Below are 425,782 nucleotides of genomic sequence, written 5' to 3'. Positions count from 1 at the left end.
TCCTCGCCCACGCTGAGCAGTTGGGCCTTTCCCTTCCACTGGCGAGTGAGAGCCGCGCCCTGTCGGGCCGAGGGGTCGCCGGTCGGGTCGAGGGGCGTGAGTTGAGCCTGATCACCCCCCGCCACCTGGCAGAGCAGGCCGCTCTCGATCACGACCTGAGCGCTCGGATCGCCGAGCTGGAGGGGGCCGGCAAGAGTCTCGCCGTGCTGGTCGAAGGCGAGCATCCGCTGGGCCTGATCGCCGTGCGCGATGAGCCGCGTGACGATGCCCGGGAGGGGCTGACGGCGCTGTCGCGCCTGGGCGTGCAGGCAGTGATGCTCAGCGGTGACAATGCGCGTACCGCCGCGGCCATCGGTGACAGCCTGGGCATCGAGGCACATGGCGAGCTGATGCCCGAGGACAAGGCCCAGCGCGTTCGTGACTGGCAGGCCGCCGGCCGAGGCCCCGTCGGCAAGGTGGGCGACGGCATCAACGATGCGCCGGCGCTGGCCGCGGCAGAAGTGGGCATCGCCATGGGCGGCGGCACGGATGTGGCACTGGAAACCGCGGATGCGGCGCTGCTCAAGAACCGCGTCGGCGGCATCGCCGAGCTGATCGCCCTGTCCCGAGCCACGCTGCGCAACGTCAAGACCAACGTCGCCCTGGCGCTGGGCCTGAAGGCCATTTTCCTGGTGACCACGGCGCTGGGCATCACCGGCATGTGGATCGCGGTGATGGCGGATACCGGCGCCACCGTGCTGGTGACCCTGAACGCCATGCGGTTGCTGGGTTATCGCTTCTCGCCAGGCGATGCCACGACTGGCTCGGCAAGCCCGCGCTACCAGGCAGCCACGTCATGAGAACGAAACGGATAGCGATGGCGCCGCAGAGCCGCTACTGGTTGGCACTGGCCGTTATGGTCGGCCTGGCCGACCAGGTCATCAAGGGGCTGGTGCAGGCGCTGATGCCGTATGGCCAGACCATCCCGCTGACCCCATTCTTCAACTGGGGTCACTGGTGGAACACGGGGGCGGCCTTAAGCTTCCTCGCCGATTCAGGTGGCTGGCAGCGCTACCTCTTCCTGTGCTTTGCAGGGTTGGCGACTATCGTGCTGACGTTCCTGTTGTGCAGGCCCAGGCCCCGCCTGGAGGCGCTGGGGTACAGCTTGATGCTGGGTGGCGCGCTGGGTAATGGCATCGACCGCCTGGTGCGAGGGTATGTGGTGGACTACCTGGACATCTACTGGCGAGAGTGGCACTGGCCCGCCTTCAACCTGGCGGATATCGCCCTGTTCCTGGGTGTCATCGCCTTTGCGATTGCGGCCTTGCGTGAGCGTCCCTCCCCCAGATTGTCTGAGTGACGGCATGGATGCACAGAACCAGCCAGTCCGGGACATGACGCCTGTCGGACGGCTCTCTCCGGTCCTCGGCTGTTTGCTGGCCCTGACCGCCGGGGGGCTGACCACCCTCAGCGCCGCGCCCTTCACGCTGTGGTGGCTGGGCCCTGTGGCGGTGGCCCTGGTCTATGTCGGCATCCATGCCCTGACACCCGCTCAAGCCGCGCTCCGTGGCTGGTGCTATGGCGTGGGCCTGTTCGGCTCCGGTGCCTCCTGGGTCTTCGTCGCAATCCACGGCTATGGGGATACGGGGGCGCTCCTGGCGCTCTTCCTCACCGGTCTGTTCGTGGCCAGCCTGGCGCTGTTCTATACCGTGCCCTTCTGGCTCTATCGCCGCGTCACGGGCCGACGCCTGGCCTTCCTCAGCTTCGCCGGCACCTGGGTTCTCAGCGAGTGGCTGCGCACCTGGCTGTTTACCGGGTTTCCCTGGCTGCTGCTGGGCACGTCCCAAGTGGACTCGCCGCTGGCGGCCTGGGCCCCGGTGGGCGGCGTCTATCTTCTGTCGCTGATCACCGCCCTGACCGGCACCCTGGGCGTGGAGCTGCTGCGCCGACGCTGGTGGGCCCTTGCCCCTATCGCCGCCCTGTGGCTGGCCCCGTTAGCCTTGCCGGGTCAGTGGACCAGCCCGGCCGGCGAGCCGCTCAGCGTGGCGCTGTTGCAAGGCAACCTCGACCAGAGCATCAAGTGGAGTGCCCAAGGCCAGCGCGAGGCGGTCAACATCTACACGGCGTTGACCGGGGAGCAGCCCGACGGCATCGACCTGATGGTCTGGCCCGAGGTGGCGCTGCCAATGTTCGAGGAGGAGGCGCGGCCCATACTGGAGCGGGTGCAGTCCAACCTCGCCCCCGACACCGCCCTGCTCACCGGCATCCTGCAGCGCGACGGCGGCGACTACTACAATAGCGTGATCGGCCTGGGTAACGCCGAGGGCCACTACCGCAAGGCGCGTCTGGTACCCTTCGGCGAGTACCTGCCGCTGGAGAGCCTGCTCGCCGGCACCATCGCCTTCTTCGACCTGCCCATGCCGACCATGACGCCCGGGCCCGAAGCTCAGGGGCCGATCCACGCCGCCGGAACCACCATCGGTAACGCCATCTGCTACGAGATCATCTATGCCGACCGGGTCGCCGAGCAGGCGCGCGCTGCCGAGCTACTGCTGACGGTCTCCAACGACACCTGGTTCGGCCGCTCCATCGGCCCCCTGCAGCATTTGCAGATGGCCCGTCTGCGTGCGCTGGAGAACGGCCGATACCTGATTCGCGCCACCAGCAACGGGATGACTGCCATCGTCGATCCTCAGGGCAGTGTCACAGCCCGCGCACCACAGTTCCAGGCGACGAGCCTTCGCGGCGAGGTGCGGCCCATGGTGGGAAACACGCCGTTCACCCGAACCGGTAGCTGGCCAATCTGGCTATTGGCCGCCTTACTGGTGCTGCATGGATGGCGAATTAACACACGTCGGTCTGGATGATAATGGTCCAGTCAAAAAAGGAGAGAATTATGGCGTTATCGAAACCTCACTCTGGTACAGCGAGAGAAGCTCCATTGTGGCAGCTCCGAAAACGCACAGTGGTGGGGGTGCTGGCCGGTTGGCTGGCACTCATCGGCGCTTCTCAGGCCGAAGAGGAGGGCGAATGGCCCCGCGGCCACTATCCGCTGCCTGAGGAAGGCAATGTGATCGGCGACACCTACCGCATAACGGTGGATGATCGAGAGGATACCCTGCTCGATATCGCCAGGCGACACAACCTGGGGTACCGGGAGATCATGCGAGCCAATCCGGACACCAGCATCTGGATCCCCGGCGAGGGAACCGAGGTGACCATTCCCGGACGCTTCATCCTGCCCGATGTCGAGCGCAACGGGATCGTCATCAACATCGCCGAGCTGCGCCTTTATTACTATCCCGAGGTGGATGACGACGAGACGCCGCGTGTCGAGACCTATCCTATTGGCATCGGTCGCGAGGGCTTCGGTACGCCCCTCGGTGTCACCAAGACCACCATGAACATCAAGAATCCCGCCTGGTATCCACCCGAGTCGGTTCAGCGTGAAGCCAGGGCACGCGGTGAAGAGGCGCCCAGCGTGGTGCCCCCAGGCCCGGACAATCCGCTGGGAGACCATGCCATTATCCTTGGATTCGATGGCTACTTGATCCATGGGACCAACCAACCGGATGGAATCGGCATGCGTGCCAGTCGTGGCTGTATTCGCATGTTCCCCGGGGACATCGAGTCGATCTTCGACCGCGTGCCCGCCGGCACCCAGGTCCGAATCGTCAACCAGTCCATCAAGATCGGCTGGTACGAGGGGCAACTGCTGGTTCAGGCATTCCCGCCTTTGGAGGGAGAAGGGCACAGCATGTCCACATTGGTAGAGACCATCACACGTCTCAACCAGCGCAACGCCGAGGGCTGGAGCTTCGATTATGAACAACTTCGCGGCCTATTAGATGACCCCAGCGGTCGCATGGTAGCCCTGAATCCCAAGCCGGAGCCGGATAGAACGCATGACACTGACTACCAGGGTATCTACGCAGAAATCGCGCTGGGCAGGCCATGATGACGACGACACGGCGAGTCCTGTCAGTCTCGTGACGCTGACTTCAGGCGTGGATGATACAGGATCTATCGTCCTCTGCAGGGCCACTTTGCCTATGGTCATGTCACTCATGTCGGCACCTGCGAAGTCTCCGAAAAGAGTTTACTGGCCTTACCATGGTACGGTGGTAAAGGTCGCAGACGTGTAGGCAACGCTATCGTTCACCCGGCACAGCAGGACAACTGCGTCACATCCTTGGTGAAAGTCTGAGCACAGAGCTTGAGCCCTTCTACCATGGTCAGGTAGGGAAACAGCTCATTGGCGATGTCGTGTACGGTCATGCGTGCGCGTAGCGCCATCACCGCCGTCTGGATCAGCTCACCGGCTTCTCCCGCCACCGCCTGTACGCCCAGCAATCGCCCCGAGTCGCGTTCGGCCACCATCTTGATGAAGCCACCGGTGTCGAAGTTCACCAGTGCCCGGGGCAAGTTTTCCAGGTCCAGCTCGCGGGTATCGACGCTGAAGCCTTGCTCGATGGCCTCGGCTTCCGTCAGGCCGACGGTGGCCACCTGGGGGTCGGTGAAGATCACCGCCGGCATGGCGCTCAGCTCCAGGGTGGCTTCGCCCCCGGCCATGTTGACGGCAGCCCGGCTGCCCCCGGCGGCGGCGACATAGACGAACTCCGGCTGATCGGTGCAGTCACCGGCGGCGTAGAGGCCCGGTACCGTGGTTTGCAACTGCTCATCCACCAGGGTCGCCCCACGCGCGGTTTCCACGCCGAGGCTCGCCAGATGCAGGGCCTCGGTGTTGGGTGTCCGTCCGGTGGCCACCAGCAGATGATCCGCCTGCAAGGTGCCGGCATTGGTGTCGACAATGAATAGATTATCAAGGTAATCCACACGGCTCGCCTGGGTCTGCTTGAACACCTCGATACCCTCGCGGCGAAACGCCGCCTCCACCGCATCCCCTACCGCCGGGTCTTCCTGGGACAACAGGCGGCTCCGGGCCAGCACGGTGACCTGGCTGCCCAGCCGAGCGAAGGCCTGGGCCAGTTCCAGGGCGACCACTGAGGCCCCGATCACGATCAGCCGCTTGGGAAGGGTATCCAGTGCCAGCGCGCCGGTGGAGGTCAGGTAGGGAGTGTCGGCCAAGCCCGGCACCGGCGGTGCTGCCGGTCGGGCGCCGGTGCCGATGAAGGCGCGATCGAAGCGGACGGTCTGCTCGCCGCCCTCATTCAGCGTGACCGTCAGGCTATGGGCATCGACGAACCGCGCCTCCCCCTTCAGGACCGTGATGGCCGGGTGGTCGCGGAGTATGCCTTCATACTTGGCATCGCGCAGTTCCTCGACACGCCGCTGTTGCTGCTCGAGCAGCTTGGCCCGATCTACCACCGGCGCTTGGCTGCTCAGGCCGGCATCGAAGGGGCTTTCCGTGCGCCAGTTGGCGATATGGGCCGCGCGAATCATGATCTTGGAAGGTACACAGCCGGTGTTGATGCAGGTACCGCCGAGGGTGCCGCGTTCTATCAGGGTGATGCGGGCGCCGCGTTAGGCGGACTTCAGGACCGCCGCCATGGCGGCGCCGCCGCTGCCGATCACCGCGATGTGCGGGTTCTTGTCATCACTCATGAGGGGAATTCCTTGAATAGGTAGAGGCGTTGTTACAGCAGGCGTCGTATTGCTTCTCGCGCCATAGCGCATAGAGGGTCAGGCCGATGAAGAAGGCCAGGGCAGGAAGCAGTACCACGTCCAGGTAGCCGGTCAGTGCCGCCAGGCCAACGGTGCAGCAGGATCACCAGGATGGGCGTGAAGCAGCACAGCGCCAGCAGGACGGTGCCAATCACGCTTGCGCGCAGCAGGGGCTTGGGGTTCTTCATGGTCACTCCCGATCCGCTTCCGAGGGTGTCGGGGATGAGGGGGAGCCGGCGTTGGTGGTGGCTTCGGTCAATGCTTCGACGTGCGTTCGTGAATCGTCGAAGGTGACCACCGCCTCACGATCCGGGTAGCTCACATCGACGTGCGAGACACCGTCCACTTTGTTGAGGGCGGCCTTGACGGTGATCGGGCAGGCGGCGCAGGTCATGCCCGGCACCGACAACGTCACGGTCTGCGGGGCGGCCCAAGCCGACGTGGCGAGCGTCGCGGAAAGCGCAATGCAGGCAGCGAGTCGTTTCATGGCGATCTCCTCTTAGTAGAACAGGGGCAGGAGGTAAGGAAACAGCAGCGCGATCAGCACCAAGGCAGCGACGATCCAGAAGATGGCTTTATACGTCGTGCGAACCTTTGGCATCGCGCAGGTTTCGCCTGGCTTACAAGCGGTGGTAGGCCTGTTGGTCGGCCCCGTACATTGCCATCCTGTCGGCTAGTTCGTTGCCTTCAACTCCTGCGTCCCCTTTGACGTGGGCGATGGTCAGCGACGATTTGAGGCTTTCGTACAGCGCATGCGTGGGCTGGATGATCTCCGGGTTCTTTATCGCCTCTCCATTGGCTTTCTTCCAGCCGCGCTTCCGCCATTCGCCGGCCCACTTCGTGATGGCGTTGGTGGTGTACATGGAGTCGCAGTGGATCCGCACGGACGATCCCTGCGCAATTTCCTCCTTGGCCATATGTAGAGCTTGGAAAAAGGCGTTTAACTCGGCTGTATTGTTGGTCCCCTTGGGGTTGTAGAGGCCATACCAGAGCTGGTCGAGGGTGCCCTTGCGGTAGATGGCCATGCCCGAGCCGGCATCACCAAGATTGGGGTCACAAGCACCATCGCAGTAGATTTCCGTGTCGAAGGTCTCTCCCGGGTGAGTATGATCGTCCTTTTTTGACGCCTTATTCCGCCGAGATGTGCGGCCCGAAGGGGCCGAGGCCACGCTGCCAGATGTCGTCGCCTTCTTGTGTGGTGAAGATCCCGGTCTGCCGGCCGACCCAAACGACATAGAATTTGGGGGCTTTCTTTGCTGTCATGCGGCGCTCCGTGGCGGTGATGTTCTGATGCAGGAATAGAAGAGCCCGCCCCTTACAAGCCGGGCTCGGTCAGTCAACATAGTTTCCTAAAGCTCTCTGGGCGATTCGAAGTGTCTTGAATGCAGCTCGTCAGCGTAGCGCTCGATGAAGTGTGCTACCTGTTGTAACGCTTTGATAACAAGAAATACTGCTGTAGGGCCTGCAGGCTGCCTTGCCACAGCAAAACATGCGCCATGCCCGAGTGTTCAGTACTTCAAGAGTGTCCTTACTAGCTCTGCGGTAGGATGAAATCGGCCCAATTCTGCATCATGGCCCGTCGCTTATTGAAGAGGTCTCCACGGCGATAGGCCGCTTCCACCTTGTTCTCGATGGTGTGGGCCAGCGCCATTTCTGCGACGTCACGAGGATAACTGGTGACTTCGCCGGTCCAATCGCGAAAGCTCGAGCGGAAGCCGTGGGGCACGTAGTCGCCCCGTTCGCCACCCTGACCATAGCCGATGCCTCGCATCAGCTGCAGCATGGCCATATTGGAGAGAGGGCGTCCGTAGCGCGCTCCGGGGAAGACATAGGAGTTGCCCTTCACTCGCGGTAGCTGGGCCAGCAGCTCCACCGCTTGCCGTGACAGCGGCACACGGTGTTCGCGGCGTGCCTTCATTCTGTCGGCTGGGATCGTCCAGGTTTGATTGTTGAGGTCGAGCTCCAGCCAATCAGCGCGCAGGACCTCTGAAGTGCGCGTAGCTGTCAGGATCAGGAACTGCAGGGCCCTGGAGGAAACGCTGGTATAGCCCTGAAGCTCGGCCATGAAGGCGGCAACATCATCATAGGGCATAGCCGGATGGTGGCTTACCTGCTTGACCCTAGATGGTTTGGCCAGCAGCTTGTCGAGGTGCCCACGCCAGCGGGCCGGGTTCACAGGATCTCGGTAGTTGTGCGCCGCGGCGTAGTCGAGGACGTTCTCAATCCGGCCTTGCACGCGCTTGGCCGTTTCGGTCTTGCTGGTCCAGATCGGTGACAGGATTTTCAGGACGTCTTGGGTGGTGACCTCATCGACAGGCTTGTTTCCGATGACCGGTCGAGCGTAGGCCTTCAACGTGCTGACCCATTGCCGCGCGTGCTTGGCGTTCCGCCAGCTGCGGCGGTGGGACATGATGTAGCGGGCGGCACAGCTGGTGAAGGTGGGCGTGGCCTCGTCTACTTGCTCTTCTTCTACCTTGGCCTCAAGGGGATCAAGGCCTTCCTTGATGAGGCTACGGTTCTTGCCGGCACGAGCTCGCGCTTCAGCAAGGCTGACGTCCGAATAGCTACCAAGGCCCATGTCGCGAAGTTTGCCATTGCGCCGGAACCGATAGATCCAGCTTGCTCCCCCTTTCTTGCCGATCTTGAGGTACAGGCCCTCACCATCGTTGGTCAACCCGGGCTTGGCCTCCCTGACCAGTTTCTGTACTCCACGTGTGGTGAGCTTGCCCATGGCCGCCTCCTCGTTGTCGAAGGATTAGCGTACCATACCCTAGCCCATACTCCGGCCCATACTTTGACTCTGGAAATGTCGGTACGGCTTTGGATCTTGCTGGACAGAGATTAAAAAAAATAAAGCTAAAACAATGAGTAATTATATTTTATTGGATGTTTCTGAAGCCTAATCAAGCGGACTGTCCCTCCGCCACCACAGTACGAAAAAGCCACCTACGGGTGGCTTTTTTGTGTCTGAGCGATAGAGACAGGCCTACCTCAAGTAGTCGTTGGGCCCAATAGGGGAAAGGCCTGCCGATTTAAGAACTACCCCCTTCCGATAACTTGATCACAGGTCCTTAACCAGGCGCAGGGCATCGTAGATGGCCGCATGGGTATTTCGCGACTCGACGGCATCACCGATCCGGAACAGCTGGAACTGGCCATCGGCATGCCGGGTCACTGATTGAGAGCGTCCGACGATGAGATCGTCATAGTTGACTTCGCCGCCATTGCGGGAGAGCGCTTTCAAGTCGAAATAGAGGTCGGCCATCGGCGTGATGCCGTAATTGACCACCACCTGATCGATACGCCGCTCGTGATCCAGGTCCAGATAGTCGCTCGAGATCTTGGCCAGCAATTCGCCGTTGTCGCGATGCACGGATGACAACCGGTAGGTGGGCGTGAAGGTGACATTCGGTCGTTGCAGGGCGCGCATGTAGGGCGTCAGGTTCATGGCCATGATCTCCGCCGAGAAGGTGCGGTCCGGCGTCATGATCTCGAGTGTGGCCCCGGTAGCCGCGATGATCTCCGCGGCCTGCATGGCGGCGTTGTCGCCGGCCTCATCGAACAGCAGCACCCGCTTGCCCGGGGCGACATGCCCGGACAGGATGTCCCAACTGGTGACGACGAGCTCATGGCCGACCGCGGGCATGTCTTCGGCGGGGAAGCCGCCGGTGGCCACGATCACCACGTCCGGCTGCTCCTTAAGCACCTCGTCGACCTCGGCCCAGACGTTGTAGCGGATCTCGACCCCGAGCTTCTCGCACTGCGCCAGTCGCCAGTCGATGATGCCCATCATCTCGCGCCGGCGCTCGCTCTGCGCCGTGAGTAGCACTTGCCCGCCGGCGTCGCTGGCGGCTTCCAGCACCACGACCCGATGACCGCGTTCGCCGGCGACCCGTGCGGCCTCGAGCCCCGCGGGGCCGGCGCCGATGATCACCACCCGGCGCGGCCGCTCCGCCCTGGCGATGGTGTGGGGCATGGTGGTTTCCCGGCCGGTGGCCGCGTTGTGAATACAGTAGGCCGCGCCGCCCTGATAGATGCGATCGAGGCAGTAGTTGGCGCCGACACAGGGGCGGATGTCCTCTTCGCGACCCTCCATGATCTTGCGCACGATATGCGGGTCGGCCATGTGGGCACGGGTCATGCCGACCATGTCGACCTTGCCCGAGGCGATGGCATGGCGGGCGGTGGCAACATCCTGAATCTTGGCGCCGTGGAAGGTCGGGAAGTCGACCTCGCGACGGATGTCGCCGGCGAAATCCAGGTGCGGGGCACTGGGCATGCCCTGAATGGGGATGACGTCGGTGAGCCCCGGGTCGGTGTCGATATGCCCCTTCACCACGTTCAGGAAGTCGATCAGGCCGCTGTCCTTCAGGCGGCGCGAGATTTCCATGCCATCGCTGGCCGTGAGCCCACCCGGCAGCATCTCGTCGCCGGTATAGCGCACGCCGACGATGAACGCCTCGCCGACTCGCTGGCGGATGGCGCGCAGTACCTCGAAGGTGAAGCGCAGCCGATTGTCGAGACTGCCTCCATAGGGGCTCTCGAGAGTATTGGTCAGCGGCGACCAGAACTGATCCATCAGGTGCCCATAAGCCTGCAGCTCGATGCCGTCCAGGCCGGCGGCGTGCATGCGTTCGGCGGCGTCGGCATAGTCACGAACCAGGCGCTCGATGTCCCAACCCTCGATCTGCTTGGGAAAGGCGCGATGCGAGGCTTCGCGGCGGTGCGAGGGCGACACCGCCGGCAGCCAGTCTCCCTTGTCCCAGCGCGTGCGGCGGCCCAGGTGGGTCAGCTGGATCATCACCGCGGTGCCGTGCTCGTGACAGGCCTCGGTCAGCTCGCGCATCCAGGGCACCACCTCGTCCTTATAGGCTAGGATGTTGTTGAAGACGGGCGGGCTGTCCTTGGCCACCGCCGCCGATCCGGCCGTCATGGTCAGACCGAGGCCAGCCTTGGCGCGCTCGACATGATAGGCACGGTAGAGCTCCTTGGGCATCCCGTCTTCGGGATAGGCGGGCTCATGCGAGGTCATCATGAGCCGGTTCTTCAGGGTCAGGTGCTTGAGCTGAAAGGGCGTCAGCAGCGGATCAGTTGCCATGATCGAGTCTCTCTTGTTATTGGCTTGACGGCATTCAGAGCGAATGTACATACTCGTTTATCAAATGTACATAGGTGTACATTTATGTCGAGAGGCTGCCATCGGGTCGACGATGGCGCCTGACCTGGAGGAGGGGATGCCATGCATGAAGCCACCGTGGTGGGGATCATCGGGGGGCAGGGCTGGATGGGACGTTCGTTGGGATTATCGTTGCTCGAACAGGGCATCCTGCCCCCGGAGCAATTGATCGTCTCGTCGCGCTCCGTCAACGCCGAGGTCTATCGCGACTGGCCCGAGGTCCGCTGTGTTCGCGACAACCATGGACTGGTCGAGCGGTCGGATATCATCGTGTTGTCCGTGCGCCCTCAGGACCTGGCCAGCCTCGACATCGCTGTGGGTGACAAGCTGGTCGTTTCCCTGCTTGCGATGACGTCTTGCCAGGCCTTAGCACAGCAAATCGGGAGTCGTCGGCTGGTCAGGGCCATGCCCAATGCCGCAGCGGAAATCCGTCGGGCCTACTTCCCCTGGTTCGCCACGCCAGAGGTAGGCGGTGCCGACCGGCGATTCGTCCAGGCATTGCTCGAGAGCTGTGGCATGGCGAGAGAAGTGTCGGCAGAACGCGACCTCGATTATCTGACGGCACTCAGCGGCGCCGGGCCGGCCTATCCGGCCCTGCTGGCGCAATCGTTGCTGGACCATGCTCGGCAGAACGGGATAGCCGATGACATGGCGCGCGAGGCCGTCATGCAGACCCTGGTGGGCGGCTGCCTGCTGCTGGAACGCCTGGAGACGGACCCGGGGGAGATGGTGGAGCGGTTGATCGCCTATGACGGCACCACGGCGAAGGGGCTGCAGACGATGATCGATGAGGGCATGGAGCGGGTGGTTCACCGGGGGCTCGAGGCGGCTTATGCCGCCGCACGAGCTCCGGGGAAGGCGTGAGCCACTGTCGAGGGGCGGTACGGATGAGGAGATCAGTCCCCCTCTTGGGCTCCCTGCCCGGGGGCGTAACCATGGCGGGCATGGAAGCGGCGAAGTTCGTGCGTCTGCGGGGCCTGGCCGGTGAAGATCTCGACATAGGCGGGAATGCGTCGCATGCGAACCTCGAGCGCTTCGTCGGTCTTCATCGTGATATAGCCGATCTGGGTAAGGTAGATGGTGCGTCCCCGCGCATTCGCGGCCAGTGAGTCAAAGCCTCGCGCCTCGAACATGCGCGTGAGCGCCTCGATGCGCGCGTCGTCGGCGGCATCGATCTGCTGTGCCACCTCGTCCGACTGTAAGGCCCAGCTACGGATCGCGAACTCCAGCTGTGAGTCGAACAACTGAGGGTCCAGCCAACAATCGAAGACGTTGAGGATCGCTTCCACGATGCTGTCGGCATAGGCCTCGGCCTGGCGAATCAGGCCCTGGGTGTTCTTCTCGCGCCACCGCTCGATCAGGGCGTCCAGCAGCGCCTCGCGGTCCTTGAAGAACCAGTAGAAGCTGGTGCGCGAGACCTTGAGGCGCTTGGCCAGCGGCAGGATGCGCACGCTGCCGACACCGGACTCGAGCAGCAGCTCGAAGGCGGCGTCCAGCCAGGCGTCGCGGGAGCCTTTCCATTTGGTGTCTTGAGCATCGGTGGCAGGCATCGAGAAGACATCTCCGGTCGCAGGGCACTGCCTTGAGGGCAGGCAGTGAAGAGCCTGCAGAGTACACCTGTGTCTATTTCATGTACACCGGATCGCCTGGCCGGCCCGCTGGACCGGTGCAGGCGGTGTAAAAAGCGCCATGTTGCCTTGGTCCAGTCTCTTTTCCACGATGCTTTGGTGGAGGTTGGCCCAGTCTCCATATAGGAGAGCCTCTCATCACTACTGTGCGTTTGGTTATCGAGGTATGGTCAGAAAAATAAACGGGTAGAAATTAAGGAGGAAAAAGTTTCTACCCTTATTATTGATATGCTTTAGCCCAATACTAGGGAGCATCCCAAGGCAACACCGATGAAGAGGCCTAGGAGTTGAAGACCAAGTAACCAGAAGAGCTTGGTGCTGAATAGGCTATAGATTCCACCGCTAGTGAACACAATATTTGGCCTAAGAGAGAGTCGAAGCATATCGCCAACTAAAGCGCCCGTGACGCCCAGTGCAGAGCCCAGCACTCCTGCTATGATCTTTGCAAATAAACCGGCTCCTACTACCATGGTCGATGTGTTAAATGTCAGCATTACGCACGAAGCAATGATCGCAGCAATTCCCCAGCCCATAATGCTTGGGCTGATGAATAGGGCTGGAGCATCGCCAGTGACTTCATTCTCTTTCTGTAGTTCCATGTCATAACCTCGTTAATAATTATATTTTTCAGGACGTTAAGCCAGCATAAGCGGGCAGCTATGTTGGGGCTGTCTAACGTTCTACTAAGCTTCCTGCGCTATCTTCGGCAACTGAGGATGTAGTTATCATCGGCCTCGTGTCGCGTCACTTCTCCAGTTCCTTATTACCTACCTTAAAACCAAGAATAGGCACCTGTGGGCTTCGTCAGCAAGTCATGACCGGAGAAGCCTCTTTCATATATGATCTTCTCAGTGGCGGTGCCTCGCTTTTATGTTAAGCCGCTCTTCTACTGGACCTCAATCAATAGACTGTTTTGTCCTCATCGGCTGCTTAAAAGGCAACTTGAATGACCGTGCTGCAAGAGGTCGCGAACTGGCCGATCTACGGCCGATTCTAGCCTTGTCTGGCCTTCGCTCGTCGACTTTTCAGACAAAGCCTAGTAAAGGGGGCTAGAAATGTGAGGCCCGCTTCCTCGGCTCCCAGGTTGAGTGGATGTTGATTGAGGTCAGTGTCCCTGCGCGGGAGACGGCGATAGGCTGTATGATCTCACCATGATATAGCCGGCTCGATGGGGGCCCCGTGTTGAAGCGAATCATTCCCTTGCTGATTCTCGCGCTAGGGGGGGTGGTATTTTTCTCCCTCAAAATGACGGCGCCGGCTCCGGTCGATGTAACTGCCGAAGAACGTAGCTGGCGCGTGGCATCAATGCCCGTGGAACTGGGTGAGCATCGCCCCGTCGTGCCGCTCTACGGAAACGTGGTGGCGCCCGACTTGATTACCGCGACTGCGCCTCTGTCGGGTCGGATCGCGTCGCGCCCGGTGCACGACGGGCAGCGTGTGGCTAAGGGGGAATTGCTGGTGGCCCTCGACGCGGCCGATGTTCAGCCGCCGCTTACACAGGCCCGCGCCGAGGTCGCAGACCTCAAGGCGCAGATCGAGAGCGAGGGCATCCGCTATGCTAATGATCAGCAGGCTCTTTCGCGTGAGCAGGCGATACTCGGCAATGCTCAGCGCCGGTTAGAGCGTGCGCGTTCGCTGGCATCTCGCAACCTGCTTTCCCAGTCCGAGCTTGATGATGCCCGTGATGGGGAAGATCAAGCTCAGCTGACCATCACCAACCGTCAGCGTGCTCTCGCCGAGCACCCGACGCGTCTTGATCGCCTCGAGGCCCAGCTCGATCGAGCGCAGGCGGAGCTTGCTGCCGCAAACCGAGATGCCGAGCGTAGCCGTGTGACGGCCCCCTTCGATGGTGTGATAACCCGTGTTGAGGTGGCACCTGGTGATCGCGTTGCCAGTGGGGCGGACTTGTTGAGTGTCTACCCCGTGGCCGGGCTTGAGCTAAGAGCGCGGGTGCCTAACCGGTATCAGGACGAGATAGTGTTGGCGCTGCGAGACGGGCTGTCCCTTCGTGCACAAGTGCCTGAGCGAGAGATCGACTTGCACCTGGAGCGCCTGGCCGGCGAGGGCGAGCCTGCCGGTACCGAGGCCATCCTCTCGATTGCTGCAGAACCGTCGGTTGCCAGCGGGAGCGGCTTGGTACGTCCCGGTAGCATGTTATCCGTGCTGCTCGAGTTGCCCCCGGTTGCGGATACGTTGGCTGTTCCCTACAGCAGCCTATACGGCAACGATACGCTTTATCTCATCGATGAAAATCGGCTCGAACGAAGGCACGTCACGGTCCTTGGTGAGACAGTCGTGTCTGACTCAATGTCGGATGAAACACAGGCGAGCGCGGGGGAGCGTTGGTTACTGGTGGAAGGGGCAAATCTGGCGACCGGCCAGCGCGTGGTGACAACCCATCTGCCTAACGCTGTCGATGGTTTGCTGGTCGATGATGGCAACGCGTCGGAGGCGAGCGGCGGTGAGGAGGTCTCGCCTTGAGTGAGCGTCGCGGCATCATCGGTTTCTTCGTCCACCACAAGGTGGCGGCCAATCTCATCATGCTGATGATGCTACTTGGCGGTTCGCTGGCGCTGCTGCGCATGAACATTCAGTTTTTCCCGACGTTTGAGCTGGACGTGATCAGCGTGCGGGTCGTCTGGAGCGGTGCATCTGCGGAAGACGTGGAGGAGGGCATCACCGTCCCGCTTGAACAGCGGATCAAGAGTGTGGATGGCCTCAAACGCATGACGTCGACCTCGGCTCAGGGGATCTCGAGTCTGACGCTCGAGTTCAACGAAGGCGTTGATCCCATCATTGCGCTGGATGATGTTAGCCAGCAGGTCGATGAGTTTACCAACCTGCCCGACGATGCCGAAGAACCCCAAGTGATTCGGGTCGCCCGTTATGATCCGATCGCCAGACTGCTGATCCATGGCGATCTGGCGCCGGCGGAACTGCGCCGGCTCGCCCATCGCTTTGAAAACGAGTTGCTGCAAGCCGGTATCGACCGAGTACAAATCAATGGCTTGCCGGAGCAACAGATCAGTATCGAGGTGCCAGCCGAGCGACTCATGGCCCTTGGACTTAGTCTCGATCAGATCGCTGATCGCGTGCAGGGGCTGTCCCGTGATCTGCCCGCGGGTCTCATGGGGCAACAGGACAGTACCCGAGAGTTGAGGTCGATCGAGCAGCGACGTGACCCCCAAGCCTTTGCCGAACTCCCTGTCATCGCCAATCAACAGACACAGCTGCGCCTGGGCGATATTGCCACGCTGCGCCAGGAGCCTCAGGACGGGCAAACCACGCTGACGCGGTCGGGTTCGCGAGCGGTCGAGCTGTTGTTGCAGCGTGCCGAGAACGGTAACTCGCTGGAAGCGGCCCAGGTACTCGAGGAGTGGTTGGCCAAGACCCGGCCAACCCTGCCGCCGTCAGTTACCCTTGAGACCTATGACGAGAGCTGGCAGTTAATCGACGACCGCATCTCTCTGCTGGTCGGCAATGGGTTGGGCGGTCTGTTGCTGGTGATGGTGCTGTTGTATTTGTTTTTGCCCGGTCGGGTGGCCTTGTGGGTCGCTATAGGCATTCCGACCGCCTTTCTAGCGGCATTGGCCGTGCTGTGGGGGATCGGCGGGTCGATCAACATGATATCGCTGTTTGCGCTGATCATGGCGTTAGGGGTCATCGTCGATGATGCCATCGTGGTCGGTGAGGATGCGGATGCGCATTACCGGCTCGGCGAGGCCTCTCATCTCGCCTCGGAGGGGGCGGCAAAGCGCATGGTCTGGCCGGTGCTGGCCTCGTCCTTGACCACTGTGGCGGCTTTCATGCCGTTGTTGGTTGTCGGTGGCGTGATCGGCAACATTCTCGTTGATATTCCGCTGGTGATGATTTGCGTGCTGATCGCCTCATTGATTGAGTGTTTCATCGTGTTGCCGGCGCATTTGCGCCATGCCTTCCAGCCGGCCCCTGTGGGCCGACGGCCACACCCCGTCACGCGATTGCGTGAGCGCTTCGATAAAGGCTTCGAACGCTTCCGTGAAGGGCCTTTTCGCGCTTTCTCTGTCCTGACCTTGCGCTACCGTGCGGGGACTATCGCCTCCGGAGTAGCCTTGGTGCTTGTCACGGTGGGCCTCTTGGTCGGTGGCCGGATCAGCTTCGAATTCTTCCCGACGCCGGAATCCAGCATTCTTTATGCCAATGCCAGTTTTGTCTCAGGGACTGAGCGAGAACGCGTGGACCGTTTCATGGATCATCTGGAAGCGACGCTGGATGAGACCGAACAGAGCTTTGATCAGCCGCTGGTCTTGCATGCCGTCACGCTGCACGGCAGTAGTCTTGATGATGGTGGCGGGAGTCGTACAGGCGATCAGGTCGGCGCGATGCGCCTTGAGCTGGTGTCTCCGGATGGCCGGGAGGTGCGCAATAGCCAGTTCATTGCCGCCTGGCGCGAGCGCATTGAGCTTCCGCCAGGGCTGGATAACCTGAGTATCAGCGAACGACGCGCGGGGCCGCCGGGGGAAGACGTCAATATTCGCCTGACCGGCAACGATGCAACGGAGCTCAAGCAGGCGGCCACGTCCCTTGCCGCATCGCTAGGTAACCTGCCCGGTGTCCTCGATACCAACGACGACATGCCCTGGGGCCGTGAGCAACTGATCTATTCACTGAGTCATCGTGGTGAGGCGCTGGGTCTGACCACAGAGTCACTGGGGCGCCAGCTGCGCGCGGCCTTCGATGGCCGCCTGGTCCAGAAATTTCAGGATGGTGCCGATGAGATCGAGGTGAGGGTTCTGCTGCCTCGGGTAGAGCGTGAACAGTTGAGTACCTTATCTCGCCTGCCGATCCGCCTCGATGATGGACGCTTCGTGCCCCTCGAGCAGGTGATGGATATGTCGTACCGTCAGGGTTTCGAGGCGCTGCGTCATGCCGATGGCCAGCTTGCGGTCGAGGTGACCGCCGTACTCAATCAGGCTGTCACCTCAAGCGACAAGGTGCTGGCAAGCCTCGAAGCCCAGGTATTGCCTCAGCTGGCACAGGAGCACCGCCTTCGTTATAGCTTCGAGGGCCGCTCCGCTGATCAGCGCGATACGCTCGGTGATATGCGTACCGGCCTGATCATGGGGCTGGGGCTGATGTTCGTGGTACTGGCCTGGGTATTCGCCTCCTGGAGCCTGCCGCTGATCGTGATGGCGATTATTCCTTTTGCGCTGGTGGGGGCGCTGCTGGGGCACTGGGCGCTGGGCATCGATCTCACGATATTGTCGTTGTTCGGGCTGTTTGGCCTTTCCGGCATTGTGGTCAATAGCGCCATTATTCTGGTGAGCTTCTACCGCCAGCAGCGAGACAAGGGCCTTGATATTAATGCGGCGTTGGTTGAGGCCGCTGTGCAGCGCGTGAGAGCAGTACTGCTGACGTCGTTGACTACCATCGGCGGCCTGTTACCGCTTCTTTTCGAGACCTCGCTGCAGGCGCAATTCCTGATTCCCATGGCGGTGTCCATCGCCTTTGGTCTGGGCTTCTCGACGCTGCTGGTGCTGGCGGTGGTCCCGGCCTTGCTCTCTTATCTTGAACAGTGGCGGGCGACGCTTGCTTCAGCGTAAACACCTGCGCCGCTTTTAGTGGCATGAGACGCAGGTGAGGTAAGCCGCTTGCGATCAATATTCACTGGCTTGTTATTTATAGACGGCTGGTCTAAATTATTCTCCATGACGCAAACACCAAGCATACGCCGCCGTGGAAGACCGCCCAACGTCGCGCGGGAAAACCCGGATACCAGGGCAGCTCTCATTCGTAGCGGTCTGGAGGTGCTCACCGAGCAGGGCTTCAGTGCGGCCGGTATCGACGGTATTCTCAAGCGCGTTGGCGTCCCTAAAGGCTCCTTCTATCATTACTTCACGAGCAAGGAAGCATTCGGGCGTGCCGTGCTTGAGCAGTATGCCGCCTATTTTGCTCGCAAACTCGACCATTACTTGCTTGATGAAACGTTGCCGCCGTTGTCACGTATCGAGGCGTTTGCCACTGATGCCAAGAACGGCATGGCCCGTCATGGTTTCCAGCGGGGTTGTCTGGTAGGCAATCTGGGTCAAGAGGTCGGCTTGTTACCGGAAAGCTACCGAGCCGCGCTCGAGCAGGTGCTGGGGGACTGGCAGCAGCGGCTCGCACAATGCCTGGTTGAGGCACAAGCCCTAGGTGTGCTGAGTCCCGACGCGGATTGTGACGCCTTGGCCGACTATTTCTGGATCGGCTGGGAAGGGGCTGTGATGCGTGCCAAGCTGCAAGAGGCGCCAACCCCCCTTGATACCTTTGTGACCGGCTATCTGGCAGGTCTACCTCGCCAACGTGAATAACGCCGGCGCCATGAAGGAAATTTTTTATCCAGTATTAGACGATCGGTCTAAAAGGAGTAACGATGTTCAAGGCCATTCTGATTGAGAAAGACGATGCGGGTTACCGTGCCGGACTGACGGAACTGAATGACTCACAGTTACCGGATGGTGAGGTGACCGTGCGGGTGGAATACAGCACGCTCAACTATAAGGATGCCCTGGCCATTACCGGCAAGGGACCGGTCGTGCGCCGCTTCCCCATGGTGCCGGGGATCGACCTGGCCGGAACCGTCGAGTCCAGCGATTCCGACCGTTTCCAGGCCGGGGATCGGGTGCTGCTCAACGGCTGGGGCGTTGGTGAAGGGCATTGGGGCGGGCTTGCCCAGAAGGCACGCCTCAAGGCTGACTGGCTGATCCCGCTGCCAGAGACGTTCTCGGCCAAGCAGGCCATGGCCATTGGCACAGCGGGCTACACCGCCATGCTGTCGGTGATGGCACTTGAGCGCCACGGCCTGACGCCCGCCTCGGGACCGGTGCTGGTGACGGGCGCCAACGGCGGGGTCGGTAGCTTCTCGATCGCCTTGTTGGCCACCCTTGGCTATACCGTTCTTGCCTCGACCGGGCGGCCTGAGGAAGCGGACTACCTCAAGCGGCTGGGGGCGGCCGAGATCCTCGATCGGGCCGAGCTCACCGAGAAGGGCAAGCCCCTCGCTAAGGAGCGCTGGGCCGGCGCCATTGATTCAGCCGGTAGTCACACACTGGCCAATGTCTGCGCCGGTACGCGTTATGGTGGGGTGGTTGCGGCCTGTGGGCTGGCGCAGGGCATGGACTTTCCCTCGACTGTTGCTCCCTTCATATTGCGTGGCGTGACCCTTGCCGGCATCGACAGCGTGATGCGCCCGCGCGAGGATCGTCTGGCGGCCTGGCAACGCCTCGCCGATACCCTGAACACCGACATGCTCGACGAGATCGCTCACGAGATCGGCCTCGAAGAATCCATCGATACGGCGGCTCAGCTGATCGAGGGCAAGGTGCGCGGGCGTACCGTGGTGGACGTCAATCGCTGAAGCTATCGCTTGAGAGTCACCGCTTGAGGGTCACCGAAACAGTTTGACCGCGTCGGACGCTTACCTGATTAATGATGGGAGTGCCATTAAGCTCGCTGACGCGGCCGGCGACGTAATAGTCTCCGGCAGGTAAGCCATTGGCGACGAAATAACCGTTGGCATCGGTACGCGCATAGTGCGTGTATTCCCTGGCACGAGGGTCGGCTGGGGCGATGGCACGACCGGATAGAGCAACCTCTGCGGCCTCCGCCGAGTAGGTGGTAATCGGTGCGATGGATATGGTCTCACCGGTCCCGGGGACTGGATTGCCGCTTTTGTCGTGCTGGTAGAGTCGGCCCCGAATGCTTGCATTCCCCGTCTTTTCGAGAGCGGCGTATTCCTGTGCGGGGAAACTCACCTGCCTGGGCACGCGGCCATCCTGCTGCTGCTTATCGGGCGGGGGCAGCTCCTCGACGGTGGGATCACCCTGCTGAGAAGTTGGCCACTGCGGGGCTATCTGACAGCCTGCAAGCATTAGCGCGAGTATTGCGATTAAGCTGCTCCACCGCATGTCTGTCTCCTCCTGCATGTTTGATAGGCCAGTATATCCATCGCTACCTCGAGTCACGAGGTGTCGTCGAATAGCGTCAGTGGTACCTGTCATGCCGCATTCTATCCCCGCGCTCAGAGGATCCGAATAGGAAAGTCGTCTGGAAAATAGACAGTTGGCGGTCATGGCGTGGCGTTGAATCTCCACGCCACGGCCAACGTTATGTTCTTGCGTCGAGAACTCTGACACGGCATCCTTGGTCGAAGGTATGATCATTAACAAATGGAGCATCGACAGATGGCTTATCAAGACACGCAGGTAACACAACGCCATGAGAGTGCCCTCAGCACCAACAAGGTGCTGCGTAACACTTACGCGCTGTTGGCCATGACACTGCTGTTCTCTGCTCTTACCGCAGGCGCTGCCGTCGTCATGGGCGTTCAGCAGATGAACATTCTAGTGTTCTTCATTGGTGCCTACGGACTGATGTTCCTGGTGCACAAAACCGCCAACTCGGCCTTGGGTCTGCTATCGACCTTCGCCTTCACCGGCTTCATGGGCTTCACGCTGGGTCCAATCCTAAGCGCTTACCTAACACTGCCTAATGGCCCGGCATTGATCATGAATGCCCTCGCCATGACGGGTGCAACCTTCATTGGTCTATCCGCCGTTTCGTTGATTACCAAGAAAGACTTCGGTTTCTTGGCGAACTTCCTGACTGCTGGTGCCATTGTGTTGATCCTGGCCATGGTGGCCGGCATCTTCCTGCAAATTCCGGCGCTGTCGCTGGCCGTTTCCGCTGGCTTCGTTCTGTTCTCTTCAGCGGCGATTCTCTATCAGACCAGCGAGATTGTTCATCGTAGCGGTGAGACCAACTACATTCTCGCCACTATCACGTTGTACGTATCGATCTACAATCTGTTCATCAGCCTGCTGTCGATTCTCGGCATCATGAGCAGTGACTGAACTCGGTAGGTAGACCCTTTCTTGGCCCCGCCGCTATGGCGGGGCCAAGTCGTTTCTGGCTGACTCATTAGCGCCTACATTCTGAGCATACGATGAATCGTGAATGCGCCCTGTGTTGAGAGAAAACCATGCGTTATGCATTGCTGGTCCAAGGCGGTCCTTACAGCTCACAGGCATCCCACTCTGCTCTGCGGTTCGCACGGGCCGTCATCGAGCGAGGTCACTGCCTTGCTACCGTGTTCTTCTATCATGACGGTGTCTATAATGCCGCCCGTCTCAGCGCTCCGCCTCAGGACGAGCCCCACCTGGGGGATGGCTGGCGCTTACTGCATGACGAGCATGGCACAGAGTTACTGGTATGCATCGCGGCAGGCCTTCGCCGTGGCCTCCTTGATCAGCGAGAGGCGGCGCGACATGGCAAGGAGGGGTATAGCCTGGAGGAACCCTTCGAGCTGACGGGACTTGGACAGTTGGTAGAAGCCGGTTTCAGCCACGATCGTCTGATCACCTTTTCCCCATGAATGAGGCCCCGTGATGAGTGGACAGGAGACACATGATCTTGAGGCGAGGGACCCCGATAGTGTGGTCGACAATAGCGTCACCGCTGGAGACCTGCTGGTCATCCTGCGTCATGCCCCCCATGGCTCCAGTTGGCTACGTGAAGGCCTCGATACGGCATTGGTAGCCGCCGCGTTCGGACAAAGGGTTACACTGTTGTTTGCCGGAGAAGGTGTCTTGGCATTGCTGACCGGTCAGACGGCCGGACCGCTGGGGCAGAAGGGCACGCACGGCGTGATCGACATGCTGGCGATGTATGATATCGATACGTTGATGGTCGATGGCCGAGCTCTTAAGAGCCGGGGACTTTGTACAGACGACTTGATGCTACCGGTGACGCTAGTCGAGGCTGACGGCGTTGTGTCGCTGCTTCAAAGCCATCGGTTGGTCCTTAATTTCTAGGCTCGTCGCCTAAGCTGAACTTTCATGATGAGCCGCCGTATCTGTCTATTTTGATCTCTTGCTACGTGGAGAGCCCCGCGCATGATTCTGCATCTTCTCAATCGCTCGCCAGTGACCAGTCGGGTCATCGATGATGCGTTGGCGGCAATGGGTCCTGATGACCGGATGCTGCTTATCGAGGACGGCGTATCGGGTGGACTGCCGGCGCAGGCCTTGTTTTTCAAGAATCTGGCTGGCCGGCTCTTTGCCCTTCGCGAGGACCTGGTCTCTCGCGGCTTGCTCGAGCGCTGCGGTGAACACGTGACTATCATTGACGTCGAGGGCTTCGTTGACCTGACCGAAGAAGCCAATAAGACCGTGAGTTGGTACTGATGGCCTCTAGTGAAATATACCGTTATCTATCCATTGAAAACCGAGAAATTGGCCTGGACCCGGAAGGGTTTCTGGTCGACATGGGTGATTGGTCTCCCGCCGTCGCCGAAGCATTGGCAGCAGAAGAGGGGCGCATCCTTACCGAAGATCACTGGGAGGTGATCGAAGTGCTGCGTGATTTTTATTCTCGCTACGAGATGGCGCCAGCGATGCGTCCGCTGGTCAAGTCGGTGGGGCTGGCACTTGGCGCCGAGAAGGGGAAATCCTTGCATCTGATGCGCTTGTTCCCGGATAGCCCGGCGAAGGTCGGGGCCCGGCTTGCCGGACTTCCTAAGCCGGCTAACTGCCTGTGATTCTTGACCTGGTGGCTGTCTTGCCCTCAGGTGCGAGGATGTCATCGACATGAATTTTCTGGCTCATGCCTGGCTTGCGCACCACGGCAGCGATGATTTCCTGTACGGCAACTTGATCGCCGATGGCGTCAAAGGCAGCGATCTTGCTGCCTGGCCGCAGGCTGTGGCTGGTGGTATTCGCCATCACCGTCGTGTCGATGCCTTGGTGGATCGCCATCCTTGTACCCTAGCCGCGCGGAGCAGGGCGCCTAAGGGGCATGGGCGATATGCGGGTATCGCTCTCGATCTGGTGTGGGATCACTTCCTTTCACGCTTGCTGGCCGACGATCCGGCTCAACACGTCTTGATCGCGCGCTGTTATCGCTTGCTCGATGCCCAGCAAGCCCCTGACCGGTTGGCGTCGATGGTGCCGGTACTTGTCGAGCAGGATTGGCTAACTCGTTATGCGGATTTCGCCTTCACCTGTCGCGCCATAGCGGGCATCGGTCAACGCCTAAGTGGGCCCAATCGGCTTGCCGAACTGCTGCCTTGGTTGGAAGCCGACTACCTGCAGCTGGAGGCCGACTTCCGCTCACTGTGGCCAGACATGGAGACTGCCATGGAGGCTCCTGGCATCAGGCTTCCGTGAGCCATAGGCAGTCGACCATATCGCCAGGCGCCACCTGAGAATGGGCGGGTATCACGGCCAGCGCGTTGGCTGTCACGCAGGAAGATAGCACCGCTGAGTTCTGATCGGAGAAGGCGCGAGCGCTAGGGCCTTCTGGTAGAAAACACAGCTCGACTCGCATGTAATGCCGACGAGCCTTGGTCTCGGTGCTGAATTCGGCGCGGGCGCGAAGTCGAGGGAGTTCAGCCAGTGCCGGGCTGCCTAGCATGGCACCGAGTAGTGGACGCAGGTAGATCCAGGCACCCACATAGCTTGATACGGGGTTACCAGGTAGACCGATCAGTCGCGCTTCTCCTGTATCTGTTGGCAGGCGTCCCAATGCCAGAGGCTTGCCCGGGCGCATGGCCAGCCGCCACAGATCGAGTTGGCCTAACGTCTCCAGCGCCGCCTTGACGTGATCCTCTTCGCCGACACTGACACCGCCCGTCGTGATCACTACGTCGGCCTGCTTTGCAGCCTCGCCAAGCAGCTTGCAGGTGGTGGCAAAATCATCGGCGACCCGCTTGGCCATTACCACTTCACCGCCGAAACGCTCGATTAGTCGTCGCAGCATGGGGCGATTGGAATTGTAGATCTGACCGGGGGCCAGAGCTTCGCCGGGGTCGATAATCTCATCGCCGGTCGACAATAAGGCGACGCGAGGGCGGCGACGTACGCAGACCCTGGTGATGCCTTGCCCCGCCAAGTGGCCCAATGACGCAGCCTCGAGTCGCACGCCAGCGGGAAGCAGCCTCGCACCGACGCTGACGTCTCGTCCCTGACGGCGGACATTATCTCCGCTGGGAATATCACCAGGTATCCAGGCGCTGTCACCGTCGAGTGCGACGCGTTCCTGCATGACGACACAATCCGCGCCTGCTGGAAGTTCGCTGCCGGTGAAGATGCGTGCGCAGGTGCCCTGCATGAGGGGCGTGGCTTGCGATCCGGCGGGAATCCGTTGGCTGATAGCAAGCCACTGTCCGGCGTCGGATGCACGTAGCGCATAGCCATCCATGGCGCTGTTGTCGAAAGAAGGAACGTCCAGACGCGCTGCGACGTCTACGGCCAGCACTCGTCCGGCAGCGGCATCACAATCGATCGTTTCCGGCGCCACTGGCGTGACGCCTTCCAACAAGGCGGCGAGAGCATCCTCGACACGTTGTAGCTCGCTTGACGTGTCAGCCATGAGTGCCGCGCTCCGGGATAACGAGATTGGCGTAGTTACAGGGCTTGTGGCTGCCGTCTAGCTGCTCGCTCAGTATGCCGTCCCAGGCAGTGCGGCAAGCGCCGGTGGAGCCCGGCAGACAAAACACCACCGTTGCGTTGGCAAGCCCACCAAGACAGCGGCTCTGAATGGTCGAGCTACCGATTTCTTGCCAGGACAGGTGGCGAAAGAGTTCGCCGAAGCCTTCGATGCGTTTATCCAGCAGTACTTCAACGGCTTCCGGGGTCGAGTCGCGGCCGGTGAACCCTGTACCGCCGGTGGTCAGCACGACCTGCACGTCGGGTGCCGCGATCCAGTGGGCCACCTGGGCCCGAATCACGTAGACGTCGTCTGGCAATATACGCTTTTCGACCAGCACATGGCCTGCTGCGGTCAGGCGCTCGACCAATGCCTGTCCACTACGATCGGTGTCTTCGCTGCGGGTATCTGACACGGTGAGGACCGCGATGCGCAGCGGCTCAAACCCGGGGCGCTGCTCACTCATGCCTTATCCTTCTTCGGCTGGTTGCGGGCCTCCAGAGCGGCCAGCTGTTGGTCAGTGGCCGGTGCCTGGTAGAGCTTCTTCCACTCGCTATACGGCATGCCGTAGACATGCTCGCGAGCCGCCTCGTAATCGAGCTCGGCGCCTTGTTCTTCGGCGGCATTCACCAACCATTTCGACAGGCAGTTGCGGCAGAAGTCGGCCAGAATCATCAGGTCGATGTTCTGCACGTCCTTGTTGTCGTCGAGGTGCTTGAGAAGGCGACGAAAGGCGGCGGCTTCGAGTTCAGTGCGGGTCGCGTCGTCAAGATGGTGCATGGCGATGGCTCCTGCTGGGTAGCGCCGTTGGGCGCTAAATTGATGTTGACCCAAGGATAACAAAAGACACCGCCGTTGGGCGGTGTCTGATGATCGTTCATGTCGTCGTTGGAACAGTCGCTTAGGTAGGTTTACCGGGCGGCTGGCGTGGTTGGCCTTGCTGACTGCCTGATGACGCCGGGTCTGGTGCTTCAGCCTGATCCTTGACCTCCTCATACCACAGATTGTGATGCTCCTTGGCCCATGTCTCATCGACATAGCCTGTGGTCATGCCCTCAAGCGCACCCTCGGTGCCGATGGTGCCAATGTAAATATGGCCAAGGGATACCGCTGTCAGTGCCAAAGCGGCCAGCGAATGGATGACGTTGGCCCACTGCATGGTGTCCCGGCTTTGTCCATAGTTCGGGAAGTCCATCACTAGGCCACTGGCGATCACCAGTACGCCAGCGGTGGCCAGTAGCCAGAACCATGCTTTCTCACCCCCGTTGGCAAAGTGAGCGTCGACGTGTTCCTTGCCAAATAAGCCGCCGCCTTTTTTGAACCATTCCCAGTCTGTTTTGTTCGGAATGTTCTTTTTCAGGAATTTGGCCAGGATAACGATCAGCAAGGCCCCGAATACTGGTCCAAGGTAGTTATGCAACAGCTTGGTGCCGGACATCATGGCGGCCCATATGCCGTCTCCCAACAGGGGATTGAAGACGTACTTCCCATAGAGAAGATTGAGACCAGTCAGTGCCAGAATCACGAAGAGAGTCGCCACCGTCCAGTGCAAGGCGCGCTCCAAGGTGGACCAGCGCAACAGCTTGCGGCCGGTACGGGGTTCTTCGAGATCCTTGCGACCAACGATCAGGTAGAACACCAAGATTAAGGCGGCCATGCCACCAACGGTGATCAGCCCGAAGGGTGATATCCAGCGATTACGAATCTGTCGCCACGTTTCGCCGCTTGGGTTGACCAGGTTGTAGGTGGAATCAAAGCGGGTGTCGATGAAGTTCTCACCGCTCTTCACCTGCCGCCAGATCTCGGCATCGATAGGTGGCACGGCGGTAGCCAGTTCACCCTCGGGGTCGGCGCTCTGAGCCAGCGCCTGCCCGGCAAGCAACATGCTTGTCACCAGCAACAAGAGTAGGGTCAGCCGTCGACCAAGGGCCAGGCATGCGTTATGAATATGCATAGGGCCTCCTTACTCCTGACGGGTCGCGTCGTAGGCGAGGGTATCCATTGAGGTCTTGGGACCGGCACGGTCCACCGAGGACCATGCGCCGTCCTTATGACCGCGATGGACGACGCGTTGGCGGAAGATGTCAGCCACCGTCTGGGCATCCCCGGCAATCAATGCCTTGGTGGAGCACATTTCGGCGCACAGCGGCAGTTTGCCTTCATCGATGCGATTGGCACCGTACTTTTCGTACTCTTCTTCCTTGGTTTCAGCAGGCCCGCCGGCGCAGAAGGTGCACTTGTCCATCTTGCCGCGCTCACCGAAGGCTTCGGTACCCGGGAACTGAGGGGCGCCGAAGGGGCAGGCATAGAGGCAATAGCCGCAGCCGATACACTGATCCTTGTCGTGCAGCACAATGCCGTCGTCACGCTTGAAAAGCGTCTCGGTGGGACAGACTGCAATGCAGGGGGCATCATCACAATGCATGCAGGCCACCGAGATCGATACTTCGGTAGGTTCGCCATCGTTGAGTGTCACAACACGCCGGCGTTGGATGCCCCATTCGACTTCATTGGCGTTCTTACAGGCGGTCACGCAGCCGTTGCATTCGATGCAGCGCTCTGCGTCACACATGAATTTCATCGTCGCCATGGTTATCTCCTCACCCCGGGAACGGATATTGCCCCGGGGGATATCCTGTAGAGTTCAGGGGCTCAGCTGGCCCGCTCAATCCGGCACAGCGTGCACTTGGTTTCCTGCATTTGTGTCACGCTGTCGTAGCCATAAGTGGTCGCCGTATTAGCGGCCTCACCCAGTACGTAGGGTGCGGCGCCTTCCGGATAGCGGTCGTGCAGGTTTTCACCCTGGAACATGCCGCCGAAGTGGAAGGGCATGAAGACGACCTCCCGTGCGACGCGCGGTGTCACCATTGCCTTGACCTTGACGCGTCCACCTTCTGCGCCCTCGACCCAGACCATTTCGCCATCTTCGATTGCGAGGTCATTGGCCAGTGCTGGGTTGATTTCGACGAACATCTCTTGCTGAAGCTCAGCCAACCAGGACATGGAGCGAGTTTCTTCGCCACCGCCTTCATATTCGACCAGACGACCGGAGGTGAGGATGATTGGGTAGCGGTCCGTGACATCTTTCTGCTGAATGCTCTTGTAGAGGGTCGGCAGACGGTAGTGAGAGGCGACGTCGTCCCAGGTCGGGTAGTCTTTCACCAAGTCGCGCCGGCTGGTATAGAGCGGTTCGCGATGCTTGGGAATGGGGTCCGGGAAGGTCCAAACGTTGCAGCGCGCCTTGGCGTTGCCGAACGGTGAGCATTCGTGAGCGATCGCTACCCGCTGGATACCGCCAGAGAGGTCTGTTTTCCAGTTCTTGCCCTCGGCGGCCTGTTTTTCGGCAGCGGTAAGATCGTCCCACCAGCCTAGGTCCTTGAGCATGTCGGCAGTGAACTCTGGGTAGCCGTCATCGAGTTCGGAGCCTTGACTGAAAGAATTATCGGCCAGAAGCGGGGTACCATCGCGCTCGATGCCAAAGCGCGCGCGGAACGTCAGGCCACCTTTTGACACCGGCTTTGAGGTGTCATAGAGGATAGGTGTGCCGGGGTGGCGCATGTCGGCGGTGCCCCAGCAGGGCCACGGCATGCCGTAGTAGTCTCCATCTGCAGGTCCACCTTCGGCCTTGAGGTCGCTAAAGCTAAAGGTGTGCCAGTTCTGCTGGTGCTGCTTGAGCCTTTCCGGGCTCTGGCCGGTGTAACCCACGGTCCACATGCCGTTGTTGAATTCGCGAGTGATATCTTCGATCAGTGGTTCGGTGCCATTGACGGCAATGTTCTTGAATAGCTCATCGGCGAAGCCCAGCTTCCGAGACAGCAGGTACATGATCTCGTGGTCAGGCTTGGATTCGAAGCCAGGCTCGATGACCTTGTCGCGCCACTGAATTGAGCGGTTGGTAGCGGTCACGCTGCCGTAAGTCTCGAACTGGGTACAGGCCGGCAGTAGGTAGACACCGTTGGTGCGCCCGTGCATGACGGCGGCAACGGTCGGGTAGGGGTCGACGATGACCATCATCTCGAGTTGCTGCATGGCCTTCTGCATTTCCGGGCCACGCGTTTGCGAGTTGACGGCATGGCCCCAATAGAACATCGCCTTCAGTTTGGAGCGCTGGGAGATCTGGTCTTCCTGCTCTAGCACGCCATCGACCCACCGTGAGACGGTGATGCCGCTAGAGTACATGGGCTTGCCATCGGTGTAGTCGGACTGGTCGAAACGGCTCTTCAGCCATTCATAGTCAAGACCCCATACGTCCGCCCAGTGCTGCCAGGCACCTTCGGACAGGCCGTAATACCCAGGGAGCGAGTGTGACATCAGCCCCAGATCCGTGGCGCCCTGTACATTATCGTGCCCCCGGAAGATGTTAGCCCCACCGCCGGATTTGCCAATGTTGCCGAGCGCCAGCTCAAGGATGCAGTAGGCGCGGGTATTGTTATTACCGGTGGTGTGCTGGGTACCGCCCATGCACCAAACTACGCAGCCTGGGCGGTTTTCGGCGAGCGTCTTGGCGGTGTCGTACATTACCGCTTCTGGAATACCGGTAATGTTTTCGACCACATCCGGCGAATAGGAAGCGACTTCCTCGCGCACGTCATCCATGGCATAGACACGCTGGTCAATGTACTCGCTATCTTCCCAACCGTTTTCGAAAATGTGCCATAACAGGCCCCAGATGAAGGCCACATCCGAGCCAGGACGGAGGCGGACGTACTTGTTGGCCTTGGCGGCAGTGCGTGTGAAGCGAGGATCGACGACGATGATCTGAGCTTGATTGCGCTCCTTGGCCAGCAGGATGTGCTGCATGGCGACCGGATGAGCTTCACTTGGGTTCGAGCCGATGAAGATAATCGACTTGCTGTTCTGGATATCGTTGAGCGAGTTAGTCATCGCTCCGTAGCCCCAGGTGTTGGCTACGCCAGCAACGGTGGTCGAGTGGCAGATGCGCGCTTGATGGTCGGTGTTGTTGGTGCCGGCCAAGGCGGCGAACTTGCGAAGCAGGTAGGCTTGTTCATTGTTGAACTTGGCCGAGCCGAGCCAATAGATGCTGTCGGGACTGTAGGCCTCGCTCAGTTCTTGCACTTTGTTACCGATTTCTTCGATGGCGTCTTCCCAGGAGAGCCGCTGCCATTCGCCGTCGACAAGTTTCATCGGATACTTGAGGCGCCGACTGGAGTGGCCATGCTCGCGCAGTGAGGCGCCCTTGGCGCAGTGGGCGCCGCGGTTGATCGGGTGGTCGAAGGCCGGTTCCTGGTGTGTCCAGATGCCTTCTTGAACTTCAGCATAAACGCCGCAACCCACCGAACAGTGGGAGCAGACGGTGCGCTTGGTTTCCACAGGTGAGTCGAGGTATGGCGTCTTGTCGGCGGCATCCGCCGAGCGCACCATCGAATGGCCCATGAATCCGGCACTGGCGATACCGCCCGTGGCCAGAGCACTACGCTGCATGAATTGCCGGCGGGAAATACCAAGGCTGCTGGTTGCCTTGGCGGTGTTGGAAGTACGCGTCAATCGCATGGTGTCGATCCTCTTGGCCGAAAGGGCGGTCCGGGTTAGTCGCGCAGGGTGGCGTAGTAACGGCGGATATGGTCAGTCTCTCGATAACCACGGGGCTCTTCCGGAGCGGTTGACGGTGTGGTCTTGGCTTGTACCAACGGTACTTGGCCGATCGCGAAGAAAGCGCCAGCTGCAGCGGTGCCAGTGCCGAGCGTTTTAAAGAAGAGACGCCGTTGCGGGTTGTGTTGTTGTGTCATGTTCTTCTCCTCTGCGATCCGGTTTCGTTGGCACGGAATCGTTATAATTAGTGCTTATCGCTTAGTTATCGGTCATGTCGGGCGTTGTTCGAACGGTATCCTGATCGGCGGAAACGACCCGGACCGGCTGACGTGTGGCTTCCTCTGCCTGATGGCGTTGCTCTTCGCTGATGAAGGCGCTGCCAAGCGCTCCTACATGAGCGTAGAACGGGGTATCAACCGCCGCCAAGTCGTCGAAGCATCGCTGCGCCCAGGGGGCGAGATGTGCCATGAAAATCTTGGCGGCTTCCTCGGTTTGGCCTTCGTCGAGCAGCATGGCCATGGTTTCGCAAATGGCGGCGAGATGGTCCTCGGGATCATGGCAGTCTTCTGAGCGGCTAATCCCGAGACGGCGCAGATCGCGACGCAATGCCACTAGCGGTTCGTCCATCAGGTTGCCTTGCCGGTACCAGGAGGCATATGGCGTGACGTCTCCCTGGATCACGCCGACCAAGTGACGGAAATGTGCTGACGCGAGTTTTTTGGCGAGTTCCTCTTGTGGTTGTTCGGCCGCTGAGTGAATCAGCATCGCCCAGCGGTGAGATAAGGTGCTGCCATCGTCCTCTGCATCGAGTTCTGAGAGCCATTCCAGCAACACCGCTGTGGGCGGTTCACGGACCAGTCGCGCCAGGATCCGATAGATGTCGGCCCGTAGCGCGTTCATATCATCATGAATGTCTTCGCTTGAGCCATTCTGCTCTGCCGGGATCGTCGATGGGGTATCGGTCATGACGTTTACCTTGTCGTCTAGCGCATTACTAAGACTGCCATCATCAATGATGGTGCCACTTGACGCTTCAACTAGATTTTCAACTGTGATTCGGGGTCATGGGCCAGGTCCTGCCAGACATCCTTGACCCTGCAGTCCTCGCACATTTCAAGGCGCGCCATGGCGTCACCGGCAAAATAGGGATGATCCGCGAGCTTGGCCTTGATGCTTGAGATGGTGCTGACGCTGGCGAAAGGCTTGCCGCAGCGAATGCAGGGGAAAGCGGCCTCCTCCTTGCGGACCTGGCGGTAAGTTCGCTCCGGTGACGCCAAGAAACCCGGTACCAAATGAATGGCATCTTCCGGACAGATCTCCTCGCAGAGTCCGCACTGCACGCAATCGGCTTCGCGGAAACTGAGTTCGGGGGATGCCTTGCCCCCGGCGAGAGCCGGTGTTGGACATACCGAAACGCAGCCGAGGCACAGGGTGCAGGTATCCTTGTTAACGGCTACATCGCCGAAGGGCGCTCCTGCCGGCATGATATGACGCTGTCCGCTGGGGTGGCCCGTCTCGGTGAGGTAGGCGAGAGTGGCATTGAGGCGGTCGCGCTTGCCTACATCTGAAGAGGATGTGAATTCCGCCTTTTCAGTGCTAGTTCGCCGAGCAATGGAAGGCAGTATCGGCGGCGCATCTCTACGCTCGCTATCGTTGGGGTCAAGAAGACTCAGGCGCCGTGTGTCATGGCCAAGTGCCTCAAGCAGTGTCGTGGCTTGGTGATACTGATCCTCGATCAACGTCCGAAGGCTTGCTGGCAAGCGCTCGGTCAATTGAACACGAACTTCTGCTGCTCCGGCGGCGAGTGCTGCAAGCCAGTGGTCTTGTCCCGCTGCCCCGAGTTCCTCAAGCGGAACGTCCAGCACATGACCAGCGGGCGTAGATTCGCCTGCAAGGAAATCAGCCTCGGCGAAACGTATGACGGGCTCTTTGCCATCGGCTAGTCGATAGGCCGCAAGCAAGCGCTCGACGTAGGCTTGTTGATCGACAGGTGAGGGGAGTCGGTATTGAATGGCGCCTGTCGGGCAAGCGCTGGTGCAGCTACCTGCGCCATGGCAGCGCATCGGATCTATCTCGATCCAGGATTCTATGCGACCTGACTTTCGTGTGAGCGCATCCGCAGGGCAGACGTCTAGACACCGGGTGCATCCTGTCTTGCCGTGGCTATCATGGGCACAAATATCATGATTGATCTGGAAATAACGTGGTTTGGCGAACTCTCCAACCTGTTGTGGGAGGTCGGTGATGGCCTGCTGGCACGCTTCTGTGCCCCAGCTCGCAGCGGTGTAGCCGGGGGGGAGCAATTCGAGGGTAAGGGTTGGATGTTGGGCGAGGTCTAGCACCAGGTCGAAATGGGGGCGGCCAATGCTCGCCTGGGCAAGATTAATCCCACCATCCTCGTGGGGAAGAGTGAGTGTGAACTGCCCGAGATAGCCCTCAAGCTGCCAATCATGGGCGTAGTGGACCGAAAGGAGCCGAGTATCTTCAAGCAATGACTCAACCCCGGTCTCCTCTTCGAGAGGGTTCTCAGAGCCGGTACTGCTGTCGGAGTTGCCTGGGGAACCTGCGGATGCAGCGGCGATAACCAACAGGGTAATCGATGCTAGACCTTGATTATTCAGCTCTCGGGCTGCATGCCGGCCTGATAGTTCGTCGGCAATGATCAGTAAATGACCATCACTTGAGTAGGTAACGCTCTCCGGCGTGAGGTTTACCGGCCAAGAGATACGGGACTGTGCTGTTTCACGGGCGGCCAAGTTGTGATCGGCACCCAGTGATGTAAGGTCGATGCGCTGATTCATGTGGCCTCAACGGTCAGGGACAGAGTTTTGTATTAATCTTCGTCATTCAACAAGATTGGCGCCAATGCACATTGGTCTATATTGAGTGCTAATTTAACTATCGGCTTAATAGCTCTGGTCTATTTTTATTGAGAATCTTTGCTATTTATATGTGGCATATTGTTTTACGCGCCGGCAGATGAGTTAGCGTCAGGATGAGATGACTTACTCGTCTCTTTATCTGGCGCCGGATCTTCATGCGTTTCATTTGCATCATGAGTCCCAGCAATGTCTCTGTTACGGCTCTCCTCGGTGGCGGACGGTTCGCTGGCCTTGCCTTCTATTTGCTGGGCGGTTTGATCAGGATCGCCTTCTTCATCAGCGTGTTGATGTGTCCATTGACGTAGACGGTCCGCCACTTCTTGGGAGAGGTTCTTGAGTTGTCGGTAATCGTCGTCGTAGTCGTTAAGCCCGTCACGATGGTGATAGTGATCCGCTGCAAACATCCGTTTCAGCGCACGGCGACGGATCTCCCGGCTTACACCATCGCCGAGGTAGGCAGTCAAATTGCTGTTTGGCGGTAGGGTGTCGGGATCAGGAAGCTCGTCTACAGGCTCCTGAAAACTCGTATCGTCTGTCTCGGGTGTCGGTACTGTCTGACCTTCGATGGGTTTGTCATGTAGGGCCAGCTCGTCTTCTTTCAACGACGAAGGGGTGTCACGCGCCTGATGATCATCGGTCTCCAGTCCGCGTTTTCGTTGCGACCAACGTGAGAAGCGAGTCATGTCTGATTCTCCTGAGCGCGCCCAGCGCCCTTGCGTTTTTTCTTGCGGCCTTCAACGAGGGCTTCTCCATGATGAGAGAGATAGGCTTCAAGCCACAGCTGAATGGCTTGCGGCATCGCCACCTCATGGACCTGCTGTTCGCCATCCAACCAGCTGGCGGCAACCTCTTGACTGGCGGTCATGGCAGTAGGAGTCGGCGTTTGTCCTGAGAATCCTGCGCGTACGAACAAGCGAGGCGTCGATGATTCGAGGTTGAATCTGTAGGCCGCTCGTTCGGTCATGTATAGCTGAAGTGCGAGAACCTCCGGCCCGCTAGCACCTGGTGCCAGGTCTTGGATATGCCACTGGGTCGAGGTGAAGCCCTTGATGCTCTTAAGTTCGGGAACGAGACTAAAACTAAGCTGCTTGCGACTGATGGGGCCGGTCATATCGGGAGCGTTCATAGCGTGGCTACTCGCGTCAGGACTGCGTTGGAACATGTGAAAGCGCTATATCTACGAGGTGAAGCATCTGGCAAGTCACGGCTAACGCAGGCCGTCAAAGATGGATATGAGATAAAGACAGTAAGCGCCTCGAATGTAATGATGGTCAATATGGTGCAGTTAACGCTGGCCTCATTGAGTTAACGCGCGGTGCCACCCAAACGGTGCCACGCATGTCGCCAAGGAGCGATGCATGTGTTCGTTACGTCTTAGTCATGCCCGTCTGCCGGCAACGCTTGAAATAAATGTCCATGACGAATTTGGAGAGCTGCGTCAGCAGGCAATATCGGCCGAGCGCTCGCTTACCGTGTACCTCAACAAGCGTGAGATTGTCACGCTGATGACATTGGGGGCTGACCCAGAAGCGCTGGTGGTGGGATATCTTCGCAATCAGGGCCTGGTGCCTGAGCAGGACGATTTGGAAACTGTGCACGTCGATTGGGATGTCGAGGCAGCGGCAGTCGTCAGTCGTCGAGCGCCTGAGGATCTGGAAGAACGCCTCGGGCAGCGCACCGTGACGACAGGTTGCGGACAAGGAACTGTTTTCGGTCGATTGCTCGATGCAGTCGGTCTCGCGCCTGTGCCAAGTACACAGCTGAGGCAGTCCTCGTTATATGCGCTGCTCGAGAACCTCGGCGCCTATAATGAAACCTACAAGAGTGCCGGGGCAGTCCATGGCTGTGCGCTCTGCTGTCAGGATCAGGTGCTCGATTTCGTTGAGGACGTCGGGCGTCACAATGCCGTCGATACCTTGGCGGGTCGCCAATGGCTCAGCGAGTATCCCAATGCCATGCATGCTGATATTTTCTACACCACTGGCAGACTGACCTCCGAGATGGTCCTGAAAGTTGCCCAAATGGGGATCGGTATTTTGGTGTCGCGTTCGGGGATGACCCAGAAGGGAGTCGAGCTGGCCGAGCGTTTTGGGGTCATGCTGATTGCTCGCGCCAAGGGGCGGCACTTTCAGGCTGTCAATTCGGGCGAACGCTTGATTTATGACGCCATCCCGGCAAAGCGTCCCGGCGACCGCAAGTCATAGCGTTTGCTGGACTGCCTGCCTGCCTGCCTGCCTGCCTGCCTGCTTGGCTTGGCGCTGCTCCATGGCACAGTAAAACGCCCCGACGCAGTTCATCTGCGCCGGGGCGTTTTACTATGAGGCCAAGCTATTGTTTTAGCTTGAGTTGCTGCGCGTACAGACCGACAGCACGACGGCATCCTCGTCGCTGATGGACACCAGGGCATGCCCCATGTCGCTGTCAAAATAGATGCTGTCGCCATGCTCCAGCCGTAAAGGCTCGTAAAACTCGGTGTAGAGTAGGATTCCCCCTTCGAGGACGATCAGGAATTCCTCGCCATCGTGCCGCACCCATTCACTGAATTCGCTGAAAGCGCGGGCACGGACGATGGTCTTGAAAGGTATCATATGCTTCTGGGCCAGCTGCCACGACAGAAGCTCGTGCTCGTAAGTAGGTGTCGGATGTTGCTGACCGTCACCCGCTCGGGTCAGGTCGCGTCGGCCAAGGGTTCGGCTCTGGGGTTTGGGCTGCTTGAGTAGCTGGGGAAGGTCAATGTCGAGCCCGTTGATAAGCTTCTGAACGGCGGTGAATGTCGGGGAGATGTGATCATTTTCGATCTTGGACAAGGTCGAGCGAGCCAAGCCGGTTCGCTTGCTGACATCTTCCAGCGTCCAGCGGTTAGACAGTCGGATTTCCTTGAGTCGCTCCCCAAGCTGCAGTGGCTCGACAAAAGCCTTACGGCCTGACGTGATCTGCAGGGCGGCGGTTTGATCGTTATTGGCGCTCATTGTTTTTTCACTATCGGAAACTTAGTTTCCGCTAGGCTATCACAGCCAGCCCCGCTGAGATGGCGCTTTTTTTACCCTCCACCATGTCTTCTCGTCTCGGCCCATCGTCTCATTTACATGGGTGAGCCAAGAATGAATTCTTGTATCGAGGTGGGGCAGCATTTCCTGGGTAGTGGAAACACATAACGCATAGGCTTCGGTAGATGTCATTCCTCGAAGGGCAAGCCGAGCAGGGCACTGACGTGGGCTTCGGCACAACGGCCAAGCGCTTCCATGTCATACCCGCCCTCGAGTACCGACACCACACGATTATCGGCATACAGCGCCGCAATTTCCATGGCGAGGTGCGTCACCCAATGAAAGTCAGCGGCTTCTAGGCACATATCGGCCATGGGATCGTTTCGGTGGGCGTCGAAGCCGGCAGAGAGCAGTACAAGGTCGGGCTTGTAGGCATGCAGAGCTGGTAGCCAATGATCTTCCACTGCGCGCCTGAAAGCCGGCCCGTCGGTACCGGGCGGTATCGGGGTGTCGATGATGTTATGCCATTGGCTGCGAAGATAGCGCCATGGATAAAACGGGAATTGAAAACTCGAGCAGACCATCACGTTAGGATGATCCTTGAAAATGTCGATAGTCCCATTGCACTGGTGTACATCGAAATCGAGGATGGCGACGCGCCTTGCTCCATGTTTTTCGATGGCATGAGCTGCCCCGACGGCAATGTTGTTGAGAAAACAGAACCCCATCGCATCGGTAGCCTCGGCGTGATGGCCGGGAGGGCGCACCGCACAGAAGACATTATCGGCCTGACCACGATAAACCTGGTCCACACCTCGCACTACCGCGCCTGCGGCATGGCGTGCAGCATCCATGCTTGCTGGGTTCATCAGGGTATCGCCATCGAGAACAGTAATACCTTCCTCTGGCACGCAGCGCTCGAGTGACGCCAGGTGGCGACGTGGATGAACGCGCTCAATTTGCTCATCCGTTGCCGGTTTGGATTCTGACTGCATGGTTTGTTGCAGCACGCCGCTCAACGCTAGCCGTGCACGAATGGACTCAATTCGTAGCGGGCTCTCCGGATGTTCGGGCCCCATAAAGTGATCATGGCATCGAGGGTGGGTGATGTATGAGGTGATCATCGACGGCTCCGGAGTTATTAATGCGACCTTAATCGCCATGCTTCCTTGCATGACAGTGGCAATAAGTCGTACACAAGAACACTACACCCACGCGGGAGGATAGGTCTTGGGTACGCGATTCTTACGCCACTTCTTCGAGCCACACAGCCTGGTCGTGATTGGGGCCTCAGAAAAGCCGCACTCCATGGGCGGGCTGGTGGTGCAAAACCTCCAGGAGAGCGGTTTCCCCGGCAAGCTTTGGTCGGTCAATACCAAGGGGTACGAAAGTGTCCATGGTGTCCCCTGTTTCAGTCATGTCGCTGACCTACCGGCGGTGCCTGAGCTTGCTGTGATCTGTGCGCCGGTGGAGGAGGTTCCCGACTTGCTGGGAGAACTTGGTACGGCAGGTGTTCGTGCCGCGATGGTGTTGTCCGGTGGGTCCCACCTCGATGATCGTAGTCACGACGGCGGCTCCATCCGTGAGCAGATGCTGCGTGCCGCCAGGCCCTCGGGGATTCGCGTACTGGGACCAGAATGCATGGGCATACTGGTCCCCGGGCGGCGGCTCAATGCGTCTTATTCCGGGCAGCCGGTCAAAGCAGGCCGTGTCGCCTACCTGGGCCAGTCGGGCATGCTTGGCAATGCCATCATCGACTGGGCGGCCGGACGTGGTATCGGCCTATCGCACCTTGTAACCGTTGGCGACAGTGTCGACGTTCTTCTGCCTGATCTGCTCGACTACATCAACCAATATACGGCAGCCCAGTCCATCATGCTGCATCTTGAGCGTACGCCGGATGCTCAGCACTTGATGACGGCTCTTCGCGAGGCTTCCCGTCATCGGCTAGTCCTCGCCATTAAGAGCGGGCGTACACCTGCCTCATCATTATCGAACATGCCACCAACGCCGGGTATTGCGAACCGAGACGTGATCTTCGATGCCGCACTGGCGAGGGCCGGGGTCGTGCGTGTCGATAATTCCGATGAGTTGTTCGATGCGCTGGAAACGCTGTCGCGTATGCGGCCCCTACGCGGTGACCGCTTGGCGATTGTCTCCAATGGGTTGGGGCCTGCGATGCTGGCCATCGATCGGTTGATCAGCCAAGGCGGACGGCTGGCCGATTTCAACCAACAGACCCGCGAGGCGCTGGCAAGAGACGACATGGATATGACGCTGCCGGGACGCAACCCGGTAGATCTTGGCGGCGGCGCGACACCGGAACAGATCGTTGATGTGCTGGCCATTGTGGCCGCCGATCCCGGCGTGGACGCAGTGTTGCTGGTACACGCACCGACTCGCCTGGCGCCGTCGAAGGTTACCGCTGAGGCGGTGGTCGCCAATCGCCGGCGTCTCAAGCGCAACCTGCTTACCAGCTGGATGGGCCTGGAGCAGGCACTGTCTGCTCGGCATGAGAGCAACCTGGCGGGTATCCCGACGTATATGTCACCTGAGAAGGCGGTGGGTGCCTTCATGCATATGGTCAATTATCGACGCGTGCAGGCATTGCTGCAGCAAACGCCGCCCTCGTTGCCCTTTGCTACCAGTGCGGGCATCCGTCAGCAGTGTCATGAGTTGATCAATCAGGCCCTCGAACAGCAGCGGTATTGTCTTACACATGCCGAAACGGCGCAGGTGCTGGCCGCCTACGGTATTGATACACCTGAAAGCCGCTATGCCGTTACGGCGGAGGAGGGCGTAGCTGCAGCTCGAACCCTTTTCGCTGCAGAAGCGGATCCGAGTGCTGCTCTCGCATTGAAGATCGTCCACGATAACAACATCGTGCCATTTCGTTATCGAAGCCATCCCCACAAGCTCTCGGCAGGATTGCTCCAGGATCTCACGAGTCCCGAACAAGTCGCAGATGCCATGAGCCGGCTAGAGCAGAAAGTCCAAGAGAAGTTTCCTGAGTCGGGCATCCATGAGTTTTGCCTTCAGCCCATGCGGCGTGGCAAGCACTCACTGCAACTGTGTGCTGGCATCACGCGAGACGCAGAGTTCGGTCCCGTTGTGGTGTTTGGGGTTGGAGGGTACAAGGTCAATGTGTTGGCCGACCGCCATGTGGCGTTTCCCCCCTTGAACATGACGCTGGCGGCTGACCTGATTAGCCGAACCCACGCGGCCAAGCTGATAGAAGAGCATTCCCGTCAACCGCAAAAAGATATCGATACGATCTGTGAGTTGTTGGTGAAGTTATCCCAGGTGGCATCCGACCTGCCGCGCCTGAAAGGGATGGAGATCAATCCGCTGCTGCTCAACAACGATGGACTCCTGGCGGTGGATTTTGCCTTGGACCTAGGGGCTCCCGCCCGCCATGCGATCATGCCGTATCCTGAAGAACTTCGGGAAAGAGTCGAGCTCGATGGTATGGACGTTGAGGTGAGACCCATTCGGGCAGAAGACGCGCCGCTGATCACCGGCTTTCACAAGCACCTATCCAAGGAGAGCATTCGCTTTCGTTACTTCCATCACAAAGCGGATCTGACCAAGCGAGATCTGGCGACCTTAGCCGACATCAATTATGACCGCCAGATGGCTTTCATTGCTGTGCGATCGGATGAGTCTGGTCAGTCAGAGATGATGGGGGTTGTGCGAGTATGGAACGATCCGGACAACATCCGCACCGAGTTCTCGATCATCATTCGCGATGACCTGCATGGTCATGGGCTCGGACGCCTATTGATGACCAAGATGATTCGCTACTGCCAGGGAGTAGGAACGCTCGAGATGTTCGGCAAGATCATGATCGATAACCAGCCCATGCGTTCACTATTGAAGCAACTGGGATTTCGCCTTCGCTACAACATGGAAGAACAGGTGGTTGATGCATTTCTCAGCTTGAATGAACCCGAGTCTGACTGGCAGCGACACCGTCTCGCCTCGCCTCAAGACTAAGGGGTGTGAGGTCTATCCCCTGGCCGGCCAGCAGCGTGTGCTGTCACCTGGAAAGGTTGCGTGCGTTGATTGATCATCAGCTGTTCTGATTTGAGGGGGTATTTATAAGTATGTATGATCTCGCCAGTTCAATCACGACAGTCATAGACCGCGCATAGCCGGTTAGGTCTTACGATCGGCCTATCAAGGCATGTTGGTATGACATAACTACAGGCAAAGCCGATGAGCGAAAAACGACCCGTCAAGATTCAGGTGCGCGGCCTCAGCAAGGTCTTTGGCAGCCAGCCGATGAAGGCTCTTGAGCTGCGCAATCAAGGGCTCAAGCGACCTGAAATCCTGGAAAAGACCGGCCAGACGCTGGGTTTGTCCAACCTTGACTTCGACGTCTACGAGGGTGAGCTTCTGGTGATCATGGGACTTTCCGGCTCCGGCAAGTCGACCCTGATCCGCTGTCTCAATCGCCTGATCGATACCACCGAAGGCGAGATCATTATCGACGACGAGAATATTCCGACGCTCAGCACCAAAGAGTTGTTGGAATGTCGCCGTCGCCACTTTTCCATGGTCTTCCAGAACTTCGCTCTGTTCCCGCACCGTACGGTTCAGCAGAACGCCGAGTATGGTCTGGAAATCCGTGGTATCGACAAGGCCGAGCGGACAGAAACTGCGCGTAACTCACTGAAGCAAGTGGGTCTGGATGGCTGGGAAGATGCCATGCCCAGCCAGCTTTCCGGTGGCATGCAGCAGCGAGTCGGCCTGGCGCGTGCACTGGCCAATGACTCAAGCGTCTTGTTGATGGATGAGGCCTTCTCGGCGCTCGATCCGCTGATCCGCAAGGATATGCAACAGGAACTGCTCGAGCTGCAGCATCGCATGAAGAAGACCACGGTCTTTATTACCCACGACCTCGATGAAGCCCTCAACATCGGCGACCGCATCATCCTGCTCAAGGATGGTGAGATCGTGCAAATCGGCACGCCGGAAGAAATATTGACCGCGCCGGCTGATGAATATGTCGAGCGTTTCATCGAGGGCGTGGATATGTCGCGTATCCTCACCGCCCGCCATGCCATGCGTCCCGTTCGTGCCACGGCCCGTGAAGATGACGGTCCGCGTACGGCACTTCGCAAGATGAGTGAGAACGGCCTGGACTCGATCTATGTCACCAGCCGCGATCGCAAGCTCGTTGGCCTAATCGATGCTGAAACAGCCGAAAGAGCGGTCAAGGAAGGCCAGCAGACGATTGATTCATTGATCATCCAGAACTTCCGCAGTGTTGCTCCGGATGAGCCGATGCATAACCTCTTTGCCATGTTCAGCGACAAGAGTTTCCCCATTGCAGTGATTGACGATGAGCGTCGCCTACTTGGGGTCGTGGTCAAGGGTGCGGTACTGGCCGAACTGGCAGAAGCAGGAGACAACTGAGATGGCGATTGAAATTCCCCGTATCGAGTTGGGTGACTGGATCGAGTCCGGTCTTAACTACCTAACCAGCAACTATTCCGGCGTCACTCGCGGTATTTCCGCAGTTACGCAGACTGGTATCAATGGCCTCAATGATCTGTTGATGTGGCTCCCCGAGTGGGGCTTGATGGGCTTGATTGCACTGTTGTGCTGGCGAATGTCTGGCCTTCGTCTGGGTATCGGTGCCGTGTTGGGTCTGGCCCTGATCTGGAACCTGGACCTGTGGGATCCGATGATCGAATCGTTGACACTGGTAGTGATCGCTACGCTGGTGGCGGTCGTGATCGCGATTCCTGTCGGTATCGCTGCGGCGCTGTCCGAGCGGCTCTATCGAGTGATTATGCCGGTGCTTGACTTCATGCAGACCATGCCGGCCTTCGTGTACCTGATCCCGGCAATTCCGTTTTTCGGTATTGGCTCGGTATCGGCCATCTTTGCCACGGTGATTTTCTCCATGCCGCCGGCGATTCGCTTCACGACGCTCGGTATTCGTCAGGTTCCCAAGGATCTGATCGAAGCCGCGGATGCATTCGGCTCCACGACGTCGCAGAAGCTTTTCAAAGTTCAGTTGCCGTTGTCGTTGCCTACCGTGATGGCAGGCATCAACCAGACCATCATGCTAGCCCTGTCGATGGTCGTGATCGCGGCCATGATCGGTGCCGATGGCTTGGGCAATGAAGTGTGGCGCGCCATTCAACGCTTGCGTCCCGGCGATGGCTTCGAGGCTGGTATCGCGGTAGTGATTCTTGCCATGCTGCTTGATCGCCTCACTCAGTCTTTCCGTAAGACACGTAAGTCCTGATGCATTGCGTGATTCGCCATCCCGTCCTCCTTTCGAGTATGGGATGTCGGAAGCATGACGTACGGCAGCTCGCGTCATGCGAAGGTCAGGCGCAACCTGAATGCATGTTTTATGAGGTACTGCGTTTGATGTCCTGCTAGATACCAATAAGCAACGAAGAGGTGAAAGATGTTCGATATCAAGACTCTGTCACGCGGTGTGCGCCTTGGCGCTATGATGTTGGCAGCGGGGACCGCTGTCGCAGCCGGCCAGGCGCAAGCTCAAGAGAAGGGTACCGTCACTCTTGCCTACGTTGAGTGGGCCTCGGAAGTCGCTTCTACCAACGTGGTGCGTGCCGTATTGGAAGATCAGGGCTATGACGTTGAAATGTCATCACTCTCGGCCGCTGCCATGTGGCAGGCACTATCCTACGGTGATGCAGACGGCATCGTGGCGGCCTGGCTCCCTACCACACACGCGGATTACTTCGACCGCGTGAAAGATAGCGTCGAGGACCTGGGCCCGAATCTGGATGGCACTAAACTGGGGCTTGTGGTTCCTGCCTACAGCGACATGGAGACCATCTCGGATATCGATGCCAATGCTGAAGCTCTCGATGGTCAGATTGTAGGTATCGATCCGGGCGCCGGCTTGATGAGCCTCACCGAAGAGGTGATCGAGGAATATGATCTCGAGACTGATCTTCGCAGTGGTAGTGGGGCGACCATGACAGCAGCTCTCGCCAGTGCCATCCAGAATGAAGAAGAAATTGTGGTGACCAGCTGGACGCCGCACTGGATGTTCGCTCGCTGGGATCTCAAGTATCTTGATGACCCGAAAAATGTCTATGGTGGTGCTGAGCAGATTCACACCATCGTTCGGGACGACCTGAAAGAAGACATGCCGGGTGCTTACGCGATCCTCGATAACTTCGAGTGGACGCCTGAGTTGATGGGTGAAGTCATGCTCATGAACCAGAAAGAAGACAGCGATCCCTATGAGGTTGCCAAGCAGTGGGTTGCAGAGAACCAAGATGTGGTTCAAGAGTGGCTGCCATCTGACCAGTAATGTCGGTTAACCTGCTCCACTGAAAACAACGCCCCCGGCCACATTGGTCGGGGGCGTATTCTTGCGAATAGACAAGTGCTGGAAAGCATGGCGTATACCACACAGAGCTCCCTGAAAGTAGGGAGCGGTGGCATTAGGGGGCAAGGCGCACCTTGAACCATTCTCCATCACGAACCTGATAGCGAATACGGTCATGTAGTCGACTCGGCTGACCCTGCCAGAACTCGATCACTTCGGGTAAGAGCCTATAGCCTCCCCAGTGTGCAGGGCGGTGAATGTCCTGCCCAGCATAGGCTTGCTCGAAACGGGACTGGCGATCCTCAATCCATTGACGATTGGGGATTTCCACGCTTTGCGTGGCGACCCAGGTACCAAGCTGGCTTTCTCGCGGCCGACTGGCAAAATACCGGTCGGACTCCTCCGCCGTGACCTGCTCCACTCGGCCCTCAATGCGAACCTGGCGGCTCAGGGAGGGCCACCAGAAGACCAGCGCTGCATGCGGAATAGTCGCCAGTTCGCTGCCCTTGTGGCTTAGATAGTTAGTGTAAAATACCATGCCGCGCTGGTCGTATCCCTTGAGTAGTACGACGCGCGCATGGGGGCGGCACTGGCTATCAACGGTGGCAAGTGTCATGGCATTGCCATCTATGCCTTCGCTTTCGAGCGCTAGCGCCAGCCACTCGTCGAAGAGTGTATCGGGTGTTTCAGGCGTATTCTCTTCGCTTAGACTGCCGCCTTCGTAGTCGCGCCGAATATCGGCAATGTTCCTTGTCATGGCAATCTCTCCCTCGCTATTTCCTCTATCTTCACCCTTGCGCGGCAAAGGCTCAACCGTTGTCGTGCTTGGCTGACAAACGAATTGTCCCTAGTCAAAAAGCTGGATCATGGCCATATAGCTGACGGTACCGGTAACAATCGATAGCAGAGCGTTATGCCGCCACAACTGCAGCAAGGCCACAATCAGGGCTGCTAGCAGCATCGCTAACCCATTAGCGCCAAGGTTTACTGCACCATTGCTTAGAGGGCGCCAGTCACGCATCGCGTAAGTCACCAGAATCAGCATCACCGCTGGTGGCAGGTAACGACCGAGATGCAGGACCAGCGGATGTTCGGCCTGACGCGAAAAGGCGATGAAGGGCAGTACGCGTGTCGCGAAGGTGGCAAGTGCGCACACGGCGATGAAACCAAGCAGAAAAAGTGGATCCTCTGTCATGAAGCATCCGCCTGTTGAGGCGCTCTCATATCCAACCGGTACTGGATCAGCAGGATCATGCTGGCAGCGGCAATGGCTCCCAGTAACATATGTCGATCTGGCAGCAATGCCAGGGCAGCTAGCGCTGTAGCCATGGCAACGATGAAGGGCATCCATCGGCGAAGGCGTCGCGCTTGTTCGATTGTCAGTACGATGAACAAGGCCGTCAGCACAAATTCAATGCCGGTTGTGTCGAAGGCAAGCTGACTTCCAATCATGACGCCGGCAAGCGTTCCTAGCACCCACCACAACTGGTTCAAAGCGCTGAGCTTGATAGCCATCGTATGATCTTTTTTCACGGGGCCGCGATGCGAAGTCAAGAGTGAATACGTTTCATCGGTCAGTGCGAAGATAAGGTACGGCTTGCGCCACCCTGCTCCGCTGAAGACCCCTAATAGCGACAAGCCATAGAAGAGGTGTCGAGAATTAAGCATCAGGGTCGCCACCGCGACTTCCATGAGGCCGGCCTGATTGGCCAACAAGGCTACGGCCAGGAATTGCCCAGCCCCGGCGTAAATCACAAGTGACATGGTTAGCGCTGCCCACCAGGGAATGCCAACATCCATCGCCAGGATGCCGAAAGCGGCTCCCAGCGGCAGATAGCCGAACATGACTGGCATGGTGGCCTTTACCGCAGAATGCCAATCAGTTCCGACAGAGGAATCAGCTTGGTGTGACGTCATTGCTCAGATTGTCGACGCAGTTGGCGGCTACGAAACCGTGCATAACCGAGACTGCCAACAAAAAGAGCCAGCGAGGCCAATGCAATCAGTACGCCAAAAAGGCCCTGGCCGGGTAGGGTGGCGAACATGACGCCCTGCATGAAGTAGAGCAGGCTGACAAAGCACAGCCAAGCATGGCCACGGGCCCGCTTGATGAGAATCGATGGCAGAAACAATAGCAGCGGGACGATTCTCACCAGTAGGGGGCCCCAGCCATCGGTCTGCACGTCATGAATGATCAGGCCGCCATAACTTAGCAGGGCGATCAGGGAAATATAGCTGTAGAGCACCAGTCGGCGAGTCTTGTCGACCAGCGCGTCCAGGCCTCGTTCGCGCTCCATACGTTCCATCCACTGTCGCATCAGGCCTCCTCGCGCATAGTACCAAGTGCCAATGAAAGGCGTGCGAGGCGGCGACCCTGAGCGATACACAGGTTTCTTTCCTGCTCGTCGAGGGAGCGGTTGCTGCGCTGTCCGGCAAGATGAGTTGCACCGTAGGGCGTGCCACCGGTGGTTGTCGTGAAGAGCTCTGTTTCGCTGTAGGGCAAACCGGAAAGCACCATGCCGTGATGCAGAAGCGGGATGAGCATCGTCATGAGCGTGGTTTCTTGCCCACCATGGAGGCTTGCTGTCGAGGTGAAGGCGCTAGCCGGCTTATCGACCAGCGTGCCGTTCATCCATAGCTCGCTGGTGCTATCCAGGAAATACTTGAGCGGGGCTGCCATATTGCCAAAACGAGTCGGACTGCCAATGGCAAGACCGGCGCAGTGTCTGAGGTCATCAAGGCTTGCATAGACAGGACCATCAGCGGGGATATCAGAATCGACCGCTTCACAGGTAGCCGAGACCGGTGGGACGGTACGCAGCCTTGCATCGATACCGGGCTGCGACTCGACGCCGGCAGCCATGGCCTCGGCCATTGCGCGTGTCGCTCCATGGCGGGAATAAAAGAGTATCAGCACGTACGGAGTGGATGTGCTCATCGTGGCTCCAGGGAACGAGAATTGAAAAGGTGAATCAGGCAGCATCAACTAGGGTGAGTACCGCTTCGGGAGGCCTGCCGATAACCGCCTGGTCACCCCGGTCGGCAATGGGGCGCTGCATCAGTTTCGGGGTAGTGACAATGGCACTGATAACGGCTTCGCGATCCTGGATATCGATGCTCTGGCTTTTCCATTCAGCCTCGTTCGTTCGCACCAAGGCGTCGAGGCCACCGTCGAGACGGTCTAGCAGATCGTTGAGTTGTTCGGCACTTAGCGGGTCATTGAGGTAGCGATGAACACGAAACTCGATGTCGGCGTCTTCCAGCAGGGCAAGTGCCTGGCGAGATTTTGAGCAGCGAGGATTGTGATAGAGGGTGATCACGTCGCAGAGGTCCTTGTGAAAGCAAGTAAAGTAATTGCCGATATTGTAGGCGGCCCCCAAATACCCCACAACCATTAGACGGAGTATAGGTAGGCATGGTTTTATACCGTTATCTTCTCTAGCTATGAATAAGCTGATAGAAGTGGAAGCTGGTTAAACAGAAAAGTTCTCACAGACGCACGTATACCCACACATTACTCCCGTCGGCTATCTGAACCCGAACTCGCTCATAGCGATAACCAAGACGTTCGTAACGATCCAGCGCTGCAAGCTCTTCTTCGCTGACATTGAGTACCAATCCTTCGACTTGATGCCCCTGTTCAGCAACCAGATCCAGCTCCCGCTTGCGATAGCCCGGCAGGATGGCAGCATCGGGACTTCCCGCCCGCCCATAGACCAGCCAGCGAACGGGGGCATGCGTCAGGGTGCCATAGACGAACACTTGAGACTCGCCATCCGGGATCGCCGCCAGATCCTCGGGGGGCTCATACCCGAAAGGGCTCAGCAGGACCCACCACAAGTAAACGGCAGCGATCATCATCAAGCCGATCGTTGAGCCGAGAGCGTATCGCAGGACGCGCATGGGTGTGTCCTTTATTTGATTAACGTTGTCAGGGGGTTCGCGTACTCATCCTGGCATGGCATGCTTCTTGGAGGCTAGTCAGGGCATCGAGCTGTTTCTACACGCCGTGTCGGAGGTGATCAGCATGAGCATGATGGATCGTGAGTTTCGACGTCAGATGGGAGACGTTCGTCCTATTGCCAAGGGAAGGGATAGAGCGGATGTGAGCCATCGAAGCAAGGGGCCGAACGAGGCACAGCAAGCTCGACGCCATGCAGCACAGCAGTTAAATGAGCAGGGCAATTTTCTGTCTGATGACTTCGTGGAACTGGTGGGGTCTCATGATCCGCTAGAGTATCGGCGTGATGGCATTCAGTTGGGTGTAGTAGAGCGCCTTCGTCATGGTGGTTATGCCCCCGAAGCTCACTTGCATCTGCAGCGTCGTCCTTTGTCGGAATGTCGCCGCGAGTTGTTCGGCTTCATTCGGGATGCGCATGAGCAAGGGTTACGTTCCTTGATGGTGGTTCATGGGCGAGGGCGCGAGGATGAGAGCCCTGCCAACATACTGCGTTCCTACCTGGCCAAGTGGCTGGCTCAGTTTGACGAAGTGCAGGCCTTTGCCTCTGCACCCGCGTCTCAGGGGGGGCTCGGGGCCACGCTGGTCATGTTGAGGAAGTCAGAGCGCGCAAGAGCCAACAACCGTGAGCGTCAACAGAAGCGGCGCGGATGAAAAGATCACTTTCCATTGCCATAAAACGCAAAACGCCAAGGCCCGGTTTGAAACGGGCCTTGGCAGAATGGCTGTCGACGAACACCAGACGAGTGAAACCGGTGTTAGGACTGGTTGCCTTCGCGCAGACGACGCTCGAATAACGCCTCCTGGGTATCGACACCAGGCTGATAACTTACGCTGAACGCCCCCAGGGCACGCTGGGCGTCATCCAGGCGCTGGTCATCGCGCAACGCCAGCGCATCGAAACCACAGCGGCTCATGTAATAAAGCTGATCGACCAATACGTCACCGATGGCGCGGATCTCACCCTGATAGCCGTAGCGTTCACGCAGTAGTCGGGCGAGGGTATAGCCACGGCCATCCGTAAAGGCGGGAAAATCGATGGCAATCCGCGGTGATGCCATCAACGTTTCAGCAAGCTCGCCATCAAGCTCTGTATCACTAGGCAGCCAGGGCGCTAGGCCTTCATCCTTACTGGCCTCAAGCCACAACGTAAGCGGTACGATCGCCGGGCGCGCTTGGGGCAGTGTCTCGCTGTCCCGAGAAAGCGACCAGGTGTCGGTTTCCGGCTCGCCCAGCTTGAGCAGCGTCTGGGCCAGCGTTAGCTGTTGATCAGGCATAGACCCGCTCCTTGAAAGGTTTGATCCCGATGCGACGGTACGTGTCGAGAAAGCGTTCATCGTCGTGACGCGTCTCGACGTATACTTTGAGTACCTTGTCGATGACGTCCGGAACATCTTCGCGATTGAAGGACGGCCCGAGGATCTTGCCGAGCGAGGCATCGTCGGTGGAGTTGCCGCCAAGCGAAACTTGATAGTACTCCTCACCTTTCTTGTCGACACCCAGGATGCCGATGTGGCCCACATGGTGGTGGCCGCAGGCATTCATGCAGCCGGAGATATTCAGATCCAGTGGTCCTAGGTCGTACAGGAAGTCCAGATCCTCGAAGCGCTCCTGAAGTGCCTGAGCGATGGGAATCGACACGGCATTGGCCAGGCCACAGAAGTCACCACCCGGGCAGCAGATGATGTCGTTGAGGGTGCCAACGGTCGGGTTGGCCATCCCCAGGTCGTCTAACGCCTGCCACAGGGCTTCCAGTTGATCCACGGGAACGTCGGAAAGCACGAGGTTTTGCTCGTGAGTCACGCGAACCTCTCCGAAGCTGAAGCGATCGGCGAGATCGGCCACGGCGTCCATCTGGTCGGACGTCACATCGCCGGGCGCCAATTCACGACGCTTGAGCGACAGCGTTACGGCCTTGTACCCCGGTACTTTGTGGTCAGTGACGTTGTTGGTCACGAAGCGCGCTAGGGCGCGATCTTCTTGGCGCCTTTGCTCATAGGTCGCGATAGCTTCTTCGCTGACCGGGCGACGCTCGGGCTCCGGAAAGTGAGACTTGGCAGCCTCTACGGCAGCGGGCGTCAGGGTCTGTGGCCCATCCTTGAGGTGTTGCCATTCGGCATCGACACGACGACGGAATTCCTCAATGCCCAATGCTTTAACAAGAATCTTGATGCGAGCCTTGAACTTGTTATCGCGGCGACCGAACTGGTTATAGACGCGCACGCACGCCTCAAGGTAGGTCAGCAGATGCTTCCAGGGAAGGTCATCACAGACGACATCGCCGATCATCGGCGTACGACCCAGGCCACCGCCTGCCAGAACGCGCACACGGACTTCGCCTTCGGCATCACGCCACATGCGCAGTCCAATGTCGTGAACCTGAATAGCGGCCCGGTCAGCGCTTGCACCACTGACCGCGATCTTGAACTTGCGGGGCAGGAAGGCGAACTCGGGATGCAGCGTCGACCATTGGCGAATCAGCTCGCACCAGGGGCGCGGGTCTTCGACTTCATCGGCGGCAATGCCCGCAAACTGGTCGCTGGTGGTATTGCGAATACAGTTGCCACTTGTCTGGATCGCATGCATCTGAACGTCGGCCAGTTCAGCGAGGATATCGGGAACTGTTTCGACGGCCGGCCAGTTGAGCTGCAAGTTCTGACGGGTGCTGAAATGACCGTATTCCCGATCATAACGCCGTGCGATCGACGCCAGGCGACGTAGCTGATCGCTTGACAGCATGCCGTAGGGGATCGCGATACGCAGCATCGGCGCATATTTCTGCAGATAGAGACCGTTCTGGAGGCGCAGCGGGCGGAATTCCTCTTCGCCCAGGCGGCCATCAAGGTAGCGGTCCATCTGGTCACGGAACTGGGTGACCCGCTCATCGACGAGGGTCTGGTCGTAGTTGTCGTACCGATACATTCAGTCGTGTCCTGCTGGTCAGGGCGTGATGAAGGAGTTGTGCCTATTACCGGCGACCATACTCCTAACCTTATATTCTATGAAAGAATAAATGTTCATAGTTTTTGATTGATTTGTTATTAGGCGTAAGCCATTCACATATTGGTTGTGGTTGGTGGGAACCACTCTGGCGTCTGCTCCTGCCTAGCTGTGCGTCATGGTAACAAGGAGAAGGCCTGTCATGGTGTCATGTCATCGTTATATCGCCAGTCGTTGCCAGTGGCGACGGTGCCAAATCAGCGCAAAGCCCAGCGAGTTTAGGCAGCGATAGCCAAGTTGAACCCACCAGATGCCAAGCAAGCCGTAACCCAATCCCACACCGATCCACCAGGCAAGAGGGAGAAAAACCAGCCACTGCATCGTCAGTGTCATCACCATCACCGTGCGGTTGGCACCTGCGCCAAGCAAAGCCTGCCCCAGTACCAGCGCACAGGCATCCAATACGATCATCAGTGCCGTCAACTGCAGCGGTAGATGTCCTAATGCCACCAGGGCGGGGTCGCGCAGGAAGATACCTAGCACTGCATCGGGGAATATCAGCATCGGCAGTGCGAGTACTGCCAGGCACATCCAAGCGATGCGCACCACATCCCAGCCCCAGCGGTGGGCGTCCTGATTCGACTGTTGCCCCATCGCCTGGCCGACCAGGCTCATTGCCGCTACCCCTAGGCCGACACCGGGAAGGATCAGCAACAACGAGAGATTCACCAGCACATGACCGACCGCCACACTGGCCGTGTTCAGCTGACCAAGAATCCAGAACAGCACCGTATAGCCGCCTGCAAACCAGAGTTGCTGGAAGGAATGCGGTGTCGCCAGGCGCAGAGTGGTGAGCAAGGTGCCAGCAGGATGGCCGAAGATAGGGGCTGCATGGCGATGCGTGTAGAGTGCCCATAGGATGAGTCCGAGCAGCAAGGAGAGACTGGTTCCTGCGCCTGCTCCAGCGGCACCGAGCGTAGGCAGGCCCGCGTAGCCAAAAATCAGCCCCACGCTTGTGAGTATGTTGACCCCGTGCGTGATCAAGATGATGCGCAGATAAATACCGGTCTGTTGAACGCCATTCCAGTAACCGCGAAAGCAGAAGATCATGGCAACCGCTACCAGAGAGACTACGCGCCAGCGAAAGTACTCGACTGCCTGGCTGCTGACGCCCGGATCCGGATTGATCAATCCAAGCAGTGTAGGGGCCTGCCACATACACAGCAGCGTCAGCGGCAGGCCCAGCGCTAGGGCAATCAACAGCCCGGCATACAGGGCATCGGTACGGTTGTGCCAGTTCTGCTCACCATGACGCCGGGCGGTCTGCGCTTGTACGCCAGAGGACAAGCCGAACACCAGGGCGGTGACCATGAACATGGCATAACCCCCAATACCGACACCGGCAAGCGCTGTTTCACCGAGCGAACCGACAAGGGCAGCATCGATGAGATTGAGCAGACTTTGCGACAGCATGCCAGCAATGATCGGCAGCGCTAACTTGAGGATGGTATTGCGTCGCGAGGGTTCGGGCAGCATGCCGTCTTCCGGTCAAGTGAGGACGCCCACCGCTCAGGATGGGCAACAGGGTGCAGCGAAGGTGAGTGTGTAGCGGTCGCTCACGATCAGTTCATACGCTGTTAACTCGGATCGTAGGAGAGCACCGGCGATAACCAGCGCTCCATTTCGGCAAGCGGCATATCCTTGCGGCTGGCCAGCGACTCGACCTGATCACGGGTGATCTTGCCGGTCGAAAAGTACTTTGACTGCGGGTGGGCGAAATACCAGCCAGAGACCGCTGCTGCTGGCCACATGGCGAAGTTTTCAGTGAGCATGAGGCCGCTATTCTGCTCGGCATCAAGCAACCGGAACAACGTGGTCTTCTCGGTATGGTCAGGGCAAGCCGGATAGCCGGGTGCCGGCCGAATGCCTTGGTACTTCTCGGCAATCAATGACTCGTTGTCGAGTGACTCCTGGGGGACATAGCCCCAGAATTCCTTGCGCACCCGCTCATGCATACGCTCGGCGAAGGCTTCGGCAAGGCGGTCGGTGAGGGCTTGCACCATGATCGCGTTGTAATCGTCACCGGCGGCTTCATAACGCTTGCTCAGCTCATCAACCCCATGTCCGGTAGTGACAGCGAAACCGCCAATCCAGTCTGGTATGCCGCTTTCTTCCCCATTGGCGTTATAGCGCGGGGCGATGAAGTCGGCGAGGCTATAACAGATACCCTCACGATTCTTGGTGGTCTGCTGGCGAATGTGATGCAGGCGCTCGATGACTTCGCTGCGCGATTCGTCGGCATAGACCTCGATCGTATCGTCGTCGACGCTGTTAGCCGGCCAGATGCCAATCACGCCGCGAGCGGTGATATGGCCTTCGTCGAGCAACTTGGCAAGCATCGCCTTCGCATCCTCAAAAAGGTTGCGGGCCGCTTCGCCGACAACTTTGTCGTCGAGAATCTTCGGGTACTTGCCGGCTAGCTGCCAGCTCATGAAGAAGGGTGTCCAGTCGATACGCTCGATCAGTTCCTCGAGGTTGTAGGCATCGAAAACCTTGAGCCCGGTGAATCTCGGCGCTACCGGCGGGGTGGCCGCCCAGTCGGTCTTGAAGCGACGCTCGCGGGCCTGGGCATAGTTCAGGTCGGCTGCCTTGGGACGGCGCTTGGCGTTGCGCTCACGCACCACTTCATATTCGGCGCGCAGGTCGGCAGTGTAGGCCGGTTTGAGCTCGGGCGATAACAGGCGAGAGGCCACACCCACAGCCCGGGAGGCGTCGGTGACATAGACCACCGGCTGATCGTATTGGGGTTCGATCTTGACCGCCGTATGCGCCTTGGACGTCGTGGCGCCACCGATCAACAGAGGCAGGTTGAACCCTTGGCGCTGCATTTCCTTGGCCACATGGACCATTTCGTCAAGCGATGGCGTGATCAGGCCCGACAGGCCGATCAGGTCGGCATTCTCGTCGCGGGCGGTCTGCAGAATCTTCTCGGTCGGCACCATCACCCCGAGGTCGATCACCTCGTAGTTATTGCACTGCAGCACCACGCCGACGATGTTCTTGCCGATGTCATGGACGTCGCCCTTAACGGTGGCCATCACGATCTTGCCCTTGGCCTGGGTCTCGCCACTTTTCTCCGCTTCGATGTAGGGAATCAGGTAGGCGACCGCTTGTTTCATGACCCGTGCGGATTTCACCACCTGGGGCAGGAACATCTTGCCGTCGCCGAACAGGTCGCCCACCACATTCATGCCATCCATCAGGGGGCCTTCGATGACTTCAATGGGCCGCGTCGCCCGCTGCCTGGCGAGCTCGGTATCGTCTTCGATATAGGCGGTGATTCCCTTGACCAACGCATGTTCGATACGTTTCTCGACTTCCCAGGAACGCCACTCAAGGTCTTCCTTCTTGGCGGCACCACTGCCGTCACCCTTGAACTTGTCGGCGATGTCGAGCAGTCGTTCGGTGGCATCGTCGCGACGGTTGTTGACCACATCCTCGACCGCTTCGCGCAGTTCTTCAGGCAGGTCGTCGTAGACTGCCAGCTGACCCGCGTTGACGATGCCCATGCTCAGACCGGCACGAATGGCGTGGTAGAGAAATACCGAATGAATGGCCTCGCGCACCGGGTTGTTGCCGCGAAACGAGAAGGAAACGTTGGAGACACCACCGGATACCATGGCGTGAGGCAGATGCTCACGGATCCATTGGGTGGCCTGAATGAAGTCCACGCCGTAGTTGTTGTGCTCTTCGATGCCGGTCGCGATAGCGAAGATGTTGGGGTCAAAGATGATGTCTTCCGCTGGGAAGCCGATCTCATCGACAAGCAGGTGATAGGCGCGCTCGCAAATTTCCGTCTTGCGGGCGAAGGTGTCGGCCTGACCCTGCTCGTCGAAGGCCATGACCACAATGGCGGCGCCATAGCGCATGCACCTGGTTGCCTGTTCACGGAAGGCCGCTTCGCCTTCTTTCATGGAGATGGAGTTGACGACCGCCTTGCCCTGAACGCACTTGAGGCCGGCTTCGATGATCTCCCACTTGGAGGAGTCGATCATGATCGGTACCCGCGAGATGTCGGGCTCACCGGCAATCAGGTTGAGGAAGCGCACCATGGCTTCCTCGGACTCGAGCATGCCCTCGTCCATGTTGATATCGATGATCTGGGCGCCATTCTCGACCTGCTCTAGTGCGACCTCCAGAGCAGTGGTGTAGTCCTCTTCCTTGATCAGGCGCTTGAAGCGCGCCGACCCCGTGACGTTGGTACGCTCACCGACGTTGACGAACAACGAATCGGCGCTGATGTTAAAGGGTTCAAGGCCCGAGAGCCGGCAAGCGATCGGCCGTTCGGGGGCCTGACGAGGCGCCATGTCACGCACCGCATCGGCGATGGCTCGGATATGCTCTGGCGTACTGCCACAGCAACCGCCGATGATGTTGACCAGGCCGCTGCTCGCGAACTCGGCAACGACTGACGCCATTTCCTCAGGCGTCTGGTCGTACTCGCCGAACTCATTGGGCAGGCCGGCATTGGGGTGCGCCGAGACGAAGGTATCGGCCTTGTTCGACAGCTCCTCCAGATAAGGACGCAGTTCCTCGGCCCCTAACGCGCAGTTCAGTCCCACGGAGAAAGGGTTGGCGTGCCGAATTGAGTTCCAGAAGGCTTCGGTGGTCTGGCCGGATAGCGTGCGACCCGAGGCATCAGTGATGGTGCCGGAGATCATCACCGGCAGGCGTGTTCCCAGATCCTCGAACAACTCCTCAAGCGCATAGATCGCCGCCTTCGCGTTCAGCGTATCGAAGATGGTCTCGATCAGAATCAGATCGGAGCCGCCCTCGATCAGGGCTGCAGCGGCCTCATAGTAGTTTTCACGCAACTCATCGAAGGTGACATTGCGCTTGGCCGGGTCGTTGACGTCCGGGGATAGCGAGGCCGTACGCGAGGTTGGGCCGAGCACACCAGCGACATAACGTGGTATCCCGGTTTCCGCTCCCACCGCATCGCAGACCTCGCGGGCCAGACGTGCCGACTCACGGTTGAGTTCGGGTACCAGCTCCTCCATGCCATAGTCGGCCTGCGACAGGCGCGTGCTATTGAACGTATTGGACTCGACGATTTCAGCGCCGGCTTCCAGGTAGTCACGATGAATGCGCGCCACCAGATCCGGGCAGGTCAGTGCCAGAAGGTCGTTGTTGCCCTTCAGGTCCGATGGCCAGTCGGCGAACCTGTCGCCACGAAAGTCGGTTTCGTCGAGGCTGGCATTCTGCAGCATGGTGCCCATGCCGCCATCCAGGATCAGAATGTGGGAGGCAAGGCGTTCGGCGAGGGTGGCTGTAACGGGGGTCGGGGTAGCGGCCATGATTCGGGGCGGTCTCCAGCGTGAGTCGCGTCTTATACTGTGTCGAGCAGGGTCGGGATATCGAGGGGCTCGGTTTTGCGCGTTAGCTTACCAGAAAGGCGCTTGAGACGGGCAGCGCCAAATGGGGGGCAATGTTGGATGCCTGAGTATTTCACTCGGGATTGTTTCGGCACGCACTTTTCCTTAACATGAAAAGCAAATTCGACCTCTCGAATCAGGAATAGCGTCCCATGAGTCAGAGCATCCAGATTACAGACAGTGCCCAAGGCTATCTTGCCGAACTGCTTGAAAAGCAGAATGTTGAAGGCATCGCCGTGCGTATCTTCATCACCCAGCCGGGCACGCCCTATGCAGAGACCTGCCTGGCATATTCCCGGCCGGGCGAGGAAGAACCGACCGACGAGAAACTTGACCTCGACAAGATCACGGTCTTCCTCGACAAGAACAGTGTGCCGTTTCTCGACGAAGCCGTTGTCGATTTCAATGCCGACCGCATGGGTGGGCAACTGACCATCAAGGCGCCCAACGCTAAGATGCCCAAGGTCAATGCCGACAGTCCTCTCGAAGATCGCGTCAATTACGTGCTTTACAGTGAGATCAATCCGGGGCTTGCCGCCCATGGCGGTGAGGTCAAACTGACACAGCTTACTGAAGACAGTGTCGCCGTGCTGGCATTTGGTGGTGGTTGCCAGGGCTGTGCCGCGGTCGACCTGACGCTCAAGGACGGCGTTGAAAAGACCCTGCTGGAACGTATCCCTGAGCTCGCCGGCATCCGTGATGTTACCGATCACAGCGATACCAGCCAGGCCTACTACCGTTGAGTATGCGGGGCGGGCCCAGTGGCCACTTAAGTTGAACTGGACTCGCTACCGCATTGATACTAGACGGGCGCCCATTGGCGCCCGTCTTTTATTTCAGTAAATAAAGGGCGGTAGAGGGGCATTAGCCAGCCGTGCTTGTGTTTCAAGCAGCCGTTTTTTTAGCGTCTCGATTTCCTCATCCTTTTCTTCCAGTCGATGTTCGATGCGCTCCTGCTCGCGCTTTCTCTCCCGATCCTGTTCTTTTCGCTGCTCTAGCTCCCAGCTCGCCTCCCGTTCCCGTTGCCGGTAATCAGCCAGCTGCATTCGCTGCTCCTGCAGCTGCTTGTCGAGGCTTTCATTGCGGGCCTCAAGTTGCGCCTGACGAGTGCCATGCTGTTTGTCGGCGTTTTGGCGCTCCTGCCTGACATCGTCCAGCAGGCTCATCAGACGGGCTTCGGCGGCTTCGTTGCGCTGTTCTTCTTGCTGAAGGCGCGATTGATAGTCGGCATCACGTGCCGCCAGCTCTTCCTGATGCTGGGTGCCCAGCGCTTCGTTGCGTTCTTGAAGCCGTGTGAGCTCCTTATTGAGCTGCTGAACCCGCTGCAAGGCTTTTGCCTCGCGATCCGCGAGGGCATCGCGCTCGGCTTGGCAACTGGCAAGGGTGGCACTCTGTTCCTCCAGTCGTGACTGGGCCTTGGCTAGATGGTCGGCGATCGCCGATTCACGTTGGCCGGCATCTTCTGCTCGGCGCTCACTTTCCTGGCTGGCCTCCAGGGCGGTGGTGACGCGCTGATCAGCCTCCTGACGATAGAGCGCCAAGCTCTCGGTAGCAACTTCCTGCGCCTGTCGCCACAACTCCAGCGTCAGCGTCTGCAAGGCCTCAGGTAACTCCTGAGACGGGGGCTGATCTCGATTTTCGTCACGTTCTATTCGCCACAGGCGTAAGTGCTCGCTGATGGTCGTAAAGCTGCCGGTGCCCAACACTTCGCGAATGCGTTGCACACTCGGCGTGTCTCCACGGCTCATCAGGGTATGAATCGCCCGCTGTACATCCTCGTACTGCACACCGCTTCGCGCCATGACGCCTTTCTCCTTCTTTGCATCGACTCACCGCCTGAGTGGCCTGGTGCACCTCGCCGTCTGTCGGCATTCAGCGGTCTGGATTTTTGGATATTTAGCCATATTAGCGCCAATCGGGGCATCAATAAAGAAAATTACATATTACGTTTTACGTAATTGTATTTATCATAAGCCGCATAAATTCATGATTACTCGCCTTATCTTGATTTAATGCATCTGTAGCAGCGACAATGGCCAAGCAGGGGCAAAGTGAATGCCTGTTTAAAAGCCGTAACCGCGAAGCGGACAGAAAGTGAGTCGAACGGTGGCAAAAGGCGGGTAACTTACAGAGAGATAGCTATAAATAGCGAGATATTCTAAAAGCCAGTACGAGGAGCGTTAGGTGACAGAGGAGCAGTGGCCGGCACAGGCAAGTGACAGTCAGGTGGTACAGAGGCCGCCAGGCACGTATGAGGGCAGGGCAGCGGCACTTGCCGATACCGCACGGATCTCTGCTGCCAGTGACGTTGAAGCGGTCTCCGCCTGGTTAGAGGAATATCAGGATAGTGCCCAGACCTTCCGTGCCTATCGCAAGGAAGCGGAGCGACTGTTGCTATGGCTCGACAGCCAAGGGCTGACACTGGCAACGCTTCGGCGAGACGGGCTTGATGCGTTTGAAGCGTTTCTGTCTGATCCGCGGCCTGCCGCACGCTGGATAGGGCCGCCCAGGCCACGCCATGCCGACGACTGGCGTCCCTTCCGGCGACCGCTGTCGGCGTCGAGCCGTCGCCAGAGCCTGGTGATCCTGCAGGGCTTATATAGCTGGCTGGTTGAGGCGGGGTGGGTGGACCATAACCCCTTTCGCCTGATGCGAGGCAAGCGTCGTCGCCTCGACAATCGCCAGGAATCTATTGAACGTTACTTGGAACGGCCACTGTGGGACTGGTTCTGGGGATGGCTTAATCAGCCACCACTTCCCACGGCATCCGCCCGCCAGCAGTTTGAATGGCAACGCCGACGCCTGATCTTTGGTTTCGCCTACCTGCTGGCTCCTCGCATCAGCGAGATGGCTGCTGCCCGTATGGGAGATTTTTACCTTCGTGAAGGTCGATGGTGGTGGAGAGTTATCGGCAAGGGCGACAAGCTGGCGACGATACCGGTGCCACCGGACATGATGTCGATGCTGGGTGATTGGCGTGAGCATCTCGGCCTGGCCAGGCACCCTGAGCCCGATGATGAATCGCCCCTGCTGAGAGGGCTTAATGGGCAACGCAGCCTTGGTGATAATCAGCTCTACCGACTGATCAAGAAGGCATTCGATGCTGCGGCATTTGAGCTTGAGACAGCGGGTGCCTGCAAGCCGGGCCAGCCAGGCCAGGCAGGAGAGGAGGGCAGTACGGGGAGAGATGACACGGGACATGGCAATGCTGCCCTGGCACGCACCCTGCGCACCGCCACGCCCCACTGGCTTCGCCATACTGCTATCACCCATCAGGCCCAGGGGGGTGTAGAACTACGCTACCTGGCCCGTAGCGCCCGTCACTCTCGGCTGGATACGACCGCACGCTATTTGCACGCTGAAGCCGAGGAGTGGCAAAAGCAGATGAGCGGCCATGGCCTCACATAAACAGGCCACGGGCTGAGTACCCAGTGCGATAGCGGGCGCTCCAGGGGACGACGCCCAGGGGCACGAGTCGGTATAATGGTGGTCAGGATCAGCGGGGGTGCTTCGCCCGCTAACACTCATATTTTGGAGGGACCATGTCCGACACCGCCCAGCAAAATCAGGCCGAACTGATCGAAGAGTTCGAGATGTTCGACAACTGGATGGATCGTTATCAGTACATCATCGACATGGGCAAGCAGCTGCCGGCATTTCCCGAGGAGTGGAAAACTGAGGAGCTGAAGATCCAGGGCTGCCAGTCCAATGTATGGATGCACGCCACACGTGACGGCGATCGACTGCATTTCGACGCAACCTCTGATGCCGCTATCGTTTCCGGCCTGATTGCCGTATTGATGCGTATCTTCAATGACCGTCCGCCTGCCGAAATTGCAGCCACGCCTCCGAGTTTTCTCGAGGACCTGGGGCTGGACAAGCATCTTTCACCGACCCGCAGTAATGGACTGCACGCTATGCTCGAGCGCATCTATCAGGTGGCGAAGTCGGAAGCCTGAGGCCATGAGTAACGGGTCGGTCACCTAGACGGACACCAAAGGCCGACCACCACATGCTTCATTATTGGCCGGTTTTTCCCAAGGCAGCAGGGTAGGCGGGATACAGAGCACGGGGCCCAGGCGTGGCTCCCCAAGTGGCAGGCGCGTGTAATGGCGAACCGCAACGGATGCGCCTGGACGTAGTGTCGGTGCTGCGATCACCGATGTTGATCATTCGGGCGGCAGCAAAAGTTCTCGTCGAGGCTGTCGTCCTCGCGGCACAGCGCCTCGCTGGGCCCACCGGGTACGGGGTCGATGCCGCCTGGGTTCCAGGGATGGCACTTAACCAGTCGCCTGAGTGCCAGCCAGCCACCGCGAGCTGGACCATGCTCGCGCAAGGCCTCAAGCGAATAGCTTGAGCAGCTGGGCCAAAATCGGCAGCGAGGGCCCAGTAGAGGGCTGATGCCGTACTGGTAGCCCTTTATTAAGGCGATCAGAGGCAAACTCGCGAGCCGACCAAGCCTTTCGGACGTTCTTGGCCGGCAATTCTCGCGTCCGCGATGATGGGCCATACGGTTCAGGAAGGGGCGTAAAGCTGATCGGGATCGATCAGCGCATCACTATCGACCTGCGCGCCGTCAGCATCGAGGGCAACATAGAAGCAGCTACGCCGTCCGGTGTGACAGGCGGGACCGGTCTGATCGACTGACAACAGCAGGGTATCGCCATCGCAATCAAGATGTGCGGCCTTGAGTATCTGCATTTGGCCGGAAGACTCTCCCTTGCGCCAAAGCTTGCCGCGGGAGCGGGACCAATAACAGACCCATCCGGTGGCAAGGGTCTCTTCCAGCGACTCACGATTCATCCAGGCCATCATCAGTACGTCACCGCTGTCGTACTGCTGTGCAATGGCTGGAATAAGCCCAGCGTCGTTCCAGCCGGCCTGGTCCATAATATTGGCCAGTGGCTCACGCGTGCCGGTAGAGACGCGCTCGAGGCGTTTGAAAACTTCGCTCATGAAGACTCGACTGAAGGTTGGTTGTGCAGGGTGGGGGCGCGTTTAGCATCCAGACACTCGTGGCAGCTACCGAGCAGCTCAATGGTTTGTCGCTCGACGCGAAAGCCTTGATCACGGGCACGCTTGGCCAGCTGATCATTGACGTCATCAAGATGCAGCTCTTCGACGCGTCCGCAGTGACGGCAGATCAGTAGCTGAAATCCATGGGCATGTTCGGGGCAGGGACAAGCGACATAGGCACTCAAGGATTCAATTCGATGAATCAGTCCCTGTTCGATCAAGAATTCCAGCGCCCGATATACCGTGGGCGGTCGGGCAGCGGCATGTTCTTGAGTCAGCCGGTCTAGAAGCTCATAGGCCTTGAGGCCACCACTGGTGGTGGCGATCATTTCAAGCACGCGACGGCGTATTGGCGTGAAGCGAACACCCTGCGATTCGCAGTGGCGTTCGGCTTGCTGGATCAGTGAGTGCGTATCGGGCATGGCGCGCCTGGCAGTCTGACGAAAGCACCTATTCTACGCGCCCCATTAGCCGCCAGCCAGTGCGCACCATACTCGATCACACGTCAGGCGGTTGTAGCATCCGCTGCAGAGACAAGTTCGGCCCGACGTGCAAAGTGTTCCCGAGCAAAAGCCACGCGTGCGGCGGCATCCACACCATCGGGCTGTTGCTCGATCAGATCCAAGCGCGAACGCAGGCCTTCGCCATTGGCCATCTGGATGGCAAGCCCGGGACGTGCATTCAATTCGAGCAGCATCGGCCCATGCTCGCGATCAAGGACCATATCGGTCCCCAGGTAGCCAAGGCCCGTCATCTCATAGCAGCTTGCCGCCAGCTCCAACAATGTCCTCCAACCAGGGATGCGGAGACTTGCCAGCTCGTGGCCGGTATCCGGGTGATCGTGCCGGGTCCGGTCAAACTGCACACCACGAACTGCCGTACCGGTAGCGATGTCGAGCCCGACACCGACGGCGCCCTGGTGGAGGTTGGCCTTACCGTCGGAAGCAGCGGTAGATAGGCGCATCATCGCCATGACCGGATAGCCTTGAAAAACGATCACACGAATATCCGGCACACCCTCGTAGGTGTACTCCGTCAGTGTCTCATCAAAATTGATGAGTGCCTCGATGACGGCCACATCGGGCGAGCCTCCCAAGGAATAGAGCCCGGAAAGGATGTTGGAGACATGGCGTTCGATGTCTTCACGGCCCAAGTGCGCACCGCTGGGCTTGATATAGGCACTGCCATCGATGTGCTCGATCACGAGGATGCCCTTACCGCCTGATCCTTTGGCCGGTTTGATCACGAAGCCAGGATGTCCCTCTAACTGGCGAGTGACACTCTTTACCTCGAACTGGGTGCTTACGGTCCCGATCAGCGCCGGTGTGGTGATCCCATGCTCGCGAGCCAGCAGCTTGGTCTGGAGCTTGTCATCGACCAGCGGGTAGAGCTTGCGGCTGTTATATCGTCCAATGTAGCGAATGTTGCGCCGGTTCATGCCGATGATGCCTTTGGCACGCAGCTTTCCAGGAGTCGTCCACATATCCTCAGTCCTCCGTTACCGGCTTGAAGCGCCTTAGCTCCAGCAGGCGATAGCCGGTGTAGTTACCAAGCAGCAGGATCAATGCCATCAAGATCAACTGCACGCCAAGGAAATTGAAGGTGATATGACGCACCCATGGGTTATTCATCGCGAGGTAGGCCATTATCGCAGTCACAAGGCTACCACCGCCCTGAATCAGCACCTCCTTGGGGCCTTCCTCCTCCCATAGAATGGACATGCGCTCGATGGTCCAGGCTAGGATGATCATCGGGAAGAAAGTGATCGTCAGACCGGCGTTGAGACCGAAACGGTAAGAGAGCACCGAGAAGACCGAAATGATGGCGATGACCGTGATGATCACCGCCGACACTCGCGCAACCAACAATAAGTTGAGATAGGAGAGGTAGCTTCGAATCACCAGTCCGACCGTCACAACCAGCAGAAAGCCGATGAGGCCAGTCAGCAACGTCGTCTGGATGAGGGCCAGGGCAATCAACACTGGCATGAAGGTGCCAGAGGTCTTGAGGCCTACCAGTACCCGAAGCAATACGACCATCAGTGCGCCGATCGGAATCAGCAGGATGGTCTGGAATAGGGCCTGCTCTTCGAGCGGCAGACTATGAATCGAGAAGTTGATCAGGGTGTCACTGTCAAGCTGGTTGCGCACCGCTGTCGAAGCCGGCTGGTTATGCTGAATCATCGAAAAGCTGACACGTGAGTTCGTGCCGCCTTGAACCTCGAGTACAGCTCCACCGCGATCTTCCCACAGCAGCAGGTTATCGGGTCGTCCCTGTTCCCCGGTCACCGGATTGAAGAGTACGGCGCTACCATCATCGCTGAATACCTGTAGCCAGCTTTTTACCGACTGGCGTCGGCGACCATCGTCGAGCGCCAATCCGCTCACCTCGCGGGCTCGGATATTAGCCTCATTGAGCAAGCGAACCAGCAGCGGGGTTCTCTCGAACTGGGTTAGTAGCAAGCGTGCATTTTCGCCTTGGCGGTCACCTGTGAAGTCACGGATCAGCTCGCGGGCGAAAGTGACAGCATCCGCCGAGCGTTGCTGGGCACGCTCGATGATCTGGCTCGCCGCCGTATCGAAGGGGCGTTCCCAAGCAATCTCACGGGGCAGTTCCGGCGGCTTTACATCTTGATCGGCGGCTTGAGGAGCCACCAATAGTTGCACCGAATAATAGAGCTGCTGTGGCCCGGTCGCCTCGCGGATCGACCATTGAGCTTGACGGCCACCCTTGTCTTCGAGAAAGGAAAGGCCGAAACCCGAGGAGGCCGTGTTCTCTGTCAGCACCCGATACCCTTGCTGGGTCGAGGGGAGAGCTAGGTTTACCATCACAGGATCGCCCAATGCCGAGAAGTTTACCTGCGCCTCGACCTCCCAGACCTGGCGTTGCTCACCTGGCGTCCAGGGCACTTCGAAAGCGACGTGGCGATGGACACTGAGGGCAATACCAGCGACCAGCAGCATGCCGACGAGTAGATAAAATGGCAGACGTGACATGCGCAATCCTCAAATAAGACATCACCTGCCGGCATGACGGGCAGGTGACTGTGTTGATGGCAAGGTTGATGACAAGCGATAGGTGAAGGAAAGTCGCCTTAATTGGACGTTTCGGCGTTGCTGTCGCGTGCTTCATCGGCGGATGCATCGCTAGAGGGGGCACCTTCCGGAAATTCTGGACGCGGGTGCATATACCGCTCGGCAACGTCGATCACGGCAATATCCATCATGAAGCGTCGTCCTAGCAGCGCCGGATAGCTGAGCTGGCGGCGATCACTCAGGGTGAACTCAACCTGTTCGCGAATCGAACCCAGGGTCATCAGCAAACTGATGACCGGACGAGAGGCCTCACCGTTGGATTGCACCACTCGCACTCGCCGCTCGATGGGTGCTTCGATCCATTTGTCGCGGATCGCATCAACGACGGCGTCATCACCTTCTAAGGCAAGTTTGAACTTCACCCAGTTTTCACCATCGCGCTCGAACGGCGTGATCTCCCGGGCCGAAAGCGATGACGTATCCGCCCCCGAGTCGACACGTGCCTGCAGATAAGTCCCGATGCTTGGCAATCCGATCCATTCGGCACGCCCGAGTATCGCCTTATTACCGATGTCTGAATCAACAGCGCAGTCGCGCACAACCGTTTTCGGATCCCGGTTGACGTTATCGATATCGGACTTAAGGCCACGAAGAAGACTACCCACTTCCCGAACGTCGGCATCCAGCCGGTCGAGACGCTGCCTTTGCTCGACTTGATGCTCCTGCTGGCCACCGCACTGACTTTCAACCGCTGCTTGCAGTTGCATAAAACGCGCATCCACCTGGTCTGTGGTGGCGAGCGTAGAATGAGCCTCTTCCTGAGCCTGAGGCGACCAGGCACACCCCGCCAATAGCGAGAGTCCCACGCATGCCATTAGGTATGAATAGCGATTGCTCATCTTTCTCCTGCACCTTTCACCGGTCATCGGTATCCGACCCAAGCCACCGCCGGAATGTTCATCCTGTTCTTTACGCGCTTTGCCAGGAGTTCAGCGATGGTAAGGAGTGATGACGTCACTGTCCATTTAGGCAAGGGCCTTGCAGGCTCTGGTTGCTCCAGAGCCTGCACATTCGCGAGCACGTTTACGATGTTGTTACTGCATCGGCGCCCGCATCCTTGGCCGCATTATGATCACGAGCCAGCAGTAGATAGAACGCCGGCAATATGAACAGAGTGAGCAGGGTGCCGATGCCAAGTCCGGAGGCAATGGTCAGGCCGATATCAAAGCGGCTTACTGCACCTGCACCGGTGGCAACCAGCAGCGGCACCATGGCAACAATCAGTGCCACTGACGTCATCAGGATCGGCCTAAGGCGAATCGCTGAAGCTTCGATGACCGCCTCACGTTTATTGAGGCCCTGCTCATGCTGTAATTGATTGGCAAACTCGACAATCAAGATGCCATTTTTGGCCACTACGCCGATCAGTGTGATCAAACCCACTTGAGTATAGATGTTCAGGCTTGAGACACCGAGTGTAATGAACGTCATGGCGCCAGCGATCGACATTGGCACCGAGACCAGGATGATGAGTGGATCACGCCAACTTTCGAACTGCGCCGCCAGCACCAAGTAGATGACGACCAGCGACAGGAAGAAGGTCAAGACCAAGGCGCTTCCTTGATTCATCAACTGTCGTGACTCGCCCTTGTAGTCGACGGAGTAGGCCGGAGGCAGGCTGTCCGCCGCGGCTTGATTGAGCCAGGTAAGCGCATCACCGAGAGTGACGCCGGGGCGTGGCACGCCTTCGAGCACCACGGAGTTCAGCTGCTGGAACTGGCTGCGGGCAGAGGGCTCTACGCTGTCTTCAAACGTCACCAAGTTGCCAAGCGGTACTTGCTGGCCTGAATCTGCTTCGACGTAGTAGTTATCGATCATCGAAGGATCAAGGCGGTATTCCTGTTCTACCTGAGGAATAACCTTGTAGCTACGCCCGTCCATGCTAAAGCGGTTGGTGAAGCCCTCGCCAAGCATTGTTGACAGCGCCTGGCCGATATCGGCCATGGTTAGCCCGATATCGGCAACCCGTTCTCGATCGACCAATATTTGGGTGGTCGGTCGATCAATATCAATCGACTTGCGCAGGAAAGCGAAGTTGCCGCTGCCCATAGCCTGGCCGAGCAGGTCGTCAGCGATGGCATTAAGCTCCTCATAGCTGTTGCCAGAAGTCAGCACAAACTGAACCGGCAAGCCTCCACTGGAGCCTGGGAGAGAAGGGCGAGCGAAGGCAGCAGTCTGTAAGCCTGTGACCTGAGAAAGTGCGCCTTGTAGCTTTGGCATCACTTCCATCTGCGAGACATCCCGCTCGCTCCAGGGAGCCATCTTGAAGCCACCGAACACCGTATCGGCACTCATGCCACCGAGGATCATGAAGGACTCTTCGTAGCCATCGATGCTTTCAATGCTGTCTTGGATGTCGCTGGCATAGCGCTCCAGGTACTCAAGCGTCGCCGTTTGCGGTGCAGTGCCCTGAAAGAAGATGATGCCCTGATCTTCGGTGGGAGCCAGTTCATTCTGGCTGGTAATGAACATGAAGTAGATCGAGGCTAATACCACGGTGGCGAACACCACGGGCACCCAAACAGTCTCGAGAGTGCGTCTAAGCACTCCACGATAGCCGTTCGACAGCCCATTGAAGGTGCCCTCGACCCCTTTTTCAAAACGTGATGCTTTGCCGTGTGTTTTCAGCACCTTACCAGAGAGCATGGGAGAGAGCGTCAGGGCAACGATACCCGAAATGACGACGGCGCCGGCAAGGGTGAATGCAAACTCGGTAAACAATGAACCGACCAGGCCGCCCATGAAACCGATCGGCGCGTAGACCGCTACCAGAGTGGTGGTCATGGCGATAATGGGGACCGCCATTTCCCGCGCACCATTGATAGCTGCGTCGAACCGCGACTCACCGGCTTCGATATGTCGGTGCACGTTCTCCACCACGATGATGGCATCATCCACCACCAGGCCGATCGCCAATACCATCGACAATAGCGTCAACAGGTTTAGCGAGAAACCTAGCATGAGCATGACGAAGGCCGCACCGATGAGGGATAGCGGTACCGCAACGGCAGGTACCAGTGCAGCACGGAAAGATCCCATGAACAGGAAAATGACCACCAATACGATGATCATCGCTTCAAGCAGTGTCTTTACGACCTCCTTGATTGAGTCATCGATAAACTCCGACGCGTCGTAGGGCAGTACCACCTTGAGTCCTACAGGCAGTTGGCGCTGGATTTCCGGTAAGGTGTCTCGAACGGCCTGGGCGACATCGAGAGGGTTGGCGCCGGGTGCCTGCTCTATGGCCATGAAGGTAGACGGTGTTCCGCTATACCAGGCCGTACTGTTATAGCTTTCGGCACCCAGCTCGGTGCGCGCCACATCTCTGAGGCGCACCAGATCACCCCCATCGTTGCGCACGACAAGATCTTCGAACTGGCCGGGGTCGGTGATATCGGTATCGGTGGTCAGGTTAACGACCACGAACTCGCTCCGCGTCTTGCCGACGCCGGCCTGATAGTTATTGTTTCGCAGAACATCAATGACTTGGCTAGGGCTGACATTCAGGGCCGCCATACGCTGAGGGTCTAGCCAGATGCGCATAGCCATGCTCTGACCAAAGCTGCGTGCCTTGGCGACACCTGGCAGTGCCTGTAGCTTGGGTTGGACGACGCGTGTTAGATAATCGGTAATGCGCGGCACGTCCATGCGATCAGAGTAGAACGCCAGATACATAAGCGCCGTGCTGTCACCCGTCGATGACTCGATAACAGGGCTTTCTGCCGCACTGGGAAGCACACTACGCTGGCTCGCCACCTTGGCTTGGACCTCAGCCAGGGCAGCATTGGCATCATAATTCAGCTCCATATTGACTTCGATGGTCGAAGAGCCCTGTGAGCTTGTCGACTCGATGAAGTCGATGCCATTTGCCTCAGCAATAGCCTGTTGCAGCGGGGTCGTCACGAAGCCCTGAACAAGCTCTGAGCTGGCCCCGGGGTAGGAGGTCGACACCGTGATGACAGTGCTTTCAAGCTCTGGATATTGACGGATTTCCATATCCATTGCGGCCCTGAGGCCCAGGAGCAGTATCAGCAGACTGACAACAGTGGCAAGTACCGGGCGCCGGATGAAAATATCGGTGAATTTCATCAGCCTTTTGCCTCCTCGCCAGTATTATCTGTCGCTTGTGACTCGGAAGCGCCTTGATCGCTTACCTTGACCGGCTGACCATCACGCAAGCGCAGTAGGCCTGTGGCAACTACCTGATCGCCCGCAGACAACCCCTCAATAATTTCGATTACATCACCACGTGTACTGCCAGTCGTGACTTGCTGGCGGGATGCAATGGTCTGGCCTTGATCATTTTCGGTAATCTGAAAGACAAAATCGCCATACGTATTGAAGGATAAGGCGGTACGGGGGAGGGTAAGAACGTCACGGGATGACGCCGAGAGTGTACTGACCTCGGCAAACATGCCCGGACTCAGCGCGCCGTCGGTATTATCCAGTTCGGCACGAATATTGAGGGTGCGGCTCGATTCATTGATCGAGGGCGCGATGGCAAGAATCTCACCATCAAAGACACGTTCGGGATACGCAGCGACGGTGAGCTCAATGCTGCGCCCGGCAGCTACCTGGCCAACAGCGCGCTCCGGCACGCTATAGTCAACTTGGATGGGATCGAGCATGTTCAGGTCGACAATCGGCGTGCCGACGGCGATGTATTCGCCCAAGTCCACTTGGCGTAGGCCTACCACGCCATCAAAGGGGGCTCGGATAGTCTTCTTGTTGAGCTGAGCACGTTGCTGCTCGGAATCAGCGCGGGCCGCCTGATAATTGGCCCGGGCTTCGTCGAACTGGGACTGAGAAACGGCATTGCGCGGCAAGAGGTTCGAGTAACGCGTGTAAGTCTCATTGGCGAGCTGCGCCTGTGCTTCCAGTGCAGAAAGTGCGGCGCGATCAACGCTATCTTCGAGCCGGATCAGCACATCGCCTTTGTTGACACGCTGGCCAGATTCGAAAGCCACCTCACTGACGACCCCAGCGACTTCATTGGCTACCTCGACACCATTGATAGCGCGAATGGAACCAACTGAGCTCAAAGCAGGTCGCCAGGACTGAGATTCGATGGTGACGGCTTCAACGGGAGATGGCGGCTGGGCCTGGGAATTTTGCTCCTGCATTTCCTGCATCTTTAGGTATTTCCACCCAAAGATACTGCCTAGAGCCACCGTCAACACGATGATGACAATGACGAGACGTAGTGTGGTTTTCATAGCTTTTTCCCGAGAAGCGACGACAAAGAACCATGCGCGCTAGGCCGTAAGGCATCGAGGCGGCACAGGGAAGATGGTATAAGAGCTCAATGATGTAAGTATGACGACCAAATGACCAGCCACCAATGCGAAAAAGTCGGCCTTAAGGGCGGAATCTTAATAGCCATGCGTGTAGTATTTAACATAATATACATTATGCGAACTATAGGATGGCACGCTCACAGCAATCAGAGCACTCCATCTTGGAGCCAAAGCTGACCTATTCTGCATGCTGAGGATCAATGATCTCAGCATCCGGCAATTAGAGAACCAAACTGACACTCCTGGTGTCAGGATCTGATGCACATCGTCTGCCGTGAAAGCTCGCCTGCCGGGCCAATCGACACTCGTGGCGGCAAGTGCTAGGGTTCGCGACTTTAACAAACGGAGACGAGCGATGAGCGCAGAATATTCCCTGCATGACCTGACCAAGGCCAAGGAAGCGCTGGAGCTTGCCGAAAAGGAATGGGAAGAAGACAACGGCAATAATCGCCAGGCCCATATCAAGAAGATATCCGCCGCCCGTGCCGACTTTGCCATGATCGAAGGCCAGCTCAAGCGCGACGGTATCATCGCCGAGGAAGACGCGGCGTTTTAATGACGTATAGGGCTCCACTATGTCTTGGGTCGGCTATCTCACCCTGAGCAGGACCTGAAGCAAGCTCCAGGACGCCTCCCTTGGCGGCCGCTTGGCAGCCTGAAGATTTAACCGTGTGAATCGTTTCCAGGAGAACGCATGTCGCAGAAGATCTACTGCATCGCCAGTTTCAAGCCCAAGCCCGGCCGCGAAGATGCCGCATTCAAGGCGCTACAGAGCTTAGAGCCCAATGCGCATCGTGAAGATGGTTGTCTGCGCTACACGGTGACTCGGCAGATCGAGAGCCCCTTTGCTCAGGGTGAAAGCTATCCGATCGTATTCCATGAAGTCTGGGCCAGCCGTGAAGCCTTTGAAGCTCACTGCCAGCGCCATGAAATCCAGGAATTTTTCCAGTCTCAGGTGGAGTCCCCGGATGGCGACATCGAAGACGCCAATGTATGCGTCTACACCGATGAGCCGGCTGGTTTCGATGCACCGCAATTCTAGTCAGGTCACCGGGCCCAGGCATTGAGCAAAGCGCGAGGCGCAGTACTGTGGTCGACATATTCGCCGCTGCGCTAATCGTTCGCCATCAGCGCAAGCGCCCTTCTTTCGCGCTTTGCCTCTGAACTCGCCGCCAAGGTACGACTCTCAACGCCAAGACCTTTCAGACCAGGAGCAGTGCATGCGCCATCTTGCCAAACGACCCCTTTGGGCATTTGCGTTTCTCAGCCTTGCCCTGGTGGGCTGCTCGGGCGTGAGTGTCGAGGATTATGCCGGCAGCGAGCCGCGCCTCGATATTGCCGAGTACTTCGAGGGCGATACCCGAGCCTGGGGCATGGTTCAGGACTATTCCGGCGAAGTTCAGCGGCGCTTCACCGTGGACATCTCAGGCACCGTCGAGGGCGATACACTCACGCTCGATGAGCGATTCCAATATGCCGATGGCCAGACGGATCGACGTGTCTGGACGTTTGAGCGCGTCGACGAACACCGCTGGATTGGGCAAGCCAGCGACGTAGAAGGCGACGTAGAAGCGACACAGTACGGGCATGTCTTTCACATGAACTATCCGCTGGAGGTCACAGTAGACGGCCGCCAACTGACGTTCACCATGGATGACTGGATGTACCTGCAGCCTGACGGTCGGCTGATCAATCGTACCGACATGTCCAAGTTCGGTGTGACGCTTGGCGAAATCACACTGTCTTTCGATAAGAGACCCTAAACGCACCGCTTGATCCGAGCACTGACGGCCTGAGTACTAAAAAGCCCCGATGATTCATTCATCGGGGCTTTTTTATGCACGTCCAGTGCGACTGATGAACAGCTCCCTTAGCTGTTGTCGCCCGGAGCGGCGTAGGAACCATCCTCGCGATGCACTTCGTTACCGGTCAAGCCCGGCGTGAAAACACAAGCGAGATGCATCGTCTTGCTGGCACGTAGGAGATGTTCGTCATGCTGGTCGAGGATATAGATATCGCCCGGTTTGATCGGCCAGATCTTGCCGTCTGCCAGGGTTTCGACCTCACCCTCACCTTCCATGCAGAAAACGGCTTCGAAGTGGTTCTTGTAATGGATGTGGGTCTCGGTACCTTCATAGATACGAGTGATATGGAAAGAACAATGGCCACCGTCGTCAGCCAGAGAAAGACGGGTGCTGTCCCAGTTGCCGCTCTCAGCTTTTACCAAACGTTCTGTCTTACGCGCTTCTTCGAGATTGCGAACGATCATTATGCACTTCCTCTGTTGAAATACTTAACGGGGAGTCCGATGAGACCGGACTCCCAGGGCTCTGCCATCACGTGATAGCGATGCAGACGTCGGCCTACCCAAATACATGCTTGATGCTAGCTTCGACGATGTCCAGCCCTTCGAGCAAATCTTCGTCGCTAATGGTCAGCGGGCACAGGCACTTGATCGCCTGACCGTCGTGGCCACTGGTCTCGATGATCAGGCCACGCTTGAAGGCTTCGGCGGTGATCTGGTCGGCGATATCGCCAGTCCCTACATCCAGGGCGCGCATCAACCCGCGACCACGTTCGGAGGCAGGGATGCAGTTTTCGGTCAACCACTCGGCCAATTGCTGGAAGCGCTGCTCGACGATACGTCCCTTGCGGGTCACGTCACGCTCGAGCTTGTCGTCGCTCCAGAATTCGCGCATTGCGGCAGTGGCAGTGGTGAAGGCCAAGTTGAAGCCGCGGAAGGTGCCGTTGTACTGGCCGGGTTTCCATTTATCGAGCTCCGGACGCATCAACACGTGAGCGAACGGCAGGCCGAAACCGGATAGCGACTTGGAGTTGGCAACAATATCCGGCTTGAGGCCTGCATGCTCGAAGCTGAAGAACTTGCCGGTACGGCCACAGCCTGCCTGGATGTCGTCAACGATGAGCAGAATGTGATTATCCCGGCAGATCTGTTCCAGTCGCTTGAGCCACTCGATGCCCGCTGGATTGATACCGCCCTCGCCCTGCACCGTCTCAATAATCACGGCAGCGGGGATATCCAGGCCGCTAGAGTTGTCGCCGAGCATCTTTTCAAAGTAATCGAGCGTATCGATGCCTTCACCAAGGTAGCCGTCAAATGGCATGAAAGCGGCGCCCTGCGTCGGTATCCCACCGGTGGCTTCGCGGAACTTACGGTTCCCGGTCGTCGCCAGTGCGCCCATGGTCACGCCATGAAAGCCATTGGTGAATGTGACGATGTTGTGACGCCCTGTTGCCACTCGGGCCAGACGGATGGCTGCCTCAACGGCATTGGTGCCAGTAGGTCCCGGCAGGTGCACCTTGTAGTCGAGCCCTCGCGGCTTGAGGATTAGCTCATCCAGCGTTTCCAGGTATTCACGCTTAGCCTTGGTCCACATATCCAGGCCATGAACGATGCCATCATCAGCCAGGTAATCCAGCATGGCTTGTTTTAGTTTCGGATGATTGTGGCCGTAGTTGAGCGTCCCGGCACCGGCGAGAAAGTCGATGTATTCATTACCCTCTTCATCCGTCAGGCGCGCGCCTTTCGCCTTGGCCAATACGATCGGGAAAGAGCGTGAATAGGTGCGGACGTTGGATTCCATCTGTTCGAGGATTTGGGTTTCCATACTGATCTCCTTGTAAGAAAGGTAAGAAAAATTTTGGACGCAAGAAGTGGCAGTCCACCAGAGGTTGGCAGACTGTCGAGCAGCATCTTGCGAAAAGGAACTTAAATGCGCTCAGGCTTGAAGGGGCCAATACGCACGAGATTCTCTGGGTCGTGTTCCCCACCGAGCTGGTCGGTTGAGAAATATTCCCGACTATTGAGCGGCGCCTGCCACCGGGCAGCAAGACGGGTAAAAAGCCCCCAGGAGGCAGCATTATCTGGCGTGATCGTGGTTTCCAGGTGGCGCACGCTGAGCAGTTCTGGGCGTCCCATCACCGCCTCGACCAAGCGACGCGCAAGGCCGGTACCGCGGGCTTTTTCACCGACGGCGACCTGCCAGAGGAAGTAAGTATCTGGCGCATTGCTCTTCACGTAGCCAGAGACGAAACCAACGATTTCTCCCTCTTCATTGGTGGCAACGGCGCAACTGTCACGAAACTGCGTGGCGAGCAATAGATAAGCATAGGCAGAATTAACGTCAAGCGGCGGGCATGCTTTGACGAGCTCGTAGATGCCCCAACCGTCGTCAGGGTTCGGCTTACGAATATAGAGTGGAGTTTCGTCATTTCCGACGACGGCATCGGCAACGCTTGGGCGTGCCAATTCCGCGGATGTCGTGAAAGGCTGCGTTGATACGTTCATAGGTATGCTTCGCTATTGGCGAATTTGTGCATGATCATAACAAAGGGTTATGAACAGTTCAAAGGCCCCCTTATCATGATTCGCGAGATCCATAACCTAATATTATGGCCAGATACGCTGCACCCTGCATACCTAGAGCCGGTATGAATAGAGTGGCGCTACCTGGCAGTTTAGCCGCCTCGGAGCAAAGTGGCTGCCAAAATACGAAAAAGGCCACCTCGTACGAGATGGCCTTCAGATCGGCGAACGGCATGTGATGCAGCGTTTGGCAGGGGCCCTGCCGCATGCTTTAGCGGCGGGTTACGCTCCGCATAGTGACGAACTCTTCAGCGCCAGTAGGATGAATGCCCACGGTGGCATCGAAATCGGCTTTGGTCAGACGTGCACGAACGGCGATGGCGATACCCTGAATTAATTCGCCCGCATCCTCACCCACCATGTGAGCACCCAGCACGCGGTCGCTGGCATCATCGACAATCAATTTCATCAGGCAACGCTCGTCACTGCCGGAAAGCGTGTGCTTCATAGGCTTGAAGTCGGCGGCATAGACCCGGATGGCATCGAATTCGGCGCGCGCCTCCTCTTCAGAAAGTCCCACTGTGCCGATATTGGGATGACAGAACACCGCGGTGGCAATGCTTGGGTAATCCAGAGGCTTGGGCGCACTCTCACCGAAGTGATGCTGAACGAGCTGCATGGCCTCTTCCAGAGCCACCGGCGTCAACTCTGGCCCGCTGGTTACATCGCCGAGTGCCAGGATAGAAGGCGTCGAGGTTTCGAAACGCTCATTGATGGCGATCTTGCCATCCTTGTCGAGGGCAATATCCAGTTTGTCCAGGCCCAGACCTTCCAGGTGGGGCTTGCGACCGGTCGCTGAGAGCACCGCATCCACCTCGAGCGTCTCCCCACTGGTGAGGGTTACCCGATAGGCATCGCCTTGGGCGTCAATTCGCTCGATATTCGTCTCGAAATGAAGGTTGAGGCCCTTCTTGACCATCTCGTCGCGGGTGAACTCGCGGACTTCACGGTCAAAACCACGCAAGAACAATTCGCCGCGATAAACGAGGTGCGATTCACTTCCGAGGCCATTGAAGATGCTGGCAAATTCCACCGCGATATAGCCGCCACCAAGCACCAGGAAGCGATTGGGGAACGTATCCAAATCAAAGACCTGGTTGGAGTTCAGCACATGCTCATTGCCTGGAAAATCCGGTACCCAAGGCCAGCCGCCGGTGGCGACCAGGATCTTCTCGGCGCTGAAGGTCTCGCCATTGACCTCAATATGGTTGGCATCGGTCACCGTGGCACGACCGTTGATCAGTCGCACATCGGCATTGTCGAGCAGACGTCCATAAATACCGTTGAGACGCTTGATTTCTTCAATCTTGTTATCGCGAAGCGTTGCCCAATCGAAGCGCGGCGCTTCGGATAGCTGCCACCCGAAGCCGGCACTATCGTGAAAGGCTTCCTGAAAATGCGCGGCGTAGGAGTATAGCTTCTTGGGGACGCAGCCTACGTTGACACAGGTGCCGCCGAGGTAGCGGTCCTCGGCGATGGCCACTCGGGCACCGGCGGAGGCAGCGGTCCTCGCAGCACGAACACCACCAGACCCTGCGCCTATGACAAAGAGATCGTAATCAAACTGGGACACAATATTCTCCTGAATGCTGGAACCAAAAAAGCGATGCAGGGATGATAACAGTGATAAACCCATGCCGGGAGGTCCGCCGTTGACCGCCATGGCTGTACACGGTAAAAGACGCGCCACCCCAATAGCCGCCTCGACGAGGGTACGACGATGATGAATGAAATGAAGAAATTACTAGAGCGCAACCGCGAGTGGGCGCAGAGCGTACACGAACAGGATCCCGGCTTTTTCACCCGGCTCTCGGAACAGCAGAATCCCGACTATCTGTGGATCGGGTGCTCGGACTCGCGGGTCCCTGCCAACCAGATCGTCGACCTGCCGCCGGGCGAGGTTTTCGTCCACCGTAACGTCGCCAACCTCCTTCACCACAACGACATGAATGCCCTGTCCGTGGTGCAGTTCGCCGTCGATGTGCTCAAGGTCAAGCACATCATGATCGTAGGTCACTATGGCTGCGGGGGGGTCAAAGCCGCCGTCACCGGGGGCGAGTGCGGCATCGTCGACTACTGGCTGCATAGTGTGCGTGAACTCTACAGTCACCATCGCAAAAACCTGGAGGCACTTCCGCTCGAGGAACAGGTCGATCGCATGTGCGAGCTCAACGTCAAGGCGCAGGTCGACAACCTCTGCCGCACCAAAATCATTCAGCGCGCCTGGCAGCGTGGCCAGAAGCTGGCCGTCCATGGCTGGGTCTATGGCCTGAGCGACGGTCGTGTCACCGATCTGGAATGTACCGTTGAAGGTCTTGACCAGGTGGCGCAGCTATATCGCGTCGATCGCTTGGTGCCTGCCGATCAGGCTGATTGACCTTTTTTCTTTTCGCCTCTGCCATTCGTTGGCTGATTCAGCCAACGAATGGCGTCTGTCATAATTTCGATTGTCCGTCCCTCAAACGACTGTCTAAGGTGTTCAAAGTCATCGCTCCCCGCGAGGCTTTATAACAACGCAAAGACAACGTCGATAACAACCACAATTGGGGACCTACATGATCTTCCGAAAAACCCTGCTGGCTACCCTCGTCGGTGCCACTGCAGTGGGCGCTGCCCTGCTGCCCGCCACGGCCTCTGCGGAAAACACCTTGCGCATGGCCTATGATGCTGACCCGGTATCTCTGGACATTCACGAGCAGTTGTCCGGCGGCATCCTACAACTATCGCATATGACCTTCGATCCCCTGGTCCGCTGGAACCAGGACTTCGAATTCGAACCGCGCCTAGCCACATCATGGGAACAGGTCGACGACACTACCATGCGCATGACGCTGCGCGAGGGAGTCACCTTCCACAGCGGTAACAAGTTCACCGCCGAGGATGTGGTCTTCACCGTCGAACGCTTGAAGGAAAGTCCCGACTTCAAGGCGATCTTCGCGCCGGTCGAAAGTGTGACAGCGATCGATGACACCACCATCGAATTCACTACCACCAAGCCTTATCCGCTACTGCTGAACCTGGCGACCTACATCTTCCCGCTGGATAGCGAGTTCTACAGCGGCACCGATGAAGACGGTGATCCCAAGGACGAGATCGTCAAGAACGGTAATTCCTATGCCTCGCGTCATCTATCAGGCACCGGTCCCTTTGAAGTCACCAACCGTCAGCAGGGCGTACGCATCGACTTCGAACGTAATGACGACTACTGGGACGAGTCTTCGCCGGGTAATGTCGACAACATCGTTCTGACCCCGATCGGCGAGAATGCTACCCGCGTGGCCGCCCTGCTCTCGGGTGATGTCGATTTCATCGCGCCCGTGCCGCCTAATGACCTGGATCGCATCCGCAACGACGAAGATGTCCAGCTGGTGACCATGTCGGGCACGCGGATCATCCTGTTCCATATGGACCAGAATCGCGTCGAGGCCTTCGAGGATCCCCGCGTGCGTCAGGCCTTCGCCTATGCCATCAACCAGGAAGGTATCGCCGACCGGCTGATGAAGGGCTTCGCCACATCGGCTGCTCAGCTGTCTCCTGCCGGTTATGCGGGTCATAACGATGAGTTGAGCCCGCGCTACGATGTGGAAAAAGCCAAGGAACTGATGGCCGAGGCCGGCTATGAAGAGGGCTTCTCGATCACCATGATGGCCCCCAACAACCGCTACGTGAACGATGCCAAGATCGCCCAGGCGGTGGCTGCCATGCTGGCCCGCATCAACGTCACGGTCGATCTCAAGACCCTGCCTAAGGCCCAGTACTGGGGAGAGTTCGATGAGCGCGCCGCCGACATGATGATGATCGGCTGGCACTCTGACACCGAGGACTCAGCTAACTTTTATCAGTATTTGACCGAGTGCCCGGACGCAGAGACCGGTGCTGGCCAGTACAACGCCAGCAACTACTGCAACCCCGAGATCGATGCCCTGGTGGCCGAAGCTAACGTCGAAGTCGACCTCGAGAAACGCGCAGAAATGCTAAAAGCCGTGGAACAGGCACTCTACGATGATGCGGCCTTCGTTCCGCTTCACTGGCAGGACCTGGCCTGGGCCTCTGCGGAAAACGTCAATATCGAGCCAATCCTCAACGTCATGAATTTCCCCTACCTTGGGGATCTGGTGATCGAGGAATAACCCTCCGACTCCCGTGCCGGCCCACGTCGGGCCGGCGTCTGCCGATACCGTTGTCCTCGTGCGGCCCGTTGGGCCCTGCGATGACGACCGCATGCCTACAGGACGCAATCCATGATTGCCTTTCTGATCAAGCGACTGTTTCACGCCTTTCTGGTGATGTTTGTCATCAGCGTGATCAGCTTCGCCATCCAGGACAACCTGGGCGACCCGATCCAACAGATGGTTGGTCAGTCGGTGCCCGAGAGCGAGCGCGCTGAACTGCGGGAGGAACTGGGTCTCAATGACCCCTTCTTCGTCCAGTATCTGCGCTTTGCCAAAAACGCAGCGCAATTCGACTTTGGCTATTCGTACATCTTCAATGAGCCAACCACTGAAGTGATCATGCGCCACCTGCCTGCCACGCTGGAGTTGGTCGCGGCGACCACCTTGCTGATTGTACTGCTGTCGGTGCCGATCGGCGTTTACAGTGCTATCAAGCCAAGAGCCTGGCTGTCTCGGGCCTTCATGGGCGTGTCAATCGTCGGCATTTCGATCCCGGTGTTCTTGACCGCTATTGTATTGATTCAGCTGTTCGCCATCGGCGTCGAGGTCACGCCCTTCCCCGTTGATACTGCCTGGGGGGCCTGGCTTAACGACCTGCTCTCGACCGACGGCGGCATGCCTGCCTATGGTCGTGGCAACCCCGTCAATGTCTTCGGCACCTGGGATACCAACTTCAGCTCTCTTGAAGGTCTGACCTACCTGGTATTACCGGCCATCTCGCTGGCCTCGATCATGCTGCCGCTGTTCATTCGCCTGATTCGTGCCGAAATGCTCGAGGTACTGCAGTCCGAGTACGTGAAGTTCGCCCGTGCCAAGGGCATCTCGCTGCGTCGCATCTACTTCGTGCATGCGCTCAAGAACACCATGCTGCCAGTGATCACCGTGGGTGGCGTCCAGATCGGTACGCTGGTGGCCTACACCATCCTGACCGAAACGGTCTTCCAGTGGCCGGGCATGGGGTTGATGTTCCTCGATGCCATCGAGCGCTCGGATATTCCCTTGATCGTCACCTATCTGATGATCGTCGGGCTGATCTTCGTGATCACCAACACGCTGGTCGATTTGATCTACGGCCTGGTCAATCCCACCGTCAAGCTTACCGGCAAGCCTGCCTGAGCCTGACTGCCACGAGAGAGAACGTCATGAGTGACACAATCGTTCCCGGCCGGTGGGCACGCTTTCGCGATTCCTACCTGCTCTATAGCTTCAAGCGCGACCTGATCGCCCAGGTCAGTCTGGTGATCTTCGCGTTGTTGATCTTCGCCGCCGTGTTTGCCCCCTGGTTGGCGCCTGCGAATCCTTATGATCTTGCCCAGATCGATATCCTGGCGTCGGAGCTTCCCCCCTTCTGGATCGATGGTGCTGATCCTGCTTACCTCATGGGCACCGATGCACAGGGCCGAGATCTGCTGTCGACCATTCTTTATGGCGCACGAGTCTCGCTAATCATCGGCTTTGGCGCGGTACTGATGCAGGCCGTCATTGGCGTCAGTTTCGGCTTGATGGCGGGATACCTAGGAGGGCGAGTGGATGCCTTCCTGATGCGCCTGGCCGATATCCAGCTGTCGTTCTCGACGCTGATGGTCGCCATCATCGTCGGCGCCCTGGTCAAGGCGATTTTCGGCGGCGCGACCTTCAGCGAGTATGCCGTGCCACTATTGGTGCTGATCATCGGGCTGGCCGAATGGCCACAGTACGCCAGAACAGTACGTGCCTCGGTGCTTGCCGAGCGCAGCAAGGAATACGTCGATGCCGCCCGAGTCATGGGCCTGAAGAGCCGGCGCATCATGTTCCGCCACATCCTGCCCAACACCCTGTCGCCGATCTTCGTGATCTCCACGGTGCAGGTGGCCAACGCCATCATCTCCGAGGCCGCGCTGTCCTTCCTGGGACTCGGCATGCCGGAAACACACCCCTCGCTTGGCTCGCTGATCAAGTCGGGCTTTGACTATATCCAGTCGGGTTCCTGGTGGATCACGCTGATTCCCGGTGCCGTACTGGTCATTCTCGTGCTGGTCATCAACCTGCTGGGCGACTGGCTGCGCGATGTCCTCAATCCACGTCTCTACAAGGGCTGAGGAGTCACCCATGGCACTTTTGGAAGTGAATAACCTCGACGTCCGTTTCGCCCTGCGTGGCGGCGACGTGCGCGCCCTGCGCGACGTCTGTTTTACCCTCGACCGCGGTGAACGCCTGGGTATCGTCGGCGAATCCGGTGCTGGCAAGTCGGTCGCGGCCTTCAGCCTGCTGAACCTGATCGCCAAGCCGGGCTACATCGCTGGCGGCAGCATCATCTTCGATGGCAAGGAGCTGTCGGGCATGAAGGATCGAGGCCTGCGACGTGTCCGCGGCAACCGCATCTCGATGATCTTTCAGGACCCGATGATGACGCTGAACCCGGTGCTGTCGATCGGCGAACAAATGGTAGAAAGCCTCAAGGCCCACCGCCGCATCTCGACGCGAGAGGCTCGGGCGATCGCCCTCCACAAGCTGAATCAGGTGCAGATTCCTTCACCGGAGACCCGTCTCGATCAGTACCCACACGAGTTGTCTGGTGGCATGCGGCAGCGGGTAATTATTGCCATCGCCCTGCTCCTCGACCCGGACATCATCATCGCCGACGAGCCGACCACTGCGCTGGATGTGACCATCCAGGCCGAGATCATGGATCTGCTGCTGGAGCTGTGCGACAAGCACAACGTGGGCCTGGTGCTCATCACCCATGACCTGGGCGTGGTCAGCCAAGTCACCCAGCGCATGCTGGTGATGTATGCCGGCCGCGTGATCGAGCAGGGCCCGACCCGCGAAATCATCAATGGCCCGCAACACCCCTACACCCAGGGGCTGATCAACGCCCTGCCGCAGATGGCCACTCCGGGCTCACGGCTTAATCAGATTCCCGGCAGCATGCCGTCACTCTCGAACCTGCCCAGTGGCTGCGCTTTCCATCCTCGCTGTGGCTTCGTCAACGATGCCAACGGTGCGCCTCGCAAAGCCTGCCTCGACAAGGTCCCGGGCTTTGTCGATTCGGGCAACTGCCGGGTGGCCTGTCACATGGTTGCTGAGCTGGTCAATCAACAACAACGCGACTCGCGGGAGGAGGTCCTATGACCGCCGCCGTTTCACAGCACGATCCCAAGGCTTCTGCGGCCACCGCTGGCAACCGGGAGCAGGATACCGCTGCACCGCTGATGGAGATTCGCCACCTCCACAAGCGCTTCTCGTTGTCTGGCGATTTCCTCGAGCAGCTCAAGTTCAAGAGCGGCAAGCTAATACGCGAACAAGAATATGTGCATGCCATCAATGGTATCGATCTCGATATCCGACGTGGTGAAGCGCTTTGCGTGGTAGGTGAATCCGGCTGCGGAAAATCCACTGTGGCGCGCACGGTGATGGGCCTTTTGGCGCCGAGCCAAGGCGAGATTCGCTACGAAGGGCAGCGCATCGATAATCTGTCGACGAAGGAACTGCTGCCCTACCGTCGACGCATGCAGATGATCTTCCAGAATCCCTATGCGTCTCTCAACCCGCGCATGACCATCCAGCAAACCCTCGAAGAGCCGATTCGCCTGCACCATCCGGATTGGTCAAAGGAGCGTGTGCGTGACCAGGTGCGGGACGTCATGGACTCGGTGGGTATTGATTCCGACTGGGGACCTCGCTTCGGTCATGAGTTCTCGGGCGGTCAGCGTCAGCGCATCGCCATCGCTCGGGCACTGGCCGTGGACCCTGAGTTTATCGTCGCTGACGAGCCGATCTCGGCGCTGGACGTATCGATCCAGGCGCAGGTGTTGAACTTGATGATGGAGGCGCAGCAACAACGCAACCTGACGTATCTATTCATTACCCATGATCTGGCCGTGGTCGAGCACTTCGGCACCCGAGTAGCGGTCATGTACCTGGGCATGGTGTGTGAACTTGCGCCTACCGGCACCCTCTTTGCAAAACCGCGACATCCCTATACTCAAGCCTTGCTGTCGGCGATCCCACGACTGGAAGATGATCGCCCCCAACATATCCGCCTGCAGGGTGAGGTGCCGACGCCTGTGAACCTGCCCTCTGGGTGTGTTTTCCACGGTCGCTGCCCGCATGCCAACGAGCGCTGTCGTAAGGAAGTGCCGACACTGATTGATGTCGAGGACGGCGCTCGGGTCGCCTGCCATGGCGTCGAGGAAGGCCGCCTGTAAGTCGCCCATGGCGAGGATTTGTATATCAACTTCATACGAGCGCGTGTGAGTAACTGACCGCTCAGTGTTTTGAATATCAGTATCTTGAGCAGATGGGTACGCCACGGCTCGTCATAACACAGGAAAGGTATGGAATTACGCTGGCTGGAAGACTTCATAGCCCTGGCCCACACGCGACATTTCTCGCGGGCCGCGGATGAGCAGAATGTCACCCAGCCAACCTTCTCTCGCCGAATCAAGCTGCTTGAGGAGGAGATGGGAACGACGCTGATCAACCGCCAGACGCTGCCATTATCGCTGACGCCTGCCGGCGAGGAGTTTCTGGCACTCTGCGAACAGACGACAGAGCGTGTGCGTATTACCCGCGACCGAATTGCGCGGCTAAATGAAGCGCAGTCTCGTCGGCTGTTGCTAGCTGCCCCCCAGAGCCTGCTTTCACATTTCCTCACCGACTGGCTGGATGAAATGGGGCAGCCTCCGTTGCAACCTTATTTGCGTGCGACCGGCTGGCTAGCGGCCGACTACTTCCAGGCACTCGAACGCGGCGAGTGTGACTTGGCAGCCTGCTACTGGCCTAAAGGGCGCACCCCCCTGGAACTCGATATGTCGGCATTTGAGCACCGGGTGATTGGCAGTGAGCGGCTGGTGCCGGTCGCTCTTCCCGATGACTCCGGAACTCCGCGTTTCTGCCTGCCGGGCGAACGCCGCGCTCCCCAGCCGCTGATTGCCTATCATGCCCGTGGGCTGATGCAGGCGGCCATTGAGGATCATCTCGTGCGTCAGCCGAAGGCCTGTCACTTCAATGTGCTGACCGAGAGTATTCAAAGCAGCAATGTCCGGGAGCTGGTGTGCCTGGGGCATGGACTGGGCTGGCTACCCGAGCGAGTGGCACGTGATGCCTTGGCATCAGGTCAGCTGGTCCGGGCCGGTGCACCTGAATGGGACATTCCTCTGGAAGTGCGGCTATATCGCCATCGCGAGGCCCATCAAAGCGGTCTCGAGGATTTCTGGTCGACCCTCTAGGCGTAACGGACCTGATTCGATTCATATACGAATATTTAGGAGTAGCCGCATCATGAAAGAGACGCTTGAACACAAGCAATTGGCCCACCTCAAGGCTCTCATGACCAGCTATGAAACGCATCTGGCGGCACATGGCTTTGACGGCGTGCTGATCTATAGTGGCCATCCACACCGTCATTTCGCCGATGATCAGCATGCCAGTTTCGCGACGTATGGCCATTTCATGCACTGGGTGCCCCTACAGGGCCTGGATCACAGCTGGTTGCTGATTCGTCCGGGCAAGGCGCCAAAACTTCAGCTGCATGCCCCCGCGGATTTCTGGCATCTGGGCACTGAGCTTCCCGACGAAGCCTGGGTCGACGCCTTTTCCATCGAGCGTGTAGCTACACCAGCGCCGCCTCGGCTGCCGGCAGGACGCTTTGCGCTGCTCGGTGAGGTCGATGCCGACACCGCCAAGGCGTTAGGTGCCGAGCTCAACCCGGCGGCGCTAACGCAGGCGCTGGACGAGGGACGCGTGCGCAAGAGTGACTACGAAATCGCCTGCCTGCATGAGGCGAATCGTCGTGCCGGGCTTGGTCACCGCGCCGCCCGTGAAGCCTTTTTCGAGGGCGGTACTGAGCTTGATATTCAGCTTGCCTATCTAGGCGCTAGTCGTCAGCGGGAATCGGATCTGCCTTATCAGAACATCGTCGGTGTCAATCGACATGCGGCCGTATTGCACTATCAGCACTATGAACGGACACCCGCTCGTAGCCATCACAGCCTGCTGGTTGATGCCGGGAACCGCTTTCGTGGCTACTCAGCCGATATTACCCGGACATGGGCGGGAGGTGATGCAAGCGATACCTTTGCCGGCTTGATCGAGGGCGTAACGACGATTCAGCACAATCTCACCAAGGCGATAGCCCCAGGTGTCGGCTATCCGGCCCTCCATGCTCGTATGCATCAAGAGCTGGGAGCGCTGCTCGGAGAGTTGGGTATTATTCGATGTGATGCCGCCAGCGCTGTTGAGCAAGGCATTACCCGGGCATTCTGCCCACATGGCCTCGGGCACTTGCTAGGTCTTCAGGTTCATGATGTGGCAGGAAGACGTGCGGCGGACGGCACCGAGTTAGCGGCGCCTGCAGAACATCCGGCACTGCGACTGACGCGCACATTGGAAATGGGCATGGTGTTGACGATGGAGCCGGGCTGCTATGTGATTCCGATGCTGCTGGATCCTCTGCGCGACAAGGCCGCCGGCGGTGACATCCATTGGGATGCGGTGGAGGCGCTGGCACCTCATGGTGGGGTACGTATCGAGGACAATGTACTGGTGACCAACGATGGAGCAGAGAACCTGACCCCGGTCATCTGAGAAGCGTGTGACCTTGCACCCGCCCTCAAGCGCGATAAGCTTGAGGGTATCCCCCAGACACGAGGCAGGCATGTCACGCCCTATCGTTCCCGCCGACTTTCGCCCTGCCAGAGGGCTTGGCAACCGCCACCTGCAGACCTTGCTGCCGAGGATGTTGCCTGCACCGCACTTGGACTGCGAGACGGAGATCGTCAACCTGCCTGATGGTGACTTCGTCGAGCTGGCATGGGGACGGCCTGCTCCTGAACGTGATGACGCACCACTGTTCATCCTCTTTCATGGGCTTGAAGGGTCGATCGAATCTCCCTATGCCAAGGGCTTGATGAACACCGCAACGCGCTTGGGCTGGCGGAGCGTCTTAATGCATTTTCGTGGCTGCGGCCAAGCCCCCAACCGTCTGCCCAGGGCCTATCATAGTGGCGATACCGCGGATGCCTACTGGGTGATCGGCCAACTGGCGAGACGTTATCCAAAGGCCCTCAAGGTAGCTGCTGGAGTGTCTCTGGGCGGCAACATGCTGGCCAAGCTGGTCGCAGAGCAGGGAGGCGATGGCCTGGATCTGGCGGGCGCCATTGTCATCAGTGCCCCGCTAGACTTGGCAGCCAGTGCCGATGCTTTGAACCGAGGCTTTGCCAAGGTCTATCAGCGCCACCTGCTGAAAGATTTGAAAAAGAAGGTGTTAGCCAAGATGCAACTTGGCCCCTTGCCGATAGCCCTGAACCCACACCAGCTCTGGGAACTCGATTCTTTCTGGGCTTACGATAATGAAGTCACGGCACCACTGCATGGCTTTCACTCGGCCAGCGACTACTATGCCCGCGCATCGGCCGGGCGCCTGCTAGGCAATATAGAGTTGCCGACCTTGATGCTGCATGCCGCCGACGACCCCTTTATGCCCGGCGATTTGTTCGAACGTCTGCCCTCCCCAGCGGAAGCGGTAAGGGTCGAAATTGCGAGGCATGGCGGACACGTCGGATTCATCGAAGCCCGCCACGGCCGTCTACGCTCTTGGCTGCTTCGTCGCGTAGCGAGTCAGCTTGACGATTGGGCATCGCCAGGGCCTCAGACTCGCTGGCGAGCCTCCCTGGCTAGCCGATCGGACAACTGACGCCTGTTCCCTTCAGACCGCAATACCCGTTGGGATTCTTGGCCAGATACTGCTGGTGATACTCTTCGGCGTAGTAAAACGTCTCCAGCGCTGCGATCTCGGTGGTAATCTCCCCACCGCCAGCTGCCTTCAGCGCCTGCTGGTACCTCTCGCGGCTCTGTTCGGCGACTTGACGCTGCGCGTCCGTTGTAACGTAGATAGCAGAACGATACTGAGTGCCGATATCATTGCCCTGCCGCATGCCCTGAGTCGGGTCATGGGCTTCCCAGAAGAGGCTCAGTAGGCGCTCAAGCGAGAGTGTGCTTGGGTCGTAGATCACCCGCACCACCTCAGCATGGCCGGTCCAACCGGAACATGTTTCTTCGTAGGTCGGGTTGGGCGTGTAACCGCCCGCATAGCCAACGGCCGTGACCATAACACCGGGGAGTTGCCAGAAAAGTTGCTCAGCCCCCCAGAAACAGCCTAGACCCAATACGATATCCTCACTCCCCTCGGGAAACGGTGGACACATCGACGCGCCATTTACGTGATGACGGCCGCTGATGGCGATTGGCGTGTCGCGTCCAGGCAGGGCACGTGCGGGGCTGACAGATTGTTGCTTGTCGGCATGGCGCATGGTGAGCTCCTTGGTCTTGCGAATGAGTAACGAGACGGTTTTCAAGGTCTTGGTTCTGCCTTGCCCAGACTGAAGCTATACACCAAGTCGACGGCCTGGGCGGCACCAGACACGGCCTCAAGATAAAGGTTGCGCCAAAGGGTATAGCGCAGCGTCAGTTCAGCAATTGGCTCGAACACCCCGACACCATAACTGACACGCAAATCCTCGCTGAGTTGCCCACTGACTACGACCTCGGACTCATCGCCGCTCCCCGCTGTATCGAGAGTCAGGTCACCGATACCGAAGGTCTCTCCAATTTGGCCTACGGCGCCGCCGGTTTTGGACAATGACAGGCCGATCAGGGCCGACGTCAAAGCGCCACTGTCCGACTCGGTATCCGACGGGGCTCGGCCACGCAGCAGGTAGGACAAGGCTCTCCCTTCTTCCATGGCCGGCTCAGAGAAGACCGATAGGCTTGGCGATTCTGCCGAGCCAGTGACCCGCAAGCCGGCAATCACGCCGTCTTGAGTCTTATCTTCGCTGCGAATCGCCTCGAACTGTAAGAGTGGCTGACCAGCGGGACCGCTGAACAAGAGTTGCCCCTGACGGATCCTCAGGTCTTGGCCATAAGCACGAAAGCGCCCGCCCACCAGGCTGACTTCACCAAACAGCTGCACGGGGCCACTACTCTGGCGGACTTCCAAGCGGCCTTCCAGCCCGGTTTCCAGGCCATAAGCCTCAAGCTGCATGTCAGGGCCCAGCAACAGCTCAACTCTGATGCTGGTGGCCATACCAGCTTCGGCTAATGCCTCTGCGGTGTTTTCTCCTGTGCCGGCTTCTTTGGCGGTGGCGGCCTCGCGACGGGCACGTCGGTCATCACGACGGGTAATGATCACCTCATCATCACTGGGGCTAGTCGCTGAAGGCGGAATCTGACCGATTTCCAAACGTGCCCAAGGCACTCTAACCTGGCCACGTACGCTAAGTAGCTCGGGGCTGGCATTGATGGCGATATCCGGTGCGATACGCAGTCGCCCGATATCAGGAAGTTCAAGCTGCAAGGGATCTTCCCGGCCATCAATGGCAAGATCCAGCGCCCATTCCTCGGCGCTTGGCCAGCGAGCATCCCCACTCACATCCAGACGACCTTGGTCACTGCGGATCACTCCCTCGATCTGACCGCTGTCACCACGCAGTTGAATACCCAGCTCACCGTCGCGCACAGCCACAGGAAGACCACTACCCGACGCTTGAAGCGAGTCCAGAGTCAAATCACCGTTCAGGCTGGGAAGAGACAGGTCTCCGCCCACGGTCACATCGCCGTTCAGGCGACCCTCAAGGGTTTCAACATCGCCAACCAGCGGTTGATAAGGAGCAAGCTGCAGGCTTTGGAGACGCAACCGCCCATCCAGGGCTCCCTCACCTTGAGGGTCGTCGATGCGCAGCGATAGATTGGCCGATCCGGCTTGATTCAGGCCAAGGTCGAGCTCGATATTCGCTGCCTCAGGTGTGGCATCGGCGCTCAGCGTCAGCTGGGTGGTCGGGAGCGTCACGGGCTGGCCGCCGCCATCAAGAGCATCGATGTCCAGTCGGCTATCGAGGTTGGCATCCAATGTCCAGCCACTGCCCTGCTCTTGCCAGGCGACAACCACGCTTGCGTTACTGTCACCGCTGACTTCCCACCCCACCGGCAGGCTCGGCTCGAGCATCGCCATGGGCAGCTCCGTGAGCCGCAGGGTGGCGCGTCCTTGTTGTGCAGAGGCATCAATAGGCTCTGTGCTGCACAGACGCCCTCCCTCTTCTCTGCGCAGGCAGAATGGCGAGAGACTGGCAGCAGACTTGGCAATGTCCACATCGAAGGTCAGGGCTTCGTCCAGACGCAGAGTGCCGGCATCCGCGTCGACCTCCAGCGGCATGAGTTGCCCCTCATAGCGGTCGCGGTCGGCGTTGAGCCCGCCCTCCAGCGCTAAGCCGGCCCTGGACAGTGGCATGCCTCGCCCGGCCGTCGCCTCGAGTGTCAGCCGATGCTCGGACAAGCGTCCGTCGAGTCCGACCGTCAGGCGCGATAACCGCTGACCGCCGGCCTCTAGGCGCTCTGCCTCCAGAGTGAGATCGAGTTGAGGATCCTCGATCCCCTGTGTACGAGCACGCAGGTTCAAGGCTCCAAGGCGGTTTTCGGCAAAGACCAGACGCTCGCCGCTCAGATCCAGCGCCAGAGCGGGGGTTTCCAGGTTACCACCAAGCTGGAAGTCGCCCTGCAGGGTGCCGCCAAGCTCCGGTGACAGGGCATTAAGCCCCGGCGCCTGGAGCGTACCTGACAGGTCCATCTGGTCACCGACCTGGCCTTCGGCGGTGAGACGGTTATCCCCTTGGCGCAGGTCAAGCCGGTCAATGTTCCAGCGCATGTCGCTGTTACCGTCAAGGCTTGCCGATAGAGAGAGAGGTAAATCGTTGAGTGTGCCGTCGATGGCAAGCTCAGGCACGCCGAGCCGCCAGCCTTGGTTTGCCTGCACAAAGCGAATGGTGGCATCGCCGTCCAGACGACCTGCCACGGCATTGGTATAGGCACCAGGGTCCAGACCGTCCAGATTGACGGTCGCATCGAGTGTCAGGCCATTGGCCCAGTTGACATCACCACGACTGATTAGGGCACCGTCGCCGCTCTTGAGCGAGAGGGGGAGCCAGGAGAAGTGTTCAGCATCGCCAGAACCTGTCGCCGCCAAGCGGGTTGGCGCCACCTGCGGGCCAGAAGCCTCGGCCGAAAGGGCGAGGCGATAGTCAAGCAGACTCCCTTCCAGGCGTGCCCTGAGATTCGTCAAACGGTAAGGCTCGACCTTATCGCTCGCATTTGCAGGCTCAGCACCCGGCAGAGGCCATTGAAGCGCATCGGAATCAAGCTTCATCGAAAAAGGCAGCGTCGGTGCCAGCGCATCAAGACGAGCATTGAGTTGCGCATTCGCCGGGCCAGCTGCCGTCAACGATACGTCCAACTCAGCCAGACTGCCCGTCAGGTTCAAGTCGAGCTGCTCGCCAGAGAGCTCAGGCAAGGCGGCCAGCTGCTTGATCTGGGCGTTGAGAGAGGCGTCCAACGGGTAGTTATCGCGAAGCGATACCTTGGCTTCCAGGCGCGCATCGGTCTCAGGCATGGCAAGGGTAAGAGGTGATATCTCTATGTCACTGCCCTGGCCAGAAAGGCTCAAAGCTAAGCGATCGATTCGATACTCACTTGGTCCGGTTAGCGCAGCATCCTCGACGATGAGACTTGGGACTTCGATTGCCAGTGGCAGCGTGATGGCTGGCAGCGCGATTCGTTCGCGCTGGTCCAGCGGGACGCTTGGTTCAGTGGACGCAACGTCCTCATTGCTGACAGCAGGCGGCACTTGGCGAACCACGCTTCCTGCACTATCGATAGCCTCAGCGGTCAGCGATGATGATGCCCCGGTTGTTTCCTCAAGGGCCAGGGTCTGTCCCTCTGACCCCGGAAGGGCTAGACGCAAACCGGAGAGCGTGGTCGGTGACAGTGTCAAGGTGCTGGCTTCAAGCGACGCCCCGGTCTGGAAGTTCGACCACGTCAGCCTGGTACCATCGGCAAGACGCACCTCAACGTCATCGAGGAATATCTCTCGAAGTTCGATCGGGAACGGCACCATGATATTGGGGGCAGACCCAGCCTCCGCAGGGTCTTCATCTTGCGCATCGGGGTCACTCGCGGAGAGATGTATACGAGCCCCTTCGACCCCTAGGCGATCTAGACATAACTTGCTATCCAGCAAGCAGTCGTCGGACCAAGCAAGTTCGAGACGCTCAATGTCAATGCTGGCTGGCCCAGCCTCAAGAGAGAACCCTTCGATCATCAGGTCGTCGAGAGGCGCTCCAGAGGCGTCGCGGTAGGTAAAAAAGCCTCTGGACTGCCCCTGCTCGAGCAGCAGCCCGGTGCCCCAGGGGGATAAGGCTAACCCCGCCACGAACAGCACCAGGCCGATTAGCCAAATGGGTAACCATAGTATTAAGCGCAGCAGCGCCCGACTCCATGCCTTGAGTTTCGTCATGCCGGTGTCGTTCCTTGCGGGTTAGAGCTCCGGGCCAATGGAGAAGTGAATGCGATAGGCGTTGTCCGGGTCGTCTACGGGGTGCGCGACATCGAAGCGAATCGGGCCTACAGGGGAAATCCAACGCACGCCGAGCCCTGCCCCCGTCTTTAGATCGGCACCCGCCCAGTCTTGGAAGGCATTACCGCTATCGACAAAAGCTGCGCCCCACCAGTCACCCGTGACGCGATGCTGGGCTTCAATGCTGGCGGTGAACTGCTGTTGACCACCCGTCAATTCGCCATCGGCATTTTCAGGCGAGAGGCTTTCATAGCTATACCCCCGCACGCTGCTATCGCCACCCGTGAAGAAACGTAGAGACGGTGGAATCTTGTCAAAGTCATCGGTTTCAATGGCCCCCATGCCGACGCGACCGATGAAGCGATTGTTATCGCCGAGCATGCGGATCCACTGGCTATCGAGAGTGGTTCTGAAGAAGGTCGCATCGGATCCCCAGGCCGTGTCGGAGTAAGCAAACGAGAGCCGCTGCCGGTCTCCCCAGGTCGGGAAAATGGGATTGCGGCTACGCGTACGTGACCAGCTGATGCCGGGGTAGTACAGCAACACCTGGTCATCCTCGTCGGCTTGGGTGTAGTCCTCGTAAGTGGTGCGTACAAACAGGTCTTGTGTCCAGCCGTTGTCAAACTTCCAGCGCCGCGACACTTCCGTCGAGATCTCCAGACTCTGGGTGTCCTCGTTGTCGATCTGTTGCAAGCCATAGGTGATGCTATAGCTATCGCGAAGCGGGTTCTCGAGGGGAATCAAATACTCGCCGGCAAATTCCTGCTCAGGACCCGAGAGGAAAAGCTCATTGGTAAGGCTGTGGCCCGCACTGTTTAACCAGGGCCGCGTCCAGGACAGTCGAGTGCGGGGGCCTACGTCGGTGGCATAACCAATGCCCGTTTCGATGCGATGACGATCAGCCGGCACCAGGGTTACCTCAACGGGGACCTCATGACGATTGTCTGGGTAGATCCGGCTGGCAGCAGTCAGTGCTTGTTGATCAATACGATCCGCTTCTGCCGACTTACTGGCGGGGGGGGCCCCTTCTAGATCAGTCTCTTGCCACCAAGGGGACAGGGATCGTCCCGAGGGGGGAGCGAGTGCCAGATCGGCGGAAGTATTCAGCTGGGGCCGCACGCTGATCCTTGCAAACCAATCGCTTTGCGAAAGGCTCTGATTGTATTGAGCTAGTTGGCCAGCGAGATATGGATCACCCGGGGCAAACGGCATCATTTTACGCAGACGATCATCATCAATTTGGCTACCTTTGATGGCGATGTCACCAAAACGGTAGCGAGGTCCGCTATCGAGCGTCAGATAAATGCGCGCACTTTGTTCCCAGGGGCGAACTTCCATGCGGCTGTCAGGAAAGGTCGCATCAAAATAACCTCTCTGCACAGAGAGGGATGACAATCGGCTACGTAGGCTTTCATAAGGCGCGTGAACCAGCGGCTCCCCAACCTTCAGTCCAGGTTCTGCAAGCACTTCATCGAAGGCTTCATCCTGCTTGGCATCGCCGTTCACGATCAAATCAAGGACGGTAATCTGGACTCGCTCCCCGGGTGTGATGGAAAGCTCGGCGCTTTCGATAGGCTCGCCGGTGAAGCGGATATCAAGACTGGGCTCGTAGTAGCCATAGACACGCATGGCTTCAAATGTCTGGTTTTGCACCTTGGCGCGGAGACGTTCTTCACGAAATTCGGAGGGATCTATGGCATCCAGATAAAGCACCACATTCTCGGCGGCTGGCCCCTCAAGGCCCTCAATTTCCACATCCAATGCTTGAGCAACAGATGATATTCCCAGACCAAGGCCAAGAATGCTCAGTCGCCATCCAGCTCTAAAATGCATATTAGCGTGCCTCCAGTGACTCCAGCTGGGCACTTAGAGCCAGCTGCGACTGTCGCAGTTCAGTGAGTTGTGCACGATATTCTGCAAGACGCTGCTGAATGGCTTCCTGTGTTGCCTCTGCTTGATCCAATTCAGTGGCCGACTCCTCGATACCCGAGGCCAGAGCATCCTGGTCTTTCTCTAGTGAGCGCGTAGCACTCATCAGAGAGGCTGAGACCACTTCTTGGGCAGACTGCCGCTGCTCCGTCTGAGTCAGTTTTTCGGCAAGCGCGCTCATGCGCTCTTGAACAGTCGCTGTATCGCTCTTGACCACATCTAGACGCGCCGACAGCGCCGCTCTGGCATCATCACCACTGCGCTCCAGGGCATCGAGTGAGGCGCGAGTCGCGTCGAGCACGGCCTGGAAATTTTCTTGGCGGTCGGCCTGTTTATCAAGGCGCGTATCGAGCGTGCCGATCTCAATGCTGCCGCTCATGTCTTCACGCAGGTTTGCGAGTTGCGTTTCCTGCTCATTGAGACGCTCTACCAGCTGGCCCTGCTCTTCTCCCATCACATCCAGGGCGTTCTCAAAGCGCTCGAAATTGCCACCACGGTTCGCATCGAGTCCGTCAAAACGGGCGTGCACATTGGATAGTTGTCCCTGCAGCTGGCGGAGCTCCTCTTGCAGGCTCAGACGCTCCTGCCAGGCTAAATAGCCCAGGCCGCCAAGTGCTCCCGACAGCAACAGCACCAGACACCATAAAGGCCAAAGCCTGGGTGCTGGCTGCGCATAGCGAGCTTGGCCCCCAAGGCTGGCATTCACATCCGGTACGATGTGGGTGAGGCGCTCTTCATCCGGGCGCTCGGCCATAGGTGACTCCTTGCCGGGAGGTTAAACAGGTATCAAAACAAAGGTCGTGTCCGTCATGATTGAGGCATGCTCCTCAATCATTGGCGAGCATACCCCACAGTGCTATGATGAGGCGATACTACATAAGCGCAGATGCTTGGTATCATAAGGTTTTTTGTCCTTGTGATCATCTTTTTGGCACGATCCTGGCATCTCGATTCAAGGGCCGGAGCCCACCCTGAACGAATTGGACTCCTGCCCCTTGAATTATGTTCGGAAGGACACCAGTACTAGATTTGGGTCACCTTCCCTATGACCGACGAGGAGTAAATCATGGCATTTGAACTACCCGCCCTGCCGTACGAAAAGAATGCGCTTGAACCGCACATTTCTGCCGAGACGCTTGAATATCATTACGGCAAGCATCATCAAGCCTACGTGACCAAGCTCAACCAGCTGACAGATGGCACTGATGATGCCAACAAGTCACTGGAAGATATCATCAAGTCAGCTTCCGGTGGCCTGTTCAATCAAGCTGCTCAGGTCTGGAACCACACGTTCTATTGGCACTGCCTGTCTCCGAACGGTGGTGGCGAGCCGACCGGCGCACTGGCCGATGCCATCAACGCCAAGTTCGGTTCCTTCGATGAATTCAAGGAAGCCTTCAACGCCAAGGCGGTAGGCAACTTCGGTTCAGGCTGGACCTGGCTGATCAAAACCGCTGATGGCGGTGTTGATATCGTCAATACTGACGATGCTGACACTCCGGTTGCACATGGTCAGACGCCGCTGCTGACCATCGATGTTTGGGAACACGCCTACTACATCGACTATCGCAATGCCCGTCCCAAGTACCTTGAGAATGTCTGGAAGATTCTGAACTGGGACTTCGTTGCGCAAAACTTCGCGTAACTCGCGCTTGAATCAAGTCATCTTTCGAGATGTACCTTGAACAAAAAACCCTCGCCATTGGCGAGGGTTTTTTTATCAGGGAACTTACCTTAATGCCCGCCATCACGGGTCGGCACGGCGGCCAATTCCGCGATAAACGAGACCACGGCCGGCCACATAACCGGGATCAAAGATATTGCGCCCATCGAGTACGAGCCGATCGCCCAACAGTTTTCCAAGCAGGCGCCAATCGGGGTTCCAGTAGCACTTCCACTCGGTGACCAACATCAGTGCATCGGCTCCCTGACAAGCGACATAGGGATCGCCTTCACACAACGTGAGCTGCGGGTGGTCGCCCACAGCCTTACGCAAGGCCGGCAGTGCCGAGGGGTCATGGAGGCGTACGTTGACGCCTTGAGCCCACAGGGCGTCCAGAAGTGGCAGCACTGGCGCATGATCGATGCGTGCCGTGCCCGGTTTGAAGGCCGCTCCCCAGATAGCTACGGTGCGCCCTTCCAGTTGCCCCTGGAAGTAGGCCCAAAGCTTACGGAACAGGGTCTCTTTCTTGTGCTCGTTGATATCGATCACCTGGCCAAGCAGTGCAGAGCCGCGCCCGCTGGCAGACTGCACGTCGGCGAGCCTCATCAAATCGCGCGAAAAGTTAGGGCCTCCGAAACCACAACCTGGATACAGATACTCATAGCCGATTCGCGGATCGGCGCCCATGCCCTGGCGAACATACTCAACATCGACCCCTAGGGTGTCGGCCAGACCGGCGATATCATTCATGTAGCTGATGCGGGTAGCCAGCATGCCGTTGATGGCCAGCTTGGTCAGTTCGGCGGCACGTCGCGGCATGCACTGGAAGACTTCGCTTCGGCGGTTGAAGGCCCGCAGCAGTTCACGAACCTGATCGGTGGCGCGACTGTCTTCACTCCCCAGCAACCAACGCACCGGGCGGGTGAACACTTGCCAAGCGCGTCCTTCTTCGAGCATGTCAGGCAACGCCACAGCGACCTGGCCGGCATGGCCCATCAGTGCTTCCAGATGCTCGGTCTCACCGACCGGAAACATCGAGTTGTTGACCACCACAAGCGGTGCCGTCTGGCGTCCGGCCAAGGCCTCGACGGCAGCCTCGGCCGACTCGCGTTGATCAGGCGCCAGGGCCAGCCATAGTACATCAACCTCTGAGACCTCACCTACCGGCTCATTACCGGCGTCAGTGATCTCAAGAGCGCCATCGCGACAGGCCACATCCAACTGAGCAATCAACTCCGGCTCACGAGTCAACCAGTCGGCTTTCTTGAGCTCGGCCCAAGGCTGATCGGCATGTGGCTCCCAGATGACACGGTGTCCCACACTGGCCAATGCTGCCGCAGCGGTCGCCGCGGCTAGCTCACTTCCCTGTATGACAACGCGCATGGCTTACTCCTCAACGGCATAGCGCTGCATCAGGTCCTGGAATCCTTCGCCAAACTTGGGATGGCGCTTAGCGAAGGCCAGGATGGCTTCGAGGTATCCGAGCTGATGACCGCAGTCATAGGTTTCTCCCTGCATACGAAACGCCTGGACCCCTTCTCGAGCGATCAGGGTATCGATGGCATCCGTCAGCTGGATCTCGCCACCAGCACCGGGCTTCGTCTTCTCCAACAGCGGGAAGATGGAACCGGGAAGCAGATAGCGGCCTATCACCGCCAGGGTCGAAGGCGCCTCGCCAGCGGCAGGCTTTTCGACCACGCTTGCCATCGAAGCGGAATGTCCGGCCTCTGGCGTGTCACCTTTCAAGGCCACGATGCCGTATTTATGGGTCATCTCCTCGGGGACATTCTCCACCATGATCTGAGACTGACCGCTATCTTCGAAGGCCTTCATCATTCCGGCCAGGTCATTCTGGGCAAGCCCATGGCCATCTACCAGCACGTCGGGCAGCAGTACGGCAAAGGGCTCGTCGTCCCCAATCACCGGCCGCGCACAGGATACCGCATGGCCGAGGCCGAGCGGTTCGGGCTGGCGCACGCTGATGATCTTAACGTCATCAGGGATGATATTGCGCAGCTCCTCGAGCAGTTCGTGTTTACCCTTGGCCTCGAGGGTGGTCTCCAGTTCAAAGTGCTTGTCGAAATGGTCTTCGATAGCGCCCTTGCTCGAGTGAGTCACCAGCACGATTTCCTTGATACCGGCGGCCACCGCTTCTTCTACCACATACTGAATCACCGGTTTATCGACGATGGTGATCATTTCCTTGGGGATGGCCTTGGAAGCCGGCAAGCAGCGAGTACCTAAACCGGCGACGGGCAACACAGCCTTACGAATCATGGCGTTCCTTCCTGTTGGATATGAAGTGTCGATTAACCAATCTGCTAATTATGGCATAGCCGGGGCCCGGGGTATCTCGGCTGCCAACAATTGTGCAATGGCTGCACGATCTGGCCTTTCGATCACCCCCCGTTCACAAACAATGACATCGACTAATTCAGCCGGCGTGACGTCGAATACCGGATTGAAAATATCGATGTCATCAGGGGCCACAGCTCGTTCGCCCTGATGGGTCAGCTCTCTGGCTCCACGGGTTTCGATGGGAATGTCAGTCCCGCTGGCAAGGCTCAGATCGAAGGTGCTGGTTGGCGCCACTACCATGACCTTGACGCCGAAATATCGCGCCTGAACGGCCAGCGCCAGAGTGCCGATCTTGTTGGCGACATCGCCGTTGGCGGTGATTCGGTCGGCGCCAACGATCAACCAGCCGATATCTCCGCTGGCCATTAACAGCGAGGCCGATGAGTCCACGGCCAGTGTCACAGGAATATGCTCCTGAGCGAGTTCCCAGGCCGTCAGGCGAGCGCCCTGCAGCCAGGGCCGCGTCTCGTTGGCATGCACGCGAGTAATCAGCCCTCGCGCCCAGGCGCTACGGATGACGCCTAGTGCTGTACCGTGGCCGCCGGTAGCCAGCGCACCTGTGTTGCAATGGGTCATGACCGCCTTGGGCGCTTCGCGGGCAAGGAGGTCGGCACCGTATTCGCCCATGGCCATGCAGTCGGCAAGATCCTGACGCTGGATCGCCCTGGCGGCCTCAAGCAATGCCGCGAAGGGCGGGGTCTCGTGTTGGCTATGTGCCGAGACGATCGCTCGCATACGCTCAAGTGCCCAGAACAGGTTGATCGCCGTGGGGCGTGAAGCGGCCAACCTGTCTATCGAGGCATTCACCACGGCCGGCCAGTCATCGCCAGACGCTTGGTGTGAAGCAAGAACAACGCCGTAGGCGGCGGTAATGCCGATCGCAGGCGCACCCCGCACCACCATGCTGGTGATCGCTTCAGCGGCCTCTTCAGCGGTTGTGATCCGCAGTGTTTCGTGACGGCTTGGTAACCAGCGCTGGTCAAGCAGTTCAAGGGTATTGTCGGCGCACCAGCGAATCGGCTTAAGGGTCGCGGTCATGGTGTCTCCGGGAAGGCAAGCGCGGGCAGTAGCGGGTAGAATGGGGGCCATCATACCGAAGGAGTGATGCGATGCCATCTACCGCACCGCGTGATGTTGAACTCTTGATCGAGGCGAGTTGGATTCTGCCCATGAGCGATGGCCTGCCAACCCTCGAGAATCATGCAATCGCCATTGATGGCGGCTACCTGCTGGGGCCCTGGCCGATTGCCGATGCCGCTCAGCATGTCCGCCCGGCAAAAACGCTGCGCCTTGAACACCATGCCCTGCTGCCAGGGCTGATCAATGCCCACAACCACGCGGGCATGAGCCTGATGCGCGGGTTTGCCGATGACCTGCCGCTGATGACCTGGCTCAACGAGCACATCTGGCCCGCCGAATCAGCCCACGTGAATCCTGAATTCGTGGCGGCGGGCACGCGATTAGCCTGTGCCGAGATGCTGGCCTCAGGGACGACGACCTTCGCCGATATGTACCTGGCGCCTGAAGCCGTGATCCCCGTGGTCGAAGAAGCCGGCATGCGTGCTCAGCTTTGCACTCCATTGATCGACTTTCCGACGCCCTGGTCTCAAGACTTCGAGAGCGGCGTGCGTCAGACCGAGACGCTCATGGCGCACCTTAGCGATCATCCGCTGATATCGCTGGCCTTCGGGCCCCACGCCCCCTACACCGTGGGCGATACAAGCTTGGCTCGCCTCCGCGAGGCTCGCGACTCTCTTGGGCTTCCCATTCAGATGCATGTCCATGAAACCTTTGACGAGGTCAAACAGGGGCTTGCCAGTGACGGCAAGCGCCCACTGCGCCGGCTTTACGACGCAGGTCTGCTCGGCTCGCATTTCCAGGCCGTGCATATGACCCAGGTCGACGATGAAGACGTGGCGTTACTACGCGAGACCGAGACCGCCGTTATTCACTGCCCGCAATCCAACCTGAAGCTCGCCAGCGGCTTTTGTCCGGTGGCAAGGCTGCAGAAGGCAGGTATAACGGTCGGACTCGGCACCGACGGCGCCGCCAGTAACAACGACCTGGATATGTTCGATGAAGTGAAGACCGCAGCGCTGCTCGCCAAGGGGGTCAGCGGTGATGCCTCTGCCCTGCCGGCCATGGCGGCACTGGCCATGGCCACACGTGAAAGCGCCCGCGCTCTTGGTATGGCCAAGCGCCGCGGTCAGCTCAGTGAAGGCTTCGATGCGGATCTGATAGCCGTCAATCTGGAGGCCTTGAATACGGTACCGGTTCACCACCCAGCCTCTGCGGTGGTCTATGCCGTACAAAGTCGCCAAGTGACTCATGCCTGGGTGGCGGGCGACGCGCGCCTCCATGACGGCGAACTGGTGGGGATAGACCGCCAGGCGTTGTTGACGGAAGCGCGACAGTTCGAGCGAATCATGCGCCCTGCGTAAGGCAATAGCGCTACATCACACATCAAGCGAATCACAGTCACAGACCCAGGCCACGTTGTTGTTGAACGTGGCTTCAGATTATCTAGCGGGAGACATATCACATGAGCAGCGAATCCCAGGCGCCCCATCACGACCCTCAGGAGCGTTCACAGCAACACTCGCAGAGCCAGGATGACACCCGCCAAGGCAACGACTATCGGGATAATGTCGATGCCGCCGAAGTCGCCAAGTTCGAGGCCCTGGCCAGCCGCTGGTGGGATAAGGACAGCGAGTTCAAGCCGCTGCATGAGATCAATCCCCTGCGCCTGGACTTCATCGATGCCCGGGCCGGTCTCGCAGGCAAGCGCGTGATCGATGTTGGCTGCGGGGGGGGCATTCTCGCCGAAGCCATGGCGCATCGCGGAGCCCAGGTGACCGGCATCGATATGGGAGAAGCTCCTCTTGCCGTGGCACGCCTACATCGCGAGGAAAGCGGCGCGGAAGTCGATTACCGTCAGGCAAGCGCTGAAGAAATGGCAGCCGAGCAGCCTGGTGCCTACGATATTGTCACCTGCCTGGAAATGCTTGAGCACGTCCCTGACCCTGCGGCGGTGGTTCGCGCCTGTGCCACCTTGGTCAAGCCAGGCGGCCAGGTATTCTTCTCGACGATCAACCGCAACCCGAAGGCTTACGCCTTCGCGATACTTGGTGCCGAATATGTGCTGCGCTTGCTGCCTCGCGGCACCCATGATTACAAGAAATTCATTCGGCCTGCCGAGCTTGTAAGCTGGGGCCGTGCCGCCGGCCTGCAGTTGGGTGAGCAGACCGGGCTGACCTACAACCCGCTGACGCGTCGCTATCGTCTAGATGCCAATGATGTTTCGGTGAACTACATGATCCAGACACGGCGAGAAACAGCATGACAGACAAGCAACCCGCGAGGCCGCGCGCCTTGCTCTTCGATCTCGACGGTACGCTGGTAGATACCGCCCCTGACCTGGCGCGGGCCACCAATGCCCTTCGTGCCCATCACGGCTTGCCCGCCCTTCCCTACGAGACGATTCGTGCTCAGGTATCCAATGGTGGCAGTGCGCTTGTCACCCTGGCGTTGGGGCTTGAACGAGACCATGCACAGCACGATTCGGCACGCAGCTTCCTGCTCGATTACTATGGCCAGGATGTCGCCGCCGAGAGCCGAATGTTTGAGGGGTTGGCCCCCTTGATTGATGCTTGGTCTGTTTCGCCCCGGGCATGGGGCATTGTCACCAACAAACCCCGTCTTTATGCCGCTCCCCTGATTGAGTCATTGGGACTCGCCCCCGGGGCCTTCCTTTGCGCTGACGATCTTCCAGTAAAGAAGCCCGACCCGAAACCACTGTGGGAGGCCGCACGACGCATCGGTGTCACTGCCGAAGAATGCTGGTACATCGGTGATCACCGTCGTGATATCGAGGCCGCCCACGCCGCCGGCATGACCGCAGTAGCGGTAGGCTATGGCTACCTTGATGAGGAAGAGGATATCCATGCCTGGGACGCAGACCATGTTTTCGACACGCCGGCAGCTCTCGCCGAAGCACTCGGGTATTGACCGACCCTAATTAGGGCATCCTCTAATCGTCTAAAACGACAACGGGCCTGACGCATAAAGCCAGGCCCGTACGGCGTTGGTTGTGACCCCCACGCCAAGGTCAGAATACCCTCAACACAGTAGCATCATGCCTTGGGCGGTTGTGCATCGAAACGCTCACCGCTGTGCCCATGACTGTCTGGCCCCATTAGCCACAGGTACGTCGGCATAATGTCATCCGGGGTACGCAGCCGTTGGGGATCTTCGGCAGGATAGGCCGTTTTCCGCATCTGCGTCCGGGTGGCTCCTGGATTCAGGGTGTTGACGCGAATAGCGGAGACATTCTCCAACTCATCGGCCAGCACCTCGCTGAAATTTTCGGTCGCCGCCTTGGAAACCGCATAAGCTCCCCAGAAGGCTCTTCCCTTGCGTCCCACGCTAGACGAGGTGAAAACCACCGAGGCATCGTCTGATGCCTTGAGCAACGGCAGCAGCGCTTGGGTCATCCAGATCGGGCCGTTAATGTTGACCTGCATGACCTGTTCCCACAGCTCGGGATTGTACTGATCGAACGGCGTCAACCGCCCTAGCAGGCTCGCGTTGTGCAGGATGCCATCCAGCCGGCCGAACTCCTTGTCGAGCGTTTCGGCCATGTCGTGGTAATCCTTCAAGGTGGCGCCTTCGAAGTTCAACGGAAAGATGGCTGGCTGAGGGCCACCCGCCGCCTCGATGGCATCATAAACGGCTTCCAGTTTATTGATCGTGCGACCTAGCAGAACCACAGTGGCGCCGTGATGGGCATAGCTCAACGCGGCTGCACGGCCGATCCCGTCGCCGGCGCCAGTGACCAGTATCACTCTCCCGGCTAATAGGTCGGGACGCGCCTGATAATCGATCTTGCAGCTCATTGATGCTCCTTGGGTGACCTAGAGACTCACTCAGCAGACCGGTTAAGGAAATCGCTGGCAAGTCCTGCTGCACTGCTATCCGGGAACTCCTCGCCCACCCGTTCAAGTAGTGCGCGGCTTTCATCAGGCTTGCCTTGGCGCGCCCTTAGCAGTCCCAGCTTATAGAGGGCATCCGGCATCTTGGTGCTTTGTGGAAAGTCCTGAATGACTCGTTCGAAAGCCGCCGACGCCTTGTCGAGTTCCGTCTGAGCAGAATACAACTCACCCAGCCAATAGTGGCCATTCGCGGTTAGGCCGGAATCTGGATAGTCGGCGACAAAGGACTCAAACGCGCTGATGGCAGCGGGAAACTCCCGCGCCTGGACCTTTGAGAAAGCCGCCTGATAAGCGGAGCGAGCGTCGCTGCTGGTCGTCGCCTCGCTGCCGGCCGATGCTCCGCCCTCTTGCTGGCCAACGCCTTCGCCCATTGCGCCGGCGGGATCAACTCCCCCCGATCCAGTATTCGACTCAATCTGCTTCTCAAGTTGCAGATAGCGCTCTTGCGCCATCTTATTTTGCTGCTCTAGCTGGTAGCGCAGCTCTTCGATCTGCCCCCGCAGACGTTTAATTTCATCTTGATTCTCCTGCACCTGGTTGAACAATACCAAGTTGCCACTGGACTCCTCGCGCACTTCAGCGCGTTGATAGAAGTTGCCGGAGCCTTGCGAGAGATCTTCGACTACCGGTGCGGCACTCACCAACGGCGGCAGCGCCAGGCAAAGCCCGGCGCCAAGGGTCGTCAGTGTTGATCTCGACAGACCATCTTTCATGTATCACTCCATCTGCAACAGGCGATCAGTATCGACTCAGTAGTCAAAGACTACGCGACGATTCTGAGCATAGCTGTCTTCGCTAGTACCCCGCACGGCCGGACGTTCTTCACCATAGCTCACCACCTCGAGCTGCGACGGGGATACACCCTGGACAGTCAGGTAGCGCTGGACCGAATTGGCGCGACGCTCCCCGAGGGCAAGGTTGTATTCACGGGTTCCGCGCTCATCCGTATGTCCCTGAAGCACCACGGAGGCATTGGGATTAGACTTCAAGAATTGGGCGTGAGCGGTCATGACTGGCTCGAACTCACTGCGAATGGTATCGCGGTCATAATCAAAATAGATCGTACGAACCTCGGGGATACCATCCTGCTGGCCATCCCGCTTGCCCATGCTATCGGACCCCATTTGTCCGGTGCTCATACCCTGACTGGAGGAACCACCATTCATGCCGGCACTGCCGGCGCCATTACTGCCCGCCATGGAACCATCCTGGGTACCGCCGGTGCTGGAACAACCAGCCATGACGACCAGTGAAAGGGCTACAGCGAGGTGCTTGGCATAGGGGGTTACGTGCATGTTCGACTCCTTGAAAGATGCCAGTGACTGGCGGGAAGTTAACGAGTTGATGGTTTAATTCAGAAACGGGGACCAGGCGGGCTCCCGAACGTCTCCCTGGGCAGCAGGTAGCCGAAAGGATGCATTGCCGTCCGCAGAGACCGCCGAGAGAACCCCTCTGCCGCCCTGTTGAGTAGCGAAAATTACCATGGTGCCATTGGGAGCAACACTGGGTGACTCATCGGCTCGTGAATCGGTCAACGTCACCAATCGCCCCGTATCCAGATCCTGTTTGGCCACCTGGAATCCCTGGCTACCGCGATGAATCATGAACAGGTTCTCGCCATCCGGAGCATAACGACCGCGAGAATTGTAGTTACCCGTAAACGTCAGGCGCTTGGCTTCTCCGCTCGCAAGATCAAAGCGATAAAGCTGAGGGCCTCCGCTGCGGTCAGAGGTGAAGACTAGGCTCTCACCATCCGGGGACCAGCTGGGTTCGGTATCGATGGCATCGCTGCGCGTCAGGCGTTCGAAGCTGCGCGCACCGATGTCCATCACGTAGATCTCCGGCTGGCCATCCTTGGAAAGCGACATCGCCAGCTTACGCCCGTCTGGCGACCAGGCCGGGGCTCCGTTGATACCAGAAAAGGAACTGGCCCGAACGCGCTGACTCGTCGCTACATTCTGTATGTAAATGGCCGGTCGCCCAGTTTCAAATGACACATAAGCAAGTTTCTGGCCATCCGGCGACCATGCCGGAGACAAAATAGGTTCATCAGACGACAAGATCTGTTGGCTGTTATGGCCATCAGCATCCGCCACCTGGAGAGCATACTGAATATCTTCTCCGACGCCCTGAGACGTGATGTAGGCGATCTGGGTCGAAAAAGCACCGCGAATACCCGTTATGGCTTCGAAGATTTCATCACTGATGCGATGCGCGGCCGCTCGTGACTGATCAGGTCCAGCAGGGGTAATAACCTTGCCGAGCATGCGCTCCTGGCCGTAGACATCCATCAGTTCATACTGAATGCTGCCATCGGTATTGACCTTGCCGACCACCAGATAATCGGCATCCACTTTCCGCCAATCGCCATAGTTGACCTCGCTACTGGCACTCGGCGAGGCGATCAGGTCGCCACGACTCAACGGCTTGAACTGGCCGCTGCGCTCCAGATCATTCGCAATCACCCTGGCGATATCGGTAGGCAGCTGGGCCCCCTGCTCAGCAAAGGGCACCACGGCAATCGGGGTTGCTCTATCACTTCCCTGAGTGATCTCGATGGTAAGGTCAGCATGGGCAAGGCTACCCATCAGTAGCAGCAGCATGCCGCACCACAAGCTCATATAACGTTTCATCAGCGCACATCTCCGGGTCTGAATCTCAAGTTAAATTCGCGAAAGTCGCGCTGGGCCGCAGGCGGCAGATCTTGCATCTCACGGAAGGGCGCCGCACGCCTCACCGCCTGCAATACCGAGCGATCGAAGGCCGCATCGCCACTGCTCTGGACAAGCTGTGTATTAACCAGCTCACCCGTCGGCAGCAGTGTCAGGCGCACCAGCGCTTCAACGCCTGACGTCGGATTGGGCGGAACAATCCATGCCTGCTCAACCGCATTGCGCACTAGGTTCTGAAAGCTATTGCTAGCCTGCTCGGCCTGACGCGCATTGGCAATGGATTCTTCCTCGCCGGCAATGGCGCTGTCCAGACTGCTACTTGCCGCTTCGGCAGCACGTCTAGCGGCCTCTTCACGCCTTTTGCGCTCGGCCTCGGCTTCTGCCTGCTTGCGTGCCTCCTCTTGGCGTTTGCGCTCAGCCTCCGCCTCAGCTTGCTTACGGGCTTCTTCTTGCCGCTTTCGTTCGGCTTCAGCTTGTGCTTGTTGGCGCGCCTCTTCCTGGCGTTTTTGTTCAGCCTCGGCCTCTGCTTGCTGACGCGCCTCTTGTTCACGCTTGGCCTGTGCCTCAGCTTCTGCTTGGCGTTGCGCCTCAGCTTGACGCTGGCGCTCGGCCTCGGCCTTCCGCTGTCGTTCGGCTTCTGCCTCTTGGCGTGCCTGCTCTTCCTGCTGTCGACGAGCCTCCGCGGAAGCGGCTTCTTCGGCACGGCGCTGCGCATCGGCTTCCGCTTCACGACGTGCCTGTTCGGCGGCCTTCTGTGCAGCTTCCTGCTCTGCTTCCCGTTCAGCCTCCTGCTGTGCTGCCTGCTCAGCAGCAGCCTCTTCGGCTTCCTGCTGACGTTGTCGCTCTGCTGCCGCGGCCTCTTCCTCTGCCTGGCGCTTCGCGGCACGGGCCTTGGCGGCCTCGGCACGCTGAGCTTGATCCGTCGCGGTTTCGGTGCTGACCAACGTGGCCTGTACGACAGACGCCGACGTCGGCGCCTCTTCGCTTCCGGGAAATTCCAGCACATTGATCACGACGACCCCGACGTGCAGGGCAAGCGCCAGTACCACCGGTAGGCCATAACCTACGCGGGAGTCATGTCTGGCCATGCGTGCTCCTTAGTTGTCAGCGCTCGGCGGTTCGGAAATCAGACCCACATCACTCACTCCGGCTACCTGTAGTGTGCTCATCAGGGTAATAACCTGACCGTAAGGCACATTGCGATCTCCTCGGACCAAAACAGGCGTCTCGGGGCGCCGATTAAGAATAGCGATCACCTTGTCGGAGATGTCATCAAGGCTAGTGGCTGTTTTATCATCCCCGACGGAAATGAAGTAGCTCCCCTCGCGATCAACGGAGACAACGACAGGCTCGCGGTCCTGCATATCTTCAATCGGTTCGGAAGCCGTCTTCGGCAGTTCGACCTGAACGCCTTGCGTCATCATGGGTGCAGTGATCATGAAAATCACCAACAACACCAGCATCACGTCGATGAAGGGCACGACATTGATCTCACCCATCGGCTTGCTGTGACCACCGCGGTGGAATGGACCATGCATCATGGCAATGCTCCTTCAGGCCGCATCCTGATCACCACGACCCTGAAGGTTGCGGTGCAGAATCGAATGAAACTCTTCAGCAAAATCTTCGTACTTGCCGAGTAGTTTACTGGACGAGGAAGACAGGCGGTTATAGAAGATGACCGCCGGAATTGCCGCAAAAAGGCCCATCGCCGTTGCAATCAGTGCCTCAGCAATCCAGGGCGCGACGGTTGCCAGTGTTGCCTGCTGAGTCATCGACAAACTCTGGAAAGAGCCCATGATGCCCCATACGGTGCCGAACAAGCCGATATACGGGCTGGCAGAAGCGACGGTCGCCAGAAAGATAAGGTGGTGGTTGAGGCGTTCCTCTTCCCGTGACCAGGCGACCCGCATCGAACGTTGGACGCCTTCAAGGATGGCTTGAGAATTGCGAGTCTTTGGCAAGAGACGATTGAATTCGCGAAAGCCCGAACGAAAGATATGCTCCGCCCCTTGAGTCTCCTGTTCCGCGGGTGTCTCGCGGTACAGCTCGTTCAGGTCGATGCCGGACCAGAAACGCTCTTCAAATTGCTTATGCGCTCGCTGAGCACGGCGTAATACGAAGCTGCGCTGAAAGATCACTACCCAGGACAGCACCGAAGCGATGGCCAACAGCAGCATCACAAACTGCACCACGCCACTGGCGTTCAGGATCAGATGTGGAATGGACATGGAGTCGTTCACGGAAATCCTCACTTATCAAAGGGGTTCGTCACACGAAAACCTCGGGCCTTGTCAGCGACAATTTAGCGCCAGGCCGGCGAAGCATGTTTCAGGCTGACAGCGCCTCTCTCAGAGCACTAGGCCAGCGTCTGGGCTTGAAGCTAGCCGCATCCAGGCAGGCGATATCGACCGTTGCATGGCAAAGGGGTTCACCTTGATGTCGTACATCCTGGAGGAACGTCAGGCGACAGGCACTATGATCCTCGATCTGGGCACTTACGCTGAGCTCATCATCAAGGCGAGCAGGCTTGGCATAGCGGCATTCCAGGCGGTGAACGACCAGTTGAATGCCCTCGTCGAGAAGTGCGCTCTGGGTGATACCCAGTTGTTTAAGCCACTCGCTACGGGCCCGCTCCATGAACTTGAGATAATTCACGTAGTAGACGATGCCACCGGCATCGGTATCTTCTATATAGACGGTAACCGGATGCTGGAAAGCGCTCATGCGTTATCCTTATACCCGCTAGAAAGTCCAGGGGCGGACTCAGTCGACGCCATGTCCTCATCCCGGCTCAGCCCGAAATGCAGGTAGGCTTGACGGGTCACCACACGGCCACGAGCGGTGCGCATCATAAAGCCTTGCTGGATCAGGTAGGGTTCGATGACGTCTTCAATCGTGTCGCGCTCCTCACTGATTGCCGCGGCGAGACTGTCGACTCCCACAGGCCCCCCTTCAAACTTTTCGATCATGGCCAACAGCAGACGGCGGTCCATGTGGTCGAGACCGTGGGAATCAACATTCAGCAAATTTAACGCTTGATCAGCGATCTCAACTTCCAGTGCGCCACTTCCTCGCACTTCGCTGTAGTCACGCACACGCCTTAGCAAGCGATTGGCGATACGGGGAGTGCCCCGGGCCCTGCGAGCAATCTCGGCGGCTCCTGCCTGATCCGTATCGACTCCCAGAAGGCCCGCCGACCGAGTGACGATCTCGGTGAGCTCCGAAAGGCTATAGAATTCAAGGCGCTGAACGATGCCAAAACGATCACGCAACGGCGAGGTAAGAAGCCCCGCCCGAGTCGTTGCGCCGACCAGCGTAAATCGTGGCAGATCAAGTTTTATGGAGCGGGCGGCAGGCCCTTCACCGATCACAATATCAAGCTGAAAGTCTTCCATCGCCGGGTAAAGGACTTCCTCAACCGCTGGAGACAGGCGATGGATTTCATCGATGAATAGCACATCACCCGGCTGCAGGTTCGTCAGCATGGCTGCCAGGTCGCCGGCTCGCTCGAGTACTGGCCCCGAGGTGGACTTGATATCGACATCCATCTCGTGAGCAATGATGTTGGCCAAGGTGGTCTTGCCAAGCCCCGGGGGGCCAAATACCAGCGTATGGTCGAGACTCTCGCCACGGCCACGGGCAGCGCTGATGAAGATATCTAGTTGCTCACGCACCGCGGGTTGACCGATATAGTCAGCTAGCCGCTGAGGGCGAATAGCGTGATCGATCGGTGCATCACCTTCTCGAGGTTGGGCGGCAATAAGACGGTCACTATCAATCATAGATGCCCCAAAGCCTGAGGATACTGTGCGGGAACTGCCTGAAGGCGCATGCGCTCACTGTTGCCATGGATCATGAATCCTCACCCCGCCAACTTCCGGGCCAAGGCTCCCTTGATCAGGGCCTCGGTCGACAGGCCCGCGTCTTGGGCCGAGATCATCTTGGTCGCTTCGGTCGGCTTGTAGCCCAGGGATACCAAGGCTGCTTCGGCATCGGCACGGGCGTCGTTTGCCTTCTCGCCCCCGCCAGCTGCTTGTTCAAGGCCCTCAAGGTCACCTTCAGATGGCTGAGTCCAATGCGGAAAGCGATCTCGCATCTCGATAACCAGTCGTTCGGCGGTTTTCTTGCCAACGCCCGGTAAACGGGTAAGCGCCTTAACGTCATCATCCATCACGCAGCGAATGAACTGATCTTCGTCCATGCCAGAGAGGATGGCGAGGGCCAATTTGGGCCCCACTCCGTTGACCTTGATCAGGGCGCGAAACAGCGCCCTCTCCTGCTCTCGGGCGAAGCCAAATAACAGGTGGGCATCCTCGCGTACGGTCAGGTGAGTGTGCAACTGTATCGTTTCACCGACACCAGGGAGAGCCAATATGGTCGTCATGGAGGCTTCAAGCTCATAGCCGACTCCCCCCACATCTACAACCAGCCAGGGTGGCTGTTTCTCCAATAGGGTGCCACGCAGGCGTCCAATCATGCCGTCACGATCCTTGAGAGAATGCTTGAGAAAGCACTTGAGAGAGTTCTTGAGAAAGCACTTGAGAAAGTACTTGAGAAAGTACTGAGCCACTATACTGATCGCCTTATAGGCTGACCAGCGTATCCAAACAGCGTTTCATAATATGAAAAGCCATCAAGTCGCTTGATATCCGGCTGGTATGCCGACGTTATCGCTCTGGATTCTTCATGAGCAAGTCATTCGGGCCGATAATCTCGCCAGCCCTTGCCTCGGCCCTGACGACCAGTACGTCCCCCAAAGGCACCTTGATTCACCAGGCCCAATCGCGCATGGGCATGGGTCAGCGCAATAGCCAAGGCATCGGCAGCATCCGCCTGCGGTGTGGCCGACAGACCCAGCACGGCGGTCACCATGTGCTGCACTTGAGTCTTGTCGGCAGCACCGGTACCGGTGACCGCTTGCTTGATCTGGCGTGGACCGTATTCACTGACCGGGAGGCCATGATTGGCGGCACAGACGATGGCAGCGCCACGCGCCTGGCCAAGCTTGAGGGCGGACGCGGCATTGTTCGACATGAACACCTGTTCAATGGCGAATTCTCCAGGCCGGTGCACAGCAATAAGTTCGCTGATACCGGCATAGCATTGCGCCAGTCGCTGCGCCAGGTCATCGTCTTTTAGCCGAATACAGCCACTGGCGACATAAACCGGCCGCGGGTGGGTGACATCCAGCACGCCATATCCTGTGATGCGTGACCCCGGGTCAATACCCAGGATCAGCATGAAAACAACGTATGCCGCATGGCCACTTCAGTAGAGTTCATCGAGGACTGTCTCGTCGAAATCGGCGTTTGAATAGACGTTCTGCACATCATCGAGATCCTCGAGCATGTCCACCAGTTTGATGACCTTCTGCGCCACCTCTGCGTCATTGATCGGCGAGTAGTTGTCCGGATATTTGCCGATCTCGCTATGGGACGGTGTCAGGTCGGCCTCAAGCAGTGCTTCTTTTACCGTCCAGAAATCTCCCGGCCGGGTGACGACTTCGGTAGTGCCATCTTCATGATTGATCACATCCTCGGCGCCGGCCTCCAGCGTAGCCTCCATCAGTGCTTCCTCGCTGGTGCCATCATTGAACTGAAGACGCCCCTGGTGGTGAAACATGAACGATACCGAGCCGGTCGTCCCCAGGTTGCCGCCATGCTTGGAAAAAGCATGGCGCACTTCCGAGACGGTACGATTGCGGTTGTCGGTCATGCATTCGACGAGCACCGCTACCCCGTCAGGCCCATATCCCTCATAGACGGTCTCCTCCATGGCATCGCCATCGGTGTTCCCCGCCCCGCGATCAACGGCCCGCTGAATCGTGTCTTTGGTCATGTTATTGGCGAGGGCTTTGTCGATAGCCGCACGCAAGCGCGGGTTATCGTGCGAGTCACTGCCGCCCAGCCTTGCTGCCACCGTCAGTTCGCGGATCAGCTTGGAAAAGATCTTGCCACGCTTGGCATCCTGTGCCGCCTTGCGGTGCTTGATATTGGCCCACTTGCTGTGTCCGGCCATGAAAAAACCCTCCTTTTCATGCGCCGCCGGCGCCATAAGGCGCCGGCGGATCGGAAAGACGTATAGATGACACCCGCTAGTTAGCCAGGCCCCGTGTGCAGCCCCGTTCATCAGCTAGGCTGCAACACCGGTAGGCTCCGCTCTAGCTTATTCGCCTTGCTCCCCCTCAGGCTTGGCTTTCTGGCGAAGCCGGATATTGAGTTCCTTGAGCTGCGTTGGGGAGACGACACCGGGGGCATCGGTCATCAGGCAAGCGGCGCTCTGCGTTTTCGGGAACGCAATGACCTCGCGGATGGTCTTGGCGCCGGTCATCAGCATGACCAGGCGGTCGAGGCCGAAAGCGAGACCGCCATGGGGCGGTGCGCCATACTGCAGGGCGTCAAGCAGGAAGCCGAATTTCTCGTCGGCTTCTTCCTCGCTGATACCCAGCACATCGAGGACCGCACGCTGCATGGCGTGGTCGTGGATACGGATCGAACCACCACCCAGCTCGGTACCGTTGAGCACCATGTCATAGGCTTTGGAAAGGGCCTCAGCCGGGCGATCGCGCAATGTCTCAACGTCACAGGACGGCGCGGTAAACGGGTGGTGAAGCGCCTGCATGCGAGCGTTGCCGTCTTCCTCGAACATGGGGAAATCGACGACCCATAGCGGCGCCCATTCACGGGTATACAGCTCGAGATCTTCGCCCAACTTGACGCGAAGCGCGCCCAAGGCTTCGTTGACGATCCGGGCCTTGTCGGCGCCAAAGAAGATGATGTCTCCATCTTCAGCACCGACCCGGTCAAGCAACGCTTCAATGATGCCGTCCATGAATTTGACGATCGGCGACTGCAGGCCTTCGATGCCTTTGGCGCGTTCGTTGACCTTGATCCATGCCAGGCCACGAGCACCGTAGATGCCGACGAACTTGGTGTACTCGTCGATCTCCTTACGCGACAGCTTGGCGCCGCCAGGCACCTTAAGCGCCGCCACGCGACCATCGTCGGCCTGCGCCGGGCCGGAGAAGACCTTGAAGTCGACGTCTTTCATCAGGTCGTCGACATCAGTGAGTTCCAGCGGGATACGCAGGTCCGGCTTGTCGGAGCCGAAACGGCTCATCGCCTCAGCGTAAGGCATGCGTGGGAAGAGCGGCAGCTCGACGTCGAGCACTTCCTGAAACAGCTGGCGGATCATGGTCTCGGTGATCGCCATGATGTCATCCTCGTCGACGAAAGACGCCTCGAGGTCGATCTGGGTAAATTCCGGCTGACGATCGGCACGCAGGTCTTCGTCACGGAAACACTTAGCAATCTGATAATAGCGATCGACACCGGACACCATCAGCAGCTGCTTGAACAACTGAGGCGACTGCGGCAGAGCAAAGAAGTTGCCCGCATGGGTACGGCTCGGTACCAGATAGTCACGCGCCCCTTCCGGTGTAGCACGGGTCAGGATCGGCGTCTCGATGTCCAGGAACCCCTGACCTTCTAGGAAAGCACGAACGCTATGGGAGATACGCGAGCGCAGACGAAGTTTATCGATCATCTCGGGACGACGCAGGTCGATATAGCGATGCTTGAGGCGTGTTTCCTCACCGACCTTGCCATGCTCATCGAGCTGGAACGGCGGCGTGGTGGCGCTGTTGAGGACTTCGACGTCCTTGGCCAGCATCTCGACCATACCGGTAGGCATGTTCGGGTTCTGGGTACCCTCCGGACGGGGGCGGACACGGCCGGTAATGCGCAGCACGTATTCATTACGTGCACGGTCGGCGGTCGCAAAGGCTTCGGCAGTGTCGGGATCGACCACGATCTGAGCCAGACCATCACGGTCGCGCAGGTCGAGGAAGATTACCCCACCATGGTCACGGCGGCGGTGTACCCACCCGCACAAGGTGACCTGCTGGTCTACCAGAGTCTCGTTCAGCTGGCCGCAATAATGGCTGCGCATGTCAAATCCTGTTCTGTTGCGTGATCGAAGTATGAAGGACGGGGCGCTCAGGCCGCCGCACCGTCCTTGGCAGTTGTTTTGGGCGTGGCGCCTTTCTCGGCCCCGCCCTCGCCGGCAAGATTCTTCTTGTTGCCGGACTTGAAATCGGTCTCGTACCAGCCATTACCCGCCAGCCGGAAGCCTGCTGCACTCACCAGGCGGTTGAGCTCGTCTCGCTCACACGCTGGGCATTCCGTCAGCGGATCGGCGCTGATCTTCTGCAGCTTTTCCAGGCGATGGCCGCAGGCCTTGCACTCATATTCATAGATGGGCATCGTTCAACTCTCCTGAGTACGACAACTACTTGATAAGTGGCGCGGCGACGCGTATCGCCTCACCGCAGGACTATCGGGCCGGCGGCATCTTGGCGTCCAATCCTTGAGCTAAGGTCGGGGCTGCCATCGCACTTTCCAAGCCTGCTACGAAAGCGAGCCATTATAGCGTGTTGCGCCCCCTGACGGGCAAGGCGAGCATGCGGGTATTCACAGCGTGTGATGCACGCGCAATCACAACACAATCAGGATGCTCCAATGAAAGCCGTGATTCTTGATGCTGCCAGCCTTGGCGATGATATCGACCTTCACCCGATTCGTACCGAGGTCGACTCTCTACAGGTGCATGACAACACCGCACCGGAAGAGTGTCTGGAGCGCTTGGCCGGCGCCAATGTCGCCATCGTGAACAAGGTCGTGTTAAATGCTGACACCTTAGAAGCACTGCCTAGCCTGGAGCTGATCTGCGTATTGGCTACCGGCACCAACAATATCGATATGCAGGCCGCCAAGCGCCTGGGGATCGCGGTACGCAACGTTAGCGCCTACGGCACCGCGAGCGTTGCCCAACACACCATGATGCTGATGCTGGCACTGGGTAACCGACTTCCGCTATACCAGCGTGAGGTTGCCGATGGCGCTTGGCAACAAAGCGATTTCTTTTGCCTGCTGAATCACCGCACCTTGCAGCTTTCGGGCAAGCATTTGGTCATCGTGGGTCAAGGCGAGCTTGGTTCTCGGGTCGCGGCACTAGCCGAGGCCTTCGATATGAGCGTCAGCTTCGCCGCTCGCCCCGGCAAGGCCGGTGACCAGCGCCCAAGCTTGTATGAATTGGCGCCGGAAGCCGATGTATTGAGCCTTCATTGTCCACTTACCGAACAAACTCGTCATCTGGTCGACGCCTCACTCCTGAATCGCCTTAAGCAAAACGCCCTGCTGATCAACTGCGCACGAGGCGGTATCATTGACGAAGATGCGGCCCTCGAGGCGCTACGTGATGGGCGCCTCGGCGGTCTTGGGGTCGATTCGCTTCCGGCGGAACCCCCGCGAGAAGGCCATCCTCTGATCACGGCCCTTGACGAGCCACTCAACCTGATTGTCACCCCGCACAATGCCTGGATCACACCCGAGGCACGCGCCAATGTGGTCCGGCTTACCGTCGATAACCTCCGCGCCTGGCAAGGAATACCTGATGCCTGACACCACATGCCCACTCTACAATCTGGGCTCCATCAACATTGATCACGTCTATCGCGTTCCCCACCTGGTTCGGCCCGGCGAGACCCTTGCCAGTACCGGCTACCGGCAAGTGCTCGGCGGTAAAGGCGCTAATCAGTCACTCGCCATGGCTCGAGCAGGTGGACGAGTCGAACACTGGGGACGCCTAGGACGTACTGACGACTGGGCGCTCGAACTACTGCGCGAGGCCGGCGTTAGCGTCGACTCGCTGGAACTGGTCGATGAGCCCAGTGGCCATGCATTGATCCAGGTCGACGATCAGGCCGAAAATGCCATCATTCTCTACCCAGGTGCCAATCATGGCTTTGGCGATGCCGATGTCGATGCGCGAGTCGACAACGCTGACGCCACTGGCTGGCTGCTGCTGCAAAACGAGACAAATGGCCTGTACCGGGCCATGGAGCGCGCCGAAGCGCGTGGGCTATCGATTGCCTTCAACCCGGCGCCCATGCATGCAGCTGTCAGCGATCTGCCGCTGTCTACCTGCCAGTTGCTGTTCGTTAATCGAGGCGAAGCCGCGACCCTGATCGACCTGCCTGAAGACAGTAGCGCCGATGACCTGCTCGTGGCGCTCAGCAATCGTCTGCCCGGCGTGGAGCTGGTATTAACCTTGGGCCGCGATGGCGTCAGCTATCAGCACGGGGAGACCCGCCTCAACCTGCCGGCTTACCGCGTCGAGGCCAGGGATACGACCGCCGCCGGGGATACCTTTATCGGCCACTTCATGGCCGCGCGATTGTCGGGTTGTGATATCGAAACCTGTCTGCGCCGAGCCAGCGCCGCTTCAGCGTTGTGCGTGCAACGCGAAGGTGCGGCACCAAGTATTCCCGATGCCGCCTCTGTCGACGTTGCTCTCGCCGAATGGCCGGCGCTGGTACTCACGCGCAGCTGAGCCGCTTCGTTCGAACGATGGGCAGAGCCCCTCTGCTCCAACAGCCTCTACACTGATGCGCAGGCAAGCGCCTGCGTTGAAAAAGGAAGCCTCATGAGTCAACCGATCATCTTCGATACCGACCCGGGTGTGGACGACGCTCAGGCCATTGCCATTGCCCTTGCTCATCCCGAGATCGAATTACTCGGCATGACGACCACCTACGGCAACGTCAACATCGACACTGCGACCCATAACGCCCTGCTACTTGCCGAACTGGCGGGGCAAAGCATCCCGGTCGCTCAAGGTGCGGCAGCACCGCTGGTCAAGCCCAAACACCCAGCACCGGCCCATATCCATGGTGCCAATGGCTTGGGTAACATCGAACTGCCCGATATAAAAAGCGCCGCCCTATCAATCAGCGCTCCTCAGTTCATCGTCGATACCGTCAATGCGCGCCCCGGCGAGGTCACACTCGTAGCCGTCGGACCGCTTGGCAATCTGGCAGCCGCGCTGCAACTTGATCCCGACCTCACCGAGAAGGTCAAGCAGGTCATCGTGATGGGCGGGTCAATCAAGGAAGGCGGCAACGTTACCCCGGTGGCTGAGGCCAACATCTTCAACGATCCGCATGCCGCCGCCCGGGTACTGACTGCTGACTGGCCGCTGACACTGGTGGGGCTAGATGCGACTCACCGCTGTGTACTGGCTCCCAAGGATATGGACGCTATTGCCGCAGGTCAGGGTAAGCTGGGAGAGGTATTAGCCGACAGCTACGCCTTCTATCGAGCCTTCTATCAGCAGGCGCTGGGGATCGATGGCTGCTGCCCCCACGACAGCTGTGCACTGGCCTATCTACTCAAGCCCGAGCTCTTCACAACAGCCAAAGGCCACCTCAACGTCGTTACCGAGGGCACTGCAGAAGGCCAGACAGTCTTCGCTCCAGAGGGCCGTGAGTTTCTGGCACCTCGTTGGTCCCAGACACCGATGGTCAATGTCTGTCTCAGTGCCGATGGCCCTGGCGTCATCGATTGGATCGTCGACACCCTGAAATAAGCGTCAGTTCACAACTTACCCTGTGACGAAGGCGTCGTGATTCTCCCACTCGACGCTTTCCACCTCGACATGACTGACCTGTGCATTGGCAGGCCCCTGCCAAAGCCATTGGGTCACTGCATCGACATTGGCAGACTTACCGCAAAGCAATACCTCGACACGCCCGTCTGAGAGGTTCCGGGCGTGTCCGGTGACACCCGCCGTTAACGCCTGCTCCTGAGTTGCTTGACGGTATCCAACACCCTGAACGTTGCCAGCAACCAGCGCCTTAACGCAGCACTTACTCATTGCGGATCTCCTCTTTTATCTACCAGCAATAGACGTTCGGCCGACAGACAACGGCTGCCTATTTCATTCATCGGTCATCAATTCATGCTTGACCAATACGGCGGAATTGCGCGGCACTATCGATTTGCCACGGGCCAACAAGTGGCATTTGGTAAAGGCAGCACCGAACAGCAAGATCAGCGACGAGTAGTAGACCCAGAGCAGAATCAACACCACCGACCCGGCTGCGCCGTAGGTCGAGGCCGTCGCCGTATAGGTCAGATAAATAGCGATACCCGAGCGGCCGAGCGAGAATAGCACTGCCGTCACGCAAGCCCCGACCAGGACATCTTTCCATCTCAGCACGACGTCTGGCAACACCCTGAAAATAGTAGCGAATAATAAGGCAATCATTGCCAGAGAAATCAAAAACTCCAGCCCGCCAATCATGAAGCCGATCCCTGGCCATAGATCATTTGCAGCGTGCAACACGGCACGCACGATCACTCCAAGTACAAGTGATACCAGCAAGAGAAAGCCGATAGACAACACCACTGCCAGCGATAAAACCCGGCTCTTGATGAACTTCAACATGCTGTTACTGCTGGGATGGGGAACCACCCCCCAGATGGTATTCAACGAGAACTGCATCTGCGCAAATACCGTGGTGGCCCCGACCAATAAGGCACCGAAGCCGAGCACGCTGGGCAGCAGGCCGGATTCTTGGACCCGCGACTGCGCCACGGCCTCCTGGATCGCCTCCGCGGCCCCAAGCCCCATGGTGCCCTGTAACTGAGCGACTATTTGCCCCTGCGCCGCTTCCTCGCCAAGCACCAGACCAATCACCATAACGGCAATAATAATGGTCGGTGCCAAAGAGAAAAGGGTGTAGAACGCCAGTGAACCGGCATAGCTGAATGCATTGCGCTCAAGCCACAGTGCGAATGCATGGCGGATGACTGCCCACCAGAAAAGAATCCTTGTTCGTATCATGCAAGCTCCCTGCAACAGCGTCGTCGAATACATTCAGCATACCTGAGCTCATGGGGCTCTGCCTCGTCACCCGCCAACGCCAGATTGCAGGTGAGGTGGCAAGCGTCGATAATGCGCCTCTTAGCGCAACTCGGTCATCAGACACGGAGCCCGCATGGCGCAAACGCAGCTAACCTCGGATTGCCACAAGGATTTTGACTGTCTGGTCTTTATTGGTCGTTTTCAGCCTCCGCACCTAGGTCACAGGGCGATCATCCACGAAGCCCTAAAACGTGCTCATCAGGTCATCGTGTTGGTCGGATCCGCTTGGCAGGCCCGTTCGCTACGCAACCCTTGGCGCTTTGAAGAGCGCTCAGAGATGTTACGAAGCTGTTTCGATGAGAACGACAATGCCCGCCTTGAAATCGAGCCCTTGCTTGATGCGCTCTACAATGACGACGTCTGGGTTCGTGACGTACAGCGCAAGGTGCGAGATATCGCGTCACCGAGTCAGGGACGCCTACCCCGCATTGGGCTGATCGGCGCTAGTCGTGGTCAATCAAGTTACTACCTAACGCTCTTCCCACAGTGGGAATCCGTTAGTGTGCCTATCGTTGAGGGCATCTCGGCTAGTGGTATTCGTGAACGACTTTTCCGCTCACCGGCTGCCGCCAGCGATTATACCTCTACAGGGGCTGCCCATGATCTTCCCCCTGGGGTACTGGATACCTTGGAGGCTTTTACCCGAAGCCAGCACTATCAGCATCTGCTCGAGGAACAGCAACTGCTGCAGCAATATCGCCAAGCCTGGGCCGATGCGCCCTACCCGCCCATTTTCGTGACCGTCAATGCTGTGGTCGTACAGTCAGGGCACGTGTTGATGGTCAAACGCAGTGCGGCACCCGGCAAGGGCTTGCTTGCCCTCCCCGGCGGATTCATCAATCCGCATGAGCGATTGCTCGATGCTTGCCTGAGGGAGTTACGCGAACGCGTGCGCCTAAAGGTACCAGCACCGGTGCTAAGAGGCTCGCTGCGTGGCCAGCGCCTCTTCGACGAGCCACATAGGAGCTGGCGCGGGCGCACCCTTGCTGAGGCTTTCTATTTCGCCCTACGTCCAGAACAACAACTTCCCCAACTCAAACCTGCTAAGGGAGGTGATCGGGCTCGCTGGGTGGCACTCGCCGACCTCGAACCAGAGGCGTTGTTCGAGGATCACTTTTTCATCATACAGACGTTCTTGGGCCTTCCCGCAAGCTTAGGGTCGCCATAGTTAGGCTTCTAGGAAATCGCGCGGCAGCTTCATCATCTGACGCCACAGTTTCTCGACCCCCGGCTTGTGAACCAGAGAACAACGATAGAGCCGGATCTCCAAGGGCACGTCCCAGTCTTCGGCCGCGGCGCGGACGAGTCGCACACTAGACAACTCCTCGCGAATGCAGAAATCTGGAATCCACGCCATGCCGACGCCCTGCATCACCATCCCTTTGAGGCCTTCTGCCATGGCAGTTTCATAGACGGTGCGTAGTCGAAGGCGTAATGGATCATTCTTGAGCAGCATTCGCACGCTTCGACCCAGAAAGGCACCTTGGGTGTAAGACAGGAAGGGGATCTGCCCTTCTCCTGCCAGCGGAAAGCGCGGCTTGCCGCTGGCATCCGGGAGACAAACCGGAATCATCTTGACCTGACCGACAGAGAAGGAAGGAAAGACTTCTGCATCGAGCTGCATGCTGGCATAGGGATCATAGTAGCCAAGCATTAGGTCACAATTGCCCTCACGCAGCACATGAATGGCCTCGCCAACATTCATGGCCACCAGACGCGTCGGTAGCTCTCCCAAGCCCTGCTGAAGCCTAGATATCCATTGCGGGTAGAAGGCTAAGGCCAAGGAGTGTGCTGCGACAATGTCCAGGGCCTCAGTGTCCATTGCCACACCGCGCAAGTGGCCCAAACACTCATTTAGCTGCTCGACCAGGTTTCGTGCGGTGATCAGGAACAGCTGGCCCTCTGGTGTCAGCCCAACAGGGGTGGTGGAACGATCCACCAGGGTTACGCCCACCGCCTGCTCAAGCGAACGTATGCGGCGGCTAAAAGCCGGCTGAGTCACATGACGCTGGCGCGCCGAGGCGGAAAAACTGCAGGTATTGGACAGGGCGACGAAGTCTTCCAGCCACTTGGTTTCGAGATTCACCGCGACTCCGTTGGAATGTCATATAAAGGTGATAACCCGACCAAGCCGGGTTCACGAGGCTTGCCACTCTAGCCGCTCCTCTGCTGATTTCCAATTGCAGGGTCGGCTTGCTGAAAATCGCTGTCCCATCAGAGCCATCGGGACAATAACCGGTCACTGGATAGGAGACAGGAGGTAAGCCGCCCGTGATATCAGCTTACGCCATAGGGCGCGCTTCTGAAGCTCTTCGTACTCGACTCGGCGACAATTGGCAAAGTCGGCCTCCAACATCGCTTCCACATCACTGGCAAAGCGCGAATCGGAAACGAAGGCTGTGATCTCAAAATTGAGCCTAAAAGAGCGATTGTCGAGATTGACAGTCCCCACACTTGCGGCAGTGTCATCGATCAATATGACCTTCTGGTGCAGGAAGCCAGGCTGATAACGGTACACCTTGATGCCGGCACGTAGCATGTCCGGGAGGAACGCGAAAGCGGACAGAAATACCAATAGATGATCAGGACGTTCAGGCATCATGATGCGCACATCAACACCGCGCATCGCTGCCAAACGCAAGGCATCTAAAACGCTGTGATCCGGTACGAAGTAGGGGCTGGTGACCCATAGACGCTGCTCGGCACTATGAATGGCGTGTTGCACCAATAGACTCGCCGTCTCCTGGTGGTCCGCTGGCCCAGAGGGGACGACCACGACATTTTGCCCGTTTTCAGACGCCCCCTGTGGCTTCCAGGCAAGCCCCAACACATCCCCTGTAGCCCAGTGCCAGTCTTCCCAAAACGCTTCCTGCAGCCCCAGCACGCTCGGCCCAGTCAGCTTGAGGTGAGTATCGCGCCAGTGCCCATGTCGCGGATCCTGGCCCAGATATTCGACACCAACATTAAAGCCACCGAGCCACCCTTCTCGGCCATCCACTACCAGTATCTTGCGATGGTTGCGAAAGTTGAGTTGGAACCGATGCCGCCAACCCCGGGATGAGTGAAAAGCACTGACCCCTACCCCGGCCTCACAAAGGTCACGAAGATAACCTTCCTTCAACTTGCGGCTGCCGATTTCGTCATACAGAAAATAGACGCGCACCCCGCGCTCGGCGGCGTGCGTCAAATGCTGCTTGAGGCGAAGACCAAGGGCGTCATGGCGCACAATGAAGAACTGCACGAGGACATAATCTTCGGCCGCATCGATACCTGCGAAGAGGCTCTCGAACGTATCATCTCCATCAATCAGCAACTGGGTGCTGTTGCCGCGTGTCATCGGCATCAACGCTAGCTGCTCGACGGCACGCAGGTCACCATGACTACTGCCAGCGAGGAAAGGGTCGACCTGGGGCCGATAACGAGCCAGCACGCGGCGTAATACGGTATCTCGCTGACCGCGAGCCGACACATAACCGTAGAAACGCGGTCGACCGAATATCCAGTAGGCCGGCAGCGCAAAATAAGGGAAGGTCACCAGAGAAATGATCCAGGCGATGGCCCCCTGAGAGGTTCGACTGGACATCAGAGCCAGAACTGCCGAAAGCAGGCCTGACACATGAATCAGAAAAATGGCCGTGCCTAGCAGCCATGAGGTCATGGTCGCATCCCTTCGACGAAAAAAAGCGAAAGTGGTACTCCCGACAATGTCGAGAGCACCGGTTAGCACTAGCAAGACATGACCAAGATCACACCCGCTCGGCGATGATTTCCTTCCACTTAGCCGGTCCACTCTGGTGAACCGACTCACCCTGGCTATCGACGGCCACGGTGACAGGCATGTCTTCGACCTCAAACTCGTAGATGGCTTCCATGCCCAGATCCTCGAAGCCGACCACACGAGATTTCTTGATTGCCTGAGCAACCAGGTAGGCAGCGCCTCCAACGGCCATCAGGTAGCTGGCTTGGCTGTCGCGAATTGCTTCAATGGCCATTGGCCCACGCTCAGCCTTGCCAACCATGCCCAATAGTCCGGTTTCCTCGAGCATGGTGCGGGTAAACTTATCCATGCGAGTCGCAGTGGTCGGGCCGGCAGGCCCCACGACCTCGTCGCGAACCGGGTCGACCGGACCCACGTAATAGATGAACCGCCCTTTCATATCGACAGGCAGCGGCTCGCCCTTTGCTAGCATCTCGGTCATGCGCTTGTGAGCCGCATCACGGCCGGTAAGAAGCTTGCCGTTGAGTAGCAAGGTATCGCCTGGCTGCCAACTGCGTACTTCTTCAGGCGTGACGGTATCGAGATTGACACGTTTGACGTTCTCGCCAATCTCGCGCGTGATTTCCGGCCAGTCTTCTAACTTCGGCACAGGCAGTTCGGCAGCCCCGTTACCGTCAAGACTAAAATGCACGTGACGAGTGGCTGCACAATTGGGAATGATGGCCACCGGCTTGTTGGCAGCGTGGGTCGGGAAATCCTTGACCTTGATGTCGAGCACCGTAGTTAAACCACCAAGACCTTGAGCGCCAATCCCGCTTTGATTGACCTTGTCGTAAAGCTCCAGGCGCAACTCCTCGGCACGATTGCTGGCACCACGTGCCTGCAGATCCTGAATATCGATGGGATCGAGCAGTGCTTCCTTGGCAATCTCCATTGCCTTCTCGGCAGTGCCACCAATACCGATGCCAAGCATGCCCGGCGGACACCAGCCGGCGCCCATCTTCGGCAACTGCTCAAGAACCCAGTCCACCACTGAATCGGACGGATTCAGCATGGCGAACTTGGACTTGGCTTCGCTGCCTCCCCCCTTCGCGGCCACATGTACCTCAATCTTGTCGCCTGGCACTAGCTTATGGTGAATGATGGCTGGCGTATTATCTTTGGTGTTCTGACGCTTGCCGTCTGGGTCGGCTAGCACCGAGGCCCGCAGGACGTTATCCGGCAGCTTGTAGGCACGGCGCACGCCCTCATTAATCATGTCATCGAGGCTCATCTCGGCGTCCCACTGAACGTTCATGCCAACATGCACAAAGACAGTGACAATGCCGGTGTCCTGACAGATCGGACGGTGGCCCAGCGCGCACATGCGTGAATTGATGAGGATCTGAGCAATGGCGTCTTTAGCGGCGGGGTTTTCTTCCCGTTCATAGGCGCTATGCATGGCGTCTATGAAATCCTTCGGATGATAGTACGAGATATACTGAAGTGCGTCGGCAACACTTTGAATAAGATCATCCTGGCGGATCACGGTCATATGGAAGCGACTCCCTATCGTTGTCATCGGGCTCGCCGCGATCAGGTCATGGCGAGTGAAATGATGGCATTATACCGCATCGCCTCCCCGCGCTGAATTGCCTAGGTCCACTTCCATTCTTACGCGACCAAATGAAAGATAACGGTATAATTATTTAGGGGATGAAATCATCAACTCGACTGGCAGTTCGGGCAATAATACAGCCGCCGAGACGTCACCATGCGCCGTGACACCTGGTTGCTGCAGGCATGGCAGGCTAGCCCATCACGGCCGAAGACGGCAAAGCGCCACCGCCCCCGTGTCGCGCCGGCACGTTTTTCACGCTCGATCCAGGCCGGGCGATTCGTGACGCCGGCCTGATGATAGGCTTGTTGAATAACGTCCAGAATCACCGTCGCGAGCTTTGAGCGCTGACTATCGTCAAGGTCCATCGGTCGACGCTGTGGCGCTACCCCCGCAAAGAACAGCATTTCGGACCGCAAATAGTTGCCGATTCCGGCATAGAACCCCTGATCAAGCAGTAAGCCACCCAGCGCGCGTCGTCGAAACTTAGCCGTAGCAAGCCTCTCTTCGATATCATTGACCGAGACGCCATGACTCAGGAGATCCGGACCAAGTCGCGACAGAAAAGGATGTTGCTGTACTTGGTCCGACTGCCATAGGGATACATCCGAAGCGCTGTAAAGACTGGCCGTACGGCCGCCAGCCTGTAGTTGCACCCTGAGCGACCGCCGCGTCGAAGGTGATCGGCCGGCACGATGGAGTTTCCAGACGCCGTAGAGCTGATTATGGGAATACATAACCCGATCATTATCGAAGTAGATCAACAGCGCCTTTCCCCAGCTCTCTACGGCCATTACTTGCCGACCTTCGAGGTCGGCGCCCTCCCCTTCAAGTTCCGGAAAAGCGAACCACACAGATTCCAGCGGCTTGCCGACCAGCTGACGGCCTAGGCGGTCGGCCACGCGACGGATTTCAGGACCTTCGGGCATCGCCTACCCTAGCGCCAACTGGCGCTCCTTGAGGGTATGCAAGCGGTCGCGAAGACGGGCAGCCTCCTCGAATTCGAGGTTCTGTGCTGCTTCATGCATAGCGTCTTCCAGCTTGGATACTTCTCGGCGCATCTCGTCCGGTTTCAGGGCCGCCAATTGCTCAGCACTATACTCCCCGGCAGGCTCAGCCACCTTGCGCTCACCGCGCTGACGGCTTCGCTTGCTACCCGGTGCCTGAGCGCCCTCCATGATGTCTTCTACCGACTTGGTAATCGTCACGGGCGAGATACCATGCGCCTCGTTAAAGGCCAGCTGCTTCTCACGGCGGCGTTCGGTTTCATCCATTGAACGCTGCATCGACACGGTGACCCGGTCGCCATAGAGGATCGCCTTACCGTGGGCGTTGCGTGCGGCGCGACCGATGGTCTGTATCAACGAGCGTTCGTTGCGTAGGAACCCTTCTTTATCAGCGTCGAGGATTGCCACCAGAGACACCTCGGGGATATCCAGTCCCTCCCTCAACAGGTTGATGCCCACAAGCACATCGAACTTGCCGAGACGCAGATCGCGAATGATCTCAACGCGCTCTACCGTATCGATATCTGAATGCAGGTAACGCACCCGCACGTCATGCTCGTCGAGGTATTCGGTCAAATCCTCGGCCATCCGCTTGGTCAAGGTGGTTACCAGCACACGCTCGCCAACCTCAGTGCGCAATTTGATCTCGGACAGCAGATCATCGACCTGAGTGGAGGCCGGTCGCACCTCGATCTCCGGATCAACAAGACCCGTCGGACGCACCACCTGCTCCACGACCTGCCCTGCATGCTCTGCCTCATAAGGTCCCGGTGTCGCAGAGACGAAAATCGCCTGAGGGGCAATTCGCTCCCATTCTTCGAACTTCATCGGCCGGTTATCGAGCGCTGATGGCAACCGGAAGCCGTACTCGACCAGCGTTTCCTTGCGCGAACGGTCGCCTTTGTACATGCCGCCAACCTGGGGCACGCTGACATGCGACTCGTCTATCACCAACAGTGCATCGGTCGGCAAGTAGTCAAAGAACGTCGGTGGTGGCTCGCCAGGGGCTCGTCCGGAAAGATAACGGGAGTAGTTCTCGATACCATTGCAATAACCAAGTTCATGCATCATTTCGATGTCATATAACGTGCGCTGCTCGAGTCGCTGCGCCTCGACCAACTTATCGTTCTTGCGCAGGACGTCTAGGCGCTCCGTCATCTCATTCTTGATGTGCTCGGCTGCCTGGAGAATGGTATCGCGCGGCGTGACGTAGTGACTTTTGGGGTAGATGGTCATGCGCGGCACCTTGCCGCGAATCTCACCGGTCAGCGGATCGAACAGGCTGATGCCATCGATCTCGTCATCGAACAGCTCGACCCGCACCGCCTCATCTTCGGCATCTGCCGGAAAGATATCGATGACGTCGCCTCGTACCCGATAGGTGCCACGCCGGAAATCCATATCGTTGCGGGTATACTGCAGCTCTGCCAAACGACGCAGAAACTTGCGTTGATCGATCAGCTCGCCGCGGGTGAAGTGCAAGCGCATCTTCAGGTACTGATCCGGATCACCGAGACCATAGATTGCCGAGACGGAAACGACGATCAAGGCGTCGCGGCGCTCGAGAAGCGCCTTGGTGGCTGACAGTCGCATCTGCTCGATGTGATCGTTTACCGAGGCATCCTTCTCGATGAAGGTATCAGAAGATGGCACGTAAGCTTCGGGCTGGTAGTAGTCGTAATAAGAAACGAAATACTCGACGGCATTGTCGGGGAAGAAAGCCTTGAACTCGCCATAGAGTTGAGCAGCCAAGGTCTTGTTGGGTGCCATGACGATGGTCGGCCGCTGTACACGCTCGACCACATTGGCGACGGTGAACGTCTTGCCCGAACCGGTTACCCCAAGCAGCGTCTGATGCGCCAACCCCGAATCCAACCCTTTGATGAGGCCGTCGATCGCGGCTGGCTGATCCCCTGCGGGTTGGAATTTTGACTGCAGACGAAAGGGCTTGCTCATATCGGTTCTCGGCTATGAGTGGACGCTGACCGCACAAATAAGATAACGGTATAAATTACTTAGGACTCCTCTGATGAGGCCTGCCGGGTCGTGATTTCAACCGTCGAGGCCGTCATCAAACGATGAATAGGGCAACGATCAGAGATCTCTGTCAATCGCGTGAGTTGCGACTCATCATCGATACCCTCGAACCGCAGGATGACATCGAGTCGATAGACCCCATGACGCTCATCGCGTTCATCACGAACCACCCACACCGTGACGCCTGATAGCGGCCATCCCTTACGATAGGCGTACATCTGAGCGGTTATCGCTTTGCAGGCGGCCAGTGACAGGTCGAAATAGTCATGAGGATCCGGCGCACTGTTGTCGCCGCCGGCCACCTTGGGAGCATCGACATAAAGGTCTTCAAACCCCTCCAACTCGACTTTCTGTCGAAGACGGCCATCTCGCTGGCTAATCACGGTAATGGTCATATCTGCTCACCTTGACGCCAAGTTTTTCGACGGCCTTGATCAACACATCACGGCGCACCCGCCCTTCTACCTCAGCGCCATGTCGCCCTACTTCAGCGCTCTCGACACCATCGAGCATCATCAAAGTGGTAGTGATGCGATTGACCAGTTCAGTGCTTTCGACCCCTTTAAAGGTCAGCGATACGGTCGCCATGGACATTCCTCTGAGCGGCGCTTGGTTTATTAGTCAGTCTAGCACGGCCTTGCCGGCGGCCGACCAGCCTTGAATCATCGCCAACTGCCCCCATAGCCCACTCACAGACCACGGAAACACACATCCGCCGGATGCCGATCCTCAAGGGAGATTCGTATGACCGATTGGAGTGCGCGCATCGGCGCCACCGCAAATGGCGAAGCCCGCGTCACCTTCGACACCCCGAATGCCGCGCGCCAAGCATTGGACGGCACTGTCATTACACCATTGGTGCACTTAGGCATTCTTGAAGTGTCAGGTAGCGATGCCGAGCGTTTTCTGCAGGGCCAGACCAGTGCCCAGCTATCTCTCACCAATGGCGATTTTGCACCGCTGACCTGTTTCTGTGGCACCAAGGGACGCATGCTGGCCAACGCCCAAGTGTTTCAGGTTGCCAAGGATTGTTATTGGCTACTGATGGAGCAGTCGCTTCTCGAACCGCTGAAAGGGCACCTTGATAAATTTGCCGTCTTCTACAAGGCCGACATGCGCCTGCGTGACGATGTGGCTCCGATTGGCATGATTGGTAATGATGCCCCCGCCTTGCTGGAAGCTCGCCTTGATATCGAACCGCCGCATGTCTGGCACCAGAGCCAGCAAAATGAGCGCGTCGTATTGCGTCACCCCGGGCCTCGCCCACGCCTCATTGCCCTGCTGCCTACCGCCGAACTAGAGGAGAGCTGGCAAGCACTGGCGCAGCAGGCAACACCTGTTGGCAATGCCGTCTGGTGCCTGCATGACATCCAGTCCGGTCTTGGCTGGCTACGCTCAAGCCAGCAGGACAGCTACCTCCCACAGATGCTCAACTGGGAAGCGCTGGGCGGCATCAGCTTCAAGAAAGGCTGCTATACAGGCCAGGAAGTCGTGGCACGCGCCCACTTCCGCGGACAGGTGAAAAAACGCCTGGTGAGACTGACATTCGAAGGAGTTGAACTGCCTGAGGTCGGTACCGAGATCATTGATGCCACGGGCAAACGACAGGGTGTCGTTTTTTCCGCCGAGCGAGACGCCTACCAGCAGGTTGAGTTACTGGCTGTGCTCAACATCAAAGAATTCCCGGAACCCCTCACCGTTGAAGGGGTGCGTTGCCAGCGCCAGCGCTTGCCCTACCCACTAGAACGCCTGGATCCTGAAGTGCTGATTACACACAAGGGCTGAGACGGCTTGTTCAATGGCTTGAACAGACGGCCAAATTGAACACGCGCGCCGCGTTGGCCGTAGTGAGTTTTTCCAACGTGGCGCACGGTGTTTTTCGCAGTGTGGCAACCTCATTAGCGATCATCGCGAGCCTCGCGGGTTCATTGCGTAGGCCCTTGAAACCTGCCGGCGGCATGTCAGGACTGTCGGTTTCCAGTACGAAGCCATGCGTCGGCAAGTCGGCAACGCAGCGTCGTAAACGCTTGGCTCTCTCGTGAGTCATTGCCCCACCCAGACCTAGCACAAACCCAAGTTCAAGGAATCGTTGTGCCTGTTGCCAGCTACCGGCGAAGGCATGAATCAGCCCACCCGCCGGCAGTCCAATCTCCTTGAGGCATTTCGCCACCTGGTCATTGGCACGCACACAGTGAATCACCACCGGCAAATGGCGTACCTTGGCAATACGCAACTGCGCCTTGAATAGCGCCCACTGGGCGTCAAGTGTGTCCTCAAAGCGGGCATCAATGCCGCATTCGCCCAACGCCACGACCTCCGGGTGGGCATCCAGCGCTTCCTGTAGCGCGAGCAGGTCGTCATCGTCACTGATTCTCTGGGCATCACGCCCATGCTCATTGAAGCGGTGCTGGTCTAGAAAGTAGGGATGCAACCCCAGACACACACTGATATCAGCCCGTTTCCCCAGCGCCAGCACCGCGGGCCAACGGGCCCGAGTCGTGCCAGGCACGACAAAGTGCTCAACGCCCACCGCATTAGCCCGCTCGAAGATGGCTGCGCGATCGACGTCAAAATCCGGGAAATCCAGGTGACAATGAGCGTCAATGAGCATATCAGCGTCTGCCTTAGTGCTCGCGCGTCGCACTGAAACGCACGTCGGGCCACCGCTCCTGCGTCATCTGCAAGTTAACGCGAGTGGGCGCGATATAGGTCAGGCAACCGCCGCCATCGTAAGCCAGGTTGGTGCTCGCCTTGCGCTTGAATTCGTCGAGCATCTTGGGATCATCGCAGTAGACCCAGCGGGCCGTCTGAACATTGACGGCCTCATAGATACAATCAACTTTATATTCTTCCTTGAGTCGATGAGCCACCACATCGAACTGCAGCGTACCCACGGCACCAAGGATCAGGTCGTTGTTGTCCATGGGCATGAACACCTGGGTCGCCCCCTCTTCGGATAGCTGCTGCAAGCCCTTCTGCAGTGCCTTCATCTTCAGTGGGTCCTTGAGCCGCACGCGCTTGAAAAGCTCTGGTGCGAAATGCGGAATACCGGTGAAGCGCATGTCTTCACCCACCGTGAAAGTATCACCGATCTGGATGGTGCCGTGGTTATGCAGACCAATGATGTCACCGGGCCAGGCTTCTTCCACATGCGCACGATCCGATGCCATGAAGGTCAGGGCATCGGGTACCTTGACGTCTTTGCCAATACGCACATGGCGCATCTTCATGTTGCGATCATACTTACCGGAACAGACCCGCAGGAAGGCAACACGGTCACGGTGCTTGGGATCCATGTTGGCCTGGATCTTGAACACGAATCCGGTGAAGCGCTCATCCTTAGCCCCCACCTCACGCGTGTTGGTCTCGCGGGGCTGGGGAGTTGGCGCATGCTCGACGAAGCCATCCAGCATCTCGCGCACCCCGAAGTTGCCCATGGCGGTGCCGAAATACACGGGCGTCAGCTCCCCGCGACGATAGGCGTCCAGGTCGAACTCATGCGATGCACCGCGTACCAGATCGACTTCCATGCGCAACTCTTCGGCCTGTGACTCGCCGAGAACCTCATCGACCTCTGGGTTGTTCAGCCCCTCGATGCGCACATCCTCGGGGATGCGACTGCCCTGTCCCTGCTTGTAGAGATGGATGATGTCGTTATAGAGGTGATAGACACCACGGAAATGGCGCCCCATGCCAATCGGCCAGGTCATCGGTGCACACTGGATATTGAGCACGGTCTCGACTTCGTCCATTACCTCGATGGGGTCGCGAATGTCGCGGTCCATCTTGTTGATGAAGGTCAGGATAGGCGTGGTCCGCAGACGACAGACATCCATCAACTTGATGGTGCGATCCTCGACACCCTTGGCACCATCGATGACCATCAACGCCGAGTCGACAGCGGTCAACGTCCGATAGGTGTCTTCGGAGAAGTCTTCGTGGCCCGGCGTATCGAGCAAATTGACGATGCGCCCATTGTAGGGAAACTGCATCACCGAGGTCGTCACCGAGATGCCGCGTTCCTGCTCCATCTTCATCCAGTCTGACGTCGCATGGCGGTCATTTCGCTTGCTCTTCACGGAGCCCGCCATCTGGATGGCGTTTCCGAACAGCAGCATCTTTTCGGTGATGGTGGTCTTGCCCGCATCGGGGTGGGAGATGATCGCGAAGGTGCGTCGCAGATCGACTTGATTCTCAAGCTCGCTCATGAAATTCATCACTGCTGGAGGGGGTTAGCCACAACGGGCGGAATATGCCGACATCTTAACACTCCAAGCGCAGTGGCCCAATTGGGCATCCAGGACCGTCCCCTTTCTTCTGGGCGTAATCGAGAATTAGGGCTTACCAGGCAGTGACGAGATTGACCCCGCTCGAAAAAATGATCAAAACGTCTCTACAGCTAAGTGCTGCTAAGCCGATACCCCTAAGGAAGCACCCCAATTCAGCCGCCACAGAAGGAACATTGAATGGATGCATCAATCAATGCCACGGTCGGAATGGCCCTGTCCCTGCAGCAATTCAATAGCAGTCAGCAGGCTCAAGCGTCGCTCTTAAAGGACAGCCTGGATTCTCAGGCATCGCATATCGGCCAGTTAATGGAGTCGGTTGCACCACAGGGTCAGCTGGCCACGACTGGCAGCGTGGGTACACAGATCAACACCACCGCTTAAGCACAGCAAGACAAGGCCTAGAGGTAAGGCAACGCCTTGCTGAAAGCAATAAAAAAGCCGCAGCCTTAAGGGTTGCGGCTTTTTGTGTTGAAGATGACGTTGCCCCCTATGAAACCGGCCCCAGTGATGAGGCTGATATCGTCAGGGAGGTTTACGGTATGATGCAGGGATCATCGGAACGGAGCCACCATGCAAGCTGCACTGCCGCTACCTCTATCGACCCCCAATCGCAATCTGGTGCGCCTGACGATCGTGCGGGGCATCACCTGGACGGGCTTTCTGGGCGCCATCATCTTCGGCATTGAGGTACTGGACTTTCAGCTTCGTGTTCTGCCCATCATCACCGTAATTATTGCCATGGGGCTCATGAATGTCGCCACATGGTGGCGATTGGGTCGCCCGCGTGCGGTGACTGATACCGAATATCTTCTACACCTGATGGTCGATGTGACAGGCCTCACCCTACTTTTCTATTTTACTGGCGGCTCGACCAACCCTTTTATCAGCTACTATCTGGTGCCAGTGACCATTGCCGCGGCCACGCTGCCCTGGCTGTATGCCTGGATCATCGCCAGCGGCTCCATGGCCGCCTACACCTTCCTGATGCTGTTCTACGATCAAGTTCCTCAGCTGAGCAGCGGTGTCATTGCCGCACCCGTCAGTCTTCACGTGCTGGGCATGTGGATCAACTTTGGCCTCTCTGCAGGCTTGGTGACATTCTTCATTTTCAAGATGGCGCATGCTCTGCGTCGTCGCGAGAAGACACTCTCGCGCACCCGCGAGGCGGCACTGCGCAACGAACAGGTTCTCGCTGTGGCCACTCAAGCCGCCGGCACGGCTCACGAACTGGGTTCGCCTTTATCCACGATGGCGGTGCTGCTCTCAGAGATGCGCCAGGACGCTGGCGACCGCCCCCAGCTGATCGAGGATATCGACCTGCTTAGGGCTCAGGTCGACACCTGCAAGACCCGGCTGCAACAGCTAGTGGCCAATGCCGACCGTCGGCGTCTCGACAAACCCGAAGGCCGCGTGGCCGAAGAATGGCTCTCAAGCGTAGTACAGCGCTGGCTGGTGGTGCGCCCAGACGTCAGTCATCAGCTGGACATTGCCGATCGGCGCGGTACCCCTGAGCTCGCGGTCGATGCGACGCTCGAGCAAGCACTGATGAATCTGCTCAATAACGCCGCGGATGCCAATCCAGAGAACATCGTCATCAGCATGAACTGGGATGCCAACGACGTAATCATCGACATACGCGACCACGGTCCCGGCGTCAGTCTATCGATTGCCGATCAGCTCGGAGACACCTTCATCTCGACCAAATCCAAGGGCATGGGCATCGGCTTGGTACTCACTCATGCAACCATCAATCGATTCGGTGGTAATGTCAGCCTGTATAATCATGAAGAAGGCGGCACCCTGACCGAGGTCAAACTACCGCGAAGAGACGCCAGCCAAGGCTGAATTTCGACCACACGCATCGCACACGATCGACGCTGTCAGACGAGACACGAGGACAACATGCCAGAGACGCCACAACGCCTGCTGATCATCGACGACGACGAGATGTTCTGCCATGTCATGCAGCGTGCCATGAGTCGTCGCGGTTTTGAGGTCATGGTGGCTCACGATGCCGACCAGGCTTTGGTGCATGCCCGTCAATCACCGCCTGAAATCGCCACCCTGGATTTGAAACTCGAAAATAGCTCAGGGCTAAAACTGCTGCCGGAACTGCTCGACATCGTGCCCTCCTGCCGCGTGGTAGTGCTAACCGGCTATTCGAGCATCGCGACGGCTGTCGAGGCGATCAAGCTCGGCGCAGCGAACTATCTGTGCAAGCCAGCCGACGCCGACGAGATACTAGCGGCGCTGGAGCATCAAGATGGCAACCCGCACACCGAAGTCGCCGATAACCCACCGTCGATCAACCGGGTGACCTGGGAACACATCCAGAAAGTCCTTCAGGAGCATGACGGCAACATTTCAGCTACCGCCCGCGCGTTGGGCATGCATCGTCGCACCTTGCAACGTAAGCTACAGAAGCGTCCGGTACGTCACTAGCCCACCAGGCTTGTCCGTTGGCCCCCCATTACATGGCCCTATAAACAAAACACCCCATGCCATGGCATGGGGTGTGCGGATTGACTGCATCGAGGTGTCGTTCGAGACATGACGACACACAGCCGTCCTATTGCGCGGTCCAACCGAGATCAATATTCCAACTCGCCCCGGTAACCGCGCCAGCCAGGTCGGAAGCTAAGTAGGCCACCAGGGATGCTACCTCTCCCGGCTCGATCAATCGTTTAACTGCAGCATTCTTGAGCATGATCTGCTCAATGACCTCTTGCTCATCCATGCCATGGAGCTGAGCCTGGTCGGCGATCTGGTTATCCACCAGCGGTGTTTTCACATAGGCGGGACAGATAGCATTGGCAGTAATTCCCTGGCCGCCCCCCTCCAACGCGGCCGTCTTGGTCAGGCCGATCATGCCGTGCTTGGCGCTGATGTAGGCCGCCTTACCCGGCGATGCCACCTGTGCGTGCACCGAGGCGATATTGATGATTCGTCCCCAGCCCCCTTTGCGCATGGACGGCCAAGCAGCTTGGGTCAGCAAGAAAGGGGCCGTCAGCATCAGGTCAATGATTTGGCGCCACTTGGCTTCTGGGAACTCCTCAATGCTGGATACATGCTGGATACCGGCATTATTGACCAGAATATCCAGGCGCCCAAAGCGGCGCAAAGCCTCATCGACAGCCGCTCGGCAGGCATCTGAATCTGTCAGATCGGCTTGAAAGAAGGCCGCGCCAGCGGCTTCTGCCACGGCTTTACCCTCGCCGTTGAAATCGACCGCCAACACCTGATGACCTTGACGGCAAAATTCTTCAACCACTGCAGCGCCGATACCGCTGGTAGTTCCAGTAACCAACGCAACGCGCGGCGATGCCTCCTTTGACATGATACTCATCGCTAGCTCCTGATAAAGGTAAGGGAGATGAAGGGGAGACACTCCGCAGTGCGGAGACTCAGGCCAGCATACGACGAGGCTTGCGCCGAACACCAGTGCGGCACTGCAACATGCCCCGGCGATCAGACGAAAGAATGTGCCGGGGAGACCTAGCGGGGCGAGTTTCCGTGAGCATCAATCCCATCATCTGCCCCGTCAGGTGATGCCATCACACGCTCCATCAAATGTTGCGCCAAACGGCTGGCATCCTGCATGGAGGTCAGGTGGCGAAGATCATCGAGCAGCTCACAGCGCCATAGCCAGTGCTCGTCATCGACCCTCTCGGCCACGAAGGGATAATAGCCACCGGGTAAGGCAATGGTGCACTGGGCCGCTTCAGCCTCGAGTGGCGCATCCGCGGGCATGACGACCGCCAGCGATAGCGATAGCGGCGTAATCAGCGCTCCACATAAGGCATTGCCAAAAGGCTGAAAACACAACAGATCAACGCCGAGGTGCGGATTTTTCGCCTTGGCTGTCTTGAACGTCGACACGTGGGTCGCGTAATAGCGCTCGGCCAGCTGCTGAAGGCGAGCATAATCCGAAGGCATTAAGGCTTGCATGACACGAGTTTCATCTCTGAACGTTTCCTAGCTAGCGTGCATGAAATCGACGCATGATGAAGCGATCCGCCGGACATTCTCAAGTACTCTCTCAAGTACTCTCTTAACTGCTCTCTCAAGTACTACCCTTTGCGCTTCGCCCGACAGCGACTGAGCCACGAGACTGTTAGAATACCTGCATCCACCCTTATCAACGCAAATGCCCGACGCGGAGCCACCATGCAGACTGACCAACGCCTCGAGATTGCCATTGATATCGCCAAGCAGGCCGGCCAGGCCATCATTGACGCCCGTCAGTCCCAAGACTTCTCTCAGCGCTTCAAGGCGGGAAGCGAATTGGTGACGGATACCGACGTCGCCGTCGATACACTTATTGGTCGGGCCCTCGACCAGCACTTCCCCGACGAAGCGCGCCTGACCGAAGAGCTCTCGCCAGACCGAGGCGCCATCGAACAGTCAGGCCCCCTCTGGGTGGTGGATCCCATCGATGGCACCGTCAATTTTGCGCATGGCCTATCCCACGTCGCCGTATCTATTGCCTGGGTGAAGGATGGCAAAATCGAGATGGGTGTCGTCCACGCCCCTTTCCTCGGGGAAACCTTTACCGCATTGCGCGGCCAAGGGGCATGGCGCAACGGCGAGCGCATTCGTGTCAGCCGTGTCTCACAGCTGACCCAAAGCCTCGTCGCGACCGGCTTTCCCTATCGTCGGGATAGTCGACCGCCGCTGATCCGTCGTCTGTCTGCCGTGCTTGAGCACTGCCAGGATATTCGTCGTAACGGTGCTGCCGCCCTGGACTTGTGTGATGTCGCCTGCGGGCGTATGGATGCCTATTACGAGAGTGTCTCTCCCTGGGATTTTGCAGCCGGCGTTCTGATCGCCCGGGAAGGCGGTGCGCGAACCGGACACCTCTATGACTGCCCGTCTAGCATCCCAGAGGATCTCTACGGAGAAAACTTGCTGGTGAGTGCCCCGGATATTCACGGTGACTTGGCCAAGCTATTGATTCGCGCGGATGAGGACCGTCACGAGACCGGCTGATTCGCCAGATACTCAGCGCAAGCGCTCAATCCATAGCAGCGTGCAATAATTTATGTAGCCATACTCTATTGGCATCCTCAGGCGCATTGGGGAACAATGTGCCCAATTCAACACATCCCTTGCCACTCATTAGCCTTATTTCAAGGAGCCATAAATGTTTGTTGTTATCTTCGGTCGCCCCGGTTGCCCCTTCTGCGTACGCGCCAAAGAGCTGGCTGACAAGCTGAGCGATGTCGGCGCCATTGGCGGTTATCGCTACGTTGATATCCATGAAGAAGGCATAAGCAAGGCCGATATGGAAAAGACCATCGGCAAGCCTGTCGAAACCGTGCCGCAGATTTTCATCGATCAAACCCACGTGGGCGGTTTCACCGAATTCAACCAGTACGTCAGCGATAACGAGCTGATGCCGGAAAGCACTACGCAGTAATAACCCGGCATACACTGACTGCTTGAAGCCGCCTGAGGGCGGCTTCGTTCGTTTAAAGGGAGAAAAGACGGCTTACAAGGTATGCGTTCCGCTGGCGTTGAATGCCCCAAAGCTCGCTGCACCTATACTCAGCGAGACACCCTAGGGCTCGACGTCAGGGAGCGCGTCCGATGCAACGTCAAGAGTTTCTCCAGCAGTTGTGGCTGGACTTCATTCATCTACATCCAGAGATCGGTGGCCTTCGCCTATGGCCGGTCGGCAGTGAACCCGAGTTCCTCGCCCTGCTGACGCTAAATCACGGCCCCTTCGCCGCCGACAACCTCTCCCCGACACTTCTCAAGTTTGGTTATCGAGCCGTTGAGCGACATGCCATGGCGGATCGTGGCCTGCTGGTCTCGCTTTACGCCCCACCCGACGATGGGCCCTGGTTAGTCCTGGGTGAGCTGCAGCTGGGTACCTTGACGAAAGAGCCACGGGATATTCTCCAGGCGCTGGTAGAGCAAACGCGACCAGCAGACACAGCTGACCATAACCTGCTGACGAATGGTCGTCCCTGGCCAATGCCCGAGTGGAATACCTTCTGCCTCTTGCAGCGCATGCATCCGCTGGCGGCATGGCTTGCCGTGATGGGGCCAAGACTCCATCACGTCGGCTTCGACTGCGGGCGCCTGGGTAACGACCTGACCACGCTGGACATGCAGCTCGAGCAGGCAGGCTTGGATGGCAATAACGACCGCCACCACGGTGTTTTTCCAGTGTCGCCATTGCTCAACTACCGCTTCTATCCGACCTGCTCACAACGATTGGCCTTCGCCGGCGGGGATGAGCATCGTGTCACCCTCGGTGGCTTGGCGCTGATCCAGCCTTGCATACCGAACAATCATGACCGTTCAGCACAGCTGCTCTTGCCCCAGCACACGCGCTGCGAAATTGCCTGATCCTTTCCTTGCCAGCAGTCTCCTTGCGCTCCATAGGGGCGCTTCTTAACGCCCCAGAGCGTACCCAGCCCTGACGCCATGATGACACCAGCGTCCCGCTCTGTGTGACAGGTTGCGTTATGCACGTACCCTACTGACAGTCGCGCGCACTCCCCTTCACTTGAGCAAGAGGCGTTTCATGCAAAACAACCAGCGCATACTGCTCGCCTCCGCGATTGTGCTGATAACGGGCGGACTCTGGGGCTTCTATTGGCTACCGGTTCGCACCCTTGTGGCGGGGGCTGACTCTTGTCGGCTTGATGTGGGCGACCGTCCGCCTTGAGCCCGCGAGAGTCAGCATCCTGTTAATGACCGAAGTGCTGATCGGTGCCGTCTCTGCAGCAATATTTGCCAATGAGACACTGCATAGCATCGAAATCGTAGGGGGGGATCATTCTGCTTTTTGCAGGCCTGCTAGAGGTCCTGCCTGTACGAGGCAACGGAGCCACGTGATGTTTCCAGAAACACTGCAAAGCGCATTGCCTTAAACAGGGCCAACACAGGAGCATTACCCCGCATGTGAGGCTGAAGAGCGGCTGAAAATATTAGCTTGCGAACAAAGGGGCGGAAACGATAGGGTATGATGTTTAACGTCACACGATGCCTAACGCGACATTCGGTACGACGCGAAACGCAATATCCAAGGAGAGCGATTCATGGCCAACCTGACCGCAGTGACCGACAGCAACTACACAGAAGACGTCATCGAGAGCAGCACGCCGGTGCTGGTGAAGTTCTGGGCGCCGTGGTGCGGCCCCTGCAAAATGCTCGACCCGGTCGTTGAATCTATTGCCGACGAGCAAGGCGATGCCCTGAAGGTCGTCACCATCAACGTGGATGATGCCCCTGACCTCGCCGCCAAGAATGGCGTCCGTGGCCTGCCGACCATTGCCCTGTTCAAGGAAGGTAGCAAGGTTGAAGCCCTAACTGGCGTGCAACCGAAGGAGAGCTTCGAGGAAATGATTGCCCGTCACAGATAAGCATCACATCCCATTATCGTGATACGCCCAGGCAGTGCCATGCGCGCCTGGGCGTTTTTGTGGCGACGCACTCAACCCGCCGAGGCCGCCTGATCGAGCTTGTCCCTGCCGCGTGGATACCGATCCTCATCGGTCAGCGATTCACCTTGCAGGTCCAACTCAAACTGCACGGGCTCATGCCGCGGATCGAGTTCGTTCAGATAATGCTGGGTCTCCAACACCGGCATGGCCACAAAGGGCTCCTGTGAGACGGCTTCTCGGGCTTTGCCGCGGCGAATCAGCAGCCGCAGGCCGATGAACAAGGCAAGCGACAGCGCGACTGCGCCGAGGAAGAACCAGAGGCCATCGGGGCCGACAAAGTGCATCACGATCGAGGCGCCAAAAGGCCCCACAATCGAGCCAACACCGTAGGCCATCATCAGCTTGCCGTTAGCCGCCACGATCTCCTCAGGTTCCAACCAATCGTTGGTATGGGCCAGGCTAAGCGAGTACAACGTGTGAAGCATGGCGGTATGGAAACTCGCCACCACCAGCAGCATGAGATAGTCGGCTCTTGCCGCGACAGAGATGAAGGCCCCGGAAACCGCCATGATGGCCGCCATGGCGAGTATTACCTTGCGCCGATCGATACGGTCGGACAGCCGGCCAAGCCCCCACTGGGCAAAGAGCGCCACCAGCGTGGTAATGGCCATGAATTGCGCGGTCTGGGCAGTCGACAGGCCGATTTCCTGGCCATAATAGGGCGTCATGGCGAAGAACGCCTGCACCATCAACCCTGCGGTGAAGGCACCTACCAGCCCCACCGGCGCACGCCTGAATAATTCCCGAATTTTGATTTTCTGAGGCTTGAGCTCCTGGGCCGCCTTCGGGCCATGGATACGATGGATCGATAGGGGCACCAACGACATGGCAAACAACATGCCAGCGACCGAGAACAACACCATGGTGGCGGGGTCCGCTGTGTTGAGGAGCCACTGACCACCGGCAAGCGATAGTGTCGAACATACCAGGTACCAACCCAGCACCTTGCCACGGTTATCATTGCTGGACTCACCGGACACCCAGGATTCCATGACCATCAACAGGCCCGCCGTCGCACCGCCGCCGAACACGCGCCACACAAGCCATGCCCAGGGATTGACCCAAAGGCCATGCAGCATGGCGGTGACCGCCAAGGTGGCCGCACAAGCCGCGAAGACGCGGATATGCCCCACCGCGCGAATGCGTTTCTCGAGCCAGTAGCTGCCGATCACGAAGCCGAACGAAAAGCTCGACATCAGAAGACCCGCCATCTGCGAGGGAAAGCCCTCAAGCGACATACGCACGCCAAGCAGGGTCATTATCAAGCCATGGCCCAGCAGAAAGCTGATCTCACAGACGAACAAGATCGGCAGTGTTGCCGGCAAACTACGCACCAAACACTCTCCCCGGTAGCGACAAAAGGTAGTCATGCCCCTCATGACCATGACCATGAAACGTCACGTCTAAGAGCCGACCTTGAGGGATCGACGCCCCCTGGACGGGAGCATGAATAGCCCGGGTCAGGGAGATTGGCAGGACGGAGCGCATTCTACTGACTTAGCGAGGACTTTCCAGCCCGGGGGGAACTTATGCACAGATTCTGTGGATAACACTGTGAAAAATCACGGGAGAGCCGTGATCGGCACCTGACACTGGGCAATCATTCTCATCATGGTTAGTTTTTCACCACCGTATTCAATAATCCGATAGCGAAACGCTAAAAAGCCCAGGGCCGCTACTCGGCACCTGGGCTCAGCTGAATCACATATCCGTCTTAGGAAGGGCCTGCGATGTCGGTGTCAGGCTTCGAAGGTCATCTCAGGTACATGGTCGGGCACGACCAACTTACCGGCGGTTAATTCTTGAATCTCTTCCACCGACACCCCCGGCGCCCGCTCCTTGAGATGAAAAGCACCATCCTTGATTTCGAGATACGCCAGGTCGGTCAACACACGATTGATGCAACCCGCGCCCGTCAGCGGCAGGTTGCACTGCTCAAGCAGCTTGGATTCACCATGCTTGGAGGCGTGCGTCATGGTGCAGATAATATTCTCTGCGCCAGCCACCAGGTCCATGGCACCGCCCATGCCCTTGATCAACTTGCCCGGAATCATCCACGACGCGATGTTGCCGTGCTGGTCGACCTCAAAGGCGCCCAGCACCGTCAGGTCAACGTGCCCACCGCGAATCATCGCGAAGGACTCCGCCGAGGAGAAGATAGCCGCGCCGTGCCGAGCCGTGACGGTCTGCTTGCCGGCATTGATCATGTCCGGGTCCACTTCTGCCTCGGTGGGGAAACGCCCCATGCCGAGCAGACCATTCTCAGACTGCAGCATCACGTCGATGCCATCAGGAATGTAGTTGGCCACCAGCGTGGGAATGCCGATGCCCAGGTTGACGTAGAAGCCGTCTTCGAGTTCGCGCGCCACGCGCATTGCCATCTGTTCGCGAGTCAGTGCCATCTTGTTGCCTCTTATGGTCGGTGGAGAAGCGATCGTGGAAAAGCGTGGGGCTCAGCCCTCGCGCACGGTGCGCTTCTCGATACGCTTCTCGAAGGAGCCCTGGATGATACGGTCGACATAGATCCCGGGAGTATGGATCTGGTCGGGCTTGAGCTCGCCGGGTTCGACGATCTCCTCGACCTCGACCACGGTGATCTTGCCAGCAGTGGCGGCCAGCGGATTGAAGTTCTGGGCCGTGTCGCGATAGACCACATTGCCGTAGCGGTCGGCTTTCCAGCCCTTGACGATGGCGAAGTCACCCACGACCGACTCCTCGAGAATATAGTGACGGCCGTTGAACTCACGCACCTCCTTGCCCTCGCCGATCGGTGTGCCGTAGCCGGTGGCGGTATAAAAGGCCGGGATACCGGCGCCGCCAGCACGCATCTTCTCCGCCAGGGTTCCCTGCGGCGTAAGGACCACTTCAATTTCGTCGTTGAGCATCTGCTGCTCGAAGAGTGCGTTCTCGCCGACGTAGGAGGCATGAATCCGGCTGATCTGCTTGTCTTCCAGCAGCAGGCCCAGGCCAAAGCCATCGACTCCGCAGTTGTTGGACCACACCGTCAGGTCCTTGACGCCGCGACGCTTGATCTCACTGATCAGGTTCTCGGGAATCCCGCAGAGGCCAAAACCGCCGGCGATCACGGTCATGCCGCTCTCGATGCCGTCCATTGCCTCTTCGTAGGAGTACACACGCTTGTCGAATCCGGCCATATCGCTGCCTCAATGATTGTTGTGTGATGGTTGTCGAGTCGGTGCCAGTGTCGTGGCAAGACGATCTATTTGTTAAGTTTGTTTTATTTATTGATTAATATGGTTGTCCAATAAATCTTATCCTCCTCATCATGGGCGACGTTATGACCGTCAAGCAACTTCGCGCCTTTCTTGCCGTGGCCCAGACCCTGAGCTTCACTCGCGCCTGTGATCGGCTGCATATTTCCCAGCCGGCGCTAAGCCTTACCATCAAGGGCCTGGAAGACAGCCTCGGCGGTCCCCTCCTGATACGCAGCACCCGTCGGGTCAGTCTGACACCCGAAGGCGAGGCGCTGGTCCCTCTCGCCAAGCGCTTGCTCGCTGACTGGGATAACACGGAAGAGCGCCTACGCCAGCACTTCACGCTGGAGCTTGGCAAGGTGGCGATCGCCGCCATGCCGTCGTTTGCCTGTAATGGGTTGCCCGATGCATTGATGGCCTTTCGCCAGCACTTTCCCCGTATCAATGTCACCGTTCACGATGTGATCAACGAAGACGTCATCGAGATGGTGCGCCGTGAACGCGTCGAGCTGGGAATCGCCTTCGCCCCTGAAGCGACGGATGATCTTGCCTTCACTCCCCTGTTCACTGACCGCTTCGTCGCCGTGGTGCCTCCGACCTCGCCCCTAGCCAACGCGGCCGACATATCCTGGTCGGCATTGCTCAATGAAGACCTGATCGCCCTGCAGCGTCCCTCGATGGTGCGCCGCCTGCTCGAACACACGTTAGCCACTCGCGGCATTGCCCTGCCGGTGGCCTTCGAGAGCCATCAGCTGGCAACCGTTGGCCACATGGTGGCCAGTGGCCTGGGTGTCAGTGTCGTGCCCTCACTGTGCGGCCCCCAGATGCAGGCCCTGGGCGCTCACTGCCTGCCACTGCATGATCCGGTGATCGCCCACGAGGTCGGATTGTTGTCGCCCAAGGATCGCAAGCTGTCGGTCGCCGCCCAGGCGCTGGCCGATGTGCTGCAGAGAACCGTCTCGACGCCGGTGCTATGCTCGAAGTGATATGCTCGAAGTGATATCTCCAGTCGAGGAAGATAGCCATGTCGACACGCCTCTGGCAGCCAAGCCCAGATGCCATCGCAGCCACCCGCATGGCCTCCCTGATGCGCCGTATAGAAACTGAGCACGGCATTACCCTCGATGACTACGCTGCCCTGCACGCCTTTAGCACCGATCATCTGGACGTCTTCTGGTCCCTGCTCTGGGACGAATTTGGGATCATTGCCGAGGCGCGGGGCGATCGCGTGCTGGCATCGCCATCGGCCATGCCGGGGGCTCGCTGGTTTCCCGACGCCCGTCTCAACTTCGCCGAGAATCTGCTCTGGCGTCGCGACGAACACACGGCGCTGATCTGCTGCGACGAGCGCGGGCGGCGCCAGCGAGTCAGCTATGCCGATCTGTACCGAGACGTGGCTCGCCTGGCACGAGCCCTCAAGGCGCGAGGGGTGGCTCCCGGTGATCGGGTCGCCGGGATCGTGCCCAATGGCCGACACGCGGTCATCGCCATGCTGGCCAACGCCAGCCTCGGGGCGATCTGGTCATCCTGCTCGCCGGATTTCGGCGTTCACGGCCTTCTCGACCGCTTCGGACAGATCGAACCCAAGGTGCTGATCGCCGCCGACGGCTATACCTGGGCGGGCAAGCCCATCGATATTCGCGACCGCGTGGCACAGGTCGTGGACGCGATCGCCTCGCTCGAGACGGTGGTGGTATTTCCCTTCCTCGATGATGCCCCGGACCTGGCAGGCATCAAGGGCGCCAGCGCCTGGTCACGGTTTATCGACAACGATGCCGATACGGTGGTCTTCACGCCACTGCCCTTCGCCCATCCGCTGTATATCCTCTATTCCTCGGGCACCACCGGAACCCCCAAGTGCATCGTGCACAGCGCCGGCGGTACCCTGCTGCAACATCTCAAGGAACACCGCCTGCACACGGACCTGGACAGTAACGACGTCCTTTTCTACTACACGACCTGCGGCTGGATGATGTGGAACTGGCTGGTCTCGGGCCTTGCCACCGGCCTCAGCCTGGTACTGTACGATGGGTCTCCGTTCGCCCCAGACCCCGAGTCACTCTGGTCACTGGCCGAGCGAGAAGGCATCAGCGTATTCGGCACCAGTGCCAAATACCTGTCGGCCTGCGAGAAGCAGGGGCTCAGACCAGCACAGCGATTCGATCTCGGCAAGCTGCGGGCCCTGCTTTCCACCGGCTCGGCGCTACTCCCCCAGTCGTTCGATTACGTCTATGACGCGATCAAGCAGGAACTGATGCTGTCATCGATCTCAGGTGGCACGGATATCGTCTCCTGCTTCGCCCTGGGCTGCCCGATCCGCCCGGTGTACCGCGGCCAGATACAGTGCCGAGGCCTCGGCATGGCAGTCGCGGTCGTCGACGATGACGCTCAGCCGGTATACGGCGAGAAGGGAGAGTTGGTCTGCACCCGGCCCTTTCCCTCGATGCCTATCGGGTTCTGGAATGATCCGGGAGACGTACGCTACCGGGAGGCCTATTTCTCCACCTTCCCCGGACTCTGGTCACAAGGCGACTATGCCGAGATCACCGCCGAGGACGGCCTGATCATCCATGGTCGCTCGGATGCCGTCCTCAATCCGGGAGGGGTGCGCATCGGCACCGCCGAGATCTACCGACAGGTCGAGAAAATCGGGGAGGTCCTGGAGTCGCTGTGCATCGGTCAGGACTGGCAGGATGACGTCCGCGTCATCCTCTTCGTCCGCCTGCGCGACGGACTGACGCTCGATGACGCCCTGAGTGAGCGCATCCGCCAGACCATTCGCGCCAACACCACCCCGCGCCACGTGCCCGCCAAGATCCTCCAGGTGGCCGATATCCCCCGCACCCTGTCAGGCAAGATCGTCGAGCTCGCGGTCCGCAACGTCGTGCACGGTCGCCCGGTCAAGAACCGGGACGCCCTGGCCAATCCTGATGCCCTTCGGCACTTCGAAGCCCTGCCCGACCTACAATCCTAAGCGACAGGCCACTCGACTCTTTCCAGGATCATACCCTTCAATTCGGCGGTGGCGTTGATGCCGCCGCTGGGCAGCCTCGAGGACATGAAGTAGCATTAGAGGCTTGAGCCAAGTGGTTGAAGGAGAACGTATGTCGATCATCAAAGGACTCGTCAGTCTGCTGCTGTTGGTGATCAATACGTTGATCTGGTCAATCCCGCTGCTGACACTGATTTTTCTCAAAATCATCACGCCCGGGCGCCCGCTGCGCCGGCAGGTACTCAAGGGACTGAATGCCATTGCCGAGCAGTGGATCGGCTTCAACCTCTGGTGGATACGTCACTGGTTAAAGCCGGAACTGCAGATCGACCGTCCGCAAGGGCTCAGTCCAGATCGCTGGTGGTTGGTGCTTGCCAATCACCAAACCTGGACCGATATTTTCATGCTGCAAATGGCGCTGCATCGGCGCATTCCGATCCCGCGCTTTTTCATCAAGCGCGAACTGATCTGGATTCCCATCATTGGGCTTGCCTGGTGGGCGTTGGAGTTTCCCTTCATGGGACGTTACTCCCGCGAAGCCATGGAGAAGAATCCGGACCTGGCACGGCGTGATCGCGAGGCCACCAAGCGCATGTGCGAACGTGCCCAGGACATGCCGACCGCCATCTACAACTTTGTCGAGGGCACGCGTTTGACGCCAGCCAAGCATGCGGCGCAGCAGAGCCCCTATCGCCACCTCCTGAGGCCCAAGGCGGGCGGAACGGCCCAAGTGATAGGCCTGCTGGGGCATCAACTGAGCGGCATTCTCGATGTCACTATCGTCTATTCGCGCCCCCAGCCGACGTTCTGGCGCTTTCTCTGCGGCCGCGAGGGGGCCATTCGGGTTAACGTGCGGCGACTCGAGGTACCGGCCTGGATGCCGGGCGGCGATTATCACCGAGACCCGGATTACAAGGAACGCTTCCAGACATGGATCAACGAACTGTGGCAGAACAAGGATCGGACCCTCGACGCCAGCGACTGAACCTTGCCGTTCTGTTCCTGACCGCTCTGCTACTGGCCGGCTGTGCGGGTCATGGCGGCTGGAATTCATCCGTCACGCCGGGCAACTGGATCAGTGTGAAGCGAGGCGACACACTGGGTGAATTGGCTCGTCAGGCAGGTGTGCCCTTGAAACGCCTGCAGCGCTTTAACCCCGGCGTGAAAGCGCGCTCGCTGGCCATTGGCCAGCGCTTGCTGATTCCCACCCACCAGGAGCGCGCCCCCTACGGTGGCCCCTATCGGTACCAGGTGCGTCCCGGCGATACCTATTCGGGCATCGCCAGGCACTTTGGTACCCGTACCCGTCGCCTGAGCGCCGGCAACCCCGGAATCTCGGCATCGTCGCTACGAGTCGGGCAAGTGATCCAGGTGCCGATGAAGGATGCCAGCGTGTCCCGCAGTGGCTCGTCTGGTGCATCATCTTCATCGCGTTCATCGGCATCAAGCACACCACAACGTTCCGCCCCTAGCGGCCCCTTGCCGTCTTCGGCTGGCAGCTGGCCCTGGCCTATCGATAACCACCGGGTGACACGCTCGTTTGGCAAGGATTCTCGTGGCACCCTTCAGCCCATGATCCTCTCAAGCGCTAGCTCCGATAAAGCACGGGCGGTAGCCGACGGTGAAGTACGTTTCGCCGGCAGCATGCGTCAGCTTGGCCGCGTCGTCATCGTGCACCATGCCAATAATCTGCAGAGTGTCTATGCCCTCTGTCGGTCACTGTCGGTCAGTGCGGGGGAAAGCGTCAGTCGTGGTCACACCGTTTGCCGAACAAGCACTAACGATAGCGGCAATGAATTGCTCTTTGATATGCGCCGCGCCGGTAAGCCGATCGACCCTCGCCGGATACTTCGCTAGCAAAAGCCTCAAGACGCGCCTGCCATGCGCCCTGACCGTCTTCGACGACCGACGCCACTCGGTGTCATATAGACGTCATGGATTGGTCCCTGTCCTGTCATGCTCTGCCGTGATCCTGATATCACGCCTCATGAACGGGACACCCGAGCCTTATGCGCATCTGCTTCGTCAGCGATACCTGGTCACCGGACATTAACGGGGTGGCCCACACCCTAGGGCACCTGAGTCGCGAACTTACTGCACGCCATATCACCTTACAGCTGGTGCGCCCGCGGCCCGATAACGGCAGCCGGGCAGAAGGGATCGATGACGAACTGCAGGTAAGAGGGTTTCACCTTCCCGGCTACCAGGCCATCAAGATCGGCCTCCCCGCTGGGCGCGCTTTGGCACGTCTATGGCAGGCTCGCCGGCCGGATGCGGTCTATATCGCCACCGAAGGCCCGCTGGGTTGGTCGGCGCTGCGACAGGCCAGGCGGCTGGGGTTGCCCGTCGCCAGCGGCTTTCATACCAATTTCGATCACTATGCCAGCGACTATGGCGTTGGCTGGCTGGAAGGCTCGGTCACCGCGGTACTCCGCCACTTCCATAACCGCACCGGCGCGACACTGGTGCCTACCGCAGCGCAGGTCAGGGCGCTCAGCGCCAAAGGTTTTGCCAACGTTCAGGTGATGAGCCGCGGCATTGATGCCCGACACTTTTCACCGGACAAACGTGACGCGACACTTCGCGAGAGCTGGGGCGCCGTTGAGCATCAGCCAGTGGCCTTGCATGTAGGGCGTATGGCCAGCGAGAAGAACCTGGACCTGCTGGTCGAAAGCGTGGAGGCCATGCAGCAGATTCAGCCAGATCTGGTCACCGTGCTGGTCGGGGACGGACCATTGCGCGACAACCTTCAGCGGCGGCTGCCCAACGCCATCTTTACCGGCTTCATCAACCGCGAATCCCTTGCTCGACACTACGCCAGTGCCGATATCTTCGTGTTTCCCTCCTGCTCGGAGACTTATGGCAACGTCGTCGCTGAAGCCATGGCCAGCAGTCTCGGCGTCGTCGCATTCGATCATGCTGCCGCCAGCGAATTGATTACATCTGGAAAGCAGGGGCTGACGGTCCCCGTGGGCGATGAGGCGGCCTTTATCGAACAGGCCGTCTCCCTTTGTCAGCACCCGGCAAGCTACTCACAGCTGGGACGTCTGGCCCGGCAGCGTGTCGCCGCCACGGGCTGGGATCGTATCACCGACGATTTCCTGCGCATTCTGCTTTCACTCAAGGAGACATCCGATGACGCCACGAACGCCCTCCGTCTTTGAGCGCCTCGACTCACTCGAGTGGAAGCTATGCCATCGGTTCGCCCTGGCCAGTAATACCCGGCTGCTGTCGCTTGTGACACTGCGGCTCGCCAGTCGCGTCGGCGATTGGCCTGCCTGGGTTCTATTAATCATGGCGCAACCCTTATTGGACCCGGGCCAGGGATGGCAGCGACTGGTGCAATTCAGCCTGACGGCTGTGGTGGCCTTGTTGGTTTACCGTCTGCTGAAGACGCGACTATGTCGCGAGCGCCCTTCCATTACCTTTGAGTGCATTCCCTGTACGGAGCCGCCCCGCGACCGTTACAGCTTCCCCAGCGGCCACACCATGCACGCCATGATGTTCACAGTGCTAACCGCTGTTTCGACACCTTGGCTGCTCTTGATCGTGGCACCGCTTGCTGCCCTAATCGCGATTTCACGTGTAGGGCTGGGACTTCACTACATCAGTGATGTCGTAGGCGGCGGCGTCATCGGCATCATGTTTGCTCTGGCAAGCCTGACGCTCTTGCCGTTGGCAGGCTGACCCCGCGACAAACGCAGCAAGAACTGGCAAGCTGGAGCCATGAACGATCTATTCTCCGGGCCGCTAGCCTGGCAGCCACTTCTCGACTCGCCCCCCTTATCGCTGGGGGTTGGCCTACTAGGCCTCGAGCAAGCCAATACGCTACTAGGGCAACTGGACCGGCAACTGCACTGGCAGCGTCCCAGCATTACCCTATACGGTCGTCAGCACCCGATACCCCGCCGCCAGCTATGGATGGGCGACTCAGACGCCACCTACCGTTATTCCGGCGAGACGTTTTCACCTGAGCCGTGGCACCCCGCCGTTCAGGCCATCAAACACGCCATCGAACGCACACTTGAAGCCAACGGCCATCCTGCAACGTTCAACAGCGTGCTACTCAATCGCTACGCCGATGGCGAGGATCGCATGGGATGGCACAGCGATAACGAACCAGAGCTGGGTCACGACCCGCTGATCGCCGCGGTAAGTCTCGGCGCCGAGCGCCCCCTCCGCTTTCGCTGGCAGGACCGCCGAGCGCCCGCTTTCAATGTCTGGCTACCCCACGACAGCCTGCTGGTGATGGGCCCCGGCACACAGCGCCAGCTGCAACATGCTCTGCTACCCCGCAAGCTGCCCGGCCTGCGTATCAACCTCACCTTTCGCCACGTTTATCCACGCTAAGCGTACACGCTCATCACGTCCGATTCGGTTTTCGCGACAACGGCTGTCACCACGAGAAATCGCTGATCCAACCGCCGCCCAACGAAATCCTATTCCCGTAGCCCCTTTCGGTTGCGTAACGGGGCGACTGATATCTTATGCGGGCTTGGTATCAATCATGGCGCCACAACGAAAAAGCCGCCTCTCGAAAGAAGCGGCTCATGTAGCAGTAGCACGGCAAGAAGATAACGGTATATTAAAGTCGCTCAGCCGCGGTAATACCCCGGCGTCACAAACGGCATCTTGGTCACCGTCATCGGCAATCGCTTGCCACGAACATCAGCAAACACCTGCCTGTCGACGACGGCCTGCTCGATGCTGACATAGCCCATGGCCACAGGTTTGCCGACACTGGGGCCGAACCCACCCGAGGTAACAACGCCGATCTTGCGATCTTGGGCGTCAAAGAGCTCGGCCCCTTCACGGACCGGCGCTCGCCCTTCGCCCAACAGGCCCACCCGCTTGCGCTGATGGTCCTTGGCTTCGATCTGATGCAGCACCAGATCAGCGCCGGGGAAACCACCAGCACGCTCGCCGCCACGACGACGCGGCTTACTCACGGCCCAAATCAGGCCCCCTTCGACCGGCGTCGTGGTGGTGTCGATATCGTGGCCATATAGGCAGAGACCGGCTTCCAGGCGCAGCGAGTCGCGGGCCCCCAGGCCAATGGCCTCGACCTCTTGCTCGGCCAGTAGCAGACGCGCCAACGCCTCGCTCTTATCGGCCGAAACAGAGATCTCGAACCCGTCTTCGCCGGTATAACCCGCTCGGCTGATCCAAACGGAAATGCCGTCGATCTCGAAGCGGCCGTGCTGCATGAAGACCAAATCACAGGCCGCTGGGCACAGGCGTCCCATTACACTGGCAGCCTTGGGGCCCTGAAGCGCCAACAGACCACGATCCAGCACCTCGACCTGTTGACCTTCACCAAGCCCAGTTCGCAGGTGAGTAATGTCCTGCTCCTTGCAGGCAGCATTGACCACCAGGTAGAGATGATCACCTGCGTTCACCACCATGAGGTCATCAAGGATGCCGCCCTCATTGTTGGTGAACAAGGCATAGCGTTGCATACCTTCGGGTAGGCCCAGAATATCCGCAGGCACCAGTGTCTCCAGTGCCATGGCCGGCTCGCTGCCGGTTATCAGCACCTGGCCCATGTGAGAGACATCGAACAGCCCACAGGCCGCTCGGGTATGTTCGTGCTCCTTCTTGACCCCCAGAGGGTACTGCACCGGCATTGAGTACCCGGCAAAGGGCACCATCTTGCCACCGAGTTCCACGTGCAGGTCATGAAGCGGTGTCTTGTGTAGTTCGTTCATCGGCTCGGTTCATCCCATACATTGCTTGCTGCAAATGCCGCGGCCAGTGCATGGCCGCGGCATTGACTCACTTGTTGAGTTCTTCACCCGGCAAGACCGGCTTGCCATCGAAATAGTCCTTGGTCAACTTGAAGACAACCGGCGACAACAGTGCCAGCGCAATCAGGTTGGGGAAGGCCATCATGGCATTGAAGACGCTGGCCATTAGCCACACGAAGTCCAGCGGTGCCACGGCACCGGCAAGAATCGCGAGGATGTAGACGACGCGATACGGCTTGATGGCGCGGACACCGAATAGAAACTCGATGCACTTTTCGCCGTAGAAGGCCCAGCCGAGAATGGTGGTAAAGGCAAATACCGCCAACGCAAAGGACACAATGTACTGCCCAAGGCCCGGCAGGGATTCGTCAAACGCCAGGGATGTCAGGGCCGCGCCTGTCTCGCCACTGGTCCACTGCGTGGAGGTCAGAATGGCCAGTGCCGTGATAGAGCACACCACGATGGTATCCAGGAAGGTACCGAGCATGGCGATAAGCCCCTGACGCACCGGGTTCTTGGTTTGTGCTGCTGCATGCGCAATAGGCGCACTACCAAGGCCTGCTTCATTGGAGAAGACGCCCCGGGCCACACCGAACTGAATGGCCTTGGCGACAGCTGCCCCAGCAAAACCGCCAGCCGCCGATACCGGCGAGAAGGCGTAACCAAAAATCATGCCCAAGGCACCGCCAATGGCATCGGCGTTGATGATCAGCACCACAATACCGGTAACGATATAGGCAACGGCCATGATCGGCACCAACTTGCCGGCCACCTTGGCAATACGACGGATACCGCCAAGGATCACCGCACCCGCCAACACCATGATCACCACACCGGTGATCCAGGACGGCAGCCCCAGTGACTCATTGAGCCCCGCTGCCACCGAATTGGACTGCACGGTGTTACCAATGCCAAAGGCCGCCACTGCACCAAAGAAGGCAAAGGCGCCGCCTAGCCAGGCCCACTTCTTACCCAGGCCATTGCGGATGTAATACATGGGGCCGCCGACGTGATCACCGGCTTCATCTACCTCGCGATAACGTACTGCAAGCACAGCCTCGGAAAACTTGGTGGCCATGCCGACGAGAGCCGTGATCCACATCCAGAAGACCGCACCCGGTCCGCCGAGAAAGATGGCCGTCGCCACACCTGCGATATTACCGGTGCCGATGGTGGCTGATAGCGAGGTCATCAGGGCGTTAAATGGCGAGACTTCGCCATCGTCCTCATCACCCTTGCCTGCTTCACGTCCTTTCCAGAGTAGCGAAAAGCCTGTGCCCAACCGACGAATCGGTATCAACTTCAGGCCCGCCTGCAGATAAAGACCGACGCCCAGCAGCAGGACCAGCATCAGCGGCCCCCACACCACGCCTTCTATCGCTGAAAAAATGCTTGTGATTGCTTCCAAGGTTTTTCTCCCGTGTTAATTGTTGTTAAGCGCCTAGGTGCAATGCCTCTAGCTCCATGAAGCGCCATTGTCGCAATGATGTATAAGCCGATGGACGAACCAGCGACACCATAGCGGAAGCCACCAGCGATGCTCCACCTTCCTGTAGGAATTTTTTGCCATTCGACAAAAAAGCAGCATTAAGCATTACCATTTGGTCTAAAATACTAGGGCAATGGCCGTATTTTCCCTACTTCGAGGCTATTTCCCCGGCACTCGCTCGCCGGCTCATGGCAGAGAAATTGTTTCTTATCAGAAACAACAAAACCTTATAGCTGATGTGCCCCCTGGGCAAGTTGGCGTTAATCAGACGTTGCGACACTGCTTCCCGTTGGTCTATGGACATCCATGAACTGGCAACCTGCACCGGCGCACTGGGTAAGCGTAGCGTTAAGTGCATTATCATGCCGCAACAAGGGGGAGGAATGGCTCCACACTTGCGATGCCGGGGGGTGAAGCGCATCGTGAATCCGCCTAAGATGAAACGTCGATAGCACCAATCTCGGCAAGAAGGACGTCAGTGGGACTCGCCAAACGCTGCAGAGGGCGTTACGATTCTCTCCACGGTAAATCTTTTTCTTATAGGAAAATGCGATGAGTACTATCCCTGCTAATCTGCGCTACACCGAAAGCCACGAGTGGATCCTGGATAACGGAGATGGAACCGTCACCATCGGCATCACCGACCACGCTCAGGAATCCCTGGGTGATGTGGTCTTTGTGGACCTTCCTGAGGTCGGTCACATGCTCGAATCCGGCGAAGAATTTGGGGTCATCGAATCAGTCAAGGCTGCCTCTGACCTGTATGCGCCGCTAGCGGGTGAAGTAGTAGAGGTCAATGAGACGCTCGAAGACTCCCCGGAGACCGTCAACGAAGCGCCCTATGAGGGCGGCTGGATCGCCAAGCTCAAGCTGGCTGACGAAACCGCGCTGGACAAGCTGCTCGACGCCGACGCCTACACCAAGTTCGCCGAAGCCGACCAAGACTAACCCAATCCCTGGCGCGGGCACCCACTCGCCCGCGCTCTCTCTGCGACGGCCCGCTCGCGTCACTGCCCGCTTGGCCACATCGTTCGAACAACCGCATAGGTATTTCATGGCACTTGATACTCGCCGTCTGGCCGATCTGGCCAGCCACGATGCATTCATCCAACGCCACAATGGCCCCAGCCAGGCCGATATCGCCGGCATGCTCGACCAATTGGACACCGACAGCATTGCGACGCTGATCGAGCGGACCGTGCCAGGCGGTATTCGCCTGGGGCGCGAGCTTGACCTAGATCCCCCGCGCAGCGAGGCCGAGGCCCTGGATTACCTGGAGCGCCTGGCCCGTCAGAACCGCGTCTTCAAGACCTACATTGGCCAGGGCTACCACAACACTCACCTGCCGGCGGTCATTCAGCGTAACGTCTTGGAAAATCCGGGCTGGTACACGGCCTATACGCCCTATCAGCCGGAAATCGCTCAGGGCCGTCTGGAAGGCTTGCTCAATTTCCAGCAGGTAGTGATGGACCTCACCGGCATGGAGCTGGCCAACGCCTCGTTGCTCGACGAGGCTACCGCCGCTGCCGAGGCCATGGCACTTTGTAAGCGCGCCAACAAAAAAGCCAAAACACAGGCCTTCTTTGTTGCCGACGATGTGCTGCCTCAGACGCTTGATGTAGTACGCACTCGTGCCCACTACTTCGGCTTCGAACTGATCACCGGTCCGGCCGAGGAACTGGCCTCGCATGACGTCTTCGGTGCCCTGCTGCAGTATCCCGGACAGAGTGGCGAAGTGCGCAACTTGGCGCCGCTGCTAGCCAATGCCGCCGAGCGCGGCATCATGACCTGCGTGGCCGCCGATATCATGAGCCTAGTGTTGCTCAAGGAACCAGGCAGCCTGGGTGCCGACATTGTCATTGGCTCGAGCCAGCGTTTCGGCGTGCCAATGGGCTTCGGTGGCCCGCATGCGGCCTTCTTCGCCACCACCGACAAGCTCAAACGCTCCATCCCGGGTCGTATCATCGGCGTATCCAAGGACAGTCGCGGTCACCAGGCCCTGCGCATGGCCATGCAAACGCGTGAACAGCATATTCGCCGCGAAAAGGCGACGTCCAATATCTGTACCGCCCAGGCACTGCTGGCCAACATCGCTGGTTTCTATGCCGTCTACCACGGTGCCGAGGGTCTGCGCACCATTGCCTCGCGCATTCATCGTCTGACGACCATTCTCGCCGAGGGCCTGGCTCGTAAAGGCGTGCAGCTAGCGCATGACAGCTGGTTTGACACCCTGCGCCTGACCGGCGTCGATGCCCGCAAGATTCACGGCCGGTCGATGACACACGAGATCAACCTGCGCTATTTCGAGGGTGGTGACATCGGCGTCAGCCTCGATGAAACCACGACCGCCGCCGACCTCGGTGTGCTCTTCAACGTACTGCTCGGCGAAGAACATGACCTTTCAGTACCGGCGCTGGACGATGACGTTCTGGCTCAGGGCAAGAGCGGCATTCCTTCCGCCTGCCAGCGCGACAGCGATTTCCTGACGCACCCGACGTTCAATCGCTATCGCAGCGAAACCGAGATGCTGCGGTATCTGAAACGGCTGGAAAACAAGGACCTGTCACTGACCCACGGGATGATTCCGCTGGGGTCATGCACCATGAAGTTGAATGCAACCAGCGAAATGGTGCCCATCACCTGGCCGGAATTCGCCGACATCCATCCCTTCGCGCCCCATGATCAGGTGGTCGGCTATCACCAGATGATCACCGAGTTGTCAGACTTCCTGGTGGAGATCACTGGCTATGACCACATCTCGATGCAGCCCAACTCAGGCGCTCAGGGTGAATACGCCGGACTGATCGCCATTCGTCGTTATCAAGATGCCCAGGGGCAAGGCGAGCGTCATATCTGCCTGATCCCAAGTTCGGCACACGGCACCAATCCCGCATCGGCGGCCATGGCCCATATGAAGGTCGTGGTCGTGGAATGCGACGAAGACGGTAACATCGACCTGGCGGATCTGCGTCACAAGGCCGAAAAACACAGTGCTGAGCTGTCGGCGATCATGCTGACCTATCCCTCGACCCATGGCGTGTTCGAGGAAGGTGTCCAGGAAGCCTGTCAGATCGTTCATGATCATGGTGGCCAGGTATACATCGACGGCGCCAACATGAACGCTCAGGTGGGTATCGCCCGGCCCGGCGACTTCGGCGGCGATGTCAGCCACCTGAACCTGCACAAGACCTTCTGTATTCCGCACGGCGGCGGCGGTCCAGGCATGGGCCCGATCGGCGTCAAGTCGCATCTGGCGCCCTATGTCGCCAACCATGTCGTTACGCCGATTTCAGGCGTCGAGAAAGACTGTGGCGCAGTCGCCGCAGCCGCTTTCGGCAGCGCGTCTATCCTGCCCATTTCCTGGGCCTACATAAAGATGATGGGTGCGCGCGGCCTGCGTGAAGCCACCGAGCTTGCCATCCTCAACGCTAACTACATCGCCTCGCGGCTGAGAGAACACTACCCGATTCTCTACAAGGGGCGGCATGACACCGTGGCTCACGAGTGCATCCTCGACCTACGCCCGCTCAAGGCGGCGTCCGGGATCAGCGAAGAGGATATCGCCAAGCGTCTGATGGACTATGGCTTCCATGCACCGACCATGTCTTTCCCGGTACCAGGCACCTTGATGGTCGAGCCTACCGAATCGGAGTCTCGCTATGAGATCGACCGCTTCTGTGACGCCATGATCAGCATCCGTGAGGAAATCGTACGCGTAGAAAACGGTGACTGGCCGGCGACGGACAACCCACTGGTTCATGCCCCGCACACTATGGCCGACCTGATGGATGCCGACTGGGAGCGGCCTTATAGCCGCGAAATGGGGGCCTTCCCCTCCCCAGCAGTCAAGGCCGCCAAGGTCTGGCCGTCGGTCAATCGCGTCGACAACGTACAGGGCGATCGCCAGCTGATCTGCACCTGCCCAAGCATCGACGAATACCGCGACTGAACGACATAAGACGCTGCATGCAAATGACCCCGGCAATCGTTGCCGGGGTCTTTTCGTTTGCGGCTGTTGCCTGTGAAGGCCTTCGCCCTGAGTGCTGCCCTCTCTCAGGTATGGCTATCGAAATGCGGTTCTTCAGGGTAGCCATATAGGGTGTGTCGGCGCTGCTCGAGGAATTCATCGAGCAGACGCGTATAGCGTCGCGGCGTCTCGACGCCGGCAGGGGTCAACAGGTGAAAGGCCTCATAAACCGGCTGTGGTAGCGGCAACTCTTTCACCTGACGTTGCCAGGGCGACGTCTCAAGCACCGGGCGCGATACCACGCTGAACCCCAGGCCTCTTGCCACGGCGTCCATGACCATCGACACCTCATTGGTGTAGCCCTGGCGCGGAAAGCGGCTCATAGAGCGAAACTCTCCAGGGAGCTGCCCTCTCTCAGGTATGGCTATCGAAATGCGGTTCTTCAGGGTAGCCATATAGGGTGTGTCGGCGCTGCTCGAGGAATTCATCGAGCAGACGCGTATAGCGTCGCGGCGTCTCGACGCCGGCAGGGGTCAACAGGTGAAAGGCCTCATAAACCGGCTGTGGTAGCGGCAACTCTTTCACCTGACGTTGCCAGGGCGACGTCTCAAGCACCGGGCGCGATACCACGCTGAACCCCAGGCCTCTTGCCACGGCGTCCATGACCATCGACACCTCATTGGTGTAGCCCTGGCGCGGAAAGCGGCTCATAGAGCGAAACTCTCCAGGGAAATTGGCCCGCAATAGTTGGGTGGCATGATCGACGCCGTCGGCGTAATTCATGAACCCAAGTGCCGCCAGATCGGTCAGAGTCGTGCCCGTGAAATCTGCCGGGACGACAAGGCAAAGTGGCTCTTGGTGCCAGGGGGCGTAATGAAGCTCAGGATGTCGGCTGACTTCTGTCACGATCCCCACATCATATCGTCCCGCCATCACATCCTCAGTGATCGCACCATTGAAGCCAAAGCTGTAGCTTACCGTCAGCCCCGAATGCATCTGCTGGTATCCGAGAATGAAGGGGTACAGCATCATACCCACGCTGGCAGGGGACGCAATGCGACAGTCGCCGCTGTCGAGAGACTCGTTATCCAGTGAGTGTCGAAAGTGTTCGTGCTCGGCGAACAGCTTGATCGCGTAATCATAGGCCCGTCGCCCGCTCTCCGTCAGGGTGAAGCGACGCCCTTGACGAAGCAGCAATGACCTCTGCAAGTACTCCTCTAGCTTGCGTATATGCTGGCTCACGCCTGGCTGAGTCATGTCCAAACGACGGGCCGTCTGGGTGAAGCTGCCAGTTTCGACAAGCGTAATGAAGGTGCGGAAATACTGGGCATTGAACATGTTGCAGCGACGCACTCTATTACGGATCAGGAAGAGATTATGGATACTGATTTTACCAGATCTGCATCCATCCCGCAGCGCTGCGGGGGGCTTGGTGACGTGTTAGCATCGCAAGGCAAAGCCAACGGAGAATTTAGCCTCATGTCCGACCCTCTCGCCCGGCGTGCCGACGCCATTCATCACGCCTTGCTGGCCATGGAACGCCAGGCCAGCGACGAACAGCTCTTTCCGCTGGGCTACCTGATTCCACAGATTCCCCTGGTCATGGAAATGGTGGAATATGACCCGGAGGAGGTGCTGGCCGAGGACTTCGACGCCATTTTCCATGAGTGGCTTGAAAGTACCTTTGGCCAGGATGCCATGAGCGCCAACGATCAGGACGAGATTCGTCGTCTGCTGGCACACGCCTGTGCCCAGGCCGACGCGGCATAATAAGGAAACCGCCCATGCCCCAGACCATTTCCACGACACTATCCCCCGAGGGTAGCCTCGAGGTCCTGTCACAACACGAAGTCAATCGTCTGCGCGATACGTCGACAACAGGCCTGCACGACCTACTGCGCCGGTGTGCCTTGGCCGTTCTCAACAGCGATAGCATGACCGACGATGGACTCGCCGTCATGGAAGCCTATCGTGATTTCGATATCGAGGTGCTGCAGGAGGATCGCGGCCTGCGCCTCAAGATCAGCAATGCCCCCATCGAGGCCTTTGTTGATGGCAAGATGATCCGTGGTATTCGCGAACTGTTGTCTTCGGTCGTTCGCGACGTCGTTTACGTCTATAACGAGATCCAGACACACCCTCGCTTCGACCTGAGCTCGGGTGAAGGGACCACCAACGCTGTGTTCCATATCCTGCGCAAAGCCGGCGCTCTTAAGCCCTCGCTGGATCCTAGCCTGGTCGTGTGCTGGGGAGGTCATTCGATCTCCCGCGAGGAGTACGACTACACCAAAGGGGTCGGCTACCACCTGGGGCTGCGCGAACTGGATATCTGCACCGGATGCGGCCCTGGGGCCATGAAGGGACCGATGAAGGGCGCCAATGTGGCCCACGTCAAGCAACGCCGGTCACATGGGCGCTACCTGGGCATATCGGAGCCAGGCATCATTGCAGCAGAGTCACCGAATCCGATCGTCAATGAACTGGTCATCATGCCGGACATTGAGAAGCGCCTGGAGGCCTTCGTGCGTGTCGGTCACGGCATCGTGATTTTCCCAGGGGGTGTCGGCACCGCCGAAGAGATCCTCTACCTGCTGGGCATACTGCTGCATCCTGCCAATAAGGATATCCCCTTCCCGGTCATCTTTACCGGCCCCGCCAGCAGCGCAGACTACTTCAAGCGCATCGATGAGTTCTTGGCCTACACTCTTGGCGAATCGGCTCGTGAACGCTATCGCATCATCATCGATGATCCCACTAGCGTCGCCAAGGCCATGCGGCTGGGGATCGATGAGGTCACGGAATTCCGGCGGACCCATCAGGATGCCTTCTACTACAACTGGCGCCTGAACATCGATCGCAACTTCCAAGAACCCTTCGAACCGAATCACGAGGGGATGGCCGGGCTTGCACTGCACCGCAATCAGCCGACCCATGAACTGGCCGCCAATCTACGCCGTGCTTTCTCGGGTATCGTCGCTGGCAACGTCAAGGAGCCCGGCATTCGCGCCATCGAAGCCCACGGCCCCTTCCGCCTGCACGCCGAGCCCGACCTGATGGCGCGACTGGATGAGCTGCTGACCTCATTCGTCGAGCAGGGACGCATGAAGCTACCCGGCAGCCATTACGAGCCTTGCTATACCTTGGGCTGAACGAGCACCTGACTCTCTGAAGGCTCTCAGGTCAGGATATATCGAGCATGACACCATTGATGGAATTGAGAGACTGACCTGAGACATGCACCAAAAAAGGGGCTCGCTTAGCGAGCCCCTTTTCGTTTGATGCATCAACCAACTGTCGTCCTTCTACTGACAGCCCATTACTTGATCTCTGATGGACGATGCCAAAGCAGGCCCACCACGTGGATAAGCAATCCAAGGGCCGTGGCATGTGCAAGCAGCAGGACACCATCAATTCCCCCAAGACTGACCGCCTGCCAGATCGCCATCAGCAGTCCCCCACCCAGCATGCATGCTACTAGCCGTTTGAACAGACCTGGCAACTGGCGGCGTGCATCATCTTCGAGAAGCCGCCAATGAAGGGCGGCGACAATAGCCACCGCTGCAGCGGCCATCATCAGAAGCGTAAGACGCGTGTCGTGGCCTTCGAGAAGGTAGCGCGGCACGCTTGAGAGCATGACAATCAAAAGCCCCGACAACACACTGAGTCTCTCAGGGGTCGCAGACACCTTCATTCAGACACCGCAAGCTGCTGCGATTCAATCCACTCCTCAGCCCAAGGCAATGCAGCATCATCCGCCATGAACGTTTCCATGGCATCGACTTCAAGCCGCTCACCCAGGCGCTGAGCACCGTATTCGGACAGCAGCGCATCCAATGACCGCCCCGCACCACAGAAGCTATCGACATAGGAACTATCACCTAACGCCACCAAGCCATACTTCAAAGCGGTCAGGTCGGCACCCTGCTCTTGCAGTGCTCGTGCAAAGGCCATGAAGTTACCCGGATAATCACCGGAGCCCGTGGTCGACACACAGAACAGCGCTAAATCTGTCGGTGACCCGGTAAGATCCTCAAGGGTCGGCTGGTCATAGATCGCGACCTCATAACCGGCCTGCTCGAATAACGGCTTAACTTGCTCAGCGACGTCGAGGGCGCCGCCGTACATGGTGCCAACGAAAATCTTCAGCATGGACATGGATCTGCTTTGCTTGAGAAATTTACTCGGATATTACCATAGTCGCTGCTAGAGCCGAATCCCTACCACCTATTAGTCAGCGAACAATATCGACATCCGTTCGGCGCGGTTATAATCGCCCTTTTGCCCAACCGGGAGACAAGATGCAACAGACCTTCGAGGCTTGGATCACCCCCATCATGATCGGCGGGCTTATCCTCTTCATGTGTTTCATCATCTGGGACTTGGCCCGCAAGTCAAAGGCCGGAAAATTTGGCACCATCATGCTGTTCATCGTGCTCGGGGCGGGGATATTGGGCTATGTCATCAAGGTCATCATCACCTATGTAATGGAAAGCGGCGGCGTATAGACACGACAGCGCGGAATCCAGACGAGAGAGTTGATAGGCCGCATAGCGTGTCACTACCCACATCAGCCGCCAAACGCAAAAAAAGGCGTCACCCGATAGGTGACGCCTTTTTATACCGCAATCGCTACCCTGCGCTTAATACGTTAACGGACCTTGAAAATCCTCGACTTGGGCTTTTAGTTTCTGCCCTGGCCGGAAGGTCACAACACGACGGGCTGAAATCGGAATTTCCTCACCCGTCTTTGGGTTCCGTCCCGGCCGTTCACGCTTGTCACGCAGATCGAAATTACCGAAACCGGACAACTTGACCTGTTCGTTTTCGCGTAAACAGCCGCGGATTTCTTCGAAGAAGGCCTCTACCATCGACTTTGCATCACGCTTGGACAAGCCAAGTTCTGTGTGCAAGTGTTCGGCCAGTTCTGCCTTGGTCAACGCACCCATGGTCATTCCCTCGTACAGGATGGCAGCGCCGCCTTCTTCCGAGTCAAGGCTTGGTAGCCTTTTGGATCAGCTTCGCAGCTGCGCGCCGAAGCGCTGACCGGATTCGGTGACGATTGCATCGACTAACTGATTGATTTCCTCGTCATTCAGCGTGCGCGATGGATGCTGCCAGGTCAAGCCCAGAGCAACACTCTTGCGACCATCCTCTACCCCTTTGCCCTGATAGACATCAAACAGATTGATGCCCGTCAGCCACTCACCGGCCTGCTCACGAAGACAGTCGAGCAGCGACTGTACCGGCAACGACTCGTCGACCAGCATGGCAAGGTCGCGACGAACTTCTGGATAGCGCGATAGAGGTGTGAAGGCCGGCAGCTGACCCTGGCTCAACGCATCAAGACGCACCTCGAACAGCACGGCTTCGACTTTGAGCCCCAGCTCGGCGCGTACCGCAGGATGCAGCGTACCAATCCAGCCGGCCTCCTCGCCCCGATAAAGGACACGGGCTGTCTGACCGGGATGAAGCGCCGAGTGCTCACCAGGCTCAAAGCGCCAGGCATCAGGCTCACCGCCCATGGCCAACAGACTTTCCAGATCGCCCTTGAGATCAAAGAAATCGATCTTATCATCGCGCGCCGCCCAACCTTCCGGATCACGGTTGCCACAAACCAAGGCACCCATCATCGGTATCTGAGACAAGTCATCAAGCTCACCCCGGAACACAAGACCTGTTTCAAACAGACGCACCCGATTTTGCTGGCGGTTAAGGTTGTGCTCAAGCGCCTTGAGCAGTCCGGGGAACAGGCTGGCCCGCATGACCGACATGTCGCTCGAAATCGGGTTGGCCAGTGTCGGCGACACCGCTTGAGGCATCAGTGCTTTCTGGAGCTCAGGTGCCACGAAACTATAGCTGATGGCCTCTTGATAACCACGGGCGACCATCTGACGCCGCAGACGCGACAGCGGCTGGTAGATCTCGCCGTCAGGACGCAACCCCAGACGAGCCTGAGGACGACGGACCGGCAAGCGGTTATAACCGTGAATCCGCGCGACCTCCTCGATCAAGTCCTCCTCGATAGCGACATCGAACCGCCAGCTCGGAACCGCCACCCGCCAGGCGACCTCATCAGCCTCGACAGGCATACCCAGACGTTCGAGTATCTCGGAGACGTCCTCCCCTGGCAGAGATAGCCCCAATGCCTGCTCAAGACGCTCGCGGCGTAGGGTAATCTGGCGCGGCGCGGGAAGCTGCTCGTGACTCACCGCCTCGATGAGCGGGCCGGGTTCGCCGCCAGTGATCTCGAGCAGCAAGGCGGTAGCGCGCTCAACGGCATCACGTGTTAGCTCAGGATCAACGCCACGTTCGAAACGATGTGAGGCATCGGTGTGCAGGCCATAGCTGCGCGCCTGACCGGCCACGGCGAGCTGAGTAAAGAAAGCCGATTCGAGGAAGATATCCTTGGTCTCGGTATTCACCCCAGAATGCTCTCCGCCCATCACCCCGGCAATCGCCAGGGCACCGCGGCCATCGGCGATCACCAGTGTATCGTCGCGCAGGGCAATCTCCTGACCGTCGAGAAGTGTCAGCTGCTCACCGGCACGCGCCAGACGCACCTCGACCCGCTCATGGAGGTTGGCCCGGTCAAACGCATGCATCGGCTGGCCGAGCTCGAGCATCACATAATTGGTGATATCGACAATCGGATCGATAGACCGCACGCCACTACGGCGCAAACGCTCGACCATCCACAACGGCGTGTCAGCAGTAACATCGACACCCTTGATCAGCCGACCGATGTAACGCGGGCAGCGCTCACCGTCGCGCACCTCTACCGGGAACGTCTCATCATGAGTCGGTGTCACCGGGGACATTGCCGGGCCTTCGACCGGCAAGCGGTTAAGCACGCCTACCTCACGCGCCATGCCCTTGAGGCTCAGGCAATCACCACGGTTGGGTGTTAGATCAACTTCGATGGTGCTGTCATCCAGCCCCATCCAGGCGCGAAAATCTTCACCGGACGGCGCATCAAGAGGAAGCTCCATGATACCGGGCGACGTCTCTTCTTCGAGACCCAGCTCGGAGGCTGAGCAGATCATGCCGCGGGATTCGACACCGCGCAGCTTGGCTTTCTTGATCTTGAAATCGCCGGGCAGTACAGCACCCACCTGAGCGAAGGCCACCTTTTGACCCACATCGACATTGGGAGCGCCGCATACCACCTGCACCGACTCACCACTTCCATCGATAACCTGGCAGACATTCAGCTTATTCGCATCGGGATGTTGCGCCTTGTCGACAACCTCAGCAATCACGACGCCCTGGAAGGCAGCCGCCACGGGGTCAACGGCATCGACTTCTAGGCCCGCCATAGTGATCTGGTCGGCCAACGCCTGGGTCGCCAGCTGCGGCGACACCCATTCACGCAGCCACTGTTCTGAAAATTTCATGACATATCCTGTGTTCTGCAGTCAGGGATTCAGGCGAATTGGCGCAGGAAGCGCAGATCGTTCTCGAAGAACAGGCGCAAGTCGTTGACGCCGTAGCGCAGCATGGCCAGTCGCTCGGCCCCCATGCCAAAGGCGAAGCCTTTGTAGCGCTCAGTATCGATACCGGCATGATTGAACACCTCAGGATGCACCATGCCGCACCCCATCACCTCGAGCCAGCCACTATGCGAACAGACACGACAGCCGTCGCCGCCACACATGACGCACTCGATATCAACTTCGGCGGAGGGCTCGGTGAAGGGAAAGTAAGACGGCCGGAAGCGTACCGATAGGTCGTCACGTTCGAAGAAGGCATGAAGAAAATCTTCGATAGTGCCTTTTAGGTCGGCAAAGCTGACATCTTCATCGACTAGCAGACCCTCGACCTGATGGAACATCGGGGTATGGGTCAGATCCGAGTCGCTACGGTAGACACGCCCCGGACAAACGATGCGAATCGGCGGCGCTTCGTTCTTCATCGTCCGCACTTGTACCGGCGAGGTATGCGTGCGCAGCAGTCGGGAAGCATCGAAGTAGAAGGTGTCGGCCATACCGCGAGCCGGGTGGTGGGCCGGAATATTGAGGGCTTCGAAGTTGTGGTAATCGTCTTCGATCTCGGGCCCTACCGCCACGTCGAAGCCGATGCGTGTGAAGAGCCCTTCAATGCGCTCGAGGGTGCGCGTTACCGGGTGCAAGCCGCCAGCGGGCTGCCCCCGCCCAGGCAGTGTCACGTCCAGGCTCTCAGCGGCTAAGCGGGCATCGAGAGCGGCCTTCTCAAGCAATTGACGACGGCGGTCCAGCTCAGAGCTTAGCTCCTGCTTGGCCTGGTTGATACGCTCGCCTGCGGCCGGACGCTCCTCGGGAGGCAGCTTGCCGAGGCCCTTCAGCAAGGCTGTGATTTCACCCTTTTTGCCGAGGTAGCGCACCCGCACTTCGTCGAGCGCGGCGATGTCTTGGGCAGCTTCGATGGCGCCGCGCGCCTCGGCAACCAGGTTAGGAAGGTGGTCCATCCGTTGAGCTCCGAATGCGCTGCTGCGATATCGATGCGCCATATCGCAACAGGGTCATATAAAAAAACAGGGGAAGAGCGTCTGCTCTTCCCCTGCGACCTTCACGGGTGCGATGCAAACGATATGGCGTCGTTAATGCACTCGCACGTCGAAACGATCAGTTCACTCAGTGAGCAGCCTTGGCCTTCTCGACGATAGCGGCAAAGGCGGCCTTTTCGTGAACGGCGAGATCGGCAAGTACCTTGCGGTCGATCTCGATACCGGCCTGCTTGAGACCAGCGATGAAGCGGCTGTAGGACATGCCGTTGTTGCGCGCACCGGCGTTGATACGCGTGATCCACAGCGCACGGAACTGACGCTTACGGACGCGACGGTCACGATACGCGTACTGACCGGCTTTGATAACGGCCTGTTTGGCTACGCGGAAGACGCGCGAACGCGCACCGTAGTAACCCTTGGCCTGCTTCATGATTTTCTTGTGACGGCGACGTGCAACGACGCCACGCTTAACACGTGTCATAGCTTTCTCCTGACGTTAAAAAAGGGTCTACCGGCGTCGCTTACAGATTCGGCAGCATGCGCTGAATCAGCGGCACATCGGATGCGTGGATCTGCTTCATCCCACGCAGCTGACGCTTACGCTTGGTGGTCTTCTTGGTCAGGATGTGGCTACGGAACGACTGCTTGTGCTTAAAGCCGTTGGCCGTCTTCTTGAAGCGCTTCGCAGCGCCACTGTTGCTCTTGATTTTTGGCATGAGGTAAAACTCCGCTCAAGGTTCTTCAGAAAACCCAAGGCCGATGCCGACCGCTGTACGGCCGACACCCGTTCAACTGCCTTTGGATCACTTCTTCTTGGGGGCAAGGATCATGATCATCTGGCGACCTTCCATTTTCGGAAAGGACTCCACATTGGCGATCTCTTCCAGATCACTGGCCACCCGTTCCATCAGCTTGCGGCCGATGTCCTGGTGGGCCATCTCACGGCCGCGAAAACGCAGCGTGACCTTGCCCTTGTCGCCCGCTTCGAGGAAACGTATCAGGTTTTTCAACTTGACCTGATAGTCCCCCTCGTCGGTACCAGGCCGGAATTTCACTTCCTTCACCTGGATCTGCTTGGTCTTCTTCTTCTGAGCAGCTTTCTGCTTCTTCTGCTCGAAGACGAATTTGCCGTAATCCATGATCTTACAAACGATGGGATCGGCATTGGAGATCTGCACGAGGTCCATACCAGCCGCTTCCGCCTGTTCCAAGGCATCACGGGTGGACACAATCCCAAGCTGCTCACCTTCCATTCCGATGAGGCGGACTTGGTCTTCGCTGATACGCTCGTTCATTGGAGGGCGCTTGTCCTGAGGACGGCCGCGCTGTGTATTTCTCTTGATCGTTACATCTCCGTATTGGTTGACGTCGTCTAAATCACCGCTCGTCGTTAAGCTTGGTGATCAGGTCATCGATTTTCAATGAGCCGAGGTCTTCACCGGTGCGAGTCCGAACTGCAACAGCACCTGCCTCGACTTCCTTATCTCCCACAACGAGGAGATAAGGTACCTTCTGCAACGTATGTTCACGGATTTTAAAGCCGATCTTCTCGTTCCTCAAGTCTGCCTTGGCGCGAAGACCGACTTTCTGCAGGCGATTCACCACATCTTGGGCGAAATCACGCTGCGAATCAGTGATGGTCATGACTACTGCCTGCTCGGGAGCTAGCCATAGCGGCATGGCTCCGGCGTAGTGCTCAATGAGGATACCAAGGAATCGCTCAAAAGACCCGAGAATCGCGCGATGTAGCATCACAGGCGTCTTGCGTGCGCCATCTTCATCGACGAACTGGGCTCCGAGGCGTCCCGGCAGGTTGAAGTCGAGCTGAAGAGTGCCGCATTGCCATACGCGATTCAAGCAATCGCGTAGAGCAAACTCGATCTTCGGGCCGTAGAAGGCGCCCTCGCCCGGCTGCAGCTCCCAGTCGAGGCCTGTGGCATTTAGCGCTGCCTCCAAGCCCGCTTCGGCACGATCCCAGAGTCCTGGCTCGCCCATGAAACCTTCGGGGCGAGTCGAGAGCTTGAGCTCTACGTCATCGAACCCCAGTTCCTTATAGACCTTGAGGGTCAGAGCGATAAAGTCCTCTGCCTCGGACTGAATCTGCTTCTCGGTGCAGAAAATATGGGCATCGTCTTGCGTAAATCCGCGCACGCGCATCAAACCGTGCAGTGAACCGGATGGCTCGTTGCGGTGACAGCTGCCGAACTCAGCCAGGCGAAGCGGCAAATCCCGATAGCTCTTCAGCCCTTGGTTGAAGACCTGCACGTGGCAGGGGCAATTCATCGGCTTGACCGCGTACTCACGTTTCTCCGACTCCGTCGTGAACATCAGATCGGAGTAGTGGCCCCAGTGACCGGAGGCCTTCCAGAGAGACAAATCAACCACCTGGGGCGTCTTGATTTCCTGGTAGCCGTGCTCGATCTGCACGCGGCGCATGTACTGCTCGAGCGCCTGATAAATCGTCCAGCCATTGGGGTGCCAGAACACCATGCCCGGCGCCTCTTCCTGAATATGGAAAAGGTCCATCTTGCGCGCCAGCTTGCGATGATCGCGCTTCTCGGCTTCCTCGAGACGCTTGAGATAGGCTTTGAGCTGCTTCTTGTCAGACCAGGCCGTGCCGTAGATGCGCGTCAGCATCGGATTTTCGGCACTGCCCCGCCAATAGGCGCCGGCGAGTTTGGTCAGCTTGAATGCCTTGAGGTGCGAGGTATTCGGCACATGCGGACCGCGGCACATGTCGACATATTCCTCGTGGTGATAAAGACGAATGGTCTCGCCCTCGGGAATCCCGCGCACCAGTTCTTGCTTGAACGGCTCTTCACGATGGAGGAAGGTCAGCATCGCCTTATCGCGATCAACATACTCACGAACGACATCGTAGCCCTGGTCGATAAGCAACTTCATGCGTGCCTCGATAGCCTCGAGGTCTTCTGGGGTGGCAGAACGGCCGAAATCGATGTCGTAGTAGAACCCGTCATCGATCACCGGGCCGATCGCCATCTTGGCTTCGGGATAAAGCTGCTTGACGGCATGGCCGACCAGATGAGCACAGGAGTGACGAATCACCTCAAGTCCTTCGTCATCACGGGCGGTCAGGATAGCGACCTTGGCGTCATGATCGATGATATCGGCGGCATCGACCAAGACATCGTCGATCTTGCCGGCCACACAGGCCTTTGCCAGACCAGCACCGATAGACTCGGCCAGCTGCATCACCGTAAGCGGCGCATCGAAGGTTCTCTGACTGCCGTCAGGCAGGGTAACGATTGGCATTGGGCATCCTCGAGCGCAGTGGTCATCCATACCAGGGACGACATGCGACAGGCTGAAATGAATGAAGACGGAGTGGCAGTGCATAGACACCGCCTCTGGACAGGCTCATGGGCGCCATCCAGATTGGAAGCGCACATTAGCAGGGGCAGGCAATGAGCGTCCAGCCGGCTCAATGGGTAAGGGGTTCCTCAAGCGCCAGCGATGATGGCGCGACGCGCATGCCCCAACGAAACGAGGGGTGCCAATTGGCACCCCTCGTCAGCTAAGTCTGGCTCAATAGTTCAAAGAGTCAGAGCTTTACTCCCACTCGCCGAGCTCTACGCGACGGTTTTCCGCGCGGCCGGCTTCAGTATCGTTGGTAGCGATCGGCTGCTCTTCGCCATAGCCGATAGCATTCATGCGCGAGGTATCAATACCTTCGCTCGCCAGGAAGGCCTTGACCGAGTTGGCACGCTCCTGAGACAGCTCTTTGTTATAGCTATCGGAACCGACGGAATCGGTGTGCCCTTCCAGACGCACGCGAGCTTCCGGATTGGCTGCGAGCTTTTCAGCCACATCCGCCAGAATGCTCTCAGCGCCCATGGTCAGCTTGGCAGAGTCAAACTCGAAGTTGACGTCTTCCAGGACCAGGTCATCGACACAACCCAAAGAGTTGACTTCGGCGCCGGCCGGAGTGCCCGGGCACTGATCTTTGAAGTCGGGTACGCCATCTGCGTCGGAATCCAGCGGGCAACCTTTACGATCAACCTGGACGCCGGCCGGGGTACCCGGGCACTGGTCGCGGAAGTCGTAAACGCCGTCACCATCTGAATCCAGCGGGCAACCTTCAGAGTTGGTTGCCACACCGGCAGGAATCGTTCCGCCGAATGTCGGACACTGCGGCTCAGCCGGCTTAGGTTTAGCACACAGCATGCCACCTGCCGTTGCACCAACAGTGCTGCCAATGGCGGCACCCTGATCTTCATCAGACTCGCTGCTCGAGGCGTAGCCGATACCGCCACCGATCAAACCGCCTGCGACAGCACAAACGAAAGGATTCTGGTACCAGGCATCGTTTGCTGAGCTATTAGCGGACTGCGAAGCAGAACTGGCACAGCCGGAAAGGCCAACTACCAATGCTGAACCGATCAGCAACCCTGTCATTGATTTCTTCATGCAAGACTCCTTCTTATGTGTATCACTGCGAACCCAACCATGGCGTTACGAAACAGCGGTGCTCAACTGAAAGCGTCGAAAAAGCGCATTATTTCGCTTCGTTATCAAATATAAGCACAACATGGGATGTTCGGCTAGGCAACAGATTTAATCAAGTGTCACCTAATGGAGACAAGGAAAAAAATTTTGGCCAGCACGACGGCAACCTCGATGCGATAGCTTTTGCCTCTGAGAAGAATGTCGCTCCATATTGGCAAACGGCTGAGTTAGCTCGGGCTTTCTGGCCAGCGTTGTTTGAAGGTCAACACGCCCTGGGCGGCCTCGATCAGAGGTGTCTCGAACTCTTCCTCAACAGCAATACGTTGGCGATCTTCATCAAGACGCTCTTTGAGGCTCAGCTCTTTGCGGGCAGAGTGAGTATGTAGGTGTTCTGTACGTTCATGAACATCGCCAAACACGCGGAAGCTATCACGCTGCAGCAGGGCTGGATCAATGATCTCGAGCAACACCTTGCACCGCATAGCCCCCTCGACCAGATCAACCTGACGACTGATCATAGAGCGCGCGATCGCATCAAGGCTAGCAAGGCACTGCTGATTGGCACGTTCGGCTTCTTCACGTTTGAAAGCTTCACGCCGCCGCACCTCTTTCCAAAGAGTGAAGGCATAAGCACCAAGACCCGCCAAAACCACTACCGCGAGGCCAGCCACTATCCAAGCTATCGTCTCACTCATGTCATCGCCTCTCGCTGCCTATCGAAAATACCCGCATTGTACGCGGCTGAGGCGCGCAAACCCAACGCGGACAACGACACCAAGGGCGACGAACCATGCGAAGCAGCACAGTGATGCGCCCGAATGGTTCGCTAGCAACGTGCAACATCCGGCTATTTGGTGGTGGGGAGATCATCTTTAAGTAAGGGCCGCGTTTAAGCGGCTAGAAGAATCGCGTAGTGATCAATCAGCAGGACACCGAAGACGCCAAGGATGTAGCGAATCGAGAACCAGAAGGCCGCTAATGGCGCCTGAGAATCTTGCCCACGCCAGACCCGGAAATTCCATACCATGAAGCGAACATTTAGCAGCAGGACGCCGACCAGATACAGGAGACCGCTCATGCCAATAACAAAAGGCAGCAGGGTCACCGCCACGGTGAGCCAGCCATAAAGCCATACCTGTAATCTCGTGAAGGCATCACCATGCGTGACGGGCAGCATCGGCACGCCAGCCTTGGCATATTCATCATGTTTATGAATAGCCAATGCCCAAAAGTGCGGTGGGGTCCAGGCAAAGATGATCAGCATCAACAACAGCGGCTCAGGCCCCAGCTGTCCCGTGATAGCGGTCCACCCAAGCAAAGGTGGCGCTGCGCCGGCCACCCCGCCAATGACAATATTTTGAGGTGTGGCATGCTTTAGGAAAGCCGTGTAGACCAACGCATAGCCCAGCAATGACGCAAGTGTCAGCCAGGCAGTCAGCGTATTAACCTGCCAAGCCAGCCATCCAATCCCCACTAGCGACAGCAACGATGCCCAGCCCAACGCATAGGATGTCGGCAACCGACGAGAAGCCACAGGGCGTCGTGCCGTCCGCAACATCATCGTATCCAGCCTACGATCGAGCACATGATTGAAGGCCGCGGCGCCAGATGCAGCCAAGCCAATACCCACGAGACCATGAAGCACCAAATCGATAGGCGGAAGCGACGGCGCAGCCAAGGCCATGCCCACTGCAACGCAGACGAGCATCACTATCACCACACGAGGCTTACCCAAGGTCATCAGGTCACGCCACCGCCAATCGAGATCGGTCGATGACGGCGGAGCCACCATCACGTTATCGCGCATTTGCCTACTCCCTGCACCTGGGCAACACCAGCCGACGATATGCCAACCTTGGCATGCCACGCGGCTAATGCCATCGCAAGCGCCAACAAAACGGCCCCTGCGGTATGGGCCAGTGCCAGTCCTAGGGGCAACCACAAAACGACATTGGCAATGCCAAGCCCCACTTGGAGCCCATAGGCCGCCAGCATAGAGGTAAGCCACGGGCGTAATCGAGGCTCATACCAGTGTCGGGCCGCCAAGAGTACGAGGCTTAATCCTAGCGCCAGAGCGCCAAGCCGATGCGCCAGATGAATCGTGGTGCGAGCATCGGCATGTAACTTTCCATGCAGGTAGTCTGGCCCTAGCTGCTGAGTCAGATGGAACCCTTCGCTCCAATCCATCGCCGGCCACCACTGCCCGTTGCAGGTCGGAAAGCCCTGACAGGCGATGCCGGCATAATTACTTGAGGTCCACCCACCCAGTGCTAGCTGCAGGGCCAGTAACACCGCCGCTATGCCCCACCAGCGAGAGAGGCGTGGCAGCGGCCGACCAACCACTGACGCATTCATCAACAGCGCCCGTAGCCGAAGGTGTAGCCATAGAAACATCAGCATCACCAATAACCCGCCGAGCAGATGCAGGGTGACGACCTGAGGCCATAGCCGAAGTGTGACAGTGAATGCACCAAAGGCCCCTTGCAGCGCAATTACCGCTAGCAGACCAAGCGTCAGACGCCACGGGTATCCCGGCCGATTGCGCCGAGGCCAACCCAACATCAGCATCATGACGACCATTCCGCCAAGCATCGTGGCGAGATACCGATGGATCATCTCGAGCCAGGCCTTTAGAGGTTCCAACGGCACAGCCGACGCATGAGACTCGGCAACACTAGGCGCTGGCACGACCCATTCCCCGTAGCAACCAGGCCAATCGGGGCAGCCCAGCCCTGCATCCATCAACCGTGTGAATGCCCCCATCAGGATGACCGCCACCGTGAAGGCTATGCCTAACTGGCTTAGCCGAACCAACAGGCCCAGCCTAGGATCGTGCTGAGACATGACTACCTCCTATCCTGGAGCAATCAAATCCTGATGGCCGTATCCCCAGCTCAGATCATCGACCATGCCATGCTTTCAACATAGGCAACCCAAGGCCCGCTTACGCGTTGAAAGCTTTAGCAAAACAAGATGCACTACTCACGCAACCAACAGATTCCTTGAGGTTAATGGTCAATAGTTCGTCCTATTGTCCGCGACCAAGCGCCCAATTAGCCGTTTAACTGCACCGCTGGCTCAGGGTTCATGCGCAACAGTTGCTTGAGATCGTCGAGCACATCGTAAGGGTCAACGCCCGCCCGATAGCCCAGCACGGCCTCTCCCTGTGGGCTAACGATCCAGACATACCCAGGGTCTTTCCAACCCGGCTCAGTAGCCCAGTTAAGCCGGGTTTCGCCGGGAAGAGAGTCCGCCTCGCCATGCGTAGGCGCATCAATGCGCAGTCTACGCACTCGGGTCGCCTCCTTACCCAACGCACGATGCAATCGCCACCACTGATCGGCCATCTGTTCGCAATCAAGCGTGCAGTCAAATGCCAACAGCCAGTCGTCGCTCTCTGAGGCGGGCATACGCCCCTCAAGAGGCCAGGCACCAAGGGCTGGTACCTCAGGCTTGAGCTCACCATGCGCCGTACGCGCATCGGGGATGCCTACACGCCACTCCACCATTACCCAGGCTGCCACCAGCGGCAGGGCAAAAACGGCGATCAGTGACAGCAGTTTCAAGCGTTGGCGGTTGACGTATGTCATGGCTAAGACTCCTGCTGAGCGGAAGCATCTGCATGTGTAGGCGCATGCTTATTCGCAAGGCGAGCGCGCCGCAGACGACGCCCCCCCAATAACATCACTACCAGAGCAGCGGCCGATAACCCCCACCATTGCACGGCATACCCAAGGTGGCGGCTAGGCGGCAGCACGCTGGGCTCCCACCAGGGACTCAGCATGCCTGGCCCCTCTTCCAGATGAAGCCACCCCGATTGGGCAAAACCACCCGCTGCCTCCCACGCATCAAGCTGAATACGCTGCAATCGCACACCCTCCTGGTTATCGCCAAACAAAGGCGCCCGCTCTCCATCTGACTGCCATTGTCCGGTTAGCCGAACCGTGCCCTCAGGCGTATCGACCGTCGGCGCCTCACGACTGACGCCCGTGGGCAAAAAACCGCGCTCAATCAACCATCGACGGCCATCGTGGCCCTGAAAAGGGGTCAAGACGGCCACACCCAGCTGCCCCTCATGAGTCCGATTGTCCAGATAGCGTGTCTCATCGACTTGGTATTGTCCTTCGAGAATCAACGTCGCCCCATCGGGAGGCGATGCTTGCGGAGACTCCAACGTCGGAGCTGCAGCAAGGGCTGCCAAATAGGCCTCTTTCTCTGCGGCGCGCTGCCACTGCCACTGACCCAAGGCGAGACCCAATACCACGAGCAAGCTCCAGAAACTCCACCACAGCAGAACGACCTTGACAGTCGGCACGCGCTTGCTTGAACTGGAAGAGTCGAAATTCACGGAGTTCCTCATGTTGAAGGCACTGATCACTCTGGTGTTTGTATGCATGGTCGCAAGCTTGGCGGCCGGAGCCGGGTTCCTGCTGCGTGATCAGGGGCGCTCACGGCGCCTGCTGATATCGCTCAAGCTTCGCGTCAGCCTGGCTGTCGTGCTATTCGCCCTGCTGACCTATGGTTTCTACTTCGGCGAGCTGGGCGGCCAGTGAAGGAGTGAGTCAATGGCCGCCCCCTCAGAATACATAGACAAAAATGAAGAGACCGATCCACACCACATCAACGAAGTGCCAATACCACGCCGCCGCTTCGAAACCAAAGTGATCATCACGGACGAAATGCCCTTTCATGACTCGCATCAGCATGACACCCAAAGTGATGACCCCAATGGTGACATGAAGGCCGTGAAAGCCAGTCAGTAGGAAGAAGGTCGAGCCATAGATGCCCGCCTGCAGGGTGATACCGTAGTGATGGAAGGCTTCGTAGTACTCGATGCCCTGAACGATCAGGAAGCACACCCCCAGAAAAATGGTACCAATTAACCAGTTGCGGGCAGTCTCCCTGAATCCTTCCTTTAAGGCTTCATGAGCAATCGTCAGTGTGACGCTGGAGACAACCAGGAAAATGGTATTCACCAGCGGCAGCTGCCATGGACTGAGCACAGCCTCAGGACCACTAATATCGGCTCCGGGCGGATTCATCAGCGGCCAGCTGGCCGTAAAATCAGGCCAGAGTAGTGCCGCCACACCCTTGGCGCCCTCACCATCCAACCAAGGCACAGCAAATACCCGCACATAAAAAAGCGCGCCAAAGAAGGCGGCGAAGAACATTACCTCAGAGAAAATGAACCACCCCATACCCCAGCGGAAGGAGCGATCCATCTGGGCATCATATAACCCCTGACGAGATTCGAGGACCACATCACGAAACCACAGCCACATCACCACAAGCACGGCGACCAAGCCCAAAAGCATGAACAGCAGTCCCGTGCCGTGAACCAACTGAATGCCGAGACTTATCATCAGGGCGCCGACGGCCAAAGAGCCAAGCACCGGCCATTTGCTCTGCGGCGGAACGTAGTAGCTGCCACTCATGTTTCACCTCCTGGAACGACCGATGTGGCCTTGGTGGCCAACGGCTTATCGTCTACCGGATACAGGGTATAGACCAGCGTCACCGTCTTGATGTCGTCCGGCAGGTCGCGGGTCAGCTGGAACACCAGAGGCGCTTCAAGGCGCTCACCGGCGGCGAGGCGTTGCTCCTGAAAACAGAAGCAAGTGATCTTGCGCATATAAAGGGATGCTTCGGAGGGCGACACACTGGGTACCGCTCTGCCCCAGCCTGCTGTTGATCCATGGTTGGTGAAAGCGAAATGCACTTCTGTCGCAGCGCCTGGGTGCACACGTACTTGGCGATTAAGTACTTCAAGCTTCCAGGGCAGCCCGGCACCGGCCCGGGTAACGAACTGCACGGTGATGACACGCGACTCATCGATACTGTCACGGACCATCGCCTGGGCGGTGTTCTCTACCTTGCCGTTGATGCCTGTGATGCGACAAAAGACGTCATATAAGGGCACCAAGGCAAAGGCGAAGACGAACATGGCCAGCAGGACCACGACTGTCCGCGTTACCGTGCGTTGTACTCCTGTCATGAGCTCCCTCCCTTCGCCAATACCCGAGGCAACTTGCCCCTCGCCCGCCTAGTGGCTCCGATAATGTCTTTGTCAGTCGCCGGATTACCCTTCTCGATGATGGAACTGAGGCGGCGTATCGAAGGTATGCAACGGTGCTGGGCTCGGCACTGTCCACTCAAGATCTTCAGCACCCTCCCAAGCCTTGGCCGGCGCCTTCTCGCCACCCCGTACGCACTTGATGATCATCAGCACAAAGAGCAGCTGCGAGGTGCCGAATAGTAAGGCGCCAATACTCGAGGCCATGTTGAAGTCGGCAAACTGCAGCGCGTAGTCAGGAATGCGGCGCGGCATGCCAGCCAACCCGGAAAAGTGCATGGGAAAGAAGGTCAGGTTGACCCCGATTACCGAGGTCCAGAAATGCCAGCGGCCAAGGCGCTCGTTGGGGTAATGGCCAGTCCACTTGGGTAGCCAGTAATAGACAGCCGCCATGATGGCAAAAACTGCCCCGGGAACCAGCACATAATGGAAGTGCGCGACCACGAAGTAGGTGTCGTGATACTGAAAATCGGCGGGAGCAATGGCCAGCATCAGACCGGAGAAGCCACCGATCGTGAACAGCACCACAAAGGCCAGCGCGAACAGCATCGGCGTCTCGAAGGAAATCGAGCCCTGGAACAGCGTAGCGATCCAGTTGAAAACCTTCACCCCGGTAGGCACCGCAATCAGCATGGTGGTGTACATGAAGAACAGCTCGGCGACCAATGGCAGCCCGACGGCGAACATGTGATGCGCCCAAACCAGAAATGACAGGATGGCAATGGAAGAGGTGGCATACACCATCGAGGCATAACCGAACAATCGCTTACGGGCAAAGGTCGGAATGATAGCCGAGACGATACCGAATGCCGGCAGGATCATGATGTAGACCTCGGGATGCCCGAAGAACCAGAAGATATGCTGGAACATCACCGGGTCGCCGCCACCCGCCGCATTGAAGAAACTGGTTCCGAAGTTGATGTCCATCAACATCATGGTGATGACACCCGCCAGCACGGGCATAACGGCGATCAACAGGAAGGCCGTGATCAGCCAGGTCCAGACAAACAGCGGCATGTCCATCATGCGCATGCCCGGCGCACGCATATTGAGGATAGTGGCGATGATATTGATGGCGCCGAGAATCGAGCTGATACCGGCTATGTGCAGCGAGAGAATAAAGAAGGTCGTGGAGGGCGGCGCGTAGGTCGTCGACAGCGGCGCATAGAAGGTCCAGCCAAAGTTCGGCCCACCACCTGGCATTAATAGTGTTGATAACAACAGCGTGAAGGCGACGGGTAACAACCAGAAGCTAAAATTGTTGAGCCTGGGCAACGCCATATCCGGTGCCCCGACCTGCAGCGGGATCATCCAGTTGGCAAGACCCACGAATCCCGGCATCACCGCACCAAACACCATGATCAACCCGTGCATGGTGGTCATCTGATTGAAGAACTCAGGCTGAACGAGTTGCAGTCCAGGCTGGAAAAGCTCGGCGCGCACGACCAATGCGAAAATCCCGCCAATGAAGAACATGCTGAGCGAGAAGATCAAATACAGCGTACCGATCTCTTTATGATTCGTGGTCAAAAGCCAGCGCATCAGGCCGCTAGGGCCGTGGTGGTAGCCTTCATTAACATGACCAGCGGTTGCAGCACCATCATTGCCCTGCTCGGCGGGGGTCTGAAGCGGCTGCTGTGGAGGTAGCTTGGGCGCCATCGAACATCTCCTGTTATCCGGGTGATCGCGACACGCATGTCGCGAAACGAGAGCCCTCAGGCTTCGCTACTCGAGCTGCGATTGAATCTCCGACGGCTGCACAATATCGCCGGTTTCATTGCCCCAGGCATTGCGCTCATAGGTCACAACCGCTGCAATCTCCACCGGACTGAGCGTGCTGCTGAAGGCCGGCATGGGAGCACCCGACACGCCATTGATGACGGTGGCAATATGACGATCGCGCTCCTCCATCAAGGCTGGATTGTTGGCAAGAGCGGGGAAAACCGGCGGATTGCCTGAACCATCCACCTGATGGCAAGACGCACACACGGATTCATAGACTTTTTGACCCCGTGTCATCAACTCATCCATGCCCCACTCACGATCGACGCCACTGGCTTCACGCGCAGCTGCCTGCTTGCGCTCCGCGAGCCAGGTATCGAATTCTTCAGGGGGTACGGCCTCGACAACCACCGGCATGAAGCCGTGGTTACGGCCACAAAGCTCTGTGCACTGACCTCGATAAGTCCCGGGCTCTTCGATCCGCACCCAGTTCTCGTTGACGAAACCCGGGATAGCGTCCTGCTTGACGGCAAGGTCAGGCACCCACCAGGAATGCACGACATCATCGGAGGTCAACAGGAAGCGCACCTTGCGATCGACTGGCAGTACCAATGGCTGATCGACTTCAAGCAGGTAGTTCTCACCCTTGGCGGCTGCACCGTCAATCTGATCGCGCGGGGTGGACATATTGGAGATAAAGCTGACGTCTTCACCAAGATATTCATAATGCCAACGCCACTGCTGACCGGTAACCATCACATCCAGGTCCGCATCTTCAGCGTCATACATTTCTTTTAAGGTGGCAGTGGCAGGCAGAGCCATGCCAACCAGAATCAGCAAGGGAATAGCGGTCCAGACCACTTCAACGGTGGTGTTCTCATGAAAATGCGCCGACTTTGCGCCCTTCGAGCGACGGTAGCGGAAGAGGGAATAGAACATCACGCCAAACACGACAATGCCGATCACGACACATATCCAGAAGATCGTCATGTGCAAACCGTGAATATCACGACTGACGTCTGTCACACCAAGCGGCATATTCCAGCCATCGGCCAGGGCCGAACGGGTCAACCAGACGCTGCCGCCAATGGCCGCCACCACACCAGCCAAATTGCGCATCGGCCCCTCCTTGTCATTATCATCGCGCTAATCGCGCCGCTCACGTTCACTGCAGCCACGATCCTTAATGGCTTTACCCTTAAAGGCCTCATCTAGTGTAGGAAAGATGACGAGACATCATGATCTGACTAGGCACAACGACTAAACGCAGTTATCAACGCTCACATTAGGGAGTGCTTTATCTAGCGGCCTCGCTGAGCGAGTCAACTGCCCCTACTCGGCCGCTGTCGTTGCCAGCAGAAAAATGCCCACCACCAATACCAGCGCCATCAGCAAGCCGACGATGATGAAGGCCGTCGGCCTACCCTCTTCAAAATCCTTCTTGCGCTGCTGATCCTTCTGCACCCCAAAGAAAGCCGCTAACACCGACTTGAGTACCTGCCACATCGCTGCCTCCTGCTGCGCTTAACATCCATCGCCTGTCGCAAAAAAAGCCGACGCCCATCAGAGAATGGGTGAAGAAAACCATTTCTGCACGGCATTGCGACAGGCTCATCTATACTTAAGATTGGACGACAAAGGCGAAATATGTCCCCAAACGAGGGGCAACATACTGACGGAGGTAACAGGAGGAGTGATGGCAACTAGACCCAAGAATGCCACTGAGCTGCCATCAGCGGCTCTGGAAGCCAGTGAGCCGATCATCAACTGGTGGCTAAATCATTGGATGGGATCAGCCAGCCCATTTACCCGGATGCAGGTCGCGTGGATGGAAACACTTTATGAAGCCATGCAGATGGAGGCCGAACTACTGACCGCCTGCGCCACCAGCCAGCAGCAAATGATAAAGAGCTTATCCGATCAGCAGACGTTCACGGATCCAACCGTAATGCGCGACTGCTATCAGGACATCATGCAAGAGTTCATTGATGCTCATAAGCAGCGGATGGATAAGGTCAACGAGCTAGCCGTAGACTTTCGCCAACGGGTGTGGGAAGAAATTTAGTCAAGAAACGGCGCGTAATAACAAGCAGTTGGGTGGCTCAAGGAGAGAACTTCCTCCAAGCCACCCGACATGCCATGCATTTATATGGCCGTATCAAATACCTAGCCATATCAAATACCTAAAAGTGCCACGATCAACGGTAGCAGGAAGGCTGTCACCAGCCCCGCCAGGCCCATGGCAAGCCCCGCAAACGCACCAGCTAATGCCCCAATAGAGCTAAAACTTTGCGCCGTGCCAAAACCATGCGCCGCAAGCCCCAACGTAAAGCCCTGAACGGTCGGGTCCTTGATTTTTAGCAGCCTGAAGACCCAGGGCCCCAAGGCACAGCCGATTGACCCTGTCAGCAGTACCAAGCCAGCCGCCAGTGATGGAATGCCACCCAATTGTTCGGCGATACCCATCGCAATCGGTGATGTCACGGACTTGGGCGCAAGGGTCAGCAGGGTTTCCCTGTTCGCTCCCATCAATAGGGCAATGCCAAGGGTCGAACCAACAGCGGTGACAATGCCGGTGATACAACCGATCATGACCGGCCATATCATGCGCTGCACGCGAATCCGGTGATCATAGAGTGGTATCGCCAACGCCACTGTCGCCGGGCCGAGCAGAAAGTGTATGAACTGGGCACCTTCAAAGTAGGTGCGGTAATCGATGCCTGTGAGCAGCAAAAAGCTGATCAGCAACACAATAGAGATCACCACCGGGTGCAGTAGAGGCGTGCGCCCCAACAAGATATTGACCCGAGTCGCCAGATAGAAGGCAATCAGCGTCACCAGCAGCGAGAGTAATGGATTGCCTGCGAGATAGACCCATAATTGGTCCAGTGCCACGACGTTCATTCCGCCCTCTCCACCGTAGCGCGTTGGTTCACCCGCTCCATGACCTTGGCCGTTACCGCCAAGGTGACTGCAGTCGATACGACCAAGGTGACAATGATCGTCCAAAAATCGGCTCGAATGAGCTCGAAGTGAACCATCATGCCGACACCGGCCGGCACAAACAGCAGTGTAAGGTAGTTCAGCAGCCCCTCTCCTGTCTTACGCAGCCCTTGCGGCACTCGTCCATTGACCAGCAAGGCCACCAACAAGATCACCATTCCCATCACGGGTCCGGGAACAGGAATACTGAGACCTCGCACCACCAGCTCACCCAAGAACTGGCACCCCAGCAAGATGATAAATCCCACGATCAACGACATGCCTGCTTTCCTCCCAACATAGCTGACGGCAGTTTACCCCTTTCGTCTAGGTATGACGCCATCACCCAGCCAAGCTTTTGAAAAAAAAGCGCTTAAGGGGCTTCCCATTTTTAAAATCACGAGCTAGTATACGCCTCGTTCTCAAGCAACAGGGGCCGCAAGGCACTGTAGAGAACTAGAGTCGGAGCGTGGCGCAGCTTGGTAGCGCGCTGCAATGGGGTTGCAGAGGTCGCTGGTTCGAATCCAGTCGCTCCGACCAGAAAACATAAGTAAAAACGGCCACTTAGCTCATCAGAGCGGTGGCCGTTTTTTCGTTCTTGGGCACTTAGGTTCCAAATAGGTTCCATGCGTCGATAAGTCGACTGTTAGGCTCCGTGAGATAGAAGCAACTAGGAAACCGCCAAGTAAAGCTAGGGTGGATTGTCATTGAGGCCCTCCCCCTCCCTTTGTCCAGCGACGTTTTAGAGCGACCGCCTTTTCCTTCCATTGATACTTCTCGGCCTTTTCACTTGCGGACTGCCACGCCCCCTCGACGAATCCGCGACCTTGGGAGGCAACGTCTCCCAGACGTTGCTTATCGAGTAGCTCGATCAAGCCGGGTCGCAACTGAAGCCTCTCGTTCACGCCGCCTAGCTCTGTCTGATAGATCGCTGGATGTACACCGCACATTGCCATCACCCGCAAGGTGTCAGCTAGTCGCTGCTCCGGATTTGGCCGGGCTAGCGCATCGAGAAGACATAATCGCTTGTGGCACTCGAGGACGAAGTCATGTTCGTCTTGCAGTCGCCAACGCAGGTAATCCCCCACCTGATTATCGGGAAGCAGATCAAACTTTTCCTCTAGCTGGGCCTGCTTGTGTGCCAGGGAATCCCGCACTCGCCTTTGAAGGGCCTCCAGCTCCCCGTGAGCCCTCGACTCCCACTCAAGGTGCTTCTTTCCTTTAACTCTCTGACGAAGCTGACCGGTTAACTTAGTGGTCATCATCTGTGCCAGTACCGGCGAGCCCGCTCCCAACACCAAGGCTCCGGCAGGGCCAAACACCAGAAGCCCGATGCCAGCTCCTGCCACGCCACCACTAGCCGCCAGACCTGTGCGCACCATGCCATCCAGCAGGACCTGCTCTACGGCCTGTTTCCCGGTCAGGTGACCACGACGATAGGCAATCAGGCCACGTGCTGCGCTGGTCGTACCGGCAAAGCTGATCACACTGGGATTAAGCAGCTCCACCCCAGCATTTAGGGAGTTACGAGTGACCTGATCTACTAGCTCGTTACTCACCCCCTCGACAAAGAAGACGCTATCTGCCCATTCATCTGGTATCTGGCTTGCCAGCTCGGCATTGGCAATGACTGGATAGTCGTAGCGCTCAAAGTGCTCACTCAAGCCATCCAGATTGGCATGAAACTTGACCTGAAACGGTTGCCCGTCCACGAGAAGATCCCAGCCAGGCTGATTGGCAGCCTGGGGAAGGCTGACCGTATGACCTGCTGCCACGAGCTGGGCAGCAACAGCCTGCTCTGCTACATACCCCTTCAGCTGGCTGACGCCACCCAGTACTTCCCTGTCACTGCCGGAGAGAAGCTGCGATGCCATTTCGGCGAAGCTGAATGCGTTGTCGATGTCAGCATTACGGACAAAGTCTGCAGAAGCGACAACGGTCGGATCGACCGCGGCGACAGAGTAAAGCACATCACCCACGGTAAGCGTAGCCATGGCGGCGGCTGCCTGGCGCTCGCCGGATTGAGCCGATTCCCCGGTGAGCCGATTTGCAAACGCTAGGCCATCGTCAGTCGGCGAGGTCATGTGCTGCGCCATGGCCTTGAGAATGTTGTCGGGAGGCAAGGGAGCTGAGCGGCTAGGGAGATCTGCGACACGCTGCCACTCTTCACGATAGCGCCGAAGCTCGGTTTCACTGATGCCTTCCCTGCTAGGCAAACTCGGCGCATGAGAGAAGCTAAGCCTGGCGTAATCGAGACCGGAGCTGCCGTGCAACTTACCCTGTAGCGCGAGTAAAGCCATCACTCTCGCCGCGACCGCCACCCTTACCTTGTCGCGAGCGGAGTTGATAATCCACCAACCACCACCACCTGCGACTCCCAGAACGGTGATCGGATTGGACAAGACCGAAATAAAGGAAACCAGGCCGGACCCACTAATCAAAGGGAGGAAGGCGGATGCTTGTGCGGCCAGGATGTAGGCGGAAAATCCTGCGGCACTGACGCCGGCACCAAGGGTGCCGAGACTACCGCCCAGAAGCAGCGCGTTGCGCAGAGCAGCATCGTTGTAACGATTAGCCTGGGTCTCGCTCAACAGTTGCTGATGGCTCTTCTCATCCAGCGTATCGAGCGAGGCCACGGCATTTCTCAGTATCTCCTGGCGTTGTTCTGAGCTTGGTGGTGCCTCCTCGTTATTGAGGGTCTGTTCGAGCAACTCATCCAACACCGGCAGCACGACGTCATCCAGCGAAGAAGCATGTTGCCCCTTCTCCAGCCAGCCTCGCTGATGGAGCCAGCGGCGACCGGAATTAATCATGCTTGGGGGATCGATCACATGGATCAGCCGCGCTGCCATGTCGTCCGCCAGGAAGCCGCACCCCCGAAAGGTGGTCGTCAGACGCGCAGGCAGGCCAAGGGCACTCCTCAGCCGCGCCCAAAGCAGCAGTCTGAGAAGATCATCGCTGTAGTCGGATTCAAGCCAGTAACACTGACGTTCGCTAAGCTCCCTGGCCCCAGCCTCGGCTTCAGGCGCGGTCAACTGTGGTATAGCCTCCTCATTACGGTTACCGCGCCACTCTTCGAACCGTCGGCCAAGCTGCTTGCCTAATGCCTCCGCCCGGTCAGTTGTTTCCTCGTGGAGTCTTTCTAAACGGCTCTGCCATCGGCTATCGTCGAACAACGCCAAACATGTGGCGAGCAACTCGCGCTTGGCTCCGCCCAGTCCCGCCAGCGTGTCAGTAGGTGAGAATGACAGTTCACGTTGCGATTCTTGCCGATCAGCCATGGGCATCCCTTCGAGATTGAAACGAACAAAGGAAAGTAGAGCAACTTTCCTAAGCTACCCCTGTGCCAGCGGACTACACGACCAAAACGCTGCACTAGGCTAATACTGATTCACCACTCACAAGCAGCCATGCTCAGCTGCTAGTCGCTGTGATTTGGCCCAATTGCAGCCGCCCGTTCCGCTCCTGTACCTTCTCCTCGTCCATCAGAGTGCCGATGAGAGCCTCGAGGCGCTGGCGAATCGGCCCGGTCAGGCGTTTGAACCCCAGAAGGTTGATAGCCGCACTCATGGTGTCCTCGGGCCCGACGGATACGCCATCGCGAAGTGTCTGCAGAATCGCGTTCTCGAGCTCAACCCCCGGCACCAGCTCGAACTTGCGCTGCCCCGCAGGCAACGAGCTCCAGTCGCGAATTGCCCGCGTTTCTCGCCCTGTCACGTCCAGAATGTCCTCATCCTGCTGTAGCTGGCCCTTCTGGATCAGCGACCGGCACTCGGCCTCCACACGACGCTGGATGCGCGCTCCAGCACGCTGCAACCCGGTAGCCTCGGTCAGTCTGACCAGCAGCATTTTCCTATGGATCGGCCCCTCGCCCTCGACCACGGCCTGGATGGCCTTCTGCAAGCGACTCGCGGGAATTTCATCGAACTGGCTATCTGCCGCGGATAAGCCAATTCGTGTGGCATCGACGGGAGTATAAGCGGGTATGCCGGAAGAAGATTCCGTTTCGGCCTCACGCGCTATGCCGCTGGCAGCGGCCTCTTCAGTAGGCTCCGAAACAGAAGAGTGATTCTCCCGCGTCGGCGTGATGTCCTCGGCCGCCGCTCTGGCTTGAGCTTCCAGGTCCTTCTGATGCCGGCTAGCGGCCTCCAGAGCCTCCTTCAGCCGCCCGGTCTCGGCAGCGGCATTACGGAACCACTCGGTGCTCCAGATGCGGTGGAAGCGCCAGCCCAGCCCTTCCAGGACGGACTGACGCAGACGATCCCGATCACGCGCGACAGCACTGCTGTGGTAGCTGGCGCCGTCACACTCCACGGCCAGCAGGAAGCGTCCGGGTGCTTCGGGGTCGCGCACCGCCAGATCGATGAAGAAGCCCTGACTACCGACCTGAGGCTGGACCTCGTAGCCCAGGTCCTGAATGGCACGCATCACTTCCCACTCGAAAGGCGAATCCGGCTCCCTGTCCGTCATCTCGTGAGTCGGCAGTTCTCCGGTCTCGGCATACTTCAGAAAGGCCTGCAAAGCACGAACCCCGAACGGTGATGACTCGGTGACTTTCAGTTCATCGGCCTGGAAGTTGGCGAAGACGTCCATGGCCAAGCGTGCGCGGGAGATCAGCACGTTGAGGCGGCGCTCTCCGCCGGTCTGGTTGATCGGACCAAAACTCTGCCCTAAGCGGCCCGCCGACGTCCGCCCATACCCCACGCTGATGAAGATGACATCGCGCTCGTCGCCTTGAACATTTTCAAGGTTCTTGATGAAGAACTCGTCGCCACCGTCGTGATGACGGAAAAAGTGCTCGAGTTCCTCATGCTCACGGCGCAGGCGCTCCACCTCCAGCAGAATGGCCTCGCGCTGGGCGGTACTGAAGGCCACCACCCCGAGCGACAGCTGGGGAGATTGCCGGGCGTGCTCGATCACCGCCTCGGCGACGGCACGCGCCTCGCCCGCGTTGGTCCGCGAGCCACCGCGATCGTAGTGGGTCTCGGGCTGGTGGCGGAAACGCAGCCCTCTGGCCTCAGGATGGACACCGGGGCTAGGGAAGATCAGCAGCTGGTTGTCGTAGAACTGATCGTTCGACACGGCAATCAAGGAATGGTGGCGGCTGCGATAGTGCCAGCGCAACATCCGCTCCGGCATGCCCTGGGCTTTCATCATGCCGAGGATGCTCTCCACGTCGGCCGTGGCGCTCTCATCGGCCTCCTCATCGCTGAGCTCCACCGACTGGCCGAAGAAGTTGGTGGGGGGCATCTGCTTGCTATCGCCGACCACGACGACTTGGCGGCCGCGCAGGATGGCACCCAATGCCTCAGGGGCCGGGATCTGACTCGCTTCGTCGAAGATCACCAGGTCGAAATCCAGATTCCCTTGAGCGAGATAGCCCGCCACCGACATCGGGCTCATCATGAACACCGGCTTGGCCTGTTGTATGACGGTCCCCGCCTCACGCAGCAACTTGCGAATCGGCAAATGGCGCCGTTTCTTGGTGAACTCCCGACGCAGAACCTCCATTTCCCCAGGCGCATGCTTGGACGGGAGGTTGGCATGCAGCCGCTCGACCAGTGACTCCTGGGCATACCGGAAACTGGCCTCATCCAGTTGATTGAACTCCTGAATGAGACGTTCGTGGGTCAACCGATCGAAGCGTGCCAGGCGCGGACGCTCGACGTAGGCATGATCCACCAGGCCGCCGAAATAGCTCAGTTCAAGCCACGCGCTCAGTGCGCGCGGTGCATGGGGCCAGCTGGCCAGGGTCACTGTCAGATGCCCGAGCCCTGCCGTCTCAAGGTCTTCGCTCAGCTGGTTGAAGCGCACCACCGCATACAACTGAGCGGTGTCGCGCCAGCCGGCGAGCCGCTGATGCCAGGTGCCCAGATCTACTTGTGACTCTTCTTCCTGCCACTGAATCTGGTGACAGAGCTCTTGGAGCAACCCCTGGACGCACTCTGACTGTGTTTGCAGCGCCTCGACCTGGCCGGTGTGTTCACGCAGATCCGGGTTGCCATCCAGGAAGGCGGCCAGACCCGCCGGCAGCTCGCCCTTGCCGATCGCCTCATAGAGATCGACGATCCACTCGGTGAGTTGCGCCAGCACGGACCAGTCGCTTTCCTCGCCCTGCCACTGAGCCCCGAACAGGGTCTGGCAGGTCGGCGACAGGCGCTCCAGGGTCTTGCGGTGCTGCTGAGCTTCCAGCAGCTCATCCACCCATCCCAGCCAATCCACTGGTGTGCCTGTCAGCTGACCGCGAGCATAGCCTTTCAGGGCAGCGGCGGCCCGCCGATACTCGCCGGAAAAGATGCGCCACCACTTGTCCGCCCGCCCGGCGAGCCCGGTGCGAATCGGCAGCAGGTCGGCGTCATACACCGCCTCGATGAAGCGTGGCTGCATGGTTTCGCGTGTCCGCGACAGAGCCTGGCCGGCAGCGACGGCCTGATGCACCTCGTCACGCCGGGCCTGCCATTGCTCGGTATTGACCCTCACACCGGCCAGGTGCGGTGCATTGAGCGCGCGCTTGCCGGCTCGCTGAAGGATGGCGATGTCATCGAAATCCTGCGGGATCGGCAACTGCATGGCCTGGGCCAGAGCGACGGCATTGTCGGTCAATGTCGTCAGCTGGTCGGCTGCCCGCTGAACCAGCTTGCGAAGCTCCTGCTCCTCGCCCGGCGACAAGGCATCTCGGCGAGAATAGCGAAAAGGGTTACCGGAGGGAGGTCCATACTCGGCCAGATAGTCACCCATGGCATCCATGGCACGACGCCCCCGGGCTAGGGCCTGAGGATCCCAGTCACGCAGACGCTGAAAGTCGATCCTCGACAGGGCCTGAAGTCGCTCATCGCGTTGCAGCTCAAGCATCCGCCCAAGCGCTGTCACGTAGTCGGTCTGGGACGCTTGGATGGTCTTGCGAAGATCATCCACATAGGCGTCCAGGGTTTCACGCACCTCGCCGAGGCGCTGATACTCATGCGTCCGGTCCGGCACCTTAGGACGGCCGTTATCGAATACTTGGCGAAGCGAATCGAGCACCGCCTTCTTGTTGCTCTTGTGACTGTGCAACTCGAGCACGGCATCACCCAGGTGGCACTCGTCCAGCCGTGACTTAACGACCTCCAGGGCGGCCATCTTCTGGGCCACGAACAGAACCTTCTGGCCGCGCGCCAGAGCCTCGCCAATCAGGTTGCTGATGGTCTGCGACTTGCCCGTCCCCGGTGGGCCCTGCACCACCAGGCTGGCCCCATCCATCACCGCGAGGATGGCCTCCAGCTGACTGGAATCCGCATCCTTGACCAAGTGCAGTGACTCGGGCGTCTTGAGCAACTCATGATTGGACGATGCCTCAAGGCGCTCGGCATCTTCGCGATAGCCGGCCTCAAACAGTTTCTCGAGTTGAGGGTGTGCCAACAGGTCATGGGAATCCGGCCAGTGGTCGGGATCCAGGTCGGTGTACATCTGAAACTTGCCGAACGAGAAGAGCCCAAGCCGGATCTGATCGACATGAACCTTCCAGCGGGGTCGATCGGCAATCATCTGCTGGACCTGGCCGAAATAGTCCACCAGCGAGGTCTCTTCACTGAACTCGGGCAGCGTCAGGCGAAAATCCTGCTTCAAGCGAGCGGCCAGCGCGAGGTTGCCCCCCATGTCAGCATCGGTAAACGATAGGGTGAAACCGGCGCGCGCATTCTCTCGCTGGAGCCCCACGGGAACCAGCACCAGCGGCGCGAGGCGCGGCGTGTTCGCGTTTTCATCCTCGTACCACTCCAGAAAACCCAGCGCCAGATACAGCACCTCGATGCCCTGTTCCTGAAGCAGGGTATGGGCTTCGTTTTCCAGCTTGATCAGCCGCGTATCCAGTTCGCGAGCCGACAAGCGTGTTTGGAGGTTAAGGTCACTGAAACGCTCTTCCCCCTGCTCCTGCTCAAGATACTCTTCCAAGGGCGGAAGGGGCTCCTGCTCTTCATCCTGCTCATCATCCGAACCAGGCTCCTCCTTCTCATAGGCCTCTGGAATCGGCAGAAAGCGCATGGCTTTCTTCTCTTCGACCAGGATGTTGGCGACTTCGATCGATCGCTCGTCCACGATGTCGAGGAAGCGCTTGTTGCTGGGTACATGCAGTAGCGGGTTTCCGCGAAGTCCCATGTCGAGTAGCTCATGGCGAGCCAGCTCGAGTTTTTGTTCAAGTGATGACTTATTCATATTGCGCGTTCCCTGCGTGGGTCACGTATCTATAAATTCGAAGATTATTATCGAGGGAGGTCGACCTCAAAGCGATTATCGCCTCCCCCCCTACTGCTGAGCCGAAGACCGCTCCCGCCCCGCCAGCAGCTTGAGGATCAGCAACGCGAACTCCCGGCCTGTCTCATTATCGCTGAGCAGCGGCATTGAGAGCTTCTCGTGGTCGGTAATGGCATCCATGACCGCTTGTTCGACCTTCTTGGGGAAGAGCCCGTGCATCACTTGGTCCGAATCATGGTGCCGGATCTGGGCCATCACATTCTCATCGCGCTCGATGCGGTCGGCGATGCCGTTGGCGAAGTGCAGCTTGTCATCGTCGCTGACCTCGGCCCCGTAGAGGTCGTTCAGCTTGTCGATGATCTCGTCCAGCCGTTTCTTTTCGGGATCGTGAGGCTTGCCGGAGCCGACCTCGCTGATCGGCTGCAGGCCGTAGTCGCCCTGCTCTTCTTCCAGGCGCAGCTGGTGCTCGGCGCGCTTGGTCAGCCTGTAGTGCGTCAGCTCGAGCTCGCTGACGTCGATGGTGTCCTCTTCGAGCCGCTCCATGCGTAGCAGCGGGGCGAGGTGGCGGGCATACACACACAGCTGCTCCAGCTCGCGGTCGTCGAAGTGCACGATCTGGGACAGGAACTCATAGGTGCGTACAAAGCTCGTCAGGTTCTTGCGGAACAGGTCGAGTTCATCGCGGGTGGTACCGGCGTCCTTCAGCTCCTGATCGGCGCGATGCACGCCGGTCTGATCGCCATTATGCTCGGCCTGCTTCCTCGCCGCCTGCCATGTCTGGATCTGGTCGATAATTGCCTTGTAGCGCGTGGCGAAGCGCTCCTTGGCCGGCTGGCAGTAATAGCTCAGTTTACTGGAGGGGGCTCTGGGATCGAAGAAGGCGGTGGCGAAGGCCTCGACCTCCTCCCAGTGATAGATTCCGCTGGCATCCAGAGACTGCTGCAGGTCATAGACCACGTTGGCATCGGAGACGTCGGCCAGCTCGGCCTTGCGGTAGTAGGGGGCGAAGGCGCCGAGAATCTCCTCGGGGTCATTGAATAAATCGAGGATGAAGGTCTGCTTGCCCGGGTAGATGCGGTTGAGCCGTGACAGGGTCTGCACGCAGTCCACTCCCTGCAACTTCTTGTCCACGTACATGGCGCATAGCTTGGGCTGGTCGAAGCCGGTCTGGTACTTGTTGGCCGCGATCATCACGTTGTAGTCGTCGGTGTCGAAGGCCTCGGCCAGGTCGCGCCCCTTGAGCCCCGGGTTGAGCTTGCTGCTGGTCTCGGTGACCTCCTCCTCGATCACACCATCGGGCAGCACGCTGCCTGAGAAGGCGACCAGCGGGTGCACGTCCTGGTAGCCCTTCTCCTTCACGTACTGGCGCATGGCCAGCGCATAGCGCACCGCCTCCTGGCGGCTGGCGGTAACCACCATGGCCTTGGCCTGGCCGTCCAGGAGGTGTTTCACGTTGGCCCGATAGTGCTCGACGATCACTTCGACCTTCTGGCCGATGTTGTGGGGGTGCAGCCGTACCCACTTGGCCAGGGTCTTCGAGGCCTTCTTGGAATCCACCTCCTGATCATCGCCGTCCGGGTGAGCGAGCTTCCAGGCTGTACTGTAGGTGGTGTAGCGCTCGAGTACGTCGAGGATGAAGCCTTCCTCGATAGCCTGACGCATCGAGTACAGGTGGAAGGGGGCGGGCTTGTTGTCACTGCTGGGTGGCAGCTCGGGATCGGGCACCCTTCCGAACAACTCCAGTGTCTTGGCCTTGGGGGTGGCAGTGAAGGCGTAGTAGCTGATTCTCTCGCTGGGCTTACGCGCACTCACGGCGGCGTCCATCAGCGCCTCGGCGCTTACTTCCTCGTCGTCTTCCGTGGCCTCTCCAGCTGCCGCCAGCAGCGCCTTGAGCTTGCTGGCCGAAGAGCCGGTCTGCGAGGAGTGCGCTTCGTCGGCGATCACCGCATAGCTGCCCTCGGCAAGCCTGGGGCGCTTGTCGAGGGCGTCGAACAACGCCGGGAAGGTCTGGATGGTGACGATGATGATGCGGGTGTTGCTGGCCAGCGCCTCTGCAAGCTGCTCGGACTTGCTCTGGTTGCCGACATCGCGGGTGATTGGGCACACCACCCCATGGGCATGCTCGAACTGATAGATGGTGTCCTGAAGCTGGCTGTCGAGCACCGTGCGGTCGGTGACCACGATCACCGAGTTGAACTGCTTCTGGCCGTCCTCGTCGTAGAGGTTCGCCAGCTGGTGGGCCGCCCAGGCGATCGAGTTGGACTTGCCTGAGCCGGCGCTGTGCTGCACTAGGTATCGGCTCCCCGGCCCTTCATGGCGGGTGGTCTCCACCAGCCGGTTGACCACGTCCCACTGGTGGAAGCGGGGGAAGATCAACGTCTCCTTGGTCTGGCGGCGGCCGTCGAAACCTTCCTTGGTGACCTGCTCCAGGTGCAGGAAGCGGCCTAGGATCTTCAGCCAGGCATCGGGCTGGAAGACCCGGTCCCACAGGTAGGCGGTGGGGTAGGTGGCGTCATTCGGCGCCGGCGGGTTGCCGGCCCCGCCCTCCTCGCTGCCTTGGTTGAAGGGCAGGAAGAAGGTGCTCTTGCCGGCCAGCCGGGTGGTCATCGCCACCTCGTCCTGACTGACCGCGAAGTGCACCAGGGCGCCGCGCTTGAAGGTCAGCAGCGGCTCGGGCTTGCGAGTCACCGGGTCCTTCACCGGCCGGTCATAGCGATACTGGCGCTTGGCGTTCTCGACCGACTGCTTGAAGGCGCTCTTCAGCTCCAGGGTGGCTACCGGCAGGCCGTTGACGAACAGCACCAGGTCCAGGCGAGGGTTGTAGCTTTGACCGGAGCTTTGCGCGGCCTCTGAGCCGCTCTCGCGGGCGTGAGGCGAGTAGGAGACCTCCGGCACTACCCTGAGGCGGTTCGCCCGGTAGCGGGCCTGAGCATCAGGGTTCATGCCGTGGTCGGGCTGGAAGCTGCACAGCTCGATCTTGTTGCCCGGCACCTTGAAGCCGTGGCGCAGCACCTCAAGGGTGCCGCCGCGCTCACGTTCAAGCTCTCTCACCACCGCTTTGATCAGCACCATCTCGGGGTCCTTGGGGTGGGCCTTAGCAAACTTGTCCCAACGCTCCGGGTAGGCTTCCTGGAAGTAGCCGACCAGGTCCTCTGGGTAGACGGCATTGACCCGGTCATAGCCGCTGGCCTGGCCCACGCGCCAGCCACCGTCGGCCATGGCGTCGATGATGTCCTGCTGAAACTGCGCTTCCCTGCTATCCGCCATGCGGGCTCCTTTACTGAGTGATCGGCTGCCTTGACGCTTCCAGCTCCATCAACGCGCTCATGTTCATGACCATTTCATGCTCGATTCTGGGCCAGTCGAGCTCGCTGAAATCACGAAAAAACACCAGCGTGGAGTTATCTGCGCTAGTGCTGTGGAAGCGCTCTGGCGCGAACCCACGATGGGCCAGATCTTCGAAACTGCCGTTTTTGCGATCGACGTAGACCTGAATGCGGGCCGCGTTCTTTGTTGTGTCGTATGGCAAGAAGACCACGACTCGCGACGGCTCCTGCCAGCTTTCGTGACGGAACGATAAAGCTGGCCCCACCGGCCAGTTTTCCTGCCATGAATGGAAGGGCTGGTGCTCACCCTCGGTAAGTTCTGACAGCCGGGCAAGAAGACGTTCTCGTGTTGCTTCCAGAGCATGCTTTTGCAGCTTGTTCAGCTCATGAATCTCGCCGAGATTCTCCAGCACAAATGCTTGCTGATCGTCCGTGACAGTGGTCGTCATGGTGGTCGTCTCTAGGTGGATCACGAACTCGCGTAAAAAGATCAGCCACTTATTCATTGGCTGGCTGGCAAATAGCTGGCCCACTCTATCGTTCAGTTGCTTGAGAAGTTGAGCATAGGTGATGCCAATCCAGCCGGAGTCGGGGGTATTGCCGTCGGGCGATAGCAGAACCCGTATTAAGCGTTTTCCCTCATTTGACGCCATTCGGGCCGCCAGTTCGCTGGCGTAATGATCGAAGTCATTGGCCAGGGTGTGATGTATCTTGTTCTCCAGCCCCAGCACCCATTGATCAGATTCCAGCACCAGATCCAAACGCTTCTGATGAGAGGTCCCCCATTCGCGGCGCGGCGACTGGGCGAGATAACGGGCCTCTTCGGGCGGCTGAGCGGACTCGGGCAGGCAATCCAGGACGGCTGCCAGCACCTCATCCGCAAACCCATGCTCGGCGTCAGGGTCCAGGAAGAACGCAAGCAGGTCCGAAGTAGGGTTTTCAAAATAGCCGCGCCCGCCAATGTCGAAAAGCGTGCGCTCGCGAGGGGCCGGCTGGAAACGGCGCACCCCATCGAGTAGTGCCTTGATGTCGTCAACGTCCATGTCGTATTCCGTTTGTGTCCTATTCCGTTGTCGCGGTCACGGCACTGACCTGCTGATCCTGCCAGGCGGCGTAGGTCTGGCCGTTGCCCTCGACCTTCCAGTGCTCGCGGCCGTTGGCACTGCGGCCGGAGACGACGGCTGCAGCGGCACTGGGGCTCGAGAAGGCGTAGTCGGTGGCGAAACGCCTCAAGCCCTGTTCGGCCTCTACCAACACGCCGTCATCGCACAGTTGCTGATAGAGGCCCTGGTAGCCGCCATCTTTTCCCGTCCAGCTGCCCCTGGCCAGGGAGTCCTTCAGTACGTAGAACTCGCCGTCGATCTCCTGGCCCAGAGCCTTGATGCCGAAGCGGGGCACCTCGGCCACGAAGCGCGGCGACGGCTGGCGCTCGGGCTCGGCGGGTTCGGAGGCGGCGCTGGAAGGCATTGGCCGATCGCGCAGGAAGTCGAGCCCCAGCACCGGCAGCACGGTGCGCACCTGATCCATGAAGAAGGCCATGTCGGCGCGATCCGACTCGGGCAGACCGATGTACTCGTGGGCGGTGCCGTTGATCAGCTTGCAGCGGCCGACCTCGCCGGCGTTCTGGATTAGCAGGCTCTCGAGGTACTTCACGTGGGCCTTGGTCAGGTTCTGGTCCTTGCTGGTGACCAGGCAGACCTTCTCCCAGAAGTCCTTGCCGCCCTTCTCCTCGGGGCGGTTGTGCTGTTTCAGGCGCGTGGCCACGTCGTCGCTCTCGCCGATGTAGACCAGCGGGCGCAGGCTGTTCTCGGGGTCCGGCCCGACCAGGAAGTAGATCCCGGTGCGGCCGCACTCCGGGCGCTGCACCAGCTCGCTGAGCTTGCTGCGCGGCCCCGTGAGCACATGCCCGGTCCAGTTCATGATCTCGGCGGTCAGCAGGCCGTTGGGCGTGCCGTCCACCAGAAAGAGTCGGATGCTGCGTCCCTGGCTCATACCGCCTCCATGCGGGCGTCCTGGTGGGCTGGCGCCACGTCGGACGGCGGCGCCCAGCCCCGCACGTCGATCTTGCCAGTGACGGCAGCGGAGATCAGGGCGGAGCGGCGTTCTTTAAGTAATGAGACACCTTCGCCGGCTTCTCTTAGAAGTGCATCAAGGCTAGCGCAGGTCTCTTCAATAGCACTAACGATAGTGTTTTGCTGATGAATGGGAGGGACGGGAACTCTTGTCCGAGCTAGGATCTCGGGGTTCAAGTTGTCCATAGTTGAGCCAACAGACTCTAGCTGAAGTAATTCACGAACGACCGGTGTTCTAATGTGCAAGGCCACGAACTCTGGGTTCATCCTGCTGGATAACGCCACTTTCATTGAACCGGTTCCACATAACCAGCCACCTTCAGCTTCCGTCACAGTGGCGCAGCGGCCCATCTCTCCTCGACGGCCAAAGACTAGCTCGCCGGCTTCAAGTTTCTGATGTGCTAGACGCTCCGCGGTCTCAGCCGGAACGGTAGATTCATTATCACGAACTATCCGCCCACCTTTAATGTTGGACGGGTTTACTACGGGCACCTGCCCTTCAACGTACTCATGGGAATGGAGTTGGCTACCAAACGGGCCTGTCTGGATTTTGTGGGCTAAGAGGCCTAGTGGCATGACCTCCCAATGCGCCGGCACCTCGCCCAGCCACTCGACGCCGGAGTCCTTCATCGGCACGTCGGGGTCGAGGCCCTTGGTCACGGCATGGGAGATCACGGCCTGGCGCTTCTCCTTGAGCAACGCGATCAGGCGCTGCTGCTCCTCCACCAGCGCGTCGATGCGGGAGGTTTCGTGGTCGAGGAAGTGGCTAATAGCAATTTGGTCAGCATAGGGTGGGAAAGTGAACCGAAATGCCGTCAAATCAGAAATGTTGAGCACGCGCTGAGCAGTGCCTTTACAAACAAGGTCTGTGAAGTGTTTGAAGGCATCAGATTGAAAAATCCAACATAAATAGCGAGGAAGGGTGTCGCTTTTTATCTGAAGGCGAGCCACTGCACGAGAAAGGTTTACTCCAGCCAGCTGAGACGTGACCTCGAATGCTTTTCCGATGGTTCCTACCAGTGATAAAACAACATCACCTTTTCTAACTATAGTGCGAGCGTATTGAGATGAAAGATCAGGGCTTATCGTTGTAAGACCTGTCTTGTCGATGTTTTCGTGCTCCATGTCAGTGATGCGCAACATTGGCACACCGTTTGGCATAAAGTCTGGCACCAGAACCCCATAGCATGGCGGCTCCGAAAAAAAGTACCCAAGCTTGGATAGTCGCCAATCTGAAGGGACGTCACCCAGCCACTCGACGCCGGAGTCCTTGTACTCAGGGTATTGCGGAAAGCTCATGCCGACAGCTCCTCAATCATCTGCTTGATCCGGTCGGTGCTAGCCGTCAGATCGGCGTCGATGGCCTCGAGCGGACGCGGCGGCTCGAATTTGTAGAAGTGCCGATTGAAGGGGATCTCGAAGCCGACGATGCCGATGCGGCCGTCCAGTTCGTCGCGCTTGTTCTCGTCGATCCAGGCGTCGGGCACATGGGGCTTCACCTCGCGCGCAAAGTAGTCGAACACCGACTCGTCCAGCGGCACGTTTTCGTTATCGCGCAGGCCGCTGTCGGGCTCGGGGTTGCCCTTCTTGTCGGTGCAGCCGTCGGCCTCGGGATCGCGCTCGGAGAGGGCGCTGAGGATGGCCTTGAGGACCGGGGCACCGATCATGAGGCCGGTAGGCTTCAACGCGGCCTTCAGGTCCTTGGTGAAGGCGTCCCGGTTGGTGTAGCAGCGCTCGGCATCCAGGGTGGCGCAGGCGCCCCTGATCGCTTCCCTGTCGGCCTCTGAGACCTTCTGGAGAGCCTTCTCGTCATCGAGCTTGGCCAGCCGCTCGGGGCTCGCCTGGAAGTTGAGGCGCAGCGGGCGCTCGACGGTGATGCGCCGGTAGCCGAAGGCCTCGACCGGGAAGATCTTGCTCTCCTCGGTCTCCTGGAAGGCGCCATAGCCGCGCACGATCTCGTCGATGTCGCGATCGGTCACGTACTGGCGTTTGCTGCCCAGCGACTTGCGCATCTTGGTGTAGCGCTCGGTGGCGTTGATCAGCTGCACCTTACCGCGTCGCTCGGCCGGCTTATGGTTGGAGAGCACCCACACGTAGGTGGCGATGCCGGTGTTGTAGAACATGTCCGTGGGCAGGGCGACGATCGCTTCGACCAGGTCGTGCTGCAGCAGGTAGCGGCGGATCTCGGACTCCCCGCTGCCGGCCCCGCCGGTGAACAGCGGCGAGCCGTTGAGGATGATACCGATCCGTGAGCCGCCGTCTTTAGGGCTGCGCATCTTGCTGACCAGGTGCATCAGGAACAGCAGCGAGCCGTCGGAGACGCGTGGCAGGCCGGGGCCGAAGCGGCCGTCATACCCCTTCTGCTTGTGCTCATCGGTGACCTGCTTCTGGACCTTCTTCCACTCGACCCCAAACGGCGGGTTGGCGAGCATGAAGTCGAAGCGCTCGGCGGGCAGCTGGTCGTCGGAGAGGGTGTTGCCGAGCTTGATCTGGGCCACGTCCTGGCCCTTGATCAGCATGTCGGCCTTGCAGATGGCGTAGGACTCGGGGTTCAGCTCCTGGCCATGCAGCGACACGGTGACCCGGTCGCTGACCTGCTGGATGTACTCGTCGCTCTCGGAGAGGAAACCGCCGGTGCCCGCCGTGGGGTCGTAGACGGTGGCGATGCGGTGCGGGCGCAGGGTCTCGTCCTGGCCGGTCAGCACCAGCGAGGTGGTCAGGTGCACGATGTCGCGGGGCGTGAAGTGCTCCCCGGCGGTCTCGTTGGAGCTCTCGGCGAACTTGCGGATCAGCTCCTCGAAGATCACCCCCATGCCGTAGTTGCTGATCGTGCCCGGGCTCAGGTCGATGCTGGCGACCCGCTGCACCACCTGATAGAGCAAGTCATTGGCGGCCAGCTGCTGGACGAAATCCTCGAAGTGGAAGTGATCGAAGATCTCGCGGGCGTCCTGGCTGAACGCCTGCACGTAGCTCATCAGGTCGTCGGCGGTCTGGGTATCCGACAGGGTGCCGAGCGTCAGCGGCGAGGCGTTAAAGAAATCCTGCTCGGCCGCCCGCAGCAACAGCTTCTCGCGCACCGTCTCGGGCTTTTGCTGATGTTCCTGGGCCCCGGCCAGCACCGCCGCCTTGGTCGGCGCCAGCACGCATTCCAGGCGCCGCAGCAGGGTGAACGGCAGGATCACCCGCCCATACTGGGACTGCTTGAAATCGCCGCGCAGCAGGTCCGCGACGGACCAGATGAAGGCCGCCGTCTGAGAGTGACTGTCCGTGTTCAAGGTGTTTCTCCGCCTGTACTGAATCTGGTGAAAACTGATGGCCACCATCATACACAGCGCAGCGGAGTGAGGGGCAAGGGAGACTCATTCTTCGAATACCTCTGGCGGTTAGGACCGCGGCAAAAAAGCAGAGCCAGTCTTGATAGTTATGCAACTAATTCTCATCTCCTCAACGTGTTGCACTTTCCTCTATTATGCTAATAGTGTGAATTAGCAAACTGTCTGCTGCAGAGGGGAACTCAATGCAACAAAGTTTTGAACAGATTGGACTTCCGATGATTCCACACCGGATGGAAGGCAACCTTATTCATCAAAGGGCGTCTGATGGCTACATTAACGCAACAGCAATGTGCCAGGCTGCCGACAAGCTATTTTGACACTACTATGAGAAAGTAGGAACTCGAGAGTTTTTGCGGGAGCTTTCTCAAGAAACCAACATCCCTGAAAAAATCCTTGTACAGGCCGTCAAAGGAGGGCGACTCCAAGGCACTTGGGTTCATCCGCAAGTTGCAATCCATCTTGCCCAGTGGCTTTCTCCGAAGTTTTCGGTGAAGGTGACGAAGTGGGTGTATGATTGGATGTCCGGTGGAGCGACCAGCCCGAGAGAAGAACTACCCGTCCACATTCGTAGGTACATGGCAAATAGATCGGAAATTCCTTCGACGCATTTTTCCATACTAAATGAAATCACGTTTGCTCTTATTGCGCCCATGGAGGAGGAAGGGTACACACTACCGGAACACTTAGTACCGGACATTTCTACTGGGAGGATGTTTTCAAAATGGCTCAGGGACGAAAAGGGTATTGAGCCAAAAAACTTCCCCACTTACAAGCATCGCTATCTAGATGGCCGCATAGTCGATGCGCGCCTTTATCCTAACGAACTCTTGGCAGAGTTCAGGGAACACTTCCACAACACATGGCTGCCAAAGCGAGCGCGCGACTACTTTGCGACCAAAGACCCAAGCGCTCTCGATTACCTACCCAAGCTGCTTTCTCATCGCGAATAGACAATAACCAATTGATTTTTCACCGTTATCGAAATACCGATAACGGTGATTTGAACATAGAGCTCTGCTTCTATTGGTCAAATAGCGTGTTTCTTAACATGTTGACCACCAGATTAAGTAAACCCGCCCACCTCGCGCTAAACAGAACGCTTCTTCTACGGGTAATCTGGGGCGACCTCTGCCATCAACTCGGCGAAGCTCTTGAGCTGTTCTGTGGGGGTGTCATTCAGGTTATAGGCTTGCCGCTCCAGCCGGATGGCCTTGGCCAGGGCCTCGAGGCCGCTGTTTAGGCAGCGCCCAAACCGGTCGTAGTTGTCCTCCGTGATGGGCATCACCACGAGGGTATCGGCGAGCCGTTCGGAGATGCCCCGCCACCGGGCGATGGCATGGCGGTGCTCGAGCAGGGTCGAGACCGCCGTATCGCTGGCTTCCTCAATGACGTCGTCATCGTCCCCCTGCGCGATTTCACTGCGCGAGGAGCTGCGGCTGAGCTTGATCCGCGTCGCCTCTCGCACGGACTCGGTGAGGTCGCGCTGCCAGCCTTCGGCCTTAGCCTTGCTTCGGACGGTCGACTCGGGAATGCCGTGCTTGGCGGCGAGGTGGCGAACAGAGAGCTGGCCGGTGCGGTAATCGCGGAGGCAGGCCTCCCAGTCATGCTTGCTCATGGGGCGATCCTCACGGATGGCGGTTGAAAGAAAGTGGTGGCAAGCTTCCTCCCAAATGGAAGGGTAGTCATAAATTAGTATAGCCCAGCATCCCACCCCATGACCGCATGACAATGGCCTTAAGCCTTGTAATTTCATGCGGTTGCAGTTGTCTCAAACTCTGGCTGGCGGCTCGCCAGCTGGCATTCTCACGGCGGATCTTGCTCGGTTCAGCCTGACCGGCCGCATGCCAGTCTTCCACTTAGCGCTGGACCATGGCCTCCTGCTCTCCTCCAACTACGAGCTCTATGGCGACATGTCCGCCCGGGTGCGAGAGGTCCTCGAGGAGTGCTCCGCGGGCCTCGAGCCCTACTCCATCGACAAGATGTTCGTGCGCTTCGACGGCTTCGACGCCGCCAGCACCGAGGCCTTGGCGCGCATGCTCTACCGCAACGTGCGCGAACTCCAGGGCACGCCCTGCATGCTGCTCGACCTGGTGGAGGCCAACCTGGAGCAGCTCTCGCTGCTCGACACACCTGAGCGGGAAGCCCAGCGCGATCGCGACCACCAGCTGATGGCCGCCCTGGACGAGCTCAACGGCAAGATGGGCAAGGTGCGCCTGGGCGTGCCGCGGCAGAACGCCGCCTGGCACCTACGCTGCGCGCACCGCACGCCGCGGTGGACGACACAGTGGCGGGAACAGAGGAAGGTGAAGGCCTGAAGTCGGCCGTACCTGGCCTGCCGTGAGCCCCTTGCGGGGAGATGATGGCGTCGGCCAGCCATCCTGGCGGCGGGCTTCTCTAGAAGCTCGCAGTTGCCAGACGTCATACGAATCAGCCTAGCGCCGCCGGAAAGACAGCACTGTCAGCGATCACCACTAGAGACGTTAGCCGGCTCGATCAAGCCCGCGTCCTCATTGACGCTCCTTTGCCACAATGCGCGCCTCCCAGGCTGCGTTTCACTCCTCCCTGGTCCATCTCTAGATCAGGTGGCTAGGCCCTCAGGATCCCGCACATGGCCATCTCAAACCTGTATCCAGGGGGGAGGGGTGGCCGGTTCCTCGCCAAGGCCCCGGACCAGGGCGGACTTTTCTTACTAAGTGGCCTCCTGGCGTCGGTACTTTCTTCGGGCCACCACGCCAACAGCAACAAGTTCGCCTCGCCAAAAAAGGCGCCAGCCACCGCAGCGCCCGCAGGCACCGCACCGCTCGTGCTTCAGCACCATGCTTCCGATGCACTCTTTCGCCCGCACTGTGTGCCCACCACACGGACAGCCCTTCATACCGACACCAACTCAAAAGCATGGCGAACAGGGTCTTGCTCCAGGGTGCAGCTCCCTTTTTCGAGAACCTCAATTGCCCCATCGACCGCTCGCTCCGAGAGTATAGAACAACCAATGACAGGCTTACGGATCAACTCGGCCACGTTGGTCCTTAACGCATGTCGGGCATCGGTTGATAGGTCGTTCGCCAGATTTTTCACACCCTTCCTCACCTTAGTCACCCCCCCTCCCCTCTGGTAACTTATCTGTGTGCTCCTCAGGTACACCGATAGATCGAAGAAAAGGGGCGTCTCGGTGCTCCTGAGGTGCACTGAGACAGTCATTTCCGGGGTTGTCTTACCCCCTCGGTGCTCCTGATGTACACCGTCGGTGCTCTTGGGGTACACCGTGGTATTTTCCGATTAGCTACCGAGTGCCTCGCCACCTCATATAATCCTTCGGCGCAGTGGCTCCGTCGCTGTCCTCTATCGGTTCATTGGTAAGTGCATAGATGGTCGCGTGCTTTATTTTCCGGTCGAAGGTGCCTTTCTCGATGACACGGATGAAGCCGCGATCCAACAGCTCAGCCAGCGCCTTTTCTGCCAGTTTTCGACCGACACAAAGCCGGCGCATCGCTTCGCGAACGCTCATGTAGATACGGTTGGTGCGGCCATCGTACAACGCCCTAAGCTCCACCAGCATGGCTTTTGCTACCGGGTCCAAGGACCGGTATGCGGAGCACTCTAATTCGTGCCTATAGAGCCGTACATGGGCCTCCGCCTTTCGCCCTCTAGGCATCAGCTCCCCCTGTATTGCAGGCAAGCCAGTTGGTAGTCGCTTGGTGAGGAGGGCGCCCCCGGGGGGCGCTTGGGTTCACCACTCCTCGACCACGAATAGCCGGACACCGAAGCGCCTAGCGCCTTTCCAGCAGCTGGCGATTTCACTCATCGCGATCTTCATCGGCCATGCTCGCTTCGGCGGTGTTGGCATAACTCTCCCCATAGGCCAACCACTCGAGAAGATCGGAGAGGCGGTAGGAAATGGATCTTCCACGACGTACGAAGCGAGGCGCCGGGCGGCCCAGCAAGATTCCCGTACACCGCGCCTTACGCGCAGTTATCGGCTGCACCCTGATCACTCCAGGAAATGCAGCACGCTCGGTGAGTTCAATCAGATTCGAGGGAAAGCCATCGCGCTGCTTAGCAAGGGCGGTAGCCAGCTCGGCGGCAGGATCATGTAACTTGGTAGCCATCATTGCGTCCTTCGTTGCTGAAAGCGACGCCCCTGATGCTAGTGAGGTAATTATGAGTCGTGCTCACTTCGTGCGGTTTTTGCTTTTCTTTCTCCATCCTCCTTCTCTCGCCCACCTCGCGACGGTGTCTACTGAGACATGTATCGCATGCCCTTCCAAGCGATCTTGCACCAGCTGAGGCAGACCGTGCTCCTGACGCCCCGCCCTGGTGAAGGCCTCCCAGATCTCCTTGGCAACCCGCTTCCTCTGGTCGGCCTCTTCTTGTCTGGTTTTTCCTGATTTCCCCCCGCCTTCACTGTTCCCGGCCCGGCGTTTTCCCTCGGTTGCGACGTGGTGGCGCGCCGTATTTCCCAGGGCCAAGTGCGCCTGATCGCTGACCATGGTCAGCTGGCCGTACTTGTAAAACAGGATTGCCAGGTTCAGCGGGTCTGCGTCAGATACTGGCTGTTCTGATTGGGCCAAAAAGAACTCGATTAAGGCCTCGCATTTTCTGGCCACCTGGCCCCGCCACTCGGTTTCGTACTCACCGTCATCGCGCATCAGTCGGCGAACCTCGGTCAGCATCACGGCGAGTATGTCCTGCTCACTATCGTTACTGAACTTGAGAGGGGCCGCTCGGGTATCGCTACTGGCGGCGTCAAGCCAGACAGGTACCAGCTCGGTCCAGATGTGGGCACGGTTGACCATTTTGTCGTCGGCCATGTGCACTGCTCCTTGCGCACTCCATGAAAAGAGGCTAGCGGACGTGGTGGAGTGGCCACGCTTTCGTGCGTACGGCCCTAGACAGCCACAGGGGTCGGGGCGGGCTCATGAATTGCACGCGAGCCACTATCTGACTGATTGTCATTGCGACCGCTCGACCTTAAGCCGGCGCCGCAAAATGTCATACGCTATCGCCAATCGTTCACGAAACTGGTGTTCCTGGTCTGAATAACGCTCGATGTCGCGATTGGTCATATGTTGGCATCTCCTCTCAGTCATTGCCGCAAGGGGACTCGGGATGCTTCACTACCTCAAGGCGGTCTTGTGCCGCCTCCACGGCGGCTTTCTCCGCCCCCTGCCCTGGCGCCCTCCGAGCAAACGCCTCCACGGCGTCGCGCTTATGGTCCGGTGCCAGTTGGGCATAGTGAGCAATGGTCGTCTGGATGTCGGCGTGGGCCATCAACTGGGACACGGTCAGCAGATCGGCGCCGGTCATGACCAACTGGGACGCGAAGTTGTGGCGCAGTGTGTAGAGCTGCAGGTCGTCAGGGAGCCCGCCCAGCTTGCGAACGACCGCCCACGGCCGCTGCATCGCCGTCGGGGCCATCCGCCTGCCGTTACGATTTGACGGGAACACCAGTCCAGTCTTCGGCTCACCCTGCTGCTCGTGCCAGGTCTTTAGCACATCAGCGGCTGCCCTCGCCAGAGGGAAGGTCTGAGGTTCCGGCCGCTTGTGGGCGGTCTTCTCGATCGTTTTCCGGATCGTGGCGAAGGTCAGGTTGACGTGCTCCCAGCGCAGGCCGAACAGGTCGCCCGGGCGTAAGCCGGTGTAATACATGGCCAGGATCCACGGCACGACGTGATCGACGTAGGCGACGTGGTCCAGGTCGAGCAGGTAAGCCTTACCGTGGGCGCGGCTGCTGCGTCGCTGCTGTCGCTTCTCGTCCTGGTACTCCTCCAGGCCGGCGAAGAGCGCTTCGGTCTCCTCCGGCTCTAAATAACGCCGCTCGGTGCCTTGCTCGGCAAGCTGCTCATCCGTCAACGCCGGCTTCTGCAGCTTCACACCTTTCAGCGGGTGGCTCGGTATCACGTTACGCTCGGCTGCATGGGCTAGAAGGGCCTGGAGAGCATCATAGGAGCGCTTCAGCGTGGAAAAGGCACGGAGCTTGGGTGACGACACTTTCGGGCTCCGCGACTTCTTGGTGGTTTCCTGCTGTGCCTGCCAACTTTCCACGTCGGCTCTAGTAAGGCTACCCATCGGCTTATCGAGCCAGTCGGCAAAATCTTGCCGGATGCGACGTAGCGTGCCCTCACCATCCTTGCGGCGTCTTTGGAACGCCGTGTAGGGACCTTCCAGGTAGGCGCGGAGGGTCTGCTGCTGCTGCCGCTTGGCCTCGGCCTTGGCATCCTCCAACACCTCACGGGGATCGCCTCCTTGGGCCACGATCGAAAGGGCGTCCTCCGACCTCTTGCGAGCCACAGCCGCCGTCAGGGGAGCACCGTAGCGACCTAAAGTCAGCACGCGGCGCTGGCCTGCAGCGTTGTAGTAGGAGACGCGACACACCAGCCCACGCTTGCCGGCGCGCACGTGATAGCCGGCTAGGTCAGCATCCCAGGCCTCGTCACCCTCGGGAAGCTCGCGCGCCAACCGGTTAAGGGTGCGTGTCGTCAGCTTCTCCGTCTTCTTTGCCATGCTGCCACCCCAGGTTCCAAATAGGTTCCATACGTAGGATAGGACGAGGCATTTCAATAAACAAAGGGAAACAAAGGGAAACAAAGAAAATAACACAACCCTATGTTTTTGTTGTTTTTAAAAATACATCCAGAGAGATGAATGTATCTGGGTGTTTCGGAAGCTAATGGAATGGGGTTGCAGAGGTCGCTGGTTCGAATCCAGTCGCTCCGACCAGAAACATATAAAAACGGTCACTTAGCTCTTAGAGCGGTGGCCGTTTTTTTGTGCCTGCTATTTTAGAAGGCTAGCGGCTCTCTTCGACCGACATGCCGACCTCTTCCAATAACCAGTCACGAAACTGGCGGGCGATCGGGCGTTCCAACCCCTCGCCCGCGCTGACCACGTAGTAGGCCTGGTCACAGTTCAGTGGACGCTCGGCCAACACCACCAGCTTGCCGGCGGACAGCTCCGCCTGGTGAAGGTCCCGACTCCCGAGCAAGGCCCCTTGGCCGGCAACAGCCGCCTCCAGCGCCAGCAGACCGTTGCCGAATCGCAGCTCGCGTAGCCTTCCGATGTCATAGCCCTGCTGCTTGAACCACTCCTTCCAGCCATAAGGTTCGTTCAAACGGGTCAGGGTGCTGTCGCACAGCAACCGTAGCGTCTCGATCCCGTCCATGCCGCTGGCCAGTTCTGGAGCACAGAGCGGCACCAGATCCAGATTCATCAGCCGTCGAGGCTCCAGGTCCGGATAGTTGCCATAGCCCAGGCGCACAGAAACATCGATGCCGGCGCGCTTGAGATCGGATACCCCCAAGGCACTCTCTCGGCCACGATCCACCGTATGCAGACTCGCCTGCAGCCGTACTTCAGCATCCGGACAGCGGGCATAGAAACGATGCAGGCGTGGCACGATCCATTTGGTGGCAAACAAAGGTTCGGCGCACACAGTGACGACCAGGCGCTCCTCACCGTAGGAGCGGATCTTGTCGACCGCGCGCCCCAGCGTCTGAAAACCTTCCTGCAGCTCTGAAAGCGCCCCACGCGCGGCCGGAGTCAGGCTGACTCGCCGGTGATGGCGGACGAACAGGTCGACACCAAGATACTCCTCCAGCGCCTTGACCTGATGGCTGATCGCCGCCGGCGTGACATTGAGCTCCTTGGCCGCCGCGGCGAAGCTCTTGGTGCGCGCGGCGACCTCGAAATAAGAGAGGGCAATCAAGGGAGGGAGTCGTGACATTACCAAATACTCACATGAATGGCGGTGGCCACCGGCTCGATCGAGTGACCCGGGGGAGTCACTATAATCGTTGCTAGGCTGTGTCTGAAAAGTCAACGAGCGAAGGCCAGACAAGGCAAAAATCGGCGAAAGAGCGGACCGGGCTGGCGTACCAGTTTACGGGGTGTAAATGAGCATCTTGATCGGACTGGCGCTCCAGCCGATTTTTAACGCCGCATGGACGAGCGCAGTACTTTTCAGACATTGCCTAGGGCGAGCGCCATACTACCCGCCACAGGACAGGTTCCCAAGGCCTCACTCCGGCTGATGGCTCTTGAGCTGCTGGCGTAACTGGAACTTCTGGATCTTGCCGGTCGAGGTGGTGGGCAGTCGAGTGAAGATCACCTTCTTGGGAGCCTTGAAGCGACTGAGGTTCTCCCGGCAGAAGCCGATCAACGCCTCCTCGCTCAGCTCGCTGCCGGGGCGCAACTGGACAAAGGCCGCTGGCACTTCCCCCCACTTCTCATCCGCCATCGCGACGACCGCTGCCAGCTCGACGTCTCCGTGGCGCTGAATGACTTCCTCGACTTCCTGGGAAGAGATGTTCTCCCCGCCCGAGATGATCACGTCCTTGAGCCGATCGCGGATCTTGATGTAGCCATCGGCTTCCACCACGCCAAGGTCTCCGGAGTGGAACCAGCCACCAGCAAAAGCTTCCTGGGTAGCGGCGTCGTTACGCAGATACCCCTTCATCACGATGTTGCCCCGGAACATGATCTCACCCACCGTCTCGCCGTCGGCAGGAACGGGGGCCATCGTGGCCGGATCCAGCACCGCCATGCTTTCCTGCAAGGAGTAAGCCACCCCCTGACGCCCGTTGAGCCGAACCCGCTCTTCCAGGGGACGTTGCTCCCAGTTCTCCTGTTTGGCACACACCGACGCCGGGCCGTAGGTCTCGGTCAGGCCGTAGACATGGGTGAGCTCGATGCCGAGGGTCTCCATCCGCGCCAGCACCGACGCCGGGGGTGCCGCACCGGCAATCAACCCAGCCACGGGGTGATCGATGGGTTCCTCGGCCTCCATGGCGGCATCGGCAATCATCGAGTGGACGACGGGCGCCCCACAGTAGTGGCTGACCCGATGCTGCCGGATCAAATCCAGGATTACCTGCGGGTCGACCCGGCGCAGGCAGACGCTGGTTCCGCCGATCGCTGCCAACGTCCACGGGAAGCACCAGCCGTTGCAATGAAACATCGGCAGTGTCCAGAGGTAGACCACCTCGGCGGGAAGTGACCAGGAAAGCACATTGCTAACAGCATTCAGGTAAGCCCCCCGGTGATGGCTGACGACCCCCTTCGGATTGCCGGTGGTGCCCGAGGTGTAACCCAGCGAAATCGCATCCCACTCGTCGGCCGGTAGCTGCCAGTCGTCCAACTCCGGCTGTTCAGCAAGTAACGCCTCATATTCCAGGTCACCGAGGAAACGCTCAGCGCCCTGGCTCGAGTCGGAGACGTTGATCACCCGAGGCGCCGGCCCTTCGAGCCGAGCCAAGGCCTTATCAACCACGTCCGCGTACTCAGGGTCGACCAATAGTAGGCGTGAGCAGCTGTGATCGAGGATGAAGGCCACCGTATCCGCATCCAGGCGAATGTTGATCGCATTCAACACCGCGCCAACCATCGGGATGCCAAAATGTGCTTCGTACATGGCAGGGACATTCGGCAGCATGACAGCCACCGTATCGCCCTTGGAGATGCCGAAACACTTCAACAGGGAGGCCAACCGACAACAGCGGCCATAGGTCTGCTGCCAGCTATACCGCTTGTCGTTGTAGATCAGCGCTGTTTTGTCGGGATACACAGCGGCTGCCCGTTTGAGGAAGCTCAAGGGAGACAGCGCCACATGATTCGCCGCTGTTTTCTCGAGAGCCTCATTGAATTGGCAAATATCATTCATGGATTAACCCTGTTTCTTTTCAATAAGGGTTGTTAGCCCCGCCCTAGAACCCACTTAACGGGTCGACAAGCGCAAGCATTGTTAAGACATCGCCTAGGCCTTGTATGAAAAGTCGACGAGCGAAGGATAGACAAGGCAAAAATCGGTAAAAAGGCGGAGTTTACAGGTAGTAAATGAGCACTTTGACCGGGCTCGCGCACGAGCCGATTTTTAACGACGTATAGCCGAGCGCAGGCACTTTTCGGACATCGCCTAGTGCCCTGGCTGCTCCCAGACGGGCTTTCGCTTGCCGAGAAAGGCATCAATCCCCTCCCCCGCGTCTGGGCTCATCATGTTTTCCGCCATCACATTGCCGGCGAAGTCGTAGGCCTCGGCCAACGCCATCTGGCGCTGAGGTTGGAACATCGACTTGCCAAAACGGACCGCCGCCGGGCTCTTGCTGAGGATCTGCTCCACCTTGTCCGCCACGGCGGTGTCCAGATCATCATCATCGGTGACGGCACTCAGCAGACCCCACTCCGCTGCCGTGTCTGCACTGATGAAATCACCCGACACCAACATGTCGAATGCCCGCTTCGGCGAGATGCAGCGTGACAGTGCCACCGCCGGTGTTGAGCAGAACAAGCCCACGTTGATGCCCGATACTGCAAAGCTGGCCGAACGGCCGGCGATGGCAAGATCACAGCTGGCCACCAACTGGCACCCCGCCGCTGTCGCCATGCCCTGGACCTTGGCAATGACCGGCACAGGCAAGGCGACAACACTCTGCATCACCCGGCTACAGAGGCGAAAGAGCTGCTGGTAATAGGCCTGGTCGGGATGGGCTCGCATTTCCCGCAGGTCGTGGCCGGCGCAGAAGCCCCGACCATTAGCGCCGATCACCACACAGCGGACGGCAGGGTCTAAAGCGATGGCCTCAAGCTCCCTCTGCAACACGCTCAGCATCGCTTCGGACAGGGTGTTGAACTTGTCCGGACGATTCAGGGTGAGATAGACAGCCCCCTCCTTATCTTCCCTGAGCAGGATCTCGCCCGTGGTGTGACTGAGACTCATGAATGCCTCCTGATAGACGTCGCGGATTAAAGATGATTGATCGTCACCTCGGCGGTGATCGAGTTACGGATGAAACAATTCTTGTGAGCACCGGCGTGCATTCGGGAAATCGACTTCTGATCCGGCATGTTATCGCCACCGAAGGTGATGCGCGGTGAGAGTTCGATACGCGTTACCTCCATCCCCTTCTTATCGTTACGCTCAAGATAGCCAACCGGATCATCCTCATAGGATTCGACCTGGTAACCCTGAAATTCGGCAATGGCCAGAAAAAACAGCATATGACAACTGGACACCGCACTGATCAACATTTGCTCCGGGTCGGCGCAATGGTGATCGCCCTTGAATTCGGCCGACGCGGACATAGCAACCTGCTGATCCCCGTTCAAGGTCACTCGATGATTACGCGAGTAAGTACCTTCCTCACTCTCGTGGGGAGCATGCTGCCAACGAATAACGGACTGATGGACTGACATAAATAAACCTCCTGAGCCTGCCTGAAGACTAAGGGGGCCAAGACACACCCGTAAAACGAGGATTGCTAACCGGAAGCGTTAGCTCAGCTAATGTGAAAAGTCACGCCAAGACCTCCATCCGCCAGTTGAGGGCGCAAATGCTGAGGAATGTCGATATTTTATTGGGAAGATCAGCAATAGATAGATGAACAAAAATAAGCCAAACGCTTAGGAAGCATCACTTTACCCCCTTGAAGACCCCCGCTTAGCCTACAGGGGTCGTGACGTCATGTCGGACGGGGGTGATAGAGCATGCAGACCATGAATGTTGAATACGCGATTATTGGCGCCGGCACCAGCGGACTGGGGGCCTACTCAAGGATCAGCCGACAGACCGACAGCCTGGTGATGATCCAGGACGGTCCCTACGGCACGACGTGTGCCCGAGTCGGCTGCATGCCCAGCAAGCTGCTGATCACCGCTGCCGACTACGCCCACCACTTGCACACCAGCGAGTTCTTCGGGGTACCCACCTCAGGGCATGTGGAAGGTCGCCAGGTGCTCGAGCGCTTGCGCCGAGAGCGAGATCATCGTTTCGTCGCGCGCAACCTCAGCTACGTCGACAAGATTCCCGCCCATCACAAGCTGGAGGGGCGCGCCCGATTCACCGGACCGGGTCGCCTGATGGTGGGCGAATCAGTCGAGGTCAGGGCGGAGAAGGTCATCCTCGCCTGCGGCTCTCGTCCCGCGATCAGCGAGGTATTCGAGCCGGTGATGTCCCACGTTCTCACCAGCGATACGGTCTTCGAACTGGAAGACCTGCCCCGCTCGATCGCCGTGATCGGCATGGGCGTCATTGCCTTGGAACTGGGCCAAGCACTCCATCGACTGGGCGTCGACACAACACTCTACGGTCGCTCCGGCAAGATCAACGCCCTCACCCACCCAGCCATGCAGCGACAAGCGCTTGATATTCTCGCCGCGGAACTGGATATCCATTCCAGTGGCCAGGTGGTGGCCACGTGGGAAGATGCCGAAGGCGCCTGGATCGAGTACGAGCAGTCGGATGGCCAGCGAGTCATCAAGGTGTTCGACAAGGTCCTGGTCGCCACGGGACGAGTATCCAACGTGGACCGGTTGGGATTGGAGCATGCAGGCGTGGACTGCACTGATGCAGGCGCGGCGAGCGTCGATCCGCATACGATGCGATGCGCCAACCTTCCGGTCTTCATTGCCGGGGATGCCACCGACCAGCTGCCGGTGTGGCACGAAGCCTACGACGAGGGACGTATCGCCGCCGACAATGCGCTGAACTATCCGGACCCGACGCCTGCAGCGCGTAGACCGCCATTGATGGTGTTCTTTACCGACCCACAGATCGCCGTCATCGGCCAAAGCTTTCAACAACTGGAAGGCCGAGAGATCGTCATCGGTGAGCTACCCTTTCGCAGCCCCCGCCATGTGGTCTGGAACAAGGTCCAAGGGCATATGCAGGTCTATCTGGACGCTCGAACCGACGTCATTCTGGGCGCCGAGCTGCTGGGCTACCAGGCTGAACACCTGGCACACCTGATTGTGCTTGCCATCACACATGGCATGACGGCGGAGCAGGTGCTGGAGATGCCTATCTACCACCCCAGTGCCGAGGAGTTGCTCAGAGATGTGTTGATCGATGCCCAGAAAAAGCGCAGGAGGCAAGAAGTAGAGGCCGTGCCACTGACATCATCGGCGTAATTTATGAGCAATCAGTCGAGTGACCACAGAAGAGGCACACTGCCATCAAGGCGTAAAGATGACGCTATTAGCCCAGCGCGACATCGCTAGTTGCGTGACCGCCGGACACCATGAGCAGAGCCCCGAGAAACATTGCATCTCACTCCTAAATCGGCCACACCTTAAGGGATTACCATGAAGGCTGAGAAAGAATGAGGAAACTTGCGATCGATGCGGCGGACATTCGCATTCTGCGCGCACTTCAACAGCACGGCCAGCTCAGTAAGACCAAGTTGTCAGAACTCGTCAACCTGTCTCCAACGCCATGCTGGATTCGCTTCACTCGTTTGAAGGAAGCCGGCCTGATCCGTGGGTATCATGCGGATATCTCTCTCAACAAGATCGCCAATGCCACCAAGGTAATGGTTACCGTATCGCTAGAGGGTCACCGCAGGGCTAACTTCGAGCGTTTCGAGGCTTATATCGCTCAAGTTGATGAGATCGTTGAATGCATCGCGACGGGGGGAGGCATGGATTACGTGCTGAAAGTCGTGACACCCAGTCTTTCCGCATTTCAGCAAGTAATGGACAGACTTCTTGGAGCAGAGCTGGGCATTGAACGTTATATGACGTACATCGCCACCCGAGAGATCAAATCCACTCAAGTCAATCTTGCCAACTTGATGACTGACCCTGGTCACTCAGCCTGAAGGATACTGATGTTGGAGCTCGCTACATCACGGCAATCAGGCACCGCCCATCACCTGCTCAGAGACACTCAAGTTTCGCCCCTCTTGATAGGCTTTCTCGGTCTTTCGACTCGAAGGCAAATCGCCTAAAGCCACGGATCTAGATTGCCGTTCCACACAGGGTTGCATGGGCCTACCTGCCTCCCCCGGTCCCGTTTCTACGCTAAGCCTAATCTCATCGTTCTCCCCTCGCTCACTGTCGTGAGATTGTGAGCTCATAGTCGTACATCCGCCATGCAGACAGGCTGCCTCGACGTCCAATGTGCTATTGCTCGGGAAGTCAAAATAGCTGCTTTTCAGCGCCAGACCAAATGGCCTTCGCACCGCCAATAATTGGCCCTTTCATCCTAGTTATGCCGTGCTTTTAGGCCGCGTCTGGATGACTCGCGGGGCTATAGTGATTTGTGCCAAATCAGTGATTTTGCGCAGTGAAAAGAGTCTTATATCACGTCGAAGGTGGTCAGCATGACAAACGTCTCACACAGCAATGTAGTGCAAATAGGGAAAAAGACTGAGTTTGGTTTCGGCACCCAGATTCGCAAGTCTCCATACTTTGACGCGACCGTCCGGTGGGGGGCGACGGCATTTTCGGTATACAACCACATGTATATCCCGCGCGCGTTTGGCGACCCGGTACAAAACTTCTGGAACCTCATCAACACTGCCATCCTTTGCGATGTCGCAGCAGAGCGTCAGGTGGAAATCACCGGGCCAGATGCGGCAATATTCATGCAGAATCTGACCCCGCGCGACCTGTCAGGCATGGCGGTTGGCCAGTGTAAATACATCCTGATGACCAATGCCGACGGTGGCATCCTGAATGACCCCATCCTGCTGCGCCTGGCAGAGAGTCATTTCTGGATTTCCCTGGCTGACAGCGACATCCTCCTATGGGCACAGGGTGTCGCAATCAACTCCGGGCTCGATGTCACCATTCGCGAACCCGATGTTTCTCCCCTGCAATTGCAGGGCCCTCAGTCCGGCGAGATCATGAGAACGCTCTTCGGAGACAGCATCCTGGATATGCGCTACTTCTGGCTTCGCGAGTTGGAGCTCGACGGTATCCCACTGATCGTCTCGCGTACCGGCTGGTCGAGCGAGCTGGGCTATGAGTTGTATCTTCAGGACGGCTCCCGCGGTGACGAGCTGTGGGAGAAAATCATGGCGGCAGGCCTTCCGTTCGGTCTGAAGCCGGGTCATACGTCTGCTATCCGCCGCATCGAGGGCGGCATGCTCTCCTATCATGCCGACGCGGACATCGATACCAATCCCTATGAACTTGGTCTGGATCGTCTGGTAATGCCGGACATGGAGGCTGAATTTATCGGCAAGGCCGCGATGCGGCGTATTCGTGAGAACGGCGTGAGTCGCAAGCAGGTCGGCTTACGCATCGAGGGGGCGCCCCTTGAGGGGCCGAACACTTTCTTCTGGCCGCTGAGTCATGAGGGTGAGACCGTCGGCAAAGTGACGTCTGCCGTCTATTCCCCGCGGCTCGAGCAGAATATTGCGCTGGCCATGGTATCTGTCGAACACTCCCAGCTCGGAACAGAGCTGAGAGTGCAAACGTCGTCAGGTCCGGCGAATGCCATGGTCGTTGAGAAGCCATTCTTCGACCCTAAGAAGACAAGAGCCGTATCCGCTTGAGCGACGACCCACTTTACGAAGACCTAACGTGTGAGAGTACTGCTACGGAGGGAAAGGTGGCAGGGGGGCATCATTCGAGGCGTAGTAGGCACGGTCGCGAGCGATCCCCTCTGACGATTTCCCTTAACATGACTGGATTCGTGAGCGCTCCTGGAAGGAAAATGACCGTCAATGGAGCCCGACGTCAAACGGCCACTTCTTGACGAAGCCATCCAGGCCTTGAGAGGACGATGGCCCCCCTTTTCAAGAGACGAGTCACCAATCCGGCTCGCAACAATTGGCTCCACGGTGGTGCTGCCGTGGCAGGAGAAGCTTGTGTATTCCGTTCGTCTATGGGCCGCACGTCACGCGAGATGGTTTGAGCGCCTCTACCGGGCATTCGAACCGGTGATCGTCAAGCTACACCCGCTTTGGAAGTCGGTAGGCTACCAGCGTGCAGAAAAGCCAATGGCCAAGGTAGAAGAGATTAGCAAGGGAATGCTTTTCGACTGCCAAATGTGTGGCCAATGCATTCTCAGCTCTACCGGTATGTCTTGCCCTATGAACTGCCCCAAGTCCATGCGCAACGGCCCCTGTGGAGGTGTGATGCAGAACGGGAACTGCGAAGTAAATCCCGAGATGCGGTGCGTCTGGGTTGAAGCCTGGGAGGGAAGTCAGAAGATGAAAGAAGCCGACGCGATACACGTGGTGCAGCTGCCGGTGGATCATCGCCTCCAGGGCAGTTCGTCCTGGCTGCGCGTGGCTCGCGGAGCATCGGAACAACCAGTAGAGCAACAGGAGGCTTCGCAGTGAGCATTAATGATGGAGCCGGTCGTGGCCAACTGGCATCCGACGCACAGAGTTTTAGCTCAGCCGGGCGGCTGGAACATGTCCTGAGAGCTGGGCACTTCGCTGTCACCGCTGAATTGGCACCCCCCGATTCCGCCAACCCAGAGGATGTCTATGCCCGGGCCCGCGTCTTCGACGGTTACGTGGACAGCATGAACGCCACCGATGGCTCTGGTGCCAATTGTCATATGTCCAGCATGGCGATGTGTGCGCTGCTGACACGGGAGGGTTACGAAACGGTATTGCAGATCTCCTGCCGGGACAGGAACCGGATTGCCATTCAAGGGGATGTGCTGGGAGGCGCGGCACTGGGCATCCGCAACATGCTCTGTCTGACGGGAGATGGCGTACAGGTGGGGGATCATCCCGAAGCCAAACCGGTATTCGATCTCGATTCCATGTCGTTGCTGGAGACGGTTGCCCGATTGCGCGACAAGCATGTGTATACCAGCGGGAGAAAACTCAGCGATCCGCCGCGGGTGTTTCTTGGTGCGGCAGCGAACCCTTTCGTGCCGCCACATGACTTCCGTCCTTATCGGTTGGCGAAGAAGATTGCCGCGGGCGCTCAGTTCATCCAGACACAGTACTGCTTCGACCTGCCACGCTTCCAGACCTTCATGGCCCGTTCCCGGGACCTGGGATTGCTGGAAAAATGTTTCATCCTACCCGGCGTGGGACCGCTGGCCTCGGCACGCACGGCAGAGTGGATGCGCAGACATATCCCCGGGGTACACATTCCGGACGCCATCATCAAACGGCTAGAAGGCGCCAAGGATCAGAAGGCGGAAGGCCGCAACATCTGCATCGAGCTAATCCAGCAACTGCGAGAAATCGAGGGGGTCAGTGGTGTGCACGTCATGGCTCATCGCCAGGAATCATACGTCGCAGGCATCATTGAAAAATCCGGGGTGCTGAGGGGACGGGAGCCATGGTCTCCCTCCAATAGCACCACTCGCGAGAGAGACTACGCATGAAGGCAGGCGTTCATTCTCGTAGGACAAACGCGACAGCCCTCTGAACCAGGTGCCAACGCCCTCTAACGATAAGCGGGCGATGGTGGCCCGCTAGGTTCGCGGCAAACAACCATCACGGTATAAGGTTTACTTTTATGAACACCTCACAAGGACAGGACAACCAATTCGTCCTTACCGTCAGCTGCAAAACCGGCACTGGCATTGTGTCCGGTATCACCTCTTACCTATCGGATCGAGGCTGCAATATCGTCGAGCTGGCACAATTCGACGACAAGGTCACCGGCCGGTTCTTCATGAGGAGCGTGTTCAGCATCCTGCCGGATGCTTCCCACACCATCGACGATCTGCGCTCCGGGTTCCTCGATCTGGCAGAAAAGTTTGACCTGGAATGGGCCATGCATGATGCCCACCATCCGACCAAGGTCTTGATCATGGTATCGCGGTTCGACCACTGCCTCGTCGACCTACTCTATCGCCACCGTAAGGGCGAGTTGAACATCGAAATCACGGCGGTGGTATCCAATCATCTGGATGCTCGGCCGATCGCGGAACGGGAAGGCATTCGCTTCGTCCACCTCCCCGTCACGCAGGACACCAAGCCGGAAAAGGAAGCCGAACTGCTCAAGATCGTCAACGAGACCGGTACCGAGCTGGTGGTACTGGCGCGCTACATGCAGGTATTGTCCGACAATCTCTGCGAGGAGCTACATGGTCGTGCCATCAACATCCATCATTCCTTCCTCCCCGGTTTCAAGGGTGCCAAACCCTATCACCAGGCGTTCGACCGCGGCGTCAAGCTGATCGGCGCCACTGCGCATTACGTGACCGCAGACCTGGATGAAGGACCGATCATCGAGCAGTCCGTCCAACCGGTGAATCATGCTTACTACCCCGAAGAGCTGGTTGCCCTGGGCCGGGACACCGAAACGGTCGCGTTGTCACGCGCCGTGAAATTACATGCCGAGCACCGGGTGTTCCTGTCGGGCAACAAGACCATCATTTTCAAGTAGGAGCGATAGCGAGCATGGCGCAACTCATCGACGGAAAACATCTCTCGAACCAGGTGCTCCAGGACGTGGCCGCCGAGGTCGAGCGGCTCAGGGCCGAGTACGACGTGGTGCCCACGCTCGCCGTAGTGCTGGTGGGTGAGGATCCAGCAAGCCAGGTCTACGTGAGGAACAAGGTGAAGCGGGCGAAAGAGGCAGGGATGGGGTCCATTGAGCATTATCTTGGCACCGAAACCACCCAGAGTGACCTGAATCAGCTGATCGATCGACTGAACCATGATCCTGAGGTGCACGGCATCCTGGTGCAGCTGCCGCTACCCTCTCATCTCAATGAGGAGGAGGTGATCTGCGCCATCAACCCGGTCAAGGATGTCGATGGCTTTCATCCACTCAATGTCGGGGCGCTCGCCGCCGGGCACGCATCGCTGGTGCCATGCACACCCCAGGGCTGCATGATAATGCTGCGCCAGGAACACCCCGAGCTCAGCGGCAAGCATGCCGTGGTAGTGGGGCGTTCCAATATTGTCGGCAAGCCGATGGCGGCCTTGCTGCTCCAGGCGAACTGTACTGTCACCATTGCACACTCACACACCAAGGACATCGAGTCGCTGTGCCGCGACGCCGATATCGTGATAGCCGCCGCAGGCCAGAAGGGACTCATCGACGCCGACTGGATCAAGCCCGGCGCCACCGTCATCGACATCGGCATCCATGCCATCGAGGTGGAGGGCAAGCGAAAACTCGTGGGGGACGTGGCATTTGACTCGGTCGCCGATAAAGCAGGGGCCATCACCCCAGTGCCCGGTGGCGTGGGCCCGATGACCATCGCCTGCCTGCTCCTCAACACGACTCGTGCCACCAGGAATCAGCTGGCCTGATCCTCCTCGCTTGCCAGAGAAGCGACATCTCATATCGACACCCCCCGGAGCCGATTGCCCGGCTGCGGGGGGTGTCATCAGGCTCATGAAAAGCGGTCAAGATTTGCAGTGTGCTGGGCAACAAGGAAGAGACTGTGTTAGATTTACAGGCTATTGATTTTATTCGATAAAAGTATTCCTGTTGGCTCGATCGGTCAAATACACAGTGGGTTCTAGGGTCTCTGGTTCGAATCCAGCCACCGACACCAGTATCATTACTAGCCATTCGACAGGCTTTTATCGTATTCGCCCATGATGTTGGGGCGGACCTGTTCCGGTGCCCTCTCCCTCCCCTCCCCTCCCAATCCTGAGGTTATATGCGCACTCTCGTCATCGTCAGAAGCCTCAAGATGGGCGGCATGGAACGAATGGCCATCACGCTTGCCGATGCACTCGCCGAGGCTGGACATGAGACTCACCTCGTCACCTGGCGTGACCGGGATCAGGTACTCACCCCCAACCATCCCGACGTGATCAGCCATGTGGTCCCGATACAACGACTAATCCGTATGACCGGCCTAGGATTGCTCATAGAAGCTGCCTCACGGCTAGTCTTGAACCCAATATTTCGACGTTCGCATTTTGTCTGGACCGGCTGGCTGGGTGGCTTCGTATTCAGCGCCTGGCTGAAACAGTTCGAGAAAAAACATGGCAAAGTCGATCGCATCATCTTTCGTGGCTTAGGCACCTACGAGGGGATTTGGCGTTTTCGGGATGAGCGTGCTCGCTTCGTGCTCGAGAATGGCTTCAGGCTTAAGGGGCCTCGCTGGCAGCAGCGTCTTTTTGCTCGCTGCCTGCTAAACCAGCGTCATTTGGTGGGTGTTTCCCAAGGGGTAGTGGCCTCTGCCCAAGAATACTGCCAACGCTTCAAGCTAAGACCTCTATCCATACAGCGCATTATCAACGCCTGCCCAGTAACCAGCATCCAGTCATTGATGCTCAAAGAAGACAATGACGTACCAGACGATCCCTTTATTCTTAATGTCGCTCGGCTCGTTCCCCAAAAAAATCATGACCTGCTCCTTGAGGCTTATGCCAAATTAATGCCTGAAGAACGCCTAGTCATCATTGGTGAAGGCCGGCTCAAATCGGCACTAGAGGACAAGGCACATAGGTTAGGGATCGCAGAGCGCGTCACCTTTGCCGGTACCAAACAGAACCCTTACCCCTGGATGAGAGCAGCGCGCCTTTTCGCCCTTAGCTCGAACGTAGAAGGCATGGGTATCGTGCTAAGCGAAGCCCTGGCGTGCGGCACACCAGTAGTCTCGGTTGATTGCCCCGGCGGTATTCGTGAGATACTCAAAGGTGAGCTTGAAATCGCTATCGCCGAACATAGTGCACAAGGCCTGGCGACAAAGATGCAAGAAATCCTTGCTCAAGGCGGCTATGACATCAAGCCAGCATGGCTTGAGGATTTCTCCGAAGAGACGATGGTGGCTAGGTATCTAAAATAAACGCCCTCTTCCCCACCAACAGAGAGGTCAAAGATCCTTGGTCAGGTTTCTTCTTCTTATCTGCTTTGGGCGCTTGAACCATAATCGGATACGCTTTTCCCATGGCAGATTTTCCCTTAACTGATGGGCATTAATCGGCCAAGGGGTGTCAAGCGAGTAACGAATAAAGTCTGCGGCCAGAGGGTGCGCACACTCAGGGTGCCAAGGCTTTACACGACCTATGAAATGCACGATGGCGGGTGAAATAACCGCCGCCTCCATTTCTTCAAAGTAGCCATCTAGATGTGAATAGCGCTTTTCCATTGCCGCATAGGCCGTAGGTTGGAAATTCCATTTAACCGCGAGTCGCTTCCACCTTCCTTCAAGCACATGGTTTAAAGCATCTTGATCAGGGTATTGGGAATCATTAAACGCTTTCAAATATTCAACGGATTTTTCAGATACCCGCTCATCGCGCCATGCAACAAGGTCAACCAACAACACCCCCGAGTTAAAGTACGACTCAGAGTTTTTACGCCGGCGGCTAATCGATGCACCGCATAAATCCATGCCAGCTGCAATGATATTATCTCCTAACGCCTCACCCCATAATATCGCCAGATCTTCCATCACGAGCACATCACAGTCGAGATAGATGACGCGCTTACAATCTGGTGGCAGATAATCTTGCATATACAGTCGCAGTAACGCAGCAATCCCAAAGCGGCCGGATGCTAGACTATCGATCTCGCAAGGAGACACTATGCTGAACATAATCTCGGCGCCGTAACGAGCCACAACGCCTTGCAGCCCGTCTTTCACATCTTCGCCAAACCCGGTTGTCAGCATGTGAAATCGAAAGCGCGATGGTTCGTGAGCATTCTCAAGCGCGGATACCATCACAACAGCCGCGTAAGGTGCATATCTATCGTCGGCACTTAGGACAATATCTATGATATTGGAATCACTCATGGCGCTTCACTCCGAAAAGATAGAAAGAAACGCCAATACCTCCCAGTACTAAATAGATATACATCCCTGTTCTGAAAATTACATACGATTCAAAAATATTGACGATAAAGAATAGCGCCCAAGAAGCGAGCAATCCAAAAAACAAAATAGGCTGGCCTGCGCCCCACAGGCGGGAAACGCCTTTCAGTGCTATCACTGTCAATATAGATAACAGCCCGAATCCAATAAGACCGTAGGCTAAGGTGATATCGATGTAGCCATTGTGAAAATGCCCAAACCTCTCCCTTACGTGATCAGGAAATGGACCTTCATCAATCAATGGCTTCCGACTCTCGGCCCCCCAACCTGTTAATGGCCGCTCCCGAATTTTTTCAATCGCATAATGCCAAGTGTGGATACGTATACCAATACTGCTATACGGGACATCCTCAAGACTTCCACTAACAATACTTTCAATTACTGCATCTTCAGCTTCCATCCGCTTTTCGATTAATGGCAGAAACTGCCATGAAAAAAGCATCACAACAATTGCAAAGATAACAGAAGCCACTCGCCCTTTCGGAGAAAAAACAAAAGTAAAAACCTTTCTCCGGCTCAACAGAACAGCCAAAATTCCAGCAGATAGCAGAGTGAGGAAACAAGCTAACCAGACAGCTCGAGTCTGTGTGATAAACACACCGATGACAGAAAGTATCACAAGCGCTGCTGGCAGCAACAATGCCAACAGCGAGTATCTTTTGTGGAGACCATGCCAGAACCAACAGGCTGAAAGCACCAGCGCCATCGCGAAGTATACCGATGTATGCTGAGCATTGGTAAAACCAAAGTCGACTCGGCTACCCTGCAGCCCCCTAAGCCACTCACTGGCATCAAAACCAACTAATAACGCAAAAAAGAAACCGGCCACGAAAAGTGAAGCTAAATAGACAGATGCTCGCACTGATCCCCTAACCCACCAGGCCACTGCGATGCATAAGAAAAGTTTAGCGACATGCCGTGCAGCCTTAACCTGACCATCTGCGAATTGTGGAAACCTATCAGCAGCGAATAAGTATACAAAAGCTTGCAAGCCAACGAATGCCAGAAAAACTAAAAATATCCAATGAAATTTTATTTTCTTAGCAGGCTCGTAAAACCAGCAAACAATAAAACACAATACGAATACCACTTCGGCCGCGCGCGACACATCAAGGCTAAATAACCAAGAGAAAATATAAACTGATAATGCAACCCAACCACAGGTGTGAAAAAACCTTACACCTCGCCCACCTGCAATCTGCATACTGTTATACATTATCAAGTACCGACATATTCACTTTTACACCCCAGGCCATACGGGTCGAAATTACGTTTCTAGCATGTCAGCACATTGGTCGACAGAGGCAGCAAGCAGCATGCAAAAAATTCGGCTAATCCTAAAGCATGATACTAATTCCCTTCAACCAAAAAAACCCTGCGACTTTTCGGGGCGCGGAGAGGCACTGCCCCCATCCACATGCCTAGAACAGGCTGGAAGCCAGCTCAGCAAAAAATAGCTCAAAAAGGCTATTTTTTTGCATAATAGCCATAATAGGCTATTATTCACCGAGCACATTGCTCGGATTATCATCATGAAACAGCCTATCGCCGTGCTTACGGGTGACATCATCGCGTCACAGCGAATCACTGATACGACAGCGCTCTATCAGGCACTAGAGACCTCTCTAGAACGCCTTGCTGACCATTATGGAGGCCGCTTTGAGCGCTATCGGGGAGATGGCTTCCAGCTGGCCATACCCAACACCAGTGCGGCCCTGGATGCCGCCGTGGCACTGCGCGCCGAGTTGGTCATGCACTCCGAGGAGCAGCGCTGGGATGCCAGGATCGCCGTGGCCGTCGGTTACAACGAATGGCAGCCTGACCGCTCTCTGGCATCGGCTGACGGGCCAGTATTCGTAGCCTCAGGCAAGACCCTCGATACCATGACGGAAGAAGGCGAACACCTTGCCTTAAGCAGGCCCGACGCCGCTGACGACGACGCCATCACACTACTGGTGCGCTATGTGGACGAGCTGATCGACGACTGGTCGCACCACTCTGCGGAAATTGCCTACCTGAAGTTCTGGCACCCTGAGTCCCAGCAGGCCATGGCCGAGCGACTGAACATCCGCCAGCCAAGCGTGCACAAACGACTGCGTACGGCGCGCTGGTCCATGCTGGCCGACACCCTGGATTTCTTCAGACACCGCCTGGCCGCGGAGGACAAAGCCTCATGACCCACCCTGAAGTAGCGATACTGCTTGGCTTGATGCTGGCCCACCTATGCGGGGATTTCCTGTTTCAGCCGCGGAGATGGGTCGATTCTAGGCAGCGGCATAAGCATGTCTCACGGGCACTCTACCTGCATGCCGGGCTGCATGGCTTGCTGGCCACACTAGTGCTTGCCCTCGCCGGCAGCGGGACTGGCATGTTGGTCGTCAGCGTACTGGTCGTCGCCATCAGCCATGCGCTGATCGACCTTGGCAAGGCGCACCTGGATCCGTCGAGGCTTCGCTGGTTCTTACTCGACCAACTATTACACCTTCTGGTGCTGCTCGGGGTTTGGCTCACCTGGCTTGGCAGCCTGCAGCCATTGATTGAGGTCGCAACCTGGATGGCCACTCCGCCGGTGCTGACACTAGCGGGCGCCTATCTGCTGGTGACCCGTCCAATGGCCATCGCCATTGCCTTGGCCATGCGTCCCTGGAGCAGTGAGGTTTCCGATCCAGGGACACTAGTGGCAGCAGGAGCCCGCATTGGCATACTCGAGCGATTCCTGGTGCTCACTCTGGTACTGCTAGGAGAGCTAACCGCCGTGGGCTTCCTGCTGACAGCCAAGTCGGTACTACGCTTCGGCGACCTTCGAGAACGTAACGACCGCAAACTCACCGAGTACGTACTGCTCGGCACCCTACTGAGTTTTTCGGCCACCCTGGCGCTTGGGTTAATGGTCCGCTCGACACCATGGAGCGGCTAACGCAAAAAAACGCCTGGCACACTGCGCCAGGCGTTTTTCGTTTACTTCGGTACCGCAAGCTTCAAGATCAAGGCACCAGCACGCGCTCGAGCCACTGCTGGGCATCTTGGATCAAGGCATCCAAATGCTTGGCCCCCCGAAAGCTCTCGGCATAGACCTTGTAAAGGGGTTCGGTGCCACTGGGTCGTGCGGCAAACCAGCCATGGGCGGTTTCCACCTTCACCCCACCGATGGGTGCTTGATTGCCAGGCGCGTGGGTCAGTACCCGGGTAACAGGATCACCCGCAAGGGTATCCATGGTAGGCGGTGCATCGGAAAGCGCCTTGAAGGCGGACTGCTGAGCCGAAGTGCAAGGTGTATCGACACGCCGATAAAAGGGCTCACCGTATTGCTCGACCAGGTCACGGTAATAAGCACTGGGAGATTTACCGGTAACCGCCAAAATTTCAGCAGCCAACAAGCACAGCAGAATACCATCCTTGTCTGTGGACCACGGCCGACCATCCAGTGTCAAAAAGCTCGCTCCCGCGCTCTCCTCACCTCCAAAGGCCAACCAGCCCTCGTGCAGGCCGTCAACGAACCACTTGAAGCCCACCGGCACCTCATAAAGCTTACGCTCTTGGGCTGACACCACCCGGTCAATCATCGAGGACGACACCAGCGTCTTGCCGATCATCAAGTGATCTGGCCAATTCGGCCGATGCTTAATCAGATAATCAACCGCCACGGCCAGGAAATGGTTGGGGTTCATCAAGCCATCAGCATCGACGATGCCATGGCGATCCGCATCCGGGTCATTGCCGAAGGCCAGATCGTAGCCCTCACGCTGAGCCAGTAGGTTGGCCATCGCCGCCGGGCTGGAGCAGTCCATGCGAGTTTTACCGTCATGATCAGGTGGCATGAAACCGAATGATGGATCCAATTCGGTATTGACCACCGTAATCGGGAGCCTGTATTGATCCGCAATAGCCTGCCATACCGGCAAGGCCGTGCCACCCATCGGATCAGCGGCCATCACCAGGCCGGCGTCAGCAATCGCGCTGAGATCCACGGCTTGCCCAAGTTGCGCAACATAGGCGCCCAAGAAGTCTGCTGGTGTCGCTGCACCAAGCGCCTCGCTCAGGGGAATCTCACGTACGCCATCTAATCCAGCACGCAGGTAAGCATTGGCAGCTTGTTCAATGCGGCGGGTAAGCCCACCATCGGCCGGACCACCATGCAGCGGGTTATACTTGATCCCACCGTCTTCAGGCGGGTTATGTGAGGGCGTTATAATCAGGCCATCGGCCTTGGTCGCACCAGGCGTTGCATTATGAGCCAGAATAGCTCGGCTAATGAGCGGAGTCGCGGTCAACTCATGATCACGCTCGATATGCACAGTGACCCCATTAGCAATCAGCACCTGCAATGCACACTGCCACGCCGGGAGCGAAAGCGCATGACTGTCGCGACCCAGGAGCAATGGGCCTGTGATGCCTTCCTCACGCCGCACGTCTACCACTGCTTGGGTAATCGCCAGAATGTGCTCACGATTGAAAGAGCCATCCGTCGCTTTACCGCGATGCCCCGATGTCCCAAAGGTCACCGCCTGCTCAGGCCTGTCGGCATCTGGCGAAAGTGTCGTAAAAGCCTTTAAAAGCGCTGCGATTGCGTCATTCTGATCCATCAGATCACTCCAAGTAGTAGGTTTCACGAGCCAAAATGGCGTTGACACTATTCCAGCCCTAACGGCGTGGATGTGTACATAAACTCAGCCTAACGAGCGCCCATGCATACGCTTAGCTGCAACACGTCCGCCCCTCAACACCAGCCATGTGATTGCATCGATAACTGGGTCTTGTTGCTCACCGCAAAGGGACTGGCGCCGTACCGCTTGAACAATGGGTTCACTCGTTAGCATTTCCCGACAAGCCTTGGCTTACGCAGTATCCCCGATAATGCAACAGGTCTATAGCTGCCTGCGCCAGCGATCCACCACGGTCTCAACCTCGGTGGGCCCGTAACACGCCGACTCTCTCCCACTGTGATAGGCCCAGAGCTGATCACCGCAGTCGTAATGCCACCATTCGCTTGGCAGGTTGGTGAATCCTTGAGCGGCCATTGCATTGAAGAGCAGGCGCCGGTTGTCTCTGGCCGCACGCTGCCTGTCGGTTGGCGCCGTCAGCGCTTCCAGCGCGGCGGTATGTGACTCCCCCACCGGCTCGTCGAACGATGTGCCCATATCAAGCAAGATCCCATCAGCATCACAGAGTGTGACATCGACTGCCCCACCGGTAAGGTGGGGACTCGGTGCATGCTGACTGCGACTGGGAACGGACACGAACTCGCGCGTTTGTATAGTCAATTCGTCCTCGTTCAAGTCGCTACGATGGGAACGTATTGACTCGTATAGGGTGTCAAACAGGTATTGCTGCACACGCCAAGGACGCCAGCCATCCAACACCACCAACCCCATGCCGTAGGGCAGAGCGCGCGCCACCTCGAGCAGGTGCCGATAGGTTGTCTCCCTGACATAACACTCACCGACAGCCCCGGGCACTCCTTGCTTGGCATAGACAGGAAATACCTTGATAGGCAGCGGCGCCAGGCTGAGCGGAATCAAAGGCTCGTCACATTCCATGATTGGAATACCGTTCACCTTGGCCCAGTCAGGCTCCCCCGCATGAGGAATCGGCACGGCTAGCTCTTTCGTTGTTGGCATCTTTCTTTATCCCGGAACCGTCGGCAACCACAAGGGTAGCGACGGGAATACGATGAAAACCTAAACGTCCCCAAACGCGGTCAGCACAGACGTGCCAGACCTTGGGCAACAGCGATACGATCTCAAGCCATCTGCAGTGTGGTCAGCACGATGGAAATGTATAGCCTAATGATGATGCCCAAGTGCACCGGGACGCTACCCGCCATCATCGCCACCAGCGAAAAGGTTGGCCTAACAGCGGTCATTTGCGGCATACCCCATGAGGTTCAGGGCCCCTACGCCAACTTGGTAGACTTTTTAAGAACTGGCTGACTCAATGACCTCATGTACAGGAATGAAAGGCCTTCTCCAGTCGGCTTTGGAGAGGCACAGGTCATTGCTAACCAACCTGAGAGGCAAACACGATGATCGATGAAACCGACAGTCGTCACCTGGAACGCTGCATTGCGCTGGCGGAGAAAGCCTTGGAAGCCGGAGATGAGCCGTTTGGCTCCGTGTTGGTGAGTGGAAATGGCACGGTACTGGCCGAAGATCACAACCATGTCGCAGGGGGTGATGCCACTCAGCACCCAGAATTCTTCCTGGCCCGTTGGTCGGCTGACCATATGACGCCTGAAGAAAGAGCGCGTGCTACCGTCTACACCTCCGGTGAACACTGCCCGATGTGCGCGGCAGCCCATGGCTGGGTTGGGCTTGGCCGAATAGTCTATGCGAGTTCTTCTGAACAGCTGGTGGAGTGGCTAAATGAACTAGGTGTCGAGCCGCCCCCCGTGCGTCCACTCGCCATTCAAGAGGTGGTACCGAAAGCCATCGTCGAAGGACCCGTACCGGAGCTCGCCGAAAAGGTACGCACCTTGCATCGGCGCTTACACCAAGCTTGAGATTAAAGGGTTATTTTCCCTCCCCCCTCTGATCAGCAAACCACAGAACCGCTACCCCCAGTTACTCACCGATCAACTAGCGATGTTATTCAATCGCCACCCTGGGCAGCGAGATGGCGACCAAGGTTGTGAAATGTGTAGATTCGTTACTAAGCTTGCTTGAGGCCACTCGCTGGAATCTTTCCGAATGACACCACTTCCCAACCTTTATCGTTGTCTACTGAGGCTTTTCATCAGTCTCACTTTGGTGGTGACCCTCACGCTCATTTTCTCGGAGGAGACGACGGCGGCCGGTTCGGCTCCTCACCTGGCCAGCGTGGCTATATTTCATGATCAGAGTGGAGAGCTTGAGGCTGCAGACCTGATGATTCGAGAGGAAGATTTTCGCGAGATCAAGGCTCGATCAGACCTTCAGATAGGTTACGTTAGACATCCGGTGTGGCTGCGTCTTCAAATAACATCAGCCGACCAAGAGACTCAAGAAGCTATCCTACGCTTCTTATACCCACTACTGGAGCGTGTATCGCTTTATGAAATACGCGATGGAGTGATACATCAAGAACGGCAAAGTGGACTCGCAGTAGCGCCGGACCAACGAGCCTACACCCATCGTCTACCGGCTTTCTTGCTGCATATACCCCCGTCTGAAACGTTGACCCTGCTGGCTCGAGTAGATAGTGCTGGGAGCATCTCGCTTGGCACTGAAATGCTGAGTATTGAAGGTTTCCAGAGGACTAATGACCTTGAGATGTTTTGGTTGTCCGCCTACGTGGGCATTCTGCTAGCACTAGGGCTTTACAACCTCATGCTGTATGTCGGCCTGAAAGAGCGTGTATTCCTGCTGTATGCCGTTTTTGCCACCAGCTTTTGTGTAGCGGTAATCACTTCCAATGGCTTAGGACCACTCATCTTGTGGCAGGGACTGGGTGATAGTACGGCTCGTATCATCACCCTGGGTTTTACGCTCTCTGCATTTTTCGGCACCCTCTTTGCTCAACAGTTTTTGTGTACACATCGCCACGTTCCTGGCTGGCACCGGGTCTTGAATGGGTTACTGATAGCATGCTTGGTCGGCGTAATAGCCGCCGCTATGCTTCCTTTAGAGCTTGCTATGCCACTGATGGACGTGACAGGCATAGCCACCTGCTTGATGTTGCTGGCCTGCGCCATCTCTTGTTCATGTCTCAGGGTACCCGGGGCCAGATTATTCGTTCTGGCTTGGGCCTTTCTGCTAGTAGGCGCATTGATATTCGCTCTGCGAAACCTGGGAATAATTCCATCAAACGTCCTCACGGTTTACGGCATACAAGCTGGATCCGCCTTGGAAATGATTCTGCTCTCAATCGCACTGGGAGCTCGATTCAATGCGATCAAGCGACAGAAGGAAAAAGCCCAGGCCCAAGTAGTGGCCGCACTCAAAGAGCAGGAAGCAATACTGGAAGAGCGAGTCGCACAACGCACCTCAGAACTTGTGGCTATAGCAAGACGTGACACCCTTACAGGGCTATTAAATCGGACAGGTCTAGCGGAAGTAGCTTCCGGGGCCCTTCAGCGAAGCCGGATGAGAGGGTTACCCTTGGCAGTGCTGATGCTTGACCTGGATGACTTCAAACCGATCAATGATCAATTTGGACATTCTGCTGGCGACTTTGTGCTCAAGATCGTTGCCGAGCGATTACGTCATCAAGTGCGTCATAACACGCACTGTGCGCGGTTTGGCGGGGATGAGTTTGTGGTGATTTGTGAGGATATTGGCGGAACTGCTGAGGCATATGCACTAAAGAAGCGCCTGGAGGCTGCGATCCGCGAGCCTATCCGGCTCCCAAGCGGCGATTTTGTCCAAGCAGGTGTCAGTATCGGCATCTCCTTTGGAGATTCACAGACACAGGATTTGGATACCCTCCTGAACAAGGCCGATCTCGATATGTATGCGAGCAAGAAAAGCTGTCGTATTGGTTCGGCGCCGCTATGAATCGAGTGCGCTTTTCGCCATAAACTTCCAAACCCAAAGTTTTATCTGGTGAAGAAAAACTTTCACGAGGATATCGAAAAATATTGCACGGTAAGAGATTACCAACTGCACAGCAGCTTATAACCTCTGATGAGACCTCATGACTGCCTTCAGTATAAGGCCTAGAGATAACTAAGAGGCCTAGGACAATTAGTGGCCCCGGATTCTGGAGAGAGTCACTGGGACCACTTCATCGCATGCTAAGCCCCTAGCCTACTTAACGGTATTACCTTCAATCAGCATGCCATTGCCTTTAATGGTTCCGTCTTGGCGTAACACCATAGAGGGGCCGTCAATGCTGACCTGATAGCAGGTAATATCTTCGCCATAATCAAAGCACATCTCGCCTTCTTGGGTGGTCCAATTACCTTTATATCCTTGACCATGAATAGTGCCATCCGGCGCATAATATTCGTTGAAGCCAGAACCAGGGGCACTCATGCTGCCCTGATATGAGTGGTCACTAACTGCGGAGGTAATAGCCTCACCACTAAGCGTCGTATCAGCACCTGCTGAACCTGATGCAAGCATTGCCGTTAAAAGAACAAGGGCAGATAACGTAGTGAACGCAGGATTTTTCACTCTGGATGTATGCATGGTGCTCACTTCCTCTGTTGTATTGACACGATGTGTTCAATTTTCATTGAATTCGCAAGATCGTGGCTCAAAACCAGCCTAATTCAGGCAGCGAGTGCTGCTGCTATCAGAGTAAACGTAGCGGAAAACTCACATTGACGATAGACCGGTTTCTGGGGAGAAGATCAAAACCAACCGAAAAACCATCATTTCTTTACTGGATGGCAAAACAAAAAGCCTTCTCTATTCACCCAGCGGGAAGTCAATCACATGGGCCCTCGCGAACGAGGGCCAGGTGGGTAACTCAGATCAACGGGGACCATCTGCTCCTTGTCAGGCTTTTTCACCCAGAGCGGCAATATGGTCCGGCAAGCGATCGTGGGTGCCGTACATAAAGTGGTTCTCCATGCGCTCTGCAAATTGGGCGGCTTCCGGTTCGCGCCCCACTGCCATGGCCACCTCACGCACGTGCATCGGCGATGCGCCGCAGCAGACGCCGAGATAGTTGACTCCCTGAGCATAAGCATTACGAGCAAAGGCACCGAGTTCATAGCGGTTGCAGAACAGCGGATCCAGGGCAGTCGGGAAAGGACGTCCGTGTGGAGATGGGCAGCCGCACCCCTGATCGTCGGAGAGATTGAAGAAGGTCGGCTCCTGCTCGGTGGTGCGATAGGTCACAGGCAGCGCCGCCACATGGCAGGTAACCGCATCACGGACCTGCTGGATCCATGGCAACATGGTATCCGGTCCTCTGAAGCAATTTAGACCGACCACGCTGGCTCCCTGCTGCTCAAGCGCGACACAGGTCTCCACGATGCCGGGGCCATCGATCATGCGATTCTCAGCCATCGGCGCCAGGGTGACGACGGCAGGCAATCCTTTGGCCTTGATCGCTTCCAGCGCCGCTTTGGCTTCTCCGGCATAGTAGAAGGTTTCTGCGATGATGAAGTCCGCGCCTTCCTCGACGGCCCATTGCACCATCTCGTCGAACATGGCGCGGACGCTCTCCTGGGAGGCCGGGTCTTCAGGATCCCAGACGTTGCTGTTGGAAATATTGCCGGCCATCAGGTTACCGGGCTTTTCATCGGCCACCTTGCGAGCAATCTTCAGGGCAGCCCGGTTCAGCGGTTCCAGCAGGTCTTCCTTGCCGATCACCCTCATTTTTTCGCGGTGGCCGTTGTAGGTGAAGGCCTGAACAACATCTGACCCCGCATGCTGAAAATCGCGATGTAGCGCTTCCAATGCATCCGGGCGCAGCAGCGCCACTTCGGGTACAAACTCACCGGCAGAGAGATAGCCGCGCCGTTCGAGCTCGAACAGAAAACCCTCGGCACAAATGAGGGGACCCTGGTCGAGTCGTTGAGTAATCAGATCGTGTGCCATGAATGCCTCCAAGGGGGGATGTGTCTTCAACTGGCTGCATTTTGTCAGCACTTTAGCCTCCACCACCAATGAAGAATTCCCGCCATAAAGATGAGCCAAATTCATTCAGAAGCTAATCTCTAGAAGAAAAATGAATGGCCACCAGGTGACGGGGTATTTCGTCTAGGCCTGGAATTCATAAGGCCAAATGCCAGAGCCCCTTACCGACGGAGCCAAACTTTGTAGCATTGCCGGTGCAGACTGCATCAGCCGCCTTGCCAGCATCACCCTTCACCGGCAGAGAGGTCCGTATCTAGGTGCTCTCGGTGGAAGGGATGGTCACTATAGCGATGCTGTCTGTAGGGCTCTGAGGCCCAAGATCGGGCCGTCAGCAGAGCCATAGCTGAGTAGTTGGGGAACCTCTATCGAACGATGTGCCCGCACGTGATCTTCATACTTCAGTGGCTATGAAGTGATCAACCACTCGGTGGCCAGGTTTCAGAAACATCGAAGTCTTCGATCCTTCCGGTCTCTTCATTAACTTTCCTAAACTCTTCAATCTCATCGGCGGTGAGATAAAGGACTGCCATTCCCATAGTGAAAAGCATGACACCCATCTCATCGTAGCTTTGTTTAGCTGGAATCCCGCAATTCCCGCTCGAAAACCCCATCTCCTTCGCCCTTTCTCTCATCATCTTCACGGTACCCATGGAGATCGCCCTGAAGTGAAGCTTCCCATCTTGCTCAAATTGCTCTGTGGTACAGATACGCATGAGCGTGTTGGCTCGCTCCCACTTTTCGGTGTAAACAAAGTTTCGATCTTGCGCCATTGCGTGGGATGAGAGAAAAAGCGTAATCCAAAGATATGTTGCGAGTCTGACCATCGTGCGTCTCCGTTTCGATTGACCCGACACTTCCCCGAGCGAGATGCCGGCTGACGTATTAGTAGGTATAGACCACTTATACGTCAGTGGCTTCGGGAAACGTTCAATTGAGCTGGCTTGTCAATCACACAATCCAGGAACCAAGATCACGAATGGTGTTCTCTCGTAAAACCAGAGTATTCCGGCAAGAATCTGATTCAAGATGCTGCACAAGAACCCTAGAGCTAGTGACGAAACCCAGGGCGCAGCGGGCATACAGGATGCGGCCCTCGTCAACCCCGGATCTCGGCGATGACCTCATCGGTTTCCTCGCTCATTCCTGTCTCTTGGAAGCCGAGACTGGCGTAGAAGTCCCGGGCGACCTGGTTGGTAGACACATAGCAGATCGCGATTCTCTCGAAGGGGCCCTGTGCCTTGATCTCGTCCAGCACACACTGCATGGCGCTGTGCCCGATGCCTCTTCCCTGATAGCGTCGATCGACCATGAGACGGAAGATGTTGTAGACCGGCGGCCGTTCGTTGTGGTGAAAGGATTCGTACATGAGAAAGCCGACCACTTCGCCGCCCCAATAGATGGCGCGAGGCTGATAGGTCGGATGGAAGCTCGATTCGGCAATGGAGTACAGGTTGTCAGCGACATAGTCACGCTGTGATGTCGCTACCTCCAGGGCAATGACGGCCTCGAAGTTCTCGCGGGTGATGCTCTTCAGTGTTACGCCCATCCCATGCTCCTCCCCTTTGGGTATTTCACCCAGCCACGGGCTACCGATCCGCAAGGTCACATCGTCCTCACACAGGATCACCCAACATACACGGGCCGGGTAGCTGTGTCGGATACTGAATCGCAAGGGATGCCCGCTCGGTACCTGGGCACGCGATGTCCATGACCGGCTCGTGCTCGAGTGGCAAGGCAAGCGATGAGGCTATTTAGCTCATGTGTGCATTATGGCCCGTCCTGACCGGTGCGGGGTAGAGCAACTGAAGCATCCGCTTCGGTGACGAAGGCACCGCGATGGAAGTCCGCCGCGGCCTCGACTTCGGCGATGCCACGCTGGCCAGGTTCCGCCGGCACATCGCCGGCCAGCACCTGCAGCACCGTCCTTACACCGCGTGACAGTGAGATCAGGTTGTAGCCGCCTTCCAGTACGAAGACCAGCCTTCCCCCGCATTGCTGGCGTGCCAGGCTCTGCAGGATGCCGGTCATGGCGGCAAAGCCGTCATAGGAAACATTCAGCGCCAGGTCATGGGTGTGGGGATCGAAGCCTGTAGAAACCAGGATCAGGTCGGGACGGAACTATTCGGCTGCAGGTATCAGGATCTCGCGAAAGGCCTTGAGATAGGCGGCGTCGTCGGCATCGGCAGGCAAGGGAACATTGACATTGGTGCCTTCCCCTAGGCCCACCCCGACCTCCGCGAGACTCCCTGTGCCGGGATAGAAGGGAGAGGCACGGTGGATATCGAAGAAAAGCACATCCGGATCGGCCCAGAAGATGTCCTGGGTACCGTTCCCATGATGGGCATCCCAATCGACGATCATGATTCGCTGGCAGCCCAGCGCCGCCTGGGCATGGGCGGCCGCCACCGCCACGTTGTTGAACAGGCAGAAGCCACGGGCGCGCACCGGTTCGGCGTGGTGACCGGGGGGTCTTACCAGCGCGAAGCTGCTCTCGGCCCTCCCCTCTACCACCGCCTCGACGGCGACGATCGCCGTGCCGGCGGCCACCTCGGCGGCATCGACGCTGCCGGGGGAGACGGCCGTGGTATCGTCGTCCAGCCAGGCGCTTTCTCCGCGCAGTTGGTAAATACTGTCCAGGTAAGAGTTGGTGTGGACGCGCCCCAACTGCTCCTGCGTCGCCGCCATGCCCGATTCGAAAGTCACGCCGGGAACCGGCTCGAGTTCCAGAAAGTGCCGGATAGCCGTGAGCCTGGCGGGATGTTCCGGATATTTCCAGGGAACGCCCAGTCCCACCAACAGTGAACGGATACGATCGTCCATGCGCCCCGGCAGGAAAGGCACCTCGATATCCGGTTCATGGGCCAGCATCCGCTCGTCATAGAAGGCGATCACGCTGTTCTCGTCGGCCACAATGCAAACTCCATGGCTGTGAAGCGAAAAAATGATTTAGGCCACATGCCTGGCTACAGCATAGATGAGTAATTCTATGGGGAACGGGTGTCGACGAACTCAATCGGTGGTTCAACAAGGGACGGCCCCATCAGGGCCTGGGCGCTGCAACACCCGATGAGGTGTACTTCGGTCAACCACTGATCCAAGCGGCCTGACGCCCGATAACAACCCGGTCAAAGCTTAGCTCGCCTGTCAGATGGTCCAGTGAATGGGGTCCACTTCAGAATCTGACGGCCACTGAGTTTCCAACTAACCTGACAGCGGGGCCTAAGCCGGCCTACTTAAATACTTTCTCCATATAGATCATAGCAATACGGAAAAATAAAAAATAACACAAACCTACGCTTACAAAATATAATAAACGCTTTCAGTTGTTCGTAATCAGGATCATACTGGCATTTCTACGCATCGAAAGCGAAGCTGTCGATGCCTAGGAAAAAACCCTCAGGTTGGCTCAAACCAACTTCAGGCTCACGCAATTACGAATGTAGGTAAAGATAATGAGCAAAGGGCAGGACAAAAAAAGAGATAGTAAAAAGAAACCGCTTTTAACCGCAAAGGAAAAGAAAGCCGCCAAGCAATCAAAGAAAGGCGAAACTGATGTTCTAGGGCATAAGGCAAAATAGGCTTTTCATCGCTGGGAATCTCATGGCCTTCAACGCTTCCCTAAAGCGGTGCAGGTGCGCGCATGTCATGACGCTGATAATCAGATCCACGTCATCGGTGCTACGCACCTGCTAGCGGGTGAACACATCGGTAAGCAGCAGCCCGGTCGTGCAGCCCTGGAGGGGGTCATTACATCACTTCACATTTACGGGGCAAAAGCAATATTCAAATCAGGCGGGTCAGCGGGCATCGTAGTCAAAATACCTTCGAACGCTATATCCGCATCGCCGACGATTTCGAAGGCAGTGCCGGGGGGGGGGGGTTAACTGGATGATAGGCCCCAAAACGCAGTAGCCCGGCGCAAAGGCCGGGCTACTGAAATGATGGCACGAGCTCAAGGCTCACTCTGTGCACGCCTTACACTAATGTGCATAAGCTAGGGAGCAAGCCCCCCTTCTACCAATCCATATCTCACATGAGCAACATCACCTTGCACCATGACCGGTAAACACCGTTTTTATCGTCTTGAACAGCACCAAAATATCGAGCCACAGTGAGAAGTGCTTAATATAATAGAAGTCATATTGCAGCTTAGTGATCATCCCATCGACCTCAGCCGCGTAACCCTGTTCGACTTGGGCCCAACCCGATATACCAGGCCTCACCACATGGCGATAACGGAAAAAAGGCACATCACGTTCGTACCATTCCGAAAGCTGCATGGATTCCGGACGCGGTCCGATAAAGCTCATCTCGCCTTTCAGCACATTGAACAACTGAGGCAGTTCATCCAAGCGATATTTGCGGATCACCCTGCCGACCCGCGTGATGCGAGGATCATCATCCCCATCGGTGAAGCCTTTGCCACGCTGGTCTATGTACATGCTGCGAAACTTGAACACCTTAAATGGATTGCCGCGATAGCCCATGCGTTGCTGCAAAAACAACGCAGGCCCGGGGCTGTCCTTCCTGATCGCCAAAGCAGTCACAAGCATGATGGGTGTCAGAATAGGGAGCAGCAACAGCGCCCCGAAGATATCAAAGCAGCGCTTGACGCCTGAATACATGGCAGACGGCATCAACGAGCCAAACTCATTTTCCGATAGATGGTCAATGCGGACGCGACCACTAATCGACTCCTGCATTTGGCGAACATGGTACACCGGAATACGGCAAAGCGTGCATTCCGCCAGGAACTTTTCCCATTCTGCGCCAAGGCTATCACTTCTCAGGTCGGCCACGATGGCATCATATCGCGTACCATCTGGCTCTGGTGTGCGCAGTTGGCGAAGCTCGACATGAGGTGAAGGCTGCAACTTTAATGCATGCCCCACCGGTACCACTGCGATCTTCAAACACCGATAACGTCTTCCGATGAAGTAGCCAGCAAAAAACCAGATTAGCGAGGCTAAATAGCCCGTAAACAACACTTGGCGCGTGTAACCTTCCCTCGTAAAGAAGAGAATGGCCACCACGACCAAAAACGCCAGGCTAACAGTAGGAGCAATATAGGCCGCAACCTGGACACCAGGAAAACGAGTAAAACGCCGCAGGCAAAACATGATGGCCACAAAGGCCAAACCAATGGCCACAATGGTATTGGCTCGATAATCAGGCATCACATGCCAGAACCCCCAGCCCCAACGCTCGAGCGCTGGAAGAGCAATCACCAGCGGCAGCCCCACCAGCAGTTGAAAAGGCAGGCCCAACAGAAATTGCTCATACCACCGCGAGTGGCGACGTTCGTACGATTGTGTCACTTCCATGCCTTTATTGACTCTCCGCGTCCAACTGCATAGTACATCAGGCCAGCATCCTTGACGGCCTTCGGTGAAAACAGGTTGCGACCATCGACCACCACCGGCATGGCGAGCTGCGCCTTTAACCAATCGAAATCAAGGACACGGAACTCCTTCCACTCGGTGCAAATCACCAACGCATCGGCGCCCTTCACCGCCTGAATTCGGTCGGCTACCAGCACCAGGTCATCGCGATCACCGTAAATACGCCGACATTCCTTCATGGCCTCCGGGTCGTAGGCTTGTACCTTGGCACCGGCGGCCCACAGCGCTTCCATGACGTCGCGGCTCGGCGCATCGCGCATATCATCGGTGTTGGGCTTGAACGACAGCCCCCACAGGGCGATGGTCTTGCCGGCCAGGTCACCATCGAAGGCCTGATTGAGTTTTGCAAACAGGGTGCTCTTCTGGCGACGGTTGACGGTCTCGACGGCATTGAGGAGATCCGCGGGGTAGTCGACTTCACTGGCGGTACGCGCCAGCGCCTGGACATCCTTGGGGAAGCAGGAGCCGCCGTAACCACACCCCGGATAGATGAAGTGATAACCGATGCGCGGATCGCTACCGATGCCCTGGCGTACCTGTTCGACGTCGGCGCCCAGCCGCTCGGCCAGATTGGCGATCTCGTTCATGAAGCTGATCTTGGTCGCCAGCATGGCGTTGGCGGCGTACTTGGTCAGTTCGGCGGCCCGCACATCCATGAATATCATCTTTTCATGGTTGCGGTTATAGGGAGCGTAGCATTCACGCATCCGCGTCTTGACGTGTTCGGCGTCGGTCCCCACCACGATGCGGGCGCCGCCGCTGAAGTCCTCGATGGCCGCGCCTTCCTTGAGAAACTCCGGATTCGAGCAGACATCGAAGTCAATCTCCAGGCCCCGCTCAGCCAAGGTACTGGCAACGGTCTCACGGACACGGTCGGCCGTTCCCACCGGCACGGTGGACTTATCGATGATGATCTTGGACTCGTCCATGTGCTCACCGATGGTCTTGGCCACCGCCAGCACATACTTAAGATCGGCGCTGCCATCTTCGTCCGGCGGCGTGCCAACGGCAATGAACTGCAATTCCCCATGCGTCACAGCCGTCGCCGCGTCCGTGGTGAAGCGCAGCCGACCCGATGCCACGTTGGTGGATACCATCGCCTCAAGACCGGGCTCATAGATCGGAATGTCACCTTGATGGAGGCGCGCGATCTTGTCGGCATCCACGTCCATGCACATGACGTCATGGCCCACATCGGCCAGGCAGGTGCCGGTAACCAGGCCTACGTACCCTGTACCAAAGATTGTGATCTTCACGCTATCTCTCTTCCTAATTACCTTAAGATGTACTTGTGGCGTATCGAACGCTCTTGTTATCAGGATGTCGCAGGCAATATGCCATGCTAAACCCTCGCTCCGGCGGTGAAAGACAGCTCCAACACCATCGCTTTTATCATGGCAGAGAGCCGGAGCTCCATTCTACTCACCAAGCTCCTACGGCTTCACGACTCAGGGAAAACGCATGAAAAAACCTACACCGCGAGAATGTCTGCCAGGTAGGTGTCATCCGGCGCTGCTTTCTTCTATTTCCGCCCAATTTCGCCCAACTCCGCCCTTGAAAAGCTTCTCCCCTTTCAGGCAATTCAGCCCGATATGCCAGATCCTGGCAAGATTTTCCACCGCCTGTCTCCGGTGAATTTTGCAAGCATCTTCACGGAGAGCAACGTCCAGAGGCCAGTAAAACTTATTCTCAACAAACCAATTCTGGAGGGCCGCTTCGGCCAGCTTTTTGGCGCTGAGCCCGGCGGAGCTGATATAGTAGCGGATCATCGGAGCCTCTGGTAAGTCGTCCCCTTCCTAGCGGAAGTGCATGACGACACTCACCGTTTTCAATCCAGGCCACTCGTATCTAAACTCCTGAAAGTCTCCAGTAATCCCACTAACGATGTGATGCCGTGTCTCTTTCCTGCCCCGATTCTTCTCATTTGTGACATAGGTCTATCCCCAACGAAGTTGACCACCTCGGCTATCAAAAATGCAACCTCGAAGGCATCAGACAAGGCCGTCTGATTTTCTTTCACAGATAACAGGTGATCGGAGCCCTTCTGCAGGACTTGAGTGACATTCTTCTTCTGGCAACTCATGGCATCAATCGTTACCAGACAGCCCTGAAGATTCAGTAGCTTGAGCAGCTCAAGAATGGCCGTAACCTCGTTGGACTTCTCGGCCGTCTTTACATGCCCCAAAACTACCCCATTGGCCGCACTGAAGGCGCCGACTATGTAGATGGCACCCTTCCCCTTTCCTCGGCAATAAGAGCCTCGCAGTGTCTTGCCATCAATGGCCACCACTGCCCATCGGTGATGTCATGGCAAGCCTTAATCTACTCAGCAAAGGCTGCCTACAATTGCTCGGCACTCACCAGGGCCATCATCCGAGCCATGGCGTCGTAACTGGACACACCGGCACCAAAATCGCCGTACTGGCTAAGAAAATCCAGCTTTGCGTGACCAAAATCCCCGATTTCGTCCCAGCCTTCGTCACCACAGATCACCGCAAAGACGGTTAGAAACAGAATATCCGACAGCTGATGATGCACTTTCCAAGCCTGGCGGAAGTCGGGAACAATCGATAAATGGTGCATAAGAGATAGTGTGAGTATAGGTGTTATGGCCCCAGGTTTCTGCACACTTCATCCAGTTAATGCGAGATGTGTGCGGGGCGCCGCATAGCCCAAAGACTGATGTGGCCGCTCTTCGTTGTAGTACCGGATCCAGCTATCAATTACGCCCCTTGCTTGACCTAGTGATTCGAGGCAATGAAGCCAGATGCACTCCTCCTTCAAGGAACGGAAGAAGCGCTCGATTAGCCCGTTCTGCTCCGGTGTATACGGCGTCGTGAATTCCTGCTTGAGGCCATAGGCCCTCACCGTACCCGTATAGTGGCGACTGCTGAAAACGAGCCCGTTATCTGACCGGAGGGCTAATGGTTACTGAACGCGACCCAGCTTCCCAAGCCGATAGATCAACGCTTCATCCAGCGCGGCCTCAGCGGTCTTGCTGCTGCCATTGTCCAATAAATCGCCAGCCGAGGATCACGCGCGTATAGCAGTCGATTATCACCGCCAGGCTGGCCCGCCAATTCTTGCCGCACCACACGTGCGTGAGATCCGTTGCCCAGCGTTCATCAGGCCGTGATGCGACTAACGGGAGGTTCTTGGCACGCGGTCGGAAGCCTTGTGGCCGTTTTCGCACCTGCCAGCCCTTTAGCTGCAGGATGCGCAGTATTGGCTTTCGGTTTTCCCCCAGGATGCACGCTAGGCGGCGATAACCATAGGTCGTGAAGCGCTCCAGGGTCAGTTTCACCCGCCGCGCCAAGTCGGTAATGATGACACGCTGCCGCGACATGGGGCGGTAATACAGGCTGCGCCGTGGGAACCCCAACCACTGGCAGAGCTTAACGAGCGATACCACATGGCCCTCTTCAGCGAGTTGCGCCTGCAGCGAATTTACGAGTTCTCGTCCTCGTCCAGCAGGCGCTTGATTTTTTTAGTACATAGATCTGCAGATGGGCCTCGCCCAGCGCTTCCTTAGTCTCACGGAGCTCGGGCTCGTAATGCTCACGGATGTCCTTGGGCCGAGCTTTAAATCCGCTTTCCATGCTGCGCTTAGCGTCATCGACCCAGCTCTCGACCTCAGAGACGATGAGGTCGTGCTGGCGGGCCACTTCAGCGAGCGTGGTCTTGCCCTTGAAGATGTCCATGACCACGGCGGCCTTGCGCTTGGCGGTCCAGCGTTTGACGGTAGGTTCGTTGCTCATCTCATCCTCCTGATCGCTGCACTATAGCCTGTGCAGCTATGGAGGGGGTCACTTCACACTTCACCAGGTCTTTAGACCGGGCGCAACGAGACTTCAACAGGACCCAGCCGGCTCAGCCAGGCCGCTCCTCCTGTGGGTTGGCCATCTGCCAGTGCAGTGTATCGCGCGGCGCTTCCGCTTCAGACCTGATAAAAGTCGCGATACCACGCCACAAAATTGGCCACGCCGTCCTTCACTGGCATGGCGGGCTTGTAGCCAACGGCTTTCTCCAGCTCGGTGGAGTCGGCATAGGTGTCCGGAACATCGCCCGGCTGCAAGGGCAGCAGGTCTTTGGTAGCCTTCTTACCCAGTGCTTCCTCAATGGCCACAATGTACTCGGAGAGCTTCACTGGGTCGTTGTTACCGATGTTGAAAATCCGGTACGGTGCATTGCTGGTCGCCGGATCGGGAGCGGCGCTATTCCACTCGGGATTGGGCTGAGCCACATCGTCACTGGTACGCACCACTCCTTCAACGATGTCGTCAACGTAGGTGAAATCGCGGGTATGGTGGCCATGGTTGAACACCGAAATCGGCTCGCCCGCCAAAGTCGCTTTGGTAAATAGGAATAGCGCCATGTCGGGACGCCCCCATGGACCATAGACGGTAAAAAAACGCAGCCCTGTGGTGGGCAGGCGGTACAAATGGCTGTAGCTGTGTGCCATCAGCTCATTGGCCTTCTTGGTGGCTGCGTAGAGCTGCAGCGGGTGGTTGACGCTCTCGTGCTCGGAGAACGGCATCTTGGTGTTGGCACCGTAAACGCTGCTGGTGCTGGCGTAGGTAAGGTGCTGCACCTGTTGGTGCCGACACGCCTCCAGGATGTTGGTGAAGGCCACCACATTGCTCTGTACATAAGCGTGGGGATTTTCCAGCGAATAGCGCACCCCCGCCTGGGCGGCCAAGTGGATTACCCGCTCGGGACGGTGCTCAAGGAACGCAGTGTTCACTGCCTGCTGGTCAGCGAGATCCTCGCGCACGAAGACGTACTCGCTGCCGGTCCGCGCCGCGGTTTCTTCAAGAATCTTCAGCCGCGCTTCCTTGATGGCTGGGTCATAGTAATCGTTGACCACATCAAAGCCGACCACACTGTCGCCCCGCACCAGCAGGCGCTTGGCTACATGGAAACCGATAAAGCCGGCATTGCCGGTCACAAGAATCTTCATTTACATTGTCCTGGATAATGTTCGCTTGACCGCTTGACTGCTCAGAGTCTGAGATCCACCGCCTCCTTGGGCAGCAGGTACTTCAAATCATAGAGCACATGCTCGGGCTTACCCCAAGCGCGAATGCCCTCGGCACCCAACTCGCGGAATTCTCGGTGCGCCACGGCCAGCACAACGGCATCGTAGGCGCCGGCCTCGGGGCGTTTCATGAGACGAACGCCATACTCCTCCTCGGCCTGGTTCTTGTCGGCTTGCGGGTCGTATACATCCACGGCCACATTGTAGTCTGCCAGCTCGCTGAGGATATCCACTACTCGGGTGTTGCGCAGGTCGGGGCAGTTCTCCTTGAAGGTCAGGCCCATCACCAGCACCCGGGCGCCATCCACATGGATACGCTGCTTAATCATCTGCTTGACCAACTGGCTGGCGACATAACTCCCCATTCCGTCGTTGATGCGCCGCCCGGCCAGAATCATCTCAGGGTGGTAGCCTACCTGCTCGGCGCGGTGGGTCAGGTAATAGGGATCCACGCCGATGCAGTGGCCCCCCACCAGTCCGGGACGGAACGGTAGGAAGTTCCACTTAGTACCGGCGGCTTCCAGCACCTCCTCGGTATCAATCCCCAAACGATTGAAGATCACCGCTAGTTCGTTGATCAGCGCGATGTTGATGTCGCGCTGGGTGTTCTCGATCACCTTGGCCGCCTCGGCCACGGCAATGGAGCTGGCCTTGTGAGTTCCGGCGGTGATCACTCGGCGGTAGAGCGCATCTACGAACTCCGCTACTTCCGGGGTCGAGCCCGATGTGACCTTCTGGATGGTGGTGACCCGATGCTCCTTGTCACCCGGATTGACCCGCTCCGGGCTGTAACCGGCAAAAAAGTCGCGATTGAAGTTCAACCCCGAGCCCCGCTCAATCACTGGCACGCAATCAGTTTCGGTAGCTCCCGGGTAGACAGTGGACTCAAAGATCACTACGTTGCCCTGGCCTATTACCTGTCCAAGGGTCTCGCTGGCGCGCATCAAGGGCGTCAAGTCTGGCCTACGGCTGGCATCGATCGGGGTAGGTACGGTGACGATATAAACGTTGCACGCGCGCAGCGCCTCAAGGTCACTCGAGAAGCTTAGCTGCGAGGCACTAGTCAGCAGTTCCGGCTCAACCTCCAGAGTGTGGTCGATACCATCACGCAGATCGCTGATGCGCTTGGAGTTGATATCGAAGCCCAGTGTAGGCATCAACTTACCGAACTCCACTGCCAGCGGCAAGCCTACATAGCCCAAGCCAATCACACCCAGGTGCACATTATCCAATCTTTGCATATCGAGTAACCCTTATTTTCCCATTATTTAGGTGTTTAGTCCCAGGGTGTAATAGTCCATGGTACCATTACACCATGGGACTAAACACTTAGACACCATCGCTCCTGACCGGTCACAAACGTCTCATTAGGCGGCTTGTGGCCGGTATTAGGTTTGCGTCTTGAGTACAATGCAGGTGATATGAATCAGCTTCCGCATCGCCGCCCCCAGGGCCGCCTTCTTACTCTTGCCATTATCTGTTAGCCGCCGTTAGAGCGCAGAGATACGAGGATTGCGCCTCAGCCCGACGATGGACGCCATATTAGGCAACGATGCCTGTCATGGTTGTTTGAATCTGGAATCAGGCGGCTTCGGCAATCTTCTTCTGGCAACCCATCGCATCGCTCTTTAACAGGCAGCATTTTAGATTGAGAAGCTTAGCAGATCGGGAATCGCAGTAATCTCGTTGGATTTATCCACTGTCTTGACCTGACCCAGCACCACCCCATTCGCTGCACTGAAGGCACTGACCATATGGATCGCCCCCTCGCCCCAAAGTACGATCCACTCAACGTCTTGACATCGATGGGCACCACCGTGCCTTCTGTTACGTCATGGCAGGTCTTCATCTACTTGGCAAAGGCACTTTGGAGCTAATACGCATCGCCCCTGGTCAAGGTGTTATGGCTGGGCGTGCCGACCTTAAAATCGCCGTACTGGCAAAAAAAGTCCAGCTTCACGTGGCCAAAATCCTCAATCTCATCCCATCTTTCCGAGCCACATATCACCGCGCAGACGGTTAAAAACAGCATATCAGATAGAACAGCATTTGCTGCACTTTCCAAGCCTAGCGGAAGTCGTGAACGATCGATAAGTGGTGCATAAGAGAGGATGTCAGCATCGGATAATCCATGAGCAAAAGCTGTTATATGACCACATTAGCTCCTACTAGTAAATCGCCAAGAAGCCGTCGTAAAGCAGTTTTTCATGCTTTTCCCTGCACGGCCTGAGGCCGGCAATCCTGAGCGCCCCAACCTCAACAACGGTAGGTGTTGGTGCCGATGCCAAGCTCTGCACATGCGGCCTGTAGACAGGCTCCATCGGCACGCGCTTCATCGCTCAGCTGAACGGCGTCCTGGCGATCTAACATGCTGATCATTCGTCCTCCTCCCCCAGATCGCTAGATCGCTCGAGCCCTTTTTTCTCAACGCCAACAGTGCAGCGGTTTACACGAGTGCGGCCTCTTTGCGACGGAGCTCACGCTTGACCTCCTTGCTCTCATAGCGCTACGCCTTGAGGGCTTCACACTGCTACTTGGAGGCGGTATCACTCCGGTCGTTGGCGCCTTCGCAGCTCGCCCGTCAGTGCTGGATCCGCTCGGGATAAAGGCCACGCTGCCGGCAGTCCTCGGCGCACTTGTCCTCGCTCAGGGCCGCCGCACCCAGAACGGCGTGAAACTTGTACTGCGAGCCCCAGCCCTCGGGATCATCGCTCTGGTCAGGTAGCAAACGGCCCGCTTGCCGAGCCTTCTTGCGCCAGTTGTAAAGCATCGCCGCGGAGACGCCTTCTTCCAAGGAGACTTCCGCCACCGTGCGGTTGTGCGGCGGGAGCAACTCCTTGAAGATGGCTTCCTGGCGCTCATCGAAGCACTTCATCGGAATCTCATTTCGCCCATATGGTTCAGAGTCTAACAGCCGTTGAGGATCCAACTAGCTTGGCAGAGGTGGGGAGTTTACAGGCCGTAAATGAGTATTCTTAGCTGATTTTTAACGCCGGATAGCGGAGCGCAGACACTTATCAGACGTCACCATGATCAAAATATAACATGGATACAACACCTAACCTAAAAGGTCAGGTTTTGCACCCAGAATCTGCGGCCAAGCCGTTCAATCAAGACCTACTTAGAATTTTTGGTGTAAAATTCTATTAAGTTATCCCATACAACCTCACTAGAAAAACTTTCAAGCACCCTTTCCCTTCCAGAATCGCCGAGCCTGTTTCTCAGCTCCCTATCTTCATACAGCCGCAACATGGCATCGTGCAATTCATCTACCGAATAAGGATTGCATAAAATACCAGTCACATCATTTTTTACTGACTCTCGACAGCCGACAACGTCATAAGCAATTACCGGAATATTCATAGCACTAGCTTCAATAGCCACATTTCCAAAACCCTCGCGGTAACTGGGGAAAACAAAAACATCTGCTATAGCAAAGTAATCCTCCACATAGTTTGACCATGAAAGGCGTACTATTGAAGAACACTCCTCAATAGCAATCAAGGTTTCATCCTCTAAAAGATCAAAACTCTCGTATTCTCCAACCAACAACAAATAGACATTACTAGAAACTTTTTTTTGCAAACTCAAAAAAGCGGACACAAGCTCATTAACACCTTTATCACGCCTTAATCTACCTGAATACAAGAAAACAAAGCCTTCTTCAAGACCCACAATGCTTTTTATTTCCCTAACATCCTCGCCAGAGTATCTGCTCATTGAAAATCTTTTCAGATCAACGCCATTACTCGAACCCTGCCCCAAAACCACCATTTTTTCTTCGCTACAAAGACCGGATTCAACATACTCATTCGCCAACTCAAAAGATATAGAGTGAACTTTTCTTGAAAGTGAGCAAATCAAACCATCCAACAACTCGTAACACTTTCGCTTAACTCCAGACAAATTCTCATATGCTCTACCTCTTATCATGTAGACAACATTCTTTTGGCCAGATAATCTTGCAGCTATAACCCCTAACAATGAAGCCTTGGGAGTTGAAACACTAATAACATCAAATCTATTACTAACAAAAAACAGCCACAGCCTAAAAACAGAAAGCAAATCCTTAAGCGGACTAGGATTTCTTTCAATATTAATGGCAACAGGGCTAACACCTTGAGACTTTATCATCTCATGCTCTTTACCTGGAGAGGACACAGCCGTTACTTCAAATCCATTAGCTGTCAGATAAGAAAACTGCTCTCTATATAAAGACTGAAGATTCATCGGGTTAGTAATAACAACACAAATCTTTATTTTCCTATCTGTCACAACGATTCACCTTACAAACCAACTTAGCAGGAACACCCATATAAATCATATTATCGTCACAATCGCGAGTAATCAAACTATTAGCGGCAACAATACATCCACTACCAACACTCACGCCAGATGAGATAGTTGCTCCAGCTGCAATCCAACTTCCACTACCAATTGATACTTCGGAAAAAGTACTTTTCCCTCTATAGACGGAGCCATCTTTAAATGTATGCTTAGTAGAGACTATGACTGCATAAGGAGCCACCATGACTTCACTAGCAATTTCCACACCACCTAAAGCATTCACCCAGACTCCTTTTGCCAGGTAAACATTATCACCAACTGACAAGTTTTTGATCCCAAGGAGCGTAACATCTCGTCCCAAAGTTAAACCTTTAGGACGCCCAGGAATAAAAAAGGAAATCAACCAACCTCTAACACGTATAGAATATCGATTATCTGGTAGAAACCCAGTTATCAACATTAGAAACCACACAGGTAATACATACCTCAACTGATCCTCCACATAAGACTTCATTAACAAACCCTACCACGAAGTTGGCTATAAAAATCATATCTTTTCTTATCCAAAGAATCAGCTGCATACTCTAAAGAAGTATTGTAATTTTCCAACATAGCATTAACCGGGGACTCTAAGTTAATGAGATTTAGTATGACGTTCTTCAAGCCAATGTGATCGCCTGGCTTATGTAAATACTCCTTAGGGAGCAACTCTGGTATACCACCCGCAGTAGATCCACCACATAATTTACCACAAGACATTGCTTCTAATAGAGCTCTCGGGAGACCTTCCTGCCTGCTTGGTTGTATATATACATCCAAACTAGAAATCCACTTTAAAACTGGCTCACCATTAGGCAAGGAACCGCTAAACTCTACTTGCGATACAACCCCCATCTTTTCTGATAGAACTTTATAGCTTTCAGCATCACCACTACCCAGTATTTTCAATTCGCATCCCACACCTTCTTTTAAAAGTAAAGAGACAGCGCAAACAGCAGTGTCTATTCCTTTATAATTACTTTTAAAATTTCCTATCAAGCCTATGGTAACAATCTCACTTTCATATGTCTTAGGACGCTGGGTAATAAACCCAGCATCCTTAGAAGGGTTTATAGAAACATTTGAAATTGCGACAGCGTTAGCATGCCGTGCAGAAGGATAGCGTTTTTGTAAAAACCAATTTGTAACATACAGATTTTGGGGGCTAGACCTTACTGCAGCCCTCATTCTAAAATAGGCGATAGGTGCATATAGCTTTGCGAGAATGCTTCCATAGTTCCAAAGTGCATCCCAAACACAACCAACAACTTCTATAGCGTAAGGAATTTTATTTTCTTCTGCGACTTTTAGTGCCATCAACCCATTCTCGCTAGGCAACCTTACTATCACTGAATCCGCGCACGAAACATGCCTACGAATTTCTTCAAAAACTTTTCTTCGTTTCAACACCCTTTTAGCCGCAGAAGTATCACTAACAAAATTAAACTCTACTTCATCTCGTCCCGATCTGACAAGATTGCTTTCAGCATCTTCCCTGACACCTCCATATCTTCCAATTACGCAAATTTTATCAAAATGATCTATATAGCGTTGCCAAGCACTTGATGGAAATGCAGATGCCGAATATATCTCACCATCAATAGACTTAAAAAACACATGATCATGTACAAAAACAGCCTTCATGAACAGTTCCTTTTATTCAAAAGCACATGAAAGAGATAAAACATAATAACTGACAAACCACCGACCTTGAAAGTTTGAGAGAACAAATTTGCCACATCAGCTCTTATACAATATATAGAGGTTAATAGTGCTAACACATAAAAAACAAACCAATAAATAGACTTTCCCCTTAAGATGAAAAGCCAAGAATTTACAGTAGCCACAATAGACAAAACCACTATCACCCCGAAGTAACTACCCAGCAAATAGCCTTGCGCCACATACCCAAATCCCCAGCCTGAAGTGCCCGAGAAACCATTTTCAGGTCGGTAGACGTCATCAAACCATTTCCCAGTACTCATAAGAGAACTATCAAAAAATATACTAGGAATGAAAGCTCTTAGTACATCTGTGTAAAGATATCCAAAACTATGCTCCACACCGAAGTATATTACTGAATAGACATTCCTCGATGCAGAAATAAACTCATTATTAAACAAAAACCCCAACCCATTATATATCACAGCGATATCAAAACCACCCGATATCAAAACTGCTTTAAAGACTTGGCTAAGGGGTGCAATAAACGCTGCAGCAACACATAATAAAAAAACAAACCAAAAACTGGCATTCCTTCTTTTATCAGTTTGAATAACCAAGACAATTAAAATAACACGGAAAACTATGTCCCTCTCTCCAGCAAGAATCATATAAAAGAAAGAAACTAGAAATATAAGAAAAACTGGCAGATCACCCCTGAAAAAATTTTCACTCCTCACCACTCTGAAAATAAAATAATTAATAACTATCAAGAAGGCAAAAACCGTATAGCTATTTATACCTTTTGCCTCACTCACCAACTCTTGCTTTGAGCTAGCCCCCGAGCTATATAGCAGCGTGATCATAATGAGAACTATCGAACCAAATATTAATGCAATGATATTCTCACTCAAAAAACTCTTTCTCCTTGACTCATAACTAGCGCAAGAAAAAAACTCGTCCCCTTTACTTATAAGTAAATTACACACAACCAGGTAAGAAAAAACCCCAACGAGTGAATGATTGACGGACACAGCCAAATCCCCATGATCAACAGGGAGGATCAAGCTCGGTGAAAAAATAACTCTAAGAGGATACCAAGTAGAATAAAGTGCAAAAAAAGAAGTAAATAAAACCCTGGGATCCAGAAGGCTTCTGGAATTAAATAAAAGCACCCCTGAGATCACAATAAAGGCCAATGATAACAAAGATACCGTCAAGTCACTTATTACAACTGCCTGCACTACAACCCAAAGTCCGGCAACAAAAAACAACAATTTCTCTTGAGGCTTAGAGAGGCGTAAAGATGTGTTTTTCATAAATCAGCTACTAACATTACGAGATACTTGGTGTTTATGACAAAACCCAAACACTTTATTTGCGAAAAACAAAGCGGCTAAATTCTGAACCACCAGCAAATAAATAGTTGTAAAAGCCAACCCCCAGATCCCTAACAACTGGAATAATACCACTGCAATAGCTATACTTGAAAATGATGTGAATAGAGACAAATTCCTCATCACCTTTTGGCGGCCAGACATATTCAGCAGACTCCCTACTGCACCAGTACCTACGTTCACTAACTGAGAAATCACTAACGCAACCAAGATATAATACCCCTCAACAAACTCTTCACCAAAAAACACTAGAATATCTTTACCAAAAATAATCAAAACAGCAGCGGGGAGTAGCGCGATGAAAAACATAACTAAACTGGAAAAAACGTAAAGATCAGATGCAGCTCCATATTTTCGAGCGCTGCACAATACAGCAAACCGGGGACCCAACACACCATTAAATATCATCAAAATGAAATTTATAAGGAAGGCCACTCTATTGACGGTACTAAAAACACCTATTGAACTCGCGGTTAAAAAAAAACCACCTAACAAAACAATGCCCCACTGAGAACAATAATTTGCAAGACTGATCAAAAAGTAATCAGGAAGGTGTCTTAAAAACTCCCTAAACCTACTTGATAGCGCATCACCCTCACAACTCACCAAACTATTTAAAATAGATATCTTCTTAAGGAAAGTGAAAACACCTAACAGAAACAAGATGAAAGTTGATAACGCAAAAATCCAAGTAGCTTCTAGCAAGGTAGAACCTGGAAATACACTCTCATATATGAATATATTCAATGCCGAGAAAAGTGACGAAAACCCAGTCTCAAAAACCGGGGCGATTGGTGATTCGTTTATAGCTCTGTAAAGACTACCCAGCACAAAAAGGTAGGTGTAAAAAGGTAAACAAAACAACAATGGCGGAAAAATATCGACCAACTCGCCACCATCCATTACAAGAAGAGATAACTCAACCCTAAAACTTAACAACACCAAGCAAGCCAAAAACCCAATAAAAAAAACATTAAAAAAGGTAGTGGCCAGAATAGCTTTTATCATAGAGCCATCGTGGTTATAAAATGCAACGCCTCCAAACTTTAGAATACCATCGTTGATACCAAATCTTAGCAGCACTCCAACCCCGATAATCAAAGATAAACCTAGCATAAAAGTTCCGACACCTTCAGCGCCATACAACCTCGCCAAGACTAAACCCAAAAGCAAAGTACCAGATGCCCCTATAGCTTTAGTTACCAATGTTTTGGCTGCTAGGTTAATGATATCTCTATATAAAATTAAGTTTTTCCGGCAAAATACCAATATATTCATGATGATTTTTTACTTTCCATGTGCCGGCGGATGCAGGCTCTGAGTACAACAGTGTCATTGTATAGATGATGGGCCTTTTTGATATTTCGCCATCAGCCCAGCTTATTCATGAGGGTGGCCTGAAAAAGAAGGTAGCGAGTGGTTTCCTCTTGTAGAATCAGAATGCTCCTAGCAGAACACGATCCAAGATGACCGCTCCCCTAAACGACCAAGTCGACCTCGCGCAAGGGCTCTGTCTGTGCTGAGCTGAGCTGAGCTGAGCTGAGCGGCCAGTGCACCACCTAGGCGAAACGCATGAAAAAATTTACACTGCGAAAATGTCTGTCGGATAGTTGTCATCCAGTCTTGCCAACACTGGCTACCACTACGCCATCGGTGCAAGCCTTCATCCACTCAGTCTGCAACTACTCGGCACTCAACAAAGCCATCACACACGCCAAGGTTGTCATGGCTGAGCACACCGGCACCAAAATCGCCGTACTAGCTAAGAAAATCCAGCCTTCGGCACCACAAATCACCGCACAGGCGTCCATAAACAGGATATCCAACAGCTGATGCTGCACTTTCCAAGCCTGGCGGAAGTCGGGAACAATCGATAAATTGTGCCTAAGAGATGGTTTTAACATGAGTCATCCATGAGCAAAACGCGTTAGATGACCGCATTAGCACCTACTGGTAAAGCGCTACGAATCCCGTCGTAGAGCAGTTTTCATACGTTTTCTCTGTGCTGATCAACGCGCCGGATGATCTGCGAGCCAGTGATGAGGGAAAAACTCCCGTCAGCATGCTCGCTTGGCTAAGAACCGGCTCCTTGAGGGATACGACAGGCAGCATCAGGCATATGCTTTGAGCTGGCTCTTGCTGGATGGGGAAGCTAGATCTCTAGACAGGATGATTCACAATCTTGTGCAAAAAAGCTGTGCCTCAGCTCGTGGAAGCCTACGGAATCAGTACTCACATTGCAGCAAAGATATTGATTGTTGTGGGGGGGCTATCCCGAACGAATCAAGTTTGGAGCGGCATTGGCGAAGCTGGCAGGCTTCAGTCCCATCCCCGCCTCCTCAGGCATAAGTCGGGACGGTCTAGAATTAACAGAGGCGACCACAGGCAGCTCAATGCTGCCATGTATCGCGTAGCGATTGTGAGTATGCGACACCATGAACCTACCAGGCCATATGTTGCGCGAAGAACAGCAGAAGGTAAAACAAAACGGGATATCGTCAGGTGCCTCAAACTCCACATCAAGCGTGGGGTTTACCGGCTCCTCCAACATGGCCCCAAGTTAGCAGAATACACGACTTGACATATATAGGAGCATCAACGCGTATACCGTGAGTTTCTTCTATAGCCTGAAGATTGAGGCAATCCATGGTGAGCGTTTCGAAATCCGGAATGCCATGCGGCGGCAAGTGTTCGAGTAAATAGAGATAGACTACAACCGGCAGCGCCGGCACAGTGCGATTGGGATAATCAACCCAGAGGCCTTCGTGGCCCGTATGATCACTTAGGTCAGTGTCCACGATTGCTGGGTATGACCAGTTGTCGTCGCTCACCCTGTCCTCCTAATGACTGCACTATAACCTGTGCAGCTATGGAGGGGGTGGGGCACTTCACTGGGACCATACAACTAGATACCGCCAATGCTGCACTTGCTGCACTTGCTGCTTAATCCAGGGATTAAAAATACTGAATGACTGATTATAAAATAAAAAAGTATGAGCAACCAGCTGATTCACATCACATTTTTGTGAACTTTTGCGTTTCGCCGAGCCCGTCACATTGTTCAGAACAACGCCCCACATTTCTGTGAGGCGACATCCTTAACCCACTGATTTTATTGACCACCAGTAATAAGGGCGGTTATCAGTTACTTTTGGCCTCTTGTTCCTTGAGGCTGTTGCAGACCAAACCTGCAAACTGCATCAAGAAAACACCCATTACCGAAAGCATCACGCCAAGAACTAGAGCCAAGGCCATAATTAAGGTACGGCTTGTTCCTACTTTCTCTAGACTTTGAACAGCGGTTTGAGCCACCCGGCCATCTTTTAGCAAATCAAGACGATCTTTAGTCGTCGCTATCTGCTCGGTGTAATTGGCGAGGAGATCTGCGGCACCGGGCGATGTCGATTGTTCAGCAGTAGCTACTAATGCTTGTAGGCTCTCCAATCGATTCTCCAGCGACGACCGCTGACGGTCTACCAAGGTTTTCTGATCGCTCTCGATACTCGACAACAACGCACTATGCATATCTTCAACGAGAGGCGCTGTCTCTTCGGATGCCCGCGAGGTGATTTTCATCAACTGCGTGTCTTCCGGTGTCGAGAGCTCTACAGAAAATGGCAAGGATTCAAGCCCGTTTTGCTCAAGCAACTCTCGTGTCGCGGGTGATACATATAGGCTCCGCGCCTTGGCGATCACCGTGTTTGCTGATTCAAGGGCACGCTCCGTGTTGCCCTCCCTTCCTGGCGATTGTTCGGCGACTTCATAGACTGAGACGTAGCTATAGCTAGGCGTCATCGTCAACACATAAGCAAAGGCGGCTAGCACCACCACCGCAAAGATAGTGGCCATCGCTTTCCAACGCCTGACCAGAATGGCCGCAAGGTCGACCAGGGAAATTTCGTCATCATGATAGGAGCGCTGATCGGACATTGCATCGGTTACCAATTGATTAGCTTTTTTGTTCACGCAGCAAGCAGGCACGCTACCGCCCGGGGATTACCTGGGCGCTTTCCCTAACCCTGTATTCCACGCTAGCTTACGCAGACCTGCTGCAGCATACGCATTGTATGCCCATTGTCCACGATGCTCTATGTGACAATCATGAGAAAAGGTACCTGTTTGGGTCGCTAATCGACAACAGATAACAGCAATATCAATCAGTTATACGCATAATTGTAGTATCCATAGCCGTAACTGGCAGCTGCCTTACGCTCCATGGCGTTCAGGATGGCGCCTTTAACCACTACCCCTGAGGTCTCAAGACGTCGCTTGGCAACTTCCAGCTCCTTGACAGGATTCATTTGGAAACGCGTCACCATCAGCGTAGTCCCGCACTGCTTACCGATAACGGCGGCATCTGTCACAGCAAGGATCGGCGGCGTATCGATGATCACCAGGTCATATCGCGCGCGAATATCTGCGAGGAATTGACTGAATCGCTGCTGCATCAATAGCTCTGAGGGGTTGGGCGGCGCACTGCCGCGCGATAGGTAATCCAACCCATCGATTTTGGCCGACCTTACTACGTCCTCTAACCCTGCCTTTCCGGCCAGAAGCTCAGATAGCCCCCCTTCGCTCTTACCGCCGAAGGCATGGTGTACGTGCCCTTTGCGCATATCCGCATCCACGACCAATACCTTCTGTCCCGCCTGAGCACAAACGGCTGCCAGGTTAATGGAGACAAAGCTCTTACCTATACCCGGGCTAGGGCCTGTGATCGCAATAAGGTTGTCACCTGACTCCAGCATGGCGAAATGCAGGCTGGTACGCAGACCGCGAATCGATTCGACTGCCATATCGGCCGGTGCCCGGTCAGCGAGAATCCCAGTACTAATGTGATGACCGTGATTGTCATTTTGTCGTTTGACACGCTTCAAGAGCTTGCCCTGCTCCTCAGACAATGGCACCGAGGCATACACTGGGATGCCCGCATCTTCAATCTGCTCCGGTGATTCCACACCACGATTGAGCAGGCCTCGCACCAGCACCACCCCCACCGAGAGCATTCCGCCTAGCAGCGTTGCCAGCACCACAATTAACGGCTTCTTGGGCTCAACCGGTGCGGGCTGCACCACGGCATCATCCAGTATGCGAACATTCCCGACCGTACTGGCTCGAGCAATCTTCATCTCCTGAATTTTGTTGAGCATCTGAACATAGACTTCCTGGTTAACCTTGACGTCGCGACTCATGCGCAGCACTTGCTGCTGCGTTTCAGGCAGGTCGTCTACTTTAGCTTCCAGCTGGTTACGCTCTTGCTGCAGCTGCTGCTTCTTCTCGAGAAGCGCCTGATAGGAAGGATGGCTCTTAGTGAAACGGCGAGAAATTTCCGATTCTTTGAACGACAGCTCATTTAGCTGTTTCTCAAGCCCCACAATGCGATCGAGAATGGATTGTGTCTCGAGCGAGAGATCAACGCTATCGCGCTCTGTACGATATTGATTGAGCTTATCTTCTGCTTCACGCAGTTGATCGCGCACCTCTGGCGTCTGCTGCTCAAGAAAGTCGAGACTCTTCTCGGCTTCAGCAGCTTGGCGCTGAATATTCTGTGTCAGATAGACGTCACTGATTGCATCCAGAACTCGTGATGCTCGCTGCGGATCGGTATCCGTCAGCGAAAGATCCAATAGGCCACTATCTTTGCCCTGCTGACTCACATTAAAGCGCGAGCGCAGATCATTGATCACACTCAGGCGAGCCTGCTCGGATATGGTAAAGGTCGCACCCCGGCCGGCACCCAGTTCGGCAATGCGGATCTTCAGCGAGCCATTCAGAAACGTTTCATCTTGGCCGACCTCGCCTTCGCCGAGTTTCCTATCTTCAAGGGCCAGGCGGTAGCGCCCGTTGCCGAGCACCGTTAGTTCGAAAGGCTCTCCGATAAACGCCTGAGACACCTGGAACTGGCTGACATTGATATATTCACCAGCCCACACGCTGGCACTGGCAAAACCGGGGCGCTCCATACCATGGCGCACCAAAAAGTCTCCAACGATGGGCAACCGGTGAGGCGTAACCTTCAGCGCAAGGTTTTCTTGATCAACGGCATCTCCCAGTACCATCCTCGAGCGCAATATCCCTACTTCAGTATCCGTCGAGGGCTCTTCACCCAGCATGGACTTCACGTCCTCGAGGGGATTGCTCATCCCTGCCTTTTCCTCTACCTGTACCAACGCATCGGCACGATAGACAGGCGTAACCAGCAGCGCATAAGCAATCCCTGCGATAGCAAATACTGCGGTAATGCTGATGATCCACCACTTATGATCAATCAACAGACCGAACAGTCGCCCCAGATCAATTTCATCGTCGGCAGGTGGTGTAGCAGGCGTTTGTGACATATTGGTACCAGGATGAAGCAGTGGAGAAAACTATTAAGCTCGAATATCGAAGACGTGAGTCATGAGCGGCGAAGTGGGTAGTAGCGCTAGAGCTTGCTGCTCCACGTATCGACGGACTGCTTGAGCAGACCATGAACATGCTGGAAAGCGTCTTCACTCTTGCGGTAGGGGTCAGGAATATCCTTGGTGCCATGTTCAAGCCAGTGGCCTAGCAACATGGTTTTCCCCAGGGCTGCGGATGAAAGCTCGCCCACCGCCCTGCGTTGGCCATCGCTCATTACCAGGATTAAATCATTCTGCTGCAGCAACTCTTGGTTGAGCTGGCGAGCAACATGCGCGCTAACATCTACCCCATCCGCTTCTGCAAGACGCCGCGCCGTAGGTTCGACCCCTTGGCCCACCAGGGCCCCAAGCCCTGCAGAAGAGACCGTCTTTTGCGGGCAACGCTGCCTCAACATCGCTTCAGCGACAGGGCTGCGACAGATATTGCCGGCACATACCACCAGAATACGCTCAAACATGGTTAGATATCCCGAACGTCACTAGACGTATTCGCTACCGTTCCAGGCAGGTTAACCGTAGGCAAGAGCAAGCTAATCACGCGATTCCAGCGCGCGACAGGCGCAGTGGTGACATACACCACATCTTTGGGCTCAAGCGTGAAACGCTGACCGAGACTGAAGGCAGCTGCATTGCGCACGTCCAACTGATAAACCGTGGCCAATTGCTCGCTGCCTTCAGGTTTGTGACGAATCACAAATATTCCGGATGCCTCAGCTCTCGTTTCATCAATCCCGCCAACACGTGAGATGGCATCGGTGAGCGTCATCCTCTCGTTGCCCAGCGCAATGTTACCCGGCTGCAGGACTTGACCCATGACGGCAACCCCATCATTTTCTGCGCTCGCCACATGCAGCACGTCGCCATCTCGAAGCAGCCGATTCTCTCGCTGATCCCCTTGACGAAGCAGGGCATAGAGGGAAATAGGCATTTCGACGCCATCGCGCGTCAAAAATGCCCGGTGCCAATTGGCATTTGCGGCAGCACCTCCTGCCTCACTCAGCGCATCACTAATGGTCATAGGCTGGGTAGTAAGGGGCAGTTTTCCTTGTTTATTTACCGCACCACTGACATAGACGTGCTTCGAGCGGTAGGCAGCGACTTTGACGTCTACTTGTGGCTCCGCGATATATTCAGCCAGGCGACGCGTAAGAAGCGACCGTATCTCATCCAGTGTCTTGCCCTCGACCTGAACTTGACCGATATAGGGATAGAAAATAGACCCATCGTTTCGAACGAGATTCCCCGCCTCGGCTGCACTACGCTGCTCACCTGAAGGAATCGTCAATTCGGGGTGGTCGTAAACGATGATATCCAGAATATCCCCGGGACCTATCCGATAGATGTAACTATCAATGGCTTGTTGTAAATCTTCTGGCTTACCGTGCCGGGAAGACGGCACCTCATCACGATACGTCGCTACCAGCCCGGGCGTAATAGGCTGAACGTCAACAAGCTCGTCAATTGGCGCACTTTCCGCCTGGTAGTCTATGTGGCTGCCTGGCGCCCAGGCGCAGCCGGAAAGCAGAACGGCGATCAAAGTGGCCGGCAACCAGCCTAGGCGATGTGCATCAATCATATGGTGATCTCAAAACGAGTTTCAGACACGCTACCGCCCCAAGGTTACAGTGGCGCATCCCTGAGGCCTGTAGTTAGCGAGTAGCTGATGATTCTGGTCATTTTATCAGGGCCAAGTACCAGCCATACTCATACAGCCCTGGTCTTGCAGAGCCTTGAGAAGCCCGCTCGGCAAGGCTTAGGGTACGAAGGCGAGGTTGTAAACCAACACTCGCAGCTTGGCACTTGCAATCGGCAACAGGATGCTATAATGGCTTATCCTGATGAAACGGTTCCTTTTTTTCAGGCAGGCATGGTACATAACAGTGGGTCGTACAGCCAGAGAGTCTTGCTCGATTGCACGGGATGTAGTCATTCTCTTACAAAAAAATTATGGACGCATATTGATAGCACCCTATCAATATGTAAGGAGAAAATTAATCTGGATCATTAAAGCTAATTACACGGGGTTCTAAGTGATTTAACAGCAACCTTAAGATTGCAGTAATCGCCTTACGCTTGCATACTCAGCTTTTAGAATGGTCGCTAATTTAAGCTGGCTGGCGAACCATTGATTTTGTTCCCAAAGGTAAGGAGTACCTTCATGATCAAGAAGACATTTGCGCTGATTGCTATCGCTAGCCTAATGGCGTCACCGGTTGCTCTTGCGCAAACCACTGAAAGCGGCGGAAGCGCTAGCGCCAGTGGTGGTGCTAGCAGCAGCGCTGGCGCCAGTGCAGGCGGAGCTGGTGCAGGTGGCGCTGGTGCGGGCGGCGCTGCAGCGGGCGGTGCTGCCGGCGCAGGCGCTGCGGCTGCATCTGGCGCGGCAATTGCCGGTGTAGCGGCAGCCTCTGCGGTAGCAATCGGTGTAGCAGCCCAGGCAGTTGCGGGCAACGATAGCGGCACAGGCACCACTGGCACCACAGGCACCACGGGCACCCGGTAATGCCAGCGCAACCATCAGGCTTTCGAGGCCGCCTACGGGCGGCCTCATTACATTATGGCGTCATATCAGCGCTCACCCTTCCCATGACGGCTTGCACGCAAGGGGGTGGTACAACGCCCATGACAAATACCTTGTCGATGCTGTGGGGATCGTCATCTTCCGCCATGGCCGATTACGCGCAACAAGTCCCCTATGCTTCCCTTGCGCTCACGATGGATGGCAATCAGGCGCTTGTGGTAATGGCGTATCAAGGCGGCGAAAATGAGTCACGCACGCTATGGCAAGCCAAAGACAGAGCCACTCTGGAACTACGAAACGGAACCCCCTTTGCCTCAGCAGGCTTTGATAATGAGTTACTGGGTATCGACTATGCGACGCCCTCCTCTACCAATAGCCCGCTAGCCGCTACCTCCTTATCCGTCCAGTGGCGCGATGCCGCTGGCCAGCAGCATGTCGCCAATGCTCACATAAGTACCCATTGTGAACCAGCAGCCCCCGTTCAGTTGCCACTGATAACGCGCACCCTAGAAGCCTGTCATCAGCGCGCAGACTGGCAACAAGCTGGAACCAGCGTTAACACGCTATGGCGCGACCCGGTGACCAAGCGTATCTGGGCCGGCGATATCCAGCCATGGCCAGACGCGCAACGCATTGCCTGGCAGGTGGCCCGCCCTTGGTGGCCACAGAATTAGAATTACTCCGCTACTTGCGGACACCACACGATGACCGACTATGCGGACACACCCCATCAGCGCCTCGCGCCCAAGACGAGTTAGCACATGGCTAGCAGGCAGCATCCTGGTGCTTATTACCGCTGAGGCAGTCGCGCAGCCAGCGCCTCAAACGCTACGTGATGCCTGGCTAGCGCTTGACTCGGCCTCACCTTCACCGGCCTATACCTTTTATCGCTACAAAGACGATGGCACCGGACGGCACCAGGAACTGAAGCGCTTGGCCGCGGAGCTGAAGACCATAGGCCAGGAGATGGCTCTCGATGCAACTCACGCCATGCCCGGGCTAATGCAATGGCATGAGCGCGCCCTGGCTTTTGCCGCCACATCCAAGCAATCCAGAAGCTTGGGGCGTGCCGATCTCGCCACATTGGTCGCGCGCCCGCGCTTGAACCCGACGCTCTCATCACTGGCTAACGCCGGTTTTTGCAGCGTCCCGGATTGGGTTGAGGTATGGCATCCTGCAGGAGTGACAGAGGTGGCATACCAGCCGGGACTTACACTGGATGCCACCCTAGCCCACGTCGGACTGGCTAAGGGATCATCACGCGCCGAGATAGGCGATAACGTGGCATGGATATCGCCGATGGGTGACATTCGCCGCGTAGGGATCCAAGCCTTTAATGATCAATCCCTGACACTGCCACCGGGTAGCCGCATCGTCGTGCCCATGACTCATGATTCCCCAAGTGCACGATGGGTAAACGAGCAGTTACCGAAATTGCTCGCTACTCGACTGCCGGGGGACGACTGCCATTATTTGACCACTGACTCGCCCACTACGGCAGACCCTTCATGATCTACCACCACTTGGCCCAGGCAGACAGCATATACCGCAATTCCCTCAGCCTCCCTGATGTTACAAGGCATCGTGTGACAAGCCCTTATGTGACAAGACCTCATGTGACAAGCCCTCGTGTGACAAGCCCTCATGTAACAAAGCTATGCAGTTTGGCTTGCTGCGTCATGATCGCCTCCCCGGCTTGGGCGGGCATGTTTGAGGCCATTGATACAGGCACTGATCTTAAGGACCTCGACACTCACCAACACCATCTCGGTAGTGGCCAGACGGATTCAGGCGGGGTTGGCTTGATGCAAACACCCAGTGCCCGCATGGCGCCCATCGGCGAGTTCTCGTTGTCCTATAATTACGTTGAACCCTATCGTCGATATAGCATTAGCCTGCAACCAGCCGACTGGTTTGAGTTCACGTTTCGCTACACCAAGATTGACAACCGCCTATATGGCTCCTCGATTGCCGGGGACAGGTCCTATCTGGATAAAGGGCTCGATGCGAAACTACGACTATGGGAAGAAAGTCGTTATCTGCCCGAAGTCGCCCTTGGCGTTAGGGATGCGGGCGGCACCACCTTGTTCGGCGCCGAATACCTGGTTGCCAGCAAGCGCTGGTATGACCTTGATTTTAGCTTAGGCCTCGGCTGGGGTTACCTTGGCACTCGCGGCGACATGGTCTCACCGCTAGGCGTACTCGATGATCGCTTCAAGACCCGGCCAACAGAGGGCGGCGGTGATCAAGGTGGCGAATTCGCCTTGAATCAGATATTTCGTGGCCCGGCTGCCATATTCGGCGGTATCGAATACCAAACCCCCTGGGACCCGCTTGTTCTGCAACTGGAGTATGAGGGCAATGACTACACGAATGAGCCCTCTAGTGAGCCCCTTCAACAGGATTCACCCCTTAACATCGGCGCGCGCTACCACCTCAATGACAGCGTAGCCCTTCAAGCGGGTTGGGAGCGGGGGAATACCCTGATGACCGGCATCACTCTGAGCGCCAATTTAGCCGGCCTCAGCCAGGTAAAGCGCGACCCAGAGCCGATTACCATCTCCCGAGCGACCGCCCCCGCCGAGCCGTCAACCTCGCGCCCTCAACAGTCATCTACGTCAGAGGTTGCGGACAGCGCGACGGGAAGCCAGGCCGACTGGCGCGCTACTACCGATCAACTACTCACCAATGCTGGCATCCGGGTCAACCGCATCCTAGTGTCAGGGGATACGTTGGTGGTAGAAGGCGAGCCCACCAAATACCGCTCTCTGGCTAGAACGGAAGGCCGTGCCAACCGGATCCTGCATAACAACGCCCCCGATACTGTCACCACCTTCCGCTACCGCTGGCAGTCCCGCGGCCTCAACCTGCGTGATGACGTGCACTCACGCGAAGCCTTCGTGGAGGCGGCTGAATCGGTTCAAGCCGAGCCTGACTATTACTATGGCATCTACACCACGCCAGCCAAAGGTGACGCCCACGGCGAGGTATTGGCCGACGCCGAGGAACAACGATTCGAATACAATATTGGCCCTGGATATAACCAGAACCTGGGCGGGCCGGATGGTTACCTCTATCAGCTACTGGTGAGAGCTAATGGCGAGTACATGACCGATCCTAACGGCTGGTTCTCGGGCACGCTGGGCTGGACCGTGGCCGACAACTTCGACAAGTACGATTACGTCGCCGATTCTGAACTCCCCCGGGTTAGGACCTACATCGGTGACTATCTGGCCGAAAGCAGCCTTGGTATTACCAACCTTCAGTACACCCGGACCAAGCGCCTAGGCGATAACTGGTTCGCCATGGGCTATGGCGGTTTACTGGAGATGATGTATGCCGGGGTCGGCAGTGAGGTGCTGTACCGTCCCTTTAACAGCGACTGGGCGCTAGGTGCCGATCTTAACTATGTGCACCAACGAGAATTCGACCAGCAATTCGGTCTGCGGGATTACTCTACCTGGACAGGGCATCTCAGTGCCTATGTGCAAACCGACTTTGAGGACGTCTTGGCCAAGGTCAGTGTTGGCCGCTATCTCGCCAAGGATATTGGCACCACCATCGATCTGTCACGGGAGTTTGCATCGGGCGCTCGCATGGGTGCCTGGGCAACATTTACCGATGCCGGTGATAAATTCGGCGAGGGGAGCTTTGACAAGGGCGTTTACATAAGCCTACCGCTGGATGCATTTTTCACCTCCTACAGTCGCGATCGTGTTTCCCTCGCTTGGCAGCCCCTTACCCGCGATGGCGGTGCTCGCCTGGATCGCCGTTACTCACTGTACGGTATGACGGAGGATCGCGAGCTCGACAGGTTCTGGGAAAACCGTGAGGACTTCTGGGAATAAATCAGCGGGCAAGCCTTTGGTGTTAACCGCTTCGTCCGCTGCTAACCCGGTGGAGTAGACCCACCCTCCCGCCGACCGTCAGAAACAATAACCCCGGCTAGGAAGCCGGGGTTATTAACTACCATCAACTACTATTATTGACCATTAACTACTACTAAGTAGTACTAACTACCGCTTAACCTGCTTGTATTGGATCAGAACAGCCGGTTCAAGCCGTTTTGCGCCGCCACCCGATAAGCCTCGGCCATGGTCGGATAATTGAAGGTGGTATTAATGAAGTACTTGAGGCTATTGGCCTCCCCTTCCTGCTGCATGATCGCTTGACCGATGTGTACGATCTCAGAAGCCTGGTCACCAAAGCAGTGGATACCGAGGATTTCGAGGCTGTCCCGATGGAAGAGGATCTTCAGCATGCCCACGGTGTCGCCGGTAATTTGGGCGCGGGCGGTATCCTTGAAGAAGGCTTGAGCGACTTCGTAAGGGACCTTAGCGGCCGTGAGTTCGCGCTCGTTCTTGCCCACCGAGCTGATCTCGGGAATGGTATAGATCCCGGTCGGCACGTCATCCACGAAACGGAAATCCTCGTCGAGCAAGTCGTCACTGGCATTGCGCCCCTGATCGTAGGCGGCACTGGCAAGACTCGGCCAGCCAATCACATCGCCCACCGCATAGATATGCGGAATCGCGGTGCGGTAGTGATTGTCGACCTGCAACTGGCCACGACCATTGGCTTCCAGGCCGATGTTTTCGAGGCCTAGCTGATCGGTATTACCGGTGCGGCCATTGGCCCACAGGAAGGCATCGGCACGCAGCTTCTTGCCAGATTTCAGATGCACGACAACACCCGATTCATCACCCTCGACGCGGTCATAGTCTTCGTTATGGCGTATCAGGGCGCCGTGGTGACGCAGATGATAGGAGAGCGCGTCACTTATCTCGTCGTCAAGGAAGGATAGCAAGCGCTCCCTTGAGTCGATCAAATCGACCTTAACGCCTAGCCCGGAGAAGATCGAAGCGTATTCACTACCGATAACGCCGGCGCCGAAAATGATCAGCGTCCGTGGGGTATGCGACAAGCCAAGGATGGTATCGGAGCAGTAAATCCGCTCGTGACGAAAGTCGATATCCGCGGGGCGGTAAGGACGCGAGCCGGTGGCGATGACAATTTTCTGGGCATTCAGCTCCTCGGTACCTTCCTGGTTATCGCGTATCAGCAGTGTGTGCTCATCCTTGAACCGGGCCACACCAAAGAACAAATCAATGCGGTTACGCGCATAAAAGTTCGTACGCATCTCGACTTGTTGGTCGATGGTGACCTGGGAGCGCTGCAGGACCTTGGGAAACGAGAACCACCGCGGCTCGCCAATATCGCGAAACATGCGGTTGGTATTGAAGGACATGATCTGCTTGACCTGATGGCGAAGAGCCTTCGACGGGATGGTGCCCCAGTGCGTGCAGTTGCCGCCAACGGCCTGCTGCTTCTCGATAATGGCGACCCGCTTGCCATGCTTGGCGGCATTGATGGCGGCGCTTTCGCCCGAGGGACCGGTACCGATCACCACCACGTCGTAATTATGAACTGCCATCATTTCTCCTAGCGTTGTGGGTCCCGTCTCTACATGTCCTGACTGAAAACATCCCCGGCTCAGCGCCGGGTGGCGTCGTAGCCCAAGTCAGCGCCGCGACTCTCGTCACTGGTACGCCGCGCGCTGGCCGCCTTCTTGTTCTCTTCCTCGCAGGTCTTGTCGTCGCCTCCGCAGATATCGCAGCCATTCTTGAGGCCCAGGTTATTGAGGCCGCCGCAGGAGCCAGCAATGGGCTTGCGTCCGAGAATGACGCCGATAGCCATCGCGGCCATTAACAGCAGCATGAAGCCGAATACCAAGAACCAAATCGTCATGGGAGTCTCCTTGACCACCTATAGTCGTCACTATTGTCGAAACTCTTTTCGAAACAGTTTTCGAAACTATTTTCGAAACTTAAGTAAGGCAGCCGGTTGGGAGTGAATGAATGTCGCTATTACTGTGACCTCGGCTGGGGGCATATCATTCCCGATGCCGCCAGGCGAGGTGACAGTTATCCGTGAACGTCCACGGACATGTACGCCTACTGAGTTGTCGTAACTCCTGAATAACGAGCACGAAACAAGGCAAAGGGGCCGGCCCAGTGGGCCAGCCCCGTATCGCGTTGGCCTCGCTCGGTGATAAGACTCAACCGGTAGGGAAAGCCTTAGCCGCCGAAATCATCCAAGGCGATGTTCTCAGGCTCGACACCCATATCCACGAGCATCTTGATCACCGAGGCGTTCATCATGGGCGGCCCACACATGTAGTACTCACAATCCTCAGGGGCCGGGTGGTCCTTGAGATATTCCTCGTAGAGTACGTTATGGATGAAGCCAGTGGCGCCTTCCCAATTGTCCTCGGGGAGCGGATCCGACAGCGCCAGATGCCATTCGAAGTTCTCGTTCTCTTCGGCCAGCTGATCGAACTCTTCGTTATAGAAGGTCTCGCGCCAAGAGCGGGCACCATACCAGAACGAAATCTTGCGGTTGGAGTTCAAGCGCTTGAGCTGATCAAAGATGTGGCTACGCATGGGCGCCATGCCAGCACCACCACCCACGAAGACCATCTCCGCATCGGTGTCCTTGGCAAAGAACTCACCGAAGGGCCCCATCACCTGAACCTTGTCACCCGGCTTCAGATTGAAGACATAGGTCGACATCAGGCCCGGCGGATGATTGGTGCCCGGCGGCGGTGTGGCGATACGGATGTTGAACTTGAGCAGGCCATACTCTTCCGGGTAATTGGCCATCGAGTAAGCCCGAATGACTTCCTCGTCGCTCTTGTGGGAGACCTTGAACAGCTCGAATTTCTCCCAGTCGCCCCGGTACTCTTCTTCGATATCGAAGTCAGAGAACTTGATGTCATAGGGCGGCGCCACCAGCTGCACATAACCACCGGCACGGAAGTCGACTTCCTCGCCTTCGGGCAGCTTGAGGTTGAGCTCCTTGATGAAGGTCGCGACGTTGGGGTTCGAGGTGACCTCGCACTCCCACTGCTTGACGCCGAAGACCTCTTCCGGGACCTCGATCTTCATATCCTGCTTCACAGGCACCTGGCAGGAGAGGCGCCAGCCGTCTTTCTTCTCGCGCATGGTAAACGCGGATTCCTCGGTCGGCAGGATCGCCCCGCCACCATCTGGAATCCGGCACTTGCACTGGGCGCAAGACCCGCCACCGCCACAGGCAGAGGACAGAAAGATGCCATTAGCCGCCAGGGTCTGCAGCAGCTTGCCACCCGCCTGTGTGCTAAGGGTGTACTCGGGATCGCCGTTGATCTCGATGGTCACGTCGCCGCTGCTCACGAGACGGCTACGGGCAGCCAGGATGATCGCCACCAGGCCGATAACGACCACGGTGAACATGACCACGCCGAGCAAGATGACATTTGTATCAACCATGTCGGGTTCCTATTGGTGTTCGTTGCCTGAGATACCGTTGCCTAAGGGGTCTTTCCTTTAGCCAAACAAGCCCTCAGAGCTGGATGCCGGAGAAGGACATGAAGCCAAGCGACATCAGACCCACGGTGATGAAGGTGATGCCCAGACCCTGCAGGCCCGCCGGTACATCACTGTACTTGAGCTTCTCACGAATCCCGGCCAACGCCGCGATCGCCAGTGCCCAGCCCATACCGGCGCCGGCACCGTAGACGACGGATTCACCGAAGTTGTAGTTACGCTCGACCATGAACAGCGTGCCACCGAGGATCGCGCAGTTCACCGTGATCAGCGGCAGGAATACGCCGAGGGCGTTATAGAGTGACGGCACGAACTTGTCGAGGAACATCTCGAGAATCTGTACCAGAGCGGCGATGACGCCGATATAGCTTAGAAGCCCAAGGAACGACAGATCGATATTCTCTGCACCACTGATGCCGGTCCAGGCCAGAGCCCCTTCCTCAAGCAGATAGGTGAGGATCAGGTTGTTGACCGGCACGGTGATGGCGAGTACCGCGATGACGGCAACGCCCAAGCCAATCGCCGAAGAAACCTTCTTTGAAACGGCGAGAAAGGTACACATGCCCAAGAAGAAGGCCAGGGCCATGTTCTCGACGAAAACCGCCGCGACAAACAGGCTGAGATAATGTTCGAGCATTTACACGGCCTCCTTCGGCTTGGTGTTTTCCTTCATCTTGAACTCGTTCTCTTCGATCTGTTCCGGCTGCACACTGCGCAGCACCCAGATGAACAGGCCGATGACGAAGAACGCGGACGGCGGTAGCAGCATCAGACCGTTGGTCACGTACCAGCCACCATCTTGAACCGGTGTCAGCACGGTCATGCCAAATACGCTGCCCGAGCCCAGCAGTTCACGGAAGAAGCCGACGATCATCAGGATGACGCCATAGCCCAGGCCATTACCCACGCCGTCGAGGAACGAAAGCACCGGGCCATTCTGCATGGCAAAGGCTTCGGCACGGCCCATCACGATGCAGTTGGTGATGATCAGACCAACGAAAACCGACAACTGCTTGGACATCTCATAGGCATAGGCCTTGAGCACCTGGTCGACCACGATGACCAAGGAGGCAATGATGGTCATCTGCACGATGATGCGGATCGAGGACGGAATGTGCTTGCGGATCAACGAAACGAACAGGTTGGAGAACGCCGTTACCGCGATAACCGCAAGCGACATGACCAGCGATACGCTCATGCTGCTGGTCACTGCCAGCGCCGAGCAGATACCGAGGATCTGCAATGCGATCGGATTGTTCTTGAAGATCGGCGTGATCAGCACGCCTTTAGGAGTTGCGGCTGACATGTCTTAGGCTCCTTCCGATGAATCACGGATCTTGGAGAGGTAGTTGCCGAAACCGGCATCGCTCAGCCAGAACTGCACCAAGTTGGTCACGCCCTTGCTGGTAAGCGTCGCACCCGACAAGGCATCCACTTCGGTAGCACCGCTGGCACCGCCCTTGACCAAGGCGATTTCAGGACCACCCTCGCCTACTTCGCCATCGGGATAGACCTGCTTTCCTTCCCACTGAGCCTTCCACTTCGGGTTATCCACTTCACCGCCCAGACCCGGTGTCTCGGAATGGGAGTAGAAGGTGATGCCCTCGATGGTGTTGGCATCGCCCTGCAGGGCGAGATAGCCACGCATCAGGCCCCACAGGCCCTGGCCACGCACCGGCACGATGATCTGGTCAGGATCTTGCGGGTCACCAACCAGGTAGACGACGGAATAGTTCTCCTGACGCGACAGGCCGGCGATATCCTTTTCACCTGACAAGGTGCGGGACTGAGCCGGATCACGCGAGGCCGAGAACTGATCGTAGGTCTCCGGGTCCACCTCATCGGTGTACTCACCCGTGCGCAGATCGACGGCACGCGCTGTCACCTGCTCGAACTGTTCGGTGATCGGCACACCCGTTTCATAGAGGCCTGCTACCTGGAGAATATTCGACTTGCGGTCGGCCTCCTGGTTGAACTGCTGCTGCGGACGTAGGGCTACCGCGGCGGTAGACACGATTACCGAGCAGACGATGCACAACGCGAAGGCAACAGTCAGCGTCTTCTTGATGGAGTCGTTACTCGCCATCAGGCACTCTCCTCAGCCATGGCACCGGTACGCTGCTGACGGCGCTTGATGTTGGCCTGCACAAAGAAATGATCGATCAACGGGGCGAACAGGTTGGCAAACAGGATCGCCAGCATGATGCCCTCGGGGAAGGCCGGGTTGACCACGCGGATCAGCACGGTCATCACGCCGATCAGCGCGCCGAAGGCCAGACGCCCCTTGTTGGTCATGGAAGCGGACACCGGGTCGGTCGCCATGAACACCATACCGAAGGCGAAGCCGCCCACCACCAGGTGCCAGTACCACGGCATGGCAAACATGGCGTTGGAGTCAGAACCGATGGCATTGAACAGTGAACTGGTCGCGACCATGCCGAGGAACACGCCAAGCATGATTCGCCAGGACGCGATTCGGGTCCACAGCAGCACCGCGGCGCCAATCAGGATCGCCAGCGTCGACGTCTCACCGATGGAGCCCGGGATATAGCCAAGGAAGGCATCCATCCAGCTGAATTGGCTGGACAGTGCTGACATGCCGCTCTGATAAGCCGTGGAAAGCGCCGTGGCACCGGTATAGCCATCGGCCGCCACCCAGACGCTATCGCCGGAGATCTGTGCTGGATAGGCGAAATACAGGAAAGCACGACCGGTGAGTGCCGGGTTCAGGAAGTTCTTGCCGGTACCACCGAAGATTTCCTTGCCGATCACGATGCCGAAGGTGATACCTAGCGCCACCTGCCAAAGCGGAATCGTCGCCGGCAGAATCAGGGCGAACAGTACCGAGGAGACGAAGAAGCCTTCGTTAACCTCGTGACCACGCTTGATGGCAAACAGCACTTCCCAAAAGCCGCCGACCACGAAGGTCACCAGGTAAATGGGCAGGAAGTAGGTCGCACCCAGTACAAAGTTGGACCAGACGCTGCCGGCATCATGGCCGCCAGCGAGCAACATCAGGATCGCTTCGCGCCAGCCGCCCATGGACGCAAAGCCCTCGGCGATGGCCGCATTGGCCTGCCAGCCAGCATTCCACATGCCGAAGAACATCGCCGGGAAGGTGCACATCCATACGGTGATCATGATCCGCTTGAGATCGACACCATCACGTACGTGAGCCGTGGTCTTGGTGACGCTTGCCGGCGCATAGAAGATTGTGTCGACGGCTTCGAAGAGCGGATAGAACTGCTCGTATTTGCCACCCTTGTGAAAGTGCGGCTCGATGTTGTCGAGAGTCTGTCGAATACCCATCATCAGGCCTCTTTCTCGATAGTGGAGAGGTTGTCACGCAGGATGGGACCGTATTCGTACTTGCCGGGACACACATAGGTGCACAGCGCCAGGTCCTCTTCATCCAACTCCAGACACCCCAAATCCATAGCAGTTTCAATGTCGCCGACGATAAGCGAGCGTAGGAGCTGTGTGGGCAGGATATCCAGCGGCATGACGGTCTCGTAGTTGCCAACCGGCACCATGGCACGTTCTGAGCCATTGGTAGAGGTGTCGGGCGAATACTTGCTGAGCCCGAGGATCTTCGACAGATAGATACCCATCACCGAGTGGCGATTCGCACCGGTCGAGAGCCAGCCCATGAAGGCACGCTTGTTACCCTCTTCCAGCAAGCTCAACTGGTTGTGGAAGCGGCCGACATAACGCAGCCCCCCTTCGGCTGTTGAGCCAGAGAACACTGAACCTGAAATCACCCGCGTGTCGTCAGGAGAGATGACTTCGCCAGCCAGCAGTTCATCGGTGCTCGCACCGATACGCGTGCGCAGCAGACGGGGGTTCTCGGCCCGCGGCCCGCCGATGGCGATCACACGACTGACGTCAAGCTTGCCCTCAGCAAACATCCTGCCGAACGCGATCACATCCTGATAACCGATGTGCCAGACCTGCTTATTCAGCGCCACCGGCGACAGGTAATGGATATGCGTGCCCACGAGGCCCGCCGGATGACGTCCGCCAAAGCTCTCGACCTGCACTTTGTCCACACCACTGCCGGGCAGCTTTGCATCGGGACCCTGGCAGAGAAAGACCTTGCCTTCGGTGAGACGTGACAGCACCTTGAGGCCATGCTCGAAGGCCTCAGGTGCTTCATTGATGATATCGACCGGATCAGGGCTCAGTGGATGCGTATCGACGGCCGTGACGAAGATATTCTCCGGCACGGCATCGAGGGCCGGCGTACGCGAGAACGGGCGCGTACGCAGCGCCGTCCACAGCCCCGACTCGACGAGTTGGTCGACCACCACCTGACGGTCCAGGCTGTCGATCTTGCCGGCACCATGCGCGGTAAACTCGACAGCATCTTCCGCCTGTTCATCAACCTTGATCACCACCGACAGCAGCTTGCGCTTCTCTCCGCGATTGATCGCTACTACCTCACCGCCCGCCGGCGCGGTAAAGCGCACGCCTTCGATTTTCTTGTCGGTGAAGAGCAGCTGGCCTAGTTTGACGCTATCCCCCTCCCGGACCTCCATGGTTGGCTTCATGCCAACATAGTCGGTGCCCAGGATGGCCACGTGACGAACCGGGCGCGCATCCTCGATGCGCTGCTCGGGCGCCCCCGCGATGGGGAGATCCAGGCCTCGTTTGACTTCGATCATAGACTCGCCCAGTTATCGGCTCTGATGTGTCAGGAAAGAGGTTCGAAAGACGCGCTTGCCCAAGCTTCAATGGGGCCAAGGGTCACGGTCACGGTGTTCGAATTCTTTTCTTATCAGAAGGTTGTCAGTTCGGCCCGCCATGCACGGACCGCCCCTAAAATCTCGGACATTATAATGACATGCGAAAAGAAAGGCCACATGGCCAAGGGTAGCATGCAGGCGCGGGGCAGCGACTAAGGTGTCGCGAGGAGGGAGAATAATGCGAAATAAATCAGATGATTAAGCAGCACTCGGAGCAGCTGGCATGGCGTCAAAGGCGCCCATAATGAATTAAACGCCCAGGCGCTGGGGGCCTGGGCGCGCGCTTGCGTTACGACCTCGTAGAACCTTCAGTCAACATCTCTGTCGCAACGCCCCACGAGATTGCGTGTGGCTCGGCCAAGAGCCTGGTTCAATCCCGATCAACAGGGAACGTCAAGAAACTCACGTTGGACATATGCTGCAGGATACGCACGACCTGGCAGCTGTAGCCGAACTCGTTGTCATACCACACGTACAATACCGCATTCTTGCCGTCGGCAATGGTCGCCTTGGCATCGACGATACCGGCATGGCGGTTACCCACGAAGTCAGAAGAGACCACTTCCGGGGAGTCCACGAAATCAATCTGCTTCTGCATGGGGGAATGGATCGCCATGCGACGCAGATAGTCGTTGAGCGCCTCAACATCGGCTTCTTGATGAAGATTCAGGTTGAGAATCGCCATCGAGACATTAGGCGTCGGCACACGAATGGCGTTGCCGGTCAGCTTCCCGGTGAGCTCCGGTAGTGCCTTGGCAACCGCCTTGGCGGCACCGGTTTCGGTCAGCACCATGTTCAAGGGCGCACTGCGACCTCGACGATCCCCGTTATGGTAGTTGTCGATGAGGTTCTGGTCGTTGGTATAAGAATGGACCGTCTCGACGTGACCGTGCTCGATGCCGAACTTGTCATTGAGCGCCTTGAGGACCGGCACGATGGCATTCGTGGTACATGACGCCGCCGACACGATGCGATCACCGAGAGCAATATCGGTGTGGTTGATGCCATAAACCACGTTCTTGACATCGCCCTTGCCTGGCGCGGTCAGCAGCACCTTGGCCGCCCCCTTGCACGCCAGATGCTGACCGAGGCCTTCCTCGTCGCGCCACATGCCGGTGTTATCGACCACCAGGGCGTTATCGATGTCATAGGCGGTGTAATCGACCTCGCTCGGCGAGTTGGCGTATATCACCTTGATGTAGTTGCCATTAACGATCAGGGCGCTATTGTCGTGGTCGACGCTGATGGTGCCCGAGAAGGGACCATGCACGGAGTCACGACGCAGCAGACTGGCGCGCTTTTCCAGATCCTTGCTCAAATCGCCGCGTCCGCGCACCACGATGGCTCGCAGGCGCAGCAGGTTCCCACCGCCGGCCTTTTCGACCAGGATGCGCGCCAGGATGCGACCGATGCGACCAAAGCCATACAGCACGATATCCTTGGGCTCGCCATTGCCCGTCTTCTGGCAATGCTTGCCCACGATGTCGGCGAGCTCCTGCTTGAGAAAGGCCGTCACGTCGTCAGCGTCGCTGTGCTTGAAGGCCACGGCCATCTTGCCGATATCCACGTGTGCCGGGCCAAGGTCCAGCTCGGCCATCGCCTTCACCAGCGGGAACGTATCTCGCACGGAGAGCTCGGTCCCCTCGACCTTCTTGACAAAGCGATGGTCCTTGAGAATGCGGATGACGGACTGGTTGACCAGGGAGCGCCCGAACAGCGAGGGGACGATGTTGTACTGGCGATACAGCTTGCCCAGCAGCGGAATCATCTCCTCGGCCAGGGCTTCGTTGTCTTGCCATTCCTCAAACACGGTCTCGAGCTTCTGCTGACTCACGTAAGGCCTCTCTCTTCGATGATCATACGTCGATGAACATGGCGTCAAAACCGCACTATCACCGATCAGTGACAGGCGTCTCGTCGCAGCTAGTCGTTGGCTATAGTGGGCGGGTAGACCACTACAAAAGTGGTAGGCATTATCCGAGCCGGGGGTGATAGCCGCAATGACTGGTTAGTCGCAGTCGCTGTAAGGCAATTACAGGAATGGCGATTTGACTACAAGCGCGAAATCGGCGGGTGGCCGCCTCCCCTTCCGAAGTCGCGCCCGGCCCGCTAGAGTGGACGCCTATGTTCGCACTCCGCGAGCCTTATCCATCCCTTTTCCTGGCTGCCATCAAGACGACACCATGCCGCATTTTTCACCGCTCGACCCGCCTCGCCCTCAAGGAGTGCGCGATACGCTCTACTGGCAGGCCCCGCAAGGTAGCGCTACACCGCTTGCCCTGGCGAGGCTGGCCGATGATGCGCCCTTGATGATCATCACTGCCGACACCGCAAGTGCTCAGCGCCTGGAAGACAGTCTGCGCTTCTTTTCCCGGGTATCGGTTCTGCCCTTCCCCGACTGGGAGACACTACCCTATGACAGTTTTTCACCCCACCAGGACATCGTATCGGCGCGGCTGCGCACGCTAAGAAGCCTGCAGCAGGCCCAAGAGGGCATCGTGATCGTGCCCATCAATACCCTGATGCAGCGCCTGCCGCCCACCGAGTACATCGCCGGCCAGGTATTGACGCTCAAGGTGGGGATGACGATTGATCGCGAAGGTTTTCGTGACAGTCTCTCGCGGGCCGGCTATCGGGCGGTGGAAACCGTCTATGAGCCCGGTGAATACGCCATGCGTGGCGCCCTGATCGACCTGTTCCCGATGGGCAGTGAATCACCGCTTCGCCTGGACCTGTTCGACAACGAACTCGACACCCTTCGCCACTTCGACCCCGACACCCAGCGCAGCGAGGATAAGGTTGAAGCGGTCGAACTGCTGCCGGCACACGAGTACCCGCTAACGCGGTCAGCGATTGCCTGCTTTCGCGAAGGCTTCGAGACACTGTTCGACGTCGACCCGCGTCAATGCCCGCTCTATAACGATGCGCTTAAGGCGATTCCCTCGCCCGGCCTCGAGCAATACCTGCCGCTGTTTTTCGAAGAAACGGCGACCCTCTTCGATCACATGGTCGATGGTGCACGCGTCGCCCTGCTGCCCGGCGTCTTCGAGGCCGCCGAGCACCACTGGACATCGATTCGCAGCCGATATGAGAACTTGGGCGTCGACCCCACGCGCCCGCTGCTGCCTCCTCATCGCGCCTTCTTGCCGGTTGAAGAAATCTTTGCCGCGATCAACCGCACCCCGCGTGTCGAGCTGGTCACCGACGATCATCCCCATGCGCGCATCAGCAAGACACAGCCGCCCCCTTCGGTGGCCATCAACGCCCGCAACCAGCAACCGCTAGCGGCCCTATCACACTATCTGGAGGCGGGGCCTGAGACACGCGCCCTGTTCGTCGCCGAATCCCGCGGCCGTCGTGAAGCACTGGAAGAGACCCTGGCGCCTCTGGGGCTCACCATGCCCCATGTCGATGACTGGGCTGCGTTCCTCAATAGCGATTCCCAGCTGGCCATCACCGAGGGGGCGCTGGATGAAGGCCTTGCCATCGACGAGCCGGCGCTTGCGATCATTACCGAGACAGAGCTCTACGGCGATGTGGTACGTCAAAGCCGTCGCCGCGAGAAGGCCACCGACGACAGCGAAATGGCTATCCGCCATCTCTCTGAACTGCGCCCCGGCGCACCGGTCGTGCACCATGCGCATGGTGTCGGGCGCTACCTGGGGCTAGAAACGCTGGAGGCAGGCGGTCAGGCGGCCGAATTCGTGGCGCTCGAATATGCCAACGAGGCCCGCCTCTATGTGCCGGTCGATAGCCTGCACCTGATCTCCCGCTATGCCGGTGCCAGCGACGAACTGGCCCCGCTGCATAAACTCGGGTCGGATCAATGGGACAAGGCCAAGAAGAAAGCCGCCGAGAAGGTGCGGGACACCGCGGCGGAGCTGCTTGATGTCTATGCCCGTCGCGAGGCCCGAGAAGGCTTTGCCTGCGATCTGCCGGAATCCGAGTATGGCCGCTTTGCGGCAAGCTTCCCCTTCGAGGAGACGCCGGATCAACGTGCTGCGATCGACGCCGTGCTCGGCGACATGACCGCACCGCGACCGATGGACCGGGTGGTCTGCGGCGACGTCGGTTTCGGCAAGACCGAAGTGGCCATGCGCGCCGCCTTCCTGGCCGTCAATGCCGGCCGACAGGTCGTGGTCCTGGTGCCCACCACCTTGCTGGCTCAGCAGCATTACGACAATTTCCGCGACCGCTTTGCCGATACGGCCGTTCAGATAGAGCTGATCTCCCGCTTCACCGGTGGCAAGAGCCAGGACAAGACCCTGGAACGCATTCAGGACGGGCGCGCCGATATCGTGATCGGAACGCACAAGTTGCTGTCCAAGAGCATGAAGCTGCCCAACATGGGGCTCTTGATCATCGACGAGGAACATCGCTTCGGGGTTTCCCAGAAGGAGCGCCTGAAGAACCTGCGCGCTGAGGTCGATATCCTCACGCTGACTGCCACCCCAATACCGCGCACGCTCAACATGGCCATGAGTGGCATGCGCGATCTGTCGATCATTGCGACACCACCGGCCAAGCGCCTGTCGGTCAAAACCTTTGTGCAGCAGCGCAACGAACCGGTGATCAAGGAAGCGATACTGCGCGAGATCCTGCGCGGCGGCCAGGTCTATGTCCTGCATAACGAGGTCAAGACCATCGAAACCACCGCCGAGCACGTCCGTGAACTGGTACCCGAGGCGCGGGTCGGCGTGGCCCATGGCCAACTGCCCGAACGCAGCCTTGAGCGGATCATGTCGGATTTTTACCACAAGCGCTTCAATGTGCTGGTGTGCTCGACGATCATCGAGACAGGTATCGACGTCCCCAGCGCCAACACCATCATCATCGAACGGGCCGACAAGTTTGGTCTGGCGCAGTTACACCAACTACGTGGCCGAGTCGGGCGCAGCCACCATCAGGCCTATGCCTATCTGCTGACGCCGCCACCGCGTAATATGACCAAGGATGCGATCAAGCGCCTGGAAGCGATCAGCGAAGCCGAGGACCTGGGGGCAGGCTTTACCCTCGCCAGTCACGATATGGAGATTCGCGGGGCCGGCGAGCTGCTGGGCGATGAACAAAGTGGCCAGATAGAAACCATCGGCTACAGCCTCTACATGCAGATGCTGGATCGTGCCGTCAAAGCCATTCGCGCCGGTAAAACGCCCAATATAGAAGCGCCACTGGACGAGGGCGTGGAAATCAAGCTCAATCTGCCGGCGCTGATACCCGATGACTACCTGCATGACGTGCAACAGCGCCTGGTGATGTACAAACGCATCGCCAGCGCGGAGAACGCGGCAGACCTCAAGGAATTGCAGGTAGAAATGATCGACCGCTTTGGGCTACTCCCCGCCCCCGTGAAGACCCTGCTGCGACAGACTCGCGTGCGTCAGCGGGCCGAACAACTCGGCATCACGCGCCTGGAAGCCGGCGAACAGCGCGGTCGCGTGGTATTTGGCACCGGCACCGCGGTCGACCCGATGACACTGGTGTCGCTGATCCAGAAAGATCCTGTCCATTTCCGCCTCGACGGCGCCGACACCCTGCGCTTCGAAGCCGACATGGAAAATGAAGAGACTCGCTTCCAGCAAGTGGAAAGCCTGCTCGACCGACTCAACCGAAAGACCGAGGCGGCCTAGGCACTAAAGCCCGGCCGAAATCATGATGAGCGAAGAAACGATGGTTAAAACTCCTCCCCGTGGCACTGCACCCGCTTGGCGCCTCACCCATTGGCGACTGCTCCTTGCCGGCGTGCTTCTGTCATTGCCGCTGTCGCTGCAGGCGCTTGACGCTCAGGCCGCAGACGAGCCAACCGCCAAGGCAGAATCCTCGAGCGAAGCAGAATGGCCCCAAGGCCACTATCCGCTTCCCGAGGAAGGCGACATCGTCGGCGAGACGAGCACCATTATCGCCGAGGGCTCAGACACGCTGCTCGACATCGGCCGCCGCCATGGCATCGGCTATGAGGAGATGCGCCGTGCCAATCCCGACATCAATGTCTGGTATCCCGGAGAAGGTAGCGAGATCGTGATTCCGTCGCGCTTCATTCTGCCTCCCGGTCCGCGGGAAGGCGTGGTGGTGAACGTGGCCGAAATGCGCATCTACTTCTTCCCGGAACCCAAGGACGGCGAAGCGCCCCATGTCGAAACCTATCCGGTCAGCGTGGGGCGCATGGACTGGAAAACACCACTGGGCACCACGTCGATCACACAGATGGTCAAGAACCCCAACTGGTATCCGCCGCAGTCCATCATCAAGGAGCATGCCGAAGACGGTCGCGGCAAGCTGCCAAGCGTCGTACCCGCGGGGCCTGACAACCCGCTGGGCTCGCGCAAGATGCGACTCAACATCCCGGGGTACCTGATCCATGGCACCAATCGCCCAGACGGTATTGGCATGCGCGTCACCCATGGCTGCATCCGCATGCTGCCGGAAGACGTGGAGTCTCTGTTCGCAAAGGTCGGTGTTGGCACCACCGTGCGCCTGATCAACGAGCCGTTCAAACTGGGCTGGTCGGAAGGCACTCTCTACGTGCAAGCCTACCCCTACCTGGATGAAGAAGAAGGCACCACCGTCGACCGCATCACCAACGCCTTGGCACAGGTTGACCAGGCCGTGGAAGGCCTCGACTACTCTGTCGACTATGCTCGCCTGCGTGATGTCGTCGAGGTGCCTGGTGGCTTACCGGTTGCACTCGAGTATACCGCCCCGCCAAACCAGCAGAGGGCACCCAAGACGCTCTACGAGCAACTGGAGCTGATCGCTGCTGATACCCCCAAGACTGTCGATGTAGAAGCAGCAAAGGCCCTTGTCGAGCCCAGCTGAGCCTGACAATTTATGGCGCACCTTGAAGCGCCTAGCCTGAAAAAACGCCTCGTTAATGCGAGGCGTTTTTTTATGCATTCACGCGCGGATTATTTGGGCTGTCTGCCACCAACAGCGTCAGGCCCTTCACTGCCTTAAGCGGTCTTTACCGTATTCAGGCACAAAAAAAGGCCCTGCGTTTCGGCAGGACCCTCGCATCAAGGCCGGCAACACCATCGCGTCGCCGGCCTTCGACTACATACGAATTACTTGCGCATGGAGCGTTCGAACATGCGATCCATTGCCTGACGGTTCTCTTCAGACATCTGCATAGCAGCATTAGCATCGCGCTGCGCCTGGTTTGCAGTGTTCAGTGCACGGTTAGCAGTGCTGTTGGCCTGAGCGGCGTCAGCCTTGGCTTCCTGCGCAGTGGTGCGCACTTCTTCCAGAGCACCGGTAGAGGCACAACCAGCCAGCACGGCCAGTGATGCAGCGGCAGCGGTCAGCTTCAGAGCGTTAGTGATCTTCGACATGGTGTTCTCCTTGAGGGTCTTCCTTGGTTCAGCCGGGCATACCCGATTTCTATCAGGCCCTGCTCGTTTCATACGATACAGGGGAATGCCTCGACAGGTCGACTCTGGCAAGCCAGAGCCTTTAGGTCAATTGCCGCTCCATTATAGACACAACTCGTTGTCTATATGGAAGAACAGCAACTTCCGTAGATGCAGATTAGCGGATCACTACGCGTGTGCCAATCGTCACCAGGTCCGTTAGGTAATCAATCTGCGCATTAGTGACTGCCACACAGCCCTGAGTCCAGTCGAAACGCCGATGAATCTCGGGATCGGCTTCTCCGAGGCCATGGATACCGATATAGCCACCCAGCACCGTATCCTGAGGAGGCTGCCCTGTTCGACGAAGATCGCTCATGAAGTCACCATATTCGCGCCCCGTCATCATGCCGGCCTCCCAGGCCTCTCGGGCATGGCCAGCGGTGGGAAAATCAATCCCCAAGAAAATATGGAAATCACTATTAAGCTTCACGCGATTGATGTGAAAAACCCCGGAAGGCGTCGACCTGTCGCCCTCACGGCGAAGACGCTTTACACCACCCCGCCCTACCGACACCGGGGAGAAACGCTCGACCATCTTATCGCCGCGATAGATCTCAAGACTCGACGAGGATTGATCAATCAGCAGCCATAGCTCTTGAGGGCCGGGATTCAACGACACTCTATCGGTGTCGGGCGACATGGCGCCGACGGCAACGCCAAGCGGTAACAAGGACACAACAAGCAGAATAATCAGTCGGCGCATGGTCAGGCTCGTGATCGGGGTGGCTGTAGGTTAGGCTCACAGGTTTCTACCGGATTCTGGGACCAATGACAACGCGGGCCTCTCAAGACTCACTATCCGTGCATGGCTATCTGACAGCCATTCACGAAATGTCCGATAATACTGGGGTCGGTCGTGCTGAAATGGCTGCGGCGTAGGCTCTCGTCAGTCTCGCATCAATCGCCGAAAGAACATCAATGGAGCTCACCTTGCTGGACGCATTGCTTGATCCTGGCAGCCTGCTGGTGGTCCTGGCATCACTGCTGACCGTCGCCCTATGCGTGTTGCTGCACTACGAAGTATCGATGATCCTGAGCCGGCGCATGGAGCACTCCACCCGCTCACAGCGCCAACGCTTCTTGACGCTTATCTTCGGACTACTGGGGAGCCATATTGCTCAGATATGGGCCTTTGCGGCTACCATGAGCCTGCTACTGGACATGCCTGGCACAGGCGAAGTGGTCGGTATTACAGCACCGCGATTCCTGGATTTCGTCTACCTGTCGGCAATCAACTTCACCACCCTAGGGTATGGCGATATTGTACCCGACGGCCCTATCCGATTCGTGATGGGCACCGAGGCCCTGACCGGCTTCATGTTGATCACCTGGTCGGCCTCACTGACTTTCCTTGAAATGCAGAAGCACTGGCGGACTCATCACCCTGATCAGGGCGAGTAGAACATGGCCGCACGCCGATCGGGGCTTGGCGGTCAACGGACGCGTCATTAACGTGCCTTCATGACAGAAAAACAGCCTGATGTGGCGAATAGTCGGGGACTACAAGGGAAAGAAACCTGACCGGGCAGAACACATCAGCTTGGGCCTGAATGGCCGAGCAGCAAGCCATTTTCGATAGGCACGTAGGTAGAAGCGGCCTGAATGAGCGCTTCTGCCGTCAGCGCTTTCACGCCGTAGACATCCACCTGCACCCCATAGCGCTCGCGCATACGGCTCACCAGCAGATCAAAATCGCCGTCGCCGGACACCAGCACGACACGCTCGACATCGGCAGCCGCCTCGAATGCATCGAGGGCTATGCCTACATCCCAATCACCCTTGGCGGAACCATCACGGCGCTGAATGAAGGGCTTTAGCTTCACGTCAAAGCCGATGCCACGCAGAATAGCCTGAAATTGACGCTGGCGTGGATCGCCGCGATCCACCGCATAGGCGTTGGCAACCACGACCCTGCCGATGTCAGTCAGCCGCGCCCATAGCGCGTGATAGTCGAAATGGCGGCCAAAGGCCTGGCGAGTGGTGTAATAGACGTTTTGCACGTCGACAAAGACGGCGACGCGGGAAACGTCGCCAGGCGATGCGGCCATTAGAGGCCCTCAGTGCACGGTGGAAGGGATTTCCGGTTCTTCACTCTCTTCCTGCCATAGCTTGCTGCGCGTAATGGCGTGATCAATCATCTCGCGCGCCACTTCGAAGCGGCTCTGACGCAACAGATCGCCGGCTTCCTCGGAGAAATTGATGCGCAACAGCGGCTCGCCTTCACCTTCGGCGTGGCGCAGCACGATCTCACCGTCGTTGAGTTCGACGATTTCCAGAACAGCGGTTTCTGACATTCTGGATGAACCCTCCAGCTGATGGGGCAATAAAAAACGACCACGGCGATCATCCATGGTCGTTGTCGATATCTCTAGATTACCATCAGACGGGCCGAGACGTCATCTGAGATTGCATGCCGGAGAGAGGGGGCTTCAGACGTCGCTACCATTCGACGCTGGTTTCCCGTAACTGCGACAACGTGGTTTTGAACTCGCTGAGACAACCAGCGAGCTCATCGCCCAATGAACGCTGACCCGCCACAGCGATGGTCACCGGGCTTGCCAGGTCACGCCGCGCCACGCCATCGACGCCATGCAGTCCATTGAGGCGAGCCAGCAACCAGCCAAGCCAGCTATCTGCCTGCCCCGCCAACTCACGCAGCTGCGCCAATTCTGCGACAGGGGGCGCATCACGGACCAGAAGCTCTCGCCAATCATGGCGCGGAAGCCGCGCATGCTCGGTCAGCTCACGCAGAGCCGAGTTAAGCGCAAGCTCTAACAGCGCAAGCGCCCCCTCTTCACTGGCCATGCGCCGCGCCACGGCGTGTTCATCATCGCCTGCCGGCACCGCCAGCATCAGCTCAGCCTGATAGAGCAATTGATTGGTGCGGCCACTTTGCGTCATTTGCGCTTGTCCTCCACCTGCCACTTACTGCCATCAAAGGTCGCCTTCCAGGCAGTGGCCTTGCCTTCCTCGTCGGTCATCACGAACTGTGTCTTGGTCTTGCGTGAAAACCGGATCTGGGTCGGGCGACCATCCGGGTCCTCGCTGGGCGCCTTGAGCAGGAAGTGATATTTCTCGGGTAGCTCCTCGGCGTGGGCCTTGAGCTCACGCACCAGCGGCGGACGGGTCTCACGATTCTTGGGGAACTGACTGGCCGCCAGGAAGAGCCCACTGGCACCATCGCGCAGCACATAGTGATCCTCGACCTTCTGGCAGGCCAGTTCCGGCATCGGAATGGGGTCCATCTTGGGCGGTGCCACCTCACCGCTGCGCAGCAGCTTGCGGGTGTTCTTGCAGGTTTCGCTGGTACAACCGAAGTACTTGCCGAAGCGACCGCTCTTCAGCTGCATTTCGGCACCGCACTTGTCGCACTCGATGACCGGACCTTCATAGCCCTTGATTTTGAAGTGCCCTTCCTCGATCTCATACCCCTCGCAATCAGGGCTGTTGCCACAGATATGCAGCTTGCGGGTCTCATCGATCAGGTAGTTGTCCATGGCCGTACCGCAGAGACCACAGCGGTGTTTGGCGCGCAGCGCATCGGTCTCTGCCTCTTCACCGGCGTCAGCGGCCACGGCTTCCTCACCCGGGATAAGATCGATGGTGGTCTTGCAACGCTCCTTGGGCGGCAGGTTATAACCCGAGCAGCCAAGGAAGACCCCGGTCGAGGCGGTGCGAATCTGCATCTTGCGCCCACAGGTCGGGCAGTCGATATCGGTCGGCACCGGCTGATTGGGTCGCATACCCTCTTCGCTCTCGGCCACCTCGAGTTCCTTGCGGAACTCGCTGTAGAAGGCATCGAGCAACTCGCGCCAGTCACGCTCGCCCTCAGCCACCTCATCAAGGTTATCCTCCATTCGCGCCGTGAAGGAGAAGTCCATCAGGTCGGGGAAGGACTCGCTGAGTCGCTCGGTGACGATGTCACCGAGCTTCTCGGCGTAGAAGCGCCGGCTCTCGAGCTTGACGTAGCCACGGTCCTGAATGGTCGAGATGATCGCGGCATAGGTCGAGGGCCGGCCAATTCCCCGCTTCTCGAGCTCCTTGACCAGACTCGCCTCGGTGAAACGCGCGGACGGCTTGGTGAAGTGTTGCTGCGGATGGAGCGCCTCAAGTTGCATCGGCGTGCCCTCGGCAAGATCGGGAAGCGATTGATCCTCTTCCTTCTTGCCGGCGGGCTTCATCACGCGGGTGTAACCGTCGAACTTGAGCACTCGGCCCTTGGCCCTGAGTTCATAGCCGTCGACCTCGACGGTCAGTGTGCTGGACAGGTACTCCGCCGGCGTCATCTGACACGCCACGAACTGGCGCCAGATTAGCTCGTAGAGACGCTCGGCATCGCGCTCCATGCCCACCAGGTCGGTCGCCTTGAACGCCACATTCGAGGGGCGAATGGCTTCGTGCGCTTCCTGAGCCCCTTCCTTGCTCGAATAGCGGTTGGGGGCGTCAGGCAGGTAGCGACTGCCGTATTCCTCGTCGATATGGCCACGCACCGCCTCGATCGCATCCTTCGACAGATTGGTCGAGTCGGTACGCATGTAGGTAATGTAACCCGCCTCGTAGAGGCGCTGCGCCATGGTCATGGTCTTCTTGACGGAGTAACCCAGCCGGCCACTGGCGGCCTGTTGCAGCGTCGAGGTAATAAAGGGCGCGTTGGGCTTGGAACGGGTCGGCTTGTCTTCGCGGGCCGTGACGGCCAGTGAGGCCTTGCGCAGACCCGCAATCCGCTCGAGGGTTTCGGCTTCGCTGGTCGGGCGAAACGTCTTGCCGTCCTGACGCACCAGCTCGAAGCGAATCGGCTCGGCGTCATCCGTCGCGTTGCCCACCGTCAGATCCGCGTGCACGTCCCAGAACTCTTCGGGAACGAAGGCACGAATCTCACGCTCACGCTCGACAATCAGCCGTACCGCCACCGACTGAACCCGACCGGCAGAGAGGCCCCTGGCCACCTTGCTCCAAAGCAGCGGCGAGAGCATGAACCCCACGACGCGGTCGAGAAAGCGCCGCGCCTGCTGCGCTTCGACCCGCGGAATATTGAGCTGCCCCGGATCCTGGAACGCCTCCTGAATCGCATTCTTGGTGATCTCGTTGAAGACCACACGCTTGTAGCGTTCAGGCTCTCCGCCAATGGTTTCCTGCAGGTGCCAGGCAATGGCCTCACCCTCACGGTCCAAATCGGTCGCGAGATAGACGGCGTCGGCCTTTTCGGCATGCTTCTTGAGGTCTGCGACTACCTTCTCTTTACCGGGAAGGATGTCGTATTCCGCCTCCCAACCGTGCTCGGGGTCGATCCCCATCCGCCGAACCAGCTGATCCCAGGACTTGCGCTTCTTGTAGACCGCCTTCTCGTCCGGAGACATCTTACGGGTCGCGGCCGCCTGGCGGGCACGCTCCTTGGGATCGCTGGATGCCTTACCCGAGCCGCTGGTCGGCAGGTCGCGAATATGACCCACGCTCGACTTCACGATGTAATCGTTGCCGAGATATTTATTGATCGTCTTTGCCTTGGCCGGCGACTCGACGATGACCAGTGACTTGCCCATAGTACTCCAAATAATCGTGTCAGCCCGGGCAGCATGCCCCGAGACGATCTCGTTGTGCCAACATCCATTAGCGGCTGAAAAATTCGCCTACCCTACCCCAGCGATTGGTGCGGCGCCAGTCATCGACGTGACTCGTTATCTGACCCTAGACCGCGCCGCTAGGCCTCGGCAAGGCTTCCACCACCTTTATTAAGGTCACTTCAACTGTCATCTTGGCGAGTTAAGCTCGTAATATCTGTGCCAACAGCGTCACGAAACCTCAAGAGGCATCGGGCTTTTCAGCTAGCCGGGAGCGTGGTGTACTATGATGTAGTAAAATCACTACATGGCAATTTGCCACCCGTATTCAGCCCTACTTTTCGGTCGCCATCAGGCACCGAAACCAAGCTCACTCGTCAGGAGAGACGCATGTCGAATGCCCTTAACGGCCCGATCCGCCGCACCAAAATCGTTGCCACGCTAGGCCCCGCCAGTGACCACGAGGGCGTGCTCGAGGAGATGATCGCTGCCGGTGTCGACGTCGTACGACTGAACTTCTCTCACGGTTCAGCGGATGATCACCGCCAACGCCTGAGTCGCGTTCGCGAGATTGCGGACCGGCTCGGCAGGAGCGTGGCGGCGCTTGGCGACCTGCAGGGTCCCAAGATTCGCATCGCCCGCTTTGCCGATGGTGCTGTCCACCTGGAAGAAGGCCAGTCCTTCGTACTGGACGTTTCCCTGGACAGCAACGCCGGCGATGCCAAGCGTGTGGGCTGTGACTACAAGTCACTGGCCGAAGACGTGTCTGCCGGCGACATGCTGCTACTGGATGACGGCCGCCTGGTGCTTGAGGTCGAGGAAGTCAACGCCCCCGAGGTTCACACCAAGGTGGTAGTGGGCGGCAAGCTCTCCAACAACAAGGGCATCAATAAACAGGGCGGCGGGCTTTCCGCGGCGGCACTGACCGACAAGGACAAAGCGGATCTGAAGACCGCCATCGATATTGGCGTCGACTACCTGGCGGTTTCCTTTCCGCGCACGGCCGCCGACATGCTGGAGGCTCGCGACCTGCTCGGCGAGGCCGGCAAGGAAATCGGCCTGGTGGCGAAGGTCGAGCGTGCCGAGGCCGTCGCCGATGACGAAACGCTCGACGGCATCATCATGGCCAGTGAGGCGGTGATGGTGGCGCGTGGCGACCTGGGTGTCGAGATCGGCGATGCTCAGTTGATCGGCGTGCAGAAGCGCATCATCAAACGCGCACGTAGCCTTAATCGCGCCGTCATCACTGCCACGCAGATGATGGAGTCGATGATCGAATCGCCGCTACCGACACGTGCCGAGGTCTTCGATGTTGCCAATGCCGTACTCGACGGCACCGATGCGGTCATGCTCTCGGCGGAAACCGCCGCCGGCGACTACCCGGTCGAGACCATTGAAGCGATGAATCGCCTGTGCCTGGGGGCAGAGCGTGAACGCAGCGCTCAGGAGTCCGGCCACCGCATCCATGAAGGCTTCAGCCAGACCGATGAGACCGTTGCGCTGTCGGCGATGTATGCCGCCAATCACCTCAAGGGTGTGGCTGCCATTGCCTGTATGACGGCTACCGGCTACACCCCGCTGATCGCCTCGCGCATCCGCTCGGGGCTGCCGATCATCGGCTTCGCCCATAGCCCCATCGCCCAACGGCGCATGGCGCTGTATCGCGGCGTGGTTTCCCTCTACTTCAACTCCGGTAACATGAATCCTGGCGAGCTGAATGAGGCGACCATCAAGGAACTGACCGATCGCGGCATCGCCGAGAGCGGTGATTACATCATCCTGACCCGCGGCGAGCACATGAATGCGCATGGCGGTACCAATACCATGCAAATCCTGTCGGTCCAGTAACGCTAAACCGATCGCAGACACAGCCCAGCGAGGAACATGATTCATGAGTGAGCAACGCCCTGGACAGCAGACGACCCGCACCCTGCCCGGTCGTAAACGCATCGCCTTGATCGCTCACGACGGCAAGAAAGGTGAGCTACTCGACTGGGCACGGCGTTGGCAGGACACCTTGGCGGCTCACCAGCTCGTGGGTACTGGCACCACCGCCACGCGGGTCTCAAAGGAATTGGGGCTTGAGGTTGAGGGGCTGATGAGCGGCCCATTGGGCGGCGATCAGCAGATTGGCGCCCGCATCACCGAACAGCGCCTGGATCTCTTGATTTTCTTCTGGGATCCCTTTGCCCCGATGCCCCATGACCCGGATGTCAAGGCGCTGCTACGCCTGGCAGCGCTGTGGAATATCCCTGTGGCCTGCAATGCAGCCAGTGCCGACTTCCTGATCAGTTCACCCTATGTGGGTGAAGAGTTTGAGGTCGGCATTCCCGATGCGGGGCGTTGGGTGTCTGCGCGGGTCTAGCGCCAGAAGGCAACTCGACGACGCAGGAGACGCGACAGCGTCAGCGTAACCAAAAGCGCCGCCCTTAAGGGCGGCGCTTTTTTGAGGTCTGCCTTGTCAGCTTGTCAGATGATCAACGTCTCGGGTGATCAACGTCTCAGCTAGAGAATCAGGTATCACCGGAAGGTGGTGTATTCCCCTTGGACTTGCGAGCAGCGCGACGGCGCTGAGCTCTATTGCCCTTGGGGGCATTAGCACTCTCTTTGGGAGCATCAGCGGATGGGGTAGCTGCATCGCCCTTGGCAGCTGCACTGGACTCCTTGCGCAGCGGTTCTGGGATATCCGTCGGCTTATCAGCCGCAGCGGGACCCGCAGAAGCCTCTGAGGCCTTATCTTGCTCGGCCTGAGGTTCACTGGCAGCCGCTTCCACCGTGGTTTCAGCCTTCTCTTCGCCCACCTGTTGCGCCTTGTCTGACACCGCATCTTCCGCCTGCATTGCCTCGGGCTCTTGCTCAGACGGTTCTTGCTCAGACGGCTCTTGCTCGGGCGGCTTTTGTTCAGACTGTGGAGCCGGCACTCCCGGCGTGTCTTGTTGCTCACGCGTATTAGGCGCGTCAACGAGGGTCTCAGACGCCTCGGGGGTACCATTGCTTACCTGTGACGCCGCCGGACGCGCTTGATCAAAGCAGCGACGAATCGTCTCCAGTCGCTTGGCCGCGCGGTCGCCCGGCTCACCACTGGCGGCGAGCACATGTTCGATATGCGCCAGATGATCGTCGATTTCCTGGTTACTGGCCCCCTCAAGCATGACCGGTAGCGCACTCAGTGCCTCGCGCCGATCCAGCTTGAGAATGAAGAACTGCTCACGTACCAAGGCCTTGAAATCTTCGATCTTGAGGTTCGGCTCGAGCTCTTCGCGGGTCGCACGAAGGCGCTTGAAGTTTCGCTCGTCGGTGGACGGCGCGCCGCCCAGCACAAAAATCAGCGAGCGCATCACGGCAGCATGTGGGCCGCCCTGGTCAACACGCGCATGCAACTCGGCCCGCCGATTGGCCACGAAGCGCTGATGCTCGGGCTCGATGCCCGGACGACGCCTCACCGGCTCACCGTCTACCCCCAGACCTACCATGGTCTGCAGCCAACGCTGGCCATAGAGCTCCTGGAAGAGGCGTTCTGTCGCTTGGTCACGCACCTGCTGATAGCCTTCAAGAGAGGATTCAACCTGATCGGACAGGGTGAACTCCATCTGGCGAAAGGCATTTTCGGGTCCGGCTTGATGCCGGTCGGCACGAATGCGCTCAGCCAGCACCGGGACCGGCACCATCAAGGGGTTGCGATCAGAGAACAGCTTGTAGCCCAGGCGTATCGGGTGCATGCGACGGATCCAGCGCGCCGCCTCGGGTGTCATGACGGCTTTCAGCCAGGGCTGAACGAGCATCTGATAGATACCCCGATTGATCTCGGACACCCGTGCGACGGTGGCGAAACGGCGCTCATCCTCGGCATGGGGCTGGACGATCGCATTGATGTCGTCGATGCCTCGCGGAGAAAACTCCAGTAGGTAGTCACCATCCACATGCACTGCCTCGGCAGTGCCACGAGAGGCCTTTTCCGTCACCGTGGTCTCGTAAAGCCCCGGCGGCAGCACATCGATATAATCCATGTTGGCGGTGAACTCGGCGTGCTCCTTACGCGACACGCTGCCCGACACAAAGATACCCAGATGCCCCGTCGTATCATGCTGGCAGTAGACGATGGTTTGTTCGTTGGCAACGATATCGTCGACATCGCCATACAGATCGCTGATCCAGCCAAGCGCCTGCGGGGGCGGCGTGATGTCATCGCCCTTCGAGCAGAACACCACGATGGGCGAGCGCACGTTGCGCAGATCGATCCGGCGGCCATCCCGGGTGGTCAGTCGCGCATTACTCAGCTTGTTACCGACGAACAGGTTGTCGACGATATATTGGATTTCCTCGGCACCGAGCACCACATGCCCGCCCCACCAGCGCTCAAACTGCAGGTAGCGTTCCGCTTCGCTATCGACATTGGCATACAGGCGGTACTGCTTGGTCCAGAGGGTGTTGGCCGGATTAAGCTTCTCGAAGTTCTGCACGAGCAGAGCGCCATCGAAAAGCCCGGCGCCAAGATCACCGGCAAGCGCTGTGGTCCAACTGCCGCCGTTCATGCCACCGGCATAGCGCATGGGGGCCTTGCCGCGCTCGCCGGCCCAATAGGACAAAGGTGCACCGGCAATCAGGATCGGGCCGAAGCAATCGGGTTCCAGCGCCGCGGCCATCATGATTTGCCAACCCGCCTGACAGTTGCCGACGACCATGGGCTTTTCGTTCAGATGATCATGGCGGGCGATGACCTCCCAAAGGAAAGCAATCTCGGCGTCCACCACATCTTCGACCGTCTGGCCTGGTACCGGGAACGGCAAAAAGCCAATGAAATAGCAGGGATGGCCGGCGCGCAGCGCCACACCCAGTTCACTGTCCGGCTTGAAGCCGCCGATGCCGGGACCATGGCCCGCGCGAGGATCGACGACCACGAAGGGCCGCATGTCCGGATCGACCTCGACGCCTGCCGGCGGAAGGATGCGCATCAGCTCATAGTTGACCGGCCGCGGCAAATCGCGACCGTCCATGATCAACTCAGATTCGAAGCCAAGCACATTGGGCTTGGTCTGCTCCATATGCTCGAGGTACTGGTTGCCTCGTTCACGCATTACATCCAGGAACAGCACCTGACGTTCGACGGTATCGCGCCAATAGTCCATGGCACTTCGCCCGAACCCCAGCGGATCAAAAAATGATAAAGCCGTGTTCGTCATGGCGTTATAGGCAGCAAGCATACAATTCTCCCGATAGTCGGTGGGATGCAGGCCGTTCAAGACCATGCTGCGATGCAATATAGCCTATCGCGAAAGGCCGCTCCCTGTCACTGACTGACGATCCGTATGCTTTTATTAGGACTCGACTAGAGGGGCGATTGCCTTCGTCACCCCCTAGTCGTTTGCCACTCATCGCTACCCTCTATTTACGCCAAACTCCCATAAGCCTTAACCAAAGCCCAGCCTGACGATGCTCCAGTCGATGGCATCATCTAGCCAATGCGAGTCACTCGATCTCGATCAACACCTCGCCCGGCGTGACGCGATCGCCCTTGGCCACATGGATAGCTACCACGCTGCCGGCCTGGCGGGCATGCACCTCGGTCTCCATCTTCATGGCCTCGCTGATCAGTACCGCCTGACCGGCCTCGACCTTATCACCGACGGCTACCAGTACATCGACGATATTGCCCGGCATGGCCGTCGTCACGTGCCCCTTGCCGGTCGCGCGGGCACGACCGCCCGCATTGGCCGACCCGGCGTCATAGCTGTCGCGAGCCTCGAAGACCACCGACTCCGGCATGCCGTCGAGGGTCAGATAGACTTGGCGCTTGCCACTCATATCGCTACCGACGCCGGTGATCTGCACCTCGTAGGACTCGCCGTGCACGTCGATCACGAACTCGGTCGGTGTGGCCTCGGTGACCGGGCGCTGTGCATCGCTCGCCACTGGCGACGGCAGCGGCTCGGGCACCAGACTGCCGTCACGACGCCCCTGGAGATAGTCACGCCCTATATCCGGGAACATGGCATAGGTCAGCACGTCCTCTTCGCCCTCGGCGAGCTCACCGATGTCCGCAGTCAGGCGGGTCATCTCGGGGCTTAACTGGTCGGCCGGCCGCCCTTCTTCGATCTGCTGGTTGCCGATCGCCCGTTTCTTGAGCCCCTCCTCGACCGCCGCTGGTGGCTGCCCGTAGCCTCCCAGCAAGTAACGTTTGACCTCGTTGGTGATCGACTTGTAGCGACTGCCAGTGAGTATATTCATCACCGCCTGTGTGCCCACGATCTGGGAGGTCGGGGTGACCAGCGGTGGGTAACCCAGGTCGGCACGCACCCGTGGAATCTCGTCGAATACCTCGCGGATCTTCGACAGGGCATTCTGCTCCTTGAGCTGATTGGCCAGATTGGACATCATGCCGCCGGGCACTTGGTTGATCTGCACCGCCACATCTTCGCGGGTGTATTCGCTCTCGTAACCGGCGTACTTCTTGCGCACCTCACGCAGCTGATCCCCCACCGCCTTGATCGATTCCAGATCGAGGCCGGTATCAAAGGGTGTGCCCTTGAAGGCCGCCACCATGGCCTCGGTGGACGGATGACTGGTACCCCCGGCAAAAGCCGAGTTGCAGGTATCGATATGGCGGCAGCCTGCTTCCACAGCCTTGAGATGACACTGTGATGCCAGGCCGGACGTGGCGTGGGCATGCAGATGCACCGGTACCTCGACGGCTTCGACGAGCGCCCCGACCAACTCCTGGGTCGCATAAGGCGTCAGCAGGCCGGCCATGTCCTTGATGGCGATGGAGTCGGCGCCCATGTCGACCAGGCGATGAGCATCCGCCACATAGCGCTCAAGGGTGTGGACGGGGCTGACCGTATAGCAGAGCGTGCCCTGAGCGTGCTTGCCGCTGGCCTTGACCGCACGCATGGCCGTTTCCAGGTTACGCAGGTCATTGAGGGCATCGAAGACGCGGAAGATGTCGATGCCATTGTCGGCCGACTTGGCCACGAAGCGCTCCACCACGTCGTCGGCATAGTGACGGTAGCCGAGCAGGTTCTGGCCTCGCAGCAGCATCTGCAGCGGCGTATTGGGCAAGGCTTGCTTTAGCTGTACCAGTCGCTGCCAGGGGTCTTCCTTGAGAAAGCGCACACAAGCATCGAAGGTTGCCCCACCCCAGACTTCCAGAGAATGAAAGCCGACGGCATCAAGCGCAGGACATACCGGCAGCATGTCTTCGGTGCGCAGGCGGGTGGCGATCAGCGACTGATGACCGTCGCGTAACACGACATCGGTGATACTGACGGCATCGGTGGCGGCAGAGGAAGCCGTTGTCTTTGTCATGAAATTCTCCTTAAAGGCCGGCGTGGGCAGCAATGGCGGCAGCAATCACCAAGGCCGCCTCTTCGGGGTTGCGCTTGACCGAGTACTGCAAGAGTTCAGGATGCGCCGGCACGAAGCCGGTATCGAAATGACCGTTACGGAAGTCTGCGTGGCGCAGGATCTCCTCGTAGTAGGGGGCGGTGGTCTTGACGCCTTGCAGGCGCATGTCATTGAGCGCCCGGATGCCACGGTCGAGGGTTTCTTCCCAGGTCAGCCCCCAGACCACCAATTTCAGGCACAGCGAGTCGAAGTACGGGGGGATCTGGTAGCCGGTATAGATGGCGGTATCGGTACGCACCCCCGGCCCGCCGGGCGCGTAGTAGCGGGTGATACGCCCGAAAGACGGCAAAAAATCGTTCTTGGGATCTTCGGCGTTGATGCGAAACTGGACGGCATAGCCGTGGTGATGAATATCTTCCTGGCGAAACGACAACTTGTGGCCGCTGGCGATGCGCAGCTGTTCGCGAACGATATCGACCCCGGTGATCGCCTCGGTAATGGTGTGCTCGACCTGTACCCGAGTGTTCATCTCCATGAAGTAGATCTCGTTACCCTTGACCAGGAACTCCACGGTGCCGGCATTTTCGTAGCCCACTGCCTTGGCCGCGCGCACGCCGAGTTCGCCGACATAAGCGCGCTGTTCAGGCGTCAACTGGGGGCTAGGGGCAATTTCGATCAGCTTCTGATTGCGACGCTGAATGGAGCAATCACGCTCGAAGAGATGGATCACGCTGCCATGTTGATCGGCAAGGATCTGAACCTCGATATGATGAGGGTCGACCACGCATTTCTCGATAAAGACATCGGCGGAGCCGAACGCCTTGGTGGCCTCGGATATCACGCGTCCCCAGGCCTGTTCGAGCTGGTCGGCATTGTCGCAGCGACGGATGCCGCGACCACCGCCGCCAGAGGTCGCCTTGAGCATGACCGGATAACCGATGCGCTCGGCCTCGGCCAGCGCGTCGGCACAGCTATCGAGATTGCCCTCCGACCCCGGGGTGACCGGCACCCCCGCGTCACGCATTGCCCGTCGGGCCGCTGTCTTGTCGCCCATGCGGGCGATCACGTCGGCGCTGGGGCCGACGAAGGCGATACCGGCGGCCGTGCAGATACGAGCAAACTCATCATTCTCGGACAGAAAACCGTAGCCGGGGTGAATGGCATCGCAGCCGGTTTCACGCGCAAGATCAACAAGGCGGCGTGGATCAAGATAGCCCTCGAGGGGGTCATCGCCGACCTGGTAAGCCTCATCGGCTCGCTTGACGTGCAGGGCAAAGCGGTCGGGCTCGGTATAGATAGCCACCGAGCGAATGCCCAGTTCAGCGCAGGCTCGCTCGATGCGCACGGCGATCTCGCCGCGGTTGGCAATCAACAACTTCTGGAACACGGTTCGAATCTCCAGGGTGACGGGTTGCGTCCTGAGCGGGCCTGCGAAACACTCGAGAGCCCCCGGAAGGTCGACGATTCATCCTTCCTCATCCAGCGGCTCACGGGTATCCAGCCAACCCCGCTGCAGGACGTTTTTCACGCTACCGGGTGTTGAACCAATAGAAAAATTGATATTTTTTTGCCAACCTATAAGCTATACCTTATAGCTAGTCTTTTGCGGGAATACTGATGACTCGACCCAGTCTGCTCAATCGCCTGACATTTCGTCAGTTGCAGGTCTTTCAGGCCGTGCATCGCCAGCAGTCGTACTCCCGAGCAGCCGAGCAGCTAGGCCTCACCCAACCCGCGGTAAGCGCCCAGATCCGACAGCTCGAGCAGGCACTGGAGCAGCCGCTGTTCAAGTATGCCGGCAAGACCCTCCATGTACTGCCTGCCGCCGACGCGCTGGCCGCCTCGGTAACGTCGATCTTCGGCCAGGTCTCAAGTCTTCAGATGGAGCTATCCGAGATCGCCGGCACCATTCGTGGCGAGCTCAACCTGGCGGCCGTTTCTACTGCTCAGTACGTCGTCCCTCATATTCTGGCGCGCTTTCGTGCCCGCTATCCGGAAGTCACCATCCGCTTGCGTGTGTGCAACCGCAGCCAGGCCCTCGAGCGCCTGGCTGAACGACGCGATGACTTGGTCATCATGGGCATGGTGCCTCAGGATGCCCAATTGGCCTTCATGCCGATCCTCGATAATGAAATGATTCCGGTGGTCTGGCCCGGCCACCCGCTGCTGACGGCCGAGAAACCTAGCCTCGAGGACTTCGCCCGCCACTATGTGCTGATGCGCGAACCCGGCTCCGGGACGCGTACCGCCTTCGAAGAATTCGCCGCGAGAGAGCGGGTATCGCTGCCGCATACCATCGAGCTTGGCACCAACGAGGCGATCAAGCAGGGCATCATGGCGCACCTGGGCGTCGCGGTATTGCCGCGACTCTCCGTGCAGTTGGAAATCGCCTCCGGCCTGCTGGCTTCGCCGAAGCTGCCGGGCTTTCCGCTCAAACGCTCCTGGTGCACGGTCTACCCCAAGGACCGACCGCCTTCGCCAGTCACCGAGCTGTTCCTGCGCTGCGTGCGAGAACTGCTACCGGAGCTCAATCGCCACTTCAGCGGGCCGCTCGAACCCATGCAAGGCCACGGCGTGGTCTGCCTGCCGGCGGCAGACAGCACGCAATCCTAGCGCCTACTCGCATTTGCTATCCTCCAGACACCAAAAAGCCGGGCGTCCAACGCCCGGCTTTGCCATGCCACCTTGGCTGTTGCCAATGCTAGATCATCAGGTGCGCCATCAGGTGCGCGGCAGCGTAACGCCGCGCTGCCCCATGTACTTGCCACCCCGATCCTTGTAAGAGGTCTCGCAGACTTCATCGGATTCCAGAAACAGCATCTGCGCCACCCCTTCATTGGCGTAGATCTTGGCCGGCAGGTTGGTGGTATTGGAAAACTCGAGCGTCACGTGTCCTTCCCATTCAGGCTCCAGGGGCGTGACGTTGACGATGATGCCGCAACGCGCATAGGTCGACTTGCCAAGACAGATGGTCAGCACATTGCGCGGGATGCGAAAGTACTCAATCGTGCGCGCCAGAGCGAAGGAATTGGGCGGGATCACGCAGACATCCCCCTTGACGTCGACAAAGCTCTTTTCGTCGAAGGCCTTGGGGTCGACCACCGCCGAGTGAATATTGGTGAACACCTTGAATTCATCGGAGCAACGCACATCGTAGCCATAGCTGGAGGTGCCGTAGGAGATCACCCGCTGCTCGTTGACGTAACGCACCTGGTCCTCCATGAACGGTTCAATCATGGCGTCACTGGCGGCCATGCGACGGATCCAGCTATCGGACTTGATGCTCATCGGAGATTCCTTGGGGTGCGTCAGTAAAGGTAAGGGCAAAAAAAACAGGGCCGCTATCATAACGGCCCTGACGGCATTCCAAAAGACGTGTGGCCGGCACAGGCCCCCGAACAGGCCCATGCCGCAGTATGGGCGCCTAGTCGCCGAAGGAGATGCTCGGGCCCTCGGCTTGCTGTGAGGTAACGCCCTCGACCACGGAGCGCGCCACCTTGCGGAAGGTCTGGGCCACATCCCCTTCAGGCTCAGCAACCACGGTAGGCTGACCGCCATCGGCCTGCTCGCGAATACCCAGGCTCAGCGGCAGCTGACCGAGCAGCGCCGTCTCATACTGGGCGGCGATGCGTTCACCACCGCCAGCGCCGAAGATCGGTTCCTGATGACCGCACTGCGAGCAAACATGAAGGCTCATGTTTTCGACAATACCCAGCACCGGCACGTTGACCTTACGGAACATCTCGATGCCCTTGCGGGCATCCAGCAACGCAATGTCCTGCGGGGTGGTCACGATCACTGCACCGTCAACCTCGACCTTCTGAGCAAGCGTCAACTGGATGTCACCGGTACCCGGCGGCATGTCGATGAACAAATAATCAACATCATCCCAGACCGTTTGGTTAAGCAGCTGCTGGAAAGCACCGGCCACCATCGGTCCGCGCCATACCATTGGCTCGGTGATATCGACCAGGAACGCCATCGACATGGCCTGAATACCATGAGCGTTGAGAGGAGCAAAACGGTTCTCCCCTACTTGATTTGGCCGAACGCCCTCACCAATGCCCAGCATCTGCGCCTGACTGGGGCCATAGATGTCAGCATCCAGCAGGCCAACCCGATAGCCCTCGGCTGCCATGGCCAACGCCAAATTGACCGTCACAGTGGACTTGCCTACGCCGCCCTTGCCCGACGCTACGGCAACGATATGCTTTACACCCTCCATTACCCTCTTCTCCTGTGTCGTTGGTCGTCGGCATCGCTTGCCGCTATGCGTCGATTATAACCTGCAGCCCCCGACTAATCCCAAGCGGAATAGTCAACTTTTATTCTTAGACTTTCCTCGAGCAGTGAGGCTGTGCGCGATGGGACTATCGCCTCATGTCGAAGGCTGCGGTCGATACTCGTCAATATAGAATGCGCTACGTTAAAGGTAAGCTTTCCAGAGCCGCCACATCATGCTTTTTAAAGATCGACACGATGCCGGGCGCCACCTCGCCATGGCACTTACGGAATATCGACACCCCCCCACACCCCTGATCCTGGGGCTACCCCGTGGCGGCGTGCCAGTTGCCTTCGAGGTAGCTCAGGCACTAGGCGGAGAACTGGATGTATTCGTGGTGCGCAAACTCGGCGTGCCCTGGCATCCAGAATTTGCCATGGGCGCCATCGCCGGCAACGGTGTCTGCATCCTTCATCACGAGCTGATTGCAGGCCTGGGCGTCACTCAGGAGAGGCTCGACACCCTTATTGCCCATGAGACCCGGGAGCTACACCGCCGCGAGCAGGCCTATCGTGGCCAGCGTCCGCGGCCACGCATTGCTGGGCGCCGCGTCATCATTGTCGACGATGGACTCGCTACCGGCGCTACCATGCGGGCCGCCGTGGAGGCCTTGAAAGAACAAGCCCCTGGCGAGTTGATTGTGGCCATACCGGTGGCGGCTGCCGATAGCCTGAACGAGATTGAGGCTACCGTCGACCGGATCATTTGCCTGCATACACCTGAGGATTTCATGGCGGTGGGTCAGTGGTATCAACGCTTCAGTCAGACCAGTGACCAAGAGGTCCTGGCACTGTTGGAGCGGACTCTCCCGTCCCATTAACCGCTCCCAGGCGCGATGAGGCGAACCATCATCGCGGATCATTTAGGGCCTCGCCTACGACACCCAGCCAAGCTGATGGATACGAAACGGCCCCCTAAAGAGGGGGCCGTCGTACATGCCACTGATTTCTCTGCGCATGTCGTTACTTCAAGTAATTTCATGTCTGAAGAGACGTTGGGTCACTCGCCCCCCTCTGCTTTATCCCGCTGAATCTCCGTCTGGTCGCTCTTTGAGTCTGAAGCGTCCGACTGACCCGCTTCCTCCTGGGCCTCCGTCTGATTGCTGTCTGTCTCAGCATTGCCCGCTTGGCCGGCCGCCTTCTGAGTTTCCGCCTGATTACTCTCGGCTTCGTCGGCTTTTGCCTGACTGGCGTCCTGCTCTGAGGATTTGGCGCTATCCTCATTTGTGGACATCTCGTCGTTCATGGCAGAAGAACCAGAGGCGTCGTCAGTCTCGGAGTCCTGTGCTTGCGAGCTCACCGATACGTCGCTGAGCTCTTCTCGCCATTCGGCAAGCTGCGCCTCGAGGCGGTCAAGCTGATTGCGACGCGCATCGGTTTTATCGGTCAGATCGGCGAGCTGCGCCTCTAGGTCGGAACGCTTTTGCTGTGTCGCATCAAGTTGATCCAGTGCCTGCGTCAGTTTTTCGTCGACGTGGGAATAGGACTGCTCGGCGGCAGCAACCTTGGCTTCAAGCGAGGCGACTTGCTCTTCCAAGCTGGCAACTTCTTGCTTATGCGCATCACGGGTATCGTTTAGCGCTGCGATGTCGCTCTCCAACTCAGCCTGACGGCCTTTCGCATCGGCAATGGCACTCCGGTTCTCTTCGAGCGTCGCTTGCGACTCATCACGTTCCTGAGTGGCCTGTTCAACCTGCTCCGACAACGCCTCGCTCTTCGCTTCACGAGAGGCGACCGTGGCATCGAGTTCGTCCAGTGTCGCCTGACGCTCATCGATAGTTGTCGCCAGGGCATCCTGACGAGACTGCGCCTCGCTGACATTTTCTTCGATGGTCGCTAGGCGAGACTTGGCGTCTTCGGCCTGAGTATTCAGGTCCGCAAGCGCTGCTTCTGCCTCTTCAATGGATTCATAGGTTTCACTGAAGGCAGAGACACGCTCACTCATTGCCTCACGTTCGTTTTCAAGCTCTGCCACTCTGTCCTGGAGCTGTTCACGCTGCTCACGCTCGCTGCTTGCGTTGGAACTGGCATAGAAGGCATAGAGCACCACAAGCACCAGCACTACGACCAGCGCTTTTACCCGGTTGTCCTTCAGTAGTTCACCTACCGACTGATCCGCCATCGTTTCGTCTCCCGTTCAGCCCGGCTGATACGTGCTCACCGCGGCAATTGAACCATTGCAGTCCCGGACATTAGCTGTCCAGGCCAAGCGTTCAAGATAGGGGATATTAGCGTTGACTGCCATGCTCAAGGATCAGTCGATGGCCTGTTTGCTTACCTTGCCACGCAGGGCCTTGTGCTTGCCGCGCTGCTTCTTTTGCTCAATGCGCCGCTTTTTGGCGCCCTTGCTGGGACGGGTAGGAACACGTTTCTTCGGTGCATAGAGCACTTGCTTGATCAGGGATTTGAGTCGCGCCAGCGCTTCCTGACGATTGCGTTCCTGAGTTCGGTGCTCCTGCGCCTTGATGATCACCACACCGTCGCGACTGATGCGCTTGTCCCGAAGCGCCAGCAGCTGCTCCTTTACGCCCTCGGGCAAATGCGAGGCACGAATATCGAAGCGCAGGTGAATCGCCGAGGAGACCTTGTTGACGTTCTGCCCACCTGCGCCCTGGGCGCGAACCGCTTGCAAGTCAAGTTCATCATCGTTGATCACGATCTGTCGCGATACTTCCAACATTACCTGAATCCTTATATCCGGCATTAATAGCCAGCCTGATGGTATGGGGATTGATCGATACGGATGTATCCCACGGTCTAGAGCCACCCCGCCCGGCGAAAGCGCCAGTATAGCGTCCCGCAGGCAACGCCCATGACCGACAAGGCAATAGGGTAACCGAGCCGCCAGTCGAGTTCGGGCATATGCTCAAAGTTCATGCCCCAGATACCCGCAAGGATGGTCGCCATGGCGAAGATGGCCGCCCAGGCGGCAAGCCGCTTGTGTACTTCGCTCTCGTCGATCGCCACCATCGACAGGTTGACCTGAATCGCCGTGATGATGGTTTCGCGGATGTTATCGACCCCGGCCTCAATGCGATGGAGATGATCATACACGTCGCGAAAATATTCACGGGTATTGAGGCATAGCGCCGGCACACGACCGCCGACCAGATGTGCCGTCGCTTCGGCAAGCGGGGTGACGGCGTGTTTTAACAACATCGTGCGTCGCTTGAGTTGATAGAGGCGCTCGAGACTGGAGCGTGCCGTGCCACGAATGAAGATCTGATCCTCGATCTCCTCAAGCTCAGCCTCCAGCGACTCGACCACCGGGAAGTAGCGATCTACCACCGCATCCAACAGGGCATAGAGTACGAAAGCCGGGCCTTGCTGAAGCAACTGTGGCTCGCGCTCGCAACGTGCGCGCACGCCAAGAAACCCTTGGCTGGCATGCTGGCGAACCGACAGCACATAACGCTCTCCGAGAAACACGGCGACTTCGCCTTGGTCGAATTCGCCATCCACCAAGGTGATCGGACGCATGATGGCAAAAAGGGACTGGCCATATTCTTCAATCTTGGGACGCTGCTGGCCGTGAAGTGCGTCTTCTACCGCCAGCTCATGGAAATCAAACACCTCCTCGAATCGCTTGAATTCCTCGGGATCTGGATCATGTAAGGCGACCCACACAAAGCAGTCGGGATTCTGCATGGCCTCGGCGATATCCTCGACGCGGATGTCCCGTTGGCGATGCCCGTGCTCATACGCGACACAGTTGACGATCATCGGCTGACTCCTGGCGGGGACGTGGTCTCATCAGCACCATTATTGCCAAAAATGGCACACAAAGGCGACGCCGGGCCCTCAACTGTCGTCCTCTTCCCCCCTGCAAGAGCGAGGGTTTCGCTGGCGCGATGAATATTGCAGTGACGGGCGCCGCAACACCCTAAGCACAAGACCACGTAATCCACGCAGCAGCGGATACCCGCTATTGGCGCGCTTGTGGCCACCGAAGAGGCGTCGATTCAGCCGATTGAAGACGCCTACCGGACTACTGAGCAGGGCAAGGACACGCAAAGCGTCAGCCCCGTGGTACCACTGCGCATCGAGCTTCAGTACCATCCCCTTGTCGAGATCGAAGCCGAGTGCTCGCACGTCATCAATCACCGGGTCGTCACCGCGTGCATCAATCAGATGGAGCTCTCCCGCGGCATCTTGCAGCTGCAACCAACGCACGTAGCGGCGACAAAATGGGCACTGACCATCGTAGACCAGCAAGTTATCCGTTTCGGATGCCACGCTATCCTCCTGTCATACCTCGACTGACCATCTAGATGGCCGCCGATGTCCTCCTGCGCTTATGATGGTAGCCACTGTGCAAATCGCCGGCCCCACAAGGACGTTGTGCATGACGCATTACTTCTCCGCCCTGCCCCGCCTTATTCCCCGCCTGGCGCGCTTCGTCTGGCGAGTGCTAAAGGCCTTTCTGCGCAACAGGGGCATCCTGCTTGCTGGCGGAGTGGGCTACAACGTGCTGCTGTCGATCGTACCGCTCTTTGCGCTGCTTTGCGTGCTGCTTACTCATGTCGCCAACGAACAGCATCTGCTGGATGTTCTATCGCTACAGGCGAACCATCTGACACCGACGCATGCCAGCATCCTACTGGATGCCGTGCAGACTCTGCTTGAATCGCGGGATGCCATCGGCCTGATCGGCCTTCCGGTACTGCTGATCTTCAGCTCTTTCGCCTTTCGCATGCTCGAGGACTGCATGGCGATCATTTTTCATCATCCGGATCACGCAGCAAAACGCAGCGTCTGGGTTTCCGTATTGCTGCCCTATGCCTTCATTCTGGTCCTCGGCACTGGCCTGCTTGCCCTCACGCTGCTGGTATCCACGATCGACGCACTCAATGACGCTATGCTGGCCATTTTCGGCACTAATCTGCCACTTGCGAGCCTATCCGAGCCAGCCCTTAACCTGATCAGCTTCCTGGGTATGTTTGCCATGTTCAGCGCCATCTACAAGGTGCTCCCCGTGGTGCATATCGCCCTGCGACGGGCACTGGTTGGCGGCTTTGTGGCGGCACTGCTCTGGGAAGGGGTACGACAGCTACTGGTCGTGTATTTCGCCAGCCTGTCACTGGTGAATGTGGTCTATGGCTCGCTTGCGACCATCATCATCGTATTGCTGACCCTTGAGGTCGGCGCCATCATCCTGCTGTTGGGGGCTCAGGTCATCGCTGAACTGGAGCACAACGACCGGTCTGGGCTGCCTTGGTATGTGGACCCGCGAAAGCGTGCCATCAACTCGAGCCGCTGAGCGTCTCCTGCACGCTCAATTTGGCGCGAATAAAATCACTGTGCCTGACATAGAGAAGATCGGCCAAACGCCGAATGCGATGCTCTTCTAAAGGACTCAACTCGCCATCCGCATAGGCCAGCTGCCACATCAGGCGGATCAGCTCCATCCGCTGTTCATAGCCGTAGCGCTCCTTGATCAGGCTCACGAACTGGTAGTGATCCACGGCATCCTCGACTTCCTGACGCGCCAACACCATCAACTCATCGACGGCGGACTCACCGAGTGTGAAGTGACGCAAGAGCATCTCACGCAGCGCATCGAGTTCTCGACTGTCGTGGTGGTAATCGGCGCGTACCACTTCGCACAAGAGCGCAGCCGTCGCCAGCTCCAGGGTCGGCCCATCATTGTCCTGTTCCGAAGTGACCAGGGTGCGCTGAAAGAACTGCTGAATGGCTTCAAGCATGGGTATGACCTCTTGGGTGTGATATAGCGTCATGACGCTAACACCGACTGCGACCGGCTTGGCAGGGAAGAAGTTCAGATGCGGGCCGGTGAGTCGGTTAGCCGCCTAGGGCTTGAGCCGGTAGCCGCTGCGAAAAATCCAGCTCACCACCGCAAGACTCACCACCAGAAACGCCATCACCATGGCAAGGCTCGCTTCCAGACTGACATCGCCCACCCCATAGAAGCTCCAGCGGAAACCACTGACCAGATAGACCACCGGGTTGAAAAGCGTCACGCCCTGCCAGAATGGCGGCAGCATATCGATGGAGTAAAAAGTCCCGCCAAGAAAGGTCAGGGGCGTGATGACCAAGAGCGGCACCAGCTGCAGACGGTCGAACCCTTCGGCCCAGATGCCAATGATGAAGCCGAGCAGACTAAAGGTGAACGCCGTCAACACCAGGAAAAACAGCATCCAGAACGGGTGAGCGATCTCGAGGGGGACAAAAAGCCCTGCCGTCGCCAGAATAATCAGGCCCAGCACAATCGACTTGCTCGCCGCCGCGCCCACATAGCCCATGACGATTTCCATGTAGGACACCGGCGCCGAAAGCAGCTCGTAGATACTGCCGGAGAAACGCGGAAAGAAGATGCCGAACGACGCATTGGACACGCTCTGCGTGAGCAGCATCAGCATGATCAACCCGGGCACGATGAAGGCACCGTAGCTGATACCGCCCACCTCTGTGATGCGTGAACCGATCGCCGAGCCGAAGACCACAAAGTAAAGCGAGGTCGAGAGTACCGGTGAGACGATGCTCTGCAGCAGCGTACGCCGAGTACGCGCCATTTCGGAGCGGTAAATGGCCATCATGCCGCGAAGATTCATGGGTTCTCCCTTACCAGGCTGACAAAAATATCTTCAAGTGAGCTCTGCTCGGTATGCAGATCCTGGAAGTGGATGCCGGCCTTCCTGAGCTCCTCGAGCATGCCCGCGATACCCGTATGCTCCTGCCGGGTGTCGTAGCGATAGGTCAGCTGACGGCCATCCTCTGACAGCGTCAGCGGATAGTCGGCCAAGGCATTGGGCAGCGCCACCAAGGGATCGAGCAACTCAAGGGTCAGCTGTTTGCGCCCCAGGCTTTGCATCAGGGTTCGCTTGTCCTCGACCAGGATGATCTCACCGCGCTGGATCACCCCAATACGATCGGCCATTTCCTCGGCTTCCTCGATATAGTGAGTGGTGAGGATGATCGTCACGCCGTTCTCGCGTAGGCCACGCACCACCTCCCACATCTCGCGCCGAAGCTCGACATCGACGCCGGCGGTCGGTTCGTCGAGGAACAAAATGGTCGGTTCATGCGATAACGCCTTGGCAATCAGCACCCGGCGTTTCATGCCGCCGGACAGGGTGATCAAGCGGTTATTGCGCTTCTCCCACAGCGCCAGCGAGCGCAGCACACGCTCGATATGATCAGGGTCCGCCGCCTTGCCGAAGAGGCCGCGGCTGAAGCTGACCGAATTCCACACCGTCTCGAAAGCCTCATTGGTGAGCTCCTGAGGCACTAATCCAATCCGCGCTCGCGCCGCGCGATAGTCACGGATATTGTCATGACCATCGACCAACACCTGGCCTGAGCTAGGATTGACCAGGCCGCAGATGACGCTGATCAATGTCGTCTTGCCGGCGCCATTGGGCCCCAGCAAGGCAAAGATTTCGCCGGCCTGCACCTCGAGATTCACACCGCTCAGCGCCTGAAACCCTGACGCATAGGTCTTGGAAAGATCGGTCACGCTGATCGCCGGGGGCATGCCACCTGTCTGTTCCGACGCGTTATGGAATGCCGGAGATGAAGATAGAGATGAATTCAATGGATGCGGCTCTCCTTTGCGGCTGGTTGAGTCCTGGAGCGAGGGTTGGGGCCGCTCAGTCACGACCCATCGAACTGTCTACTGACGTTGCCGGTCAGGCACTGACGCTTCGCCCTCTCCCCTTGTTTGACCCTCCGCAGCGCCGATCGGCGCTGCGTCGGCTGCGGCCTCGAGCCCCAGAAAGCCACCGGACTGGCGTTGCCAAAGCCCCGCGTACGTGCCGCCAAGCTCGAGCAGTTCCTGATGCGTGCCGGACTCGATGATGCGCCCCTGGTCCATGACCACCAACCGATCCAGCATGGCGATAGTCGAAAGCCGGTGGGCAATGGCGATCACGGTCTTGCCCTCCATCAGCGCGTAGAACTGCTCCTGGATCGCCGCCTCGACCTCCGAATCCAGGGCCGAGGTGGCCTCGTCGAGCACCAGAATCGGGGCATCCTTGAGCAGCACGCGGGCGATGGCGATGCGTTGGCGCTGGCCGCCAGACAATTTGACCCCGCGCTCGCCGACATGGGCATCGTAACCGGTCCGGCCTTGGGGATCAGAGGCCTGACGAATGAAGGTATCGGCATGAGCGCGACGGGCCGCCTCGATGATTTCTTCCTCGCTGGCCTCCGGGCGGCCATAACGGATGTTGTCGCGAATCGAGCGATGCAGCAGCGAGGTATCCTGGGTCACCATGCCGATATGACGACGCAAGGAGGCCTGGGTCACCGTGGCGATATCCTGGCCATCGATCAGAATACGGCCGTCACCGATATCGAAGAAACGCAGCAACAAATTTACCAGGGTCGACTTGCCCGCACCGGACGCCCCGACTAGCCCTACTCGTTCACCGGGGCGCAGTGTCAGCGACAGGTTATCGAAGACGTTCGCTTGCCGGGCGGCATGGTTGCCGTCATCCATGCCCCGAGGCCCAGCCTCGTAGGAAAACGTCACTTTATCGAAGCGGATCTCCCCCTGTGGGACGCTCAGCTCCTGCGCCTTGGGGCTGTCACTGACGGCCTGGGCCTGGGCGATGGTATTGATGCCATCCTGTAAGGTGCCAAGGTTTTCGAAAAGCCCGGCGACCTCCCAGAGAATCCAGTCCGACATCATGCGCAGGCGCATCACCAGACCAATCGCCACGGCAATGGCGCCGAGCGAGATCAATGACTGGTGCCAGGAGAGAATGGCGAACCCTGCCATGGTCACCAACAACAGCGAGTTCAGGGTCTGCAGACTGACCGTCAACTGTGTGACCAGCCGCATCTGGCGGTGAACCGTCTCCATGAACCCATCCATGGCGCCTCGAGCGTAGGCCTGCTCCGCCTGGGTATGGGCAAACAGTTTGAGTGTCTGAATATTGGTGTAGCTGTCGACAATGCGCCCGGTCATATGGGCACGTGCGTCAGCCTGAGCCATCGAAATGAGCTTGAGACGTGGAACGAAGACCCGCATCAACACCAGATAACCGAGCAGCCAGACAAGCAATGGCGCCATCAACCACGGTTCGCTCCGGCCCACCAGCACCAAGGCACCGGTGAAATAGACTACGACGTAGACGAAGACATCCATCAGCTTGACCACCGTCTCTCGGATGGCAAGCGCCGTTTGCATGACCTTCTGCGAGACCCGCCCGGCAAATTCATCCTGAAAGAACGGCAAACTTTGCTCGAGCAGGTAGCGATGCGCCAGCCAGCGCACTCGCATCGGATAATTACCGAAAAGGCTCTGATGCGTGACCAGCGACTTGCATAGCACCAGCAGCGGAAAAGCCACCAGTGCCAGGGCAGCCATACCCAGCAACCGACCACCGTGATCGGCAAAAAAACGCTCCCGCTTCGCCTCGGCAAGCCAATCGACCAACTCGCCCATAAAAGCAAAGAACATCACCTCGACGACCGACACCATGGCAGCGAAAAATGTCATCGCCAGCAGCAGTGGCAATAGCGGTCGCGAATAGTGAAAGAGAAACGCCAGGAGTCGCCGAGGAGGTGTCTCCGGCACGGCGCCGGGATACGGGTCGATCAGCGACTCAAAGAAACGGAACATGATGCCTCGCGACGACGGGTCTTGTTGGATACCGCTAATGCATCACGCCAGGGTGATCTTGCCATCCACATTGACCTTGAGCTCAAGCCCTGCGATCTCGATCGTCGCCTTGGCGTCAAAGGACTCATTACCCTGAATACGCCCCTCTTCAATGGCTTGATCCACGGCCTGTTCGATCTCGCGCTGGGAATTGACACCGACCTGCTTGAGAAACTTGCGAAGACTGAGGTTGAACGTTTCTTCATTCATGATGTGCACCCTGAGTGAGGGATCACAAGACGCTGAGCGCCCGCTATTGATCCGTTGAATACGTTATCCATGCTACTGGCCATATTGCATGGTTTTAGCTTGATCCTGCTAGACCAATAACACTATTGCCGTTATAGCACGCGCGGGCATGTCACACTCTCCTGCCAAACACCCTGCTGCCAATAGGGGGACAAGATGTCAGTGCTCATACACAGCGTGTCGCGTCTTGAGACGGCCAGCCTAGAAAGTCGAAAGCCCCGTCGCCTCCATAAACCGGTATTGCCAGTAGCGCCGCCAGGAAGGATCGGCGTAAGCCGCATAGGGCAGGCTATAACCGCGCCCGTCTGAGTTGCCCCACTGGCGTTCGAAGAACGCCTTGGCTTCCGAAATGGCTGATAGATCGCCCGAAGCCACCAGCCGTACGCTGGTCTCCAGATTCAGGTCGTCGAGGTTGCGCCGCGTGTAATTGGCTGAGCCGACGATCAGCTCAGCCGACCCTTGCTGCGGCCGGCGCAGCAGGAACTTGCTGTGGCATTGCTCACCGTGCGTATCGCACCAGCGCACCGGCACCCCCGCCGTATGCAGTTCATGCCCTACGGGACGATTGGGAATCCCGTTCTTCTTGACACCAAACGCATCGCGGTTGGGATCAAGCAGGACCCTGATCTTGACTCCCCGGGCCTGAGCAGCCTTGAAGGCCTCGATCAATTCACGGTGCGCCAGATAGAAGACCGCGATATCCAGTCGATCGCCGGGGGCACTGTTCTGTACGGCCGCAAGCAAGGCGTCGCGAATGCCTGACTCCGTGAGTAATTGAACCTGTGGAGCGGTTGGGGTTGATGCTGTCGCTTCTGCAGCAGGGTCAGGCGTCGAGGCACGAAATATCGGGGCGGTGGGAGGAGGAATCGCATCAGGCGCGCCGGATACGCTCGCCACCATGCGCTCGCTATCGAGCAGGTCGAGGACCGCAGGGCCGGAGAAGCGTAAGGCCACATTATCGTGATGACTGCTGGCATCATGAGGATTGGCAGAGGTGACCAGCCCCGTCCACTCCTCACCCTCGTCAACGATTAGCGTCTTGCGGTGGTTGGCCTTGAAGTTGAGCAACTGCAGGTAGCTTCGCAGGGTTACCTGGCCAGGCCCCAGTACATTGGGTAACCAGCCGCCTTCATTTGTATTGCCGAACGCGCGACAACAGAGGGTCCAGATACCGCTCCAAATGGGATTAGAGGCTCGCAGCCGGGTCAGGTCGGTCATGATCACGTTAATGCCCGCCTCGCGTAATGCCACCAGATGCTCAGGTGATCGCCCTCCATAAAACGTATTGATCGGGTCGGTTATGACGACTGCCGTCATGTCCGGTCGATCCGTCTTGCGACGAATCAGCGCCTCGGTGAGCTGGTGTGAGATGGGCCGAAAGTCATTATCCATATCGGTGCCAAAGTCATTGAAGAGGAACATGTCCAGCACCACTAGTCGCTCGGCCTGAGCGATCAGACGCAACACTTCGTCGAAGATCGCCTGGTCACTACGCCGCTGACGATCGCCACTGACCCACGTTTCGTCTGACAGGAAAGCGACATTCCTGACTGGCTTGGGGATGGCACTTACCCCCATCCCTTCGGGCAGGGGCTTGTACGCCTGCCAGAGGGCCATCCCTACATACATCAGCACGACAACCGTGACGATCCATCTCATGCTCGCCCATCCCCGCTTCTTCATGGCACCTCCCTGGCCCCGATGTCATGCGCCCGCCGCTGGGAGCGCCTGAGCGCAAGAGGCCGTGGTGGAACTCACTCCACCACGGCCTCTGATCACTTACACAGCGTCATTAGCTGCGGCTGGTGACTTCCAGCAGATGGTAACCAAACTGGGTCTGTACCGGGCCGTGCACTTTATTCAGCTCACCGCTGAATACCACCTTGTCAAACTCCGGGACCATCTGACCGGGGCCGAAGGAACCCAGATCACCGCCCTGGCGGCTAGAGGGGCAGGTGGAGTTTTCCTTGGCGACCTCAGCGAAATCGCGCCCGCCTTCGATCTCGGCTTTCAATGCTTCGCACTTGGCTTCACTGTCCACCAGGATATGCCGCGCTGTGGCCTTTGCCATGCTATTTCTCCCTGTCATTGGTGATGTACACCGGATGGTGCCGCGGCAAGGATACCACCATGCTCCGCCACGGGCGCCTCCCTGAAAGACAAGCTGACATCTCGCCCGCTCCCATTGAGCTCAGCGCCGTCATGTTCAACTACTGTCAGCCGGCAATAGTGGGCCACGCCCCTTCTTCACCCCACTACCACATCGACCAAGCCTGCCCTCATGTTACTAAATAACGACAATTTCGTATCAAAATGTAGCCTACTCGCCAGGCACCAACTACGCTTTTAGTCATAGGCTCGGTAGCTACCTGAAAAGATCACGCAGCAAGACAGGGACGTCGCCTCGCCAGGAGGTTGGCCAATGGGAGACCGTAAAGCGCCTCGTACCCATCGTGATGTTTTTCTTCACGAGGCGTCACTGATCCCGTTGCCAATGCCCAAGCGGCCTCGTGTTCATTGGTTCCGGTGGCTGTGGCTCCTGACCACATTCATCGCGCTGACCCTCATGACCCTGATGCTGGTCAACGAGGCACGTTCATCTCGCTGGCAGGCCAAGGAGATTTCCCATTACGCGCAGCGCCTGCGGTTCACGCTTGCGGACGGCCCTAGCGACCGCCTGATTTTTCCCCGTCACGGTCCATTCGACGAGCGCTTGGGCTATACCCGACTACCAGGCTTTCAGCAGCGTCTGGAAGAGCGTGGCTTCGACGTGCGGGAGCAGGTGCGCATGTCGCCGGCGATGCTCGACTATGCGAGCCGCGGTTTCTTCGTTCCCTACGCAGAGAAGACCCAGGCAGGCCTCACGCTCACGGAGTGTCGTGGCAAAACCCTGCATCGCTTTGCCAACCCGCAGCGTCATTTCACCCATTTCGAGGACGTGCCCGAATTAGTACTCAAGAGTCTCCTGTTCATCGAGAACAGAGACCTTCTCGACACCGAGAATCGCTACGCCAACCCGGCGGTGGACTGGCCGCGCTTCGTGCGCGCGGCGGTCTCTCAGGTTGGCGACGTGATCAACTTGCCCGGTCAATCCTCCGGTGGCAGCACGCTCGCCACGCAGCTCGAGAAATACCGCCACTCCCCTGGCGGCCTGACCGTTTCGGCACAGGAGAAGCTGCGACAGATGGTGTCCGCCAGTGTGCGGGCCTACCGTCAGGGACCCGAAACCCTGACCGCCCGCCAGGATGTGGCACTGGATTATCTCAATTCTGTACCGCTCTCCGCCGCACCGGGCTATGGAGAAGTGCTCGGCCTGGGGGATGGTCTATGGATTTGGTTTGGTGTCGAGCTTGATGAGCTCCGCTCGGTACTTGCCTCGGATGCCCCAGAGAGTGCGCCGCTTGCGGCCCGTGGTCGAGCGCTACGCCAAGTGATCGCCTTGATGATCGCCCAGCGGCGCCCTTCTCATTATCTGCGCAGCGGCCATGATGATCTTGCTCAACTGAGCGCGTCCTATCTGCGTCTCATGACGCAACAAGGGCTTATCGATCCCGCACTTCGCGATGCGGCGCTTGAACAGCCACTCGCCTTTCGTGACTTCGCTACAGATCCCGTCTCTCTAACCGTCGAAAGCGACAAGGGGTTACGCCTGGCCCGGAGTCGCCTGGCCTCGCTGCTCGGCGTGTCGCTCTACGAGCTCGACCGGTTCGACCTCAGCGCCACTACGACCCTCAACGCCGCCCTCCAGCATCAAATCAGCGACTATCTCAAGCAGCTTGAGTCCCCGTCGGTCGCAGCCACTGCGGGTCTGTTCGGCCGACATCTACTCAGCCATCCCGACGCGGCCACTGGGGTGCGTTACAGTTTCACACTCTTCGAGCGCGGGGATGACGGATTCCGAGTGCGCGTGCAGACCGATACCAATGGCACCGCCTTCGACATCAATCAGGACAGCAAGCTGGAACTGGGCTCCACGGCCAAGCTGAGAGTGTTGGCAAGCTACCTGGAAATCATCGCTGAGTTGCATCAGCGCCATGCCGGAAAACCTCGGGAGGCACTGCGTCGCGTCGACGTCAATCGAAACGATGCCCTGATGCGCTGGGTGATGGATCGACTGACCCGTGATCCCGACATGTCACTGAAAGCGATACTCGACGCGGCCATGCAGCGACGCTATTCAGCGAGCCCCCATGAGCGTTTTATCACCGGCGGCGGGATCCATACCTTCACGAACTTCCGCCGCGAGGACAACGCCCGCCGACCCACTCTCGAAGATGCCCTGCGCCAGTCCATCAATCTGCCCTTTGTGCGGCTGCTGCGCGACCTGGTTCGCCACCACGTCTACGCCAACCCGGATAACCGCCGCCTATTGGAAGATGATAACGACCCACGCCGCGACCTCTATATCTCGCGTTTTGCCGACCAGGAAGGGCGCATCTTCCTGGATCGTTTCTGGGTACGGCATCGGGCGCTATCCCAAGAGGCTCGCATGGCGCGCCTCTTGGGCAATCACAATGCCACACCTGTGCGGCTTGCCACCTTGCAACGCTACCTGATGCCCAACCAATCTCGTGATGCCTTTGGCCAATGGATGCGTGAAAAGCTAGCGGACGATGGAAAGGAGGCTCCGGGCCTGGATGATCAGACACTGGATGGCCTATACCGGCAGTTCGCCGCAGAGCGCTACTCACTGAACGACCGCGCCTACTTAAGCCGCGTCCATCCGCTGGAGCTGTGGTTGGTGGGCTATCTAGGCACTCACCCTGATGCCAGCCGAGAGGATGTGATGCTCGCAAGCATCGAAGAGCGCCAGGAAAGCTATATTTGGCTTTCACGTACCCGACATCGGCAAGCCCGAGACAGCCGGATACGGCGCATGCTGGAAGTCGAAGCCTTCGATGATTTGCACAGGCGCTGGGCACTGCTCGGCTATCCTTTCTCAAAGCTGGTGCCATCACTGGCGACGGCGCTTGGCAGCTCGGGTGATCGACCGGCGGCGCTGGCCGAGTTGATGGGCATTATCCTCAACGATGGCATCCGCCAACCCACGATGCGTATCGACAGCCTGCACTTCGCCACCGACACCCCCTATGAGACACGTTTTTCACGCACGAGACGCGGTATAAGGGTAATGGCACCAGAGGTAGCGGCAGTCCTGCGCGACGGCGTTATCAGTGTGGTCGAGGCGGGCACCGCCGGCCGCCTCGCGGGCACCTTCCGACATCAGGATGGCAGCTCCATGGTCGTAGGTGGCAAGACGGGCACCGGCGACAACCGTATCGAAACCGTCACCCGCACCGGAGAGGTCACCGACTCCCGTGCACGCAACCGCACCGCCACCTTCGCGTTCTTCCTCGGCGATCGCCACTTCGGCACCCTGACGGCCTATGTGCTGGGTGCCGAAGCCGAGGACTTCCGCTTCACCTCCTCGCTGCCTGTCCAGGTGCTCAAGAGCATGCAGCCGCTGCTGGAGCCCTACCTAGCGTTGGAGGAACCCCAAACCTGTCGTTCCGATCCTGCCCGGTTAATCATGGCGGCTAAACAGCCCCTCATGACACCTGCGCTTCATTAGAAATATTGGAACCATGAAGCTAACGTCGGCTGGTTTATGCGTTGGTAAAACCCCGCCACTCGCTATAGACATGACGACCGAGCAGCAATCATTGACTTGCATCATCTCACGTGGATGATCGTTGACCTTCACGGACGAAATCCCCCTCAGGACGCCACGATGATTAATGTAAGGGTCACACGCAGCGCTCAGGTGCCCGACCCCCTGCGCATCCGGCGCTGCCAGAAGACGCCTGAACTCGGCCCCCGCCTGCTCTTCTTCAGCGGTGGCTCTGCGCTCAACGGGCTGTCACGAACCCTCCAGCACTATACTCACAACTCCATTCACTTGGTCACGCCCTTCGACTCTGGCGGTAGCTCGGCCAAGCTGCGCGAGGCCTTCGACATGCCGGCGATCGGTGACCTGCGCAGCCGGCTGATGGCGCTCGCCGACGACTCTGTGCTGGGACATCCCGAAGTCTACAGGCTGTTTCAGTATCGCCTGCCGAAGGATGACTCACCCGAGGCCCTGCAGGCGATGCTCGCGTCGTTGGCCGATGGCACAGACTCGCGCATGGCGGATATTCCCAACCCGATGCGCAAGCTGATTCGCCACCAGCTGGGCTATTTTTGTGCCGCCAAGCCAAAGGACTTCGATCTTCGCGGAGCAAGCATCGGCAACCTGATCCTTGCCGGCGGTTATCTCAACAACCACCACAACCTCGACCCGATCATTTTCCTGTTCTCCAAGTTGGTGCATGTACGCGGCACTGTAAGAGCGATCGTCAACCGGGACTACCACCTGGCAGCCGAACTGGAAAACGGCGAAACCGTGTTGGGTCAACACCGCATGACCGGCAAGGAAGAGCCACCAACATCCTCACCGATCGTCCGCCTGGGACTATCGGAACAACGGGATATCCACGTCCCGGTTACCGCCCAACTGCGTGATATCAACCGGCAACTGATCCACTCGGCAGAGTTGATCTGCTACCCGCCGGGTAGCTTCTACTCGAGCCTGATCGCCAACCTGCTTCCGGCGGGCGTGGGACAGGCGATCCGGGACAACCCCAATCCCAAGGTGTTCATCCCCAACACCGGGATCGACCCCGAGCAAGCCGGCAAGACCCTGGAGACACTGATCGACACCCTGCTGGCACAGCTACGCCGCGACACCGGCGAAACCACTCCCACCGATGAACTGCTCAACGTCGTGCTCCTCGACAGTCAGCGCGGCGATTACACCTCAGACGACTCCATCGAAGAGCTGGCTCACCGATGGACCGAACGCGGTGTCACGATGATCGATACCCGGTTGATCAGCGAATCGAGTGCGCCCTACTACGATAATGACCTGCTGGCCTGCGCACTGCTTTCACTGGTCTGAACCAGGCCCACGGCACCATCGCGGAGGCGCGTGGCGGAGCTCCACGCTTAAGGGAAACGCAGAGCCACCATGTCGAATACCGCCCCGCGCAAGATCCTGATCACCGACGTCTTCTGGGCCTACGAGGAGTGCTGCTTTACCCACTACTTCAGCGGCCCACATTCGCGCGTTTCCTGCAGAGCTGGGTCCAAGCCGCCCATGCAGCTAGATGTCTTCAAGAACCTGCCGCGGCCAAGGCCTTGTCATCCTCTAGCAGTTCCTGGAGCGTCTTGAGCGCCACTCGACTGTCGCCCTCAATGACATCATCAAGCCACAGCAGTGCGGCTTGTTGATTGGCATCTTCCAGCCCGTGAGACGCCAAGTACGCCTTGGCCAGCGTCAGGCGTGCCGAAGAATGCTGCTGGCGAGCCGCCTCCACCAGATACTCGATCCCCTTGTCACGGTCCTGATCCAGGCTATCGCCACGCAGATACTCGCGGCCGAGGGTCGCCTGGGCGCCAGCGTGACCGCTCTCGGCGGCATCGACGAGCAAGCGTTTGCCGCGTGAGGGATTCTGGTCGAGAATAGTGTTGCCGCGCACCAGCGCAGTGCCGAGCTGCTTCTTAGCCGAGAGGTTGCCGGCATCGACCGCGTGGGTGAGCCAGCGTTTGGCCCTGCGAGGGTCGGCTGCGAGGCCACTCCCCTCCAGATAGGCCTCACCCAGCAGCTGAGCGGCATAGTCATTTCCCGCCCGTGCGGCCCGGCGCAGCATTTCGACACCACTCTGTGCATCCCTAGAGACATGCTCACCCGCGAGGTAGGCCTGGCCCAGCCTCACGAGGGCGATGCTCTGACCACCGGCGGCGGCGCGCTCGAGCAGAGCGATGCCACGCTGCGGCTCGGCGTCGATACCCCGGCCGCTGAGCAGCAACTCGCCAAGGTCCGCCATGGCCACGGCATCACCGGCGGCCACGGCACGCTCCAGGTAGGCGGAGGCTTTGCCCGGGTCGGGCGAGACACCCTTGCCCTCCAGGTACATTTCCCCCAGCGTGGTAGCGGCCTCGGCATCTCCATGGTCGGCGGCACGCCTCAGCCAGGTCTGGGCATTCCCGATGTTACGCTCGACCCCGTGCCCTTCGAGGAAGGCGCGTCCAAGCTCGGTCATGGCTTTGACATGCCCCCCCTCGGCGGCGGTGACCAGGGCGCGAATGTCGCCCGCCTCGCCACGCGCGACCCGCGTCCGCGCCAAAGCCTCGTCGGCGGAGGGATGCCCGGCCTCCCGAGCCCGTTTCAGCCAGCGGGTGGAGGCGTCCAGGTCCCGCGGCAGGCTGTCGCCATTGCGGTAGGCACGGCCCAGCACCAGCATGGCGTAGTCATCGCCTTGCCCGGCCGCGTCTTCCAGAAGCGCCCGCCCTCGCGACGGCTCCCCCGCCAAGCGGCCATCCAGATAGGCTTTCCCCAGCGCCGTCATGGCGCTGACATCTCCGGCCTCGACCGCCCGTTCAAGCAGGGCCTGCCCCTTAGCCGGGCGCGACGGCAGCACCTCGCCGGCCAGAAATTCCTCGCCGAGCAGACGCAGCGCCGTGGTCTGGCCACCTTCGGCTGCCTTGCGCAGTAGGGACTCGGCCTTGTCGGCATCCGCCGGCACGTGCTTGCCTGCCAAGTAGAGGGCACCGAGCTGTTGCGTGGCCCAGGGATGGCCCAGGCGATGGCCCTCGCGCAGGTAATTGAGGCCGAGGTGTGGCTGGGTGGACACGGCCTCGCCACTCAGATAGAGATCGCCCAGGACCGCCATGGCCAGGGCACTTCCCTCTTCGGCGGCCTGCTCAAGCAGTTGAATGCCACGTTCGGGCTCGGCGGGCAGACCGTCCCCTTCCGCCAGGGCGCGTCCCAGGGCGACGGTGGCGTCGACATCGCCAGCCTCGGCGGCCCGTTCCAGCCACTGCTGTCGGCGCTGCGGCTGGTGAGAGAGTAGTCCGCCTTCTTCATACAGGCCGGCCAGGGTGGTCATGGCCTGCCGCTCGCCGCCCTGAGCCGCGTCCTCGAGAACGTGCACGTAACGCTCGACATAGTCCCGCGCTTGCCCGGGGGAAGTGGCCAGCCAGCCACCAGGACGATGCGCCTTGGCCAAGGCCAGCAGGGCCTTGGGCTGCCCCTGGCGTGCCGCCTGACGATAGAGGGTCTCGGCCCGCTTTGGATCGGCGGTGACCCCCTTGCCACCGGTGACCAGTAGTTCGGCCAGCCGAACCCGGGCATCGCGTCCCACCTCCTCGTCAATGGCCTGTTGCAGCAGATAGTAGGCCAGCAGGTCGTCCTGCTCGACGCCTTCACCATCGCGATACAGCCTGGCCAGGTTGAGCGAAGCATGGCCGAGGATCCAGGAGGGCGTGCTCACCGCCTGACCATACAGCCGGGCGGCCCGGGCTGGATCGCGAGGCACGCCCCGGCCATGATCGTAGAGCTTGCCCAGTTCGTAATAGCCTTGGGGAAGGCCCTGTGTCGTCAACGTCTCCAGCCGCTCGACGGCGCGGCTAACATTACCGGCGGCCAAGGCCTCGTCGGCCTGCTCGATGACGTACTTGTGTCGCCATTCCAGGTTGAGCGGTCGCCCACCGTCGAACCAGTCCCGGTACTCGGCCGGCACCTGCGCAGTGGCGTGTGGCCCCAGGTCCTGGATCTGGCCAGCGCAGCCGCCCAGGGCGGCCACAAGGATAACCGACGAGGCCAGGCGCCCGACTGGGACCCGGGTTGCGGTATCGATCACTGTGTTGCTCATGGTGTCTGCTCGCCTCGCTAGTGAGTGGGGTGGGGATCGGCGCCGCTGCCCGTTCAGTCGAACCGCCATCAGTCGTCACCGAGTCCCTTGAAGGCCCTGGATTCGCGTTCCTCCTCGTTCAGGACCATATGTTGCTGGGCGTCAGGGTCCATGAAGTACAGCGTCACGTATCCCCCGGCGCTGCGGTTGTAAACGGGACGAACGTCGCGCAGGAAGTCGGCGATGAGCGGATGATGGAAACGCGCCTGATAGATCTCCATCCAGGCGAAGTACTGCTTGTCCTGGAGGAACCCTCTGTACTGCTCGTGGGGTGCCATATCGCCCAATACGGCGGGGTCCTCAAAGGCGCTGACGGCGAAGTCGACGGCCTGATGGATATCGAGGCCGTCGACCGTCAGCTCAAAGATGTCGTAGCCCTGACGAGCGATGACCTGCATGTTGGTGATCAGATACAGCAGGGCGTAATTCTGGTAGTGGGTCGCACGCCGTCCACGTTTCATTTCCATAGGAAAGGCGCCCTCCTCGGTCATATCGTGCAAGGCGGAATAGATGGCGCTGACCCCGAAGCGGAACAGCTCGTCGTCTTCTGTGAGCACCCCGACTATGCTGGCGTACAGCGCTCGCCGGTAGAAATGGTTATTGCAGCAGCTATTGCCGGCATCTCCGGGGATGTCGGCATGCTGATGGGCAAGGTCGTTGAGCCAGCGCTCGACCCGCGTGCGGGCTTCGGGTAGGTCGTCGACGAAGGGTCGTACCGTCGAGTAGGCCAGCGCGGCGGCGAAGATCATCGACTCGGTGGCGAACCAGGCCTGGGGCTCTTCGGGTTCGTAGTAGTAGTCGGACAGGGCGTCCTGCTTGGCCCACTTGTCAAGGAAGCGCACCAGGCACCTGGCATAGTAGTCGTCGCCGGTGGCGACGAAGGAGCCGGCCAGCATCGCGACGCTGTCTTCGAACTCGAATAACGGCGCTGTGGCCTGTGCCCATCCCTCGGGGTCGGGATAGAACCCGGGAATGCGCATGCGCGTGGTGATCGGCGAAAGGGCCAGTAACTGTCGGCAGCTGGGCCCCTCGCTCAGCCTGGCACGCTCCTGCAGCAAAATGGCGTTGTCGACCTCTTCGAGCCGCGCCATGCGGGCGGCGACGTCGAAGTAGGAGGCCTCGGGTGCGGTGACCTCGTAGTCGGACAGGTCGAGTGATGCTCGCTCCTCCAGAGTCAAAGCCGTCGTCGTGGAGATGCCGGCCAAAAGGCACGCCAGTGTCGCGCCAAGGCGCACCAAGTGCCGCCGGCAGGCATCGTGTAGGTTGGTGAGGCGGGTGGTCGGCATGAGACGCGAAACTCCTGTGAACGGCAGGAGCCATCACCAGTCACGGCAACGGCGTGTAGAGTCGGAAACCGGCGAAGTCAGCATGTTGGTCGCGAGGCGTGCGCCAGTCCGCGCCATGACCGCCGAAGAAGGTGGAGAACATCAGCCCGTCGATGGTCAGGGCGTCGGTGGTGCGATAGAGGATGCCGCGTTGCTCAAGCACCGGGCGACCGTCAATCCACACTCGTGCCAGGCCGTTTTCCTGCTGCGGGTCGTTGAGCACGAGTTCCTGTTCGACGGTGACCCACTGCCCGCTGGGGAAGGACCAGCGCCCACGGCCCACCGAGACGCCGTAGTCGCTGTCCTGGTTGACAACGTACTCATAGAGCTCGCCCTGGCCATCCCGGCGCCACATGAAGCGCATGGTAAAACCGTTCTCGCCATCGGCTTGGACGCCACCGCTGGGCGCCTCGCCGCCATACAGGCCGGGCAGCTTGCCACCCTTGACGAAGTCGAAACCCGGCGAGAAGCGCACCCGGTAGCGCAGGCAGGCCCGCTCGGCACCGGCGAGCGCCTGGGGTGCCACATAGAACCCCGCCCCGCCTCGTCCAGCGTCGCTCGGCGACGAGGTACCGGCGGGATAGGCCACGCGCAGGGCCGGCATCTCGCGCCCGTCTGCCGTCGAGGTGAGCATCTCGACGTTGTCCAGTCCCCAGGCGCGGTGGGCACCTATCTCCTCGCGCACCACCGTCTCAACATCCGCGGCAACCGCCAGGGGGCCCAGGGCGGCGACCAAGTCGTAGCGCTGGGAGCAGGGTCCCGTCTGGGGCAGACTCAGGCGGTCGTCCGCTACCGTCGTCGCCGAAGCGGCCGATGAGACTGCAAGCAATAGGGTGAGCGCCAGGCCCCGGGCCGAGCACTGACGAGACCTGGGCAAAGCCATGTTCAGCATATCGTTCTCCATCGCCAGCCCTGAGCGAGGGCTGGCGTCTAGGGTATAAAGGCCGCTCAACTGGCCCCCTCGAGGGTCGTCCGCGCCGAGTGATAAGTGTCCTGCAGGAACTGTATAGCCGACCGGCTGCCCTGCCAGATCCATTCCGCCGTGGCGGCGAGCATCGGATCCTCGGTGAAACGCACGTCCACCGGGGTACCAACCCTATCTGCCGGCAACGGATTTTCGGGTACCAGCAGTACGCTGGCGACGTTCTGCTGCTGACGAACCCAGCTGGGGAAGCCGGCACGCGGCTGGCGTTCAATGTCTAGGGCCACGCTGCGCACCCGGGCATGTATCGGCTCCGAGGCATCGGGAAGGGCGATGAAGGCTCGCTGGCTGGGCTCGATGCGGTCGATGTCGCTCATGTGCACCAGCGCCTCGACCAGGATGTCGTCATCGCCGGTACGGATCAGCGTCATGATGCGCTCGCTCTCATTGATATAAGTACCGTCGGCACTGCTCAACGCCCAGGCCACCAGGCAGTTGCAGGAGCTGTAGATGGTGTTCTTGGCCTCGCGCGACTCCAGGGCGGCGATCCGCGAGCGCTGGAAGTCGCGGGCGGTCACGAACTGTTCGATCCTCGCGCGCGCTACCTCCGGCGACACTGTGTCGTAACTCACCGACTCGCCGCTGACCGGCTTGGCGGAATTGGCCAAGCTCACCGGCCCGCTACCCGCCGCCTGGAGGTTTTCCTTCAAGTTACCGATCAGCTGGCTGTTGTAGCGCTGTGCCGCCTCGGCCAGGATAAGGTTGGACTGCAGGTCGTGGTTCATGACTTTGGTCAGCCGCTGGTCGCGCTCGACCCGGTCGCCGGCCTCGAAGCCGTGTTCCTGGACGATGCCCGGTCCCGGGGCACGAATCTCGATGCGTGGTGCAGTAACCGCGGCAAAGCTAGGCTCGATCAGCATAAAGTTACGGTAGGCCGTGGCCGCGACTACCAAGAGCAGCACGCCGAAGGCCAGAAACAGCAGTGCGTAGCGCGCGAAGGGCCGCGGCCGATGCGACGCCGACTGAGCGGATGTGGCGGCCGCGGTGCGACCTCGCTTGCGCGGGGTCTGAGGGTCTTCGCCCCCGAGCAGCCCTTCGACACTGACCTGTCGCCCACTCAGGCAGGAACGCACGATGCGTCGCAACAGCTCGCGGTGTGCCGGTTCGATGTCGGTGATCTCGAAGCCCGCCTGATGGCGGCCGTCGCCTGTCTCGGTGCTGTGGCGGCATTCAGCGGCTGCCGGCACGATCAGTTCGCTACCGCCGGCCATGATGCGTAGCGAGGCCTCGATCCGCTCCCCAATGACAAAGGGTTGCTTGCTGTCTACCGCGAAGCCACCTAGCGAGAGGTCGGCGCCCGCGAGGACCTGGCCATCACCGAGGCGCACCTCGAACGGTGGCAACATGCGGATGAAGCGGCGCTCGTCACGACGTTCATGCTGGACGCTCTCCCCCGCTGCTGAGTGGGGGCAAGGCCGGTCGTCCGTGGTAGCCTTTTCTTGGGCATCTCCCCTCGCCAAGGTCGGTTCGCGACGCCCGTCGACGGGTTTGTCATGATGATCGTTCATGGTTGCGTCCTTTCATGCTTGCTACTGTTCCCTACTGCCTTTATCGGGAGTTCGGCTTCAGTGAATTCTCGATCAGTCGACGGCGCCTGCTGGTACTCCTCGCTAAGGATCTGCAGGGCGGTCGGGTCGGGGGGCTGCAGCACACCGGCGGCCACCGTTAGCACATAGAGCATCACGCCGACGAAGAAGGCATGAAGCACATGGCCCATTCGTCGCTGGCGACGCGCAGCGACCGGGTCGCTCGGCTCGCCGGCCGAGATGCCCTGACGCGACCAGGCCTGGCGGTTGAAGCGGAAGCTGACATAGGTCTTGAGCAGGGCGCCGAACACCTGGTTGTAGTAGAGCAGCGGGATCCACAACAGGCTGAAACGACCGCGTTGCCAGGCCAGCACCAGACTGGCGATGCCGCGGGTGAAGAAAATCCACAGCAGGTAGGCGAACAGAAACGAGGGCCGCCAGAACAGGCTCACCAGGATCGCCACCGACGGACCGATCAGAGTGGTCCACATCGATAGCCGCTGGTCGATCAGGCTCCACCAGGTGAAAAGCCCCATGGGCCGCGGGCCCAGGGCGATGGCACGACCGCTGGTGCGTAGCATATTGCCGTACCAGCGACGCATCAGGTCGATGGTCGAAGCGAAGAAGCGCCGGCGGTCGGGCAGCTCCTCGAAGCCGGAGACGAAGACGTCGGGCAGATAGAGCATCTTCCAGCCGTGCTTGAGTAGCCAGAACCAGGTGGACTTGTCGTCGCCAGACAGGAACTTGAAGCGACCGAAGCGCCAGTGGTCGACCTGGTCGTGCTCCACAAGGGCAATGAACTCGGGATGAGTCGCCAGGTCCGCGCGGAAGGCGCTGTAGCGGCCGGTGAGCACCAGCAGCCGCTGCGACACCGACATCGAGCTCATCATCAGGTGGCGCTGGGCATAGCGCAGATCGTACCACTCCCGGGTGGCGTCATTGCCGATGACGATGCCGCTGTTGTTGGTCGTCAGGGCACCCAGGTCATCGCGACTCAGGAAGAACGACAGCGAGCGCTCCAGGGTCCCCGGCTCAAGCAAGATGTCACCATCCATTGACACCAACAGGGCGTTCGAGGACGGCATGCGTCGCGAGATGGCACGCAGCACCTCGGCCATCGCCGAACGCTTGCCATCGCCCTTCTGGAACATGTAGCGAATCTCGACATTGGCTGGCCGGCCGCTGGCTTCCATCACGTGGGTAATGACGTCGACATCGGTCTGGTCGGAGACGGCGGCGAAGATGGTGGTGGGCACGCCGTAGTCGGCGGCCTCGCTCACCAGCGCCTCGTAGATGCGGAAGCTGACCTCGGCGTCGATGCGGTACGAGGTGCACAGCACGTAGAGTTCATCCGGTCGCGCCACGGCCCCGGCGGCGTCGGCCGCGGCACGCAGCCGTGGGAAAACGCGGCGGTTGTACCACACCGAGCGCAACGCCTGGACCGCCCACCAGGAATAGCGCCAGGCGCCGACCGCGCCGATGGCGAAGAAGAAGCTCTTCGATGCCGGCGAGAAGACGTCCGCCGGCAGCTCGCTGATCAGTACCACCAGCAGCGCCAGCAGCAGCAGCAAGGTGGTAAGCTCCGTCGCTCGACTGGCGACGGAGATGTGCTCAGGCAGTTTCGACATCAGGGCTCCTTAAGCCAGGCTTCGTCCGTAAGGCGGTCCACGCTCGCGATGCCACTCGCTGCCTCACGCCAGAGCGGGCCGAAGCGAGTCTCCGCGACCAATGGCGTAGTAGGCGAGGCCGGCGGCATTGACGCTGGCCGGGTCGAAGAGGTTACGACCATCGACCAGCACCGGCGAGGCCAGCGTCTCGCGCAGGCGCGCGAAGTCGACGGTGCGAAAGGACTTCCACTCGGTGCAGATAACCAGGGCGTCAGCGCCCTCCAGGGTGTCGTCGCGGGCATCGGCGAGCACCAAGTCGTCGCGCTCGCCGTACAGCCGCCGGCATTCGTCGGTGGCCTCGGGATCGAAGGCCTGAACGCGGGCGCTGGCATCCCACAGCGCTTCCATCAGCGCGCGGCTCGGCGCTTCGCGCATGTCGTCGGTATTGGGCTTGAAGGCCAGACCCCACAACGCGATGGTCTTGCCGGACAGGGCACCGTCGAAGGCTTGGTGCAACTTGGCGAACAACCGGCTCTTCTGTGCCTGGTTGATCCATTCCACCGCCTCGAGCAGCGCCGCTGGGTGGCCGACCTCGTGGGCGGTACGCTCCAGGGCTTGGACATCCTTGGGGAAGCAGGAGCCGCCGTAGCCACAGCCGGGGTAGATGAAGTGATAGCCGATGCGCGGGTCCGAGCCGATGCCGTGGCGCACCTGTTCGATGTCGGCACCGAGACGTTCGGCAAGGCCGGCGACCTCGTTGATGAAGCTGATCTTGGTGGCGAGCATGGCATTGGCGGCGTACTTGGTCAGCTCTGCGCTGCGAATGTCCATGAATATCAGCTTGTCCTTGTGGCGGCTGTAGGGCCCGTAGCACTCACGCATCAGCGCGCGCACCCGCTCGGCGTCAGTGCCCACCACGATCCGCGCGCCGCGGCTGAAATCCTCAAGGGCAGCGCCCTCCTTAAGAAATTCCGGGTTGGCACAGACGTCGAAGTCTAGCGCCGTGCCGCGGGCGGCGAGGGTCTCGGCGACCACCGCCCGCACCCGGTCGGCAGTGCCCACCGGCACCGTCGATTTGTCGACGATGACCTTGTAGCTTTCCATGTGACGGCCGATGGTGCGCGCCACCTCGAGCACGTACTTGAGGTCGGCGCTGCCGTCCTCGTCGGGCGGCGTGCCCACGGCGATGAACTGCAGGGTGCCGAAGGCCACCGCCGCCGCGGCGTCGGTGGTGAAGTGCAGGCGGCCGGCGCCGACATTGTCGCGGATTAGGGCGTCCAGCCCGGGTTCGTAAATTGGCACTTCGCCGACTTGCAGGCGGGCGACCTTGTCAGCATCGACATCGACGCAGGTGACCTGGTGGCCGACGTCGGCCAGGCAGGTGCCAGTGACGAGCCCCACATAACCGGAGCCGAAGATGGTGATATTCATGTTGCTGATTACTCCCTTTCCCTGAGACAGACCATTACCGCTTGCCAACCCAAGTTCATGACCGGGTCACCGATAAGCCTCGATTCGATTACCGAGATTTCCTACAAAATCCGAAGACGCAAACCAATTGAAGACTAATGCTTAATCATGACAATGGTGCCATAACGATTTGACAGTCCAGCGACTGACACACAACTATAGACACGATGCCGCACAGCAGCAAACATGATTTTTAAAACAATTAAATCGTTATTAATCAACAACTTGGAATTATCAGTCCCAATTTTTACCGCAACACCTACCGGGACAAAAAGGATATGTGCCGGATGATTAAATAAAAAAACACGGAGAGGAATCACAGCCTCGAAAACGCAAAACACTATAAATTATATAAAGTCCCGGATGATTAAATCAGAATTGACAATATATTAAAAATCTATATAAAGAGCTCAATTTAAGTTGCAAATAAACCCGTTTCGGATGATTAAACAAGAAAACGCACAACCCGATAACCCGAGAAACCATTTCACTTATAACAACATATCATGCACCAGTGCCGGTTGGTCGGCCTTGCCGACAGCCGGCGCCGGCACTCGGGAGGCGCCAAGCCAGCACTACACAGGCTCATCGAAAGGACACAGGTGACAGCCATGGACATCAAACTGCACAAGAAGGCAACGACCACTCCCGGCATTCGCGCCGCGATACAGGCAGCGCCTGACAGCGTCACTCACCGGGAGCTTGCCGAGCGCTTTGGCGTAAGCATCTCGACAATCCGGCGCTGGCGATTCCGCGAGGAAGTTCATGACCGTTCACATACTCGCCACAACCTGCGCACCAGCCTGTCCCCGGCACAAGAGATGTTACTTATGGTGGCTCGCGACTACCTACACCTGGGGCTGGACGACCTGCTGAAGGTAGCCCAGGCATTTCTGGCCCCACATCTCTCGCGCTCCAGCCTACAACGCTTGATAAAGCGACAAAACGCACCCTACCTAGAGAATCTATCTAGAAAAGGCCGTAACATGCAGAAACCTCCCAAGATGAACGCGCCAGGCATGGTACACATAGCTGTCGAGGTATTGCCCGAGCCAGTTACTCAGCCGGAAGAACGCTGTTTATATCTAGCCATCGACCGTGCTAGCCGCTGGGTGTACTTGGAGACTCTGCCAAGCAGTTCGGCAAGGGATGCCAGCCGCTTCCTGCAAAACGTGGTCGACCAAGCACCGTTCACTATCAACAGGGTGATGACGTGCGTCAGCGAGACATTTACAGCTCAAACCAAGGGAAGCTCATCCGCGAACGACGCCGCCGATCAACATCCGTTCGACCAGGCTTGTGCTCATGAGGGCATCCACCATGGGCTGGAAAAAGCGGCACACTATCGACATGGTCATACGGACTCGGGGCGTATAGAAAGGCTAGATGAGGTGTTACACCTGCCGGAAGCGGAACAGTCAGAGAAAGAGGCCGAGGCAATAACAAGCCTCCTGGAAAACTTGACTCGGCACTATAACCACTGTCTTCCCCAGAGGGGACTAAGCCACCGCACGCCGGCCGATGTGCTGCGAGAATGGCGGGCTAGCCGGAGCGAGACCTCATGAAATCACGAGACGTGGGGATGTGACACGCGTGACAGCAGGTCATCCGCACCCTCTCCAACCCAGTGCAGGCGCTGCACTGGGCCGGGTATGGCGCGAGGGAGCGGAACCGGCCCTCAGTTGCAGGGCACGACGGTACGCTGGGTGTCCAGCGCCCACAGCATCTGGCCATCCGGGGTCTCGCCCTGCTCGCTCCAAGTCTCGGTGACCTTGACGCAGTAGGAGCCCAGATTCTCGGTCGTGACCTGCGGGTCCGCCGGACGCTCATTGCTGATGCGCATGATGTCGGGGTTCTGGCTGGTGTAGTTGGGGGCGATGGCACTACCGGCACAGCCGGCAACCAGGGCGGCCAGGGACAGCACAGCCAGGATAGGAGTAATACGCATGCTTCTTTACCTCGTATGAAGGGTCAATGAGCCATGCGTGACGTTCGGGCGATGAGTCTGCCAGGGGCGACCAGGATCCATGGGCGCCACCGAAGGCAACGGCTGACGACTCTACCTGCTTGCACGAAAGGGGCCAAGCGTCGCCCATCACCGACACGGCCGGCAGATGCAGGCGGCGGCGAAAATGCTACAATCCGGGCCTGATTTCATGGTCATCACGTCAGGGGCGATACCCGGCAGCGGCGGTCGCTGCCCGGACGACACTTCGTCCCTCACGCACTACGTTACGGGAACCCCGCAGCCACTATGTCGAATTCCGCGTCGCACTCCGCCAGCCAGCCGCGCAAGATCCTGGTTACCAGCGCCCTGCCCTACGCCAATGGCGCCATCCACCTGGGCCACCTGCTGGAGTATATCCAGACCGATATCTGGGTGCGCTTCCAGAAGAGCCGCGGCCATCAGTGCCACTATGTCTGCGCCGACGACGCTCATGGCACCGCCATCATGCTGCGGGCCGAGCAGGAAGGCATCACCTCCGAAGCCCTGATTGAGCGCGTCTCACGCGACCATCAGACCGACTTTGCACGCTTCGGCGTGGGATTCGACAATTACCATTCCACGCATTCTGAGGAAAATCGGCAGTTCAGCGAACTGATCTACACCCGGCTGCGCGACAAGGGCCACATCGCCACCCGCGATATCGAGCAGATGTACGACCCGGTGAAGGGCTTGTTCCTGGCTGACCGCTTCATCAAGGGCATCTGCCCGAAGTGCAAGGCCGATGATCAGTACGGCGACAACTGCGAAGCTTGCGGCGCCACCTACACGCCGGCCGAGCTGATTGATCCGGTCTCGGCGATCTCAGGCGCCACGCCAGAAGTGAGAAGTTCCACCCACTACTTCTTCAAGCTGCCGGACTTCGCCGATTTCATGCAGGGCTGGATCAACGACGGTCACGTGCAACCGCAGATCCGCAACAAGCTACTGGAGTGGTTCGAGTCAGGCTTTAACGAGTGGGACATCTCTCGCGATGCGCCCTACTTCGGCTTCGAGATCCCCGACGCCCCGGGCAAGTACTTCTATGTCTGGCTGGATGCGCCGATCGGCTATCTGGCCAGCTTCCAGAACCTCTGCGAGCGCGAGGGGCTGGATTTCGACAGCTACTGGCAGCCGGAATCGGATGCCGAGATCTATCACTTCATCGGCAAGGACATTGTCTACTTCCATGCCCTGTTCTGGCCGGCCATGCTGCACGGTGCCGAGTTCCGCACCCCCACTGCGGTCAACTGCCATGGCTTTGTGACCGTCAATGGCGCCAAGATGTCCAAATCCCGTGGCACCTTCATCAAGGCCGCCACCTACGCTGAGTACCTGAACCCGGAATACCTGCGTTACTACTTCGCCGCCAAGCTGACCGCCGGAGTCGACGATTTGGACCTCAACCTTGAGGATTTCTCGGCAAGGGTCAACGCCGACCTGGTCGGCAAGGTGGTCAACATTGCCAGCCGCTGCGCCGGCTTCGTCAAGAAACTCGGCGGCGGCAAGCTCTCCGCCCATTGCGCAGAGCCAGAACTGCTGGCGCGCGTCATCGCTGCCGGCGATGCCATCGCCGAGGACTACGAGGCCCGGGAATTCGGTCGCGCCATGCGTCGCATCATGGAGCTGGCTGACGATGCCAATACCTACATTGCCGAGGCCGAACCCTGGGTACTGGCCAAGCAGGACGGCCGCGAGCAAGAGGTACTCGACATCTGCTCGGTGGGCATCAACCTGTTCCGTCAGTTGATGGTCTACCTGGCCCCGGTCGTGCCAACGATGGCCAGTGATGCGCAGGCCTTCCTGCAGCTTGAATCGCTGGATTGGGAAAGCCGTCACGAGGTACTGCTGAATCACGACATCGCCAAGTTCAAGCCGCTGATGACCCGTATCGATCGTGACAAGATCGATGCCATGATCGACGCTTCCAAGGAAGATCTTGCCGAGGAGAAGAAGATGAAGGAGAGCGCCAAGGGCCCCATGACCGACGACCCTATCGCCGACGAGATCAGCTTCGAGGACTTCAGCAAGGTTGATTTGCGTATCGCCCGTATCGCCAAGGCCGACTACGTCGAGGGTGCCGACAAGCTACTCAAGTTGACCCTCGACCTGGGTGGCGAAATTCGCACCGTCTTCTCAGGCATCCGTAGTGCCTACGCGCCTGAAGCCCTGGAGGGTCACTTGACCGTGATGGTGGCAAACCTGGCACCGCGCAAGATGCGCTTCGGGGTTTCCGAGGGCATGGTGCTGGCGTCGAGCAACGACGCCGGTATTTATCTGCTCGAGCCGCATGCCGGCGCGGAACCCGGCCAACGAGTGACCTAAGTCACTATACTGTCTTGTACAACGCAAAAAACGCGGCCAAGGCCGCGTTTTTTTGTAAAGGGTCTGCCGATTATTCAAGCTGGTGCGACTGGGGTCGATACATGTATCTGTTACCGGCACTTTCGGTCACTGGTGACCACTGCCTTTACTATCATCCGGCGGAATGCCCATGCGCTCAGCTCTACATTCCTTGCGTTACCGATTTGTCCTCACCTTGCTGGGACTCTTGGTTGTGGCACTCATCGCGCTAGCTGCCTTTACACGCTATTCACTAATGCCGGAGCTGCTGCGTATTGAAGACATGCAAGGTAAGGAATCTCTAGAGCGGGCCCAGCGCGCCATCGATAATGAATTACGTCACTTGGAAGTGCTCAGCAAGGACTGGGCTGCCTGGGACGACAGCTATCGTTTCATGCAAGACGGTAATCTGCAGTTCCTGGCATCCAATATCAATGGCGCGGCCATCTTCACCGATGCCAACTTGAACCTGATCGCCTTTTTTACGCCCTCCGGCATGCCCTTCTGGTTGGGCGGATTAGACCCGACGATGGGCCAATACCGAAACTGTAACGAGCGAAGAGCGTCCTGTCAGTGGACTCGAACCTTCCTTGAGACCGTGCAGAAGCGCATCGAGCAAAGCACACAAGACACTGGCATGACCTGGCTCCAGACCAAGCCCCAGATGGCGTTGGTCAGCATCCAGCCAATAGTTCGTAGTGACGGCAGTGGCCCTATCGCTGGCTGGTTAGCCATGGCCCGACCCATGAGTGAAGATTGGCTTCAGAAGCTTCGCAACAGCACCGGCTTGGCTGCCACTGTGCACAACGCTACTGGCACGGTGCCCCCCCCCAGCCTTCAGCGCATAAACGAGGACATCATGCGCGCTAGCCGTCTTATCCCAGCTACGCCAGCGGGTGAGGAACTGACGCTTGCAATCGACTTGCCACGCCAGCACCTGAACATGAGCGTCGAGGCGTTTGAAATGGGGCTGGCCTGGACCGTTTGCCTTATCGCCTTGGTCGTTCTGGTCGTGCTGTGGTTGCTTGAGCGCATCGTTCTCAATCCGCTTCGCCTCTTTGCTGCGTTCACCCATCGCGCGAAGCAAGCTGACCGCACCGATGTGCCAGCGTCACTTCAGAAACGAAAGGACGAAATCGGTGCCCTGGCACGCCACTTCCAGCAGCTCATCGAGTTTCAGCGAAAGCAGACAGCCGACCTGGTCCAGCTCTCCGAACATGACCCCCTCACGGGGCTTGCCAATCGGCGGCGCTTCGATGAACACCTGTCGATATCGCTGGCAACCGATAGCCATCTACAGCAACCTACTGCACTCATCATGATGGATATTGATCATTTCAAGGCCTTCAATGATCGCTTCGGCCATCCAACCGGTGATACCTGCCTTCAGACGCTGGCAGGGGTGATGAGCGAACATTTCGACCGGGCCGATCAGCTGGTAGCGCGCACCGGCGGAGAAGAGTTCACGGCCATCCTGCCAGGCACCTCGCAACAAGCCGCCTTAGCGTGTGCCGACCGGCTACGCGAGGCCATTGAGGCCTTGGCAGTTCCGCATACTGACCAGGTGGTGACCATCAGCGCCGGGGTTGCCTGCAGTGTATTCGAGCACCCCCTGGATGCGGCAGCGTTGATCGAGGCAGCCGACCGGGCGCTTTATGCGGCCAAGGAAGCCGGACGCAACCGCGTCATGGCGGCCAGTGAACCGGACTATGTCTGAGGACTGGCGTCGCCGCCCGGTATGATGCAAACCTCCCCCGCGCTATAATTCCCGCTTTGCCATCGCTGACACATAGCGGTGTCTCCCTCATGATGTTTCATTTTCGCGGCATGGGCGGGCCATGACCCACTACTTCCTGATTCTGGTCAGCACGGCGCTGGTCAACAACTTCGTGCTGGTGCAGTTTCTCGGGCTCTGCCCTTTCATGGGCGTGTCCAACAAGCTGGAATCCGCGATGGGCATGTCGCTGGCCACCACCTTCGTACTGACCCTATCGTCGGTGGCCAGTTACCTGACCTTTCATTACCTGCTGGCCCCGTTAGGGCTTGAATACCTGCGCACGATTGCCTTCATTATGGTGATCGCGGTAATCGTGCAGTTCACCGAACTGATGGTGAAAAAGGTGAGCCCGGTGCTTCATCAGGTACTCGGTATCTTTTTGCCGCTGATTACCACCAACTGCGCGGTGCTGGGGGTGGCCTTGCTGTCGCTCAATCGTCAATCAAGCTTCATGGAAGCCGCCCTCTATGGCTTCGGCGCCGCTCTGGGCTTCTCGCTGGTGCTGGTGCTATTTGCCGCCATGCGCGAACGTCTGGCCGTCGCCGATGTGCCCCGCCCCTTCCAGGGCGCCGCCATCGCCATGATCACCGCCAGTCTGATGTCACTGGCCTTCATGGGCTTCTCCGGCCTCGTCCAAGTCGGTCAGGGGTAACATATGATCGAGTGGATCAACGACCACGGCATGCTTGCCGCCATCTTCGCCCTCGCCGGGCTGTCGGTGGCCTTCGGCGCGCTGCTCGGGTATGCCGGCGAGCGATTTCGGGTTGAAGGTGACCCACTGGTCGAGCGCATCGATGCCCTGTTGCCGCAGACCCAGTGCGGCCAGTGTGGCTACCCCGGCTGCAAGCCCTACGCCGAGGCCATCAGTGGAGGCGATGCCATCAACAAGTGCCCGCCCGGCGGCGATGCCACTATCGCCGCCCTGGCGGACCTGCTTGGCCGTGAGGCGTCGCCGCTGGACGGCGAGGCGCAGGATGCACCCCGCGTCGCTTACATCCGCGAGGACGAATGTATCGGCTGCACCAAGTGCATTCAGGCTTGCCCGGTCGATGCGATTCTCGGTGCCGCCAAGCACATGCACACCGTGATCGCCGACGAATGCACCGGCTGTGACCTGTGCCTCGACCCATGCCCCGTCGACTGTATCGACATGATTGCCCGCGATGACGCCATCGACGCCTGGCAACCGCCCCTTCCCGCCGGCCCGGGCCATCGCCCCGCAGCGCAGCTGATTGTAAGCGACCGGGCGCATACGCCTCGGGAGGCCACACATGGCTAAGGCGTTCGATTTCCCTGGCGGCATTCATCCTCCGGCCCGCAAGACCCGTTCCACCCGCCACCCGATTGCGACGGCCGCGCTGCCGAAGCGGGTGGTGCTGCCGCTTGGCCAACACATCGGCCAGCCTGCCGAGCCCTGCGTGGCAGTCGGCGACCGGGTGGCCACCGGTACGCTGATCGCTCGAGCCCAAGGCCTGATTAGCGCCGATGTCCATGCCAGTATCAGCGGTGAGATCATCGCCATCGAATCACGCCGCGTGCCGCATCCCGGCGGCCTCAGTGAGACTTGCATCGTCATCGAAGGTGATGGCATACGCGACGACTGGGAACGGCTACCCGCCCTTGACTGGCGCCATACCGATGACGCCACCCTGCATGCTCGCCTTACGGCGTCAGGGGTCGTGGGTCTCGGCGGTGCGGGGTTCCCCACCCAGGTCAAGGCCCGGGTGCGCGAGCGCCACGCCATCGACACGCTGGTAATCAACGCCGCCGAGTGCGAGCCCTACATCAGCGCCGATGACATGACCCTGCGCGAGCATGCTGCAGATGTTCTGGAGGGTGCCCGCCTGATGGCGCACTTAAGCGGCGCCGAGCGGATCATCATCGGCATCGAGGACGACAAACCCGACGCTGCCGCCGCGCTGAAAGCGGCCATCAAGGCCGGCAACAGGGATTCTCTTGAGATCACCCTAAAGGCCTTCCCCGCCCGCTACCCAAGCGGTGGCGAGAAGCAGCTGATCAAACGTCTGCTCAATCGCGAGGTACCCAGCCGAGGACTGCCGGCAGACGTTGGCGTGCTCTGTCACAACCCCGGCACCCTGCGCGCCGCTCTCCAGGCGGTGCGCGACGGCCGCCCGATGGTCTCGCGCATCGTCACCCTGACGGGGGAAGCCCTCGCCCGCCCGGGTAACGTCGAGGCTCGCCTGGGGACGCCCATGACGGAATTACTCGACGCCGCCGGCCTTGACGAGGCAAGCCTCGCCCGACTGGTGATGGGTGGCCCGATGATGGGCATGGAACTCGCCCATCTCGACCTGCCGCTGGTCAAGTCGAGCAACTGCCTGATCGCCGCCAGCACCATTGAGCTACCAGCACCGCCGGTGGAACAACCCTGTATCCGCTGCGGCGCCTGTGAGGAGGCCTGTCCCGCCAGCCTGTTACCGCAGCAGCTCTACTGGTTCGCCAAGTCTCAAGAGCATGACAAGGCCGAATTGTTCAATCTCTTCGACTGCATCGAATGTGGTGCCTGCAGCTTCGTCTGCCCGAGCCACATTCCGCTGGTCGATTATTACCGTGCCGCCAAGAGCGATATTCGCGCCCGCGCCTTTGAGGCGCAAAAGGCCGAGCATGCCAAACATCGTTTCGAGTTCCGCCAGGCTCGCCTGGCGCGCGAGGCCGCCGAAAAAGACGCACGGCGACAGGCGCGCACTCAGGCCAGCCGGCGACCTAAAGCGGAATCCGCCAAGGCGGCGAGCAAGGAACCGCCCACGACCTCCCAGACCTCATCGGCGGCTTCTTCACCAAGCGCCAACGACGCTGACCTCAAGTCGCTACGCATTGCCCATGCAGCGGCCAAGGCTGCCGTGCGCAAGGCCGAGAAGGTACTGACCCGGGTTAGCCAGTCCGGCGGCGGCCAGGGACAAGCTCAGAACGCCGACGAGATTCAGGATCTCGAGGTTCAACTTGCCACCGCCCGCGAAAACCTCGCCGCCATCGAAGCGAGAATGGCCGCCGCCAAAGAGGCAGCCGCAGAAGCCACCTCTGATTCCTCAATGGACACTGACCGGGAGCGCGCTGAATGAGCCTGATGCACCAGAGCCAGGTAAGCCCTCAGCCTGCGGACACTGGCCGCGTCATGAGCTGGTTGCTGCTGGCCACTCTACCCGGCATCACCGTCCTGACCTGGCACTTCGGCCTCGGCGTACTGACCAACGTCCTGCTTGCCGCCGGCCTGGGTATGGGCCTCGAGGCGCTGGTGCTGCGCCTGCGCCGCCGACGGGTGCGTCCGGTTGTTGCCGACAACAGCGCCCTGGTCAGCGGCGTCTTGCTCGGCGCCTCACTGCCGCCGGGAACCAGCCTGTGGCTGATTCTGGTCGGCATGGTGGCCGCCATCGTCGTCGCCAAGCAGCTCTATGGCGGCCTGGGCCAGAATCCCTTCAACCCAGCAATGGTCGGCTATGCATTGCTGCTGATCAGCTTCCCGGCGGCCATGACCCAGTGGAGCGCGCCGCATGGGATCGTCGGCCCCGACGGGCTTTCATTTGGCGACCTCTTGGTCCGCATCATTGGCTTCAACAGCGAACTCGACGGAAGCCTCGGCCCCGATGCCTGGAGCGGTGCCACGCCACTGGATGCCTTCAAGCACAAGCCAGAGGCCATGCTCGCAAGCGAGTTCTGGGCAACCACCCCCTTGCCCGAGGGCACTCAGACAGCCTGGCGCAATGTTGCCCTGGCCTGGCTTGCCGGGGGGACGCTGCTTCTCTACAAGCGCCTGATCGGCTGGCAGATCCCCGTATCCATGCTCGCCGCCATGGGCCTACTGGCAACGCTCTTGTATGCCGCCGACCCAAGCCACCATGGTTCGCCGGCCTTTCATTGGCTGAACGGAGCCGCGGTGTTTGGCGCCTTCTTCATCGCCACCGACCCGGTCAGCGCCGCGACCAGCCGCAAGGGCAAACTCTACTATGGGGCGGGCATCGGCTTACTGGTGGTGCTGATCCGCGATGTCGGCGCCTACCCGGATGCCGTGGCCTTCGCCGTGCTATTAATGAACTTCGCCGTGCCCTTCATCGATTACTATACCCAGCCGCGTACCCAGGGACACGCACGGCCCAACCGAGGCATCAAGGTAGTACAACTCGATGACGAGGAGGCCTCATGAGCGCCCCCTCGGATCAGTCGACAAGCGCGCCAATGCGCCGCGCCGTCCTGCGCGGTGCGGTTGGCCTAGGCCTCTTCGCCATGCTGACGGCCGGCATCGTCGCCGGTACCCGAGCATTGACCGCCGAGCGTATCGAGACCAATCGTCTGGCGAGTCAGCACCGTCAACTGCTCGAGGTGCTGCCGGCGCCCCTTTCCGACCTCGGGGTCGAACGCCTGCTCGACAGTGAAATCACCCTGCCGGCAAGCACGGCCCTTGGCCAGGACGCGCCCTTCACCGCCTGGCGGGCACAGCGAGACACCGCGGTCGCCGTGGTGCTGCCGGTGATCGCTCCAGACGGCTACAGCGGGGACATCGAGCTGCTGGTCGGCGTCACAAAAGTCGGTACTATCAGTGGCGTGCGCGTGACCCACCATCAAGAAACGCCGGGGCTCGGCGACGCCATCGAGGCGCGCAAGAGCGACTGGATTAAGGACTTCTCAGGGCACTCGTTGAGCGACCCGGGCCCCGCCGGCTGGGCGGTGGGCAAGGATGGCGGCGAGTTCGACGCCTTTACGGGTGCCACCATCACGCCCCGCGCCGTGGTTGCTGCCGTGAAACGCACCCTTGGCTATGTGCGCGATCATCAGGCGCGCCTCTTCGGCGAAGCAGCCGTCGATCGCCCCAGTGAAGCCACACACCCGGAGGGAGAGGCGCCATGAGCCAATTCAACGAGCTCGCCCGCAACGGCCTGTGGGCCAACAACCCGGCGCTGGTGCAGCTGCTGGGCTTGTGTCCACTGCTTGCCGTGAGCGGCAGCGTGGTCAATGCCCTGGGCCTGGGTCTCGCGACGCTGCTGGTGCTGGTCGGTTCCAATGTTGCGGTGTCGCTGATCCGTCACCATGTGCCCGATACGGTGCGCCTGCCCGCCTTCGTGATGATCATCGCCGCCTTCGTCACCTGCGCCGACCTGCTGATGCAGGCCTACACCTATGAGCTGCATCAGATTCTGGGCATCTTCATCCCGCTGATCGTCACCAACTGCGCGATCCTCGGCCGGGCCGACGGTTTCGCCGCCAAGAACCCGGTACTGCCGGCGGCCACCGACGGCCTGATGATGGGGCTCGGCTTCGCCGCAGTACTGGTGGTGCTGGGGGCCGTCCGCGAGCTCTTCGGTCAGGGCACGCTTTTCACCGGCATGGACCTGCTGCTTGGCCCCATCGCCGCAGGCTGGGGCATCACCGTCTTTCCCGACTACGACTTCCTGTTCCTGGTACTGCCGCCCGGCGCCTTCTTCGCCACGGGGCTGCTGATCGCCCTGAAGAACCTGATCGATGATCGTCAGGCGCGTCGCCGCGCCGCGACCCGGACAGACGCGCCCGCCGAGAGCCGGCGCGTCAGGGTCACCGGCACCATCCGCTGAGCACTCGCCCGACATCACAACGACAGACGCCGCGGCGACGGCCACCGAACCGCCAAGACACCACAACGGATACACCATGAACGCCCAGAAACGCCACGAGATCTTCACGCGCCTGCGCGAGCACATGCCCGCGCCCACCACCGAGCTCAACTGGGCGTCACCCTTCGAACTGCTCGCCGCGGTGTTGCTATCCGCTCAGGCCACCGACGTGGGCGTCAACAAGGCCACCGCACGCCTCTTCCCGGTGGCCAACACCCCCGAGGCGATCCTGGCACTGGGCCTCGACGGCCTGAAGGAGCACATCAAGACCATCGGCCTTTACAACACCAAGGCCGAGAACCTGATGAAGACTTGCCAAATACTGGTGGAGCGCCATAACGGCGAGGTACCCAACACGCGCAAGGCCCTGGAAGCACTGCCTGGGGTGGGTCGAAAGACCGCTAATGTGATTCTCAATACCGCTTTCGGTCAGCCAACCATCGCCGTCGATACCCATATCTTTCGGGTCTCGAATCGCACTGGCATCGCCCCCGGCAAGGACGTGCTCGAGGTCGAGAAGAAACTGATGCGCCATGTGCCGCGAGAATTCCGCCAGGACGCTCATCACTGGCTGATCCTGCACGGCCGCTATACCTGTGTGGCCCGCAAGCCACGCTGCGGCAGCTGCGTGATCGAGGATCTATGCGAGTTTGCCGATAAAGTGGATCTCGACTGAACCGTCCTGCCCTCGGCGGCGCCGGCACCCCCCAACGACACAGGAGGCGCCCATGAGCTGGCTCAAGTACCTGCTGCTCCCCCCCACCATCAATGTGGTCCTGGGCGTGTTGGGGTTACTGCTATGGCGCCGCATGCCCTGGCTGGGAGCCATCATGCTGGTGGTTGGCGTGGGAGGCCTCTTGTGGCTCGCCACCCCGACCGCCAGCCACTGGCTACGCAGCGGCCTGGAGCCCTACCCGACGCTGACAACAGACAAGCTCGAGACCGCAAAGGCCATCGTCGTGCTGGGCGGTGGGCGTGATTATCAAAGCCCGGAGTTTGGCTGGGGAGATGCGCCCAATAACACCACTTGGCGCCGCCTGGGCTATGCCGCCCACCTGCACCGCCAAAGTGGGCTGCCGCTGCTGGTCACCGGTGGCCGGGTGCATGGCGAAGCGAAAGCCGAAGCCACCTTGATGGCCCTGGCCCTTAGGGAGAGCTTTGGCCTGACGGCCAGGTGGCAGGAAACGCAGAGCCGCAATACCGCAGAAAATGCGCGCTACAGCGCGGCAATACTGGAATCCGAGGGCATCACGCGAGTGGCCCTGGTATCCCAGGCCTGGCATCTGCCACGGGCAGTGCCGGCCTTCGAGCGCGCCGGGCTCAGCGTCGTGCCCGCTCCTACCGAGTTCGCCAGTCCGCCACCGGCCGGCTGGCGGGCCTGGTTGCCCCGGGCGTATCACCTGCGCCACAGCACGCAGGCCCTGCATGAGTGGCTGGGTCGCAGCGTCTATGCACTGCGAGCGCGGCTCTTTCACGACTGAGAACACCGCCCCAGAAGCCATGCTCACCACGTCCTTCGCTCCGACTCCCACCACGGCGAGTCCGGTTGGTAGCCCTGGAGACCAGCTCTTAGGCATAGCTACTGGGCATAGCTACTAGGCATAGTTTCTAGGAATAGCGCCGAAGAATCGCTCCAGGGAATAGCTCTGTGCCAAGACGCGCCAGATCGATGATCTAGGCGTTGCCAGCGAACAAGGCGCCGAGGTCGATGGCTCCCACCGGGGCATGAAGATCCAACAGTGCCTCCAGCGCGTTCAGGTGCGCGTCAATTCTGCCTCGAGCAGCGTCAGGCGCTCCCGCGACCAACGTCTCAAGCAATCCCTGGTGATCGCCTTCCAGATAGCAGGACTCCAGATCCGCCGGTTTGTAGAGGGCGATCACGATGGAGGTGCGCAGGATCAGGTCGCTGAGCATGGCGCCGAGAATGCGATTGGGAGAATGCTCTGCCAGGCAGTGGTGAAAAGCCAGCGACTCCTCGATGCGCTGCTCTTCGTCACCCCGCACAAAAGCGGTTCGCTCGGCCTCGACCCGGGACGCGAGCCGCTCCTGAACGGTCACCGACAAGGTCCCGGTCAACAATGCCACCACCTCGCCCTCGACCAGGCGGCGTGCCGCGAAGATCTCACGGGTCTCGTCGACGTCGGGTGATGCCACCCGCGCTACCTGATTGGGCCGCTGAACGGCCACATGATTGGCGACCAGGCGGGTCAGCGCCTTGCGTACCACCGAGCGACTGACACCGAAGGCCTCGCCCAATGCCACCTCGGGCAGTCTTGTGCCTGGGGGCAGGCGCTGCATCAGCACCGCCCGGCGGACCTGTTCGACGATCTGCTCGTCACTGACGCGACCATCCGCCGGCGTACGGCTGCCATGCCGCTCATGCTGCCAACTGCCGTTCATGTTCACCGCTCGGCTGGGGCGCGCCACTGGAAAGGGGCGCCACTTGTGAAAGAACACCGCGGAGCGGCCAGGGCGGCCGCCGCGAAGGTTCACCATTGTAAACCGGCGCGGTATCTCGGGTCAGCTGCACACGTCGCGGACCAACTCAGTGGCGGATGCCGCAGCCCTTGAGGATCAAGCGACAAAGAAAATCGCTAATGTCCTGGTGGTCCTGATCACTGAGCGCATTACGCCCCGTGATCCCCAGTACCTGAGGCTCGAAATCGGCATAGTGCTGGGTCGCCGACCAGATCAGGAAGATCAGCCAGACAGGATCCACCGCATCCATCAATCCCCGCTCGGCCCACTGCTCGAAGACCCGAGCCCGCGCCTGCACCCAGTCGCGCAGCTCGCCACGCAGATACTCCTGCAGAAACGGCGCACCGCCGAGCACCTCGGCGGCAAACAGTCGTGAGCCTTGGGGATGAGCGCGGGTCAGGGCCATCTTGCTGCGGATGAAGGCCTCCAGGACCTCGGCCGGATCATCATCGACACTGATATCGTCCAGCATGGCGTTCCAGCGCGTCATCATGCGCTCGAGCAGCACCACATAAAGCCGACGCTTGCTGCCCACGTAATACAGCACGCTGGACTTGGGCAGGCCCGCTGCCTCAGCAATGGCCTGAACACTCCCCCCACGGTAGCCGTATCGAGCGAAGACTCCTTCGGCAGCTTCGAGAATCGCTTGCTCTTTGCGTTGACGCCTCGCTGTGGCCTCGCCGTCACCCTGGCCCTGCGGCTCCCGCATGGTCGTGGGGGCGGTGTCGACACTATCGGTTCGTGCAAGAGAATCCGCTGCTGTCAGCGAATGGTCAACATCGGAAGTCACCGTCATCGCAGATCTCGCGTAGGGTCAAGGAAATACCGAATGGTGCCCGTCTCAGCCAGGCCTCGGGGGCGCTTGCGCCAGCCGCTATGACGATACAATGCCGCCGGCGACGCTTGCACTGCGGTAGGCTTTGCGCCAATCTTTACAAAGCTGACCAATCGGTCAAGGCATGCCACATGCTTACAATAACAATCAGGGACCGCGATGATCGACTTCTATTTCAACGGCGAGCCCCAATCCCTCGCCGGCCTTCCCGCGGATATCAGCGTTCTTACGTTGCTGAGGACACGCCTTGAGGCGACTGGCACCAAGGAAGGCTGCGCTTCCGGCGACTGTGGCGCCTGCACCGTGGCCATCGGCGAGCCCGATGCACAAGGTATATTGCGCTATCACAATGCCAATGCCTGCATCCTGCCGGCCCATCAGCTCAAGGGCTGTCATCTGGTCACCGTCGAAGGCCTCTCCCGAGGCAATGCCCTGCATCCGGCCCAGGCCGCCATGGTCGATTGCCATGCCAGCCAATGCGGCTTCTGCACCCCGGGCATCGTGATGTCATTGTTTACGCTCTATGAAGCCGAGCAGGCGCAACCTTCGCTAACGCCGTTGTCACAATCACAACTGGAGGCCGCGCTGGGCGGCAACCTGTGTCGCTGCACCGGCTATCGCCCGATCCGTGACGCCGCCCAAGGCATGCTTAGCTACCCTGCCAAAGAACCATCTCCCGCCTGGACAGAAGACGAAAGCCTGGCCGCTCGGGTGGCGGCCAGTGCTCAGGCTAGCCAAGAGGCCGCGGACGCACCGTCGCCGTACACTGCCTTAAGCGAGGGCTATCATCGCCCGACCAGCCTTTCGGCCCTGGCCACCCTGCGAAAGCGCCACCCAGAGGCGCGACTTGTCGCCGGCGCCACCGATTTATGGTTGGAGCGTACCCAGCAGCTCAAGGCGCTCCCGGCATTGATCGACCTGCGTGGCATCAGCGAGCTCCAGGTGCTGGATGCCGGCGATGACGGCCTACACATCGGCGCCGCCGTCACTTATGCCCGTCTCGAACCATCTCTGGACAGCCACTTTCCAGCCTTCGCTCGGCTGCTGCACCGCTTCGCCTCCTCGCAGATCCGCCATCGGGCGACCCTTGGCGGCAATGTCGCCAACGCCTCGCCGATTGGCGACGGCCCGCCGGTGCTGCTGGCCCTGGGCGCCACCCTGACGCTATCGGGGTCTGGCGGCGAAAGATCACTTGAGGCAGACGACTTCTTTCTGGATTACCGTCAGACCGCCATGGCACCACAAGAGGTACTGCGCGAGATTCGCCTCCCCTGGCTGCCTGCAGGACGCCAGCTCAAGGTATGGAAGCTCTCCAAGCGCCGGGAGGACGATATCTCGGCGGTACTCGGCGCCTTCTGCTGGCAACTGGAGGATGGCCTGATTACCGACATCCGCCTGGCCTTTGGCGGCATGGCGGCGATTCCCGCCCGTGCTCGCAAGGCCGAGGCCGCCCTCGAGGGTCAACCACCGACAGAAGCCGCCTTCGCTGCCGCCAAGCAGGCGCTCGCTGAGGATTTCCAGCCGATGAGCGATGTGCGGGGGTCAAGCGACTATCGCCGAATCGCCGCCGCCAATCTTCTCGAACGCCTGCGGCTGACGATTACCGCTCCTTCACCCACCGCAGACGCCCCCTCTGCGCCCGCTGCCCAGGTGACTCTCGATGCGTACGCTAACTAGGCTGTCTTCGACCTCCGCTACCACACTCGCTAAGCCTGGCGGCTCCACTACTCTTGAGGCCAAGGCAGCCCAACAGCACGAGAGCGCCATCAAGCACGCAACCGGCCGTGCCGCCTACATCGACGACCTGCCGGCGCCGGCCAATGCGCTGCATATTGCCCTTGGCCTCTCGCCGGTAGCTCATGGACGCCTGACACGCCTCGACCTCGACCCGGTTCGTGCCATGCCAGGCGTGGTCGATGTGATCACCGTCAACGACGTGCCCGGGCACACCGACATCGGGCCGGTTTTTCCGGGTGACCCGATCTTTGTCGATGAAACGATCAGCTACGCTGGCCAGTGCCTATTCGCGGTGGCGGCCGATAGCCACGACGCCGCCCGGCGTGCCGCCAAGGCCGCGATCATCGAGATTGACGAGCTTGCGGCAAGCCTCGACCCGGTGGCGGCCGCCGAGCAGGGTGACGTGGTGCGGCCCACACATGTCCAGACATACGGCGACTGGCAGCGGACTCTCGATAGTGGCCTGAATGTCATCGAGGGCGAGCAATTTATCGGCGGCCAGGAGCACTTCTATCTGGAAGGCCAGGCCTGCCTGGTACTCCCTAGCGAGGACGAGGGGGTGGTGGTGCATACCTCCAACCAGCACCCCAGCGAGACACAGAAGCTCGTCGCCGAGGTGCTGGGCATTCCCTTCCATGCGGTGACCGTTGAGGTGCGCCGGATGGGCGGTGGATTCGGCGGCAAGGAGACCCAGGCATCCCCCTGGGTCTGCATTGCGGCGCTGATTGCTCGACGCACTCAGCGTCCGGCACGCCTGCGGCTTTCTCGCGGCGATGACATGCGCATCACCGGTAAGCGCCACCCCTTTCACAACCGCTATCGACTGGCGATGGATGATGACGGCGTACTGCAGGGCGGCGACATGACCCTGATCGGCGACTGCGGTTTCTCGCCGGATCTGTCTGAGGCGATCGTAGACCGGGCGATGTTCCATGCCGACAACGCCTATTCCCTGGGCGCGGCGCGGGTCACCGGCCATCGCGCGCGCACCCATACTGCCTCGAATACCGCCTTCCGCGGTTTCGGCGGCCCCCAGGGCATGATGCTCATTGAGCAGGCGATGGATGATATCGCTCACCAACTGAACGAAGACCCGCTGACCATTCGTAAGCGCAACCTCTACCGGCCGGGACGCGCCACGACACACTACGGCCAGGACGTCGAGCAGCTCGACCTCCTCCACGAGCTGATGGGCCAGCTCGAAGCCAGCAGCGACTACTGGGCACGCCGCGACGAGATTCGCGCCTTCAACGCAACGAGCCCGATCATTCGCCGCGGCCTGGCACTGACGCCGGTGAAGTTCGGCATTTCCTTCACCGCCAAGCACCTCAATCAGGCCGGCGCTCTGCTGCACGTCTATACCGACGGCAGTGTGATGATCAATCACGGCGGCACCGAGATGGGTCAGGGCCTGCACACCAAGGTCTGCCAGGTGGTGGCGCGCGAGCTGGGGCTCGCGCTCTCGGCCGTGCGCATCAGCGCCACCCGCACCGACAAGGTGCCCAACACCTCCCCCACCGCGGCCTCCAGTGGCGCCGACCTCAACGGCCAGGCGGCTCGCGATGCGGCAAGCACGCTGCGCGAGCGACTCTTCGCCTTCGCCCTCGAAACCCTGTGGCCGGACGCCGGCCTCGGACACGACGACCTGCGCCTGGAGAATGGCATGCTGGTGGCGGGCGATGGGGAGTTCACGATGCCCTGGGGCGAGCTGGTTCAGGCGGCCTACGTCGAACGCGTCTCGCTGTCGGCCAAGGGCTTCTATTCAACACCGCTGATTTACTATGATCGCGAGGCCGCCAAGGGGCGCCCCTTTTACTACTTCGCCTATGGCGCGGCGGTCAGTGAAGTCGCCGTCGACACCCTGACCGGCGAGTACCAGGTGACCCGGGTCGATATCCTGCACGACGTCGGCGACTCGCTGAACCCGGCCATCGACATCGGCCAGATCGAGGGCGGCTTCATTCAGGGCATGGGCTGGCTGACCAGCGAGGAGCTCAAGTGGAACGAGGCCGGACAGCTGATCAGCGATGGCCCCGCCACCTACAAGATCCCGGCTTTCGGCGACCTGCCGGCAACCTTCAATGTCGCCCTGCTCGAGGGACACCCCAACTCCCAGGCGAGCATCTATCGCTCCAAGGCCGTCGGCGAGCCTCCCTTCATGCTGGCGATCTCGGTCTGGTCGGCGCTGCGCGATGCGATCGCGAGTCTTGACCCCACTGGCGACTGTCCCCGACTGGATACCCCCGCCACGCCCGAGCGCGTGCTGATGGCCATCGAGGCCCTGCGCCGTCAGACCGATGATCACACCGCAAGCACACCACGAGAGGACGATCAGCATGCCAACGCCTGATGACCGCTCGGTGCCAGCTCCTGAGTCGTCATGGCACGCTGCCCTGCATCGTTTGCAGGAGAACGCCGAGCCCCACGTGCTGGCCACCCTCGTCGGCGCGGCCGGCTCGACGCCACGAGAGCCCGGCACCAAGATGGTGATCACGTCGAAGGCCATTTTCGATACCCTGGGGGGTGGCACCTTCGAGTACCAGGTGATCGCCGCCGCTCGGGAAGCCCTGGCACGCGGCGACAAGGCACCTGCGCTCGAGGCCTTCCCGCTTGGCGGTCGCTCAGGGCAGTGTTGCGGCGGTTACCTGCATGTATTGATTGAGCCTTTCAGCGGTGCCGAGCGTCATATCGCCCTGTTCGGCGCCGGCCACGTCGGCCAGGCACTGGTGGGACTGATGGCACCGCTGCCTTGGCACCTCGACTGGTTCGATAGCCGCCAGGACGCCTTCCCGGCCTGGGCCGCCGACGCATCGGCATCACCTCGGTTGCGACTCCATCAGACAGACGGTGAGCCGGCCACGGCGGCCGCTGTGGCCGGGCTACCCGCGGGCGCCGATGCCCTGGTGATGACCCATGATCATGGCGAGGACCTGGCACTGATCGATGCCCTGCTGGGGCGCAACGACCTGGCTTCGATCGGCTTGATCGGTTCATCAAGCAAGTGGGCGAGCTTCAAACGCCGTCTCGCCGAGGCCGGTCATGAACCAAACGCTATCGAAAGCGTGCGCTGCCCTATCGGGATTGACGGCGCCAACGGCAAGCGCCCCTATGAGATCGCGCTCGCCGTGGTGGCCGAACTGATGACACTCGGCCCCGATCTATCCGCCGAGACTGACCGCCGTGGCATTGCGCCCGAGGCGCTGCGCGATGTCTTTGGCAAGGACCACTAGCCAAGGCCCTGACAACCGCTGGAGATGATCTTTCATGACCGACCCCCGCCCCACCATGCGCGTGCTGCGAGGCCCCCTGGTGCGCTTTCTCGATGATCCGGGTGAAGACGACCGGCCTGCGCCGGGCAGCCTGTCCTATCTTCGCGACGGTGCCCTATGGCTCGAGAATGGCAGGATTCGTGCAGTGGGCCACTATCACGAGCTCGCGCCCCATCTGCCCGATGGAATAGAGGTGGTGGACTACACCGGCAAGTTGATGATGCCAGGCTTCATCGACAGTCATGTGCACTACGTTCAGCTCGATATTCTGGCCTCCTATGGCCGCCAGCTGCTCGACTGGCTCAACGACTACACCTTCCCCGAGGAATGCCGCTTCGCCGAACGCGCCCACAGTGAGGCCGTCGCCGAGGCGTTTCTGGACGAGCAGCTGCGGGTCGGCACGACCACCGCCCAGGTGTTCTGCAGCTCGCACCCCCAATCGGTAGACGCCTTCTTCGCTGCCGCACGGCGCAGGGGGCTGCGCATGCTGGCCGGCAAGGTGCTGATGGATCGCAATGCCCCTGCCGCGCTTACCGACAGCGTGGCCAGTGGCGTGGCCGACAGCGAACGGTTGATTGCGGATTGGCATGGCAAAGATCGGCTCGGCTATTCGCTGACTCCGCGCTTCGCACCGACCTCCAGTCCGGCCCAGCTCGACGCGACGGGCGCTATCCTACGCACGGCCCCCGACCTGCACCTGCAGACACACCTGGCCGAAAATCCCGGCGAAATTGCCTGGGTCGCTGAGCTTTTCCCCAATGCCAAGGACTACCTGGCGGTCTACGAACGCTTCGGACTGGTGGGACCCACAAGCACCTTCGCCCACGGGGTTCATCTGGATCAGGCGATGCGCGAGCGACTCGCCGGGGCCGGGGCCAATATCGCCTTCTGCCCCACGTCCAACCTCTTCCTCGGCAGTGGGCTACTCGATCGGCACGCCTGCCGCGAAGCGGGACTCGCCACCAGCCTGGCAAGCGACGTGGGTGCGGGAACCGATCTCTCCGGCTTCGCCACTCTGAAAGCCGCCTATCAGGTCGGTCAGCTACTCGGCCAGCCGCTAACCGCCTGGCAGGGCTTTTACCGCCTGACATTGGGCAATGCCCGGGCCTTGCGTCTCGATCACCACATCGGGTCTCTTGAGGCTGGCCAGGAAGCCGACATCGTGGTGCTCGACCCAGGCGCAACCCCGCTGCTGGCTCGGCGCACGGCACGCATCAGCAAAGATGATGGCAATGGCAAGGATGAGCACGCCGATCAGGCCACGCTCGGCGAACGGCTGTTCGCGTTGATGATGCTCGGCGATGACCGCTGCGTCTTCGCCACCTGGGCCGGTGGCGACTGCGTGCATCAACGGGACAGCAGCATGACGCACAACGCCTGAAGGTGAGTCGGCTAGTGTTCCTGCATCCACTGTTTGATCAGGTGGCGCTGGCCACGGCTGGTGAGCCGTTGGGTATCCAAGCCATCAGGCGTAATACCACAGGCATCATCTCCTGGCTTGAGCTGGAAACGACGCCGAGCGCCGATGGGGCTGTCCTCGGAACCATAGATAGCGACAACCCGAATTTCCAGCGCTCGAAACGATCTATCGGATAGCACATCCTGACCCTCAGCATTGGGAGCGGAGTGCTCGGCGAAATGCGCCAGGATATCTTTGAAGCTGCCCACGTGCAGGAAGTCCCCCGACTCGAGGGGGCCCTGATGACTTTGATATTGCCGTTCGTAGTCCCAGGATTGCTGTTGGTCAGCGACATCGAGTCGCTGCTCACCCTCTTCACTCTCGAGCACAGCAAAAATATGCTGAACGAAGATCGCCTCGGCACTCATATTGCTGATCAGGCACAACGAATCAAGATCCTTGCCGCTGCCCCGGTTAATGAGAATGCGAGGGCGACGTTGACGGACATAGCCGTTGTAAAGCATTTGCAAATAGATGAGCCAGATCAGTAGGGTCAAGATACCGGTAACGGCACTGAGGGCGCCGGAATTCTGGTTGAGCCACTGCATCATGTTGTGCCGACCTCCTTGTCGCATTGTTCGAGCGCCATGCCACGAAAAGACAAGGGTAACAGCTCAGACAGGCGACCTCATCGCCCCTCACCTCACCGCCTGGCCAAGCCCCAGTCTGACTCCCTATGGCTGGGATCTTATGGCGGGTCGAGTTCATTCGGCCTGCCATCAAGCCGACGTCGATGGCGCCCGGGGGCGAGGAGTGATGCCGACCGCGAGAGAGCGTGCGCCGCGATAACTGAGATAGAGAAAGCCTAGCGGCAGCAGCATGGTCTGGACGAGAAACAGCATGGTCAGCTCGACGAGGTTGTGCGTCATGGCATCAAAACGTTCCATAGCGGCTTGCACACGGCCCTTCACGCCGTCACCCAGCCGCTCCTTGAGTCCCTGCCACCAGCCCTGCTCGGCGGTATTTTCGCCATCAGGTCCGCTCGCGGCATCGACCGGGGCCGCCTCGTCGGCGATCCTCTCAAGCACCGCTTGGTCTTGCTCGAGTTCGGCATAGAGCGCCTGCCGGGTATCTGACAGATAAAGGGCTTCGACGGCGGCACTGGCCAGGGCCACCGCAATGACCGCAAAGCGCAGGAAGGCAGCAATAATCACCAACCGGCCGGCGATATTCCGCCAGCGCGAGGTGCCGACATGCAGAACCGCCACCATTCCCAGGCAGCCAAGCGACAGCGCCGCCTTGACCGGCACGCTGCCGGCGATACCCAATAACAGCTTCTGAAAGGCCAGCGACACGGTGGAGGCAAACATCACCCAGGAGAACCGCTCGACCATGTCATTGGCCGGGTCCAGCACCTCACCGAACTGGACCTGCACCACCAGCGCATCGCCGGTCACCGACTGCAGCACCGATATCACCGCATTCAATGCCTTGGCCAGGGCGAAGCTCTGGAAGGCACTGGCCAGGGATGCATCAACAGTACTCGCCGCCAGCGCTTCTGGCAGCGGTAGCCAGGCGAGCAGCGCCAGCATCACAAGACCAAGGCTTGCCAGTGTACGACGCGATGAAGACGCGACAAGGCGGGAAGCGGATGTCATGGCAGCTTCAGCTCGTTTCGGCGGCCAGGCGCGTCAAGAGCCTATCGCGACGCTCCTCGCTCATGAAGGCGGCCGCAATAGCGTTGCGGGAAAGCTCCACGAAGGTTTGCTGCGACCAGCCAAACGCACGCTGACAGGCAAGAAAGTTGTCGAGCATACCGCCGCCGAAGTAGGCCGGATCATCCGAGTTCAGCGTCAGTGTCAGTCCCGCCTCTAGAAGTGCTGGTAACGGATGCTCATCCAGCGTCTCGACAACCTTGAGACGTACATTGGAAAGCGGACACACGGTCAGCGGTATTCGACGCTCGGCTAGCTTCGCCACCAGCACCGGGTCCTCGAGACAACGCACGCCATGATCGATACGGCAGACGTCGAGCACCTCGAGTGCCTCGCAAATGTAGCTGGCCGGGCCCTCCTCGCCCGCGTGAGCGATCCGCGGCAGCCCCAGCGCCTTGGCGCGCTCAAACACCGCGGCGAACTTGGATGGCGGATGGCCGATTTCGGCGCTGTCGAGCCCCACCGCGTCGATCAGCTCCCAGTAGGGTGCGGCCAGCTCGAGGACCTCCATGGCTTCCTCGGCGGAGCGGTCGCGCAGGAAGCTCATGATCAGCGCCGTGGACAGGTCCAGCTCGCGCTCGGCCTGGCGCATGGCACGGGTCAGGCCTTCCACTTGAACATCGAGCCCGATGCCACGACTCAGGTGTGCCTGAGGGTCGAAGGAGAGCTCGACATGCACCACACCTTCGCCGTGGGCACGGCGAAAATAGTCCATGGCCAGGTCGAAGAAGTCTTCGGCAGCGCGCAGTACCGCCATCCCCTGGTAATAGAGGGTCAGAAATGAGGGCAGATCATCGAACTCGTAGGCGGCCCGCACCTCATCGACCGAGGCATAGGGCAACGCCACCCCATTGCGCTGGGCCAGGGCAAACATCAGCTCGGGCTCCAGGGAGCCTTCAATATGCAGGTGAAGCTCGGCCTTTGGCAGGCGGGTCAGGAAGTCTTGCATGGCGCTCTCCAATGAATATCTGCCTATCGTGAGACAAGTCGGGCGTCCGCGCAAAGGCTTTACAAGAGAGCGCTGCAAGCACCCTTTGTACAAGCCAGATGACACAGGGCACGTTGCGTCATTCCCCACGATAACCTCGTCGCCATGCGCTAGGAAAGATACCCATCACGCAGGGTCAGCGAACGTTCGATACCCGGGGGATCGCTGCCATCATGGCGAAGCTGATGCACCAGATAGAGCACCGTGCGACCCGCAAGCCAGGTATCCAGGCGACTGGCAATGCGTGCGGCCATCGCCCGATCAAGCCCTGAAAAAGGCTCATCGAGAATCACCATGGGCGCGTCCAGCAACAGCACTCGCGCCAGCACCAGACGACGCGCCTGGCCGCCGGAGAGCTGCCGGCCACCCTCACCGACCGGCGTCTCTAGCCCCTGGGTCAGTGCACCGGCCCACTCGGCCAGCTCCACGAGCTCGAGCACACGCCATAGTGCCGTGTCATCGGCGTTTGGATCGGCCAAGCGCAGGTTGGCGGCCAGGCTGTCATCAAAGATCTCACTATGCTGGGTGAGATAGGCCGTGCGGCTACGCAGATCACTCAACGCAATGCCGGTGAGTGCGATGCCATCCCGATGGACTTCCCCCTGATCGGGGTCGAGCAGACGCACCAGGAGCGCGGCCACGCTGGACTTGCCGGCGCCAGAGGCACCCAGCAACGCCAGGCGCTCGCCGGCTTTCAAGGTAAGATCGAGCTCGTCCAGGGCAGGCGTCAGGGCCCCGGGGTACTGCAGGGTAACGTGGCGAAGCCGCAGCGTCGGTGCCCGCTTATCCAGCACGACCGGTTCCTCAGGCTCGCTGAGCACGCTTTGCGAGTGACCCAGAGCATTGAGGCGTCGCGCTGCCGCACGGGTCGCTCCCAGCGCCGTGAACGAGGCCGGCAATGCGCCCAGCGCCTCACCCATGGCCAAGACGGCGAGCGGCATCATCACCATCAAGGGGCCGGACAGCGTCCCGGAACGGTAGGCCTCAGCCGCGAGCCACAGGGCCAGCACGGCCGTAAGGCTAATCCCCAGGCCGACCAGGACATTACCCAGCGCCGCAACCCGCCCCAACTGCCACTGATCGGCATAGAGTGCGGCCTGATCCTCATTGATGCGGCCACGATGATGCGCAAGGGTGGCATAGCTCTTGAGCTCGGCGAGGCCCTGCAGCGTCTCGAGGATGCGTCCGCGCAGGTGATCGAGGCTTGCTACGCGTCGGGTACTGGCCGCCATGCCCAGGCACGCCTGGCCAATGACCAACCAGGCCCAGAGCGCAAGCAGCACACCGCCGACCGAAAGGCCCGCCGGCAAATGGAAGAGTCCCAGCAGGCCACTGACCAGCACGATCGCCAGTAGCGCCACCAGGGGTGGCGCGAGCAAGCGCAGATACAGGCTGTCCAGGGTATCGATGTCGGCGGTCAGGCGATTGAGCCATTCACTGGCCCGCCGGCTGCCCAGCGCCCGAGCATCCAGCCGGGCCAGCACCGCGAACATGCCACTGCGCAGCTCGGCGAGCAGGCGCAGGACACTGTCATGGTTATAGACCCGCTCCAGATAGCGCGCGACGGTACGCAGCACGGCGAAGAAGCGGATGCCCCCGCCAGGGGCGTAGACATCGAGGCTGGCTGCCACACCGGCAGCCAGCAGTGCGCCGGTCAGGGCGGTGGCGGTGATAAACCAACCGGAAAGCGCCAGCAGACCGATCGCCGCCCCTACCGTCAGCGCAAGGAGCAGCGCCCCCAGCAACATACGTGACCGCCGCCGTGCCAATAGCTTGAGCCAGGGGCGCAGTTCACTTAGCAAGGAGCTCATGTCGGGTTACCCATGTAGACGTCCTCGTGCAATAGCCTGTTGCGAGCGCCTCATGCGCTGACCTCCTCGACCACTTGGCCCGCTTCGATTCTGATCACCCGATCAGCTATCGCCATCAGGGCCGGGTGGTGAGTCGCGATCAGTAGCGTGCGCCCCTCCTCGACGAGCTGTGCAAGCGACGCGGCTACTTCGGTCTCGCTGCCTTCATCCAGGCTTGCGGTGGGTTCATCGAGCAGCACCAGCGGCGCATCACTCAAGAAGATTCGCGCCAGCGCCAGTCGCTGCGCCTGGCCACCGGACAGTCCAGCCCCGCGCTCGCCCACTAGCGTTTCGAGTCCCTTTGGCAAGCGCGCGAACAGCTCGGCCAACCCGGCTCGACTGAGCGCCTTTTGCATGGCGTAATCGCTTGCATGGGTATCGGCGAGACGCAGGTTGTCGGCTATCGTGCCCTTGATCACCAGCGCTCGCTGATCCATCCAGGCCGGCCGTACGTCTCCCATGACCTCGACGCGGCCTTGATCCGGCGCGACAAATCCGGCGATCAGCTGCAACAGGGTCGACTTGCCGGCACCGGAGGATCCCGCCAGGGCGACCACTTCACCCCGTGATACCTCGAGCGACAAAGGTCCCAGCACCTGCCCCCGGCCGACATGCTCGACGCAGACCTCAGTCAGCCGCACCGAGGTGTCCACCGAATCGCCACCTTCAGGCTGCGTCTCGACCGACCCGGGTGGCGCTTCATTGAGAATCCCCACCAGCGCCTCGGCGGCGCCGAGAGCAGCGGCACGATCATGATAATGCTGTGACAGGCTGCGCAGCGGCTGGAAGAACTCCGGCGCCAGCAACAGGATCGTCAGACCACTGAAAAGCGTAAGCGATGGCGAGGGGCCGTACTCGATGTAGCCCAGTAAGCCAAAGCCCACATAGATGGCGATCACCGCAATCGCCACCGAGGCGAAGAACTCAAGCACTGCGGAAGACAGGAAGGCGATACGCAGCGTTCTCATGCTACGTGCCCGATAGTCATCAGCGGCGGCGAACACGTCCTCGACGGCACTGGCGGTTCTGCCGAACAACTGAAGCGTAGTGATCCCGCGTACCCGATCGAGAAAGTGACCAGAGAGGCGGGTCACGGCGCTAAACTGCGCCTGATTGAGACGCTGAGCGCCCATACCGACCAGGGCCATGAACAACGGAATCAGCGGTGCGGCTAATAGCAGGAACACCGCCGCTAGCCAGTCGAGCCCCAGCACAATGGCAAGGATTACCAACGGCAGTGCCGTGGCCAAACGCAACTGCGGAAGGAAACGGGCGAAATAACCATCCAGCGCCTCGACCTGCTCAACCAACTGGCTGCCGAGACCCGCAGAATGGCGAGACGCCAGCCTCACCGGGCCCAGCGCCGCCAAGTGGTCGAGCAACACTGCTCGTGCACGAGAACGAATCGCCAGGCTTGCCGCCTGGGCAGTGGTTTCCTGACACCATTGCGCCAGGGCGCGAAGCACCAACACGCCTACCAGGGCCAAAAAGAAAACGCCAACCGGCGCCTCGGGGGCGCCGGTCAGCAGTCGGTCAATGATGAGGGCCAGCAGCAGCATCTGGACGATGGTGCAGAGCCCTACCCCAAGGCCGGCCAGGGTCGCCAGGGTCAGCCGGCGGCGCTCGCCGTCGGCAAGATCCTTGAGCCAGCGCTTGGAGGTGAGAGGTGCCTGGTTCTGCGCATCACCGGACGCCATAGTGTCAGTGATAGCCTTCACCGGTGCGCACCTTGCCGCGGAACACCCAGTAGGTCCAGGCGGTGTAGGTCAGCACGATCGGGATCACGAACAGCATGCCAAGCAGCAGGAAGAGCTGGGATTCCGGCGCCGAGGCGGCGTCCCAGATGGTGTGATCCGGCGGTACGATCACCGGCCACTTGCTCGCCACCAGCCCCAGATAGGTGAAGATGAACATGCCGAGCGTCGCCAGGAAGGGCATGCCTTCACGGCGGTGACTCACCCAGCGATAGATGCCGTAGGCACAGACCATCGCCAGCAAAGGCAGCAGCCAGATAAAGGAGACTTCGCTGAACCAGCGCTCACGTACGCCACCGTCGACGAAAGGCGTCCAGGCGCTGATGATGGCAAACACCACCAGCACTGCGGCCAGAAGCTTCGGCGTGATGCGATAGGCCCACTCCTGCACGTGACCTTCCGACTTCAAGATCAACCAGGTGGCACCCAGCAGGGAATAGCCGGCCATCATGCCCAGGCCCGTAAGCACGGTGAACGGGGTCAGCCAGTCCAGCGCGCCGCCAACGTAGACGAAGCCTTCGGTCTCGAAGCCCTGGATATAGGTACCGACCACCGCGCCCTGAGCGAAGGTGGCGACCGCCGAGCCCCAGCAGAAGGCACGGTTCCACCAATGGCGGTTGCGCTTGGACTTGAAGCGGAACTCGAAGGCCACGCCACGGAAGATCAGCCCGGCCAACATCAGGAAGACGCCGATATAGAGCGCCGGCAGAAACACCGAATAGACCAGCGGAAAAGCCCCCAGCAGGCCCGCCCCACCCAGCACCAGCCAGGTCTCGTTGCCGTCCCAGATCGGCGCCACGGAGTTCATCATCACGTCCCGCGCGTCTTCATCCGGGGCGAAGGGAAAGAGAATGCCGAGGCCCAGATCGAAGCCGTCCATCAGCACATACATGATGACCCCGAAACCGATGATCGCGGCCCAGATCAATGACAAGTCGAAGGTTTGCATGGCTTAGCTCCTGACCGGATGACCGGCGTCATCGTCGAAGGGAATGTGAGTGGCGGACAGCGGGCGCTTGGCACGCTCGATATCATCGACCACCACTTCCTGATCGTGGGGCAGCATGCCCTGGCGAATGACGCGCAGCAGGTAGTAAATACCGGCCCAGAAGACCACGGCGTAGACCGCGATATATCCCACCAGTGTAAATAGCGCCATGCCGCCGGTCAGCGAGGGCGTCAACCCCTCGGCCTGCGTCATCAGGCCATACACAAGCCAAGGCGAGCGCCCGGACTCGGTGACGATCCAGCCCGCGAGTACAGCGATGAAGGGGGTGACCGACATGCCGACCAGAACCTTGAGATAGCGCTCGTGGGAATAGACTCGACCTCCCCGACGCAGCACCAGACCGGTCACGGCCACGGCGATCATGGCAAGGCCCAGCGCGACCATCACCCGGAACGACCAGAATACCAGTGCCACCACAGGTTGCTCATCTACCGGAACGTCCTTGAGCCCCGGCACTACCCCATCAGCCTGGTGTGTCAGAATCAGGCTGGCGAGGCTAGGGATGCCGACCTCGAACAGGTTCTCTTGCGCATCCTTGTCGGGAATCGCGAACAGCAGCAACGGCGCATGCGACTGTGTCTCCCAGTTGCCTTCCATGGCCGCCACCTTGGTCGGCTGATGCTCAAGGGTATTGAGACCATGAAAGTCGCCGACCACCGCCTGCGCTGGCGCTAGTACCAGCAGTAGCCACAGGCACATCGACAACGCCTTCTTATTGGCGGGTACATCGCGACCGCGCAGCAGGAACCAGGCGCTAACGCCTGCTACCACAAACCCACCGGTCAGAAAGGACGCCATGCCCATGTGCACAAAGCGATAGCCGAAGGAGGGGTTGAACAGGGCCTCAGACCAGGAAGTGACATGAAAGCTTCCGTCGATCAGCTCAACGCCTGCCGGGGTCTGCATCCAGCTGTTGGCAGCGAGGATCCAGAATGAAGAAATGAAGGTGCCGACAGCCACCATCAGCGCCGCAAACAGGTGGACCCCCTGGGGTACCTTGCCACGGCCAAACAGCAGTACGCCGAGGAAACCTGCCTCAAGGAAGAAAGCCGTTACCACCTCATAGCTGAGTACCGGACCCAAAAAATTGGCCGAAGCCTGGGAGAAGTTGCTCCAGTTAGTACCGAACTGGAAGGACATCACGATACCGGACACCACGCCCATGCCGAACACCACTGCAAACACCTTCGTCCAGAAGGAGGCCAAACGCTCCCAGGCAGGATTGCCGTTGGCAAAGAAAAGACCGTTCAATAGCGCGATGTAAGACGCCAGACCGATCGTGAAAACCGGAAAGATGGCGTGAAAACACACCACAAACGCGAACTGAATGCGCGACAAGATGAGTGGATCAAGCTCCATAAGAGCCTCCTAGACCTTGGATAATGGCAATACCGCTAGTGTGTTCACTGCCATGCATTGCGGTTACGAATAACACCGCCAATGCTAAGACAAGATTGCCTTTAAAACGTCATGCTAGGTGTGTCGCGATGCCGCACTTCTCCCTGCAAAGCATGTGGTTTTTTGCCGCACACCTCGCTCATCTTCACCAAGAGAACTGACAAAGAGACGACCCATCGGCTTTTATCTACACGACCATACAGCTCAGGCGCCACCCAGCATGACCAGGCGTATCAGATAGACGGTATAGCCAACGAACAAGGCCAGCAGCAGTCCGCCTTCCAGACGGTTGATTCGCCCCCCTCGGCCCTTGATGCCAATGGCAAAGACGGTCATCGCCAGGGTCATCACCGCCATGACCGGCCAGTCACGCACCATGACCTCACCGCCGACCTGAATCGGTGTGATGATACCGGCAAGTCCCACCACGCCAAGGGTATTGAAGAGGTTCGAGCCCACTACGTTGCCAAGCACCAGATCGTGTTCGCCCCGCCGCAATGCGCTGAGCGACGAGGCGAGTTCAGGCAGCGAGGTGCCTATCGCGACAACCGTCAGGCCGATAATCAGATCGCTGACCCCGAACGCCTCGGCGATGTCCACCGCTCCCCAAACGAGCAGGCGTGAGCTTGCCACCAGCAACACTAATCCCACCAGCGTCCAAATGACGCTGACCTTCAATGACATCGGATGGCTGTCGAGACTGTGGTCGGTCTCACTGGCGAGCGTGTCCTGACGGGCCTCGCTCTGGCGCCCCTGCCAGATACTGGCACCGATGAAAGCCGCCAGCGCCACGAGAAGAATAAACGCCTCAAGGGTGTTGATCGTGCCATCGCGAAGCTGCCAGGCCGCCAGGAGTGTCGCACCACAGAGAATGGGCAACTCACGACGCAGTACGCCGGATTGCACGGCCAATGGCGCAACCAGTGCCACCAGGCCGAGTATCAGCCCGATGTTGGTGATATTGGAGCCATAAGCATTACCTAATGCCAATCCAGGGTTGCCTTGGGAGGCCGCCAGCGCCGATACCATCAATTCCGGCGCCGAGGTGCCAAAGCCGATCACCAGCATGCCGATCAGCAGAGGCGAGAGCCCCAGATAGCGAGAGGTCGCCGCCGCCCCGTCAACAAAGCGCTCCGCGCTCCAAACCAGCAGCACCAACCCTGCTATGACCGCCAAGATAGGCAAGCCCATATACTGTGTCTCCAATTGCGCGTTGAGTTAATTAGGGCGCGCGATGGTCGCCGCAACCCAGTGGCGAACTGTAGCATCGTCAACCAACAGGATTGTATGTCTTATCCCAGCCGTCATAATGGGGCAAAGAAGGAACTTGGCCTTGATCAATACGCGCACCCCAGACAAGCGACAACCGGAACAGGAGGCTTCATCGGAAACTCCTGGGTCTCGGCGACGCCTGCGCGCCTGTCATGAGTGCGACTGGCTGGTTCGCCTGCCCCCTCTTCATCACGGCCAGAGCGCCGACTGTCCGCGTTGCGGGCACACACTTTCAACACGCCATTACCGGCCAGCAGAGCGTAGCCTGGCACTCGCCATTGCCTCTCTCCTCGCCCTGGTCATGGCCATATCCCTACCCTTCGTGAGTTTCCAGATCAGCGGGATTGGCAACCGCATCGCGCTGACTGAGACGGCCACCACCCTGATAGGCATGCATCAGCCCCTGGTGGCGACTGGGGTCGTCTTGACGACGATCGTGCTACCGATGATCTATCTGCTCAGTGTGATCTGGCTGCAGGCAGGACTGCTCAGGCGCACCCTGCTCCCGGCCAGCCGCGGCATTGCGAGGGCCTTGTCCCATCTTCACCCCTGGATGATGGCGGACGTTTTCATCATTGGCGCCCTCGTTAGCCTGATCAAGGTGGCCGGCCTGGCCGAGGTGTCTCTTGGCCTCGCTTTCTGGGCGTTCTGCTGCTTTGCCTTGCTGTTGCTGCTGACCACCCAATCGCTGGACGCCGACTGGATGTGGTTCTCGCTGGCAGGCGAGCCCGCTGCCCCCGAAGGCACTGTCACCGGCGCCAGGGCCTCCCCCCAAGGTTTGACCGGCTGTCCTACTTGTGGGCTGATCAATCGCCTGAACGCCGCCGGCAGTGGCCGGTGCCGGCGCTGCAACGAGCGGCTACACGATCGCTTGCCGCACAGTCTTCAGCGTACCTGGGCTCTTCTGTTGGCGGCGACGGTGCTCTACCTACCTGCCAATATCTATCCCATCATGATCACCACCTCCTTCGGTGATACCGAACCCTCGACCATCATCGGTGGTGTCATCACGCTATGGCAGCATGGCTCCTACCCGATTGCCGGCATTATTTTCATTGCCAGTGTCGTGGTCCCCGTGAGCAAGCTGATCGCGATGGCCTGGCTGTGCCTGCAGGTGCCTCGCAGCGGTGATCTGCATGGCGTCGCCCGCACCCGCCTGTATCGTGTTACCGAGTTCGTGGGACGCTGGTCGATGGTCGATGTGTTCGTGGTGGCGATCCTGGTAGCCCTGATTCGCGCCGACAACCTGATGTCCATTGCGCCAGGCGCAGCGGCTTTGGCCTTTGGCGCGGTCGTGGTGCTGACCATGCTGGCGGCCATGGCCTTCGACCCGCGGCTGATCTGGGATCCCCCCCTGCCCCGCTCTGGCCGCCCAAACGATGCGCCGCCCCCCTATTCTGATCATAAGGACGTTGCCCATGACCGCTGAGTCTCATGGCCAGGACACGCCGACCACCCGTGCCAGCATCAGTCGCCACACGCGGCTTTCACCGATCTGGATCGTGCCGATCGTCGCGATGCTAATCGGCCTTTGGCTATTCTATGACGATTACGCAAGCCGCGGTCCGCAAATCACACTGATCATGAGCAACGCCGAAGGCATCGAAGCCGGTAGCACCCTCATAAAGACGCGTAACGTCGAGATCGGCCGCGTCGAGGAAGTTCGCCTTTCCGACGATCTGAGCCATATCCGCGTGATCGCGAGAATGAGCCCTGACGTGGAGCCCATGCTGGTCGAAGACACCCGTTTCTGGGTCGTCAAACCGCGTATCGGCCGGGAAGGCATCAGCGGACTCAACACCGTGCTATCCGGGGCCTACATTCAGCTGCAACCCGGCAATAGCGAGGAGACGAGCGATAGCTTCGAGGTACTCGAGCAGCCACCGGTAGCGCCCGCCGATGCCAAGGGCATCCGTGTCAACCTGGTGGGCCAGCTCGGCAATTCACTGAGCGTCGGCGACCCCGTGACCTATCACGGTTTCACTGTCGGTCGCGTCGAAGAGGCTCGTTTCGACGCCGAGACACGACGCATGCGCCATCGCGCCTTTATCGAAAAGCCCTACGATGTGCTGGTCACCGACAGCACCCGCTTCTGGCCAGCCAGCGGAATCGACCTGAAGCTCGATTCCGAAGGGGTGAGCGTCAATGTAGAGTCGCTAGAAGCCCTGCTCGGCGGTGGCGTGACCTTTGGCGTTCCCGAGGATGTACCGCTTGGGCAACCCGTGAACGAAGACACCACCTTTACGCTTTACGAAGATGCGGAAAGTGCCCGCCAAGGGACCTTCAACCGCTACCTGGAATATGTCCTGCTGGTCGATGACACCGTCCGCGGTCTTTCAAAAGGCGCCCCAGTGGAATTCCGCGGCGTACGGGTTGGCACCGTAGCCAGTGTCCCCTGGGAGTTCAGTATCGACCAGCGCTCGCGCCGTGCTGGCTTCGCCATTCCAGTGTTGATCCGCATCGAACCGCAGCGCCTGGGCGAAAACCTTGAGGATATGGATATCGAGGCCTGGCGAACGCGCTTCGAAGGCTGGTTCGAAAACGGCCTACGGGCCTCGCTCAAGGCCGGCAACCTGCTCACCGGCGCGCTCTATGTCGACCTTAACTTCCAGCAACAGGCCAGCTCTCCGTATCTGGCTGACAGTTATCAAAACCGCCCGGTGTTTCCCACCACCGCAGCGGGGCTTGCCCAGATCGAGCAAAAGGTCTCGAGCCTGCTCGACAAGCTCAACGGTCTCGACGTCGAGCCCGTACTCGACGGCCTGAACCGCAACCTGGCCGCCTCACGGGCCACGCTAGAAGAAGTCCAGGAGCTGACCGCGAGCGTGAAGACTTTGACGGATAACCCCGACACCCAGAACCTGCCGGGCACACTGACCTCGACACTGGAAGAGCTCAGGGTGACCCTGGAAGGGCTGTCGCCTGGCTCTACGGCCTACGATGATCTAACCGACACCCTCGAGCGCTTTGATGCGCTGATGCGAGACCTGGGCCCCGTTGCCAAGACCCTGAGCGAGCAACCGAATGCCCTGATCTTTGATCGCCCTCGCGGTGAAGATCCTCAACCGCGAGCGCCGCGATGAACGGCAAGGAGAGCCCGATGAACGTGATCCGCCCCCTGGCCCTGTTGATGCTGCTGAGCGTTCTTGCCGGCTGCGCCACCAACGCCGCACCAGCCCGCCACTACGGCCTCCCAGCCGATCAGGTGGCGGCCAGTGAAACCGACATCAGCGAGTCTTCCCCCCCTGACGGCGAACGCTTTCTGGTGATTCGCCCCCTTGATCTGGCAAGCTTTCTCGAACAGCCAGGCATCATGCTGCAGCTCGACGACATCACCTTGAACCCGGCTCGCGATCACCTCTGGGCTGAAGAACTCGGCCCGATGCTCGAGCGTGGTCTACGTCGCCGTCTTTCTCACCGGCTCCCCCAGACCCGCGTCATTTCAGAAAATAATCCCGCTGCCCCACCCAGGGCAATGACCCTGAGGCTAGAACTCACGAGCTTCCAGGGACGCTATGATGGACAGGCGGTGGCCGCTGGCCAGTGGCAGCTGCGCGACGCCGAAGGCACACTATTGACGCTTGATAGCTTTGACGTCGAAACACCGCTGGACACCGATGGCTATCCGGCTTTGGTGCGAGCGCTTGGTCAGAGTTGGGACGAGTTGGCCAGCCGTCTGGCCAAGCGCATCCGCACGTTGCGCTGACCCCCAGGGGGCCATAAAGCTGCGCCCAGCTGATTTTTCTGTCATCATGCGCCTCCGCGGCACTTTATGGTCCCTCCTGCCGCGTCTGTCACCGATTTTTCCTCATGTCACCGCCCGGGACTCGCGCCACCTCTTCGGCGAGCGGCGGTGGCGTGTTATCCGGAGTTTGCATGAGCTTTTCCGACCTTGGCCTGCGTAGCGAACTGCTGCGCGCCGTCGAAGAACAAGGCTATACCGTTCCTACCCCCATCCAGCGTCAGGCCATTCCGGCCGTACTCAAGGGGGAGGATCTCCTTGCCAGTGCCCAGACCGGCACCGGCAAGACCGCTGGTTTCACGCTGCCGTTGCTACAGCGTCTCGCCGATGGTCCGCGCCCCAAGGCGCGCCAGATTCGTGCGCTGGTACTCACGCCCACCCGTGAGCTCGCCGCCCAGATCGGTGAAAACGTCACCGGCTATGGCCGCCACCTGAAGCTGACCTCCAAGGTCATCTTCGGCGGCGTCGGCCAACAGCCCCAGGTGGATGCCATCCGTCCGGGCCTCGATATCCTGGTTGCCACACCGGGTCGCCTGCTGGACCTGCATCAGCAGCGCCACATCGACCTGTCCCAGATCGAGACCCTGGTGCTCGATGAAGCCGACCGCATGCTCGACATGGGCTTTATCCACGACATCAAGAAACTGCTGCGGCTGATGCCGGCGAAGCGGCAGAACCTGCTGTTCTCGGCGACCTTCTCCAACGAGATCCAGACGCTGGCCAATCAGCTGCTCGACAAGCCGACCATGATCGAGGTGGCTCGCCGTAACACCACCGCCGAGACCGTCGATCAGGTGATCTACAAGGTTGACCGCGAGAAGAAGCGTGACCTGCTGGCTCATCTGATTACCGAGCATCAGTGGTACCAGGTGCTGGTCTTTACCCGCACGAAACATGGTGCCAATCGCCTGGCCGAACAGCTGTCCAAGCAGAATATTCCGTCCATGGCGATCCACGGCAACAAGAGTCAGTCCGCGCGCACCAAGGCGTTGGCGGCCTTCAAGTCGGGCGACCTGCAAGTGCTGGTGGCCACCGACATCGCCGCCCGCGGCCTGGACATCAACGAGCTGCCGCATGTCGTCAACTTCGAGCTGCCCAACGTGGCCGAAGATTATGTCCACCGCATCGGCCGCACGGGCCGAGCCGGAAGCGAGGGCCAAGCCGTGTCGTTGGTCTGCGTCGACGAGCACGGTCTGCTCAAGGGCATAGAGCGGCTGATCAAGCGTGATCTCGAGAAGCGCATTGAATCCGGCTTCGAGCCAGATCCCAATGCCAAGCCGGAACCGATCGAAAACGGGCGCGGCAAAAGCGGCGGTCGCGGTGGCAACGGCCGCGGCGGTAGTGGTCGCAATGGTGGTGCGAATTCGAGCAGCAACGGCCGTGGAGACAACGGCCAGCGTCGCCAGGGCGACGATGCTCGCGCCCCTCGCCGTCGCGCTCGGCGCCCCCAACAGGCCTGATCGCTGAGGGCGCTGGAGCCCGACAGCGTGTCGTGCGAGGTGATTCCTTAAGGGCAACCCCGGTGCCGCCACTGGCGGCACCGCTTCGACAAGACGACGCAAGGATGCGTCGTAGCATCAACAATGAGAAGGAACCTCATGTTTAACTGGATGGAGCGTCGATCCCCTTCGGTTTGGGCCATCAAGCAGATTGATGCCAACGTTATACACTTGTGCGGTCGCGGCGAAGCTGCTGGACCGGACAGCGCCAGAAAGCGTCGAAAAGAACTCGCCGAGAACCGCTACCAGGGGACCATTCGCCTCGAATATTCCGGCATGGACCTTCATGCCAGCCTGTTCGAGGCCCTGGTTCTCATCGACGATCTGGTATGGCTCGATGAGTGCTATGTTCGCTGGCAGGACCGTCGGTGGTGTGTTGCTTGGGTTCCAGAACGCTGCTGGACGTATCAAGGCCCTCTGATCCTTGAGGCGTCGATGGGCCCTGGCAAGCATTTCACCAGTACCGAAGATGTCAGCGCCATCCGCGAGAAAGCCAGCGCCCCGGCCTCCCCCGTACCCTCAAGCCGTTGGTGGGACCTTGCTGCCCTTGGCGACGAGCAGCGCCGCTTCGATTACACCTCGCCCCCAGATTTGCATCGACTCACCGCAACGTCTCAAAAACACAGAACGCTTACTCGCGCAGGCCATATCTGAACAGACGGTGAGACATGGCCAAACACGGCAAGGGCCGATAAATGAAAAGGGCCGCCTCATTGAGATGACTGCCTGCGCCATTCTTGGGCACCACATCCTTGATCGAAATTGGCGCATTAGCATCAAGAGATTTCAAATATTGATAAAGCCTAATCATCATGTCCAACACGCCCCATAACCGCGCATCGCTACTGGGTTTTCTGTTACTGATGATGCTGGTCGGCATTAACTTGCGCCCGGCACTGTCTTCGCTTTCGCCTGTGCTTGCCCGTATCCAGGCGGACACCGGTCTTTCGCCTACCAGCATCGGAGCCCTGACCACCCTGCCCGTCATCTGCCTGGGACTTTTTGCTCCATTAGCGCCATGGCTTGCCAAGCGTGTCGGCCCCGAGCGCGCCCTGTCTCTGGCATTGCTGATGCTTGCGATAGCGCTCGCACTGAGAGCCTTTGACGCTATCTGGCTGTTGTTTCTCGGCACCTTGCTGGCAGGTGGTGCCATCGGTATCGCCGGAAGCCTGTTACCCGCCTTGGTCAAGCGTGAGTTGCCCAAGGGCGCGGACCTGATGACGGGCGTCTATACCATGGCGCTATGCCTGGGTGGCGGGCTTGGGGCCGGTGTCAGTGTTCCACTCGCCAATGCCCTGGGCAGCTGGCGTCTGGCGCTGGGCAGCTGGGCGCTGATAGCCCTCTTGGCACTGATTGGCTGGCGATGGCGCATGCCACACCCCTGGCCGGCAGACAACGCCGTCGCCACACCCATGCCCAAGGCCCGGCTGCTGAAAAGCCCTTTGGCCTGGCAGGTCACGCTGCTGATGGGGTCGATGTCATCGCTTGCCTATATCGTCTTCGGCTGGCTACCCGTGTTGCTGCAGCGCAGGGGGCTTGGTGAAGAGGAGGCTGGCTGGTTGCTGGCCATGTCAGTGATGTTTCAACTCGTCTCGGCCCTCGCCGCCCCCTGGCTAGCCCGCCTTGGCCGCGACCAGCGTCCCGCCCTGCTACTGATGCTTCTGCTCAATGGCGCCGGCATGATGGTGCTGTTGCTGGGCCCGCTCGAGTACCGGTGGCCCGGCGTCGTGTTGCTGGGTCTGGGCCAGGGCGGCTGTTTCAGCATCGCACTGACGCTAGTGGTGCTGCGAAGCGGCAACTCGCGTCTTGCCGGTAAACTGTCCGGCATGGCTCAGGGCATTGGCTACTGCCTGGCAGCGATGGGCCCCTTGGGTATCGGCATCATGCTGGATCGCGGCGCCACCCTGCCTCAGGTCTGCCTGATGCTGGGCGCCATCCTGATGCTCGCGGTGATTTTCACCCTGTTCGCCGGGCGAAGTCGTCGCCTTGAATTCAATGAGGCCGGTCAGCTAAGGACACAGCATCACTGACGGTGTCATGTCACGCCATTCAGGATGGGGCACCCGCAACAGGAAAGGCCGCCGAGCATGCTCGGCGGCCTTTTTCATGATCCCGACAGACCAATAACGCGGCACTACTCTGCCATCGAAAACTCACCGCCCTGCTCCACTGCCCGCTGATACGCCGGGCGATTGCGCATACGCGCCAGCAAGTCAGTCAGCCGGGGGTGGTCCGCGAGCCGTCCCTGCCCTTCTAGGGCCAGCAACGGAAAACTCATCTGGATATCGGCACCGCTGAAAGCCTCACCCGCCAGCCAGGCATGTTCACCGCAGGCGTTTTCCCAGAAAGAAAGCAGGTCTTGGATCTGCGGGTCGAGAAACTTGCTCTTCACCCCACTGGCCAACAGCCGCGCGATGGGGCGAATCAAGGCCGGCACCGGCGGCTTGTCGAGGCGCGAAAACACCAGAGACATCACCAACGGGGGCATCGCCGAGCCCTCGGCATGGTGCAACCAGAAGCGGTAGCGCCGACGCTCTTCGGTACCGGCAGCAGGCAGCAACTGGCCGTCGTCGAATCGCTCGAGCAGGTACTCGATGATCGCGCCGGATTCGGCTACCACGTCGTCACTTTCGGTATCGACGATCACCGGCGACTTGCCCAGCGGATGAACCTGCTTTAGCGATGCCGGCGCCAGCATGGTCTTGGGATCGCGCCGATAGGTAATCACCTTGTAGTCGACGGAAAGCTCCTCGAGCAGCCAGATCACTCGCTGGGAGCGAGAGTTCTCCAGATGGTGCACTTCGATCATCGTTGTCTCCTGACAGGCAAATAGGCGTCATTGCAGATAGGCGCGATTTCGAACCTGGCGCGTCAAACAAGCGTTCCAGCAGCCTATCAGCTCCTGCCAAGGTCGTCTTTCAGTCTCTTGTTCGCCAACTAGACTCATGAAAGGCGCGGCGCTTTGAACGACGCCCCTCGAGCACAGCGTTTCGAGCACAACGTTGATCACAGGGAGGCTTTTCAATGGCCAAGGTGCTAGTAGTGGATGACGAGCCGAACATTCTCCTGTCGCTGGAGTTTCTGATGCAGCAGGCCGGATTCGAGGTGATCACTGTCGAGGATGGCGAGAGCGCCCTTTCCCATATCGCCGAGATACCGCCGGATCTCGTGCTGCTCGACATCAGCCTGCCCGGCATCAGCGGCTTCGATGTCCTTGAGCGGCTGCGTGCCGACACGGCCACATCACGCCTGCCGATTATCATGCTCACCGCTCACGGTCGGGAGGTGGAGCGTGAGAAGGGACTGGCTCTCGGTGCCGATGACTACATTACCAAGCCCTTTTCGACCCAAGCGCTGGTCGATAAGGTCAAGGTCCTGCTCGATGAGGCCACACCATGACGGCCAAGGCGGGGCCACCCAGGCGCCAGCGCCTGATCGGCGCATGGTTGCTGATCAGTGGCCTGAGCCTGTTCGGTGGCGCTTTTCTGGCGCTGTGGCTTCAGAGCCGACTGGACCCATTAGGCATTGAGCGCATTGCTCTTTGGGGGGGATGCCTGGCGGCGGCCAGCCTGGTGTCTGTGCTGGGCCTGATCCTTGAGCGTCAGCTTTTTGCCCCCCTTCGCCACCTTCAGGTGCAGGTGGCACGAATGGTGGCCAACCCCGATGCCCGCGATGACTATCGCCCCGAAGGCTGGCTAAGCGGCCTGGGACCGGATCTCCTTAGGCTTCGCGAACATTGGCGTCAGGACCGCTCGCAGCTCGCCGATGCCCATGCCGAAGGTGCGCGCGGCGCAGCCCGCATTCGTCAGGAACTCGAGGCGTTATTGCAGGTGCTTGAGACCCCTCTGCTGCTCTGCGATCGTCATCGCCGCCTTCTGCTGTTCAATCATGCCGCCGAGGCGCTGTTTGCCGATCACCCGGGCCTTGGGCTTGGTAAGCGACTGGATGGCCTGTTCGACCTTGCCAGCCTGTCGGAGGCCATCGACCGTCTACCCGCCGACGGCGCACCTCGAGAACTGCTGATCCCGCTGGATGACCGCTGGCTTCATGGCAACCTGCGGCGTGTACCCAACAGTGATCACGAGACCCTGATCACCCTGACCGACAGCACCGCTGCCTGGCACTGCGAGATGGATAACCGAGCACGCCTCACAGAGTGCCTGACGACCGTGCGCCGCCATGGCGCGAGCCTGTCCAGTGCCGCCGAGGCCCTGAGCCAGCTAAAACCGACATACGAGGCATCAAGCGCCACCGTGGAACTAGGTCCAGCCCTCAGCAAGCGTCTCGAGGGTATCATCGCCGAAGAAAGCCAGGCGCTCGGTAAGGAAATCGACTGTCTCGGCGAGGCGCTCGAGGCGCTCCAACGCCAGGGCGAACGACTGGCGCCTCTCTGGTCGAACGATCTGTGGCAGGCGCTCAATGACCACCTGAACAGCACGTCGCTGGTGTTGACGCCTATCGGTATGCCGGCCTGGTTCAAGGCCGATGCCCCCGCCCTGCTGGTGATGCTTGAAGTGCTGGCAACGCGTCTTGCCGACCTGACCGAAGCGCACCAGCTGGACACCGAGGTGTGCCTGGGCAACAAGCGTGTCTACCTGGACCTGATCTGGTTGGGCAAGCCTCTGAGCCAGCAACAGCTTTCACGTTGGAAAGCCCTGCGCCTCCAGGCCCTACCGCTGTCACCCAGCATCGAGAACCTGCTCCATCAGCATGCCAGCGACATCTGGAGCCTTCAGGACAAGGATGGCCGCCATGCCAGGTTGCGCCTGCCTCTGCCGGCCGTCGACCGGGTCGGTGCGCCACTTACCCGCTTGCCCCCACGTCCAGAGTTCCATGACTTCGGCATTGCCGACCTGCCGCCTCCCGGTGCCGAGGTGGCCGCCTGCCCGCTGGCTACGCTCGAAATCGTCGCCTTCGATACCGAAACCACTGGGCTTGCCCTGCGACAGGGCGATAAGGTCATCAGCATCGGGGCATGTCGGATCGTCAACGGCCGCCTGCTGGCTGATGATACCTTCGACGTACGCGTCGATCCGGGCCGACCGATTCCGCCGTCAAGCACTGCCATTCACGGTCTGACCGATGCTGACGTGCGGGGCACGCCCCCCCTGAGCCAGGCATTGCCACGCTTTCGCGACTACCTGGGTGATGCGGTGATACTGGCCCACAATGCCGCCTTCGACCTGCTGGCATTGCAGCCCCCGGGGGCCGCAGTCACACTCGACATGCCGGTCCTCGATACCCTGCTGCTCTCGCGGGCCCTGGACCCTTCTATCGATGGCCATGATCTCGACAGTCTGGCCAGCCGCTACGCCTTGAGTTTCGCCGAAGGCACTCGTCATACCGCGCTTGGTGATGCCAGGGTCACCGCCGAATTGTGGCTTGCCATGAGGACACGCTTGGCAGCACGCGGTATTCATACGCTCACCGATGCCCTGGCGTTGCAGTCAAGCGCCCTTGACCGGGAGGACGCCAGCGCATGTTGAAGTCGCGTCGCGTCCAACGCCTGTTGGCGCTTGTCATACTGGCCGCCTTGTTATTCACGCCCCCCCTGATCCTGCTCGCCGATCAGTCAGTCGACGGCAGTTTTTCCTGGCTCGCTGCCTACCTGTTCGTGTCCTGGGCGTTCGTCATCGGGCTGGCCGCCTGGCTTCTGGAGAGAAGACCAGAAGAATGAGCGTCATACATGGAGGCCTTCGATATGGGCGCTGAAGTGGGCGTATTCGTGGCGGCGTTCGGTTACCTGGCGCTGCTGTTCGTGATCGCTGCCTGGGGCGACCGCCGCGCCGAGCAGGGCCGCTCGGTAATCGCTTCGCCTCTCGTCTATACCCTGTCGATCGCTGTCTATTGTACCGCCTGGACCTTCTACGGCAGTGTCGGTCGCGCCGCCGAGGCCGGTCCCAGCTTCCTGCTGATCTATCTGGGACCGACGCTTGCCATGCTGTCCGGCCCACTGGTCATTCGCAAGATGATCCGCATTGCCCGGGCCCAGCGCATCACCTCGATCGCCGACTTCATCAGCGCGCGCTACGGAAAGAGCAGTCGGCTGGGTGCGCTGGTGGCACTGATCGCTCTGATCGGCATCACCCCCTACATTGCGCTTCAGCTCAAGGCAATCACCCTGAGCCATGCAGTGCTGATGGACTATCCCGTCGCCCCTGGCGGACCGGCATCGACGGCAGGCTTCCTGAGTGACAAGTCTTTCTGGGTCGCCTTGGTGCTAGCCGTTTTCATCATGCTCTTCGGGACTCGGCATCTGGATGCCAGCGAACGTCATGAAGGCATGGTGGCGGCGATCGCCGTGGAGTCACTGGTCAAGTTGATCGCCTTCCTGACGGTGGGGCTTTTCACCGTTTTCGTTCTCTTCGAGGGGCCGGTCGACCTATTCACCCGAGCCGCCTCACATCCACCGTTGCAGAATGCACTGAGCCTCTCAGCGGTACCGGGAGGGGCGCTCGGTTGGGTCAGCACCCTGTTGCTCGCCTTTCTGGCCTTCTTCACCCTGCCTCGCCAGTTTCAGGTTCTGGTGGTCGAAAACGTCGACGAGCGCCACCTGACAAGAGCCAGTTGGCTGTTCCCCCTCTACCTCTTGGTCATCAACGTGATGGTGATTCCGATTGCCCTGGCCGGCCTACTTTTGATGGGAAGCGACGGCGACCCGGACAGCTTCGTCTTGACCCTGCCGCTGTCCGCCGGCCGCGAGGGCCTATCGCTATTTGTCTTCATCGGCGGGCTGTCGGCCGCCACCGGCATGGTCATCGTCGAGACCATTGCACTCTCAACCATGGTCAGCAATCAGCTTGTCATGCCGCTGTTGCTGCGGACAACGAAGCGTTACCAGGGCCTGCACAGCGACCTCTCTGTCTGGTTGCTTGGCATCCGCCGTGGCGCTATCGCCCTGATTCTGATGATGGGCTATCTCTACCATGCCCTGATTGGCGACTCCTACAGCCTGGTGACCATCGGGCTGGTCTCCTTCGCGGCCGTCAGCCAGTTTGCTCCCGCCCTGCTGCTTGGACTCTACTGGCGAGGCGCCTGCGGCCTTGGCGCCGGGCTCGGCATGCTTGCCGGCATGGCGGTCTGGAGCTACACCCTGCTGCTGCCCGGCTTCGCCCAGTCGGGCTGGTTGCCCCTCAGTTTTCTCGAAGAAGGCCTCTTCGGACTGGCCTGGCTTCGCCCCTATGCGCTATTTGGTCTCGACGGCCTGGACATCTACAGCCACTCGCTGCTGTGGAGTCTCATGGCCAACATTGGCGTGCTGGTTGGCCTCTCGTTGTTCACCCGTCAAAACCATCTTGAGCAGACGCAGGCGGCGCTCTTCGCTGATGCGCGGACGGAAGGCGTAGATACCCCTCCTCTATGGCAAGGCCAAACCACTCGCGGCGCACTGCATGACTTGCTCAGACGCTATCTGGGCACGGCCTCTACCGCGCGGGTGCTGGCCACAGTGGATGCCCCCCATGATCGCGGCCGCATTGAGATAAGCACCGCCGCTGGTATCGGCTCGCCAGAGAACGGCATGGAGGAATCGGCCTCGCCGCAACTTATCGCTCGGGCCGAACAAGCTCTGGCAGGCGCACTTGGCAGCGCTTCAGCCAGGCTCTTGATCACATCGGTAGTGCGCGGCGAGGCGCTGGATATGGAGGCCGTGTTAAGCATCCTCGACACCACGTCTCAGACACTCGAGTACAATCGCCGCCTGGAGCAAAAATCCCGAGAACTCGCGCGCATCGGTGAGGAGCTGCGCGGCGCCAATGAACGTCTTCGTGAACTCGACCGGCTCAAGGACGAGTTCGTTGCCATGGTCAGCCACGAACTGCGCACCCCATTGACATCGATCCGAGCCTTCGCCGAAATTTTGCGCGATAGCCGGGACATGCCTGAAGCCAAGCGCACTCAATTCCTCGAGGTCGTAGTACTCGAAAGCCAGCGCCTGTCGCGACTCATCGAGGAGATGCTGGACCTGGCACGACTAGAATCCGGACGCCTGACGCTGCAGCCACATCCTCTGGAAATGGTCGCCCTGACCCGCCAGGGCCTGGCTGCCGTGCAGCATCCGATCGAGGAGCGTGGCGTTAAGCTTAAGGTGACCATCGATCTCGATGAGGCGTGGGTGATAGGTGATTCAGACCGTCTCGAGCAGGTGATCATCAATCTGATCGACAATGCCGCAAAGTTTGCCGCCGACACGTCGCCCGTCGTGTTATTGAGACTGGCGCGCCATCAGGGGCACGTTCGGCTGAGCATCGAAGACAATGGTCGCGGTATTGCTCCGGCGGATCGCGAACGCGTCTTCGAGAAGTTTCACCAACTTGAGCAACACAGTACCGCCAGTGGGCAAAGCCGTGGACGCCCGAGAGGGAGCGGCCTTGGACTGCCGATTAGCCGCGGCATCGTGGTGCAATCAGGCGGACGGCTGTGGGTCGAGGACGCCACCACCCTGAGTGGTGCCAGCCTGATCATGGAACTGCCCGAGGCACCTCAGGATAAGACCATGCTGGCCACCGAGACACCTCTACCCCCCGACTAGCTAGAAAGTTGAGAACCAACAGGCGTGGAAACAACAGCGAGATATGGCCTAGTAACATGGTCTAGTGCAACGAGCCACCAGTCCCGGCCCTGGCTTGCCCCATCAGGCGACGAATAGCCTTCAGATCGAGACGTAACAACGTCCGCTCGGTCTCATCGAGCTCGCCAAGCACAATCCAGTTGTCAGCAAGGCCGCCCGCGCCGAGGCGGCGATGCTGGGTCGTTAGCAACAATGACTGCAATCGACTCATGGCCGCATGCAAGGTCAGCGCCTCTTCGCACTGAAGCACCCCAGCACTGACCAGTTCGGTAAGGCGCAGGCGCGTGTCGACACTGCGACAACCATGCAACACGCTCAGCAGCCGAACAGCACTCACAAGCGGCATCAGCCCCTGGCGCTTGAGATTCAGGGCACCATGCTGGGGGGCTTCCTTGTCATCACCATGCAACCGTCCGAGCCGATCCAGGGCCACCGGCGTCTCAGCAAGCAGACTCGCCATTTCGTCGAGAAAACCGCCAGCTTGCTTCAACCGGCTCAAGGCACGGTCTCGCAGCGCAATGGCCAGGGCCTCATCGCCGTACACCGGTGCGAAGTCCAGCAAGATATTGGTCTGCTGGACCCGCTTGACCCGGCGCTCAGCACTCCAGATCGCCAGTTGAGCGTCCCACTCACAGAGGCGCTTGCGCCACATTGGAAAGCGCGCCATGACGTGGCCCTGGCAAAGGGGCAGACCGGCACTGGCCAGGTGGTCGGTAAAGCGCTCGCCAAGGGCCTGGAAATAGCCGTCAACCTGGGTATGCAGGGCATCCGGGTAATCGGCAATGATCATGGCATTGTCCTGATCCGGGGCTAATAGGCTCTCATGGCGGGCCACGGAACCAAGCACCAGCACGCAGAACGGTCGGGGCGGCGGGCCCCAACCAGACGCCTGCATCTCGTCGAGCGACATGGCGATGGCTTGCCGATAGAGCCCCTGATCGTGATCGCTGATCATCTGACTGATGCGCCAGGCCGGCAGATCCAGGCGCTTAAGCGCATCTACCAGTTCACACTGCCAGGCTCTGGCCGCCGCTAGGCTAGGTGTAGGACCCAACCGACTCAAGGCATCAGCCAGCGGTGCCAATAAGGGCGACAAACTGGCAGGATCCGGGAGAGCATCGCCGGTAAAAAGCGTACGCCATGGCGAGTGTCGATATAGGAGACGCATAGGGGCTCCGCTGCAGCGGCTCTGCTTATCAAGTGTAGGTCAGGTTTGCCCTCTCTCTTGGTGCAATGACGTGGATGGCAACGCCCCGTGGCTCCTCCAGAAACGACGATGCCGCTGCCAATAGGCAGCGGCATCGTAGCGATCACCGTTAAACGGTTGCAGTGGGGCGTCAGCGCGACGTAAACATGTCGTCACCGACATCATCGATAAACCGCTCAGCCTTGCGCACCATCAGCTCATCGCAGGCTTCGCGACCCGATACCACGTCAGAGCGCTCGAAGCGGTGCTCAAGGGTCTCGCCACCGGTCACCGGCTTGCGAATATAACCGCTCACTCGATATTGACCACCGGTGTCGCGGGGATCTGAGACGATCAGATAGCCCCGATACTCGACTGGCTCGGCCTCACGAGATTTGGCGGCTTCTCCTGCGCCAAATAGCCCGGGGAAGAGTTTCTTAAGCATGCTGTCTCCTTTTCACTGCACCGCGCTCCACAGAATCAGGGCCGGTCAAGCGCCCTGACGGTGAATCTCAGCTCTGGTCGCGGCCCTTGCCGGCAGCGATGCGAAGACGCAGGGCATTGAGCTTGATGAAGCCTTCTGCATCTTTTTGATCGTAGGCACCGGCGTCATCCTCGAAGGTCGCGATGGACTCATCGAACAGTGACTGGTCGGACTTGCGACCGACGACGGTAGCGCTGCCCTTGTAGAGCTTGATGCGCACCACGCCGGAAACGTCCTTCTGGGTCTCATCGATGGCGGCCTGCAGCATCTTGCGCTCCGGGCTCCACCAGTAGCCGTTGTAGATGACCTCGGCGTACTTGGGCATCAGCTCGTCCTTGAGGTGGGCCGCTTCGCGGTCCAGGGTCAGGGACTCGATGGCGCGATGCGCGCGCAGCATGATGGTGCCGCCCGGTGTTTCATAGCAGCCACGAGACTTCATGCCCACGTAGCGGTTCTCGACGATGTCGAGACGGCCGATACCGTTGTCGCCGCCCAGCTGGTTGAGCTTGGACAGGACCTCGTGGGGCTTCAGAGTCTCGCCATCGATGGCGACGATATCGCCCTGCTCATAGGTCAACTCAATGTAGGTAGGAGTATCCGGCGCGGCCTCTGGGGAAACGCTCCAGCGCCACATGTCTTCTTCTGCTTCTTCCCACGGATCCTCGAGGTTGCCGCCTTCGTAGGAGATATGCAGCAGGTTGGCGTCCATGGAGTACGGCGACTTCTTCTTGCTGGTAGAGAAATCGACCGGAATCTGGTGCTGCTCGCAATACGCCATCAGCTTCTCGCGAGAGTTGAGGTCCCACTCGCGCCACGGCGCGATAACCTTGACGCCCGGCTTCAGCGCGTAGGCGCCGAGCTCGAAGCGCACCTGGTCATTGCCCTTGCCGGTCGCACCATGGGAAATAGCGTCGGCACCGGTCCGGTTGGCAATATCGATCAGGCGCTTGGCGATCAGCGGGCGAGCAATCGAGGTACCCAGCAGGTACTCACCTTCGTAGATGGTGTTGGCACGAAACATCGGATAGACGTAATCGCGCACGTACTCTTCGCGCAGGTCCTCGATATAGATTTCCTTGACGCCAAGCGCCTCTGCCTTGGCGCGCGCCGGCTCGACTTCCTCGCCCTGGCCGATGTCGGCCGTGAAGGTCACCACCTCACAGTCGTAGGTCTCCTGCAACCATTTGACGATAACGGACGTGTCCAGGCCGCCGGAATAGGCGAGAACGACCTTTTTGACATCGGACATTCTGGGCTCCTTCGCTTGTTGTGTGCTGAGGCACGACACCGGGGCGTCGTGACCATTAACATCGTGAGGTAGGCACCAAGTATAGCGCTGATGAGCGTCCGAGAATACCGCCCGGGCGGGGCGCATGGCCGACAAAGATGGTAGACTCTCGCGCATTCGTCAGCCGATGCCGACGCAGATTTTCATTTTTGGTAAGGGAGAGGTGCATGAGCGAGGCGAGCGCCCAAGGTCTGATGGCTCAGCGATTTCGCAGCTTTCTGCCGGTAGTGGTGGACCTGGAAACAGGAGGCTTCGATGCCAAGGGTGATGCGATCCTCGAGATCGCTGCCGTAACGCTGAGCATGGACCCGGACGGCAATCTGATTCCGGACGCAACCTATGCCTTCCACGTCACTCCCTTCGAAGGCGCCAACGTCGAACAGTCGGCGCTTGATTTCACTGGTATCAATCTCAATGATTCGCTTCGCAAGCGGGTTGCGCTGAGCGAGTCGGAGGCCATGAACGAGATATTCCGGCCCGTGCGCAAGGCCATCAAAGCGCATAATTGCACCCGCGCAATACTCGTGGGTCACAATGCAGCCTTCGATCACGGCTTCGTCAATGCGGCCGTCAGCCGTTGCAATATCAAGCGCAATCCCTTTCATCCGTTCTCGAGTTTCGACACCGCAAGCCTGTCGGGCCTGGTCTACGGGCAGACCGTCTTGGCTCGCGCCTGCCGCGCCGCCGGCATTGAGTTCGACAACACCGAGGCCCATTCGGCGCGCTACGATACCGAGCGCACCGCTGAATTGTTCTGCTCGATCGTCAACCGATTCAAGGATCTCGGCGGCTGGAACCTGGCCCAGCGTGAACAGGGTATGGACGAGCTCTAGCTCTGCAGTCGTCCATGATATGGCTGGCGCATAGGCCATCGGCTGGACCAGCTCTATAGGAATAGTCGCAGAAAAGGTGTCACGCATTGAAAAGCCCCGCCAGCTAAGCTGACGGGGCTTTCCTTGTACCGACTTACGTTGTGCCGAGACGCTAGTGCCGCGAACGACTCAAGTAAGGGCCCTTACTGGCTACCACCTTCTTCATTGGCCTTGGCACGCTCACCAGCGGCCTTGACGAGTGTCTCGAGCTCGCCGTTCTGGTGCATTTCCACCACGATGTCGCAGCCACCGACCAGCTCGCCTTCGACCCACAGTTGCGGGAAGGTCGGCCAGCTGGCGACCTTGGGAAGCTCGGCACGGATATCCGGGTTGTCGAGCACGTTGACGAAGGCAAAGCGCTCACCGCAGGACATCAGGGCCTGAACGGTCTGTGCAGAGAAACCACACTGCGGCAGCTGGGGGGTTCCCTTCATGTAAATCAGGATCGGGTTTTCGCTGATCTGCTGCTGGATGTTCTCGACTGTCGTGCTCATGAAGAATTCCTTCTGGATCTATGCTAGGTGTCGTCATCATTCTACTGATGGTGGCTGGACGAATATAGTCCTGACAACGACTCACCCACCCTTGCGCGTTGCGTGATGCAAAGCGGCTGGCTAGGATGGCTGTTTTGCGCGCGGAGTAACCTCATGGCGACACGCCATTTCCTGACCCTGCTAGACCTCTCTCCCGAGGAGCTGACGCATCTGGTGCGTCGCGCCATTTCCATCAAGAATGGCCTCAAGACGCACGGCCCCACCTACACGCCGTTCGCCAACCGCACCTTGGCGATGATCTTCGAGAAATCCTCGACCCGCACCCGAGTGTCTTTCGAGACGGCCATGGCGCAGTTCGGCGGTCACGCCCTCTTCCTGTCGCCGCGCGACACCCAGCTCGGCCGCGGCGAGCCGATCGGCGACACCGCTCGCGTGCTTTCGGAGATGGTCGATGCGGTAATGATCCGCACGTTTGCCCATTCGGGCCTCGAAGAATTTGCCGCGGCAAGCAGCGTGCCGGTCATCAATGCCTTGAGTGATGACTACCACCCCTGCCAGCTGCTGGCCGATGTCATGACCTGGAGCGAGCTGCGCGGCAATATCAGCGGCAAGACAGCCGTGTGGATCGGTGACGGCAACAACATGTGCCACTCCTGGATCAATGCTGCACGGCAGTTCGACTTCAACCTGCGGGTGGTCTGCCCCGAGGGCTACGAGCCGCGCCAGGACATCCTCAATGCCGCCGGCGATCGAGTGACCATCCACCGCGAGCCGATGGCCGCGGTGAAAGACGCCGACCTGGTGACCACCGACGTCTGGGCTTCCATGGGCCAGGAAGAGGAACAAGCGAAGCGCGAGGCCGATTTTGCCGGTTTCCAGGTCACCGAAGCGATGCTCGACCTGGCCGCCCAGGACGTACTTTTCCTGCACTGCTTGCCGGCACATCGTGGCGAAGAGATCAGCACCACCCTGCTTGATGATTCGCGCGCAGTAGTCTGGCAAGAAGCCGGCAATCGCCTGCATGCCCAAAAGGCGCTGTTGGAATTTATGCTACTGGGTCGCGTCGAGAACTGAGACTAGTGAAGGCCGGTGGCAGCCTTACGGTGTTGCCGGCCACCCTTGCCAACCACGCCATCGACATGAATACGTAAAAATAGAGACAAAAAAACGCCGAGAACAGGGTTCTCGGCGTTTTTAGCAATTCTTATGGTGGAGCCTAGCGGGATCGAACCGCTGACCTCAACACTGCCAGTGTTGCGCTCTCCCAGCTGAGCTAAGGCCCCAATTTGCTGTACTATGATGTTGCCCACAATCAACAAGCGCTGGCTTGCAAACTGGCATCATCAGCAAGATCTTCAGCGGATTCCCCTGAAGACGAGACGTATATTATACAAGGGGTTAGGTATCGTCAACTGTTTTTCGCCCCAGCATTAGCAATGACCACATAAAAAGACGGCCAACCTAAAACCGGTTGATAGCACATGTTGATCGCGCTCATCGCCGAATTGAGTAAATTAATGTAATCTAATGATCTTATTCTGGCACCGCGCATTTTCCACCGATTGTGACCACCTTTCGCCCACGGACACCTGGGAGGCATTTTGATCAAGGTTCTCATCGCCGATGACCATCATTTGGTTAGAACCAGCATTGCCCACCTGCTCGACGCAGAAGATGGCATCACAGTAGTGGGTGAGGCCGCCGATGGCGAAGATGCGGTTGCCAAAGCGCGTCAGCTACACCCCGATGTCGTGCTGATGGATATCCGCATGCCAGGTATCGGAGGTCTTGAGGCGACACGTAAGATTGCCAAGTCCATGGAGGACTGTCGCGTCCTCGTGCTGACGGCCTTCCTCGAGGAAACCTTCGCCCAACGTCTACTGGATGTGGGTGCCTGTGGCTTTATCGGTAAGGGCGCCGAAACACCAGAGATGATCCAGGCCATCCGCACGGTGTTCGCCGGTAAGCGCTACGTCAGCCCCGCCATCGCCCAGCGCTTGGTGCTTTCCAAGCTCGACGCCCCGGTCAACCCTTTCGACGACCTGTCACAACGCGAACTCCAAGTCGCGGTGATGATCGTCAACTGCCAGAAAGTCAGCGACATTTCGGATAGCCTCTTCCTGAGCCCGAAGACCGTCAACACCTACCGCTATCGTATTTTCGAGAAACTCGGTGTGAACTCGGACGTCGAACTGACTCACCTAGGGTTACGTCACGGGCTAGTCGACGGTTACCAGAACGACGCATAAACCGCCACCTTTACGGGTTCTGGTATGCTGATGTTTCACTCGTGAAGCACAATAACCCATGACTTTCGACGCCAAGCACTTTCTGAAAAACATCAGCCAATCGCCCGGCGTCTACCGCATGTTCGATGACAAGGGCGACACGCTGTACATCGGCAAGGCCAAAAGGTTGAACGCTCGCCTGGCCAGTTATTTCCGTGGCGCCCTGAACACCAAGACCCAGGCACTCGTGGCCCGGATCGCCGATATTCAGGTAACCGTCACCCACAGCGAGACAGAGGCACTGCTACTCGAGCAGACGCTGATCAAGGAACTGCGTCCGCCTTACAACATCTTGCTGCGCGACGATAAATCTTACCCTTTCGTGTTCGTCAGCGACCGTCACCCCTACCCCGCTTTGGAATACAAACGGGCCCGCAATCGACGTGATGATGGGCGCTATCTGGGTCCCTATCCGAGCAGTGTCGCAGTGCGTGAAACGCTATCGCTGATGCAGAAGATTTTCCGCATTCGCAACTGTGAGGACAGCGTTTTCGCCAACCGTACACGCCCTTGCCTGCAATATCAGATCCAACGCTGTAGCGCCCCCTGTGTAGGGTATATCAGCGAGGACGGCTACCGGCGTGACCTTGAACATGCGGTGATGTGCCTGCAGGGCAAGAGCGAAGAAGTCACCGAGCAGTTGAACCTGAAAATGGAAGCTGCCAGCCAATCCCTTGAGTTTGAGGAAGCGGCCCGGCTTCGCGATCAGATCCAGCAGCTGCGCCGCTTGCAACATCAGCAGTATGTCGACACTGATGGCGGAGACGCCGACGTCTTCGCGCTTGCCCAGCGCCCAGGCGCACTGTGCGTTTCGGTCCTGACTGTTCGCGAAGGCCGCATGCTTGGCGCACGCCACCACACACCGGACAACGGTCTCGACTTAGGGCCCGAAGCGCTTCTTACCGAGTTCATCAGCCAATACTACCTGGGGCAAGTTCATGAGCCCGTCGCCGAGATCATCACCTCACACCCGTTGGCGGACGCCGAACTACTGCAGGGCGTGCTTGCCGAGCAGGCCGGACGTCAAATCCGGCTGACTCACCGCGTGCGTGGTCATCGCGCTCAGTGGCAGCAGCTGGCTCAGACCAACGCCGAGCAGCACCTGGCCAGCCAGCTGGCCAATCAAACCCAGCTGGCCAAACGCTTTGAAGCGTTACGCGATGCACTGCGCCTGGACGAAGTCCCCAAGCGCCTGGAGTGCTTTGACATCAGCCACAGCCATGGCGAGGCCACCGTGGCTTCCTGTGTCGTATTCGATCATGACGGCCCGGTGAAATCGGATTATCGGCGCTTCAATATCGAAGGCGTTGCCGCGGGTGACGACTACGCCGCCATGCAGCAGGCACTCACCCGACGTTTCAAGCGCCTCGCCGAAGGCGAAGGAAAACGGCCGGATCTTCTGTTTGTCGATGGCGGCAAAGGGCAGCTCAACATGGCCCGCGACGTCTTCAACGAGCTCGGTGTAACGGGCGTGGGACTGATCGGTGTGGCAAAGGGCACCACCCGCAAGCCCGGTCTAGAGACACTCTTCGTCGAGACGATTGACCAGAGTTTAAGCCTTGAAGGCAGTTCGCCCGCCCTACATCTGGTCCAACATATCCGTGATGAATCCCACCGATTCGCCATCGCAGGTCACCGGGCACGACGAGACAAGGTCAGGCGGACCTCGACACTTCAGGACATTCCCGGCGTTGGCCCCAAGCGCCGACGGGAACTCTTGCGCTTCTTTGGTGGACTGCAGGGAGTTCGCCAGGCTAGCCGTGAAGAACTCGCCCGGGTGCCAGGCATCAGCGACAACATGGCGAAGACGATTCATCAAGCGCTGCATGGATGATCGTCCGGCGGACATATAGAATGGTCGCCCTCAGACATCAGGCAAGGACAAGCGGCGCTCCGATGAACATCCCCAACATTCTCACACTGGCCAGAATCGCTTTCATCCCGCTGTTGGTGGTCATCTTCTACCTGCCCTATGGCTGGAGCATGTTGGTGTCGGCGGCACTGTTCGGGCTTGCCGCCATTACCGACTGGCTTGACGGATACCTGGCCAGGCGCTGGAATCAGAGCACCCCCTTCGGTGCTTTCCTGGACCCGGTAGCGGACAAGTTAATGGTCGCCGTCGCCCTTGCCTTGCTGATTGAGCGCTACGATGCGGCGTGGCTTACCCTACCCGCGCTGATCATCATCGGACGGGAAATTGTCATTTCCGCACTGCGTGAATGGATGGCTGAAATGGGTAAACGAGGCACCGTGGCCGTGTCATCCATCGGCAAGATAAAGACCACATTGCAGATGGTTGCCTTGCTACTGCTGCTTGGCTTCCCCCAGAGCAGCCTGATCGCACAAGCGGGTATCGTCACCTTGTATCTGGCAGCCGCGCTAACACTCTGGTCGATGCTGCAATACCTGCGAGCCGCATGGCCACACCTCTCTGACTCAATGTGATCTTAGAATTTGATGATGGCAGCACATAAGCAGTTGACACTTACGCATTTATACGTATAATTCGTCCTCGAGTCAGGCGGGAATAGCTCAGTGGTAGAGCATCGCCTTGCCAAGGCGAGGGTCGCGAGTTCGAATCTCGTTTCCCGCTCCATCATCGTGATGGTCGACTGACTCAGTGAGGCTGGATGGCAGAGTGGTGATGCAGCGGACTGCAACTCCGTTAACGCCGGTTCGATTCCGACTCCAGCCTCCACTCCTATTTGCTCCGCTCGAACCTCCCGCCCGGATGGCGAAATTGGTAGACGCAAGAGACTTAAAATCTCTCGGTGGTAACACCGTGCCGGTTCGAGCCCGGCTCCGGGCACCAAGTAAACCAATCAGTTACATAAACTGACCGCTTGTTGCCTCAATGCATGATCGCCTTTTGATCGTGGATCCTCAGCAACCTCCCTGCCGCTTGCCCCCGTGACTCTAATCAGCACTGACCAAGCCCTTAATATTGGTCACCGACCTCAGAACGATTGCCCTAGTCACTTGACCGCTTGCACAGATGCCGCCCAATCAATAGCGCCTGCCATGCCACCAGGCCCCATGATACCCTGACATCCTATTGGTGATGGGCGATCGATACTGCTTTGGATAGAGAGTGTCGCGCACGCCCCAACACCCCCAGTTTCGCCTTGGAATCGGCCCCACCAGCAAGTACACCCCTATGCTTTTTCCGCGCCTACGCGATCCGTACATCAACTATCGTAACCGTCATCTGCTACATGTGATGCGGGTCACGCTGGCATTGGCCATCACCTTCGGGCTGATTGAGGTGTTCACGATTCCTCACGCCAGCTGGGCACTGGTCAGCACCGTGATGGTGATGGGCAACTTGCCTCACATCGGCGGTGTGCTCGACAAGGGCCGCCAGCGATTGATCGGCACTCTGCTAGGCGCTACCTGGGGCATTATCATTACGCTGGTTCCCAATACGCCACCGCTAGTAGTACCGGTATGGACGCTGGCCGGCATTGCCGCTGCAACCTTTGTTACCTTCAAGGGCCGTCATGGCTACAGCGGGTTGATGTTCGCGATCAGTCTCCTGTTGGTAGTAGGCGATGGCACCCAAGAGCTGGGTACCGCGCTATGGCGTTCGTTCAATGTACTGGTTGGCACCTTGATCGGGATCCTGGTCACCGCCTTTGTTATGCCCCAGAAAGCGACCGATGTGCAGCGCTTCGTACTCGCCGAGACCCTGGATAAGCTCGCCAGGCTATACCATGCCCACACGAGCTCCACCGGCTCTCCCGATCTCGACACCCAGCCACTGCTGAAAGCATCGAGCAGTCTGATGATCAAACAACGTGGGCTGGTGGATGCCATTCACCGCGAGAGGCGCCTTACACGAGATGAACTCGATACCATCATCTCACTCGAACGCCGAATGCTCTCGACCATCGAGCTATTGCTCGAGACTCACTGGACCACACGTGACGGCCACGACCATATTGCCGCCATGGAGGGACTGCGCGACCGACAACATTGCCTGGCTCGCGACCTAGGCACCATAGCCTTCCAGGTTCGTACAGGCCAGCCTATCGACGTCGAACTAACACCCTTCGACCTTGCACGCTATTCGACCAGCGCTCGACAGGCAACGGCCTCAAGCGGCCGGGCTCTGTTCAGTCCAGCCGGCTATCTATGGCTTAATCGCGAGCTGGCTCGGCTTACCCAGGAGTTGGTCGACACCCTCAGCGACCTACAACGCTTGCCCAGTCAACGGCTGCGCAAGCGCGCACAGCACCACGTGCTGAGCACACACTCTCCCTTCCCAGACGACCATAACCAGCGAGACCCGAACTCATGAGGCGTGATTCGCACCGACAGGACGTGCTTATTCTAGGCGGCGGCGCAGCCGGCTTGGCGCTGGCATTGGAACTGGCCGACAGTCGTCCGGTCACGCTGCTGCGCCCGGCAAGCGATGACCACGGTGCAAGCCGCTGGGCCCAGGGCGGCATCGCTGCCGTGCTTTCTCCTCAGGACAACGTCAATGACCACATCCAGGACACCTTGGTCGCCGGCGACAATCTATGTGACGAGGACGCGGTGCGCTTTACCGTTGAGCATGGCCGAAGCGCTATCGAATGGCTTCTGTCGCTCGGCGTGCCCTTTACGCCGGATGCCACAGAAGACGCGCCTTATCCCTATCACCTGACCCGGGAAGGCGGACACGGCGCCAGGCGCATCATCCATGCCGCCGACGCTACAGGCCAGGCACTGATCGATACACTGCTTGAGCATGCCCGCCGCCACCCCGCCATTACACTGCGCGATGACCTTAGCGCTATAAGCCTGCTTAATGATGGCAACGGCGCCTGTTGCGGCGCACGCTGTCTCGATCGAGCGGAGCATCTCGAGGACATCCTAGCCGCGGAGACAGTGCTCGCCACCGGTGGCGCCAGTGGCCTCTGGCGCCACACCACGAGCCCACTACCGGCCTGCGGTGAAGGCATGGCCATGGCAGCTGAACTCGGCGCAGAGCTGATGAACCTGGAGTTCCAGCAGTTCCATCCCACCTGCCTGTACGACCCTGAGGGCACGCCCTTTCTCATCAGTGAAGCGGTACGCGGTGAGGGTGGCATCCTTACAACTCTTGATGGTCACCGCTTCATGCCGGATATCGACCCACGCGCCGAACTGGCCCCAAGGGACATCGTGGCACGCGCTATCGATGCCCGGATGCAGGCCACGGGGGCCAGCCATGTCCTGCTGGATATCAGCCACCTGCCGTCGGCCGCGATCCAAGCACACTTTCCGACCATTCATGCCCACTGCTTGCGGCGGGGAATCGACATCACCCGACAGCCGATTCCAGTGGTGCCTGCTGCCCACTACAGCTGTGGCGGCGTTGCCACTGACCTTTCAGGACGCACTAACGTCGCGGGGCTTTTCGCTATCGGCGAGGTAGCATGTACCGGCCTGCATGGCGCCAACCGCATGGCCAGCAACTCACTGCTCGAGTGCCTGGTCTTTGCACGAGCCGCCGCTGACGTGCTTAGAAAGCCCTCGACAACCGCGTGCTCGAATACCGCCTGCTTGCATCCTGATGCCCGCCCACAGGCGTCTCAAGACCACATTGCCTCGTTATTCCGGACCTTGCGTGAGGTAATGAGCCGCCGAGTCGGCATCGTGCGTGACAATGCTGGACTCGAGCATGCCGCAACAGACATCTCCCGACTCACCGAGGAAAGCGGCAAACTCTGGCAAACCCATGCACCGTGCAGACACCTGGCAAGCCTATGGCATGCCGTCAGGATAGCTGGCGTGACCGTGAAGGCGGCTCGAGAGCGTGAAGAGTCTCGCGGCCTGCATTTCAACCGCGATCACAAACAACACAATCAGGGACCAGCACGTCCTTCAAAGGTGCATTTGCCGGATCACTGGAAAGGCTAATGTCACTATAGAAGAGGCACCATATAAAGAAGCGCAAGCCATATACGCAGACCAGGGCGCGATGAAGGGGAGACCGATACCGCTTGAATATTTATATCAAGCGCTACGGGGTACTCGCTTTGCCCGCCAACAGCAGCCTGCGCAGGGCGCGCCCCTCCTCTTTGCTCAGGCTGTCCGGCCAAAGCCAGAGCGGCTCCTTGGCGAGGCGTAGCCCCACAAGCCAAGGACCGAGATACTCACAACCAAGCGAGCATGGCCGCCACTCGGTGTCAGCGCGCCGTTGAACCTGCCACTCGCCACCCGTCTCGCCTTGCTCGACAAAACGTAGCCGCCAACGCTCATTTCGACGGCGCGCATATCGCCATACGACAAGCCCCAGACACAGCGCTGCCGTGGCAGAAAGCCACGGCAGCGCATAGGCCATACTGACCAGTAGGACTCCAAGGGCTACGCCCAAATGGAACCCAAAGGCCAGACTAGAGGGTACGATACTGATCGTTACCGGTGGTTTCGGCATAATCCACAATCATCTGCACCACACGGCGGCGCTGAGGCTCAAGCGGCCACTCTCGGCGCATCAGCCAGGCAAAAAGATCCTGATCTTCCTCATCAATCAAATCACGATAGGTTTGCTTGTCAGCATCATCCAGCGCATCGAAGCGATGCTCCAGGAAAGGGATCAACAGTAAATCAAGCTCCCACATACCACGCCGGGAATGCCAGTAGAGCCGCTTGCGGTCGATATCGTCGACAGTTTGCTGTTCGTTCAAGGTCAGCCTCGAAACTCTGTTGGAATGTGGGAACAGTATACGCCTGGCACCGCTCGGCGCCATGGGGTCCGAGACTTGGACCGTTTGCAACAAGTAAGCATCATGCTAGTTCGTTGTTTTATCTCGGTTTGCACAGTATGCTGAATTAAACAACACTGCCGAGATGTTGCCAATCTGCTGGCACCACTGTACGGAGTAAGTCGATGACCAAATCCGAGCTGATAGAACAGATAGCCATGCGACAGCCCGAGCTGTCAGTGAAAGATGTGGAAGCTGCTGTCCGCATCATCCTCGACGATGTCACCGATGCCTTGTCAGAGGGCGGTCGCGTGGAGATACGCGGCTTTGGCAGCTTCTCGTTGCACTATCGTGAGCCCAGAACAGGTCGCAATCCCAAGACCGGCGATCCCGTCGAGCTCGAGGGAAAGTTCGTGCCTCATTTCAAGCCGGGCAAGGAGCTTCGCGAACAGGTCAATGCCAGCCGAGCGCTTGGCTATTAAGATAGCGGCTCGCACATCCGCCACTTGTTGGCTTCACAAAGGACACTACCATGCGTTGGCTAAAAGGCGTTTTCCTGGCAATAATTCTGCTGCTGGTGTTGCTGGTCGGCATCCTGTTTGCCGTCAACAATCAGCAGAGCGTGCCCCTGAACCTTATCTGGACGGAGCTTCCGCCCGCGTCCTTGTCGCTATGGTTACTGGGTTCCCTGGCGGCTGGTGTACTGCTGGGCATGCTCGCCATGACCGGGGTCTATCTGCGACTTCGCACCCTGCTGACCCGCGCCCAGCGCCACAACCAGCAGCAACGCAAGGAGCTCGATCGCCTGCGGATCCAGGAGATCAAGGAAGTCGCCTAAATGTATGACCTCCTGCTACTGGCCTTGCTGTTGGCAGCAGTTGCCATTGGCTGGTGGCTAGGCCGACGTGAGCGTCAGGCCACTGACGACCAACCGGGCCAGCATATGCTGTCCCGGGATTACTTCGTGGGGCTCAACTACCTGCTCAATGAGCAGCCCGACCGAGCCATCGAAACCTTCGTGGCGGCACTCGAGGTTAATAGCGATACCATTGAGACCCATATTGCCCTTGGCAACCTCTTTCGCTCACGTGGGGAAGCAGACCGCGCCGTCAAGGTTCATCAAAACCTTCTGGCTCGCCCCGCGCTCACGCCTGCTCAGGGCAGCCTGGTGCAGATCGAGCTTGCTCGCGACTTCCTCAACCTTGGGCTGCTCGACCGAGCCGAGAAACTCCTCGAAAACCTGATCCACGAGAGCAGTGACGATAGCCAGCGCCAGCAGGCTAAGCTTCTGCTGGTCGACCTTCTGGAACGCGAGAAAGAATGGCAGGCTGCCCTGGACGTTTCTCAGCCCGGATTGATACGGCAATACGACAATATTAAGCGGGCTGCCGCGCACTGGCTTTGCGAGCTCGCCGAACGAGATCTCGACTCAGCCAGCCCGTCTCTCGCCCGCAAGAAGCTGCGCCAGGCACTCAACATAGACCATCACTGCATTAGAGCCACCCTCTTACTGGCCCGCATGGAACACGACACTGGCCACTACAAGGCCGAACTCAAACTGCTAAAACGCATCCCCGGCCAGGATCCTGGCAGTGCTGCTCTCATTCTTGAGCCGCTACGCGATGCATACCGACTACTGAACGACGAGGAAGGCTTAGAAAAGGCACTCAAGGAGATGAATGAGAAGGTGCCGATGACAGCCACTGTCATCATGCTCGCCGAGTCCGTGCAACGTCGAGCAGGTCACCTTGAAGCCGCTGACCTACTTCAAGAAGAGATGGCACGCACACCCAGTTTGCGTGGGCTCGATTACCTGATTCACCTCTATCGACAGAATGCGAGCTCTGAAGAGCAACGCGTTCTCGCACCGCTCAATGAGCATACTCGCACCTTGCTCGACGCACGCCCCCGTTTTCGCTGTGGGCAGTGTGGATTCTCAGGAACCGAATTGCATTGGCAATGCCCCAGCTGCCGACAGTGGGGCACTACCCGGCCAGTGATGGGCCGAAAAAGCGATTAGGCTAGCCTGAGAGTTCGCTCTCGATAGACGCAAGCGCCGCCATGGGGTCAGCCGCCTGAGTCACTGGCCGACCCACGACCAGATGGGTACTGCCAGCAGACATGGCATCGCCAGGTGTCAGCACCCGGCGCTGGTCATCCGCCAGCGCAGAAGCTGGGCGAATGCCCGGCGTCACTTTCAAGAAATCCTCACCGCACAGATCGCGAAGCCCCCTAGCTTCCTGCGCCGAGCACACGACACCGTCCATGCCGCTGTCTTTGGCGAGACTCGCCAACCGAGAGACCTGTTCGGCCGGTGACCCCGAGAGACCGACATCGGCTAAGTCGCCCTCGCTCATACTGGTGAGTACGGTCACCGCAATCAAATGTGTCGACAGTGATTGGCGATCCAGGCGCTCTCGAGCTGCCTCCATCATGCGTCGCCCACCACTAGCGTGGACGTTGACCATCCACACGCCCTGCTCTGCTGCCGCCTGCACCGCACCGGCAACGGTATGGGGAATATCATGGAACTTGAGATCCAGGAACACCTCAAAGCCGCGACCGTGCAGGGCTTCGATAACATCCGGCCCACTGCGGGTGAAAAGCTCCTTGCCGACCTTGACGCGGCACCTAGCCGGATCGAGCTGATCGGCCATGCACAGGGCGGCATCCAGAGAAGGGTAATCGAGGGCAATGATCAGCGGGGACATGGATGACATTGGACGGGCACTCCGGGCAGCAAGAATTCGCGCGCAGTATACCAGCCAGACATTGTCTGCAGGGCCTTTCACTTAGACGGCCGTCAAGGTTTAGGCGTTTGGCACCATAGGCAAAAATATCAGAAGTCTCTCACCTATAGGGTCGGCAATCACTGACAGCTCCCATCCAGGGGAATGACTAGGCTTGATTGGGACACATGGAGTGTCGATCAACACAGACAGCGGAGAAATCGCCCATGCAACGTCTCAGCCAGATCATTGTCCTTTCCTGCTTGCTCATCGCCACTCTGCCGGTCCTCGCTCAGGACACCTCGACTCAATCCCCCATTAACATCAATACGGCTAGCGCCGAGCAACTAGAAACACTTCCCGGCATCGGCTCTGCACGCGCTGACGATATCGTCGCCGACCGTGAAGCTAACGGCGACTACAGCAGTGCCGATGAGCTCATCCGCGTAAGCGGTATCGGAGAAGCCACAGTCAACGGCATGCGTGATCGCCTGACCTTCTAACACCTTCATTCACGCTCCAGAACAAGCCTTTTTTGAAGAACACAGGGCCAGTAGAGCTTCAACAGCACTGCCCATCAATCTCTTGCCATCATCGGCAGAACGCCGGGCATTAGCCCGGCGTTCTGTTAGCCTGCATGCAAGGTTAATCCTGTCGCCTTTGACTTCACCTCGTCGATGCTAGACACGCAAACCTCCGTCACACTCGATGACCCGCCCGCTGAAGTAGTCATTGGCAAATATATAGGCCACGCTGTGGGCGATATCCTCGGGCAGCCCCAGCTTACCCAGCGGAATGCCCTTGGTGATCTTTTCGAGAACATCCGGACGGATAGAGGCGGTCATTTCGGTTTCGATGAAACCCGGTGCCACCGCCCCCACGCGAATGCCATGACGAGCCAGCTCCTTGGCCCAGGTTACCGTCAGCGAGGCCACGCCCGCCTTGGCAGCCGAATAGTTGCTTTGCCCCATGTTGCCGGACCGCGAAATACTGGAGATATTGACGATCACCCCACTTTCGCCGGCCTCGACCATCCGCAAAGAGGCTTCCTGACCACAGAGAAAGACACCGGTCAGATTGACATCGATGACCTGCTGCCACTGTTTCAGACTCAACCCCTTCTCGACCTTGCCATCCTTAACCTTGATCAGTAAGCCGTCCCTCGTGACACCGGCATTGTTAACCAGCCCCTTGAGCGGCCCCATATCATCGACGATAGCCGAAAAAGCCTCTCTGACTGATGCCTCATCTGCCACGTCAACCTCATAGGCACGGGCTTCGATGCCCTGATCCAGCAACATATTGACAGCATGGTCCAGAGTGCCCCGCTCCAGATCAAGAAGTGCCAAGCGTGCGCCCTGTTGGCCAAGATGTTTCGCCATGGCCAATCCCAAACCACGAGCCCCACCGGTAACAGCAATTACCGCGCCTTTCATCTGCATATCGACTCCCCTTGCGTGACCCAAGTTGATGCATCGCTATTGTGCAGCGCAATATCACCAACCTAGCATGCTTTTCCCCTCTGCGCTCAATCCGCTCTCACCGCACCCTCACCCGCTAATGGCCCAGTACAATGGGGTGCTCGCGAAGCAAGCCTTGAAAAAGATCATGCCGCCGCCATTATTTATCCGTTACCGATTACGGAGTCATCATGCCACTTCTTTTGTTTTTCAGTCTTTTTGCCCTTCTCGATTTCGTCATCCTGTTCGCTGTTGGCAGTGAGGTCGGCTTGCTGACCACCCTGCTGCTGGTGCTCGCCACCGGCTTCATCGGCCTACACCTGATACGTCGTGAAGGCACCGCCACACTGGCTCGCGCCCAGCAGCGCTTTGCTCAGGGCGAGATTCCCTCCAGTGAACTCATGACCGGCGCCGCCCTTATCTTCGGCGGAGCCTTGCTGATGGCCCCTGGCTTCTTATCCGATGGCCTCGGCATGATGTGTCTGATACCCAATGCCAGGCGTTTGCTCGGCAAGTTGCTGGCCCACATTGGCCTCAAAGGCAAGGTCATGGGCGGGACATGGAGCAGCAACTCACGAGGCGCACCGCCCGATGACTGGGAGGAAGCCAGCGGCACACGTCGCGAAACACCACATAATGAGAGCGCCTCCCATGACGCAGACAAGCAGGCGCCTCTGGAGGGGGAGTTCATCTCCCGGGAAGAACCTAGACGCTAAGCCACATCATTGGCCTGAGTAGAATTTTTTTATCCATGAGCCCTTGAAAGGCCACCGCCAGCCCCCACTCATGGCGTAGTGCTGAGAGGTATGAGCAGCACCCTTTTTCGGCGGCCGAGCCAAGGCCCGGCCGCCATCGACACAGAAGGTGCAAGCCTTCGCTTCGAACCTTGGTTCGAAGGTGATATCGACCCACCAGAGCACGCCTCTGGTACCGTAAACTTCAGGAGAACGTGAGCAATGAACATCCGTCCCTTGCACGATCGCGTCATCGTCCGTCGCGTGGAAGAAGAACAGAAAACTGCTGGCGGTATCGTGCTTCCGGGCAGCGCCCAGGAAAAGCCAACGCGCGGTGAAATCATTGCCGTCGGTAATGGCCGGATTCTCGACAATGGCGAAGTCCGCGCACTGGACGTCAAGATTGGCGACACCGTTATCTTCAAGGATGGCTTCGGCGTCGAGAAAGAGAAGGTCGACGGTGAAGAAGTCCTGATCATGAGCGAGAGCGACATCCTCGCTGTGGTAGAAAGCTAAGTTCTGCGCGCAGACACTTCCTCGTAAGTACTTGCTCAAGTTTCACGAACATCAAGTAGGAATATCCGACAATGGCAGCGAAACAGGTTAAGTTCTCCGACGACGCCCGCAAGAAAATGTCTCGTGGCGTTGACACACTCGCCAACGCCGTCAAGGCGACACTGGGCCCGAAAGGCCGCAATGTCGTACTCGAGAAGTCTTACGGTGCGCCGACCGTCACCAAGGACGGCGTCTCCGTCGCCAAGGAAATCGAACTGAAAGACCGGTTCGAAAACATGGGCGCACAGATGGTCAAGGAAGTGGCTTCCAAGACCTCTGACGTTGCCGGCGATGGCACCACTACTGCTACCGTGTTGGCTCAGTCCATCGTCACCGAAGGCATGAAAGGCGTAACCGCCGGCATGAACCCGATGGACCTGAAGCGCGGCATCGACCAGGCCGTGACAGAAGCCGTCAAGCAGGTACGTGAGCTGTCCGTGCCCTGCACCGAGCCGAAGTCCATCGCGCAGGTCGGCACTATCTCTGCCAATGGCGACGCCAACATCGGCGAAATCATCGCTGATGCCATGCAGAAAGTTGGCAAAGAAGGTGTCATCACCGTTGATGAAGGTCGTGGCCTGGAAGACGAGCTGGAAGTGGTCGAAGGCATGCAGTTCGATCGCGGCTACCTCTCTCCGTACTTCGTGACCAACCAAGAAGCCATGGCAGTGGAACTGGAAGACCCGTTCCTGCTGCTGGTCGACAAGAAGATCTCCAATATCCGTGAGCTTCTGCCGACTCTCGAGGCCGTCGCCAAGGCCGGCAAGCCGCTGGCAATCATCGCCGAAGACATCGAAGGCGAAGCGCTGGCAACGCTGGTGGTCAACACCATGCGCGGCATCGTCAAGGTCGCCGCCGCCAAGGCGCCCGGCTTCGGTGACCGTCGCAAGGCTATGCTGCAGGACATCGCGATCCTGACTAACGCCACCGTGATCTCCGAAGAAGTCGGTATGAGCCTCGAGCAAGCCAACCTGGACCACCTGGGTAGCGCCAAGCGCATCACCATGTCCAAGGAAAGCACCACCATCATCGATGGCTCCGGACAAGAGGCCGACATCGAGGCGCGCGTGGGTCAGATCCGTGCCCAGATTGAGGAATCCTCTTCTGACTACGATCGCGAGAAGCTTCAAGAACGTGTCGCCAAGCTGGCCGGCGGTGTCGCCGTGATCCGCGTCGGTGCCGCGACTGAAGTGGAGATGAAAGAGAAGAAAGCTCGCGTCGAAGACGCCTTGCACTCCACTCGTGCTGCCGTTGAAGAAGGCGTAGTGCCGGGTGGCGGTACCGCGCTGGTCCGTGTCCTGACCATGATGCAGGAACTCAAGGGTGACAACGAAGACCAGACGCACGGCATCAAGATCGCCCTGCGTGCCATGGAAGCACCGCTGCGTCAGATCGTCACCAACGCAGGTCAGGAAGCGTCCGTGATCCTGAACCGTGTCAAGGAAGGCGAAGGCAACTTCGGCTACAACGCTCAGACCGGTGAATTCGGCGATCTGTTCGAAATGGGCGTGCTGGATCCGGCCAAGGTGACGCGCAGCGCGCTGCAGTCTGCCGGTTCCATTGCCGGTCTCATGATCACCACCGAGTGCATGATTGCCGACGACCCGGAAGAGCAAGAGTCCGGCGGTGCCTCCGATATGGGTGGCATGGGCGGTATGGGTGGCATGGGCGGCATGATGTAAGCCAGCCCCTGTGCTCAGATCAGGCCCTGCCTCGCGCAAGGCCTGATACCCGAGCCCTTAAGTACAAGCCCCATCGGCTAATGCCGATGGGGCTTTTTTATAGCGGCCGGCTTTTCACTCTGGCAGGTCTCGGCCAACACCTGCGTCCGCTCAATAGCGCTAGGCAGGCATCAGCCCGCCGGCTCGCGTAAACTGGGGCCCCATTTTCCCAACACCAGAACCGCGATGCTTTCCAACGTTCGAATCATCCTCGTCCAGACCTTCCACCCCGGCAATATCGGGCAGGCGGCCCGCGCCATGAAAACCATGGGGCTAACCGACCTCGTGCTAGTCAACCCGCGCTGTTTTCCCGACCCGGAAGCCACCCGTCTCGCCGCTGGAGCCGAGGATCTGGTTGATTCGGCCCGAGTTGTTGGAAGTCTCAAGGAGGCCGTCGGCGACTGCGTCCAAGTGGTAGGCGCAAGCGCCCGACTGCGTAGCCTGCCGCTACCCCATTTCGATGAGCCGGACGAGATGGCCAAGGAGCTCACCGAGCATGCTGTCGATGCCCCCGTTGCACTGGTTTTCGGTCGCGAGCGATCGGGGCTGACCAATGACGAAATTGGCCACTGCACTCATCAGGTCAGCATTCCGGCCAACCCCGACTATGGTATTCTCAATCTCGCCCAGGCAGTGCAGGTACTGGCCTACGAAGTCAATCGCACCTGGCGACGCCGGCCGGAAAGCGGCTACCACCCCACAAGGCCGTCTGGTGAAAAACTGCCTAGCCGCGATCAGCTCGACCACTTCCACGAGCATCTCGGCCGCGTCATGAAGGCCAGTGGCTTCCTGACGCAACCCCATGCCCGCACCGAGGCACAGCTTCAGGCGCTGTTCGCTCGCGCCCAGCCCACCCGTCGCGAACTATCGCTGTTGCGCGGCCTACTGAGTGCCCTCGAGCCAGGCACCGAGCAGGACTGACCCCAAGCCATCGAAGAAGGCAGCATCCGACACACGAGTGTCAACGCCATGAGGCATCATGGCGTTGCCCCATATAGCAGGCAGGCATCCTCGGGATGCCTGCCTGCTGCTCACTCTGATGGATGGAATCCCTGAACATGAGCGACAAACCCCATGCCGCCGGTCGCCCCAAGGAAATCTTTGGCGCTTTCCTGTTGTTAGGCCTGACCTCCTTCGGCGGCCCCGTGGCCCACCTGGCCTACTTTCGCACCGAGTTTGTCGAACGCCGACGCTGGCTATCTGATCACGCCTATGCCGACCTGGTAGCGCTGTGCCAATTTCTGCCCGGCCCGGCCAGCAGTCAGGTTGGCTTCGCCCTGGGCCTGATGCGTGGGGGCCTGCCGGGCGCGGCCTGCGCCTGGACAGCCTTCACGCTTCCCTCGGCCATGGTGCTTACCCTGTTCGCACTGGGGGCCGGGGTTCTCGATGGGCCCGTCAGCCAAGGGATCATCCACGGTCTCAAGATCACGGCAGTGGCCATCGTCGCCCATGCCGTATGGGGCATGGCTCGGCGCCTGTGCCCGGATCGACGACGCACCGGCATCGCCCTGAGCGCGGTCTTCTGTGTGGTGCTGGTGGGTGGCGCCATAGGACAGGTAACCGCCATCCTGATCGGCGCCCTCGCCGGCCTCCTGCTATGTCGCCCCGACGCAGAAGCCGACGCACAAGACCTGGTGCTGCCCGTATCGCCGCGTGCCGGCCAGCTCGCGGCATTGAGCTTTATCATTCTGCTGGCCGGACTGCCCCTGCTGGCCTGGATGAACAGCTCGCCGATCCTGTCGTTGCTGGATGCCTTCTACCGATCAGGTGCCCTCGTCTTCGGTGGTGGCCACGTGGTGTTGCCACTGCTCGAGGCCGAAGTCGTGGAGCCGGGATGGATCGGCGCCGATGCCTTCCTGACCGGCTATGGTGCCGCCCAGGCCATCCCCGGCCCGCTCTTCACCTTCGCGGGCTATCTCGGGGCGCTGATGGCTCCCGGCGGCAGCGCACTCCTCGGCGCGGCGCTTGCGCTGGCGATGATCTTCTTGCCCGGTATGCTGCTACTGGTGGCCGTGCTGCCCCACTGGAACCGCTTCCGCCGTTGGAACAGTGCTCAAGCGCTGATGCGGGGGGCCAACGCGGCCGTGGTCGGCCTGCTTGGCATTGCGCTCTATCAACCGGTCTGGACCAGCGCCGTGCACGGCTCGTCTGAATTCCTGCTGGCACTGACAGGCTTTCTGCTGCTCAGCGTCTGGCGTTTCCCCGCCTGGGCCGTGGTGATCCTTATGGCCGCAGGCGGGCTCGCTATTTCCGGCTAAGCCCGCTACCCGGTGAAGATGAAACCAATAACGGCGGCCCGTGGGCCGCCGTTCTGATCTGATTCACGTATACTGCCGGTGCCAAAGGCCGGGCCTCTCGCCCTCTCAGCCGCAAGCAAAACATCGCGTCAGAGACTCATCGCCGCCAGCCAGCCGAAGGCAATCAGCGGAATGTTGTAGTGCAGGAAGGTCGGTACCACGCTGTCCCAGATGTGGTCGTGCTGGCGGTCAACATTGAGGCCCGAGGTGGGTCCGAGGGTCGAATCTGATGCTGGCGAGCCAGCATCACCCAACGCGGCAGCAGTACCGACGAGCGCAACGGTAGCCAGGTCGGAAAAGCCGAATTGCACGGCCAGCGGTACAAAGATGGTGGCGATAATCGGAATCGTGGAGAAAGAAGAGCCGATTCCCAGGGTAATAAAGAGTCCTACCACCAGCATCAACAGCGCAGCCAGCCCTTTATTATCACCTATCATGTCGAAAGAGCTCTGCACCAGGCTATCAACCTCACCGGTTGCCTCCATCACGGCGGCGAAACCCGAGGCAGAGATCATGATGAAGCCGATCAGTGCCATCATACGCATGCCACTGGTGAACAGGTCATCGGCCTCACGCCATTTAAAGATGCCGCCCACAGAGAGCAGTGCAAAACCCACCAGGCCGCCCAACACCATCGAGCCACTATAGAGCTGAATCGCCAGGGCCGAGAGAATCGCCACCACCGACATCAGAAGTCCCGTGGTGCTGGCCGCGGGTGCACTGCCGTCGCCCTGGGGTGGGTAATGCGGCTGCTGGCTGGTGACCGGCTCACTGTCGGCATAATCCCTAGGCTTGCGATAACTGAAGGCGATAGCCACAACCAGACCCAGTGCCATGCCAGCCACCGGCACGCCCATGGCCAATGGCACCATGCCGCGGGAGACCTCGAGGCCCAGCGCTTCGCCGGCACTGTTGATATTGGCAAGCAGGATGTCATTGAGAAATATGGCCCCGAACCCGACCGGCAACAGCATATAGGGAGCAGTGAGGCCAAAGGTCAACGCACAGGCTACTGCGCGGCGGTCCAGACGCAGCTGGTTCATGACCTTCAGTAGCGGTGGAATCAAAATCGGAATAAAGGCGATATGCACCGGAATCAGGTTCTGCGACGACACCGCCACCAGAAGCACCGACCCCAGCAGCATGTACTTGACTGCCTGCTGACGACGCTGGGTGGCGTCTTGGCCCAGCAAGCGAATCAACTTCTGCGCCAGCAGATCCGGTAGACCCGACCGGGAGATTGCCACTGCAAACGCCCCCAGCGTGGCATAGGCAAGTGCCACCTTGGCGCCACCACCTACCCCATTGTTAAAAGCCGCCAAAGTGGCGTCGAGGGACAACCCGCCTACCAACCCACCAACCAGCGCGCCTACCACCAGCGCGAAGACCACCGATACCCGGGCCAGGGACAGGCCCACCATGACGAGTACTGCCAGAATTACCGCATTCATGCCTTATCTTCCATCGAATGATATGTATCAGGACGCGAAAGGCGGCGATTCTAGCAGAAAAGCGCATGATGCGGAGTGGATCATCAGGATTCAGACTGGCAAAGTCGTCATCGTAATGTCACCACATGGTTAATAAATTGTCACAAAACGTGTTCATACTCTATAGTGATTGGTAAGGGAGTTCGACAGGCCGTCGATATCCCGGGCCAGCAAGACAAGGGACACTGTCGACAAGACGCCACGGACGCGACGGCACAGGGTGTGCCAAAGGGATAAGCAGGACGCCGTGACACCCGGAGGGTGTCCAGGGAGGTCAGCATACCGCCATGGAGCGACATCGCTCCATGGCGTTTTTGTTGCAGGATCAAGCAGGCGTCAGCCATTCCTGATAGGCCGCAAGATCTTCGCCCAAATCACCTCGAGTAACGCGACGATAGAGCCCCTGAAGCTGAGCGGTCACAGAGTCAGGGGCGATCTCGCGCCCGGCCGCCCCGATGCGACGGCCATCCAGCTCACGCAATGGCAGTAGCTCGGCCGCAGTGCCGGTCAAGAAGGCCTCGTCGGCGGTATAGAGCTCATCACGGGTAATACGCCGCTCCTGCACCTCGAGCCCCAGCACCTCACGGGCCAGGCGGATCACGCTGTCACGGGTGATGCCCTGCAGGCAGGAGGTGACCTCCGGGGTATGCAGCACCCCGTCACGCAGCAGGAAGACATTGGCCGCCGAGGCCTCGGCCACATAGCCTTCCGGGTCGAGCATTAGGGTCTCGTCGAATCCCGCCTTGATCGCCGTATTCAGCGCCAGCATCGAATTGACGTAATGTCCGTTGGTCTTGGCCCGGCACAGGCTGATGTTGACGTGGTGGCGCGCCCAGGAAGAGGTCAGGGCGCGCAGCCCTTCCCGGGACGCCGCCGCCGAGACATAGTTCCCCAAATCCCAGGCGGCCACCATCACATTGGTGGTCAGTCCCTTGGCCCGTAACCCCAACCCCTCGGCGCCAAAATAGACGGTGGGCTTCAGGTAGGCGTTGGTCAGGCCATTACGTGCCAGGCACTCTCGTTGCGCATCTATCAGCTGACCGGCACTGAAAGGTAACGGTATATCCAGGGAGTGAGCGCTATCGCACAGCCGACGCGTATGCTCGGCCACCCGGAAGAGATGCGTGCCATTCGGTCCGGCATAGGCCCGCACGCCCTCGAAGCATCCCATGCCGTAATGCAGAGTGTGGGTTAGCAGATGGGTGGTGGCGTCGCGCCACGCCAGCCATTCACCGTTATGCCAGATGAAACCGTCACGATCATACAATGGCGTCATGGCCTTCCTCTCAGCACTAGTTGTCGAAATGGGTCGAGGACGGTGTGCCCGCGACCGAATATGCGGCTATGCCTTCACGTCTCGCGCCAATCGCGCACCCAACCATCGATCAGCTCGCGCTGATGAGGCTGAAGGTCCTGATAGGCCCAGGCGGCGATCTCCGCGTCCTGAGGGTCGGGTACCTTGATCTCGCTGGCGGCCAGGGCCGCGAGCACTGCATGGCCGCAAAGCGGCACATAGCCCTCGCTGTAACCACCCTCGTGAATCATTACCAGGCGCCCTTCGCAGACACGCTCTGACAACGCCTTGATTTGCGCGGTCATGTCGGCGAAGGCACTGCTGTTGAGCAACATCTTGCCCAAAGGGTCCTTGGCGCAGGCGTCATAGCCACAGGCGATCACGATCATCTGAGGGGCAAAGGCCTCGAGAGCCGGTACGATAAGCCGCTCGAAAGCATATCGATAGGCCTCAATGCCGGCACCGGGCGGCAACGGCAAGTTAAGATTGGTGCCATGCCCCTCGCCGCGCCCACGCTCCTCGACGAAGCCGCTATCCAGCGGAAAATTGCCGGCCTGATGAATCGAGACCGTGAACACCTCGGGATCGTCATAGAAGGCATCCTGCTGGCCGTTGCCGTGATGCACATCCCAATCGAGGATCGCCACCCGCCCGATCTTCCCCAGGGCGCGCGCCCGCTTCACCGCCACGGGGATGTTACCGAGCAGACAGAAGCCGCGACCACGCCCCGATTCGGCGTGATGACCTGGCGGCCGGCACAGCGCATAGGCGTTGCGCAAGCGCCCGCACGCCACTGCATCGACGGCCGCCACCGCGAGACCCGCGGACTGATAGGCCGCTGCCTCGCTGCCCGGGCCAAAGGGGGCACAATCACCAGCATCACCGCCGCCGGCCTGCTCTCCCGCCGTCAGGGCATCCAGATAAGCCGCGGTATGAAAGCGCTCAAGGTCGACCCGGCTCGCCGGTGCGGGCTTCTCGACCACAAGCTCGTCGATCAGTCCCGACACCTCCAGCAGGTTCTTTAGCCGGCGCTTGCTCTCCGCGCTTTCAGACGCCGGCTGGGGCTGCAGGAACGCCCCGGGGGAGGAGAAGACGCCGATCGCACCCGGGTCATGCCAGAAGCAGCGCTCATGCCAGAAGAAGCCGGTCTGCTCCCCGGATGAGGCCGGTTGCTGGCCGCTCATGGCGCCCCCTCGAGTTGTTCCCAGACCTCGATGGCGGCAGCCAGGTCCTCGAGTGACGCGCCGACCGACTTGAAGACGGTGATAGCTTCCTCGCTCGATCGCCCACTGCGTTCGCCGCGCAGCAACTCGGCGAGATCGGCACGAATCTGCTCGAAGGCGAAAGCCCCCTCCTCGATCGCCTGATGGATATCGCCAGCTTCGCCCTGAGCACCGGCATAGGTATCGACGAACACCTCACCGCGATGGAAGCACTCGCCGTCGCTCTCGCGCATGCTGTGGCGGAAGGCGCCGACCAGATCCAGGTGCGCGCCGAGCTTGAGCCAGGCCCCTTTCACCAGCGCCTGGGTGGAAAGCGTTGCACAGCTGACAATATCGGCTTGCCCTGCTGCCACTTCCAGGTCCTCGACCGCCTCAATATCGAAGCGGTCTGCATAGGCACGGGCAAGAGTCTCGGCCTTCTCGACGTGACGCCCCCAGACCCTGACTCGCTTGATCGGACGCACCGAGGCATGGGCTTCGATCAGCATCGGCGCCAGCTTGCCGGTACCGACGATCAACAACGTCTCGGCATCTTCACGGGCCAGTTCGCCTGCCGCCAATGCCGAGGCTGCGGCGGTACGACGACGCGTCAGCTCACTGCCCTCCATGCACGCAAGTGGCCGGCCATGTCGGCCCTCGCTGAGAAAATAGACGCCAGCAATCGCCGGCAGCCCCTGATCGGCGTTTTGCGGAAAGACATTGACCATCTTCACCCCGATATAACCGGCAGGCTCCCAGGCCGGCATCAGCAGCATGGTGGCTTCGCCATCCGGGCGATGCATGGCGTGATGATGGCGTGGCGGTGCCTCGACACCCTCGCGAAAGACCGCGCCCAGGCGTTGAATCAGCGATTCCCAGGGCAGGCCGCTTGCCACCTCCTCGCTGGTGATCATGCGCATATCAGGCTCCCGGCAGTGCCGCCACGACCATGATTTCGACCTTCCACTCGGGCTTGGCCAGCTTGGCCTCCACCGCCGCGCGCACCGGCGGACGGCCCGGCACCACCCAGGCGTCCCAGGCCTCATTCATCGCCGCGAACTCGTCCATGCTGGTCACCCAGATCTGGGCCGAGATCAACTGATGCTTGGAGGTCCCGGCCTGCTCAAGCAGGCTATCGATGCGCGCCAGCACCTGCTCGGTCTGGCCCTTCATATCGGCGCTGGCATCACTTGGCACCTGTCCGGCCAGATAGACGGTCTGGTTGTGCACAGCGACTTGGCTCATGCGGGCGTTGCTGTCTTGATAGGTGACGGTCATGGCAATGTCCTTTCGTGAATGGATGGCCCGGTTCGGCCATCGAGTTTCGATCAGTCAGCGTAAAAATAGGGGCCGCGGCGTCAATCGGCGCTGATGCCCTTGCGAAAGCCCGCGAGAAAGGCGGCCAGATTGGCGCCCAGGGCCTCGGTCGGGTAGCCACCTTCCTGAATCAGCACTACCGGCACGGAAAGCTGGCCCAACCGTGCACCGACCCGGCGAAAATCCTCGGTCTCGAGCGAAAGTCCGGCTAGCGGATCATCCTTGTGCGCATCGAGACCAAGCGCGACCACTATGGCCTCGGGAGCGAAGTCATCAAGGCGGAGGAGCAACGCATCAAGCGCAGCCATGAATGTATTCCCATCACTACCCAGTGGTAGTGGCAGATTGACGTTCGCCCCCTGCCCTTCGCCGCTGCCGGTTTCATCGGCACCGCCCCAGTAAAACGGATAAAACGCATCAGTATCGGCATGCACCGACCCGGTCCAGACATCGCCACGGGCATAGAAGATATCCTGGGTGCCATTACCGTGGTGCAGATCAACATCGACGATGGCCACCCGATCATAGCGTTCGCGAAGAATCGTTGCCGCCAGCGCCGAATTATTGAGGAAGCAGAAGCCACCCGCCCTTTCCGGCCCGGCATGATGGCCTGGCGGCCGACACAGTGCATAGGCGCTCATCTCGCCCTCGCACACGCTCAGCGCCGCGGCCTCAGCGCTGGCGGCACTGGCCAGCATGCCGGCGAAACTGTCGGCGCCGATCGGGCAGGCCATGTCATGCAGATGCCAGCCCGCCTGGCCAACGGGATGACTCGGATACTGATACCCACCACCACAGGGGTGAACATTGGGGGCCACCAGGGCAGATGCCCCCGGCATCGCCTGCCAACGGGCATGGATGGTTTCCAGGAACTCGAGATAGCGCGGGGTATGGATGCGTGCGAGGCGCTCGCGCAGATGCGGCGAATCCACCGCCGCGGGCACTTCGAGGGTCAAGCCCAGCTCGGTGATGGCTTCAGCGAGGCGCACGGCTCGTTCGGGACGCTCCGGCGACGGAGCCGGTTGGCCCCGTAGCAGGAACGTCTCCGGGGCGTGGCGATTCTGGTCGATGGAATAGAAGAGTTTCATCAGGCTCAGTCCAGAAGGCTTAATCGAGAAGGCTTAATCGAGAAGGCTTAATCGAGAAGGCTTAATCGAGAAGGCTTAATCGAGAAGGCTTAATCAAGAAAGCTTAATCAAGGAGACTTGGAATCCAAGTCGACAGCGCCGGAAAGGCAGCCAGCAGCACGATGACGGCCAGGAACGAAAAATAAAATGGCAAGGAGGCGATGATCGCCCGTTCATAGGGCACCTGGGCGATGCGCGCCGCTGTCATCAGCGTCATCCCCACCGGCGGCGTCACGTTGGAGATATTCAGCACCACAATCATCAGGATCGCGAAATGCAGCGGATCGAAGCCAAGCTGAATCATCGCCGGGACGATCACCGGGGCCACCACCACCAATGCCGGTAGCACGTCCATCACCGTACCGATGATGATCAGCAGCAGACACACCATCATCAACTGCACGAAGGCGACATCACTGAAGGTCGTGATGATCGTGGCCGCCTCCCGGGCGACCCCCGATCGGGTCACGAACCAACCGAGCACCGCCGAGGTCGCCAGCAGAAAGAACACCACGCCGGAGAAGCGCACCGTGACCACCAGCGAATGCCAGATCTTCGCGAGTGTCAGGCTGCGATAGACCAGCACGCCGATCAGGATCGCGTAGACCGCCGCGAACCCCGAGGCCTCGGTGATGGTCGTCAGCCCAGAGAGGATCCCACCGAGAATGATCAGTGGGACCACCATGGCCGGAAGTGCGGCCAGAAAGGCAAAAATCGCCGCCTTGAAGGGCGTCGGTGCCTGCTTCGGATAACCGCGCTTCCAGGCAAGAATCATGCTGGTCACCAGCAAGGCGCCGGCCAGCAGAATGCCCGGGATGATACCGCCGGCGAACAGATCGATCACCGAGATATCACGCAGTAATGTGGCGTAGACCACCATTACCACGCTTGGCGGAATGATCGGGCCGATGATCGACGAGCAGGCGGTAATCGCCGCGGCATACTCGGCGTCATAGCCCTGCGCCTTCATCTCGGGAATCATGATCTTGCCAATCGCCACGGTGTCGGTAATTGCCGCCCCGGTCAGGCCGGCGAAGAACACCGATACGGTGACATTGACATGCGAAAGCGCCCCGCGGACACGCCCAAATATAGCGTTGTTGAAGGCAATCAGCTTGTGGGTCAGACCACCCTGGTTCATCAGTTCGGCGGTAAAGATAAAATAAGGCACGGCAATCAGCAGAAACCCGGAGACGCCCGAAAACATCCGGTCGGCAATGATGCCCAGCATACGTTCACCGCCGAGGGCGAAACCGCCGGCGAGGCCCGACATGGCCATTACCACCGCCACCGGAGCGCCGATGAGCAACAGCACCAGGAACACGAGGATGGCAGGTGTCATGAGGGTGTCTCCGCATCACGGTGGGGGGCAGACGAATCGGTATCGTTAGTCGCGATCAGCTCGTCGATGAGCGATTGATCGTCGATGAAGTGCTCCAACAGATCGAAGCCGTGAACCAGGTGCAAGAGGATGATCAATCCGGATAGCGGCACTACGATCGCCGTGAAGCGATTCGATATCTGGATGTCATCGGAGACCATGTACATCTGGGTGGCATTGAGGAAGAAGCCCCAGCCGTACCAGACCAGCATCAGTGCGAACAGCGCGATGACCGCCAGGCAGGTCACGGCGGCGGCTTTCAGCAAGGCTCGCGGTAGGCTCCGCACCAGCAGTGTCATGGCCACATGCTCGCCGTAGCGCAGCGAAATGGTCATCGACAGGAAGCCGATCCAGGGCAAGAACAAGCGGGCGAGAGAATAGGTCCAACTCAGAGTCGAGCCGGTCGCCAGCTTGTAAAGAAAGGCCGTGAAGGAGATGCCCAGCATCAACAGGATACAGGCCACACAGAGCAGGATGGCCAGCCGATTGACGGCTTCACTGAGACGACGCAGGGGCTTGAGAATCGCCATCGCAATTGCTCCCGCACAAGTTCAAGACGATAGGCGGACAGGCAGCCGTCGGGCTGCCTGTCTGCAACGATCAGGCAAGCGCTACTGGGCGTAGCGGGTGATGTCCTGCTCGGCGACCTCGTCGCCGACGCGTTCGACCTCACCAAGCATCTCGTCGACCAAGGCCTCGTCCATCTCGTAATCGTTGACGATCCACTCCTTCCACGCCGGCCGCGCGATCTCGGCCATACGCTCACGCTCGTCGGTGGGCATGATGTAGCATTCCTCGAAGCGCTCACAGGACTCCTGCCAGCTAGCCGTGGCCAGTGCCCCCGACATGCCGTGGCTCAAGGTGATGGCCTCGCGAGCCGAGGTCACGATGGCGTGCTGGTGGTCTTCCGGTAGCTCTTGGAACCAGCTCTCGCTCACCACCCAAGGCGCGCTGTTATACACATGGCCGGTCAAGGTGGTGTAGTCGGTGACCGCATCGAAGTTGAACGTCGTGTTGAGTACAGGGGCGTTAAACTGCCCATCGGCAAGACCGGTCTCGAGTGCCGTAATCAACTCACCCCAGGGTAGCGGTGTGGCCGACGCGCCCAGCGACTGCATGATCGCGACGTGGGCAGGATTTTCCTCGGTGCGGATATTCAGACCATCCAGGTCCTCGACGGTCTCGATCAAACGCTTATTGTTAGTAAAGGCCACGAAGCCGCCGCCGTCATCGAAGGTCCCTAGGTAGCGCATATCGGCCGCCTCGACGGTGCCTGCCATGAAGTCAGCGAACCAGGCGCCATCGAAAAAGGCCCAGGCCTGGCGCCAGTTGGAAAATAGAAAGGGCGCGGTGACCAACTGGTAATCACCGTAGAACGATGACATGGCACCGGAGGACATGATGGTCGACTGCAAAGTACGACCGCCTGCCTGCACCTCGGACCCGTTCTCGACCTCCGAGCCAAGCTGGCCACCACCAAAGATCGATACCTCAAGGTCACCGTCGGTGCGGGTCTCGACGAGGTTCTTGAAATGCACCAGCGCCGGATAGATGGCGTTATTACTCATGTTCTCAGGAATTTGAGTGGCGATTGCCATCTCGTATGACTGGGCCTGAGCCTGAGTGGCCGCCATCGCCAGGGGCAGCGCAGCAAGGGCAAGCGATTTTGGCAAGCGTAAAGTGGGCATAGGACATCTCTTTCCATGTGTTGTGGTTGTTGAGGAAAGTGAATCGCTCGGCTTGTGATTGAACAACGAGGGCTTGAGAACCGCCGCGCGACTCCTGATCTAAGCCTATGTCGGAAATGAACATCTCGCTTGCCCAATCGTCACCTGGATTTGCCCGGTACTACGATGTTGCAACACGCGCTGTTCACACGGTGGGAATAGTGGAGTCACTGATGAAGGGGTTGTTGAAGGGGGCTATCTGAAGGGGCTATCTGAAGGGACTATCTGAAGGACTAGCGGGCAGCACGGCGATGCGCGCTAGGCGTATGCTGGAAACAGCGACGGTAGGCACGAGAAAAGCTGCCCTGATCGCGAAAACCGATGCGTTCAGCGATCTGTCCGAGGCTTAAGTCACTGTCCAGGAGAAACGACCGTGCCACTTCCAAGCGGCGACGCTGCACATACTGAAAGGGTGACTCACCGGTGGCGTCGCGAAAACAGGCATGAAAATGACCAGGGCTCATGGCGCAAAGACTCGCCAGGTCATCGACGTGGATCTCATCACTCAGATGGCGGTCGACGTAGGACGCGATACGAGACAGATCCAGGCGTGCGCGAGTGGATGCGTGTTCCACCGATACCGGCACGTCAAGCAGTGCACGCTCATGCAGACTCAGATAAAGCGCTCTCAGAATCAGGGTGGCGATGTCGCTCTGCAGTGTCGGCGAGGCCTCGAGCTGGTCCATCAGGGTCTGAGCCAATGCCTGCAACCGAGGGGGTACGAAAAAGAAGCGAGGCAACTCGAATAGCCGTTGTACCTCATCGCCACAGCTTAATCTTGGCAAGAGTTCAAGGGGAACGTCGAGAACCAGCGTCCGATTGCAACCATCGCCCAGATACTCGTGATGGTAGGAGGAAGGGATCAGGCAACCACGCTCGCGGGTGACCCGCTCGCCAAGGCCTTCAATGCTCAGCTCAGTGACGCCCGAGGTGGCCAGAATCAGCTGATGGAAGCCGTGCTCGTGGGCAACCGGTTGCTCTATCAACGTGCAGGTTTTCAGGCTGAGAAAAGACATGGCGCAGGCAGTCTTCCAAGATCAACGTATCGTTATAAGCCTACGCCAGCATGACCGCGACACCAAGTATGGCGTCAGCATCGCCCTTTCATCGCCTGTCCTGGCGGACAGAAGCCACCCCGATGGCCATTATTCCGGTAACGGTCGCGATCATGGCGCCGATGCTCGTCATGGTAACGGCCATCGTAGTGGCGACCATCATGGTGGCGATTCTGCTGGTAACGGCGATCCTCACGATGATCATGGTCACGGTGCCCGTGTCCTCCCCCGACCTCTATCAAAGGTCGGGTCTCGAATCGCGCGGGTTTGTAGCTGCAGCCACTGAGCACCAGCGTGCCGACCACCAAGCAAGCGACAATGCATTTCATGACAGGAACCTCTAAGAAGCCCGAGGACGAGACACGTCCCATGGTGAATTCGGTAGTCGGCGGGCTTCTCGGGTCCAGGTTCGAGCCTTCGCTCGAATCAGCGGCATGCCCCCCGACGAAACCAAACGGCGTTCTATAATTCGTCAGTCTACTGCCATCGACGCAGGGCTTCCCGCAACGAATGAGGAAGAGGCTGACTCAAAAAAGCGACAGCGGCCTTATAAAGTCAGCAGCGACCCTTCTTGGCCTGACCCGGAGGACAGAAGCCACCACCACCATGTCCACCGTGATGCTCGCCGTCGCCGATCTCGATAATGGGTTCCGGATCGATACGGGCAGGCTGATAGCTGCAACCGGCGAGTGTCAGGGTGGCAGCGACGACGGTCAGTGCGAGAATGGTCAATTTCATGCAAGACTCCTTCCCGATAGCTCAGGAAAATGATGTAAACGAACGACTATGGGCAGTGTATAAGTCCCGTGCCACCTAGCCCAAATGTCGCGGAAGCGAGACAGGCAAAGATGATAGCCTCTTGCTCTACTTGCAAAAAATAATGGCCATGCAGCTACCGCTTGGCAGGCCGAATTGTCCAGATAAGTATTCCACTCTCCCCCCTTATAAGGATCAGATCAGTATGCGATTTGCCATTTACGGAAGCGGCGGTGTAGGCGGCTATTTCGGTGCACGACTCGCGGAAGCCGGCGAGGACGTCACTTTTCTTGCACGCGGTGACCATCTGGCGGCGATAAAGCGCGACGGATTGACCGTCAGAAGCATCAACGGCGACATCCACCTTGCCAAGGCACAGGCCAGCGACGACCCGGCAGCCATCGGCGTGGTGGATGTGGTGATCGTGGCGGTAAAAGCCTGGCAGGTCGAGGAAATCGCCCAGACAATGGCGCCGCTCATCGGCCCCGAAACTCTGGTACTGCCACTGGAGAATGGCGTGGAAGCCACCGAGGTGCTCGGCGAGGTCGTCGGGCACGACAAGGTGCTGCGCGGGCTATGTGGCATCATCGCCTACCGCGAGGCGCCGGGGATAATTCGCCATGCAGGCGTCGAACCATTCGTGCGTTTCGGCGAGCCCGATAATCGCAAAAGTGAGCGCACTCAGCGTGTGAAGGCAGCCTTCGATCGGGCCACTGGGATCACCGCCGAGATTCCCGATGACATCCAGGTCTCCGTCTGGAGCAAGTTCCTGTTCATCTGCGCCATGAGCGGCGTCGGCGCCGTGACCCGCGCGCCCATGGGCATCAGCCGCCAGCTACCGGAGAGCCGCCAGTTACTCGAGCAGGTCATGGAAGAGATCACCGCCGTCGGCCGAGCAAGGGGCGTAGCCCTGCCCGACGACGCCGTCGCGCGGGCGCTTACGTTTATCGATACCCTGCCTGAAACCAGCACCGCCTCGATGCAGCGCGACATCATGGAAGGCCGGCCTTCAGAGCTCGAGTCGCAGAACGGCGCGGTGGTTCGATTGGGCCATGCGGCCGGCGTCGCGACCCCGATCAATGCCGCCCTCTATGCCGCCCTGCTGCCCCAGGAAGCGAGAGCTCGTGGGGAAGTGAGCTTCGCGGATCGCTAGGCCCATCGCTACCCCGACTCGAGCCCACCGTCGGGCTCCCGGGACACGGGGCGCTGCTCATCTACACTGCACTGCAACAGGGCGGCCAACACGGCAGCCCACCAGGCAAGGGGGACAGGCATGACGGAAAGGAAGCGAATCGACCTGGCGCTACAAGGCGGCGGCTCCCACGGCGCCCTGACCTGGGGCGTACTGGATCGCCTGCTGGAAGACGATCGGCTGGAGATCGACGCCATCAGCGGCACCAGCGCCGGCGCCATGAACGCAGTGATCCTGGCCGACGGACTCTACAAGGGCGGCCGCGACGGCGCGCGGGAGGCCCTGCGCGCCTTCTGGCATTCGGTGAGCGAGATGGCCCGCTTCTCGCCACTGCAGCGTACCTTCTGGGACCGCCTGATGGGCGACGACAGCCTGGATCACTCCCCGGGCTACCTGTTCTTCGAGAGCCTCACCCGGCTGGTCACTCCGGTCCAGCTCAACCCCCTGGGCATCAACCCGCTGCGCGACCTCATCGAGAAGCGCATCGATTTCGACTGCGTCAACGCCTGCGACAAGGTCAAGGTCTTCGTCACCGCCACCAACGTGCGCACCGGCCGGGCAACGATCTTCCGCCAGCCCGCGCTGACCGTCGACACCCTCATGGCCTCGGCCTGCCTGCCCAACCTCTATCCCGCCGTGGAGATCGATGGCGAGGCCTACTGGGACGGCGGCTACAGCGGCAACCCGGCGCTCTACCCGCTGGTCGACGACCGCGGCTGCAGCGACCTGGTGGTCGTCCAGGTCAATCCCCTGGTGCGCCGCCAGCTACCCGACTCCGCCCGGGAAATCCTCAACCGCATCAACGAGATCACCTTCAACTCGAGTCTGATCAAGGAACTGCGCAGCATCCAGCTGCTGCAACGGCTGATCGAGGCCGAAGACCTGGAGCTCGAACGCTTTCGGGCCATGCGCCTGCACCTGATCCACGCCGAGCACGACATCGAGGAGCTTAGCGCCTCCAGCAAGATGAACGCCGAATGGTCCTTCGTCTCGCGGCTGCACGAGCAGGGCCGCCGCTGGGCCGACCGTTGGCTAGCCGACCACTTCGAGGCCATCGGCCAGCACTCCACCTTCGACCTGGACGCAGTGTTCGACGACACCTTCCGGCCACCTGCCAGCAGCGAGAGTGTCACGCCCGATTCATGAGCACTCCGCCGGGTCCAGGTACTCGGCCTCGACCATTCCAACGACTCCGGGGAGCATGACGGTGACGCCTCAGGCCGGCGCGACATCCTTGCTTGTCATCAGTCGCTTCAGCAGCCCGGGGATCGTGCCCTCGAGATCCAGGTCGGGCAGCACATCGCACAGGGCGATATGGCTCGCCGCCTGGAAGCGCTGGGGGTCATCGATGGCGGCCTGGAAATCGTTGACCACGGCGACCAGTTCCGCGGGATTGCCCTCGACCTGCATGGCGCCGTGGACCAGTAGCGCCATGTCGCGACAGCCCTGCACCCGCCGCCAGCGCTGGGCGGTACCGACCAGCTTGCGACCACCAATGCGCACGTTGAAGCGCCCGTCGCAATAGGCACCGGGCGCCGGGCCTAGATCGGCCGAGGCCACGCCGAGCTCGGCAAGCCAGCCGCACCAGGGATCACCGAGGCGGTGATAGCCCCATTCCAGGTGCGCCGCCGAGCTGCCAACCCGGCAGCGCACGGCCAGCGCCAGGTTGACCACACCCGGACTCTGGGGCACCGGGGTACCCCCTGAACCGCGGAACTGGATCGGCCAGCCCGCCTCCTCGAGACGTTCCCGGGCGTCGGGGAAGCCCGCCAGCCGCGCATGGCGGCGTGGCATCACCAAGGCGCGATCGCTTGGCTGCCAAGCCAGTATCCGCTTGTCGCTCTCCCCTTCGCAGACCTCTTCAAGCAACGACTGCTCAGCGCGCAGGCCTTCCTCCACGCTCATTCGGCGTAGACTTGGAAAGGTCGTTTCGGTCGTGGTAAGTGGCACATTCATGGTTCGCTCGGCTCCTTCTTTCGGTCGGCGAGTTCGGCATCGAAGGCGTCCGGTACCAGCGCTTCAATACGCTCACACAACGTATCCAGGAAGGCCGCCGCCGGCGCGCCGTTCACCGCGCGATGATCGAAGGTCAGCGACAGCCCGATCACCTCGGCGAGGCGCACGCTGCCATCGTCGTCCGGCACGGCGCGCCACTGGGTGCCGCCGATACCCAGGATCGCCACCTGGGGCAGGTTAAGGATCGGCGTGAAATGATGCACCCGGGAGCGACCCAGGTTGGAGACGGTGAAGGTAGCCCCGGTCAGTTCACGGACACCGAGCTTGCCAGCGCTGGCTTTCTCTACCAGTGTGCGACGCGCTCCCGGCAGTGCCCCGAGGGAGATTGCCTGGGCATCAAACAGCGCCGGCGCCAGCAGCAGGTCATCAGGCAACGGCACGGCGAGCCCCAGGTGCACCGCCGCATGCTCGGTGATGCGATTGTCCTCCAGGGTCGCGTTCAGCGCCGGAAACTCGCCAAGCGTCTGCACCACCAGGCGCAGCAGCAGGTCCTGCACCGAGGGCACCGGCAAACCGACGGCTCGGCAATGGTCACGCAGTGCCTGCATGGCACCCACGTCGGCACCGGCATGGTGGGTCAGTTGGGCACTGGACTGCAGGCTCTCGCGCATCTTGGTGGCGATCATGCCGCGCATCCCACGCAGGGGATACTCGCGAGGCGCGGGTCGATGCGCCGCCTCCTCGGCGGCGTTTGATGGGGTATCGAGTGGCATGGCTGGCCTCCTCAGGCGTCCAGGCTGGCGATCGTAGTGCCCTTGGCAACCACCTCGTCTTCCTGCTTGGTAATAGTCAGTGTTCCGGCAGCCGGTGCCTCTATCTCATACTGGGCCTTCTCGACCATCACCTCCGCCACCAGGTCGCCCTGGTTGACCTGGCTGCCCTCTTCGACCAGCCAGGCGGTGATCACACCCTCGTTGTCACCTTCCCAGAGGTCCTCGGGTACGGTAATTGCAGTGCTCATAAACGGTGTCTCCTGTTAGTTACTCATCATCTGGTGGAAGGCATCAACGATCTTGTCGGCATTGGGCAGGGCCCACTGCTCCATGGTCGGGGCGAAGGGGATCGGGATGTCCGGATAGGCGACGCGCCGCGGTGCGGCCTTGAGGCAGGTGGTGTCATGCTCGACCACGCTGGCGATGATCTCGCCGCTGACGCCATAGCTGTGGTAGTCCTCGTCGACCACGATCAACCGGCCGGTCTTGGCAACGGAAGCACGCACTGTCTCCCGATCCAGCGGCACCAGGCTTCTCAGGTCGACCACCTCGACGTCGACGCCCTCCTCACCCAGCGTCTTGGCGGCACGCAGGCAGTGGTGCACCCCGGCACCCAGGCTGACCAGGGTCAGGTCGCGACCTTGCCTGGCCACCGCGGCCTTGCCGATCTCGACGGTGTAGCTCTCTTCGGGCGTGGCGACGGTGGCGCCCTTCTCGGTGCCCAGCCAGCCCATGCCCTGTAGCGACTTGTGGTACATGAACACCACCGGGTTGTCGTCACGGATCGCCGCGGTCATCAACCCCTTGGCGTCATAGGCATTGCTCGGCACCACTACCTTCATGCCTGGTAGATGAGCGAAGGTCGCGTAGAGGCACTGGGAGTGCTGGCCACCATCGGAATAGCCACCGCCGGTAGAGGTCATCAGTACCATCGGCACCTTGACATTGCCCCCGGCGAAGTAGGTGTTCTTGGCCATCATGTTGTAGATGGCGTCCATGCAGACGCCGAAGAAGTCGACGAACATCAGCTCGACGATAGGCCGCATGCCATCAGACGCCGCGCCTACCGCGGCACCGATGAAGGCCGTTTCCGAGATGGGGGTATCCCTTACGCGTTCACTGCCGAACTCGTCATGCAGTCCGCGAGTGTTGCCGAAGACGCCGCCCAATGGGCCCACGTCCTCGCCCATGACGAAGACCGACGGGTCCTTGCGCATTTCATGGGCCGTGGCCTCGGCCATGGCCCGGGCGATGGTCAGCTTGCGAGAGCTGGAAGTAGTGCTGGTTGTAGTCATGGAAACTCTCCTGGGCAATCAGACGAAGACGGTTTCGAGCGCCGCTTCCGGGGGCAAGAAGTCGCTATCCTGAGCGAAGCGGATCGCCGCCTCGACGCGCTCATGGGCCTTATCGACCAGGTCGGCGTCGCTTGCCGCGTCGATCAGCCCGGCCTCAAGCAGCGCCGCGCGATACCGCGGGATCGGGTCCCGGCCCTTAAGGCCGGCCTTTTCGCCCTCGGGGCGATAGTCTTCGCTGTCACCCATGAAGTGTCCGGCCAGCCGCGAGGTCTCGATCTCGATCAGTGTCGGCCCCTGTCCATCCCGGGCGCGGGCAATGGCCTCGCCGGCGGCAGCGAACACGCCCTCCACGTCGTTATCGGCAACGTGTGTCCCTGGCATGCCATAGGCCTCGGCGCGCATGTCGTTGCGCAGCACGGCGGTGGAAGCCTGCTTGGCCACCGAGATGCCCCAGGCGTTGTCCTCGATGATGAACACCACCGGCAGTTGCCAGACGGCGGCCAGGTTCAGCACCTCGTGGAAGGCGCCCTGATTGGCCGCGCCCTCCCCCAGGAAAGCCACCGCCACGCCAGGCTTGCCCTGCATCTTCCTGGAGAGCGCGGCACCCGCCGCCGGCCCGAGGCTCTCGCCGATGATGCCTGAGCAGGAGAAGTTCACCGCGGCATCGAAGAGGTGCATATGGCCACCGCGTCCCCCGGAGAGCCCCGTGGCCTTGCCGAAGATCTCGGCGACCATGGCGTTGAGATCGACGCCCTTGGCGACGGCGATATGGTGTGGACGATGGGTGGCAACGACCACGTCGTCGGCGTTGAGATGGGCACAGACGCCCACCGCACAGGGCTCCTGGCCATTGGAGAGATGCATCTCACCGGGGATCGGTCCCTTGGCCATGTTGAACACCGGGGTCTTGCCTTCCATATAGAGCGTCTCGATGCGCTCCTCGAGATGGCGGCTGGTCACCATCTGGCGATACATCCACAGCCGCTGGTCGTTAGTCGGTTGCATGGGTATCCCTCCGCTCAGATTTCTTGGCGCTGCATGCGCTCGGCGATGTGATCGGCCTGGCGAAGTGCCAGGGCGACGATGGTCAGTGTCGGGTTCTCGGCCCCGCTCGAGGTGAACTGGCTGCCGTCGGAGATGAAGAGGTTGTCGATGTCGTGGGTTTGGCCCCACTGATTGACGACCCCATCCGCGGGGCGAGCACTCATGCGATTAGTGCCCACGTTGTGGCTGGTGGGGAAATCCGGCACCTGGAAGACGCGCTCGGCCCCGGCCGCCTCGTAGCATTTGGTGGCCTGCTGCTCGCCATGGCGACGCAGCGCCACGTCGTTGGGGTGGTCCCCCTTGTAGACGATGGGCACCGGCAGGCCGTGCTGATCCTTCTTGGTGTCATGCAAGGTGACGCCGTTCTTCTCCACGGCTAAGTCCTCGCCGCAGATCCAGACCCCGGAGAGGTGGTCGTACTTATCCAGCGCCGTGGTGATGTCGCGCCCCCAGCCGGCATTGGAGGGGTCCATGAACTTGGCGAAGAAAGGCACGCCCAGCGACATGACTTCCAGCGTGTAGCCACCGGCGAAGCCCCGCGAGCGATCCAGGCGCGCCTCGTCGGAGATGATGCCGGCGAAGGTGGTGCCACGATGCATGTGCACGGGTTTGGGCATCACACCGAAGATGCAGCTGGTGGCATGAGTCATGTAATTGCGTCCCACCTGACCGGAGGAGTTGGCCAGACCGTCGGGAAACAGCGAGGAGTGAGAGTTGAGCAGCAGACGAGGCGATTCGATGGAATTGCCGGCGACGCAAACTGCACGGGCGCGCTGGCGATGCCGATTGCCGTCGCCATCGGCATAGACCACTGCTGTAGCCCGGCCCTTGTCATCATGCTCGATCGTGAGCGCCATCGAGCGCGGTCGCACCTCGCAGTAGCCGCTGGCCTCGGCGCGGGGGATGTCGGTGTACATGGTCGACCACTTGGCGCCGAAGCGGCAGCCCTGCATGCAGAAACCGGCCTGCATGCAGCGTCCGCGCTCGTCGTATTGCTCGGTATTGATGGCCATCGGCCCGGAACGCAACTGCGTGTAGCCGATCCGCTCAGCGCCAGCGGCCAGTACCTTGAAGTTATTGTTCCACTGGTGGTAAGGCATGCCGGTGGAGTCGCCTGTCACACCCATATGGCGCTCGGCCTTCACGTAATAGGGCTCGAGATCCTCATAGGAGATCGGCCAGTCGAGAAGGTTGGCCCCTGCGATGTCGCCAAGCTCGCTGTGCGAGCGAAATTCATGAGGCTGAAAGCGCAGCGACACACCGGCCCAGTGGATGGTGCTCCCCCCCACTGCTTTAACGATCCAGGCCGGCAGGCCGGGGAAGGTATCGGTCAACTGGCGAGGCCCGGCGGTGATGCGTTCATCGAGCCAGGAGATCTTCTTGAACATCTCCCACTCGTCGTTTTCGATGTCGTTCATCTGGTAACGCTTACCGGCTTCCAGCACCACGCTGTTGATGCCCTTCTTGGCAAGAGCATGGGCCAGGGTGCCACCACCGGCACCGGAGCCGATGATCACCACCACACTGTCGTCGTCATAGTCGAAACGGGTTGCCATGGCGTGCTTCCTCATTGTGCTGTTCTTGTTGTGTTGTGGCCTCAATCTCGGTGAGTCGGGCGTCACAGCCAGTCGATCACCAGGTCATCGAACCCCCGGTACAGATAGCCCCCCCGTTGCCACGACGACCCCTGGTAGCCGAAGTACGGCTCCCATAGCTCAGGGTTGTCGTAGAGGCCCACTACCAAGGTGCCTCGCACCGTCTGGAAGAAGTCGCCATCCTCGATCTCGCGCAGCAGCATCGCCCGATCCGTTTCTTCGGTGACATCGCCGTAGTCTTTCCCATAGGTGTCACGGGCCCGGCGATTGAGGTCGGCAAGGCCTTCGGCGATCAGAGCCCGATGGCTGTTCAGCAGCGGTTCGAGAGGAGTGAGGTAATAGGTGTCGGCGATGGCGTCGTGGGGGTAGATGTCACGCCCCATGCGCAGCAGGCCGGCGGCCAGGTCTGGATCGGCCAGAGCCCAGCGCGGCCAGAGGCTGCCGGCGCTGAGCGCCAGCCCGCCGGCGACCAAGGCCCCTTGGCCGGAGAGGGTGAGGAAGCGACGCCGGCTCAGCGGCATCGTTCTGGAAGAGGTGGTCATGGCGTGGCTCCTGTTGTTGTTCAGCGCGGTCGTCGCGCCTGTGGTCAGCCAGAGCGACCATCTCGGCCGCACCCCTCCCCTGGCAGCTTTCGTGCCAGGAACCACCAAACAGGAACCAATCGATTGTTTTAAAAGAGATAATTCAAACATTAACCGGCAAAAACCGGCGCCATGCCCTCGGCCCTAAGACCGTACGTTACAGTCGGTGTGACAGCGGCATTTACAGGAAGCGTTACAGCTGTAACGCAGGCGACCAAGGTCGTATCACCGATGACCTTTCCAGGGCGTACCTTGAAAGTCAGGATCACAACCGCTCGATGACGTGCCGGCTTGGCCGGCTCAAGGCCACCACCATGAACACCACACAGCACGCACACGCACAACGAGCCCATGTCGCCACCATTCTGCGTACCCTCGACCAGCCCGACGGTGGCGAGGAGGCGGTGATCGAGCGATCCTGGCGCCGCTGCATCGACCGCTATGGCCTCGATCCCACGGCACCAAGCCTCCCCCGCTATGTCCCAGACGGCACTCTGCGCGAGCACCAGGATCAGGCAGACGCCTTGATTCAGGTAGCTCGAGCTGGCGTCGAGCAGCTCTATCGTCAGGTGATCGAGCTTGGTTATGTGGTACTGCTCACCGATGCTCGGGGCATTGCCGTGCAGTTCCTGGGCTCAAAAAGCGACCAGCGTGAGCACCAGCGTACCGGCCTCTACCTGGGCGCCGACTGGAGCGAAGAACATGCCGGCACCTGCGCAGTAGGCACCTGCATCCAGGAACAGGTGCCTCTGACCTGTCACCATAGTGATCACTTCAGCGCCCACCACATCCAGCTGACCTGCACGGCGGCGCCAATCTTCGACCCGGACGGCCAGCTACTGGCGGTGCTCGATATCTCCGCCTATCGCTCGCCGGAATCGAAGACCTCGCAGACCTTCGCGCTACAAGTCGTCAAACACTATGCGCGGATGATCGAGGACGCCTACTTCCTGCAGCGCTACAGCGGCAGCCACATCATCTGCCTGGATCGATCACGGGAATTCGTGCAGATCAATCGACGCTACCTGATTGCCATCGAGGAGGATGGCACCCTGCTGGCCGCCAACACCGCCGGGCGCAAGCTGCTACGTTTTCACGAATTGCCACTGGCGGGGCCCGGCGAGACGCGTCCGTTTCGAGCCTGGCACATTCAGGACCTGCTGAATGCCGAGACTGACGACGTGCTCAATATTCAGCGCTACGGCGATGACCGGGTACGCGCCTTCCTTACCCACCGCCACCGCGAGCTGCACTTCGCCACCCTGATCGAGCCCCAGCGCCGTCAAGCGCCCAGTGGTGAACCGCGTCGCAAGGACTCGAGCTTGGCACCGCTGGAAGCGCTGGCCGACGATGACCCGGCGATGCGCGATACCCTGACCCGGGCCGCAAGGCTTCGCAACGAACCGATCAATATATTGGTGATCGGCGAAACGGGGACCGGCAAGGAGCGCATGGCCCGGGCCCTGCACGATTCCAGCCGGCGCCGCGAGCAGCCCTTCGTGGCCATCAACTGCGCCGCCATGCCTGAATCGCTGATCGAGAGCGAGCTGTTCGGCTACGAGCCTGGCAGTTTCACTGGCGCGAACAGCAAGGGCATGAAGGGGCTGATCGCGCAGGCTGACGGCGGCACCCTCTTCCTCGATGAGATCGGCGACATGCCATTGCAATTGCAGACCCGGCTGCTGCGGGTGCTGGCAGAGGAGGAGGTGCTGCCCATCGGCGCCAACCGGCCGATCAAGGTTGACCTGCGGGTGGTAGCAGCCACCCACCGCGACCTGCGCGGGCTGATCGACCTCGGCCGTTTTCGCGAGGACCTCTTCTATCGCCTCAACGGGGCCAGTCTGCGCCTGCCGCCGCTCCGTGAGCGGGCCGACCAGGACTTCCTGATCCGTCGACTGTTCGACGAATTGCAGGCCGAGCGCGGGGGGACTCGGGCGAGGCTTCGCGGCGATGCGATGAGTGCTCTGCTCGCCTATCCCTGGCCGGGCAACATCCGCGAGCTGCACAATGCGCTGCGCTATGCCCTGGCCACTTGCGAGGGCGGCGAAGTGGTGGTTGGCGACTTGCCCGAAGAATGCACCAGCGGTCATCTCGCCCATCCGGCGGCACGTCCCGCCGAACCGCTCGCCGGCTACTCGTCAATGGCCCGCGGTAAGGACCCACTGCGTGAAGCGCTTAGCCAGCATCGCTGGAACATCAGTGCGGTGGCCCGAGAGCTCGGGCTGTCGCGCCCCACCATCTATCGGCGCATGAAGCGCCTCGGGATCGTTTCACCACAATATCAGGACGGCGAATAAGCGAGCCTCTCAGGCGTTGTAGACGACCTCGCCAAGCCCGGCGAGATCATAGCCCTGCATCAGGGAGGCTCGCTCTGCAAAACGTGGCTCTCTCGCAAAGGCCAACAGATGCTGCACCGGGGGCTCGAAGTAGCTGCGGCGCCGCATGGCCAGATCGAAGCATTCCTGGTGCAGGGGCACAAAATCGAGCCCATGTCGATGCGCCGCGGCTTCGACGCCAAGCCCGACATCGGCCTGTCCCTGATGTACTGCCAGGGCAAGGTCATCCTCGCTGAGCATGGGATGGCGCGCAAACCGTACCTCCTCAAGCGCAATACCCGCCCGTTTCAGCAGATAACGTAGTAATCGATCGGCACCAGCGCCAGGCTGGCGCCTTGCTACTACCGGTGCATCCTCCTCGCGCTTCCTTGTTCGTGCGAGGTTTTCCCCCTCCCTGTTGCCTGCCGCTGCGTTCACGTTGATGAGCGCGTCCAGCGAGCGAATGCCTCGTGGGTTGCCCCGCGGCAGCATCAACCCCTGGCGGCGCCGCGCCCAGCGGATCATCACCAGGTCGCGTACCCCGCCCAAACCCAGCAAATCCGGGCGGTTGTAGCCACCATCGGCGTCATCCACGACATGCACGCCTGCAAGCAAGGCGTCCCCCTCAAGCAATCGGCGAGCGCCATCGCCGCTGCCATGGCAAAGCATGGCTAACTCTGAACCACTCTCACGCAACGTCCACTCGAGCAGCGGGTCCTGGCTACCCGCCAGCACCCTCGGCACCGGCCTTTGTCCGGGCTGATCGCCCTCCAGGTGACTCATCAACCACAGATCAATGCTTTGGCGGGGAAACAGCAATTTGCCGGTTACCTTGGTGCAAGGGATCTCGCCCTGGCGAACCAGATCGTACACCTTGCGCTCCTTGAGTCTCAGGTAATCGGCCACCTCGGCGGTGGTTAGATAAGGATGGCGAGGCACTTGGGAGGCGTCATCTCTGAGCATGAGTTGAATCCATCGTGTTCACATGTCGTTTTATAGTATTTGACTGCATATTTTTCAGCATAGGATGCATTCCGGATCTATAAACCACATGCTGCAAGCCTTATCAGGAGAATGCCATGTCGACCAGCGGGATAACAGATAGCGCCCTGCACAACGACAGTGCCTTGCACACGGCCCTTGCACTGGTCATCGACATGGATCCGGCACTGGTGGACATCGTCACCTTGTCGCTGCGCGTGTCGTTGAGCGCCGTGCTGGCCGCAGCACTGATCGGCCTGCCACTGGGCGCCGCCCTAGCGCTTTGGCGCCTGCCAGGCCGCGGGGTGGTCATCGTGGCGCTCAACGCCCTCATGGGCCTGCCACCCGTGGTAGCCGGGCTTGGCGTTTATCTGCTGCTGTCGCGGGCCGGCCCGCTGGGTGAGCTAGGGCTACTGTTTACGCCGAGTGCCATGATCATCGCCCAAGTGGTACTGGTGCTACCGATTATCGCCGCCCTGGCGCGCCAACTGGTCGAGGAGCTGTGGGGCGAGTATCGGGAGCAGCTTTCTTCTTTCGGGCTGAGCCGCGCCCGCGCGATTCCCACCTTGCTGTGGGATGCGCGTTTCGGCCTGATTACCGTGGTGCTGGCCGGTTTTGGCCGCGCCAGCGCCGAGGTCGGCGCGGTATTGATCGTCGGTGGCAACATCGATGGCGTGACCCGTGTCATGACCACCGCCATCGCACTTGAGACCAGCAAGGGCAATTTGCCGTTGGCGCTAGGACTCGGGATCGTGCTGTTGAGCCTGGTGGCACTGATCAACGGCGCCGCCTATATCATCGGCGAAACCGCCAGGAGACGACTGGGATGAGCGACATGAGCATGGCGATTGGTATCGAAGCGCCTCCCGCCGGTCTCGCGATGGAGTCGGTGAGTTTCGACCATCGCGGCCAGGCCCTGCTGCATGACGTGACGCTCACGCTTTCGGGCGCCGGCAAGACTCTAATCATGGGCCCCAACGGCGCCGGCAAAAGCCTCTTGATGCGCTTGGCCCACGGCCTGCTGCAACCCAGCCGAGGGCAGATCCGTTGGCCGAATGGCCAGCCGCGTCAAGCCATGGTCTTCCAGCGCCCAGTGCTGCTGCGCCGCTCGGCACTGGCCAACCTGACCTACACATTGAAGATCAACGGGGAACCTCGCGCCAAGCGACGCGCGAAGGCCATGGAAGCATTGCAACGCTTTGGTCTTGCTGCCCTGGCAAAACGACCGGCAAGAGTGCTGTCGGGTGGCGAACAGCAGCGACTGGCACTGGCTCGCGCCTGGCTCATCGGCCCCGAGGTGCTCTTTCTGGATGAGCCCACCGCGGCGCTGGACCCCGCCGCCATCAAGGCGGTCGAGGATGCAATCGAGGATTTCCACCGCCGCGGCACCCGCATCGTCATGACCAGCCACGACCTCCACCAGGCACGCCGCCTGGCCGATGAGGTGATTTTTCTGTGCAGCGGCCGACTGGTCGAGCACAGCAAGGCCGAGACATTCTTCTCGGCACCATGTACCGCGGAGGCGCAAGCCTTCGTGAAAGGAGAACTGGTCTGGTAACGCGTTCTGCGACGCTCTCACCAGTTGCCTTTACTCGTTGTCACTACTACAAGGAAAGCTCGTATGCGCTATCGGATACTTAGCCTCGCCGCCCTGGGCCTTATCGGCAGTACCCTGACTACCGCTGCCCTCGCTCAGGACGATGCCCCCTTCATCACTCTGGCGTCGACCACGTCCACCGAGCAGTCGGGCCTGTTCGAATCGATTCTGCCCAAATTCAAGGAAGACAGCGGCATCGACGTGCGTGTCGTCGCGGTGGGTACCGGTCAGGCCTTCGAAATCGCCCGTCGCGGCGACGCCGACAGCCTGCTGGTGCATGACACTAATGGCGAGAAGCGTTTCGTTGACGAAGGCTATGGCAGCGAACGTCAAAACGTCATGTACAACGACTTCGTGATCCTTGGGCCGGACAGCGACCCTGCTGGCGTGCGCGGTTCAAAAGACATCGAACAAGCCCTGACGCGCATCGCCGAAGCCGAGGAACCCTTCGCCTCACGCGGCGATGACAGCGGTACCAACCGTGCCGAGCTTCGCCTGTGGGACGCCGCCGATATCGAACCGAGCGGCGAATGGTACCGTGAGCTGGGTAGCGGCATGGGCCCCACCCTCAACACCGCGGCCGGCATGGACGCCTATGTGATGTCCGACCGCGCCACCTGGGTCGCCTTCCAGAACCCGCAGAACCTGGACATCGTCTTCGAAGGCGACGAGGCACTTTTCAATCAGTACGGCAGCATCCTGATCAGTGAAGAGCGCTTCCCAGACCTCAAACATGACCTGGCCGAGCAATGGCATAACTGGCTGACCTCCGACGAGGGCCAGGAGGCAATCGCTGATTACAGTCTCGATGGCCAACAGCTCTTCTTCCCCAATGCCGACGATTCCTGATGGCTAACGCCTTTACATGGCAAACGGGTAAAGGCTGGTTAAAGGTCCGGCTCGAGGCCTGACACGACAATATTTGAAACACTCATTATCGGGCGCCTAACAGGCGCCCGATGTCGTTGCAGTGGGCATCGGGCTGCAACCTTGGTCTACCCTTGGCGACCCTCACTTTACGTTAACGTAAACCAAGCCTAGGCTAGTGCTATCAACCGAGATTAGACATCCAGCAACGCGGCGCACGACGGCCTGTCGGGTCTTCCTCGACGCCGTCCGCCAACGACTCGCCCGGGAGCCACGCCATGCATACCCCCTACCAGCCCCTCGACTTCGGCCTCGATGAGACCATGGTCATGCTGCGCGATCAGGTAAACGCCTTCGCCCGCGACGAAATCGCCCCGCGTGCCGCCGAGATCGACGAGCAGAACGAATTCCCCAACGATCTGTGGCAGAAGTTCGGCGACATGGGCCTGCTCGGCATCACCGTGCCCGACGAGGACGGCGGCAGCGGCATGGGCTATCTCGCCCACTGCATCGCCATGGAGGAGATCTCCCGGGCCAGCGCCTCGGTGGCGCTCTCGTATGGCGCCCACTCCAACCTGTGCGTCAACCAGTTAAAGCTCAACGGCAGTGCCGAGCAGAAGGCCAAGTACCTGCCCAAGCTGATCAGCGGCGAACACGTCGGTGCCCTCGCCATGTCCGAACCCGGCGCAGGCTCCGACGTGGTGTCGATGAAGCTGCGCGCCAAGAAGGACGGCGATCACTACATCCTCAACGGCAACAAGATGTGGATCACCAACGGCCCCGACGCCCATGTCCTGATCGTCTACGCCAAGACCGACCCGGCGGCCGGCTCGAAGGGCATCACCGCCTTCATCATCGAAAAGGACATGCCCGGTTTCTCCACCGCCCAGAAGCTCGACAAGCTCGGCATGCGCGGCTCCAACACCTGCGAGCTGGTGTTCCAGGATTGCCGCGTACCGGTCGAGAACGTGCTGGGCGAGGAAGGCCGCGGCGCCAAGGTGCTGATGAGCGGGCTGGACTACGAGCGTACCGTGCTCGCCGCTGGCCCCATCGGCATCATGCAGGCCGCCATGGACGTGGTGGTGCCCTACGTTCACGAGCGCAAGCAGTTCGATCAGGCGATCGGCGAGTTCCAGCTGGTGCAGGGCAAGATCGCCGACATGTACACCACCTTGAACGCCTGCCGGGCCTATCTATATGCGGTGGCCGCCGGCTGCGATCGCGGCCAGAACTCTCGCAAGGATGCCGCCGGGGTGATCCTCTACTGCGCCGAGAAGGCCACCCAGGTGGCGCTGGATGCCATCCAGCTGCTCGGCGGCAACGGCTACATCAACGAGTACCCCACCGGGCGCCTGCTGCGCGACGCCAAGCTCTACGAGATCGGCGCCGGCACCAGCGAGATACGGCGGATGTTGATCGGCCGCGAGATCTTCAACGAATCAAAATGAAAATGGCTGCGCTCACTCATACGGCGTTAAAAATTGACTCAAGATGCTCATTTACAACAGTAAACTCGAACGCGAGCCCGGTCCGTCTTCGTCAATTTTTGCCTGGTCTGAGTATCGCTCGCCGATTTTCGCCAACTAAGGATTGAAGAGCTCCATGGCAAACTTAACGACCCAGATCAATCCGCGCAGCGACGGCTTCCAGGCCAACGACGCGGCGATGCGCGCCGAGGTCGGCAAGCTGCGCGAGCTGACCGCCGCCATCGCCCAGGGCGGCGGCGAGAAAGCCCGCGCCCGCCACGAATCCCGCGGCAAGCTTTACGTGCGCGACCGCATCGACCACCTGCTCGACGAGGGCTCGCCCTTCCTCGAGTTCTCGGCGCTGGCCGCCCATGAGGTCTACGACAGCCCGGTGCCCGCCGCCGGCGTGGTCACCGGCATCGGCCGAGTGTCCGGCGTGGAGTGCGTGATCGTCGCCAACGACGCCACGGTCAAGGGCGGCACCTACTTCCCGCTGACCGTGAAGAAGCACCTGCGCGCCCAGGAAATCGCCCGCAAGCATCGCCTGCCCTGCCTCTACCTAGTGGACTCCGGCGGTGCCTTCCTGCCCCGTCAGGACGAGGTCTTCCCCGACCGCGACCACTTCGGGCGCATCTTCTACAACCAGGCGACGCTGTCCGCCGAGGGCATCCCGCAGATCGCCGTGGTGATGGGCTCCTGCACCGCCGGCGGCGCCTACGTGCCGGCCATGGCCGACGAGTCGATCATCGTCAAGGAACAGGGCACCATCTTCCTCGGCGGCCCGCCCCTGGTGAAGGCCGCCACCGGCGAGTCGATCAGCGCCGAGGCCCTGGGCGGTGCCGACGTCCATGCCAGGATCAGCGGCGTGGCCGACCACTACGCCGAGAACGACGCCCACGCCCTGCAGCTCGCCCGGCGCTGCGTGGCGCGGCTCAACTGGCAGAAGCACGGCCAGCTCGCCATGGCCGAGCCCAAGCCACCGCGCCTCGACCCCGAGGAGCTCTACGGCATCGTCGGCACCGACCTCAAGAAGCCCTACGACGTCCGCGAGGTGATCGGCCGCATCGTCGATGACTCAGCCTTCGACGAATTCAAGCGCTATTACGGCGACACCCTGGTCACTGGCTTCGCGCATATCCACGGCCACCCGGTGGGCATCGTCGCCAACAACGGCGTGCTGTTCTCGGAAAGTGCGGTGAAAGGCGCGCACTTCATCGAGCTGTGCGCCCAGCGCAAGATCCCGCTGGTGTTCCTGCAGAACATCACCGGCTTCATGGTCGGCTCCAAGTACGAGCACGAGGGCATCGCCAAGCACGGCGCCAAGCTGGTCACCGCCGTGGCCTGCGCCAAGGTGCCCAAGTTCACCGTGCTGATCGGCGGCAGCTTCGGCGCCGGCAACTACGGCATGTGCGGCCGCGCCTTCGAGCCCAACCTGCTGTTCATGTGGCCGAATGCCAGGATTTCCGTGATGGGCGGCGAACAGGCCGCCGGGGTGCTGGCCCAGGTCAAGCGCGAGCAGATCGAGCGCGAGGGCCGCGAGTGGTCCGCCGAGGAAGAGGCGGCCTTCAAGCAACCGACCCGCGACCAGTACGAGCACCAGGGCCACCCCAACTATGCAAGCGCGCGCCTATGGGACGACGGCGTGATCGATCCCGCCCAGACCCGCGACGTGCTGGGGCTCTCCCTGGCCGCCGCCATGAATGCCGAGGTGGAAGAGACCCGCTTCGGCGTCTTCCGGATGTGAGGTTGCCATGAGCACAGACAACGTTTCCCGTCCCTCGATGTGCCGCCTCGAGATCGACAACCGCGGCGTGGCCCGGTTGACCCTGACCCGTCCCGAGGTGCACAACGCCTTCGACGACCACCTGATCGCCGAGCTCAACGATCACCTGCACCGGGTAGGCGAGCTCGCCCAGCGCGGCGAGGTTCGTGCGCTGGTACTCAGCTCCGAGGGCAAGAGCTTCTCCGCCGGCGCCGACCTGAACTGGATGAAGCGCATGGTCGACTACGACTTCGAGGACAACCTCGCGGATTCCCGCGAGCTCTCGGCGCTGATGCACGGCCTGGACACCCTGCCCTGCCCCACCGTGTGCCGCGTGCAGGGCGCCACCTTCGGCGGCGCCGTGGGCCTGGCCGCCTGCTGCGACATCGTGATCGCCGCAGACAAGGCCAAGTTCTGCCTCTCTGAGGTGCGGATCGGCCTGTCGCCGGCGGTGATCAGCCCCTACGTGCAGCGCGCCCTGGGTGAGCGGCAGATGCGCCGCTATGCCCTGACCGCCGAGGTCATGGACGCCGCCACCGCCGAGGCCCTGGGCCTGATCCATCGCGTGGTCGAGCCGGATACACTCGACGCCGCCGTCGAGGCCATGGTCGAAACCCTGCTCGGCACCTCGCCCCAGGCCAGCCGCGCCACCAAGGCGCTGCTCGCCGAAGTGGCCCGCGAGCCCGACAGCAATGCCACCCGCGATCACACCTGCCGCATCATCGGCGAGCTGCGGGTCAGCCATGAAGGCCAGGAGGGCCTGGCCAGCTTCCTCGAGAAGCGCCGTCCCGCCTGGGCCCCCCGACGATTCATCGAACACGGAGCGCCGCACATGACCCGGACGTCCGCTACCCCCGCCCAGCGCTTCGACACCCTGCTGGTGGCCAACCGCGGCGAGATCGCCTGCCGCGTGATGCGCACCGCCCGTGCCCTGGGCCTGCGCACCGTCGCCGTCTACTCCGACGCCGACGCCAACGCCCGCCACGTGCGCGAGGCCGACGAGGCCGTGCGCCTGGGCCCGGCCGCGGCCCGCGAGAGCTACCTCAAGGTCGAGGCGGTGATCGAGGCCGCCCAACGCACCGGCGCCGGCGCCATCCACCCCGGCTACGGCTTCCTCTCCGAGAACGGCCCCTTCGTCGAGGCCCTGGACGCCGCCGGCATCACCTTCGTCGGCCCGCCCGCCTCAGCCATCGCCGCCATGGGCGACAAGTCCGCCGCCAAGGCACGCATGCATGACGCCGGCGTGCCCCTGGTGCCCGGCTACCACGGCCACGACCAGGACGACGCCCTGCTGCGAGATGAGGCCGATCGCATCGGCTACCCGGTGCTGCTCAAGGCCAGCGCCGGCGGCGGCGGCAAGGGCATGCGCGTGGTGGAATCCGGTGAGGCCTTCCAGGCCGCCCTGGAGGGTTGCCGCCGCGAGTCCCAGGCCGCCTTCGGCGACCAGCGTATGCTGATCGAGAAGTACCTGACCCAGCCGCGCCACGTGGAGGTCCAGGTGTTCTGCGACACCCACGGCAACGGCGTCTACCTCTTCGAGCGCGACTGCAGCGTGCAGCGCCGCCACCAGAAGGTCCTTGAGGAGGCCCCAGCTCCGGGCATGACCGCTTCGCTGCGCCGCGAGATGGGCGAGGCCGCGGTGCGCGCCGCCAAGGAGATCGGCTACGTCGGCGCGGGCACGGTCGAGTTCCTGCTCGACTCTTCACAAGGGCAGGACGGCGCTTTCTATTTCATGGAGATGAACACCCGCCTGCAGGTGGAGCACCCGGTCACCGAGATGATCACCGGCCAGGACCTGGTGGCCTGGCAGCTCAAGGTCGCCATGGGCGAGCCGCTGCCGCTGGCCCAGGACGAGTTGACCATCACCGGCCACAGCTTCGAGGCGCGCCTCTACGCCGAGGCCCCCGATCAGGACTTCCTGCCCGCCACCGGCACCCTCTCGCGCTTCGCCATGGATCTAGACGGCGCCGGCCTCGAGCCGTCACGCGTGCGCCTGGACAGCGGCGTGGCCACCGGCGATGCCGTCTCCATGCACTACGACCCGATGCTCGCCAAGCTGATCGTGCACGGCGACGACCGCACCCAGGCCCTGGCCACCCTCAACCGGGCCCTGGCCGCCCTGGACGTACAGGGCGTGGTCACCAACCGTGGCTTCCTGCAGCGCCTGGCCACCCACCCGGCCTTCCGCAACGCGGAGCTGGACACCCGCTTCATCGAGCGCCACGAGGACACCCTGTTCGCCGCGCGCGAAATCGCCCCCGAGGAATACGCTGGGGCGGCGCTGATCGGCCTGCACCAGCTGGCCCGGGAGTGCGAGAGCGACTCCCCCTGGGACCGCCACGACGGCTTCCGCCTCAATGCCCCGCACACCATCCGCATCGCCCTCTGCGCACCCGAGCATGCCGCGGACGAGGACGACGCCAAGGCCGTCACGGTGGTCGAGGGCCGGCGCGAGCAAGAGTCCGCGCCCTGGCGGCTTTCCATCAAGGGCCAGAGCTTTTCCACCACGTATGCCGCCACCCTGGAGCCACTCGAAGGCGACGCCGTGGCGGTGACGCTCGACGGCCACCGCCGCCGGCTTCAAGCGCGGCGCGACGGCAACGTGCTGGTGATGGTCGACCCGCAGCGCGAGACTCGGCTGTTCTGGCGGCGCATTGACGCCATCGACCACGGCCATCACGAGGCCGAGTCCACCCTCACCGCGCCCATGCACGGCACCGTGGTGGCGCTGCTGGTGGAAGCCGGCGCCAAGGTGGAGAAAGGCATACCACTGATGGTCATGGAGGCGATGAAGATGGAGCACACCATGACCGCCCCCGCCGACGGCCACGTGGAGAGCTTCCACTTCGCCGCCGGCGACACCGTGGGTCAGGGCGACGTGCTGCTGGAATTTGCCGCCGAGGAATGACGTCCAGCGCCATGGTGAGCGGTGCCGGCGACAGGTCGAAGTGGAGGTCCTCTGCCAGGGATGGCAGAGGTAACGCCCAGGGAAGGGTTCACAGCGCCTCCACCTAGACCTGTCGCTGGATCCGCCGCGACCACGACAGGAGAGAAGAGATGGCATTTCCCCAATCCGTTCGCCTGGTCGAGGTCGGCCCCCGCGACGGCCTGCAGAACGAGCCCGAAGCGATCGCCACCGCGACCAAGCTGGAACTGATCGACCGCCTGGGCGGCGCCGGCGTGCGCCATATCGAGGCGGCAAGCTTCGTCTCGCCCAAGTGGGTGCCGCAGATGGCCGATCACCGCGAGGTGATGGCCGGGCTCAGGCGCCGCGAGGGCGTCGTCTACTCGGCGCTGACTCCCAACCTCAAGGGCCTCGAGGCCGCGCTCGAGTGCGGCGTGGACGAGGTCGCGGTGTTCGGCGCCGCCTCCGAGGCCTTCTCGCAGAAGAACATCAACTGCTCGGTGAGTGAGTCGCTCGAGCGCTTCGCCCCGGTGCTCGAGCGCGCCAAAGCGGCGAAGGTGCGCGTGCGCGGCTACGTATCCTGCGTATTGGGCTGCCCCTACGAGGGCGAGATCGCCCCCGCCAAGGTGGCCGAGGTGGCAAAGGCCCTTTTTGAGATGGGCTGCTACGAGGTGTCGCTCGGCGACACCATCGGCACCGGCACCCCGCTCAAGGCCAAGCGCATGCTGGAGGCCGTGGCCCGCGACATCCCCATGGACAAGCTCGCCGCCCACTTCCACGACACCTACGGCCAGGCAATCGCCAACCTCTATGCGGTGCTCGAGGAAGGCGTGGGGGTGATCGACAGCTCCGTGGCCGGCCTCGGCGGCTGCCCCTATGCCAAGGGCGCCTCGGGCAACGTGGCAAGCGAAGACGTGATCTACCTGCTCAATGGCCTCGGTATCGAGAGCGGCATCGATCTCGATGCGCTGGCGGAAACCGGTAGCTGGATCACCCAAACCATCGGGCGCCCCAACCGCTCCAAGGTGGGCGTGGCGCTCGCTGCAAAGTAACAGAAGCGCAGAAATGAAAAGCCCCGAGCCGGAACACCGGCTCGGGGCTTTTCTTGTCACGCTTATTTCTCTTATCTGAAAGTTAACGCTTGCAATATGCGCGCCCACGAAATGGAGTCGAAGGCGCAATGTAGCAGGCGTCGCCGTGCCTGCACCTGGTAGGCTAACATGACGCGCTGCAGCCTAATTTAGACCTTCCCATCTGGCGGAGCGCCTTCCTCACACTTTTTACAGTTGAGAAGATGTCCGAGCATTTCATTCCGTGTTTCTAACTTTTCCACCCAAGGTCGATTCTGCCAGGGCGGATTATGCCTCACATGCTGAAAATGCCCGCATGACAATTCCGCAACCCAATCGTCGAACTCATCTTTGTGAAATCCCGTGAGTGGTTGATTCATGGTCACCTAACGCCGCCAGCACGCGCGGCTTTGTAGTGAAGGCGAAGCCGCAACATAAAGGGCGTCCGGCGGCCGTAGGCCGCGAATTGATGCGCCTTGTTATACATGAGCCTCCTCCGGAATTTGAACCAATAGGTCAGTAACCCCGATATCTTCACCAGCCTGTGACAGCAAAGTACTAGCCTGACCACGATGGTGGGTTTGATGATTGAAAAAGTGAAGAACCAGACTCGAAAAGCGTTTGTTGGCAGGAACCCCTTTGCTATTGCGATAGGCAAGCACAAAATCCAAATCACTTTCGGATAATTCAGCTACCCAATTGACTATTGTCTGATCCAACCAGGCCCGGTGCTCAGTCAGACAGCCTAAATCATCGAAAACAATCTGGTCCAAGCTGGTTGGCCTCGGAAGATCAGCGACTCCACGTAGCGAGCTCAAGCACGATGGGTGTGTAGCAAATCGCTTAAGCCAGATTGTGTCGCCAACGACGATATGGTTCAAAGTACCCAGAATAGAGCCGAAAAATGCCCGACGACCCGTAATCAAATCGTTGGCAGAGAGATGACCCGCAGCCTCATAGACCTTTGAGTTCATCCGTTGATTGTAGATGGCCAATAATTCAAAGTGATACTTCAGGCTCATCGGAGTTCCTTCTCATGTATGACGCCGCATTCAGCGGCTTGTCCGCTGCAATGCTTGATTAGAAGCGCTCATCGCATCCAGCTCGCCTGGATCACGCAAATACATTTTGACCAACTGACGCTTATCAAGGCCTTTGTTGCTAAGACCTATGTCTTCACGAATTGCTTTGTACAGTTCATCAACAGAAAAAAGTACATTACCGCCAGATTCAGATACTTTTTGAAAATCCAGCTGGGCGTTTATGACTTTTGGGGAGCCCCATAAAACGACATTCGTTTTAAATTCCACCATGAAATCAAAGAGTTATTGTTGTGATGGCGGCTCAAGAGAAACGTTTTCGTTCTGCTCAGACATCATCCTTGCCACCATATCCAAGAAGCCTTTATACAGATCTACCTTTCTTTCCCGATGAGCCTCTTCAATTTCCCGTTTTTTAATCTGTGCTTGAGTATAGAGAGCACCTCCAACACCAACTAGAACCGTGGCCATTGCCCCGACAACTGCCGCTGAAACGGATGGACTTGCACTTTCTAAGAACGTCAGCAACCTAGCCAGTATTATCCAGGATAAGATAGCCAGCACCAACGATTAACCCAATACCAAATATGAAACCAATAGCTTGGGCTATTTTTGGAGATTTGCTCATTTTCTTACCTTCTAACGCCAGCCAGCATGCGCGGCTACGGAATGGAGGCGAAGCCGCAATGAAGTAGGCGTCGCCGTGACTGGCCGAGTTAGATTCGGGTCTCTCATAGCTTTGAGATTTTCCGAATCTCTTCGCGAACCGAAACTACTTGCACAAGCTTTCCTGAGGGGAGTATTTTTACAAAAATCTCATCCGGCAATGGAAATGAATTCACGATACCTCCCTCATCCGTTCCCTCAGTGTTTACAAGATGCTCGGAATTTTTCATTATCTCGTAGATATCTGACGGCATTGCTACCCCACCTCTATCAAAGGTTGGTATGCGATCACCTTCCCTAAAGAAACAAAAATCATCCTGCGACTGTAGCTCTACAAATTCTCGCATATCATTCTCGGTTTCAAAATAATATTGAAAACGAAGCTCGGGGGGAGAAAATATTTCAGTCATGAGATCAAGCATCGATACCTTTCGAAACGACTTTCCATCGATGTCATTAACTCCTATTACGGCCATCGTTTCTGAATAGGATGAATTTGAAAGCGTTACGCCAACCGAAAACATTCCGTGAAGATGGATTAGGCAAAGCAGTCCGTGGCTTTCAGTTCCAAGCAATATTAGATAGTGTTTTCGACACTCTAGATCAATATATTCACGTAGCGAATCAAAAAGACTATGGTCAAACCCATTACCAAGAGCCACATATTTCTCTACTGAACTGTAATCTGCGGACTTTAATACTTTAGAAATCTCAACTGCTTCTGGATCAAGAAAATATTCCCCTACAGTATCAACAGCAAATTCATATGCTATTTTCAATAGCCCGACTTTGAAATCATCGAGATCTATAGACATAGAGCACTTTATACTGGGGCGCTCAAGAGTTTCGACTTTTCGATCTATTTTTTCAAGCCCCTCAAGTGGAACTCTCATTTTTTTTGATATCTTTTTTAGGATGTCATCAAGCTTTTTCTCATCTGACGCATCCACACAGATATTTACTTTAGTAAGGCCGTCCTCGACTTCTTCATACGCGACACTTGTAACCGAATAGGGCAATAAATTGTTATCTTTATCTAGCCTGACTTGAATTTTTTTCTCTGCATCTTCCGAAAGACTATGGGTTCCTGAAAAAGGGTTCGGAAGCTTGCTTGACTTTCCCTTCCAACCAAGCAAAAAACGTTGAAATTCTGAGAAGCTATGGTTGACAAGCTTCGAATCAACATAAGACCCCATATTTGAATTACAAGTTTTACAAACACTATAGATGTGGTAATAACCACCTAGTGAATCTGGAATTACATGCTCATCTGAAAATTCATCAGACTCTTTTCGGCATATAATACATAGCTCTTGCACGGTATCTCCCTCTCGCATCTAACGCCCCACTCACCGGAATTTTGGGAGCGAAGCGAGTAAAATTTCCGAGTGCAGTGGCTTGTTATGCTTCTTGTTAAAAAACCACATTTTCCCAATCGCTCCAACAGACCTTATTGCTCTCAATAAAGCTTTCGTCCCAGACTGTATCGCCATCACCTAAATTTAGGGCAACAGCAGTATCACTAGTCCTCCTAATATCTAGATTCTCTTGACCATAAGTTTGGGCTCTGATGGTATACATTTGGCACCCCATGCAGTTACAGGTGTCGGCCGTACATTCATCATAAAGCAGCAACGTTAAGTCGTTATCGAAGTCTCTGAACAGATGCGTAAACGTGCCATTTTCATTTTCAATAATAAATAGAATTGAAGGTGCATCTCTGGAGTCATCCTCACTATTAAGAGATTCCATATCTTCAACAATAGCACCCTTTAAAAGCTCTCCAGATTTATCGAAAAACGGATCAACAAGAACATTAACCCCTCGCTCGATAGCCCAGTTCATAAATCTATCAAAATCTTCATCATTTTCGATAATATTAAGCTTATACGATTTATAACTGAAACCAATACTGGACCAATTTTTAAGATAAACTTTTAGGTCCATCGGGGATGTAATAAGGAAAGCAGAGTTGTTCACATGTAATGGTTGGTTGCTTCCACTGTCAACAAATGAGATCAACGGAGCATAGTAATTTTTTACCTTATCATGAAGTAGCGATATTCCCCGAGTATATTGGGTAATTTCAAATCTTGAACACTCAATCAAATCAACAGGTTGGCTTGAATGGCTTTGTATATCATCATGCATCCCTTGGATATTACCATCTGACGAGTAACAAAGAGGGTTGCCTTTCTCCTTTGAATCTACAATCCAATTATTTAGTTGGTTGCAAACTAATTCGGCTTTTTCTGCGTCATAACGTTGGACGCGTCCGCGCTCCTGAACATACCGTACACCTCCGTCACCCAAGACGGCTTTAATACAAAGATGGCCACCTTTATAAAAAGCGGATTTAGAATTCCACAAAACGTGTTTTATTTGTTGACTAATTTCCGAAAATCCAGCCCATAAGGCCTGCCCATGGTCAAGACTTAAAAACCATCTTTGATAATCGAAATCTTGCAACTCAGGGTGTTCATCCATACCGGGATTGCTTGCAATACCTAAAACCCTATCCGATTTCCGTAGACATCTTTGATGAATTATTCCGACATCAAAAGGCAAGTTTTCTTCGTTAATTTCAATTAGGACCGAAGCATTAGAAAGCCCTTCTTGACAATGCATACACTTTGAAATCTCTTTGCTTTCAAGAACTTTCTCTCTTACTTTTTCTGAATATGCAACAGCAATCGGGCTGGCGTCAAAGTCATCATCACCATTGATCGGTCCAATCATGATCTTCTTGTCTTGAAGCCAATCTTGCTCTGCTATAAATCTTTCTGCCCCTGAAAATGTTGAAAACCGTCCATAAAGTTTATGCCTAGAGCCATCACCCATTTCGATTTCAGAGTCATGAAACTTGACTCTGAACTCACCATTTTCATCAAATCTATACAACTCTAACAAGGCAATATCAAAATCAGATAGAAAAGAATCAATTATTACGACTTCTCTTCCCGAGCAAATATCATACTTCTCTGGGTCAAACTGCATCTGGAAAACAGTGCTATGATCTTGATTAACTGCGCTCTCAGGTTTTTCATCTTTTATGAACTTCTCAATAAAAGAACCAATCCCATTAAGATCAACTGATTGGCGTCCCTTAGACCAATCCAGTGTTTTTGATATTAAATAGCCCCATAGTAATTTTGGATTAGTAGACAGCTGAGTTGAAATTGATGCTAGAAATGCCTTTTCATAACTTCCGTTACTTTCTATATCTAAAGAAATAACATATATCCGACGTATGAGGTTGTGAAGGGACTCAGTGTCATAATCAGCAAATCCATTTCTCTCTAACGATCTAGTTAGAGTGTTTAAAAAGCTCTGATATGTAATCCGCTCCGACTTGGACATAGGGTTGTCTTGAGGTGAAGCTCCATTAAGTCTTGCTGATGTTGTTATTTTTTTGAGATCAGAAAGAATTTTTCTTGATGAGTGATTCGAAGTTAATATTACATAACATTCACACTTATTCTGAGAGACTATATATTGCCTAACAAACTGATCTATCGTTTTAAAAAATTCCGAATCAACCTTGTCTGAGAGCGCAAGCTTCCTTTTTACCTGTAGATACGTTCTCGAGTTTTCATGAGTAATAACAATATCATCTACAGCATCCTCTGTTTCAAATGAAACTTTACAGATTTTCTCTTCATGTTCCCGCTCAAGGATACTGGAGCAGTCTAACTCCAACCCCATTGATAAGACGAAAAAGGCTGCGACTCGTTGCTGGAAATCTATTCCACTATTTGTGGCTGCTCCGCCTCCGGTTCCTTGCATCATTTATCTACTCAAATATTTAGTCTAGTTAAACGGAAATAGAAGCTTACCGCTCAGAAGCATAACGCTTTACTCACCGGAAAATAGCGAGCGGTAGCGAGTCATTCTTCCGGTGCAGTAACTTGTTAGCCATTATTCTACGGCTTCAAGAATGCCAATTTTGCACCAAAACCAATAAAGACGATGCCAGTGACCGACTTTAACCATTTAGTAAAGCTGGCACTGCTTGCAAGATCCTTCAACCGAGCTAGCAACAAGCCCATAGCAGAAAACCAAACTAAATTAATGAAGGCATGTGCCGAAACAAGGAAATATGCTTGGTAAGCGCTCTCACCTATAGACAAGAACTGCGGAAACGCCGCCAGATAAAACATGGATACCTTCGGGTTTAGCGCATTAGTGAGAAAGCCTTCAACGAAGGCACCTCGAGTGGATATGATATTTTGCTTCTTTTTAGAAGATAGTAACTCTGTTTTTTGCTCGTTACTCCAAACAGCCAAAAGAGATTTAACACCTATCCAGAAAAGGTATCCTGCCCCCAACAGTTTGAAGATAAAAAAAGCTTGAGCGGACTGCACGAGAAGAACCGATATCCCAAATATGGACAAGGTTCCATGGACATAAAATGCTGCAACAACCCCCCATACATTAGAAAATCCCGCTTTACGCCCAGATATGGGTACGGTTTTAGCTACCAACACACCATTGGGGCCTGGTGAAATCACTAGCAAGGTAGCCACAAAAACGAAAGTCAGCAGATTCACTATATCCATTTTTCCCTCACTTGGTTTAATAGCACTTGGACGGCTAACGCCTTGGGTAAGCCGCCGGGATGGAGCGCAGCGTAGTACCGGTCGGCTTCACCCACTTGTTAACCATTTTCATCTTCCCGGGAAGGAGCTGCGTCAACCTCCGGAACCAGCTGTTCAAAATGCTTTTTTAGCGCATTAGAGGGAACAAAATTGAAATTTTCAGTGGTCGTGCTCACGGTCAGAGAAAGCCCCTTTGCGCTGCCATCCGCATGGCGTTTCAAGTACGCCGCAATATGACGATCGAATCCAGTCTCGCAAAAGTACGCTACTTTTTCTCCGTAACCGATCATCGTCGGCAGGGCAGCACTGCCCTCCATAAACCTTACAAGCGCCATTCTCGCTTCTGCATTTTCACTGTAGATTGAGATTGAGTGGATGTTTGAGGGCCTGTTCCCGACAGAAACCGCAGAAATGGCCAGCACGGGGTTCATTACCCAAGGGAAAATAACGAAATCAAAATCTATATTTAGCGATTCTTTGTCTCTTTGACGCTGCTTTTCTGCAAGCCACAATGCAACCAACACTGCACCAAGAGCCCCTATCCCGGAAACCCATGTCCCTACCGTTGAAAGGACTGGAAGTATCGTATCTTTAAATGCATTTAGATCGCTTGAGGCACCGAAGGCTACGCCAAAAAGAAAGGCCATAGCGCAAAGCAGAACTATTGCAATTCCTATGAGCAATAGTTTTTGACCTTTCCATGGCATCTAAGTCTCCTTCGATATGGTTAACAGTGATTAGACTGCGCGCTCGTTTATTGACTTGAACGCGCCGGCACGTTCAAGTCAATAAACGAGCGCGCCATCTTCTACTAACCCATTGATATCAAACACTCCTACGCATCGCTCGGCTACCTATGCAGAATTCGCGCGCTTGCGCGATTTGCCAGATCCAATAATACTGTATGAACATCCATGTACTCGGGTAGCAACGTATGGACGCGCAGAGCAGACCACCCAAGCTGATGGATCGTGTGAAGGCCACCATGCGGGTAAAACGCTACAGCCCGCGTACCGAGAAGACCTACTGCTACTGGATACGCTACTACATTCGTTTCCATGGCGTACGTCACCCCGCCAGCATGGGTGCCCCTGAAGTGAAGGCTTTCCTGGAACACCTTGCCGACAGCAGTCTGACCCCATCAGGAAAGTTCTAGCTCCATATAGTGAACAGCACCTTCCGTCTTACATACTCGTAAACCTAACCGTTCGTAAAGCGCCACGGCGGGATTCATGCTGAACACGCAAAGCCGAAGTAGACTAACTCCTGCTTTCTGGGCAATGCCGTTGGCAAAACTGATAGCCTGGGAGCCTAATCCCCTGCCCTGCCAATCCGGCCTTATCTGTAGATCACGAATGTAATAAGCCATATCATCGTGACTCAACCGCAAGACACCCACCGCGCTGTCACCCAAGATGATCTCGTAGCTATCGAACTCTTCCCAGTTCTGATCAAATAGCTCCTGATCCCAATTAATCCCCATCTTTTGATAGTACGGCTCCATATTCTGGCGAGTCAGCCGTTCAACAAATTCCTTGTTTTTCGCTTGTCGGAACTCAGGCGTCATTTCCACTTTCCTGACGGTGATTGAACTGCCTTACGGGTTAGCACTCACGCTTGCGATACGTCGCCGCCCTTGGCGAGATACGTTAGGAATGAGCAACTCGAAAAATAGCCCGGCAGCCGAGGCGGGATATTCACCGGTGCACGTATCCCCGGGGTGGCAGACTCTTTACAGCGAGGAGCTAGGTACGCTACCGCTCCTACCCGAGCATGTGGTCGATGGCATCCGGCCATCCATGCAGTAGTCCCTACGTGTCGAGTCCCGCGTGATTAGTGACACCTTTTGCAGCCCCCATGGCGCAACCTATCATCAAGAACCCTGCCCTTATTCACAATATTTCAAGAATCTTC

At 58.8% G+C, this 425,782-nt stretch carries 393 protein-coding genes, 5 tRNA genes and 6 pseudogenes (1 of these 404 running past the window's edge); 156 read left to right on the top strand and 248 right to left on the bottom strand.

From position 1 onward, the window contains the following. The 4 genes from ETC27_RS08865 to ETC27_RS08850 form a co-directional block, all read left to right on the top strand. A partial coding sequence (locus tag ETC27_RS08865; RefSeq protein WP_136254626.1) for an HAD-IC family P-type ATPase occupies positions 1-839 on the top strand: 839 nt, incomplete at its 5' end. Between the two features lie 17 nt (positions 840-856). Beyond that, positions 857-1,339 (top strand): signal peptidase II, encoded by a 483-nt coding sequence (gene lspA / locus ETC27_RS08860; RefSeq protein WP_240724858.1) that lies wholly within the window; start codon positions 857-859, stop codon positions 1,337-1,339. A gap of 4 nt (positions 1,340-1,343) precedes the next feature. Beyond that, positions 1,344-2,846, top strand: coding sequence for an apolipoprotein N-acyltransferase (lnt, locus tag ETC27_RS08855; protein ID WP_240724522.1), 1,503 nt, complete (start codon positions 1,344-1,346; stop codon positions 2,844-2,846). A 74-nt stretch (positions 2,847-2,920) separates the two neighbouring features. Beyond that, the gene (locus tag ETC27_RS08850; RefSeq protein ID WP_240724521.1) at positions 2,921-3,937 is read left to right on the top strand and encodes a L,D-transpeptidase family protein; all 1,017 of its coding nucleotides are present in this window, start codon (positions 2,921-2,923) and stop codon (positions 3,935-3,937) included. Positions 3,938-4,137: 200 nt separating this feature from the next. Here the strand turns inward: ETC27_RS08850 and merA are convergent, their stop codons facing one another. From merA to ETC27_RS08815, 8 genes are all read right to left on the bottom strand, one after another. Then, positions 4,138-5,412 (bottom strand): mercury(II) reductase, encoded by a 1,275-nt coding sequence (gene merA, locus ETC27_RS08845; protein WP_438590655.1) that lies wholly within the window; start codon positions 5,410-5,412, stop codon positions 4,138-4,140. A 124-nt stretch (positions 5,413-5,536) separates the two neighbouring features. Then, positions 5,537-5,662, bottom strand: a complete 126-nt coding sequence (locus ETC27_RS18430; RefSeq protein WP_240724520.1) for a mercury resistance system transport protein MerF — start codon at positions 5,660-5,662, stop codon at positions 5,537-5,539. A 132-nt stretch (positions 5,663-5,794) separates the two neighbouring features. Beyond that, positions 5,795-6,091: a mercury resistance system periplasmic binding protein MerP gene (merP, locus tag ETC27_RS08835; RefSeq protein ID WP_112055405.1), complete on the bottom strand. Its 297-nt coding sequence runs from the start codon at positions 6,089-6,091 to the stop codon at positions 5,795-5,797. A gap of 12 nt (positions 6,092-6,103) precedes the next feature. Continuing rightward, the gene (locus ETC27_RS08830) at positions 6,104-6,205 is read right to left on the bottom strand and encodes a mercuric transporter MerT family protein (protein ID WP_205742482.1); all 102 of its coding nucleotides are present in this window, start codon (positions 6,203-6,205) and stop codon (positions 6,104-6,106) included. A gap of 19 nt (positions 6,206-6,224) precedes the next feature. Further along, complete coding sequence (locus tag ETC27_RS08825) at positions 6,225-6,773, bottom strand: RNase H family protein (protein WP_205742481.1); 549 nt, start codon at positions 6,771-6,773, stop codon at positions 6,225-6,227. Then, the gene (locus tag ETC27_RS17425; protein ID WP_181463086.1) at positions 6,733-6,867 is read right to left on the bottom strand and encodes a ribonuclease H1 domain-containing protein; all 135 of its coding nucleotides are present in this window, start codon (positions 6,865-6,867) and stop codon (positions 6,733-6,735) included. Before ETC27_RS17425 ends, ETC27_RS08825 begins: the two co-directional genes overlap by 41 nt. A gap of 268 nt (positions 6,868-7,135) precedes the next feature. Then, the gene (locus tag ETC27_RS08820; RefSeq protein WP_136254625.1) at positions 7,136-8,335 is read right to left on the bottom strand and encodes a tyrosine-type recombinase/integrase; all 1,200 of its coding nucleotides are present in this window, start codon (positions 8,333-8,335) and stop codon (positions 7,136-7,138) included. 330 nt (positions 8,336-8,665) lie between these two features. Beyond that, positions 8,666-10,702: an NADH:flavin oxidoreductase gene (locus ETC27_RS08815; RefSeq protein WP_136254624.1), complete on the bottom strand. Its 2,037-nt coding sequence runs from the start codon at positions 10,700-10,702 to the stop codon at positions 8,666-8,668. Between the two features lie 141 nt (positions 10,703-10,843). Here ETC27_RS08815 and ETC27_RS08810 point away from each other — a divergent pair, with 141 nt between their 5' ends. Next, on the top strand, positions 10,844-11,644 hold the full coding sequence (locus tag ETC27_RS08810) for a pyrroline-5-carboxylate reductase family protein (protein WP_136254623.1): 801 nt from the start codon (positions 10,844-10,846) through the stop codon (positions 11,642-11,644). A gap of 32 nt (positions 11,645-11,676) precedes the next feature. Here ETC27_RS08810 and ETC27_RS08805 read toward each other — a convergent pair whose 3' ends face one another. Beyond that, a complete protein-coding gene (locus ETC27_RS08805; protein ID WP_136254622.1) occupies positions 11,677-12,330 on the bottom strand; it encodes a TetR/AcrR family transcriptional regulator in 654 nt (217 codons plus the stop codon). A 311-nt stretch (positions 12,331-12,641) separates the two neighbouring features. After that, positions 12,642-13,007: a hypothetical protein gene (locus ETC27_RS08800; protein WP_205742712.1), complete on the bottom strand. Its 366-nt coding sequence runs from the start codon at positions 13,005-13,007 to the stop codon at positions 12,642-12,644. Positions 13,008-13,587: 580 nt separating this feature from the next. Here ETC27_RS08800 and ETC27_RS08795 point away from each other — a divergent pair. The 4 genes from ETC27_RS08795 (at position 13,588) to acuI (ending at position 19,783) form a co-directional block, all read left to right on the top strand. Beyond that, positions 13,588-14,889, top strand: a complete 1,302-nt coding sequence (locus ETC27_RS08795; RefSeq protein WP_136254621.1) for an efflux RND transporter periplasmic adaptor subunit — start codon at positions 13,588-13,590, stop codon at positions 14,887-14,889. Beyond that, the gene (locus tag ETC27_RS08790) at positions 14,886-17,990 is read left to right on the top strand and encodes an efflux RND transporter permease subunit (protein WP_136254620.1); all 3,105 of its coding nucleotides are present in this window, start codon (positions 14,886-14,888) and stop codon (positions 17,988-17,990) included. The genes ETC27_RS08795 and ETC27_RS08790 overlap by 4 nt, the downstream gene beginning before the upstream one ends. 105 nt (positions 17,991-18,095) lie before the next feature. Beyond that, a complete protein-coding gene (gene acuR, locus ETC27_RS08785) occupies positions 18,096-18,737 on the top strand; it encodes an acrylate utilization transcriptional regulator AcuR (RefSeq protein WP_136254619.1) in 642 nt (213 codons plus the stop codon). Positions 18,738-18,799: 62 nt separating this feature from the next. Then, the gene (gene acuI / locus ETC27_RS08780) at positions 18,800-19,783 is read left to right on the top strand and encodes an acrylyl-CoA reductase (NADPH) (protein WP_136254618.1); all 984 of its coding nucleotides are present in this window, start codon (positions 18,800-18,802) and stop codon (positions 19,781-19,783) included. Positions 19,784-19,799: 16 nt separating this feature from the next. On the opposite strand, the gene ETC27_RS08775 is transcribed toward acuI, so the two are convergent. Continuing rightward, positions 19,800-20,333: a carboxypeptidase-like regulatory domain-containing protein gene (locus ETC27_RS08775; RefSeq protein WP_136254617.1), complete on the bottom strand. Its 534-nt coding sequence runs from the start codon at positions 20,331-20,333 to the stop codon at positions 19,800-19,802. A gap of 276 nt (positions 20,334-20,609) precedes the next feature. Between ETC27_RS08775 and ETC27_RS08770 the strand changes: the two genes are divergently transcribed. The 6 genes from ETC27_RS08770 to ETC27_RS08745 all read left to right on the top strand — a co-directional run bounded on the left by ETC27_RS08770 (position 20,610) and on the right by ETC27_RS08745 (position 23,591). Continuing rightward, the gene (locus ETC27_RS08770) at positions 20,610-21,278 is read left to right on the top strand and encodes a Bax inhibitor-1/YccA family protein (RefSeq protein ID WP_136254616.1); all 669 of its coding nucleotides are present in this window, start codon (positions 20,610-20,612) and stop codon (positions 21,276-21,278) included. 128 nt (positions 21,279-21,406) lie between these two features. Continuing rightward, positions 21,407-21,799, top strand: a complete 393-nt coding sequence (tusD, locus tag ETC27_RS08765) for a sulfurtransferase complex subunit TusD (protein ID WP_136254615.1) — start codon at positions 21,407-21,409, stop codon at positions 21,797-21,799. A 13-nt stretch (positions 21,800-21,812) separates the two neighbouring features. Next, positions 21,813-22,238, top strand: coding sequence for a DsrE family protein (locus tag ETC27_RS08760; protein WP_136254614.1), 426 nt, complete (start codon positions 21,813-21,815; stop codon positions 22,236-22,238). An 81-nt stretch (positions 22,239-22,319) separates the two neighbouring features. Beyond that, positions 22,320-22,610, top strand: a complete 291-nt coding sequence (tusB, locus tag ETC27_RS08755; RefSeq protein ID WP_136254613.1) for a sulfurtransferase complex subunit TusB — start codon at positions 22,320-22,322, stop codon at positions 22,608-22,610. Continuing rightward, on the top strand, positions 22,610-22,963 hold the full coding sequence (locus tag ETC27_RS08750; protein ID WP_136254612.1) for a TusE/DsrC/DsvC family sulfur relay protein: 354 nt from the start codon (positions 22,610-22,612) through the stop codon (positions 22,961-22,963). The genes tusB and ETC27_RS08750 overlap by 1 nt, the downstream gene beginning before the upstream one ends. Before the next feature lie 49 nt (positions 22,964-23,012). Continuing rightward, on the top strand, positions 23,013-23,591 hold the full coding sequence (locus ETC27_RS08745) for an acyl carrier protein phosphodiesterase (protein WP_136254611.1): 579 nt from the start codon (positions 23,013-23,015) through the stop codon (positions 23,589-23,591). Here ETC27_RS08745 and ETC27_RS08740 read toward each other — a convergent pair. From ETC27_RS08740 to ETC27_RS08690, 11 genes are all read right to left on the bottom strand, one after another. After that, positions 23,578-24,795 (bottom strand): molybdopterin molybdotransferase MoeA, encoded by a 1,218-nt coding sequence (locus ETC27_RS08740; protein WP_136254610.1) that lies wholly within the window; start codon positions 24,793-24,795, stop codon positions 23,578-23,580. The genes ETC27_RS08745 and ETC27_RS08740 overlap by 14 nt on opposite strands. Further along, on the bottom strand, positions 24,788-25,318 hold the full coding sequence (gene moaB, locus ETC27_RS08735; RefSeq protein WP_136254609.1) for a molybdenum cofactor biosynthesis protein B: 531 nt from the start codon (positions 25,316-25,318) through the stop codon (positions 24,788-24,790). Before moaB ends, ETC27_RS08740 begins: the two co-directional genes overlap by 8 nt. Beyond that, positions 25,315-25,632 carry a DUF1244 domain-containing protein gene (locus ETC27_RS08730; protein WP_136254608.1) on the bottom strand — a complete coding sequence of 106 codons (318 nt, stop codon included), beginning with the start codon at positions 25,630-25,632 and terminating at the stop codon, positions 25,315-25,317. The genes moaB and ETC27_RS08730 overlap by 4 nt, the downstream gene beginning before the upstream one ends. A gap of 121 nt (positions 25,633-25,753) precedes the next feature. Next, entirely contained in the window at positions 25,754-26,806 is a 1,053-nt protein-coding gene (locus ETC27_RS08725; RefSeq protein WP_136254607.1) for a formate dehydrogenase subunit gamma, read from the bottom strand. A 9-nt stretch (positions 26,807-26,815) separates the two neighbouring features. Continuing rightward, the gene (gene fdh3B / locus ETC27_RS08720; protein ID WP_136254606.1) at positions 26,816-27,442 is read right to left on the bottom strand and encodes a formate dehydrogenase FDH3 subunit beta; all 627 of its coding nucleotides are present in this window, start codon (positions 27,440-27,442) and stop codon (positions 26,816-26,818) included. A gap of 62 nt (positions 27,443-27,504) precedes the next feature. After that, a complete protein-coding gene (locus ETC27_RS08715; protein WP_136254605.1) occupies positions 27,505-30,363 on the bottom strand; it encodes a formate dehydrogenase subunit alpha in 2,859 nt (952 codons plus the stop codon). 35 nt (positions 30,364-30,398) lie between these two features. Beyond that, positions 30,399-30,599 carry a twin-arginine translocation pathway signal gene (locus tag ETC27_RS08710; RefSeq protein WP_136254604.1) on the bottom strand — a complete coding sequence of 67 codons (201 nt, stop codon included), beginning with the start codon at positions 30,597-30,599 and terminating at the stop codon, positions 30,399-30,401. Between the two features lie 61 nt (positions 30,600-30,660). Next, positions 30,661-31,368 (bottom strand): TorD/DmsD family molecular chaperone, encoded by a 708-nt coding sequence (locus ETC27_RS08705; protein WP_136254603.1) that lies wholly within the window; start codon positions 31,366-31,368, stop codon positions 30,661-30,663. 71 nt (positions 31,369-31,439) lie between these two features. Continuing rightward, positions 31,440-33,203, bottom strand: coding sequence for a 4Fe-4S binding protein (locus ETC27_RS08700; RefSeq protein ID WP_136254602.1), 1,764 nt, complete (start codon positions 33,201-33,203; stop codon positions 31,440-31,442). A 164-nt stretch (positions 33,204-33,367) separates the two neighbouring features. Beyond that, on the bottom strand, positions 33,368-33,967 hold the full coding sequence (locus tag ETC27_RS08695) for a DUF3306 domain-containing protein (RefSeq protein WP_136254601.1): 600 nt from the start codon (positions 33,965-33,967) through the stop codon (positions 33,368-33,370). Then, entirely contained in the window at positions 33,964-34,410 is a 447-nt protein-coding gene (locus ETC27_RS08690) for a DUF3305 domain-containing protein (RefSeq protein WP_240724857.1), read from the bottom strand. Before ETC27_RS08690 ends, ETC27_RS08695 begins: the two co-directional genes overlap by 4 nt. 232 nt (positions 34,411-34,642) lie before the next feature. Here ETC27_RS08690 and ETC27_RS08685 point away from each other — a divergent pair, with 232 nt between their 5' ends. Beyond that, a complete protein-coding gene (locus ETC27_RS08685; RefSeq protein ID WP_136254600.1) occupies positions 34,643-35,488 on the top strand; it encodes a formate dehydrogenase accessory sulfurtransferase FdhD in 846 nt (281 codons plus the stop codon). A gap of 132 nt (positions 35,489-35,620) precedes the next feature. Here ETC27_RS08685 and ETC27_RS08680 read toward each other — a convergent pair whose 3' ends face one another. After that, positions 35,621-36,253, bottom strand: coding sequence for a helix-turn-helix domain-containing protein (locus ETC27_RS08680; protein ID WP_136254599.1), 633 nt, complete (start codon positions 36,251-36,253; stop codon positions 35,621-35,623). Positions 36,254-36,459: 206 nt separating this feature from the next. After that, positions 36,460-37,395, bottom strand: coding sequence for a histone deacetylase family protein (locus tag ETC27_RS08675; RefSeq protein ID WP_136254598.1), 936 nt, complete (start codon positions 37,393-37,395; stop codon positions 36,460-36,462). A gap of 106 nt (positions 37,396-37,501) precedes the next feature. Here ETC27_RS08675 and ETC27_RS08670 point away from each other — a divergent pair, with 106 nt between their 5' ends. The 4 genes from ETC27_RS08670 to ETC27_RS08655 all read left to right on the top strand — a co-directional run bounded on the left by ETC27_RS08670 (position 37,502) and on the right by ETC27_RS08655 (position 43,580). After that, positions 37,502-40,267 (top strand): bifunctional acetate--CoA ligase family protein/GNAT family N-acetyltransferase, encoded by a 2,766-nt coding sequence (locus tag ETC27_RS08670; protein ID WP_136254597.1) that lies wholly within the window; start codon positions 37,502-37,504, stop codon positions 40,265-40,267. A gap of 222 nt (positions 40,268-40,489) precedes the next feature. Continuing rightward, positions 40,490-41,692, top strand: a complete 1,203-nt coding sequence (locus ETC27_RS08665; protein ID WP_136254596.1) for a quaternary amine ABC transporter ATP-binding protein — start codon at positions 40,490-40,492, stop codon at positions 41,690-41,692. 1 nt (position 41,693) lies between these two features. Next, a complete protein-coding gene (locus ETC27_RS08660) occupies positions 41,694-42,533 on the top strand; it encodes an ABC transporter permease (protein WP_136254595.1) in 840 nt (279 codons plus the stop codon). A 168-nt stretch (positions 42,534-42,701) separates the two neighbouring features. After that, positions 42,702-43,580: a glycine betaine ABC transporter substrate-binding protein gene (locus ETC27_RS08655; protein WP_136254594.1), complete on the top strand. Its 879-nt coding sequence runs from the start codon at positions 42,702-42,704 to the stop codon at positions 43,578-43,580. Between the two features lie 133 nt (positions 43,581-43,713). Here the strand turns inward: ETC27_RS08655 and pdxH are convergent, their stop codons facing one another. The 7 genes from pdxH to ETC27_RS08620 form a co-directional block, all read right to left on the bottom strand. Continuing rightward, positions 43,714-44,355, bottom strand: a complete 642-nt coding sequence (pdxH, locus tag ETC27_RS08650) for a pyridoxamine 5'-phosphate oxidase (protein WP_136254593.1) — start codon at positions 44,353-44,355, stop codon at positions 43,714-43,716. A gap of 90 nt (positions 44,356-44,445) precedes the next feature. Continuing rightward, the gene (locus ETC27_RS08645) at positions 44,446-44,793 is read right to left on the bottom strand and encodes a branched-chain amino acid transporter permease (RefSeq protein WP_136254592.1); all 348 of its coding nucleotides are present in this window, start codon (positions 44,791-44,793) and stop codon (positions 44,446-44,448) included. Beyond that, complete coding sequence (locus tag ETC27_RS08640; RefSeq protein ID WP_240724856.1) at positions 44,790-45,443, bottom strand: AzlC family ABC transporter permease; 654 nt, start codon at positions 45,441-45,443, stop codon at positions 44,790-44,792. Before ETC27_RS08640 ends, ETC27_RS08645 begins: the two co-directional genes overlap by 4 nt. 68 nt (positions 45,444-45,511) lie before the next feature. Then, the gene (locus tag ETC27_RS08635; protein WP_136254590.1) at positions 45,512-45,916 is read right to left on the bottom strand and encodes a DUF2069 domain-containing protein; all 405 of its coding nucleotides are present in this window, start codon (positions 45,914-45,916) and stop codon (positions 45,512-45,514) included. Then, positions 45,916-46,536 (bottom strand): NAD(P)H:quinone oxidoreductase, encoded by a 621-nt coding sequence (wrbA, locus tag ETC27_RS08630; protein WP_136254589.1) that lies wholly within the window; start codon positions 46,534-46,536, stop codon positions 45,916-45,918. The genes ETC27_RS08635 and wrbA overlap by 1 nt, the downstream gene beginning before the upstream one ends. A 34-nt stretch (positions 46,537-46,570) precedes the next feature. After that, on the bottom strand, positions 46,571-46,918 hold the full coding sequence (locus ETC27_RS08625) for an arsenate reductase family protein (protein WP_240724855.1): 348 nt from the start codon (positions 46,916-46,918) through the stop codon (positions 46,571-46,573). A gap of 169 nt (positions 46,919-47,087) precedes the next feature. Further along, a complete protein-coding gene (locus ETC27_RS08620; protein WP_136254587.1) occupies positions 47,088-47,501 on the bottom strand; it encodes a gamma-glutamylcyclotransferase family protein in 414 nt (137 codons plus the stop codon). Positions 47,502-47,625: 124 nt separating this feature from the next. Here ETC27_RS08620 and smrA point away from each other — a divergent pair, with 124 nt between their 5' ends. Further along, on the top strand, positions 47,626-48,210 hold the full coding sequence (gene smrA, locus ETC27_RS08615) for a DNA endonuclease SmrA (RefSeq protein WP_136254586.1): 585 nt from the start codon (positions 47,626-47,628) through the stop codon (positions 48,208-48,210). Between the two features lie 104 nt (positions 48,211-48,314). Here smrA and ETC27_RS08610 read toward each other — a convergent pair whose 3' ends face one another. The 4 genes from ETC27_RS08610 to metH all read right to left on the bottom strand — a co-directional run bounded on the left by ETC27_RS08610 (position 48,315) and on the right by metH (position 55,853). Next, positions 48,315-48,833 carry a DUF934 domain-containing protein gene (locus tag ETC27_RS08610; protein WP_136254585.1) on the bottom strand — a complete coding sequence of 173 codons (519 nt, stop codon included), beginning with the start codon at positions 48,831-48,833 and terminating at the stop codon, positions 48,315-48,317. Next, entirely contained in the window at positions 48,826-50,478 is a 1,653-nt protein-coding gene (locus tag ETC27_RS08605) for a nitrite/sulfite reductase (RefSeq protein WP_136254584.1), read from the bottom strand. Before ETC27_RS08605 ends, ETC27_RS08610 begins: the two co-directional genes overlap by 8 nt. Before the next feature lie 237 nt (positions 50,479-50,715). Next, complete coding sequence (locus ETC27_RS08600; protein WP_136254583.1) at positions 50,716-52,032, bottom strand: MATE family efflux transporter; 1,317 nt, start codon at positions 52,030-52,032, stop codon at positions 50,716-50,718. 101 nt (positions 52,033-52,133) lie between these two features. Then, complete coding sequence (gene metH / locus ETC27_RS08595; RefSeq protein WP_136254582.1) at positions 52,134-55,853, bottom strand: methionine synthase; 3,720 nt, start codon at positions 55,851-55,853, stop codon at positions 52,134-52,136. A gap of 230 nt (positions 55,854-56,083) precedes the next feature. Here metH and nfuA point away from each other — a divergent pair, with 230 nt between their 5' ends. After that, entirely contained in the window at positions 56,084-56,674 is a 591-nt protein-coding gene (nfuA, locus tag ETC27_RS08590; RefSeq protein WP_136254581.1) for a Fe-S biogenesis protein NfuA, read from the top strand. A 93-nt stretch (positions 56,675-56,767) separates the two neighbouring features. Here the strand turns inward: nfuA and ETC27_RS08585 are convergent, their stop codons facing one another. After that, on the bottom strand, positions 56,768-57,733 hold the full coding sequence (locus tag ETC27_RS08585) for a DNA-binding protein (protein ID WP_136254580.1): 966 nt from the start codon (positions 57,731-57,733) through the stop codon (positions 56,768-56,770). A gap of 424 nt (positions 57,734-58,157) precedes the next feature. Between ETC27_RS08585 and ETC27_RS08580 the strand changes: the two genes are divergently transcribed. Together ETC27_RS08580 and ETC27_RS08575 are read left to right on the top strand one after the other, a co-directional pair. Continuing rightward, on the top strand, positions 58,158-59,339 hold the full coding sequence (locus tag ETC27_RS08580; protein WP_136254656.1) for a tyrosine-type recombinase/integrase: 1,182 nt from the start codon (positions 58,158-58,160) through the stop codon (positions 59,337-59,339). Between the two features lie 134 nt (positions 59,340-59,473). After that, positions 59,474-59,890 carry a SufE family protein gene (locus tag ETC27_RS08575; protein ID WP_136254579.1) on the top strand — a complete coding sequence of 139 codons (417 nt, stop codon included), beginning with the start codon at positions 59,474-59,476 and terminating at the stop codon, positions 59,888-59,890. A gap of 197 nt (positions 59,891-60,087) precedes the next feature. Here ETC27_RS08575 and yidD read toward each other — a convergent pair whose 3' ends face one another. From yidD to ETC27_RS08535, 8 genes are all read right to left on the bottom strand, one after another. Next, positions 60,088-60,441 carry a membrane protein insertion efficiency factor YidD gene (gene yidD, locus ETC27_RS08570; protein ID WP_136254578.1) on the bottom strand — a complete coding sequence of 118 codons (354 nt, stop codon included), beginning with the start codon at positions 60,439-60,441 and terminating at the stop codon, positions 60,088-60,090. A 5-nt stretch (positions 60,442-60,446) separates the two neighbouring features. After that, positions 60,447-60,887: a phosphoribosyl-AMP cyclohydrolase gene (hisI, locus tag ETC27_RS08565; protein ID WP_136254577.1), complete on the bottom strand. Its 441-nt coding sequence runs from the start codon at positions 60,885-60,887 to the stop codon at positions 60,447-60,449. Further along, positions 60,884-61,369, bottom strand: coding sequence for a Fur family transcriptional regulator (locus ETC27_RS08560; RefSeq protein WP_136254576.1), 486 nt, complete (start codon positions 61,367-61,369; stop codon positions 60,884-60,886). Before ETC27_RS08560 ends, hisI begins: the two co-directional genes overlap by 4 nt. Before the next feature lie 83 nt (positions 61,370-61,452). Beyond that, positions 61,453-62,430, bottom strand: a complete 978-nt coding sequence (locus tag ETC27_RS08555; RefSeq protein WP_136254575.1) for an alpha-L-glutamate ligase-like protein — start codon at positions 62,428-62,430, stop codon at positions 61,453-61,455. Between the two features lie 4 nt (positions 62,431-62,434). After that, positions 62,435-63,943 (bottom strand): inactive transglutaminase family protein, encoded by a 1,509-nt coding sequence (locus ETC27_RS08550; RefSeq protein ID WP_136254574.1) that lies wholly within the window; start codon positions 63,941-63,943, stop codon positions 62,435-62,437. A gap of 98 nt (positions 63,944-64,041) precedes the next feature. Next, positions 64,042-64,881 (bottom strand): ATP-dependent zinc protease family protein, encoded by an 840-nt coding sequence (locus ETC27_RS08545; protein ID WP_136254573.1) that lies wholly within the window; start codon positions 64,879-64,881, stop codon positions 64,042-64,044. A 184-nt stretch (positions 64,882-65,065) separates the two neighbouring features. Beyond that, on the bottom strand, positions 65,066-68,131 hold the full coding sequence (locus ETC27_RS08540; RefSeq protein WP_136254572.1) for an efflux RND transporter permease subunit: 3,066 nt from the start codon (positions 68,129-68,131) through the stop codon (positions 65,066-65,068). Further along, positions 68,131-69,258: an efflux RND transporter periplasmic adaptor subunit gene (locus tag ETC27_RS08535; RefSeq protein ID WP_136254571.1), complete on the bottom strand. Its 1,128-nt coding sequence runs from the start codon at positions 69,256-69,258 to the stop codon at positions 68,131-68,133. Before ETC27_RS08535 ends, ETC27_RS08540 begins: the two co-directional genes overlap by 1 nt. Positions 69,259-69,694: 436 nt before the next feature. On the opposite strand from ETC27_RS08535, the gene ETC27_RS08530 reads away from it, so the two are divergent. The 3 genes from ETC27_RS08530 to ETC27_RS08520 all read left to right on the top strand — a co-directional run bounded on the left by ETC27_RS08530 (position 69,695) and on the right by ETC27_RS08520 (position 71,102). Continuing rightward, positions 69,695-69,895 (top strand): hypothetical protein, encoded by a 201-nt coding sequence (locus ETC27_RS08530; protein WP_136254570.1) that lies wholly within the window; start codon positions 69,695-69,697, stop codon positions 69,893-69,895. A 138-nt stretch (positions 69,896-70,033) separates the two neighbouring features. Continuing rightward, the gene (locus ETC27_RS08525; protein ID WP_136254569.1) at positions 70,034-70,381 is read left to right on the top strand and encodes a putative quinol monooxygenase; all 348 of its coding nucleotides are present in this window, start codon (positions 70,034-70,036) and stop codon (positions 70,379-70,381) included. 178 nt (positions 70,382-70,559) lie between these two features. After that, positions 70,560-71,102: a DUF3833 domain-containing protein gene (locus ETC27_RS08520; protein WP_136254568.1), complete on the top strand. Its 543-nt coding sequence runs from the start codon at positions 70,560-70,562 to the stop codon at positions 71,100-71,102. Between the two features lie 107 nt (positions 71,103-71,209). Here the strand turns inward: ETC27_RS08520 and ETC27_RS08515 are convergent, their stop codons facing one another. The 4 genes from ETC27_RS08515 to gorA form a co-directional block, all read right to left on the bottom strand. Further along, positions 71,210-71,608 carry an ectoine synthase gene (locus ETC27_RS08515; RefSeq protein ID WP_136254567.1) on the bottom strand — a complete coding sequence of 133 codons (399 nt, stop codon included), beginning with the start codon at positions 71,606-71,608 and terminating at the stop codon, positions 71,210-71,212. A gap of 94 nt (positions 71,609-71,702) precedes the next feature. After that, positions 71,703-72,968 carry a diaminobutyrate--2-oxoglutarate transaminase gene (ectB, locus tag ETC27_RS08510; RefSeq protein WP_136254566.1) on the bottom strand — a complete coding sequence of 422 codons (1,266 nt, stop codon included), beginning with the start codon at positions 72,966-72,968 and terminating at the stop codon, positions 71,703-71,705. A gap of 101 nt (positions 72,969-73,069) precedes the next feature. Further along, positions 73,070-73,648 carry a diaminobutyrate acetyltransferase gene (gene ectA, locus ETC27_RS08505; RefSeq protein ID WP_136254565.1) on the bottom strand — a complete coding sequence of 193 codons (579 nt, stop codon included), beginning with the start codon at positions 73,646-73,648 and terminating at the stop codon, positions 73,070-73,072. Positions 73,649-73,937: 289 nt separating this feature from the next. Continuing rightward, a complete protein-coding gene (gorA, locus tag ETC27_RS08500) occupies positions 73,938-75,299 on the bottom strand; it encodes a glutathione-disulfide reductase (RefSeq protein ID WP_240724854.1) in 1,362 nt (453 codons plus the stop codon). A 159-nt stretch (positions 75,300-75,458) separates the two neighbouring features. On the opposite strand from gorA, the gene can reads away from it, so the two are divergent. The 9 genes from can to ETC27_RS08455 all read left to right on the top strand — a co-directional run bounded on the left by can (position 75,459) and on the right by ETC27_RS08455 (position 85,573). Continuing rightward, positions 75,459-76,103 carry a carbonate dehydratase gene (gene can / locus ETC27_RS08495; RefSeq protein ID WP_439331799.1) on the top strand — a complete coding sequence of 215 codons (645 nt, stop codon included), beginning with the start codon at positions 75,459-75,461 and terminating at the stop codon, positions 76,101-76,103. Positions 76,104-76,281: 178 nt separating this feature from the next. After that, positions 76,282-77,856 (top strand): ABC transporter substrate-binding protein, encoded by a 1,575-nt coding sequence (locus ETC27_RS08490; protein WP_136254562.1) that lies wholly within the window; start codon positions 76,282-76,284, stop codon positions 77,854-77,856. Between the two features lie 111 nt (positions 77,857-77,967). Beyond that, positions 77,968-79,014: an ABC transporter permease gene (locus ETC27_RS08485; RefSeq protein ID WP_136254561.1), complete on the top strand. Its 1,047-nt coding sequence runs from the start codon at positions 77,968-77,970 to the stop codon at positions 79,012-79,014. Between the two features lie 26 nt (positions 79,015-79,040). Then, complete coding sequence (locus tag ETC27_RS08480) at positions 79,041-79,976, top strand: ABC transporter permease (RefSeq protein WP_136254560.1); 936 nt, start codon at positions 79,041-79,043, stop codon at positions 79,974-79,976. A gap of 10 nt (positions 79,977-79,986) precedes the next feature. Further along, the gene (locus ETC27_RS08475) at positions 79,987-81,009 is read left to right on the top strand and encodes an ABC transporter ATP-binding protein (RefSeq protein WP_136254559.1); all 1,023 of its coding nucleotides are present in this window, start codon (positions 79,987-79,989) and stop codon (positions 81,007-81,009) included. Positions 81,010-81,089: 80 nt separating this feature from the next. Beyond that, entirely contained in the window at positions 81,090-82,085 is a 996-nt protein-coding gene (locus ETC27_RS08470) for an ABC transporter ATP-binding protein (protein ID WP_240724861.1), read from the top strand. A gap of 129 nt (positions 82,086-82,214) precedes the next feature. Further along, a complete protein-coding gene (locus tag ETC27_RS08465; protein ID WP_136254557.1) occupies positions 82,215-83,108 on the top strand; it encodes a LysR family transcriptional regulator in 894 nt (297 codons plus the stop codon). A 52-nt stretch (positions 83,109-83,160) separates the two neighbouring features. Next, entirely contained in the window at positions 83,161-84,465 is a 1,305-nt protein-coding gene (pepQ, locus tag ETC27_RS08460; RefSeq protein WP_136254556.1) for a Xaa-Pro dipeptidase, read from the top strand. A gap of 70 nt (positions 84,466-84,535) precedes the next feature. After that, positions 84,536-85,573 (top strand): hydrolase, encoded by a 1,038-nt coding sequence (locus tag ETC27_RS08455; RefSeq protein WP_136254555.1) that lies wholly within the window; start codon positions 84,536-84,538, stop codon positions 85,571-85,573. On the opposite strand, the gene msrA is transcribed toward ETC27_RS08455, so the two are convergent. Genes msrA through ETC27_RS08435 form a run of 4 tightly spaced genes read right to left on the bottom strand, consistent with a single transcriptional unit; the run spans position 85,554 to position 92,963 of the window. Next, positions 85,554-86,189, bottom strand: coding sequence for a peptide-methionine (S)-S-oxide reductase MsrA (gene msrA, locus ETC27_RS08450; protein ID WP_136254655.1), 636 nt, complete (start codon positions 86,187-86,189; stop codon positions 85,554-85,556). The two genes, ETC27_RS08455 and msrA, sit on opposite strands and share 20 nt — an antisense overlap. A gap of 41 nt (positions 86,190-86,230) precedes the next feature. Next, positions 86,231-90,220: an autotransporter assembly complex protein TamB gene (gene tamB, locus ETC27_RS08445; protein WP_136254554.1), complete on the bottom strand. Its 3,990-nt coding sequence runs from the start codon at positions 90,218-90,220 to the stop codon at positions 86,231-86,233. A 21-nt stretch (positions 90,221-90,241) separates the two neighbouring features. Further along, positions 90,242-92,113, bottom strand: a complete 1,872-nt coding sequence (tamA, locus tag ETC27_RS08440) for an autotransporter assembly complex protein TamA (protein WP_136254553.1) — start codon at positions 92,111-92,113, stop codon at positions 90,242-90,244. A 1-nt stretch (position 92,114) separates the two neighbouring features. After that, positions 92,115-92,963: a hypothetical protein gene (locus tag ETC27_RS08435; protein ID WP_136254552.1), complete on the bottom strand. Its 849-nt coding sequence runs from the start codon at positions 92,961-92,963 to the stop codon at positions 92,115-92,117. A 312-nt stretch (positions 92,964-93,275) separates the two neighbouring features. Here ETC27_RS08435 and ETC27_RS08430 point away from each other — a divergent pair, with 312 nt between their 5' ends. Further along, entirely contained in the window at positions 93,276-93,854 is a 579-nt protein-coding gene (locus tag ETC27_RS08430; RefSeq protein WP_136254551.1) for a superoxide dismutase, read from the top strand. Between the two features lie 102 nt (positions 93,855-93,956). On the opposite strand, the gene ETC27_RS08425 is transcribed toward ETC27_RS08430, so the two are convergent. The 3 genes from ETC27_RS08425 to mtnA are packed head-to-tail and all read right to left on the bottom strand — an operon-like array spanning position 93,957 to position 97,268. Beyond that, positions 93,957-95,255, bottom strand: a complete 1,299-nt coding sequence (locus tag ETC27_RS08425; RefSeq protein ID WP_136254550.1) for a nucleotide sugar dehydrogenase — start codon at positions 95,253-95,255, stop codon at positions 93,957-93,959. 3 nt (positions 95,256-95,258) lie between these two features. Next, complete coding sequence (gene galU, locus ETC27_RS08420; protein WP_136254549.1) at positions 95,259-96,149, bottom strand: UTP--glucose-1-phosphate uridylyltransferase GalU; 891 nt, start codon at positions 96,147-96,149, stop codon at positions 95,259-95,261. A gap of 48 nt (positions 96,150-96,197) precedes the next feature. Next, on the bottom strand, positions 96,198-97,268 hold the full coding sequence (mtnA, locus tag ETC27_RS08415) for an S-methyl-5-thioribose-1-phosphate isomerase (protein WP_136254548.1): 1,071 nt from the start codon (positions 97,266-97,268) through the stop codon (positions 96,198-96,200). 71 nt (positions 97,269-97,339) lie between these two features. On the opposite strand from mtnA, the gene ETC27_RS08410 reads away from it, so the two are divergent. The 3 genes from ETC27_RS08410 to ETC27_RS08400 all read left to right on the top strand — a co-directional run bounded on the left by ETC27_RS08410 (position 97,340) and on the right by ETC27_RS08400 (position 100,238). Then, complete coding sequence (locus ETC27_RS08410) at positions 97,340-98,671, top strand: TRZ/ATZ family hydrolase (protein ID WP_136254547.1); 1,332 nt, start codon at positions 97,340-97,342, stop codon at positions 98,669-98,671. A 101-nt stretch (positions 98,672-98,772) separates the two neighbouring features. Next, positions 98,773-99,573: a bifunctional 2-polyprenyl-6-hydroxyphenol methylase/3-demethylubiquinol 3-O-methyltransferase UbiG gene (gene ubiG, locus ETC27_RS08405; protein ID WP_136254546.1), complete on the top strand. Its 801-nt coding sequence runs from the start codon at positions 98,773-98,775 to the stop codon at positions 99,571-99,573. Beyond that, complete coding sequence (locus ETC27_RS08400) at positions 99,570-100,238, top strand: HAD-IA family hydrolase (protein ID WP_136254545.1); 669 nt, start codon at positions 99,570-99,572, stop codon at positions 100,236-100,238. Before ubiG ends, ETC27_RS08400 begins: the two co-directional genes overlap by 4 nt. Before the next feature lie 125 nt (positions 100,239-100,363). On the opposite strand, the gene ETC27_RS08395 is transcribed toward ETC27_RS08400, so the two are convergent. The 14 genes from ETC27_RS08395 to ETC27_RS08330 form a co-directional block, all read right to left on the bottom strand. Further along, positions 100,364-101,125, bottom strand: a complete 762-nt coding sequence (locus tag ETC27_RS08395) for a YciK family oxidoreductase (protein WP_136254544.1) — start codon at positions 101,123-101,125, stop codon at positions 100,364-100,366. A 26-nt stretch (positions 101,126-101,151) separates the two neighbouring features. Beyond that, positions 101,152-101,934 carry a tol-pal system protein YbgF gene (gene ybgF, locus ETC27_RS08390; protein ID WP_136254543.1) on the bottom strand — a complete coding sequence of 261 codons (783 nt, stop codon included), beginning with the start codon at positions 101,932-101,934 and terminating at the stop codon, positions 101,152-101,154. Between the two features lie 36 nt (positions 101,935-101,970). Continuing rightward, positions 101,971-102,516 carry a peptidoglycan-associated lipoprotein Pal gene (gene pal / locus ETC27_RS08385; RefSeq protein WP_136254542.1) on the bottom strand — a complete coding sequence of 182 codons (546 nt, stop codon included), beginning with the start codon at positions 102,514-102,516 and terminating at the stop codon, positions 101,971-101,973. 54 nt (positions 102,517-102,570) lie between these two features. Then, entirely contained in the window at positions 102,571-103,854 is a 1,284-nt protein-coding gene (gene tolB / locus ETC27_RS08380; RefSeq protein WP_136254541.1) for a Tol-Pal system beta propeller repeat protein TolB, read from the bottom strand. Next, a complete protein-coding gene (gene tolA, locus ETC27_RS08375; RefSeq protein ID WP_136254540.1) occupies positions 103,854-104,981 on the bottom strand; it encodes a cell envelope integrity protein TolA in 1,128 nt (375 codons plus the stop codon). Before tolA ends, tolB begins: the two co-directional genes overlap by 1 nt. Before the next feature lie 9 nt (positions 104,982-104,990). Further along, the gene (gene tolR / locus ETC27_RS08370) at positions 104,991-105,431 is read right to left on the bottom strand and encodes a protein TolR (RefSeq protein ID WP_136254654.1); all 441 of its coding nucleotides are present in this window, start codon (positions 105,429-105,431) and stop codon (positions 104,991-104,993) included. A gap of 15 nt (positions 105,432-105,446) precedes the next feature. After that, positions 105,447-106,124 carry a protein TolQ gene (gene tolQ / locus ETC27_RS08365; RefSeq protein WP_205742711.1) on the bottom strand — a complete coding sequence of 226 codons (678 nt, stop codon included), beginning with the start codon at positions 106,122-106,124 and terminating at the stop codon, positions 105,447-105,449. 100 nt (positions 106,125-106,224) lie between these two features. Next, a complete protein-coding gene (ybgC, locus tag ETC27_RS08360; RefSeq protein WP_136254538.1) occupies positions 106,225-106,620 on the bottom strand; it encodes a tol-pal system-associated acyl-CoA thioesterase in 396 nt (131 codons plus the stop codon). Next, positions 106,617-107,678 carry a Holliday junction branch migration DNA helicase RuvB gene (gene ruvB / locus ETC27_RS08355; protein ID WP_136254537.1) on the bottom strand — a complete coding sequence of 354 codons (1,062 nt, stop codon included), beginning with the start codon at positions 107,676-107,678 and terminating at the stop codon, positions 106,617-106,619. The genes ybgC and ruvB overlap by 4 nt, the downstream gene beginning before the upstream one ends. Before the next feature lie 80 nt (positions 107,679-107,758). Next, the gene (gene ruvA / locus ETC27_RS08350; RefSeq protein WP_136254653.1) at positions 107,759-108,373 is read right to left on the bottom strand and encodes a Holliday junction branch migration protein RuvA; all 615 of its coding nucleotides are present in this window, start codon (positions 108,371-108,373) and stop codon (positions 107,759-107,761) included. 218 nt (positions 108,374-108,591) lie between these two features. Beyond that, positions 108,592-109,137, bottom strand: coding sequence for a crossover junction endodeoxyribonuclease RuvC (gene ruvC, locus ETC27_RS08345; RefSeq protein ID WP_136254536.1), 546 nt, complete (start codon positions 109,135-109,137; stop codon positions 108,592-108,594). Positions 109,138-109,164: 27 nt separating this feature from the next. Next, positions 109,165-109,914: a YebC/PmpR family DNA-binding transcriptional regulator gene (locus ETC27_RS08340; protein ID WP_136254535.1), complete on the bottom strand. Its 750-nt coding sequence runs from the start codon at positions 109,912-109,914 to the stop codon at positions 109,165-109,167. Positions 109,915-110,061: 147 nt separating this feature from the next. Beyond that, positions 110,062-111,846, bottom strand: coding sequence for an aspartate--tRNA ligase (gene aspS, locus ETC27_RS08335; RefSeq protein ID WP_136254534.1), 1,785 nt, complete (start codon positions 111,844-111,846; stop codon positions 110,062-110,064). A gap of 47 nt (positions 111,847-111,893) precedes the next feature. Next, positions 111,894-112,160, bottom strand: a complete 267-nt coding sequence (locus ETC27_RS08330) for an FmdB family zinc ribbon protein (protein WP_136254533.1) — start codon at positions 112,158-112,160, stop codon at positions 111,894-111,896. A 255-nt stretch (positions 112,161-112,415) separates the two neighbouring features. Between ETC27_RS08330 and ETC27_RS08325 the strand changes: the two genes are divergently transcribed. From ETC27_RS08325 to ETC27_RS08315, 3 genes are all read left to right on the top strand, one after another. After that, positions 112,416-113,357, top strand: a complete 942-nt coding sequence (locus ETC27_RS08325) for a D-2-hydroxyacid dehydrogenase (protein ID WP_136254532.1) — start codon at positions 112,416-112,418, stop codon at positions 113,355-113,357. Then, positions 113,350-114,288 (top strand): ribokinase, encoded by a 939-nt coding sequence (locus ETC27_RS08320; RefSeq protein ID WP_136254531.1) that lies wholly within the window; start codon positions 113,350-113,352, stop codon positions 114,286-114,288. The genes ETC27_RS08325 and ETC27_RS08320 overlap by 8 nt, the downstream gene beginning before the upstream one ends. A 93-nt stretch (positions 114,289-114,381) precedes the next feature. Next, complete coding sequence (locus tag ETC27_RS08315; RefSeq protein WP_136254530.1) at positions 114,382-115,323, top strand: nucleoside hydrolase; 942 nt, start codon at positions 114,382-114,384, stop codon at positions 115,321-115,323. Between the two features lie 15 nt (positions 115,324-115,338). Here ETC27_RS08315 and yccX read toward each other — a convergent pair whose 3' ends face one another. Then, complete coding sequence (gene yccX, locus ETC27_RS08310; protein ID WP_136254529.1) at positions 115,339-115,611, bottom strand: acylphosphatase; 273 nt, start codon at positions 115,609-115,611, stop codon at positions 115,339-115,341. A 63-nt stretch (positions 115,612-115,674) separates the two neighbouring features. Continuing rightward, positions 115,675-116,616: a YihY/virulence factor BrkB family protein gene (locus ETC27_RS08305; RefSeq protein ID WP_439331798.1), complete on the bottom strand. Its 942-nt coding sequence runs from the start codon at positions 116,614-116,616 to the stop codon at positions 115,675-115,677. 121 nt (positions 116,617-116,737) lie between these two features. On the opposite strand from ETC27_RS08305, the gene ETC27_RS08300 reads away from it, so the two are divergent. Next, positions 116,738-117,832 (top strand): bifunctional nicotinamide-nucleotide adenylyltransferase/Nudix hydroxylase, encoded by a 1,095-nt coding sequence (locus ETC27_RS08300; RefSeq protein ID WP_136254528.1) that lies wholly within the window; start codon positions 116,738-116,740, stop codon positions 117,830-117,832. Here the strand turns inward: ETC27_RS08300 and ETC27_RS08295 are convergent, their stop codons facing one another. From ETC27_RS08295 to ETC27_RS08265, 7 genes are all read right to left on the bottom strand, one after another. Further along, positions 117,833-118,750, bottom strand: a complete 918-nt coding sequence (locus ETC27_RS08295; RefSeq protein WP_136254527.1) for a LysR substrate-binding domain-containing protein — start codon at positions 118,748-118,750, stop codon at positions 117,833-117,835. A gap of 153 nt (positions 118,751-118,903) precedes the next feature. After that, on the bottom strand, positions 118,904-120,322 hold the full coding sequence (gene cls, locus ETC27_RS08290; RefSeq protein WP_136254526.1) for a cardiolipin synthase: 1,419 nt from the start codon (positions 120,320-120,322) through the stop codon (positions 118,904-118,906). A gap of 88 nt (positions 120,323-120,410) precedes the next feature. Continuing rightward, the gene (locus ETC27_RS08285) at positions 120,411-121,916 is read right to left on the bottom strand and encodes a fumarate hydratase (RefSeq protein ID WP_136254525.1); all 1,506 of its coding nucleotides are present in this window, start codon (positions 121,914-121,916) and stop codon (positions 120,411-120,413) included. A gap of 170 nt (positions 121,917-122,086) precedes the next feature. Continuing rightward, complete coding sequence (nei, locus tag ETC27_RS08280; protein WP_136254524.1) at positions 122,087-122,908, bottom strand: endonuclease VIII; 822 nt, start codon at positions 122,906-122,908, stop codon at positions 122,087-122,089. 3 nt (positions 122,909-122,911) lie between these two features. Continuing rightward, entirely contained in the window at positions 122,912-124,942 is a 2,031-nt protein-coding gene (uvrB, locus tag ETC27_RS08275) for an excinuclease ABC subunit UvrB (RefSeq protein WP_136254523.1), read from the bottom strand. Positions 124,943-125,001: 59 nt separating this feature from the next. Further along, the gene (locus ETC27_RS08270) at positions 125,002-125,418 is read right to left on the bottom strand and encodes an OsmC family protein (RefSeq protein ID WP_136254522.1); all 417 of its coding nucleotides are present in this window, start codon (positions 125,416-125,418) and stop codon (positions 125,002-125,004) included. Continuing rightward, positions 125,399-125,611 (bottom strand): hypothetical protein, encoded by a 213-nt coding sequence (locus ETC27_RS08265; RefSeq protein WP_136254521.1) that lies wholly within the window; start codon positions 125,609-125,611, stop codon positions 125,399-125,401. The genes ETC27_RS08270 and ETC27_RS08265 overlap by 20 nt, the downstream gene beginning before the upstream one ends. Before the next feature lie 156 nt (positions 125,612-125,767). On the opposite strand from ETC27_RS08265, the gene ygfZ reads away from it, so the two are divergent. Beyond that, the gene (gene ygfZ, locus ETC27_RS08260) at positions 125,768-126,808 is read left to right on the top strand and encodes a CAF17-like 4Fe-4S cluster assembly/insertion protein YgfZ (protein WP_136254520.1); all 1,041 of its coding nucleotides are present in this window, start codon (positions 125,768-125,770) and stop codon (positions 126,806-126,808) included. Positions 126,809-126,818: 10 nt separating this feature from the next. On the opposite strand, the gene ETC27_RS08255 is transcribed toward ygfZ, so the two are convergent. Then, positions 126,819-127,634, bottom strand: coding sequence for a TatD family hydrolase (locus ETC27_RS08255; protein ID WP_136254519.1), 816 nt, complete (start codon positions 127,632-127,634; stop codon positions 126,819-126,821). A gap of 13 nt (positions 127,635-127,647) precedes the next feature. Further along, positions 127,648-129,231 (bottom strand): peptide chain release factor 3, encoded by a 1,584-nt coding sequence (locus ETC27_RS08250; protein ID WP_136254518.1) that lies wholly within the window; start codon positions 129,229-129,231, stop codon positions 127,648-127,650. Between the two features lie 258 nt (positions 129,232-129,489). Here ETC27_RS08250 and ETC27_RS08245 point away from each other — a divergent pair, with 258 nt between their 5' ends. The 3 genes from ETC27_RS08245 to ETC27_RS08235 all read left to right on the top strand — a co-directional run bounded on the left by ETC27_RS08245 (position 129,490) and on the right by ETC27_RS08235 (position 131,754). Continuing rightward, complete coding sequence (locus ETC27_RS08245) at positions 129,490-129,693, top strand: putative motility protein (protein WP_136254517.1); 204 nt, start codon at positions 129,490-129,492, stop codon at positions 129,691-129,693. 189 nt (positions 129,694-129,882) lie between these two features. Then, positions 129,883-131,157 (top strand): ATP-binding protein, encoded by a 1,275-nt coding sequence (locus tag ETC27_RS08240; RefSeq protein WP_136254516.1) that lies wholly within the window; start codon positions 129,883-129,885, stop codon positions 131,155-131,157. 57 nt (positions 131,158-131,214) lie between these two features. Continuing rightward, complete coding sequence (locus ETC27_RS08235) at positions 131,215-131,754, top strand: response regulator transcription factor (protein ID WP_136254515.1); 540 nt, start codon at positions 131,215-131,217, stop codon at positions 131,752-131,754. A 127-nt stretch (positions 131,755-131,881) separates the two neighbouring features. Here ETC27_RS08235 and ETC27_RS08230 read toward each other — a convergent pair whose 3' ends face one another. Next, positions 131,882-132,649, bottom strand: a complete 768-nt coding sequence (locus ETC27_RS08230) for a 3-hydroxybutyrate dehydrogenase (RefSeq protein ID WP_136254651.1) — start codon at positions 132,647-132,649, stop codon at positions 131,882-131,884. 158 nt (positions 132,650-132,807) lie between these two features. Beyond that, complete coding sequence (gene hybE, locus ETC27_RS08225) at positions 132,808-133,260, bottom strand: [NiFe]-hydrogenase assembly chaperone HybE (RefSeq protein ID WP_136254514.1); 453 nt, start codon at positions 133,258-133,260, stop codon at positions 132,808-132,810. 219 nt (positions 133,261-133,479) lie between these two features. Between hybE and ETC27_RS08220 the strand changes: the two genes are divergently transcribed. The 4 genes from ETC27_RS08220 to trxA all read left to right on the top strand — a co-directional run bounded on the left by ETC27_RS08220 (position 133,480) and on the right by trxA (position 136,688). Then, positions 133,480-134,301, top strand: coding sequence for an inositol monophosphatase family protein (locus ETC27_RS08220; protein ID WP_136254513.1), 822 nt, complete (start codon positions 133,480-133,482; stop codon positions 134,299-134,301). Between the two features lie 154 nt (positions 134,302-134,455). Continuing rightward, entirely contained in the window at positions 134,456-134,731 is a 276-nt protein-coding gene (locus ETC27_RS08215) for a GrxA family glutaredoxin (RefSeq protein WP_136254512.1), read from the top strand. Positions 134,732-134,901: 170 nt separating this feature from the next. Then, the gene (locus ETC27_RS08210) at positions 134,902-135,669 is read left to right on the top strand and encodes a VOC family protein (protein WP_136254511.1); all 768 of its coding nucleotides are present in this window, start codon (positions 134,902-134,904) and stop codon (positions 135,667-135,669) included. Positions 135,670-136,364: 695 nt separating this feature from the next. Continuing rightward, a complete protein-coding gene (gene trxA / locus ETC27_RS08205; protein WP_136254510.1) occupies positions 136,365-136,688 on the top strand; it encodes a thioredoxin in 324 nt (107 codons plus the stop codon). A 71-nt stretch (positions 136,689-136,759) separates the two neighbouring features. Here trxA and ETC27_RS08200 read toward each other — a convergent pair whose 3' ends face one another. The 3 genes from ETC27_RS08200 to ETC27_RS08190 all read right to left on the bottom strand — a co-directional run bounded on the left by ETC27_RS08200 (position 136,760) and on the right by ETC27_RS08190 (position 139,924). After that, on the bottom strand, positions 136,760-138,139 hold the full coding sequence (locus ETC27_RS08200; protein ID WP_240724853.1) for an MFS transporter: 1,380 nt from the start codon (positions 138,137-138,139) through the stop codon (positions 136,760-136,762). A 369-nt stretch (positions 138,140-138,508) separates the two neighbouring features. Then, entirely contained in the window at positions 138,509-139,171 is a 663-nt protein-coding gene (locus ETC27_RS08195; protein ID WP_136254509.1) for a CoA transferase subunit B, read from the bottom strand. A 51-nt stretch (positions 139,172-139,222) separates the two neighbouring features. Beyond that, complete coding sequence (locus ETC27_RS08190) at positions 139,223-139,924, bottom strand: CoA transferase subunit A (protein WP_136254508.1); 702 nt, start codon at positions 139,922-139,924, stop codon at positions 139,223-139,225. Positions 139,925-140,067: 143 nt separating this feature from the next. On the opposite strand from ETC27_RS08190, the gene ETC27_RS08185 reads away from it, so the two are divergent. From ETC27_RS08185 to ETC27_RS08155, 7 genes are all read left to right on the top strand, one after another. Beyond that, a complete protein-coding gene (locus ETC27_RS08185; protein ID WP_136254507.1) occupies positions 140,068-140,970 on the top strand; it encodes a LysR family transcriptional regulator in 903 nt (300 codons plus the stop codon). A 38-nt stretch (positions 140,971-141,008) separates the two neighbouring features. Next, on the top strand, positions 141,009-142,958 hold the full coding sequence (locus ETC27_RS08180; RefSeq protein WP_136254506.1) for an acetoacetate--CoA ligase: 1,950 nt from the start codon (positions 141,009-141,011) through the stop codon (positions 142,956-142,958). A 130-nt stretch (positions 142,959-143,088) separates the two neighbouring features. Continuing rightward, a complete protein-coding gene (gene yihG, locus ETC27_RS08175; protein ID WP_136254505.1) occupies positions 143,089-143,961 on the top strand; it encodes a 1-acylglycerol-3-phosphate O-acyltransferase, YihG family in 873 nt (290 codons plus the stop codon). Then, positions 143,907-144,833 carry a LysM peptidoglycan-binding domain-containing protein gene (locus ETC27_RS08170; protein WP_136254504.1) on the top strand — a complete coding sequence of 309 codons (927 nt, stop codon included), beginning with the start codon at positions 143,907-143,909 and terminating at the stop codon, positions 144,831-144,833. The genes yihG and ETC27_RS08170 overlap by 55 nt, the downstream gene beginning before the upstream one ends. Before the next feature lie 152 nt (positions 144,834-144,985). Further along, positions 144,986-146,140: a glycosyltransferase family 4 protein gene (locus ETC27_RS08165; RefSeq protein ID WP_136254503.1), complete on the top strand. Its 1,155-nt coding sequence runs from the start codon at positions 144,986-144,988 to the stop codon at positions 146,138-146,140. Continuing rightward, positions 146,112-146,663: a phosphatase PAP2 family protein gene (locus ETC27_RS08160; protein ID WP_136254502.1), complete on the top strand. Its 552-nt coding sequence runs from the start codon at positions 146,112-146,114 to the stop codon at positions 146,661-146,663. Before ETC27_RS08165 ends, ETC27_RS08160 begins: the two co-directional genes overlap by 29 nt. Positions 146,664-146,702: 39 nt before the next feature. Beyond that, the gene (locus tag ETC27_RS08155) at positions 146,703-147,326 is read left to right on the top strand and encodes an alpha-ketoglutarate-dependent dioxygenase AlkB family protein (protein ID WP_136254501.1); all 624 of its coding nucleotides are present in this window, start codon (positions 146,703-146,705) and stop codon (positions 147,324-147,326) included. A gap of 245 nt (positions 147,327-147,571) precedes the next feature. On the opposite strand, the gene gcvT is transcribed toward ETC27_RS08155, so the two are convergent. Continuing rightward, the gene (gene gcvT, locus ETC27_RS08150; RefSeq protein ID WP_136254500.1) at positions 147,572-148,684 is read right to left on the bottom strand and encodes a glycine cleavage system aminomethyltransferase GcvT; all 1,113 of its coding nucleotides are present in this window, start codon (positions 148,682-148,684) and stop codon (positions 147,572-147,574) included. A gap of 67 nt (positions 148,685-148,751) precedes the next feature. Continuing rightward, positions 148,752-150,131, bottom strand: coding sequence for an alanine/glycine:cation symporter family protein (locus ETC27_RS08145; RefSeq protein ID WP_136254499.1), 1,380 nt, complete (start codon positions 150,129-150,131; stop codon positions 148,752-148,754). Positions 150,132-150,764: 633 nt separating this feature from the next. On the opposite strand from ETC27_RS08145, the gene gcvH reads away from it, so the two are divergent. Next, positions 150,765-151,160, top strand: a complete 396-nt coding sequence (gene gcvH / locus ETC27_RS08140; RefSeq protein WP_136254498.1) for a glycine cleavage system protein GcvH — start codon at positions 150,765-150,767, stop codon at positions 151,158-151,160. Positions 151,161-151,266: 106 nt separating this feature from the next. Next, complete coding sequence (gene gcvP / locus ETC27_RS08135; protein ID WP_136254497.1) at positions 151,267-154,161, top strand: aminomethyl-transferring glycine dehydrogenase; 2,895 nt, start codon at positions 151,267-151,269, stop codon at positions 154,159-154,161. 104 nt (positions 154,162-154,265) lie between these two features. On the opposite strand, the gene ETC27_RS08130 is transcribed toward gcvP, so the two are convergent. Together ETC27_RS08130 and ETC27_RS08125 are read right to left on the bottom strand one after the other, a co-directional pair. After that, entirely contained in the window at positions 154,266-154,562 is a 297-nt protein-coding gene (locus tag ETC27_RS08130; RefSeq protein ID WP_439331797.1) for a LysR substrate-binding domain-containing protein, read from the bottom strand. Positions 154,563-154,593: 31 nt separating this feature from the next. Then, positions 154,594-155,517, bottom strand: coding sequence for a LysR family transcriptional regulator (locus ETC27_RS08125; RefSeq protein ID WP_136254495.1), 924 nt, complete (start codon positions 155,515-155,517; stop codon positions 154,594-154,596). Positions 155,518-155,658: 141 nt separating this feature from the next. Between ETC27_RS08125 and ETC27_RS08120 the strand changes: the two genes are divergently transcribed. Both ETC27_RS08120 and ppnN read left to right on the top strand, forming a co-directional pair. Next, the gene (locus ETC27_RS08120; RefSeq protein WP_136254494.1) at positions 155,659-155,949 is read left to right on the top strand and encodes a hypothetical protein; all 291 of its coding nucleotides are present in this window, start codon (positions 155,659-155,661) and stop codon (positions 155,947-155,949) included. Between the two features lie 14 nt (positions 155,950-155,963). Beyond that, positions 155,964-157,328 carry a nucleotide 5'-monophosphate nucleosidase PpnN gene (gene ppnN / locus ETC27_RS08115; protein WP_136254493.1) on the top strand — a complete coding sequence of 455 codons (1,365 nt, stop codon included), beginning with the start codon at positions 155,964-155,966 and terminating at the stop codon, positions 157,326-157,328. A 167-nt stretch (positions 157,329-157,495) separates the two neighbouring features. Here ppnN and ETC27_RS08110 read toward each other — a convergent pair whose 3' ends face one another. Further along, positions 157,496-157,870: a hypothetical protein gene (locus ETC27_RS08110; RefSeq protein ID WP_136254492.1), complete on the bottom strand. Its 375-nt coding sequence runs from the start codon at positions 157,868-157,870 to the stop codon at positions 157,496-157,498. Further along, positions 157,867-158,334 (bottom strand): flavodoxin domain-containing protein, encoded by a 468-nt coding sequence (locus ETC27_RS08105; protein ID WP_136254491.1) that lies wholly within the window; start codon positions 158,332-158,334, stop codon positions 157,867-157,869. The genes ETC27_RS08110 and ETC27_RS08105 overlap by 4 nt, the downstream gene beginning before the upstream one ends. A 143-nt stretch (positions 158,335-158,477) precedes the next feature. On the opposite strand from ETC27_RS08105, the gene ETC27_RS08100 reads away from it, so the two are divergent. Beyond that, positions 158,478-158,684 carry a DUF2788 domain-containing protein gene (locus ETC27_RS08100; RefSeq protein ID WP_136254490.1) on the top strand — a complete coding sequence of 69 codons (207 nt, stop codon included), beginning with the start codon at positions 158,478-158,480 and terminating at the stop codon, positions 158,682-158,684. A gap of 135 nt (positions 158,685-158,819) precedes the next feature. Here the strand turns inward: ETC27_RS08100 and ihfA are convergent, their stop codons facing one another. The 13 genes from ihfA to ETC27_RS08035 form a co-directional block, all read right to left on the bottom strand. Beyond that, entirely contained in the window at positions 158,820-159,125 is a 306-nt protein-coding gene (ihfA, locus tag ETC27_RS08095; RefSeq protein WP_136254489.1) for an integration host factor subunit alpha, read from the bottom strand. Between the two features lie 66 nt (positions 159,126-159,191). Further along, positions 159,192-161,573 (bottom strand): phenylalanine--tRNA ligase subunit beta, encoded by a 2,382-nt coding sequence (pheT, locus tag ETC27_RS08090; protein ID WP_136254488.1) that lies wholly within the window; start codon positions 161,571-161,573, stop codon positions 159,192-159,194. Positions 161,574-161,602: 29 nt separating this feature from the next. Next, positions 161,603-162,622, bottom strand: a complete 1,020-nt coding sequence (gene pheS, locus ETC27_RS08085) for a phenylalanine--tRNA ligase subunit alpha (protein ID WP_136254487.1) — start codon at positions 162,620-162,622, stop codon at positions 161,603-161,605. A 166-nt stretch (positions 162,623-162,788) separates the two neighbouring features. Then, positions 162,789-163,142 carry a 50S ribosomal protein L20 gene (rplT, locus tag ETC27_RS08080; protein WP_136254486.1) on the bottom strand — a complete coding sequence of 118 codons (354 nt, stop codon included), beginning with the start codon at positions 163,140-163,142 and terminating at the stop codon, positions 162,789-162,791. Positions 163,143-163,182: 40 nt separating this feature from the next. Continuing rightward, positions 163,183-163,377 carry a 50S ribosomal protein L35 gene (rpmI, locus tag ETC27_RS08075; protein WP_092524139.1) on the bottom strand — a complete coding sequence of 65 codons (195 nt, stop codon included), beginning with the start codon at positions 163,375-163,377 and terminating at the stop codon, positions 163,183-163,185. An 87-nt stretch (positions 163,378-163,464) separates the two neighbouring features. Next, positions 163,465-164,004, bottom strand: a complete 540-nt coding sequence (infC, locus tag ETC27_RS08070; protein ID WP_276605695.1) for a translation initiation factor IF-3 — start codon at positions 164,002-164,004, stop codon at positions 163,465-163,467. A 34-nt stretch (positions 164,005-164,038) separates the two neighbouring features. Next, on the bottom strand, positions 164,039-165,934 hold the full coding sequence (gene thrS / locus ETC27_RS08065) for a threonine--tRNA ligase (protein WP_136254484.1): 1,896 nt from the start codon (positions 165,932-165,934) through the stop codon (positions 164,039-164,041). A gap of 297 nt (positions 165,935-166,231) precedes the next feature. Continuing rightward, on the bottom strand, positions 166,232-167,089 hold the full coding sequence (locus ETC27_RS08060; protein ID WP_136254483.1) for an OmpA family protein: 858 nt from the start codon (positions 167,087-167,089) through the stop codon (positions 166,232-166,234). 266 nt (positions 167,090-167,355) lie between these two features. Next, on the bottom strand, positions 167,356-167,823 hold the full coding sequence (locus ETC27_RS08055) for a DUF2489 domain-containing protein (RefSeq protein WP_136254482.1): 468 nt from the start codon (positions 167,821-167,823) through the stop codon (positions 167,356-167,358). Between the two features lie 194 nt (positions 167,824-168,017). Continuing rightward, complete coding sequence (locus ETC27_RS08050) at positions 168,018-168,935, bottom strand: heme o synthase (protein ID WP_136254481.1); 918 nt, start codon at positions 168,933-168,935, stop codon at positions 168,018-168,020. Continuing rightward, positions 168,920-169,972, bottom strand: coding sequence for a COX15/CtaA family protein (locus ETC27_RS08045; RefSeq protein WP_136254480.1), 1,053 nt, complete (start codon positions 169,970-169,972; stop codon positions 168,920-168,922). Before ETC27_RS08045 ends, ETC27_RS08050 begins: the two co-directional genes overlap by 16 nt. A gap of 209 nt (positions 169,973-170,181) precedes the next feature. Continuing rightward, entirely contained in the window at positions 170,182-170,718 is a 537-nt protein-coding gene (locus tag ETC27_RS08040) for a redox-active disulfide-containing membrane protein (RefSeq protein WP_136254479.1), read from the bottom strand. Positions 170,719-170,720: 2 nt separating this feature from the next. Next, a complete protein-coding gene (locus ETC27_RS08035) occupies positions 170,721-171,476 on the bottom strand; it encodes an SURF1 family protein (RefSeq protein ID WP_240724852.1) in 756 nt (251 codons plus the stop codon). A 10-nt stretch (positions 171,477-171,486) separates the two neighbouring features. Between ETC27_RS08035 and ETC27_RS08030 the strand changes: the two genes are divergently transcribed. Further along, on the top strand, positions 171,487-171,681 hold the full coding sequence (locus ETC27_RS08030) for a DUF2909 domain-containing protein (protein WP_136254477.1): 195 nt from the start codon (positions 171,487-171,489) through the stop codon (positions 171,679-171,681). A 24-nt stretch (positions 171,682-171,705) separates the two neighbouring features. Here ETC27_RS08030 and ETC27_RS08025 read toward each other — a convergent pair whose 3' ends face one another. The 5 genes from ETC27_RS08025 to ETC27_RS08005 form a co-directional block, all read right to left on the bottom strand. Continuing rightward, positions 171,706-172,563, bottom strand: coding sequence for a cytochrome c oxidase subunit 3 (locus ETC27_RS08025; protein ID WP_136254476.1), 858 nt, complete (start codon positions 172,561-172,563; stop codon positions 171,706-171,708). Further along, on the bottom strand, positions 172,560-173,123 hold the full coding sequence (locus ETC27_RS08020; protein WP_136254475.1) for a cytochrome c oxidase assembly protein: 564 nt from the start codon (positions 173,121-173,123) through the stop codon (positions 172,560-172,562). The genes ETC27_RS08025 and ETC27_RS08020 overlap by 4 nt, the downstream gene beginning before the upstream one ends. A gap of 84 nt (positions 173,124-173,207) precedes the next feature. Continuing rightward, a complete protein-coding gene (gene ctaD, locus ETC27_RS08015) occupies positions 173,208-174,743 on the bottom strand; it encodes a cytochrome c oxidase subunit I (RefSeq protein ID WP_439331800.1) in 1,536 nt (511 codons plus the stop codon). A 183-nt stretch (positions 174,744-174,926) separates the two neighbouring features. Further along, complete coding sequence (gene coxB / locus ETC27_RS08010; protein ID WP_136254473.1) at positions 174,927-176,042, bottom strand: cytochrome c oxidase subunit II; 1,116 nt, start codon at positions 176,040-176,042, stop codon at positions 174,927-174,929. A gap of 213 nt (positions 176,043-176,255) precedes the next feature. Next, entirely contained in the window at positions 176,256-176,429 is a 174-nt protein-coding gene (locus tag ETC27_RS08005; RefSeq protein ID WP_136254472.1) for a DUF2970 domain-containing protein, read from the bottom strand. 190 nt (positions 176,430-176,619) lie between these two features. On the opposite strand from ETC27_RS08005, the gene ETC27_RS08000 reads away from it, so the two are divergent. Next, positions 176,620-176,988: a hypothetical protein gene (locus ETC27_RS08000; protein WP_136254471.1), complete on the top strand. Its 369-nt coding sequence runs from the start codon at positions 176,620-176,622 to the stop codon at positions 176,986-176,988. Positions 176,989-177,098: 110 nt separating this feature from the next. Here the strand turns inward: ETC27_RS08000 and ETC27_RS07995 are convergent, their stop codons facing one another. Together ETC27_RS07995 and ETC27_RS07990 are read right to left on the bottom strand one after the other, a co-directional pair. Beyond that, positions 177,099-177,827, bottom strand: a complete 729-nt coding sequence (locus ETC27_RS07995) for an LrgB family protein (RefSeq protein WP_136254470.1) — start codon at positions 177,825-177,827, stop codon at positions 177,099-177,101. Then, positions 177,824-178,186, bottom strand: coding sequence for a CidA/LrgA family protein (locus ETC27_RS07990; protein ID WP_136254469.1), 363 nt, complete (start codon positions 178,184-178,186; stop codon positions 177,824-177,826). The genes ETC27_RS07995 and ETC27_RS07990 overlap by 4 nt, the downstream gene beginning before the upstream one ends. Positions 178,187-178,368: 182 nt before the next feature. Between ETC27_RS07990 and ETC27_RS07985 the strand changes: the two genes are divergently transcribed. Continuing rightward, a tRNA-Pro gene (locus ETC27_RS07985) sits at positions 178,369-178,445 on the top strand. Between the two features lie 164 nt (positions 178,446-178,609). Here the strand turns inward: ETC27_RS07985 and ETC27_RS07980 are convergent. The 7 genes from ETC27_RS07980 to ETC27_RS07950 all read right to left on the bottom strand — a co-directional run bounded on the left by ETC27_RS07980 (position 178,610) and on the right by ETC27_RS07950 (position 194,807). Then, positions 178,610-181,102: a hypothetical protein gene (locus ETC27_RS07980; protein WP_168709042.1), complete on the bottom strand. Its 2,493-nt coding sequence runs from the start codon at positions 181,100-181,102 to the stop codon at positions 178,610-178,612. A 217-nt stretch (positions 181,103-181,319) separates the two neighbouring features. Next, complete coding sequence (locus ETC27_RS07975; RefSeq protein WP_136254467.1) at positions 181,320-186,095, bottom strand: DUF3320 domain-containing protein; 4,776 nt, start codon at positions 186,093-186,095, stop codon at positions 181,320-181,322. Between the two features lie 90 nt (positions 186,096-186,185). Then, positions 186,186-189,401 carry a type I restriction endonuclease subunit R gene (locus tag ETC27_RS07970; RefSeq protein ID WP_136254466.1) on the bottom strand — a complete coding sequence of 1,072 codons (3,216 nt, stop codon included), beginning with the start codon at positions 189,399-189,401 and terminating at the stop codon, positions 186,186-186,188. Positions 189,402-189,411: 10 nt separating this feature from the next. Then, positions 189,412-190,503 carry a PD-(D/E)XK nuclease family protein gene (locus ETC27_RS07965; protein ID WP_136254465.1) on the bottom strand — a complete coding sequence of 364 codons (1,092 nt, stop codon included), beginning with the start codon at positions 190,501-190,503 and terminating at the stop codon, positions 189,412-189,414. A 19-nt stretch (positions 190,504-190,522) separates the two neighbouring features. After that, a complete protein-coding gene (locus tag ETC27_RS07960) occupies positions 190,523-191,452 on the bottom strand; it encodes a GIY-YIG nuclease family protein (RefSeq protein ID WP_136254464.1) in 930 nt (309 codons plus the stop codon). Continuing rightward, positions 191,449-192,831 (bottom strand): restriction endonuclease subunit S, encoded by a 1,383-nt coding sequence (locus ETC27_RS07955; RefSeq protein ID WP_136254463.1) that lies wholly within the window; start codon positions 192,829-192,831, stop codon positions 191,449-191,451. The genes ETC27_RS07960 and ETC27_RS07955 overlap by 4 nt, the downstream gene beginning before the upstream one ends. Continuing rightward, positions 192,828-194,807 carry a type I restriction-modification system subunit M gene (locus ETC27_RS07950; RefSeq protein ID WP_136254462.1) on the bottom strand — a complete coding sequence of 660 codons (1,980 nt, stop codon included), beginning with the start codon at positions 194,805-194,807 and terminating at the stop codon, positions 192,828-192,830. The genes ETC27_RS07955 and ETC27_RS07950 overlap by 4 nt, the downstream gene beginning before the upstream one ends. A 392-nt stretch (positions 194,808-195,199) precedes the next feature. Between ETC27_RS07950 and ETC27_RS18455 the strand changes: the two are divergent. Beyond that, positions 195,200-195,379: pseudogene (locus ETC27_RS18455) on the top strand (KilA-N domain-containing protein); the annotation flags it as partial. A 6-nt stretch (positions 195,380-195,385) separates the two neighbouring features. Next, complete coding sequence (locus ETC27_RS07945; RefSeq protein ID WP_500690363.1) at positions 195,386-195,817, top strand: BstA C-terminal domain-containing protein; 432 nt, start codon at positions 195,386-195,388, stop codon at positions 195,815-195,817. Between the two features lie 155 nt (positions 195,818-195,972). On the opposite strand, the gene ETC27_RS07940 is transcribed toward ETC27_RS07945, so the two are convergent. Continuing rightward, the gene (locus ETC27_RS07940) at positions 195,973-196,482 is read right to left on the bottom strand and encodes a helix-turn-helix domain-containing protein (protein WP_168709041.1); all 510 of its coding nucleotides are present in this window, start codon (positions 196,480-196,482) and stop codon (positions 195,973-195,975) included. Positions 196,483-196,630: 148 nt separating this feature from the next. On the opposite strand from ETC27_RS07940, the gene ETC27_RS17685 reads away from it, so the two are divergent. Then, positions 196,631-197,182, top strand: a complete 552-nt coding sequence (locus tag ETC27_RS17685) for a DUF4113 domain-containing protein (RefSeq protein ID WP_276605692.1) — start codon at positions 196,631-196,633, stop codon at positions 197,180-197,182. Between the two features lie 965 nt (positions 197,183-198,147). On the opposite strand, the gene ETC27_RS07930 is transcribed toward ETC27_RS17685, so the two are convergent. The 8 genes from ETC27_RS07930 to ETC27_RS07895 all read right to left on the bottom strand — a co-directional run bounded on the left by ETC27_RS07930 (position 198,148) and on the right by ETC27_RS07895 (position 206,051). Next, positions 198,148-198,423, bottom strand: a complete 276-nt coding sequence (locus ETC27_RS07930) for a hypothetical protein (RefSeq protein WP_205742709.1) — start codon at positions 198,421-198,423, stop codon at positions 198,148-198,150. Positions 198,424-198,661: 238 nt separating this feature from the next. After that, a complete protein-coding gene (locus ETC27_RS07925; RefSeq protein WP_136254459.1) occupies positions 198,662-198,973 on the bottom strand; it encodes a hypothetical protein in 312 nt (103 codons plus the stop codon). 63 nt (positions 198,974-199,036) lie between these two features. Beyond that, positions 199,037-199,675: a hypothetical protein gene (locus ETC27_RS07920; protein ID WP_136254458.1), complete on the bottom strand. Its 639-nt coding sequence runs from the start codon at positions 199,673-199,675 to the stop codon at positions 199,037-199,039. A 271-nt stretch (positions 199,676-199,946) separates the two neighbouring features. Then, complete coding sequence (locus ETC27_RS07915) at positions 199,947-201,368, bottom strand: site-specific integrase (RefSeq protein WP_136254457.1); 1,422 nt, start codon at positions 201,366-201,368, stop codon at positions 199,947-199,949. Positions 201,369-201,654: 286 nt separating this feature from the next. Then, complete coding sequence (locus tag ETC27_RS07910) at positions 201,655-202,587, bottom strand: LysR family transcriptional regulator (protein WP_136254456.1); 933 nt, start codon at positions 202,585-202,587, stop codon at positions 201,655-201,657. A 294-nt stretch (positions 202,588-202,881) separates the two neighbouring features. Beyond that, positions 202,882-204,522: an acyl-CoA synthetase gene (locus ETC27_RS07905; RefSeq protein ID WP_136254455.1), complete on the bottom strand. Its 1,641-nt coding sequence runs from the start codon at positions 204,520-204,522 to the stop codon at positions 202,882-202,884. Between the two features lie 252 nt (positions 204,523-204,774). Then, on the bottom strand, positions 204,775-205,575 hold the full coding sequence (locus ETC27_RS07900; RefSeq protein ID WP_136254454.1) for an enoyl-CoA hydratase: 801 nt from the start codon (positions 205,573-205,575) through the stop codon (positions 204,775-204,777). Positions 205,576-205,601: 26 nt separating this feature from the next. Then, the gene (locus ETC27_RS07895) at positions 205,602-206,051 is read right to left on the bottom strand and encodes an OsmC family protein (RefSeq protein WP_136254453.1); all 450 of its coding nucleotides are present in this window, start codon (positions 206,049-206,051) and stop codon (positions 205,602-205,604) included. A 291-nt stretch (positions 206,052-206,342) separates the two neighbouring features. Here ETC27_RS07895 and ETC27_RS07890 point away from each other — a divergent pair, with 291 nt between their 5' ends. The 8 genes from ETC27_RS07890 (at position 206,343) to ETC27_RS07855 (ending at position 215,316) form a co-directional block, all read left to right on the top strand. After that, the gene (locus tag ETC27_RS07890) at positions 206,343-207,764 is read left to right on the top strand and encodes a dihydrolipoyl dehydrogenase (protein ID WP_136254452.1); all 1,422 of its coding nucleotides are present in this window, start codon (positions 206,343-206,345) and stop codon (positions 207,762-207,764) included. Between the two features lie 191 nt (positions 207,765-207,955). Beyond that, the gene (locus ETC27_RS07885) at positions 207,956-208,453 is read left to right on the top strand and encodes an Lrp/AsnC family transcriptional regulator (RefSeq protein ID WP_136254451.1); all 498 of its coding nucleotides are present in this window, start codon (positions 207,956-207,958) and stop codon (positions 208,451-208,453) included. 504 nt (positions 208,454-208,957) lie between these two features. Then, positions 208,958-210,136 (top strand): glycine cleavage T C-terminal barrel domain-containing protein, encoded by a 1,179-nt coding sequence (locus ETC27_RS07880; RefSeq protein ID WP_205742708.1) that lies wholly within the window; start codon positions 208,958-208,960, stop codon positions 210,134-210,136. A 171-nt stretch (positions 210,137-210,307) separates the two neighbouring features. Continuing rightward, positions 210,308-210,928: a methylenetetrahydrofolate reductase C-terminal domain-containing protein gene (locus tag ETC27_RS07875; protein WP_240724851.1), complete on the top strand. Its 621-nt coding sequence runs from the start codon at positions 210,308-210,310 to the stop codon at positions 210,926-210,928. Further along, a complete protein-coding gene (locus tag ETC27_RS07870; protein ID WP_168709040.1) occupies positions 210,925-211,938 on the top strand; it encodes a methylenetetrahydrofolate reductase in 1,014 nt (337 codons plus the stop codon). The genes ETC27_RS07875 and ETC27_RS07870 overlap by 4 nt, the downstream gene beginning before the upstream one ends. Positions 211,939-212,072: 134 nt before the next feature. Then, positions 212,073-212,948, top strand: a complete 876-nt coding sequence (gene purU, locus ETC27_RS07865; protein ID WP_136254450.1) for a formyltetrahydrofolate deformylase — start codon at positions 212,073-212,075, stop codon at positions 212,946-212,948. 14 nt (positions 212,949-212,962) lie between these two features. Continuing rightward, on the top strand, positions 212,963-213,823 hold the full coding sequence (folD, locus tag ETC27_RS07860) for a bifunctional methylenetetrahydrofolate dehydrogenase/methenyltetrahydrofolate cyclohydrolase FolD (RefSeq protein ID WP_136254449.1): 861 nt from the start codon (positions 212,963-212,965) through the stop codon (positions 213,821-213,823). 356 nt (positions 213,824-214,179) lie between these two features. Further along, entirely contained in the window at positions 214,180-215,316 is a 1,137-nt protein-coding gene (locus ETC27_RS07855; protein WP_240724850.1) for a glycosyltransferase, read from the top strand. Between the two features lie 27 nt (positions 215,317-215,343). Here ETC27_RS07855 and ETC27_RS07850 read toward each other — a convergent pair whose 3' ends face one another. Then, positions 215,344-216,267, bottom strand: coding sequence for a glycosyltransferase family 8 protein (locus ETC27_RS07850; protein WP_136254448.1), 924 nt, complete (start codon positions 216,265-216,267; stop codon positions 215,344-215,346). Continuing rightward, the gene (locus tag ETC27_RS07845; protein WP_168709039.1) at positions 216,260-217,549 is read right to left on the bottom strand and encodes an O-antigen ligase family protein; all 1,290 of its coding nucleotides are present in this window, start codon (positions 217,547-217,549) and stop codon (positions 216,260-216,262) included. Before ETC27_RS07845 ends, ETC27_RS07850 begins: the two co-directional genes overlap by 8 nt. A gap of 328 nt (positions 217,550-217,877) precedes the next feature. On the opposite strand from ETC27_RS07845, the gene ETC27_RS07840 reads away from it, so the two are divergent. Together ETC27_RS07840 and ETC27_RS07835 are read left to right on the top strand one after the other, a co-directional pair. Further along, entirely contained in the window at positions 217,878-218,522 is a 645-nt protein-coding gene (locus tag ETC27_RS07840; RefSeq protein ID WP_136254446.1) for a hypothetical protein, read from the top strand. After that, positions 218,519-219,262: a DUF3307 domain-containing protein gene (locus ETC27_RS07835; protein WP_136254445.1), complete on the top strand. Its 744-nt coding sequence runs from the start codon at positions 218,519-218,521 to the stop codon at positions 219,260-219,262. The genes ETC27_RS07840 and ETC27_RS07835 overlap by 4 nt, the downstream gene beginning before the upstream one ends. Positions 219,263-219,329: 67 nt before the next feature. On the opposite strand, the gene ETC27_RS07830 is transcribed toward ETC27_RS07835, so the two are convergent. Beyond that, positions 219,330-220,928: a phosphohexomutase domain-containing protein gene (locus tag ETC27_RS07830; RefSeq protein WP_136254444.1), complete on the bottom strand. Its 1,599-nt coding sequence runs from the start codon at positions 220,926-220,928 to the stop codon at positions 219,330-219,332. Between the two features lie 282 nt (positions 220,929-221,210). Continuing rightward, entirely contained in the window at positions 221,211-221,963 is a 753-nt protein-coding gene (locus tag ETC27_RS07825) for a M15 family metallopeptidase (protein WP_205742707.1), read from the bottom strand. Between the two features lie 404 nt (positions 221,964-222,367). Here ETC27_RS07825 and ETC27_RS07820 point away from each other — a divergent pair, with 404 nt between their 5' ends. After that, positions 222,368-222,844, top strand: a complete 477-nt coding sequence (locus tag ETC27_RS07820) for a nucleoside deaminase (protein ID WP_136254443.1) — start codon at positions 222,368-222,370, stop codon at positions 222,842-222,844. A gap of 187 nt (positions 222,845-223,031) precedes the next feature. Beyond that, positions 223,032-224,816 (top strand): diguanylate cyclase, encoded by a 1,785-nt coding sequence (locus ETC27_RS07815; protein WP_136254442.1) that lies wholly within the window; start codon positions 223,032-223,034, stop codon positions 224,814-224,816. A gap of 252 nt (positions 224,817-225,068) precedes the next feature. Here ETC27_RS07815 and ETC27_RS07810 read toward each other — a convergent pair whose 3' ends face one another. From ETC27_RS07810 to ETC27_RS07790, 5 genes and pseudogenes are all read right to left on the bottom strand, one after another. After that, the gene (locus ETC27_RS07810) at positions 225,069-225,452 is read right to left on the bottom strand and encodes a hypothetical protein (protein ID WP_136254441.1); all 384 of its coding nucleotides are present in this window, start codon (positions 225,450-225,452) and stop codon (positions 225,069-225,071) included. Between the two features lie 312 nt (positions 225,453-225,764). Next, positions 225,765-226,814, bottom strand: coding sequence for a homocysteine S-methyltransferase family protein (locus ETC27_RS07805; RefSeq protein WP_136254440.1), 1,050 nt, complete (start codon positions 226,812-226,814; stop codon positions 225,765-225,767). A 455-nt stretch (positions 226,815-227,269) separates the two neighbouring features. Further along, complete coding sequence (locus tag ETC27_RS07800) at positions 227,270-227,677, bottom strand: hypothetical protein (protein WP_136254439.1); 408 nt, start codon at positions 227,675-227,677, stop codon at positions 227,270-227,272. Between the two features lie 272 nt (positions 227,678-227,949). After that, positions 227,950-228,399, bottom strand: coding sequence for a GNAT family N-acetyltransferase (locus ETC27_RS07795; RefSeq protein WP_136254438.1), 450 nt, complete (start codon positions 228,397-228,399; stop codon positions 227,950-227,952). 221 nt (positions 228,400-228,620) lie between these two features. Continuing rightward, positions 228,621-229,673 (bottom strand): annotated as a pseudogene (locus ETC27_RS07790) (histone deacetylase family protein). A 632-nt stretch (positions 229,674-230,305) separates the two neighbouring features. Here ETC27_RS07790 and ETC27_RS17680 point away from each other — a divergent pair. Further along, the gene (locus ETC27_RS17680; protein ID WP_276605691.1) at positions 230,306-230,431 is read left to right on the top strand and encodes a hypothetical protein; all 126 of its coding nucleotides are present in this window, start codon (positions 230,306-230,308) and stop codon (positions 230,429-230,431) included. 465 nt (positions 230,432-230,896) lie between these two features. On the opposite strand, the gene ETC27_RS07785 is transcribed toward ETC27_RS17680, so the two are convergent. The 21 genes and pseudogenes from ETC27_RS07785 to ETC27_RS07705 form a co-directional block, all read right to left on the bottom strand. Continuing rightward, a complete protein-coding gene (locus ETC27_RS07785) occupies positions 230,897-232,177 on the bottom strand; it encodes a sugar transferase (protein ID WP_136254437.1) in 1,281 nt (426 codons plus the stop codon). Beyond that, a complete protein-coding gene (locus tag ETC27_RS07780; protein ID WP_136254436.1) occupies positions 232,168-233,511 on the bottom strand; it encodes a UDP-glucose dehydrogenase family protein in 1,344 nt (447 codons plus the stop codon). The genes ETC27_RS07785 and ETC27_RS07780 overlap by 10 nt, the downstream gene beginning before the upstream one ends. Positions 233,512-233,757: 246 nt before the next feature. Next, the gene (locus ETC27_RS07775) at positions 233,758-234,024 is read right to left on the bottom strand and encodes a transposase (RefSeq protein ID WP_136254435.1); all 267 of its coding nucleotides are present in this window, start codon (positions 234,022-234,024) and stop codon (positions 233,758-233,760) included. A 59-nt stretch (positions 234,025-234,083) separates the two neighbouring features. Continuing rightward, positions 234,084-234,542 (bottom strand): ISAs1 family transposase, encoded by a 459-nt coding sequence (locus tag ETC27_RS07770; protein ID WP_168709038.1) that lies wholly within the window; start codon positions 234,540-234,542, stop codon positions 234,084-234,086. Between the two features lie 53 nt (positions 234,543-234,595). Beyond that, positions 234,596-234,838, bottom strand: a complete 243-nt coding sequence (locus tag ETC27_RS07765) for a transposase family protein (protein WP_276605694.1) — start codon at positions 234,836-234,838, stop codon at positions 234,596-234,598. A 48-nt stretch (positions 234,839-234,886) separates the two neighbouring features. Then, the gene (locus tag ETC27_RS17765; protein WP_369333500.1) at positions 234,887-235,123 is read right to left on the bottom strand and encodes an integrase core domain-containing protein; all 237 of its coding nucleotides are present in this window, start codon (positions 235,121-235,123) and stop codon (positions 234,887-234,889) included. A gap of 118 nt (positions 235,124-235,241) precedes the next feature. Further along, positions 235,242-235,667: a hypothetical protein gene (locus ETC27_RS17415; protein WP_205742706.1), complete on the bottom strand. Its 426-nt coding sequence runs from the start codon at positions 235,665-235,667 to the stop codon at positions 235,242-235,244. Positions 235,668-235,677: 10 nt separating this feature from the next. After that, positions 235,678-236,013: a DUF1153 domain-containing protein gene (locus ETC27_RS07755; RefSeq protein ID WP_136254432.1), complete on the bottom strand. Its 336-nt coding sequence runs from the start codon at positions 236,011-236,013 to the stop codon at positions 235,678-235,680. Between the two features lie 179 nt (positions 236,014-236,192). Continuing rightward, positions 236,193-237,215 carry an NAD-dependent epimerase gene (locus tag ETC27_RS07750; protein WP_136254431.1) on the bottom strand — a complete coding sequence of 341 codons (1,023 nt, stop codon included), beginning with the start codon at positions 237,213-237,215 and terminating at the stop codon, positions 236,193-236,195. A gap of 41 nt (positions 237,216-237,256) precedes the next feature. Beyond that, positions 237,257-238,534: a Vi polysaccharide biosynthesis UDP-N-acetylglucosamine C-6 dehydrogenase TviB gene (gene tviB / locus ETC27_RS07745; RefSeq protein WP_136254430.1), complete on the bottom strand. Its 1,278-nt coding sequence runs from the start codon at positions 238,532-238,534 to the stop codon at positions 237,257-237,259. A 147-nt stretch (positions 238,535-238,681) separates the two neighbouring features. Then, a pseudogene (locus ETC27_RS17560) lies at positions 238,682-238,834 on the bottom strand (IS110 family RNA-guided transposase); the annotation flags it as partial. Between the two features lie 49 nt (positions 238,835-238,883). Beyond that, positions 238,884-239,106 (bottom strand): annotated as a pseudogene (locus ETC27_RS17555) (ISAs1 family transposase); the annotation flags it as partial. A gap of 60 nt (positions 239,107-239,166) precedes the next feature. Continuing rightward, positions 239,167-239,325: a transposase family protein gene (locus ETC27_RS17760; protein WP_369333501.1), complete on the bottom strand. Its 159-nt coding sequence runs from the start codon at positions 239,323-239,325 to the stop codon at positions 239,167-239,169. Between the two features lie 224 nt (positions 239,326-239,549). Continuing rightward, positions 239,550-239,672, bottom strand: coding sequence for a hypothetical protein (locus ETC27_RS17675; protein WP_276605690.1), 123 nt, complete (start codon positions 239,670-239,672; stop codon positions 239,550-239,552). Between the two features lie 202 nt (positions 239,673-239,874). Continuing rightward, positions 239,875-240,168, bottom strand: a complete 294-nt coding sequence (locus ETC27_RS07735; RefSeq protein WP_136254428.1) for a transposase — start codon at positions 240,166-240,168, stop codon at positions 239,875-239,877. A 242-nt stretch (positions 240,169-240,410) separates the two neighbouring features. Beyond that, complete coding sequence (locus ETC27_RS07730; protein ID WP_136254427.1) at positions 240,411-241,568, bottom strand: glycosyltransferase family 4 protein; 1,158 nt, start codon at positions 241,566-241,568, stop codon at positions 240,411-240,413. After that, positions 241,558-242,082 (bottom strand): acyltransferase, encoded by a 525-nt coding sequence (locus ETC27_RS07725; RefSeq protein WP_205742705.1) that lies wholly within the window; start codon positions 242,080-242,082, stop codon positions 241,558-241,560. The genes ETC27_RS07730 and ETC27_RS07725 overlap by 11 nt, the downstream gene beginning before the upstream one ends. Before the next feature lie 11 nt (positions 242,083-242,093). Further along, complete coding sequence (locus tag ETC27_RS07720; RefSeq protein ID WP_136254425.1) at positions 242,094-243,263, bottom strand: glycosyltransferase; 1,170 nt, start codon at positions 243,261-243,263, stop codon at positions 242,094-242,096. Beyond that, positions 243,260-244,600, bottom strand: a complete 1,341-nt coding sequence (locus ETC27_RS07715; protein ID WP_136254424.1) for an O-antigen polymerase — start codon at positions 244,598-244,600, stop codon at positions 243,260-243,262. Before ETC27_RS07715 ends, ETC27_RS07720 begins: the two co-directional genes overlap by 4 nt. Positions 244,601-244,603: 3 nt before the next feature. Further along, positions 244,604-245,956, bottom strand: a complete 1,353-nt coding sequence (locus tag ETC27_RS07710) for an MATE family efflux transporter (protein ID WP_136254423.1) — start codon at positions 245,954-245,956, stop codon at positions 244,604-244,606. 404 nt (positions 245,957-246,360) lie between these two features. Continuing rightward, positions 246,361-246,582 carry a transposase family protein gene (locus ETC27_RS07705; protein WP_136254422.1) on the bottom strand — a complete coding sequence of 74 codons (222 nt, stop codon included), beginning with the start codon at positions 246,580-246,582 and terminating at the stop codon, positions 246,361-246,363. Positions 246,583-247,275: 693 nt separating this feature from the next. Between ETC27_RS07705 and ETC27_RS17550 the strand changes: the two are divergent. After that, positions 247,276-247,464, top strand: a pseudogene (locus ETC27_RS17550) (IS3 family transposase); the annotation flags it as partial. 355 nt (positions 247,465-247,819) lie between these two features. Here ETC27_RS17550 and ETC27_RS07695 read toward each other — a convergent pair. From ETC27_RS07695 to ETC27_RS07680, 4 genes are all read right to left on the bottom strand, one after another. Continuing rightward, entirely contained in the window at positions 247,820-248,608 is a 789-nt protein-coding gene (locus ETC27_RS07695; RefSeq protein ID WP_136254420.1) for a Wzz/FepE/Etk N-terminal domain-containing protein, read from the bottom strand. Between the two features lie 227 nt (positions 248,609-248,835). Next, positions 248,836-251,016 carry a polysaccharide biosynthesis tyrosine autokinase gene (locus ETC27_RS07690; protein WP_136254419.1) on the bottom strand — a complete coding sequence of 727 codons (2,181 nt, stop codon included), beginning with the start codon at positions 251,014-251,016 and terminating at the stop codon, positions 248,836-248,838. An 86-nt stretch (positions 251,017-251,102) separates the two neighbouring features. Then, positions 251,103-251,537, bottom strand: coding sequence for a low molecular weight protein-tyrosine-phosphatase (locus tag ETC27_RS07685; RefSeq protein ID WP_136254418.1), 435 nt, complete (start codon positions 251,535-251,537; stop codon positions 251,103-251,105). A 2-nt stretch (positions 251,538-251,539) separates the two neighbouring features. Further along, on the bottom strand, positions 251,540-252,655 hold the full coding sequence (locus ETC27_RS07680; protein WP_136254417.1) for a polysaccharide export protein: 1,116 nt from the start codon (positions 252,653-252,655) through the stop codon (positions 251,540-251,542). Between the two features lie 643 nt (positions 252,656-253,298). On the opposite strand from ETC27_RS07680, the gene ETC27_RS17410 reads away from it, so the two are divergent. The 4 genes from ETC27_RS17410 to ETC27_RS07660 all read left to right on the top strand — a co-directional run bounded on the left by ETC27_RS17410 (position 253,299) and on the right by ETC27_RS07660 (position 257,445). Next, positions 253,299-253,475 (top strand): hypothetical protein, encoded by a 177-nt coding sequence (locus tag ETC27_RS17410; RefSeq protein WP_205742704.1) that lies wholly within the window; start codon positions 253,299-253,301, stop codon positions 253,473-253,475. A 223-nt stretch (positions 253,476-253,698) separates the two neighbouring features. Then, on the top strand, positions 253,699-254,271 hold the full coding sequence (locus tag ETC27_RS07670) for a YjbF family lipoprotein (protein WP_168709037.1): 573 nt from the start codon (positions 253,699-253,701) through the stop codon (positions 254,269-254,271). 40 nt (positions 254,272-254,311) lie between these two features. After that, positions 254,312-255,109 (top strand): hypothetical protein, encoded by a 798-nt coding sequence (locus ETC27_RS07665; protein WP_136254415.1) that lies wholly within the window; start codon positions 254,312-254,314, stop codon positions 255,107-255,109. A 167-nt stretch (positions 255,110-255,276) separates the two neighbouring features. After that, positions 255,277-257,445: a YjbH domain-containing protein gene (locus tag ETC27_RS07660; RefSeq protein ID WP_136254414.1), complete on the top strand. Its 2,169-nt coding sequence runs from the start codon at positions 255,277-255,279 to the stop codon at positions 257,443-257,445. A 194-nt stretch (positions 257,446-257,639) separates the two neighbouring features. On the opposite strand, the gene sthA is transcribed toward ETC27_RS07660, so the two are convergent. From sthA to ETC27_RS07615, 9 genes are all read right to left on the bottom strand, one after another. Next, on the bottom strand, positions 257,640-259,031 hold the full coding sequence (gene sthA / locus ETC27_RS07655) for a Si-specific NAD(P)(+) transhydrogenase (RefSeq protein ID WP_136254413.1): 1,392 nt from the start codon (positions 259,029-259,031) through the stop codon (positions 257,640-257,642). 59 nt (positions 259,032-259,090) lie between these two features. Next, on the bottom strand, positions 259,091-259,345 hold the full coding sequence (gene nqrM, locus ETC27_RS07650; protein WP_136254412.1) for a (Na+)-NQR maturation NqrM: 255 nt from the start codon (positions 259,343-259,345) through the stop codon (positions 259,091-259,093). A 329-nt stretch (positions 259,346-259,674) separates the two neighbouring features. Next, positions 259,675-260,907: an NADH:ubiquinone reductase (Na(+)-transporting) subunit F gene (gene nqrF, locus ETC27_RS07645; RefSeq protein WP_136254411.1), complete on the bottom strand. Its 1,233-nt coding sequence runs from the start codon at positions 260,905-260,907 to the stop codon at positions 259,675-259,677. A 73-nt stretch (positions 260,908-260,980) separates the two neighbouring features. Beyond that, positions 260,981-261,601, bottom strand: a complete 621-nt coding sequence (gene nqrE / locus ETC27_RS07640) for an NADH:ubiquinone reductase (Na(+)-transporting) subunit E (RefSeq protein ID WP_136254410.1) — start codon at positions 261,599-261,601, stop codon at positions 260,981-260,983. After that, positions 261,602-262,270, bottom strand: coding sequence for an NADH:ubiquinone reductase (Na(+)-transporting) subunit D (locus ETC27_RS07635; protein WP_136254409.1), 669 nt, complete (start codon positions 262,268-262,270; stop codon positions 261,602-261,604). 3 nt (positions 262,271-262,273) lie between these two features. Beyond that, positions 262,274-263,050, bottom strand: coding sequence for a Na(+)-translocating NADH-quinone reductase subunit C (locus ETC27_RS07630; RefSeq protein WP_439331795.1), 777 nt, complete (start codon positions 263,048-263,050; stop codon positions 262,274-262,276). Beyond that, positions 263,050-264,276, bottom strand: coding sequence for an NADH:ubiquinone reductase (Na(+)-transporting) subunit B (locus tag ETC27_RS07625; protein ID WP_136254407.1), 1,227 nt, complete (start codon positions 264,274-264,276; stop codon positions 263,050-263,052). The genes ETC27_RS07630 and ETC27_RS07625 overlap by 1 nt, the downstream gene beginning before the upstream one ends. Further along, on the bottom strand, positions 264,276-265,628 hold the full coding sequence (locus tag ETC27_RS07620) for a Na(+)-translocating NADH-quinone reductase subunit A (RefSeq protein WP_136254406.1): 1,353 nt from the start codon (positions 265,626-265,628) through the stop codon (positions 264,276-264,278). The genes ETC27_RS07625 and ETC27_RS07620 overlap by 1 nt, the downstream gene beginning before the upstream one ends. A gap of 451 nt (positions 265,629-266,079) precedes the next feature. Beyond that, the gene (locus ETC27_RS07615; RefSeq protein ID WP_136254405.1) at positions 266,080-267,543 is read right to left on the bottom strand and encodes a glyceraldehyde-3-phosphate dehydrogenase; all 1,464 of its coding nucleotides are present in this window, start codon (positions 267,541-267,543) and stop codon (positions 266,080-266,082) included. A 349-nt stretch (positions 267,544-267,892) separates the two neighbouring features. On the opposite strand from ETC27_RS07615, the gene mfd reads away from it, so the two are divergent. Both mfd and ETC27_RS07605 read left to right on the top strand, forming a co-directional pair. Next, entirely contained in the window at positions 267,893-271,339 is a 3,447-nt protein-coding gene (gene mfd, locus ETC27_RS07610) for a transcription-repair coupling factor (RefSeq protein ID WP_136254404.1), read from the top strand. Positions 271,340-271,379: 40 nt separating this feature from the next. Then, a complete protein-coding gene (locus ETC27_RS07605; protein WP_136254403.1) occupies positions 271,380-272,525 on the top strand; it encodes a L,D-transpeptidase family protein in 1,146 nt (381 codons plus the stop codon). Positions 272,526-272,770: 245 nt separating this feature from the next. Here the strand turns inward: ETC27_RS07605 and ETC27_RS07600 are convergent, their stop codons facing one another. Both ETC27_RS07600 and ETC27_RS07595 read right to left on the bottom strand, forming a co-directional pair. Beyond that, positions 272,771-273,037: an Lpp/OprI family alanine-zipper lipoprotein gene (locus ETC27_RS07600; RefSeq protein WP_136254402.1), complete on the bottom strand. Its 267-nt coding sequence runs from the start codon at positions 273,035-273,037 to the stop codon at positions 272,771-272,773. A 196-nt stretch (positions 273,038-273,233) separates the two neighbouring features. Further along, positions 273,234-273,821: a L,D-transpeptidase family protein gene (locus ETC27_RS07595; protein WP_136254401.1), complete on the bottom strand. Its 588-nt coding sequence runs from the start codon at positions 273,819-273,821 to the stop codon at positions 273,234-273,236. Between the two features lie 215 nt (positions 273,822-274,036). Between ETC27_RS07595 and ETC27_RS07590 the strand changes: the two genes are divergently transcribed. Next, complete coding sequence (locus ETC27_RS07590) at positions 274,037-274,519, top strand: potassium channel family protein (protein WP_240724848.1); 483 nt, start codon at positions 274,037-274,039, stop codon at positions 274,517-274,519. A gap of 134 nt (positions 274,520-274,653) precedes the next feature. On the opposite strand, the gene ETC27_RS07585 is transcribed toward ETC27_RS07590, so the two are convergent. The 4 genes from ETC27_RS07585 to topA all read right to left on the bottom strand — a co-directional run bounded on the left by ETC27_RS07585 (position 274,654) and on the right by topA (position 278,658). Continuing rightward, positions 274,654-275,166, bottom strand: coding sequence for an NYN domain-containing protein (locus ETC27_RS07585; RefSeq protein WP_136254400.1), 513 nt, complete (start codon positions 275,164-275,166; stop codon positions 274,654-274,656). Between the two features lie 9 nt (positions 275,167-275,175). Next, a complete protein-coding gene (locus ETC27_RS07580; RefSeq protein ID WP_136254399.1) occupies positions 275,176-275,412 on the bottom strand; it encodes a hypothetical protein in 237 nt (78 codons plus the stop codon). A 145-nt stretch (positions 275,413-275,557) separates the two neighbouring features. After that, positions 275,558-276,019: a DUF6586 family protein gene (locus ETC27_RS07575; RefSeq protein WP_136254398.1), complete on the bottom strand. Its 462-nt coding sequence runs from the start codon at positions 276,017-276,019 to the stop codon at positions 275,558-275,560. After that, positions 276,016-278,658, bottom strand: coding sequence for a type I DNA topoisomerase (topA, locus tag ETC27_RS07570; protein ID WP_136254397.1), 2,643 nt, complete (start codon positions 278,656-278,658; stop codon positions 276,016-276,018). The genes ETC27_RS07575 and topA overlap by 4 nt, the downstream gene beginning before the upstream one ends. A 408-nt stretch (positions 278,659-279,066) precedes the next feature. Here topA and pyk point away from each other — a divergent pair, with 408 nt between their 5' ends. Further along, a complete protein-coding gene (pyk, locus tag ETC27_RS07565; protein ID WP_136254396.1) occupies positions 279,067-280,524 on the top strand; it encodes a pyruvate kinase in 1,458 nt (485 codons plus the stop codon). 43 nt (positions 280,525-280,567) lie between these two features. Further along, positions 280,568-281,041 carry a methylglyoxal synthase gene (locus ETC27_RS07560; protein WP_136254395.1) on the top strand — a complete coding sequence of 158 codons (474 nt, stop codon included), beginning with the start codon at positions 280,568-280,570 and terminating at the stop codon, positions 281,039-281,041. A gap of 148 nt (positions 281,042-281,189) precedes the next feature. On the opposite strand, the gene ETC27_RS07555 is transcribed toward ETC27_RS07560, so the two are convergent. The 3 genes from ETC27_RS07555 to ETC27_RS07545 all read right to left on the bottom strand — a co-directional run bounded on the left by ETC27_RS07555 (position 281,190) and on the right by ETC27_RS07545 (position 287,404). Then, positions 281,190-283,877 (bottom strand): DUF3141 domain-containing protein, encoded by a 2,688-nt coding sequence (locus tag ETC27_RS07555; RefSeq protein WP_136254394.1) that lies wholly within the window; start codon positions 283,875-283,877, stop codon positions 281,190-281,192. Positions 283,878-284,142: 265 nt separating this feature from the next. Continuing rightward, positions 284,143-285,978 carry a sodium-extruding oxaloacetate decarboxylase subunit alpha gene (gene oadA, locus ETC27_RS07550; RefSeq protein WP_136254393.1) on the bottom strand — a complete coding sequence of 612 codons (1,836 nt, stop codon included), beginning with the start codon at positions 285,976-285,978 and terminating at the stop codon, positions 284,143-284,145. Positions 285,979-285,988: 10 nt separating this feature from the next. Further along, entirely contained in the window at positions 285,989-287,404 is a 1,416-nt protein-coding gene (locus ETC27_RS07545; protein ID WP_136254392.1) for an acetyl-CoA carboxylase biotin carboxylase subunit, read from the bottom strand. Between the two features lie 230 nt (positions 287,405-287,634). Between ETC27_RS07545 and ETC27_RS07540 the strand changes: the two genes are divergently transcribed. Continuing rightward, positions 287,635-288,630: a LysR family transcriptional regulator gene (locus ETC27_RS07540; protein ID WP_136254391.1), complete on the top strand. Its 996-nt coding sequence runs from the start codon at positions 287,635-287,637 to the stop codon at positions 288,628-288,630. Between the two features lie 108 nt (positions 288,631-288,738). Here the strand turns inward: ETC27_RS07540 and dcd are convergent, their stop codons facing one another. Together dcd and apbC are read right to left on the bottom strand one after the other, a co-directional pair. Further along, entirely contained in the window at positions 288,739-289,305 is a 567-nt protein-coding gene (gene dcd, locus ETC27_RS07535) for a dCTP deaminase (RefSeq protein WP_136254390.1), read from the bottom strand. A 136-nt stretch (positions 289,306-289,441) separates the two neighbouring features. Next, the gene (gene apbC / locus ETC27_RS07530; protein ID WP_136254389.1) at positions 289,442-290,242 is read right to left on the bottom strand and encodes an iron-sulfur cluster carrier protein ApbC; all 801 of its coding nucleotides are present in this window, start codon (positions 290,240-290,242) and stop codon (positions 289,442-289,444) included. 232 nt (positions 290,243-290,474) lie between these two features. On the opposite strand from apbC, the gene ETC27_RS07525 reads away from it, so the two are divergent. Continuing rightward, complete coding sequence (locus ETC27_RS07525; RefSeq protein ID WP_136254388.1) at positions 290,475-291,119, top strand: phosphoribosyltransferase; 645 nt, start codon at positions 290,475-290,477, stop codon at positions 291,117-291,119. Positions 291,120-291,298: 179 nt separating this feature from the next. Here ETC27_RS07525 and ETC27_RS07520 read toward each other — a convergent pair whose 3' ends face one another. The 4 genes from ETC27_RS07520 to ETC27_RS07505 form a co-directional block, all read right to left on the bottom strand. Continuing rightward, the gene (locus ETC27_RS07520) at positions 291,299-292,420 is read right to left on the bottom strand and encodes a coiled-coil domain-containing protein (RefSeq protein ID WP_136254387.1); all 1,122 of its coding nucleotides are present in this window, start codon (positions 292,418-292,420) and stop codon (positions 291,299-291,301) included. Between the two features lie 132 nt (positions 292,421-292,552). Beyond that, positions 292,553-292,978: an alternative ribosome rescue aminoacyl-tRNA hydrolase ArfB gene (gene arfB / locus ETC27_RS07515; protein WP_136254386.1), complete on the bottom strand. Its 426-nt coding sequence runs from the start codon at positions 292,976-292,978 to the stop codon at positions 292,553-292,555. Between the two features lie 77 nt (positions 292,979-293,055). Next, the gene (gene corA / locus ETC27_RS07510) at positions 293,056-294,021 is read right to left on the bottom strand and encodes a magnesium/cobalt transporter CorA (RefSeq protein WP_136254385.1); all 966 of its coding nucleotides are present in this window, start codon (positions 294,019-294,021) and stop codon (positions 293,056-293,058) included. A gap of 78 nt (positions 294,022-294,099) precedes the next feature. Continuing rightward, positions 294,100-294,534, bottom strand: a complete 435-nt coding sequence (locus tag ETC27_RS07505) for a thiol-disulfide oxidoreductase DCC family protein (RefSeq protein WP_136254384.1) — start codon at positions 294,532-294,534, stop codon at positions 294,100-294,102. 109 nt (positions 294,535-294,643) lie between these two features. Here ETC27_RS07505 and ETC27_RS07500 point away from each other — a divergent pair, with 109 nt between their 5' ends. Then, positions 294,644-295,558 (top strand): YihY/virulence factor BrkB family protein, encoded by a 915-nt coding sequence (locus ETC27_RS07500; RefSeq protein WP_136254383.1) that lies wholly within the window; start codon positions 294,644-294,646, stop codon positions 295,556-295,558. Here the strand turns inward: ETC27_RS07500 and ETC27_RS07495 are convergent. The 7 genes from ETC27_RS07495 to ETC27_RS07465 form a co-directional block, all read right to left on the bottom strand. Then, positions 295,542-296,003 carry a tellurite resistance TerB family protein gene (locus tag ETC27_RS07495; protein WP_136254382.1) on the bottom strand — a complete coding sequence of 154 codons (462 nt, stop codon included), beginning with the start codon at positions 296,001-296,003 and terminating at the stop codon, positions 295,542-295,544. The two genes, ETC27_RS07500 and ETC27_RS07495, sit on opposite strands and share 17 nt — an antisense overlap. A gap of 105 nt (positions 296,004-296,108) precedes the next feature. Next, the gene (locus ETC27_RS07490; protein WP_136254381.1) at positions 296,109-296,870 is read right to left on the bottom strand and encodes an ABC transporter permease; all 762 of its coding nucleotides are present in this window, start codon (positions 296,868-296,870) and stop codon (positions 296,109-296,111) included. Continuing rightward, positions 296,867-297,793 carry an ABC transporter ATP-binding protein gene (locus tag ETC27_RS07485; protein ID WP_136254642.1) on the bottom strand — a complete coding sequence of 309 codons (927 nt, stop codon included), beginning with the start codon at positions 297,791-297,793 and terminating at the stop codon, positions 296,867-296,869. Before ETC27_RS07485 ends, ETC27_RS07490 begins: the two co-directional genes overlap by 4 nt. A gap of 138 nt (positions 297,794-297,931) precedes the next feature. Next, entirely contained in the window at positions 297,932-299,887 is a 1,956-nt protein-coding gene (locus tag ETC27_RS07480; protein ID WP_136254380.1) for an ABC transporter ATP-binding protein, read from the bottom strand. 42 nt (positions 299,888-299,929) lie between these two features. Further along, the gene (locus tag ETC27_RS07475; protein WP_136254379.1) at positions 299,930-300,136 is read right to left on the bottom strand and encodes a DUF6494 family protein; all 207 of its coding nucleotides are present in this window, start codon (positions 300,134-300,136) and stop codon (positions 299,930-299,932) included. A 240-nt stretch (positions 300,137-300,376) separates the two neighbouring features. After that, a complete protein-coding gene (locus ETC27_RS07470) occupies positions 300,377-301,834 on the bottom strand; it encodes a phospholipase D family protein (RefSeq protein WP_136254378.1) in 1,458 nt (485 codons plus the stop codon). Between the two features lie 133 nt (positions 301,835-301,967). Then, positions 301,968-302,246, bottom strand: a complete 279-nt coding sequence (locus ETC27_RS07465) for a peptidylprolyl isomerase (protein ID WP_136254377.1) — start codon at positions 302,244-302,246, stop codon at positions 301,968-301,970. Between the two features lie 351 nt (positions 302,247-302,597). On the opposite strand from ETC27_RS07465, the gene ETC27_RS07460 reads away from it, so the two are divergent. Together ETC27_RS07460 and ETC27_RS07455 are read left to right on the top strand one after the other, a co-directional pair. After that, complete coding sequence (locus ETC27_RS07460) at positions 302,598-305,747, top strand: transglycosylase domain-containing protein (protein WP_136254376.1); 3,150 nt, start codon at positions 302,598-302,600, stop codon at positions 305,745-305,747. Positions 305,748-305,906: 159 nt separating this feature from the next. Then, a complete protein-coding gene (locus ETC27_RS07455) occupies positions 305,907-307,112 on the top strand; it encodes a GAK system CofD-like protein (RefSeq protein WP_136254375.1) in 1,206 nt (401 codons plus the stop codon). A gap of 214 nt (positions 307,113-307,326) precedes the next feature. On the opposite strand, the gene ETC27_RS07450 is transcribed toward ETC27_RS07455, so the two are convergent. The 6 genes from ETC27_RS07450 to ETC27_RS07425 form a co-directional block, all read right to left on the bottom strand. After that, positions 307,327-309,867 (bottom strand): SEL1-like repeat protein, encoded by a 2,541-nt coding sequence (locus ETC27_RS07450; RefSeq protein WP_136254374.1) that lies wholly within the window; start codon positions 309,865-309,867, stop codon positions 307,327-307,329. A gap of 68 nt (positions 309,868-309,935) precedes the next feature. Next, positions 309,936-311,192, bottom strand: a complete 1,257-nt coding sequence (locus ETC27_RS07445; RefSeq protein ID WP_136254373.1) for an alginate lyase family protein — start codon at positions 311,190-311,192, stop codon at positions 309,936-309,938. Between the two features lie 40 nt (positions 311,193-311,232). Further along, positions 311,233-312,123: a polysaccharide lyase gene (locus tag ETC27_RS07440; protein ID WP_205742703.1), complete on the bottom strand. Its 891-nt coding sequence runs from the start codon at positions 312,121-312,123 to the stop codon at positions 311,233-311,235. A 56-nt stretch (positions 312,124-312,179) separates the two neighbouring features. Next, complete coding sequence (locus tag ETC27_RS07435) at positions 312,180-313,721, bottom strand: PilZ domain-containing protein (protein WP_136254372.1); 1,542 nt, start codon at positions 313,719-313,721, stop codon at positions 312,180-312,182. Next, positions 313,718-315,367, bottom strand: coding sequence for a glycosyltransferase (locus tag ETC27_RS07430; RefSeq protein WP_240724847.1), 1,650 nt, complete (start codon positions 315,365-315,367; stop codon positions 313,718-313,720). The genes ETC27_RS07435 and ETC27_RS07430 overlap by 4 nt, the downstream gene beginning before the upstream one ends. 63 nt (positions 315,368-315,430) lie before the next feature. Further along, positions 315,431-316,777 carry a UDP-glucose dehydrogenase family protein gene (locus ETC27_RS07425; protein ID WP_136254371.1) on the bottom strand — a complete coding sequence of 449 codons (1,347 nt, stop codon included), beginning with the start codon at positions 316,775-316,777 and terminating at the stop codon, positions 315,431-315,433. A gap of 650 nt (positions 316,778-317,427) precedes the next feature. On the opposite strand from ETC27_RS07425, the gene ETC27_RS07420 reads away from it, so the two are divergent. Further along, a complete protein-coding gene (locus tag ETC27_RS07420) occupies positions 317,428-318,381 on the top strand; it encodes a helix-turn-helix domain-containing protein (RefSeq protein ID WP_136254370.1) in 954 nt (317 codons plus the stop codon). 113 nt (positions 318,382-318,494) lie between these two features. Here ETC27_RS07420 and ETC27_RS07415 read toward each other — a convergent pair whose 3' ends face one another. Beyond that, positions 318,495-318,764: a hypothetical protein gene (locus ETC27_RS07415; protein WP_136254369.1), complete on the bottom strand. Its 270-nt coding sequence runs from the start codon at positions 318,762-318,764 to the stop codon at positions 318,495-318,497. A gap of 306 nt (positions 318,765-319,070) precedes the next feature. Between ETC27_RS07415 and metG the strand changes: the two genes are divergently transcribed. From metG to ETC27_RS07365, 10 genes are all read left to right on the top strand, one after another. Next, positions 319,071-321,125, top strand: a complete 2,055-nt coding sequence (metG, locus tag ETC27_RS07410) for a methionine--tRNA ligase (protein WP_136254368.1) — start codon at positions 319,071-319,073, stop codon at positions 321,123-321,125. 232 nt (positions 321,126-321,357) lie between these two features. Beyond that, a complete protein-coding gene (locus ETC27_RS07405; RefSeq protein ID WP_168709036.1) occupies positions 321,358-322,860 on the top strand; it encodes a diguanylate cyclase domain-containing protein in 1,503 nt (500 codons plus the stop codon). 121 nt (positions 322,861-322,981) lie between these two features. Beyond that, on the top strand, positions 322,982-323,572 hold the full coding sequence (rsxA, locus tag ETC27_RS07400; protein WP_136254366.1) for an electron transport complex subunit RsxA: 591 nt from the start codon (positions 322,982-322,984) through the stop codon (positions 323,570-323,572). A 3-nt stretch (positions 323,573-323,575) separates the two neighbouring features. Beyond that, positions 323,576-324,199: an electron transport complex subunit RsxB gene (rsxB, locus tag ETC27_RS07395; RefSeq protein WP_136254365.1), complete on the top strand. Its 624-nt coding sequence runs from the start codon at positions 323,576-323,578 to the stop codon at positions 324,197-324,199. After that, positions 324,192-326,000 (top strand): electron transport complex subunit RsxC, encoded by a 1,809-nt coding sequence (rsxC, locus tag ETC27_RS07390; RefSeq protein ID WP_136254364.1) that lies wholly within the window; start codon positions 324,192-324,194, stop codon positions 325,998-326,000. Before rsxB ends, rsxC begins: the two co-directional genes overlap by 8 nt. Continuing rightward, positions 325,997-327,079 (top strand): RnfABCDGE type electron transport complex subunit D, encoded by a 1,083-nt coding sequence (locus ETC27_RS07385; protein ID WP_136254363.1) that lies wholly within the window; start codon positions 325,997-325,999, stop codon positions 327,077-327,079. The genes rsxC and ETC27_RS07385 overlap by 4 nt, the downstream gene beginning before the upstream one ends. Then, a complete protein-coding gene (gene rsxG, locus ETC27_RS07380) occupies positions 327,076-327,780 on the top strand; it encodes an electron transport complex subunit RsxG (RefSeq protein WP_240724846.1) in 705 nt (234 codons plus the stop codon). The genes ETC27_RS07385 and rsxG overlap by 4 nt, the downstream gene beginning before the upstream one ends. Next, positions 327,777-328,481, top strand: a complete 705-nt coding sequence (locus ETC27_RS07375; RefSeq protein WP_136254362.1) for an electron transport complex subunit E — start codon at positions 327,777-327,779, stop codon at positions 328,479-328,481. The genes rsxG and ETC27_RS07375 overlap by 4 nt, the downstream gene beginning before the upstream one ends. A gap of 76 nt (positions 328,482-328,557) precedes the next feature. Then, the gene (gene nth / locus ETC27_RS07370) at positions 328,558-329,196 is read left to right on the top strand and encodes an endonuclease III (RefSeq protein ID WP_136254361.1); all 639 of its coding nucleotides are present in this window, start codon (positions 328,558-328,560) and stop codon (positions 329,194-329,196) included. Positions 329,197-329,248: 52 nt separating this feature from the next. Next, positions 329,249-330,001 carry a YdcF family protein gene (locus ETC27_RS07365; protein ID WP_136254360.1) on the top strand — a complete coding sequence of 251 codons (753 nt, stop codon included), beginning with the start codon at positions 329,249-329,251 and terminating at the stop codon, positions 329,999-330,001. A gap of 193 nt (positions 330,002-330,194) precedes the next feature. Here the strand turns inward: ETC27_RS07365 and ETC27_RS07360 are convergent, their stop codons facing one another. After that, a complete protein-coding gene (locus tag ETC27_RS07360) occupies positions 330,195-330,920 on the bottom strand; it encodes a GntR family transcriptional regulator (RefSeq protein WP_136254359.1) in 726 nt (241 codons plus the stop codon). Between the two features lie 145 nt (positions 330,921-331,065). Continuing rightward, positions 331,066-331,707 (bottom strand): TetR/AcrR family transcriptional regulator, encoded by a 642-nt coding sequence (locus tag ETC27_RS07355; RefSeq protein WP_136254640.1) that lies wholly within the window; start codon positions 331,705-331,707, stop codon positions 331,066-331,068. Positions 331,708-331,992: 285 nt separating this feature from the next. Between ETC27_RS07355 and xdhA the strand changes: the two genes are divergently transcribed. The 4 genes from xdhA to guaD are packed head-to-tail and all read left to right on the top strand — an operon-like array spanning position 331,993 to position 338,220. Next, positions 331,993-333,510: a xanthine dehydrogenase small subunit gene (gene xdhA, locus ETC27_RS07350; protein ID WP_136254358.1), complete on the top strand. Its 1,518-nt coding sequence runs from the start codon at positions 331,993-331,995 to the stop codon at positions 333,508-333,510. Further along, positions 333,494-335,920: a xanthine dehydrogenase molybdopterin binding subunit gene (xdhB, locus tag ETC27_RS07345; protein ID WP_136254357.1), complete on the top strand. Its 2,427-nt coding sequence runs from the start codon at positions 333,494-333,496 to the stop codon at positions 335,918-335,920. The genes xdhA and xdhB overlap by 17 nt, the downstream gene beginning before the upstream one ends. Then, on the top strand, positions 335,907-336,800 hold the full coding sequence (xdhC, locus tag ETC27_RS07340; RefSeq protein WP_136254356.1) for a xanthine dehydrogenase accessory protein XdhC: 894 nt from the start codon (positions 335,907-335,909) through the stop codon (positions 336,798-336,800). Before xdhB ends, xdhC begins: the two co-directional genes overlap by 14 nt. A gap of 34 nt (positions 336,801-336,834) precedes the next feature. Continuing rightward, positions 336,835-338,220, top strand: coding sequence for a guanine deaminase (guaD, locus tag ETC27_RS07335; RefSeq protein WP_136254355.1), 1,386 nt, complete (start codon positions 336,835-336,837; stop codon positions 338,218-338,220). Between the two features lie 11 nt (positions 338,221-338,231). On the opposite strand, the gene ETC27_RS07330 is transcribed toward guaD, so the two are convergent. The 8 genes from ETC27_RS07330 to ETC27_RS07295 form a co-directional block, all read right to left on the bottom strand. Further along, positions 338,232-338,849 carry a hypothetical protein gene (locus tag ETC27_RS07330; protein WP_240724845.1) on the bottom strand — a complete coding sequence of 206 codons (618 nt, stop codon included), beginning with the start codon at positions 338,847-338,849 and terminating at the stop codon, positions 338,232-338,234. A 168-nt stretch (positions 338,850-339,017) separates the two neighbouring features. Then, positions 339,018-339,896: a hypothetical protein gene (locus ETC27_RS07325; protein ID WP_136254354.1), complete on the bottom strand. Its 879-nt coding sequence runs from the start codon at positions 339,894-339,896 to the stop codon at positions 339,018-339,020. Between the two features lie 7 nt (positions 339,897-339,903). Next, positions 339,904-340,902: an adenosine deaminase gene (locus tag ETC27_RS07320; protein ID WP_136254353.1), complete on the bottom strand. Its 999-nt coding sequence runs from the start codon at positions 340,900-340,902 to the stop codon at positions 339,904-339,906. 149 nt (positions 340,903-341,051) lie between these two features. Continuing rightward, the gene (gene cydC, locus ETC27_RS07315; RefSeq protein WP_136254352.1) at positions 341,052-342,752 is read right to left on the bottom strand and encodes a thiol reductant ABC exporter subunit CydC; all 1,701 of its coding nucleotides are present in this window, start codon (positions 342,750-342,752) and stop codon (positions 341,052-341,054) included. 50 nt (positions 342,753-342,802) lie between these two features. Continuing rightward, positions 342,803-344,488: a thiol reductant ABC exporter subunit CydD gene (gene cydD / locus ETC27_RS07310; protein ID WP_136254638.1), complete on the bottom strand. Its 1,686-nt coding sequence runs from the start codon at positions 344,486-344,488 to the stop codon at positions 342,803-342,805. 4 nt (positions 344,489-344,492) lie between these two features. Beyond that, complete coding sequence (cydB, locus tag ETC27_RS07305; protein ID WP_136254351.1) at positions 344,493-345,494, bottom strand: cytochrome d ubiquinol oxidase subunit II; 1,002 nt, start codon at positions 345,492-345,494, stop codon at positions 344,493-344,495. Between the two features lie 3 nt (positions 345,495-345,497). Beyond that, positions 345,498-346,913, bottom strand: a complete 1,416-nt coding sequence (locus ETC27_RS07300; protein ID WP_136254350.1) for a cytochrome ubiquinol oxidase subunit I — start codon at positions 346,911-346,913, stop codon at positions 345,498-345,500. Positions 346,914-347,156: 243 nt separating this feature from the next. Next, the gene (locus tag ETC27_RS07295; RefSeq protein WP_136254349.1) at positions 347,157-348,143 is read right to left on the bottom strand and encodes a calcium/sodium antiporter; all 987 of its coding nucleotides are present in this window, start codon (positions 348,141-348,143) and stop codon (positions 347,157-347,159) included. Positions 348,144-348,261: 118 nt separating this feature from the next. On the opposite strand from ETC27_RS07295, the gene ETC27_RS07290 reads away from it, so the two are divergent. The 6 genes from ETC27_RS07290 (at position 348,262) to ETC27_RS07265 (ending at position 355,495) form a co-directional block, all read left to right on the top strand. After that, positions 348,262-349,653, top strand: a complete 1,392-nt coding sequence (locus tag ETC27_RS07290; protein ID WP_136254348.1) for a PqiA/YebS family transporter subunit — start codon at positions 348,262-348,264, stop codon at positions 349,651-349,653. Further along, the gene (pqiB, locus tag ETC27_RS07285; RefSeq protein ID WP_136254347.1) at positions 349,643-351,307 is read left to right on the top strand and encodes an intermembrane transport protein PqiB; all 1,665 of its coding nucleotides are present in this window, start codon (positions 349,643-349,645) and stop codon (positions 351,305-351,307) included. The genes ETC27_RS07290 and pqiB overlap by 11 nt, the downstream gene beginning before the upstream one ends. Before the next feature lie 17 nt (positions 351,308-351,324). Next, positions 351,325-351,930: a PqiC family protein gene (locus tag ETC27_RS07280; protein WP_136254346.1), complete on the top strand. Its 606-nt coding sequence runs from the start codon at positions 351,325-351,327 to the stop codon at positions 351,928-351,930. 170 nt (positions 351,931-352,100) lie between these two features. Next, on the top strand, positions 352,101-353,426 hold the full coding sequence (locus tag ETC27_RS07275) for a DEAD/DEAH box helicase (protein ID WP_136254345.1): 1,326 nt from the start codon (positions 352,101-352,103) through the stop codon (positions 353,424-353,426). A gap of 138 nt (positions 353,427-353,564) precedes the next feature. Then, entirely contained in the window at positions 353,565-354,119 is a 555-nt protein-coding gene (locus ETC27_RS07270) for a hypothetical protein (protein ID WP_136254344.1), read from the top strand. Between the two features lie 158 nt (positions 354,120-354,277). Next, positions 354,278-355,495 (top strand): MFS transporter, encoded by a 1,218-nt coding sequence (locus ETC27_RS07265; protein WP_240724843.1) that lies wholly within the window; start codon positions 354,278-354,280, stop codon positions 355,493-355,495. A 104-nt stretch (positions 355,496-355,599) separates the two neighbouring features. Here the strand turns inward: ETC27_RS07265 and ETC27_RS07260 are convergent, their stop codons facing one another. Then, complete coding sequence (locus tag ETC27_RS07260) at positions 355,600-356,274, bottom strand: glutathione S-transferase family protein (protein ID WP_136254343.1); 675 nt, start codon at positions 356,272-356,274, stop codon at positions 355,600-355,602. A 215-nt stretch (positions 356,275-356,489) separates the two neighbouring features. Between ETC27_RS07260 and ETC27_RS07255 the strand changes: the two genes are divergently transcribed. Genes ETC27_RS07255 through ETC27_RS07240 form a run of 4 tightly spaced genes read left to right on the top strand, consistent with a single transcriptional unit; the run spans position 356,490 to position 361,995 of the window. Continuing rightward, positions 356,490-356,864 (top strand): response regulator transcription factor, encoded by a 375-nt coding sequence (locus tag ETC27_RS07255; RefSeq protein ID WP_136254342.1) that lies wholly within the window; start codon positions 356,490-356,492, stop codon positions 356,862-356,864. Then, positions 356,861-358,951 (top strand): 3'-5' exonuclease, encoded by a 2,091-nt coding sequence (locus tag ETC27_RS07250; protein ID WP_136254341.1) that lies wholly within the window; start codon positions 356,861-356,863, stop codon positions 358,949-358,951. Before ETC27_RS07255 ends, ETC27_RS07250 begins: the two co-directional genes overlap by 4 nt. Next, on the top strand, positions 358,945-359,142 hold the full coding sequence (locus tag ETC27_RS07245; protein ID WP_136254340.1) for a hypothetical protein: 198 nt from the start codon (positions 358,945-358,947) through the stop codon (positions 359,140-359,142). The genes ETC27_RS07250 and ETC27_RS07245 overlap by 7 nt, the downstream gene beginning before the upstream one ends. 24 nt (positions 359,143-359,166) lie before the next feature. After that, the gene (locus ETC27_RS07240; protein ID WP_136254636.1) at positions 359,167-361,995 is read left to right on the top strand and encodes an ATP-binding protein; all 2,829 of its coding nucleotides are present in this window, start codon (positions 359,167-359,169) and stop codon (positions 361,993-361,995) included. 61 nt (positions 361,996-362,056) lie between these two features. Here ETC27_RS07240 and ETC27_RS07235 read toward each other — a convergent pair whose 3' ends face one another. The 3 genes from ETC27_RS07235 to ETC27_RS07225 all read right to left on the bottom strand — a co-directional run bounded on the left by ETC27_RS07235 (position 362,057) and on the right by ETC27_RS07225 (position 365,079). Next, the gene (locus ETC27_RS07235; protein ID WP_136254339.1) at positions 362,057-363,202 is read right to left on the bottom strand and encodes a DUF294 nucleotidyltransferase-like domain-containing protein; all 1,146 of its coding nucleotides are present in this window, start codon (positions 363,200-363,202) and stop codon (positions 362,057-362,059) included. Between the two features lie 169 nt (positions 363,203-363,371). Next, complete coding sequence (locus tag ETC27_RS07230) at positions 363,372-363,665, bottom strand: HlyU family transcriptional regulator (RefSeq protein WP_136254338.1); 294 nt, start codon at positions 363,663-363,665, stop codon at positions 363,372-363,374. A 67-nt stretch (positions 363,666-363,732) separates the two neighbouring features. Beyond that, positions 363,733-365,079: an argininosuccinate synthase gene (locus ETC27_RS07225; protein WP_340162680.1), complete on the bottom strand. Its 1,347-nt coding sequence runs from the start codon at positions 365,077-365,079 to the stop codon at positions 363,733-363,735. A gap of 80 nt (positions 365,080-365,159) precedes the next feature. Between ETC27_RS07225 and rnt the strand changes: the two genes are divergently transcribed. Then, positions 365,160-365,825 (top strand): ribonuclease T, encoded by a 666-nt coding sequence (gene rnt / locus ETC27_RS07220; RefSeq protein ID WP_136254336.1) that lies wholly within the window; start codon positions 365,160-365,162, stop codon positions 365,823-365,825. Between the two features lie 182 nt (positions 365,826-366,007). Here rnt and grxD read toward each other — a convergent pair whose 3' ends face one another. Next, positions 366,008-366,358 carry a Grx4 family monothiol glutaredoxin gene (grxD, locus tag ETC27_RS07215; RefSeq protein WP_136254335.1) on the bottom strand — a complete coding sequence of 117 codons (351 nt, stop codon included), beginning with the start codon at positions 366,356-366,358 and terminating at the stop codon, positions 366,008-366,010. A gap of 153 nt (positions 366,359-366,511) precedes the next feature. On the opposite strand from grxD, the gene argF reads away from it, so the two are divergent. Next, positions 366,512-367,432: an ornithine carbamoyltransferase gene (argF, locus tag ETC27_RS07210; RefSeq protein WP_136254334.1), complete on the top strand. Its 921-nt coding sequence runs from the start codon at positions 366,512-366,514 to the stop codon at positions 367,430-367,432. Between the two features lie 133 nt (positions 367,433-367,565). Here the strand turns inward: argF and ETC27_RS07205 are convergent. Next, positions 367,566-367,641: transfer RNA gene (locus tag ETC27_RS07205), tRNA-Ala, on the bottom strand. Between the two features lie 318 nt (positions 367,642-367,959). On the opposite strand from ETC27_RS07205, the gene ETC27_RS07200 reads away from it, so the two are divergent. The 8 genes from ETC27_RS07200 (at position 367,960) to nadB (ending at position 374,532) form a co-directional block, all read left to right on the top strand. Further along, a complete protein-coding gene (locus tag ETC27_RS07200) occupies positions 367,960-368,607 on the top strand; it encodes a response regulator (RefSeq protein ID WP_136254333.1) in 648 nt (215 codons plus the stop codon). 58 nt (positions 368,608-368,665) lie between these two features. Then, positions 368,666-370,480: an excinuclease ABC subunit UvrC gene (uvrC, locus tag ETC27_RS07195; RefSeq protein WP_136254332.1), complete on the top strand. Its 1,815-nt coding sequence runs from the start codon at positions 368,666-368,668 to the stop codon at positions 370,478-370,480. Between the two features lie 62 nt (positions 370,481-370,542). Then, the gene (gene pgsA / locus ETC27_RS07190) at positions 370,543-371,091 is read left to right on the top strand and encodes a CDP-diacylglycerol--glycerol-3-phosphate 3-phosphatidyltransferase (RefSeq protein WP_136254331.1); all 549 of its coding nucleotides are present in this window, start codon (positions 370,543-370,545) and stop codon (positions 371,089-371,091) included. A 76-nt stretch (positions 371,092-371,167) separates the two neighbouring features. Further along, positions 371,168-371,242 (top strand) — tRNA-Gly (locus ETC27_RS07185). 28 nt (positions 371,243-371,270) lie between these two features. After that, a tRNA-Cys gene (locus tag ETC27_RS07180) sits at positions 371,271-371,344 on the top strand. 27 nt (positions 371,345-371,371) lie between these two features. Continuing rightward, a tRNA-Leu gene (locus ETC27_RS07175) sits at positions 371,372-371,458 on the top strand. Between the two features lie 279 nt (positions 371,459-371,737). Then, a complete protein-coding gene (locus tag ETC27_RS07170; protein ID WP_240724841.1) occupies positions 371,738-372,946 on the top strand; it encodes an FUSC family protein in 1,209 nt (402 codons plus the stop codon). After that, the gene (gene nadB / locus ETC27_RS07165; protein WP_136254330.1) at positions 372,943-374,532 is read left to right on the top strand and encodes an L-aspartate oxidase; all 1,590 of its coding nucleotides are present in this window, start codon (positions 372,943-372,945) and stop codon (positions 374,530-374,532) included. Before ETC27_RS07170 ends, nadB begins: the two co-directional genes overlap by 4 nt. A 103-nt stretch (positions 374,533-374,635) precedes the next feature. Here nadB and ETC27_RS07160 read toward each other — a convergent pair whose 3' ends face one another. Both ETC27_RS07160 and ETC27_RS17545 read right to left on the bottom strand, forming a co-directional pair. After that, positions 374,636-375,049, bottom strand: a complete 414-nt coding sequence (locus ETC27_RS07160; protein ID WP_306462162.1) for a protein YgfX — start codon at positions 375,047-375,049, stop codon at positions 374,636-374,638. Continuing rightward, the gene (locus ETC27_RS17545) at positions 375,009-375,302 is read right to left on the bottom strand and encodes an FAD assembly factor SdhE (RefSeq protein WP_276605689.1); all 294 of its coding nucleotides are present in this window, start codon (positions 375,300-375,302) and stop codon (positions 375,009-375,011) included. The genes ETC27_RS07160 and ETC27_RS17545 overlap by 41 nt, the downstream gene beginning before the upstream one ends. A gap of 155 nt (positions 375,303-375,457) precedes the next feature. On the opposite strand from ETC27_RS17545, the gene ETC27_RS07150 reads away from it, so the two are divergent. The 3 genes from ETC27_RS07150 to lapB are packed head-to-tail and all read left to right on the top strand — an operon-like array spanning position 375,458 to position 377,340. Further along, the gene (locus ETC27_RS07150; RefSeq protein WP_276605693.1) at positions 375,458-375,802 is read left to right on the top strand and encodes an integration host factor subunit beta; all 345 of its coding nucleotides are present in this window, start codon (positions 375,458-375,460) and stop codon (positions 375,800-375,802) included. A 50-nt stretch (positions 375,803-375,852) separates the two neighbouring features. Beyond that, positions 375,853-376,158 (top strand): lipopolysaccharide assembly protein LapA domain-containing protein, encoded by a 306-nt coding sequence (locus ETC27_RS07145; protein ID WP_136254327.1) that lies wholly within the window; start codon positions 375,853-375,855, stop codon positions 376,156-376,158. After that, the gene (gene lapB, locus ETC27_RS07140; RefSeq protein WP_136254326.1) at positions 376,159-377,340 is read left to right on the top strand and encodes a lipopolysaccharide assembly protein LapB; all 1,182 of its coding nucleotides are present in this window, start codon (positions 376,159-376,161) and stop codon (positions 377,338-377,340) included. Position 377,341: 1 nt separating this feature from the next. Here lapB and pyrF read toward each other — a convergent pair whose 3' ends face one another. Further along, positions 377,342-378,040 (bottom strand): orotidine-5'-phosphate decarboxylase, encoded by a 699-nt coding sequence (gene pyrF, locus ETC27_RS07135; protein WP_136254325.1) that lies wholly within the window; start codon positions 378,038-378,040, stop codon positions 377,342-377,344. Positions 378,041-378,276: 236 nt separating this feature from the next. Here pyrF and ETC27_RS07130 point away from each other — a divergent pair, with 236 nt between their 5' ends. Next, positions 378,277-378,552, top strand: coding sequence for a ComEA family DNA-binding protein (locus ETC27_RS07130; protein ID WP_136254324.1), 276 nt, complete (start codon positions 378,277-378,279; stop codon positions 378,550-378,552). 177 nt (positions 378,553-378,729) lie between these two features. Here ETC27_RS07130 and ETC27_RS07125 read toward each other — a convergent pair whose 3' ends face one another. Next, positions 378,730-379,491, bottom strand: a complete 762-nt coding sequence (locus ETC27_RS07125; RefSeq protein WP_136254323.1) for an SDR family oxidoreductase — start codon at positions 379,489-379,491, stop codon at positions 378,730-378,732. A 209-nt stretch (positions 379,492-379,700) separates the two neighbouring features. Between ETC27_RS07125 and ETC27_RS07120 the strand changes: the two genes are divergently transcribed. The 5 genes from ETC27_RS07120 to chrA all read left to right on the top strand — a co-directional run bounded on the left by ETC27_RS07120 (position 379,701) and on the right by chrA (position 384,777). Further along, entirely contained in the window at positions 379,701-380,225 is a 525-nt protein-coding gene (locus ETC27_RS07120) for an FxsA family protein (protein ID WP_136254322.1), read from the top strand. A 240-nt stretch (positions 380,226-380,465) separates the two neighbouring features. Continuing rightward, positions 380,466-380,759 carry a co-chaperone GroES gene (locus ETC27_RS07115; protein ID WP_136254321.1) on the top strand — a complete coding sequence of 98 codons (294 nt, stop codon included), beginning with the start codon at positions 380,466-380,468 and terminating at the stop codon, positions 380,757-380,759. 71 nt (positions 380,760-380,830) lie between these two features. Further along, entirely contained in the window at positions 380,831-382,480 is a 1,650-nt protein-coding gene (gene groL, locus ETC27_RS07110; protein ID WP_136254320.1) for a chaperonin GroEL, read from the top strand. 225 nt (positions 382,481-382,705) lie between these two features. Beyond that, positions 382,706-383,440 carry an RNA methyltransferase gene (locus ETC27_RS07105; protein ID WP_136254319.1) on the top strand — a complete coding sequence of 245 codons (735 nt, stop codon included), beginning with the start codon at positions 382,706-382,708 and terminating at the stop codon, positions 383,438-383,440. A gap of 137 nt (positions 383,441-383,577) precedes the next feature. Next, complete coding sequence (gene chrA / locus ETC27_RS07100; RefSeq protein WP_136254318.1) at positions 383,578-384,777, top strand: chromate efflux transporter; 1,200 nt, start codon at positions 383,578-383,580, stop codon at positions 384,775-384,777. Positions 384,778-384,905: 128 nt separating this feature from the next. Here chrA and ETC27_RS07095 read toward each other — a convergent pair whose 3' ends face one another. From ETC27_RS07095 to ETC27_RS07050, 10 genes are all read right to left on the bottom strand, one after another. Continuing rightward, the gene (locus ETC27_RS07095; RefSeq protein ID WP_136254317.1) at positions 384,906-386,267 is read right to left on the bottom strand and encodes a Na+/H+ antiporter family protein; all 1,362 of its coding nucleotides are present in this window, start codon (positions 386,265-386,267) and stop codon (positions 384,906-384,908) included. A gap of 364 nt (positions 386,268-386,631) precedes the next feature. Next, positions 386,632-387,582, bottom strand: coding sequence for a branched-chain amino acid transaminase (locus tag ETC27_RS07090; RefSeq protein WP_136254316.1), 951 nt, complete (start codon positions 387,580-387,582; stop codon positions 386,632-386,634). A 74-nt stretch (positions 387,583-387,656) separates the two neighbouring features. Beyond that, positions 387,657-388,784, bottom strand: a complete 1,128-nt coding sequence (locus ETC27_RS07085) for a class II histone deacetylase (RefSeq protein ID WP_136254315.1) — start codon at positions 388,782-388,784, stop codon at positions 387,657-387,659. Further along, positions 388,781-389,722, bottom strand: coding sequence for a bifunctional Delta(1)-pyrroline-2-carboxylate/Delta(1)-piperideine-2-carboxylate reductase (lhpI, locus tag ETC27_RS07080; RefSeq protein WP_136254314.1), 942 nt, complete (start codon positions 389,720-389,722; stop codon positions 388,781-388,783). The genes ETC27_RS07085 and lhpI overlap by 4 nt, the downstream gene beginning before the upstream one ends. A 1-nt stretch (position 389,723) precedes the next feature. Then, on the bottom strand, positions 389,724-390,080 hold the full coding sequence (locus ETC27_RS07075) for a RidA family protein (RefSeq protein WP_136254313.1): 357 nt from the start codon (positions 390,078-390,080) through the stop codon (positions 389,724-389,726). 80 nt (positions 390,081-390,160) lie between these two features. Beyond that, positions 390,161-391,207 carry a histone deacetylase family protein gene (locus ETC27_RS07070; RefSeq protein WP_136254312.1) on the bottom strand — a complete coding sequence of 349 codons (1,047 nt, stop codon included), beginning with the start codon at positions 391,205-391,207 and terminating at the stop codon, positions 390,161-390,163. A gap of 103 nt (positions 391,208-391,310) precedes the next feature. Further along, positions 391,311-392,588, bottom strand: a complete 1,278-nt coding sequence (locus ETC27_RS07065) for a TRAP transporter large permease (protein ID WP_136254311.1) — start codon at positions 392,586-392,588, stop codon at positions 391,311-391,313. Next, positions 392,585-393,157, bottom strand: a complete 573-nt coding sequence (locus tag ETC27_RS07060; protein ID WP_136254310.1) for a TRAP transporter small permease — start codon at positions 393,155-393,157, stop codon at positions 392,585-392,587. Before ETC27_RS07060 ends, ETC27_RS07065 begins: the two co-directional genes overlap by 4 nt. Positions 393,158-393,238: 81 nt before the next feature. After that, positions 393,239-394,315 carry a TRAP transporter substrate-binding protein DctP gene (gene dctP, locus ETC27_RS07055; RefSeq protein WP_136254309.1) on the bottom strand — a complete coding sequence of 359 codons (1,077 nt, stop codon included), beginning with the start codon at positions 394,313-394,315 and terminating at the stop codon, positions 393,239-393,241. 272 nt (positions 394,316-394,587) lie between these two features. Beyond that, positions 394,588-395,370, bottom strand: coding sequence for an AraC family transcriptional regulator (locus tag ETC27_RS07050; RefSeq protein ID WP_136254308.1), 783 nt, complete (start codon positions 395,368-395,370; stop codon positions 394,588-394,590). A 122-nt stretch (positions 395,371-395,492) separates the two neighbouring features. Here ETC27_RS07050 and ETC27_RS17670 point away from each other — a divergent pair, with 122 nt between their 5' ends. Next, complete coding sequence (locus ETC27_RS17670) at positions 395,493-395,753, top strand: hypothetical protein (protein WP_168709035.1); 261 nt, start codon at positions 395,493-395,495, stop codon at positions 395,751-395,753. A gap of 211 nt (positions 395,754-395,964) precedes the next feature. Here the strand turns inward: ETC27_RS17670 and ETC27_RS07040 are convergent, their stop codons facing one another. Then, positions 395,965-396,147: a hypothetical protein gene (locus tag ETC27_RS07040; RefSeq protein ID WP_136254306.1), complete on the bottom strand. Its 183-nt coding sequence runs from the start codon at positions 396,145-396,147 to the stop codon at positions 395,965-395,967. A 223-nt stretch (positions 396,148-396,370) separates the two neighbouring features. On the opposite strand from ETC27_RS07040, the gene ETC27_RS07035 reads away from it, so the two are divergent. Beyond that, positions 396,371-397,318, top strand: a complete 948-nt coding sequence (locus ETC27_RS07035) for a 2-dehydropantoate 2-reductase (RefSeq protein ID WP_136254305.1) — start codon at positions 396,371-396,373, stop codon at positions 397,316-397,318. Positions 397,319-397,438: 120 nt separating this feature from the next. Then, positions 397,439-398,503, top strand: a complete 1,065-nt coding sequence (locus ETC27_RS07030) for a patatin-like phospholipase family protein (RefSeq protein WP_136254304.1) — start codon at positions 397,439-397,441, stop codon at positions 398,501-398,503. A 69-nt stretch (positions 398,504-398,572) separates the two neighbouring features. On the opposite strand, the gene ETC27_RS07025 is transcribed toward ETC27_RS07030, so the two are convergent. The 7 genes from ETC27_RS07025 to ETC27_RS06995 form a co-directional block, all read right to left on the bottom strand. After that, positions 398,573-399,313 carry a lipoate--protein ligase family protein gene (locus ETC27_RS07025; RefSeq protein WP_136254303.1) on the bottom strand — a complete coding sequence of 247 codons (741 nt, stop codon included), beginning with the start codon at positions 399,311-399,313 and terminating at the stop codon, positions 398,573-398,575. After that, positions 399,310-400,086 carry a 2-oxo acid dehydrogenase subunit E2 gene (locus ETC27_RS07020; RefSeq protein ID WP_136254302.1) on the bottom strand — a complete coding sequence of 259 codons (777 nt, stop codon included), beginning with the start codon at positions 400,084-400,086 and terminating at the stop codon, positions 399,310-399,312. The genes ETC27_RS07025 and ETC27_RS07020 overlap by 4 nt, the downstream gene beginning before the upstream one ends. Positions 400,087-400,097: 11 nt before the next feature. Next, complete coding sequence (locus tag ETC27_RS07015) at positions 400,098-400,334, bottom strand: biotin/lipoyl-containing protein (RefSeq protein ID WP_136254301.1); 237 nt, start codon at positions 400,332-400,334, stop codon at positions 400,098-400,100. A 15-nt stretch (positions 400,335-400,349) separates the two neighbouring features. After that, positions 400,350-401,381 (bottom strand): alpha-ketoacid dehydrogenase subunit beta, encoded by a 1,032-nt coding sequence (locus ETC27_RS07010; protein ID WP_136254300.1) that lies wholly within the window; start codon positions 401,379-401,381, stop codon positions 400,350-400,352. 18 nt (positions 401,382-401,399) lie between these two features. Then, positions 401,400-402,386: a thiamine pyrophosphate-dependent dehydrogenase E1 component subunit alpha gene (locus ETC27_RS07005; protein ID WP_136254299.1), complete on the bottom strand. Its 987-nt coding sequence runs from the start codon at positions 402,384-402,386 to the stop codon at positions 401,400-401,402. 14 nt (positions 402,387-402,400) lie between these two features. Next, positions 402,401-403,981 carry a GMC family oxidoreductase gene (locus tag ETC27_RS07000; protein WP_136254298.1) on the bottom strand — a complete coding sequence of 527 codons (1,581 nt, stop codon included), beginning with the start codon at positions 403,979-403,981 and terminating at the stop codon, positions 402,401-402,403. A 62-nt stretch (positions 403,982-404,043) separates the two neighbouring features. Continuing rightward, positions 404,044-404,562 carry a gluconate 2-dehydrogenase subunit 3 family protein gene (locus tag ETC27_RS06995; protein ID WP_136254297.1) on the bottom strand — a complete coding sequence of 173 codons (519 nt, stop codon included), beginning with the start codon at positions 404,560-404,562 and terminating at the stop codon, positions 404,044-404,046. 353 nt (positions 404,563-404,915) lie between these two features. Between ETC27_RS06995 and ETC27_RS06990 the strand changes: the two genes are divergently transcribed. Further along, positions 404,916-406,898: a sigma-54-dependent Fis family transcriptional regulator gene (locus ETC27_RS06990; protein ID WP_136254296.1), complete on the top strand. Its 1,983-nt coding sequence runs from the start codon at positions 404,916-404,918 to the stop codon at positions 406,896-406,898. Between the two features lie 9 nt (positions 406,899-406,907). Here ETC27_RS06990 and ETC27_RS06985 read toward each other — a convergent pair whose 3' ends face one another. After that, entirely contained in the window at positions 406,908-407,879 is a 972-nt protein-coding gene (locus ETC27_RS06985; RefSeq protein ID WP_205742702.1) for a substrate-binding domain-containing protein, read from the bottom strand. 116 nt (positions 407,880-407,995) lie between these two features. Between ETC27_RS06985 and ETC27_RS06980 the strand changes: the two genes are divergently transcribed. The 8 genes and pseudogenes from ETC27_RS06980 to ETC27_RS06950 all read left to right on the top strand — a co-directional run bounded on the left by ETC27_RS06980 (position 407,996) and on the right by ETC27_RS06950 (position 417,546). Beyond that, on the top strand, positions 407,996-408,727 hold the full coding sequence (locus ETC27_RS06980) for an ABC transporter permease (protein WP_136254295.1): 732 nt from the start codon (positions 407,996-407,998) through the stop codon (positions 408,725-408,727). Then, positions 408,724-409,455, top strand: a complete 732-nt coding sequence (locus ETC27_RS06975; RefSeq protein WP_240724840.1) for an ATP-binding cassette domain-containing protein — start codon at positions 408,724-408,726, stop codon at positions 409,453-409,455. Before ETC27_RS06980 ends, ETC27_RS06975 begins: the two co-directional genes overlap by 4 nt. 63 nt (positions 409,456-409,518) lie before the next feature. Then, positions 409,519-410,343, top strand: a complete 825-nt coding sequence (locus tag ETC27_RS06970) for an ABC transporter substrate-binding protein (protein ID WP_136254294.1) — start codon at positions 409,519-409,521, stop codon at positions 410,341-410,343. 296 nt (positions 410,344-410,639) lie between these two features. Then, positions 410,640-411,809: an isovaleryl-CoA dehydrogenase gene (locus tag ETC27_RS06965; RefSeq protein WP_136254293.1), complete on the top strand. Its 1,170-nt coding sequence runs from the start codon at positions 410,640-410,642 to the stop codon at positions 411,807-411,809. Between the two features lie 154 nt (positions 411,810-411,963). Next, complete coding sequence (locus tag ETC27_RS06960; protein ID WP_136254292.1) at positions 411,964-413,571, top strand: carboxyl transferase domain-containing protein; 1,608 nt, start codon at positions 411,964-411,966, stop codon at positions 413,569-413,571. Next, positions 413,528-414,328: pseudogene (locus ETC27_RS17265) on the top strand (enoyl-CoA hydratase-related protein); the annotation flags it as partial. The gene ETC27_RS06960 and the pseudogene ETC27_RS17265, both read left to right, overlap by 44 nt. A gap of 93 nt (positions 414,329-414,421) precedes the next feature. After that, positions 414,422-416,497, top strand: coding sequence for an acetyl/propionyl/methylcrotonyl-CoA carboxylase subunit alpha (locus ETC27_RS06955; protein ID WP_168709043.1), 2,076 nt, complete (start codon positions 414,422-414,424; stop codon positions 416,495-416,497). Positions 416,498-416,646: 149 nt separating this feature from the next. Continuing rightward, positions 416,647-417,546 carry a hydroxymethylglutaryl-CoA lyase gene (locus ETC27_RS06950; protein WP_136254290.1) on the top strand — a complete coding sequence of 300 codons (900 nt, stop codon included), beginning with the start codon at positions 416,647-416,649 and terminating at the stop codon, positions 417,544-417,546. Between the two features lie 188 nt (positions 417,547-417,734). On the opposite strand, the gene ETC27_RS06945 is transcribed toward ETC27_RS06950, so the two are convergent. From ETC27_RS06945 to ETC27_RS06910, 8 genes are all read right to left on the bottom strand, one after another. Next, on the bottom strand, positions 417,735-417,944 hold the full coding sequence (locus ETC27_RS06945; RefSeq protein ID WP_136254289.1) for a DUF3565 domain-containing protein: 210 nt from the start codon (positions 417,942-417,944) through the stop codon (positions 417,735-417,737). Positions 417,945-418,043: 99 nt separating this feature from the next. After that, positions 418,044-418,586, bottom strand: a complete 543-nt coding sequence (locus ETC27_RS06940; RefSeq protein WP_136254288.1) for a DinB family protein — start codon at positions 418,584-418,586, stop codon at positions 418,044-418,046. Positions 418,587-418,616: 30 nt separating this feature from the next. Next, entirely contained in the window at positions 418,617-418,874 is a 258-nt protein-coding gene (locus ETC27_RS06935) for a hypothetical protein (RefSeq protein ID WP_168709034.1), read from the bottom strand. A 15-nt stretch (positions 418,875-418,889) separates the two neighbouring features. Then, a complete protein-coding gene (locus tag ETC27_RS06930; protein WP_136254286.1) occupies positions 418,890-419,132 on the bottom strand; it encodes a hypothetical protein in 243 nt (80 codons plus the stop codon). Between the two features lie 203 nt (positions 419,133-419,335). Next, entirely contained in the window at positions 419,336-420,589 is a 1,254-nt protein-coding gene (locus ETC27_RS06925; RefSeq protein WP_168709033.1) for an HNH endonuclease, read from the bottom strand. Between the two features lie 94 nt (positions 420,590-420,683). Further along, positions 420,684-423,059 carry a hypothetical protein gene (locus ETC27_RS06920; protein WP_136254284.1) on the bottom strand — a complete coding sequence of 792 codons (2,376 nt, stop codon included), beginning with the start codon at positions 423,057-423,059 and terminating at the stop codon, positions 420,684-420,686. 134 nt (positions 423,060-423,193) lie between these two features. Beyond that, a complete protein-coding gene (locus ETC27_RS06915) occupies positions 423,194-423,829 on the bottom strand; it encodes a LysE family translocator (protein WP_136254283.1) in 636 nt (211 codons plus the stop codon). A 98-nt stretch (positions 423,830-423,927) separates the two neighbouring features. Further along, positions 423,928-424,575 (bottom strand): hypothetical protein, encoded by a 648-nt coding sequence (locus tag ETC27_RS06910; protein WP_136254282.1) that lies wholly within the window; start codon positions 424,573-424,575, stop codon positions 423,928-423,930. A 227-nt stretch (positions 424,576-424,802) separates the two neighbouring features. On the opposite strand from ETC27_RS06910, the gene ETC27_RS06905 reads away from it, so the two are divergent. Next, positions 424,803-425,024, top strand: a complete 222-nt coding sequence (locus ETC27_RS06905) for a site-specific integrase (protein ID WP_136254281.1) — start codon at positions 424,803-424,805, stop codon at positions 425,022-425,024. On the opposite strand, the gene ETC27_RS06900 is transcribed toward ETC27_RS06905, so the two are convergent. Continuing rightward, on the bottom strand, positions 425,010-425,435 hold the full coding sequence (locus ETC27_RS06900) for a GNAT family N-acetyltransferase (protein WP_136254280.1): 426 nt from the start codon (positions 425,433-425,435) through the stop codon (positions 425,010-425,012). The genes ETC27_RS06905 and ETC27_RS06900 overlap by 15 nt on opposite strands. An 88-nt stretch (positions 425,436-425,523) precedes the next feature. On the opposite strand from ETC27_RS06900, the gene ETC27_RS17260 reads away from it, so the two are divergent. Further along, positions 425,524-425,676 (top strand): hypothetical protein, encoded by a 153-nt coding sequence (locus ETC27_RS17260; protein WP_168709032.1) that lies wholly within the window; start codon positions 425,524-425,526, stop codon positions 425,674-425,676. Between the two features lie 84 nt (positions 425,677-425,760). On the opposite strand, the gene ETC27_RS06895 is transcribed toward ETC27_RS17260, so the two are convergent. Beyond that, positions 425,761-425,782, bottom strand: the 3' end of a protein-coding gene (locus ETC27_RS06895) for a DUF1294 domain-containing protein (protein WP_136254279.1). The gene runs 587 nt beyond the window's last position; only the last 22 of its 609 coding nucleotides appear in the window; its start codon lies beyond the right edge, outside the window — the gene reads right to left on this strand; its stop codon occupies positions 425,761-425,763.

Source organism: Onishia niordana, from assembly GCF_004798965.1.
In the GTDB taxonomy this organism is placed as follows: Bacteria; Pseudomonadota; Gammaproteobacteria; order Pseudomonadales; family Halomonadaceae; genus Onishia; species Onishia niordana.
The sequence above is the reverse complement of the archived record's forward strand: the minus strand, read 5'-3'. Positions and strand labels throughout refer to the sequence as shown.

Coding starts and splice junctions, on each gene's coding strand:
- ETC27_RS07710 (WP_136254423.1), bottom strand. CDS start 245,956: ATGAATATATTGGTATTTTGCCGGAAAAACTTAATTTTATATAGAGAT.
- ETC27_RS08455 (WP_136254555.1), top strand. CDS start 84,536: ATGTCACGCCCTATCGTTCCCGCCGACTTTCGCCCTGCCAGAGGGCTT.
- ETC27_RS07360 (WP_136254359.1), bottom strand. CDS start 330,920: ATGAACGGCAGTTGGCAGCATGAGCGGCATGGCAGCCGTACGCCGGCG.
- can (WP_439331799.1), top strand. CDS start 75,459: ATGAAGAAATTACTAGAGCGCAACCGCGAGTGGGCGCAGAGCGTACAC.
- ETC27_RS08325 (WP_136254532.1), top strand. CDS start 112,416: ATGAAAGCCGTGATTCTTGATGCTGCCAGCCTTGGCGATGATATCGAC.
- ETC27_RS08305 (WP_439331798.1), bottom strand. CDS start 116,616: ATGTATTCGACGACGCTGTTGCAGGGAGCTTGCATGATACGAACAAGG.
- ETC27_RS08170 (WP_136254504.1), top strand. CDS start 143,907: ATGGATCAACGAACTGTGGCAGAACAAGGATCGGACCCTCGACGCCAG.
- tusD (WP_136254615.1), top strand. CDS start 21,407: ATGCGTTATGCATTGCTGGTCCAAGGCGGTCCTTACAGCTCACAGGCA.
- ETC27_RS08640 (WP_240724856.1), bottom strand. CDS start 45,443: ATGTTCGGCTATCTGCCGCTGGGAGCCGCTTTCGGCATCCTGGCGATG.
- ETC27_RS07735 (WP_136254428.1), bottom strand. CDS start 240,168: ATGAAGTGCTTCGATGAGCGCCAGGAAGCCATCTTCAAGGAGTTGCTC.
- ETC27_RS08815 (WP_136254624.1), bottom strand. CDS start 10,702: ATGGCAACTGATCCGCTGCTGACGCCCTTTCAGCTCAAGCACCTGACC.
- ETC27_RS08655 (WP_136254594.1), top strand. CDS start 42,702: ATGTTCGATATCAAGACTCTGTCACGCGGTGTGCGCCTTGGCGCTATG.
- ETC27_RS07260 (WP_136254343.1), bottom strand. CDS start 356,274: ATGATCGAAGTGCACCATCTGGAGAACTCTCGCTCCCAGCGAGTGATC.
- ETC27_RS07230 (WP_136254338.1), bottom strand. CDS start 363,665: ATGCTTAAGAAACTCTTCCCCGGGCTATTTGGCGCAGGAGAAGCCGCC.
- cydC (WP_136254352.1), bottom strand. CDS start 342,752: ATGAGCTCCTTGCTAAGTGAACTGCGCCCCTGGCTCAAGCTATTGGCA.
- pdxH (WP_136254593.1), bottom strand. CDS start 44,355: ATGACAAGGAACATTGCCGATATTCGGCGCGACTACGAAGGCGGCAGT.
- ETC27_RS07465 (WP_136254377.1), bottom strand. CDS start 302,246: ATGGCAAAGGCCACAGCGCGGCATATCCTGGTGGACAGTGAAGCCAAG.
- acuR (WP_136254619.1), top strand. CDS start 18,096: ATGACGCAAACACCAAGCATACGCCGCCGTGGAAGACCGCCCAACGTC.
- metH (WP_136254582.1), bottom strand. CDS start 55,853: ATGGCCGCTACCCCGACCCCCGTTACAGCCACCCTCGCCGAACGCCTT.
- ETC27_RS08635 (WP_136254590.1), bottom strand. CDS start 45,916: ATGCGACAGTGGATGGAACGTATGGAGCGCGAACGAGGCCTGGACGCG.
- ETC27_RS17760 (WP_369333501.1), bottom strand. CDS start 239,325: ATGCTGTTTTTAACCGTCTGCGCGGTGATATGTGGCTCGGAAAGATGG.
- pepQ (WP_136254556.1), top strand. CDS start 83,161: ATGAAAGAGACGCTTGAACACAAGCAATTGGCCCACCTCAAGGCTCTC.
- ETC27_RS08725 (WP_136254607.1), bottom strand. CDS start 26,806: ATGCATATTCATAACGCATGCCTGGCCCTTGGTCGACGGCTGACCCTA.
- ETC27_RS06965 (WP_136254293.1), top strand. CDS start 410,640: ATGCATACCCCCTACCAGCCCCTCGACTTCGGCCTCGATGAGACCATG.
- ETC27_RS07905 (WP_136254455.1), bottom strand. CDS start 204,522: ATGAATGATATTTGCCAATTCAATGAGGCTCTCGAGAAAACAGCGGCG.
- ETC27_RS08255 (WP_136254519.1), bottom strand. CDS start 127,634: ATGCTCATTGACGCTCATTGTCACCTGGATTTCCCGGATTTTGACGTC.
- ETC27_RS08020 (WP_136254475.1), bottom strand. CDS start 173,123: ATGACAGGAGTACAACGCACGGTAACGCGGACAGTCGTGGTCCTGCTG.
- ETC27_RS08215 (WP_136254512.1), top strand. CDS start 134,456: ATGTTTGTTGTTATCTTCGGTCGCCCCGGTTGCCCCTTCTGCGTACGC.
- ETC27_RS07125 (WP_136254323.1), bottom strand. CDS start 379,491: ATGCAGATGAAAGGCGCGGTAATTGCTGTTACCGGTGGGGCTCGTGGT.
- ETC27_RS06920 (WP_136254284.1), bottom strand. CDS start 423,059: ATGATGCAAGGAACCGGAGGCGGAGCAGCCACAAATAGTGGAATAGAT.
- ETC27_RS07685 (WP_136254418.1), bottom strand. CDS start 251,537: ATGTTTGAGCGTATTCTGGTGGTATGTGCCGGCAATATCTGTCGCAGC.
- ETC27_RS17425 (WP_181463086.1), bottom strand. CDS start 6,867: ATGACAGCAAAGAAAGCCCCCAAATTCTATGTCGTTTGGGTCGGCCGG.
- ETC27_RS08545 (WP_136254573.1), bottom strand. CDS start 64,881: ATGAGCAATCGCTATTCATACCTAATGGCATGCGTGGGACTCTCGCTA.
- ETC27_RS08520 (WP_136254568.1), top strand. CDS start 70,560: ATGCGCCATCTTGCCAAACGACCCCTTTGGGCATTTGCGTTTCTCAGC.
- ETC27_RS07895 (WP_136254453.1), bottom strand. CDS start 206,051: ATGTCAGTCCATCAGTCCGTTATTCGTTGGCAGCATGCTCCCCACGAG.
- ETC27_RS07660 (WP_136254414.1), top strand. CDS start 255,277: ATGATCGCCTCCCCGGCTTGGGCGGGCATGTTTGAGGCCATTGATACA.
- ETC27_RS08695 (WP_136254601.1), bottom strand. CDS start 33,967: ATGACTCGCTTCTCACGTTGGTCGCAACGAAAACGCGGACTGGAGACC.
- ETC27_RS07605 (WP_136254403.1), top strand. CDS start 271,380: ATGGTTAAAACTCCTCCCCGTGGCACTGCACCCGCTTGGCGCCTCACC.
- pal (WP_136254542.1), bottom strand. CDS start 102,516: ATGCACGTAACCCCCTATGCCAAGCACCTCGCTGTAGCCCTTTCACTG.
- topA (WP_136254397.1), bottom strand. CDS start 278,658: ATGGGCAAGTCACTGGTCATCGTCGAGTCGCCGGCCAAGGCAAAGACG.
- ETC27_RS08470 (WP_240724861.1), top strand. CDS start 81,090: ATGGAGATTCGCCACCTCCACAAGCGCTTCTCGTTGTCTGGCGATTTC.
- ETC27_RS07240 (WP_136254636.1), top strand. CDS start 359,167: ATGGGCGCTGAAGTGGGCGTATTCGTGGCGGCGTTCGGTTACCTGGCG.
- cydB (WP_136254351.1), bottom strand. CDS start 345,494: ATGCAAACCTTCGACTTGTCATTGATCTGGGCCGCGATCATCGGTTTC.
- ETC27_RS07855 (WP_240724850.1), top strand. CDS start 214,180: ATGCGCACTCTCGTCATCGTCAGAAGCCTCAAGATGGGCGGCATGGAA.
- ETC27_RS08560 (WP_136254576.1), bottom strand. CDS start 61,369: ATGCCCGATACGCACTCACTGATCCAGCAAGCCGAACGCCACTGCGAA.
- ETC27_RS07385 (WP_136254363.1), top strand. CDS start 325,997: ATGAGCCTGATGCACCAGAGCCAGGTAAGCCCTCAGCCTGCGGACACT.
- ETC27_RS07695 (WP_136254420.1), bottom strand. CDS start 248,608: ATGTCCGATCAGCGCTCCTATCATGATGACGAAATTTCCCTGGTCGAC.
- rnt (WP_136254336.1), top strand. CDS start 365,160: ATGAGCGAGGCGAGCGCCCAAGGTCTGATGGCTCAGCGATTTCGCAGC.
- ETC27_RS07755 (WP_136254432.1), bottom strand. CDS start 236,013: ATGAGCAACGAACCTACCGTCAAACGCTGGACCGCCAAGCGCAAGGCC.
- ETC27_RS07815 (WP_136254442.1), top strand. CDS start 223,032: ATGACACCACTTCCCAACCTTTATCGTTGTCTACTGAGGCTTTTCATC.
- ETC27_RS06990 (WP_136254296.1), top strand. CDS start 404,916: ATGAACACCACACAGCACGCACACGCACAACGAGCCCATGTCGCCACC.
- ETC27_RS08810 (WP_136254623.1), top strand. CDS start 10,844: ATGCATGAAGCCACCGTGGTGGGGATCATCGGGGGGCAGGGCTGGATG.
- msrA (WP_136254655.1), bottom strand. CDS start 86,189: ATGCGCCATGCCGACAAGCAACAATCTGTCAGCCCCGCACGTGCCCTG.
- ETC27_RS08705 (WP_136254603.1), bottom strand. CDS start 31,368: ATGACCGATACCCCATCGACGATCCCGGCAGAGCAGAATGGCTCAAGC.
- grxD (WP_136254335.1), bottom strand. CDS start 366,358: ATGAGCACGACAGTCGAGAACATCCAGCAGCAGATCAGCGAAAACCCG.
- ETC27_RS08040 (WP_136254479.1), bottom strand. CDS start 170,718: ATGACATACGTCAACCGCCAACGCTTGAAACTGCTGTCACTGATCGCC.
- ETC27_RS07075 (WP_136254313.1), bottom strand. CDS start 390,080: ATGACCGTCACCTATCAAGACAGCAACGCCCGCATGAGCCAAGTCGCT.
- ETC27_RS07355 (WP_136254640.1), bottom strand. CDS start 331,707: ATGCGGGAGCCGCAGGGCCAGGGTGACGGCGAGGCCACAGCGAGGCGT.
- ETC27_RS07930 (WP_205742709.1), bottom strand. CDS start 198,423: ATGCTGGTGGAGCTTAGGGCGTTGTACGATGGCCGCACCAACCGTATC.
- ETC27_RS08745 (WP_136254611.1), top strand. CDS start 23,013: ATGAATTTTCTGGCTCATGCCTGGCTTGCGCACCACGGCAGCGATGAT.
- ETC27_RS07050 (WP_136254308.1), bottom strand. CDS start 395,370: ATGTCTTTTCTCAGCCTGAAAACCTGCACGTTGATAGAGCAACCGGTT.
- ETC27_RS07095 (WP_136254317.1), bottom strand. CDS start 386,267: ATGAATGCGGTAATTCTGGCAGTACTCGTCATGGTGGGCCTGTCCCTG.
- ETC27_RS07115 (WP_136254321.1), top strand. CDS start 380,466: ATGAACATCCGTCCCTTGCACGATCGCGTCATCGTCCGTCGCGTGGAA.
- ETC27_RS08315 (WP_136254530.1), top strand. CDS start 114,382: ATGAGTCAACCGATCATCTTCGATACCGACCCGGGTGTGGACGACGCT.
- ETC27_RS07960 (WP_136254464.1), bottom strand. CDS start 191,452: ATGAGCCAGGGACGCAGCATCCGACTCTTTCTGGTGGACGGCACGCCC.
- ETC27_RS08340 (WP_136254535.1), bottom strand. CDS start 109,914: ATGGCCGGACACAGCAAGTGGGCCAATATCAAGCACCGCAAGGCGGCA.
- tusB (WP_136254613.1), top strand. CDS start 22,320: ATGATTCTGCATCTTCTCAATCGCTCGCCAGTGACCAGTCGGGTCATC.
- ETC27_RS07625 (WP_136254407.1), bottom strand. CDS start 264,276: ATGATGGGTATTCGACAGACTCTCGACAACATCGAGCCGCACTTTCAC.
- ETC27_RS07805 (WP_136254440.1), bottom strand. CDS start 226,814: ATGGCACACGATCTGATTACTCAACGACTCGACCAGGGTCCCCTCATT.
- tamA (WP_136254553.1), bottom strand. CDS start 92,113: ATGCATTTTAGAGCTGGATGGCGACTGAGCATTCTTGGCCTTGGTCTG.
- ygfZ (WP_136254520.1), top strand. CDS start 125,768: ATGACCGATTGGAGTGCGCGCATCGGCGCCACCGCAAATGGCGAAGCC.
- gcvH (WP_136254498.1), top strand. CDS start 150,765: ATGAGTACTATCCCTGCTAATCTGCGCTACACCGAAAGCCACGAGTGG.
- ETC27_RS06910 (WP_136254282.1), bottom strand. CDS start 424,575: ATGCCATGGAAAGGTCAAAAACTATTGCTCATAGGAATTGCAATAGTT.
- ETC27_RS07915 (WP_136254457.1), bottom strand. CDS start 201,368: ATGGCAAAGAAGACGGAGAAGCTGACGACACGCACCCTTAACCGGTTG.
- gcvP (WP_136254497.1), top strand. CDS start 151,267: ATGGCACTTGATACTCGCCGTCTGGCCGATCTGGCCAGCCACGATGCA.
- ETC27_RS08485 (WP_136254561.1), top strand. CDS start 77,968: ATGATTGCCTTTCTGATCAAGCGACTGTTTCACGCCTTTCTGGTGATG.
- ETC27_RS08710 (WP_136254604.1), bottom strand. CDS start 30,599: ATGACACAACAACACAACCCGCAACGGCGTCTCTTCTTTAAAACGCTC.
- ETC27_RS08645 (WP_136254592.1), bottom strand. CDS start 44,793: ATGACAGAGGATCCACTTTTTCTGCTTGGTTTCATCGCCGTGTGCGCA.
- ETC27_RS07825 (WP_205742707.1), bottom strand. CDS start 221,963: ATGCCAACAACGAAAGAGCTAGCCGTGCCGATTCCTCATGCGGGGGAG.
- ETC27_RS08680 (WP_136254599.1), bottom strand. CDS start 36,253: ATGAGCGCCAATAACGATCAAACCGCCGCCCTGCAGATCACGTCAGGC.
- ETC27_RS08250 (WP_136254518.1), bottom strand. CDS start 129,231: ATGAGCGAGCTTGAGAATCAAGTCGATCTGCGACGCACCTTCGCGATC.
- ETC27_RS07595 (WP_136254401.1), bottom strand. CDS start 273,821: ATGCGCCGACTGATTATTCTGCTTGTTGTGTCCTTGTTACCGCTTGGC.
- ETC27_RS07715 (WP_136254424.1), bottom strand. CDS start 244,600: ATGAAAAACACATCTTTACGCCTCTCTAAGCCTCAAGAGAAATTGTTG.
- hisI (WP_136254577.1), bottom strand. CDS start 60,887: ATGAGCGAAGTTTTCAAACGCCTCGAGCGCGTCTCTACCGGCACGCGT.
- ETC27_RS17670 (WP_168709035.1), top strand. CDS start 395,493: ATGGCCATTATTCCGGTAACGGTCGCGATCATGGCGCCGATGCTCGTC.
- ETC27_RS08245 (WP_136254517.1), top strand. CDS start 129,490: ATGGATGCATCAATCAATGCCACGGTCGGAATGGCCCTGTCCCTGCAG.
- ETC27_RS08425 (WP_136254550.1), bottom strand. CDS start 95,255: ATGCGCGTTGTCATACAGGGAAGTGAGCTAGCCGCGGCGACCGCTGCG.
- ETC27_RS08200 (WP_240724853.1), bottom strand. CDS start 138,139: ATGACTACCTTTTGTCGCTACCGGGGAGAGTGTTTGGTGCGTAGTTTG.
- ETC27_RS07540 (WP_136254391.1), top strand. CDS start 287,635: ATGACTCGACCCAGTCTGCTCAATCGCCTGACATTTCGTCAGTTGCAG.
- ETC27_RS07890 (WP_136254452.1), top strand. CDS start 206,343: ATGCAGACCATGAATGTTGAATACGCGATTATTGGCGCCGGCACCAGC.
- ETC27_RS07090 (WP_136254316.1), bottom strand. CDS start 387,582: ATGACGCCATTGTATGATCGTGACGGTTTCATCTGGCATAACGGTGAA.
- ETC27_RS08620 (WP_136254587.1), bottom strand. CDS start 47,501: ATGCGCGTCCTGCGATACGCTCTCGGCTCAACGATCGGCTTGATGATG.
- ETC27_RS07690 (WP_136254419.1), bottom strand. CDS start 251,016: ATGTCACAAACGCCTGCTACACCACCTGCCGACGATGAAATTGATCTG.
- ETC27_RS08700 (WP_136254602.1), bottom strand. CDS start 33,203: ATGAATCAGCGCATCGACCTTACATCACTGGGTGCCGATCACAACTTG.
- galU (WP_136254549.1), bottom strand. CDS start 96,149: ATGATTCGTAAGGCTGTGTTGCCCGTCGCCGGTTTAGGTACTCGCTGC.
- ETC27_RS07630 (WP_439331795.1), bottom strand. CDS start 263,050: ATGGCGAGTAACGACTCCATCAAGAAGACGCTGACTGTTGCCTTCGCG.
- ETC27_RS07975 (WP_136254467.1), bottom strand. CDS start 186,095: ATGAATAAGTCATCACTTGAACAAAAACTCGAGCTGGCTCGCCATGAG.
- ETC27_RS07300 (WP_136254350.1), bottom strand. CDS start 346,913: ATGGAGCTTGATCCACTCATCTTGTCGCGCATTCAGTTCGCGTTTGTG.
- ppnN (WP_136254493.1), top strand. CDS start 155,964: ATGCCCCAGACCATTTCCACGACACTATCCCCCGAGGGTAGCCTCGAG.
- ETC27_RS08760 (WP_136254614.1), top strand. CDS start 21,813: ATGAGTGGACAGGAGACACATGATCTTGAGGCGAGGGACCCCGATAGT.
- nqrF (WP_136254411.1), bottom strand. CDS start 260,907: ATGGTTGATACAAATGTCATCTTGCTCGGCGTGGTCATGTTCACCGTG.
- rsxA (WP_136254366.1), top strand. CDS start 322,982: ATGACCCACTACTTCCTGATTCTGGTCAGCACGGCGCTGGTCAACAAC.
- ETC27_RS07275 (WP_136254345.1), top strand. CDS start 352,101: ATGAGCTTTTCCGACCTTGGCCTGCGTAGCGAACTGCTGCGCGCCGTC.
- ctaD (WP_439331800.1), bottom strand. CDS start 174,743: ATGCGCTGGCTTTTGACCACGAATCATAAAGAGATCGGTACGCTGTAT.
- pheS (WP_136254487.1), bottom strand. CDS start 162,622: ATGGACCACCTTCCTAACCTGGTTGCCGAGGCGCGCGGCGCCATCGAA.
- ETC27_RS07835 (WP_136254445.1), top strand. CDS start 218,519: ATGACCCACCCTGAAGTAGCGATACTGCTTGGCTTGATGCTGGCCCAC.
- rpmI (WP_092524139.1), bottom strand. CDS start 163,377: ATGCCAAAAATCAAGAGCAACAGTGGCGCTGCGAAGCGCTTCAAGAAG.
- ETC27_RS07250 (WP_136254341.1), top strand. CDS start 356,861: ATGACGGCCAAGGCGGGGCCACCCAGGCGCCAGCGCCTGATCGGCGCA.
- ETC27_RS08430 (WP_136254551.1), top strand. CDS start 93,276: ATGGCATTTGAACTACCCGCCCTGCCGTACGAAAAGAATGCGCTTGAA.
- ETC27_RS07585 (WP_136254400.1), bottom strand. CDS start 275,166: ATGGCCGCATCGCCTGGCGACGTTTCCCGCGTCGCCGTCTTTGTCGAC.
- ETC27_RS08515 (WP_136254567.1), bottom strand. CDS start 71,608: ATGATCGTTCGCAATCTCGAAGAAGCGCGTAAGACAGAACGTTTGGTA.
- ETC27_RS06950 (WP_136254290.1), top strand. CDS start 416,647: ATGGCATTTCCCCAATCCGTTCGCCTGGTCGAGGTCGGCCCCCGCGAC.
- tolB (WP_136254541.1), bottom strand. CDS start 103,854: ATGAAACGTTATATGAGCTTGTGGTGCGGCATGCTGCTGCTACTGATG.
- ihfA (WP_136254489.1), bottom strand. CDS start 159,125: ATGGGTGCGTTGACCAAGGCAGAACTGGCCGAACACTTGCACACAGAA.
- gcvT (WP_136254500.1), bottom strand. CDS start 148,684: ATGAACGAACTACACAAGACACCGCTTCATGACCTGCACGTGGAACTC.
- ETC27_RS08210 (WP_136254511.1), top strand. CDS start 134,902: ATGCAACGTCAAGAGTTTCTCCAGCAGTTGTGGCTGGACTTCATTCAT.
- uvrB (WP_136254523.1), bottom strand. CDS start 124,942: ATGAGCAAGCCCTTTCGTCTGCAGTCAAAATTCCAACCCGCAGGGGAT.
- ETC27_RS08805 (WP_136254622.1), bottom strand. CDS start 12,330: ATGCCTGCCACCGATGCTCAAGACACCAAATGGAAAGGCTCCCGCGAC.
- ETC27_RS08750 (WP_136254612.1), top strand. CDS start 22,610: ATGGCCTCTAGTGAAATATACCGTTATCTATCCATTGAAAACCGAGAA.
- ETC27_RS07425 (WP_136254371.1), bottom strand. CDS start 316,777: ATGAATATCACCATCTTCGGCTCCGGTTATGTGGGGCTCGTCACTGGC.
- ETC27_RS07255 (WP_136254342.1), top strand. CDS start 356,490: ATGGCCAAGGTGCTAGTAGTGGATGACGAGCCGAACATTCTCCTGTCG.
- nfuA (WP_136254581.1), top strand. CDS start 56,084: ATGAGTCAGAGCATCCAGATTACAGACAGTGCCCAAGGCTATCTTGCC.
- ETC27_RS07455 (WP_136254375.1), top strand. CDS start 305,907: ATGATTAATGTAAGGGTCACACGCAGCGCTCAGGTGCCCGACCCCCTG.
- ETC27_RS07620 (WP_136254406.1), bottom strand. CDS start 265,628: ATGATCGAAGTCAAACGAGGCCTGGATCTCCCCATCGCGGGGGCGCCC.
- ETC27_RS08395 (WP_136254544.1), bottom strand. CDS start 101,125: ATGAGCTGCAAGATCGATTATCAGGCGCGTCCCGACCTATTAGCCGGG.
- lhpI (WP_136254314.1), bottom strand. CDS start 389,722: ATGCGCATGATCACCAGCGAGGAGGTGGCAAGCGGCCTGCCCTGGGAA.
- ETC27_RS17680 (WP_276605691.1), top strand. CDS start 230,306: ATGAGCAAAGGGCAGGACAAAAAAAGAGATAGTAAAAAGAAACCGCTT.
- lapB (WP_136254326.1), top strand. CDS start 376,159: ATGTATGACCTCCTGCTACTGGCCTTGCTGTTGGCAGCAGTTGCCATT.
- nqrM (WP_136254412.1), bottom strand. CDS start 259,345: ATGACGATTTGGTTCTTGGTATTCGGCTTCATGCTGCTGTTAATGGCC.
- dcd (WP_136254390.1), bottom strand. CDS start 289,305: ATGAGCATCAAGTCCGATAGCTGGATCCGTCGCATGGCCGCCAGTGAC.
- ETC27_RS07330 (WP_240724845.1), bottom strand. CDS start 338,849: ATGATGCAGTGGCTCAACCAGAATTCCGGCGCCCTCAGTGCCGTTACC.
- ETC27_RS07470 (WP_136254378.1), bottom strand. CDS start 301,834: ATGAGATGGATCGTCACGGTTGTCGTGCTGATGTATGTAGGGATGGCC.
- ETC27_RS07430 (WP_240724847.1), bottom strand. CDS start 315,367: ATGTCGAAACTGCCTGAGCACATCTCCGTCGCCAGTCGAGCGACGGAG.
- ETC27_RS08110 (WP_136254492.1), bottom strand. CDS start 157,870: ATGAAGGTGTCTGCGACCCCTGAGAGACTCAGTGTGTTGTCGGGGCTT.
- ETC27_RS07290 (WP_136254348.1), top strand. CDS start 348,262: ATGGGGCAAAGAAGGAACTTGGCCTTGATCAATACGCGCACCCCAGAC.
- yidD (WP_136254578.1), bottom strand. CDS start 60,441: ATGGCCCATCATCGCGGACGCGAGAATTGCCGGCCAAGAACGTCCGAA.
- ETC27_RS07035 (WP_136254305.1), top strand. CDS start 396,371: ATGCGATTTGCCATTTACGGAAGCGGCGGTGTAGGCGGCTATTTCGGT.
- ETC27_RS06975 (WP_240724840.1), top strand. CDS start 408,724: ATGAGCGACATGAGCATGGCGATTGGTATCGAAGCGCCTCCCGCCGGT.
- ETC27_RS07845 (WP_168709039.1), bottom strand. CDS start 217,549: ATGCAGATTGCAGGTGGGCGAGGTGTAAGGTTTTTTCACACCTGTGGT.
- wrbA (WP_136254589.1), bottom strand. CDS start 46,536: ATGAGCACATCCACTCCGTACGTGCTGATACTCTTTTATTCCCGCCAT.
- mfd (WP_136254404.1), top strand. CDS start 267,893: ATGCCGCATTTTTCACCGCTCGACCCGCCTCGCCCTCAAGGAGTGCGC.
- ETC27_RS07995 (WP_136254470.1), bottom strand. CDS start 177,827: ATGAACGTCGTGGCACTGGACCAATTATGGGTCTATCTCGCAGGCAAT.
- yccX (WP_136254529.1), bottom strand. CDS start 115,611: ATGAGTAAGTGCTGCGTTAAGGCGCTGGTTGCTGGCAACGTTCAGGGT.
- ETC27_RS07680 (WP_136254417.1), bottom strand. CDS start 252,655: ATGATTGATGCACATCGCCTAGGCTGGTTGCCGGCCACTTTGATCGCC.
- fdh3B (WP_136254606.1), bottom strand. CDS start 27,442: ATGGCGACGATGAAATTCATGTGTGACGCAGAGCGCTGCATCGAATGC.
- ETC27_RS07670 (WP_168709037.1), top strand. CDS start 253,699: ATGACAAATACCTTGTCGATGCTGTGGGGATCGTCATCTTCCGCCATG.
- ETC27_RS17675 (WP_276605690.1), bottom strand. CDS start 239,672: ATGATCAGCATGTTAGATCGCCAGGACGCCGTTCAGCTGAGCGATGAA.
- ETC27_RS07635 (WP_136254409.1), bottom strand. CDS start 262,270: ATGTCAGCCGCAACTCCTAAAGGCGTGCTGATCACGCCGATCTTCAAG.
- ETC27_RS07375 (WP_136254362.1), top strand. CDS start 327,777: ATGAGCCAATTCAACGAGCTCGCCCGCAACGGCCTGTGGGCCAACAAC.
- ETC27_RS07990 (WP_136254469.1), bottom strand. CDS start 178,186: ATGTCGTTGATCGTGGGATTTATCATCTTGCTGGGGTGCCAGTTCTTG.
- ETC27_RS07025 (WP_136254303.1), bottom strand. CDS start 399,313: ATGAATGTGCCACTTACCACGACCGAAACGACCTTTCCAAGTCTACGC.
- rsxB (WP_136254365.1), top strand. CDS start 323,576: ATGATCGAGTGGATCAACGACCACGGCATGCTTGCCGCCATCTTCGCC.
- ETC27_RS07880 (WP_205742708.1), top strand. CDS start 208,958: ATGACAAACGTCTCACACAGCAATGTAGTGCAAATAGGGAAAAAGACT.
- ETC27_RS08270 (WP_136254522.1), bottom strand. CDS start 125,418: ATGACCATTACCGTGATTAGCCAGCGAGATGGCCGTCTTCGACAGAAA.
- tolR (WP_136254654.1), bottom strand. CDS start 105,431: ATGCATGGTCCATTCCACCGCGGTGGTCACAGCAAGCCGATGGGTGAG.
- ETC27_RS08715 (WP_136254605.1), bottom strand. CDS start 30,363: ATGCGATTGACGCGTACTTCCAACACCGCCAAGGCAACCAGCAGCCTT.
- ETC27_RS08125 (WP_136254495.1), bottom strand. CDS start 155,517: ATGTTCAATGCCCAGTATTTCCGCACCTTCATTACGCTTGTCGAAACT.
- smrA (WP_136254586.1), top strand. CDS start 47,626: ATGAGCATGATGGATCGTGAGTTTCGACGTCAGATGGGAGACGTTCGT.
- ectA (WP_136254565.1), bottom strand. CDS start 73,648: ATGAACGTATCAACGCAGCCTTTCACGACATCCGCGGAATTGGCACGC.
- apbC (WP_136254389.1), bottom strand. CDS start 290,242: ATGGAGGGTGTAAAGCATATCGTTGCCGTAGCGTCGGGCAAGGGCGGC.
- ETC27_RS07130 (WP_136254324.1), top strand. CDS start 378,277: ATGCAACGTCTCAGCCAGATCATTGTCCTTTCCTGCTTGCTCATCGCC.
- ETC27_RS07955 (WP_136254463.1), bottom strand. CDS start 192,831: ATGAGCTTTCCGCAATACCCTGAGTACAAGGACTCCGGCGTCGAGTGG.
- ETC27_RS08220 (WP_136254513.1), top strand. CDS start 133,480: ATGCAGACTGACCAACGCCTCGAGATTGCCATTGATATCGCCAAGCAG.
- ETC27_RS08770 (WP_136254616.1), top strand. CDS start 20,610: ATGGCTTATCAAGACACGCAGGTAACACAACGCCATGAGAGTGCCCTC.
- hybE (WP_136254514.1), bottom strand. CDS start 133,260: ATGCAAGCCTTAATGCCTTCGGATTATGCTCGCCTTCAGCAGCTGGCC.
- ETC27_RS07580 (WP_136254399.1), bottom strand. CDS start 275,412: ATGTCAGAAACCGCTGTTCTGGAAATCGTCGAACTCAACGACGGTGAG.
- ETC27_RS07910 (WP_136254456.1), bottom strand. CDS start 202,587: ATGTCACGACTCCCTCCCTTGATTGCCCTCTCTTATTTCGAGGTCGCC.
- ETC27_RS08235 (WP_136254515.1), top strand. CDS start 131,215: ATGCCAGAGACGCCACAACGCCTGCTGATCATCGACGACGACGAGATG.
- ETC27_RS08740 (WP_136254610.1), bottom strand. CDS start 24,795: ATGGCTGACACGTCAAGCGAGCTACAACGTGTCGAGGATGCTCTCGCC.
- coxB (WP_136254473.1), bottom strand. CDS start 176,042: ATGCGCAATTTGGCTGGTGTGGTGGCGGCCATTGGCGGCAGCGTCTGG.
- ETC27_RS07295 (WP_136254349.1), bottom strand. CDS start 348,143: ATGGGCTTGCCTATCTTGGCGGTCATAGCAGGGTTGGTGCTGCTGGTT.
- ETC27_RS07830 (WP_136254444.1), bottom strand. CDS start 220,928: ATGGATCAGAATGACGCAATCGCAGCGCTTTTAAAGGCTTTTACGACA.
- groL (WP_136254320.1), top strand. CDS start 380,831: ATGGCAGCGAAACAGGTTAAGTTCTCCGACGACGCCCGCAAGAAAATG.
- pheT (WP_136254488.1), bottom strand. CDS start 161,573: ATGAAATTTTCAGAACAGTGGCTGCGTGAATGGGTGTCGCCGCAGCTG.
- ETC27_RS08600 (WP_136254583.1), bottom strand. CDS start 52,032: ATGCTGCCCGAACCCTCGCGACGCAATACCATCCTCAAGTTAGCGCTG.
- purU (WP_136254450.1), top strand. CDS start 212,073: ATGAACACCTCACAAGGACAGGACAACCAATTCGTCCTTACCGTCAGC.
- ETC27_RS07525 (WP_136254388.1), top strand. CDS start 290,475: ATGCTTTTTAAAGATCGACACGATGCCGGGCGCCACCTCGCCATGGCA.
- tolA (WP_136254540.1), bottom strand. CDS start 104,981: ATGGCCAGACATGACTCCCGCGTAGGTTATGGCCTACCGGTGGTACTG.
- ETC27_RS08060 (WP_136254483.1), bottom strand. CDS start 167,089: ATGAAGAAATCAATGACAGGGTTGCTGATCGGTTCAGCATTGGTAGTT.
- lnt (WP_240724522.1), top strand. CDS start 1,344: ATGGATGCACAGAACCAGCCAGTCCGGGACATGACGCCTGTCGGACGG.
- ETC27_RS07420 (WP_136254370.1), top strand. CDS start 317,428: ATGGACATCAAACTGCACAAGAAGGCAACGACCACTCCCGGCATTCGC.
- ETC27_RS07235 (WP_136254339.1), bottom strand. CDS start 363,202: ATGCGTCTCCTATATCGACACTCGCCATGGCGTACGCTTTTTACCGGC.
- ETC27_RS08285 (WP_136254525.1), bottom strand. CDS start 121,916: ATGACCGTGATCCGCCAGGATGATCTTATTCAAAGTGTTGCCGACGCA.
- ETC27_RS08480 (WP_136254560.1), top strand. CDS start 79,041: ATGAGTGACACAATCGTTCCCGGCCGGTGGGCACGCTTTCGCGATTCC.
- ETC27_RS06970 (WP_136254294.1), top strand. CDS start 409,519: ATGCGCTATCGGATACTTAGCCTCGCCGCCCTGGGCCTTATCGGCAGT.
- ETC27_RS07320 (WP_136254353.1), bottom strand. CDS start 340,902: ATGCAAGACTTCCTGACCCGCCTGCCAAAGGCCGAGCTTCACCTGCAT.
- rplT (WP_136254486.1), bottom strand. CDS start 163,142: ATGACACGTGTTAAGCGTGGCGTCGTTGCACGTCGCCGTCACAAGAAA.
- ETC27_RS07145 (WP_136254327.1), top strand. CDS start 375,853: ATGCGTTGGCTAAAAGGCGTTTTCCTGGCAATAATTCTGCTGCTGGTG.
- ETC27_RS08190 (WP_136254508.1), bottom strand. CDS start 139,924: ATGGCCGGATTCGACAAGCGTGTGTACTCCTACGAAGAGGCAATGGAC.
- ETC27_RS08330 (WP_136254533.1), bottom strand. CDS start 112,160: ATGCCCATCTATGAATATGAGTGCAAGGCCTGCGGCCATCGCCTGGAA.
- acuI (WP_136254618.1), top strand. CDS start 18,800: ATGTTCAAGGCCATTCTGATTGAGAAAGACGATGCGGGTTACCGTGCC.
- ETC27_RS08120 (WP_136254494.1), top strand. CDS start 155,659: ATGTCCGACCCTCTCGCCCGGCGTGCCGACGCCATTCATCACGCCTTG.
- ETC27_RS07160 (WP_306462162.1), bottom strand. CDS start 375,049: ATGCCGAAACCACCGGTAACGATCAGTATCGTACCCTCTAGTCTGGCC.
- ETC27_RS07460 (WP_136254376.1), top strand. CDS start 302,598: ATGGGAGACCGTAAAGCGCCTCGTACCCATCGTGATGTTTTTCTTCAC.
- ETC27_RS06955 (WP_168709043.1), top strand. CDS start 414,422: ATGACCCGGACGTCCGCTACCCCCGCCCAGCGCTTCGACACCCTGCTG.
- ETC27_RS07265 (WP_240724843.1), top strand. CDS start 354,278: ATGTCCAACACGCCCCATAACCGCGCATCGCTACTGGGTTTTCTGTTA.
- argF (WP_136254334.1), top strand. CDS start 366,512: ATGGCGACACGCCATTTCCTGACCCTGCTAGACCTCTCTCCCGAGGAG.
- ETC27_RS06980 (WP_136254295.1), top strand. CDS start 407,996: ATGTCGACCAGCGGGATAACAGATAGCGCCCTGCACAACGACAGTGCC.
- ETC27_RS08575 (WP_136254579.1), top strand. CDS start 59,474: ATGTCCGACACCGCCCAGCAAAATCAGGCCGAACTGATCGAAGAGTTC.
- nqrE (WP_136254410.1), bottom strand. CDS start 261,601: ATGCTCGAACATTATCTCAGCCTGTTTGTCGCGGCGGTTTTCGTCGAG.
- ETC27_RS06915 (WP_136254283.1), bottom strand. CDS start 423,829: ATGGATATAGTGAATCTGCTGACTTTCGTTTTTGTGGCTACCTTGCTA.
- ETC27_RS08000 (WP_136254471.1), top strand. CDS start 176,620: ATGGCAACTAGACCCAAGAATGCCACTGAGCTGCCATCAGCGGCTCTG.
- ETC27_RS07945 (WP_500690363.1), top strand. CDS start 195,386: ATGTCCGGTGGAGCGACCAGCCCGAGAGAAGAACTACCCGTCCACATT.
- ETC27_RS08410 (WP_136254547.1), top strand. CDS start 97,340: ATGCCATCTACCGCACCGCGTGATGTTGAACTCTTGATCGAGGCGAGT.
- moaB (WP_136254609.1), bottom strand. CDS start 25,318: ATGAGTGAGCAGCGCCCCGGGTTTGAGCCGCTGCGCATCGCGGTCCTC.
- ETC27_RS07705 (WP_136254422.1), bottom strand. CDS start 246,582: ATGTTAAAACCATCTCTTAGGCACAATTTATCGATTGTTCCCGACTTC.
- ETC27_RS07560 (WP_136254395.1), top strand. CDS start 280,568: ATGAGTGAGCAACGCCCTGGACAGCAGACGACCCGCACCCTGCCCGGT.
- ETC27_RS06960 (WP_136254292.1), top strand. CDS start 411,964: ATGGCAAACTTAACGACCCAGATCAATCCGCGCAGCGACGGCTTCCAG.
- ETC27_RS07435 (WP_136254372.1), bottom strand. CDS start 313,721: ATGAACGATCATCATGACAAACCCGTCGACGGGCGTCGCGAACCGACC.
- ETC27_RS08025 (WP_136254476.1), bottom strand. CDS start 172,563: ATGAGTGGCAGCTACTACGTTCCGCCGCAGAGCAAATGGCCGGTGCTT.
- ETC27_RS07105 (WP_136254319.1), top strand. CDS start 382,706: ATGCTTTCCAACGTTCGAATCATCCTCGTCCAGACCTTCCACCCCGGC.
- ETC27_RS07970 (WP_136254466.1), bottom strand. CDS start 189,401: ATGGCGGATAGCAGGGAAGCGCAGTTTCAGCAGGACATCATCGACGCC.
- folD (WP_136254449.1), top strand. CDS start 212,963: ATGGCGCAACTCATCGACGGAAAACATCTCTCGAACCAGGTGCTCCAG.
- ETC27_RS06945 (WP_136254289.1), bottom strand. CDS start 417,944: ATGAATCAACCACTCACGGGATTTCACAAAGATGAGTTCGACGATTGG.
- ETC27_RS07850 (WP_136254448.1), bottom strand. CDS start 216,267: ATGAGTGATTCCAATATCATAGATATTGTCCTAAGTGCCGACGATAGA.
- ETC27_RS07445 (WP_136254373.1), bottom strand. CDS start 311,192: ATGCCGACCACCCGCCTCACCAACCTACACGATGCCTGCCGGCGGCAC.
- ETC27_RS07840 (WP_136254446.1), top strand. CDS start 217,878: ATGAAACAGCCTATCGCCGTGCTTACGGGTGACATCATCGCGTCACAG.
- ETC27_RS08775 (WP_136254617.1), bottom strand. CDS start 20,333: ATGCGGTGGAGCAGCTTAATCGCAATACTCGCGCTAATGCTTGCAGGC.
- ETC27_RS08660 (WP_136254595.1), top strand. CDS start 41,694: ATGGCGATTGAAATTCCCCGTATCGAGTTGGGTGACTGGATCGAGTCC.
- ETC27_RS08185 (WP_136254507.1), top strand. CDS start 140,068: ATGACCGTCAAGCAACTTCGCGCCTTTCTTGCCGTGGCCCAGACCCTG.
- corA (WP_136254385.1), bottom strand. CDS start 294,021: ATGATCGTCAACTGTGTCGCGTATGAGCACGGGCATCGCCAACGGGAC.
- nadB (WP_136254330.1), top strand. CDS start 372,943: ATGAGGCGTGATTCGCACCGACAGGACGTGCTTATTCTAGGCGGCGGC.
- ETC27_RS08475 (WP_136254559.1), top strand. CDS start 79,987: ATGGCACTTTTGGAAGTGAATAACCTCGACGTCCGTTTCGCCCTGCGT.
- ETC27_RS07070 (WP_136254312.1), bottom strand. CDS start 391,207: ATGAAACTCTTCTATTCCATCGACCAGAATCGCCACGCCCCGGAGACG.
- mtnA (WP_136254548.1), bottom strand. CDS start 97,268: ATGACCGCGACCCTTAAGCCGATTCGCTGGTGCGCCGACAATACCCTT.
- ETC27_RS07965 (WP_136254465.1), bottom strand. CDS start 190,503: ATGGACGTTGACGACATCAAGGCACTACTCGATGGGGTGCGCCGTTTC.
- ETC27_RS08830 (WP_205742482.1), bottom strand. CDS start 6,205: ATGCCAAAGGTTCGCACGACGTATAAAGCCATCTTCTGGATCGTCGCT.
- ETC27_RS08610 (WP_136254585.1), bottom strand. CDS start 48,833: ATGCCTGATCAACAGCTAACGCTGGCCCAGACGCTGCTCAAGCTGGGC.
- ETC27_RS08130 (WP_439331797.1), bottom strand. CDS start 154,562: ATGAGCCGCTTTCCGCGCCAGGGCTACACCAATGAGGTGTCGATGGTC.
- ETC27_RS07555 (WP_136254394.1), bottom strand. CDS start 283,877: ATGCTTGCTGCCTATAACGCCATGACGAACACGGCTTTATCATTTTTT.
- sthA (WP_136254413.1), bottom strand. CDS start 259,031: ATGGCAGTTCATAATTACGACGTGGTGGTGATCGGTACCGGTCCCTCG.
- ETC27_RS08160 (WP_136254502.1), top strand. CDS start 146,112: ATGACGCCACGAACGCCCTCCGTCTTTGAGCGCCTCGACTCACTCGAG.
- yihG (WP_136254505.1), top strand. CDS start 143,089: ATGTCGATCATCAAAGGACTCGTCAGTCTGCTGCTGTTGGTGATCAAT.
- ETC27_RS07040 (WP_136254306.1), bottom strand. CDS start 396,147: ATGAAATTGACCATTCTCGCACTGACCGTCGTCGCTGCCACCCTGACA.
- ETC27_RS08100 (WP_136254490.1), top strand. CDS start 158,478: ATGCAACAGACCTTCGAGGCTTGGATCACCCCCATCATGATCGGCGGG.
- ETC27_RS07015 (WP_136254301.1), bottom strand. CDS start 400,334: ATGAGCACTGCAATTACCGTACCCGAGGACCTCTGGGAAGGTGACAAC.
- ETC27_RS07920 (WP_136254458.1), bottom strand. CDS start 199,675: ATGGCCGACGACAAAATGGTCAACCGTGCCCACATCTGGACCGAGCTG.
- ETC27_RS07665 (WP_136254415.1), top strand. CDS start 254,312: ATGCGGACACACCCCATCAGCGCCTCGCGCCCAAGACGAGTTAGCACA.
- ETC27_RS07795 (WP_136254438.1), bottom strand. CDS start 228,399: ATGGGCGTAACACTGAAGAGCATCACCCGCGAGAACTTCGAGGCCGTC.
- xdhB (WP_136254357.1), top strand. CDS start 333,494: ATGCGTACGCTAACTAGGCTGTCTTCGACCTCCGCTACCACACTCGCT.
- ETC27_RS08690 (WP_240724857.1), bottom strand. CDS start 34,410: ATGAACGCTCCCGATATGACCGGCCCCATCAGTCGCAAGCAGCTTAGT.
- ETC27_RS08540 (WP_136254572.1), bottom strand. CDS start 68,131: ATGAAATTCACCGATATTTTCATCCGGCGCCCGGTACTTGCCACTGTT.
- chrA (WP_136254318.1), top strand. CDS start 383,578: ATGAGCGACAAACCCCATGCCGCCGGTCGCCCCAAGGAAATCTTTGGC.
- nei (WP_136254524.1), bottom strand. CDS start 122,908: ATGCCCGAAGGTCCTGAAATCCGTCGCGTGGCCGACCGCCTAGGCCGT.
- ETC27_RS07280 (WP_136254346.1), top strand. CDS start 351,325: ATGAACGTGATCCGCCCCCTGGCCCTGTTGATGCTGCTGAGCGTTCTT.
- trxA (WP_136254510.1), top strand. CDS start 136,365: ATGGCCAACCTGACCGCAGTGACCGACAGCAACTACACAGAAGACGTC.
- ETC27_RS08435 (WP_136254552.1), bottom strand. CDS start 92,963: ATGGCCGAGCGCCCGGATGAAGAGCGCCTCACCCACATCGTACCGGAT.
- ETC27_RS08230 (WP_136254651.1), bottom strand. CDS start 132,649: ATGTCAAAGGAGGCATCGCCGCGCGTTGCGTTGGTTACTGGAACTACC.
- ETC27_RS07875 (WP_240724851.1), top strand. CDS start 210,308: ATGGAGCCCGACGTCAAACGGCCACTTCTTGACGAAGCCATCCAGGCC.
- xdhA (WP_136254358.1), top strand. CDS start 331,993: ATGATCGACTTCTATTTCAACGGCGAGCCCCAATCCCTCGCCGGCCTT.
- pyrF (WP_136254325.1), bottom strand. CDS start 378,040: ATGTCATCCATGTCCCCGCTGATCATTGCCCTCGATTACCCTTCTCTG.
- ETC27_RS08535 (WP_136254571.1), bottom strand. CDS start 69,258: ATGAAAACCACACTACGTCTCGTCATTGTCATCATCGTGTTGACGGTG.
- metG (WP_136254368.1), top strand. CDS start 319,071: ATGTCGAATTCCGCGTCGCACTCCGCCAGCCAGCCGCGCAAGATCCTG.
- ybgF (WP_136254543.1), bottom strand. CDS start 101,934: ATGAAAGATGGTCTGTCGAGATCAACACTGACGACCCTTGGCGCCGGG.
- ETC27_RS07440 (WP_205742703.1), bottom strand. CDS start 312,123: ATGCTGAACATGGCTTTGCCCAGGTCTCGTCAGTGCTCGGCCCGGGGC.
- ETC27_RS07030 (WP_136254304.1), top strand. CDS start 397,439: ATGACGGAAAGGAAGCGAATCGACCTGGCGCTACAAGGCGGCGGCTCC.
- guaD (WP_136254355.1), top strand. CDS start 336,835: ATGACCGACCCCCGCCCCACCATGCGCGTGCTGCGAGGCCCCCTGGTG.
- ETC27_RS08730 (WP_136254608.1), bottom strand. CDS start 25,632: ATGCACCATCTTGACGACGCGACCCGCACTGAACTCGAAGCCGCCGCC.
- ETC27_RS08585 (WP_136254580.1), bottom strand. CDS start 57,733: ATGGCGCGAAGCGGTGTGCAGTACGAGGATGTACAGCGGGCGATTCAT.
- ETC27_RS08550 (WP_136254574.1), bottom strand. CDS start 63,943: ATGTCACGTCTGCCATTTTATCTACTCGTCGGCATGCTGCTGGTCGCT.
- ETC27_RS07900 (WP_136254454.1), bottom strand. CDS start 205,575: ATGAGTCTCAGTCACACCACGGGCGAGATCCTGCTCAGGGAAGATAAG.
- ETC27_RS07940 (WP_168709041.1), bottom strand. CDS start 196,482: ATGAGCAAGCATGACTGGGAGGCCTGCCTCCGCGATTACCGCACCGGC.
- ETC27_RS07750 (WP_136254431.1), bottom strand. CDS start 237,215: ATGAAGATTCTTGTGACCGGCAATGCCGGCTTTATCGGTTTCCATGTA.
- merP (WP_112055405.1), bottom strand. CDS start 6,091: ATGAAACGACTCGCTGCCTGCATTGCGCTTTCCGCGACGCTCGCCACG.
- ETC27_RS07820 (WP_136254443.1), top strand. CDS start 222,368: ATGATCGATGAAACCGACAGTCGTCACCTGGAACGCTGCATTGCGCTG.
- ETC27_RS07365 (WP_136254360.1), top strand. CDS start 329,249: ATGAGCTGGCTCAAGTACCTGCTGCTCCCCCCCACCATCAATGTGGTC.
- ETC27_RS07575 (WP_136254398.1), bottom strand. CDS start 276,019: ATGACGCAAAGTGGCCGCACCAATCAATTGCTCTATCAGGCTGAGCTG.
- ETC27_RS07000 (WP_136254298.1), bottom strand. CDS start 403,981: ATGGCAACCCGTTTCGACTATGACGACGACAGTGTGGTGGTGATCATC.
- ubiG (WP_136254546.1), top strand. CDS start 98,773: ATGAGCAGCGAATCCCAGGCGCCCCATCACGACCCTCAGGAGCGTTCA.
- tamB (WP_136254554.1), bottom strand. CDS start 90,220: ATGACGAAACTCAAGGCATGGAGTCGGGCGCTGCTGCGCTTAATACTA.
- ETC27_RS07800 (WP_136254439.1), bottom strand. CDS start 227,677: ATGGTCAGACTCGCAACATATCTTTGGATTACGCTTTTTCTCTCATCC.
- ETC27_RS07065 (WP_136254311.1), bottom strand. CDS start 392,588: ATGACACCTGCCATCCTCGTGTTCCTGGTGCTGTTGCTCATCGGCGCT.
- ETC27_RS17260 (WP_168709032.1), top strand. CDS start 425,524: ATGAGCAACTCGAAAAATAGCCCGGCAGCCGAGGCGGGATATTCACCG.
- ETC27_RS07480 (WP_136254380.1), bottom strand. CDS start 299,887: ATGTTCCGTTTCTTTGAGTCGCTGATCGACCCGTATCCCGGCGCCGTG.
- ETC27_RS08030 (WP_136254477.1), top strand. CDS start 171,487: ATGTTGAAGGCACTGATCACTCTGGTGTTTGTATGCATGGTCGCAAGC.
- ETC27_RS08605 (WP_136254584.1), bottom strand. CDS start 50,478: ATGTATCGGTACGACAACTACGACCAGACCCTCGTCGATGAGCGGGTC.
- ETC27_RS08400 (WP_136254545.1), top strand. CDS start 99,570: ATGACAGACAAGCAACCCGCGAGGCCGCGCGCCTTGCTCTTCGATCTC.
- ETC27_RS08005 (WP_136254472.1), bottom strand. CDS start 176,429: ATGTGGCAGGTACTCAAGTCGGTGTTAGCGGCTTTCTTTGGGGTGCAG.
- dctP (WP_136254309.1), bottom strand. CDS start 394,315: ATGCCCACTTTACGCTTGCCAAAATCGCTTGCCCTTGCTGCGCTGCCC.
- ETC27_RS08300 (WP_136254528.1), top strand. CDS start 116,738: ATGGCGCAAACGCAGCTAACCTCGGATTGCCACAAGGATTTTGACTGT.
- ETC27_RS08155 (WP_136254501.1), top strand. CDS start 146,703: ATGAACGATCTATTCTCCGGGCCGCTAGCCTGGCAGCCACTTCTCGAC.
- ETC27_RS07485 (WP_136254642.1), bottom strand. CDS start 297,793: ATGCCCCCGGCGATCAGCGTGACCGATCTTTCCAAGACCTATGCGTCA.
- ETC27_RS07010 (WP_136254300.1), bottom strand. CDS start 401,381: ATGACTACAACCAGCACTACTTCCAGCTCTCGCAAGCTGACCATCGCC.
- oadA (WP_136254393.1), bottom strand. CDS start 285,978: ATGACAAAGACAACGGCTTCCTCTGCCGCCACCGATGCCGTCAGTATC.
- ETC27_RS08490 (WP_136254562.1), top strand. CDS start 76,282: ATGATCTTCCGAAAAACCCTGCTGGCTACCCTCGTCGGTGCCACTGCA.
- ETC27_RS08105 (WP_136254491.1), bottom strand. CDS start 158,334: ATGTCCATGCTGAAGATTTTCGTTGGCACCATGTACGGCGGCGCCCTC.
- ETC27_RS06995 (WP_136254297.1), bottom strand. CDS start 404,562: ATGACCACCTCTTCCAGAACGATGCCGCTGAGCCGGCGTCGCTTCCTC.
- ETC27_RS07785 (WP_136254437.1), bottom strand. CDS start 232,177: ATGGAAGTGACACAATCGTACGAACGTCGCCACTCGCGGTGGTATGAG.
- ybgC (WP_136254538.1), bottom strand. CDS start 106,620: ATGAGCGCTTTCCAGCATCCGGTTACCGTCTATATAGAAGATACCGAT.
- ETC27_RS07500 (WP_136254383.1), top strand. CDS start 294,644: ATGACGCATTACTTCTCCGCCCTGCCCCGCCTTATTCCCCGCCTGGCG.
- pgsA (WP_136254331.1), top strand. CDS start 370,543: ATGAACATCCCCAACATTCTCACACTGGCCAGAATCGCTTTCATCCCG.
- ETC27_RS07775 (WP_136254435.1), bottom strand. CDS start 234,024: ATGATCCGCTACTATATCAGCTCCGCCGGGCTCAGCGCCAAAAAGCTG.
- ETC27_RS06905 (WP_136254281.1), top strand. CDS start 424,803: ATGGACGCGCAGAGCAGACCACCCAAGCTGATGGATCGTGTGAAGGCC.
- pyk (WP_136254396.1), top strand. CDS start 279,067: ATGTCGAATGCCCTTAACGGCCCGATCCGCCGCACCAAAATCGTTGCC.
- ETC27_RS08265 (WP_136254521.1), bottom strand. CDS start 125,611: ATGGCGACCGTATCGCTGACCTTTAAAGGGGTCGAAAGCACTGAACTG.
- ETC27_RS08665 (WP_136254596.1), top strand. CDS start 40,490: ATGAGCGAAAAACGACCCGTCAAGATTCAGGTGCGCGGCCTCAGCAAG.
- ETC27_RS07245 (WP_136254340.1), top strand. CDS start 358,945: ATGTTGAAGTCGCGTCGCGTCCAACGCCTGTTGGCGCTTGTCATACTG.
- ETC27_RS07520 (WP_136254387.1), bottom strand. CDS start 292,420: ATGGCGGATCAGTCGGTAGGTGAACTACTGAAGGACAACCGGGTAAAA.
- uvrC (WP_136254332.1), top strand. CDS start 368,666: ATGACTTTCGACGCCAAGCACTTTCTGAAAAACATCAGCCAATCGCCC.
- ETC27_RS06900 (WP_136254280.1), bottom strand. CDS start 425,435: ATGACGCCTGAGTTCCGACAAGCGAAAAACAAGGAATTTGTTGAACGG.
- ectB (WP_136254566.1), bottom strand. CDS start 72,968: ATGGAAACCCAAATCCTCGAACAGATGGAATCCAACGTCCGCACCTAT.
- ETC27_RS08530 (WP_136254570.1), top strand. CDS start 69,695: ATGAGCGCAGAATATTCCCTGCATGACCTGACCAAGGCCAAGGAAGCG.
- ETC27_RS07490 (WP_136254381.1), bottom strand. CDS start 296,870: ATGAATCTTCGCGGCATGATGGCCATTTACCGCTCCGAAATGGCGCGT.
- ETC27_RS07885 (WP_136254451.1), top strand. CDS start 207,956: ATGAGGAAACTTGCGATCGATGCGGCGGACATTCGCATTCTGCGCGCA.
- ETC27_RS07325 (WP_136254354.1), bottom strand. CDS start 339,896: ATGACATCCGCTTCCCGCCTTGTCGCGTCTTCATCGCGTCGTACACTG.
- ETC27_RS07415 (WP_136254369.1), bottom strand. CDS start 318,764: ATGCGTATTACTCCTATCCTGGCTGTGCTGTCCCTGGCCGCCCTGGTT.
- ETC27_RS07600 (WP_136254402.1), bottom strand. CDS start 273,037: ATGTCGAAGATCACTAACGCTCTGAAGCTGACCGCTGCCGCTGCATCA.
- ETC27_RS08050 (WP_136254481.1), bottom strand. CDS start 168,935: ATGCGCGATAACGTGATGGTGGCTCCGCCGTCATCGACCGATCTCGAT.
- rsxC (WP_136254364.1), top strand. CDS start 324,192: ATGGCTAAGGCGTTCGATTTCCCTGGCGGCATTCATCCTCCGGCCCGC.
- ETC27_RS08240 (WP_136254516.1), top strand. CDS start 129,883: ATGCAAGCTGCACTGCCGCTACCTCTATCGACCCCCAATCGCAATCTG.
- ruvC (WP_136254536.1), bottom strand. CDS start 109,137: ATGCTGATCCTGGGTATTGACCCGGGGTCACGCATCACAGGATATGGC.
- rsxG (WP_240724846.1), top strand. CDS start 327,076: ATGAGCGCCCCCTCGGATCAGTCGACAAGCGCGCCAATGCGCCGCGCC.
- ETC27_RS08055 (WP_136254482.1), bottom strand. CDS start 167,823: ATGAGTGAGACGATAGCTTGGATAGTGGCTGGCCTCGCGGTAGTGGTT.
- ETC27_RS07270 (WP_136254344.1), top strand. CDS start 353,565: ATGTTTAACTGGATGGAGCGTCGATCCCCTTCGGTTTGGGCCATCAAG.
- ETC27_RS08165 (WP_136254503.1), top strand. CDS start 144,986: ATGCGCATCTGCTTCGTCAGCGATACCTGGTCACCGGACATTAACGGG.
- ETC27_RS08320 (WP_136254531.1), top strand. CDS start 113,350: ATGCCTGACACCACATGCCCACTCTACAATCTGGGCTCCATCAACATT.
- ETC27_RS07225 (WP_340162680.1), bottom strand. CDS start 365,079: ATGCGCCCCGCCCGGGCGGTATTCTCGGACGCTCATCAGCGCTATACT.
- ETC27_RS07450 (WP_136254374.1), bottom strand. CDS start 309,867: ATGAGCAACACAGTGATCGATACCGCAACCCGGGTCCCAGTCGGGCGC.
- aspS (WP_136254534.1), bottom strand. CDS start 111,846: ATGCGCAGCCATTATTGCGGCCAGCTGAACGAGACTCTGGTAGACCAG.
- ETC27_RS08820 (WP_136254625.1), bottom strand. CDS start 8,335: ATGGGCAAGCTCACCACACGTGGAGTACAGAAACTGGTCAGGGAGGCC.
- ETC27_RS07020 (WP_136254302.1), bottom strand. CDS start 400,086: ATGCCACTCGATACCCCATCAAACGCCGCCGAGGAGGCGGCGCATCGA.
- tolQ (WP_205742711.1), bottom strand. CDS start 106,124: ATGTCCATTCCACATCTGATCCTGAACGCCAGTGGCGTGGTGCAGTTT.
- lspA (WP_240724858.1), top strand. CDS start 857: ATGGCGCCGCAGAGCCGCTACTGGTTGGCACTGGCCGTTATGGTCGGC.
- ruvB (WP_136254537.1), bottom strand. CDS start 107,678: ATGATTGATAGTGACCGTCTTATTGCCGCCCAACCTCGAGAAGGTGAT.
- ETC27_RS07495 (WP_136254382.1), bottom strand. CDS start 296,003: ATGCTTGAAGCCATTCAGCAGTTCTTTCAGCGCACCCTGGTCACTTCG.
- ruvA (WP_136254653.1), bottom strand. CDS start 108,373: ATGATTGGACGCCTGCGTGGCACCCTATTGGAGAAACAGCCACCCTGG.
- xdhC (WP_136254356.1), top strand. CDS start 335,907: ATGCCAACGCCTGATGACCGCTCGGTGCCAGCTCCTGAGTCGTCATGG.
- ETC27_RS07475 (WP_136254379.1), bottom strand. CDS start 300,136: ATGAATGAAGAAACGTTCAACCTCAGTCTTCGCAAGTTTCTCAAGCAG.
- nth (WP_136254361.1), top strand. CDS start 328,558: ATGAACGCCCAGAAACGCCACGAGATCTTCACGCGCCTGCGCGAGCAC.
- ETC27_RS07765 (WP_276605694.1), bottom strand. CDS start 234,838: ATGCACCATTTATCGATTGTTCCCGACTTCCGCCAGGCTTGGAAAGTG.
- ETC27_RS08555 (WP_136254575.1), bottom strand. CDS start 62,430: ATGTGGACGACTCCTGGAAAGCTGCGTGCCAAAGGCATCATCGGCATG.
- ETC27_RS08685 (WP_136254600.1), top strand. CDS start 34,643: ATGTGTTCGTTACGTCTTAGTCATGCCCGTCTGCCGGCAACGCTTGAA.
- ETC27_RS08195 (WP_136254509.1), bottom strand. CDS start 139,171: ATGGCACTGACTCGCGAACAGATGGCAATGCGCGTGGCGCGCGAACTC.
- ETC27_RS06985 (WP_205742702.1), bottom strand. CDS start 407,879: ATGCTCAGAGATGACGCCTCCCAAGTGCCTCGCCATCCTTATCTAACC.
- ETC27_RS07005 (WP_136254299.1), bottom strand. CDS start 402,386: ATGCAACCGACTAACGACCAGCGGCTGTGGATGTATCGCCAGATGGTG.
- cls (WP_136254526.1), bottom strand. CDS start 120,322: ATGACCTCATGGCTGCTAGGCACGGCCATTTTTCTGATTCATGTGTCA.
- ETC27_RS07085 (WP_136254315.1), bottom strand. CDS start 388,784: ATGAGCGGCCAGCAACCGGCCTCATCCGGGGAGCAGACCGGCTTCTTC.
- ETC27_RS07060 (WP_136254310.1), bottom strand. CDS start 393,157: ATGGCGATTCTCAAGCCCCTGCGTCGTCTCAGTGAAGCCGTCAATCGG.
- ETC27_RS07720 (WP_136254425.1), bottom strand. CDS start 243,263: ATGAAGGCTGTTTTTGTACATGATCATGTGTTTTTTAAGTCTATTGAT.
- ETC27_RS08675 (WP_136254598.1), bottom strand. CDS start 37,395: ATGATCACCTCATACATCACCCACCCTCGATGCCATGATCACTTTATG.
- ETC27_RS08525 (WP_136254569.1), top strand. CDS start 70,034: ATGTCGCAGAAGATCTACTGCATCGCCAGTTTCAAGCCCAAGCCCGGC.
- ETC27_RS07810 (WP_136254441.1), bottom strand. CDS start 225,452: ATGCATACATCCAGAGTGAAAAATCCTGCGTTCACTACGTTATCTGCC.
- ETC27_RS07590 (WP_240724848.1), top strand. CDS start 274,037: ATGGAGCTCACCTTGCTGGACGCATTGCTTGATCCTGGCAGCCTGCTG.
- ETC27_RS08045 (WP_136254480.1), bottom strand. CDS start 169,972: ATGTCTCAGCACGATCCTAGGCTGGGCCTGTTGGTTCGGCTAAGCCAG.
- ETC27_RS08465 (WP_136254557.1), top strand. CDS start 82,215: ATGGAATTACGCTGGCTGGAAGACTTCATAGCCCTGGCCCACACGCGA.
- pqiB (WP_136254347.1), top strand. CDS start 349,643: ATGACCGCTGAGTCTCATGGCCAGGACACGCCGACCACCCGTGCCAGC.
- ETC27_RS07925 (WP_136254459.1), bottom strand. CDS start 198,973: ATGGCTACCAAGTTACATGATCCTGCCGCCGAGCTGGCTACCGCCCTT.
- ETC27_RS08180 (WP_136254506.1), top strand. CDS start 141,009: ATGTCGACACGCCTCTGGCAGCCAAGCCCAGATGCCATCGCAGCCACC.
- tviB (WP_136254430.1), bottom strand. CDS start 238,534: ATGCAAAGATTGGATAATGTGCACCTGGGTGTGATTGGCTTGGGCTAT.
- arfB (WP_136254386.1), bottom strand. CDS start 292,978: ATGTTGGAAGTATCGCGACAGATCGTGATCAACGATGATGAACTTGAC.
- thrS (WP_136254484.1), bottom strand. CDS start 165,934: ATGCCAATCGTTACCCTGCCTGACGGCAGTCAGAGAACCTTCGATGCG.
- cydD (WP_136254638.1), bottom strand. CDS start 344,488: ATGGCGTCCGGTGATGCGCAGAACCAGGCACCTCTCACCTCCAAGCGC.
- ETC27_RS07120 (WP_136254322.1), top strand. CDS start 379,701: ATGCCACTTCTTTTGTTTTTCAGTCTTTTTGCCCTTCTCGATTTCGTC.
- ETC27_RS08800 (WP_205742712.1), bottom strand. CDS start 13,007: ATGGAACTACAGAAAGAGAATGAAGTCACTGGCGATGCTCCAGCCCTA.
- ETC27_RS06940 (WP_136254288.1), bottom strand. CDS start 418,586: ATGAGCCTGAAGTATCACTTTGAATTATTGGCCATCTACAATCAACGG.